Origin of the sequence: Microbacterium sp. Au-Mic1 (assembly GCF_021341785.1) — a bacterium.
In the GTDB taxonomy this organism is placed as follows: domain Bacteria; phylum Actinomycetota; class Actinomycetes; order Actinomycetales; family Microbacteriaceae; genus Microbacterium.
Genome location: NZ_JAJTTF010000003.1, coordinates 1 through 360780, shown reverse-complemented (window position 1 = coordinate 360780; position 360780 = coordinate 1). Strand labels below are relative to the sequence as shown.

The window sequence follows — 360780 nt, the reverse complement described above, 5'->3', positions numbered from 1 at the left end:
GGCGCGAGCCACGCGCACGGCGACGCGGGCCTCGTTCGCCTGCCTCAGCGCGCTCTGCAGATCGAGGCGCGCGGCGTCGTAGCCGAGGCGACGGCCACCGGAACGGAGCTTCTGACGCACGCCGGCCACAGTCAGCACCGCCCCGCCGGCGACCACCGGCGCGACCCACCAGAACTCCGCGGCCGCGGACCAGATCGGATCCACACCTCGAGCCTACCGACCCGCTCCACGATGCCCTCCTCGGTCGATACGCCCCCGCCGGCGCAGAATGTTCGCAACGTCACAGGACAGATCCTGCACCGCCATCCTGCGGAGTCGCCGAAACCCCTCGGTACGACGTCGCCGTGGCACCGAGGGGTTCGGCCGGCCGCTCAGACCAGCGTCTGCTGCCACGCGGCGTGCAGCTGGGCGAACTTGCCCGTGCCGGCGATGAGGACGTCGGGGGCGTCGTCCTCGATGATGCGTCCATGCTCCATAACGAGCACGCGATCGGCGATCGCGACCGTCGACAGACGGTGCGCGATGATGATCGCGGTCCGGTCCGCGAGCAGAGTCTGCAGCGCGTCCTGGATCAACCGCTCCGACGGGATGTCCAGCGAGGCGGTCGCCTCGTCGAGGATCAGCACGGCGGGGTCGGCGAGGAAGGCCCGCGCGAACGAGATCAGCTGACGCTGCCCCGCCGAGACGCGCCCACCGCGCTTGTTCACGTCGGTCTCGTACCCGTCCGGGAGCGCGTCGATGAACGCGTCGGCACCCACGGCCCGCGCGGCGGCGCGGATCTCCTCCATCGTCGCGTCGGGCTTTCCGAGCGCGATGTTGTCGGCGACCGTGCCGCTGAACAGATACGCCTCCTGCGTGACCATGACGATCGCGCGGCGCAGATCCTTCGGATGCAGATCGCGCAGATCCACGCCGTCCAGCGTCACGGCGCCGGCCGTCGGGTCGTAGAAGCGCGACACGAGCTTCGCGAGCGTCGACTTGCCGGCACCGGTGGTGCCGACCAGTGCGATCGTCTGCCCCGCCGGGATGTCCAGGGAGAAGTCGGGCAGGATCACCCGGTCCTGGGCGTACCCGAACTCGACGTCGTCGAAGCGCACGTGGCCCTTCGACTCCCAGAGGTCGACCGCCTTGACCGGATCCGGAACCGTCGGCACCTCGTCGAGGACGCCGGACACCTTCTCCAGTGCGGCCGTGGCCGACTGGAACGAGTTCAGGAACATCGCGATCTCCTGCATGGGCGCGAAGAAGTTGCGCACGTACAGCACCGCGGCCAGCAGGATGCCGACCTGGATCTCACCGCTCGCCATCCGCACGCCGCCCCACACCACGACCACGCCGAGGGTGAGCGCGGCGACCGCCATGAGCCCGGGCTCGAACGTGCCGAAGAGCAGCATCGATCGACGGTTCACGTCGCGGTAGTCGCCGGCCACCTCCTGGAAGGACACGTCGTTGCGGGGCTCCTTGCGGAACGCCTTCACGGCGCGGATGCCGGTCATGGTCTCGACGAACTGCACGATGACCTTCGCGCTGATCACGCGCGACTCGCGGTACACGAGCTGCGAGCGCTGGTAGAACCAGCGCATCAGGTAGACCAGCGGAACGCCGGCGAGCACCAGCACCACACCGGACTCCCAGTCCACCAGCACGAGCGCGATGAAGGTGAACAGCCCGTACAGAAGGCCCGACACCAGCTGGTTGAGGCCGCCGTCCAGCAGCTCCCGGATCGAGTCCAGATCGCTCGTCTGGCGCGAGATGATCCGGCCCGAGGTGTAGCTCTCGTGGAACTCGAGGCTCAGCCGCTGGGTGTGCAGGAACATGCGCTTGCGCAGGTCGAGCAGCACCGCCTGCGTGATGCGGGCGGTGAGCACCGCGTACCAGCCGATCAGCGCGGATCCGACCGCGCCGATCACGAGGAAGGCGATCCCGACCACGATGGTCGGCATCCAGTCCGCGTGCTTGAGCACTGCCGGCAGCGCCGTGTTCAGCCCGTAGGCGATCAGTGCGGGGCCGGCGACCTGCGCGGCCGTCGAGATCACCAGCACCAGTGCGGTGAGCGTGATCTGCACCTTGAGCGGCGCGATCAGGGATCCGAACAGCCGCAGCGAGCGACGACGGATCGCGCGGCTCTCCTCGTGCGTGAGGTCGGAGCGGTCCTCGTCCTGGGTTCCGATGACGCTCATGCCTGCACCTCCTCGTTCTCGGCGTGGGTATCGGCGGCGCTCTCGCCGAACGCCTCGGTGGCGGGCGCGGCCTTGGGGACCGCCTCCCGGATCACGGGGATCGCGCCCGTGCGCGCGGCCTCCTCGGCCTCGAGGCTCGAGATCACGTGCCGGTAGTGCGCGCTCGTGCGCAACAGCTCCGAGTGCGCGCCGACCGCCGTCACCTTCCCGTTCTGCAGCAGCGCCACCCGGTCGGCGAGGGCCACGGTCGAGGGGCGGTGCGCGACGATGAGCGCCGTGGTCTCCGCGAGCACATGGCGCAGCGCCTCCTCCACGAGCGCCTCGGTATCGACGTCGAGCGCCGACAGCGGGTCGTCCAGCACGAGCACCTTGGGCTTGGCCGCCACGGCGCGCGCGAGCGCGAGCCGCTGACGCTGTCCGCCGGACAGGCTCAGCCCCTCCTCGCCGATCATCGTCTCGACGCCCTCGGGGAGCGTGTCGACGAAGGCGGCCTGCGCGACGTCCAGCGCTTCGCGGAGCACGCGCTCCGCCTCGTCGCTGTGCACGTCCAGATCGGCCCGGCCCAGCAGCACGTTCTCGCGCACGGTGGCCGAGAACAGCGTGGCGTCCTCGAACGCCATCGCGATGTGCGTGCGCAGCTCGGCCAGGGTGAGGTCGCGCACGTCGACACCGTCGAGCGTCACGCGCCCGCCGGTCACGTCGTACAGGCGCGTCGGGAGGGTCGTGAGCGTGGTCTTGCCGGATCCGGTGATGCCGACCAGCGCCATGGTCTCGCCGGGGCGCAGCACCAGGTCGATGCCGTCGAGCAGGTCGCGCTCGTGCGGGCGGGCGTCCTGGTAGCGGAAGCGGGCTCCCTCGAACGCGAGCTCGCCGCGGGGCTCCGCGATGCTCACCGGGTTCTCCGGATCGGTGATCGTGTTCTGCTCGTCGTAGATCTCGAAGACGCGGTCGGTGGCCGTGCGCGCGTCGAGCATGAACGAGAACAGGAAGCCGATCGACTCGATCGGCCAGCGCAGCACGGTCGCCATCGCGAAGTAGGCGAACAGCTCCGGCGCGTTGAGGGCGCCCTGGGCGATCAGCCAGATGCCGGCCACGAGGTTGAGCGCGAACGCGATCTCGGGCATCAGCACGAGCCAGAACCAGATCCAGCCCACCGAACGCGCCTTGCTCAGCTCGGTCTCGCGGAGCGACTCGGCCTGGCGCGCGAACTTCACGAGTGCGTGCTTGCCGCGGCCGAACGCCTTGAGCACGCGGATGCCGTGCACGCTCTCCTCGACGCTCGTGGCGAGGTCGCCGGCCTGATCCTGGCTGCGCCGGGTGAGCACGCCGTAGCGCTTCTCGAACAGGAAGCCCGAGATCCACAGCGGCACGGCCGTGATCAGGAAGATCGTGCCGAGCAGCCAGTGCCAGCGGAACAGCAGGGCCGCGCCGATGACGATGGTGAGCAGGTTGACGACGAGCAGCACCAGGCCGAAGGCGAGCCAGCGGCGGATGAGGCCGATGTCCTGCATCATCCGGCTGAGCAGCTGGCCCGACTGCCAGCGGTCGTGGAAGGCGACGGGCAGGCGCTGCAGGTTCGAGTACAGCTGCGTGCGCATGCGGTACTCCACCTGGGTGGCGGGGTTGAGCACGAACTGCCGACGCAGCCACACCATGAGGGCCTCGCCGAGGGCGAGCACCGTGACGGCGACCGCGCCCCAGATGATGGCGCCGATCTCGCCGGTGGCGATCGGGCCTTCGAGCACGACCTGGAGCAGCAGCGGCACGCACAGGGCTATGACGGCGGCGGCCAGAGCGGAGGCTCCGCCGCCGATGAGGCGCCAGGCGACCGGCTTCACGAAGGGCGCCAGGCGCGCGAGCGCGCGGGGCGTGGAGAGGGTGGAGGCGGATGAGGACGACGTGGATTCTTCAGACATGATTCTCAGCGGTTGCGTATCAGGGGGATGGCAGGGGACGAGAAGGAGCGGACGCGAGGCATCCGTGCGATGAGCGACCGGTGCGGCCGAGGGGGTCGGAGCGGTTCAGCGGCCCTGGGCCGCTGAACGTCCGCGAAGACGCAGAGGTTCCGCCGTGAGCGGGTGGGTCTGAGTCAGTCCTCGGCCGGGGTGATGGGCGAACCGGCGACAGCGCTGATCGACGATGCAGTGGTGATCGTGGGCATGGTGTCCTCCTCGGTTCGACGGCCGCCGGGTCGGTTGACGCGACAGCCGTCCAGCCTATGTTTGTGAACCGTCTGAACGCAAGCGTTTTCCCGAAACCGATCTCATCGCCCTCGTGGCCTGTCCCGGACCGTCGCCTTCGCACGGCTCGCTGGTACTGAGGGCAGCATCCGGCGCGCGGCATCCATTCCCGATCCGCCGGAAGCTCTGGGTCGGCCCGCGGTTCACACGACGGCACGGCGCGCGCCAGGAGTCCGATCGTCGGATCGGATCAACCGGAGCGTCCGGTTTCGGTCGAGCGGACAGCCGAGCGGCGTCCGCGGCTCAGCAGGATGGGAGCACGATCCCCTCCCGAAGGAGCCGCCATGCCGGAACCCGTCGAGACGCTGGTCGCGGAGATCCTGCGCCTCGTCCGCTGCGAGTCGCCGTCGGACGACCTCGCCGCCGTCGCCCGCAGCGCCGACGCCGTCGCCGAACTGGGCACGACCCGCCTCGGCGCGGCGCCGGAGCGGATCGTGCTCGATGGCCGCACCCACCTGCGCTGGCGCTTCTCCGGCGAGCCGAGGATCCTCGTCCTCGGCCACCATGACACGGTGTGGCCGATCGGGTCCCTGCACGAGCTGCCCGCCCGCGCGGACGAGCGGACGCTGGCGGGCCCCGGAGTCTTCGACATGAAGGCCGGACTCGTGATCGCCTTCCACGCGCTCGGCCTGCTTTCCGACCTGACCGGGATCACACTGCTCGTGACGGGGGACGAGGAACCGGGATCGACCACCTCGCGAGCGCTCATCGAGGACGAGGCCCGCGAGGCGGTCGCCGCGCTCGTGCTCGAGGCGGCGGGCCCCGACGGCGCGCTCAAGATCGCCCGCAAGGGGGTCTCGCGCTATGAGGTCGCCGTGCACGGGCGCGCATCGCACGCGGGGCTCGACCCGGAGCACGGGGTGAACGCGACATTGGAGCTCGCGCACCAGGTGCAGGCCGTGGCGCTCCTCGGGGACGCCGACGCGGGCACCACGGTCACCCCGACGCGCACGAGCTCCGGCACGACCACGAACACCGTCCCCGCCCAGGCCTCGTTCTCGGTCGACGTCCGTGCGCTCTCCGCCGCGGAGCAGGACCGCGTGCACGCCGGGATGCTCTCACTCACCCCTCGGCTGGCGGGTGCGCGCGTCGACGTCGACGGAGGGATCAACCGTTCCCCCCTCGCCGCCGACTCCTCCGCCGAACTGTTCCGTCGAGCGCAGCGGGTCGCGGACGCGCTCGCGCTGCCTCCGCTCGCGGGGATCAGCGTCGGCGGGGCCTCGGACGGCAACTTCACCGCAGGCGTGGGCACACCGACGCTCGACGGCCTCGGTGCGGTCGGCGGCGGGGCGCATGCCGCTCACGAGCACGTGCTGATCGCCGAACTCGAACCGCGGGTGCGTCTGCTGGCCGGCCTCATCGAGGACATCCGCGCGGCACCGCCGGGCCCGCCTGCCCCGGTCGCACTCCCGGCGTCGGCCTCGACCACCGCTCCCGTCCGATGATCGGAGCCACCGCACCCACCACGGGGGAACGGGCAAGCCTGCTCGCAGATGCGGACCGCGCCGCGATGGCCGCGGAGGCCGCGTCCGGAGCGACGATCCGCCCGCTCGACGACATGCGCGACCTGGCGGCCGTGCGGGCCCTGTACGAGCGCATCTGGCGTACAGGGGCGACGAACCCTCCGGTCACGGCCGACATGCTGCGCGCCCTGGTGCAGGCCGGTAACCAGGTCTCGGGCGCGTTCGACGACCGCGACGGAGCCCCGGAGCTCGTCGGCGCCTGCTTCGGCTTCTTCGGTCCGCCCGCCTCGCGGAACCTGCACAGCCACATCGCCGGCACGACCCCGCGCGCGCGAGGGCGGCACCTCGGCTTCGCCCTGAAACTGCATCAACGCGCCTGGGCTCTGCACCGCGACGCGGACACGATCACATGGACCTATGACCCGCTCATCCGCCGCAACGCGCACTTCAACCTCGGCAAGCTCGCGGCGTCGGTCGACACGTACCTTCCGCGCCTCTACGGCGCGCTCGACGACCGCATCAACGGCGGCGATGAAACGGACAGGATCCTGGTGCGCTGGGAACTGGGGGCCCTGCGCACCCTCGCCGCGGTCGAGCACCGACCGTTCGCGGTCGATGCCGCCCGGGCTCGCGCCGAGGGCGCTGCCGTCGCGCTGCGCCCCGATGATTCCGACGCCCCGAGTCTCGCCGCACCTGACGCCGACACGGTGCTGATCGGCGTGCCCGCCGACATCGAGGGCATGCGCGAGACGGATCCGCGGCGCGCCGCCGACTGGCGTCTCGCCCTGCGCGACGTCATGGGAGAGCTGCTCGCCGACGGCGCGACCGTCCGCGGCTTCGATCGCACCGGCTGGTACATCATCGACAGACAGGAGAGGCCATGAAGCTCGAGGGCGTGGAGGTCCGGACGATCCGGATGCCGCTGGTGAGCCCGTTCCGCACCTCGTTCGGCACCGAGACCGTGCGCGAAGCGGTGCTCGTGCGGGCGGTCGGCGCCGACAGCGAGGGCTGGGGAGAATGCGGCGCGAGCGCGCTGCCGCTGTACAGCTCGGAGTACACACCGGCTGCAGCAGCGGTGCTCACCGACGTCCTGGCGCCCGCACTCGCGGACCGCGGCGACCTGGACCCGCATCGGATCGCCGGAATCCTGGCGCCGTTCAAGGGGCACCGCCAGGCCAGGGCCGCGCTCGAGACGGCGGTCCTGGACGCCGACCTCCGTTCCCGCGACGTGCCGCTGTCCTATCACCTCGGCGCCGTCAAGGACCGGGTCGCGTGCGGTGTCTCGGTGGGCATCACCCCGACGATCCCCGCACTTCTGGACGCCGTCGAGGGCTATCTCGCCGACGGCTACGTGCGGATCAAGCTGAAGATCGAGCACGGCTGGGATCTGGAGCCCGTGCGGGCCGTGCGCGAACGCTTCGGCGACATCCTGCTGCAGGTCGATGCGAACGCCGCCTACGGGAGGGCCGACATCGAGCACCTCGCACAACTGGATGCCTTCGATCTGTCCCTGCTGGAGCAGCCGCTCGCCGCCGACGATCTCGCGGGCCACGCGATGCTCGCCCGACGGATCAGCACGCCGATCTGCCTGGACGAGTCGATCCTGTCGGCCGCGCACGCCGCGCAGGCGATCGAGCTCGGCGCCTGCCGCATCGTCAACATCAAGCCGGGTCGCGTCGGCGGCTACCTCGAATCCCGGCGGATCCACGACCTCTGCGTCGCGCACGGGGTCCCCGTGTGGTGCGGCGGCATGCTGGAGACCGGCATCGGCCGCGCGGCCAACCTCGCTCTGGCCGCTCTGCCCGGCTTCACCCTGCCCGGCGACACCTCGGCCTCCGAGCGCTACTACGAGACCGATGTGACGGCGCCGTTCCGGCTCGACGACGGGCACATGAGCGTCCCCACCGGGCCGGGTATCGGCGTGACGCCGGATGCCGCGGTGCTCGACGAGGTGACCGTCTCACGCGCCTGGATCCCGTTCGCATCATGAGCGGCGCAGCAGGCGGCGGCGCGCGTTCGGACGTCGGCGGAGTCCGCGACGGACGCCGCACGACAGCGCGAGGCCCCGTGCTAGCGTCGCGAAGGTGCCCCCGATGAACCACCGCCCGCAGGTCACCCTGGTGCGGGTGCTCGAGGCACTGGACACCACGCTGCTCACGGTCGTCTGCGGCACGGTCGCACCCGAGCGCACGATCGAGGCGATCGTGATCCACGATCCTCGCGACGAGCCGGACGCCCCGCGCAACTCGCTCGTGATGGGCGTCGGCGTCGAGGATCCGGAGCTCGTGAGGCGCTTGCTCCCCCTGCTCGCCCAGGCCGGTGTGACGGCCCTCGTGGTCCGCGCCCCGTTCGACGCCGACGACGCGCTGCGGGCCGAGGCCGAGGCGACCGGCGTCGTGATGCTCGCGCTGAACCCCGGCACGACATGGGCGCACCTGGCCGGCATGCTGCGCTCACTCATGACGCCCGGGGATCCGGACGAGGCGCGGCCGGTGACGTTCGGCGGCATCCTCGCGGGCGACCTGTTCGCGGTGGCCGACGCGATCGCGGCGCTGCTGGAAGCCCCCGTGACGATCGAGGATCGCAACGCGCAGCTGCTGGCCTTCTCGAACGGCCCCGAGCAGCAGCGCGCACCGGGGATCCGCGCCCGCCCCCTGCCGTCGCAGGACGTGCGCGCGCTCGAGGAGAGCGGCGCCCTCGCCCGGATCGCGCGGAGCGAATGGCCTGTCGAGGTCGCCACCGGCTCCGCCGGCGACGAGGTGCGCACCGCGATCGCCGTCCGCGCCGGGGACGAGGTGCTCGGCACGATCTGGACCGCGGGCTCGCTCACTGCGGAGCGCAGCGCGTCCCTCCACGATGCCGCGAAGCTCGTCGCGATGCACATGGTGTGGCAGCGCACGGATGCCGACGTGGAGCGCCGGCTCCGCGCCGAGCTGCTGCGCACCGCGCTCTCCGGCGGCCCCTCCGCCGGAGAGGCGGTGCACCGCCTGGGGCTGCGCGAGGAGCACAGCGTCGTGCTCGCCCTGACCCTCCACGATCCCGCCGCCGAGCAGCTCTCGCACGCGCACCTCGCCGCGGAGCGCAAGCGCGTCGCCGACGCGTTCGCCGTGCACCTGTCGTTCGCGCACCCGCGCTCGGTCTCCGGCCTCGTCGGCGACATCGCCTACGGCGTGCTTCCTCTCGTCTCCACGGCGGACGCAGACGAAGAGGGCGACAGCGCTGTGCGCGTGGCGATGGAGTTCCTCGCCCGGATGCGCTCGACGCTGCGTCCGCTCATCGGCGTCGGCATCGTGGTCACGGAGACCTCGCTCCTCCCTCGCTCCCGAGCGAGCGCCGACCGCGCGCTTCGGGTGCTGCGCGCCGGCATCGTGGACCGCCAGGTCGCCAGGCTCGATGAGGTGCACGCCGAGGCGCTGCTGCTCGAGCTCGCCGGACCCGCGCGGGACATCCCGTCCGGTCCGCTCGCGCGGCTGCTCGCCTATGACGAGGCGCACGGCAGCAGCCTCGCCGAGACGCTCGAGGCCTGGCTCGATGCATTCGGCGACGTCGGCGTCGCAGCCGCAGCGAAGTTCGTGCACCCCAACACGTTCCGCTACCGCCTGCGCCGCGTGGCGGAGGTCGGCCGGATCGACCTCGATGACCCGAACGCGCGCTTCGGCGCGATGATGCAGCTGCGCCTGCGGGCCATCAATCCTGAGCGCTGACCCGCGCCGGGACACTCCCCGACGCGGGAACCCGTGCGTGGAGGCGCCGATCGGACCGGGTCGGGTCTCGCGTTCAGCGGCGCGACTCGGGCCGGACCGGATCCGGCAGACCGAGCGCTCCCAGGAGGCACGCGAGCCAGGCCGCGTCCTGCGCGACGATCACGTCATGCCCGGTGCCGGATCCATGGCCGGCATTCTCGTAGACGTGCAGCAGGATCGGCGCCGGTCCGCGCTGCGCCGCCTGCATGCGCGCCACGAACTTGCGTGCCTGCCACGGCGGACAGCGCGGGTCGTTGGCACCGGCCTCCACGTAGAGCAGCGGGTAGTCCGCCGGTCGCACGCGCTCGTACGGGGACAGCGAGATCATGCGCTCCACGTCGACGGGATCGTCGGGGTCGCCCCAGGCCTTGCGGATCACGAACTCCAGATACGGGTTGCGGAAGCCACCGACGAGGTCGAGCAGCGGGGCGCGCGGCAGCACCGCGCACCACAGGTCGGGGCGCGCGGTGATCGCGTTGCCGCACATGAGCCCGCCGTCGGAGCCGCCGGACAGCGCGAGCCGGCCTGGTGCTGCGATCCCCGCGGCGACCACGTCCTCGGCCACCGCGAGCAGGTCGCCGTCGCGGGTGCCGCGTCGTTCGCGGTCGGCCGCCCGGAACCAGGCGCTCCCGAACTCTCCCCCTCCGCGCAGGTACGCCTGCACGACGGTGCCTCCCGAGGCCAGGACGGCCGCGAGATCCGGCTGGTACTGCGGAAGGGTGGGGATCCCGGCGGCGCCGTATGCCGAGATCAGCACCGGAGCCGCCCCGGACCCGCCCCGCGGGCGCACGACGTGGTAGGGGATCGCGGTGCCGTCGGAGGCCGTCGCCTCGCGCAGCTCCGCGGTCGCGTCGATCACGATCTCGGGTTCGCGCAGCACCTCGAGCGCACCGCCCGGTCGGTGCCGGTACACGCCCCACGACGAGGTGAGCGTCGAGAACGCGAAGAGGAAGGTTCCGTCCCGGCTCTCGGCTGCGAGACCGGTCAGTGGGAAGAACGGGGCGGCGAGAGCGCCCTCTCCCGGCAGGGGCAGGGTGCCCCGTTCGGCGCCGCTCTCGTCGAGGATCCGCACGCGCGCGGCGGTGCGGTGGAACTCGCTCAGGTACAGCGCATCACCGACCGGGAGCACGGAGCGCAGCACCGCGTCGCTCTCCGGCACCAGCTCCGTCCAGCAGGACGGGTCGGCCGGATCGGCGGCGTCGAGCGGGATCGCGACGAGCCGGCGGCGGGGCGCGTCCAGGTCTGTGACGGCGACATAGCGGTCACCCACGATGTGCCCCACGACGGTCTCCGGCCGCGACGGCAGGAAGGGACGCCACGGCGCAGCGGGATCGGCGAGGTCGCGCACCGCGACGGGGAACGGCGTGCCGACCCGGTGACTCGCGACCGCCCAGCGTCCGTCCGGAGAGAACTGGATCCGGGTGTACTCGCGCGATCCTGCCGGGACCGGCACGTCCTCGATCGCGGACGGTCCCCGCATGCCCAGCTTCCGGCGGTACACCACCTGACGGAAGTCGTGCGCGGTGCTGGAGAGGCCGAGGAAGGCGAAGCCCGTGCTGTCGGGGAACCACGAGATCCCTCCGCCCCAGGAACTGTGCAGCAGCTCCGGCGGGGCGTCGTCGCGCAGCGCGCCCGTGCTCGTCTCGACGAGCTCGACCCGATTGTGCTCGCTGCCGTCGGTGCAGACCCCGAGCGCCAGCAGCGCACCATCGGGCGACGGGGCGAACCAGCTGAGCACGGCCGTGCTGCCCGGCGCGTCGAAACGGGCGAGATCCACAAGGGTGCGCCCGACGCCGTAGGGCTCGTCGGCGACCACCAGACGGCGCCCCTCCGCACGGAACCAGCGTCCGTTCCCGCCGCGGGGCAGCTCCGGCCAGGCACCGGTGTGGCTGCGCTCGACCAGGGCGAGGACGGCCTCACGGTCGTGGCCGGCCCAGATGCTCTGCTCGGCGTGGGACGCCTGGGCGCGCTGCCAGTCGGCGACCTCGCCCGGGACCGAGGCATCGCCCTCGAGCCAGCGGTAGGGATCCGGCACCGCGATGCCGGCGACGATCTCCACGGTGTCCTCGACCCGGGCCGGCAGCGGTGCGACGCTCATGCGAGGCCCTCCTGCCCGTCGCCCGGCGCGTCGGACCGTGCGCCGGCACCCGGAGGCGACGGAGCCGCGTCGCCTCCGCCGGGGCTCTGGCGCCCGACGCCGAACTCCGCCTGCAGCCGGTCGAGGTGGCCGGGCACGAGCTCGACCCGATGCCGGTGCGCGACCGCGTCGAACGCGCTCGTCGCATCGGCGAGCGGATCCATCCCCCCGCCCGCGTGGGTGCCCTCGACTCCGTCCCGCAGCGCGGCGGGCGCGTCGCGCAGATCGACGAGCACGTCACCGAGCGGATCCAGGGCGAGTTCGAGCGAACCAGGGGCGGGTTCACGCTCCGAGAGCGCCGCCTCCCAGTCGAAGGGACGCGGCGAGCGCTCGGCGAACGAGACCACGGGGCCGTGCCCGTAGGTCATGCCGATCACTCGCAGCCCGGCGCCGAACCGCTCGTGCAGCAGCGTGCCGATCGTCGGTCGGCCGTGCAGCGGCTCCCGGCGCACGTGCGCGTTGTGCGCGAGCACCAGGATCCGCTCCTCGCGCTCCGCGATCCACGCGACAGTGTCGGCCATGAGCCGCTCCCGCGGGTACGCACCCGGCTCGCCGTCCCAGGCGAGCTCCGCGAGGAAGGCATCGAGCGTCGCCGCGCTCCGCCGCGCGATGTCGTCGCCGTCTCGCTCCACCCGCGCACGCAGCCCGGCGATGCCGTCGCGGATGCGGGCTCGCCCTTGCTCGTCCAGGCTCTCCCAGGCGATCGCCGCCTCGGTGCGTCCGCCGAGATCCGTGATCCGGCGCAGCTCGTCGTCGCCGGGGTGCGCGGGGATGTGCGCGAGGCACACCCGCACAGCGGGTCCGGGCGAGGTCGAGGATCCCGGCAGGTCCATGCCCCAGAAGCGCAACGAGCCGCCGGCCGCCCCGGACTCGCCGGGCCCGGTCGCGCGCGCCGTCCGACGCTGCTCGTTCTCCGAGCGCATCCAGCCCAGCTGCCGGCGGACGGCGTCGGAATCGCCGAAGCCGTAGGTGATCCCGGCCCGGGCGACGTCCTCGACGTCGCCCGGGCCGCCCTGGATCCACGCGTCGACGGCCAGCCCTTCCGCGAAACCCGACTCGCGCACGAAGGCGGTGAAGCCGAGCTCCGTCGCGAGCGTGCGGAACAACCCGTCGCCGAGCCGGGCGAAGTCGTCGATGCCGTGGGCGCCCTCGCCGAGCAGTACGACGCGCGCATCACCGACCAGGCCCCGCACCAGAACGGGATCCCAGGGGGCGCCGGGTGCCGCCAGCGGGCGGACGTACGTCCGATCGGTCTCGCGCATCAGGGATGATCCTCTCACCGTCACGGGACCGGCCTCTCGTGACCGGCCCCGTTCCGGGTCGCTATTTCTGCTTCTGGGTGAAGGACCACTGCTCCGGGGAGTAGATGAACTTCAGCAGGCCCTCGAACGTGTCCGGCGGCCCGGAGAGCGTGCTCTTCCAGACGATGAGGTTGTCCGGGGTCGGCAGGAACAGCACCGGCAGGTCCTTCGACAGCAGGGTCGTCTCGGCACTCAGCGCCTTCGGGTCGGATCCGAACACGCTCGCCTCGATCGCCTTGTCGGCGTCCGCGTTGCTGTAGCTGCCGAGGTTGAAACTGCCATCGGTGTTGAACGCGCCGTTCGCGGTCGGGTACGAGGTCATCACCAACGGCCCGCTGTCCTGCATGGCCCATTCGTTCGTGTTCGCCGGTGCGCCGGGATTCGTGTAGTTCTCGTACATGTAGTTCAGGGACTTCGAGACGACCTTCACGTCGATCCCGATCTTCTTCGCCTCCGAGGAGAACGCGAGGTCGCGTGCGCCGACGTAGCTCGGAGAACTCGCCGAGGCGAGCGTGAACGAGATCTTCTGCCCCTTGGCGATGCCCGCACCGCACTGGTCGGATCCGGTGCCTGCCCGCTCGCAGGTCGTGCCCGCCTTGTCGACCTTCCAGCCATGATCGGCGAGCAGCTTCTCGGCCGTCCGGGGGTCGAAGGGGTAGGGCGCCTTGTCGCCGAAGGCGGGCGGGAAGGCCGAGCCCAGCCCGACGGTGGCGTAGTTCTCACTCGCAGCGCCGTTGTAGACGCCGCGGCTCTTGATGTACCGCGGCTGGTCGACGAGATGCTGGAGCGCCTGTCGCACATAGGGCTGGGCGATGATCTTGTCGAACCCTCCCGTGGTGTTCGCGAAGTTGATCACCAGGGGATCCGAACGCGCGGGGGCGGGGGCCGCGTAGACGTTGTAGCCCTTCTTCCGCAGATCCTCGATCTTCGAGGAGTAGCTGGAATCGAGACGCCCGACCGTGATCGTGCCCGCCTGGTACTGGTTGTAGATCGCGGCGGCCGAGGTGAAGGCCTTGAAGTCGACCTGCTCGAGCCGATGCTCCCCCGGACCCGTGTACGCCTTGTTGGGGGTGAGCGAGAACGATCCGGTGGTCGGTTCGAAGCTCTTCAGCGCATACGGTCCGCTCACGACCTGCCACAGGGGGTTCGTCGCGAAGGTGGACTGGTCGGAGGACTGCCCGGTGAGGAACGTGTAGATCGCGCCCGCGTTCGCCGGATCCGTGTAGTCCAGCACCGGCCCGCCGCTCGCGGCGATGCTCCAGTCCGCCGAGGGGAGGACGACGAGCTGCTGAAGGAGCGATTCCAGGTACGCGGGGTTGTACGCCTTCTCGAGCGTGAACACCACGGTGTCGGTCCCCTGCGCGGTCGCGGTCACCCCGTCCGGGAACTGCCCGGGCGTGTAGAACGCCCAGTTGGCAGCGCTCTGGGCGACGGCGGCCTTGAGGATGTCGAGCGAGAAGACGACGTCTCCGGCGGTGAGGGCCTTGCCGTTGGACCAGCTGTTCTTCCTCATGGCGATCGTCACGGTGCGGCCGTCGTCGCTGTAGACGGGGGCCTCGGCGAGGCTCGTGCCCGCGTTGCTCTTGCCGTCGGCGTCGGCGCGATACAGCGTGCGCCACATCAGGTCGTAGCCGATCACCGCGCCGTTCGCCTCGGCCGGCGGGTACGGGAAGATGTAGTTCGGGGCGAGGCCGGGCGTCATCGCGATCGTGATGACGCCGCCGTCGACGGCCTTGCCGCTCGCGGCCGGGATGGTGCGGTACTGCGAGGGGTCGACCTTGGTGGTCCCGGCGGTGCAGCCGGTGGTGATCAGGGCGGCCGCGACCGTGAGCGCGATCAGGAGGCGCCGTCGCCTCCGGGGAACCTGCGGGTTCATGCTGTGCTCCTTCTTCGAATTCATCGGGTTCGTCGAGCGGGTTCGTCGGGTTCTTCGGTTTCCGGGGCGATCCCGCCGGGTCCCGGATCCTGCTGATTCGAGCGTGCAGGACGCCTGATCCGGCACGTTCAGAGATCCGGACAGTTTCCGTTCCGCCCGGCTGTCAGGGTGGACACACCCGCTCCGCGCACTCACCGCCGCCGATCGAGAACGTCGCGCAGGGCGTCGCCGAGAAGGTTCAGCCCCAGCACCACGACCACGATGCACAGCCCTGCGGGGTAGATCAGCCACCAGTTGCCGGCAGTGATGTACGCGACGCCGCTGGAGAGCTGGCTGCCCCAGTCCGTGACCGGATAGCTCAACCCGAACCCGAGGAATCCGAGCGCGGCGATCACGAGGATGGCGTCGGCGACCTGGAAGGTGAGGTTCACGATGATCACGCCGAACGTGTTCGGGATGAGGTGCGTGAAGATGATCCTGCGGTCCCCCGCACCCATGAGCCGCGCGGCCTGTACGAACTCGCGCACCCGCAGCGACAGCACCTCGCCGCGGATGAGCCGCGCCGAGACGAGCCAGGAGAAGCCGCCGATCACAAGGCTCAGAGTGAGGGGTGTCGCGGTGAACCGCGCCGCGATGATGAGCACGAAGAACAGGAACGGGATCGCGAGCAGCACGTCGACGAACCGCATCATGATCCCGTCGACGACGCCCCCGGCGAGCCCCGCGACAGCGCCGTAGATCGTGCCGAGCGTCGTGGCGAAGACGGCGGCCAGCAGGCCGATCTCGAGCGACACCTGTCCGCCCAGCATGAGCCGGCCGAGCACGTCGAAGCCGTTCGAGTCGGTGCCGAGCGGGTACCCCTCCCCCGGCGGCAGGAGCGCATCGAGCAGGTTCACATCGGTCTGGTTCGTCGGGTACAGCAGCGGGCCGACGAAGCTGAACAGCACCAGCAGCGCGAGCAGCGCCGCCCCGGTCACAGCCATCGGACGGCGCCGCAGCGCCCGCAGGACCGCTCCCGCGGCGAGCGGCCGCGCCCTCGATGCGGTCGCGACGATGACGTCGGTCTTCTCGGACAGCTCTGGGTGTGCGGTGGTCATCTGCTCAGCTCGATCCGTCGGTCCGCGCGTGCGACCACGAGGTCGGCGAGGAGGTTGCCCAGCACGGTGAGGGCACCGCCGATGAGCGTGTAGGCCAGCAGCACCGGATAGTCCTCGCGATGCAGGCTGTTCAGGAACAGGAGGCCGAGGCCGGGGTAGTTGAACACCGACTCGACGATGAGATTGCCCGCCAGGAGCGTCGGGATCATGACGCCGACGAGCGTGATGAGCGGGATGCAGGCGTTGCGCAGCAGGTGCCGCATCAGGACGATCCGCTCCGGGGCTCCCTTGGCGCGCGCCACCTTGATGTAGTCCATGCCGAGCTGTTCGAGCGCCGCGGAGCGCTGGTACTGCGAGAAGACGACGACATTCGTGAGCGCGAGCGTGAGCAGAGGCAGCGCCATCGCGCGCGGATCCGTGAACACGACCCAGGGCGAGGCGGACTGCGAGGCCTCCGCGGGGAAGAGCGGCACGAGTTGGCTGAGCAGCGCGATCAGCAGGAGCGCGACGAGGAACGACGGCGTCGCGTAGAGCAGATAGGCGACGCCGGTGGCGGCGCGATCGACGACGGTGTTCCGCCGGACCGCCTGAAGGATCCCGAGCGGGATCGCGATGAGCAGCGCGAGCACGAGACCCGAGAGGGACAGCACGGCGCTGCGCCCCGCGTTCTGCGCGAACAGCACCGACACCTCCTCGTTCAGCTTGTAGGAGCGCCCGAGGTCGCCGTGCAGCAGCTGTCCCACGTAGTCGACGTACTGCGCGAAGAGCGGACGGTCGAACCCGTTCTCCCGGTTGAACGCGTCGACTGCGGCGGCCGAGGCCTGCGGGCCGAGCACGACCCTGCCCGGGCTATCGGAGATGAGATGCAGCATCACGAAGATCACGATCGAGATGCCGATCAGCACGAGCAGTGAGATCAGGATCCGGCGCAGCAGATAGGAGATCATGCCGCCGCCTCCGTCTCGGTCCGGTCCGCATCGGGGCTCGGGGCACCCTTCGCTGTCGTCTTGGGCTGCAGCGGGAAGTGGCACGCGACGTCGTGGCCGGTGCCGACTGCTTCCAGCACCGGCTCCTCCGCCGCGCACAGCTCGGTCGCGAGCGGGCATCGCGTGCGGAACCGGCAGCCGCTGGGAGGGTCGAGCGGGCTGGGCAGTTCTCCCCGCACGCGCTCGGCACCGACCGGCACCGGGGCGTCCGGATCCGCGACGGGCACCGCCGCGAGCAGACCGGCGGTGTACGGATGCGCGGGCCGCTCGTAGACGTCATCCGTCGCGCCGGTCTCGACGATCTTGCCGAGGTACATGACCCCGACCCGGTCGGAGAGGTAGCGGATGACCGACAGGTCGTGAGAGATCACCACGTTGCTGAGCCCTCGCTCGCGCTGCTGGGTGCGCATCAGGTTCAGCACCTGGGAGCGGATCGAGACGTCCAGGGCGCTCACCGGCTCATCGGCGACCAGGACGTCGGGATCAAGCGCGAGAGCCCGGGCGAGCCCGATGCGCTGACGCTGCCCGCCGGAGAGCTCATGCGGATACCGCTCCATGATCGACGGACCGAGCCCGACGCTGTCGAGCAGCGCGATCGCCCGCTCGGTGCGCTCCGCCGTCGTACCGATGCCCTGGATCGCGAGGGGCTCGCGCAGGATCGTGCCGATCGTCATCTTCGGGTCGAGCGCGGCGCCGGAGTCCTGGAACATCATCTGCAGCCGCGCCCGATGGGCTCCGAGCGCCCGCCTGCTCACCCCCGAGACGCGCGCGCCCTCGAGCCGCACCTCGCCCGCCGTGGGCCGGTCCATCGCGACGAGCATGCGCCCCAGCGACGACTTGCCGCACCCGGACTCCCCGACGAGGCCGAGGGTCTCGCCCGCTCGCACGGTGAAGCTCACCCCGGAGACCGCCTTCACGGTGCGCCGACGCCCCTTCGGCGTCCAGCCCGAGACGGGGTGCTCCTGTACGAGCTCGAGGACCTCGAGCCGGGGCACCGCCGACGAGTCCACGACGCGGCCGGCGGGAAGGGCGCGGCCCTGCCGCACCGCCGTCGCCCCGTCGACGGGGTTCCAGCACGCGAAGACGTGCCCGCCGTCGCCGTCCAGCGGCGGCCGCTCGGTCCGGCAGCGATCCGTCGCGGCCGCGCAGCGCGGCGCGAACCGGCACCCGGGAACCGTCTCCACAGGGTCCGGCGGGGATCCGGGGATCGAGAACAGCTCGGCGCCGCGGTCCTGCTCGAGCGACGGGATCGAGTCGAGCAGCGCCCGGGTGTAGCGGTGCTTCGTGCGCCGGAACAGCGAGCGGGTCGGGCCCGTCTCCACGAGTCTTCCCGCGTACATGACGCCGACCCGGTCGGCGTGCCGTGCCACCACGCCCATGTCATGCGTGACGAGGATCATCGCCATGCCGAGCTGATCCTTGAGCCCGCCCAGCAGGTCCAGGATCTCGGCCTGGATCGTGACGTCGAGCGCGGTCGTGGGCTCGTCGGCGATGAGCAGATCGGGTTCGGTGATGAGCGCCATCGCGATCATCACCCGCTGCCGCATCCCGCCGGAGAGCTGATGCGGATAGTCGCGCATGCGCTCGGAAGGGCGCGGAATGCCCACGAGCGCCAGCATCTCCTCCGCCCGGCGCAGCGCCTCCGACCGGCGTGCCAGTCCGTGCAGCAGGAGCGGCTCCGCAACCTGGTCGCCCACACGCTGAGTGGGGTTCAGTGCGGTGAGCGAGTCCTGGAAGACCATCGAGATCCGGCGCCCGCGCAGTGCACGGAAGGCGCGCGGGTCCGCACCGACGAGCTCCTCGCCGTCGAAGCGGATCGATCCGCTGGTCACCACGGATCCGCTCGGCAGCATCCCCATGATGGACAGACCCGTCATCGACTTGCCGGATCCGGTCTCGCCGACGATGCCGAGCGTCTCGCCACGAGCGAGGTCGAGGTCGACGCCGGAGAGAGGACGCACGGTCCGCTCCCCCGTGCGGATCTCGACCGAGAGGTCTCGAATCGTCAGCATTGCGCGCTCCCTTGCGCCCGCCGCTCCGCACGGCCGGGCCTGTTCTTCCATGATCCTGCGCCACCGCGATGGGGCGGCGTTCGTCCGGTCCGTCGAACGGCGCAGCCTCCGTTCGTCCGCCGAGACGACTCTCGACGATCGGACCCGGTCAGCGGGCCGAAGGTCGTCCGAGCTGTTCCCGGAACAGCCGCTGCACATTGCCGCCGAGCACGCCGAGGATATCGGCCTCGGCCCACCCTCGTCGCAGCAGCGCCTCGGTGACGAGCGGCAGCCCCTCCGGACCTTCCAGCCCGGGCAGGTAGACATCGGCCGGGACACCCTGCACCTCGGTGACCACGCAGCATGGCGGTGTGGTCTCACCGATCACCTCCCGCACGAAGTCGGGACCGAGGCCCACGTGGTCGCTCCCGGCGATCATCACGATGTGCTCCAGATGATCCACGAGCCGCTCGATCGTGGCGGGTTCCGCGTCGAGGAACGGCGCGAAGAAGTTCGCGCAGATCACGCCGCCGCCCGCGGCGATCGCGGCGAGGTGCTCGTCGGAGAGATTGCGATGGTGATCACGCAACGCTCGCGCGGACGAATGCGTCGCGATCACCGGCCTGGTCGCGATCTCCAGCACGTGCGAGACGCCCGCGACGCCGAGGTGGCTGAGGTCGACCAGCATGCCGATCCGCTCCATCTCGCGCACCGCGGAGATGCCGGCCCCGCTCAGCCGGCTGCCGGCGGCGTCCTCGCCGGATCCGTCGGCGAACGCGCTCCGCCCGACGTGGGTGAGAGAGCCGACGCGCACGCCGAGGCGGTGCATGGTGGCGATCAGCTCCACGTCCGCGTCGACGCCGGGCATGCCCTCGAGCGCCAGCACGAGGGCGATCCGCCCCTCGGCGATCGTGCGATCGACGTCCTCGCCGGAGCGGCAGAGCGCCACGCGGCCGGCGTTCTCCTCCGCGAGGCGATGCGCGGCCTCCACCATGCGCAGCGTGCGCCGCAGCGCGGACTCGGGGCGGTAGGCGTCCTCGACGAACACGGGGAGCACCTGCAGATCCACCCCGCCGGCCTCGAGCTGCGGCAGCCATCGCTCGCGGAAGAAGCTCCCCCACCGGTGCGGAGGACGGGCCACGACGGCGCACAGCAGATCGTTGTGCGCGTCCGCGACCACCGCTCTGCGATGCAGGGCGCCGGCGTCAGGCATCCCGATCATGAAGCGACCCGCCGGTCCGCCCGGCCGACGTGCAGGAATTCGGCTCGGCCTGCGCCGTCGTCGCCGAGGAAGGCCACGGGCTGGTGCACGCCGTCCTCCGACTCGGTCGGCAGGAACGACTCGCCGCGCCAGCGCACCAGTGCGGTGACGTAGGGAGGATCCCCGACCTCCTCCGCGATGCCGACCGGGGTGCGTTCCAGCACCAGGGCGTCCCCCTTGCGCACGATCTCGGTCACCGAGGTCGCCGAGGCGTAGCGCCCCTCGTAGCGGCGCGTGTCGCCGAGCGGCGCACCCGAGGGCATCGGCGGCGCTGCGCGTGGCGCGCTCGCGAAGTCCTCCATCACACCGTTCATCAGCTCCGCCATGAGCGCTCGCGCGCCTCCTCCGTTGGCCAGGACCGCCACGACGACGCCCCGCTGGGGCTCGATGCGCAGCAGAGCCGACTGTCCGATCGTGCTGCCGTCGTGCCCGAACAGCGCGCGTCCGCCGTGCTCGAACAGCTCCCAGCCCAGACCCCATGCCACGCCCTGGGCGATGTCGGGGAGGCGCACGTGCGCCTGCTGCATCGCGGAGACCGCGTCCGCGGACAGCACACGGGCGCCGTCCGCAGCGACGCCGGAATGCAGATGCACGCGGGCGAACGTCACAAGGTCTGCGGCGCGCATGGCGAGCATCGATCCGGCGGGCGCGTTCGAGCGCCCCATCGACCAGATCGGCACCGGTGCCAGAGGCGCGCCGGGCCGCGGGGCGAGGTGCCCGACCGCGACCCGCTGACGCACCGCCTCGGCCGCATCCACCGCGGCGTGGCCGAGGCGCAGCGGATCCAGGATCCGCTCGCGCAGCGCTCGCTCCCAGCTCTGTCCGCGCAGGACCTCGACGATCCGCCCGAGCAGGCAGTACCCCGCGTTGTTGTAGGACCAGAGCGCGCCGGGAGGGAACAGGGCGGGCGTGCGGTCGGCGAGCAGCGCCACGTAGTCGCGGAGCGCGTCGTCGCCCGCACCGGTGTCGTCGAACACATCGCCCTCGAAGCCTCCGGTGTGCGTGAGGAGCCTCCGAGCGGTGATGCCCGGGGCCGCCGGTGCGCCGGAGAGCCGCAGACCCGGCAGCACCGCGGTGATCGGAGCGTCCAGATCGAGAAAGCCGTCGTCGACGAGTTGCATCGCGAGGGTTGCGGTGAAGGCCTTCGTGATCGAGCCGATCTGGAACACCGCATCGGCGGTCGCCGTCACGCCCGTCCCGAGGTTCAGCGTCCCGTCGGCCGCCGCGGCGGTGCACTCCCCGACGCCGACGGCGACGGACACCGCCGGCACGTCGTGTGCACGGCGCAGGGCGGGCAGGCGCTCGTTCAGCGCCGTGCGGAACGCGTCGAGATCGGGCATGGTCCTCCTCCGGTCGCGCCGAGCCTATGGCGCGACCGGAGGAGGGAGTTCATCGGGTCGGACGACCACGGCGGCTGCAGTTGGTCCGCCGGGCCAGACGCTCACGCGGCGATCGCGTGTGCGGCCTCCCGGTCGAGCAGGCGGCGCTTGACGTCCTCGCCCCACGCGAAACCGCCGAGGGTGCCGTCGGTGCGCAGCACGCGGTGGCAGGGGACGAACAGGGCGGGAGCGTTGCGTGCGCAGATCGACGCAGCGGGGCGTACGGCCCCCGGCTTGCCGAGGGCGACCGCGAACTCGGTGTAGGTGAGCGGCTCGCCGGGCGTGATGCGACGCAGCGCCTCCCACCCCGTGTTCTGCATGTCGGTGCCGAACTGGCGGACCTCGACGGTGTCGATCGCGGCGAGGTCTCCCGCGTAGTAGGCGTCGACGGCAGCCGCCGCCGTCGTGGTCCCCTCGACGACGTCGACGGGACGGTTCTTCTCGGCGAGGCGATGCAGGATCGCCTCCTGGTCGTCGGTCCACCCCGAAGCGAGCACGCGGTCCTGCTCGTCGGCGAGGATCGTGAAGGGCCCGTCGGGGGTGTCGATGGTCTGGATGATGGCGGTCATTTCGAGCCTTTCGTGGTCGAGAGGGTCTGGGTGGTCTTCGTGGTCTGAGTCGGCGCGGCGCGCGATGCGCCGGCACCGGTCGTGGCCGCCCTGGGGTTCTTGGCGGCCTTCGGCGGGACCGCGCGCCAGAGATGCGCGGTCAGGTAGCTGCGCCAGGGCGCCGTGCGGACGGCCCACGCGTCCAGCGGCACCGCCTCGGAGGGCAGCCCCGCCGCGGCGGCTCCCGCACGGGCGGCGACGTCGCCGGGCAGGAACACGTCGGGATCGCCGAGCACGCGCATCCGCACGTAGTCGGCCGTCCACGGCCCGATCCCCGGCATCGCCAGCAGCGCGGCGCGCTGCGCCTCGCCGTCGTCCCCGAGCGTCAGCCGCAGCGAGCCGTCGGCGAGGGCCGCGGCGGCTCCCGTGACGGCCTTGATCCGCGCGGCAGGTCCGCGCAGCACCTCGTGTCCGCGCTCGGCGATGGCGGTCATGGTGGGGAACAGGATCCCCTCCCCCTGCGGGTCGTCGGCGGATCCGACCCTCTCCCCGAGCTCTTGAGCGAGCAGGGTCAGGGCGGTCCGCGCGGCGGCGACCGTGATCTGCTGCCCGATCATGGCGCGGATGAGCATCTCATGCGGATCCGCCGCTCCCGGAACCCTGATGCCGGGAAGACGGGTCACCAGTAGTGCGAGCGTCTCATGCGCGGACAGCGCGGCGTCGACCGCCAGCGGATCCGCATCGAGGTCGAACAGGCGGCGGGCACGGGCGACGAGGGGCGCGAGGTCGCCGAGCTGCGCCAGCCGGGCGCGCAGGTGCAGCCGGTCGGCGGCGTCGAGGCTCAGCTCGAACCAGCCAGGGCCGCCATCCAGCCGCAGATGCCGCGAGAACCGGCGCTCCCCCACATCCTCGACGCCGGGGAGCGCCCGGGCGCGCATCCACGCGAACAGGCCGTCGGCGTCGAACGGCTTGCGATAGGGCAGCAGCAGATCGATCTCGCCGGGCACCGCCGTCGCCGCGGCCATCGCGTCCCTGCCGTGGCGCCGCGCGCGCAGTTCCCCCGGTGCCAGGCCGAACACCTCGCGCACGGTGTCGTTGAACTGGCGCACGCTCGCGAACCCCGCGGAGAACGCGACATCGGCGATCGGCAGATCGGTGCCGACCAGGAGCATCCGGGCGGTGTGCGCACGGTGGGCGCGGGCGAGAGCGAGCGGCCCCGCCCCGAGCTCCCCGGCCAGCAGCCGCGTCAAGTGGCGCGCCGAATATCCGAGCCGTGCGGCGAGTCCCGGCACGCCCTCGCGCTCCACGACGCCGTCGGCGATGAGGCGCATGGCGCGTGCGGCGACGTCACCGCGCAGGTTCCATTCCGGCGAGCCTGGGGCGGCTTCGGGCAGGCAGCGCTTGCAGGCGCGGTATCCGGCCTCGTGCGCGGCGGCGCTGGTCGGGAAGAAGGTGACGTTCTCGGGCTTGGGCGTGCGGGCGGGGCAGCTCGGCCGGCAGTAGATCCCGGTCGAGCGCACAGCCGTGACGAACTGCCCGTCGAAGCGGGTATCGCGCGCGTCGATCGCGCGGTACCGCTCGTCGAAGGTCATTCCGGGGAAGCTCATGCCTCCACTCTGACACGACCGAAACCCGCAGGCTCGCGGAAATCGGACATGACAGTTCTCCCTCCCCTGCGCCCCTCTGCCGCGCGCCGCGACTCCCCTCCTTCCGCGCTTCCCGCACCCCTGTCACGCCGAGACCCCCACGGCGCGTCGAAACCCCCGCGTAGCGGCGTCTCTCCGTGGGGGTTTGGACGCTACGTGGGGGTCTCGGCGGATTGGGGTCAGGATCAGGATCAGGGTCCGCCCCGGATCCGGACTCGGCTCAGTGGAAGAAGTGGCGCTCGCCCGTGAAGAACATCGCGACGCCGGCCTTGCGCGCGGCGGCCACGACCTCGTCATCACGGACGGATCCGCCGGGCTGCACGATCGCGGTGACGCCCGCGTCGATGAGCACCTGCGCACCGTCGGCGAAGGGGAAGAACGCGTCCGAGGCGGCGACGGATCCCGCCGCGCGGTCACCGGCGCGCTCGACCGCGAGGCGGCACGAGTCGACCCTGTTGACCTGGCCCATGCCGACGCCGACCGTGGCATTGCCCTTGGACAGCACGATCGCATTGGACTTCACGGCGCGGCACGCCTTCCAGGCGAAGATGAGGTTCTCCATCTCCTGCTCGTCGGGGCGCTCGCCCGAGACCAGCTCCCAGCCGTTCGCGACGGACTGGATGTCGTCGGGGAACCGGTCCGCGTCCTGAAGCAGCAGACCGCCGGAGACCAGGCGCACGTCCATGCGCTCCTGCTGCCAGTCGTCGGGGAGCTGCAGCAGACGCAGGTTCTTCTTCGCCTTGAACACCTCGAGCGCAGCCGGCTCGAAGGCCGGGGCGACGATGACCTCAGTGAAGATGTCCTTGAGGTTCTCGGCCATCTTGAGCGTCACGGTGCCGTTGGCCGCGATCACGCCGCCGTACGCCGAGACCGGGTCGCACTCGTGGGCGCGCAGGTGCGCGCTCGCGATCGGATCCAGGGCGTTGGGGGCCGTCGTCGCGATGCCGCACGGGTTGGCGTGCTTGATGATCGCGACCGCCGGGTGCACCATGTCGTAGGCCGCGCGCAGGGCCGCATCGGCGTCGACGTAGTTGTTGTACGACATCTCCTTGCCCTGCAGCTGCGTCGCCTGGGCGATGCCGTGCCCACCGGCGCGCGTGTAGATCGCGGCACGCTGGTGCGAGTTCTCGCCGTAGCGCAGCGTGGCGAGCCGGGAGGCCGAGATCGTGAGCTGCTCGGGCAGCTCGCTGTCGCTCGACAGCGTGCCGTCCGAGAACCACTGCGCGACCGCGGTGTCGTAGGCGGCCGTGTGCGCGAACGCGCGCGCAGCCAGTTCACGGCGCTGGGCGAGCGTGGTGCCGCCCTCGTCGATCGAGCGGATCAGCGAGGGGTACGACTCGGGCGAGACCACGATCGCGACGTTCGCGTGGTTCTTCGCCGCAGCGCGCACCATCGCAGGGCCGCCGATGTCGATCTGCTCGACCACGTCGTCACCGACCGCACCCGAGGCGACGGTCTGAACGAACGGGTACAGGTTCACCACGACGAGCTCGAACGGGCTGATGCCGAGCTCGGCCAGTTGGCGCTCGTGATCCTCCAGGCGCAGGTCGGCGAGCACAGCTCCGTGGATCGACGGGTGCAGCGTCTTCACGCGCCCGTCCAGCATCTCGGCGACACCGGTGACGGCCGCGACGTCGGTGACCTCCACACCCGCGTCGCGAATGGTCTGCGCCGTGGATCCGGTCGAGACGATCTCGATGCCACCGGCGGCGAGGGCCTGCGCGAGGGGCACCAGGCCGGTCTTGTCGCTGACGGACACCAGAGCGCGGCGGATGCGCACGGCGTCACGGGGGCGGTAGAGGGACGGGTCGTGAGCGGGACCGGCCATCGGGGTTCCTTCCGGGTAGGCGTCAGTTCTCGTCAGCGGCCTGCGGCCGAGGATCCGAGATCGTGGGACGGGCGCCGAGAGCCAGGGATCCCTCGGCGATGCGGCGGACGACGTCGATCAGCAGGCGTCGCTCGACGGGCTTGATGCGCTCGTGCAGGGTGGACTCCGTGTCGTCCTGGTGCACGGGCACGCGCTCCTGCGCGAGGATCGGTCCGCTGTCGACGCCGTCGTCGACCACGATCACGCTCGCCCCGGTCTCGCTCACGCCGGCCGCGAGCGCGTCGCGCACGCCGTGCGCTCCGGGGAACTCGGGCAGGAATGCCGGGTGGGTGTTGATGATGTGAGGAGACCATGCCGCGACGACGGCGCGCGGCAGCAGCCGCATGAGCCCGCTGAGCACGACGAGGTCCGGCCGCCAGACCTTCAGCTGCGCGTCGAGTTCCGCACCCCACGCCTCACGGCTGTCGAAAGCCTCCCAGGGCACGACGAAGGAGGGGATCCCGTACGCCTCGGCGTGTGCGAGACCATCGGCCTCCCGGTCGGCGCCGATGACGATGATGCGGGCCGGGAATCCGGGGTCGGCGGCCGCGTCGAGGAGGGCACGAAGATTCGAGCCGGTGCCCGAGATGAGAACCGCGACCGTCAGCACCCAGACAGTCTAGCCGGGAGCCCGGAGGCCTCCGTGCCCGCGAGACGCGCGGCGGATTCAGACCCGATCGTCGTCGATCCACGCGGCTTCGACGTCGCCGTGGCGGCGGGGCGCGAGCAGCATGATCGCGGCCCCGACCAGCACCTCCAGGCCGAGGGCGAGCGCGACCGGACCCGGATCCGGTCCGGCGACGGCGAGCCGGCCGGGGCCGAGGGATCCACTGGTCAGCGCGGCCAGCAGCGCGCCGAACCCGCCGGCGAGGACCGCGATCCCGACCGCGGTCGCGACGCGGGATCCGATTCCCGCCTCTGCGCCCGCCGACACCTGCCGCGAGCGGATCAGCCAGCCGGCGAACGCGCCGGCGGCCACCGGGATGAGAATCACGATGAGGAGCCACGGCGAGGAGGAGTCCGGCACGAGACCCAGCAGGGGCACTCCCGGGACGACCCCCAGCACGGTGCCCGCGGGCGAGACCGCGGTCCCGGCTCCGATCGCGAAGCCGGGACCGGCGATCCACGCCACGGCCCACCCCACGAGCGTCGGCAGGTAGGCCAGCTGCGCGAGCCCGATCACGACCACGCCGAGCGCGTCGGCGCGCAGCGACTCGAACAGCGCCACGGTCTGGCCGCCGCGGATCAGAGCCGCCATCGCGACGGCGAGTCCGGCGGCGCCGACCACGCCGGTCACGGCGGCCGCCGCGCCGCGCACCACGTCGCCGGGCACGTGCGCCCATTCGGGCCAGCGGTCCAGAGCGTCCTGCACCCGGTCGACGGCGCCTCCGTCGCCCTCGCTCCATGCCGTCACGACGGCTCCGGCGAGAGCGCCGCACAGGAACACCAGCGGCGGGAACAGGATCGCGAGCCACAGCGGCGCCTTCAGCACCCCGAGGCCACCCGTCACCGCCGCGAACGCCGAGATCACGGCGAAGACCGCCGTGCCGCTCGTCACGCCGGTGATCCACGACCCGGCGAGCGCGGCTCTGCGGCCAGAGCGCGCCGCGAAGATCGCAGTGAAGCCGAGGAAGAGCAGCGGAGGCAGGGAGAGGGCGAAGGACGCCGCCGACGGATCCAGCCCGACCGACCGCACCAGCGCATCGGGCAGGGCGACGGCGAGGGGCACACCGTGGCCGAACTGCCAGAGCGTCGCGGCACTCGGCCAGAGCGTTCCCCAGTCGGCGTTCGGCCCGAATGCGATCGCCCAGATCACCGTGAGCGGCGCGAGCAGCACGACGAGGCCGATGGCCGCGGCGACGATCGCATCGACCGCCGCCAGGAGCACGATGAGGAGGCGTTGCATGACGCTTTCGAGCCTACGTGCTCCACCTCCGCCGCCCCGACGGGCGCGCGGACGGTGGCGCCGAGCGCATCCGGGGAACCGGCCGCGGGCGCCGGGACCGTCGGCCCGACACACGGAGGACATCCGCGACGCGATACGGTCTTGCGCGGAGGTCCCCCATGACAACAGTCCCCCCGCCCGTCTCCGAACCCACCGCGGCCGAGCCGAAGAACGCCGTCGATCGCTTCTTCGAGATCACCAAGCGCGGATCCACCCTCGGCACCGAGGTCCGCGGCGGCATCGTCACGTTCGTGACGATGGCCTACATCGTGATCCTCAATCCGATCATCCTGTCCACGCCGGATGTCGCCGGCCACACTCTGCCCGGCGCAGCCGTCGCCGCCGCCACGGCGCTGACCGCCGGCGTCATGACGATCCTGTTCGGACTGATCGCGCGACTGCCGTTCGCGTTCGCAGCCGGGCTCGGCATCAACGCCTTCCTCGCGTTCACGGTGGTCAAATCGATCACCTGGCCCGAGGCCATGGCGCTCGTCATGATCAACGGCCTCATCATCGTGGTCCTCGCCGCGACCGGCCTGCGCAAGCTCATCTTCGACGCCGTGCCCGTGCAGCTCAAGCTCGCCATCACGGTCGGCATCGGCCTGTTCATCGCCTTCATCGGGTTCGTGAACGCCGGATTCGTGACCTCGACGAAGCAGGCCTCTCCCCCTGTCGACCTCGGCGTCGGCGGATCCGTCGCCTCGATCCCGACCCTGCTGTTCGTGCTCACCCTGCTGATCGGAGGGGTGCTCATCGCCCTGCGCGTCAAGGGAGCCATCCTCATCGCGCTCGTGGGCGGCACCGTGCTCGCCGCGATCCTGAACCTCATCTGGCCCTTCGGCCAGGACTTCGGCTTCACCGGCAGCATCGTGAGCATCCCCGACCTGAGCCTGATCGGCCGGGTCGACTTCGGCTTCGATCTCGCGAAGGTCGGCGGCGTCACCCTGGTGATGTTCGTCTTCACGCTGCTGTTCTCGAACTTCTTCGACGCCATGGGCACCATGACGGGGCTCGCCAAGGAGGCCGACCTCGCCGATCAGAAGGGCGACTTCCCGCGGATCAAGTCGGCTCTGGTGGTCGAGGGCGTCGGTGCGATCGTCGGCGGCGGCACGTCCTCCTCGTCCGCGACCGTGTTCGTCGAGTCCGGCGCGGGTATCGGCGAGGGCGCCCGCACGGGTTTCGCGACCACCATCACCGGCGTGCTGTTCCTGCTCGCGATGTTCTTCACGCCGTTGACCGCCCTGGTTCCGAGCGCCGTCGCCGCAGCGGCGCTCGTGCTCGTCGGCGCGATGATGCTGTCGCAGATCAAGAACATCGACCTCGGCGACTTCCGCGTGCTGCTGCCGGTGTTCCTGACGGTCACGGTCATGCCGATGACCTACTCGATCGCCAACGGCATCGGCGCCGGCTTCGTCAGCTGGATCGTCGTGAACGCCCTCACCGGCCGCGCCAAGACGATCCATCCGCTGCTCTGGGTGGTGGGCGTCGGGTTCGTGCTGTTCTTCGCACGCGGCCCGATCGAGGCGCTGCTCGGCGCCTGACCACCGCGGACCACGCGTCCGTCGAGGCCCTCTCGCCGCGTCCGATCCCCTGCAGGAGACGACGGGCGGCGGAGGGCCTCGACACGTCGGCGGAGGCGCGTCAGAGCGCGAGCGGAACGCCCGCCTCCGGCACGCGCAACCGATCCGCCACTCCCGCGTACCCGAACTCGCGCACGAGCCGCTCGCGGGTCTCGGAGAAGTGGTGCCAGCCCTCGGCGTGCACGGGGACGATCACGGCGTCGCCCAGCTCGCGCGCGGCCTCGACCGCGGTGCGCGCATTGAGCGTGAGGTCGGCGTCGCCGAAGCGACCGACGTTGGCCGCCCCCGCGAACAGCACGGCGACGTCGATCCGGCCGATCCTCGCCACGATGTCCGCGACGACCTCGACCGAGGCGTTGTCGCCCGAGACGTAGACCACGGGCGCGCCCGGCGCGCTCAGCACGAAGCCGGTCACGGTGCCGGACAGCTCCTCGGCGCCCTCGGGACCGTGCAGCGCGGGCACCGCGGTCACCTCGACCTCGCCGAGGCGATGCGTCTGCCAGGCGGAGAGCCCCGTCACGCCCTCGACGCGTCCGGCCGCCTCCGGTGTGGACAGCACGGCACCGGCACGGGGCAGGAAGGCCCGCCCCTCCTCGTCGAGGTTGTCGGGGTGCTGATCATGCGAGAGCAGCACCGCGTCGATCGCGCCCACCTGGTCGGCGCCGAGCGCAGGCCCGCTCAGCTTGTGCAGAGGGATGCCTCCCGCGTAAGTGCGCGGCGCGTCGAAGGTCGGATCGGTCAGCAGGCGCACGCCCGCGTACTCGATGATCGCGGTCGGTCCGCCGATGAGGGTCAGGGTCACGGAGTTCTCGGTCATGGATCCATCGTGGCGGCGTCCGCGCCGTCGCGGGAGTGGCCCTGATGACTCCTTTCGATAAGATCGGGCCATGCGTACCGCCGCCGTCCTCGCCTTCCCCGGGATCAGCCCCTTCCACCTGTCCGTGCCGCTCATGGTCTTCGGCGGCGTGGGCGTGCGCTCCGTCGAGGCCGCCTACCGCACGGTGACCGTCGCGGAGGCGCCCGGACCGGTGCGCACCGCGGCAGGGTTGGACCTCGTCGTGACGGAGGGGCTCGAGGTGCTCGCATCCGCAGACCTCGTCGTGATCCCGAGCTGGGACCCGGAGATCGCGCCCAGTGCCGTGCTGCTCGATGCCGTCCGCACGGCGCACGCCCGCGGCGCGCGGATCCTGGGCCTGTGCCTCGGGGCGTTCGTCGTGGCCGCGAGCGGCATCGCCGACGGGCGAGAGGTCTCCACGCACTGGTCGGCGGGGCCGGAGCTGGCCGCGCGCCACCCCGAGCTCACCGTGCGCTGCGAGGCGCTGTGGACCGACCTCGGCGACGTCGTCACCTCCGCCGGGGTGGCGGCGGCTCTGGACTGCTGCCTGCACATGGTCCGCACGGAGCTGGGCAGCGCCGTGGCCGCCGATCTCGCGCGCTCCCTCGTGATGGCCCCGCACCGGGAGGGGTCGCAGGCGCAGTTCCTGTCCCGCCCCCTCGCCGCCGCCCCCGAGGGCGACGAGATCGACCGCGCCATCACCTGGGCTCTGGGACGCATCGCCGAGCCGCCGCCGATCGATGCCTGGGCCGGCGCGGTGCACCTCTCCCGGCGCACGTTCACCCGGCGCTTCCGCGACCGCACCGGCACCAGCCCCGGCGACTGGCTGCTGCTGCGCCGCCTGGACGAGGCACGGAGGCTGCTCGAGACGTCCGGCCTGCCGATCGAGACGGTCGCCACACGAACGGGCTTCGGCGGCGCGGTGACCCTGCGCCATCACTTCCGGGCGCGCTTCGGCACGACCCCGGGCGCGCACCGCCGCGCCTTCGCGGATCCGGCCTGATCCCACGCCGTAGCAGGTCCGGCACCTCCACGGTTGACCGAGATCAGGGGACCTGACCGAGATCAGGCGGATCCGGCCCGAAACCTCCTGATCTCGGTCACTTCTCCTGATCTCGGCACGGTGGACCCCTCAGATCCGCTTTCGCCCGCACCGCGGGCGGTACGACGAAGGGCCCCCGGCGCGGAACCGGGAGCCCTCCGCGCAGCATCGCTTACAGCGCGGCGTAGACCTCGCGCAGCAGGGCGGCGGTCTCGGACGGCGTCTTGCCGACCTTGACACCGGCGGCCTCGAGGGCCTCCTTCTTCGCCTGCGCGGTGCCCGCGGAGCCGGAGACGATGGCGCCGGCGTGGCCCATCGTCTTGCCCTCGGGCGCGGTGAAGCCGGCGACGTAGCCGACGACCGGCTTCGTGACGTTGGCCTTGATGAAGTCCGCCGCACGCTCCTCGGCGTCGCCGCCGATCTCGCCGATCATCACGATCGCCTTGGTCTCCGGGTCGGCCTCGAAGGCGGCGAGCGCATCGATGTGCGTGGTGCCGATGATCGGGTCGCCGCCGATGCCGATCGCGGTGGAGAAGCCCAGGTCGCGCAGCTCGAACATCATCTGGTAGGTCAGCGTGCCCGACTTCGAAACGAGGCCGATCGGGCCCTTGCCGGTGATGTTCGCCGGGGTGATGCCGGCGAGCGCCTCGCCCGGGGTGATGATGCCGGGGCAGTTCGGGCCGATGATGCGGGTCTTGTTGCCCTTCTCGGTCGCGTACGCCCACGCCTCGGCGGAGTCGCCGACCGGCACGCCCTCGGTGATGACCACGAGCAGCGGGATCTCGCTGTCGATGGCCTCGACCATCGCGTCCTTGGTGAAAGCCGGGGGCACGAAGGCGACCGACACGTTGGCGCCCGTCTTCTCGATGGCCTCGGCGACGGAGGCGAACACCGGCAGCTCGACGGCATTGCCGTCCTTGTCGGTGTGCGAGACCGTGGTGCCGGCCTTGCGCGCGTTCACGCCGCCGACGACGTTCGTACCCGCCTTGAGCATGAGGGCGGTGTGCTTGGTGCCCTCGCCGCCGGTGATGCCCTGGACGATGACCTTGGAGTCCTTGTTGAGGTAGATCGACATGTTCCTTGTCCTTGTCTCGTCAGAGGATCAGGCGTTCGCCAGCTCGGCGGCCTTGTCGGCGCCCTCGTCCATGGTGGCGGCGAGCGTCACGAGCGGGTGGTTGGCGGCGGCGAGGATCGCGCGGCCCTCGTCGACCTGGTTGCCGTCGAGGCGCACGACGAGCGGCTTGGTGGCCGCGTCGCCGAGGATCTCGAGCGCCTTGACGATGCCTTCCGCCACGGCCACGCAGCTGGTGATGCCGCCGAAGACGTTGACGAACACGCTCTTGACCTGCTCGTCGTTGAGGATGACGTCCAGACCGCTGGCCATGACCTGCGCGTTCGCGCCGCCGCCGATGTCGAGGAAGTTCGCGGGCTTCACGCCGCCGTGGTTCTCGCCGGCGTAGGCGACGACGTCGAGGGTCGACATGACCAGACCCGCGCCGTTGCCGATGATGCCGACCTGGCCGTCGAGCTTGACGTAGTTCAGGCCCGACTCCTTGGCCTTGGCCTCGAGCGGGTTCTCGGTCGCCTTGTCGGCGAGCTCCTCGTGCTCGGGGTGGCGCACCTCGCTGGCGTTGTCATCGAGCGTGACCTTGCCGTCGAGGGCGATGATGTCGCCCTCCTCGGTCTGCACGAGGGGGTTGACCTCGACCAGCGTCGCGTCCTCGCCCTTGTAGACCTCGAACAGCTTCACGAAGACATCGGCGACCTTCTCGGCGAGACCGGGCTCAAAGCCTCCGGCCTGGGCGATCTCGAGGGCCTTGTCGAGGGTGATGCCCTCGAGCGGGTTGACCTCGACACGGGCGAGGGCCTCGGGCTTCTCGACCGCGAGCTGCTCGATCTCCATGCCGCCCTCGACCGAGGCGAGGCTCAGGTAGGAGCGGTTGGAGCGGTCCAGCAGCACGGAGAAGTAGAACTCGCGGGCGATGCGAGCCCCGGCGGCGACCATGACGCGCTTGACGATGTGGCCCTTGATGTCCAGACCCAGGATCGCCTTGGCGGCCTCGTACGCCTCGTCGGGGTTCTTGGCGACCTTGACGCCGCCGGCCTTGCCGCGGCCGCCGGTCTTGACCTGCGCCTTGACGACGACCACACCACCGAGCTTCTCCGCCGCTGCCTTCACCTCCTCGGGGGTGTCCGCGACGATGCCGGCGAGGACCGGCACTCCGTACTTCTCGAAAAGGTCTCGTGCCTGGTACTCGTAGAGGTCCACGTGCAGTCCTTCGCTGGTTGCGACGAATGGGACGCGACAGGAATTCTGTCGGGTGTCGATGTGAGTCGACCCGATAGGCCAGCCTACTACCGCGGAATCGCGCTTCCTGACCGCGCGCCCCGCCGCCCGTCCGGCCCCCGAGACGTCCGACGACTCAGCACCCCCGCCGCAGGATCCGGACAACTAGGCTCTCCTTCTATGACAGAGCACGCCGACGTGTCCCCCGCTCGCACCGCCGTGGTGCGCGCTGCGCTCGAGCTGTTCTCCGCCCAGGGCTTCGATTCGACCTCGGTCGAGCAGATCGCCAAGGCCGCAGGCATCTCCCGCTCCACGTTCTTCCGGCAGTTCGGAGGCAAGGACGACGTCGTCTTCGCGGATCACGAGGAGCTTCTCGACGGCCTGCGCCGGTACCTCGAGCGCCCGCACGCCAACCCGTGGACGGCCGTGTGCGACGCATCCCTGATGGTGTTCCGCGCCTTCGCCGCCGACCCCGAGGTGGCGCGGCTGCGCTACCAGGTGGTGCGCGACGTGCCGACACTGCGCGACCGCGAGATCGTGACCGTGTTCCGCTACGAGCGCCTGTTCGACGAGTACCTGCGCCGCTCCATGCCGGATCTGGATCCGCTCGACGCGGTCGGGTTCGCCGCGCTCGTCACGGCGGTGCACAACCACGTGCTGCGCCGGCTCCTGCGCGGATCCCGCACGTCGGCCGCCGCCCTGCGCCGCGCCCTCGATGACGTGCTGCGCCGCTACGGGGTGCACCCCGACGCTGCGGCGGATCCGGGCGAGGACGCCGTGGTCGTCGCCGTGTTCCCGCGCTCGATGCCCATGGCGGAGATCACCCGCCGCCTGCGCGACGAACTGGACTGAGTCCGCCGCCTGCCCGCCTGCCGCCCCGCGCAGCAGGGACCGTCGGCGTGCTCGAAAGCAGCCGATTGGCGGTACGCTGTCTCATGAAACTTGAGACTCAGTCTCACTCCCTGGATGGAGACCCCCATGAGCAACGACGCCCTCTTCCCCGGCGAAGCCGTCACCTCCTACGACGTGACGGGACGCTGCGGGACCGACTACTACGAGGTCTTCTCCGACATCCCCGCCGCCGACCGCGCGCACTGGGAGCGGGCGCAGGCCTACGTCGACGAGGTCGGCCCGCAGATGCGGGATGCGTGGGACCGCGCTGAGTACCCGCTCGCCGTCGCGCACCGCATGGGCGAGATGGACCTCGTCGTGGACGGGATCGTGCACCCCGCCCTCACCCGGATGAGCCCTCTCGCTGCCGGACTGGTGAACATGGAGATCTCCCGCGGCGACGGCTCCCTCGGCACCGTCCTCGCCGTACAGGGCGGACTCGCGCTGCGCACGCTCGCCCTGTTCGGCAGCCCCGCGCAGCAGGAGCGCTGGCTCGTCCCGCTCGCCGACGGATCCGTGCTCGGGTCCTTCGCGCTCACCGAGCCCGATCACGGATCCGATTCCGTCTCGCTCGAGACCGTCGCGCGGCGCGACGGCGAGGAGTGGGTGCTGCGCGGCGCGAAGAAGTGGATCGGCAACGGCGCCTCCGGTGGCATCACCTTCGTCTGGGCGCGTGTCGACGACGAGGGCGCGGTCGAGCACGGATCGGTGCGCTGCTTCCTCGTGGAGCAGGAGCGCCCCGGATACCTGGGCTCGGTCATCACGGGCAAGGTGTCGCTGCGCGGCATCCATCAGGCGCACATCCGCCTGGACGACGTGCGGGTGCCGCTCGACGCGGTGCTGCCGGGTACTCGCAGCTTCAAGGACGCTTCGACCGTGCTGTACGCCACGCGTTCCGGCGTCGCCTGGTCGGCTCTCGGCCACGCGACCGCCTGCTACGAGGCGGCCCTCGCGTATGCGAAGACCCGCGTGCAGTTCGGCAAGCCGCTCGCGAAGTTCCAGATGGTCCAGGAGCGGCTCACGCACATGCTCGAGGAGCTCACCGCGATGCAGCTGTACTGCCGCCGCATGGCGGACATGGACGAGGCCGGCACGCTGCGCCCGACCCAGGCGTCACTGGCGAAGTTCCACAACACCCGCGCAGCGCGGCGGGTCGCGTCGACAGCGCGCGACCTGCTCGGCGGCAACGGGATCCTGCTCGAGAACGGCGTCATGCAGCACATGGCCGACATCGAGGCGATCCACACCTACGAGGGCACCGAGAGCGTGCAGGCCCTGCTGATCGGCCGCGACATCACCGGGATGAGCGCGTTCGCCTGAGACCCCCTCGCGGTCGGGGGCCGCTCCGCGATCGGTCTCCCGGACGCCCAGTCCCCCGCGCGGCTCCGCCGCGCTCCCGCCAGACCCGATGCCTGTGCACCCGGGAGACCGATCACTGCGCTTCCGTTCGTTCAAGCCCTGAGGCTCGCTTGCGCGTGGAGGGCTCAGTCGCAGCCGCAGCCGCCCGACGGGGTCTTCACCATGAAGCACACGTCGCAGATGCCGTAGTCGCGGTCCGCGACCGGGGTCGCCTTCGGGGCGCGCGGCTCGGGCTTCGGTTTCGCGGCAGCGTGGGTGCCCGCGGAGCGCGCCAGGCGCGAGACGCCAGCGGGTGCGCCGAGCAGCTCGCTGGGGTGGGTGACGTAGAAGTACGGCGCCCTGCCCTCGCTCGGAGCGAGCGGAAGCACACGCCCGGCCACGACGACCTGCTCGCCCTCGGCGAAGCCGTTGGTGTAGGTGCGCCCGATGTGCAGGGCCGCACCCTCGCCGAGGCGGATCGCCTCGATGTAACGGCCGCGATCGATGAGGCTGCTGATGCCGACCGCTTCCACGATCGCACGGATGAAGTCGTAGTTCGCGGAGTCCATGCGGTGCGCGCGCAGGGCGTCCGCGAGGGACTTGTAGGGACGGGAGGTGCCAGTAGGGGTGGGACCCTGGACTTCATTCATATTGCTCCAAGCATCCCACGTTCTGCTGGGCTCCCGCCGCATGCGTGAAAGACTGACGGCATGCCCCGCGCCACCGTCATCGGAAGCGGGCCGAACGGGCTCGCCGCGGCCGTCTCGCTCGCGCGAGCCGGCTACGCCGTCGAGGTACTGGAGGCCGGTACGACGATCGGCGGCGGCGTGCGCAGCGCCGAGGTCACCCTGCCCGGTTTCGTGCACGACGTGTGCTCGGCGGTGCACCCCGCCGCCTACTCCTCCCCGTTCCTGCGCGCCTTCGGCCGCGAGCGGATCGACTGGATCATTCCCGAAGCGGCATATGCGCATCCGCTCGACGGCGGAAGGGCGGGGATCGCCTGGCACGACCTGGAGCGCACCGCCGACGGGCTCGGCCCCGATGCCCGCGCCTGGCGCGCGCTGCTGCGGCCGCTGAGCGCGCACATCAAGGGAGTGCTGGACTTCACCGGCGGCTCGCTGCTGCGGATTCCCCGCGACCCCGTGACCGCCGTGCGCTACGGACTGCGGGCGCTCGAGCAGGGCTCGGCGATGGCCACGCGCACCTTCCGCACCGCGGAGGCGGCGGGGCTCGTCGCGGGCGTGGTCGCGCACGCCAACACCGCGCTGCCCGCCGTGAGCGGCGCCGCCGCAGGTCTGCTGCTCATGGCCCAGGCGCACGCCGGCGGCTGGGCGTATCCGCGCGGCGGCGCCCAGCGGATCGCCGACGTGCTCGCCGAGGATCTGCGCACGCACGGCGGCACGATCCGCACCGCCACACGCGTGCTCGATCTCTCGGCACTGGACTGGGGGAATCCCCGCCGTGGCGACCTGCTGCTCCTGAACTCATCCCCGCGTCTGGCGCTGACACTGCGCGACGTCCCCCCGCCCTATGCGAGGGCGGTTCGCGCCTACCGCTACGGCGCGGCGGCGGCGAAGGTGGACATCGCCCTGGACGGGCCCGTACCGTGGACGAACCCGGAGGTCGCCCTCGCCCCGACCGTGCACGTCGGCGGCACGCGCGCCCAGGTGTGGGCCAGCGAGAACGCCGTCGCCCAGGGCCGGGTGTCCGAGCATCCGTACACGCTCGTCGCGCAGCCCTCCGTGCTGGACGGCACCCGGGCGCCCGCCGGAAAGCAGGTGCTCTGGGCCTACATCCACGCCCCTGCGAACTCCGACGTCGATGCGACCGAGCTCGTGACGCGGCAGATCGAGCGGTACGCCCCCGGGTTCCGCGACCGCATCCTGGCCAGTCACGCCGTGACGCCGCACGAGCGTGCGCATCTCAACCCGGCCGAGATCGGCGGCGACATCTTCGGCGGCGCGTTCACGATGCGCCAGGCGGTGGTGCGGCCCGTGCTCTCGCCCGCGCCGTGGCGCACCCCGATGCCCGGCGTCTACCTCGCCTCGGCTGCGACGCCGCCAGGCCCCGGGGTGAACTTCATGGCCGGCTGGCACGCCGCACGGACCGCGCTGGCCGACGCCGGAGAGCGTGTCGACCTCGGAGACCTGTTCGGATCCTGATGCGGACGGCAGGATGGGATCCATGCGCTACGAGATCCCCGCCCCGATGCTCGCGAAGGCCGCCGCCGCTGTGCCCGATGCGGCGAAGTTCGCCGGCGGTCTACTGTACGAGCCGAAGTGGGACGGCTTCCGCGGGCTGGTGTCGTGGGACGGCGAGACCGTCGAGATCGGATCCCGCGGGGCGAAGCCGCTGACCCGGTACTTCCCCGAGCTCGTCGAGGCCGTCCCGCGGCTGCTCACGGGCCCGTGCCTGCTCGACGGTGAGATCGTGGTCGCCACGGGGCCTGTGGGATCGCAGCGTCTGGACTGGGAATCGCTGAGCCAGCGCATCCACCCCGCCGCCTCGCGGGTCCAGAGGCTATCGGTGGAGACCCCTGCCATGTTCATCGCATTCGACCTGCTCGCGGAGGGGAACGACGACCTGCAGAGCCTGCCCTTCGGCGAGCGGCGCGCGCGGCTCGAACGGCTGTTCGCCGACGTCCCGCATCCCCTGCACCTCACCCGCACGACCACGCATCAGGACACCGCCCGGCGCTGGCTCGCCGAGTTCGAGGGGGCCGGCCTCGACGGCATCGTCGCCAAGCCGCTGGATCAGCCGTACGCACCCAACAAGCGCACCCTGATCAAGGTCAAGCACGCCCGCACCGCGGACGTCGTCGCGCTCGGCTACCGGATCCACAAGAGCGGATCCGGAGTCGGATCCCTGCTGGTGGGTCTGTACGGCGACGACGGCGTGCTGCGCCAGGTCGGCGGGGTCGCCGCATGGAGCGACGCCATGCGTCAGCAGCTCGTCGAGGACCTCGCTCCGCTCGTGGAGCGCGACGAGTCGGGCGCGGCGGTGACGGGCGACGGCGAGCGCTCGCGGTTCAGCGCCGCGAAGGACACCTCGTTCGTGCGGCTGCGCCCTGAGCGCGTGCTCGAGGTGCGCTACGACCAGCTGGAGGGCTGGCGGTTCCGGCACACGGTGCAGTTCGAGCGCTGGCGAGACGACCGCGAGGCGCGCTCGTGCACCTACGAGCAGCTCGAGACCGTCGCCGGATACGACCTCGCCGACGTCATCGACTGACGTCGCGGCTCACTCCCCCACGCGCTCGCCGTTCTCGTCCCAGTTCGCAGCGACCTTCTTCGACGGCTGCACCCGCGGGGGCTCGCCGGGCATCTTCGGGAACTCCGGCGGGAACGGCATCTCGCCGAGTCCGTTCTCCACGTCGCGGTCCCACCAGCTCAGCAGCGTGTCGATGCGTCCGGGTGCCTCCTGCATACGCGCCCACGGATCGCCGAGGTCGGCCAGGCGCTGCGGCACGGTGCGGACCGTGAACCGGGTGGGATCCACGTCGTCCAGCTCGTCCCACTCGATCGGCGTCGAGACCGTCGCAGCCGGCAGCGCGCGCGGGCTGTAGGCGCCGGCCATCGTGCGGTCGCGATTGGCCTGGTTGAAGTCGACGAAGATGCGCTCCCCGCGCTGCTCCTTCCACCACGCCGTGGTGACGCGATCGGGCATCCGCCGCTCCAGTTCGCGGCCCGCGGCGATCACCGCGTGCCGCACCGTGAGGAACTCCCATTCCGGCACGATCGGGCAGAAGACGTGCAGCCCGCGGTTGCCACTGGTCTTGATGAACGCCTCCAGTCCCGCCTCACGGAGCACGGCGCGCAGCTCATGCGCCGCGGGGATCGCTTCGGCGATGCCCGTGCCCGGCTGCGGATCGAGGTCGATGCGCAGCTCCACCGGATTGTCGGTGTCGGACGCGAGCGAGGCCCATGGGTGGAAGACGACCGTGTTCATCTGCACGGCCCAGACGATCGCGGCGGTCTCGGTGAGCACGATCTGCGGATGCTTGCGTCCGCTGTTGTACGTGCACATCACGCTCTGCACGAAGTCGGGCGTGCCCTTGGGCGGGTTCTTCGAGAAGAAGCTCTCACCGCCGATGCCGTCCCGGTAGCGCTCGAGCGAGACGGGCCTGTTGCCGGTCGAGGTGAGGAACGGCGTCGACACCGTCTGCACGTAGTCGGCGAGCTCGCCCTTCGTGATGGGGCCGCCCTCCGCAGCCGGCCAGACCGCGCGGTTGGGGCTGGACAGGTCCAGGGTCCGGTCGCCGTCGGGTCCGGGAACGGTCAGCGTGATGCGCTCGGATGCCATGACTCGACCCTAGGGTGCGCCGCCGACGCGGCGCCACGGATCCGCGAGAAACCAGAGGCAGCTCGCCGTCAGCGCAGCACGCGATCGGCCTCGGCGCGGATCTCGGCCGCGATCGCCTCCAGCAGTTCGGAGCGCAGGTTCCACTGCTGCCAGAACAGCGGCGAAGCGAACTCCTCGTCGTCGAGCCGCACCAGGCGTCCGTCCGCGAGGCCCGCCTCGGCATGCGGCACGGGAAGCAGCGCCCACCCCAACCCGAGTTCCACGGCGACCGAGAAGTCCGCGGAGGCCGGCACGTGGTGCCGTGGAACCGGCCATGGGTCGACGCCGCGTTCGCGCAGCCAGTCCTGCTGCAGCAGGTCGCGCCGGTCGAAGTCGACGAACGGCGCGCGCGTGAGCGACTCGGCGGTCACGCCATCAGGGAACCAGCGACGCGCGAAGCTCGGAGATGCCGCCGCCACATAGCGCAGCGCACCGAGAGCTTCGACCCGGCAGCCGCCGACCGGCTCCGACTCGCTCGTCACCGCCGCCATCACGGTGCCCGATTCGAGCAGCCGCGCCGTGAAGTTCTGGTCGTCGCGATGCAGGTCGAACTCGACGTCGTATCGCTCGGAGAGCCGGGCGAGCGGGGCCAGGAACCAGGTCGCCATCGAATCGGCATTGACCGCGAGCGGGATCCTGATGCGTGCTCCCTCTCCCTCCGCGGACAGACCGAAACCGGCGATCGCATCGCGCTCGAGGAGAGCGATCTGGCGGCCGAACCGGGCAACGGCCTCCCCTGCCTCGGTGGCTCCCGCGGGCTTGCTTCGCACCAGCAGGATCCGACCGAGCTGCTGCTCCAGTGTCTTGATCCGCTGGCTCACGGCGGACGGGGTCAGCAGCAGTCGGCGGGCCGCCGCCTCGAAGCTGCCCTCGTCGAGCACCGCGGCCACCGTTCGCGCGGACTCCGGATCCACCTGCACATGAGCGATTCTAATCTCGCTTAAGGAATCTTCGCTGGTACTGAACCGGATCCCCGCCATACTCTCGATCCGTGCTCATCCTGCTCTCCGGCCTCGGTCTCATGTTCTCGCTCATCATCGCCGTCGGCGCACAGAACGTGTACGTGCTGCGCCAGGGACTGCGCCGCGAGCACGTGCTGCCCGTGGTCCTGATCTGCGCGGCCTCCGATGCGGCCCTCGTGCTGGCTGGCACCGCAGGGCTCGGCTACCTCGTGAAGACCCTGCCCTGGCTCATCGTGGTGGCGCGCTGGGCCGGGGCGATCTCGCTCGTGGTGTACGGCGTGCTGGCGGCCCGCCGCGCGTGGAAAGCCGGCGGCGAAGCACTGCTCGCCGAGCCTGCCACCGCCGTCGCCTCGGATGCCCGCGTCTCCTCGGCATCTCCGGAGAACGGATCCGGCGGCACCACCACCCTGGCCCGCACCGCGCCGCTCGCACCCGTGATCCTGGCGACGCTCGCCTTCACCTGGCTGAACCCGAACGTCTACCTCGATACGGTTCTGCTCATCGGCGGGGTCGCGGCGACGCACGGCGACGGCCGCTGGCTGTTCGCGGTCGGCGCCATCCTCGCGAGCGTCATCTGGTTCTTCGCTCTCGGATTCGGGGCGCGCCACCTCGGCCGCTGGTTGCGCACGCCGCGCGCCTGGCGGATCCTTGACACCGCGATCGCCGCGCTGCTGGTGGTGATGGGGATCAGCCTGGTGCTGCCGGTCTTCCTCGGCTGAGCGCCGATCCGCGTCGGACCCCGGGACAGGTCGGCGACGGCGACGTCCGGGCGCTACTCCTCGCCGCCCGCGGTCTCGCCCTCCGTGGCGGCGAGATCACGCAGGAACCCGGTGACGACGCGGCGGTCGGCCGACGACATCCGGGCAGCGACGTCGAAGCGCCGCGCGTGCAGACGCCCGACCCCCTCCCGGGCCGCCTGACGCGTCGAAGGGGTGACCTGGAGCACGATCGATCGCCGGTCGGCCGGATGCGGCCGGCGGATGATGTGCCCGCCGCGCTCCAGTCGATCGAGCATCTTCGTCGTGGCCGCGGTGCTGATCCCCAGATGGTCGGCCACGGCGCGGGCGGTCGCCACCTGTCCGGCGTTCTCCGCCGCGATGAGAAAGCGCACGGCGCGCATGTCGTTCTGATTGAGGTTCATGTACCGCCGGGAGGCCGCGCTCATGCGCTCGGCCGCGCCGTGCCACGCACGCAGCGCCGTCATCAGCTCGACGATCTCGTCGACCTCCCCATCCGCCAGGTGGTCGCGCCGCACGAGCTCCGCGGCGGGATCGATGAGCCGAGGATCGATCATCGCTCGATCGAGGCGGGGTTCGGATTCGGGGACTTCCACGGGAGGACTCTATGCCATAGAGTTACCGCTAACCAGGTTAGTTAGTTTATTAGTTAGCAAAAGGATGATCGTGATCCCTGACGCCGACATGGTCGTGCTCCTGAACGCCGACGGCACCCAGATCGGCGTCGCGCCGAAGAGCAGCGTCCACGGTGCCGACACCCGGCTCCACCTCGCCTTCTCCTGCCACGTGTTCGACGCGCGAGGGCGCCTGCTCGTCACCCGCCGCGCGCTGACGAAAACCGCCTGGCCGGGCGTCTGGACCAACTCGTTCTGCGGACACCCCGCCCCGGAGGAGGGGCTCGTGGACGCCGTGCGCAGACGAGCCGAGCACGAACTCGGACTGCGCCTGGACTCCGTGGAACCGGTGCTGCCGTTCTTCCGCTATCGCGCGACGGACGCCTCCGGCGTCGTCGAGAACGAGATCTGCCCGGTGTACATCGCGACGACCGCGCAGCCGCCTCGCCCGCACCCCGACGAGGTGATCGAGCACTGCTGGGTCGACCCTGACGATCTCGCCGCGTCCGTGCGCCGCACCCCGTGGGCGTTCAGCCCCTGGCTCGTCCTCCAGGCCGAGCTGCTCCCGTTCCTCGGCGGAGGCAGAGGGCTCGAGGAGCTGGCATCGTGAGCGACCGCATGCTCTCGGCGGACGTGCTCGCCGAGGTCGACGCCGTGGTCGACGAGTGCTTCCACGACGTCGCCGAGCGCATCGGCGCAATCGAGGGCTTCGACACGGTGTGGGCGCAGGCCCGCCGCGGCGCACAGGGCGGCAAGATGTTGCGCCCACGGCTCGTGCTCGCCGCGCATCGCGCCTTCGCCGACGAGCCCTCCGACGACGCGATCCGCGCCGCCGCCGCCGTCGAACTGCTCCATCTGGCGTTCCTGCTGCACGACGACGTCATCGACCGCGACCTCGTACGCCGCGGCGGACCCAACCTGATCGCCCTGCGCCGTGATGCGGCCCTCGCCGACGGCGCCGACGAGGCGACCGCTCTCCGATACGGCCAGAGCTGCGCGATCCTGACGGGGGACCTGCTCCTGTCCGCCGCGCACCGTCTCATCGCCGGCCTCGAGGCTTCCGCAGCGCCGCGCAGTGCGCTCTCGAGCATCCTGGCCGATGCGATCGACGCCGCTGCGGTCGGCGAGCATGCGGACATCCGGCTCGGCATCCGGGGCGAGGCGGGCGAGGCGGCGATCCTGCGAACCATGGAGCACAAGACCGCCCGCTACTCGTTCAGCGCGCCCCTGCGGATCGGAGCGCTGCTGGGCGGCGCCCCGGCCGCCACGGTGGAGGCGCTCGGCTTCATCGGCACGACCATCGGCGTGGCCTTCCAGGCACGCGACGATGTGCTCGGAGTCTTCGGCGACCCTCGCCAGACCGGCAAGTCCGTCCTCTCCGACCTGCGCGAGGGCAAGCTGACCCTGCTCATCGCGCACTCGCGAACCCATCCGTCATGGCGGGCCGTGGCGGATCTCTTCGGCGATCCCGAGCTCGATGAGCGGGGTGCGGCCGAGATCCGCACCGCGATCGAGTGCTCGGGCGGGCTCGCCCGCACCGAAGCGGTGATCTCGAGCCTCGTCGTCGAAGCGCGCGCCTCGATGCTGCTCACCGACCTTCCCGCACGCCTGAGGGACGACCTGGAGCACCTGATCGTCAGCGCGACGGAGCGCCGCCGATGACCGCAGACACGGGGCTGGCCCTCTACGATCGAGCCGCCGCGCGCGGATCAGCCCAGATCCTGGTGAGCTACTCCACCTCCTTCCGGCTCGCGAGCCGGCTGTGCTCGCCCGTCGTGCGCGCGGACCTCGCCGCGATCTACGCGCTGGTGCGGGTCGCCGACGAGATCGTCGACGGCTGCGCCGCGGGCGCCGGGCTCTCCCCTGCGCAGTGCCGTGCGGTGCTGGACGGGCTCGAACGCGAGCTCGAGACCGCACTGCACGCCGGATACAGCGCGAACCTCGTCGTGCACGCGTTCGCCGCCACCGCACGCGCGACCGGGATCGGCACCGACCTGACCCGCCCGTTCTTCGCGTCGATGCGGCGCGATCTCACCCCCGTCGTCTTCACGCACGAGCGCGAGCTCGACGAGTACGTGTACGGATCCGCCGAAGTGGTCGGACTCATGTGCCTGGCATCGTTCCGCCGCGGGCTGGAGCTGGATCCGGTGCGTGATGCGCGCTGGGATCGCGGCGCGATCGCCCTCGGATCCGCGTTCCAGCGGGTGAACTTCCTCCGCGACCTCGGCGAGGATGCCGACCTGCTCGGACGCGCCTACTTCCCCGGCGTCGACCCGCACTCGTTCACTGACGCGCAGCGCGACAGCATCCTGGATCGGGTGGATGCGGATCTCTCGACCGCCGACGCCGTGATCGGCGAGCTGCCCTCGTCCTCGCGCCGGGCAGTGGCGGCCGCGCACCTGCTTTACGCGGATCTCTCCACCCGGCTGCGGCGCACGCCCGCCCAGGAGCTGGTCGTCCGGCGGATCCGCATACCCGCCTCACGCAAGGCCGCCCTGTTCGGCCGCGCGATGCTCCGCGGCGGGAGCGCCCGGTGAGCCGCGTCGCGGTTCTCGGCGGGGGGATCTCCGGGCTCGCGGCGGCGGCGCTGCTCGCCACGGACGGCCACGATGTATCCCTCTTCGAGCAGTCCGACCGACTCGGCGGACGCGCGGGGAGCTGGGAGAGGGAGGGTTTCCGGTTCGACACGGGCCCCTCGTGGTACCTCATGCCCGAGGTGTTCGACCACTGCTTCCGCCTTCTGGGCACGAGCGCCGAGAAGGAGCTCGATCTCATCCGCCTCGATCCCGCCTACCGGGTGTTCTCCGACAACGAGGCTCCGCTCGACATGCACTCCGCCCGCGACCGCTCGCTCGCCCTGTTCGAATCGCTCGAGCCCGGCGCCGGGGCCGCCCTCGCCCGTCATCTCGACTCCGCGGCGCGCACGGCCCGCATCGCTACCGACCGCTTCTTGTACACCGATTTCTCGCACCCGCGGGCGTTCCTCCCCGGGAGTGACGTCCGCGAGCTCCCGCGCCTGGCCACGCTGCTGGGCACCTCGCTGCAGAGCATGGTCGAGTCCTCCTTCTCGGACCGGAGGCTGCGGCAGATCCTGCAGTATCCCGCGGTCTTCCTCGGCGGGGCGCCCTCGATCGCCCCCGCGCTGTTCCATCTGATGAGCACGTTCGATCTGGAGGACGGCGTGCAGTACCCGCAGGGCGGCTTCACCACGGTCATCGATGCGTTCGCGCGGCGAGCGCGCGCCGCCGGGGCCCGGCTGCACACCGGTGCACAGGTGCGCCGGATCCTGATCGACCGCGGAGCCGTGCGCGGCATCGCCGTGGCCACGGACGGCGTCGTCCGGGAGGAGCCGTTCGATCGCATCGTGAGCACGGTCGACATGCACCACAGCGACACGGCGCTGCTGCCCTCGGCGGCCCGCGAACGCTCGCCCCGGCGCTGGCGGCGGATGAACCCCGGAACCGGCGCGGTGCTCGCGATGCTGGGCGTCCGCGGACGCCTGCCGGGGCTCGCCCACCACAACCTGTTCTTCACCGAGGACTGGGACGCGAACTTCGACGCGATCTTCGGATCCGCCCCGCGGGTGCCGGAACCGGCGTCGTTCTACGCGTGCATGCCCAGCGCCACCGACGACACGGTCGCGCCGCAGGGCGACGAGAACCTGTTCCTGCTCGTCCCCGTGCCGGCGGATCCGGCGATCGGTGCGGGAGGTCTCGACGGCCGCGGCGCTGCCGCGGTGGAACGCATCGCCGACCGGGCGATCTCCGAGCTCGCGGTGCACGCGAGCGCGCCCGATCTCGCAGAGCGCATCGTCGTACGGCGCACCGTGGGTCCTGCCGACTTCGCCCGCGACCTGCACTCGTACCGCGGGTCGGCGCTCGGCCCCGCGCACACGCTGCGGCAGAGTGCCTTCCTGCGCGGGCGCACGCGTTCCCGCACGACCCGCGGACTGTTCTATGCGGGCGCGACGACGCTGCCGGGGATCGGTCTGCCCATGTGCCTCATCAGTGCAGAGCTCGTGCTGAAGGCGTTCCGCGACGATCGCACGACCAGACCGCTGCCCGTGCCGGCGGAGGCGTGGTGAGCTTCCTCCATCTCGCGCTGCTGCTGGTGTCGATCGCGGGCGTCGGCGTCATCGACCGGCGCTGGCGACTGTTCCTCTGGGCCGAGCCGGGGCGAGCGCTGCTCATCCTGGCCGCAGGCGCCGGAGTGCTGCTGCTCTGGGATGTCGTCGGGATCGCGACCGGCATCTTCACGCGTGAGCCCAACCCGCTCTCCACCGGCGTCCTGCTCCTGCCCCATCTGCCGATCGAGGAGCCGGTGTTCCTCCTGTTCCTGGTGCAGCTGACCATGGTGCTCTACACGGGCGCACTGCGGATCCTGCGTGCACGCGAGGAGCGCCGTCGATGAACGGCACGTATCTGATCGTCGACGCGACCTTCCTCGTCCCCTGCATCGTGATGCAGGGGCTCACCTGGCGCCGGGCGCCTGCAGGTCACGGCGCGGCGCTCGTCCTCGCGGCCTTCGGCCTCATCGTGCTCACCGCCGTCTTCGATTCGCTCATGATCGCCGCAGGCCTGTTCACGTACGCGCCGGGCCTGATCAGCGGGATCAGGATCGGCCTGGCCCCGATCGAGGACCTCGCGTATCCCATCGCGGCCGCTCTGCTCGGCTCGGCCGCGTGGAACCTGCGCCGCTCGTCACCCGAGGAGCGACTGCAGAGGGCTGAACCGGATCCCGACGCCCGCACCCCGGAGGACCGACCACGATGAGCATGACCACAGCACGATCCCTGCCCCTCGATCTGCTGCTGACCTCTCGGCCGCTCAGCTGGATCAACACCGCCTTCGGTTACGCGGCCGCCTACATCCTGACGACCGGCCGCGTGGACGCTGCCCTCGCGATCGGCACGCTGTTCTTCCTCGTGCCGTACAACCTCACGATGTACGGCATCAACGACGTCTTCGACTACGCGTCAGACCTCGCGAATCCGCGCAAGGGCGGTGCGGAGGGCGCTGTGCTCTCTCCGACTCTGCACCGCGCGGTGATGGCATGGTCGCTGCTGCTCCCGGTGCCGTTCATCGTCTTCCTCGTCGCGATCGGGGATCCGGCGTCCTGGCTCGTACTGGCGTTCAGCCTGTTCGCCGTGATCGCCTATTCCGTTCCAGGGCTGCGGTTCAAGGAGATCCCCTTCCTGGACTCGGCGACGTCGAGCGTCCACTTCGTCTCTCCCGCTGTCTACGGGCTCGTGCTGGCGCGCGCGACGCCGACGCCGGCGCTCGTGGTGCTGTTGCTCGCCTTCTTCGCGTGGGGCGTCGCGAGCCACGCGTTCGGCGCGGTGCAGGACGTCGTCCCGGACCGAGATGCAGGGATCGCCTCGATCGCGACCGTGCTGGGCGCGAAGCGGACCGTGCGCTTCGCGTCGGCGATGTGGGCACTCGCCGGCGCGCTCATGCTCTTCACGCCGTGGCCGGGCCCGCTCGGGGCCGTCCTCGTGCTGCCGTACATCGGCGTCGTCTGGCCGTTCCGCTCGGTCTCGGACGAGGGATCGGGAGCGACGAACCGAGGATGGCGCCGTTTCCTCCTGCTGAACTACGTGTGCGGCTTCCTCGCCACCATGCTGCTCATCTGGTGGGCGGCCCAGGGCGGTGCGGCGTTCTGAGCGGGCCGCTTCAGGCGTCAGGACACGAACAGCGCGATGATCGCGCCGAGACGCGCCTGTTCCAGCGCAGGGTCGAGCCTGTCGGACGCCGCCAGCCTCGCGACACCGTGGAGCATGCTCCACAGCAGCTCCGCACGCACCACGGCTTCCCGCTCGTCCATGCCCGTGGCCGACACCGCGCGGAGGAACGATCCGAACGCCGCACGCAACGGCTCCGGGGTCTGCGCGGTCGCGAAGACGATGCGGGTGCGCGCCTCGAACATCGCCTCGTAGAGCGCCGGATGCGTGCGGGCGAACGCGAGGTAGGTGCGCACCACATGCGCGAGACGGTCACCCTCGCCGACCGGGTCCGCAAGCCCGTCCGCCATCGCCCTGAACCCCTCGATCATCACCTGCTCGACGATCTCGTCGCGCCCGCCGGGGAAGGAGCGGTACAGGATCGGCTGGCTGAAGCCGATCTCCGCGGCCAGTCGGCGCACGGTGACCGCCGGCCACCCTTCCGCCTCGGCCACGCGCCGCGCCGCCGCGACGATCGCGCGGGACCGGTCGCCGGAGCCGGGGCGTGAAGGCGTTGACGGGTTCATGAGGACGATGTTAGCATCGCTAACTGTTAGCGACGCTAACCTGGAAGAGGAGAAGCCATGTCCATCGCCATCATCGCCACCGCCATCGGCGCGATCACCGCCATCGCCGTCATCTTCGGCACCGACGTGGTCACCGCCGTGGTGCTGCGTTCCGTCTATGCCGAGGTCGACGAGCGCACGCTCGTGCAGGTGGTCGGCCGCGGCCACTACTACGGCGATCGCCGCCTGCCGATCGTCGGCATCGCAGGCGTCGTGCTCACCGCGGCCACGGCCGCGCTCTCGGCCTTCTGGGGAAGCGCGATCGCCGCGGCTCTCGCCGCGGCCGCACTCGCCGCCCTGCTGATCTGGCTGATCCTGTTCGGCCGCATCTCCAAGCCGATCAACACGGCTTTCACCGCCGCGGCGCTGTCGGGCCAGGTGCCCCGCGAGGCACGGTCGCTGCAGGACCGGTGGGAATCGATCCTCCCGCTGCGCGCGACGCTGCAGGGACTCGCACTGGTGCTGCTGTGCGTCGCACTGGTGGTGCACTGAGCGGTGACCACGATCGATGAGGATCCCACTTCCGCTTCCGCATCCGTCGAGCTCGGCGGCGCGGAAACGCGGAAGACCCCCGCCCTAGGGGCGAGGGTCTTCCGGTGAGCGTCAGGCTCAGATGGCGTTGACGTCCAGCGGGATGCCGGGGCCGAACGTGGTCGACACCGCACCCTTCTGGATGTAGCGGCCCTTCGAGCTGGACGGCTTGAGGCGCACGATCTCCTCGAGCGCAGCCTTCATGTTCTCGTCGAGCTGCTCGGCCGAGAACGAGGCCTTGCCGACGACGAAGTGCACGTTGGCGTGCTTGTCGACGCGGAACTCGATCTTTCCGCCCTTGATCTCCTCGACGGCCTTGGCCGGGTTCGGGGTCACGGTGCCGGTCTTCGGGTTCGGCATCAGGCCACGCGGACCCAGCACCTTGCCGAGACGGCCGACCTGGCCCATGAGCTCCGGGGTGGAGACGGCCGCGTCGAACGCGGTCCAGCCGCCGGCGACCTTCTCGATGAGCTCGGCGCCGCCGACCTCGTCCGCACCCGCGGCGATCGCGGCCTCAGCGGCCGGACCCGTCGCGAACACGATGACGCGGGCGGTCTTGCCGGTGCCATGCGGGAGGATGACGGTGCCGCGCACCATCTGGTCGGCCTTGCGCGGGTCGACGGAGAGCTTCAGCGCGACCTCGACGGTGGAGTCGAACTTCGCGGAGCCGGTCTCCTTCGCGAGGACCACGGCCTCGGTCGGGGTGTAGAAGCGGTCTGCCTCGATCTTCGCGGCAGCAGCGTTGTAAGCCTTGGACTTGGTAGCCATTGTTATCTCCCTCAGCCCTCGACCGTGATGCCCATGGAACGGGCGGTTCCGGCGATGATCTTGGACGCGGCGTCGATGTCGTTCGCGTTCAGGTCGGCCTGCTTCTGCTCGGCGATCTGACGGACCTGCTCGGCGGTGATCTTCGCGACCTTGACGGTGTGCGGAGTGGCGGAGCCCTTCTGCACGCCCGCAGCCTTCTTGATCAGCTCGGCGGCCGGCGGGGTCTTCAGGATGAACGTGAAGCTGCGGTCCTCGTAGACGGTGATCTCCACGGGGATGACGTTGCCGCGCTGCGACTCGGTCGCGGCGTTGTACGCCTTGCAGAACTCCATGATGTTGACGCCATGCTGACCGAGCGCGGGGCCGATCGGCGGCGCCGGGTTGGCTGCACCGGCGTTGATCTGAAGCTTGATCAGGCCGGTCACCTTCTTCTTCGGTGCCATAGTGATTCCTTTCTCGAGCGGATGCCCGGGGCATCCCTCTCCCGCGGATCCGGCATCTCCGGAACGCGGTGGCGTTCGTGCGCACGACGAACGGGCGCACAAACCATAGGAGTCTACCCGATCCACCGCTCCGACGCACATCGGCGATCGTTCCGGACACGCGAGAACGGCCGCCCCGAAGGACGGCCGTTCTCGGTGCACTTCCGGGGAAGCGTCAGATCATCTTGGTGACCTGGTCGAACGACAGCTCGACCGGGGTCTCGCGCTCGAAGAGCGACACGAGCACGGTGAGCTTGCCGCTCTCCGGCTTGATCTCGGAGATCGAACCGGGAAGACCCGCGAACGAGCCCTCCTTGATCGTGATGGTCTCGCCGATCTCGAAGTCGACCTCGGCCGCGAGCGGACGGGCCACGGCGGTGCCGCCCTTGGCCGCGACGGCCTTGGCGGTGGGGATGTCCTTGACCTCGACGAGCGACTTCAGCATGTTGAAGGCCTCTTCGAAGCGAAGCGGGGTCGGGTTGTGCGCGTTGCCGACGAACCCGGTGACGCCCGGCGTGTGCCGCACGACGGACCAGGTGTCCTCGTTCAGCTCCATGCGCACGAGCACGTAGCCGGGGATCCGGACGCGCGTGACCATCTTGCGCTGACCGTTCTTGATCTCGACGACGTCCTCCATCGGGACCTCGATCTGGTAGATGTCGTCCTCGACCTCGAGCGTCGACTTGCGCTGCTCGATGTTGGCCTTCACCTTGCGCTCGAAGCCGGCGTAGGAGTGGATGACGTACCACTTGCCGGGCAGCATGCGCAGGTCCATGCGGAAGGCCTCGTACGGGTCCTCCTCGGCGTCGGCATCGTCGAGGTCGCTCGGCGCGCTCGCGGCGTCCGCAGCGTCGAGGTCGGACTCGACCGCGTCGACGACACCGGCGGCCGCATCGATCTCGGCGACCTCCTCGGGATCGAGGACTGGAGCGTCCTCCTCGCCGTTCACGTCGGGGCCGTCATAGGGCGTGACCTCGTCGGCGGCGGCGGCCTTGCGGTCGGCGGCCTCCTCGGCCACGGAGTCGTTGAGGACCTCAGCGGCGGCTTCGGACTCAGCCGCCTGGTCCAGGTTGAGAGCGTCGTTCACGATCGCGTCTGCCTCCGGGTCTTCTTCGAATTCGATGTCTTCGTCGTCCGCGTCCGCGTCGTCGTCGCCCTCGATGTGCAGGGCGACCCGCTCGGCGGCCTCGACGGCGCGCTCCTCGGAGGCGAGGACATCGCCCTCCTGAGCCTCGTCGTCTTCGCTGGACTGCTCGGCGGCGGTCGCCCAGTCGACGTCGTCGCCAGAGTATCGTTCGGACACTTGCTCTTCTCTCCTTCAGGTTCGGCCCGGGGTCAGTTGCCACCGGGCCGCGGGATCACGCGGTTTTCCCGGGAACCCCGAAGACTTGCGTCGTCAGCCACGAGAAGGCCATGTCGAGCCCGTACACGAGGGCCATCATCACGATCACGAAGCCCAGCACGACCAGGGTGTACTTGACGAGCTCCTTGCGCGTGGGCGTGACCACCTTGCGAAGCTCGGCGATCACCTGACGGAAGAACAGCGCGATGCGACCGAAGAAGCCGAGCTTCTTGTCGCGGCTCGCGCCGCCGTTCGCTGTGGGAACCACAGCGCCCGATGCGTCCTGAACCATCCTGGAGTACCTTTCGTGTGCCGGCTGCGCGCCGACGCGCAGGGCGGACAGGAATCGAACCTGCAACCTGCGGTTTTGGAGACCGCTGCTCTGCCAATTGAGCTACCGCCCTAGAGATCCGGAGATCTCTGTCCGCACCTTCTCCACGTTCCGGGAGACCCGGGCATGGCGAAAGAATGCAGACAACAACTGCTCGTCCAGTGTACGGCATCCGCACCGGCCCTCCGAACCGGGGCCGCATCCCGGGCGCGGCACGCGCGCCCGGGATCCACCGCGCCGCTGCCGCGCAGCGGGCCCGAGCCGCGGTTGTTAGGCTCGGCGTGCGGCCGAGGAGACCTCGGGGATCCTGCGGTCGCGGAGGGAGAGTCGATGGCGGCGGAGGATCCAGCGCCCGCGGAGGCGCAGCAGTTCCAGGTGGACCTGCGCGGCGTCGTCGACCTGCTCAGCCGCCACATCTACTCCGGGCCCCGCGTCTACCTGCGCGAGCTGCTGCAGAACGCCCGCGACGCCCTCGCCGCTCGGCGTGAGGTCGACGGGCTCGGCGGCACCATCCGCATCCGCCCGCTCCCCGCCGAGGGCGGCGAGTTCGTGCTGAGCGACGACGGCGTGGGCCTGACGGCGGACGAGGTCGCCGAACTGCTCGCGACGGTCGGACGCAGTTCCAAGCGCGACATCTTCGACCTGCCCCGCAGCGACTACCTGGGCCAGTTCGGCATCGGGCTGCTCAGCTGCTTCATGGTGGCGGACGAGATCGTGATCCGCTCCCGCAGCGCCCGCGGCGGGCGTGCCGTCGAGTGGATCGGATCCGCCGACGGCACCTTCCGTGTGCGCGAGCTCGACGACGATCTGCCCATCGGCACGAGTGTTCACCTCGTGCCGCGCTTCGACGCCGGCGATCTGCTGCGCGCGGCGGCGGTGCGGGAGCTCGCCACGACCTTCGCCGAGTTCCTGCCCACGACCGTGCTGCTGGAGCTGCCCGGCGGCGACGCGCGGATCACGCATGAGCCGCCGTTCCTGGACCCCGGGCAGGACCCGGCCGCGACGGTCGGTTACGGCCGCGAGCTCATCGGATCCGCCCCGCTCGACGTCATCGAGCTCACCGAGCCCGCCACGGGCACACGCGGAGTCGCCTACGTGCTGCCCTTCGCTCCCCCGCCAGGCGCGCGGCAGGCGACGCGGATGTACCTGGGCCGGATGCTGCTGTCGGAGCGCGCGGACGACGTGCTCCCGGAGTGGGCGTTCTTCGTGCGCGCCGTGATCGACTCCACCGGCCTGAACCCGACCGCCAGCCGCGAATCGCTGGTCGACGACGAAGCGCTCGCGCTCGTTCGACAGCAGCTCGGCGCGGCGCTGCGGCGCTGGGTCCTCGAGCTCGGGCTGCGTGAACCGCACCGGCTCGCGCAGTTCGTCGCGGTGCACGAGGTGGGGCTCAAGTCGCTCATCCGGCACGATGACGAGCTCGCCCGGTTCATCACGCGGTGGCTCACCGTGGAGACCACGCACGGCACGATGAGCGTCGGCGACCTCGTCGCACGCGACGAGCGCATCCGCTATGCCGAGACCGTGGACGAGTTCCGCCAGGTCGCCGGCATCAACCGCGCCGAGCAGATCCTGGTGAACGGCGGCTATCTGTACGACGCGGATCTGATCCGTCGCCTGCCCGATCTGTATCCCGCGGTGACCGTCGAGCGCGTCGACGTCGTCGGCGAGCTGGACCGGCTGGACCCGCCTCCGCTCGACGACAGGGCCGCGGCGGTCGCGCTCGAGGACCGTGCGGCCTCCGTGCTGGCCGACGTCGGCTGTGCGGTCGTGGTGCGCACGATCGACCTGCCGGAGCTGCCGTCCCTGTACGTCGCCGACCCCGCCGTGCTGCGGCGGATCGACCGCACCAGGACCAAGGGCATCTCGGGCGCGCTTTGGGGCGGCGTGCTGGACCGCATCGACGGCGCCGTGGGCGAGGAGCGGGACGACGACCTCGCGGCCCGGCTGTGCCTGAACTGGGGCAACCGCGTAGTGCGCGCCCTGAGCACGGTCGCCGATGATGCTGTGTTCGGGCGCACCGTGCAGCTGCTGTACATCCAGGCGCTCCTCGCCGGGCACCGTCCGCTCGGCGACGCCGATCGCGCGCTGATGACCGGCGCCCTCTCGGACCTCGTCGCGCTCTCGGCCGGATTGACCGGTCTGGAGCCGCCCCCGCCGGCCGACGAACCGGATCCCCACTTCCCGTCCTGACGACGGGCCGCACTCCCCCGCGTGACGGCGGGGCCCAGTTCTCCCGCGCAGACCGCGGGCCGCACATCCGGAGGACGACATGGCAGAACCGAAGAAGCAGCTGGACCGTCTTTTCGAGGAGATCGACCGCACCCCCTGGGGACCGCAGGAACGCGCTCTCGTCGCCGAAGCCGTCGCACTCGCGCAGGAGATCGGCGACGAGCAGCTGGAGTACCACGCCCGCATGCGGCAGACGGCCTCGGCGAACATGGGCGGACTCACCGACCTGATGCTGAGCTCGTTCGCCTGGTGCCTCGCGCACCACGACGCGGATCCGGCCCGGTTCCCCGCCGACATCGACAACGGCGCGGCCGATCTGATGTGGCAGTTCAAGTGGATGGCGTCCTCGCTGCGCAGCTCTCCCGCGTTCGCGCCGGAGCAGGTCGCCGCGGTCCTGGACGACATGGAGGCGCACTATCGCGCGGCGGGCCTCGGTATGAGCGGCGTGCTGATGGCGCGGTTCGAGGACGCGCACGCCGCGGGACGGATGGACGAGGCAGAGCGGCTGCGCGTGCAGCTGGAGGCCACGCCGCGCGACTCGCACAGCCACTGCGACGCCTGCGGCCGGAGCCAGGTCGCCGGCTTCTTCGCCGACACGGACCGCGACGAGGAGGCGATCCGCCTCGTCGAGGAGATGCTCGAGGGCGGCTTCTCGTGCGGCGAGGAGCCCGAGCACGCGCTGTCGGTGTCGCTGCTGCCGTACCTGCGCCTCGGCCGCGGGGAGCAGGCCCGTGCGGCGCATCTGCGCAGCTACCGGCTCGCGAAGGACAATCCGGATCTGCTCACCGCGATCGCGAACAGCATCCGCTTCTGCAGCGTGAGCGGCAACGAGGCCCGCGCACTCACCCTCATCGAACGGCACCTCCCCTGGCTCGCCCACGATGCTCTCAACGCCCAGGGCCACTTCCGCATGCTCACCGCGCTCGGCACGGCGCTCGACGCGGTCACGGCGGCGGGTCACGGCGCCACCCCGATCCGCGGGGCGGACTCCCCCGACCTGGAGCCCTTCTTCGGTGCACCCGACGGCACGGACGGCGGGGCCTGGTCCGCCGCGGGGCTCGCGACCGCAGCCTGGGCCGCAGCCGAGCGGATCGGCATGCGGTTCGACGAGCGCGACGGCACCGACAACCACGCCCAGCGGCTGCGCCTCGCCCGACGGACCGCCACGGAGCGCTACGACGTGCCGATCCGCAGCGACGTGTTCGCCGCGCCCCCGGTCGACGCCGTCCCGACCGACGACGAGGGCTGGTACCGTCGCGTGCTCGACCTCGCCGGCTACGGTGCGGCCGCGGACACGCTGGACGCACTGGCGCACGTGATCGACCGGGTGGATCCCGAGCGCCGCGCGGTGCTCACCGGTCAGCGGCTCGCGGCACTGGTGAACCTCGACCGCATCGACGAGGCGACGGCGCTGCTGCCGGACCGGCTCCGAGCCCTGCGCGCCGCAGGGCTCGACGCGCAGGCCGCCGTCGAGGAGCGGTTCGGCCTGGCCCTGTTCGGCACGGCGACCGATGCGGACAACGCCGCCCTCGCCGACCTGTTCGCGGCCTCCGCGGATCCCGCCGGACCGCACGCGCTGCCGCCGGCCACTCGCGGAGACATCGCGCTGACGCTGGCGTTCGACCTCGGCGACGACCCGGCGGCGGCCCTCGCGCTCGCAGAGCAGGCGGCCGCGCTGTTCGCCGAGGCGGGCGACGCACGCCTCGGGCACGGCGCGGAGATCGCGGCGGCCATGGCACTGCTGCGTGCCGACCGCGGCGACGAGGCGCTCGCCCGGATCGACGCCCTGCTGGCCGATGCGGCGATCACCCGCGGCGTGCGCGCGCGGATGCTCGAGACGCGGGCGAGGGTGCAGGGCGGACGCGGCGCGTTCGCCGAGGGCGCGGCCGACGCCGACGAGGCCGGCCGGATCCTGGCGGAGCTCGGCAGCCTGACGCCCCTCGCCGGGGCGCAGATGCTCGCCGGCGCGCTGTGGGAGGACGCGGAGGAGCCGGAGCAGGCGCTTACGCGCTACCGCGTCGGCGCCCGTCTGCTGGAGCAGCGCGGCGGCGATGTCGCCGGGGCGAAGTACCGGGCGGCGCGCAGCATGCTGAACTCCGGAGCCGTGGAGGAGGCCGCGGAGCTCTTCGGCGAGGTGCTGCAGCTCGAGGAGGCCGACGAGGTGCCTGCCGGCAGCCGGGCGATGACCGCCCTCATGCTGGCGCGCGCCCTCCGCGCGGCCGGCGAGGGCGGGCAGGCGTACGGCGCCTTCGGCTATGCGGCGGAGCTGTTCGGCGAAGCCGAGAACCCCGCCGACCAGGCGCTCGCCCTGATGAACCGCGCGCAGATCCTCGCTCAGTACGACGAGCGGGAGCAGGCCGTCGAGACTCTCGAGGAGGCCGCGGCGATCGTCCGCACGGCCGACGATGCCCCTGCCGCCGTGGTCGAGGTGCTGCACAACCTCGGCCAGTCGTACGGTGCGCAGCAGGATCCTCGCGCCTTCGCGCTGTTCGACGAGGTCGAGGCCGTCGCGCGGGCGAACGACGCGGACTGGGTCATCGCCGACGTCACGGACTCCCGGGCGCGGGCCCTGCTGTCCTCGGAGCGCGTGGACGAGGGCGTGGCCGCGGCGCTCACAGCCTCGGATGCGTTCGCCGCCGTCGGCGACGCGCAGTCCGCGGGCGGATCCGCGCTGCTCGCCGCCCGGGCGCTCACCGGCGGAGGACGCGCAGCGGACGCCGTCGCGGCCTATCGCGCGGTGCTCGACCAGGCCGCGGAGATCCCCCCACTGCGCCAGATCGCCGCGCTCGAACTCGGCGACGTGCTGCAGGGCCTCGGACGCGATGGCGAGGCCGCCAAGGTGCGCCGGCTCGCCGAGGAGTGAGAAGGACCCGGATCCGGTCCCGGCGGCAGCCGCGGGGCGGATCCGGATCCGCTCAGAACAGCTGGCGCCAGTTGGCCTTGGCCAGGTCGAGCAGCTCGTCGCCGCGCCCGGAGAGCACGGTGCGGATCGCGTACAGCGCGAACCCCTTGACCTGCTCGGCGTTCACGGCCGGGGGCATGGACAGCTCCTGCCGTTCGGTCACGACGTCGAGCAGCGCCGGGCCGTCGTGCGCGAGCACCTCGGCCAGCGCCCCCGGAAGGTCCTCGCTGCGCTCCACGCGACGCCCGAAGATGCCCATCGCCTCGGCGACGGCGGCGAAGTCGGGGTTGCTCAGGTCGGTGCCGTAGTTCACGAAGCCGGCGGCCTTCATCTCCAGCTCGACGAAATTGAGCGAGGAGTTGTTCACCACAATCGTCTTCACCGGCAGCCGGTTCTGCGTGAGCGAGATGAGCTCGCCGAGCATCATCGTGAGCCCGCCGTCACCCGCGAGCGCGACGACCTGGCGGTCGGGCTCGGTCGCCTGCGCACCGATGCCGTGCAGCAGGGCGTTCGCCATGGAACCGTGGTTGAAGGAGCCGATGAGCCGGCGCCTGCCGTTCATGTGCAGATAGCGCGCGGCCCAGACCGTGGGCGACCCCACGTCGGCGGTGAACACCGCGTCGTCGGCGGCGGCCTCGTCGAGCAGGCGGGCCAGGTACTGCGGGTGGATCGGCGCCGTGCCGCGCGAGGGCACCGCCAGTTCATCGAGCTTGGCCCTGGTCCTGCGGTAGTGGGCGGTGGCGTCGTCGAGGTGCGCGCGCCGGCGATCCGCCTTGAGGCGGGGCAGCAGCGCTGCGGCGGTCGCGCCGACGTCGCCCATGAGGCCCAGATCCAGAGGGTGGCGCCGCCCGAGATTCTCGCCGCGGATGTCGACCTGGATCGTCGTCGCATTCGCCGGGTAGAACTGCGGGTACGGGAAGTCGGATCCGAGGATCAGCAGGGCGTCGGCGCCGTCCATGGCCCGGTATCCGGACGCGAACCCGAGAAGACCGGTCATCCCCACGTCGAAGGGGTTGTCGTACTCCACGAACTCCTTGCCTCGGAGGGCATGCACGACGGGCGCGGCGAGCCGGTCCGCGAGCGCCACGATCTCGTCGTGCGCCCCCTCAGCACCGGCGCCGGCGAGGATGGTCACCTTCGACGCGGCGTTCAGCAGGGTCGCCGCGCGCTCCAGCTCCTCGCCGCTCGGCACCACGACGGGCCGGCTGCGCTCGATCACCGTGACGCGGTCGTCCTCGGCCTGCGCGAGCGCGATGTCGCCCGGGATGACGAGCACCGCCACCCCGCGCTTCTCGATCGCCTGACGCATCGCGATCTGCAGGAGGCGCGGCATCTGGACCGGATCCGACACATACTCGACGTAGACGCTGCACTCGCGGAACAGCTCCTGCGGGTGCGTCTCCTGGAAGTACTGGGTGCCGATCTCGCTCGTCGGGATGTGCGCGGCGATCGCGAGCACCGGAACCCGCGAACGGTTCGCGTCGTAGAGGCCGTTGATCAGGTGCAGGTTGCCCGGCCCGCACGATCCGGCTGCGACCGCCAGCTCTCCCGTGAGCGCGGCCTCCGCGGCCGCGGCGAAGGCGGCGGTCTCCTCGTGGCGCACGTGCACCCAGCGGATCCCGCCGTCCTTGCGCAGCGCGTCGGTGAAGCCGTTCAAGGAGTCCCCCGGGATCCCGTACACGCGCTTCACCCCGTTCGCGCGGAGGGTGCTGACGATGTTCTCGGCGACGGTGGTCATGACGGCCTCTCGTGAAAGCGAACAGGACATCTCGAGGCTACGCCCGCCTGCCGCCACCGGGGCCGCTCGCTACTCCGTGATGTAGACGGCGTGCCGGATCCATTCCGGACGGGACAGCGCCTCGACCGCGGCGCGTCCGACCGTGTCGAACCGCGTGCTGTAATGCCAGCGCACGGTACGGTCGACGCCCACCCGGTAGCCGGCGGCGCCCGTGCCCGGGATGAGCCGGGAGGGACGCAGGCTCGTCCAGTCCGTGCCGCTGGCCGCGAGCGCCGCGTCCATGGCCCGGGTGTCGGCGTTGTTCGCCGCCAGCACGCGTTCGAGGATGGGCTTCGCCACGAAACGGGACAGCGGATCGTCGTGGGCCACGTACGCCCCGGATGCGGAGACCGCGACCACGCGCGACACGTCCGCGGCGTCCATCGCGGCGAGGAGCGCCGTCATGCCCTCCTGCAGCAGCACGACATCGCCGTCCGCGCGCACGTGCCCGATCGCGGAGATCACCGCATCGGCGCCGCGCAGGGCGGCGGTGAGCCCGGCGACGTCTCGGGCATCCGCGGTCGCGACGATCGTCCCCTCCCGCGCGGATTCGGGTCTGCGCACGACCGAGACGACCTCGAACCCTGCAGCGAGGGCGTGCGCGACCGCAGCCCTGCCCGATCGACCCGACGCTCCGACGATGGCGACACGCATGAGCTGCTCCTTGCCCCGGTAAGTGATTACTCACTCACTATATTCGGATCATGTCTCCCGCCACACCTCAGGCCTCATCCCGCGAGCGGATCCTCGACGCCGCGCTCCTCGTGATGCGCGAACGCGGGCTCGCGAACACCACGACGAAGCTCATCGCCGGGCAGGCGGGCCTGTCCGAGGCGATGCTGTACAAGCACTTCGCCGACAAGCAGCAGCTGTTCCTCAGCGTGCTGCGGGAGCGCACGCCGCGCGCACGCTTCGAAGCGGACTCCGGAAGCGAGAGTCTTGCCGCGGGGCTCGCCACGCTCGTCGCGGACCTCATGGCCTTCTTCACCCGCACCTTCCCGATCGCAGCCTCGATCTTCGGCTCGCCGACGCTGCTGACCGAGCACCGCGACGGGGTCGCTTCGCACGGCGGCGGTCCCGCGACCGTGATCGACGGCGTCCGCGCCCGCCTGGCCGCGGAGCAGGACGCCGGCCGGATCCACGCGGACGCCGACACGGAGTCGGCCGCGCGACTGCTGGTCGGCGCCGCGTTCCATCAGGGCTTCCTCGCGGCGTTCGAAGGCCTCGACGCCGTGCCCGACGCGGAGCACGTGGCCGCCGGGATCGTGGGCATGGTGCTTCCCGGGCTGCCCCCCGGCGAAGACTGAGAGTCCCGATCCGTCAGGACCCGACGACGCGCTCCGACCCGAGTCGGACCGCGCCGCGCGTCCAGCACCTGCGAAGTCTGCCGGCCATGAAGCGCGCGACGGCGCCATGTCACGTCGATTCAGGTTCTTCACCTGACGAATGATGGAGAGAGGCCAGTGCCGCAGGTGGAAACGTCGTCCCCGTGTCGCCCAGCAAGAGCGCCCGGTAGGTCGCTGTCGCCGCTTCCTCGAGGTTCAGCGCCCGGCGCAACGCCATCGAGACAGTCTCGCCCGTCGTCGAGCAGCCGTGATGACCCAGCACGACACAGTCGTGACCACGCGCCTGCTCGGCGGCAGAGTCCGCCAATTCCTGCGATCCGTTCGGGTAATAGTCAGTGCGTCCGATCGAGCGCACATAGAAGGCGTGATCGAGGGTGAGGAGACGGATCGGAATGCGCAGCGCATCAAGAAGAACGGCATGCTGCGGATGCACGTGGACGACCGCACGAGCATCAGGCCGCACCTGATACGTCCGCTGATGAAGGCGCCACTCGCTGGACGGCGATGCGCCCGAAACCCATTGCCCATCCATAGACATGATTGCGAAGTCATCGACGCTCATCTGATCGAGCCACGCGCCGGCACGGGAAACGACGAACACCCCGTCCTTCGTTCGGGCGGAAACGTTTCCCCCACTGGCGAGAGCCAGACCCCGCCGCACGATCTCCGCGCCGGCCTCGATCAACTGATGGATCAGTTCGAGATCGGACACCATGCGCTCGCTCATCAATCACTCCCCCCCGACGAGGGCAAGCCCGCAGGCGAAAGGCACAGGGAACGTATGTAGGTCCTTTCGACGCACCACGGAGACGTTCCGCCATTCGCACAGCAGACCCGACTGAGCGCGGGCAGGAAGCCTCCAGCACGAGCGGAGCTTCGGGGATATGAAAACATGGATAAACCACCTCTTGTCAGACGACTGACCACACATGCTAGAGTGCCCGCATGATGACTACAACCCCCAATCCGCTCGATCTCGCTCAGACAGATCCCTTCGACATCGCGCGAGAAGCGGCAGCTCAGATCGCGGAGGCCACCGGAGTAGCGCGGCACGACATCGGACTGACACTCGGCACCGGATGGGCCGAAGCTGCCGATGCCATGGGCGAGACGACCGCAACCATTGAGGCGACAGACATTGTCGGCTTCGGTAAGGCCGCGTTCGGAGATCACCTCGGCACGGTGCGCTCGATCCTGCTTCGCAGCGGAAAACGTGCACTCGTCGTGGGCGCGCGAACACACATCTACGAAGGTCACGGAGTACGCCAGGTCGTTCACAGCGTCCGGACCGCGGCCGCCGCGGGCGCGACGGTGATGGTGCTGACCAATGGTTCCGGCGGCATCCCCGCGCGGTGGACACCGGGAACACCCGTGCTCATCAGCGATCAGATCAACCTGACAGCGGAATCGCCTCTCGAGGGCGCGACCTTCATCGATCTGAGCGACTTGTACACGCCGCGGCTCCGACAGCTTGCACGTTCGGTCGCTCCGGACCTTGAGGAAGGCGTCTACTGCCAGTTCCGCGGCCCGCACCTGGAAACACCAGCCGAGGTGCGGATGGCGGAAACGATCGGCGGCCACATCGTGGGAATGTCGACGGGGCTCGAGGCGATCGCCGCCCGAGAAGCCGGAATGGAGATCCTCGGTATGTCATTGATCATGAACTACGCCGCAGGTGTGCAGGACGCCCCTCTCGACATGAAGGAGATCAGCGACGTCGGCTGGGCGTCACAGGCCGTACTCGGCCCCTTACTTGCCCAGATCGTGAATTCGATCTGATCCACCAGCGCGATCCGTCGATCTCAACACAGCGAGGAAGTGCAGTAGATGTCCCGTACGAATCCGCGAACGATCGTCTTGTTTATGGTCGATCAGCTGGCAGCGAAATGGTTGGAGGTCGCCCGCGAAGGAATCGTCGACCTGCCGAACTTCGATGCACTTCAGGCCGAAGGGACGACGTTCCTCAGCGCCTTCAGTACCAATCCGGTCTGCAGCCCGTCCCGCGCGAGCATCGCCACAGGGCTCTCCTCCTCGGTCCATGGCGTGGCGGAGTGCGGGTACAACCTGGACGCCACGATTCCCACCTTCATGGGGGTCCTGCAGAGCGCCGGCTGGATGACCGGGGGGTTCGGCAAGATCCACCTTCTACCGCAGATCGCCGACCTCACCCCGGATTATCGGCCCTTCGGTTTCGACGTCGTGAAGAACACTGAGGATTCGCGTGCGGGCGCCTGGCTGGACTGGGTCCGCGAGACTCATCCAGAGCACTACGTCGCCGCACAGTCGACCGTGTGGATGACGATGGTCCCTGAGCTGGAGGCATACGGGCCCGATCGCGTCGACTTGAAGGCGGAGATCCTCGCCGCACGCCGGAAGTTCCCCGAAAGTGCGACGGAGGCATATGAACTGCCTTTTCCCGCCGAAGTGTCGCAGACCGCGTGGATCACCGATCGAGCATGCGAATTCCTCGAGTCCGCTGAGGGCGACGTCTTCGCCCAGGTGAGTTATGTGCAACCGCACAGCCCTTTCGCGCCACCCGCAGAGTTCGTCGACCGAGTGAATATCGACCGCATCCCCGAACCCGTACGCGCCGACTGGCTCGATACGCCGATCCCCTACTACCAACAGGCGCGTTATTCGGCGCCGAGCTATGAGACCCACGATTGGCGTCGGGAGCGTCAGCTCTATTTTGCAGACCTCGCGCACCTCGATCACGAGCTGGGCCGCGTGCGGGAGGCACTGCGAAAATCCGGGCGGTGCGAGGACCTCCTGTTCATCTTCACGTCCGACCACGGCGAGCTGCTCCACGACCACGGACTCCTGGGCAAATGGGAACGTCACTACGACCCATGCATCCGGGTGCCGCTGATCGTGGGCGCGACCGGCGGCCGCGTAGCTCACGACGACACCTCCATCGTGGAGCATGTCGATATCGCCCCGACCATCTACGAATGGTCGGGGGTGCGAGCGCCCGCTCTGCCATTGCGCCGGCGGGAGATCGTGAACGAGACGGCTTCCCTCTCCGGACACTCTCTCCTGGAGCGAATTCGAACAGGAGGATCCGAGGACGTCCACCGGGAAACCGTCTATGTCCAGTCGAACAACGGATTCGGCGAACCGAATCCCCTCAGCTGGTCCAGGACCCTGCGCGACTCCCGCTACAGATATACCCGGCATCTGGCGGGTGGCGGCGAGCAACTGTTCGACCTGACGCTCGACCCCGATGAGCAGCACAACCTGGTCGGGGACCCGCAGGCCGCCCCGACGTTGCATCGTATGCGCGATGCTCTCGTCGAAGCCATCGCCACGGACACCTATCCCAACACCCCGATCGGTCTATACCAGGTGGGGTCATGGTGAGCGTGGCGGCGTCGCGGTGATGGTGTTTCGCCTGTGCCCAGACATGGCAGCGGTCTGAGCTTTGACGTCAGCGGGTGCGCACCAGGAGGAACTCGAAGTTCCCCTCGGTGAAATACGTCTTCGACCACGACAGCACGCGCCCGTCCTGGAGCAACTGGTGCTGCTCCAGGCAGAGATACAGCGGTACTTCCGGCTTCTCGTCGGTCCACGCGATCGTCTCGTCGTACACCGCGTGGACCGTCGAGATCGACTGGTCCGGCAGCAGACCGAGCGGTTGCAGCTTCTCGAAGATGGACCCGGTGAACTGCTCCGGGTCGAAGTCTCGCGGTAGCACCTCGGCGTTGACGTATGCCCACTCGAAGGCGATCACAGCACCCTGGGACAGGAAACACCTCTCCAAGGCGATCACTGACAGCGGGACGTCCGAATCGAAGTGACGGGCGTCCTCGTCCGTCGTCATCTTCATCTCCCGCACGCGATACTCCACCACGCATTCCCCTCGCTGCTCGGCAATGAGAGCGCTCATCGACCGGAGATCTTGAAGGCCAGTCACCACACCCGAACCGCGTGGCGCGACGAAGGTCCCCGCCCCCTGACGGACGCGCACCAATCCGCTCGCCGCGAGATTGCGCAGCGCCGTCCGAACGGTCGGCCTGCTCACACCCGCTTCTTCTGCGAGCGACAGCTCCGAGGGCAGCTGCTCACCCGGCGCCCACTCCCCCGCAACGATTCGGGCGCGCAGCATCTCGGCCAACTGCGCGGGAAGCGAGCGGCCGTCCTTCAAGCGGTTATCTGCTGGCATTCGATCTTTCCTCTTGACCGGTCAAGTGTGCGCTCGTAGTATACCTGCTAGTAGACAAGTGACGTCAGTCGTCTGACAGGTTACAAATCAGTCTACCGGATTCGTCAAGAGGTGAAGATGGAAACCACATCCCCGATCCCGCGCGAGCTGGAGACCGAGAAGATTCCCCGTGCCCGCGTTCCCCAGCCGACCCTCGTCGCCGAGAGCGTCCTGCTCGAGGACGACGTCGTCCGCATTCTCGACCGTCGGGTCTTCCCCTTCGAACGGGTCTGGGTCGAGTGCCGCTCCGTGGAGGAGGTCGCGCGCGCGATCGAGAACATGGTCACGCAGAGCAGCGGACCGTGGTTCGCCGCCGCCGGAGGCATGGCTCTCGGCGCCCGGGCCGCGGAACGGGAGCGTTCGACCGATGCCGGGCGGCACGCCGCGGTCCACGCATACGGGAAGCGTCTGAAGGCGACCCGGCGCACGAACAATCAGATTCGCGAGGTGGTGGATGATCTGCTCGCCGTCGCGGATGCGGCGCTCACCCAGGGCGACGACATCGTATCGGCGGTCGTACGCGGCGCCGTCGCCGCGGCCGATCGGTACACGGAACGAAGCCGACGCCTGGGAACGCACGCAGCGAACCTCATCCCGGATGGCGCGACGATCCTCACTCACTGCTGGGCGGAGTCCTACCTGACGGAGACGGTGGCCGCTGTGCTGGAGGCCGGAAAGTCCATCGAGGCGATCTGCACCGAAACCCGACCGTATCTGCAGGGCGCGCGCTTGACGTCCGAGAGCCTGGCCGAGATGGGCGTGCCGACCCGGCTGATCACGGACGGCATGGCCGCGCATCTGATGGATCGCGGCGACATCGACCTGTTCGTGACCGCGGCCGACCGTGTGACCATGGACGGCCACGTGGTCAACAAGATCGGGACGTTCCAGATCGCACTCGCGGCGCAGGCGCTGAATATTCCCTACATCGCGCTCGTGCATGCTCCCGACCTCAAGGCGCCACAGATCGCGGACGTGGAGATGGAGGACCGGGACGGCGACGAGGTGCTCTACTGCCTGGGTCGGCGCACGGCGTCCGAACGGGTCACCGGGATCTATCCCGCGTTCGACGTGACTCCCCCGCGCTACGTCAGTACCATCGTCACCGACCGGGGACGATTCTCTCCGTTCGATATGCGCTCCTACTACTCCGACGACCTCACGTCCGCGAGGCCGTCATGAGCGCCCGCGTGCTGGACCACACCTCCCTCGAACGGCCGACGCTGGACCTTCGAGGCATCGGAAAAACATTCCGAATCCGGCGCGGCGAGCAAGTCACTGCCCTCTCCGCCGTTGATCTTTCGATCGAGCCTGGCGAGTTCATCGCCCTGATCGGGCCTTCCGGTTGCGGCAAGAGCACCCTGCTGCGCATCATCTCCGGACTGGAGGCGCCGTCTGAAGGCACGGTGAGCGTCGGCGGGGAAGCGCCGGCACGCCTCATCAAGGAGCACCGTGTCGGCATCGCCTTCCAGGAGCACGCGCTGCTGCCGTGGGCCACGGTTACCGAGAACGTGGCGTTGCCGTTCCGCCTCGCCAGGCTGAGCGTCGACGAAGCACGGGTCGCCGAGTTGATCGATCTCGTCGGGCTCAACGGATTCGAGAACGCCCGACCCAAGCAGCTGAGCGGAGGCATGCGGCAGCGCGTCGCGATCGCGCGCTCCCTCGCGCTTCGACCCGACCTGCTTCTCCTGGACGAACCGTTCGGAGCGCTGGACGAGATCACCCGACGCCGGATGAACCTGGAACTCGCACGGATCTGGGCGGAGACCGGCGTGACAACGGTCATGGTCACCCACTCGGTGGACGAGGCGCTGCTTCTGGCCGATCGCGTGGTGGTCATGGGCACACGGCCGGGACGCATCGTCAAGGAGGTCGTCGTCGACATCGAGCGGCCTCGAGGGATCGAAACCATGGCGACTCCCCGATTCGCGGAGCTGAGCGCCCGGCTCGTCCGCTTGCTCGACCAGGACGACCAGGATCCTGCGCGATGAGCGTCACTGTTCGAGCCTCCCGGATGCTCGCGGGCGCACTGGTGCTGTGCGGACTCTGGCAGGTCGTGGGTCAGACCGGCGCGCTGGGGCCATCGTTTCCGGCGCTGAGCCAAGTCGGGGTGACGCTGCTCGCCCCCGGATACTCGGCTCTCTTCCTCGGCGCCATAGGCTCGACCACTCTTTCCGCCTGCCTGGGCCTGGTGATCGGCGGCGGCATGGCGGTCGTCGTGGCGGGTGTGCGGCAGACGCTGACATCGACGCGACCCGGTCTCGACCGGTTGGCTGCGCTGATCCACGCCATCCCCTTCATTGCGATCGCCCCAGTCATGATCATCGTGTTCGGGCGGGAGACCGCACCGACCGCGGTCGCCGCTCTCGCATCCTTCTTCCCCGTCTACGCCGGGTCTACGGTGGCGTTCGCCGCCGCACCACAGAGTCACGAAGATCTGTTCACCATCCTCGGCGGTTCCCGCATGGCCCGCTTCACGAGGCTTCACGTGCTCACCGCACTTCCGGGTCTGGCGGGCGCGTTGAAACTCGCCGCCCCGAGCGCGGTCCTCGGTGCAGTCATCGGCGAGTGGTTCGGAGCGCCGCAAGGCATCGGGCTGCTCATCCTCTCCTCGGCGCAGAACTACAACGTCCCGCTGCTCTGGGCCGCCGCCGTCCTTTCCACGCTCATGGCCATGGTCGGCTTCGTGCTCTTCGCCGCCGTACAGAGCCTCGCCATCAGGAGGTTCACGTGAACATCCTCGCTCGGATCCTCCGTCGCTGGTGGGCGGTCATCCTGATCATCCTCACGTGGCAGCTGGCCGTGATCGTCCTCGACGTCAGTCCGTTCCTTCTGCCTGGGCCCTTCACGATCATCGCGAACGTCGCCGACTCTCCCGGGACCTTCCTCGTTCCCCTGCTCATGACCCTGCGCACGGCTCTCATCGGCTTCGTGGTGGGCGTCGGAACGGGGTATCTCGCCGCATCCCTGACCTGGCTGTGGCCGATCTTCGGCACTGTGATCACTCCCGTGGCCCTCGTCATCCGGTCGGTGCCGTTCGTGGCCTTGATCCCCATCCTGGCGACGATTCTCGGTTACTCTTTGACGACCGCCTGGGTCATCTGTGCCATGGTCTGCTTCTTCCCGACGTTCGTCATGGTCGGTTCGGGGCTCTCCGATGTGCCGGCAAACGGCGACGACCTGTTCACTGTGGCAGGGGCCACGCGGTGGATGAGATACCGGCTCCTCGCTGTGCCTTCCTCGCTCGTGGCATTGGCGACCTCAATCCGGGTGTCCGCCGCCGCCGCCTTCACCGCGGCGCTCATCAGCGAGTTCCTCATGGGCGTACCGGGCCTCGCAGTGGTGCTCAACAACGCCCTCGCCGGCCTGGACATGACCGATCTCTGGGGCACCGCGCTGTGCGCCATTCTCATCGGAGTTCTCGCTTACCTCGGCGCGAACCGATTGGAGGCGTACGCGATCAGCCGCTGGAGCTGATCTACAGCAGCCTCATCCGTCGCGGATCCGTACCGCCCATCACGTCACTTGCCGAACTTCACCGGCCCATCCATTCAAAGGAGAACAAGATGCCCGACCATTCTCGAATCTCGAAACGACTCGCCGCCGCCATGCTGACGGCAGCCGCAACCGCGGCCCTGCTGAGCGGCTGCTCGGGCGGAACCACCCCGAAGAACACGGCCCCGGCGACCCCAATCAACGTGGCCTTCGCCTTCACGGAGAGCGTGCAGGATTCCGGATACTTCGTCGCGGACGACGCCGGGTACTACGCGAAACTGGGCGTGAAGGTCACCTTCACCCCGGGCGGTGGCAGTTCCCCCGCACCGGAAGTCGCGATCGCCTCCGGACAGGCCCAGATCGGCATCGAGAGCAACACGAGCCGGCTCTTCAGTTATCTGTCGAAGGCGGACGACATCGTCATCATCGGCCAGGTCTTCCAGGAAGCCCCCAACGGTCTCGTATCTCTGAAGGCGCGGCCGGTCCGCAACCCGCAAGATCTCGACGGAGCACGGATCATGGGCCCCTCGACAAACCAGGCGTTCGTCGCAGGTCTCATGAAGATCAACGACGTCACGAACTACTCCTTCGTGCCAGGCGGTGCCGATATCGGTGCGCTCCAGTCGGGCCAGGCCGACGCGATGCTCGCGTTCGCCACGAACCAGCCGGTGGCCCTTGAGAAGCAGGGCCTCACACCGGACAAGGATTTCTTCTTCACCCCGTTCGACAAGCTCAACTACCACGTGATGGCCGATGTCATCGTGGTGTCGAAATCGTTCCTCAAGGAGCACCGCGACGCGGTCGTCGCCTTCCTGAAGGCATCGACGCAGGGCTGGAAGGCGGCGATGAAGGATCCGCACTCCGCCGCGCAGTTGACGGTCAGCAAGTACGCGACGAACCAGGGCCTCGACGCGGCGACGCAGGAGATCTCACTCCAGAAGCAGATCCCGCTGATGACGTCGCCCCTCACCGAAGCGAAGGGTTTGCTCGCCGTCGACCCGAGTGTCATCACGTCGAAGGTCTACCCGGGACTCGAAGCCGCCGGCCTCACCGGGTTGCCCGATGCGTCCAAGGTCGTCGATATGAGCTTGCTCGAAGACGCCCAACGCTGACCCGCAGCATCCTCCGTGGCCTCTGGAGTCGATCCCAGGATCGTCGCCAGAGGCCACGCTTCCGTAGGGGCCCGATGGGCGCCGCCCGGGGCCGTTCGCTGCTTCGCGCCGCTCGCTACTGCGTGACGTAGATTGCGTGCCGGATCCGCTCCGGGCGGGACAGGACATCCACCGCCGCCCGCCCGTGTCGAAGCGGGTGCTCGCCGACGAGGCCCGCTGAACCCGATCCCGCGGCGACCTCCTATCTTGGCCGGCTCCTCTTGACCGCATCCGCAGATACCGACGCCCTGAGGGCATGCGCTCCACGGTCCGCCTCCCTGGAAACCCCTGGCCGCACGACATGTCGATCCGTGTCGAGGACGAACCGCATGCGCTGCTCGAGCTGCTGTGGGTGCGCGACGTCCACGGGTTGCGGCCGCCCGGTGATGTGCCGCCACCGCTGACGGATCCGCCCACGGCACGACGTTCCCCGGCGGACGCCACCGCATTGTCGAACGCGTGGTCTGAGCTGTGGCACGACGCCGTTGCCCACCTCGCGGAACTGGACCCCGTGCCGCTGATCGCAAGGATCGAACCGACCGCGCCGGGCTCTGACGAGCGGCGCGTGCTGCTCGAGCAGCTGAGGGGCCCGACGTGGCGCGACCGGTTCGGCGCAGAGGCTTTCGATGCCTCCTTCTCGGACTGGACCTCGCGCCGCGTGCGGGAGCATATCGCCGGACACCGCGCACCGTTGCATGAACACCCGGAGCGACGCGCTCTGGATGCACTGATTCCGGCGTGGAGGACCGGGCTCGTCCGGGTGATCGAGATCCCCTGCCGCGGCGAGTTCACGCGCATCGCCGGGCCCTCCGCGCTGCTCGTGACAGCGGAGACCCGGTCGGATCCAGAACGCTACGCCGAGGCGCTGACCGTGTTCGCCGCCCACAGGCGCGGCCGATCCTGACGGTCACATCGCCGCGGCATCGATAGCGAGACCGAACCTCCGTCTCGAGACCGACGATCGTTTCGTCGGTCTCGAGACGGAGTCTCGGTCTCGCGGTCAGCGGGATGCATAGCGGGCCGGGCACGACGAAGGGGCGGGCGCCGCAGGATGTGCGACGCCCGCCCCTTCTCTCCCGCTGAGTGCGGCGGGACGCTATCCGAGTTGCCGGGCTCAGGCCACGCGGACGAGCTTCTTGTTCACGAACTCGTCGGCCGCGAGCAGCCCCAGCTCGCGCGAGGTGCCGCTGCGCTTCACGCCGCCGAACGGGAGCTCCGGGCTGTCCGCCAGCACGACGTTGACGTAGACCATGCCGGCGTCGATGCCGTTCGCCACGCGCTCGGCCTGGGCGTCGTCGGTGGTGAACACGTAGGAGCCGAGACCGAACGAGGTGTCGTTCGCCAGGGCGACCGCCGCGTCCTCGTCCGCGACGCGGTAGACGACCGCGGCGGGGCCGAACAGCTCCTGGCGGTACACGTCCATCTCGGGCGTGACGTCGGCGAGCAGGGTCGGCGTGTAGAACGCGCCCTCGCGGGTGCCGCCGGTGAGCAGCGTCGCGCCCTGCGCGACGGCGGTGTCGACCTGGTTCTGCAGGTTGATCGCCGCCGCCTCCGAGACGAGCGGGCCGAGCACGGTGTCCTCCTGCGTCGGGTCGCCCGGCGTGACCGCCGACAGCGCGGCGACGGCCTTCTCCACGAACGCGTCGTAGAGGCCGTCGACGACGATGAAGCGCTTGGCGCCGTTGCAGGCCTGGCCGTTGTTGTCCAGACGCGCGTCGACGGCGGCCTGCACGGTCGCGTCGAGGTCGTCGGTCGACAGCAGGATGAACGGGTCGGATCCGCCGAGCTCGAGCGCGACCTTCTTCAGGTTGCGGCCGGCGTTCTCCGCGACGGCCGCACCGGCGCGCTCGGATCCGGTCACGGACACGCCCTGCACGCGCGGGTCGGCGACGATGGTGGCCGCCTGCTCGATCGACGCGTAGACGTTGACGTAGCCGCCGTCGGGGAGCCCGGCCTCCTCGTAGATCTTCTCGAGCAGGGCCGACGACTCCGGGCACTGCTCGGAGTGCTTCAACACGATCGTGTTGCCGACCGCGAGGTTCGGACCGGCGAACCGCGCGACCTGATAGGCCGGGAAGTTCCACGGCATGATGCCGAAGAGCACACCGAGCGGGGCCTTGCGGATGACCGCCGTGCCGTCGCCCAGGATGTCCAGGGGCTGGTCGGCGTTGATCTTCTCGGCGTTGTCCGCGTAGAACTCGATGATGTCGGCGGCGAAGTCGACCTCACCGACGGCGGCGGCGAGGGGCTTGCCCATCTCGCGCGTGATGATGGCGGCGAGCTCGTCGCGGTGGGCGCGGTGGCCCTCGGCGATGCGGCGGATCACGGCCGCGCGGTCGGCGACGGAGGTGCGCCCCCAGACCGCCGCGGCGCTGTGCGCACGCGCGACCGCGTCCTCGATCTGCGCGTCGGTGAAGGTCTCGTAGGTGGCGACGGTCTCTCCCGTTGCCGGGTTGACGACGGCGTAATCGGTCATGTCGATCCTTTCGGTGTCACATCATTGTGGAAGATTTCGGCGGGCTCGGGATCCGCTGCGGCGACCCCGAGCCCGCCTCTGCCGGTGTTCAGTCGACGGGGATCAGCGTGTACTTGGTGGAGAGGTACTCGTGGATGCCCTCGAAGCCGCCCTCGCGGCCGACGCCGGACTGCTTGACGCCACCGAAGGGGGCGGCCGCGTTGGAGACGACGCCCACGTTCAGACCCATCATGCCCGTCTCGAGCGCGTCGATCATCCGGTGCCCGCGAGCCAGGTCCTGCGTGAACACGTAGGAGACCAGGCCGTACTCGGTGTCGTTCGCGAGGCGCACGGCCTCGGCCTCGTCGGCGAAGGTCGCGATCGCGAGCACCGGGCCGAAGATCTCCTCGCGGAGGATCTCGCTGCCGGCCTGCACGTTCGCGAGGACGGTGGGCTCGTAGAAGGATCCGACGCCCTCCAGCGCCTTGCCGCCCGAGAGCAGCGTCGCGCCGCGCTCGACGGCGTCGCCGACGAGCTCGATGGCCTTGGCGACCGCGTCGTGGTCGATCAGGGGGCCGATCGAGACGCCGTCCTCGGTGCCGCGGCCGATCTTCATCGCGTTCACGCGCTCGGTGATGCGGCGGGCGAACTCGTCCGCGACGTCCTGGTGCACGATGAACCGGTTCGCGGCGGTGCACGCCTGACCGATGTTGCGGAACTTCGCCGCGAGGGCGCCCTCGACGGCCTTGTCCAGATCCGCGTCCTCGAAGACCACGAACGGGGCGTTGCCGCCGAGCTCCATCGACACGCGCAGCACGCCCTCCGCCGCCTGGGCGATGAGCTTGCGGCCGACCTCGGTGGATCCGGTGAACGACAGCTTGCGCAGACGCGGGTCGGCGATGATCGGCGCCGACAGCGCGGACGAGCGCGAGGTCTGCACGACGTTCACGACGCCGGCGGGCAGGCCGGCCTCCTCGAGCAGCTTCACGAAGTACATCGTGGTGAGCGGAGTCAGTGCCGGCGGCTTGATGACCACGGTGCAGCCGGCGGCGAGCGCGGGCGCGATCTTGCGGGTGGCCATCGCGAACGGGAAGTTCCACGGCGTGACGAAGAACGACGGACCCACGGGGCGCTGGGAGACGACCATGCGGCCGGTGCCCTCGGGGTTCAGGCCGTAGCGGCCGGAGATGCGCACCGCCTCCTCGCTGAACCAGCGCAGGAACTCGCCGCCGTAGACGACCTCGCCACGGGCCTCGGCCAGCGGCTTGCCCATCTCGACGGTCATGAGCAGCGCCAGGTCCTCCTTGTGCTCCTGCACGAGGTCGAACGCGCGGCGCAGGATGTCGCTGCGCGTGCGCGGCGGGGTCGCGGCCCAGGAGTCCTGGGCGGCGACGGCGGCGTCCAGCGCCCGCATGCCGTCCGCGGGCGAGGCGTCGGCGATCGTGCGCACGACGTCGTTGGTGGCGGGGTCGTGCACGTCGAAGGTCTTATCGCCCTCGGCGGCAACCCACTCGCCTGCGATGTAGAGCCCGGTGGGCACGCTCTCCAGCAGGGTCTTCTCCAGATCGGTCATGCGATCCTCCTTCTCAGATGCTTCGATTCTCATGCAATCGTGTGGTGGGGGTCCGGTCAGGACCCAGAGTCTGCGCTGTCGTCCAGGCGTGTGCGCGGTACGACGATCATCGGCACGGGGATGACGTCGAGCATCTTCGCCGCGGTGGAGCCGAGGAACAGCCTCCTCGGCTGCGCGAGCCGACTGGATCCGACCAGGATCAGCTCCCCCGGCAGCCAGGCCAGCCGCGCCACGGCGTCCTCGACCGTGTCGCCCGGTGCGCGCTCGAGCTCGGCGCGCACGCCCGTCGGCAGCTCCATCTCCGCACGGGCGAGCACATCGTCGCCGTGCGCCGTGCTCACCAGGCGGATGGTCTGCGGGTCGAACCCGCGCGGGACGTCGAAGGCGACCAGCGAGATGAGTCGCAGCGTCGCTCCGGTCGCACCGGAAAGAGCGACGGCGGCCTCCAGCAGCGCGTCCGCGCCGGGGCGGTTGCCGATGGCCGCGGTGATCCGCGAGATCGGCGCCTGCACGTCGACGCTGTGGGCGAAGCCGGCGGGAGCCAGTGCCACCGGGATCGGCGAGGAGTGCAGCAGCGCCTGCGCGATGCTGCCCATCCGGTGCAGACCGATGGTGGCGCCGTTCGCCGCGCCGACGACGATCAGAGCCGCCTCGAGCTGTTCGCCTGCGAGCACGAGCGCCTCCGCGAAGGAGTCGTGCACGCGCACGTGCGCGGTGTGCGCGACCTCCGCGGGGATCATCTCCTCCGCGTCGGCGAGCCACTGGCTCGCCTGCCCGTGAGCCGGGCTGTCGCGCTCCGGCTCTGCGCCGGCCGGGTCGCCGTGACCGGGCAGGACGACGAGCACATGCAGGTGCCGACGCGTGGCGCGGGCGAGTCGCACGCCCAGCGCCAGCGCGTCGGAACCGGTCTCCGTCGCCGTGTAGCCGACGACGATGGAGGTGGTCATCAGACCTCGGCCGCCTCGGCCACGGCCAGCTCGGCCGCGTCGATGCCGGCCGCGTCCGCGTCGCCGCGGTCCGCGTCGAGGATCTGGGACGCGGCGAGGCGCCCCATGCGGATCGCGCCGTCGACGTGCTGGTATCCGGCGCCGGCGAGGTCGGAGCAGGCGAAGTGGATGGGGCCGACCGGCGTGCGCAGGTCCTTGCCGTAGCGGTGCAGGCCGCCCATGTCGAAGCTCGCCGCGTACGCGCCGCGGGTCCACTCCTCGGTGCCCCAGTCGCTCTCGTAGTACACGACCGTGTTCTTCGCCTCGGGGCCGTAGTAGTGCGCGAGGGAGTCCAGGATCCGCTCCTTGCGCTCCTCGGCGCTCAGCTCGAACACGTCGTCGGCGTTCTGGTCGCTGACGAAGCCGACCAGCGTGCCGCGCTCATCGCCGTGGTTGGTGTTGTCGTACGCCTCGTGCACGAGCTGGTACGGGCTGAACGCCGTGGCGGACAGGCCCTGCTCGCGCCAGAACGGGCGGTCGTACACGGCGTGCACCTTGATCACGAAGCCCATCGACAGGTGCTGGTGCATCTGGTGCTGGCGACGCGGGAGTGACGGCACGAAGGAGATCCGGTCGTAGAGCACCGGGGCGTGCGCGAGGATCGCGTAGCGGGCGCGCACCGTGAGGGAGTCGGTGGTCGCGGTGACGCCGTTCTCGCCCCACTCGAGGGTGCGCACGGGCTGATTCAGCAGCACGTCGTCGCCGAGGCGCTCGGCGAGCAGCTGAGGCACCTGCTGCAGTCCGCCCACCACGCGCTTGTCGAGGATGAAGTCGGCGTCGACGAGGTTCGAGTACGAGCCGGCGGACGCCGCCATCAGCAGCGACTGCAGCAGCGAGAACGCGTGCGTCGGCTTGGTGAGCATCGCGGATCCGGTCGCGAACGCGAGGTTGCGCACGGCCTCGTCGTCATCGCTCTGCTCGCGCAGCCACGCGTCCCAGGTGATCGAGTCCCACTCGGCAGCCTTCGGGTGCGCGTAGGGGCGGTCCGGGTCGATCTCGGCGACCATGGCGTCGAGGCGCTCGGTGATCTCGGCGATGACCTTCTCGGTCTCCGGGGCGACCGGGAACATCTCGCCCGTGAAACGGTGCAGCGTGCCGTCGGGACCGACGTAGACGCTGTCGCCCTCGCGGTAGCGGCTGAAGGTCTCAAGTCCCAGCTCGTCGATGGTCTCGATCAGCGCGTCCTGGTCGGGCGAGACCCACTGGCCGCCGATCTCGAGCATGGCGCCCTCGATGACGTCCGTCCAGAGCCGGCCGCCGACCCGGTCGCGGGCCTCCAGCACCACGACCGACAAACCCGCCTTGCGCAGTTCGTTCGCGGCGGTGGTGCCAGCGGCGCCCGCTCCCACGATGAGCACGTCACGGGTGATATCGGCCAATTTCGACTCCTTCATCGGTTCCGCACCGTCTGGTGCGCTGTGCAGGTTCCCCTGCGGTTGTCGTACAGAAAAGTTGCCGGGCGCGATCCAGCATCCCCCGATCCCGATCGCGCCCGGACGTCTATCAGGCCCCTGCGGGGTAGGCCGCGAGTGCGGCGGCGATGACGTCGAGACCCTCGTTCAGGAGGTCGTCGCCGATCGTCAGCGGCGGGAGGAAGCGGATCACGTTGCCGAACGTGCCGCAGGTGAGGACGATGACGCCCTGAGCGATCGCGGCCTTGGCGACCGCGCCGGTGAGCGCGGCGTCCGGGGCGCCGGTGGCGGGGTCGACGAACTCGGCGGCGATCATCGCGCCGTGTCCGCGGATGTCACCCAGGCGCGGGTCGGCGGCCTGGATGGCGGCGAGGCGGTCCTTCAGCAGCGTGCCGATCTCGGCGGCGCGCTCCAGCAGGCCCTCGGTCTCGTAGGCGTCGATCGCGGCGAGCGCGGCGGCGCAGGCCACCGGGTTGCCGCCGTAGGTGCCGCCGAGGCCGCCGGAGTGCGAGGCGTCCATGATCTCGGCGCGGCCGGTGACGGCGGCCAGCGGCATGCCGCCGGCGATGCCCTTGGCCGTGGTGATGAGGTCGGGCTCGATGCCGAAGATCTCGCTGGCGAACATCGCGCCGGTGCGGCCGAAGCCGGTCTGCACCTCGTCGGCGATGAAGACGACGCCGTTCGCGCGGCACCACTCGACGATTGCGGGCAGGTAGCCGTCGGCGGGGACGATGAAGCCGCCCTCGCCCTGGATCGGCTCGATGATGACCGCGGCGAGGTTGTCGGCACCGATCTGCTTCTCGAGCTGCAGGATCGTGCGTGCCGCCGCCTCGGCGCCGGACAGGCCGTCGCGGAACGGGTAGGACGCCTGTGCGCGGTAGACCTCAGGGGCGAACGGGCCGAAGCCGCTCTTGTAGGGCATGGCCTTGGCCGTGAGCGCCATGGTCAGGTTGGTGCGGCCGTGGTAGCCGTGGTCGAAGGCGACGACGGCCTGACGACCGGTGTGCTTGCGGGCGATCTTGATCGCGTTCTCGACAGCCTCGGCGCCCGAGTTGAACAGCGCGGTCTTCTTGGCGAAGGCGCCCGGGGTGAGCCGGTTGAGGGCCTCGGCCACCTCCACGTAGGACTCGTACGGGGAGATCATGAAGCAGGTGTGGGTGAACTGCGCGGCCTGCGCGGTGATGGCTGCGGCGACCTTCGGGTGCGCGCTGCCGACCGTGGTCACGGCGATGCCGGAGCCCAGGTCGATGAGCGAGTTGCCGTCGGCGTCGACGACGACACCGCCGCCTGCGGCGACCGCGGCGACCGGCACGGTGTGGCCCACGCCGGCGGGCACGGCCGAAGCCTTGCGGGCGAGGATCTCGGCCGAGCGCGGGCCGGGGAGCTCCGTGACGAGGCGGCGCTCCTGGGGAAGGGAGGGTCCGCCGAGGGGAAGGGTGTCAGCCTGCGCGTCGATGGTGGTCATGGCGTCGAGACTACGGAGGCGACCGCTCGAGAGCATTCGCCGTGGCGTACAATCTGGATCACGATTTCGCCGATTCGGCCACACTTCGATCGACTCCCGAAGGAGCATCGCCCATGGACCAGCAGCCCACGCTGCGCACCCTGCTCGGCCGCCGCGACCTGCATCTGCGCCTGGTCGGATCCGAGACAGCGCTGCCCGCCGGATCCCTCGACCGTCCCCTCCGCTGGGTGCACAACTCCGATCTGACCGACCCCACGCCCTTCCTCGCCGAAGACCTCGCCCTGCTCACCACGGGCACCCAGTTCGCCGACGACGACCCCGCGGGCACGCACGCCTACGTGCAGCGACTCGTCGATCGCGGCGTGGTGGCGCTGGGGTTCGGCACCGAGGTGCACCGCAGCGGCATACCGGCCGACCTGTCCGCCGCCTGCGCCGAGACGGGGCTGCCGCTGATCGAGGTGCCCTACGGCACGCCGTTCATCGCCGTCGCGAGGGCGCATTCCGAGGCGATCGCCGCACAGGCCTACGCCCGGCGCACCTGGGCGTTGGAGACCCAGCGCGCACTGTCGGTCGCGGCCCTCCGTCCGCACGGGCTGGAGTCGACGCTCACCGAGCTGTCGCGACGGCTCGGGTGCCGGGTGGGCATGTACGACGCGGCGGGACAGCTCGTGCACGAGCATCCCGCGGGGGGCGCCTCCCCGGTCGTCGCCGACGCCGCGGCCGACCTCCTCGCCCGCGGCGGATCCGCGAACCGCGTGGTGCAGGACGGCGAGACCTCGCACACCCTGCTCACCGTCGGGCGCGCGGGACACCTGCGCGGGGTCGTCGCGATCGCGAGCGACACCCTGGATCCCGAAACGCGCACCGTAGTGACCTCGGTCATCGCGATGGCCGGGCTGTCGCTCGAACAGAGCGAGCAGCTCGCGCGCAGTCGCCGACGGCTGCACCGGCAGCTGCTCTCCTCCCTCCTCGCGGACGATCCGACCCTGGCCCGACGAGTGCTCGGCGCCCTGCCGCCGGCGCCCGTCGTGGTCGCCGTCGCCGCGGGGCAGCGTCAGGGCACGGTCATCGAATGGTGGGAACGGCAGCGTGGCGACGCCGCCCCGTCCGCGTTCCTCGCCGAGTCCGACGACGGGCTCGTGATGTGCCTCAGCATCGCCGATGCGGGGGTGCTGGACGAGGTCGCCGCCCGCACAGAGGTGCGCATCGGCGTCTCGGCGCCCGAGGAGTACAGCGGATTCTCCCGCGCGCACGCACAGGCGCTCACCGCGCTGCGCCGGGGATCCGAGGGCGTGACCCACTATGCGGACAGTGCGGAGTCGAGCGTGCTCGCCGCGTTCGCGACGGACGAGGCGCGGCTGATCGCGGAGTCCCTGCTGGCTCCGCTCCGCCAGCACGACGCGCAGGAGGGGGCGGAGCTGGAGCGATCGCTGCGGGTGTGGCTCGAGCACGACACGCGGCTGGAGCCCGCCGCGGCCGCCCTGGGGGTGCACCGCCACACGCTGCGCACCCGGATCTCCCAGGCGGCGTCGATCCTCGGCGCGGACCTCGGATCCTTCCCTGCCCGCGCCGAGCTCTGGGCCGCTCTGCGCACGGCCGGCGACTGACGCGAGCCGGATCCGCGCACGGCCGGATCCGCGCGACCCGAACGACGCGGCGGCGGCCTGCGCATGGCGACGGCGGCAGGCATCCGCGGCGCGCCGCTCAGCGCGTGCGTGCCGCGATCATCTCGGCCGCGGTCCCATGGAACATCGGCCCGTGCCCGACCACGATCGTGCGCTCGGGCAGGGCGCTGAGGCGTTCGAGGCTCTCCGGCGTCTGCTCGGGCGCGTCACTGAACGGGCCGAGCTGCACGTCGGTGGATCCGTTCAGCACATGCCGGGTGGTGAGGGCGTCGCCGACGAAGATCGCGTCGACCGCGGGAATGCGAATGGCGACGGATCCGGGCGAGTGCCCCGGCAGGCCGATGATCTCGGGCGCCCCCGGCAGGTCCAGCACGTCGCCGTCCCGCATCGTGCGCACGGCGCCGAGGTGCTTCGTGCGCAGGCCGCCGCGGCGCAGCGCGGCGGCGAAGAACTGCAGAGCCGGTCCCAGCTTCATGGCACCGCCGGAAGCGCCGGGCGCCTTCTCCCCCTGCGCGCGACCCGCGTCGGCCTCGTGCACGTAGGTCGGCACGTCGTACTCCGTGCGGAGCCATTCCGCGATGCCGATGTGGTCGCTGTCGCCGTGGGTGAGCACGACGCCGCGGATGTCCTCGGGGCGGCGGCCCACTGCGGCGAGCGCCTGCTGCAGGATCCGCCGGTCGCCCGGCAGGCCCGCGTCGATCAGGGTGATGCCCTCGTCTGCGACGACGGCATGCATGGCGACGATGTCGTCGCCGATCCGGATGAGCTCTGCGTTCATGATGGCTACGTTATATAGCTATCATGGCTACTGTCAATAGCCTTATGATCGAGAGGCGCCCCCCGCCTGTGCGGGTCGGCGCAGAGGAGGACCCGATGCCCGCACCGCAACGCGTCACCCGTGCGGCGCTCACCGCCGCCGCACGGACCGTCGCCGAGGACGAGGGTGTCGACGCCGTGACGATCAGCGCGGTCGCCGCCGCCGTCGGGGTGCGTCCGCCCAGCCTGTACAAGCACGTCGCGCACCGGCACGATCTGCTGCGGCTGATCGCCGACGACGCCGCCCGCGAGCTCGACGAGGACGTCGCGGCCCTGACCGGATCCACGACCGATCCCGCGGCGTCGCTCGCCGCGATCGCCCGCGCCTTCCGCGCGTTCAGCATCCGCTCCCCCCGCGCCGCCTCCCTGCTGTTCGCGGGCGCCGCGCTCAGCGCCGAGCCGCAGTCCGACGGCATGATCGCACTCACCGGGACGCTGCTCGACGCGGTACGCGACGCGACGCCGGGCGACCCGCTCCCCGCGGCGCGCACGCTGACGGCGTGGGCGCACGGCTTCTGCACCATGGAACAGGCCGGGGCGTTCCAGCTCGGCGGCGACGTGGACGAGGCCTTCGAGTTCGGCCTGACCACGCTCGTGCACGCCCTCACCACGCGCCGCTGAAGGCTGCCCCGCGACGGGGCCCGGCTCCGTCCGCGACCTCGGCCCGGCCTCCGCCCAGTGACCTCTGCCCCACCCGCACGCACCGGCGTAGGGTGGCGGCATGGGACGCGTCGAGGAGCTGGAACAGACTGCGGCCGCCGCCTCGGAGTCCGCCGGCGGGACCGCCGCCGAGGCGCTCACGGCGCTCGACTGGCTCACCGCGTCGGTCGACGCGGACCGCACCGCCGGGCTCTTCGGCCGTTGGGGCCTGGCGACCGCGATCGACGCACGGACGGGCGAGGACCTCCTCGCGCAGCCGCTGTTCGACGCACTGCACGACCGAGCGGGACTGTCGGCGACCTGGCCGATCGGCAACGCCGGACTGCTGCAGACCTACGGGGCGCTACTCGCCCCCGGGGGCGCCGAAGGCCGGAACCGGGAGCACTGGCTCGGCGACGGTCTGGCGACCGGGCTGGGTCTCGACCATGGGCACTTCATCCCGTGGGAGGGATCCGGCACTCTGCTCGCCCGAGCCACGGAGGCCGCGTCCGTGCTGATCGCCTCGGGCGGGGAGTTCTCCTGGTACTCGCTCGCCGAGGGCAGGGCCACCCGCGCCGTGCTGAGCCACGAGCACGACGGATCCCGCGCGCTCGCCTACGCGGTAGCGCCGGCGCCGGGCACCTCTCCGCTCCTGATCGCCCTGCTCCCCGTGACGCAGGCCGAGCCGGTCCGCCGAGACCTCGACGATGCCGCGTCGCGTCTGCGCTGGAACGCCGCCTGACCCACCACGGCATCGGATCCGGATCCGGCACGTCCAGCCCTCTCATAGTCGTCACTCAGCGGATTCATCGATCGGTCACCCGGACGTCACTCGCCGTACCCCCTGCGCTGATGGGCTGGACGAGCTCGGGCTCGGCGAGCGCATGCGCATGCCCCGGGCCGTCCCCGCTCCCCAGAGGAAGACAGCCATGACCGCCAGAACCATGATCGCGCGCTCCGCGCTCGCGCTCGCCCTCGTCGCCGGCGCCGCGCTGGCCGCGCCCGCCGCCTACGCGGCCGCACCCGTCGACCCGTCCGCCCCGGGCGGCGCCACCCGCAATGACGGCGACCAGACGGCAGCGCTGCGGGACGCGATCGTCGACGGCCCCGCCAAGAACGTGATCCTCCTCATCGGCGACGGCATGGGCGACTCCGAGATCACGGTCGCCCGCGACTACCAGTACGGCGCCGGCGGTCGCCTGCCCGGCATCGACGCGTTGCCGCTGACCGGCTCGTACACGACCTACTCGCTCGACAGGAAGACCGGCGCGACCGACTACGTGCCGGACTCCGCCGCGACTGGCACCGCCTGGGCCACGGGCGCCAAGTCGTACGACGGCGCGATCTCGGTCGACATCCACGGCGCGGCGCACGACACGCTGCTCGAGCTCGCGAAGGCGAACGGACTGAAGACCGGCAACGTGTCGACCGCCGAGCTGCAGGACGCCACCCCCGCCGTGCAGGCCGCGCACGTGGACGGCCGCAAGTGCTACGGCCCGGACTCGGTCAAGGAGTGCGGCCGCGACCTGCTCGAGAACGGCGGCCGCGGATCCATCAGCGAGCAGTTCCTGGACACCCGCGCAGACCTGACTCTGGGCGGCGGCTCCGCCTCGTTCGGTCAGACCGCGAAGGCAGGCGCCTGGACCGGGGCGACGCTCTTCAATCAGGCCACGACCCGCGGATACCAGCTGGCCGGCACCGCCGACGAGCTCGCCGCGATCACGGCGGCCGACCAGGCCCACCCCGTGCTCGGCACGTTCACCAAGGGCAACTTCCCGACCCGCTTCGCCCCGACGATCGCCACGGTCGGTGGCGCGAGCGCGGCACCCGTCACCTGCACGGAGAACCCGAACCGGCTGCCGTCCTCGCTGTCACTCGGCGCGCTGACGAAGAAGTCGATCGACCTGCTCAAGGGCGACAAGGGCTTCTTCCTGCAGGTCGAGGGCGCTTCGATCGACAAGCAGGACCACGCCGCCGACGCGTGCGGCCAGATCGGCGAGACCATCGACCTCGACGAGGCCGTGCAAGCCGCCCTCGAGTTCGCCAAGGCCGACGGAAACACCCTGGTGATCGTCGCCGCCGACCACGCGCACAGCTCGCAGCTCGTGGACAGCACCCCGCCGACCTCGCTGTCGATTGCCCTGAAGACCACCGAGGGCTCGACGATGAAGGTGTCGTACGGCACGTCCGGTGCGGGTGAGTCGCAGCAGCACACCGGATCCCAGGTGCGCATCGCCGGCTACGGTCCGGGCGCCGCGAACGTCGTCGGGCTGACCGACCAGACCGACAACTTCTTCACGATCGCGAGCGCGCTGCAGCTCAATCGCGACCTCGTCGCGCTCTCCGCCGGAGCGACGCTCTCGGCTCCCGAGAAGGTCGCCCCCGGCGGAACACTGACCGTGACCGCGGCCGGGCTCGGCGGCGACCGCCAGGTGAACGGATCCCTCTCGGCATCCGCTTCGTCCGCTCGCTCCGCCGTCGTCGCCGGGGATGCGATCGGCCGCACCGACGTCATCGACGGCGCCGTCACGCTCCGGCTCACGGCGCCGACCGAGCCCGGCGAATACACCGTCGCGCTGACCGGCGAGCAGACCGGCAAGGCCCTGACCGTCGCTGTCACCGTCGCCGAGGGCGCGCCCACCACCCCGACCTCCTCGCCGAGCCCGACGGCACCGGCCGTCGCGCTGCCGCCGAGCAGCGGCAACGATGGCAGCCTCGCCCTCACCGGCGGCACGATCGGCGCGGCGGCTCTCGTCGCACTCGCGCTGATCGCGGCCGGCCTGCTGCTCGCGCGCGCCCGGGCCCGGCGCGCGTAGGGACGCTCGCGCACGGGGTGGCCGGGCCGACCCCGTGATCAAGCACGCGCGATGACAGGCGGATCCGAGATCGATCCGCCTGTCATCGCGTTCGCCTTCCGGGGCGACCGGGGCCGGAGTACGTGCGCCCGTGACGCTCCCGCCCCGGCGGTCGAGCGAGCCTACGCCGGGGCGTGCGCCTCCAGGAACTCGTACACGTCCGTCGTGTCGACGCCGGGGAACGCGCCCGTGGGCAGGGTCGCCAGCAAGGTGCGCGGGGTGCGCACATTCGGCCAGGACTGCTCGCGCCAGCGCGCCTCGAGATCGGCGGGCGCGCGCCGACAGCACACCTCGACCGAATGCTTCGAGACGCCGCGGTTGGGCGTCTCGCGCCCGATGAACCACTTCGTGTCATCGAAGCGCACGCCCACGCTCACCGAGTGCAGGCCCTCGCTCGACGGCTCCACGCGGGCGGTGCACCAGTACGTGCCGTTGCCGGTGTCGGTGTACTGGTAGTACGGGTTGAAGCGGTCCTCCTCCTCGAACACGACCCGGCTGGTCCACCGCCGGCAGCACATCTGCCCCTCGATGGATCCGAGCCGGTCGGTCGGGAAGTTCACGTCGTCGTTCTCATAGGCCTTCGTGATGGTGCCCGACTCGTGCACCTTGAGGAAGTGCACCGGGATGTCCAGGTGCCGGGTGGCGAGGTTCGTGAACCGGTGCGCGGCGGTCTCGTACGACACCGAGTAGGCGTCGCGGAGGTCCTCGATCGAGATCGCCCGGCGCTCCTTCGCATCCTTCAGCACCGGCACCAGGTGCTCCTCCGGCATCAGCAGCGCGCCGGTGAGGTAGTTCGTCTCCACGCGCTGACGCAGGAACTCGGCGTAGCTGCGCGGCTCGGAGTGGCCGAGGATCCGGCTGGAGAGCGCCTGCAGCACCGCGGTGCGGGCATCGCCCTTCCCCGGCACGCGACTGGACAGGTAGAGCCGCCCATGCGCGAGGTCGGCCACGCTGCGCGTCGACTGCGGGAGATCGGGCGCGTAGTGCAGCGTGAACCCCAGGTGCGCGGCGATGTCGCTCGCGCTGCGCTGCGTCAGCGGCCCGCCCGGGTGGCGCACGGCGGCGAGGATCTCCGCGGCCTTCTTCTCCAGGTCGGCGAAGTGGTTGTCCTGACGGCGCATGAGGTGGCGCAGCTCGACGTTCGCGCGGCGGGCCTCCTCGGGCGTGGCCGCACGCTCGTCACGGAGCTTGTCGATCTCGCCGTGCAGGGCCAGCAGCGCCCGCAGCGCCTCATCCGGCACGGTCTTCGAGATCCGGAACGGGGCGATCCCGAGGGCCTGGAACGTCTGCCCCTTCATGGCGCGCTCGACCGCGATCTCCATGGCGGCGCGCTCGTCGAGGGGCTGCTCGGCGAGGATCTGGTCGATCGTCGTGTCCAGCGCCCGGGCGATCAGCTGCAGCTGGGTGAGCTTGGGCTCGCGCTTGCCGGTCTCGATCATGGACACCTGGCTCGGCGCCCTGTCGATCGCGGTCGCGAGCTGCTCGAGGGTCAGCCCGGCCGCCGTGCGGAGCTGACGGATGCGGCGCCCGATCGTGAGAGCGTCGACCTCTTCTGCCGTGTCTGCGGTGACCATGGCGCCGATTCTGTCACGAAAACAGAAGTCTGACCAAACTTCTACTCCGTTTTGGCCGGATCGGATCCAGATCTTCACTCAGAGTGGTCTCAAGCCACCCCGGCACAGAAGCCGGACCGGATCCACTCACGGAGGAGACAGATCATGACCATTCCCACCGCGTCGCCGACCGCCCCGATCCGGACCGTCGGGGCGGCCGTCTCCGGCACCGAGGGCCCCGCGATCCGCATCACCGGGCCCCTGCACGAGCGCTTCGGCGAGATCCTCACCCCCGCGGCCGTGGCCTTCCTCACCGAGCTGCACCACCGCTTCGGCGGGCGCCGGCACGACCGTCTCGCCGACCGCATGCGCCGTCGCTTCGAGATCGGCAACGGTCACGACCCGCGCTTCCGCGACGACACCCGGCACATCCGCGAGGACGCCGACTGGCGCGTCGCCGGTGCCGGCCCCGGCCTCGAGGACCGCCGCGTCGAGATCACCGGCCCAACCGATCCGAAGATGACCATCAACGCGCTGAACTCCGGCGCGAAGGTGTGGCTGGCCGACCAGGAGGACGCCACGAGTCCCACCTGGCGCAACGTGATCGGCGGTCAGCTGTCGCTGCGCGACGCGATCCGCGGACGCCTGACCCACACCAGCGAGGACGGCAAGGAGTACCGCGTCACGGCGGAGCAGACCCCCACGATCGTGATGCGCCCGCGCGGCTGGCACCTCGTGGAGAAGCACCTCGAGTTCACCGATCGCACCGGACGCCGCATGGATGCCTCGGGCTCCCTGGTGGACTTCGGCCTCTACTTCTTCCACAACGCGCAGGCGCTCATCGAGGCCGGCCGCGGGCCCTACTTCTACATCGCCAAGCTCGAGTCGAGCGAGGAGGCGAAGCTGTGGAACGACGTGTTCACGTTCAGCGAGGAGTACTTCGGGATCCCGCGCGGCACGATCCGCGCGACCGTGCTGATCGAGACGCTGCCCGCCGCCTTCGAGATGGAGGAGATCCTGTTCGAGCTGCGCGAGCACTGCGCGGGCCTGAACGCCGGACGCTGGGACTACATCTTCTCGATCATCAAGAACTACCGCGGTCGGGGCGCCCGGTTCGTCTTGCCGGACCGCAGCGAGGTCACGATGACGGTGCCGTTCATGCGCGCCTACACCGAGCTGCTCGTGCAGACCTGCCACAAGCGCGGCGCCTTCGCGATCGGCGGCATGAGCGCCTTCATCCCCAACCGGCGCGACCCCGAGGTGACCGCCCGGGCCATCGAGAAGGTCGCTGCGGACAAGAAGCGCGAGGCCGGCGACGGTTTCGACGGCACGTGGGTGGCGCACCCCGATCTGATCCCCACCGCGCAGGCGGAGTTCGACGCCGTGCTCGGCGAGCGTCCCAACCAGCTCGACCGGCAGCGCGACGACGTGCAGGTGCGTGCGGAGCAGCTGCTCGACGTGCACATCGGCCGTCCGATCACGGCCTCCGGCGTGCGCGACAACGTCTCCGTGGCGATCCGCTACATCGAGGCGTGGCTGCGCGGCCTGGGCGCCGTCGCGATCGACAACCTCATGGAGGACGCGGCCACGGCCGAGATCAGCCGCTCGCAGGTCTGGCAGTGGATCCACCAGGGCCAGTCCACCCAGGACGGGACCCTCATCACGGCCGAGTACGTCGAGGGGCTGATCGCCGCGGTGCTCGCCGAGACGCCACGGCAGGAGAACGACCGGTTCGAGGACGCCGCCGCGGTGTTCCGCGAGGTGGCGCTGCAGCCCGAGTTCCCGGCGTTCCTGACGCTGCCCGCCTACTCCCGCTTCCTCGTCGAGACCGCCTGACCCCTCGACGCCCGACCCATCGCCCACGAACGAAGGACATCACCATGACTCGCTACCAGGACGACATCGACGCCATCCAGGCCCTGAAGGCGGCGGCCGGCTCCGGATGGAGTGCCATCGACCCCGAGTCCGCTGCCCGCATGCGCGCGCAGAACCGCTTCCGCACCGGACTCGAGATCGCGCAGTACACGGCCGACATCATGCGCCGCGACATGGCGGAGTACGACGCCGACTCGTCGCTGTACACCCAGTCGCTCGGCGTCTGGCACGGCTTCATCGGACAGCAGAAGCTCATCTCCATCAAGAAGCACCTGAAGTCCACGAACAAGCGCTACCTCTATCTCTCCGGCTGGATGGTCGCGGCGCTGCGCTCCGAGTTCGGCCCCCTCCCCGATCAGTCGATGCACGAGAAGACGGCGGTTCCGGCGCTGATCGAGGAGCTGTACACCTTCCTGCGTCAGGCGGACGCCCGCGAGCTCGACCTGCTCTTCACGCAGCTCGACGCGGCGCGCGCGGCCGGCGACGAGACCGCGGCGGAGTTCATCCAGTCGCAGATCGACGGCTACGAGACCCACGTCGTCCCGATCATCGCCGACATCGACGCCGGCTTCGGCAACCCCGAGGCGACGTACCTCCTCGCCAAGAAGATGATCGAGGCCGGCGCGTGCGCCATCCAGATCGAGAACCAGGTCTCGGACGAGAAGCAGTGCGGCCACCAGGACGGCAAGGTCACCGTGCCGCACGAGGACTTCATCGCCAAGCTCAACGCGGTCCGCTACGCCTTCCTCGAACTGGGCATCGACAACGGGATCATCGTCGCCCGCACCGACTCCCTGGGCGCGGGACTCACCCAGAAGCTCGCGGTCTCGCAGGAGGCGGGCGACCTCGGCGACCAGTACAACGCGTTCCTCGACGTCGAGGAGATTTCCGAGGCCGAGCTCGGCAACGGCGACGTCGTCATCAAGCGCGACGGCCGGCTGCTGCGCCCCCGCCGGCTCGCGAGCAACCTCTACCAGTTCCGTCCCGGCACCGGGGAGGAGCGGGTCGTGCTGGACTGCATCACGTCCCTGCGCAACGGCGCGGATCTGCTCTGGATCGAGACGGAGAAGCCGCACGTCGAGCAGATCGCCGGCATGGTCGACGCGATCCGAGCGGAGATCCCGAACGCGAAGCTCGTCTACAACAACAGCCCGTCGTTCAACTGGACGCTGAACTTCCGTCAGCAGGTGTACGACCTCCTGGCCGAGCAGGGCGAGGACGTCTCCGGCTACGACCGCGGCGCGCTCATGAGCGTCGAATACGACGACACCGAGCTGGCGCGTCTCGCCGACGAGAAGATCCGCACGTTCCAGCGCGACGGATCCGCCCGAGCCGGCATCTTCCACCACCTCATCACGCTGCCGACCTACCACACGGCCGCGCTGTCGACCGATGACCTCGCGAAGGGCTACTTCGGCGACGAGGGGATGCTCGCCTACGTCAAGGGCGTGCAGCGCCGCGAGATCCGCGGTGGCATCGCCACCGTCAAGCACCAGAACATGGCGGGCTCCGACCTCGGCGACAACCACAAGGAGTACTTCGCCGGCGACGCCGCCCTCAAGGCCGGTGGTCAGCACAACACGATGAACCAGTTCAGCTGACACTCCCCGCGAGGGGTCGTTGAGCGAGGACGCCGAAGGCGACCGAGACGAAACGCGGTGACCTGACAGCCTCGTCGGTCACCGCGTTTCGTCTCGGTCGTCGCTGACGCTCCGTCCTCGCTCAACGGCCCCGGAGAAACATGGAAGGATCCACCGCATGACCTCCACCGCTGACCTCTACGACGAGCACGGCGACGCCCTGCAGTCCCTCGCCCTGCAGCTGCGCGACTTCGGCGGACGCACCGCGTTCGAAGGCCCGATCCGCACGGTGCGCTGCTTCCAGGACAACCAGCTCGTCAAGGACCTCCTCGCCACCCCGGGCGACGGCGCCGTGCTCGTGATCGACGGATCCGGCTCCCTCGGCACCGCGCTCATGGGCGACATGATCGCCGCGAGCGCGGTCGCGAACGGCTGGGCGGGCGTGCTGATCCACGGCGCGATCCGCGACAGCGCGGCGATCGGCCGGCTGCCGCTGGGCGTCAAGGCGCTCGGCACCAACCCGCGCAAGAGCGGCAAGGCGGGCACAGGGCAGGTCGACGTGATGCTGCGGTTCGGCGACGTGGAGTTCTGTCCCGGCGCCCGGCTCTACGCCGACGAGGACGGCGTGCTCGTCGAGCGCTGACCCGTCCCGCGCGGATCGGCGCCACCGGCGCGGAAGTCGGGGCGGATGCCTCATGCGCCGCCGTCCCCGCGGCGCGAAGGTGGATCCATGTCCACCACCAGCACACCGCAGGCCGCCTCCGCCGACGCGACCGAGCACCCTCGCCTCCCCGATGGCGCCGACGAGCGGTTCACCGGATTCGGCGTGCTCGGCCTGGCGTTCCGCGACGGCGACTGTCTCGCGCTGCGGGTGATGACCCGGACGAGCATCGGTCCCGGCTACCGCGCGATCTGGCACCGCACTCCGGAGGGCGCCTGGCACATGTTCGTCACCACGGATCCGGTGTACAGCTGCCCGCGCTACTTCAGCACCGCCGCGACGTTCGAGCGCGTGCCGGAGATCGATCTGAGCTGGACCGATCCTGGCCGACTGCGCGTACGGATCCCCGGCGTGCTGGACTGGGACCTCCGGCTGCGGGCGACGCCGGCGACCCGGACGATGTCGGCGCTCGGCTCCTCCCTTCCTGCGGCCGCACGCAGCAGCGATCCGCTGCTCCGCGCGATGGGACCGATGGCACGGCCGATCCTGCGCACCGGACGGATGCGCATGGCCGGCGCCGCCCCCAACCGTCAGCGCTTCCAGGTCGTCCCCACGCGGCTCTGGCGGGTCGCGGCGAGCACGGCGTCGATACACGGCCGGGATCTCGGCCCGATCGGGGCGCTGGATCGGCAGAGCAGGCTCGGCGACTTCTGGATGCCACAGCACGGGCTGTTCTACATCGGGGACGCGCGGTTCAGCGCCTTCGATCCGGCGGAGCACGCGGCTGTCGGCGTACCCGCGGACGGCCGGCCCGAGGATGCGCGGCCCCGCTGATGTCTCTGGCCCTGCAGGAGCGCGTCGCCGACAATGGATCCGTGGGCGCGACAGCCGGTGCTCCGACCCGGGGCGAGATGATCGCGGCGGTCTCCGTCGCGATCGACCTGGGCCTGGGTCAGCCGGCGGAGCACATGATGCGCGCGGCGCTCCTCGCCGATCGCCTGGCCGCCCGACTGGGCCTGGACGATGCGCAGCGCGGTACCGCCTATCAGGCGACGCTGCTGATGTGGATCGGCTGCACGGCCGACTCGCAGGAGTATGCGCGCTGGTTCGGCAACGACATCGAGGTGCGCAGCGCCTCCTATCTCGTGGACTGGTCGGGACTGCCGTTCCTGCGTTTCCTCGTCGAACACGTCGCGCAGGGGCGCCCCCTCCGTCAGCGTGCCGCGACCCTCGCCGCGCTGATGATCGACGCGCGCGGCAGCCTCGGCACCCTGCTGCACTCGCACTGCCTCTCCGCCGCGCTGCTCGCCGAGCGACTGGGACTCCCCCGTGCGGTGCAGGACGCGGTGTCCGCCGCCTTCGAGCGATACGACGGCCGGGGACTCCCGCGTGCGCTCGCCGGCGAAACGATCCCGCTCGCGATGCGGATCGCCCAGCTCGCCGACACGGTCGAGGTGCATGACCGCCTCGGCGGTGTGGAGGCGGCGGTCCGCATGGCGCGCGAGCGCCGCGGCGGACAGTTCGATCCCGTGGTCGTCGATGCGTTCGTCGCCGACGCCGCAGGGCTGCTCGACATCCCGCACGGATCCGCCGCCTGGGCAGCCGCCCTGGACCGTGCGCCCGATCGGGACGAGGTGCTGCTCGGCGATGAGCTCGATGCGGCCGTCGCCGCGATCGGCGACTTCGCCGACCTGAAGTGCCCGTTCCTGCTGGGGCACTCGCGCGGGGTGGCCGAGATCGTGGCCGCGGCGGCCCGCGAGGTCGGCGTGCCCGTCGACGAGGTCACCGCCCTTCGGCGCGCCGCTCATCTGCACGACATCGGCCGGCTGGGCGTGTCGAACCTGATCTGGTCCAAGCCGGACGCGCTCGACGACGGCGACTGGGAACGGGTGCGCATGCATCCCTACCTCGGCGGCCGCGTGCTCGCGCGTATTCCCGGCCTCACCGCAGAGGCCGCCCTGGTGCGCGCGCATCACGAGCACCTGGACGGCAGCGGCTATCCGGCCGGCGCGCCCGGCACGAGCCTGACCCGGTCCGACCGCCTGCTCGCTGCGGCCGTCGCGTTCCGGGCGGCCACCGAGCCGCGTCCGTACCGCGCCGCGCTCGAGCCGGACGAGGCGATCGCGCGCCTGCACCGGCGCGTGGCCGCCGGGCACCTCGACGGGGAGGCGGTCGCCGCGGTCGCATCCACGGCGACCGGCAACCGCCGCACGCGCACGCCGCGCACCGTCCTCCCCGCCGGACTCACCCCGCGCGAAGCCGAGATCCTCACGCTCGTCGCCCAGGGCCGGAGCAACCGCGAGATCGCCGCGGCTCTGACGCTCAGCGAGAAGACGGTGCGCAACCACGTCGAGCACACCTACGCGAAGATCGGCGTCACGAACCGGGTCGGGGCGAGCCTGTTCGCGATCGACCACGGCTTCGTCGGCCGCTCGGCGTGAGCGATCGCGGATCGGAGATGTCATGACGCGAGTGCTCAGCACGGCCTACGCGGTCGTCGCCTATCTGGCCTTCCTGGTCGTGATCGTCTGGGCGGTCGCGTTCCTCGCCGACGTCGGCCCCGCCACCACCGTCGATCGCGGGCCCGCCACGGCCTGGCCGGTCGCGGCTGCCGTCGACCTCCTGCTGGTGGCCGTGTTCGCGCTGCACCACTCGGTGTTCGCCCGCGCGTCGACCAAACGGCGGTTCGCCCGGGCGCTCCCGGCGCGGGTCGAGCGTGCGACGTACGTGCTCGCGGCCAGCGCGCTGCTGGCGCTCGTGCTGTGGCAGTGGCGCCCGATCCCCGCGGTGATCTGGCACGTGGACGCCGAGCCCTGGCGCACGGCGCTGTGGGCGGTCTGCGCACTCGGCTGGCTCATCGCGATCGGAGCCACGTTCATGATCGACCACCTGGGCTTCGTCGGGCTCCGTCAGGCCGTGTCCGGGCGTCCGCCCGCATCCGCCTTCCAGGCCCGCGGGCTCTACGCGCTCGTGCGGCATCCCCTCATGCTCGGCCTGCTCCTGGCGTTCTGGGTCACGCCGATCATGACCTGGGGACATGCGCTGTTCGCGGCGGCGTTCAGCGGCTACATCGCGATCGGGATCCGGTTCGAGGAGCGCGCTCTGCGTGCGGAGCTGGGCGAGCCCTACGCGCGCTATGCCCGGCGCACGCCCGCGCTCGTGCCGGGGCTGCGTCCGGCCGCATGGCGAGGCAGCGCCTCAGGGATCACGCCGGAATGACCGCAGCGCCGGTGTGGTGCTCGAAGATGATCTGGGTCTGGGTCTGCCCCAGCGCGGGAACGGATCCGAGGTGCGTGCGCAGGAAGTCGCGGAGCCCCGGAACGCTCTCGCAGGCGACGTGGATGACGAGGTCGTGCACACCGCCGATCAGATAGACCCGCTGCACGCCGGGGATCGTGCGCAGTCGGGCCGTGATCGCGGGCACCTGGTCGCGGGCGTCCTCCTTGACGGCCACCATGATGAGCGCCTCGACGCCCGCCCCGACCGCGACCGGGTCGAGTTCGGCGTGGTAGCCGCGGATCACGCCGGCCTCCTCGAGCGCGCGCACGCGGCCGTGGCAGGTCGAGCGCGGAAGGCCGACGCGTGCGGCGAGTTCCTTGTTCGACAGTCGCCCATCGCGGGTCAGCTCGTCCAGAATGCGACGATCCGTCGGCGAGAGCCGGATCCCGTCCGTCATAGGTCCTCCTCCTCCGGCACTGTTCCGATGATCCATCGCGAAAGTACGGGCATCTCGGATATCTGACGGAATCCTAGGCGATTCACCGGATCCTCGTCATCATGGATGCTGACCCCGCATCCCGGCCGCGCGCCGGGTCCACGACCGAGAAGGATTCCCGATGACGGACGCCGCAGCCCCGTTCACCCGCGAGCAGTGCGAGGAAGCCGACCGGAACGACCCGCTGGCCGCCCTGCGCGAGCGCTTCGCCCTCCCCGAGGGGATCGTCTACCTCGACGGCAACTCGCTCGGCGCGCTTCCCCGCGACGCCGTCGCGCGCGCCGCCGACGTCGTCAGCCGCGAGTGGGGCGCCGACCTCATCGGCAGCTGGAACAAGAACCACTGGTTCGCCCTGCCCCTCCGGATCGGGGCGAAGATCGGCCGGCTCATCGGCGGCGGGGCCGGCGAGTGCGTCGCAACCGACACCACCTCGATCAACGTCTTCAAGGCGGTCTCGGCCGCGATCCGGCTCCAGCAGCAGGACGCCCCGGAGCGCCGGGTCATCGTGTCGGAGCGGGAGAACTTCCCGACCGACCTCTACATCGTCGAGGGCCTGATGGCCCTGCTCGACCGCGGATACTCGCTACGGCTGATCGACGCCCCCGAGGACCTCGAGGCGGCGCTCGACGACGACGTCGCCGTGGTGCTGCTCACCCAGGTCAACTACCGCACCGGCTACCTCTGGGACATGGCGGAGGCGACGGGGCGGATCCACGCCGCGGGCGCCCTGGCGGTCTGGGACCTCTGCCACTCGGTGGGCGCGGTGCCCGTGGCCGTCGCCGATGCCGGCGCGGACTTCGCAGTCGGCTGCACCTACAAGTACCTCAACGGCGGGCCCGGTTCGCCCGCGTTCTTCTGGGCCGCCGAACGGCACCTCGACCGGGTCGAGACGCCGCTCACCGGCTGGTGGGGGCACGACCGCCCGTTCGCGATGACCGACTCCTACGCCCCGGCGCAGGGCGGCCGGCGCTTCCTCGTTGGCACCCAGCCGATCCTGTCGATGGCGACCATGGAGGTCGGTCTCGACATGCACCTCGAAGTCGACCAGGAGGCGCTGCGCCGCAAGTCGCTCGCACTGACGTCACTGTTCATCCGGCTCGTCGAGACGCGGCTCGCGCACCATCCACTCACGTTGATCACGCCCCGCGACGACGCGCAGCGTGGCAGCCACGTGTCGTTCCGGCACCCCGAGGGCTACGCGGTGATGAAGGCGCTCATCGCGAACGGCGTGATCGGCGACTACCGCGAGCCCGAGGTGCTGCGGTTCGGAATCACCCCGATGTACCTCGGCCACGCCGACGTCTGGGACGCCGTGGAGATCCTCCGTCGCGTGCTCGACGAGGAGCTGTGGCGCGCCCCCGAGTTCCAGGAGCGCGACGCCGTCACATGACCCGCGGCACGGCCCTGCGTCGACCGTGCGACCACTGCCCCGGATCGACCGGGGACGCGCCTCCCTCGGTGCGCCCCCACCTACGCTGGGGGAATGACCGCTCCGATCGGCGCCCGCGCCCTCCTCGAGGATCTCGTGGACGAGTTCCTCCGCGACTACCCGCGCGGAGCGCGGCTGCTCGCGGTCGCCAGCCCCTCCGCGGAGCGCTCGGCCGCCTTCGCGGAAGGCCTCGCCGGCGTGCTGCACGCCCGGGGTCTCGAGGCGGCGGTCGTCGCGCAGGACGACCGGGACGTGCTCGCCCTGCGGTCCGACATCGTGGCGCCGTTCCGGGCCGCCGGGGCGGATGCGGTCGAGATCGTGTCCGGCACGAACGGTCTGCTCGCCGAGCGCGCCCGCGGGCTGTGGCACTTCTCGGTCTGGCTCATCGACGGCGACGAGGTCCCGCACACGGCGGCGACCGCGCTGGTCGATGTGACGGATCCGGCAGCGCCGACGCGGCGCCTGGCCGACTACTGCGCCGTCCCGCCGTCGTTCCTGACCTGAGCGGACCGAGTCCGCTTCCTCGGACGCTGACGAGCGCCGGAATCGGGATCCGGACCTGTTCGCCCTGACGGAGAACGACCCCGACCCTTTGTACGTCATGGCCATTTCTCCGCGCAGGCGCGCGAGTACGCTGGTGGCGTGACCGAACGCGCGCCTCTCTCCCGCAAACTCTCCGCCATCGCCGAGTCCGCCACGCTGAAGGTGGATGCCAAGGCCAAGGCCCTCAAGGCCGAGGGCAAGCCCGTCGTCTCGTACGCCGCGGGCGAGCCGGACTTCGCCACGCCGCAGTTCATCGTGGATGCGGCGGCAGAAGCACTCGCCAACCCGGCGAACTACCGCTACACCCCTGCCGCCGGCCTGCCCGAGCTGCGCGAGGCGATCGCCGCGAAGACGCTGCGCGACTCGGGCCTCGAAGTCTCGCCGAGCCAGGTCATCGTCACGAACGGCGGCAAGCAGTCCGTCTACCAGGCGTTCCAGGCCGTCGTGAACCCCGGCGATGAGGTGCTGTTGCCGGCGCCGTACTGGACGACCTACCCCGAGGCGATCCGCCTCGCAGACGGCGTGCCGGTCGAGGTCTTCGCCGGCGCGGACCAGGAGTACAAGGTCACCGTCGACCAGCTCGAGGCCGCACGCACCGACCGCACGACCGTGCTGGTGTTCGTGTCGCCGTCCAACCCGACCGGATCCGTCTACTCCCCCGAGGAGACCGCGGCGATCGCCGCCTGGGCGCTCGAGCACGGGATCTGGATCATCTCCGACGAGATCTACCAGAACCTCACCTACGAGGGGGTCAAGGCGACCTCCGTCGTCGAGGCGCTGCCCGAGGTCGCCGGTCAGACCATCCTGGTCAACGGCGTCGCGAAGACGTACGCCATGACCGGCTGGCGCGTGGGCTGGATGGTGGGTCCTGCCGACGCCATCAAGATCGCCGGAAACCTGCAGTCGCACCTCACCAGCAACGTGAACAACGTCGCGCAGCGCGCCGCGATCGCCGCCCTCAACGGCCCGCAGACCGAGGCCGAGCAGTTCCGCGAGGCGTTCGACCGCCGCCGCAAGCTGATCGTCTCGGAGTTGTCCAGGATCGACGGCCTCGTCGTGCCGAACCCGACCGGCGCCTTCTACGTGTACCCCGACGTGCAGGGCCTGCTCGGCCGCACCTGGGGCGGAGTGACTCCGACGACCTCGCTCGAGCTCGCCGACCTCATCCTCGACCAGGCCGAGGTCGCCGTTGTCCCCGGCGAGGCGTTCGGCCCCTCCGGCTACATCCGGATGTCGTACGCGCTCGGCGACGACCAGCTGCTCGAGGGCGTGCAGCGCCTGCAGCGGCTGTTCGCGTCCTGACCCGCGACGGACGTCCGCGGCGCACGCGGTCAGCCCGATTCACCTCCTCGCACCGTCTTCGCCCCCTCTGAGCAGCACGCCTCAGAGGGGGCGAAGACGTTCAGCGGGGGCGAAGACGTTCAGAGGGGGCGAAGACGCACGCGGGGCGCTCAGTCCTCGTAGCCGATGAGCCAGCGCACGCCGAAGCGATCCACGAGCGTGCCGTCGTGCGCACCCCACGGCCGCTCCTGCAGCGGATCGATCACTCGACCGCCGTCGCCGAGCTGCGCGAACCAGCGGGTGAGCGTCTCGGGATCCGCCGTGCCGAGCAGGGAGAAGTACATCCCGTTCATGTGCACCGCGTCCTCGTCCGGCGCGGCGTCGGCGGCGGCGAGCTCGACCGGGCCACGGACCAGCATGCCGTGCGCGATGGCATCCCCCGGGCCGTCCGCACGCCCGAACTCGGCGTAGGTGTGCATCACCGCTTCGCCGCCGAAGATCGCCTGGTAGAAGGGCAGCGCGTCGACGGCGGTGCCGGGGAACAGGATGTAGGGCACGAGTCCGGTCATCCTGCGAGCGTACGCCCCGGCGTCGACCTCAGCCGAGGAGCAGGACGGCACCGAGGAGCACGGGGACGCATCCGATCGTCGTGAGGAACACCGTGTCACGGGACGTCGCCTCGCCGACGCCGTAGCGCTGGGAGTAGTTGAACACGTTCTGCGCGGTCGGCAACGCCGCGAGCACGACCACGATCAGCACCGCGTGCGCCGACAGGCCGAACACGAACTGCGCCAGCAGCCAGGCGAGCACCGGCATGACCAGCAGCTTCAGGGTGCTCGCCAGCAGCACGTCCCTGCGGTGTCCGGCGGCGCCGAGCACGCGCTGCCCATGCAACGAGATGCCGTAGCTGATCAGCAGCACCGGAACGCAGGCGTTCGCGAGCAGGGTGATGGGCTCGATGACGATCGGGGGCAGCTCGATCCCGAGCACGGAGACCAGCGTGCCGAGCGCGGATCCCAGGATGATGGGGTTCGTCGCGGTGCGCACCACCGTGCGCCACACCGACGTGCGACCGGCGGTGACGGTGTCGAGGATGGTCAGCGAGATCGGCGTGAACACCAGGAGCTGCATGAGGATCACCGGCGCCGGATAGGCGGCGCTGCCGAGCAGGTAGAGGGACAGCGGGATCCCGATGTTGTTCGAGTTCACCTGCCCCGACGAGAGCGCACCGATCACGGTCTCGCCCACCGTCCGCTTCCAGACGACCCGTGAGATGAGCGCGTAGACCCCGATCACGACGGCGGCGGCGATCGCGGACACCGGCAGCAGGGCGGAGAAGAGCACGTGTGCATCGGCCTTGGCCAGCACGGAGAACAGCAGGAACGGCGACAGCACGAAGAACGTGAGCCGGCTCAGCACCTCGCGCGCATGCGCGCCGAGCAGGTCGATGCGACCGATCACGTACCCGACGAAGATCGCGAGGCCGACGACGGCGAAGCCGGTGAGGGTCGCGAGCACCCGTCGCGCCTAGAGTTCGACGTCGATGAGCACCGGCTCGGGCTGCAGCAGCAGACCGAACTCCGAATGCACGCGGTTCTGGATGAACCGGGCGAGCTCGGCGATCTCCCCCGCCGTCGCCCCGCCGCGGTTCGTGAGTGCGAGTGCGTGCTTGGTGGAGACCCCGGCGCGCGAACGCGGCAGCTTGAACCCCTTGCGGATGCCGGCGTGCTCGATGAGCCAGGCTGCGCTCACCTTCACGTCGCTCGGCGGTGCCTCGGGCTTGGGGGCCAGGCCGTAGTACGAGTCCAGCGGGATCACCGTGACCGTGTCGAGGTCGGGCGTCACCGGCCAGCGCGGGCACTCGGGCGGCAGCGTGCGTGCCGCAGCTTCGGAGACGATCGCGTTCTGGAAGAAGGATCCGGCGCCGTGCGTGTCCGGATCCGCCGGGTCGAAGAGCATGCCCTTGGCCGCGCGCGTGGAGAGGATCCGCTGCCGCAGCCAGGCCAGGGGCACCGGCTCGTCGGTCGTGAGCTGCAGTGCGCGGCGCAGCTGCTCGCCGCGCACCACGCGCCCGGCGTCGCCCGTGACGGCGAGGTCGAGCGTGACGGAGAGGATCACGGCGCGGCGCTCGGCGACGGATCCGTAGTGGTGCTTCAGCACCGACGTGCGGAAGCCGAGGCCGAGTTCGGACGCCGGGGTGACGACGACCTCGCCGGAGTGTTCGTCGAGCAGCTCCACCTCGACCAGCGTCTCCTGGATCTCCTGGCCGTACGCGCCGATGTTCTGCACGGGGGCCGCGCCCACGGTGCCGGGGATCCCCGACATCGCCTCGATGCCCGCGTAGCCGCGCTCGACGGCGTAGGCGACCAGCGCGTCCCAGTCGTGCCCGGCCTGCGCCCGCAGGCGGATCCGGCCGGGGTGCGGGGACGGGAGCTCCTCGATGCCGCTCGTGCGGATCCGGATCACGGTGCCATCGAAGGGCGCGTCTCCCGCGAAGAGGTTCGACCCGCCGCCGAGCACGAACCATGCGTCACCGCTCGCCCAGACGTCGCGCAGGACCGCGACGAGCTCGTCCTCGGTGGCGGCATCGATCATCCGCGCCGGTGCCGCGCCGGTCTGCAGGGTGGTCAGATCAGCGAGGCGCATCGGGTCGATCAGCGTCATCTTCAGAAGCCCGCCATGTCAGAGCGAGTCCGCCGCGACGCGCAGCTGTGCCTTGACGAGCACCGTGGTGTCGGCGAACTTGACCACGAGGTCGATCCGCACCGCGGTCTCGTCGATCGCGCCGACCTTGGCCGTGATCGCGACGTCGGCGCCGTGCTGCGGGTCGACCACGACCGGGCGGGCGAAGCGCACGCCGTAGTCCAGGACCCGCGCCGTGCCAGGGAGCGCGGCGATCGCGACGGACGAGGCGACGCCCATGGTGAGCATGCCGTGGGCGAGCACGCCGGGCAGGCCGACCTCGGCCGCGACGTCGTCGCGATAGTGGATCGGGTTGAAGTCTCCGGATGCGCCGGCGTAGCGCACGAGCGACTCGCGCGTGAGGTGCACGGTGCGCTCGGCGATGATGTCTCCGACGTTCACGCGGCGGCCTCCTCGTTCTCCGCAGGGGCGTCGCTCACGAGCAGCACCGATGTGGCGGTGACGACGTGCTCGCCCACGGCGTCGCGGATCTCGGCGTCGCTGGTGATCATCGCGGCGGGACCCATCGCACGGATCCCGGTGACCGTCAGCTGCGCCGTGAGCTCGCCGCCGGCCACGATGGGGCGCGTGTAGGCGAAGCGCTGCTCGGCGTGGATCGTGCGGGACAGCACGATCCCGGAGTCCTCCAGCCCCAGCAGCTGCTGCAGCGTGAGGTCCTGGATGACCATCGCGAAAGTGGGCGGAGCGACGACGTCGGCGAACCCGAGCGCCTGAGCCGCCTCGACGTCGGTGTGCTGCGGGGCGTCGGCGAACACGGCACGCGCGAACTCGCGCACCTTCTCACGACCGACGAGGTACGGGGCCGTCGGCGGGAACTCCCGGCCGACCAGTTCAGGATTCACGGGCACCTCTCGATCCTACCGAGCGGGGCCGATTACTCGCCGAGCGGGGCTCTCAGGCGCTGCGGGGCGTGCGGCCGCGGATCGCCTTCATCGCCATCTGCACCGCGATGAAGGCCAGGTACACCGCGAAGAGGACGTTGCCCACGAACGGATCGATGAGCGTGGCGAGCCAGGCGCCGAGCGCCGTCGTCGTGCACGCCGAGAGGCCGACGAGGGCCGCGGCGAGCAGGTCCACATTGTGGTTGCGCAGGTTGCCGATCGTGCCCGAGATGGCCGTCGGGATCATCATGAGCAGCGAGGTGCCCTTGGCGACGAGGTCGCTGGTGCCGAACGCCAGCATGAGCGCCGGCACGACGACGATTCCTCCGCCGACCCCGATCAGCCCGGCGAGGATGCCGGTGAACAGGCCCAGGACGAGCAGCAGCGGGCCGGTCACCCAGGTCAGCTCGAGCACCGCGCCCCGCGACGGGATGACCAGGAACAGGCTGACGATCACGACGACCAGGAAGCCGACGAAGCACCAGCGCAGCGCGGTCTGCGAGATCCGCGGCAGCAGGCGGGTGCCGATCTGCGCGCCGACGACGGATCCGACGGCGAGGATCAGCGCCGGTATCCACGCCACCGAATCATGGACGGCGTACGAGACGACGCCCACGAGGGCGGTGGGCACGATCGCGGCGAGCGACGTGCCCGCGCCCAGCCGCTGGTCGAAGGCGAGCAGCAGCACGAGCAGCGGGACGATCACCGTGCCGCCGCCGACCCCGAAGAGGCCGGAGAGGAGGCCCGCGGCGAGCCCGATCCCGATGAAGGACGCGTAGGCACGAGGCCCTCGCATCCGCTCGACGGCGCCCTCGACCACACCAGCTCCTGTCCGCCGTTCCCGGCGGAGCAGCACGTCCAGCGTAGTCCGGCCGGCCGCGGCCCCCTCGAATCAGCCGTCGCGATCTGCACAGGGTGCGACGATCAGCTCACGGATCCACGTCAACACATGTGCGGATCGTGACAGGGTGTGCGGATCGTGACGCGCCTGTCGCGACCGCAGAGGCTCAGTGCCCTTCGAAGAGCGGGGGCCGCTTCTCCTGGAACGCGGCGAAGCCCTCGCGGTAGTCGTCCGTGTCGCAGAGCGCCGCCTGAGCCGCGTTCTCCTGGCGCATGGACTGCCAGAGCCCCAGACGCTCGTCACGGAGAGCGGCGACGAGACGCTTGCTCGCCACGAACGCGGCCGTCGCACCCTGCGCGGCACGGGCGGCCGCGGCGCGCGTCGCCTCGAGCACGTCGTCGTCGGCGGGCAGCGCCTGCGAGAACAGCCCCGCGGCGACCGCCTCGGATCCGCTCATCAGACGACCGGTGTAGATCAGGTCGAGAGTGCGGTGCGCGCCGAGCCGCTCTACGAACAGCGCGTGACCGCCGGAGTCAAGGGTCGCGCCGAGGGCGGCGAACGGGGATCCGATCTTCGCCGCGTCGGCCACGTAGACGACATCCGTCGCAATGAGCAGGCCCAGGCCCACCCCGAGGCACGCGCCCTGCGCGGCCGCGAAGGTGGGTGCGGGGAACGCGGACATGCGCTGCAGCACAGGGGTGACGATGCCGTCGAGGTAGCCCAGCACGTCGTCGTCGCGCGGATCGACGCCGGAGATGTCGCGCCCCGCGCAGAACGCCCTGCCCTCGCCGGCCAGCACGAGGGCGCGCACCCCGGCGCGCTCCGCCTCCGCGTACGCGTCGCCGAGATCGCGCACCGCCTGCTCATCGAGCGCGTTGAGCTTGGCGGGATTGTTCAGCGTGATGTGCGCGACGGCTCCGTCGATCGCGAGGTCGATCATGGTTCCTCCTTGGTCCCTGAGCTTGTCGAAGGGGCTGGGCCGGACGGCGACGCTCAGACGTCGTAGTCGACGACGACGCGGTCCGTCGTGGGGTGGGACTGGCAGGTGAGCACGTAGCCGCGGTCGAGCTCGTCCTGCTCGAGCGCGTAGTTCTCCGTCATCGTGACGGATCCGTCGACGAGGCGTGCCCGGCATGTGCCGCACACGCCGCCCGCGCACGCGAACGGCACGTCGGGACGCACACGCAGCGCGGCGTTCAGGATCGACTCGTTCGCCGACACCGGGGTGTCCACGGAGCCGGACTGGCCGTCGAGGGTGAACTCGATCGTGCGCACGGGCTCGTCCTCGCGGACCTCGATCGGGCGGCCGGCCTCGGGACGCTCCTGCCCCGGCTCCCCCGTCGTGAACAGCTCGTAGCGCACGTGCGCGGACTCGACGCCGATGTCGGCGAGGGTGTCGCGGCAGAGCTGCACGAGATCGAACGGTCCGCACAGGAACCACTCGTCGACCGTCGCCGGCAGCACCAGCGCGTCGAGGATGCCGCGCAGGCGCTCCTCGTCGATGCGCCCCGACAGCAGGGGCGCCGAGCGCTGCTCACGGGTGAGCACGTGGTGCACCGCGAAGCGGGCCGGGTAGCGGTCCTTGAGGTCCGCGAGGTCGTCCAGGAACATCACGTCGGTCGCCCGGCGGTTCGTGTAGACGAGGGTGAAGCGGCTGCTCTCGGACCGGGCCAGTACGGTCGCGGCGAGCGCCATGAGCGGCGTGATGCCCGATCCCGCGGCGATGCCGACGACGTGCGCCTCGTCGAGCGCGGCGAGCGCGGAGGTGAAGGTGCCCTGCGGGCTCATCACGTCGATCCGGTCGCCCACGTGCAGTTCGCTCTGGGCCCACGTGGAGAAGCGGCCCCCGCGATCGCGCTTGATCGCGACGCTGACGGATCCGGGTGCCGGCGGACGGCAGAGGGAGTAGGAGCGCCGCACCTCGTGACCGCCGAGCTCGGCGCGCAGCGCGACGTGCTGCCCGGCGAGATAGTCGAACTCCCCCGCGAGCTCGTCCGGCACCGCGAACGTGACCTCGATCGCCTCATCGGTGAGCGGGCGCACCTCCTGCACGGCCAGCGTGTGGAAGCGGGTGCGCCTGCGGGGCGATGCCGACGCTCCTCCGACCACGCTGTTGAGAAGCGCTCCGGCGACCCGCTCGGTGGCCGCCTCTTCGACGGCGGGCGATGGGGTGCCCAGATGCCACAGCCTCTGGCTGCCGACGGGATGCGTCATCAGATCACCTTGAAGTGGTCGAAGGGCTCGAGGCACGCGCGGCACTCGTAGAGCGCCTTGCACGACGTCGACCCGAAGCGGGAGATCTCACGGGTGTCCAGGGACCCGCAGCGCGGGCAGCGCACGCCGAGGGCGATGCGCACCGGCCCCTGGGCCTGCCGGAGCGCGGCATGGCCGTTGGGAGGCGCGATGCCGTACTCGGTCAGCTTCCGCTTGCCCTCGTCGCTCATCCAGTCCGTCGTCCAGGCGGGCGCGAGCACGAGGCGCACCTCGACGCGGTCGAAACCCGCGCGGACGAGCGCGAGTTCGACGTCGTCGCGGATCGCGTCCATCGCGGGGCAGCCGCTGTACGTGGGGGTGATGTCCACGCGGATCCGGTCGCCGTCGACGGCGACGGCGCGCAGCACCCCGAGGTCCTCGATCGTCAGCACCGGCACCTCCGGATCCTTCACCGCGGCGGCGGCCTCCCAGGCACGGAGCCGCGTGTCGTCCCGGTCGCCCGCGACCGGTCCCTGAGCCCGTCGAAGGGCGCTCAACGTCCCCGAGGGGACCGCTCCGGTCACCATGTCGCCCCCGGGTGCCGACGGGCGAGCACCTGCATCTCGGACAGCAGGTGCCCGAGCGGGGTGGCGTGGGAGCCGTGGCGGCCGCCGGCGGCCGAGTCGAACCCCGCGGGGATCTCCAGCTCGGCTTCGGCGAAGACGGCGTCGATCACGGCTTCGAACCCGGACCGCAGCGATGAGGGGCGCACTGCGGCGTCGCCGAGGCGGTCGATCAGTTCATCGTCGCGGAAGAGCTCGGCGGCGTAGGGCCAGACGTCCGCGACGGCGCGGATGATCCTGGCCCGCGATTCCTCGGTGCCGCCGGCCAGGCGCAGCACCCACTGCACGGCGTGGTCACGGTGGTAGTCGACCTCCTTGACAGCCTTCTCGGCGATCGCGGCGAACGTCGGGTCGGTGCTGCCCCGCAGCGCCGAGTACAGCTCGAGCATGTACGTGCTGATGAGGAGCTGCCGCGCGATCGTCTGCGCGAAGTCGCCGTTCGGCTGCTCGACGAGCCAGCAGCTGCGGAACTCCGCCTCGTCGCGGAAGTACGCGAGGTCGTCCTCGCTGCGCCCGTCCCAGGATCCGGCGTAGCGCAGGAAGGATCTGGCGTGGCCGAGCAGGTCGAGCGCGATGTTGCCGAGCGCGACGTCCTCCTCCAGCTCGGGAGCGTAGGTGATCCACGCGCCGAGCTGCTGCGAGAGGATCAGCGCGTCGTCGCCGAGCCACAGCGCATACTCCGCGAGGTCTGCGGACGCGGCGCGCTCACCGGATCCGGCGAGCTCCTCGGCGAGCGCGAGCGCGTCCACCGAGACGTCGCCGTGCGGGTCGATCGCACCGTCCAGGTCGTGCGCGCTCACAGGTGCGGCACCCCCTCGGAGGCCGTGTAGTACACGGCGTGACGGTAGTTCTTGCCGGCGGGGCTCTCGAAGAACGCGCCCTTGTCGTCGGGGTCGCTCGTCGTGATCGCGTCGGCCGGGACGACCCACACCGACGTGCCCTCGTTACGACGGGTGTACAGGTCGCGGGCGTTGCGCAGCGCCATGTCGGCATCGGGCGCGTGCAGCGACCCGACATGCACATGGCTGAGCCCGCGGTTCGCGCGCACGAAGACCTCGAACATGGGCCAGGTCTCCTCAGGGGATGCGCCGGGGGTCGTCATGCGGCCACCTCCTGCCGCAGGGCCTGCTTGCGGGCGTACTCCGCGGCGGCCTCCCGCACCCACGCGCCCTCTTCGTGCGCGTCCCGGCGGCGCTGCAGCCGCTCGGCGTTGCACGGGCCGTTGCCGCGCACCACCTCGAAGAACTCGTCCCAGTCGATCTCGCCCATCGCGTACTGGCCTGTCTCCTCGTCGTAGCGGAGCTCGGGATCCGGCAGCGTCACGCCGAGGATCTCGGCCTGCGGCACCAGCATGCCGACGAAGCGCTGGCGCAGGTCGTCGTTCGAGAAGCGCTTGATCTTCCACTGCATGGACTGCGCCGAGTTCGGCGACTGGTCGTCGGGCGGGCCGAACATCGCGAGGGCCGGCCAGTACCAGCGGTTCACGGCGTCCTGCGCCATGGCACGCTGCTCCTCGGAGCCCTGCATGAGGGTGAGCAGGATCTCGAAGCCCTGACGCTGGTGGAAGGACTCCTCCTTGCAGATCCGCACCATCGCGCGCCCGTAGGGACCGTACGACGCGCGGCACAGCGGCACCTGGTTGCAGATCGCGGCGCCGTCGACGAGCCAGCCGATGGCGCCCATGTCCGCCCAGGTCGGGGTCGGGTAGTTGAAGATCGAGGAGTACTTCGCCTTGCCGTCGATGAGCTGCTGCATCATCTGGTCACGCGTGATGCCGAGCGTCTGCGCGGCGGAGTAGAGGTAGAGCCCGTGCCCTGCCTCGTCCTGCACCTTGGCCATCAGGATCGCCTTGCGCTTGAGGCTCGGAGCGCGGGTGATCCAGTTTCCCTCCGGCTGCATCCCGATGATCTCGGAGTGCCCGTGCTGGGAGATCTGCCGGATGAGCGTCTTGCGATACGCATCCGGCATCCAGTCGCGCGGCTCGATGCGCTGCTCGTTCTCGACGAGCTCGTCGAAGAGGGCCTGCGCGTCGAGGTCCAGAGCCTCGGCCACCGGTGGAACAGTCATCGTCGACTCCCTGTGCTGGTTCAACAGCGTGTGAATTACCTACCGTTCGTACAGTAATTATGGCACACTCGTAACGTTCGCAGAAGAACGGCTCTTCGCGAACCGGATCCACGCCCGTCCGTTCGAAGGAGAACCGATGACAGAGCCCGTCGCCGCACTTCGCCCGATGATGCGCCGCGATCGCGCGTCGACCGCTCTCGGCATGCGCGTGGAGGTGGACGAGCCGGGCCGCGCCGTCGTCTCGATGACCGTGCGCGACGACATGCTGAACGGGTTCGACATCACGCACGGCGGGCTGGTGTTCGCGCTGGCCGACACGACTTTCGCGATCGTCTGCAACGAGGACGAGCAGGTGACCGTCGCCGCAGGCGCGGACATCACGTTCCTGAAGTCCACTCGTGAGGGGCAGGTGCTCACCGCGACCGGCGTGCGCCGTGCGCGCAACGGCCGTACCGGCCTGTACGACATCACCGTGACCGACGAGACCGGCGATGTCGTCGCCGAGTTCCGCGGCCGCTCGATCACCACGAACCGTCCTTTCCCGAAGGAGAACGCATGACCGAGATCGCGACGGATCGGACCTCGAACGCCGACGCCGCACTGCTGGATCCGGATCAGCTGCGCGCGCTGCAGCTCGAGCGCCTGCGGTGGTCCGTGCGCCACGCGTATGAGAACGTGCCGTTCTACCGGCTGGCATTCCAGAGGGCCGGGGTCCACCCCGATGACGTCCGCAGCCTGGCCGACATCGCGCGCCTCCCGTTCACCACCAAGGACGACCTGCGCGAGTACTACCCGTTCGGGATGTTCGCCGTGCCGATGGCCGATGTGCGCCGCATCCATGCATCCTCCGGCACCACCGGCCGCCCGACCGTGGTCGGCTACACCCAGGCCGATCTGGACAACTGGGCCGACCTCATCGCCCGGTCGCTGAGCGCCGCCGGAGTTCAGCCCGGGTGGAAGGTGCACAACGCCTACGGCTACGGCCTGTTCACCGGCGGCCTGGGGGCGCACGCCGGCATCGAGCGTCTCGGTGCGACCGTGATCCCGATGTCGGGCGGGCAGACCGCCAAGCAGGTGCAGCTCCTCCGCGACTTCGAGCCCGATGCGATCATGTGCACCCCGACCTACCTGCTCACGATCGCGGATGCGATGGAGGAGGCGGGGATCGATCCGCGCTCCACCTCGCTCAAGGTGGGAATCCTCGGTGCCGAGCCATGGACCAACGAGATGCGCCACCAGATCGAGCAGCGCCTGAACATCGACGCGGTCGACATCTACGGTCTCAGCGAGGTCATGGGTCCCGGCGTCGCGATGGAGGCGGCCGCCACCAAGGACGGTCCGCACATCTGGGAGGACCATTTCCTGCCGGAGATCATCGATCCCTCCACCGGCGAGCCCGTGCCCGACGGCGAACCGGGCGAGCTCGTGTTCACGTCGCTCACGAAGCAGGCGTTCCCGGTGATCCGCTACCGCACCAGGGATCTGACCCTGCTGCTGCCCGGATCCGCCTATCCCGCGATGCGGCGGATGGAGAAGATCACCGGCCGCGACGACGACATGATCATCCTGCGCGGAGTGAACCTCTTCCCGACGCAGATCGAGGAGATCGCGCTCGGCATCGAGACCCTCACGCCGCACTTCATCCTGGAGCTCACCCGCCAAGGCCACCTCGATGCGCTGAAGGTGCGGATCGAGCGGCACCCGGACGTCGATCTCGCGACCTGCCTGGCCGCGGCCGAGGTGCTGAAGCTGCGCATCAAGACGTCGATCGGCACGTCGGTGGACGTGCAGGTCGAGGAGCCCGGATCCCTCCCCCGCAGCGAGGGCAAGTACAAGCGCCTCTACGATCTGCGCTGAGCAGCCGCCCGCCTCGGGCCCGTTGAGCGAGGACGCGCTTGCGCGACCGAGACGAAACGCAGCGCCTCCAGATGGACGTTGAGCGAGCACCGCCGCAGGCGGAGCGAGACGAAACGCCGCACCCTCGCGAGTGCACCGTTCATCTCGGTCGGCTTCGCCGTCCTCACTCAACGACCCCGGGGATGGTGGCCGCGCACGGCGTTCTCGCTCAACGACCCCAGGGAGGGAGAGGGATCCGGCGTGTGTTCGCGCTCCAGCCGCGGATCGCATCGAGCCCGCCCGCGATGAAGGCAGCGCGCTTTGCATGACTCCAGCCCTGGATCCGCTTCTCCCAGGCGAAGGCCTCGTCGACTCGTTCGCACTCGAGATGCCACACCAGCGTGACAGGCAGCCGCCTGCGCGTATAGGCCGCGCCCTCGCCCGCCACGTGCTGGGCCAGCCTTCGCTCGAGATCGTTCGTGCTGCCGGCATAGAAGGTGCCGTCGTTGCACCGCAGGATGTACGCGTAGCCCCTCATGCACCGGACGATAGCGATGGCGACGGACGTTGATCTGCTCGCACCGAATTCGTTGAGCGAGCATCGACACTTCGACTCGGTTCGCCCGCTCAGTGCGGGTCTCCGCGAGAAGCGAGACGAAACGCGGTGACCTCGCGAGAGCACCGCGTTTCGTCTCGGTCGGCTCCGCCGTCCTCGCTCAACGACCCCGAAAACACGCGACTCCGCCGTCCTCGCTCAACGGCGCCGGAGAGGGCGTCAAACCACGGGCGCGAGCTCCTTCTCCACGAGCGTCAGCACGTCGTAGGTCGCCACGATCTCGTCGCGCTGGTTGTGGATCACCGCGTCCCAGCGCACCTCGCCGTACTCGTCGGTCTCGCGCGGGGTGATCTGCTTCGCGGTCAGGGTGACCCGGATCGCATCGCCCGGCTTCACCGGGGTCACGAAGCGCAGGTTCTCCAGCCCGTAGTTGGCGAGCACGGGCCCCGGCTCGGGCGAGACGAACAACCCGGCCGCCCACGACACCAGCAGGTAGCCGTGCGCGACCCTCCCTCCGAAGAACGGGTTCGCCTCGGCGGCCTCCTCGTCCATGTGCGCGTAGAAGGTGTCGCCCGTCGAGTGCGCGAACGCCTCGATGTCCTCGAGTGAGAGCGGGCGCAGCCCCGACTCGACCTGGTCGCCCAGCCGCAGCTCGGCCAGCGACTTGCGGAACGGGTGCACCGCGCGGTCGGTGCCGGCGCCGGTGTGCCAGACGCCCGTGATCGCGGTGAGGATCTCCGGGGTGCCCTGGATCGCGGTGCGCTGCATGAAGTGACGGACCGCGCGCATGCCGCCGAGCTCCTCGCCACCGCCCGCCCGTCCCGGTCCGCCGTGCACGAGGTGCGGCACGGGCGAGCCGTGCCCGGTCGACGTGCGCGCGTCGTCACGGTTGAGGAAGAGCACGCGGCCGTTGTACGCCGCGATGCGGGTGAGCAGCTCGGTCGCGACCGCCGGGTCCTTCGTCGCGACGGAGGTGACGAGGGATCCCCCGCCGCGCCCGACGAGTTCGGCGGCTTCGGCGACGGTCGAGTACCCGAGCACGCTCGAGACCGGGCCGAACGCCTCGACCTCGTGCACGGCGGGGGCGGCCGTGTCCGCGAAGCCGACGAGCATCGGAGCCACGAACGCGCCCTCGGGCGCGGGGCCGGTGCTGCCGTCGGCGTGCACCACGGACGGCGCGTCCGTCGAGCCCATCAGCAGCTCGCCGCCGGCCTCGCGCAGCGCGGCGACCTGGCGCAGCACCTCGTCGCGCTGCGCGGTCGAGACGAGGGGCCCCATCGTGACCGACTCGGCATGCGGGTCGCCGATCACGACGCGTTCGGCGATCTTCGCCTGCAGGGCGGCGACGAGCGGATCCACGAGCGACGTCGGGACGATCGCGCGTCGGATCGCGGTGCATTTCTGTCCCGCCTTCGTGGTGAGCTCGATCATGAGCTGCTTCACGTAGGCGTCGAACTCCGGCGTGTCCGGAGTGGCGTCGGGGCCCAGGACCGAGGCGTTGATCGAGTCGGTCTCGCTCGTGAAGCGCACCCCATCGGCCGTCTGGGCACGCAGCCCCGCCGCGGTCGTGGCGCTGCCGGTGAAGGCGACGAGATCGCCGAGGTGGAGCAGGTCGAAGATCCCCGGGAGGGATCCGCTGACCAGCTGCAGGGATCCGTCAGGCAACAGTCCCGAATCGACGAGGATCCGCACCCACGCCTCCGCGACATAGCCCGTGGGAGTCGCAGGCTTCACGATCGAGGGCACACCCGCGAGGAACGCCGGGGCGAACTTCTCCAGCGCACCCCACATCGGGAAGTTGAACGCGTTGATCTGAACGGCGACGCCGGGCAGGCGCGTGTAGACATGGCGGCCGAGGAAGGATCCGTCCTTGGAGAGCGGCTCGACCGGGCCGTCCAGGAGGACGGTCGCGTTCGGCAGCTCGCGGCGGCCCTTCGACGAGTACGTGAACAGCACGCCGATGCCGCCGTCCACGTCGGCGTAGGAGTCGCGGACCGTGGATCCGCTGCGCTTGGAGAGTTCGTACAACTCCTCCTTGTGCTCCGTGAGCACCACGGCCATCTGCTTGAGCAGCATCGCGCGCTGGTGGAAGGTGAGCGCGCCGAGGCTCCGCTGCCCCACCGTGCGCGCGTAGTCCACGGCACCGGCGAGATCGATGCCCGCGGAGTCGACCCGTACGATCTCGGCGCCGGTGGACGCGTCGCGGACGATCGTGCCTCCGTCCGAGTCGGACGTCCACCAGGCTCCCTGCAGATAGCTGGGCAGCAGCTCCGTCATGTCATTCGCTCCATTCGTAGAACCCGCGGCCGGTCTTGCGGCCCAGGTGTCCGTCGGCGACCAGGTCGCGCAGCAGCTGCGGCGGCGCGAACCGCGCGCCGAGCTTGGCCTCCAGCTCTTCGGCGATCCCGAGGCGCACATCGAGCCCGACGATGTCGGTGGTGCGCAGCGGCCCGGTGGGATGCCGGTAGCCGAGCTCCATCGCCGCGTCGATGTCGGCGGCGGTCGCCACGCCCTCCTCGAGCATCCGGATCGCCTCCAGCGCGAGGGCCACGCCGAGTCGGCTCGACGCGAAGCCGGGCGCATCCGCGACGACGACCGCGGTCTTGTCGAGCGCCGCGACCCAGCCGCGGGCCTCGTCGACGAGCTCCTGATCGGTGGTGCCGCCGACGACCACCTCGACGAGCGCCGAGGCGGGCACGGGGTTGAAGAAGTGCAGGCCCAGGAAGCGCTCGGGGTGCGCGAGCTCCGCGCCGAGATCGTCGATCGAGATCGAGGACGTGTTGGAGGCGATCGCGGTGCGCGGCTCGACCACCGCCTCGATCCGGCGCAGGCTCTCGACCTTGAGCAGCCGGTCCTCCGGCACCGCCTCGATGACGAGTCCCGCATCGGCGAACGCAGCAGCATCGGTGCTCGTCTCGAGCGCGCTCTCGAGCGCGGCGATCGTGCGGTCGGTGCTGCCGCGCTCGACGGAGCGCCGCAGGCTGGTGCGGACCCGCTCCCCCGCTGCGGCCGCCGCAGCCTCGTCCTGCTCGACCACGACGACCTGGGATCCGGCGAGCAGGAACGCATGCGCGATACCGGCGCCCATCCGTCCGCCGCCCAGCACGCCGACCCGTTCGGGGGCTGCCGCCGGCTCGTGCGCGGGGAGTTCCTGACCGCTCATCGGCGGTTCCTCCGTTCCAGGAAGGCGGTCATCCGCCGATGCTTCTCGGGGCTCTCGAACAGCTCGGCCTGCAGCTCCAACTCGATCTCCGGATGCCGGTCGGGCGGGGCGAGGAGCGCCGTCTTGGTGTGCCGCGTGGCGAGCGGATCGTTCGCAGCGATGCGGTCGGCGACCGCATGCGCCGCCGCGAGCAGATCCTCCGACTCGTGCAGCGACGACAGCAGACCCCAGGCGAGCGCTTCCTCCGCCGTGAGCTGACGCCCGGTGAACAGCAGTTCGGCCGCGCGCGCCTCGCCGACGATCTGCGGCAATCGCCAGGTCGCCCCGGCTGCGGCGATGATGCCGAGCCCGGTCTCCGGATTGCCGATGCGGGTGGACGGGGTGCCGAGGCGGATGTCCGCGGCGTATGCGAGCTCCGCGCCGCCGCCCAGGGCATAGCCGTCGACCGCGGCGATCACGGGCATCGGCAGCCGGCGGATGCGCTGGAACGCCGTCGTGTTGATGCCGGCTCGCGCGTCCTGCGCCCGGCGGTCGCGCAGCTGGGCGATATCGGCCCCGGAGGCGAAGATCCCACCGGATCCGATGAGGATCAGGATCCGCGGCTCCTGCTCGAGCTCGGCGCAGAGGGCGTGCAGTTCGTCGATCATGGCCTGATCGATCGCGTTGCGGGTCTCGGGCCGGTCCAGGGTCGCCGTGACGCGGCTCTCGGAGCACTCGATGCGCAGGCGCCGACCCGCCGGTGCGTCGGTCATCACACACGCTCCACGATCATCGCCGTGCCCTGACCGACGCCGACGCACATCGTCGCCAGGCCGTACCGGGCGCCCTCGCGCTCCATCCGGCCGAGCAGCGTGATCAGGATCCGGCTGCCGCTGGATCCCAGCGGGTGGCCGAGTGCGATGGCGCCGCCGTCCGCGTTCACGATCTCGGGGTCGAGCCCGAGCCGGCGCATCGAGGCGAGCGACTGCGTGGCGAACGCCTCGTTGAGCTCGACCGCACCGAGGTCCGACGCGGTGAGCCCCGCCTTCGCCAGCGCCTTCTCGGTCGCGGGGACCGGCCCCAGCCCCATGATCTCCGGGGCGAGCGCGGCCGACGCCGAGGCCACGATGCGCGCCCTCGGCGTGAGACCGTGCCGATCCACCGCGGCGGATCCGGCGACGACGATCGCGGAGGCGCCGTCGTTGAGCGAGGAGGCGTTGCCCGCGGTGACCACGCTGCCGCCGGCGACCACGGGCCGCAGCCCCGCCAGCACCTCGAGCGTGGTGTCCCGGCGCGGGCCCTCGTCGGTGTCGACGAGCCCGCCGCGCGGCGTGGGCACCGCCACGATCTCGGGAGCGAGGCGGCCGGCGTCGATCGCGGCGATCGCACGCTGGTGGCTGCGCAGGGCGAAGGCGTCCGCATCCTCCCGGGTGATGCCGTCGAGGCGCGCGACCTCCTCCGCGGTCTCGGGCATGGAGAACGTGGCCTTGTCGCGTGCGGCCAGGCGCGGGTTCGTGAACCGCCAGCCGATCGAGGTGTCGAAGGCCTCGCCGGGCTTCGCCCATGCTCGCTCCGGCTTGGACTGCACCCAGGGGGCGCGCGTCATCGACTCCACGCCGCCGGCGATCATCACGTCGGCGTCGCCCGCGCGGATCGCCTGCGCGGCCAGCGCGACGGCCGTCATCCCGGAGGCGCAGAGCCGGTTCACCGTGAAGGCCGGCAGCGCGTCGGGCAGGCCGGCGAGCAGCACCGCCATGCGCGCGACGTTGCGGTTGTCCTCCCCCGCCTGGTTCGCGGATCCGAGGATCACCTCATCGAAGGCGTCGTCGGGAACGCCGGCGCGCTGCGCGGCCTCGCGGATCACGAGCGCGGCCAGGTCGTCGGGGCGAACACCGGCGAGAACACCGCCGTAGCGTCCGACCGGCGTGCGCGCACCGCCGATGAGGTAGGCCTCCGACATGCTCGTCCTCCCGGGGTCGTCGTCGACAGGGTGCGTCGGTCGGGATCAGACTGTTTCCCGACCGATCGTTCAGTAAAAGGATGGCAGACGGATCCCGGGCGGGCAAGTCCGCCGGCGAGGCCGATGAGGGAGAATGATGCGAATGAGCACCGGATCCGCGCACGCCGCCGAGGAATCGGGCGTCGCCGACGCGTCCGACGGCGCCCTCGCCGAGCACGCCGCCCCCCGCGCGCGGCGCGGACGCCCCGGCTACGACCGCGCACAGGTGCTCGAGATCGCCGTGCGCCTCTTCAACGAGCAGGGGTACGACGCCACGAGCGTGTCGTCACTGGCGACCGAGCTCGGGCTCAGCAAGGCCGCGCTGTACCACCACTTCACCTCGAAGGAGCAGATCCTCGAGATCGCCCTCGACGACGCGCTCGGGGGGCTGGAGTCGGTGCTCGACGGAGCCCTGGCCGACGAGGGCACGGCCGCGACGCGGCTGGTGACGGTGATCGCAGGCGCCGTGCGCGTGCTCACCAGCAGGCTGCCGCAGGTGACGCTGCTGCTGCGCGTGCACGGCAACAGCGAGATCGAGCGGGCCGCTCTCGAGCGCCGCCGCATCTTCGATCAGCGCGTCGCGCACCTCGTCGGACAGGCGCAGCAGGAGGGCGCGCTGCGTCGCGACATCCGCCCCTCGGTGACGACCCGGCTCATGTTCGGCATGATCAACTCGATCATCGAGTGGTACCGCCCCGCGCACACGTCGCTCACCCCCGAGGAACTCGTCGACGACGTCACCCGCGTGATCTTCGACGGCCTCCGCGCGCGCTGACGGCGACCCGCACACCGGCCCCGGACAGCAGAACGCCCCGCGCTCGACCGAGCACGGGGCGTTCCGGAAGGGGCGCGCGTCAGGCAGCGGCCTTCTTGTCGTTGCTGCTGAGCACGCGGAACAGGACCGCGGCGATCGCGGCGCCGACCAGCGGGGCCACGATGTACAGCCACAGGTTGCTCCAGGCGAACTGGCCGCTGATGGAGAGGCCGAGCGCGACGGCGGGGTTGAAGCCGCCGCCCGAGATGCCGCCGACCGAGACGGCGCCGACGAAGACCGTGCCACCGATGGCCAGACCGTAGAAGGAGTTGTTGTCGTTGTCCTTCGAGGTGGCGACGTTCAGCACGACCCAGACCAGGGCGAGGGTGAACAGCGCCTCGACCAGGAAGGCCGGGCCGACCTGGATCTCGGTCGCCTTGTCGGCGTGCGGCCAGACCGCGAAGCTCGCGAGAGCAGCGAGCGCGCCGCCGACGAACTGGGCGACGATGTACGCGACGAAGTCCGTGACGCCGATGGCGCCGCGGATGAGAGCGCCGAACGACACGGCGGGGTTGAGGTGGGCGCCGGAGATGTGACCCGCGGCGTAGACGAGAACAGTCAGCGCGAGGCCGATCGCCAGCGGCGTCAGCGGGCTCTTGCTGTTGACCGCGCCGATGATGCTGAACACGAAGAGGAACGTCGAGATCGCCTCAGCGAGCGCCTTTCCAGCAGTACCAGTCATTTCGAATGCCTTTTCTGTCAGGTCGAGGGTGAGGGCGGAATCTCCCGCACGCCGGCCGGCGCACCCTGGATTGCCGAGCCAGAATACCGGGTTCCTGTCAATCGGCTGGGAACCGACGCAACAATCGGTCGGATCCAGGAGGAAAACTCTTGACCCTCGAGCCGGATCATCCTATTCTTTCATTATTCGATAGATCAATTCCACTATTCGGAATACAGAGTGAGAGAAGAGGCGATGATGCCCCAGACCCCCGACACGCAGAACCACCGCCCCGAGCGCCAGGGCGACGTCGCACGACGCGCGGCGATCTACCCGCTCATCGACGTCGACCCCGACTTCCACATCCCGGCCCGCCGCGAGGGCGCACTCACCAAGATGCTCGTCGCGCTGCGGATCCTGCCGCAGGCCTCCTGACACGGAAACGGTGCGCGACCGCGGGACTCCGCGTTCGCGCACCGTTCGACACCGTCAGCCTCGCGCGTCCAGCACCTCGCGCAGACGGGCGGCGATCCCCGCCGGGTCGCTGGGGTACCCCGGCTGCTCGGTGAAACCACCATGGTTGCTCGGGAAGGCGGTCGCCTCGATCCCGAGTGCCGCCGCGACCGACCGCGCCGCGCGGGCGGGCATCGTCTCGCCGGATTCGACGCCGAAGGCGATCACGAGGCGCTCACCGAGATCCTGCAGCGCGGCGATCTCCGGGAGGTAGGCGAGCGTCGCCGGCATATTGCGGAAGAGCGGATCCGTCCGGCTGCCGTCGTCCTCCGTCGGCAGTCCGAACATCGAAGGGTCGGGCGCAGGGCCGTCGAGGTAGCCGTCGGGTACAGCGCCGTCGAGCATCACGAACTGGATGAACTTCGCCAGCGCCGGACCGCTCCCCTCCGCCGCGAAGGTGCGCTTCATGTCGGCCGTCACCGCGAGCACGGCGTCGCGGTCGGGCAGGAAGTCGGCCACGGGAGGCTCGTGCACGACCGCGACGCGGACATCGTCGGGGTTCAGGGCGAGCAGGGCGAGCAGGTTCACGCCGCCTCCACTGCTGCCGAACGCGTCGACCGGGCCGACGCGCAGCGCGTCGATCACGCGATGCAGGTCGGCGGCGTGCCGCTGCACCGTGATGTCCGAGGTGCCGACCGGGTTGCGCCCGGCGCCGCGCGGGTCGTAGGTGATCACGGGGCGGTCGTCGAAGTGAGAGGCGAGGATCTGGAATCCGGTCGCGTCCATCGGCGCGCCGAACAGGAACAGCGCCGGCCGTTCGACGGTCGCCGTGGCGAGATCGCCATGGATGTCGTACGTGATCACGTCATCGCCCTCGCCGACCGTCCGGGTGACGACGGTCCGTGCTGCACTGCTGTCCGACATGCTGTCTCCTCCAGACTAAATACAACTGATTGGTTGTAGATTACGGTGCGGTGAGGAGATCCGCAAGAGCACGTCGCCGCGCACGGTATCGCCGGTCCCCTCGCCGCGGCGGCGCTCACGATCTAACGTGGATCCATGGCAGGCAGAGCCGAGACCTTCCTCGAGATCGACGGCGCCGAGGTGCGCGTGTCCCACCCCGACAAAATCGTCTTCCCGCGGGCGGGACTGACCAAGCTCGACCTCGTCGAGTACTACCTCGCGGTGGCGGACGGCGCGCTGCGCGGAGCCGGCGGGCGCCCCATGGTGCTGAAGCGGTTCGTGAAGGGCATCGACGCCGAGCCGTTCTTCCAGAAGAGGGTTCCCGAGCACCCCGGCTACATCGGCACGGCGGTGCTGCGCTACGCGTCCGGCAACTCCGCCGAGGAGGCGGTCCTCACCGATGCCGCGGGGCTCGCCTGGATCGTCAACCTCGGGTGCCTCGACCTCAACCCGCACGCCGTGCGCGCCGCCGATCTCGAGCACCCCGACGAACTGCGGGTGGATCTGGATCCGATGCCCGGCGTCGAATGGTCGCAGATCGTCGACACGGCCTTCGTCGTGCGCGAGGTGCTCGACGACTGCGGCCTGGTCGGCTGGCCGAAGACCAGCGGATCCCGCGGCATGCACATCCTGGTCCGGATCCGGCCCGAATGGGATTTCGCCGCTGTGCGCCTCGCCGCCGAGACGCTGGCACGCGAGGTGGAGGCCAGGGCGCCCGGGCTCGCGACCGCGCGCTGGTGGAAGGAGGAGCGCGGCGAGAGCGTGTTCGTCGACTTCAACCAGAACGCGAAGGACCGCACCGTCGCCTCCGCGTACTCCATCCGGCCGCTGCCTGATGCCCGTGTGTCGACACCGCTCGCCTGGGACGAGGTGCGCTGGCGCCGCCCCGAGGAGTTCACGGTGCCGACCGTGCGCACCCGCTTCGCCGAGATCGGCGACCCGCATCAGGGCATCGACGACGCAGCGGGGTCGCTGTCCGCGCTGCTCGCGCTGGCCGAGAAACTGGGCCCCTCCGAGAAGCCACCGCGCGGATCCGACGGATCCGGACGCCGGGCCTCGACGATGCCGCTCATCGAGATCGCGCGCACGAAGACGAAGCCGGAGGCGCTCGCGGCGCTCGAGCAGTGGCGCGGGACGCATCCGTCCGTCGCGGCGCTGCTGCATCCGGCCGACGTCCTCGTCGACGGGATGCGCGGGTCGAGCTCGCTCTGGTACCGCGTGCGCGTCAACCTGCAGCACGTGCCCGAGGACCAGCGCCCCGCACAGGGACCGCTGCTCGCCGACTACGACCCCTGGGCCGGGAAGAGCTGGCCGGGCTGACGGGCGCGGCCGTCTTCGCCGTTCCGGGGCGCTGACCGCACCCTCCGCCCCCTTCAGCGTGCTGGACAGCGCCGCACGAACCGGCGTAGAACGGTGCGCAGAGGAAGGGGCGGAGATGCCCGACGATGCGGCCGCGAAGCTGTTCCGGGGCGGGGTCCCCGACGCCTACGAGCAGCTCATGGTGCCCCTGATGTTCCAGCCCTATGCCGACGACATGGTCGCCCGGGCGGTGGCGCGCGCTCCGGCCGCAGTACTCGAGCTCGCCGCGGGAACCGGCGCCGTGACGCGGGGCCTCGCGACCGCGCTGCCGGCGGAAAGCACGCTGGTCGCCACCGATCTCAACGCCGGCATGCTCGCCGTCGCCGAGGCCCGCGGCGCGCCTCGCCCCGCGGGCGCCCCCGCCGTGGCCTGGCAGCCCGCCGACGCCCAGGCACTGCCCTTCGACGATGAGGCCTTCGACCTCGTCGTTTGCCAGTTCGGCGTCATGTTCTTCCCGGATCGGCCGAGTGCGCACTCTCAGGTGCGACGGGTGCTGAGCCCCGGCGGCACATACCTGTTCTCCGCCTGGGACTCGATCGACTCCAACGCCGTCGCCCTCGCGGTCGACGAGGCCTACCGCCGGGTGCTCCCTGACGCGCCGCCGAATGTGATCACCCGCGTCGCGCACGGCTACCACGTCCCTGAGACCATCCGCCGGGATGCCGAGGCGGGCGGTCTCATCGTCGATGCGGTGGAGGCGGTCGAGTTGATCGGGGCGGCGGAGTCGGCGGCAGCAGCGGCCGCCGCGATCCCGCGGGGCACGCCGATGCGGGCTGACCTCGAGCCGCTGGGCGACGAGGTGCGCGACCGCATCGAGGCGATGACGACCGAGCTTCTCGAGCGGCGATTCGGCACGGGCCCGATCCGCACGCCGATCCGCGCGTTCGTGGTCACCGCGCATCGCTGATCGTGCGGCACCGGTGCCATCTAAGAGCAAGCTGACGCAACGCCGAGAGACCTGTCGCCGGGCGCGACCGTCTCTTGCCGATAACGTTCGTGCAAGAACACTCGACGATGGAGTCGCAAATGGCAGAAGAGAATCCGTGGAACGCGGCTCGGCTTATCCCGACCTCCGGCATCAACGGCGCCGAGGAGCAGGAACGCCGAGCCACATCGGCACTTCTCGCGGTGATGAGCTCTGTGAAGGAATATGGACGCGCGATCACCGCCCGCTTCGGTGCACCGTCTGGCGGGATGGAGACGTTCATCGAGGTCCCTTTCATGCTCGGCGAGAAGAAGATTTTCCCTGATGGGTTGATCCGAGTGAAGTGGGGCAAGAAGCTCTGGACCGCCCTCGTAGAGGTCAAGACAGGCGGCAACGAATTGCAGCGCGAGCAGTTGGAGAATTACCTCGATGTCGCTCGTGAGCATCGGTTCGACGCGCTGATCACGATCTCGAACGAGATTCCTCCGGCCGCGGGCGTACATCCGACGGTCGTCGACAAGCGCAAGCTCAAGTCTGTCTCGCTTCATCACCTCTCGTGGACCGAAGTTCTCGTCGCGGCAGTGATGCAGAAGGAAGTCCGAGGGGTTGCAGATCCTGACCAGGCCTGGATTCTGGGTGAGCTGATTCGTTACCTCGAGCACCCGAAGTCCGGTGCTGTGGAGCTCAGCGACATGGGCCCGAGCTGGGTCCCCGTCCGCGAAGCCGTCGTCGCCGGGACTCTTCGACGGACTGACAAGGACGCGGCACAGCTTGCAGCTCGATTCGACGCCCTTCTGCGATTCGCCACTCTCAAACTCGGGCAGCGTCTCGGCGCAGATGTAACCCACGCTCTCAGCAAGGCAGAGACCACGAACCCCGCGCTTCGCATCACAACGCTGACAGAGATGCTCGTGAACGAAGGCAAGCTTTCCGGCGCCATCCGCATCCCCAATACCGTCTCGCCCCTGACCCTGACCATCGATGTTCGAGCAAGCCAGGTCACGGGCGCCTTCTCGATCGCGGCACCTGGCGAGGGAAAGCCCACGACGCGGGTCAATTGGCTACTCCGCCAGCTCAAGGAAGCACCCGACAGCCTCCGCATCGAAGCGTTCGCGGCACGCCAGCGCGGTGGCAATGCCGAGCTGCTGCGAACAGTGCGCGAAAACCCGAACGTCCTCGTCACCGACCCCAGCAAGGAACTCAAGTCCTTCACCGTCACGCTCATCGGCAAGATGGGAACGAACCGGCTCGCGGGCAGGAACGGCCTGATCGACTCCGTGATGGAAGGAGTCGTGAATTCGTACGACCTCATTGGGCAGCATCTCAAGGACTGGTCCGCGGCCCCACCGCGCCTGCGCAAGCCAGATGAGGTGATCGTGGACGAAACACTCCCTAATGACATCCCCTCAGCCGCTCTGTCATCCCAAGACGGAGATCCGGCGGCACCGGCGCCCGAACGCAGCAGCAACAGCAAGAGCAACAGCAACAGCAACAGCAACAGCAACAGCTCGTCATAGCCGACGAAGACGCATCGACCGCCGAGATTCCCCAGGGGCGCTCGCAAGTAGGACCAGCACTCCAGGTGTCTTGCGGTCCAGCCCGCGAGGTGCGATCCTTCAATTAATTCCTCACTTGATGAATTAGTGGAAGGATCACCGGTGGACCGCGACGAAACCCAGCCGGGCGAATCTCTCATCCTCGATCTCGCGCAGCTCTCGGCTGCCGACCTCGCCGCGGTGGGCGGCAAGGCCGCCAATCTCGGCGAACTCGTCCGCGCAGGCTTCGACGTGCCCTCGGGGTTCTGCATCACCACCGAGGCGTATCGCCGCGCGGTGCACGGCACTGTCGTGGAGGACGGGACGATGACCGACGCCTCGGCCGCACGCGCCGCCGTCATGGCGGCACCGTTCCCGGCGGAAGTGGAGAGCGCCGTCCGCGCGGCGTACTCGCGGCTGGGCACCGGGTCTGTCGCGGTGCGCTCGTCCGCCACCGCTGAAGACCTCCCCGGCGCGAGCTTCGCCGGCCAGCAGGACACCTACCTCGGGGTCACGGGCATCCACGACACGCTCAGCGCCGTGCAGCGCTGCTGGGCATCGCTGTGGACCGACCGCGCCGTGGCGTACCGCAGGGCGCACGACGTCGATGGCGCGGGCGTCGCCCTCGCTGTCGTGGTGCAGACGATGGTCGACGCCGAGTCCGCCGGGGTGCTGTTCACCGCGGACCCTGTGACGGGCCGGCGGCGCCAGGCGGTGCTCGATGCGGCGCGCGGGCTCGGCGAGTCGGTCGTCTCGGGATCCGTGGATCCGGATCACTTCGTGATCGACACCGCGACCGGCCGTATCCTCGACCGCCGGCGCGGCAGCGGCGATGTCGTGAGCGTGACAGACGCGCAGGTCTTGGCGCTCGCGTCCCTCGGCGATCGCGTCGAGCGCGCGTTCGACGCCCCGCAGGACATCGAGTGGGCCATGGACGGCGACGGCAAGTTGTGGCTCACCCAGTCGCGGCCGATCACGACCCTGTTTCCGGTTCCGGTGCGTGATGCGCCCAAGGCGCCGGATGAGATCCGCGCGTTCTTCTGCATCAGCCTCGCCCAAGGGTTGCACCGGCCGATCACGCCGATGGGGATCGCGGCGTTCCGAGTGATCGGTGCCGGCTTCCTGGACCTCATCGGCCGTCGCCCGGCACGGATCGCCGACGGCCCCGGAGGTCTCGCCGTGGGCGGAGATCGTCTGTTCGTCGACGCGACCCCGATCGTCCGCTCCGCGGCGGGACGCGCGATCTTCCCGCGGGCCCTCGACGTCATGGAGGCGCGGTCCGCGGTCGTGCTGCGCGGCCTGTTCGAGGACCCGCGATTCGCCGTCGTCCCCGGATCGCGCCGGCGCTTCCTGCGCGCGTTCCTCCATGCCGCCGCCCGCATCCGCGCTCCGTTCGTGGTCACGCAGGCGCTCGCCGAACCGCGCGCGGCGCAACGTCGCGTGCGCCGTCTCGAGGCCGAGGTGCGCGCGTTCGACGCCCCATCGGGCACGATCGCGGACCGTGTCGACGGCGTCGTCGACCTCATCTTCCGGGCGATGCCCTACGCACCGCGCAGTCTTCCCGGCGCCGCCGCGGGCTTCGCGATGCTGGGCCTCGCACAGCGCCTGCTGGGCCCGGCGATCCTGCCCGGCGACATTCAGGCGGTGCTGCGCAGTGCACCGGACAACGTGACGACGCAGATGGATCTCGACCTGTGGGAACTCGCCGTGCACGCGCGTGCCGACGCCGACTCGGCCGTCGCCCTGGAGACCCGTTCCGCGCGAGAACTCGCCGACGACTTCCGCGACGGCGTGCTGCCGCCCGTGCTGCAGCACGCGATGACCGCCTTCCTCGATCGTTACGGTCATCGCGCGGTCGCCGAGATCGATCTGGGGATGCCGCGTTGGGCTGACGATCCCGCGCACCTGTTCGGCGTGCTGTCCGGCTATCTCCGCCTCGGTCCGGACGCGGACACCCCGGCCCAGCACTTCGCCGAGGGCGCGGCCGAGGCCACAGCCATGATCGACACGCTGTACCGTCGTGCGCGCCAGCACCGGCGGATTCGCGCCCGCGTCGCCCGCGGCTGCCTACGGCGGGCACGGGCACTCGTGGGGATGCGGGAAGCACCGAAGCATCTGGTGATCCTGGCGCTGCGGACTGCGCGCGAGACGATGCTCGGGATCGGGCGCGAGCTCGCGGCGACGGGTGCGCTCGCGGACGCTCAGGACGTGTTCTTCCTCGATTTCGAGGAGACGAAGCGCGTCGCCGCAGGCCACGATTTGCGCACCGTGATCCACGAGCGTCGCGCCAGGTACGACACCGAACTGGAGCGCAGGCACGTGCCGCGCGTGCTGCTGTCGGATGGAACGGAGCCCGAAGCGGTCGGCACCGCCGCAACGGTCGCGGAGGGCGCACTGCGCGGCACACCCGCATCGGCAGGAACGGTCACGGGGATCGCCCGCGTCATCCTGGATCCGGTCGGCGCCGAGCTGCAGCCGGGAGAGATCCTCATCGCGCCGTCGACCGACCCCGGGTGGACACCGCTGTTCCTCACGGCCGGCGGCCTGGTCATGGAGATGGGCGGTGCGAACAGCCACGGCGCGGTCGTCGCGCGTGAGTACGGCATCCCCGCGGTCGTCGGCGTCGCCCGCGCGACCGAACTGATCTCGACCGGGGATGAGGTGACCGTCGACGGCGCGGCCGGCGTGGTCTCCCGTTAGTGCGATCAGCCGTCCAGGCGCAGCCGGGCCGTGACGCTGGATACGAGAAAACCCCCGGAAATCCGGGGGTCTCATTCTGTAGCAGGAGCGGGGCTTGAACCCGCGACCTCACGATTATGAGGCGTGTACCCGTAGCCGCTCGCCATGCGAGCCGACTCCGAAAGCATCGAACCCGGCGCAGCCGATGTGCTCGCACGTGGTTGCTCGTCCCCCATCAAGACGGCCACAGGCGCATGGGTCCGTTGCGGGTCACGGATCAAGAGCAAGTGCGCTTCGTGCGCGGAGCTGTATCGCGGCGACTGGGCGGCGATCGCTCGCTCGGGTGTCTTCGACGGGCCGGTTGAGCAGTTCCGCTTTTATCTGCTGACACTGACGGCGCCGTCGTTCGGCCGTGTGCATCGGGTTCCGCGTGACGGTGCCGAGGGTCCGGCTCGGTGCGGCTGCGGCGCGACCCACACGCCGAGGGATGCCGCGCTGCGGGGTGTGCCCTTGGACTCGGAGAGTTACGACTACGCGGGCCAGGTCGCGTGGAACCGGGATGCCGGGGTGCTGTGGGATCGCACACGACGGCGGCTGAGGGATCGGTGGGACTCACTCGAGTACTTCATCGTGCGGGAGTGGCAGGACCGTGGTGTGCTCCACGTGCACGCGCTCGTTCGCGTCGCGCGGTTCGAGGCCCCGGCTGCGGACGCGTTGCGGCAGGCCGCACGAACGGCGACAGCGGTGTCGCGGGTCGACGGAACGGTCGTGGAGTGGGGCGCACAAGCGAAATGCGATGCGTTCCGCGCGGACGGTGATGGCGCCAAGACGATTTGGTACCTGTCCAAGGCACTGAACTACGTACTCAAGGATGTCGCTTCGAGTGCCGATGAAGCGCCGCTCGAGGTGTGGCGGCATCAAGTTGCCCTCGGCGACGCCGCGCGGCGGATGCGATGCGGGCGGGACTGCGAGCCCCAGAACTGCTCGAGCCTCGTACATCAGCGGTACGGCTCGCGGTCCCAAGTGGTGAGTGCGTCGCGTCGTACGAGCGACCGCTCTGGCTGGTCATTCGTCGGTCTCACGCGGACTCTGCAGCGGCGCCTTCGACGTGAGTGGTGGACGCGCGTGGGGGCCGACGCCGGCGCCGATGCGCCGGCCATTGCGCCGGAGCCGCTCGAGGACCTCGCGGCGCGATCGCGGCGCGAGCTGGTAGCGCGGGGCTGGTCCGCGCCATGAACGAAGGAGCGAAGATGCGATTCATGTTGGGGTCCCCCGGAGCGACGGACGAACCGCTGCCGGACTGGGACGTGTACGAGGTCGACGCGTTCGGCCGACCTGGTCGCCTTCTGGGCGGAGTGATGGGTGTGGCCGCGACGCACGAGGAAGCGCTCGCGATCTTCATCTCGATGTGGCCCGAGTACTCAGGAAGCTACGTGCACATCGTGCGGTCGACCGTCGTGCCGCCGTGGTCGACGTACGACGGAGCCTGAGCGGGGCAGAGCGGGGCGCGGCGCGGTGCCGCCTGCGGCACGCGCGCGCCCGCTCCGGCCCGCTCCGGCGCATCGTCCGACGAAACGTGGCGCGATGCTGAGGGCAACCGGAGCGCGAAGCGCGGAGGGCGGCAGCAATCAGGCTCGCGGCAATCACGAGAGCTGCAGTTCCGCGATGATAGGTTTCGCTAGGAATCGGAGGTGCGCATCGTGTGGTGGTTCGACAGTCAAGCCGCTCCTGGGTGGCATGACTGGCTCGGGCTATTTCTCACCGTGGCCGGATTCTGGATTGCGATCGCCCAACTTCGAAAGACGCGAACGGCAACCCAGGCTGCGGCTTCTGAGTTGGAGCGTGCGCGTCGAAAACTCAACGGCGATCAGCTGTCAGCCGTCGTGCCTCAGCTGCAGACCGTCGTTGCGGATCTCGATTTTGCCGTCGATAATAACGACCGCGAAGTTGCTCACCGAGCGCTTCTCAGATTTGGCTACGTGGCGACCGAATCTATATCGCTCCTCGACAATCGAACCGCGGATCATTCAGCGTTGAAGACGCGACTCTCTGAAGTCGCCTCATCAGCGCTCGATGTTAAGGCGACGATAGTTGGTCGACGGAACGTGGATGTCGCACGGACCGCGAAAGCGGTGACGAAGGAGATTGCCGCCCTTTCAGTCGAGATCGCTGGTCTCGTGGCTGGAGATCGTTACCAACTCGGAGGCGAAGAGAATGTTCACTGACGACGAATGGATGCAACTCGTCCGGCGGTTGATGGCACTCACTGACGCGGGCAGGCTGGAGTGGATCCAGGAACCGCAAGATGAGGATATGCAGGCACAGGGCGGGATCGTGGTCGCCCCAGTCGGTGCGTTTGACTACGTCATCGGCTCTGTTGACCGCGATGACCGACCGCCGTTCTACCTAGGCGTCGGTGATAGGGAAGCCAGAAAACTTCTTGCGAGGCTGGAGTCAACGCCAGCACGAACTGGCGACGACACCACTATCATCACTGCGGCGGAGCTGGTTCCGGAGCTTCGCGAACGCGCATTGCGTTCTGCATCCGGCGCTTCGCGACTGTTTTCTAACCTCATTGAGGGGCTTAACGGTCTCGAGGCTCCCTTCTGATCTCCCTTGATCTTGTGTAGAAGATTTCGGGAAACACCGAGAATGGGTCACCACTAACTTTCGGCGATGACTCGCAGGAGATCCGCTCCACTCTCGATGATTTTGACACCATCGTCGCCCAGACCCTCAGGTAGCGCGGCCTCCATCTCAGTCGTGAAGATACACACGGCGCAGCCGACGGGAAGGATCGTCCAGTTCGCGGCTCGTGCCGTCGACACGAGAAGATCCCAGATCGCATCGCCTCCGTCGACGTGCGTCGCCATCATCCCCTCGTCACTGAGGCCGTAGATCTCTGCCGAGCCGCCTGGGTGCTCGATACGCTCGGGGTTCTGCGGGGACGGCCTCAGAAACGCCCGCAGTACCTCGGATGCCGCAGCACCGCCTCCCGACGCGGCATCGCCATTCTCGAAGCGCTGGAAGTAGATGTCGAAGCTCACGACACAAGTATGTGATGCGCGAGTCAGCTATGTCGGGTCGGGGACGTATCCTGATAGTCCACGATTCGAGACTAGGGCGTGCAATGTGACGGACTTCCGATCCGAGCGAATGCCCTCCCCTGAGGGTGAGGGCCGCGCGAAGCAAGCGCTTGAGCAGGCGTGGGGCGCGTACTACGACACGAACGCCAAGGCGAACAAGGCGATCTACGCGGCCCTACCGTTCATGAAGTCTGCGCTTCGCGGCTACACGACCTCAAACATGTTCGATCTCTTCGGCTTCTGGGTGACGTGGCGACTCGTCGGCGGGTTCGAGGGGATGCAAAAGCAGTTCGGCATGAGCCGTTCATCCTTGTATCGGCGCATCGCTTTGTTCCGCCGTGTCTTCGGCGAGCACCCGGACGTGTACGAGTTCCCGGGTATCACCGTCGACCCAGCCGCGTTCGCCGTCGGTATGGCGGACCGCACTCCCCCAAAGGAAGACAGCTAGTCTCAAAGTGTTGCACTAGCCGCGTTCCGGCTGTAGTCTCCAAATGTGAGACTACAGCCAGAACGCGTACTCCTACGCGACTTCTACAGCGACAACGTGTCGCTGCTGTTCGCTGACCTCACCTCGAACACGATTCAGGGGTACGAGCGCGCCTGGCGCCTTCGAATCGCGCCGACACTCGGGCACCTCCCGCTCTCGGATTTGCGAGCGCTCACCGTCCTCAGGGCGATGAACGAATGGCAGGGCAAGCCGAGTACCCGGAACGCAGCAAAGTCGATGCTGTCTCAGCTTCTTGACCTTGCCGTGCTCGATCAGCGTTTGGCGACGAACCCGGTTAAGGCGCTCCCCCGCCAACGCGGCAAGTCCAGGCTGTCCGATCTGACGGAGCGCGCGCTGTCCCGGGCACAGGTGGCGGCCATGCTCGATCTCACCGCCTTTCACCCGCATGGGCAGCGAATGCTGGCAGCGCTCGCCCTCACCGGTGCACGCTTGGGCGAGGTGTCGGCCCTGCGCGCTGAGCATGTCGATCTCGACAACGGCTTGCTGCGAATCCGCGCCACGCGCTCACCAGATGGTCATGGCCGCGTCGTCGAGCGACCCACGAAGAGCGGTCACGCGCGCGATGTACCGATCATCGAAGAGTTCGAACCCTGGCTTCGGGCCGCGATCGCAACGGACTTCCCTTACTTGTTCACCGGGTCGCAGGGCGGGCCGTTCGACAGCACGAACTTGAGTCGCGCCCTCCACTGGTGGAGGATCCGGCCCCTCATCGTTACCTATGCGGACGGCAGGCCGCTGCGGTTCCACGATCTGCGCCACACGTTCGCGTCTCGGCTCAGTGATCTAGGCCTCGCCCCGGCATACCTGCAGCAGGTCATGGGCCACGCGTCAATCACGACAACCGAGCGGTATACGCATACGCGGTCGCGCGACGCGGCGCTGGCAGCGAAGCGCATCCTCGACGCCGAAACCAGTGAGGTCACTTTTCGAGGGGGTGAGCACGCGGCAAACACGGGCCAGACACGAGAAAACCCCCGGAAATCCGGGGGCCTCATTCTGTAGCAGGAGCGGGGCTTGAACCCGCGACCTCACGATTATGAGTCGTGCGCTCTCACCAACTGAGCTACCCTGCCGCACGGCATCCGATGGATACTGCGAGCCCCGAGTCAGGATTGAACTGACGACCCCTTCCTTACCATGGAAGTGCTCTGCCACTGAGCTATCGGGGCGTGCTGCCCTCAGAGGGCAACCAGACGAGAATACCAAAGAATCGGCGCCTGGCCGAATCGAGGCGGCCCCGTCGTAACACGGGCGTGTCCGCGTCCGCCGACGCCGATCTCAGCGGGGTTCGAGGATCCGTCGCTGCAGCTCGGCGACGAGTTCCGCGCTGCCGGCGAGGTTCAGCCGTCGCGCGACATCTCGCCGCTCGGGACGGACGAACACGCCACCCGCCTCCTGCACGAGCAGGGCCCCCGCGGCGAAGTCCCACGGGCTCAGGCCGCGCTCGAAGTAGCCGTCGAGGCGCCCCGCCGCCACGTACGCCAGGTCCGTCGCAGCGCTGCCTCCGCGACGAAGATCACGCGCGATCGGCATGACCCTCCCCACGGTGGCGAGGTCGCCGGCGTGGGTGCCGGGGTCGTAGCCGAAGCCGGTGGCGAGCAGCGCACCGGCGGGCCCGGGCTCGGCAATGCGCAGGCGCTCGCCGTTAAGGAGCGCGCCCTCGCCGCGGGCCGCGGAGAACGTCTCCCCCATCACCGGCGACTGCACGACGCCGGCGAGCGCCGTCCAGCGGTCGGGGTCGCTGCCGCCCTCGACGACGGCGATGCTCACCGCGTACAAGGGGATCCCCGAGGCGTAGTTGACCGTTCCGTCGATCGGGTCGACGACCCAGGTGATGCCCGTGGCCCCGTCACCGCCGCCGGTCTCCTCGCCGAGGAATCCGTCGCCCGGGCGCTCCGCGTCCAGGCGTGCGCGGATCAGCGCCTCCACCTCGCGGTCCGCCTCGGTGACGATGTCGGCCAGCGACGACTTGCTCGCGGCGATCGACACGCCGTCCGCCCGTCGACGCCGGGCCAGCTCCCCGGCCTCACGAGCGATGTCGATCGCGAGATCGCGGAGCTCGAGGGCGGTCACGACGCGGCCGGCGGCGTCGCCCCCGCAGACGGAGCGGGCGGGGCGGGCGGGAACTCGGGAGCTGTCGACGGCGCCGCCGGATCGGCCTCGCCCGCGGGCACCTCCGAGTGCAGCGCTCCCGTCAGCCCATGGCCGCCCGCAGTGCTGGTCGGCGCGGTGGCGGCCGGTTCGGCAGGGGGCGCCGCCGGAGCCATCTGCGGCGCCGAGGTCCCGGCACCGAACGGAGCTGCGGCGGCCTCGGCCGCGGACTGCGCAGGCAGCGCAGGCTGGACCGGAGTGGTCGCGGCCGGCCGGCCCGGGGTCGTCGCCCCCGGCGAGGGCACGCCCGTGTAGTACGCGTTCCAGTCGGGGCTGCCGTCCGCGAAGATCGGCAGCGGCGTGCGGCCGTCGGCGTAGGTCGGCCACGGCTGCGGTTCGGCTGACGGATACGCGACCGCGGCCGGGGCGGCGTAGGCCACGAGTGCCGGCGCGCCGGGCGCGGGCCGTTTCGGGGCGAACAACGCGTTCAGCAGCGGGATCAGCATGGTGCCGACGGCGGTGAGGATCGTCAACGCGACCACGATCCGCCAGTACAGCTCCTGGTAGTCGAACGTGTGCGGGAAGGTCAGGTAGAACACCAGCATCGCGACCAGGCCCGCGAGGAACGCGTACGTCGCCCACACGATGCCCTGCGTGAACCCGGTGACGTGGCGCGCTGCGGCCTTCTGGAACAGCCGCACGTGCAACAGGGCGAGCTGCAGGATCCCGACGACGAGAACGAGCTGGAAGAAGCGCTCCACGCCGCCGAAGTAGCTGTCGTCGGGCAGCCAGATCTTCACGGCGCCGACCAGCAGCGCGAGGATCCAGGAGATCATGCTCAGCAGCGCCAGCCAGTCCTCGCGGTTGGGTGCGAGGCTCGCCTCGAGGATCGCGATCGCCGCGAAGGCGGCGAGCAGCACGATCGTGAGGAACGCCCGACCGATCAGCCCCTGCTGGTCACCGATGAGCACCCACACCACGCACACCAGGGCGGCGGCGATGAGGGCTCCGATCGCGATCCAGATCGCGCCGCGGATGAGCAGTGAGGTGTTCGGCCCGGACTTGGCCGGCGTCGTCGTGTTCGCCATGGGATCCCCCGTCTGTCGTGCTCTCATCCTCGCATGCGATGTCGCGCCTTCTGCGGGCGATGCACGATCAGGGGAGAACTCGTCGCGGCCAAGCCCTGTGCGGGCGGATGCGACGCGGGCCGACCGCATCGCGCGGGGAACGGGCGCGCCCGTCAGCGTCCGGACGACCGCTGCGCGAACGCCGCGATCAGGCCCTGCGCTTCGGATCCGCCGAACGCGGCGGCGATCGTGCGCGCCTCCTCGTCCAGCTGCTCCGGGAAGGTGCGCTCCGCGCGGGAGCGGATCAGGCGCTTCGCCTGGCCGTACGCGCCGAAGGCGCCCGCGAGCCAGAACCGCGCGACCTCCTCGGCCCGGCTGCGCACGGCGGTCGCGACCGCCTCGGCGTCGCCCTCGCCGACGGCCTCAGCGGCGATGCCCCATTCGATCGCCTCCGTGGCCGAGAGCATGCGATCGGTGAGCAGGAGATGCAGCGCGCGGCGCTGACCGACCGCGGCGGCCAGCTGTGCGCTGACGGAGAGGTCGGGAGTGAGCCCGACATTGGCGTACAGGCTGCCGAAGCGCGAATCGGATCCGACGACCGCGTAGTCGCTCGCGAGCAGGATCCCCAGCCCTCCGCCGGCGGTGGTGCCGTGCGCCGCTGCGACGACGGGCACGGATGACGTCGTCAGGGAGGCGATGCCTGCGTGGATGACCTGCGCCAGCCGTTCGATCTCCTCGCGCCCGCCCATGCCCGTGGCCATATCGATGACGTCGCCGCCCGCGCAGAACGCACGCCCCTCGCCCTCGATCAGGATCGCACCCACCGCGCTGTCGCCGACGGCGGCCGCCGTCGCCTCCGCCCACGCGTGCGCGAGCTCGGCGTTGAAGGCGTTCAGCCGCTGCGGTCGGTTCAGAGTGATCCGGGCGAGGCCGTCTTCGACACGGTAGAGCAGGGGCTCGGACATGGTGCTCCTTCGGGATCAGCGGCGATCATGCGGCCGTGAGCCGCCCGTTCAGCCTACCCGCGCGAGGCGCACCGATGGCACCGAGTGCCAGCATTCCTGATCCTGAGGCTCACCACCCACGCCGAGCCCCCGGTCGGAGGAATCCGACCGGGGGCTCGGCTCTCGGGCTGTGCTCAGGACCCGACGGTGAACGAGATCATGAGCGACAACGCCATCACGATCACCCAGACGGCCGTGAACGCATAGCCGAGGATGACGGCGGCGAGCGCGACGCCCCTGCCCGGGCGGCCGTCCCGCTTGATCTGCGCGAGCGCGATGTGCCCGCAGACGATTCCGGCGAGCGGCAGGAGGAACGCGCAGACCAGCGCGATCACGGGCAGCGGGCTGGACGGGTTCGCCGCGGGTGCGACCGCCGCAGCCGGGAGGCCGCCCGGCGCGGCCGTGGCCTGCGGTGCGGGAGCGGCGGAAGCGGTGCCGGGGGCGGGAGCGAAGCCCGAGCCGACCGAGGGAGCGTCGTACGACATGGTGGTTCCTTTCAGAGGTGCGTCGCGGCGGATGCCGGAGCGCGGGGTGGAGACGATGAGGGGCGGATTCAGAAGCGCGCGGAGAAGCTACCGAGGATCCGGTCCGCCGCAGCGAGGTCGTCGACCTTCGGCGCCTGCAGAGTGACCAGTACGACGTAGTCGCCGGACTTCGCCTGCGCAGACACGACCAGGGCGTACGATTTGGCGGGGCCGCAGCCCGACCACATCGCGAGCTGCCCCTGGTGCACGCCGTCGTCGTAGTCGCTGGCGCCTTCGGACTGGCAGCCCTCCGCGGCGAGGCCGGACCCCATCCCGTCCATGATCTGCTGCGGCGTGACCTTGCCGACCGCATCCTTCGAGGCGTAGACGCTCACGCCCGGGGCACCCCAGTCGTTCAGGAAGGCGTTGATGTCGGGAGCGGCGGACAGGAGCTTGTACTCGTTGCCGCCGTCGTCGGTGAACGGCGAACCCTGGGTCTGCTTCCAGGCGGCGGGCACTTGCACGGACACCGTGCCGGAGTCGTCCTTCACCGTGATGAAGTCGCCGCTCGCGACCTGGCTGGACCCACTGTCGGCGCCCGTGGCCGTCTCGATGGTCTTCTGCGCCGCGATCGGCTTGCCGTTGAACTGCCCGCGGTAGTAGGTGTTGTCCGCAGGCCGGAACAGCTCGACCGAGAGCGTGGCATCCTGTCCGTGGGTGCGCAGCACACTGCAGTAGTCCGACATGGTGCCGTCGGCACCGAGCGAAACGCCCTCCATCTTGGTGAGCAGGTCGCCGCCCTCGATGCCGGCCTTGTCCGCCGGGGATCCGGAGGCGACCGAGCTGACCCAGATCCCGAGACCGTTGCCGTCCTCGTCCGTCAGCGCCGTGCCGTTGATGCCGAGGCTGAGCACGGGCTTGCCCTTCGCGAGCTGGGCGATGGCCTGCTTGGCCTCGTCGCGGTGGATCGCGAGGTTGGTGTCGTACTGGTCGTTGCCGGCATAGTTGACGCCCACGACCGCGCCGTCCTTGTCGACGAGAGGGCCGCCCGAGTTCCCCGGGCGGATGCGCGCGTCGTGCTCGATGATGTGGTCGAGCGCAGCCCAGGGCGTCTTTCCCGCGGTGTCCGCCTTCGAGACGATGCCCTTCGTCTCGGTGAACGTCGGGTCGCCGAGCGGGAAGCCCGCCGCATAGACATCCAGGGCGGTCTCCACGGGCTTGTCGCGCCAGCGCAGGTGCGGATAGCCGCTGCCCTCGAGCTTGATGACGGCGAGGTCGTAGCACTCGCTCGAGGCGAGCACCTTGGCGTTCAGCGTCTTCGTGGTGTCCCCGCCGCGCCACACCTTGAGGGTGCCGGCGCCGACCACGACGTGGTTGTTGGTGACGGCGAGGCCGCTGTCGTCGATGAGGAAGCCGCTGCCGCGGCCCGCGGCCTCGTAGCCGCCCTGTTCCGGATCCACGAACGTGCCGACGGCCTCGATCTGGATGGTGGCCTTCTGAACGTCGCCGAACCCGACGGCACCGCCCGAGGAGGAGCCCCCGAAGGGGAGCGGCAGGCCGCAGCCGGTCAATGCCAGCGCGGCCGAGCCGAGCAGTGCGGCGCCGAGCACGAGCCGGCGCCGCGAGGGGAGGTTCTGGTGTGTCATGGGAGACGAACCTACGGATCCGCGGAGCAGCAGCGGATCCGATCCCCGTCCGGTTAACGCCGCTGCAACGCAGGCCGCGTCATGATGCGCCCCTCGGCCGTCGTGCGCGGGCGATGCAACGTTCGCGCACGACCGTTAACGCAGCCTCATAGGCCGCGAGCGAGGGCGACGGCCTGCTCGAGACCCAACGCGCGGCCCGCGGCGAGCGCGGCGCTCCACTCCTCAGGCTGCATCGCCTGGCGGATCCGGGTGCGGATGACCTCCGCGTCGAACGGCTCCGCCGTGACCGGGTCGTATCCGTGCCGCTCCCCCAGCCCGCGCACCGCTCCCAGCAGCCGCGCCGCCTCGGCGTTACGGTCCAGCAGGGCGGCCGCGCCCGCCGCCGTGTGCAGCAGGGCCAGCGCGGACGTGGGCTCGTCCATCCGCAAGGCCGTCTCGGCTGCGGCGACCGAGACCCGCAGCGCTTCCCGCCCGCGGCGGGCATCGATGAGCACCCCGGCGAGCACCTGGGAGAGCGCGTCGATGGGCAGGTCCGCCGACCGGGCCGCAGCGATGGCGTCGTTCAGCACCTGCATCGCCTGCGCCGGCTGCCCGGTGGCGCGCAGCACCTGCCCGTGGCACATCGCCACCTGGATCCGCTCCCACACGTCGGCCTGCACGACGGACTCGAGCGCCGCCGCCATGGGCTCGTGGGCGGCTTCCCCATCGCCCGTCGAGACCGCCACGACTGCGGCCAGCGCCGCGGCGAGCGCCAGCTCGGAGTGCGCACCCGCGTCCGACGCGACGGCCCTCGCCTCGGACAGGCGCGTGCGGGCCAGCTCGACATCGCCGTACTGGAAGACGAGGCGCGCCTGCGCGATCCGGGTGCGCGACTCGGTGACGGCATCGGTCTCGCCCGGCACGGCCAGGGCGTCGGCGATGAGCCCGGCCCCCTGGATCGCGCGTCCGCGTTGGAACCAGTGCCAGGACTGCCCCTCCACGATCCGCAGGGCGCTGTCGCGATCGCCGCGACGCAGGGCGGCGCTCAGGCCGAGACGGAGGTCCACGGCGCTCAGCTCGAGCAGCGCGTGCGCGACCCGCGGATCCGCGGAGAGCAGCCGTCCGCGCAGCTCCGTCACCCAGCCGGCGTACCAGCGAGCGTGGCGCGTGTAGAACGGGGAGCGCTCCCGGGCATCGGCCAGCGGATACGCGTAGTCCATGATCGGCTCCAGAAGGCGGAAGCGGCGTTCGCCGTCGGGGCCCTCCGAGGCGTAGATGAGCGACTTCCGCGCCAGGCGGGCCACGGTCGCCGCGGTCTCGGCGCCGCTCGCCGCGATCCCCCGCACGGCAGCCAGCGTGAACGACCCGCCGAAGCCGGCGACCTCGATCAGCGCCTCCCGCTCAGCCGGATCCAGCAGGTCGATGCTCCACTCGATCGCCGCGCGCAGGCTGCCGTGCCTGCCGGATTCCTCGCCGAGGTCGCTCGCATCGGCCGACACGACGTCGAGCACGTCGCCGAGGCCCACGGTGTCGAGGCGCGCCGCGGCGATCTCGAGGGCCAGCGGCAGCCCGTCGAGCCGAGCGCAGAGCGTCTCGACGGAGCCGCGGGTCCGTTCGTCGAGCACGAACCCCGGATCCGCATCGGCCGCACGGTCGGCGAAGAGGCGCACGGCATCGGAACCCGTGTCCATCGGGCCGACCGGTATGACCCGCTCGCCCGGCACGCGCAGCGTCTCACGGCTGGTCACGATGAGGGAGAGCCCGACGGTCGTCACGAGCAGGTCGCGCACGATGTCGCGGACGACATCGTGCAGGTGCTCCGCGTTGTCCAGCACCAGCGTGACCGGGGCGGCAGCGAGACGACGTGAGATCGCTTCGAGGGTGGGCTGTTCGGCATCGACGCCGTCGGCGATCGCTTTGAGCACCAGAGCGCGCTCGGCGTCGAAGACCACCTGCAGATCGATGAAGACCTGCTCATCCGAGAGCTCGGCGGTCGCCTGCCGCAGATGCTCCACGACGAGCCGCGTCTTGCCCGCTCCGCCGGGCCCCGTGACGGTCACGAGCCTGGCCATGCTGCGCGCCTGGGCGAGCGCGTCGAGCTCCTGCCTGCGGCCGACGAAGACCGTGAGCGGGATGGGGATCCCCCTCCGCCGCACCGTGCGGCCGACACGCGCAGGCCGGAGGCCGGTCACGGTGGTCGCCGCCTCCTGCCGCACGATCCGCTGCATCAGATCGCCGACGTCGTCGGAGAGATCGAGCCCGAGGTCGTCGCGGCGCCGGATCCGCAGATCGTCGATCACGGCGAGGGCTTCGGCGTCCCGCCCTGAGCGCGCCAGCGCCGTCGCGAGCAGCGACGCGAGGCGCTCGTCGTGCGGACGTCCGGCGACGTGGGGCGCGAGTGCTGCGGCGGCGGCGGACGGCTCGTCCCGGCGCAGGCGCAGTTCAGCAAGGGACTCCACCAGCAGCTGACGGGCGGCGACGAGTCCGGCGCGTTCGCGGTCCAGCGCAGGCACCCCGTCGAGCCCCGCGAAAGGCTCTCCGGTCCAGAGTGCGTCGGCCTCCCGCAGCAGCGCGAATCGCCGGTCATCCTCGGCCGGCTCCGCCTCCGCCAGCAGCGCGCGGAACCGCAGCACGTCGACAGCGTCGGGCGCGACGTCGAGGGCGTAGCCGCCACGACCGCCCCGGAGCACGCCCTCGAGTCCACGCTGGCGGAGTCTGGTGATGTAGACGCGGATCGCGCCGATCGCGGAATCAGGCGGCGACGCCCACACGTCCTCCACGAGCCGCTCTGCCCCGACGGCTTCTCCTGGCGTCAGCGCGAGACGGGCGAGCAGGGCGCGCGGGAGCGTGCCGGGCACGACGAGCTCGCGCCGGTGGTCCGTGACGCGCAGGCTGCCGAACAGGTCGACCCTCAGCACCGGCCGTCCTCTCTCTCGTCCGCCGTCCTGGAGACGAAGATAGCGGTCCGACGGCACGCCGCGCAGGAACGCGGACGAGCTGTCAGGCGTCGCCGAGCACGGACGCGACGAAGGAGTAGACGCGACGATGGGTGCCGTCCAGGCGCCGGTCGGCGTGCTGGTCCGCACGGATCTCGTTGGGCGCGAGCGGGGGCACGATCCGCACGCTCTCATGGCAGGAGAGGTCGGCGCAGATGTAAGTGCCCACGACGGAGCCCTTGCGCCCCTCCGCGCCCGCGCGGCGGGCGGCGAACAGCGCGACCTGGTTGCCGGGCTGCATCGTGTGGCAGAGGTTGCACATGCCGGAGCGCACCCGGGACGGATCCGCCGCACGCAGCACGATCCCGACGGGCTCGCCGTCCTGCTCGATGACGATGTAGCCGCTGCGTGAGGCGATCGGATCCCGCCATGCGAAGAAGTCGAGGTAGTCCCACTCGGCGAGCAGCAGGTCGTGCGGCATCGCGATCTCGGCGGCCTTGTCGGGCTCTGCGTTGCGGAACGACGCCCGGATCTGGTCTTCGGTGAGGGCACGCATGAGGACCAGTCTAGAAAGCGCGGCGGAGCCGGGCCCGGAGTCCACGCGGCGGCCGTCCCGCCGGAGCCCGGAGAACGACGAAAGCCCCCGTGCGTTCCGCACTTTCAATGTCGGCGTGATCCGTCATGATGGGCTTGATAGGAGCCAAAGTGCCAACAACGATGAGCGTGCGCGAGCTCGCAACCGCAGCCGAGAAGGATGTCGAAGAGGTCCTCGTCACCCTCTGGTACGCAGACATCGATTATGTGACGGAGCCATCGTCTCTGATTCGAAGCGACGACCTGAATACCGCCCTACGCGCGTGCCAGCTGCCATCGCGCGTGGATAGAAGGCGCAAGTCCTACTGGGCGGCCCAGCTAGGCATCACGGTCGCCGATCTCGACACCCGCCTGGTCTCTCTCGGTTATGTATCACCGGAACGAGCCCGCAACATCCCGAAAGGAGCGTCGTCACGGCTGGCACGGATGGTCAAGGAACAGCCCTCGCCGGTGCCGCCCACGCCCACGGAAGCAGTGAAGAAGCCGACAGCACCGCCGATCTCCTGGAAGGTGATCGGGCAGAAGGAACCAACGATGTTCTTGACTGTTGACGAAGTGCGGTCGATTCACGAAGCGCTTGAGAATGACGCCACCCAAGCAAATGATCCGATCTGGCCGCCCGGAGTGAAGAACGAAGATTCGCTCGCCAGCGCGCTCATGAGACCGCTTTCGGGCCACGGTGTCGAACCCAAGTACCCAACCATCGAGATGGCGGCTGCGGCGCTCGTCCACTCGCTCGTCCACAATCATCCGTTCCACAACGGCAACAAACGCACTGCGGTGGTGAGCCTGCTTGTGTTCCTTGACAGACATAACCAGTGGCTTCGTGACTCCGTCGATAAAGACGCGATCTTCAAATGGATGCTGGAGGTCACAAACCATCAGATCCTTCCCAAGGGCTTCGACTACGACCGAGTGGCTGATCGAGAGGTACTTGTGATCGCCGAATGGATTCGAAAGAACTCGCGACCGGTCTCGCGCTCCGAACGTCCCATCACGTGGCGGAAGTTGCGCGGGATCCTTAAGCAGGACTTCGAGTGCTCGATCAGTTCGCGAACTACTGGGGTTTTGGTGGAGCGAGCAATCGTTGAGCGAGGGTTCCTCGGCAGACGGAAGCAAACGGTGCGCCGATTCCAGTTCGTTCCGGCCGGTGACGGGCGCGAAGTGGGCCTCGGGACGATCAAGCAGATGCGACGTGAGCTCCATCTCGACGAGACCCACGGGGTGGATTCTGTGATCTTTTACGGCGACGAGCGCACGCCCGACGAATTTATCGTCCAGTATCGCTCGCTCCTGCGTGCGCTGGCGAAGGTATAGTCCGCGCGTTCGTGGGTCGCTACGAGGCGGTAGGAGCCGAGGCAACGCATAAGGCCCGGGACCTGAGTTTTCCTCAGATCCCGGGCCTTGTACTGGGTGGCAAGTGAGGGATTCGAACCCCCGAAGCATGACGCGGCTGATTTACAGTCAGCTCCCTTTGGCCGCTCGGGCAACTTGCCAATGCACGCCCGTCCCGCTTTTCCAGCCGACCGGGGGCGCGGAGATCAAGCATACCCGGCGGATCCGGTCACGAGAAATCGAGGCCGGCGAGGTCCCGTCCGCGCGTCGTTCAGACGCCGAGCGTCGACGCGCGCGCGACGAGTTCCGGCCGGTACAGGACCCGTTCGGCGGTCGCCGTGCCGCCATCGGACACCCCCAGCAGCAGGTCCACCGCCGTGGATCCGATGAGCCCGGCAGGCTGGCGGATCGAGCTCAGCGGGATCACCGCGGCTTCGGCGAAGTCGATGTCGTCGTATCCGATGAGTGCGATGTCCTGCGGCACGCGCGCATCGCCGGCCATCACCAGGCTCTGCAGCATTCCCAGCGCCAGCAGATCGTTCGCCGCGAACACCGCGTCCGGGCGCTCCGCGGCCGGACGCTCCATGAGGAGTCGGCCCGCACGACGCCCCTCCTCCACGCTGAGTGCACCCGTCGCCATGAATTCCAACCCCACCCCGGCCGCGGCGGCCACGGCCTGCGCTCCGCTCAGGCGGTCCGAGACCTGTCGCAGCGAGACCGGTCCACCGACGAAGGCGAGTCGGCGCCGTCCGCTCTCCAGCAGGTGTGCGGCGGCGATCCGCCCGCCCTCGACGTCGTCCACGGCGACGGAGGAGAACCCGGGATCGCGCGATTCGCGATCGACGAGGACACTGAGCGTGCCGCGATCGCGCATCTGCTGCAGCCGCGGCAGCGCGTCGGCGACCGGCGTGATGAGCACGCCCGCCACGCGCTGCTCCTCGAACAGGTCCAAGAGCATGCCCTCACGGTGTGCGCTCTCATCGCTGTTGGCGACCAGCACCGACATCCCGTGCTCGTCTGCGCGCTGCTCGGCGCCGCGCACGACCTCGGCGAAGAAAGGGTTGCGGATGTCGAGCACGACGAGCCCGATGGTGCGACTGCGGCCGGCGCGCAGCTGTCGGGCCGCATCGTTGCGCACGTACCCGAGGCGGGCGATCGAGGCCTGCACCCGGGTCACCGTCTCGGCGGAGACGCGCTCGGGGCGGTTCAGGACGTTCGACACCGTGCCCACAGACACGCCGGCGTCCTCGGCCACTTCCCGGACGCTCACGACCATCGCCGCCCCCTCTCCCGCACAGCGAGCCTAGGGCATGGGCCGGGCCGCGCCCGGGAGCTCCGGGTGCGGCCGCCTCACGCGACGAAGCGGTGCTCGCCTCCGACGACCTCGTGCGTCGTCCCGTCGGGCAGGACGATCTCCGCGGGGACGCCTTCGGGGATCCGGGCCTCGAGCACGAAGCCGTCGTCGCCGGTGCGCCAGTCGACGGCGATCTCGCCGGCGGCGGCGGCGTAGCGGGTGCGTGCCCAGGTGATGCCGGGGCCGGGAACCGGCTCGATGCGCAGCCTCGCGTAGCCGGGCTGGGCCGGACGGATGCCGCCCACCACCTGATGGATCCAGTCGACGACCGCACCGAGCGCGTAGTGATTGAAGCTGGTCATCTCACCCGGATTGATGGATCCGTCCGGCAGCATCGAGTCCCATCGCTCCCACACCGTCGTCGCACCCATCGTCACCGGGTACAGCCAGGAGGGGTTCTCCTTCTCGAGCAGCAGCCGGTAGGCGTCATCGACATGCCCGGTCTCGGACAGCGCCCAGGTGACGAACGGGGTGCCGGCGAACCCTGTGGTGACGCGATAGCCGCCGGCGCGCACGAGCTCGGCCAGCCGGTCGGCCGCCTTCGCGCGGTCGGCGTCCTCCAGCAGGCCGAAGCAGATGGCCAGCGCGTAGACCGTGACGCAGTCGGAGTGCACCCTGCCATCCGCGACGTAGTGCTCCTGAAACGCGGTGCGCGTGCGAGCTGCGAGCGCCTGCCAGCGCCCGGCATCCTCGGTGCGCCCCAGTATTCCCGCCGCCTCCGCGGCGAACGCGGCGGAGCGGTACAGGCACGCGGTGGCGACGACATGCGGATCCGCCTTCGCCGCGGCCGGATTCTCCGGCGGGGCGTCCGGGTCCAGCCAGTCGCCGAACTGGAAGCCCTGGTCCCACAGGCCGGTCGGCGAGAGCACCCGCTCGACCGACTCGAGATGCAGCACCATCGCCGGATAGTGCGCCGCGAGCCGCTCGCGGTCGCCGTAGGCGCGCCACAGCGCCTCCGGCACCCACACCGCCGCATCCCCCCAGATCGCTGTGGCACCGAGCTCCGGGAACGCGAAGTCCTCGTCGAAGTGCGCGTACTTCAGCACGTCGGGCACCACGATCGGGACGATCCCGGCGGCGGAGTTGCGCGTCTCTGCGTGCAGGTCCTCGAGCCAGTCGTGCAGGAAGTCGGAGGTGTCGAACTGGAACGATGCCGACGCCGCGTAGGCGGCGATGTCACCGGTCCAGCCGAGACGCTCGTCCCGCTGCGGGCAGTCCGTCGGGACGCTGAGGAAGTTGCCCTTCTGCCCCCACACGGAGTTCTGCACGAGCCGGTTCACGAGGGGCTCCGAGCACTCGAAGGATCCGGTGCGCCGCATGTCGGAGTGAACGACCACGGCCTCGAGGTCCTCGGCACGCAGCTCCCCCGGCCATCCCGCGACCTCGACGTAGCGGAAGCCGTGGAACGTCAGCGTCGGCTCGAACACGTCCCGTCCGCCGGACAGCACGAACACGTCGGTGGCCTGTGCGGCGCGCAGCGGACGCGTGCCCAGCTCGCCGTCCTCGAGCACCTCGGCATGCCGCAGCACGACCTCGGCCCCCTTCACACCCTGCACGCTCACCCGCACCCAGCCCACCAGGTTCTGACCGAAGTCGACGAGCGTGCGACCCGCCGGCGAGACCCAGATCCGCTGCGGTCGCAGCGTCTCCTGCCTCTTCACCGGCGGACCCGCCTGCGCGACGAGCCGGGATCGGTCCACCTCGACCGCCTGGACGGTCAGAGCCTCCCCCGGCATGCCGCGCAGGCGCGCGTCGATGGTCTCGCCGTTGTAGAGCGAATTGCGCAGCACTTCGGAGGTCTCCGCCGTCCACTGCTCGTCGGTCGCGATGGTCTGCACGACGCCGTCGGCGAACACGACCTCCAGGACCAGAGCTGCGGCGATCTGCTCGCCGTAATTGGCGTTCGCGCCCTCGAATCCGAGGTCGCCGCGATACCAGCCGTTGCCGAGCAGGATGTCGAGGTCGAGGTCTCCGTCTCCCGCGCGCACCGCGTCCGTGACGTCCCAACTCTGGAACGGAAGTCGCCATTCGTATGCGTTCCAGCCCGGGTCGAGCACGGACTCCGAGACCGCCGAGCCGTCGAGACGCGCTTCGTACACGCCCAGCGCCGTGGCGCTGAGCCGCGCGGAGGCGACCGCGCTGCGCGGCTGGGCGGGCGCGACCGTCCGTCGGAAGCGGATCGCGGCCTCGCGCGGAGCCGCTGCGGTGAGGAAGTCTGCGTGGTGGAGGGGGGAGGTCATCTCGGTCCTTCCGGATCGTGGGGTCTGCGTCTGGTCGGGGGTCAGGATTCGATCGGCGCCGCCTCGGCATCCGCCTCGACGACGACGGTGCGCAACGACTCCGTGACGAACTGGCTCTCGCCCGCATTGCGGAAGGCGAACCAGGCGACCACGAGGCCGACGGCGACGACCGCACTGAGCACGCCGTACAGTCCCTGCGGGCTGACGGCGATGAGAGCGGGCGTGACGAAGGCGAGCAATGCCGCGACGACACGGGCGATGGCGATGACGGCGCCCTGCGCGGTCGTGCGCAGCAGCGTCGGGAAGGACTCCTGCGTCCACACCTTCATGATCCCCTCGAAGGCGAAAGCACCGCCGACGCCCATGAACAGGTTCATGGCGATGATCGTGGGCAGGCTGAACCCGAGGACCGCGGGAGTCAGGTAACCGAGGAGCAGCACGATCCCGCCGAACACGAAGTAGGTCATCCGTCGCTTGCCGTCGACGATGCGCATGAACCACAGGCCGGCCAGGAGTCCGATCGGGAACGATGCCAGACCGATCGCGGAGTTCAACTGGACCGGGATGCCCGCGACGTTGACCGCGAGGTAGGTGCCGAACTGGCCGCCGGTGTTCGCGCCGACGTTGGTCAGCGCGTAGAAGATCAGCAGCGCGGCGAACGGGGCCAGGTAAGGCTTGCGCAGCAGGTCGCGCACCGAGGCGCGGTCGGCCCGCACGGTCACCACGCCGCGGCGGCGCTCGTCCCGGGCCGCCAGCCAGAACGGCGACTCCGGGATCGTGAGCCGTGCGACGAAGACGAGTGCGGCGACGATCCCGACCTGGCCGAACAGCAGCTGACCGCCGAGGCGCCCCAGACCGCCGGCGAACGTCGCGATGACGATCGTCCCGAGGATCCCGACCACCCACAGGATGTTGGAGAGCCCGATGATCGCACCACGATTCTTCTCCGACGCCGCCTCCGAGATCGTCGAGAGCGAGACGGGAAGGTCTGCGCCGGTGCCCAGTCCCGCCAGGACGACGCCGGCGAGCAGCGCGGGGAACGACGCCCCGAACACGAGCAGGGCGATGCCGCCGATCACGATGAGCATGGTGACGAGGAACACGGTGCGGCGACCCAGCGCGTCGCCCAATCGGCCTCCGAAGATCGCGCCGACCGCGATCGAGAGCGTGAGCATCCCGGACAGGATGCCGATCTGGTCGGGCGTGATGCCGATCGTGTGCTGATAGATCACGAGGGCGATGCCGGTCGCGACGATCGTGGCGGCGTCGATGTACGACGCCATGCCGCACACGACGCCGACCCACCACGGGTTGGGGTGGCGGACGGAGGGAGCTTCGACGGTCATGGTTCTCCTTTGAACGTGAGCGATGCGGAGGGCGGCGGCCGGGGGCGCTGCGGATCCGGGGGTGCTTGCACGCTAGCAAGCTTTGAATCGATTCACAAGCGTTGTTCCGCGAAAATAGTCGCTCGAGGTCGGCTACGTGGCTTAAAGCAGGGTTGACGACCGCCCCCGCAAAGCCGTATCGTCAATCACAGATATTGAATCGATTCAGAGCGAAGGAGCCCCATCGATGCCTCTCGTCCTCTCCGACCTCCGCGCAGATCACCTCGAGAACCCGCTCGCGCTGCGCCGCGTCACCCCGCGGCTCACCTGGCGGGTGCGCGCTGAGGGAACGGCGACCGCGCCCCGCGCGCACCGGATCCGGATCACCTCCGCTGAGGGCCGGCACGCGCACGACTCCGGATGGATCGAATCGGACGAGACCTCCCTCGAACCCGACGGCTTCACGGGGGTCCCCGGCACGGACTACCGCTGGCAACTCGACGTGCGCGATGCCGACGGCGGCGTGACCGAGGCGTCCGCCGGCTTCGGCATCGGGCTCGCCGACTGGGACGCGCCGTGGGTCGAGCCCGCGCAGGAGCGCGTGCTCGCCGAGGGTCCGCTCGCGATCGGGCCCGAAACCTTCGCTCCCGCATCCGATGCCACGCCGCCCGGCGAGCGCCTGCACCCGCCACGGTATCTGCGGCAGGAGTTCGATCTGCCCGCGGCGCCTGTCTCGGCGCGACTGCGCATCAGCAGCCAGGGCGTGCACCAGCCGTCCCTCAACGGCATCCCCGCGGGAGACGGCCTGCTGGCTCCCGGTTACGAGAGCTACCAGCACGAGATCTCCGTGATGACGCACGACGTGACCTCGCTGCTGCACGAGGGCGTCAACGTGCTCGGGGTGATCCTCGGCGACGGCTGGTACGCCGGCCGGATCTCCATCCTCGGTCGCAGCGCCCAGTACGGCGATGTCCTTCGTGCGACCTGGCGGCTGGAGGTGGACCTGTCCGACGGCAGCCGCACCGTGATCCGCCCCGACGCGTCGGTGCGGAGCTCCCGCGGCCCGATCGACTGGTCCGACATCTTCATCGGCGAGCGCCACGACGCCCGCGCCGAGCGACCCGGCTGGGACGCCCCCTCCGCGGATGCCGAGCTCCTGGCCGACTGGACGCCGTGCGCTCTCGTCCCCGTCGCCGTGCCTCTCGTGCCGTTCGTGGGAGAGCCGATCCGGCGGGTCCGCGAGCTCCCGGCGCAGCGCGTGCTGACCACTCCCGCTGGCGAGACCGTGATCGACTTCGGCCAGGTCATGGCCGGTCGGGTGCGGATGCGCGTCCGCGGCGAGCGCGGCACGGTCGTCCGCCTCGAACACGCGGAGGTCGTCGATGCGGAGGGCAACTTCCTCGACAACATCCTCGGCGTGAACAAGGACCAGGCCGACGAGTACGTGCTCGCCGGCCGTCCCGAAGGCGAGGAGTGGGAGCCGCTGTTCACCTTCCACGGGTTCCGCTACGTCAAGCTGATCGGATACCCCGGCGCGCCTCTGCCCGAGGACTTCACGGCCGTCGTCATCGCGAACGATCTCGAACAGACCGCCTCGTTCTCGTCGTCGCACCAGCGCCTGGATCGCCTCGTGGAGAACACCGTGTGGTCGCAGCGCTCCAATTTCCTCGCGGTGCCGACCGATTGCCCGCAGCGCGAGCGCGCCGGATGGACCGGCGACCTGCAGATCTTCGCGCCGACCGCCGCGACCCTGATGGGCGTGGCAGCGTTCCTCGACCGCTGGCTGCGCAACGTCCGCGTCGATCAGGCCGCCCACGACGGCATCGTGCCGATCATCGTGCCGATGCCGCCGGCCATGGACGATCCCGATCTGCCGAACGCGGGCCTCGGCGACATCCGCGACGCGGCCGGCTGGAGCGACGCCATCACGATCGCCCCGTGGGAGCTGTACCGCCACTACGGCGATCCGCGGTTCCTGCGCGACAACCTCGATGCGATGCGCACCTGGGTCGAGCATCAGACGGCCGATGCCGCCGCCACGCTGCCGGCTCGGCTGGATCCGACGACGCTCTCCCCGGAGCGCATGGCCAGGCAGCGCCTGCTCTGGAACGGGCGCATGAACTTCGGCGACTGGCTCGCGCCGTCGACGTTGGACGGGTCTCGACCCGAGGCCGAGGGCCTCGACGAGTTCGCGGCGATCATGCTCGCCCCGCAGCTGACCGCCGAGCTGACGGGACCCCTGTTCCAGATCCGCTCCCTCGACCTTTACGCCGCGTCGGCCGAAGCACTCGGAGATGCCGCAACGGCCGCGCAGGCTCGCGCCCAGGCGAGCGCGGTGCGCGCCGCCTTCGCCACGGAATACGTGGGCGCCGACGGACGGATCGGCCCCGACATGCAGGGGATCGCCGTGCTCGCCCTCGCCTTCGATGCCGTGCCCGACGAGGTCCGCCCGCAGGTCGTCGCCCGCCTCGTCGAACTCGTGCACGAGGCGGGGGTGCACCTGGACACCGGCTTCGTCTCCGTCCCCTTCCTCCTCGACGTGCTGTGGGACGAGGGTCACGCCGATCTCGCCCGCGCGCTCCTCGTGCAGGACACGGCGCCGTCCTGGCTCTACGAGGTCGATCACGGCGCCACCACGATCTGGGAGGCGTGGAAGGCGGTGCACGAGGACGGCACGGTCGAGCGGATGTCGATGAACCACTACGCCTTCGGCTGCGTCGTCGACTGGATGATGCGACGCCTCGCGGGGATCGAGCTCATCGAGCCCGGGTATCGCCGCACGCGCATCGCCCCCGACCTCGACGGCGTGCTCGATCACTGCCGGGCGCACGTGGATGTTCCGGCCGGACGGATCGCCGTGGACTGGCGCCGCGACGACCGCGGCGCGGATCTCACCGTAGAGGTCCCGCTCGGCGTCTCGGCGGACGTCGTCCTGGCCCCCGGCTGGATCCTGGACGGATCCGCCGAGCTCGTCCCCGGCACGCACACTCTGCGCGCCGCCCGCATCGAAGAAGGCACCGCATCATGACCACGCTCTCCCCCGAGATCCTCACCGAACTCGAGCAGCAGTCCATCGAGCTGCCCAGCTGGGCGTTCGGCAACTCGGGCACGCGCTTCCGCGTGTTCGGCACCCCGGGCACGCCCCGCGACCCGTTCGAGAAGATCGCCGACGCCGCCCAGGTGCACGCGCACACGGCGCTCGCCCCGACTGTCGCACTGCACATCCCCTGGGATCTCGTCGACTCCTTCGAGGACCTGCGACGGCACGCGGAGGACCTCGGCGTCACCCTGGGCACGGTCAACTCCAACACGTTCCAGGACGAGGACTACAAGTTCGGCGCTCTCGCGCACGAGGACGACCGCATCAGGCAGAGGGCGATCGACCACCACCTCGCCTGCATCGACGTGATGCACGCGACCGGATCCCGCGATCTGAAGATCTGGCTCGCGGAGGGATCCAACTACCCCGGTCAGAACGACATGCGCTCCCGGCAGGATCGCCTGCAGGACTCGCTGCAGCAGATCTACGCACGCCTCGGCGACGCGCAGCGCCTGGTGCTGGAGTACAAGTTCTTCGAGCCCGCGTTCTACCACACCGATGTCCCGGACTGGGGGACGAGCTATGCGCAGGTGTCGGCGCTCGGCGAGCGGGCCATGGTGTGCCTGGACACCGGCCACCACGCCCCCGGCACGAACATCGAGTTTATCGTGATGCAGCTGCTGCGCCTCGGCAAGCTCGGCTCGTTCGACTTCAACTCGCGCTTCTACGCCGACGACGACCTCATCGTGGGGGCGGCGGATCCGTTCCAGCTGTTCCGCATCCTCGCCGAGGTGATCCGCGGAGGCGGCCTGAACAACCCCGATGTCGCGTTCATGCTCGACCAGTGCCACAACATCGAGGCGAAGATCCCCGGACAGATCCGCTCGGTGCTCAACGTGCAGGAGATGACCGCGCGAGCACTGCTGATCGATCGGGAGGCCCTGGCCGCCGCGCAGCGCGCGAACGACGTGCTCGCCGCGAACGCGGTGCTCATGGACGCGTTCTACACCGACGTCCGTCCGGCGCTGGCCGCCTGGCGCTCCGAGCGCGGCCTGCCCGCCGATCCGATGGCGGCCTTCCTCGCGTCCGGCTACCTCGACAAGATCTCCGCTGAGCGCGTCGACGGCGCCCCGGCCGGCTGGGGCGCCTGACCACACCCCTCCCCCGCCGCTTTTCCGAACCCCCGCACGATCACCGCATCCTAGGAACCGACATGACCACCCCCACCGCCGCCGCCCTCATCGCGCGCAGCAACCGTCTGGGCGCCGACCCGGAGAACACGAACTACGCGGGCGGGAACACCTCCGCGAAGGGCACCGACACGGATCCCGTCACGGGACAGCCCGTCGAGCTGCTCTGGGTGAAGGGCTCGGGCGGCGACCTGGGCACCCTCACCGAGCAGGGGCTGGCGGTGCTGCGCCTCGACCGTCTGCGCGCGCTCCGCAACGTGTACCCCGGCGTGGAGCGCGAGGACGAGATGGTCGCCGCGTTCGACTACTGCCTGCACGGCAAGGGCGGGGCGGCGCCGTCGATCGACACGGCGATGCACGGGCTCGTCGACGCGGCGCACGTGGATCACCTGCACCCGGACAGTGGCATCGCGATCGCGACGGCGGCGGATGGGGAGGCACTGACGGCCGAGATCTTCGGCGGCAGGGTCGCGTGGGTGCCGTGGCGGCGCCCCGGCTTCCAGCTGGGCCTGGACATCGCCCGGATCAAGGCCGAGAACCCCGACGCGGTCGGGTGCATCCTCGGCGGGCACGGGATCACAGCCTGGGGCGACACGTCGGACGAGGCCGAAGCGAACTCCCGGTGGATCATCGAGACCGCTGCCGCCCACATCGCCGCGCACGGCAGTGCCACCCCGTTCGGAGGCGTGCGCGCCGGCTTCGAAGCGCTGCCCCCGGTCGAGCGCCGTGAGCGTGCCGCGGCCCTCGCCGGGACGATCCGCGGCATCGCATCGACTGACAAGCCCATGGTCGGCCACTTCACCGACGCCGACGCGGTGCTCGACTTCCTCGCCTCCGAGAAAGCGCCGGCCCTCGCCGCGCTCGGCACGAGCTGCCCCGACCACTTCCTGCGCACCAAGGTCAAGCCGCTCATCCTCGACCTGCCCGCGACCGCGACCGTCCAGGAGCAGATCGCGCGCCTGCACGAGCTGCACGCCGATTACCGCGCCGACTACCAGGCGTACTACGACGCCCACGCCGACGCCGCCTCCCCCGCGATCCGGGGAGCGGATCCGCTGATCGTGCTGGTCCCCGGGGTGGGCATGTTCTCCTACGGCGCCAACAAGCAGACCGCGCGCGTGGCCGGCGAGTTCTACGTCAACGCGATCAACGTGATGCGCGGCGCCGAGGCCCTCTCCACGTACACGCCCATCTCCGACGCGGAGAAGTTCCGCATCGAGTACTGGGCCCTCGAGGAGGCCAAACTGCAGCGGATGCCGAACCCGCGCTCCCACCAGGGACGGATCGCGTTCGTCACGGGAGCCGCATCCGGGATCGGCAAGGCCATCGCCACCCGCCTCGCGGCCGAGGGCGCCTGCGTGGTCGTCGCCGACCTCGACCTGGACAAGGCCCGCGCCGCAGCAGCCGAACTCGGCGGCACCGACGTCGCGATCGGCGTGGCCGCGAACGTCGCCGATGCCGATGCCGTGCAGGCCGCCCTCGACGACGCCGTGCTGGCATTCGGCGGCGTCGACCTCGTCGTCAACAATGCGGGATTGTCGCTGTCCAAGCCGCTGCTGGAGACCACCGAGAAGGACTGGGATCTGCAGCACGACGTGATGGCGAAGGGATCCTTCCTCGTCTCGAAGGCCGCGGCGCGGATCCTCATCGACCAGAAGCTCGGCGGCGACATCGTCTACATCTCCTCGAAGAACAGCGTCTTCGCCGGCCCGAACAACATCGCCTACTCCGCCACGAAGGCCGACCAGGCCCACCAGGTGCGCCTGCTGGCCGTCGAGCTCGGCGAGCACGGCGTGCGCGTCAACGGCATCAACCCCGACGGCGTCGTGCGCGGATCCGGGATCTTCGCGTCCGGATGGGGCGCCAACCGGGCCGCCACCTACGGCGTCGCCGAGGAGGACCTCGGCCAGTTCTACGCGAACCGCACCATCCTCAAGCGCGAGGTCGTGCCGGAGAACGTCGCCGACGCCGTCTACGTGCTCACCGGCCCCGACCTCAGCCGCACCACCGGCCTGCACATCCCCGTCGACTCCGGCGTCGCCGCCGCCTTCCTGCGATGACCGCACCCCACCGGACACGGCCGAGGCAGACGCGCCGATGACCGCGCCGTCGCAGGTCCGCGCCTTCGCCGCGGTCGATCTCGGCGCCACCAGCGGGCGCGTGATGATCGGCCGCGTCGGCACGGACGTGCTCGAACTCGAGCAGGTCGCCCGGTTCCCGAACGGACCCGTACAGCGCGCGGACGGTCTGCACTGGGACTTCGAGGCGCTCGTGGAGCACGTCGTCGCCGGTCTCGCCGAGGCGGTGCGCCGCGAGCCCGCGATCGAGAGCATCGGCATCGACACCTGGGCGGTCGACTACGGACTGCTGCGCGACGACGTGCTGCGGGCGGAGCCGTTCCACTATCGCAACGCCCGTGGCGCCCGCGGAGCCGACCTCGTGCATGCGCGAGTGCCGTTCGCCGAGCTGTACGCACGCAACGGCCTGCAGTTCCTGCCGTTCACGTCGCTGTACCAGCTCGCGACCGACGACAATGCAGCGAAGGCCGACACCATGCTGCTCATCCCCGACCTCGTCGCCCATCGCCTCACCGGTGCCCGCGTCGCCGAGCGCACCAATGCCTCCACGACCGGACTGCTCGGCGTGCACGATCGGGAGTGGGATCTCGCGCTCGCGGAGCAGATCGGCATCCGTCCCACCCTCCTGCCGCCGCTGGTCGACCCCGGCGCGCGGATCGGACGACTGCTCCCCGCCGTCGCCGCGCGAATCGGCGCCGACCTGCCGGTCGTCGCGGTCGGCTCGCACGACACGGCCTCGGCGGTCGTCGCCGCCCCGCTGACCTCCCCGTCCACGGCGTACATCTCCTGCGGCACCTGGGGTCTGGTCGGACTCGAACTCGCCGAGCCGGTGCTCATGGAGGCTGCCCGCACGGCCGGTTTCACGCACGAGCTCGGCGTCGACGGGCGGATCCGCTTCCTGCACAACGTGACGGGGCTGTGGCTGCTCAGCGAGACCGTGCGCGCCTGGGAGGGCGAGGACGGCACGCCGATCGACCTCTCGGAACTGCTCGACGCCGCCGCCACCGTCCCCCCGGACGTGCCGCTGTTCGACGCCGACGACCCGTCGCTGAGCAGCCCCGGCGACATGCCCGCGCGCATCGCGGCGGCCCTCCGGGCGACCGGGGCCGAGCCGCCGTCCGCACGGGCGGCGTTCGTGCGGATGATCGTGGAGTCGATCGCGCAGGCGTTCGCGGATGCCGTGTCGACGGCGTCCGCACTGACCGGCATCGCGGTCGAGACGATCGACCTCATCGGCGGCGGATCCCTCAACCGGCTGCTCTGCCAGGCGACGGCCGACCGCACAGGCCTTCCGGTGCTGGCCGGCCCCGTCGAGGCCACCGCACTCGGGAACCTGCTCGTGCAGGCGCGAGCCGCGGGGGTGTTCGGCGACGATGCGACCCTCGAAGAGCTGCGGAGACTCGTGCGCCGCACGCACCCGCCGACGCGCTGGGCGCCGCGCGGCTGACCGGCGGCGGGCTCCGCGGCGCGCACGAGGTCACGCTCCGGCCGTCACCGCACCTCGGGATCAGGTCGCGATGCGCGCGATCCGTGCTTCGAGGCCGTGCCAGTCGGGCGCCGGTGCGTGCGCCGTGGGCGGTGCGGGCAGAAGCCGCACGGGAGTGTGCCGGTACGTCCCCGCGACGATCGGGGCGGGCAGGAGCAACGGGCGACCCGGCGCCTCGATGTTCGCCGGGGTCTCCGCCGGCGCGTCCGTGCGAGCCTCGCCGGAGCGGGCATCGACAGAGACCTCTCCGCCGGGGGCCGCTTCGCCGAGGGCCGCTTCGGCGTCCTGCGCCTCGGACGGCCGCGGCTGCCCGACGGCCGGCGGCTCCTCGATCGCGTCGCCCTCCCGCAGCACCGTGTCCGGCGGGGGCGTCGCCGACGCGCTCAGCCCGAGGGCTGCGAGCACCTCGTCGCGCGCCTCGGCGATCGTGGTGATCTCGCGATCGCGGAGGTCCACGATCACGTCGGCCTCGGCCTGCGCTGCCAGCGACCTACGGGTGTCGGCGAAGGCGCTCCGGCTTCGATGCAGCTCGACCTCCGCGCCTCCGCGATCCCGCACGATCGAGCGGCGCAGGGTGCCCTCTGGCGCGGGCACAGCGACGAGGCGGATCCCGCGATCCTGCAGGGTGGTGCGGATCCGCTCTCCGTCGGCGTCCTCGGCCAGCGGCGCGACCACCGTCACGTCGAGCTCGTGACCGCGCAGGGCGGTCGCGAGCTCCACGGCGTCGCCGGTCGCGCTCTCGCGCACCCCGCCCGGGTCGCGGATCTCGTCGACCCGCGCCTCACCCAGGATCACCACGCGATGCTCGGCCATGCCGCCCCCTTCCCTCCGGAGTCGCTCCGGAGGTCTCCCCAGGCTACTCCGGAGCGCCGCACCGACCCGCGAACCCCGGGCCCTATCCTGGCGCCATGAAGACACGCAGCGTCGCGGTCGCCCTCGCCACCATCGCCCTGGCCGGCGCACTGGCCGCATGCACCCCGACCGGCCCCGGCGTGGCCTCCGGCCCCTCCGCATCCGCCGGCGGCTCCGCGGCCGGATCCGATCCCGCGCACCCCACGAAGAGCCCGTCCCCGGGCACCAGCGCATCGCCGACGCCCAGCCCCACATCGACCCCGGTCGCGCTGCCGACCGACTGCAAGGCGATCCTGTCGGCGAACGTGCTGTCGCAGCTCGGCGACACCCCGCTGAACTCCCCCGTGTTCGGACCGAGCGGCGTGCAATCCGACGGCAGCCTGATCTGCATCTGGGCGGATCCGAAGGCCGACACCACGAGCATCACGACCACGATCTCGCGCAGGTACCGCGGCGAGGCGCTCGACATGCTGAACGGTCTCGTCAAGACCGAGGGCTTCAGTTGCTACACGCCCGACAAGGGCACCCGCTGCGAGAAGGAATGGCCCGACGCCACGTATCCGGTCACGGACGGACGCACCCTGTTCTGGCGCGACGACGTGCTCATCGATACGAAGTACTCCAACCTCTCCCCGAACGGCTACACATCGAGCATCGTGGCGAGCATCTTCGGATCCTGACCTCCGGCGCATCTCGCGTTCGGGAGGAGAACTCGCGGATCGGCGGAGGAACGCGCGCGGATCCTCCTCCCGAACGCGAGTTCTCCTCCTCAGAAGGTGCGGGTTCGCGGATCCGGATACGCGAAGACCCCCGGATCCGTGTGGATCCGGGGGTCTTCGTCAGGCGATCAGTCCGTCACTCAGTGGTGTCGCGACTTCGTCGCTCGACAACTTCACTCGGCTCGGCCGATCGAGCAAGCTCGTCGGCTCTCGCCTCAATCAGTTGTAGGTGCCGGGCGTGATGTCGTCGGTGGAGAACGCGTCGAAGTCGACGTAGCCGAAGTCGCCCTCAGCGTACGCGCCGTCGGATGCGAAGATCCGGTTCGGGTAGCGCTCGCTCTTGGCCTCCTCGGTCGCCTCCACCGTGATGTCGCGGTAGCGGCGCAGGCCGGTCCCCGCGGGGATCAGCTTTCCGATGATGACGTTCTCCTTGAGGCCGACCAGCGGGTCGCTCTTGCCCTCCATGGCGGCCTGCGTGAGCACGCGGGTCGTCTCCTGGAAGGACGCGGCCGACAGCCACGACTCCGTCGCGAGCGACGCCTTCGTGATACCCATCAGCTCCGGGCGGCCGGACGCCGGGCGCTTGCCCGCCGCGACGGCCTCGCGGTTGACGTCCTGGTAGCGACGCGCGTCGAGCATCTCACCGGGCAGCAGGGTCGTGTCGCCGTGGTCGACGACGGTGACCTTGCGCAGCATCTGGCGCACGATGACCTCGATGTGCTTGTCGTGGATCGGCACACCCTGCGAGCGGTACACGTCCTGCACGCCGCTGACGAGGTAGCGCTGCACCTCGCGGGCGCCCATGACGCGCATGACCTCCTTGGGGTCGAGCGTGCCGACCTGCAGCGGGTCTCCGACCGAGACGTGCTGGCCGTCCTCGACGAGGAGCGTCGCACGCTTCAGCACCGGGTAGACCACTTCCTCGTCGCCGTTGTCGGGCGTGAGGATGACCTTCTTCGACTTGTCGGTCTCCTCGATCGTGATGCGGCCGTCGGCCTCGGCGATCGGGGTGGCGCCCTTCGGGGTACGGGCCTCGAAGAGCTCCTGCACACGGGGCAGACCCTGGGTGATGTCACCGGCCGACGCGAGGTGGAAGGTACGCATCGTCAGCTGGGTACCGGGCTCACCGATCGACTGCGCCGCGATGATGCCGACGGCCTCGCCGATGTCCACCGTCTTGCCGGTGGCCAGCGAGCGGCCGTAGCACTGCGCGCAGACGCCGACGGCCGAGTCGCAGGTCAGCACGGAGCGGACCTTGATCGACTCCACGCCCGCGGCGACGAGCTTGTCGATGAGCACGTCGCCGACGTCCTCACCGGCGGTCGCGACGACCTCACCGGCCGCGTTCACGACGTCGGAGGCGAGCGTACGGGCGAACACGGAGTTCTCCACGTTCGCGTCGCGCACCAGCTCGCCGGCGCTGTTCGGCGCGGCGATCGGCAGCTCCAGGCCCTTCGACGTGCCGCAGTCGTCCTCACGGATGATGACGTCCTGCGAGACATCGACCAGACGACGGGTCAGGTAGCCCGAGTCGGCCGTACGCAGAGCGGTGTCGGCCAGACCCTTACGGGTACCGTGCGTGGCGATGAAGTACTCCGCCACCGACAGCCCCTCGCGGTACGAGGAGATGATCGGACGCGGGATGAACTCACCCTTGGTGTTGTTCACCAGACCGCGCATACCGGCGATGTTACGGATCTGCAGCCAGTTACCACGGGCTCCCGACGACACCATGCGGTTGATGGTGTTGTCCTCCGGGAAGTTCGCCTGCATCTCGGCCTGGACCTCGTTGGTCGCCTTCGTCCAGAGCTCGACGAGCTCCTGACGACGCTCGGCGTCGGTGGTCAGACCCTTGTCGTACTGCGCCTGGATCTTCTCGGCCTGCTTCTCGTAGCCCGCGACGATCTCCGCCTTGTTCGGCGGGGTGATGACGTCGCTGAGCGCGACGGTCACACCGGAACGCGTGGCCCAGTAGAAGCCGGCGTCCTTGATGCGGTCCAGCGACGCGGCGGTCTCGACCTTCGGGTACTCCTCGGCGAGCTTGTTGACGATCTGCGAGAGCTTGCCCTTGTCGGCGACCTCGCGCACGAACGGGTAGCCCTTGGGCAGGGTGTCGTTGAAGATCGCCTGGCCGAGCGAGGCGTCCACGAGGCCGTGGCTCGCGTAGCCCTCGGGGGCCTCGCCCTCGAGGAAGGTCAGACCCGGGATGCGGATGCGGACCTTGGCCTGCAGGTCGAGGGTGCCCTCGTCCTTCGCCAGGATCGCCTCGCCCACAGAGCCGAACGCGCGGCCCTCGCCGAGCGCACCGTCCTTGACCGTGGTCAGGTGGTGCAGGCCGATGATCATGTCCTGCGAGGGCAGGGTGACCGGGCGGCCGTCGGACGGCTTGAGGATGTTGTTCGAGGCGAGCATCAGCACGCGGGCCTCGGCCTGAGCCTCGACCGACAGCGGCAGGTGCACGGCCATCTGGTCACCGTCGAAGTCGGCGTTGAACGCCGCGCAGACGAGCGGGTGCAGCTGGATGGCCTTGCCCTCGACGAGCTGCGGCTCGAAGGCCTGGATGCCCAGGCGGTGCAGGGTGGGGGCGCGGTTCAGCAGCACGGGGCGCTCGCGGATGATCTCCTCGAGCACGTCCCAGACCTCGGGGCGCATGCGCTCGACGGCGCGCTTGGCGGCCTTGATGTTCTGGGAGTGGCCCAGGTCGATCAGGCGCTTGATCACGAACGGCTTGAACAGCTCGATCGCCATCGTCTTCGGCAGACCGCACTGGTGCAGCTTGAGCTGCGGGCCGACGATGATGACCGAACGGCCCGAGTAGTCCACGCGCTTGCCGAGCAGGTTCTGGCGGAAGCGACCCTGCTTGCCCTTCAGCATGTCGCTGAGGGACTTCAGGGCGCGGTTGCCGGTACCGGTGACGGGGCGGCCGCGGCGGCCGTTGTCGAACAGCGCGTCGACGGCCTCCTGCAGCATCCGCTTCTCGTTGTTGACGATGATCTCGGGGGCGCCGAGGTCGATCAGACGACGAAGACGGTTGTTGCGGTTGATCACGCGGCGGTACAGGTCGTTCAGGTCGCTGGTCGCGAAGCGGCCACCGTCCAGCTGCACCATCGGGCGCAGCTCCGGCGGGATCACCGGCACGACGTCCAGCACCATGGCGGCCGGGCTCATGCCGGTCTCCAGGAACGAGTTGACGACCTTGAGGCGCTTGATCGCGCGGATCTTGCGCTGGCCCTTGCCCTCGGAGATCTGCAGGTGCAGCTTCTCCGACTCGGCGGCGAGGTCGAAGGCGGCGAGACGACGCTGGATCGCCTCGGCACCCATGTGCGCCTCGAAGTACTGGCCGAACCGGTCCTGCAGCTCGTGGAACACGTCGTCCTCGGGACGCAGGGCCCCGACCTCGAGGGTGCGGAAGTCCTCCCACACGCGCTCGAGCTTGACGATCGCCTCGTCGGCGCCCTTGCGGATCAGGGACATCTCCTTCTCGGCGGCGTCCTTGACCTTCTTCTTGGCGTCGGCCTTGGCACCCTCGGCCTCGAGAGCCGCGAGCTCCTCCTCCAGCTTGGCGAGGCGCTCCGCGATCTTGGCGTCGCGGCGGTCGCCGAGCGTCTTCAGCTCGAGGCGGATGTTGTTCTCCTGGGTCGCCAGGTCGCGGTGACGCGCGTCCTCGTCGACCGAGATGACCATGTACGCGGCGAAGTAGATGACCTTCTCGAGGTCCTTCGGCGCCATGTCCAGCAGGTAGCCGAGGCGCGAGGGCACGCCCTTGAAGTACCAGATGTGGGTGACCGGGGCGGCGAGCTCGATGTGGCCCATGCGCTCACGGCGGACGGAGCTCTTGGTGACCTCCACGCCGCAGCGCTCGCAGACGATGCCCTTGAAGCGGACGCGCTTGTACTTGCCGCAGGCGCACTCCCAGTCGCGGGAGGGGCCGAAGATCTGCTCGCCGAAGAGGCCGTCCTTCTCCGGCTTCAGCGTGCGGTAGTTGATGGTCTCGGGCTTCTTGACCTCACCGTACGACCACTTGCGGATGTCGTCTGCGGTGGCGAGGCCGATGCGAAGCTCATCGAAGGTTGTTGCGTCGAGCACTAGTTCTCCTGTGTCGAAATTCTCTTAAGAAAAGTGGGGAGTTCGAGGGATCCGGAGCGGATCCGGATCCCTCGAAGGCTCAGATCTCGTCGATGGATGCGGACTCGAAGCGGCTGGAGATGTTGATCCCCAGCTCCTCGGCGGCGCGGAAGGCCTCGTCGTCGGTGTCGCGGAGGTTGACCGCCGTACCGTCGGCCGAGAGGACCTCGACGTTCAGGCAGAGCGACTGCATCTCCTTCATGAGCACCTTGAACGACTCCGGGATGCCCGGCTCCTGGATGTTCTCGCCCTTGACGATCGCCTCGTACACCTTGACGCGGCCGAGGATGTCGTCGGACTTGATCGTGAGGAGCTCCTGCAGCGCGTACGCGGCGCCGTAGGCCTCGAGCGCCCACACCTCCATCTCACCGAAGCGCTGGCCGCCGAACTGGGCCTTACCGCCGAGCGGCTGCTGGGTGATCATCGAGTAGGGGCCCGTCGAGCGCGCGTGGATCTTGTCGTCGACGAGGTGGTGGAGCTTCAGGATGTACATGTAGCCCACGGAGATCTGCCCCGGGAACGGCTCGCCGGAGCGGCCGTCGAACAGGGTGGTCTTACCGGTCGAGTCGATCAGGCGCACGCCGTCACGGGTCGGCAGCGTCGAGTCGAGGAGACCCTCGATCTCCTCCTGGTGAGCGCCGTCGAACACCGGGGTCGCGACCTTGGTGCCGGGGGCGACGTCGAACGCCTCCTCGGGCAGCTGCGCGGCCCACTCCGGGTTGCCCTCGATCTTCCAGCCCTGCTTGGCGATCCACCCGAGGTGGGTCTCCAGCACCTGGCCGAAGTTCATGCGGCCCGGGATGCCGAGCGGGTTCAGGATGACGTCGACCGGCGTGCCGTCCGAGAGGAACGGCATGTCCTCGACGGGCAGGATCTTCGCGATGACACCCTTGTTGCCGTGGCGGCCGGCGAGCTTGTCGCCCTCGGTGATCTTGCGCTTCTGGGCGATGAAGACCACGACGCGGCGGTTGACGCCGCTGCCGAGCTCGTCGTCGCCGTCCTCGGCGTTGAACTCCTTGACCGCGATGACGGTGCCCTGCTCGCCGTGCGGCACCTTCAGGGAGGTGTCGCGGACCTCGCGGCTCTTCTCGTTGAAGATCGCGCGGAGCAGGCGCTCCTCGGCCGACAGCTCGGTCTCGCCCTTCGGGGTGACCTTGCCGACGAGGATGTCGCCGGGGCGGACCTCGGCGCCGATGCGGATGATGCCGCGCTCGTCCAGGTCCTTCAGGAGCTCCGGGCTGACGTTGGGGAGGTCACGGGTGATCTCCTCCTTGCCGAGCTTCGTGTCGCGCGAGTCGACCTCGTACTCCTCGATGTGGATCGAGGAGAGGGTGTCGTCCTTCACCAGGTCCTGGCTGAGGATGATCGCGTCCTCGAAGTTGTGACCCTCCCACGTCATGAACGCGACGAGGAGGTTCTTGCCGAGCGCGAGCTCGCCGTTCTCCGTGGCGGGACCGTCGGCGATGACCTCGCCGACCTCGACCCGCTCACCGGCCGAGACGACGACCTTCTGGTTGTAGGAGGTGCCGTGGTTCGAGCGGTCGAACTTGCGCAGGTAGTACTCCTGGGTGCCGCCCTCGTCGAGCATGACCACGACGCGGTCGGCGGAGACCTCGGAGACCACACCGGCCTTCTCGGCGGTGATCACGTCACCCGCGTCGATGGCGGCGTAGCCCTCCATACCGGTGCCGACGAACGGCGACTCGGAACGGAGCAGCGGCACGGCCTGGCGCTGCATGTTGGCGCCCATGAGCGCGCGCTGCGCGTCGTCGTGCTCGAGGAACGGCACGAGCGAGGTCGCGACCGACACCATCTGGCGCGGCGAGACGTCGATGTAGCCGATCTCGGACGGGAGGAACATGTCGACCTCGCCGGATCCGCCCTTCGGACGCGCCAGCACGTGCGCCTCGGTGAAGCGACCCTCGGCATCGAGCGGGGCGTTCGCCTGCGCGATGTTGAAGTCGACCTCCTCGGCGGCGGTCAGGTAGTCGATGTGCTCGGTGACCTTGCCGTCCTCGACCTTGCGGTACGGGGTCTCGATGAAACCGAACGAGTTGATCCGCGCGAACGTGGCGAGCGAGCCGATCAGGCCGATGTTCGGGCCTTCCGGGGTCTCGATCGGGCACATGCGGCCGTAGTGCGAGGGGTGCACGTCGCGCACCTCGACGCCGGCGCGGTCGCGGCTGAGGCCACCGGGGCCGAGGGCCGAGAGGCGGCGCTTGTGGGTCAGACCCGCGAGCGGGTTGTTCTGGTCCATGAACTGCGACAGCTGCGAGGTGCCGAAGAACTCCTTGATCGCGGCCACGACGGGGCGCACGTTGATCAGGGTCTGCGGGGTGATCGCTTCGATGTCCTGCGTGGTCATGCGCTCGCGGACGACGCGCTCCATGCGGGACAGACCGGTGCGGACCTGGTTCTGGATGAGCTCGCCGACGGCGCGGATGCGACGGTTGCCGAAGTTGTCGATGTCGTCGGTCGCCAGACGGATCTCCGCCTTCTTGCCGCCGCGGATGCCCTCGAAGGTCTCGACGCCGGCGTGGATGCGCACCAGGTACTTGATGGTCTCGACGATGTCCTTGACCGTGAGCACCGACTCGTCCAGCGGCAGGTCGAGACCCAGCTTCTGGTTGATCTTGTACCGGCCGACCTTGGCGAGGTCGTAGCGCTTCGCGTTGAAGTAGAAGTTGTCCAGCAGCGCGCGGGCGGCCTCGGCGGCGACCTGCTCGCCCGGACGGAGCTTGCGGTAGATGTCGCGGAGCGCGTCCTCCTTGGTGAGGATCGTGTCCTTCGCGAGGGTCTCCTCGATCGAGGCGAAGCCGGCGAACTCGGCGAGGATCTCCTCGCTGGTCAGGCCCAGCGCCTTGAGGAAGACGGTGACGGACTGCTTGCGCTTGCGGTCGATGCGCACGCCGACCTGGTCGCGCTTGTCGATCTCGAACTCGAGCCAGGCGCCGCGCGACGGGATGACGCGGGCGGACACGATGTCCTTGTCGCTGGTCTTGTCGGCGGTCTTGTCGAAGTAGACGCCCGGGGAGCGGACCAGCTGCGAGACGACGACGCGCTCGGTGCCGTTGATGATGAACGTGCCCTTGGCGGTCTGCAGCGGGAAGTCGCCCATGAAGACCGTCTGGGTCTTGATCTCACCGGTCTGGTGGTTCATGAACTCGGCCTCGACGTAGAGCGGGGCCGCGTAGGTCTTGCCGCGCTCCTTGCACTCCTCGATGGAGTACTTCTCGGGCTCGAGGTACGGGTTCGTGAACGAGAGCTGCATGGTCTCGCTCAGGTCCTCGATCGGGGAGATCTCCTCGAAGATCTCCTCCAGGCCGCTGGCCTCGGCGAGATCCTTGCGGCCGGCCTTCTTGCCGTCGGCGACGCGCTTCTTCCAGGCCTCGTTGCCCACGAGCCAGTCGAAGGACTCGGTCTGCAGGGCGAGCAGGTCGGGGACCGTCAGCGTGTCGGAGATCTTGGCGAACGAGAGGCGGGAGTGGCCGCGTCCGTTCTTGTTGGTGGTGGGGGTGGATGCGTTGCGAGCAGCAGCCAAGGGAATAACCTCCGTGAGCCCCGAAGGGCGTCTCGATTCCTCGTCGTCAGGTGAGTGCGCCGCGTCACACGGCCGCACGCCGAAGGCGCTCTGTCGAGGAGCGAGGACGTACGGAAATCTGCCGACCACCATATGAGGGCAGGAAGGAGCGAGGCGCAAAGATCAACTATAGTTCCGAAATCGCGACATGGCAAGCGCGATTCTTGACCTTCTGCCCCGAGGGGGGTATAACCCCGGGCGCGGGACGCTCCTGCACCTCGGCCCCGCCCTTCTCGGCCCTCGCGGCCGCGGGCGCCGCCATCATCGCCGTGGCTGCATGCGCGGCACCGGGATCCGGTATCGTCGCGAGCGTGCCCGATTCACCGTTGATCGCCTGTTTCGGCGAAGGCCTGGTGGCGCTCGTGCCCACGACGGCCGGTCCGTTGGAGAGCAGCCGCACGTTCCAGCGCTCCCTGGCTGGCGCGGAGTGGAACGTCGCACTCGCCGTGGCCTCGGCCGGCTCCCGCGCCGCCGTCGTCTCCCGTGTGGGCGATGACGGCTTCGGACGCTTCCTCCTCGGTGAGCTGGCCCAGCACGGCGTCGACGCGTCCGCCGTCGAGGTCGATCCCGCGGCCCCCACCGGGCTGTACGTGAAGGAGCTCTCCGCCGAGGGCCATGGTCCGGTGCAGGGTGTCATGCACTACTACCGGGCCGGATCCGCGGGCAGCAGGATCTCCCCCGCGACCCTGCACACGCCCGCCGCCGAGCGCGTGCTCGCCGAGGCGTCGCTCGTGCACACCACGGGGATCACTCCCGCACTGTCCGACGGCGCCCGCGCCGCGCAGGACGAGCTGTTCGCGGACCGCGGCGGCCGGCTGATCGGCTTCGACGTGAACTGGCGCCCCGCGCTGTGGCAGGGCCGCCAGGACGAGGCGCGCGAGCTGCTCGGCGGATACCTCGCGGCGGCCGACGTGGCGCAGTGCAGCGCGCACGACGCAGAGGCCGTCTTCGGCACCGGGGATCCGGACCGGCTGCGCGCGATGTTCCCCGGACCCCGCCACCTCGTCATCACGCGGGACGACGGCGCCACCGCGTTCGACGGCGCCGAGCGCGCCGACGCCCCCGCCGTGCCCTCGACCGTGGTCGAGACGATCGGCGCCGGGGACGCCTTCGCCGCGGGCTTCCTCGCGGGCGTGCTCAGCGGCCTGTCACTGAGTGGCTGCGTCGCCCGTGCCAATCGCATCGCCACCCGCGCCCTGGGCAGCACGCGAGACCACGTGGACTGAGCGCCGCCCGGGAACAAGCGACCGGCGGCCTGAGCGGTCAGGCCCCGCGGACCGCACGGCGGGTCGTGCGCAACGGCTCGGTCACCGTCTCGCCCCGGTGCTGCACCACCCGCACGAAGAGCAGGTCGAGCACCGCCAGCTGCGCGATCCGGCTGGACATCGCGGCCATCCTCAACGGCGATTCCTTGGCACGGGTGCCGAGCACCAGATCCGCGACGGCGGTGAGCGGGGAACCCGGCGCGTTGGTGAGTGCCACGGTGAAGGCCCCGGCCGTCCGGGCGACCTCGGCCGCACGGATCGTCTCAGCCGTCGCGCCCTCGTGCGACACCGCGAGCACCACATCCGCCGGCCCGAGCAGCGACGCCCCGGTGATCGCGACGTGCGGATCCGGAGAGTGCACGGCGACGCAGCCGATCCGGGCGAGTTTGAGCTGCATGTCCTGCGCGGTGAGCGACGAAGCGCCCTGCCCGAACAGGTGCACCTGCCTCGCCCCCGCGATCGCGACGGCGACGCGGTCGAGCGCAGCGAAGTCGAGACCTGCGACCGTGTGCTCGATCGCGCCGATCTCGCTCGCCGCGAGTTTGGCCGCGACCGTCTCGACCGGGTCGCCCGGGTCGATGGTCGCATCGTCGAAGCCGAACCGCTCCTGCTCGGCCTGTGCGCGCGCGACGGCGCCGGCGAAGGCGACGCGCAGCTCCCGGTAGCCGCTGAAGCCCAGCGTCTGGGCGAAGCGGGCGACGGTCGAGAGCGAGGTGTGACAGAGCCGGGCGAGATCGGTGATCGCGAGGTCGACGACGAGGGTCGGATCCGCGAGCACCCGTTCGGCGACCCGCGCCTCGGCGGCGCTCAGCCGCGGCAGAGCGGAGCGCACGACGCCGAAGACATCCGCGTCCATCACACCCCCTCTGCCTCCCGAAGAGAGCGGATCATCGCCCGGCGCCGACGAGCCTCTCCCGGGCGAGCTCGGCGCCGATCCTGCTGGCGGAGCCCACCTCGATCACCGGCACGCCGACGCCCTCGGCGGGGAGGCCGACGTTCACGGCGACGACGTCGGCCGCGCGCGCGGCGACCTCGGCGACGACAGCGCGCTGCACCGGGTCCGTGTCGATCCGATCCACGAGCAGTGCGATCCGCCGGCCCCGGGCCTGCGCGACCGCGGCGTCGACCGCCGCGCCGCGCTGCACCTCGTCGAGGCGCGCCGTGTCGATGCGCACCGTCGCCTCGCCGCCGGCGAGCGCCTCGGACACGTAGCCGGCCGCGCTGTCGACGGCGAGCGTCGAACTGCGGCGGGCGTCGACCACGAACGGCGCGCCCGCGGTCGTGAGCTCCCCCTGCACGTGCAGGGCGCGGCGCACGATGCCGGTGCCGTCGTAGGACGCCGCGTCCGCCGTGTCACCCGGCGCCGGGGCGGCGAGCTTCGCCGCGAGCCGGGCCACTCGCGCGCCGGCCTCGACGACGCGGTCCCGGGACAGGGATCCGTCCCGCAACGCCGCGACGATCGCGTCCCGTGCGGTGCGGTAGTCGTGCTCGTCCTGATCCGGCAGCGCTGCCGCACCGGGGTTCGTGGGGTTGCCGATGCAGAGCAGGTCCGCCCCCGCGGCGAGCGCGCGGACCGCTCCCCCGCCGATTCCGACCGACTCGCGGATCGCGGCCATGTCCAGGGCGTCCGTGATGATGACGCCGTCGAAGCCCGCATCCCGCAGCATGCCCAGCACCCGCGGATTGAGCGTGGCGGGCTCCTCGCCCCACGCCGGCACCACGATGTGCGCCGTCATCACGGCGTCCACGCCCGCGGCGACCGCGGCGCGGAACGGTGCGAGGTGCACGCGCTCGATCTCGGCCGGGTCCACGCCGATGCGCGGCAGATCGTGGTGCGAGTCGACGTGCGTGTCGCCGTGCCCGGGGTAGTGCTTGACGCACGCGGCCACGCCCCCGGCCTGGATGCCCTCGACCGCGGCGACCACGTGACGCGACACCAGGTCCGCGTCGGCGCCGAAGGAGCGCACGCCGATGACCGGGTTGCGCGGATCCGTGTTCACGTCGGCCACCGGCCCCAGCACCACGTCCGCGCCCACGGCGCGCACGCGACGGGCGAGCTCCGCGCCGGTCGCCGCGGTCGCGAACACGTCGTCGAGTGCGCCGAGCTGCGCGGCCCCGGGCAGCGTGGATCCGGTCGCGGCCTCGAGGCGGGTGACGCTGCCGCCCTCCTCGTCGATGCCGATGAGCGCCTGCGGGCCCGCCGCGCGGATGGCCGCGCTCAGCGCGTCCAGGTCGGGGCCGATGTTCTGCGCGAAGTAGACCACGCCGGCGAGCCCGCGGCGCAGCGCCGCGTCCAGCCACGCCGGCACGGTGCGGCCGAGGAAGCCCGGCCACAGCACGCTGTTCGCCAGCCTCTCGAACTCGACGTCGTCGTCGATCAGATCCGTCACGCTCATCCCTTCACCGCTCCGGCGACGAGTCCCGAGGACAGGCGCCGCTGCACGATCACGAAGAAGATCATGACAGGCAGAGTGATGAGGGTGGAAGCGGCCATGATGCTTCCCCAGTCGTTGGAGTACTGCCCGAAGAACGACTTCAGCCCGATCGAGACCGTGTACTGGTCGGTCGCGCCGCCCAGCATCGTCATCGCGAAGATGAACTCGTTCCACGCCGTGATGAAGCTGAACACGCTCGTGGCCACCAGACCCGGCATCACCAGGGGCAGCAGCACCGACCGGAACATCCGCCACCAGCTGGCGCCGTCGATGTAGGCGGCCTCCTCGAGTTCGACGGGAACGGCCTGCACGAAGCCGCGCAGCATCCAGATCCCGAACGCGAGCGAGAGCGCCACGTACACGACCATGAGGCCGAGGATGCTGTTCAGCAGTCCCAGACTCTTCACCTGCAGGAACAGCGGGATCACCAGCGCCTCGAGCGGCACCATCTGCACGATGAGGATCATCAGCAGGATCGCGGTGCGGAACTTGAACCGGAAGCGCGCGACGGCGACCGCGGCGAGCAGGCATACGAAGCCGCTCACGAGCACCGTGACCAGCGCCACGATCACGGAGTTGCGCAGGAAGGTGGCGAAGCCGCCGTCCGTGAGGACGAAGGCGAAGTTGTCGAGGGTGAACTCCTTCGGCAGCAGCGACTGGCCGCCGCTGGACGCCTTCTTGTCGAAGGCGCTGGAAACCATCCAGTACACCGGGAACAGCGTGAACAGCAGCACGGCGGTGACGGCGATGGCAATGCCGATGCGGCCGAGAACGGGGTGACGCGATTTCACAGCTCGTCCTCCTTCATGAGGGAGCGGATGTACACGATCGTGATCCCGAGCAGGACCAGCGTGAGCAGCACCGCGAGCGCGGCGCCGAAGCCGTAGCGGTTCTGCCCGAACGACTCGACGTAGGACCACACGCCGAGGTTCAGCACGGTGCGGTTGCCGCCGTTGCCGCCCGGCATGAGATAGACCTGCGCGAAGACCTTGAAGTCCCAGATCGTCGACAGGATGATCACGACGGAGAACACCGGCTTGAGGGTCGGGAAGATGATCTTCCAGAACCGCCGCCAGGCGCCGGCGCCGTCCAGTGCTGCGGCCTCCAGCATCTCCCGGGAGACGCCGAGCAGACCCGCGAGCACGGTCACGGCGACGAACGGGAAGCCGTGGTGCACCACGTTCAGCAGCACGATTGCATAGAACGACCACTGGTTCGTGAACCAGTTCACCTGGCCGTCGATGAGCCCGAGGTCCTTCAGCACGGTGTTGAAGACACCCTTGTCGGCGTCGAAGATCCACACCCACACATAGGTGCCGGTGACGGCGGGCATCGCCCAGGCGACCATGATGCAGCTGGCGACGATCGTGCGCCACACGTTCCCGAGCCGGGCCAGCAGCAGGGCGACCAGGGTGCCGACGGCGACGGTGGCGAACACGGACACGACGGCGAAGCCGACCGTGTTCGGCAGCACCACGGTCCACAGGGTCTTGTCGGTGAGGGCCTCGACGTAGTTGTCGAAGCCGATGAAGTTGGTCCGGCCCGTGTTGATCTCACGCAGGCCGTAGTCCTGCAGCGAGTAGATCACGACCTGGACGAGCGGCCACAGCATGAGCGTGGCCAGGATGAAGAGGCCGGGTGCGAGCAGCAGCCAGGGCCGTGCGGTCACCCAGCCGAGCTTCTTCTTCCGCGCCGGCGGGCCGCCGGCCGCGGCCCCGGAGCGAGACTCCGAGGACGCGGCCGACCGTGGTGCGTGCACCGTGGACATGGTGGATCCGGTTACTTCTTGTTCAGCAGATCGGTCATCTCGGACGCGGCGTCCTTCGACGCCGTCGAGACGTCCTTCTGACCGCTGAGAATGGCCTGGATCATCGAGTTGGTCGTCTTCTTCGCCTGCACGGCGCCGAAGTTCGGGGTCACCGGCACCGAGGCGCCGCCTTCCACCATCTGCTTCGCGAACGGCGCGACCAGCGGATCCGTCGACTTCAGGGCTTCGGTCATGGCCGACTGCACACCCGGGAAGTACCCGGTCTCATCGGCCCACTGCGTGGCGAACTTGCCGGTCGTCATCAACTTGGTGAACGCCCAGGCCAGGTCGGGGTTCTTCGTGTTGTTGAAGATGGACAGGTGCGAGCCGCCGAGCACCGACGGGGCGATGCCGCCGTCCTTGCCCGGGATGACCGCCGCGCCGATCTTGCCCTTCAGCTCCGGGTTCTTCTCGATGAGCGACTTCGGCGTCCAGGATCCGGAGAGCATCATCGCGACGTTGCCCTGGCTGAACGCGTCGCGCAGGTCGGTCTCCTTCCAGGTGGTCGCACCCGCGGAGGAGAAGCCGTGCTTGAGCGCCAGGTCGGTGTAGAACTGGATGCCCTCCTGCGACTTCTTGCTGTCGAGCTGGCTCGCCCACTTCCCGCTCTTCTCGGTGGCGACCTCGCCGCCCGCGCCCCAGACCCACGGGTACACGAGGAACTCGGCATCGCCGGGAACCGGGAACGCCATCATCTCGGGGTGCGCGGCCTTGATCTTCTCACCGGCGGCGACGATGTCGTCCCAGGAGGTCGGGGCCTTCAGGCCGAGCTCGTCGAAGACGTCGGTGCGGTAGACGATCGAGCGCACGCCGGCGTACCAGGGCATGCCGTAGAGCTCCTTGTCGTAGGTGCCCGCGACCTTGAGGCCCTCGACGAGGTCCTTGGAGAGGCCCTTCTCGGCGTCGACGTACTTGTCGATCGGCAGCAGCGCGCCGGCGTCCGCGAACTCCGCGGTCCACGTCGTGCCGGTCTCGGCGACGTCGGGGGTGGTGCCGCCGGCGATCGAGGTCACGAAGCGGTCATGCGCGTCGGCCCACTGCACCTCTTCGAACTTCACCTCCGCACCGGTCTCCTTCTTGAACTCCGCGGAGACCGCGTCGTAGAACGCGGAGGAGTCGGGGTTGGTGCCCTTCATGATCCAGACGTTGAGCGTCTTGCCCTTGCCGTCGACGGGACCACTGGTGGCCGCGGGGGTGCTGCCGCCGGAGCAGGCTGCCAGGCCCAGCGTCGCCACGACACCGAGTGCCGCGACGGAGAGAATGCGCTTGTGCATCGGGGAATCTCCTCTTTGAAAATCCAGGGCGAACTCGCCAAGTAGGAAAAAGTATCCACGATGAACAAAACTCCTGCAAGTTTCTTCCAAAGCCGTGATCGAGCCGTGATCCGGGCCAGAGGGCGCCTCCTCTCACCGCAACCGTCCGTGGCGGCACGCCCGACGGTGCCGCCCTAGGCTCGTCCCATGGGCAGAGCACGCGCGAAGGACACCGAGCATCCGGCGGCGCGACTGGGATCCGGCGGGATCGCCCGCGTGGTCCCCGCGGAGTTCGGCGGCGGCTTCGAGCTGCTCATCGACGAGACCCCGCAGTCGCATGTGGACCTCGCGGACCCGACGCACCTGCACTTCGAGTACATCGTGCGCATGGGCGCCCTCATCGACCAGCTCGCCTCCCCCGGCGCGGCGATCACCGCGGTGCACCTGGGGGCAGGCGCTCTGACCGTCCCGCGCTACATCGCGGCCACCCGTCCCGGATCCCGGCAGCAGGTGATCGAATTGGAGGCGCCGCTGGTCGAGCTGGTGCGCGAGCACCTGCCGCTGCCCCGCGGCGCCGCGATCCGGATCCGCATCGGCGACGCCCGCGAAGGCGTGCGCCGTCTTCCGCCGGCCCTGACCGGAGCCGTCGACCTCGTCGTCGCCGACGTGTACTCGGGCGCGCAGACCCCCGCGCACCTCACCAGCGTCGAGTTCTACACCGAGCTCGCACAGCTGCTCGGGCCCGCCGGCGTGCTGCTCGTGAACGTCGCGGACGGCCCGGGGCTCGCGTTCGCCCGCCGGCAGGTCGCGACGATCCGCGCGGTGCTGCCGGAGGTCGCGATCCTCGCCGACGCCCAGATCCTGAAGGGTCGCCGGTTCGGCAACCTCGTGCTCGCGGCGTCGAATGCTCCGCTTCCGGCCGATGCCCTGCCCCGCATCCTCGCCGCCGGCCCGCATCCCGCCAAGCTCGCACACGGCACCGAGGTGATCGCGTTCGCGAAGGAGGCGGCGATCGTCACCGACGCGACCGCGGTGGCCTCGCCCCGACCGGACGCCGGGCTGTTCCTGCGCTGAGTCCCGGCGCCCCTGCGCTGAGTCCCGGCGCCCAGCGCCGACCTCCTGCGCCGAGCCACCCCCTCACACGCGAGCCACCCCTGTTCATGCGGCGCGCAAGCGGGTGGCTCGCACACACAGGGGTGGCTCGCGCGGTGGGACCCGCTGTCGCACCACCCGGCCCGAGACGCCGGTTTCTCACGGCACGCCCTGGGGCCTTCCCGGATGCGCCGCAGACGCAGGCAGACTGGAGGACACGGCGAGGCAGTGCAGGAGGACGGGCGCGTGAGCTACATCAAGGGGTACGACCCGGACTCTCTGCGCGAGCTGGTCGATCCGGCCGAATGCGACGCGCGACTGGTCGAGATCTCCGACCTGCGCAGCCTGCCGTCGATGCTCGAGCGGGTGTGGCTGCTGAAGGTGCTCGGCCGCCTGGACGACGCGCTCGTGCTGGCCGACGAGGCCGTGCGCCAGGCCCGCATGGCCGGAACGCGCAAGGATCTGCTGCGCGCCCGCGTGCTGCGCGCCACCGTGCAGCAGTATCGCGGCGCGCACGCCGCCGCCGACCACGAGCTGGCGGCCTGCGTGGCGGAGGCCGAGGGCCAGGGCTGGGTGCCGATCGCCGCGTTCGCGCATCAGCACCGCGGCCGCAACGCCTTCGAAGCCGGCGAGTTCGACCAGGCCAGGGACAGCTTCAAGCGCACCGTGTTCCTGCGTCGCGAAGCCGGCGCCGACGACGCGACGCTGGAGGCGGCCCTGCTCGCGGTCGACACGGTCGAGCGCCGGCGCGACCCGGTCGCCGTCAACGGCTGACGCCGACCCCGGGGCTGCCGCAGAGACGCACCCGTCCGGCCATAGCGCGTCTTCGCGTGCTCCGCGCCGGAGTGTCCCCGGCATCGCCTAACGTGAGTGCATGGCCGAGTTGGAGCGAGTGCGGATCTGGGGCGAGGCCCTGATCCGGCTGCATCTGGATCCGACGTGGTCGTTCGGCTTCGACAACGCCAAACGCCGCGCCGGCGCCTGCAACTACCGCGACAAGCGGATCACCGTCTCCCGCTATCTCGCGGCCCGGTTCGACGACGACGAGATCCATCAGGTGCTCCTGCACGAGGTGGCGCACGCCGTCGCCGGCCACGACGCCGCGCACGGCGCCGCATGGAAGCGGACGGCCCGCGCGCTGGGCTACGTGGGCGGCACCACGCACCACGGCGAGACGGCGACCGACCTGGCGCCGTGGGTGGGTCGCTGCCCGACCGGCCACGTGACGTACCGGCACCGGCGCCCCACCAGGGCGTCCTCATGCGCACGCTGCTCCCGGCGCTACGACGAGCGCTTCCTGCTGATCTGGACCCGCCGCGAGATCACGGCCGCCGACCGCCGGGCGGCGGTGCTGCCGCGATGACGACGACCACGCTGACGCTGCGGCATGTGCAGCTGATTCCGGATCTCCGCGAGCGCGGACGACGCCTGGGCGGCCCTGCACTCGCCCGCCGTGCTCACCGCGCTCTACGCCCCGGTGATCGTCGTCGAGCCGCTCACGCACGCCGACGAGGGCTCTCTGCTGCACAGCGCGGTGCGGCTGCGCCTGTTCGGCCTGATCACGGTCGGCACCCAGCTCATCGGCGCGTACGACGAGGTTCGCGAGCACAAGGGCGAGACCGTGCGGATCCTGCGCGACAGCGGGATCCCGCTCACCGGACCGCTCTCGTCGCTCGACGTCTGGGACCACCGCATGGCCGTCTCCGCCCTGCCGGACGGCCGGGCGCTCTGGCGCGACCGGCTCGTCTTCGGCGGTCCCGGATCGCTCGCCCTGCTGCCCGTGCTCTGGGCGGCGTGGCAATGGCGCGGATGGCGGATCCGCCGTCTCGCGCGCGGATGGGGCGGGGCCGCGGAGCACGCCCGCGGCCCCGCCTGACTCAGTCCGCGGCGAGCGCCTCGACCGGTGCGACACGGGTCGCGAGCCGGGTCGGAGTGGCGGATGCCACGAGCGTGAGCACGGCTGTGCACGCGACGATCGCGACCACCGGAACCCACGGCACCACCGGCGGGATGAGCCCCGCCGGCTGGAAGTCGGGCATCGACGGGACGGATCCGAGCAGCGACTGCGCGGCGATCCAGCCGTAGGCGACGCCCAGCACGAGCCCTGTCGCGGTGGCCGCGATCGTGACGTGCGCGGCTTCGAGCAGCACCATCCGACGCACCTGACGGCTGCTCAGCCCGATCGCGCGCAGCAGGCCCAGCTCGCGCCGCCGCTGCACGACGCCGATGGTGAGCAGGTTGACCAGCCCGACCGCGGCGATCACGGCCGACACCGCGACCAGCACCATCATCACGGTGCCGAAGGCATCGAACGGGGCGAAGAACCCGGGCGGCAGCTGCTCGGCGCTCGTACGCACCATGAGCGCCTTGGCCGACTCCAGCGCGACGGCGAACATCGTCACGAGCGTGACCCCCATCACCACGCCGATGGCCATGCGGCTGGACCGCTCGGGGTGGCGCAGCGCGTTCTCGGCGGCGAGCCGGGCGGTCGCGCCGCGGCCGAACAGGCGACCGACGAGACGCAGCACGGGCGGCATCACCAGCACCGATCCGATCGCGAGCCCGCTGAACGAGAACACTCCGCCGAAGAAGGCCACCACCACGCCGAGCGGCGAGGACAGCCCGACCACGACACCGCCGGCCAGCAGCGCGCCACCGAGCACGAACATCGTGATCGCCCCGAGATGGCGCGAACCACGGGCTCCGGCCTCGGCGACCGTGCGCTCGGCGGACCCCGCCAGCGCCTGCAGCGGAGTGACCGTGAGCACCCGTCGCGACCCCGCCCAGGCGGCGAGCCACGTGGTCAGCGCCACGCCGACGGCGGGGATCAGCACCCCGGGCTGCAGCGGCGAGAGACCCTGCGGCGGGTGCGCGAACGCGAGGGATCCGATCGCCATGCCGCCCCAGCTCAGCAGGACGCCTCCGGCGAGCCCCAGCACGGCGCCGATGATGCCGACGGCGAGGCCCTGCCCCGCGACCTCCGACCGCTGCGCCCTGGCGGAGGCGCCGATCAGCCGCATCAGCGCGATGCGACGGGTGCGGCCGGCCACGATGGTCGAGAACGTGTTGGCGGTGACGATCGCGGCGACGTACATCGCGACGGCGGTCAGCAGCACCGAGAGGATCTGCACGACGTACGCGAGGGTCTTGCTGTCGCCGAGGAACGGGTCGTTCTGCAGCAGAGCGCCCAGATAGAGGGTGGTGTCGACGAGGATCACGCCGAACGCGGCGGTGAGAGCGGCGACGAAGACGCTCGAGCCCATGCCGCGCTCCCGGAGGAAGGCGAGTCGCGACGGGGTGAGCGGCGTCTCGAGCAGCGTCGGGGCGATGGCGGTCATGCCGGCACCCCGGCCGCGTCTGCCGCCACCGTCGCGGCAGGGGTGCCCCCGGAGAGCATGAGCCCGGCGATCTCGTCCGCGCTGCGGCGGGGGTGGTCAGCGACGATCCGGCCGTCGCCGAGGAACAGCACGCGATCGGCGTAGCTGGCCGCGACGGCGTCGTGCGTGACCATGGCGATCGACTGGCCCTGCTCGCGGCTCGCGGTGGACAGCAGCTGCAGGACCTCGCGGCCGGAGGCGGAATCGAGGTTGCCGGTGGGCTCGTCGGCGAAGACGAGATCCGGCGCGGTGGCCAGCGCGCGGGCGATCGCCACGCGCTGCTGCTGGCCGCCGGAGAGCTGGTGCGGGCGATGCCGCAGGCGCGGGCCGATCCCGAGGATGTCGACGAGGGAGTCGATGCGCGCCCGCTCGATCGCGGAGGGACGGCGTCCGTCGAGCTCGAACGGCAGCAGGATGTTGCCGAGCGCGTCGAGGGTCGGCACCAGGTTGAACGCCTGGAAGATGAAGCCCACGCGGCGACGGCGCAGGATCGTGAGGTCGAGATCGCCGAGCCCGGTGATCTCGGTGTCACCGATCCACGCTCGCCCCTGCGTAGGCGTGTCCAGCCCCGCCATGATGTGCATGAGCGTGGACTTGCCTGAACCGGAGGCGCCCATGATGGCCGTGAACTGGCCGCGGCGGATGCCGACGCTGACGTCGTCGAGGGCACGCACCGCGCCCTCGCCGGATCCGTAGGTCTTGGTGAGGTGCTGGACGCGGGCCGCAAGACCCAGGTCGGTCGTCGTGATCTCCATGTCTCCGACGCTAAGGATCCGCCCCTGTCCTTCGCGTCGCTCTGTGGATCCATCCGCGTACATCGCAAGGATGATCCGCGACGCGCTTTCCTCAGCCGACGGCGGCGACCGCGACCCCGCGCCGGGTGAAGCGCGCCAGGAGCACGAGGGCCACGACGCCCGCGACCAGGGCGATCGCCCCGTCGCTGAGGCGCACGCCGACGCCGGCCACGGCGAGGCCTCGCACGAGGTCGAGGATGATCGAGAGCGCGCCCCAGCCGAACCCGACCAGGCCCACGCCGAGGAAGGCCACGGCGCTCGCGAGGAGCAGCATGCGCCGGTCCTCGCGAGCGATCGGCACGGCGCCGCGGAGGCGGCGCACCAGCAGCCAGACCGCGAGCAGAAGCACGCCGAGCACGCCGGCCGCCAGCCTCTCGGAGACGATCTCGTCGGAGTGGTGCATCGCCGCCGCCGCCGCGCAGCTGCCCGCCTGCGGGAAGAACCCCAGGAAGTCGGCGCACCGCGCCGTGGTGTAGGTCACGCCGTTCACGTCGCCCGCCAGGAAGGCCGGCCCCCAGATCGCCTCGAGCGCCCAGGACACCAGCCCGCTGAGCCCGATCACGACGAGCCCCAGCGCGACGACGACCCACCCGCCGCTGAGCAGACCCAGAACGCGACGCCGTGGAGAGCGCGTCCGGGCCACGGCGGCCGGGTCTCCGAACCGCTGCACCGCGACCTCCGCGGCCTCGGCGGGATCCATCCCCTGGGCCAGCAGGGCCGCCTCCGCATCGCGCAGGTGCCCGTCCGTCTCGGCGAGCAGGCGCCAGGTGTCCTCACCCGCGCCGAGGCGGTCGGCCAGCTGCGCCACGTAGCGATCGATCGCGTCGGTCATCTCACACCCCCTGCACGGCCGGACGGATCGAGGGTGCGGCGAGGGTCGACGCCACGCCGTCGGCGAAGCGCTGCCAGGCGCCGGTCTCCCGGGACAGCTGCGCCGCGCCCGCGGCCGTGATCGCGTAGACCCGGCGCCGGCGCCCGTCATGCACCCACTCGCTCGTGATCGCACCGGATCGCTCCAGCCGGTGCAGTGCCGGGTACAGCGAGCCCTCCGGCACATCGAACTCACCGCCGCTCGCGGTGCGCAGCGCCTCGGCGAGCGCGTAGCCGTGGGCGGCCCCGCGCGCGAGTGTCGCCAGGATCAGCATCTCGAGGTTGCCTCGGAGTCGGTCGTCTGCCATGAGGCGACTTTACCCAGACAATCGATGCATAGACAGCCTTTGTTGCTGTGAGTTCGCCGAGGCTGGATGTCCCTGGTCGGTGCCGGGGCGGCGCTCGTTCGCGGCATCGCCCCGGCTGACCGCTTACATCGATCCGGTCCAGGCGTGCGTGGAGACGCCGACCGCGTTCCACGCGTTGATCACGACGATGAGCGAGACCAGCGCACCGAGCTCCTCCGGCGAGAAGCGCGTGGCCGCGGCCGCCCAGTCCGCGTCCGGCACATGGGTCTCGGACAGGCGGGTGATGCTCTCGGTCAGCGCGAACGCGGCGCGCTCGCGCGCAGTGAAGAACGGGGACTCCTGCCACACCGCGACGGCGGCGATCCGGGCCGCCGTGTCGCCGGCCTTGGCGGCGTCGCCCGCGTGCAGGTCGACGCAGTAGCTGCAGCCGTTGATCTGCGAGGCTCGCAGGCGCACCAGCTCGCGCAGTCGGGCGTCGATGCCCGCGGCATCGAGCTCGCGCACCATCGCGGCATCGAGCCCGGCGAGCGCGCGGGAGAAGCGCGGCGCGACCGTGTCGATGTCGAGGCGGACGGGGATCGGGACGGTCTGCTCGGTCTGGGTCGAGGTCTCGGTGAGGGTCATGGTCTTCCTTTCGTCCCCTTCAGCCTGGGCGATCCGGATCCATCCGTCCAACAGCTGATCCCTATCGCTATCATCTGTCTCAGAGATGGAACTTCACCAGCTGCGCTACGTCCTCGCCGTCGTCGAGACGGGGTCCTTCACTGCGGCCGCGGCACGGGTGCGCGTCAGTCAATCCGGAGTGAGCACGCAGGTGCAGAAGCTCGAACGCGAGCTCGGCGTCGCCCTGTTCGACCGCACATCGCGCCGCGTCGCCCTCACCCAGGAGGGCGAGCGTCTGCTGCCCGCGATCCGCACGGCACTCGAGGCGATCGGCGAGATCGGCGCCACGGCGGCCGACCTGCGCGGGCTGCTGCTCGGATCCCTCCGCGTCGGCACCGTGTTCGGCCTCACGTGGCCGCGGTTCTACGACGCGCTCGCCGAGCTCAGCGCCGCGCATCCCGGGCTCGAGCTGCGGCTGCGCGAGGACACCTCCGCACGACTGGTCGGCGCGGTCCGTCGTGGCGAGGTCGACCTCGCGCTCGTCGCCTGGGCCGAGCGCGCGCCGGACGACCTCGGGTCGGAGGTCGTGTTCGACGATCCGATGGTCGCCGTGGTGGCACCGTCGCACCCGTGGGCAGCGCGTCGCAGCATCCGCCCGGACGAGCTGATCGGCATGGACCTCATCGCACTGCCGGAGGGCACGGGCGACAGGGCGGCGCTGGACGCCCTGCTCGCCGGACGCCCCGGTGCGGGCGCCCCGCACTGGGAGGTGTCCACACCCTCCGCCATCGAGAAGCTCGCCGTGCGTGGGCTCGGGGTCGGTGTCGTCAGCGCCGCGACCTGCCGGCGCTGGGAGGGCATCAGGGCGATCCCGATCGATGCACCGCACGTGCGCTCGCGACTGGGAGTGGTGTGGCGGGCGACGCCGACCCGCGCCGCACGCGCGCTCCTGGAGCTGCTGCGCGAGCAGGACTGAGGCGAGGAGGCCCCGGCGCGGAGGCTCCGTGGGCGGGTCAGTTCAGGCCGTGCTCGAACGCGAACACGACCAGCTGCACGCGATCGCGCAGGGCGAGCTTGGCGAGGATGCGGCTGATGTGCGTCTTCACGGTGGCCTCGGAGAGGAACTCGCGGGCGGCGATCTCGGCGTTGGACAGGCCCCGCGCCGCCAGCGCGAAGATCTCCTTCTCGCGCTCGGTGAGGTCGTCGTAGCTCGGCGGCACCGGGGTCTGCACAGGCGCCGCGAAGTGCGCGAAGAGGTCGCGGGTGGCCGAGGCCGCGATCACGCTGGATCCGGAATGCACCGTGCGGATCGCCGCGAGCAGGAACTCCGGATCCGCGTCCTTCAGCAGGAACCCGCTCGCCCCCTGACGGATCGCCCGCGCCGCCGCCTCGTCGAGGTCGAAGGTCGTGAGCATCACGATGCGGGGTGGATCCGCCTCCTCCAGGATGCGCGCGGTGGCGGTCAGCCCGTCCATGACGGGCATCCGGATGTCCATCATCACGACGTCGGGCCGCGTCGCGCGCACGACCTCGATGGCCTCCTGCCCGTCGCCCGCCTCGCCGACGACCTCGAGATCGGGCTGGGACGCGACCAGCATGCGTATCCCTGCGCGGAACAGCGCCTGATCGTCGACCAGCACGACCCGGATCATCCTGCCTCCTCGTTCCGCGCGATCGGATCCGCGCCTCGTGAAGAGTCTGTCATCCTCCGGATCGCGCCCGGGACGAGGATCAGACCACGCTCGGACCGATCGGCAGCACGGCGCGGACGATGAAGCCCTCCGCCTCCAGCTCCGCCGAGAGCGTCCCTCCGACCAACTGCGCGCGCTCGCGCATGCCGATGAGGCCGTGTCCGCGCTCGGCATGCGCCTGTCGCGGTGTCGTCGGCACCGCGTTGCGGACCGTGATCTGCACGCTGTCGGCGTGCCACCCGAGCCAGACGTCGACGTCGCCGTCGCCGTGCCGGATCGCGTTGGTGAGCGCCTCCTGCAGGATGCGGTACACCGCCAGCTGGATGCCGGCGGGCGGCTCCCCCGGCGGCATCGGGTCGACGGTGACGCGCGGCTCGATCCCGGCGGCCCGCACCTGGGCGTACAGCGTCTCGAGGTCGGCGAGCGTGGGCTGCGGCCCCTGCCCCTCGCTGTGCCGCAGCTGCGCGAGCAGCAGCCGCACATCGGAGAGGGCCGCCCGCGCGGTCTGCCCGATCGTGGTCAGCGCCGCGGTCGCCTGCGCCGGATCCGCGGCCGCGGCGTAGCGCGCGCCGTCCGACTGCGCGATCACCACCGCGAGCGAGTGCGCGACCACGTCGTGCATGTCGCGGGCGATCCGCACCCGCTCCTGCTCCGCGACCGCGACCGCCTCGGCCCGCACCTGCGCGTCACGGGTGCGGCGGCCGTGCAGCACGACCCGCCACAGCAGGCCGGCACCCCAGGCCATCACGAGGGTGAGCACCGACACCGTGCCGAGGAGCACTGCGACCAGCGCCAGGCGCAGCCCGGTCTCGGTGTCCTGGATGAGGGCCCCCTCGTTGATCAGCGACATGTAGCCGCCCGCCAGGAGCCCACCACCCAGCGCGGAGGCGCCGCCGATCCACAGGAGCCTCACCGATCCCCAGGCCGAGGTCGCGAAGACCACGGCGAGGATCGCGAGGTTGTAGGCACCCGGCGAGAAGCCGCACGCCATCTGCAGCAGCGCGCCGAACCACGCCACGATGAGGGCCAGCACCGGGGAGAGCCGGCTGATCGCCGCCGCGCCCCACTGGATGACCGCGACCAGCAGCACGAGCACGATCGACGCCGCGCCGTCCGGGATCCAGCGGCTCATCGTGCCCGCCTCGAACGTGTACGTGAGCGGCAGCGTGAGGAGCAGGCCGACGACGCTGCCCACGATGTCGAACACGAGCCAGAAGCGCGGGATGGGGCGGATCACCCCCTCACGGTACGCGACCGGATCCGGCGCGGTCATCCGCCGGGAGATGTATCCGCGGCACCGTGTCCTCGGACCGCGCAGTGCTCGGCTCGCGGGCTCAGCGCCCTGCGGCGAGCGCGGCGATCGCGCGCCGGTCGGGCTTGCCCGAGGCCAGCAGCGGGAGCTCGTCCAGCGGAATCAGCGTCGCGGGGCGCGCCGCCGGCCCGACCTCCGCGGCCACGCGTTCCCGCGCGGCGCTCAGCAGCCGCGCTCCGACCCCGGACGCCTCGAGCGGATCCGTCGACCCGGTCTCGCGCCGGCCGCCGACCACGATCGCGGATCCCTGACCCCAGTGATCGTCGGGGATCGCCACGACGACGGCGCCCTCGAGCCCGGGGACGGCGCGAACGGCGCGTTCGACCCGGTCCAGCGAGATGTTGATGCCGCCCGACACGATGACGTTGTCGACGCGGCCGGTCACCGCGATCCGGCCGCCGGAGACGTCACCGGCATCACCGGTCCGGTACCAGCGGGCGCCGGCCTCGTCCGCGACGAAGGTGCGCGCGGTCAGCCCGGGGTCGCCGAGATAGCCCTCGGCCAGGGTCGGACCGGCGATGCGCAGCTCGCCGTCGACGGACGCGACGCGCACCCCGTCCAGGGGGACCCCGTCGTAGACGCAGCCGCCCGCGGTCTCGCTGGATCCGTAGGTGCGCACGACGCGGGCGCCGAGATCCGCAGCGCGCTGACGCAGTGCCGGCGGCAGCGCCTGACCGCCGAGGAGCAGTGCCTCGTACGAGGCGAGCGCGACGCGCACCTCCCTGTCGCCCGCCGCGTCGAGGAGCGTCGCGAGCTGCGCGGGCACGAGCGAGGCGTACCTCGCCCCCGCCCGCATGCCGCGCGTCGCGGCCACGAACGCGGCCGGCGTGAACCGCCCCTCGATCAGTGCGGGCGTCGTGCCCGCGAGATGCGAGCGCACGAGCACCTGCAGACCGGCGACGTAGCCGGCCGAGAGCGCGAGCATCCACTGCCCGGATCCGATCCGCCGCGCGGTCGCCTCCGCGCTCGCGCGCAGGGCTCCCGCGGAGAGCACGACCTTCTTCGGCACGCCCGTGGATCCGGACGTCGCGATGACGACCGCGGTGCCCTCGGCGACCTCGTCATCCGGACCCGGCGCGAATCCGAGCGCGAGCGGGGCAGCGCCGTCGAGCGCCGCCGGGACCGCCGCCCCGATCGCGCGCGGATCCGTCCCGTCAGCGGCCTGCAGTCTCACGGCCGGCCGGCCGTTCCACCCGGTTTCGAAGCGCGCAAATGACCCCATCCGCGGTGCGGATCGAGCCATTTGCGCGCTCTGAAACCGGAAGGCATGCTGCTCAGAAGTGCCAGGGGTACGGCGACCAGTCGGGTTCGCGCTTCTCGAGGAACGAGTCGCGACCCTCGACGGCCTCGTCCGTGCCGTACGCCAGGCGGGTGGCCTCGCCCGCGAACACCTGCTGCCCGACCAGCCCGTCGTCGACCGCGTTGAAGGCGAACTTCAGCATCCGGATCGCGGTGGGCGACTTGGTCAGGATCGTCCGCGCCATCGCGATCGCCTCGCGTTCGAGCTCGGCGTGCGGCACGACGCGGTTCACCGCGCCCGCCTGCATCGCGCGCTCGGCGGAGTACTCCTCGGCCAGGAAGAACACCTCGCGGGCGAACTTCTGCCCGGTCTGGCGGGCCATGTAGGCGGATCCGTAGCCGGCGTCGAAGGACCCGACATCCGCGTCGGTCTGCTTGAACCGGCCGTGCTCGGCGCTCGCGATCGTCAGATCGCAGACCACGTGCAGCGAGTGCCCGCCACCGGCAGCCCATCCCGGCACGACCGCGATGACGACCTTCGGCATGAACCGGATGAGCCGCTGCACCTCGAGGATGTGCAGCCGGCCGGACCTGGCCTGAGCCTCGGCCGGCACTGCCTCCTCGTCCTCGGAGTACTTGTAACCGTCGCGACCGCGGATGCGCTGATCGCCGCCGGAGCAGAACGCCCACCCGCCGTCCTTCGGACTCGGGCCGTTGCCGGTGAGCAGCACGACGCCGATCCGCGGGTTCTGACGCGCCTCGTCGAGGGCCCGGTACAGTTCGTCGACCGTGTGCGGGCGGAAGGCGTTGCGCACCTCGGGGCGGTCGAACGCGATGCGGGCGATCCGCCCGTCGTTCGAGACGTGGGCCGTGATGTCGGTGTACTCCCCCGCGCCCGGAGCGAGCGTCCACTCAGCCGGATCGAACAGGTCAGAGACGAGCTTGTCAGTCACGGATCCAGCCTATTCCGGCTGACGTCCGCAGCCGACCCGCTCACGCCTCGCGCGAGAGGCCGAGCTTGCGGTAGGCGTCGAACAGCAGCCCGATGAGGATCCCGCCCAGCACGGCCGTGATCGAGATGTTCACGATCTGCACGATGTCCGCGGTGGGGGTGCTCGCGGCGCGCATCTGCGCCATCAGGCCGGGGTCGATCACGACACCGCGCCAGATCAGCACGATCGCACCGAGCATCGCGACCAGGCTCGCCGCGATGCTCACGGCGGCGAGCAGCGCGTTCCACCGTCCGCGCACGGCGACCAGCGCCTCGACGACCAGCCCGATCACGAGCAGCCCGAACCAGGCCAGCATGCCCCAGGGCCAGAGACCGGGTGCCAGGACGTGGACGTGATCGTCGCCCCAGCCGATGGTGCGATCCCAGACCACGGAGCCGATCAGGGTCGCCGTCAGGACCGCCGTGCCGATCAGATCCGACATCCGCGCGCCGAGGTTCACGGTGGGCGGCAGCTTGTCGGGAGTCCAGTCGAGCACCGTGTCCCCCGTGGATCCGAGGCGCTCCAGCGCGGCGAAGACGAGGGTCGTCCAGAATCCGACCTGGACGCCGGACATGAGGATCGCGGGGATCATCGCGCCGATCACGGCGCCGACGTCACCGCCGCCGAGCGCGCGGACCAGTCCGGCGATCACGGCGGCGACCGGTACGACGATCGCCAGCAGCAGGCGCAGCAGCCGCAGCCATGCGGCGTAGTAGCGGGGTCCGATCAGCACGAGCGGCCGCCCGGAGAGCGAGGCCGCGTAAGCGATCGGGTCGCCGAGTTCCGCGATCACGGCGTACTCCGCGGCCCCCGCTTCCTCGCCTGCGGCGATGCGGCCGTCGAGTTCGTCCGCGATCGACGCGCGCAGCTCGGCCGAGACCTCTGCACGATCGGCGGCGGGGACGGATCGCGCCACCGCGGTCACATACCGCTCGGCGAGAGTCGTGTCGGTGTCCATGATGTTCTCCTCCAGGAGGTCAGGGAAGATTCTTGGCGGCGGCGGCGATCGCCTGCACGTCGCGGGTGAGGGTGTCGGCCAGGCGGAGTCCGGCGTCCGAGGTGCGATAGAACTTGCGCGGCCGCGCTTCCTCGGTGTTCCACTCGCTGGTCAGGAAGCCCTGCTTCTCGAGGCGACGAAGCAGGGGGTAGAGCGTGTTGGAATCGGTGGGGAAGCCCGCGGCGCTCAACTGCTCGAGCAGACCGTAGCCGTACCCCGCGTCGCGCAGCAGGCGCAGGCTCGCGAGCACGACCGTGCCGCGCCGCAGCTCCTGCAGATGTCCGTCGAACTCGTCTTCGCTCACGTCCATCACTATATTGTGCGTCGCACACTATTGTCAACGACACGATCCTGTTCATCGCACTCCCGTAGCGTGGAGGCATGACGATCGAGATCGGGCCCGTCGACCCCTTCGACGATGCGACGGTGGACGCCTGGTGGACGGTCTATGCCGCCGCGCTGCGCGCCGATCGCGCCGACGACGCGGTGCTGTGGTCGCTCGAGGAGACCCGGCAGGAGCTGCAACAGGCTTCCGCGGTGTTCGAACGGCACGTCTTCCTCGCCCGGCTCGACGGCCGTCCCGTCGGCGCCGCCGGCCTCGGTCTGCCACTCAAGGACAACCTCCACCTCGCCGACATCGCGGTGTACGTCGCGCCCGAGGCGCGGAGGGCGGGCGTCGGATCGGCACTCCTCGCCGAGCTGGAGACACGTGCGATCGCGCGCTCCCGGAGGACGTTCCTGGCCGAGACGAGCTGGGCTGCCTCCGCATCCGCCGACGGAACCGGACATCCCGGCGTGGAGTTCGGCCGCAGGCACGGCTACGCGCTCGCCCTGGGCGACCGTGAGAGCGTGCTCGACCTGCCCGTCGCCGAGGACCTGCTCGATCGGCTGGCCGAGGGAACACCCGACGACGGCTACGTGCTGCGCAGCTGGACCGGCCCCGTGCCCGAGGACATCGTCACCGGATGGGCCGAGCTCTCCAGCTCGCTCGACACCGAGGCGCCCATGGGAGACCTCGACATCGAGGCCGCGACCCCCGATGTCGCGGAGATCCGTGAGAGCGAGGAGCTCGTGGCCGCGCAGGGCCGCACCTCGTTCTGCGTCGTGGCGCTCTCCTCCGACGGAGAGGTCGCCGCCTACTCGCAGCTCGTCGTCTCGGGAGACGACAGCTCCGCGTACCAGTGGGGCACACTCGTGAGGCGGAAAGACCGCGGCCATCGCCTGGGCATGAGGGTGAAGCTGGAGAACCTGCGGCGGCTGCAGCAGGAGCTGCCGCGGACGCCGCGGGTCGTGACCTACAACGCCGAGTCGAACGAGCACATGCTGGCCGTCAACGTCGCCCTCGGGTTCCGCCCGTCCGGGCGCCTCGCCGAGCTGCAGAAGCGGATCGGCTGATCCGCGGCGACCCGTCGGCCGAGCCCGCCGCGGCGGAGTCGATCCGCGGGTGCATGATGGGGGCATGATCCCCGCCGCCGTGCCGCCGCTCGCCGAGATCCTCGATTCCGCGCGGGTGGTCGCGCTGCCGATGCATACGCGGTTCCGCGGGGTTGATGTCCGCGAGGCGCTGCTGTTCGAAGGTCCGGAGGGCTGGGCCGAGTTCTCGCCCTTCGTCGAGTACGGCGACGTCGAGGCATCCACCTGGCTCTCCGCCGCGATCGCGGACGCCTGGCATCCGCGTCCGGCCGCGGTGCGCCACGAGATCCGGGTGAACGCGACGATCCCAGCCGTCCCGGCAGACCGGGTGGCCGACGTGCTCGCGCGCTTCGACGGCTGCCGCACGGCGAAGGTCAAGGTCGCCGAGACCGGGCAGAGCCTGGCCGACGACGTCGCACGGGTGCGTGCCGCGCGTGCGGAGATGGGGCCGGAGGGGCGGATCCGGATCGATGCGAACGCGGGCTGGAACGTCGACGAGGCCGAGCGCGCGATCCATGCCCTGGCCCCGTTCGACCTGGAGTACGCGGAGCAGCCCTGCGCGACCGTCGACGAGCTCGCCGAGCTGCGCGAGCGGATCCGCTACCTCGACATCCCGATCGCGGCGGACGAGAGCGTGCGCAAGGCGGAGGACCCGCTCGCGGTCGCCCGTGCGGGTGCGGCGGATCTGCTCGTCATCAAGGCGCAGCCGCTCGGCGGCATCGAACGCGCGCTGCGGATCGTCGCCGAGGCGGGGCTGCCCGTGGTCGTCTCGAGCGCACTGGACACCGCGGTCGGCCTGTCGCTCGGTGCCGCGCTGGCCGCAGCCCTGCCCACGCTCGAGCACGACTGCGGCCTCGGCACCGCGTCGCTGTTCGCGGACGACGTCGCGGACGCCCGCCCGCGGGGCGGCGTCGTCTCAGCCGCTCGGGTGACGCCGGATCCCGCCGCGCTCGCACGCCTGGAGGCTCCCGCCGAACGGCGGGAGTGGTGGCTCGACCGGTTGACGCGCTGCCACGGGCTGCTCGCCGCGGAGCGCTGACCGTCTCCTCGCCGGCCGCGCTTCGGTTTCGAGGAGCGATGTTTGCTCTCAGATGCCGTGTTTCAGGACGAACATCGCTCCTCGAACGCAGAAAGAGAGCCGGCGCGAGCGCTCAGTTCAGAAGAAGCTGCACCATCCGGCTGAGCTCCTCGCCGCCGATTCGGCGCAGCCGCTTGTCGTCCAGCCCCGCCATCGCCCCACGCACGGTCATGCCCTCCCAGACGATCATGAGCATGCGTGCCGCGTACTCCGCCGGCACCCTCAGCGTGAGCGTGCCGGTCGCGACGACGTCGGTGATGATCCGCGCGATCCCGTCGACCATCTCCTGTTCCTGAGCGAGATAGGCACGACCGAAGACCTCGTCGCGCAGCGCGTGGATGCGGATCTCGCTGAGCAGCATGACCCCGAGCCGGTCGTCCGTGCCGGTGTCCATCACCTGCTGCACGAGCACGCTGAGGTCGCAGTCGGGCGCGAGTGCCCCGGACGCGGTCAGCTCCTCGATGCGCGCGGCGACGGTGCGCAGCCGCTCCCCTCCGACGGATCCGGCGAGCTCGAGGAACAGCTCGTCCTTCGACTCGAAGTTCGAGTAGAACGCCCCGCGCGTGAAGCCGGCGCGTTCGCACACGGCCTCGACGGTCGCACCGTCGAGACCCTCTTCGGCGAACACCAGCGCCGCCGCCTCGAGCAGCCGCGCACGCGTGTTCTCCCGGCTCCTGGTCGCACTGCCGGTCATCCCGCACCTCCTGCGGACTCTGCGCCCGCGATTCACATCCCGCGCACAGACTATCCCGGCGCCGTCGTCCTACGATACAGAGACGTATCGAATACACCAGTGTATCGAACCCACCTGAACTCCCTCCGGAGGAAACCCGTGTCGACTCTCCTCTCCTCGCTCGGCCGCTGGTCGTTCCGGCACCCCTGGCGCGTGCTCGTGGCCTGGCTTCTGGTGCTGGGCATCGCCGGCGGCGCGGCGCTCGCCCTCGGCAAGGGCACGGACAACGCGTTCACGATCCCCGGCACCGAGTCGCAGGCGGGCCTGGAGCAGCTCGAGCGCACGTTCCCGCAGGTGAGCGGCACGAGCGCGCAGTTCATCGTCGTGGCGGCGGACGGGGACCACGTCACCGATGCGGACTACAAGGATCCGATCGAGCAGACCGTGCGCGACCTCGGGAAGGTCGACGGCGTGCTCGCCGCCACGAGCCCTTACGACGAGCATGTGACCGGGATGGTGTCAGACGACCGCTCCGCCGCGATCGTGCGCCTGCAGTTCGACGGCCAGGCCTCCGACGTCTCGGCCGCCACCAAGGACACGCTGCGGACCGCCGTGAGCGACCTCGAGAAGGACCTGCCTCAGGGCTCGCACGCGGTGATCGGCGGCGACCTGTTCTCGATGTCGATCCCCGCGATCTCGATCACCGAGGGCGTCGGGCTGGTGATCGCCCTGCTCGTGCTGATCGTGACGTTCCGCTCGTTCGTCGTCGCGGGCATGCCGCTGCTCACCGCCGTGCTGGGAGTGGGCGTCTCGATGGCCGCGATCTTCGCCGCCACCGCCTTCGCCTCGGTCTCCTCGACCACGCCGCTGCTCGCCCTCATGCTCGGACTCGCGGTCGGCATCGACTACGCGCTGTTCATCATGGCGCGACATCAGGATCAGGTGCGCGCGGGAGTGGACCCGGAGGAATCGGCGTCGCGGGCGACCGGCACGGCCGGATCCGCCGTCGTCTTCGCGGGCATCACCGTGCTGATCGCTCTCATCGGTCTCGGATTCGCCGGGATCCCGTTCCTCACCACGATGGGCATCGCGGCCGCGGTCGCGGTCATGATCGCCGTACTGATCGCCGTGACGTTGACGCCCGCCATCCTCGGCTTCCTCAAGGGCCGCGTGGCGGGCCGTCCCGCCAGGCCGCGTCGTGCCGAGAAGGGCGAGGGTGAGGCCGCCCCGCGCCGCCGGTTCTCGGAGCGCTGGGTGGGCGGCGTCACCCGGCACCCCGTGCTCGTGGCCGTCGCGATCGTCCTCGGGCTCGGCGTCGTCGCCGTCCCCGCCGCGAACCTCGCGCTCGCCCTGCCGAACTCCGGCGTGCAGCCGAAGGGATCCGAGGCCCGCGAGAACTACGACCTCACCGCCGAGCACTTCGGCCCCGGGTTCAACGGCCCGCTCATCCTCACCGGCACGATCGTGACCTCGACGGATCCGGTCGGACTCATGAAGGATCTGGGCGATGCGGTCGCGAAGCTCCCCGGCGTCGCCGAGATCGCCCTGGCGACTCCGAACCAGACTGCCGACACCGGCATCGTCCAGGTGATCCCCACCACCGCGCCGGACGCCCCCGCGACCGCCGATCTCGTGCGCGAGCTGCGCTCGCACCATGACGAGTGGCTCAAGAAGTTCGGCATCGACGTGAAGGTGACGGGCTTCACCGCCGTCGCGATCGACATCTCCGACCAGCTCGGCGCCGCGCTGCTGCCGTTCGGCATCTTCGTGATCGGCCTGTCGCTGGTGCTGCTGACGATCGTGTTCCGCTCGATCTGGGTGCCCATCACGGCGGCGCTCGGCTATCTGCTCTCGATCGTGGCCGCGTTCGGCGTGGTCTCCGCCGTCTTCGAATGGGGCTGGTTCGCCGACGCCCTGCACGTGGCGCGGGTCGGACCGATCATCAGCTTCATGCCGATCATCCTGATGGGCGTGCTGTTCGGCCTGGCCATGGACTACCAGGTGTTCCTCGTCTCCCGGATGCGCGAGGACTACGTGCACGATGCAGGCTCGCGCAGCGCCGATCGGGCCGAGCGCCGGGCCGCCGCACTGCGCGCGGTGCGCGGAGGCTTCGCCGGATCCGCGAAGGTCGTCACGGTCGCGGGCCTCATCATGTTCGCCGTGTTCGTGGCCTTCGTCCCGGAGGGCGACTCCTCGCTCAAGCCGATCGCCCTGGGCCTCGCCGCGGGCATCGCGATCGACGCCTTCCTCGTGCGGATGACCCTGATCCCCGCGCTCATGGCGATCCTCGGCGAGCGCGCGTGGGAGATCCCCGCCTGGCTCGAGCGGATCCTGCCGAGCGTCGACATCGAGGGCGAGGCCGTCGAGCGCGAGCGGCACCTGGCCGACTGGCCCGGAGACGACTCCGTGATCGCCGCAGACGGCGTGACCGTCGCGGGCGCGATCGACGGGCTCGACCTGCGTGTGCCCTCCGGATCCGCGCTCGTACTCACCGGCGCCGATGCGGCCGTGCGCCGCGCCGCCGCGCTCGCCCTCACCGCGCGCGTGCCTTCCGAGGGGCGCCTGCGCGTGGCGGGGCACCTGCTGCCGGGACGGGCCGCCTGGGTGCGCGCGCACGTCGGCTGCGTGATCGTGGAGGACGGCACCACCGAGGGCGATCCGCTGCGCGAGCTGCGCGACGCCCTGCGCGGGCGCACCACGCTCGTCGTGATCGACGGCGCCGACCGCCTCACGCTCGCCCAGAGCGAGCAGGCCTCGGCCATGCTGCGCGATGCATCCCGCCGCGGCACCCTCGCCGTGCTCGCCACGGCCGACGACGCCTCCGCCGCCGCGCGGCTGCTGGCGGACGCCGGGTGGGCGGATCCGCAGACGAGGGACCTCGACCACCCGCCGGTCGCACCCGAACCGGCCGCCCACGCCGACGCGCCCACCACCGACCTCGACGAGGTGACCGCATGACCAACCGTCTGTCCGCACTGATCGAACGCGCCCGCTCGCACAAGCCGATCACCGCCCTCACGCTCATCGGCGTGCTGCTGCTGCCCGCCGTCCTCGGCGGCGTGCTCGTGGCCGCCCTCCAGGACCCCACGCAGCGCCTCGACACGATGACCGCCGCGATCGTGAACGACGACGAGCCGGTGACCGTGAACGGCCAGCTCGCCCCGCTCGGGCGTCAGCTCTCCGCCGGGCTCGTCGACGGCACCGGAAAGAAGGACGAGAACCTCACCTGGGTGATCTCCAACGAGAAGGACGCCGCCGCGGGCCTCAAGGACGGCACGTATCAGGCCGTCGTGCGGATCCCGAAGGACTTCTCCGCCGCCGCGGTCTCGGGCGGCAGCGCCGTGCAGGATCCGGCGAAGTCCGCCGAGAAGGCGACGATCTCCGTGACCACGGCCCCGCAGGCCCGCGCCGCGGACGGCCTCATCGCGAACCAGATCGCCGCGACCGCCGCGTCGACCATGGGCGCCGAGATCTCCAAGAACACCCTGCAGAACGTGCTCGTCGGCTTCGGCACGCTCGGCGACAAGATCGGCGAGGCGGCGGACGGCGCCGACAAGCTCGCCGCGGGCGCCACGTCCGCGGCGACCGGCGCCGCAGCGCTCCCGGACGGCGCGACCAAGCTCGCCGACGGAGCAGGCCAGCTGGCCGATGGCGCATCGCAGCTGTCGAACGGCCTGGGTACGATCGCGAACGGGATCACGTCTGCCCAGACCGGCGCGAACCAGATCGGTGCGGGGCTCGCAACGGGGGCGGATGCGCTGCAGGGCCAGGTGCCGGGAGCGAAGGCGCTCGCCGACGGCGCGGCCGCGACGCAGCAGGGAGCCGTCGGCACCCAGGCCGGGATGACCCAGCTCCAGGCGGAGGTCGCGAAGGCCATCAAGCTCTGCGACCCGGCGACGCAGAAGGATCTCTGCGATCAGCTGAACCTGGTGGCGGGAGCCGCCGCCCAGACTCAGGGAGCCGCGGACCTCACAGCTGCTGGAAGCGCCAAAGTCGCGGACGGCGTCGCTGGTCTCGCCACGCTGCCCGCCACCCTCGCCGGCCAGTTCCGCGCCGCGGCCGACGGCGTCAACCAGCTCTCGGCGGGGCTCGGCCAGCTCGCCGACGGCACGTCGCAGAGCGCGACCGGCGCGGGCAACCTCGCCACCGGCGCCAGCGGGCTGCAGACCGGGGCGACCCAGCTCGCCGACGGCGCATCCCAGCTCAGCACCGGCATCGGATCCCTCGCGACCGGCACCTCGGGCCTCGCCTCGGGTCTGCATCAGGCGGCGAACTCGTTGCCGAAGCACACCGACACCGAGGCGTCGTCGCTGGCGTCCGTCATCGCCGATCCGGTCAAGGCCGATACCTCGGGCGGGATGTTCGGTCCCACCGCGATCCCGCTGCTCGCGGCGGTCGTGCTGTGGTTCGGCAGCCTCGTGACGTTCCTCGTGATGCGGGCGTTCACCGCGCGCGCCCTCACCTCGCGCCGGGCCTCGGGCTCGCTCGCGCTGCGGGCGTTCGCCCCGGCGGCGGCGATCGGCGCCGCACAGGGCCTGCTCGTGGCTCTCGTGGTCGAGATCGTCGCGAAGTATGACCCGTCGCGGTGGTGGGGCTTCGCGGGCGTCGCCGTGCTCGCCGGCATCGCGTTCGCTGCCGTGAACCAGGCGCTGGTCGCCGTGCTAGGCGGGATCGGGCGCTGGATCTCCGCGGTCGTCGGCGTGGCAGCGCTCGGCGCGGGGATCATCTCGACGCTGCCGGGGTGGCTCGCCACGATCGCCGGCTTCCTGCCGACGTCGTCCGCGGCGACCGCGCTGCTGGGCGAGGACGGCGTCGGATCCGCGATCGCGGCGCTGCTGGTCTGGACCGTGCTCGCCCTGATCGCGACGACGCTGGCCGTCACGGCCCGACGCACGACCTCGGTCCGGGCGGTGCTGGCACCCGCGATCTGAGTTCGGAAGCGGCAGGCGCGACCCCACCTCCCCCGGGGTCGCGCCTGTCTTTCCGTTCAGGCGCTCACGCGGTGCGCGCGTCCTCCGGGGCGACGACCTTGGCGTCCTGCGCGGGGAAGAGCACCTTCTGGATGATGATGATCGCGCTCGCTGCGACCGGGATCGCCACCAGTGCACCGAGGATCCCACCGAGCGCTCCGCCGCCGACGGCCGCGATCACGACCAGCGCACCCGGAACGGCCACGGCCTTGCTCATGATGCGCGGGCTGATGACGTAGGCCTCGATCTGCATGTAGACGAGGTAGTACGCGAAGGCGATCAACGCCGTCACGGGCGAGACGAACAGGCAGATGAGCGAGTTGATGATGGATCCGGACAGCGTGCCCACGAGCGGGATCAACGAGCCGATGAAGGCGATCAGCGCGAGCAGCGCAGGCAGCGGGGCTCCGATGATCGTGAGGAAGATCAGACTCAGCACGCCGTTGATGAGGGCCAGGCTGGCCTGGCCGATCACGTAGCGGCCGACCGCACCCGACACGTCCTCGACGATCTCCGTGAACCGCGGGCGGCGGTACGCGGGCACGAATCGGGCAGCGGTGCGCTTCATCGTGCGCAGCGATCCCATGAAGTAGAGCGTCAGGATCAGCACGATCGTGAAACCCGTGAACCCACCGGCGATGCCGGCGCCGACCGCGAGCACTCCGCCGCCGATCTTGGTGAGATTGCCCGGATCCTTGAAGAACGTGGCGATCCCGTCCACGGCCTGGCTGAACGAGTCGCCGTACTGGGCGGCGAGCTGCCGGTACCAGGCGCTGTGCAGCATGTCGTCGATCATCTTCGGCCCGGTCTCGACGAGATGGGCGATCTGCTGCACCACGATCGGCACGATCGCCAGCAGGATGCCGGCGAAGGCCAGCACCACGACGATCACGACGATCGCCACCGCCGCTCCCCGCGGCAGCTTCCGTTCGATCAGGCGCACGATCGGGTCGAGTCCGAGTGCGAGGAACAGCGCGATCCCGATGTAGACGAGCACCGTCGACAGCTGTCCGACGATCGCGCCGATGAGCAGCGCGACCAGAACGCCGAGCGCGCCGACCAGGCCGAACGTGAACGGCTCGATCCGCACGCCGCCGGCTGAGGGGCCGGGCTCCCCCGTGATGATCGTCACCTGGCGTCTGCGCATGATGCCCCCCTCCGTCATGATCGTGCTTCTCGTCGAGCGTATGTCACCGGATCCCGAGAACGCGAAGACCACCGTCGGCGCGGATCCGTCAGGCGCTCGCGGTGCGGATCCTGACCTCGCGCTCCATGCGCTTCTCGTGCCTCTGCCGCCCCTTGATCGCCTCGGCCTCGCGGGTCTTCGGCGGGGCGTTGGTGACGAGCTGGTCGAGCATGCGGCGGGTCGCCAGCGCGATCTCGTCGATCGCCTGCTCGAAGGCGGGGGTGTTCGCGCGCGACGGATGCGTGGATCCGCTCACCTTGCGGACGAACTGGAGCGCCGCCTCACGGACCTCGTCATCGTTGGTCGGCGGCTCGAAGTTGTGGAGGCATCGAATGTTCCGGCACATGCCGTGACGATAACCCGGATCCGCGATTCAGGAAACGGCGGCGAGTGCGAGGACGGCCGCGCCCACCGTGGCCACGGCGGCGACGAGGCCCCAGAGCGCGAAGCGCCCCCACGAGATCGACACCCCGAGTGCGGTGACGCGGTGGTGCCACAACAGGATCGCGAGCGACGCCCACGGCGTCACCAGCGGACCGAGGTTGACGCCGATGAGAAGCGCCATCAGAGCGACCGGATCATGGGCGGCGATCGGCTCGAGCACGAGGTACGCGGGAAGGTTGTCGATGCCGTTGGCCGTGAGCGCCCCGATGCCCGCGACGCGCAGGAGCTCCAGGAGACCGTGTCCGCCCGCGGCGAGCGGCGAGAGGAGTGCGGCGAGCCCCCGCACATGGGCTGCTTCGACGATCACGAAGAGGGCCGCCGCGAGACCGAGCGCCTGCCACGGCACCAGCGAGAGGCGCAGCACGCGGCGCCGGCGGAACGCGAACAGCACGATCAGGATCAGGGCGGCGGCGGTGGCGGGGATCCACACGTCCCGCACGAGCGCGAGCAGCGGCAGCAGCGCGACGAGCACGACGGCCGCGACGAGGAACAGCACACGGTCGGAGGGCTCCGCCCGCACCGGTGACGAGTACCGCCCGAACAGCGTGCGCCGGTGCGCGAGGGTGAGGATCACGACGGGAACGAGCACACCCGCGAGTGCGGGCGCCCAGCTCAGCGCGAGGAAGGCGAACGGATCCGAGCCCAAGATCGGCGCGGCGAGCAGATTCGTCAGGTTCGACACCGGCAGCAGCAGCGACGCGGTGTTGGCGAGCCAGACCGTCGCGAGCGCGAAGGGCAGCGGAGAGACGCCCACGCCCTGTGCGAGGAGCACGACGACGGGTGTGACGATCACCGCGGTCGTGTCGAGCGACAGGAAGATCGTGCTGACCACGGCGAGGAGGATCACTGCGCCCCAGAGCGCGATCACCCTGCCACGCCCCCAGCGGGCCAGGTGCTGCGCGATCACGTCGAACACGGCCGCATCCCGCGCGAGTTCGGCGACGATCGTGATCGCGATCACGAAGCCGAGCACAGGAGCCGTGCGACCGGCCAGCGCGCCCGCGTCGGCGAGCGGCAGGATTCCGCTGATCACCACGCCCGCAGCGACGAGTGCCAGAGCGATCACGGCGAGCGCGCCGGGGCGCCGCCAGGCCTGCCGCGCGCTCATCGCCGAGCGCCCGAGGTCGCGCCGATCAGCTCAGACCCGAGTAGACGTGCAGGCCCTTGAAGAACAGGTTCACGATGGTGAAGTTGAACAGCACCGCGGCGAAGCCGACGATCGAGAGCCAGGCTGAGCGGGATCCGCGCCAGCCGCGCGTCGCGCGGGCGTGGATGTAGCCCGCGTAGAGCACCCAGATGATGAACGTCCAGGTCTCCTTGGTGTCGAAGCCCCAGTACCGGCCCCAGGCGTCGTTGGCCCAGATGGATCCGGCGATCAGCGTGAACGTCCACAGGATGAATCCGACGGTCGCGAACCGGTAGGCGAGGCTCTCGAGCCGATCGGCCGTCGGCAGCGTCGCCAGGAAGCGGGGGCCCGGCTTGGGCGCCTCGGCCACGATGCGGGACTCCCGGCGCGCCTGCATGAGCTGGAACACGCTGAGCGCGAAGGCCAGCGCGAAGAACGCCGTGCCGAGCGACGCCACGAACACGTGGATCACCAGCCAGACGCTCTTCAGCGGATCCGCCAGCGGCACGACCTCGACGTAGAAGCCCGTGGCGGCGCCGCCGAGCAGCACCACGACCAGGCCGACGATGAAGGTGCCGAGATACTTCAGGTCGAACCAGATGTTGACCGCGATGTACACCGCGATGATCAGCAGTGTTCCCGTCATCGAGAACTCGTACATGTTCGACCACGGCACCCGGCCCGCGGCGATGCCGCGCAGCACGACGCCGGCGAGGTGGAACAGGAAGCCGAGCGTGGTCAGCGCGGTGCCGATCCGCGCCATGACGAACCGCTGCGGGGCAGCTGACCCCGTCCCGGCCGCGGCGAGGTCCACGGTGCCCCGCGACGACGACGACCCGCCCACGGTCGCGCCGACGAGTTCGCGCTCGGGCACGGCGGCCTTGGCGTCGGCGGCGACCTGCGAGCGCTTGGCGAGGTCGAACGCGTAGGCGATGAAGGCGGCGGCGTAGATCGCGACGGCGGTCCAGATCGTCAGGATCGACATCGAGTCGAAGTTCATGGCCTCCATCGTACGTGGCGCACCAATGACTCAGGTGAGACTCGGAGCTCGCCCCCAGGGCGCTCACGGCTCCGCCGCAGGTGCGTGCGGCAATGGATCCGTGCCGCTACTGCCCGTCGGCTCGCAGCATCACGGTGATCCGGCCGATTCCGCCGGCCGGCGCGTACCAGGCGTGCAGGTACCGCTCCGCTCCGAGGCGCCACAGGTCGCCGTCCCTGGACTCCTTCTCCGGGACGCCCAGCACGCCGCGCGCCTGATCGCGCGTGCTCGACGCCGTGAGCCCCGGCACCAGCCGCTCCGGATGCGGATACGGCGCCCAGCCGGTCTCGGGCTGCAGCCGCACCACGATCTTGCAGAGCTCGTCGTCGCCGAAGGACATCATCGCGCCGGCGTGCCAGTACTCGAGGGTCAGCCAGGCCTTCTTCAGAGCCCCGCCCTTGGGAGCCAGTCGGCTCTCGCCGAGGTCGCCGAAGAGCGACTGCGCCGCGACGACCTCGGGTGCCTCGGGGCCGCCACCCAGAGCCGCGAAGAGCGTCTCGACGACCGCTCCGGGTTCGTCGTGCGAGCCGCCGACAGCGGGAAGCGATTCCGCGGAGTCATCGCTCCGGTCGGCCTCGATACGCGCGTCGAGCTCGGAGCGCAGCTCATCCGCCAGGCCCCGCGCCTTCTCCGCCTGCTGGGCGAAGAAGTCCGCCTCGGGATCCTGCTCGTCCTCGTCCCTGGGCTCGACGTCCGCGTACTCCAACGTGAACGAGCGCAGCACCCGCAGCACCGCGTCGCTGACCACGAGCTCCGTGCCGTCCTCGAGGGCGACGTCGTCGCCGGCCGTGACGGATCCGGTCGGGATCAGCCGCAACCAGGAGGACGGGAGCCGGTGCCGCGCGGCGAGCTCGTACTGCGGTCCCTCCGACACCCGGGCCGGGTCCAGCTCGAATCCGGTGGCGCCGGACTCGCGGAGTGCGTCAGCGAGTCGTTCGGTCACGAACCAGAACGGCACGGTGGTGACGATGTCGTCACCCATCCAGCCGTCGAAGACCAGGTGAGCGGGCCCGGCGTCGGCGGCCCTCCGGGCCGTGTCGCGGACGGTGTCGGGACCGAGGGATCCAGGGACCTCTGCATCGACGTAGTAGTACATCTCTCACCTCACCGGCGGGTCGAAAAGGTCGCCGAAGGCGTCATCGATCAGGGTAGCGTAATCGAGCATCTCGGCCTTGGTCGGCGGGTGCCCCAACCGCTCGTAGTGCGCGTAGAACTGATTCCACATCTTCCGGATCGCGCTCAGGTGCACGTCGCGGTTGATGCCGTCGGGGATGCCGCGGAGGTTCTCGGGCGAGTTCATCTGACCCGGGGTGATGCCGGCCTCCGGATAGTTGCGCATCGTGTTCTGCTCGACCGCGTGATGCACCCAGTCGGAGGGATCCGCGGAGGGGTTCTCGCCGAAGAAGTTCCCGCGGTAGTCGTTGCTGTCGGCGTGCCCGAAGCTCGCGGGCCGGCGGACGTCGACGTCCGGGGTGCGCACGCCGTCCGCGTCGACGTGCGCGTTCGGGCGGTCGACGTTCGGACGGTCGACGTGATGCCCGCGCTGCTGGTGGGCGAGCACTCGATCGCGCTCCCTCGTCTCCTGCACGATGTCCAGGAGCGTCTGCCGCTGCCGGCGGGACCGGGTGTGCATCGACGAGGCGAACCTGTCGCCCGCCTCCTTGAGGGCCTCGACGACATCGTCGCCGAGCTTGCGCATCGCGTGGGACATGTCAGCCTGCCGTGAAGATGTCGAGCGCAGAGATCTGCGCGATGAAGTCGTGGCCCAGCCGCTCCTGGTCGTTCGCGGTGCGGTTCAGATCGCCGGCGGTCCGCTCCAGGGCGTCGAGGTCGGCCTTGTACTCGGCGACGTCTCCCATCGCGCCTTCCACGAGCGGGGCGTCCAGGATCGCGGTGGCCAGCGAGGAGGCCACGTTCGTGAGCGGGTCGGTGACGAGCTCCAGGAGCTTGCCTGCCAGCTCTCCGACGGCCAGATCGGTCGCGATGTCGAGCGCCTTCTTGCGCAGGGCGATGATGCCGGCGTTCACGGCGGCGCTCGCGCCGAGCGTGACGACGGCGGTGGCGGCGGCCTCGGCGATCTGCGCCGCGGTGATGGTGAGTTCGGCGATCACCTTGATCTTCAGCGCGACGACCGCGTCCGCGAAGATCTCGATCCCCTGCGCCGCCGGATCCAGCAGGCCCACGAGCTGGTTCATGTGCGACTCGCGGGTGGTGTTCCACGCGCTGACATAGCTCTGCGCGGTCTGGGCGGAGAGGGCGCCGGTGACGTCATCGCTGATGTAGCGGTGCGCCTCCTCGATCGATCCCTCCAGATCGGTCTTGAACTGGCGCACGATCGCGGCGGCCCGCCGGATCTCGTCCTCGTCCAGCTGCGGCCACTCATAGCCGAGCATGTCGAGCACCCATGCGAGCTCGCCCGGAATGTTCATCGCCATGCGCGGACCCCCCTTCCGGTTCCACGCTAGGAGCGAGGCCCGTGGGGGTCGATGGGGAGAACTCCCCATCCGGGGGGGGTCAGCGCTGCGGTTCCTCCGCCGCGCCTGCGGCTTGGTCGCCCGCGTCATCGGCGGCCGGTCGCGCCGCGGTGCCGCCGTCGGCGTCGAGCAGGCGGGCGTGCCCGTCGCGCAGGTCCTCGACGGCGGCGGCGAGGGTCGGATCCTCTCCGCGCGCGAGTCCCGCGTACTCCAGGCGAACGGTCGTCCCGCCGCCCGGGCCGTCGACCACGACGGCCTTGACCCACATCCGCCGGCGCGGCACGAACAGCGCGAGCACGAGGCCGACCAGCGCGAGCGCCGCGAACACCAGCACCCACTGCTCCGAGGGGTCGTGGTGGATCTGCAGCGAGACGTAGCGCTTGACCGACTGCGTGTAGTCCTTCGCGTCCTTCGGGGCCTCGTTGTCGAACGTGATGGTGCCCATGCCGTTGGGCAGCGCGGTCGTCTCGCCCGGGGCGAGCTCGATCGACTTCACCCCGGTCTTGCCGCCGGTGAGCTGGGTCATCGAGCCCGTGTCCAGCACGTACACCGAACGCGGGGTCCCGTCGTCGATGCCGAGATCGCCGGCGAACACGTTCAGCGTCAGGGTGGGGTTCACCAGGGCCGGGTAGACCGAGGTGAGCGCGCCGGTGGCCAGCTTCGCCGAGGTCGGGTAGAAGAAGCCCTGCAGGCCGAGCTGCTGGGGCAGGCCATCAGCGACCTTGACGATGCCGATCGACATCATCGTGCTGTTGTTCTGCGGCAGGAACGGCACGGAGTCGTGGAAGACCACGTCGCCCTTGGCGTTGTGGACCGTGATGGTCGGGGCGTACCCGTTGCCGAGCAGGTAGACCCGGTCCCCCGCGATACCGAGCGGGTGGTTCACCTTCACCTCGGCCTTGTGCGGATCCTGTCCCGGCTCCGAGACCGTGACGTTCGCGGCGAAGTCACCGGCCTGCCCCGAGGACGACTTGCCCTGCTCGAACGGCTGGTAGGTGACGTCGAAGGAATCCAGCGTCATCCGGTAGGGCGCGAGCGCATCGTCGGAGACGAAGCGGCCGCGATTCATCGACGAGTAATCCAGCAGTGTGTTCACGAAGCTCGTGCCCTGCACGACCACGCGCTGACCGGTGTAGGCGAAGCTGCCTCCGACACCGACAGAGACCAGCACCCCGAGCAGGGCGAGGTGGAACAGCAGGTTTCCGGTCTCGCGGGCGTAGCCGCGCTCGGCGGAGACCGAGAAGCCGCGCTTGTCGTCATAGCGTTCGACGCGGTAGCGCAGTGCGCGCAGCTGCTTCTCCGCGATCGCGATGCTCTGCTCCGCCGCTGCCCGCGGGTCGTCTCCCACGACCGTGCGATCGACCTCGCGGTGGTCGTCGAGGCGAGACAGGCGCACCGGGGTGCGCGGCGGACGCGAGCGCAGCGCCTTGAGGTGATGCTTGATGCGCGGGATCACGCAGCCGACCAGCGAAAGGAACAGCAGCAGGTAGATCGCTGAGAACCAGGCCGACAGGTAGACGTCGAACAGCTGCATCGAGTCCATGATCGGGAATAGATCCGGATGGTCGACCTTGTACTGCGTGACGCCGTTCGGATCCGCCATCCGCTGCGGGAAGATCGATCCGGGGATCGCGGCGATCGCGAGGATGAGCAGCAGCACGAGGGCCGTGCGCATGCTGGTGAGCTGCCGCCAGCCCCAGCGCAGCCAGCCCACGACGTTCAGCTTCGGCGCGTCGACGCCGTCGCCACGGGAGTCCCCGTCGCCGTCGATGTGGTCGCTCGGGCGGAGCGGATCGGTCGAACGATCGGCGCCCGCCTTCTTCTTCGAGCTGTCCTTATTCATTCTCGGTCCCTGAGGCTCTCGAAGGGTCGTGGTCGCGGATGCCTCGCGCTGGTCGCGGTCCTCGGCAGCGGGGGAGTCAGAGCGGGAGTTCGACACTGCCGACCACCGCCCCGATGCTCGACATGATCGCCTTCCAGACGCCGGTCACCATGAGCAGCCCCAGCACGATGAGCAGTGCACCTCCGACGATGTTCACGACCCGCACGTGCCGGCGCAGGAACGACAGCGAACGGGTCGCCCAGCCGAAGCCCAACGCCACGAGCAGGAAGGGGATCCCGAGGCCCAGCGAGTAGGCGACTCCGAGCCAGACGGCACGGCTCACGTCGCCCACGTTGACCGACAGCGCGACGATCGCAGACAGCGTCGGGCTCAGGCACGGGCTCCAGCCGATGCCCAGCGCGATGCCCAGCAGCGGGGCGCCGATGAGGCCGGCGCGGCCGGACACGTTCATCCGCACGGTGCGCTGCGCGAAGCCGAAGACGCCGATGAAGACGAGGCCCATGACGATGATGACCGCGCCGAGGATGCGGGTGATCAGATCGCCCCAGCGCAGCAGGAACACGCCCGCCGTGCCGCCGACGACCGCCATGAGGATGAACACCAGCGTGAAGCCGAGGATGAACAGCAGCACCCCGAGCACCATCTGGCGTCGGGTGGGTGCCTTGGACGTGCCGTCCTGCGCGGGCGCGGATCCGCCGACCGCTCCCCCGACGAAGCCGAGGTAGCCGGGCACGAGTGGCAGCACGCAGGGCGAGAGGAACGACAGGAGACCTGCGAGCATGGCCACCGGAAGGGCCGCCCAGAGGGCGCCGGATCCGACGATCGCGTCGACGTTCACGCCCTCGCCCTCCGCGGGGCGGAAATCGCCGATACGTGTGTCGCCACGTCGGGAACCGCCGGGGCCGACATCGCCGCGTCGACTGGCGTGCGGGGTGTGCGCGCGCTCATGCCTTCTCGTCCAGCGCGTCCTGGACCAGGGTCTCCAGGATGGAGGCCGAGCCGATCGGTCCGATCACGCGCGCGGCCACGCGGCCCTGCTTGTCGAGGACGAGCGTGGTGGGCGTCGCCTGGATCGAGGTGACCTCCGCGAACGCGAGCTTCGCGTCACCGGTGTTCACGTCGATGATGCTGGGGTAGGTCACGCCGTACTTGTCGTTGAACGCCGTGGCGGTGCCGGCCTGGTCGTAGGTGTTGACGCCCACGAACGAGACGCCCTTGCCGTCGAACTTCTGCCAGACCGACTGGAGGTCGTCCGCCTCGACCCGGCAGGGCCCGCAGGCGGCGTACCAGAAGTTCACGACCGTGACATCGCCCGCGATCTGGGTGCTGCTGAACTTCTTGCCGCTCTCGAGCGTGCCGCCGAAGCTCACCGGCTTGCTGCGGTCGGCCGGCTTGATCTCCTCGACGCGCATGCCGTCGGAGCCGATGTACCCCTTGTTGTCGCCGTTGCGGTATTGATCCGCCACGGGATCGCTCGAGCAGGCGGCGAGACCGCCGGCGAGCGCGACGCCGAGCACGGCGGCCGTGGTCCGGGTGAGGCGGGAGCGACGGGAGGAGCGTGCGGCCCGCCGGTCGCCGAGAGTGGCCTCACCGAGAGAGCCGGTGGACGCGGACGGGCGCGACGAACTCAGAGGCATGCTCCGAATCCTACGAAAAGACTCTATGCACACGGTGGGCGGGCGCCGGACGGTCATCGCGAGCTCGGACTCCGAGCGCTCACACCGTGGGCGAGATGAACGCCCAGAACAGCGCCCCGGCGTACGCGAGCGTGCCGAGCGAGGTGAGCGCCAGCGCGACGACGAGCTCCTTCGGCTCCCGGTACGCCCACACGATCACGAGCGCCGGCAGGAACGCCAGCAGCGCGAGCAGCCCGACCCAGGCGACCGGGTAGAACAGGGCGAGCAGCACCAGGGCCAGGAACGGCAGGATCACGAACAGCGTGTACAGGACCTGCGTGGCTCTCTTGCCGATCACGACGGTCAGCGTGCGCTTGCCCACGACGCGGTCCTGGTCGATGTCGCGCAGGTTGTTGGCCAGCAGCACCGCGCACGCGAAGAGCCCGACCGCGACGGCGCCGATCCACGCCTCCTGCGGAAGCTTCAGCGACTGCACCCAGGTCGTGCCGAGAGTGGCGACCAGTCCGAAGAAGACGAAGACGAAGACCTCACCGAGTGCGTTGTAGCCGTAGGGGCGCTTCCCGCCGGTGTAGAACCAGGCGGCGACGATGCACACCACGCCGACCGCGATCAGCCACCATTGCTGGGTGCGGATCGTGATGCCGAGGCCCGCGATCGCGGCGAGCGCGAAGAAGGCGAGGCCCGTGTACAGCACGCTCTTGGCACTCACCCGGCCCGAGGCCGTGAGACGGGCCGGTCCGACCCGGTGCGCGTCGGTGCCGCGCACGCCGTCGCTGTAGTCGTTCGCGAAGTTCACGCCGATCTGCAGGCACACGGCGACAGCGAGGCACGCCAGCGCGATCACCCAGTGGAACTGCGGATCCCCCAGCCGCGCCGCACCGGTGCCGACCAGCACCGGGGCGATCGCGAGCGGCAGCGTGCGGGGACGGGCGGCGCCGATCCAATCGCCCAGGGTGACCGGCGGCAACTGCTCGACCGGACGCTTCGCGGGGTTGCCGGAGCGGGCGCGCGACACGGGGCGCGCGGACGCGGGTGCGGTCTTCTTGGTCTTGCGGTTCGCCACGCAGGAATCCTAGCGGCGGCGGCTATCCGCACCCGCGCCGCGGCCGCGCCGTCGCCTCCCGTCTCATTTCCCGGGAGACTGCACTGACGTCGCGAGACGGCACGATTGTCGTGCAGTCTCGCGACGATCATGCAGTCTCGCGGTCGGGACCGCGCGGCGGCGCGGATCCCTCAGCGCCGTCGGGCGTCGGCGATCGCGGCCCGGAGGTCGTCGGCGAGCGTGCGCAGCTCGGCGTCGCCGAGGGTGTGCGCGGTGAGGCGGATCTGCGGCGAGGCCTCATCCGGCTCGAGCAGGAATCCGCCGCCCGTGCGCACCAGCCAGCCGCGCCGCATCATCGCCTCGGACACGGCGCGGCCGTCGGCCCCGCACTCCACCCACACGTTCAGGCCGTCGTCGCCGCGCACGGTGATGCCGCGCTCGCGCAGCAGCGCACGCAGAGCATCCCCGCGCTCGGCATAGTGCGCCCCGGCACGCTCGAGTGCGGCGGGCGTGTCCGGATGGTCGAGCATGCCGACGGCGACACGCTGCAGGATCCGGCTCACCCAGGTCTTGCCGGGCGACAGACGGGTGCGCAGTTGGGCTGCGGTGTCCGGATCCGAGGCGAGCAGGGCGAGGCGCAGATCCGGACCGAGGAACTTCGACATCGACCGCACCAGCGCCCAGCGCGGATGCCCGTCGGGGATCACCGAGTGGTAGGGCCGTCGCGAGAGCAGCGAGTAGTGGTCGTCCTCGATGATGAGCACGTGCGGCGCCTCCGCGAACACCGCGCGTAACTCGGCCGCCCGCTCGGCACTCAGGCTGATGCCCGTGGGGTTGTGCGCCCGCGGGGTGCATACGACCGTGCGCGCACCCGCGTCGATCGCCGCCCTCAGGCCCGCGACGGTGATGCCCTCCTCGTCGAGGGGGATGCCGACCGGGCGATATCCGCCGAGCCGGACCACGTTGATGCTGGACAGGAAGCACGGATCCTCGAGCCCGACCACGTCGCCATGGGCGAGCGAGGCCACGAGGAGCCGCTCCAGCGCATCGACCGCTCCCGAGGTCACGGACAGCTCGAACGGACGCGGTTGGGCCGCGGCGAGCCATCCGGTGGCCCAGGTGCGCAGGCCCTCGTCGATGAGCGCGTCGCCGTAGAGCGCCGGCGTGCGCAGGTCGACCTCGGCGAGCACGGGCAGCGGCAGGAGGTCGGGATCCGGGTTGCCGCTGCCGAGGTCGCGCAGCACGGTCTCCGCCGCGAAGCCCTCCTCCTCGGTGCGCATGGGCCCCGCGACCACGGTGCCACCACGACCGCGGCTCTCCACGGCGCCGGCACGGGCGAGCGCCCGGTAGGCGGCGGCGACGGTGTTGCGGTTCACGCCGAGACGGTCCGCCAGGCCTCGCACGGTGGGCAGTCCCTCCCCCGCAGCGAGCGCGCCGGATCCGATCAGGGCGCGGATCGAGTCGGCGATCTCATGCGCCGTGCTGCCCTGGATCGCGGTGTCCGTCACGGATCCAGCCTAGGGTGCGCCTCGACGGCACGGGCGGGGAGGGAGCTGTGGCGGTCTCGCGATGCACGGCTGCTGCGAACAGCGGCCTGAGGTCGCGTCGGATGTGCGGCCGCCGTCGATCGCCCGAATCGAAGAATGCTCTTGATCCACACGACTCGAACAACCGACGATGTGGAGATGGTCTACTCGATGATCGTGCGAAAGAAGGTGCGCGACACCTTCGATCAGATCAACGCGGGAAACTACGCACCCATGGTCGAAGGCCTCGCCTCCCCCTTCGAGTACGTCTTCCACGGCGTCCACGCGCTGGGCGGGCGTCGGGTTACGAAGGAGGCGATGAACCGGTGGTGGGAGCGAACACTCGCTCTTCTTCCCGGAGCCCGGTTCGATGTCCAGGACGTGCTGGTGCGCGGCGGACCCTGGAACACCCGGATAGCGGTTCGCTCGCGCGTGACCGGGCCGCTCCCCGGCGGCGAGGTGTACGAGAACATCATCTTCCAGTTCATGACGCTGAAGTGGGGGAAGGTGACCTCGGTCGAGACGGTCGAAGACCTCCAGATCCTCGAACGTGCGCTGAAGATCGTGGCCGATGCGGGTAACGCCGAGGCCGCCGCGGCACCGATCGTCGGCTAGACGGAGGGGATGCTTCCTACAGATGAAGACGACGAGACGGCCGGCTCGCGGAGAAGCTGGACCGGCGGTTCTCGAAAGGACTGTCCATCCTCTTCGAGTTCCTCAGTTCGCTGACTGGTCGGCCGATCCCGGGAGTCGCGAACAGCAGCGCTGGTCCCTGGGACTACTTCTGGGGTTCGTCACGATCGTGTGCGTGTCCGCGTTCCTGAAAGGATTCATTGCCGCGGCAGGGACGTTCTTCGTAGCTTCGCTTGCACCCTGAGGGCAGGATCCGACTGCCAGGACAACCGTGACTTACTTGTGATTTTTTCTCGGTCTGATCTGGTTCTTTCAGGGTCTGGAATGTCGGTGACCCCGGGTTGAATGGGGGTATGACGAGCTCGACCGACACGGTTCTGAATCCTGGGGTGGACCCGGTGGATCCGGTCGTCGTGCTCGCCGCGTTGACGTCCATGGTGCAGGACACGGAAGCGACGATCATCCGCCTGCAAGCGGTGCGAGAGGCACAGCTCGCGGTCGCGCAGCGTTTCGCCGAACACCTCGCCGCCGAGGCCGGCCCGGCCGGGCGGGGTGATGCGGTGGAGCTCGCATCCCGGTCCGTCGCGGCGGAGTTGGCGGGAGTGCTGCACATGTCCGATCGGGTCGTGCAGGCACGGATGGCCCGCGCCGCAGAACTCGTCAACAGGTACCCGGTCACGATGCAGGCATTCACCGAGGCGCGGATCAGCCCGGCGCACGTGCGGCAGATCCAAGACACCGGAGCCCGCCTGGACGACACTGCGCGAGGAGCGTTCGAGCAGGTCGCGGTCGCCGCATCCGTCGGGGAGACCCCGCACCGGGTGAAGCGGGTGATCGAGCGGATCGCGGAACGCCTCGCCCCGCGCAGCCTGACCGAACGGCACCGGGAGGCGCAAGAACAGCGTCGGGTGTGGCGGGAGGACCTCGGCGATGGGCAGAAGATGCTCGGCCTCATCCATGCCGCCGCGATCGTCGACGGGATCTACGACCGACTCACCCAGCAAGCCCGGACGGTCCACGTCGCGAACACCCGGGCGGGGAAAGACGACGCGGGACGCGACATCGACGCGGACGCGCTCGGGGATCCGGCCGATGATCGTGCGATCGATCAGTTGCGCGCCGACCTCTGCGCCGACACCCTGCTCACCGGGGCACCGTCCGGGCACGACACCGCGGACGGACTGCTGTCGGCGATCCAAGCGCGGGTCGAGATCACCGTGCCCGTGCTCACGATGATGGAGACCGGCACGGGCAGCCCCGCATTCGGCATCCGTGTCGAGCAGCCCGGGGAACTCGCCGGCGGGCAACCCATCGACACCCACACCGCCCGGATCCTCGCCGGTGATGCGGTCGCGTGGGAACGAGTCCTCACCCACCCGGTCACCGGAGCGATCCTCGCCGTCGACCGGTACCGACCCAACACCGACCTCCGCCGACTCCTGCACGCCCGCGACTCCCGATGCCGGTTCCCCACCTGCGGACTCCCACCCACAGCACACGACCTCGACCACACGATTGACGCCGCCCACGGCGGACCCACCGAGGAAGGCAACCTCGGCGGGCTCTGCCGCCGACACCACGTGTTGAAGCATCAGACCGCCTGGAAGGTGAAACAACGCGGCGCCGGAGTCCTCGAATGGACCAGCCCCACCGGAGCGACCTACATCGACCGGCCACCCGCACCCGTCACCTTCACCACCGACGAACCGAACCCGGATCCACCACCGGCCCGAGAACCGGCGCCGTTCTGACCCACCGGACAGATCCGGACCGTCGCCGCCCTCGCGCGGGCATCGCTCGATCCCCGACCGCTTGCGCCTCGTCGTGAACCCGGCCGAGACCATCCGGCGGCCCCGTCCGCGACCTACCCTGGAGCCATGCCCGACATCCGCGATCGCGACGACATCCTCGTGCTGGTGCGCACCTTCTACGAGACCGCGTTCCAGGATCCGATGATCGGTCCGATCTTCACCGAGGTCGCGCACATGGACCTCGAGCACCACCTGCCGATCATGGGCGACTTCTGGGAGAGCGTGCTGTTCCAGTCCGGGGGTTACCGCCGCGACGCACTCGCGCTGCACTCCGCGGTGAACGCGAAGCAGCCCCTCACCGCGGAGCACTTCGACCGATGGCTGCAGTTGTGGACCGAGACCGTCGACCGACGACACGAGGGACCCGTCGCCGACGCCGCCAAGACGCAGGCGGAGCGCATCGGGCTTTCCATGCAACGCCGGTTGCACGGGCTGTCCGGCAGCCTGCTGGACACGATCAGCATCCGCCCCGGCGCCGCGACCGCCTGACGCCGCCAGCGGTCGACGACCTCGCCCGCGCTCAACGATCGGCGAGCACGGTCAGCAATCGGCGATCACGGTCAGCGACCGGCGAGCACCGTCAGCGACCGGCGAGCGCGGTGAGCGACCGGCGAGCACAGTCAGTGATCGGCGAGCACGGCCGGCGATGGGCGAGCGCGATCAGCGATCGGCGAGTGCCGGCACGACCGGACGGTGCTCGTAGAACGTCTGCAGCACGACCGTCGTCCTCGTGCTGACATTCGCAGCGAGGCGGATGTCACGGACCAGCTGCTCCAGATGCCGCGGCGACGCGACCCTCGCGAACAGCATGTAACTCGCATCGCCCGCGATCGAATGGCACGCCTCGATCGCATCGAGGTGCTCGAGCAGCTCCGGCGCGTTGTCGGGCTGCGCGGGGTCGAGCGGGGTGATCTCGATGAACGCAGCCAGCGGCTTGCCCACCGCCTCGGCGTCGATGACGGGGCGGTAGCCCGAGATGACGCCGCGCGACTCGAGCCGGCGCAGCCGCGCCTGCACGGCCGACACCGACAGCCCCACAGTCTCGGAGAGCTGCGCGAGCGTGGCCCGCCCGTCCTGCGAGATGGCGGCCAGGATAGCGAGGTCGACAGGATCGTCCATGCATGGAATAATATCGGAGCCAGCGAATTTCTGCAGGAATATTTCCTGCGCAATCCACGATCGGAGGTCCCGATGTCCCTCATCACCACCCACAGCAACGCTCTCATCGGCGAACCCGAGGTCGTCGAGGACGCGTCCGTGGCCGAGACCAGCGCCGCGTGGACGCTCCTCAAGGATGCCGCGATCGCGCTGCGTCCGCTGCAGGTCAAGGATGGATCGGTCCCGAACGCGGACGACCACGATGCCGCCCGCGCCCACGTCGCCGCGATCGTCGCCGGCATCCGCGCACTCGCTCCTGCTTTCCCGCACGACACCGAGTACCTCGCCGCGTCGATCGTGGACTTCGAGCGCTGGGCCCGCGAAGGCTTCGGCGTTCCTGACTTCCTCGACTCGCTCATGGCCTTCCAGCCGCAGCAGCACCGCGTCGACGGCATCCGCCACCTCGTCGTGTTCCCCATGTACACGCAGAACGGCTCGAGCGACCGTCTCGTCGAGGCGCTCATCGTCGAGACGATCTGGCCGGAGTTCATCGCCGACCTCGAGGCCGGCGACTACGGCAACAAGCTGTTCGTCTCGCTGCGTCTGATCGACTTCACCCCCGGCTACGACACCAACTCGGCCGTGCTCTTCCCGGAGACCGTCGCGATGCGTGAGATCCCGTCCTTCACCTGGGGCGCGATCTTCCAGGACCGCGAGGCCGCGCGCTACCGCCGCGTCGTCCGCGCGGCGAGCGAGATCACCAACCTCGAGCTGCCGGAGCGCGCGAGCGCGATGCTCGACGACCAGGAGCTCGCCGAGAAGACCTTCGTGATGTGGGACATCATCCACGACCGCACGCACATGCGCGGCGACCTGCCGTTCGATCCGTTCATGATCAAGCAGCGCATGCCCTTCTTCCTGTACTCGCTCGAGGAGATGCGCTGCGACATGACGGCGTTCCGCGAGTCGGTCAAGATCGAGCGCGCCTTCGACGCGCGCATCGCGGCCGGCGAGCAGCTCACCCCGAGCGAGCAGGAGATGCACGACTACGCACACCTCGTGCAGTACGCGGTGATCTTCGACCGCATCTTCCGCTTCGCCATCACCGGCAACCGCACGCGCAACTACGACGCCGTCGGCGGGCAGCTGCTGTTCGCCTGGCTGCACCAGCGCGGAGTGCTGCACTGGACCGACACCGCACTGGCCTTCGACTGGGACAACGTGCCCGATGCCGTGGTGGCCCTCGGCGACGCCATCGACGACCTGTACTGGCACTCGATCGACCGGCCCAAGACCGCCCACTGGCTCGCCGCGTACGAGCTGGTCCGCGGCACGCTCACCCCGCACCCCGCATCGCAGTGGGCCCGCGGCCTGTCCGACGAGATCCTCGCCGGCGCGCCCAAGGGCTACACCGATGCGGTGCTGGACGACGAGTTCCCGCTGTCGATGTTCTTCGAGACGCTCGACAAGAAGATGAAGCCGGTCATCGAGTCGACCGTGGGCATCCGCGGCACCGACGGCTGAGCTCCACCCACTCCCACCGAGCCACCCCTTTTCGCGCGAACCACCCCTGTGTGACTCGCGCGAAAAGGGGTGGCTCGCGCGGAAGAGGGTGGTTGGATGAGGGCACACGAGACTCAGGGAGACACCATGACCGCCGCAGGACGCACCGTCCTCCTGGCCGGGGCGACCAGTCCGTCCGGCCTCGCCATCGCACGAGCCCTGATCACCGCCGGAGCGCGGGTGATCGCGGTGGGGCGCGATCAGGGCAAGCTCGACGCGCTCGCGGCGGCGGCGCATCCGAGCGGGACGAGCGGCGCGGGATCGATCCGCACCGAGCGGTGTTCGCTCACGAACGAGGCCGAGGTCGCGGCGCTCGCCGCGCGCCTCGCCGATGACGGCGAGCATGTCGACGGACTGGTGCCACTGGTCGGAGGCTGGCGCGGCGGCGGCGGCCTCGCCGGGCAGACCGAGGAGGACTACCGCGCCCTCGAGCAGGCCTTCACGGCGGTGCGGGTGACGAGCCGCGCGTTCGACGCCGACCTCCGCGCCTCCGAGGCGGGCCGGTTCGCGATCGTCTCCTCCATCGCGGTGGCGCGGCCGCTCGCCGGCGGCGCGAACTACGCCGCCGTGAAGGCGGCCAGCGAGGCCTGGACGCGCGCCGTCGCGCAGGGCTTCGCCAAGGCCGCCCGCGATGCCGAGCAGCCGCTGCGCGCCGCCGCCGTGGTGCTGCGCGTGCGCGGCCTGGACGACGTCATCGATGCGGTCGCCGCGCGGATCGTCGCTCTGTGGGACGAGGATGCGTCCGAGCTGAACGACCGCGTCATCGACGTGGCCTGACCGGATCCGGCCACGCGGTCACCCTGGTCCCGCGCAGCGCGGTTCAGCCGTGTTCGGCGCTGTCCTGTGCGGTACGGCCCTTCCGGCTGACCCTGCCACGGGCGAAGAGCGCCTGAACGGGCCCCGAGAGCACCAGCAGGAACATCGCCCCGTAGCCGATCGCCGGCACCAGCACGGCGATGAGGAGGGCGATCGCGAACATCGCGCTCGTCACGATCTCGGCGATGATGCCGCGACGCAGCGATTCCGGGTCGATCCGGTGGAGCTCCGGGCGGCGGCGCAGATACAGTCGGGTCGCCAGCATGAACAGCGACGACGCCAGCAGCGCCCCGATGTAGAGCAGCTTCTGGGCCGTGTCGGGATCCATCGCACCGAGCAGCGCCGTCGACACCGGCAGCCACACGATCGTGAGCATCCAACCCACCTGAAGCCAGACGAGCGGGGAGGTGACCTTCTCGACGCGGTCGAAGACACGATGATGGGTCATCCAGAAGACGGCGATGATGAGGAAGCTCAATCCGAAGCTGAAGAGCTGGCTGTGCTCCTCCTGCACGAACTCGAGCGAACTCTTGCCCTCGCGCGCGAACTCGGAAACGCTCTCCAGCAGCGGCAGGATCAACAGCGTCATCGCGATCGCGACGACCGCATCCTCGAAGGCCTTCAACCGTTCGGCGGAGAGCAGAGGATGGCTCGGCTCTGACGTCGGTGTCTCGGCATCCGCGGCGGGCTGGCTCACTCCCGCATGCTCCCGTACTCGCCGGATCCGGTCAAGGCGCCGCGCCCTGGCGACTCCGGGTCAGCCCCGGCGACTCCGGGTCAGCCCCGGTCTTCGGCGTCCGCGGGTGCGGGCGCATCCGCGGACGCATCCGCCGCAGAAGTCCGTTCCGGCCCGTCCCGACCGTCGGGCGCTGCGACCCGCTCTGCCGGGACGGCGGTGCCCCCGGTCGCGAGATCGTCCAGAGGGATCTGCTCGGCGACAACCTGCTCGGGGGCCTGCGCGTAGAGCTCCGTGAGCCTGCGGTACGAGCGGGTGAAGAACGCAAGACCCCCGACGAGCACCATGATGAGCCCGGCCCACAGGCAGATCAGGGCGATACCGCGCGCCTCTCCCTCCCCGAGCAGCCACCCCCACTGCCGCTGCCCGGCGTCGCCCTTCATGTAGGGGATGATCAGGAACTCGGCGAGCGGGGCGATGAGGAACGCCGTGACGGGAGCAGCGGCCGCCTCCATCGCCGCCGCCACGCCGAACACACGCCCCTGCCGCGCGAACGGCACGACCTTCTGGATCACGGTCTGCTCTGCCGCCTCGACGGGCGGAACCAGCGCCATGTAGATCCACATGCCGACGACGTAGAGCGGCCACCACTCGCGCAGCATGAAGATCGCGCCGAGCAGCCCCATCGCCATCACGACCAGCAGCATGGTGCGCATCGGCTTCGCACCGAGCCCGTACTTCGCCACGACGGCGCCTCCGATCAGGAACCCCGTCGAGGAGAAGGCGAGCGCGAAACCCCAGGTCTGCGCGTCGAACAGGGTCAGCCCGTAGGGATCCATGAGCGCCAGGTAGACGCCCCCGATGAGGTTGTTGAACGTCGAGAACACGATCAGCGCGAACAGCCCGGGGGCCTGCCTGATCGCCCTCGCGCTGCCGCGGAGGTCGAGCGCGCCGGGTGCGTCGGGATCCGGCTTCGGGCGCCCCTCGGGGATCCGCAGGAACAGCAGATGGAGCAGGGTGAGGATCATCGCCGCGATGGCGATCGCGAGGGTCCACCCCATGCCGAGGAAGCCGATCGACAGGCCGGAGAACACGCTCGTGACCAGGAAGGCGATGCCCTGCACGGTGCCGACCAGACCGTTGGCGTTGGCGTGCTTCTCCGTCGGCACGAGCAGCGTCACCGTGGTGGAGAGCGCGATATTGCGCAGCTGCTCGATCACTCCCCCGAACAGGATCACCGCCGAGAACAGCCAGAACCAGGGTCCGCCGAGATCCAGCAGCGAGGCTTCCGGGCGCGCCAGGTAGATGCCGCCCGCGACGAGGAAGGCGGCGGCGGAGACCACGCTCGACAGCACCATCACCGTGTGCTTGCGGTGCCGGTCGACGATCGTGCCGAACACCATGGCGAAGAACGCGATGAAGAGCATGTAGGCGCCGCCGATGACACCCGTGGCGAGCACCGAATGCGTCTGGATGTAGACCCAGAACGTGAGCGCGAACCAGAGGAAGCTCGTCGTCACGTTGGCGATCAGCGTGTTGACGAGCACGCCGACGAATGCCCGCGAGGCGACGGTGCCCTTCATGTCCTCGAGCGTAGGACGGGGTGGGGACATCCGGAACCCGGGCGGGGCTTCCGCGAACGCGCCCGGCGGCCCCGTGAGCGGACCGCCGCAGAATAGACTGGACCGGTGAGCGTTCTGCACGATACAGCCCTGCGCGGCTTCGCGTCCGACAACTATTCCGGCATCCACCCCGAGGTGCTCGCGGCGATCGTCGAGGCCAACGACGGCCACCAGATCGCCTACGGCGAAGACCAGTACACCGAGCGGCTGCAGGAGGTCTTCCGGCAGCACTTCGGCGAGGGTGTGGAGGCCTTCCCCGTCTTCAACGGCACCGGCGCCAACGTGACGGGTCTGCAGGCGATGCTGCCCCGCTGGGGCGCCGTGATCTCGGCCACGACCGCGCACATCAACGTCGACGAGGGCGGAGCGCCCGAGCGCATCGGCGGCTTCAAGATCCTGTCGGTGCCCACCGAGGACGGTAAGCTCACGCCCGAGCTCGTCGACCGGGAGGCGTGGGGGTGGGGCGACGAGCACCGCGCCCAGCCGCTGGTCGTCTCGATCACGCAGTCCACTGAGGTCGGTACGCTCTACACCGCGGACGAGATCCGAGCGCTGGCCGACCACGCGCATGAGCGCGGCATGAAGCTGCACCTCGACGGCGCCCGCCTCTCGAACGCCGCCGCCGCCCTCGACCTGCCCCTGCGCGCCTTCACGCGCGATGCCGGCGTGGACGTGCTGAGCTTCGGCGGCACCAAGAACGGCGCGATGCTCGGCGAGGCGATCGTCGTCCTGACCCCGGGCGCCGCCGACGGCCTGGTCTACTCCCGCAAGTTCAACATGCAGCTGGCCTCCAAGATGCGCTTCGTGTCCGCGCAGCTCATCGCGCTGCTTGAAGGCGACCTGTACCTGCGCAACGCACGGCACGCGAATGCGATGGCCCAGCGCCTGCGCTCCTCTCTCGAAGCCGGCATCGCCGACGGATCCATCCAGGGCGTGGGCTTCACCCAGCAGACCCAGTCGAACGGCGTGTTCGCGACTCTGCCGAACGGCGTCGCCGACCGCCTGCGCGAGACGTTCCGGTTCTACGACTGGGATGCCGCGCGCAACGAGGTGCGCTGGATGTGCGGCTTCGACACCGCCGAGTCAGACATCGACGCGCTGGTCGCGCTCGTCGCGCAGGAGACCAGCCGGTAGGGATCCGCCTTCCGGATCCCCGGTCCCGCGTCAGCGCAGCAGGCCGAGGTGCGCGAGCGCCTGGCGGATGAGCGTGCCCCGGCCGCCCTCCATCTCGGCGGCGAGCGCATCGCTCGCGGCGTCCTCGGGGCTGAACCAGGTCACCTCGAGCGCGTCCTGACGTGGCTCGCAGGTGCCTGTCACCGGCACCACGAACGCCAGCGACACCGCATGCTGGCGGTCATCGTGGTACGCGCTCACGCCGGGGATCGGGAAGTACTCGGCGACCGTGAACGGGGCGGGCGACGGCGGCAGCATCGGGAAGGCCATCGGGCCGAGGTCGTTCTCCAGGTGCCGGAACAGCGCATCGCGCACGGTCTCGCCGTAGCGCACCCGACCGGACACGATCGTCCGCGTCATCTCCCCCAGCGGTGTCGCGCGCAGCAGTATCCCGATGTCCGTGACCACGCCGGATCCGTCGGTGCGCACCGGCACCGCCTCGACGTAGAGCATCGGCAGGCGGCGTCGCGCCTGGGCGAGTTCGAAGTCGGTCAGCCAGCCGGGATTCGCCCCGCCCGACGCGCCGAGCGCGTCGAGTCCGCCGGACAGCCCGGACAGCGCGTCGGGGAGACCGTCGTCGTCGGCCGGATCGGGGTCGGGTGTGCGTACCGCCATGGTCTCTTTCTACCAGCGTCTCCCCCAGCGCGTCTCCGCGCCGCGGTTTCCCGGCCCCGCAGACGGCCGGGTCCACCCGCGGACGAAGCGGGTCCGCCGTGGCGCACGCTGAGGCAGGATGGAGGCATGGCCGAACCCGTGGAGATCGATCGCAGCGCGGTGCACTGGGCGCGACAGGGCGAGGAGCTGCCGCTGCTCCTGCTGCTGCACGGCTACGGATCCGATGAGCGCGACCTGTTCTCGCTCGTGCCGTTCCTGCCCGAGGGAGCGACCGTGGCGTCGCTGCCCGCGCCGCTGCCCGCACCGTGGCCGATGCCCGGACGATCCTGGTACCCGATCGACGAGCTGGAGCGCCGCGATCCGGCATCGGTGACCGCCGCCGCCGATGCCGTGTTGCGCTGGATCGACGCCGAGGCCGCGGATGCCTCCTCGATCGCCCTCCTCGGGTTCTCCCAGGGCGCCTCGGTGGCGCTGCAGGCGGCCCGCAGGGATCCGAAGCGGATCGCCGCGGTGGTGAACCTCAGCGGCTACGCGGCCCCCGGGGACCTGCCCGGCGACGCCGAGCTGCGCGAGCGCCGCACCCCGATGTTCTGGGGGCGCGGCTCGCGGGACGACGTCATCCCGCCCGCCCTCATCGTGCACACCGCGCAGTGGCTGCCGGATCACGTGGAGCTGACCGGGCGCGTGTACCCGGGTCTCACGCACAGTGTGTCCGAGGAGGAGCTGGCCGACGTGCGCCGGTTCCTCGACGGATGGCTGGAGAGCCTTCAGGATCCGGCGCCGCCGGAGTCCGCGGAAGGCTGATCCGGCTGCTCATCCGTGGCGGCGCGGCGCGGAAGGTCGGTACCGTGGCCCGGGAGGTCGGTGTCGCGGCCCGGGCCGTCGGCGCCGGGGTGGTCCACCGCTTCCGCCGGGGAGGCGCCTCCGGCTTCGGCGCGGCGCCGCTGCTCCTCGCGCTGCATGCGCGTGCCCGCCCAGGTGAACAGCACCATGACGGCCGCGCCGATCACGAGGCCGAGGGCGATCCCGGTGCCCATGTTGTGCAGCCCTGCGCCGAGCGCCACCCCCACGCCCATGCCGATCGCGAGGCCGGCGCCGAGGCCCACCCGGCGGAACGTCTCCCCGGATCCCGGCCGCTGTTCTTCCATGCCTCCAGGCTAGAGCCCCTCCCGAGAGCCGGCATCCGTCTCGCGACGGACCCGCTCCGGCGCAGCGGAGGCACCGTCGACGGCGCCAGGCGCTCGCGACACGCCCGGGTTGCACGATTCCCGGACGCCCGGTATCGTCGTCCGGGTCCTGTCCGCCGTGTAAGGAAGTCCCTTGATCTGAGTCGTCGCCTCCGCGTTCCATCCACGCGCTGATCCGACACTCCTTCCTGCCCTCGCACCTTCGGCACAGGCATCTCCGGTCCTCTGGATCCGTCCCTCTGCGACGGTCCCGCCCCTCGACGGGCTCACGAACCGGTCCGGCATCAGCGCACCCGAACATCTTCAGGGAGCCGCCCATGTCATTGCTCACCCCCACCTCCGCGGTCGTACTCGACCGTGTCACCTTCACCTGGCCCGACGGGTCCACCGCGCTCGACGCCGTCTCCGGCGCCTTCGGCGCGGGCCGCACCGGCCTCGTCGGACGCAACGGATCCGGAAAATCGACCCTGCTCCGCCTCATCGCGGGCGAGCTCGCCCCGACGTCCGGTCACATCATCGCGACCGGCGATGTGGCATACCTGCCGCAGCGCCTCACGCTCGACACGCACGCCCGCGTGGCCGAGCTGCTCGGCGTGGCCGGAGCGCTCGACGCCGTGCGCGCCATCGCCGCCGGCGACGTCGACCCCGCCCGGTTCGACGAGGTCGGCGACGACTGGGACGTCGAGGCCCGCGCCGAGGCGGCGCTGGCCGAAGCGGGTCTGGATCCGTCCTTCCTCGACCGCACCGTCGGCGAGCTGTCCGGCGGCGAGGCGGTGCTCGTGGCGATCGCCGGAATCCGCGCCCGTCGAGCCCCGATCACGCTGCTCGACGAGCCGACCAACAACCTCGACCGCGACGCGCGGGCGCGGCTCGGCGAGATGGTGCGCTCCTGGCGCGGCACGCTCGTCGTGGTCAGCCACGACGTGACACTGCTCGAGCTGATGGACGACACCGCCGAGCTGTACGGACGCGAGCTCAGCGTCTTCGGTGGTCCGTACTCGCAGTGGCGCGCGTGGCTGGACACCGAGCAGGAGTCCGCCCGGCAGGCCGAGAAGGATGCGAAGCAGGCGTTCAAGAAGGAGAAGCGGCAGCGCATCGAGGCCGAGCTGAAGCTGGCGACCCGGTCGCAGATGGCGAAGAAGGCCTTCGAGGAGAAGCGCGTGCCGAAGATCGTCGCGAACGGTCGCAAGATGGCGGCGCAGGTCTCCGCCGGCAGACTCCGCACCGAGGTCGCGGAGAAGGAAGGCGCCGCCCGCGCCGCGCTCGACGAGGCCGGGCATCGGATCCGCGCCGATGCCACGATGAAGATCGAGCTGCCCGATCCGGGCGTCTCCCGGAGCCGCCGCATCGCGACGATCGGAGATGCCGAGCGCTCCTGGACGATCCAGGGGCCGGAACGGATGGCGCTGATCGGGCGCAACGGGGTCGGCAAGACCACGCTGCTGCGGCGGCTCGTCGCGGCCGCAGACTCGGCTGCCGCCGACGCCGCGCCGAGTTCGGGCTGGATCACCGTCCCGGCCGAGGATCCCGTGCACGTTCCGCACTCAGGATCGATGGCCGAACCGACGCCCGAAACCGCCGATCTCCGCGGATCCGCGGAATCCATCCTGCGAACGGTCGCGCACACCGACCGCATCGGGTACCTGCCGCAGCGGATCGACGGCCTCGACGAGACCGCGACCGTGGTGGAGAACGTCGCGGCGCGCGCCCCGGAGATCCCCGAGAAGGAGCTGCGCAATCGGCTCGCCCGGTTCCTGATCCGCGGCGCGGCCATGGACCGTCAGGTGGGTGCGCTCTCCGGCGGGGAGCGCTTCAGGGTCGCGCTGGCGACGCTGCTGCTGGCGGACCCCGCACCGCACCTCGTGGTGCTGGACGAGCCGACGAATAACCTGGATCTCGACACCGTGGACCAGGTCGTGCAGGCGCTGCGCGCCTACCGCGGGGCCGTGCTGATCGTCAGCCACGACGACGCGTTCCTGCGGCGCCTCGACCTGGATCTGACGCTCGAGCTCGACGCCGAGGGCGCGCTCTCGGAGGTGGCGCTCGGCGCCTGACCCGCACGGCGCGCACCCGGATGCCCATCGGGGCCGGCCGGGTGCGCGCCACGCACGCGTCTCCGACGCATCGGGAATGCGGTCGTGCGATCCCGCTGTTGCGCACGTCATGACGACAATCGGAATCATCGGAGCAGGACACATCGGCAGCGCGGTCGCAGAAGCCCTCGCGGGTCTCGGCTACGACGTCGTGATCGCGAACTCGCGCGGTCCCGAGTCGCTCGACGGGCTCGTCGCGCGACTCGGGCCCCGCGTGACCGCATCCACCGCGGCCGGCGCCGCCGAGGCCGCCGACATCGCCGTGGTCACCGTCCCGTTGAAAGCGGTGGCCGACCTTCCCGTCGCGCCGCTCGCAGGGAAGATCGTGCTCGACACGAACAACTACTACTTCGAGCGGGACGGCCACATCGAGGCCCTCGACCGCGGAGAGACCACCACGTCGCAGATCCTGCAGGACCACCTTCCGAACTCGAAGGTCGTGAAGGCGTTCAACCAGATCAGGGCCGCAGAGATCCTGACGACGGGGTCTCCGGCGGGGTCGCCCGATCGGCGCGCCCTCGGCACGGCGAGCGACGACGATGACGCGGTCGCACTCGTGACCGACCTCTACGACCGGCTCGGGTTCGACACGGTGAGCGCCGGCCCGCTGAGCGAGTCCTGGCGCCTCGAACGCGACCGCCCCGCATACGTCACACGGCAGAACGCCGAGGAGCTGCGCGCCAACCTCGCCGCCGCGAACCGCCTGCCCTGACAGCGGACGGTTCGGCGCGCCCCTGATCGATGGCCCGTTTCGAAGCGCGCAATTGGCTCCATTTCACCTCGAAACACGACCATGTGCGCGCTTCGAAACCGGGCGTGGATCCAGCGGGCGTCCAGGGCCCGAGGGCAGGATGAGGGCATGAGCACCCTCGTCCGCCCCCGCAAGGGCCGCATCATCGCCGGCGTCTGCGCTGCGCTCGCGCACCGGTTCCGCTGGCCCGTCCTCCTCGTGCGCCTGCTCGCGATCGTCCTCATGGTGTTCGCGGGCCTGCCGCTGTGGGTCTACATCGTGCTGTGGATCCTCATCCCGAAGGAGAAGTGACCCGCCGGATCCGGTGGCTCAGGCGCGCTTCGACCGCATCGCGCGGGTGTGCCCGAGCGCCGGATCCGCCGCGAGCAGGGCGTACTCCTCGGACTCCCGCGGCACCAGCGTGACCCTTCCCTCGGCGTCGCTGAGCACTCCCCAGCCGTAGCGCTTGCCCAACGGCGACGCGCGCAGGCAGGCCTGCCCCTTGGAGAAGAAGTCCTCCCGCGCCTGGACGTCGTCCGGATCGATGCCGCGGCGCAGCGCCCAGGTGGCGAAGATGACGTCATCGGAGGTCCGCTCGAACGGGTGCTCGGCGATCATCCGGTAGTGCAGCGCGCCGATCGTGGGGACGGACTCCGCGCTCATCGAAGGGCTCGCGGGCGGTTCCTGCGCGTGATCCGTGGGGCAGTCCTCGGCCACCTCGATGAACGTGCTCGTGTAGTTGGTCGTGTGCTCGGCCATGGATCCATGCTCGCATCGGTCGGCGACGCCGGGCTTGGAGATCCGCGACAGATCCGTCGGCCATTGCGCCCTCGGCGGATCCACGCCGAATGTCGGCGGCACCGGCGAAGATGGACGGATGGGCGATGTGCTCGACCGCTTCACCCCCGCAACCCAGGACTGGTTCCGCGGGGCGTTCACCGCACCCACCGCGGCGCAGACGGGAGCGTGGGAGGCGATCTCCGGAGGGAAGCACGCGCTCGTCGTCGCGCCGACCGGGTCGGGCAAGACGCTCTCGGCGTTCCTCTGGGCGATCGACCGGGTGTTCCGCGAGCGCGTCGCCGAGGGGGTCGACCCGGATCCGCCGGCCCCCGGACGCGCCGTGAAGGGACGCGCACCGCGGAACGATGCCGAACGCCCCGGCCGCACCCGCATCCTCTACATCTCGCCGCTCAAGGCCCTCGGTGTCGACGTGGAGCGCAATCTGCGCTCACCGCTCATCGGCATCGGGCAGTCCGCACGGCGGCTCGGGATCCCCACGCCCGCGGTGACGGTGGGCGTGCGCTCGGGCGACACGACCTCCTCCGACCGGCGCCGGCTCGTCACCGATCCGCCGGACATCCTGATCACCACGCCCGAGTCGCTGTACCTCATGCTCACGAGCCGCGCCGGCGACACCCTGCGCGACGTGCACACGGTGATCATCGACGAGGTGCACGCCGTCGCCGCGACCAAGCGGGGCGCCCATCTCGCGGTCAGCCTCGAGCGGCTCGACCAGCTGCGCCGCGCGGCCGGCGCCGAGGCTCCCGTGCAGCGGATCGGGCTCAGCGCGACCGTGCGCCCGATCGACGAGGTGGCGAGGTTCCTCGGCGGCGCGCAGCCCGTCCAGATCGTGGCGCCGCCCGCCTCGAAGACCTTCGACCTGCAGGTCGTGGTGCCGATCGACGACATGCTCAACCCGCCGCCGCCTCCGGGCACCGAGGAGACGCCGCGGCCGTTCGGGGCCGACCGCGTCGACCAGGCCGTCGGAGGGGCCGACGCTTTCGGCGAGAACACCGAGATGACCGGATCCGTCTGGCCGCACGTCGAAGAGGCGATCGTCGAGAAGATCCTGCAGAACCGCTCCACGATCGTGTTCGCCAACTCGAGGCGCCTCGCCGAGCGGCTGACGGGGCGGCTGAACGAGATCTACAGCGAACGGATCGGCCTCGATCTGCCGGCCGCGATGGTGCCGGCCGCGATGATGGCGCAGGCCGGGTCCACGGCCGGTGCGGATCCGGTGCTCGCGAAGGCGCACCACGGCTCGGTCTCGAAGGAGCAGCGGGCGATCGTCGAGGAGGAGCTCAAGTCGGGCGTGCTGCGCTGCGTCGTCGCGACGAGCAGCCTCGAACTCGGCATCGACATGGGCGCGGTCGACCTCGTGATCCAGGTGGAGGCGCCGCCGTCCGCCGCGTCGGGCCTGCAGCGCGTGGGGCGCGCCGGTCACCAGGTGGGCGAGATCAGCCGCGCCTCGCTGTTCCCCAAGCACCGCGGGGACGTGCTGCACACCGCGATCGTCACCGAGCGCATGCTCGCCGGGCAGATCGAGGCGATCAGCGTGCCCCGCAACCCGCTCGACATCCTGGCTCAGCAGACCGTCGCCGCGTGCGCGCTGGACCCGCTCGACGTCGAGCAGTGGTTCGACACCGTGCGCCGCAGTGCGCCCTTCGCCGCGCTGCCCCGTTCGGCGTACGAGGCGACGCTCGACCTGCTCGCCGGCCGCTTCCCCTCCGACGAGTTCGCCGAGCTGCGCCCGCGCCTCGTCTGGGACCGCGATGCCGGCACCCTGACCGGGCGCCCCGGGGCACAGCGGATCGCTGTGACGAGCGGCGGCACGATCCCCGACCGCGGGCTGTTCGGCGTCTTCGTCGCCGGCGAGACCACGGGCGCGCGCGTCGGCGAGCTCGACGAGGAGATGGTCTACGAGTCCCGGGTCGGCGACGTGTTCACGCTGGGCACGACGAGCTGGCGGATCGCCGAGATCACGCACGACCGGGTGAACGTGATCCCCGCGTACGGGCAGCCCGGCAAGGTCCCGTTCTGGCACGGCGACGGTCTCGGGCGCCCGTTCGAGCTCGGCGAGGCGCTCGGCGTCTTCAACCGCGAGGTGCAGGGGGCTGCGCCCGACAAGGCCAGGGAACGGCTCAGCGCGGCCGGGCTAGACGAGCGTGCGCAGGCCAACCTCCTCGCGCACCTGAACGAGCAGAAGGAGTCGACGGGCACGCTGCCCACCGACCGCGCGCTGACCGTCGAGCGCAGCCGCGACGAGATCGGCGACTGGCGGGTGATCCTGCACTCCCCCTACGGACAGATGGTGCACGCGCCGTGGGCCCTGGCCGTGAACGCGCGGATCCGCGAGCGCCTCGGCGTCGAGGGATCGGCGGTCGCGAGCGACGACGGCATCATCGTCCGCGTCCCCGACGCCGACGCGGAGCCGCCCGGAGCCGAGCTGTTCGTCTTCGAGCCCGAGGAGCTCGAGCGGATCGTGACGGACGAGGTGGGCGGATCCGCACTGTTCGCCTCGCGCTTCCGGGAGTGCGCGGCGCGCGCCCTGCTGATGCCCCGGATGAATCCCAACCGCCGCACGCCGCTGTGGCAGCAGCGGCAGCGCTCGGCTCAACTGCTCGAGGTCGCCCGCAAGCATCCGACGTTCCCGATCATCCTGGAGACCCTGCGCGAGGTGCTGCAGGACGTCTACGATCTCCCGTCGCTGCGACGTCTCGCGACCGGCATCGCGGAGCGGCGCATCCGGCTCGTCGAGGTGCAGACCGCCCAGCCGTCGCCCTTCGCCCGCGACCTGCTGTTCGGCTACGTCGGCGCGTTCATGTACGAGGGCGATTCCCCGCTCGCCGAGCGCCGGGCGGCCGCGCTGTCGGTGGATCCGGCCCTGCTGGGCGAGCTGCTCGGCACCGTCGAACTGCGCGAGCTGCTGGACCCCGAGGTGATCGCGCAGTTCGAGCGCGAGGCGCAACGACTCGACCCCGCCCGTCGTGCACGCGGCATCGAGGGCGTCGCGGATCTGCTGCGCATCCTGGGGCCGCTGGATGCGGGTGAGGTCGCCGAGCGGCTGGAGCCGACCGCCGACCTCGCGGAGACGGAACCATCGGGGCCGAGCGCGTCGGCAGCCCCGACGGCCGAAGCCGCCGCCCACCTCGCCGCCCTTGTCGACGCCCGCCGCGCGATCGAGGTCACGATCGGCGGCGTGCGCCGGGTCGCGGCGATCGAGGATGCAGGGCGCCTCCGCGACGCCCTCGGCGTGCCGCTCCCCGTCGGCATCCCCGTGGCGTTCCTGGAACCGGTCGCGGACCCGCTCGGCGACCTCGTCGCCCGGCATGCGCGCACGCACGGCCCGTTCCTCGGATCCGCCGTCGCCGCGCGCTTCGGTCTCGGCACGGCCATCGTGCGGCAGACGCTGCAGCGTCTCGAGGCCGACGGGCGCGTCACGAGCGGGTACTTCCTCCCGGACGCGGGACCCGCCCGGGCGTCCGCGACATCCGCGGGCCCCGACGAGACGGAGTGGTGCGACACCGAGGTGCTGCGTCGGCTGCGGATGCGCTCGCTCGCGGCGATCCGCGGCAGCGTCGAGCCGGTGTCGCCGGCCGCGTTCGCCCGGTTCCTCCCGGAGTGGCAGCACCTGTCGCGGCCTCTCGAGGGCATCGACGGCGTCGCGACGGTGATCGAGCAGCTCGCCGGCGTGCCGATCCCCGCGAGCGCATGGGAATCGCTGGTGCTGCCGCAGCGCGTGCGCGACTACTCCCCGGCCATGCTCGACGAGCTGACCAGCTCGGGCGAGGTCGTCTGGGCCGGGCACGGAGCCCTCCCCGGCCGCGACGGGTGGGTCTCGCTGCACCCCGTGGATCTCGCGCCGTTCACGGTGCCGTTCGCCGAGGAGGCTCCGGAGCCCGGATCCCTCGAGGCCCAGCTGCTCGCCGCCCTGGCCTCGGGCGGCGCATACTTCGCCGCTCAGCTCCGAGAGTCGACGGGCGCCGAGAACGAGGCTTCCGTGGTGGAGGCGCTGTGGAACCTCGCCTGGTCGGGCCACGTCACGAACGACACCTTCGCCCCGATCCGGTCGCTGCTGAGCGGCGGCAGCCAGGCGCACAAGGTGGCCCGCCGGGCCCCGCGCACCCGCACGTTCCGCGGCATGTCGCTCGCGCGGCCCGCCTCCGCGCCCCGGCCGCTGAACGTCGGCGGGCGCTGGTCGCTGCTGCCGGAGGCCGAGACGGATCCGGCCCGTCGCGCCACGGTCGCCGCGGGCCTGCTGCTGGACCGCTATGGCGTCGTCACGCGCGGATCCGTGCAGTCGGAGGGCATGCCGGGAGGCTTCGCCCAGGCATACCGCGTGCTCGCCGGCTTCGAGGAGGCGGGGCACTGCCGGCGCGGCTACGTGATCGAGCGGCTCGGTGCCGCTCAGTTCGCCGCGTCCGCCACGATCGACCGCCTCCGCACCTTCGCCGGACTCGCCGATCCGCCGCCGCGCACCGCCCGCACCCTCGCCGCGACGGATCCGGCCAACCCGTACGGCGCCGCGCTCGGCTGGCCGCGCCGGGACGAGGTCTCGCACCGCCCCGGCCGCAAGGCGGGGTCCCTGGTCGTCCTCGTCGACGGTGCGCTCGCCCTCTATCTCGAACGCGGCGGCAAGACCGTGCTCGCCTTCACCGAAGACGAGGACGAGCTGCGCGCCGCGACGGCGGACCTCGCCGCGACGGCGAAGGCACGGCGCCTGGAGACCCTGACCATCGAGAAGGTGAACGGCGAAGGCATGTACGGCACCGCCGCGGGATCGCTGCTCGGGCGGCTGCTGCAGGAGGCCGGATTCGTCGCCACCCCTCGCGGCTACACCCTGCGAAAGACGTTGTGATCCGACCCGGATCCGCTGCGCATCGACAGGACGCCTACCCTGGTGGCATGATCCGTGAGTTCGCCGCCGGATTCGGCACCCTCGTGCGCGGATTCGGCCTGTGGCGCACACACCCGCGCCTGCTCGCACTCGGGCTGATCCCCGCTCTGATCAGCGTCGCGGTGCTGGCTGCGGCCCTCGTCCCCTTCGGCCTGTCGCTGGGTTCCCTCACGGCCTGGATGACGCCGTTCGCCGACGGGTGGCTCACGGGATGGCGCGACGCGCTGCGCATCGCGATCGGCATCGTGCTCTTCGTCGCCGCCACCGTGCTGTCGGGGCTCGTCTTCACCGCACTGACGCTGACGATCGGCGATCCCTTCTACCAGCGCATCTGGCGTGGCGTGGAGTCATCGCTGGGCGGGGAGGAGCCGACGGGCGAGACCGGGTTCTGGAGCACGGTCGGCGAAGGCCTCCGGCTGATCGGGCTCGGCGTGCTCGTGGCGCTGTTCACCCTGCTCCTCGGCTTCATCCCGCTCGTGGGCGGGCCGCTCGCGACCGTCGTCGGCGTTCTGCTCTCGGGGCGCCTGCTGGCACGGGAGCTGACCGGGCGCGCCTTCGACGCCCGGGGTCTCGGCCACGACGACAGGCTGCGGCTGCTCGGCTCCGGACGGGCGCGCGTGCTCGGCTTCGGCGTGGCCACGCAGCTCTGCTTCATGATCCCGCTCGGCGCGGTCATCACCATGCCGGCGGCGGTCGCCGGATCCACGATGCTCGCCAGGGCGCTGACCGAGCGTGCCGCGAACGGCATGAACGGCCGCGGGCCCGGCGACGAGGCCCGACCCGTCGGCAAGGTCCGGCCCACCGACGAGGCTCGGCCCGTCGAACCCACCGGGGAGGCGTCCGCGCATGCCTGAGGGCGACACCGTCTACCGTGTGGCGCAGCGCCTCGACGGCGCACTGCGGGACGGCATCGTCACCCGCTTCGACCTGCGCGTGCCCGAGCTGGCGACCGCCGACCTCACCGGATCCGTCGTGCACGCCGTCGTGCCGCGCGGCAAGCACATCCTGATGCGGATCGGCGACTCGACGCTCCGCTCGCACCTGCGCATGGACGGCGCCTGGCACCTCTACCGCCCCGGCGAGCGCTGGCGGGCGCCCGGCTACACCGCCCGCGCGGTCGTGGGCACGGCGGAGGCCGAAGCGGTGGGCTTCGACATCTCGATGCTGGCGCTCGTGCCGACCGCGCTCGAGGAGACCCTCGTCGCCCACCTCGGACCGGACCCGCTCTCCGCCGACTGGGACCTTGCCGAGGCCGCACGGCGCCTCGGCAAGGATCGACGCGCGATCCACGTCGCCCTCCTCGACCAGCGCAATGTGGCCGGGTTCGGCAACGAGTACGCCGCTGAGCTGCTCTTCCTGCGCGGCGTGCGGCCCACGACTCCCGCCATCGATGTCGATGTGACGGCACTGCTGGAACTGGGCGCGCGCACGATCCGGGCCAACCGCGACCGTCTCGACCGCACCTTCACCGGCGTCGCCCAGCGCGGCCGCACGACCTGGGTCTACGGGCGCGCGCACCGCACCTGCCGCCGCTGCGGTGCCCTCATCGAGAGCGGCGAGCTCGGAGCGGACCCCACCGAGGAGCGCCGCACGTTCTGGTGCCCCCGCTGCCAGCGCTGAGCACACCACCCGCTCGATTCCCGGATCCTCTGCAGCGGCCCGCCGACCGGAACGCGAAAGACGCGCACCCCACCCGGGGTGCGCGTCTTGTTCCTGCGATGCTGCGGTCTGCTCTTACGCCGGTGCGGCCGCGGCGTTCACGCCGCGAGCCACAGGCCCTTTCGGTCGGTGTCCAGCGTCATACCGGCGGCGACGGTCTCGTCATCGCCGATCTTCGCGCCGCGCGCGATGTGCGCGCCGGCCCCGACCTCGGTGCGCACGCCGATGGTGGCGCCGTCGCCGATCACCGACCCCTGCCCGATGTGGGCATGGGCCTCGATCCGGGCGTTCACGCCCACGATCGCCTCGGGCTCGATCCAGGCGCCACGCGCGACATGCGCGCCGGCCCCGACCTTCGCACCCGGTTCGACATAGGCGCCGGCCTCCACGACCGCCTGCGGGTGCACCTTGGCACCGTGCGCGATCAGACCACGGCCGTTGGCGTGCTTGCGATAGCGCAAGGTGCCGCCGTGGCCGTCCTCGATGTCGACGTAGTTCTTACCCACGAAAACCTCCCGTGCCCGGGACTTTCCCCGGATACATCTGCAACCGCGAACGAGCCGGATCTATTCCCGTGCACGCAGTTCGCGCGTGTCGTGGCATCGCGTCGACCACCCGCCGGGCAGCGGCCCCCGCGCACCGCGACGGCGCACCCTCCTCCACGCGCCATCGCGGTCTCCAGGTCCGCGGAGGCCGGATCCGACTCAGCGGCCCGGATCGCCCTTCCGCCCGGCGGCCAGGCTCGACAGCGCCAGAGCACCGACCAGCAGCCCGAAGTCGCGCAGGGCGATGTCGAGGTATCCGCCGACGCTGACGAGACTCACGATGATGCCGAGCAGCCAGAGCGCCACGACGTATCCTCCGATCCGGGGAAGGACCGCGACGAGGATGCCCGCGACGATCTCGACGGCTCCCACGATGTACATGAAGGTGTGCGCGTCCATGCCGATCATGCCGTTCATCCACGGGGCGAGGTACGCCTCCCAGTCGGGCTTGAGCACGCGCACGAACTTGTCCAGTCCGAACAGGATGGGCGCGACGGTGAAGACGGTCCGCAGCAGCAGGAAGGCCTGCCGGTATCCGTCCTGCAGCAGCGGAGGACGGGCCACGGTCTTGGTCTGGGTCGAGGTGGTCATGACAGCTCCCTTCTAAATGTGTATTTTCTTTAAATTAGAACCGGAGCCCTCTAAAATCAAGAGGATCTTCAGTTAGAGTGTGGCCATGAGCATCTCGGAGCAGGCGGCGGGGATCGGCGCCCTCGCCGATCCCACGCGGCGAGCGCTGTACGAGCATGTGATCGCTCAGCCCGACGCGGTGACCCGGGAGAGCGCGGCCGATGCCGTCGGCGTGCCGGTGCACGTGGCGCGCTTCCAGCTCGACCGTCTCGTCGATCTCGGACTGCTCGACGCGGAGTTCCGTCGACTCTCCGGGCGCAGCGGCCCCGGTGCGGGGCGTCCATCCAAGCTCTACCGGCGCACGGAGAAGACGATCGCCGTGTCGCTGCCGCCGCGGCGGTTCGACCTGGCGGGGCATCTGCTCGCCCGCGCCATCGAGCGCTCGGCCGACGGCACCCCGATCGATGCCGCGCTCCGCGACGCCGCGTACACGGAGGGTGACGCGTACGGCACCCGGGTCCGCGCCGATCCCGCGCCGGATCCGGCAGCAGGCGGAGCCCCGGAGCGCGCCCTGCCCCGCGACGGGAGCGCGGCCCCCGAAGACGACGCGGAGCAGGAGCTGGAGCGGATCCGCCACGCGCTGGCCGGCCAGGGCTACGAGCCCCGCCCGGTGGACGACGAGCTCGTGCTGGCGAACTGCCCGTTCCACGACCTCGCGCGCACTCACACCGACCTCATCTGCGGCATGAACCAGGCCTACGTCGCGGGGGTCGCCGAAGGACTCGGCTGCCGCCACCTCGAGGCGCGGCTGGAGCCTGACGTCACCCGGTGCTGCGTCGTGATCCGCGCGGAGGATCCGCCGCACCCGCCGGTACGCTGAACGCATGAGCAGACGAGGCGCATCCGGCGGACGCAAACCCGCGGTGCGCTCGGCCAAGGGCGGCGCCCGCAGCACCGCCGGGGGTCCTGCCGCCAAGGGCAAGAGCACGGGCAAGGGTTCCGGCAAGAGCGCGCCGCGCGGCAAGAAGGCGGAGAAGGTCGTCTTCGACGCTCCGACCCCTGTCGCGGAGGAACCCCGCACGCTGCGCCTCGGCGCGGTGCCGGGCGCCACCCCGGGACGCTGGATCGACACCTGGAACGAGCGGATGCCGCTGGTGACGCTCGAGCTCGTGCCGATCGCGTTCGCCGGGCAGCGCACGGCGATCACCGAGGGCGCCGTCGACCTCGCGCTCGTGCGCGCACCGTTCGACAAGGACGGCATGCACGCCATCCCGCTCTATGAGGAGCTTCCGGTGGTGATCGCCTCGACCGAGTCTCATCTGCTCGCCGCGGAGGAGCTCTCCCCCGCGGACCTGGAGGGCGAGACGCTGCTCACCACGCGCGAGGACGTGCTGGGCCCGCTCGACCTGCCGACGACGCCGTCACGGATCCCCCCGCTCGACACCGTGGAGGACGCGATCCAGACCGTCGCCTCCGGCGTCGGGATCCTGGTCGCGCCGATGTCGCTGGCGCGTCTGCACCACCGCAAGGACATCGAGTACCGGATCCTGCGCGATGCGCCCGTCTCACAGGTGCTGCTGGCCTGGCCGGCCGACGCCACGACGCCCGACATCGAGGCTTTCGTCGGGGTCGTGCGCGGCCGCCGCGCCAACTCGTCCCGCTGACCGCGCGCTCGGACCCGGTGCTCCGCCGGCCCGTGCACGAGGGCCAGGACCCCGTCGGCCCCGGCCCTCGCCCTGCGGGTCAGGCCGCCTGCGCCATCTCCGGGGTCGCGGTGACGAGCAGCAGGCCGCCCGCCGCGTCCACGACCACACGACCGCCGTCGCCGAGCTCGCCCGAGACGAACAGGTCCGCGATGCGGTCGTCCACCTCGCGCTGGATCAGGCGGCGCAGCGGCCGAGCCCCGTACTCCGGCTCGTAGCCGTGCTCACCGAGCCAGTCCACCGCGGCATCGGTGACGTCGAGCGTCACCTCGCGCCCGGCCAGGCGCCGGGAGGTGGCCTGGAGCAGGAGCCGCACGATGCGGCCCAGCTCCTCACGTCCGAGCTTGGAGAACGGCACGATCTCGTCGATGCGGTTCAGGAACTCGGGCCGCATGGCCTCGCGGAGCTTGCCCATCACGCGCGCCCGCAGGTCCTCCTGCGAGGCGAACCCGTTCGCGGAGGCATCCTGCGACGCCACGAACCCGAGCGCACCCGACCGCGAGGCGAGGAACTCGGATCCGATGTTCGACGTCATCACGATCACGGTGTTGCGGAAGTCGACCGTGCGGCCCTGACCATCGGTCAGGCGGCCGTCGTCGAGCACCTGCAGCAGCAGGTTGAACACGTCGGGGTGCGCCTTCTCGATCTCGTCGAACAACACGATCGCGTAAGGGTTGCGCCGCACGCGTTCGGTGAGCTGGCCGGCCTCGTCGTAGCCGACGTATCCCGGAGGGGCGCCGACGAGCCGCGACACCGTGTGCCGTTCGCCGAACTCGCTCATGTCGAAGCGGATCACGGCGGTCTCGTCGTCGAACAGGCGGTCGGCGAGGGCCTTGGCGAGTTCGGTCTTGCCGACGCCGGTGGGACCGAGGAACAGGAAGGATCCGACGGGTCGACGGGCGTCGCCCATGCCGGTGCGGCTGCGGCGCACGGCCCGTGCCACGGCGGCGACCGCGTCGTCCTGCCCGATCACCCGAGCGTGCAGGTCGGACTCGAGGTCGGCCAGGCGCTCGCGCTCGCCCTCGGACACCCGGCTGACCGGGATGCCCGTGGCACGCGCGATCACCGCGGCGATCTCGCCCTCCCCCACGACCGCCGACTCGACATCCGCCCGGCGGGCGGTGCTGCCGGCGTCGTCGATCCGGGCCTGCACGGCGGCGATCTCGTCGCGGATCCGCGAGGCCTCCTCGTAGTGCTCGGCGCCGACCGCGGCGTTCTTGCGTGCCTCGAGGTCGGCCAGCTCGGCGAACAGGGCCGCGACGTCGGTCACGACGCCGAGGCGCAGCCGCAGTCGGGCGCCGGCCTGATCGATGAGATCGATCGCCTTGTCGGGCAGCACCCGATCGGGCAGATACCGCGCGCTCAGCTCGACGGCGGCGCGGATCGCGTCGTCCGTGTACTCGACGGCGTGATGCTGTTCGTAGGCGGGCTTGAGCCCTTCCAGGATGCGCACGGCGTCCTCGATCGAGGGCTCGGCGACCTTCACGGGCTGGAAGCGACGCTCGAGGGCCGGATCCTTCTCGATCCGGCGGTACTCGGAGAGCGTGGTCGCCCCGACCAGGTGCAGGTCGCCTCGCGCGAGGCGCGGCTTCAGGATGTTGCCCGCGTCCATGCCGCCGCCCTCGCCGGATCCGCCCGCGCCGACGACGGTGTGCACCTCGTCGATGAAGACGATGATCTCGCCCTTGTGCGCGGCGATCTCGTCCATCGTCTGGGTCAGACGCTCCTCGAAGTCGCCCCGGTAGCGGGTGCCGGCGAGCATCGCCGGCAGGTCGAGCGCGACGACACGGCGTTCGGCGAGCTGCGCGGGCACGGCGCCGTCGACGATCGCGCGGGCGAGACCTTCGACGATCGCGGTCTTGCCGACGCCGGCCTCGCCGATCAGCACCGGGTTGTTCTTGGTGCGACGGCTGAGGATCTCGATCGTCTGCTCGATCTCGGAGGCCCGGCCGATCACCGGATCCAGCTCGCCCGCACGCGCACGTGCGGTGAGGTCGAGGCCGAACCGGTCGAGCATCGGCGTCTCCGATGCGGGCTGCGCGGCCGCCCCGTCCTGGTCGGGCGCCGCACCTGCGGGCAGGGGCTCGCGCAGACCCTGGGTCAGGGCCTCGGCGGTGACGCCGGCGCGGGCGAGGATCTGGCCCGCGGGGGCGTCCTGTCCGAGCACGAGCGCGAAGAACACGTGCTCCGGCTCGATGTAGGTCGCACCGGACGAGCGCGCCACCTGGTAGGCGTGGAACAGCGCGCGGCTGGCGCTCGGGGTGATGGTCGCGGCGTCGATGTCCGAGGCGTCACCGGGTGCGGGGAGGCGGGTGTCGACGGCGTCGACGATGGCCTGCGGCGTCACGCCGATGTTGCGGATCGCCTGGTCGACGGCGTCGTCCTCGACGATCGTGCGGAGGACGTGGAGGGCGTCGAGTTCGGTCTGGCCGCGCTCGAGCGCGAACCGGCCGGCGCGCTGCAGGATGCGCTGAGTGCGCACGGTGAGGAACCGGCTGAGGTCGATGGACCGGGTCTGCCGGGCCTGCTCACCGGCGAGGTAGCGGGCGAGGAACTCGTCGAACGAGCCCGAACCCGCGTCGGTGAAGTCGTTGGGCATTTCGCTTCCTCTCAAACTTGAGCGTTGTGCTGTCAAGTTCAACGCGAGTCCATCTCGGGTATTCCCGACTCCGCTTCCCGACTGTTCCGGAGCGTTGCATCGCGACTCGGCGGCGCTGCTCCCCTCCCCTAGAATCCAGGGATGGCCTCGCTTCTGTATGTCGGCGTGCGCCCTGAGCTGGATGCGGCGACGGCGGAGCGCGCGTCGTTCCGTGTCGCCCTCGGCGTCGACGCCGACGGGCTCGACCGCATCGACCTCACCACCACGGCCCTGCCCGACGACGTGTTCGACCGCTACGCCGGCTTCGTGATCGGCGGCTCGCCGTTCAACGTCACCGACGTCCGCAAGTCCGAGACGCAGCGACGGGTCGAGTCGGATCTGGAGCGGATCGCGGAGCGGGCGATCGACGGCACCACCACCGCGTTCTTCACCTGTTTCGGGATCGGCGTGATCACGCGCCTCCTCGGCGGCGAGGTCGGCATGGACAGCCCCGAGGAGGCGACCGCGGCCGAGATCCGCACCACGGCCGATGCCGTCGCGGATCCGCTCTTCGGCCCCGCCGGGCCCGTGTTCCACGCCTTCACCGCGCACAAGGAGAGCGCGGTGACCGTGCCGCCCGGGGCCGTGCTGCTCGCCGGCAACGACACCTGCCCGGTGCAGGCGTACCGCGTCGGGGCCGATCTGTACGCGACGCAGTTCCATCCCGAGCCCTCGCCGCGGGACTTCGCCGATCGGATGGTCTTCTACCGCACCACGGGGTACTTCGACCCGGACGCCTTCCACACCGTGCAGGAGGCGGTGCTCGAATCCGTGGTCACCGAGCCGGCGCGGATCCTGCACCGCTTCGGGGAGCGCGCCCTCGCCCGCTGAGGCAGGGCCTCGAGCGAGCGCCCGAGGCGGGCGCTTCGCTCAGTCGCCGAGCCCCTGCCGCAGCAGCGCGATCCGCTCGTCCAGATATCCGCTGAGCGGCGTGAACCCGCCCGCCGCGGACCACCGCACGGACGGCACGCCGTCGATCAGCGCGAGGGGGCCCGACGAGCCGCCGGCGGACACGGTCGCGACGTCGATCGGCGTCCATCCCACATGCACGGTCTCGCCGTCGCCGAAGCCGCCGCGGGAGGCCTGGGCACGTCTCTCGGCCCTGGCCCGCGCCGACTCCGCGGCATACCCTCGGCGCACCGGCGCCGCGGCGCGCAGCACCTCGGCCGTGGCGTACACCGCGTCGTCGTCGATGAGCAGCACGCCGACGTGCCAGGCGGATCCGGCGCGCACGATGCGCGGCGCCCGCCATCGCGGGGTCTTCTCACGCCCGAGCGCCTCCCGCGGCACGCCGGAGAGAGCCGTGCGCGCACGATCCAGGAGCGCGCCGAGCGGGTCACCGGGTTCCGACGAGGTCACGGCTCAAGGCTATGCCCGCGCGAAGACCGCCGCCCGGCATCATGCGCGTCCGCGGATGTGATCGATATCATGCACGTGTGCCGGGCGACTCCCGTGCGCCCGCCGACGATCGGAACCCATGACCACCGCCATGACGCCGGATCCTCGCCGCATCCCGGGGATGGCGGATGTCGCGCGCCTGGCGGGAGTCTCGGCACAGACCGTCTCCCGCACGCTGAGCGGCAACCCGAGCGTGCAGCCGGAGACCAGGGCGAAAGTGCTCGCCGCGGTCGAACAGCTCGGCTACCGCCGCAACAACGCCGCCCGCGCCCTGTCGTCCGGGCGGAGCAGGGCGATCGGCGTCGTGTCGCTGCGCACGGGCTTCTACTCGCGCACGGCGGTGGCCGTCGGCATCGAGACCACCGCATCCGAAGCCGGCTACATCGTGAACTCCGTGACGACGCCCTCCCTGGACGCGGGCGAGATCGAGCAGGCGATGTCGCGCCTCGCCGACCAGGGCGTCGAGGGGATCGTGCTGGCGGTCCCGCTGATCTCGACGACACGCGCGATCGACGAGCTGACGCGGACGGTGCCGACCATCACGATCGACGGATCGCGCACGGCGTCGACCCAGGTGGTCGCGGTCGATCAGCGCGAGGTGGGCCGGATCGCGACCCGTCACCTGCTGGACCTCGGCCACGAGACCGTGTGGCATGTGGCGGGGCCCCCGCAGTGGCTCGACGCCTCGAGCCGCACCCAGGGCTGGCGCGAGGCTCTCGCCGACGCCGGCCGAGAGGCGCCGCCCGAGATCGTCGCGGATTGGTCCCCCGAGTCGGGCCACCGCGCCGGCCGGATCCTGGCGCGCATCCCCGAGGCGACCGCGGTGTTCGTCGCGAGCGACGAGATGGCGTTCGGTCTCTCGCGCGCCTTCGCCGAGCGGGGCCGGGCGATCCCCGAGGACGTGTCGATCGTGGGTGTCGACGACATCCCGCTCGCGGAGTTCTGCTCCCCTGCGCTCACCACCGTCGCCCAACCGTTCGGCGAGGTGGGCCGCATCGCCGTGGAGCACCTGCTGCACGCGATCTCGCACCCGGGCGCCGTGCCCCCCGTGGAGTCGATCACCCCCCGACTCGTCGTGCGCAGCTCGACCGCCGCTCCCCGTCGCTGACCGCGCCAGGGCCGCCTCTCCGCCTCGCACACGCGACCACCCTCGGCGCCATCGACGATGTTTGCGATATCTCGTGACGGCGATTGCGCGTTGCAATTCGCGGAATCTTCTTGATGTTAGCGATAACTTGGGGGTACCGTGGCCGATGTTCTCCCCGCCTCAACGACGCAGCAAGGAAGACCGATGCCTCCACAGATCCTGTCCCTCCCCCGCACACCGCGGGGCCTTCTCGCCGGGGGCGCAGCGCTCGCGATCGCCGCGACGACGCTGAGCCTCGGCGCCGTGTCCGCGGCCCATGCCGACGCCGCGCCGCCCGCCGGTGCCGCGATCCCCGACACGGGCTACACGCTGCTCGACGTCGACTCCGAGTCGGCGCCATACCCCGCGCCGCCCTCGCTCGACGGCACCGCGAAGGGCGCGTTCGACGGCGACTACTCGACCCAGTGGGCGTCGAACTACAACGGCGGCACGCCGGATCCGATGCCGCACTACCTCACGTTCGACATCGGCGCCTCGCACCTCCTCACCGGTCTCGGCTATTCCGTCAAGGTGCAGGGCAACGGCCCCGCCAAGGACGTGCAGGTGCTGACCACGAACGACCCGGCGGTCGCGAAGGACGGCAGGAACAGCGGCTGGACGCCCGCGGGCACGGCGACGTTCTCGCAGCCCACGAGCAACACGCAGATCCAGTACGTCACCTTCGCCCAGCCGGTGTCGGCGCGCTACGTCGAGTTCAAGGTCCTGGACGCCGTGAACGGGTCGAACAACGCCTCGGCCTCCGAGATCGTCGTCTACACGACCGACCCGATCGTCACGCCCACCCCGACCCCGACGCCCACCCCGACGCCCAAGCCCGCAGCGGCGACGGTCACGACCGACTCCGTCGACGACAGCACCTGGCAGTACCCCGACGACACCCCGGCCAGCCCGTTCATCGACGCCGACGGCACGTTCCACTTCGGCGAGTCGCACGCGAACTACTACAACGAGCCCGACGGCAGCAACGGCGACATCCGGCAGTGGAACTGGTACACCGGCTCGAACTTCGACACGGCGAAGCCGAACGATGCGCTCAACGCCGCCGGCACCAACCCGGATACGACCGACTTCTGCAACGCCAGCCCGACCGGCGTGGAGTCGACGAAGGCGCCGGCAGGATCCAGCTACACGCAGCCGAACTACTGCGACATCACCCAGATGTGGGTCGACCCCGACTCGGGCGACTGGTACGGCCTCGTGCACAACGAGTTCACCCCCAAGCCCTTCGGCGACGGGCTGCACTACGACGCGATCGACTACGCGGTCTCGACCGACAAGGGCAAGACCTGGACCATCCCCGGGCATGCGATCACCTCGCCCTACAGCACGACCCGCGGCGACACCACGGCGTTCCCGCAGCAGACCTACTCCTACGGCGACGGCGACCCGCGCCTGTACGTCGACCACGCCTCCGGCTACTTCTATGCGTTCTACGGCTCCCGCGTCGTGAACAAGACCGGCGGCTGGGTGGCCTTCTACGAGCACGTCGCCCGCGCCCCGATCTCCGGCAAGATGGCGACCGGCACCTGGCAGAAGTGGTACGACGGCGCCTGGACCGAACCCGGCATCTCCGGCAAGGAGAGCAACATGGTCCCCGTCGCCGACGACACCGAGACCGGCTACACACCGGTCGACAAGGAGTACGACCCGAACACCCCGGGCACGGCGCAGCAACAGATCAAGAACGGGCAGATGCCTGCGACCTCGCCGCTGTTCGTGATGGACGTCACGTACGACGCCTACCTCGGCCTGTACATCGGACAGCCGCAGAACCCCGACCAGTCGGGCAAGGCGCCGCAAGAGTTCTACGCCACGAAGAACCTGGCGACGCAGAAGTGGTTCCGTCTCGGTGACACCGGTTCCGCGTACACCACGGCCTCCTGGTACCGGTGGTTCGTCGACCCGGCCAACAAGACGAGCTCGGCGATCGTCGGCAAGTCGTTCCGGTCGTACTGCTCGTTCGGCTGCATGGGCGATGCCTATGCGCAGCTCGCCAACATCACGATCGATGCCGGCCCCTCGGTCTCGCCGGCCTCCGCGGTCGACACCACGAAGGCCTACACGATCGCCAACGCCGACGGACGCAAGCTCTCCGCGTCCGGCAACGGGAAGAAGCTGACGACCGCCGGATCCGTGAATCGCAAGAACGGCGCCTGGACGTTCACGGCCACCGGCGACGGCGCGTACACGATCGCGACCCAGGCCGGGGCGCTCCTCGGCGTCGACGCCTCGTCCACGGCCGGTCGGGCCTGGGGCGCGGGCCTGACGCTCACGGACAAGGCATCGGCCGGCGTCGGGCAGCAGTGGTTCGTCGTGCCGAACACCGATCCGACGAGCGGTGAGGCGACCGGATCGGTCCGGCTCGTGAACCGCTACTCGGGGCTCGTGCTGGGCATCGACACGTCCACGGCCGCGACGACTCCGGGCCGCACCTGGGACAAGCCGGCGTCGCACGGAGGCTCGAGCAGCGGGCAGGCGGGCCTGTTCACCCGGCCCGGCGACCAGACGCTGAGCCTGGCGGAGTTCTCCGGGAACTGATCGCGGCGGATCCGACCACCGATCCTCGACGGAAGGGATCCGGGCCCCGCGCCCGGGTCCCTTCCGTCGTCTGCGCGCACGAAGCCCGCGGCCGACCCGCAGGTTGCGGTCGCGATTCGCCTCGTGCGCCGGGGCGCGGCAGAATCGACGCACACCCCCTTGCAAGGAGACGACGCCATGGCGCAGCCCGACACCGCACGACTGCTGATCGCGTGCGACGACCAGCCCGGCATCGTCGCCGCCGTCGCCGGAGTGCTCGCTGCGCACCAGGCCAACATCATCTCCCTCGATCAGCACTCGACCGACGCCGCCGGCGGGCGCTTCTTCCAGCGCACGGTCATCCACCGCGACGGCCTCGCCGCCGCACGCCCGGCTCTCGAGGCCGACCTCGCCGCGGTCGCCGAGCGCTTCGGCATGGAGTGGTCGCTGCACGACGCCTCCAAGCGCAAGCGCGTCGCGATCTTCGTGTCCAAGTACGACCACTGCCTCATGGAGCTACTCTGGCGCACCCAGCGCGGCCAGCTCGACATCGATGTCACCATGGTCGTCTCGAACCACCCGGATCTGGCCGAGTCGGTGCGCTCGTTCGGGGTGCCCTTCGTGCACATCCCCGCCGGTTCGGGCGCCGAGGGCAAGGCCGAGATGGAGCGGCGTCAGCTCGAGCTGCTGCAGGGGAACGTGGATCTGGTCGTCCTCGCGCGCTACATGCAGATCCTCACCGACGAGTTCATCGAGAGCCTCGGCGCTCCGGTGATCAACATCCACCACTCGTTCCTGCCGGCGTTCATCGGCGCGAACCCCTATGCCCGTGCCAAGGATCGCGGGGTGAAGCTGATCGGCGCCACCGCGCACTACGCCACGGCGGACCTCGACGAGGGGCCGATCATCGAGCAGGACGTCACCCGCGTCACGCACGCCGAGTCGGCCGCCGAACTGCAGAGCCGCGGCGCCGACGTGGAGCGCCTCGTGCTCGCGCGGGCCGTGCAGTGGCACGCCGACGACCGCGTCATCGTGCACGGCCGCTCGACCGTCATCCTCTGAGGCCGGACGGCGACCCGGCACCTCGGGCGCGGCGCCGCCTCAGGCGCTCGGAACGCCCGCGGCCAGCTCCGCGAACGCCGCGGCGGCGGTCTCGTAGCGGGCCAGCGGCGCCGACTGCCCCATCCACAGCGACTGCAGCTCGCCCCTGTTCTGCTGCCCGGCGGGGGTGCGGAAGCGTCCGGTGATCCAGTTCTGCGCCGGGAACGGGGCGATCGATCCTGCCGCTTCGATCTCGGCCACCACCCGGTTGCGTGCTCCGCGTGCGAGCCGGCCGCTCATCGCCCGAGTGAGCACGGTGCCTTCGGCGGGTGTCGCACGGATCGCTGTGCGGTGCGCGTCGTTCGCCGTCGACTCCGCCGTGCCGAGGAAGGCGGTGCCGACCTGCACGCCTTGCGCGCCGAGCGCGAAGGCAGCGGCGACGCCGCGCGAGTCCGAGACCCCGCCTGCGGCGATCACCGGCACGTCGACCGCATCCACGACTTGCGGCAGGAGCGAGAACAGCCCGACCAGCGACTCCTCGGCCGGCCGCAGGAACGACACGCGATGCCCCGCGGCCTCGGCGCCGGTGGCGACGATCGCGTCCACCCCGCCCTCGGCGAGGGCGCGCGCCTCGGCGACGGTCGTCGCGGTGCCGATCACGGGGATCCCGCGGCGATGCGCGTCATCGACGAGTGATGCCGAGGGCACGCCGAACACGACACTGAGCACGGCCGGAGCCGCCTCGAGGATCGCGGCGAGCTGCTCCTCGAGCGACGGCAGATACGCCACGGGCCGGGCCGGCACCTCGGCTCCCACGTCGGCGAAGAACGGTGAGAGCGCCGCCGCATAGCCGTCGTGCTCGGCCCCGGGCTCGACCTCGTCGCCCAGGGGCAGCCAGATGTTCAGCGCGAACGGCCGGCGGGTCGCCGCCCTGATCCCTGCGACGGTCGCGCGGATCCGCTCCGCGTCGTAGCCGTAGAGCCCGTACGATCCGAGGCCTCCCGCCGCACTGACCGCCGCGACGAGCGGGATCGAGCTGAGCCCGCCGAACGGCCCGAGGACGACGGGGGTGCGGATGCCGAGGAGGTCGGTGAGCGCGCTCATGCTCCCGAGGCTACGCCTGGCCGCGATACGGTCGGCGCGTGTGACAAGCGATGCCGACGGTGCGCCTACCTGTCAGTCCGGCACGACCGGGATGGATCCGGTCAGCGGCGACGGCGGCTCCTCGTCGGGCCCTGCACCGCGCCGACGCCGCGCTCCTGCGGTGACGCCGATGCTCGCGATCACCACCAGCGCGATCGCGGCGAGCCGCAGCGGCGACGCTTGCTGCCCGAGCACCAGCAGCCCCGCGATCGTCGCGAAGACCGGCTCGAGGCTGAGCAGGATCCCGAACACCCGCTGCGGCAGCCGGCGCAGCGCGGCGAGCTCGAGGATGTACGGGATCACCGAGGCCAGCAGCGCGGTGAGTGCCGCGAGCCCCAGCACCCGCGGATCGCCGACCGCGGTGACGGCGGCAGGCACCCCGAACGGCAGCAGTAGCACGGCGGCGACGGCGAGGGCGACCGCCAGCCCCTCGGTTCCCGTGGTGAGCGCCCCGACGCGGGTGCTCATGCGGATGTACATGATCCAGAATCCGGCCGCGATGAGGGCGAACAGCACGCCCCAGGGGTCGAGCGCCTCCGCGCCGGTGAGGCCGTCGACGCCGAGCAGCGCCATGCCGATCAGGGCGATCCCCACCCAGACCGCGTCGGCCAGGCGCCGTGTGAGCAGGGCCGCCAGCACCAGCGGGCCGAGGAACTCGATCGCGACCGCGGGCCCGAGCGGGATGCGGTCGATCGCGGCGTAGTAGGTGCCGTTCATGGCCGCAATCGAGACGCCGAACAGGACGGCGGCGGTCCACTGCGCGCGGTTCCACCGGCCGAGGCGCGGGCGCGCGATGATCCACACCACGATCGCGGCGATGAGCACGCGCAGCCCGGTGACGCCCCACGACCCGAGGGCCGGGAAGATCGTCGTGGCGACGGCCGCGCCGAAAGGCAGGGACAGGCAGGATCCAACGACCAGCAGCACGCCGAGAGCGGGCTGCTGCCGCGGTTCCTGGGAGTTCACCCCTCAAGCCTGGCACGTTCCGAGGGCTCTTCACACGGGGTCGTCGAGCGAGCACGGCCGAAGGCCGAGCGAAACGAAACCCGGCTCGCGAGAGCACCCCGTCTCCGTCGCGCTGCGCGCGTCGTCGATCGACGCACCCAAGCCGTGGCCGGGGCTCAGCGCGGGGTGAGCCCGACCCGCAGCGGAGCCCCCGGGGCGGCCGCCTGCACGAGCGCCGCATCGACGGCGGCGAGCGGATGCACGGCTCCCACGGCGTCCGCGAACGGGTGCGCGCGCCCACGGCCCGCCATGAATGCGGCCGCGGCGTGCAGCTCCGCGCCGGTGTAGTTGTGCACCCCGGCCACGGTCACCAGCCCGCGCACGATGCGCTCGGCGTCGAGCGGCACCGGATCCGCGGGGAAGACGCTGCCCAGCAGCACCACGGCGCCGCCCACGTCGACCGCGTCCAGGGCCCCGCGCACCGCGTGCCCCGAGGCCTCGATCACGAGATCGAACGCCTCCTCCGCGACATCGTCCGGGGCGATCGCGGTGAGCGCGAACCGCTCCGCGAAGGCGCGGCGAGCCGGGTCGGGATCCGCGATCTGCACGCGTCCGCCCAGTTCCGCGGCGATCACCGCCGCGGTCAGGCCGACCAGTCCCGCACCGAGCACGAGCACCCGCTCGCACGCGAGCACTTCCGCTTCCTGTCCCGCGGACGGGGACGGATCCGGCAGCCGGCGACCCCGCAGCGCGGCACCGCGCGCGACGCCCGCCCAGGCGGTCGCCGTGGCGCAGGAGACGGGTGCGAGCGCGGCGGCCGGCAACGCCTCCGGCACGCGCACGATCCCGGTGCCGGCACGCAGGTGCACGTGCCCGGCGAAACCGCCGGTGAGCTCCCAGCGCGGCTCGATGCGCGCATGCCCGTACTTCGCGAGCTGCCGGCACTTCTGCGCGATCCCCGCGAGGCAGCGGTCGCAGTGCCCGCACGAAACGGTCACCGACCAGACCACGCGATCGCCGACGTGCAGCTCCCCGCCGTCCACCGCGCGCGCACCCTCGTCGCCGATCGCGATGATCCGGCCCACGCTCTCGTGCCCGAGCACGAGAGGCGTGGGCGCATGACGACGTCCCTGCACGGTGTGGATGTCGGATCCGCAGATCGTCGACATCTCCACCGCCACGAGCACATCGTGGGGCGCCAGAGCGACGCCCGGCACCGCGAGCGCCTCGTGCGGGATCCCGACGCCGAGCCAGGCCATGGCGACGGCGGCCGGCCGCAGCGGCACGTCGTGCCGGTGCACCTCCTCGGCGGGGCGGACCAGCGCCGCGCGCATGTCAGCCGGCCGCGATCGGCGCAACGGCGGGGGCCGACACGGTGTCTGCGGGCTCCGGCGCGAGCGCGGGGACGAGCCCGCGCTCGGCGAGCGCGCCGAGCAGGGCCGTCACGTCCGGCAGCACCGCATCGGGGTCGGCGGTCTCGAGCGCCACCGCGTCGTGCGCACCGCTCAGCACACCCGCCACGAAGCCGGCACCGGCACGGCGGCCCGACTGCACGTCGCTCACGGTGTCACCGGCGACGGCAACCGCCTGGACCGACGACGCTCCGGCGCGCAGCAGCGCGGTGAGCACGAGATCGGGGGCGGGGCGTCCGCGACCCGCGTCGACCGGGCTCAGCACGCCGTCGACGAGGTCGTGCCAGCCCAGCGCGTCCAGGAGCGCGTCACGGGTGACCGGGGCGAACCCGGTGGTCAGCCAGACCTTCAGGCCGGCGTCGCGCAGTGCGCGGATGGCATCGGCCGCGCCGGGGATCTCGGTCGCGCCCTGTTCCGCCACGATCTCGGCGTAGGCGGCCTCGAACTGCGCGGTGGCGCGCTCGGCGGCCGCCACGTCGCCGTCGGCGAGGTGCGTGAACACGTCGATCTTCGACTGCCCCATCGTGTCGCGCACGTACTGCAGCGCCGCGTCCCAGCCGATCCGGGTCGCGACCCCGGTGCGCTCGGCCGCACGCTGGAACGCCTGCTCCACGATGCCGTCGTCGAGCACGGTGGTCCCTGCCATGTCGAGCACGACCAGTTCGATCGGGGTGTGCGGGTTCATGCGTTCTCCTCCTGTGCGATGCCGCCGACGGTGGCGGTCGTTCCTGCGCCGCCGACGATGGCGGGTGTCTGTGCGCCGCCGACGAAGGCGGACGTCTCGGCGCCGACGGATCCGGATCCGCCCCAGCCGAGGACGCGGGCGGTCTCGATCTCGGCGAGGCCCAGTCCCGTGGTCATGCCGATGCCGGTGGTCGCGGCGAGCGCGAGCACGCGCGGCGCGACCTCCTCGATGAGGAACTCCTCGGCGGCTGCGGCGTAGATCCCCTGCCAGCGCTCGAGCACCCTCATCCCGCCGACTTCGAAGAGCTCTCGCGCCTCGGCGAGGAACGCGTCGAACGCGGCCTCGGGCTGGAACGGACCCGGCTGCACCGCCTTGTGGTGCGAGTCGCCGAGCAGCAGCGTCCCGTCGGGCAGCTGCGTGTACATCTGGTTCAGATCGAGCGCAGCCAGCTCAGGGCGCCCGGCATGCAGCCGCTCGCGCAGCGCCGTCGCAGCACCGAGGCCCGCGAACCGGCGGTAGCGCACCATCGACCAGCCGGTGAGCAGGGGCGCCTGCAGCGGCGACGGCAGATCGGCCGAGACGCGCATCATGTCCAGAGCGCAGCGGATCACCCCCGCGCGCTCGGCGAGTGCGGGCAGCAGCTGGTCGACGTCGTGATTCACGGCCACGACCACGTCGCTCGCCTCGATGTCGCCGCGGGTCGTGCGGACGAGCCCCGTGCCGACCTCGGTGACCGCAGTGCGGAAGCGGAACTCGACGCCGAGCGCGACCAGGTGCCGCACGATCGCGCCGGCGGCCTCCCGCGGGTTCACCTGCAGATCACCGGCCACGAGCGCGCCGCCGTGCACGACCTCCGCGCGCACCGGGGCCAGCGCGGTCACCTCGGCGGGCGAGAGCAGGCGGATGCCGCCCTCGGCCTCCGCCTCGGCGCGTGCGGCCTCCTCCAGCAGCGTCCGCTCGTCCTCGGCCCGGGCGACGACGAGCGTGCCGCTCTCCCGCGCCCAGAAACCGGCCTCGGCCGCGAGGCGGAGCCAGATGCCGCGGGACGCCTCGCCGTAGGCGCGCGCCGGTCCGTCCTGCGCCCCGATGCAGAGGTGGCCGAAGTTGCGGATCGTGGCGCCCACGGGGCGGTCGGTGCGGTCCACGACCACGACGCGCAGCCCTCGCCGCGCGGCCGCGTATGCCGCGCCGAGTCCGACGATGCCGGATCCGACGATCGCGACGTCGAACCGATCCAGGGAAGAAGTCGTCATCGGAACACCCTCCGCATCCACATCGCCAGTCCCTCGACCACGAGCACCGTGGCGAGGATCATCAGCACGATCGCCGTGACCACCTCGTATCGCGAGCCCTGCCCGGCGTTCAGCAGGTAGTAGCCCACCCCGCCGCCGCCGACGATGCCGAGGATCGTCGCCGCGCGGATGTTCGTGTCGAGCATGTAGAAGCTGTGCCCGATGAGCGCGCGCGTGCCCTGCGGCACGGTCGCGGCCGAGTAGGTCTGCAGCCGGGTGGCGCCGACCGCGCGGAGCGCCCGCTCGGGACCCCGGTCGACCTCTTCGAACGAGTCGGCGACGAGCTTGCCGAGCAGGCCGATCCCTCCGATCGCGAGCGCGACGATGCCCGCGGTGGGACCGAGGCCGGTGACCACGATGAGCACGATCGCGAGGATGAGCTCCGGGATGCCGCGGATGCCGACGAGCAGGAACCGGGCGATGCCGCGCACCGTGCCGTTCGGGGCGACGTTGCGCGCCGCGAACGACCCGAGCAGCAGCGAGGGCAGCAGCGTCAGCACGGTCGCGGCGAGCGCGATCGCGATGGTGTCGCGCATGGCGCCCAGCATGACGGCGGTGTCGTAGTTGCCGAAGTCGGGCGGCCAGAACTTCGCGGCGGTCTCGGGGATCTTCGCCCACACCGTGATCAGGTCGCTCCACTGGATCTGGCACACGATGAGGCTGCCGATCACGATCGCGACGGCGACCCAGCCGGCGATCGTGTTGCGGCGGCGCTCGCGGGTCCAGGGCCGGCGCACGGCTGCGGCGGGAGACGCGGCCCAGGCCGGCTTCGCGGCCGCGGCCGTGCCGCTCGCGGCTTCGGCGGTGCGGCGGAAGCGCGGGTGCAGGATCCGGTCGATCCACGAGCGCGTCTGCGCGGTCTCGCCGAGCATCGCGCCGCGCACGGCACTCGAGATGATCTCCATCACGACGCAGAGCACGAAGATCACGACCGCGATCCCGAGACCTCGTCCGTAGTTGAGCGCCTTGAACGCGTACGACATCTCGAGGCCCAGGCCCGCGACGCCGACGTAGCCGAGCACGACGCTGCCGCGCAGGTTGATGTCGTTGCGGTGCAGCACGGTCGCGACCCAGCTCGGCAGTACCTGAGGCAGCACACCCGCGGTGAACTGCTGCAGCTTCGTGCCGCCGGCCGCGCGGATCGCGAGCCGCGGCCCCTCGTCGATCTGCTCGATGGCGTCGGCGAACATCTTGGAGATCATGCCGATCGAGTGGATCCCGATCGCGAGGATGCCGGGCAGGGTGCCCAGCGAGAACATGAGCACGAACGCCATGGCCAGCACGACGTCGGGGATCGAGCGGGTGAGCACGCCGATGAACCGGGCGATCCCGCGCCACACGGGTCCGGGCGTGGTGTTCGCGGCGGCGAGGTAGGCGATCGGCACCGAGAGGACGGCGGCGACGAGCGTGCCGACCAGCACCAGGCCCACCGTGAGGGCGATCAGCCAGAGCAGGTCGAGCGGCGCGGGGAAGGTCAGGGCCCCCACACGGGTCATGAAGCGCTGCGCATTGCCCCAGCTCTGGAACACGCCCGCGAGCGAGAAGCCGCTCTGCACAAGAGACGCGATGCCCAGCGCGACGAGCGCGATGAGCGTGAGCGATGCCGCGATCCGCTCGGGTGACACCCGGCGCTTCGGCGCCCGCGACAGCAGACCGCCGACGTAGCCCTCGCGGCGAGGGGCGGCGACTGCGGTCACGAGCGCGCCCCGGAGGAGGAGGCGATCCCGGGTCCGGTGGATGCGCCCGCCGGCGCGGCGGTCTCGGCGGGGGCGGCGATCCCCTGCGCGATGAGCTCGGTGGTCACCGCGGTGAGGTCGGCGGTGGTCGTGGCGACCCGGCCGTAGATCTCCATGACCTCGGCCTTGCTGAGACCGGTGGTGGACGTGTTCAGCACGACTTCGCCGTGACGGAGGCCGACGATGCGGTCGGCCCAGCTGATCGCGAGGTCGACCTGATGCAGGCTGCACACCACCGTCAGACCCTGATCGGCCGCGATCTCGCGGATGAGCGCCATGACCTGGTCGCTCGACTCGGGGTCGAGCGAGGCGACGGGCTCGTCGGCGAGCAGGATCTCGGGGCGCTGCATGAGCGCGCGGGCGATGGCCACGCGCTGCTGCTGGCCACCGGAGAGGGTGTCGCTGCGCTGGTAGGCGCGGTCGAGCAGGCCCACGCGCTCGAGGTGGCCGAGGGCGCGCAGCTTCGCATCCTTCGCGTAGCCCCAGAGGCCGAGGCGCGGGCCGCGCACCGACGAGAGCGACCCGGTCAGCACGTTCTCCAGCACCGTCAGCGACGGCACCAGCTCGAACTGCTGGAAGATGAAGCCGACTCGGCTGCGGAGGCTGCGCAGCGCCTTGCCCTTGAGCGCCGGCACGGAGGAGCCGAGAACCTCGACGGAGCCCGATGTCGGGGTCTCCAGGCCGTCGAGGTGCCGCAGCAGCGTCGACTTGCCGGATCCGGAGAGCCCGAGGAGCACGACGATCTCGCCGCGTGCGACCTCGAGGTCCGCGCCCTTGAGCGCGTTGGTGGCGCCGAACTGCTTGGTGACGGCGGCGAGGCGGATGACCGGCTCGGACGAGGCGGGGGTGCTCATGGTGGGTGCGCTCCTGGTTCGGGGTAGGCAGGAGGGCCGCCGGACGGTGCCGGCGGCCCGGGAAGGGATCGGTCAGATCACTTCTTGCACTGGTCGGCCTTGGTCTTCTCGCAGATGTCGCGGATGATGTCGTAGTACTTGTCGTCGACCGGCTTGGTGGCGTAGAAGGTCGCCTTGAACGCGTCGCTGTCCGCGTTCTTGATGCCGGCCTTCACGATGTCGTCGATCGTGATCTCCTTGAGCGCGGACACGACCTTGTCGCTGGTCTCCTTCGGCAGCGCCGAGGAGTAGACGAGCGGCGCGCCGGGGACCATCGTCTTGTCGACGACCGTGACCTTGTCGCTCTTGGCGACCTCGGAGTCCTCGGCGAAGCCCGCCTCGCACTCCTTGCCCTCGCCGACCTTCTGCACGCTGACGTCGTGCTTGCCCGCGAAGACCGGGGTGACACCCGTCTTGGGGTCGATGTCGTCCTTGAGGAGGTTGTAGCTCGGGAACAGGTAGCCCGAGGTCGAGGACGGGTCGACGAAGCAGACCTTCTTGCCCTTGAAGTCCTTGATCGAGGTGATCGAGGATCCCTTCGGCACGATCGCCTCGGAGTAGTAGCCCGGCTCCTGGCCCTGCTTGGTGACGATCGAGGAGATCGGGGTCAGCTTGGCGCCGGCGTTGGTGGCGGTGATGTAGGTGAAGCCGGAGAAGGAGGCGACATCGACCTTGCCGGCGACGGCGGCCTCGATGAGGGCGGCGTAGTCGGTCGACTCGTGGTACTCGACCTTCTTGCCGGTCTCCTTGGCGAGGTAGTCCATGAGCGGCTGGTAGTTGGTCTGGGTGTCGACCGAGTCGGGCACGACGCCGAAGACGAGGGTGTTCGCGTCGACGGCGTAGCCGCCGTTCGCCGCGGCGGGCGCGTCGGTGCCGGTGGCGGCACCGGCGGCGCCGGAACACGCTGCGAGGCCGAGGGCGAGCACGGCGGCGCCGGCTGCGACGGTGAGAGCGCGAAGCTTCATGAGGACCTTTCGGGTTTCAGGTGCGGAGGGAATCCTCGAAGACTCTCTCAAGCTCGAAGCCGAGATGTATACCTACCTCGGCACTGTTCCCCGACTGTTCACCCGAGCTTCGCCTGAATGAACACCATAAGAACAGGGGTGCGCCCGAGCGGAGCGACGAAGTAGTATGCCTATGTGCCCGAAGTTGTCTACACCCAGATCGCTGACGACCTGCGCGCCAGGATCGCGTCGGGGGCACTGCGCCCCGGCGACGCGGTGCCGACCGAGGCCGAGCTCGCCGAGCGCTGGAGCACCTCGCGCGGCCCGATCCGCAACGCTCTGGCCGCGCTCCGCGCCGAGGGGCTCATCGAGACAGCCCGCGGAAGACCCGCACGCGTCGTGGAGCGCAAGGCGACGCAGGCCGTCGACGTGTCGGTGCCGTTCACCCGCTGGGCCCGCGAGCTGGGCGCCCGCCCCGGCGCGCGCACCCAGGAGCTGAGCCTGCGCAGAGCGGGGGCCGAGAAGGGGCAGGCGCTCGGCGTGGATCCCGGCGACACGATCGTCAGCGTCGTCCGGCTCCGGTTCCTCGACGATCGCCCCACCATGCTCGAGCGGCTGTTCTACACCGAGGAGGTCGGTCGCCTGCTGTTCAGCGTCGACACCGATGCGATCTCGATCACCGAGTTCCTGGCCTCGCAGGGCCACCCGATCGTGGGTCTGCAGCACGAGATCGACGCGGTCGCCGCCGACGAGCAGGACGCCACGCTGCTCCAGGTGCCCCAGGGCACCCCGATCCTGCGCCTCAGCCGTACCTCGCGCGACGCCGACGGTCGCGTCTTCGAGGCCAGCGAGGACCGCTACCTCTCCAGCATCGTGCGGTTCACCGTCTCCGGATCCGGCATCTCGTCCGACGGGCAGTACCTCCGCGCGGTGGGCGGCTGAGCCCCACCGCACCGCTGCACTCAGACCGCGAGCAGCGCGATCCCGGCCACGACGACGGCCGAGGCGCCGACCCGCAGGGCCGGACGCCCTTCGCGCAGCGCGAACGCGCCGAACAGGCTCACCAGTACGACGCTCACCTCGCGCAGCGGCGCCACGAGCGCGACCGGGGCGATCCGGATCGCGTACAGGACGAGGATGTACGACAGCGGTGAGAGGATCCCGAAGGCCAGGATCCGGCGCCACTCGAGACGTCCGAACGCTGCGAGCGCCGCCCAGCGCCCGCGCACGGCGACCGAGTAGAACGGGATCTGCATCGCCGCCGTGCCGACCATGAATGCCACCGGCGACAGGCCGTGCGCACGCACCACGAAGGCGTCCCAGATCGTGTAGACCGCGATCGAGACCCCGGTGAGCAGACCGAACAGCAGGCCGGGATCCATCCGGGGACGTGCGGCGGCGCGGCCCGAGCTCTCGAAGTCGGGCGCCCCGGCCCGGTCCACGAAGCCGATCGCGACGATCCCCGCGATCACCACGGCGACGCCGACCAAGGCGATCGGTGCGGGGCGCTCACCGAAGAGGACCATGGCGATGATGACCGAGAGGAACGGTCCCGTTCCCCGAGCCGTGGCGTAGACCGTCGAGAGGTTGCCGACGCGGTAGCCGTGCTGCAGCACCACCATGTACGTCACGTGCAGCACGCTCGACACCAGCACGCCGAGGACGAACCCGCCGATGTCGCCCGTGCCGATGCCGCCGGTGAACGGCACGGCGCCGATCCAGACGAGGGTGCTGGAGACCGCACCCCACCACAGGAACGGGTAGCCGGCGCGGCTCACGCCGTGGGCGAGCACGTTCCAGCTCGCGTGAGCGACAGCGGCGGAGAAGACGAGGACGAATGCGAGAAGCGACATGGGAACCTCCGGTCCGCCGCGGGCGCGACGGACGTGGTTCCTCCAGGCTTTTGTCCGTTCAGATGACGCCCGGCCCACGAAGACCCGACGTGGCGCCGCTCGGACCAGTCGGGCGAACCCCGGAACCCTAGGCGCTGTCGATGATCAGCCTAGCCCGGTGGTCGAGTCCTCCGAATGCGCATCGCGACGAATCCTGGGACGCAGTGTCGGCTCCGATCACAGACGCTTCCGAAGCGCCGATGAAATACTGGACATGTTCAACGACAAGGAGGTCGCCTGTGCCGGACAACACGACCGCGAACGAGCGGGCGCTCGAAGAGGGCATCGTCACCGATCTGAAGGATCGGATGACCTACGGGTCGTACCTCGACCTGGATCGGCTCCTCAGCGCACAGCACCCGGTCAGCGTGCCGGAGCACCACGACGAGATGCTGTTCATCATCCAGCACCAGACCACCGAGCTGTGGCTGAAGCTCGTGCTGCACGAGCTGGGCACCGCGCGCGACCGACTCGCCGAAGACGACCTGCGTTCGGCCCTCAAGCACATGGCGCGGGTCAAGCACATCCAGGAGGTGCTCACGCAGCAGTGGTCGGTGCTGGCGACCCTCACCCCCACCGAGTACGCGCAGTTCCGCGGCGACCTCGGCAACTCCTCGGGCTTCCAGTCCGTGCAGTACCGGGCCGTCGAGTTCGCGCTCGGCAACAAGAACGAGCGGATGCTGAGCGTGTTCCGCTCCCACCCCGAGAACCTCGCGATGCTCACGGCGGAGCTCGAGCGGCCGACCCTGTACGACGAGTTCCTGCGGTTCGCCGCACGCCGCGGCCTGCCGATCCCCGCGGAGATCCTCGACCGCGACGTGCGCCAGCCCTACCGGATGCACGATTCGCTCGTGCCCGTGCTGACCGAGATCTACGAGAACCCCCACGACCACTGGGACCTGTACGAGGCGTGCGAGGAGCTCGTCGACGTCGAGGACAACTTCCAGTTCTGGCGCTTCAGGCACCTGCGCACGGTGACCAGGACGATCGGCCGCAAGATCGGCACGGGCGGATCCAGCGGCGTCGACTTCCTGCAGCGCGCGCTCGATCTGACCTTCTTCCCCGAGCTGTACGCGGTGCGCACCGAGATCGGGCAGTGACGGCGTGAGCGTGACGAACGGCAGCGTGATCGGCGGATTCACGGACCACCACGTGCATCTGCAGCTCGTGGACCCGGCGCGCCTCGGGACCGCATTCGTCGGCGTCGCCGACAGGGGCGGCCTGCTCGGCCGGGTGCTGGATCTCGGATCCGCTCCCGCAGCGATCGCGGCCATCGCGGCCGCCCCCCCGGGCATCGCGGTGTCCTTCGCGGGTGCGTTCCTGACCCCGGTCGGCGGATACCCCTCCGATCGGAGCTGGGCGCCCGAGGGATCCTTCCGCGAGATCGCCGACGCGGATTCCGCGGAGGCTGCCGTCGCCGAGATGAAGGCGGCCGGAGCCTCGGTCATCAAGATCGCCAGCAACAGCACGGCGGGGCCCGTGTTCGGCGATGACCTGCTCCAGACGATCGTCCGCATCGCCGACCGTCATGGCCTCCCGGTGGTCGCTCACGCCGAAGGCCCGGGCGAGGCGCAGCGCATGCCGCGGCTCGGCGTCAGGGCACTCGCGCACACGCCGTTCACGGAGAGACTGAGCGACGCCGAGGTCTCCGCCCAGGCGGGGCGGATCGCCTGGATCTCCACGCTCGCGATCCACGAGGGCGACGCCCGCGGGATCGCCCTGGACAACCTGCGCCGCTTCCACGCGCATGGAGGGACGGTGCGCTACGGGACCGATCTCGGCAACGGCGATCAGCCGGTCGGCCTGAACCCCGCCGAGGTCGAGGCCCTGCGCGAGGCCGGTGTGCGCGGGGCTGCGCTGATCCGCGCACTCGTCCCGGTCGCGGCGACCGCCGAGCGCCGTTACCTGCTGCCCGCTCGCGACGCGGATCCCTTCGACCTCGAACCCCTGCCGCACCCGCATGGGACCACACGGACGCACGGGCGCACGCACGCATCCGGATCCACGCGGCCCGCACATCTGACGTCGCCGGAAACCGCCCGATAGGCGCCGACGACCGTCAGACTGCGCCCAGGTCGATGCCCGCCGCGGCCGGTTCCGCGTAGGCCACCTCGCGCCACACGTCGCCGACGCGCTCGAACGAGGTCACGCTGCTCAATGCGCAGCGCCGGGTGCGAGGGTCGTGCCGGAGCCGCAGACCCGCGACCGACAGGTGCGTGATCCAGATCGGCGCCTGGTGCGAGACGAACACCACGTCGCCGCCGTCGGCGCCGTGCCAGGCCTCGTCCATGGCGTCGCGCATGCGCGCGGCGACGGAGGCATAGGGCTCACCCCAGCTCGGCACCGAGGGGCGGCGCAGGTGGCGCCAGTTCCACGGATTCATCAGGGCACGGCGCATCTGCGTGCCCTCGAACACGTTCCACGGCTCGATGATGCGCTCGTCCAGCTCCGGGGCCAGTCCGAACAGGGTGGTGAAGGGCTCCGCCGACTCCTGCGTGCGCTCGAGCGGAGAGCACCGCAGGGCGCTGACCGGCCGCTCGAGGCTCAGCACATGGTCCGCGGCCGCCCGCGCCATCGCCCGCCCGGCTTCACTCAGGTGATAGCCGGGCAGGCGACCGTACAGCACGTGCTCGGGGTTGAAGACCTCGCCGTGCCTGACGAGATGCAGTCTGGATGCGGGCATCGCTTCAGTGCAGGCGTCCGCTCAGGCGCGGCGGTACTGAGCGGATCCGAACCCGAGGATCAGGTATCCGATGAACGAGAACAGCCAGAGCAGGAAGAACGAGAACGCACCGCCCTTGCCGAAGTTCTTGCCCAGCTTCACCGCCACCACGATCGCGAACACGATGTTCACGATCGGGATCAGGTAGAGCAGGACCAGCCAGCCGCTCATGCCGGCGATCTTGATGAGGAAGATGACGTTCACGATCGGGATGATCGCGAGCCAGCCCGCGTGGCCGGCCTTCGTGAACACCCGCCACAGCGCGATCGCCGTGATCACGTAGAAGATCAGCGAGATCGTGATGTTGGTGCCGGAGAACAGCGCGGCGTAGACGTTGCCCGCGGCGTCGGTGGGGTCCTCGGTGGCGATGAGGCTCATGGTTGCGAGGTTCATGGTGTCGCCTTCCTGAATACGTCGATGGATGCTGCTGCCGTGAGTCTAGTGATCCGCATGCGGCCCCCCGCGAGGCCTTCGGTGCGTCCCCGTAGAATGGCTGGGATCCCTTACCCCCGAGCTGGAGGCTTCTTCCGTGCTTCGCACCCACACGGCAGGCGCATTGCGCGCCGAGCACATCGGTCAGACCGTCACCCTTGCCGGGTGGGTCGATCGCCGTCGTGACCACGGAGGAGTCGCCTTCATCGATCTGCGGGACGGATCCGGCATCGCCCAGGTCGTGATCCGCGACGAGGAGATCGCGCACCCGCTGCGCAGCGAGTTCGTGCTGCAGGTCACCGGCGAGGTGTCCCGCCGCCCCGCCGGCAACGAGAACCCGAACCTGCCCTCGGGTGAGATCGAGATCGTCGCGCAGGACGTGGTGGTGCTGAACGAGTCGGCGCCGCTGCCGTTCCAGGTCTCCTCGGGCCTGGCCGAGACCGACCCGGTCGGCGAGGACGTGCGCTTCAAGCACCGCTACCTCGACCTGCGCCGCCCGGTCGCGATCGCGCCGCTGCAGCTGCGCTCCAAGGTCTACAAGGCCCTCCGCGATGTGCTGCACGAGCGCGAGTTCGTCGAGGTCGAGACCCCGACGTTGACCCGCTCGACCCCGGAGGGCGCCCGCGACTTCGTCGTGCCCGCCCGGCTGCACCCCGGCAGCTGGTACGCCCTTCCGCAGAGCCCGCAGCTGTTCAAGCAGCTGCTCATGGTCGGCGGCGTGGAGAAGTACTTCCAGATCGCGCGCTGCTACCGCGACGAGGACTTCCGCGCCGACCGCCAGCCCGAGTTCACCCAGCTCGACATCGAGATGTCCTTCGTCGACCAGGAGGACGTCATCGAGATGATGGAGTCCGTCATCCGCGCGATGTGGGCGACCATCGGCGTCGAGGTGCAGACCCCGCTGCCGCGCATGACCTACGCCGACGCGATGGCGAAGTACGGATCCGACAAGCCCGACCTGCGCTTCGGACTCGAGCTCGTCGAGGCCACCGAGTACTTCTCCGAGACCACGTTCCGCGTGTTCCAGGCCGACTACGTGGGCGCGGTCGTGATGCCCGGTGGCGCCTCGCAGCCTCGCAAGGTGCTGGACGCCTGGCAGGACTGGGCCAAGCAGCGCGGCGCCCGCGGCCTCGCCTACGTCCTGTTCAACGAGGACGGCACGCTCGGCGGCCCCGTCGCGAAGAACCTCAGCGAGGCCGAGCAGGCGGGCCTCGCCGAGTTCGTCGGTGCGAAGCCGGGCGACTGCGCCTTCTTCGCCGCCGGCTCCGCGAAGGACTCGCGCGCGCTCCTCGGCGCCGCGCGCGTCGAGATCGGCCGCCGGCTGGGTCTGCTCGACCCCGAGGTCTTCGCGTTCACCTGGGTCGTCGACGCCCCGATGTTCGAGCCGGCCGCGGACGCGGTCGCCTCGGGTGACGTCGCCGTCGGCGCCGGCGCCTGGACTGCGGTGCACCACGCCTTCACCGGCCCGAAGCCGGAGTTCGAGGCCACCTTCGACACCGACCCCGGGTCAGCTCTCGCCTACGCGTACGACATCGTCTGCAACGGCTCGGAGCTCGGCGGCGGATCCATCCGCATCCACCGCGAGGACATCCAGAAGCGCGTCTTCGAGGTCATGGGGCTCTCCGATGAGGTCGCGCAGGAGCAGTTCGGCTTCCTGCTCGACGCGTTCAAGTTCGGTGCCCCGCCGCACGGCGGCATCGCGCTCGGTATGGACCGGGTGCTGCAGCACCTGTCCAAGACCGAGTCGATCCGCGAGGTCATCGCGTTCCCGAAGACCGGCAACGGCTTCGACCCGCTCACCGCCGCGCCCGCCCCGATCACCGCGGAGCAGCGCAAGGAGGCCGGCGTCGACGTCGTCGCAGACGACGAGGAGCTCGACGCCGTCGAGGCCTGACCCGAGTATGCTCACCGACCTCGCCCTCCCCGTTCCGCTCGAGACCCGGATCGGGGAGGTGACGCTGCGCCGAGCGCGCGTCGAGGACACCGCGGCGATCGTCGCGCTGCTCGCCGATGACGCGATCAGCGCGGCACGCGGCGACACGGCCTCCGACGACGACCTGCCCGCCTACGCCGCGGGCCTGGAGTCGGTCCTCGCCGACGGATCCAACGACCTCCTCGTCGCCGAGCACGACGGCCGGATCATCGGCACGTTCCAGCTGACCCGCATTCCGGGGATGTCCCGCCGCGGCTCGACCCGCCTCCTCGTCGAGGCGGTGCGGGTGAGTTCGGATCTGCGCTCGAGCGGCGTCGGATCCGCGCTCATGCGCTGGATCATGGAGATCGCGACCGCAGACCTGGGCAGCCCGCTGGTGCAGCTCACCTCGGACGCGCAGCGCGTCGAGGCGCACCGCTTCTACGAGCGCCTCGGCTTCACCGGATCCCACCGCGGCTTCAAATACCAGGCGCCCGCCACCGGTCGCTGACAGAGCACGCCCGCAGGCCGCGCTCAGACCTGCTCAGACGTCGCCCGGATCCGACAGGTCCTCGACCGCGACCGGGGTGCGGCCGGCGAACATGACGCCCACGCCGTACTCGTCGCCGATCTCGAGACCGCACTCCGCGAAGCGCATCATCCACGTGCCGTCCTGCCAGACCACGGCCTCGGGTGCGCCGAACGGCGGCTCCTCCCCCGAGAGCCGCGCCAGGTCGACGTCCGACAATTCGCGGTGCGGCCCTGCCAGCTCGTCCACGAGGTAGCCGATCGCGGCCTCGGTGAGCGCCGCGAACTCCGTCACCACACCCTGGGCCGTCTCCCGCGCCTCCGCGCTGGGCTCCTCGGCCGGATCCGCGATGATGCTCACGGTCCAGCCGCCGTCCCCGCCCTCGACGCCCGCGGTCCAGCAGGCGATGTCCTCCGGCGCGTCGATCCGGATCAGGGTGACGCCGTCGAGCTCGATGTCATCGGGAAGGGTGCTCACGCTCCGATCCAACCAGACCTCGCCGCTGCCGCACAGCACGCGAGCCGTGCGATCGATCGGGATCCCGTCCGGCCTGGACCCGAATCGTTCACCCCGCATTCACCCCCGTCGGCCTCATCGGTAACTCCGCCGCCGTACATTCCCTCTCGACCCGACCCCGGCGGCAGCGCCGGACACCGAGAGGAAATCATGCTCATCAGCAACCGTCGTGCGCGCATCGGCGCCGGCATCGCGCTCGCGGCCAGCGCCGCGCTCCTGCTCTCCGCCTGCTCCGGATCCGCCTCCGCCGACCCGACGAGCTCTTCCGGAGGCGTCAAGGCCCAGGCCGCCACCTCGCTCAAGGACTTCGGTTCCCTGGCCGACCTCGAGAAGGCCGCCGAGGCCGAGGGCAAGCTCAACGTCATCGCCCTCCCGCACGACTGGGCCAACTACGGCGAGATCCTCGCCGCCTTCACCAAGAAGTACCCGAAGATCACCGTGAACGAGGCCACCCCCGACGCGTCCAGCGCCGAGGAGATCCAGGCCGCCAAAACGAACGAGGGGCTGGACACGGCTCCCGACGTGTTCGACCTCGGCCTCACCGTGACCCTGCAGAACACCGACAAGTTCGCCGCCTACAAGGTGGAGAAGTGGGATGAGATCCCGGTCGAGCTGAAGGACAAGGACGGCCTGTTCACCGGCGACTACGGCGGGTACATGTCGATCGGCTACGACTCCTCGAAGTTCCCGGAGCCGAAGTCTCTGGCCGATCTGAAGAAGTCCGAGTACAAGGGCGCCGTGGCGCTGAACGGCGACCCGACCCAGGCCGGAGCCGCCTTCGCCGCGGTCGGACTCGCCACGGTGCAGTCGGGCGGCAAGCTCGATGACTACCAGAAGGGCATCGACTTCTTCGCCGACATGCAGAAGGCCGGCAACCTCCTCAAGGTGGACGTCACCACGGCGACCGTCGCGAGCGGTGAGACCCCCGTCGTCTTCGACTGGGACTACCTGAACGCCGCGCACGTCAAGGACAACAAGAACTGGAAGACCGTCGTCCTGCCCGGCACCGGCTACGCCGGCTACTACAACCAGGCGATCAACAAGGGGGCTCCGCACCCGGCCGCCGCGCGCCTGTGGCAGGAGTTCCTCTACAGCGACGAGGGTCAGAACCTCTGGCTCAAGGGCGGCGCCCGCCCCGTGCGCATGGACGCGATGACCAAGGCCGGCACTGTGGACAAGACCCTCGCCGCCGCCCTGCCCGCCGCCCCGAAGGAGACCGTCGTGCCGACCGAGGCGCAGAGCACCACCGCCGGCAAGCTCCTCGGCGAGAAGTGGGCTGCGGCCGTCCAGTGATCTCCGACACCGCTGCGGCACCCGCCGCATCCCGTGCCGGGTCGGAGCTTCGCGCTCCGGCCCGGCACGGGTCGTCCGGCAGGCACTGGACGGATCGGATCCGCGGCGGTCTCGCCGCCATCGGGCTCGTCCCCTTCGCCGCCTACCTGCTGCTGTTCCTGGTGCTGCCGACCATCCTCGCCGTCGCGACGGGATTCTTCACCCGGGGCGGAGCCTTCACGTGGAACAACGTCTCCGCCCTGTGGGACCCGACCGTCATGCTCACCTTCGCGAACTCCGCCGGGCTCTCGCTGCTCACCGCCGCCATCGGCGCGGTGGTCGGCGCCCTCGTCTGCTACGCCCTGCTGGGTCTGCGGACCGACAGCGGAGTGCGTACGGTGGTCGACGCCGCGAGCGGCGTGCTGGCGCAGACCGGCGGGGTGATGCTCGCGTTCATGTTCATCGCCACCCTCGGGTTGCGCGGCGTGGTCACCGGACTGATGAAGGACGCGTTCGGCATCGACCTGTTCGCCCAGGGCCCGTGGATCTACGAGCTGCCCGGACTGATCCTGCCCTACCTCTACTTCCAGATCCCGCTGATGGTCATCACGTTCATGCCCGCCCTCTCGGCGCTGAAGCCGCAGTGGGCCGAGGCCAACGTCACGCTCGGCGGCACCCGCGCGAGCTTCTGGCTGCGCATCGGGATCCCCGTGCTCGCCCCGGCCTTCCTCGCCAGTTTCCTGCTGCTGTTCGCGAACGCGTTCTCCTCGTATGCGACCGCGGCCGCGCTCGCCAGTCAGGGCTCGCAGATCGTGCCGCTGCAGATCCGCGCCGCGCTCACGAGCGAGACGGTGCTGGGCCGGGAGAACCTCGCCGGTGCCCTCGCGCTCGGCATGATCGTGGTGGTGGGGATCGTCATGTGGCTGTACTCCCTCGTCCAGCGCCGAGCGGCGAGGTGGCAGGCATGAACCGGTTCGCCCCGGCGCCCCTCACCCGCTGGATCATCGGGATCCTGGTCGGGCTCTTCTTCCTCGTCCCGCTGGTCGCGACCCTCGCCTACACGTTCCGCGGCGAGGACGGCGGGTTCACGATGGCGCACTGGGCCGGCCTCGGCGACCCCGCGAAGGCCGCGGTCTACCAGCCGATCTGGACCGGGCTCGGCAACTCGCTGATCCTCGCGATCGTCACGGTGCTCATCGTGCTGCTCGTGCTCGCGCCGACCATGATCCTGGTGAACCTGCGGTTCCCGCGCCTGCGCCCGGTCTTCGAGTTCGTCGTGCTGCTGCCCATCTCGATCCCCGCGATCGTCCTCGTGGTCGGCCTCACCCCGATCTACCTGCAGATCGGCCGCGCGTTCGGCACGGGCGCCTGGACCCTCGCGTTCGCCTACGGCATCACCGTGCTGCCGTTCGCGTACCGCTCCATCCAGGCGTCGATCGACGCGGTCGACATGACCACCCTCGCCGAGGCCGCCCGCTCGCTCGGCGCCGGGTGGGGGACCGTCGTGCTGCGCGTGCTCGCGCCGAACCTGCGCCAGGGTCTGCTCGCCGCGTCCCTGCTGTCCATCGCGGTCGTACTCGGCGAGTTCACGATCGCCTCGCTGCTGAATCGCGATGTGCTGCAGACTGCGCTCGTCGTCGTGCAGAAGCAGGACGGCTGGGCGCCGGCGATGTTCGCCCTGATGGCGCTCACATTCAGCTTCCTCCTGCTCCTCATCATCGGACGGGCCGCCCGCGGCCGGTCCGGAAAGGCCGACTCATGAGCGACATCGCGCTCCCCCGCACCGCGGACAACTCCCTGCTCGCGGACCGGTCGGACGGGACACGGGTGCAGTTCGACGGCATCGTCAAGAGCTACGGGCGGACTCAGGTCCTGCACGGGATCGACCTCGACATCGCGCCCGGCGAGTTCGTCTCGCTGCTGGGTCCCTCCGGCTGCGGCAAGACCACGCTGCTGCGGGTGCTCGCGGGCCTCGAGGACGCCGACGGCGGCGCCGTGCTGCTCGGCGGCAAGGACGTGTCCGGCGTCCCGACGAACAAGCGCGACCTGGGCATGGTGTTCCAGTCCTATTCGCTGTTCCCGCACCTGCGGGTGGTGGACAACACCGCGTTCGGGCTGCGCCGGCGCAGGGTCGCCACAGCCGAGGCCCGGCGGCGCGCGCTCGACGCGCTGGCGCTGGTCGGGCTCGACGCCCACGCCGACAAGTACCCGCACCAGCTCTCGGGCGGCCAGCAGCAGCGCGTGGCGCTCGCCAGGGCACTCGTGACCGAGCCCCGTGTGCTGCTGCTGGACGAGCCGCTCTCGGCGCTGGATGCCAAGGTGCGCGTGCAGCTGCGCGACGAGATCCGTCGTCTGCAGCTCCGTCTGGGGATCACGACGGTGTTCGTCACGCACGACCAGGAGGAGGCGCTCAGCGTCTCCGATCGGATCGCCGTGATGAACGCGGGCCGGATCGATCAGATCGGCACGCCGGAGGAGCTGTACCTGCGGCCCGCCACGGCGCATGTCGCTTCGTTCGTCGGGCTCTCCAGCGTGGCGCGCGGCATCGCCGACGGCGCGACCGTGCGGGTGTGGGGCAGCGAGCTCCCGCTGCAGCTCCCGGCGACCGGCGAGGTCGACGTGCTGCTGCGCCCGGAGAACGTGCGCCTGGTCGAGCCCGCCGGGGCCGCCGTGACCGGAACGGTCGAGGAGAGCATGTTCCTCGGGAGCATGCGGCGCACGCTGGTGCGCACCGAGGACGGCCTGCTCGTGCGCGTGCAGCACACGGCGCGGATCCACCCGCAGTACGGCGACGTCGTGGGGCTCGCGGTCGATCCCGAGCCGGTGGCGGTGCGCCAGGCCGGCTAGCCCGCGGGCGGGGCGAGGCCGAGGTGCGGGAAGAGGGCGCCGAACGTCATCAGCAGCCCCTGGGGGAGGGACCCGACGTGGTCCTCCCCCGGGACCGTGAACACCTGCGTCTCGAACCCCGCCGCCTCCGCGATCTGCGCGGACAGCTGCACCTGAGCGGTGAAGAACGCGTCTTCGTCACCCGCCGCGAACAGCGCCACGTGCCCGCCGAATCTGCCGCTGTTCTGCACGGCCTCGGCGGCGGGTTTTGCGGCCTCGTAGGCGCTCTCGTCGCCGTCGAACACCTGCTGCAGCACCTCATCCGGGAACTCGGTGCCCTGATACGACTCCCCCGCGATGCTCACGATGCTCCCCCACAGTCCGGGATCCTCGAGGCCCCAGTCCAGTGCGCAGCCGCCGCCGTTCGAGAACCCGGCGATCGTCCACGCCGCCGGGCTCGGCTGCAGCCTCAGGTGGCTGCGCGCCCAGTCCGGGATGTCCTTCGTGAAGTACGTCGCCACGCCCCCGTACGCGGCCGAGTCCACGCAGGCCGGGTTGGCGTCCTCGGATCCGAGCTGATCGGCGACGATCACGATCGGGGCGAGCCCGTGGTGCTCAGCGGCGAGCCGATCCATCGCGGCGGCGACGAACGACGGATCCGGATCCCCGGGCTGCCCCATCATGAACACCACCAGGGGCAGTTCGGGCGCATCGGGAACGAGTGCGGCCGGAGGCAGGTAGAGCGAGGCGTCCCGCGGCGCGAATCCAGCCGAAGACGGGATGCGCTCCGCCCCCGTGAGCGACGTGACCGACCCCTTCTCGGGCAGATCCGCGGGCGGCCTCCAGGTCGCGAAGAGAGGCCCCGCGGTGCCGCCGGTCGCCGGCGGCGGGGCGCCCACCCCCGTCGCGTGCGGCGGAGGCGACGGCGACCACGGCCGCCCGACCACGCCGAGCAGGACGGCCAGCGCCGCCGCTGCCAGCAGGACGGCGAGCACAACGGCGCGGCGCCCGGCACGCGTCCTGGAAGTCGGCATCCGCACTCGCCTCCTGACCCCGCGTCCGCCCATCGTAACCATGCCCCGGCCGGAGCTCGTCGACACACGGGGAACACATGATCCGGACGCCTGAGGACGGGCTGGGCAGCGCCCGTCGCGTCCGTCCTGCGACCGCGGAGGCTCAGCCGGCGAGCGACCGGGCCAGCGCCATGTACTCGGCCGGCGACGCGTTCGGCAGATACGCGCGGCCGATCGCGAGACCGATCGCGGGCAGCTGTCCGTTGTCGGCGTAGAACAGGTGCATCGGGCGGTACTCGGGGTTGAACTTGCCCTTGTACCGCAGCAACGAGGCGAAGCCGTACGCAGGCTCGAGCACCCGGCTCAGCCAGCCCAGCAGCCGCGTGATGTCGGGGTCCGCGTCGACGTCGCCGCCGTCCACCGTCTGCGCCAGCGGCGCGCCCGACAGGCTCATGACCGCGAGTCCCTGCTCCTTCATGTGCAGCGCCGCCGAGGCGATCGCGAACTCCATCACTCCGGGCATAGCGCCGTCGGCGCGACGCATGAAGTCGAGCGTGCGTCCGATGAGCTCGCCCTCGCGCCACACGGGCATCCAGCTCGTCACCGCCTGCAGCTCCCCCTCGGGGCCGATCGCGAGCAGGATCTCGACATCCGGATCCCTGAGCTCCTCCATGCCGCCGAGGGTGAAGCGCATCTCCGGGAGCGCCTTCTCCGCGATCCACTGCTCGCTGAGGGCGTCCAGCTGGGCGACCAGGCCGGCGGGCAGCTGCTCCCAGGTGGTCCAGAGAGTGGTGAGCCCGTCGCGCTGGCCGCGGTTGTACGGCTGGCGCACCTTGGTCCACACCTTGCCCGTGAGCTCGAACCGTTCGAGCGGCACCACCGTCTCCTCGGCCACCGAGATGCTCTTCCAGCCGAGGTCGCGGAAGGCGGGGGCGAACTCCTCGTGCGTGCTGTAGAAGACGGGTGTCCAGGCGTTCGCGTCGCAGAAGTCCAGGAAACCGCGGATGGTCTGGACGGTGTCGCCGGCGGTGCAGACCGGATCCCCCACGGCGATCGCGATGTCGTTCACGACCCGGTAGGCCACCGCACCGCGGCCGTCCGCCGTGAACCAGTGCTCGTTGCCCTCCCACGTGCCCATGAACCCGAGCGTGCCGCCGTCGGTGGTGCGCAACTGGGTGCGGAAGCGCTCCGCGTGGTCCGCGGTCCTGCGCGACCGGCCGAGCAGGAGCCCGATCATGGCGACCGCGAAGACGAGCCAGAACAGCGCTCCCACATCGCGGTGCAGCGCGAGCGCGATTCCGGTGAGCGGAGTGCGCCCACCCGGGTGGCCGATGATGGTGGGCAGGAAGCGGCGCAGCGTGGTGGCCAGGGCGGACCAGAACGACGGCGAGTGCGAGACGGCCGACACCAGGATCATGTTCGTGGTGGCCAGCACGACGAACGCGATCCCGATCGTCAGCGAGAACCGCCGCACCGCCCGGCGCGACGCGCGCACCGCGAACCGGCGATGGGTGATCGCGAGCAGGATGCACATCCCGACCGGGATGAGGATCGCCAGCACCGAGAAGCCGGGGAACTGACGGTCGATCTCGACCACATCGGTCGGCTCCTTCAGCGAGTGCGCAGCCACGCTGAGCCCCGTGAGCAGCGCCATCACGGCGTTCACGCCGATCGCGAGGAACCAGGCGGCGCGGCGTCCCGCGCGCAGACCCCATGCGGCGATGAGGCTGAGCAGGAGCGGCACCAGGCTCATCAGCACGACGCCGGTGCCGGCGGCGACCGCCGTGCTCACCCCGGCGACGCAGTGCGCGGACGCGTTGTTCTGTGCGCAGGCGTCGGTGATCCCGGAGATGTCCACGCCGCGAAGTCCCGCCACGACCGGTGCCAGTGGCCCGATGCCCACGCCGGTGAGCAGCACGATCAGCGGACCGAGGCCCGTGACGGCCACCATCGCCGCGATGAGGGTCCTGGTCTCGTGATAGGAGCTGCGATACCACGCGGGCCGGGGCCGGCCGCTCGTGAGGATCACGCCCAGCACGAGGCCCGTGAGTCCGGCCAGCAGACGGTACACGCTGTCCGCGTCGCCGCCGTAGAGCGTGTAGGTGACCAGCAGCGAGAGGCCGAGCAGGCGGATGCGGCGCCGGTACAGCGCAGGGGCGAAGGCGCTGCCCGCCATGATCGCCCCCAGGATGCCGATCGAGGGGTCGAGCACGGCGCCGCGGGCGTCGACGCGCGCCCACACCTGCCCCCACGACCAGGCCAGCGACTGGATGCCCAGGCCGAGCAGGCTGCCGAGCACGCCGGTCACGAGGAACGCCCCGACGGCGCGCCAGGTGCCCATCAACCGCTCCGCGTAGGCCAGCAGCGTGAGTGCGAGCAGCACGGCCAGCAGCAGGCCGCCCCAGGAGTCCGGCACGAGCAGCGCGGTCAGGGGTGTCCACCACTCGCGCTCGCGCCCGAACGCGAGCGGGCTGAGCCCCACTCCGACGGGGCGATGCCCCCGCAGCGTGCCGAGCGCGAGCCCGCTGACCAGCAGCAGGATGCTCAGTCCCACGGCGAACGGATGCCGGCGCGCGTAGCGCCCTGCCCGGCGGGCCACGCCCATGGTCGTCTCACGCCAGGCGGTCATCGGGACAGCCCCAGGTGCGGATACAGCACGTCGAACGCCTTCTCCAGGCCCCCTCGCAACCCCGGACCGGTGTGGGTGGCGTTCGGCACGAGGTAGTAGGTCGTGGTGAACCCGGCTGCTTCGGCGAGGCCCGCCGACACCTTGTTCGCGGGTCCGTACTTCTTGTCGAGCGCTCCGGCCGCGAAGATCGCGTAGTGCCCGTCGTAGGCGCCGGGGTGCTCGGCGAGGATCGCCTGCGGCTTGTTCGCGTCGAACGCGGCCTGGTCACCGCGGAACACCTTCTCCACCGACTTCGGATCACCGAAGCCCGACCACGGCTCACCGGACGCGGTGGCGATGTTGCCCCAGATGTCGGGGTGCCGAGCACCGTAGATGAACGCGCACGCGCCGCCGTTGGAGTATCCCGAGATCGTCCAGTGCTTCGGATCCGGCAGCACGCGGAGGTGGCCGCGGATCCAGTTCGGGATGTCGGTGTTGAAGTACGTCTCGACGCCGCCGTAGGCCGCCGAATCGATGCAGCCCGGGTTCTGGTTCTGCGCGCCCAGCTGGTCGGCGATGATCACGATCGGCGCGAGGCCGTCGTGCTTCGCTGCGAACTCGTTCATCACATCGACCATGGGATGCGGGTTGGGGTACCCGGGCAGCCCCATCATGAAGACCACGACGGGCAGCGCGGGCGGATCCTTCACCAGCGCGGCCGGCGGCAGGTAGATGGTCGCGTTGCGGGGCTTGAAGCCGGCGGTGGAGCGTGGCGCGTTGTCGCCGCTCAGGGTCCCGAACCGGCCGCGCTCGGGCATGTCGGCAGGAGCCTTCCAGGTGTCCACGAGCGAGGCGGGCGGATCCTGGCCGGGCTTCAGCGGAGGCGCGAAATGATCCAGGGGACCGAGCGTGTTGACGCCGAGGATGTCGCCGAGGGTGCGGTCGAGCCCGAACGCCTGGTTGATGCCGATGCCCATCGACAGCACGGAGGCGATCACGGTGAGGATCGCGACGGCCTTGCGCCACCACCGCGAATCCCACAGGCTCACGATCGACAGCCCGATCGTCGCGAAGCCTGCGATCGTCCACCACTTGACCGCCGCGGGCAGCGGCAGTTCGAACGCGTTGGTGGCATCCGACCATGCGGCGAGACCCCAGCCGATCGCCGCGCCGACCACGAGGCCGATGAGCGCGCGCACCACCCATCCGCGACGCAGCGGACGCAGCAGCAGCGCGATCACGCCGGCGACGGCGATCCCCCAGACGATCCACGGGACAGGACCGTCGGCGAGATTCAGCTCCAGCAACCAGCGCGGCATGAAGGGCGTGCTCCGTTTCCCGCCTCCGGACGGGGCGACGACCCATCGTATCCGGGCGGGCTCGGCGCTCCCCGTGCCCGCGCTCTGACCGAGCTTGGAGAAGGCTATGAGACGCGCCGGGGACGAATAAGTCCCCGGCGCGTCTCAGGTCGTCCGACTCACGTGCTCAGAGCACGCGCGCGAGGAAGTCCCTCGTGCGCTGGTGCTGCGGGTTGGCGAGCACCTCGCGGGGGTCGCCCTCCTCGAGGATGTGCCCGCCGTCCATGAAGATCAGGCGGGAGCCGACCTCCCGGGCGAAGCCCATCTCGTGCGTGACCACCATCATCGTCATGCCCTCGTCGGCGAGCGTCCGCATGACCTGCAGCACCTCGCCCACGAGCTCGGGGTCGAGCGCCGACGTGGGCTCGTCGAAGAGCATCATGTCCGGGTTCATGCAGAGCGACCGCGCGATGGCGACACGCTGCTGCTGACCGCCGGAGAGATGGCTCGGGTAGGCGTCGGCCTTGTGCGCCATGCCCACCCGCTCCAGCATCGCCTTGGCGACCTTCTCCGCCTCGGCCTTGCCGCGCTTCTTCACCTGGCGCTGCGCGAGGGTGAGGTTGCCCAGCACCGACATGTGCGGGAACAGGTTGAAGCTCTGGAACACCATGCCGATGCGGGCGCGCACCCGGTCGAGGTCGATGTCGGGATCCGTGATGTCGATGCCCTCGATCACGATCTTCCCGCCGGTCGGCTCCTCCAGCATGTTCACCGAGCGCAGCAGCGTCGACTTGCCGGATCCCGAGGGTCCGATCACGCAGACCACTTCGCCCGCCTGCACGGTCAGGTCGATGCCCTTGAGCACCTCGTTGTCGCCGTAGTGCTTGACGAGGCCCTGGATGTCGATCGCGGGCGCGTTCAGGTTGATCAGGTCGGTGCTCATCGTTCCTTCGCCATCCGTCGCTCGAGCCAGGCCGTCAGCCGCGTCAGCGGGAGCGTCACGATCAGGTACAGCAGCGCCGCCATCACCAGCGGCGTGGCGTTCGCATAGGTGGACAGACCGTTGCGGGCGAACGTCGTCAGCTCATAGGTGAACGGGGTCGCGCCGATGACGAAGAAGAGCGACGTGTCCTTCAACAGCAGCACGAACTCGTTCGTGAGCGGCGGGATGATGATGCGGAAGCCCTGCGGCAGCACGATGAAGAACATGGTGCGCGACGACGACATGCCCAGCGACCGCGCCGCCTCCGTCTGCCCCTTCGGCACCGCCTGGATCCCCGCGCGGATCGTCTCCGCCATGTATGCCGACGACACCACGATGAGACCGAGCACCGCGGCACCCACCGGTGCTCCCGGGATCGTGACCTTCGTCGCGATCGGAAGCATGATCCCGAAGCCGAAGATCGTGATCAGTGCAGGGATCCCTCGGAAGAACTCGATCCACACGGTGGCCGCCCACCGGAACGGCGGGATGTCGCTCAGCTTCATCAGGGCGAGCACGATCGCGAGGATCAAGCCGCCGAAGAACGAGTAGATCGTGAAGAGAATGGTGTTCTTCAGGCCGACGGTGATGATCCCGGGCAGCAGCTTCAACGCGACCTCGGGGTTCGCGAACTGCTTCAGGACCGTCGGCCAATCGGTGGCGACCACCGCCCACAGGATGAGGGCGATGATCACCGCATAGACGGTGTAGTGATAGACCCGCGTGCGGGTCCGCTTCTTCAGAGCCATCGGCGTTGATCAGACCCCGGTCACTGCGCCGCGGCGAAGTACTTGTCGTAGATCTTCTTGTACTCGCCGTTGTCCTTGAGCGCCTTCAGCTGCTCGTTGATCGCCTTGCGCAGTGCCTCGTTCTTGCCCTTCGCGAACGCGAAGCCGTACTGCTCGTCGGTCTTGTAGGTCTCGACGACCTTGTAGGACGGGTCGTCCTTCTCGTGCTGCAGGTTGACCGGCAGATCCTGCAGGATCGCGTCGATCTGCCCGCCCTGGAGGGCCGGCCACAGCACACCGTCGTCGGAGAACTGCACGAGGTTGGCGCCCTTGGCGTGCTCCTTCGCGTAGTTCTCACCGGTGGTGCCCTGCTGCACACCGACGTTCTTTCCAGAGAGCCCGTTGATGTCCTTGATGCCGGAGCTGGTCTTCACGAGCAGCGACTGCAGCGAGTCGTAGTAGCCATCGGAGAAGTCGATGTTCTTCTTGCGGTCGTCGGTGATCGTCATGGCCGAGGCGCCCATGTCGCACTGCCCGGCGAGCAGCGCGGTGCCCGACTGCAGCGTGTCGAAGTTGGTGACCTGGAACTGGGTCTTCAGGCCCAGCTTGTCGCCGATGGCGGTGAGCAGGTCGACGTCGAAGCCGGTGTACTTGCCGGATCCGGCGGTCTCCTCGTACTCGAAGGGCTTGTATGGGATGTCCGAGCACACGGTGAGCGTGCCCGCGGTGATCAGACCGTAGTCCGTGCCACCGGCAGCGGCAGATCCGCTCGCGGTGGGCGTGGCGCCGCCGCCGGAGCACCCGGCGAGGGTGAGGGTGGCGGCCGCCGCGAGGGCGAGTCCGTAGGCGATCTTCGAGCGACGGTGCATGGTTCGACTCCTGTGTCGAGGACGCGGGCGTCCTGGTGCGGGTTGCCCATTATCTTGACACGGTGCGGTTACCGCCGTGTAACAGCACAGGGCCCGCGGGTGTCTCGGTTCGGTATCGGCCTCCGCGCTGCCGCGGATTCTCGCGGTTCCCGCCTTCGCTGGAGGCCGCAGAACGTCTGAGATCCGAGACGATGATGGGAACAACCGATCGAAGGCGTCGGTTCCGCCTGCGACTCGCGCCTTTCAGATCTCGAAGTCGACGGCCGAGCGCCCACCCGATACCGAGCGCACGTAGCCCACGACCTCCTGGTGCGCGGGATGGACCTGGTACGCGTCCAGGCCCGCCGCATCGTCGAAGTCGGCGATCAGGGTCACGTCCCAGTTGCCGTCGATCGCAAGCGCATTCACGCCCGTGGTGAGCGCGCGGATCGACGGCACGACGCCGACGAGCCCTTCCAGCCGCGCGGCGACGCCGGCGGCATGCTCCGCACGCTCGGCGGGATCCGTCGCCGCCATCTTCCAGGTCACCACATGGCGCAGCGTCATGGCTTCTCTCCCTCTGCCGCGTCCGCGGCTCGTCCCTTGTCTTCCGCTCCTCCGGCCTTCTCGGCGAGTGCTTCGCGCAGTCGTTCCGGCGAGATGCGCCAGTGGCCGTGCAGCTCGCCGTCGATGAGGAGCACGGGGATCTTCTCCCAGTACTTCTCGTAGAGGGCCGGGTCGTCCAGGATCGACAGCTCGGTGATCTCCATGTCCTCGGCGAGCGCATCAGGCAGCTCGGCGACGACCGCGTCGATCACGTCCGATGCCACGTCGCACAGGTGGCAGTCGGGCTTGCCGATCAGGGTGAGTGCGATCACGGTGCAGGGGTCTCGATCGCGCGCCCATCCGCGATCCACTCGGCGGTGCCGCCCTCCACATTCGTGGCGTCGTAGCCGCGGGCCTCGAGCGCCTCCACGACGCGCGCCGAGCGACCGCCGAGCTGGCAGATCACGTCGAACGCGCCGTCCGGAAGCTCGTGCAGCAGGTCGCCGAGTTCGGACATCGGAAGGTTCACCGCGCCGGGCACGTGCCCCGAGGCGAACTCGCTCCTCTCGCGCACGTCGATGAGAGGCGTCTCGGTGCGCTCGGCCAGCTGGGCGACGGTGATCGTCTTCATGGATCCGATTCTTCCAGACGTCGGACGCCCGGGCGCGCCGGACGGGTGCCCCCGTGGAATGCACGAAGCGCCCCGGCGATCGCGAGATCGGGGGCGCTCAGTGACTTGCGCGTTGCGCGCGGCCGCTTACTTCTTGTTGCGGCGCTGGTGGCGAGTCTTGCGAAGCAGCTTGCGGTGCTTCTTCTTCGCCATGCGCTTGCGGCGCTTCTTGATGACAGAACCCACGGAAACCTCACTAAGTCAGGGGCTGGGCGTCGCACACGGACGACGACCGGGATCGGGGCATGGAAAAATGCCTCGCAACAGTCTAGCGCACGGCACCACCCGCGCTGACGCGCGAACCCAGCGGCCACTCCAGGTCGGTCCGCATGGAGGTGAGCACGCTCAGCCGACGTCGGCGATCGGCGTCTGCAGAGCCGCTGTGACGGCGGACTCCGGCACGCGATAGCTGCGTCCGAAGCGGATCGCCGGCAGATCCCCGGCGTGCACCAGCCGGTACACCGTCATCTTGGACACGCGCATGATCGCCGCCACCTCGGCGACGGTCAGGAACTTGACGTCCGGCAACTGCTCGGGCATCCCCATCTACCCCCTCACCCCTCGCGCGACCTGCGCGGCGGGATGCGACAACTGTAGGGGCTGGTGGCGACGCGTGTAAACCCATGTGAACGCTGTGACGGAGGATGCTCAGACCGCCGCGGACTTGGCCAGGCGCTCCGCCGCATCCTTGCGCACCTGGCGCGCGTTCTTCTGCGCCGCCCGCAGCGCCTTCTCGGCATCGCGCACGCTCTTCGCCGCCGCGCGCACGCGCTTGTCGGCAGCGAGCGCCGGATCCTCGGGGACGAACGCGGGAGGAGTCCGAGGATCGTCCGGACGCGCGGCGGCGAGACGATCGATGTGCGCGGCAATCCCGTCCAGGACGCGTTCGATGCCAAACACCATGGGGTCTCTGTCACCGTCGATCGCTCCTGCATCGAGCGCGGCGCGCGCGTGGGGATAGGCGTCCGCATCGATCAGCGCCCGGAACAGGGCCGCCTCCTGCGCGCCCACCTGTGCGAGCGTCCGCCCGGTCGCTCGCGCCGCCTCCGCATAGCCGGCCGACACGGTGCCGAACCACCGGGCCTGCCCCATGACCGCGAGCATCGCACCCATCCGCTCGTCCTGATCGAGCGGAGTCTCGGCGAAGGCCGCGAGGTACGCGTCCATCCAGGCCGCCGTCCCGGGCGTGACCGGGGTACCGCTGATGGGCAGGCTGAGCAGCCAGGGATGCCGGAGGTAGACGTCGAGATGCGCGCGGTACAGCCGCGCGGCCTCCTCCCGCCACCCCCGTTCCGCGGCACCGGATTCCGGGAGCGGCGGGAGCCCCGACGCCTCCTCCTGCATGAGCAGCAGAAGGTCGTCCTTCGCCGTGACATAGCGGTACAGCGACATCGGGGTGAAGCCGAGCGCCTTCGCCACGGCCGCCATCGACACGGCACCGAGACCCTCGCCGTCCGCGAGCGCGACGGCCGCCTCGACGATGCGCTCGACGCTCATCTCGCGCTTGGGCCCGCGTTGCGGGCTGGCCGCCATCCCCCAGGCCAGCGCGATGCCGCGCGGCAGATCGGGCAGCTCGGCGGGATCCGGTTCTTCGGTCATGACTCCAGAATAGGACTGTTTACGATGTAAACAGTGTGTTACTGTCATAAACAGTTTCATCCGTACACAGAAAGGAACGGCGATGACCACGGCCATCGAAGTCGCAGGACTCACCAAGCAGTACCGCGGCACCCCCGTGCTGCGGGGCGTCGACCTCACGGCCGAGCAAGGCGAGATCGTCGCGCTGCTCGGTTCCAACGGCGCCGGCAAGACCACGACGATCTCGATCCTCACCACGCTGACCCGTGCCGATTCCGGCACCGCGGTCGTCGCCGGCTGCGACGTGCGCCGCGATCCCGGGGGCGTGCGGCAGCGGATCTCGCTCACCGGCCAGTCCGCCGCGGTCGACGACGCGCTCACCGGCGTGGAGAACCTGGTGATGCTCAGCCGGCTCTCCGGTCTGAGCCCACGCGCCGCCCGCCGCCGCGCGGACGAGCTGCTCGGGCAGTTCGCGCTCACCGACGCGGCGGGACGCAAGGTCAAGACCTATTCGGGCGGCATGCGCCGTCGACTGGATCTCGCCCTCAGCTTCGTCGTCACGCCGCAGGTGCTCTTCCTCGATGAGCCCACGACCGGCGTTGATCCGCGCAGTCGCCTGGACCTCTGGGAGGTCATCCGGGGTCTCGCCGACGCGGGCACCACCGTCTTCCTCACCACCCAGTACCTCGAAGAGGCCGATCAGCTCGCGGATCGCATCGCCGTGCTGCACGAGGGGCTCATCGTCCGCACCGGCACCGCGCCGGCACTGAAGGCGCAGTTCGGCAGCGACGTGCTCGTCGCCGAGGACGCCGACGGATCCCCTCTCGCGGAGATCGCCACCGACGGCTCGATCGACGGCATCCGCCGCGCCCTGGACGAGCTCGAGGCCGCACATCCGGCCGCCCGCGTGCAGCTGCGCCGCCCCACGCTCGACGACGTCTTCCTCACCCTGACCGCGACCGGCGACGCCGACCGCACGACCATCCGGGAGTTCGCATGACCGCTCTGTCCGCCCCTGTCGCCCCGCGCCCGCTCGCGCCGGTCCCGTCGCCCCGTTCGGGGATCCGCCCTCGCCTGCGGGGCTTCGCCGCCGAACGCGTGTTCGTCCGCCGCAGCCTGATCCTGTCCCTGCGCGACGGCGAGACCCTCTCGATGTCGATCATGCTGCCGGTGACGCTCATGCTGCTGTTCACCTTCGTCTTCGGCGGAGCGATCGAGAACGACGGCAGTTACGTCGACTACGTCGTGCCGGGGATCATCCTGCTGTGCGCCGGCTTCGGCGCCGCATCGACCGCGACGTACGTGTCGCGCGACATGTCCACGGGGATCATCGACCGGATCCGCACCATGCCGCTGCGACCGGGATCCGTGCTCACCGGTCACGTCGTCGCGAGCCTGGTCCGCAACCTGGTCTCCACGGCCGTCGTGTTCGGCGTCGCTCTGCTGCTCGGCTTCCGTCCGAGCGCGGGCGCTCTGCAGTGGGTCGCCGCGTTCGGCGTGATCGCCGTCTACATCCTGGTGATCACGTACCTCTACGCCGCCATCGGCCTCGCCGCGGGCAGCCCGGAGGCCGCGGCGGGGTACGGGTTCGTCCTGATGTTCGTGCCGTATCTGTCCAGCGCGTTCGTCCCGGTGCACACGATGCCGACCTGGCTGCAGTGGGTGGCGGAGAACCAGCCCATCACGCCGATCATCGAGACGATCCGGGGGTTGCTCATGGGCACTCCCCTGCACCTCCAGCCCTACTGGGCGCTGGGCTGGTGCGCGCTCATCCTGGCGATCTCCGTGCTGTGGGGACGCTGGCTGTTCGGCCGGGCCCGGCGCTGAGCCGCGTCGGCTCCTTCCGCGCGACGTGCGTGCGGCGCTCAGGCCCCGAGGCGCTTGAGCGCCGTCTGCACGACGTGCTTCGCGCTGGCGGCGGCCCGGCCGACGACCTCGGCCGCGTGCGCAGCGCCGTCCGGCAGCGGAGGAACCCCGATGACGCCGGAGATGTCGGGGGCCGAGTCGCCGTAGGCGTCGGCGAGGAACGGGACGAGCCAGTCGTCGACCTGTTCCAGCGGCGCGGCCTCGATGCTGTAGAAGCGCCGCTGGCCGTCTTCGCGCACCGTGACGAGCTCCGCCTCGCGCAGCACCTTGAGGTGCTTCGAGACGGTGGGCTGGCTGATCCCCAGCTCGCTGACGATCTGCGTCACGCTGGTGCCGGCATCCCCTTCCTCTGACCGCTGGCGCAGGAGCTGCAGGATGTCCCGTCTCGTGCCGTCGGCGATCACGTCGAAGATGTCGGTCATGCCTTCACAGTAGCCGCGCCACGGGCGGAGTACCATGACGAAGGCTTGGCGGACGGAGGATCGGAGGGGCTCGACCATGGCGCGCACCGCTGCCCCGCGATCCTTCTCCGAGATCGTCCGACGCACCATCCGTCTCGGCAAGACATTGACGACATCGTCGCCCTCGCGGTTCGCGATCGTCGTGTTCTCGGCGCTCATCCTGATCACGACCGCGCTGCTCTCGCTGCCGATCGCGAGCGCCGACCGCACGGTGACCCCGCTCGCCGATGCCCTGTTCACGGCCGTCTCCACGATCTGCGTCACCGGACTGTCCACCGTCGACATGTCCACGCACTGGTCGGGCTTCGGGCTCGGCGTGATCTTCGTGGGCGTCAACATCGGCGGTCTCGGTGTGCTGACCCTCGCGAGCGTGATGGGCCTGGCGATCTCGAAGCGACTCGGGCTGCGCGCCAAGCTCATCGCAGCGGCGGACACCAACCCGATGCGCGCGCACGGCGGCCCCGTGAACGAGAGCCAGACCGTGCGTCTCGGCGAGGTCGGATCCCTGCTGCGCACCGTGGCCATCTCGGCGTTCGCGATCGAGGCCGGACTGATCGTGCTGCTCTACCCGGCACTGCTGACGGCGGGGGTGGATCCCGTCACCGCCCTCTGGGAGGCGCCGTTCTACGCGGCGATGGCGTTCACGAACACCGGCTTCACCCCGAACCCGGGAGGGCTCGCGCCGTTCGCGCAGAACTACTACGTGCTCAGCGTGCTCATGCTCGGCGTGTTCCTGGGCAGCCTCGGCTTCCCCGTCATCTACACGCTCGCCCGGCAGCGCTGGCACGTGCGGCGCTGGTCGCTGCACGCCAAGCTCACGGTGCTCACCACGATCCTGCTGTTCGTGGTGGGAGCCGCGGTCTTCCTGCTGCTCGAGTTCGACAATCCGAAGACGTTCGGATCCATGGACGCCGGCGACACCACGTTCCAGGCCTTCTTCCTGTCCGCGATGACGCGCTCGGGTGGCTTCAGCGTGGTGAACATGGGGGATCTGAACGGATCGTCGATGCTCGCCGCGTCGATGCTCATGTTCGTCGGCGGCGGCTCCGCGTCCACCGCCGGCGGCATCAAGGTCACCACGCTCGCCGTGCTCGCCCTGGCCGTGATCAGCGAGGCCAAGGGCCGCCCCGCCGTGCAGGCGTTCGGGCGCCGGATCCCCTCGGACGTGCAGCGCGTCGCGCTCAGCGTCGTGGCGTGGGGCGCCACCACCGTCGCGCTCTCCACGATCGCGATCAGCCAGATCACGAAGTACCCCGTCGAGGAGGTGCTCTTCGACGTGGTCTCGGCCTTCGGCACCGTGGGCCTGTCGACGGGCGTCACCGAGAAGCTCCCGGACGCGGCGACGTACATCCTCGCCGCGACGATCTTCATGGGCCGCGTCGGCACGGTCACCCTCGCGGCCGCCGTGGCGGCGACGTCGCGCACTCAGCTGTACTCGCTGCCCGTGGAGCGGCCGATCGTCGGCTGACCGCGGGCTCGGCGGACCGGAAGTCGTCGGACAGTAAAGTGGGCGGCATGGTTGAAGTGCTGCGCAACGACGCTCCGGTGCTCGTGATCGGGCTGGGCCGCTTCGGCGCCGCCTGCGCCGGAGAGCTGGACCGGCTCGACCGTGAAGTGCTCGCGATCGACACCAACCTCGAGCTGGTGCAGAAGTGGTCGGAGCGCGTCACGCACGCAGTGCAGGCGGACACCCGCAACATCGACGCGCTGCGTCAGATCGGCGCGCAGGACTTCCAGGTCGCCGTCGTCGCCGTCGGATCCTCGATCGAGGCCTCCGTGCTCATCACTGCGAACCTGGTGGACCTCAAGGTGCCGCAGATCTGGGCGAAAGCGGTGTCGCAGTCGCACGGCAAGATCCTCGCCAGGGTCGGAGCCAATCACGTCGTCTACCCCGAGCGCGAGGCGGGCGAGCGCGTCGCGCACCTCGTTTCTGGCCGCATGCTGGACTTCATCCGCTTCGACGACGACTTCGTGCTGGCCAAGATGTACCCGCCGAAGTTCATCCGCGGCGTGGGCCTGAACCAGTCGGGCGTGCGCAGCAAGTACAACGTGACCGTGGTCGGGGTGAAGAGCCCCGGCAAGCCGTTCCGCTACGCCGAGGCCGACACCGTCGTCACCAACCACGACCTCATCATCGTGTCGGGCACGAACAGCGACATCGAGCGGTTCTCCTCGCTCGACCGCTGACGCCCTCGCATCCGGCCCCTCTGGCGACCGCGAGACCGAACTCTCGCCCCGAGACCGACGTTCTCATCTGCGGTCTCGGGACGCAGGATCGGTCTCGCGGTCGTCGGCAGTGGAGGCGGGATGTTCGGCGGGGATATCCCCCGCGCGACGGATGCCGGCCGCGCCGCGGCATGGTCGGATGGAGGCATGACCGACTTCACAGCGCCCTTCGCCGCCGCGCCGCCGGTGCTCTCGCTGCAGGGCCTTCGCAAGCAGTTCGGGCAGAAGGTCGCCGTCGACGACCTCTGGCTCGACGTCCCCGCCGGATCCATGCTCGGACTGCTCGGGCCCAACGGCGCCGGCAAGACGACGACCCTCGCGATGACCACGGGGCTGCTGCGCCCCGATGCCGGCACCGCCCGGGTGCTCGGCGCGGACGTCTGGCAGGATCCGGCTGCGGCGAAGGGCCGCATGGGCGTGCTCCCCGACGGCGTGCGGATGCTCGATCGTCTCACCGGCGCCGAGCTGCTGCGCTACACGGGTCTGCTGCGCGGAATGACCGAGGCCGAGGTCGTCGGCCGGACCGGCGAGCTGCTGGACGCGCTGGGCCTGGCCGACGCCGGCAGCACGCTGGTCGTGGACTACTCCGCCGGAATGCGCAAGAAGATCGGGCTCGCGTGCGCGCTCATCCACGCGCCGCGCCTGCTCATCCTGGACGAGCCGCTCGAGGCCGTCGACCCCGTCTCCGGCGAGACGATCCGGCAGATCCTGCGCGCGTTCGTCGCCGGCGGGGGCACGGTCGTGCTCTCCAGCCACGTCATGGAGCTCGTCGAGTCCCTCTGCGACCGGGTCGCGATCGTCGCCGAGGGGCGTCTTCTCGCGAACGGCACCCTCGACGAGGTGCGGGCGGGCGAGACCCTGCAACAGCGCTTCCTCACCCTGGTCGGCGCGCACGAGCTCGGATCGGAGACACTCGCATGGTTGCGCTCCTCGTAGGCCTGCGCTGGCGCCAGCTCGGCCACCAGCTCGGCCGCAACCCGTGGATGATCGTCTCGGTCATCATCTCCGGGATGATCGCGCTCGGCCTGCTCACCGCCCTCGCGGCGGGCCTCGTCGCGCTGCGCGTGGCCGCGCCCGACGCCGCCGTGCGCACCCTCGTGCTGGTCGGCACCGGCATCGTGCTGGTGTGGTGGATCGGATCGATCGTCGTGAGCGTCGACGACTCGCTCGCCCCGGAGCGCTTCGCCCTGCTGCCGGTCACCGCCCGATCGCTGCTGCCGGGGCTCGTGATCGCGGGCGCCACCACCATCGGCGGGATCGGCACGACCGCGGCGCTGCTGCTCATGCTGGTCGGATGGTCGGTGAGTCCGCTCGCGCTGGTGGCCGCCGTGCTCCTGATCCCACTCGCACTCGCGACCTGCGTGCTGGGAGCCCGCGTGGTCAGCGGCGTCCTCGCCGGGTGGCTCGCCGGACGCCGGACGCGGGATCTCGTGATCACGATCGGCGTGCTCCTCGTCGCGTGCTCGGGGCTGCTGATCAACGTGCTGGTGCGTGCCTTCGCACGCGTCGCGGATCCGACCGCGGTGCTGCCTGCGATCGCCGATGCGGCCGGATGGACGCCGCTCGGCGCCGTGTTCGGCGTGTCCGCATCGCTGGCCCGAGAGGATCTGCTCGGCGCCGGCCTGCGGCTGCTGGTGGCGATCGCGACGGTCGCCGTGCTGTGGTTCGCCGCACGCGGACTGCTCGCCGCACGCCTGGTCGCGCCGATCCAGAGCCGCGGAGGCGGACGCGTGCGCTCCGGCGGACTGCTCGATCGTGCGCTTCCGGCCACGGCCGTCGGAGCGATCGCGGCCCGCACCCTGCGCTACGCCAAGCGTGACCCGCGCCAGGTGATCAACACCGTGATGATGCTGCTGCTGCCGGCCCTGCTGATCGGGCTGACCCTGATGAACGGGCGTGGCGGCGGCTCGTTCGCCCTGGGCCCCGCCGCGATCCTCATCCCGGCGATCAACGCGCTGCTGATCGGGACGATCCTGCAGATGGGTATCGCGTACGACAACGACGCCATTGCGCTGCACATCCACACCGGCGTGCCGGGCCGGGCCGACCGTGCGGGTCGCCTGCTCGGGTTCGGCATCATCGCGGTTCCCGTCACGGTCGTGCTGTGCGTCGCCGCCAGTGTGCTCGCGGGGCGGGTCGACCTCATCCCGGCCAGCCTCGGTGCGGCTCTGGGCCTGAGCGCGACATCGGCCGGGCTCGGATCCTGGGTGGGCGCGTTCCTCCCCGGCCGCGCGCCGGCCCCGGAGGCGAATCCGTTCGGACGAGGATCCTCCGGCGGGGTTCAGTCGATGATCGCCATGATCATCATCGCGCCGCTGAGCCTGCTCATCGGGGGGCCCGCCTTCGGCCTCGCGATCGCGGCCATCTGGACGCCGTGGCTCGGATGGCTGAGCCTGGCGTGCGGACTCGTGCTCGGCGGGCTCGCCGCGTGGGGCGGGACGGTGCTGGGCGGGCGGATCCTGGATCGGCGCTGGCCCGAGGTGCTCGCGGAGGTCGCGAGCGAGGCGTGACCCGGACCGCCCCGGAGCTCGAGGATCCGGCCGCGGATACTCGAGCTCCGGGGGCGGGCTCCGGGTGGTCGGGCTCCGGGTGGTCAGGCTCCGGCTGCGAGTTCGCGCGCCCGGGCGAGGGCGGCGTCGGTGGCCCGGGCGAACAGGCCGTCGAGGTCCGCGTCCTGCAGCACCGCGACGGCGCGCTCGGTGGTCCCCTTGGGGCTCGTCACGCGGCGGCGCAGCTCGGCGGGGTCCTCGCCCGAGGCCTCCAGCAGCGCGGTCGCTCCGATGAAGGTCTGCTCGGCCATGAGCCGGGCCTCGGGCTCTGCGAAGCCCTTGCCGATCGCGGCCTTGGTGAACTCCTCGATGAGCAGGAAGACGTAGGCGGGACCGGATCCGGAGATCGTGGACAGCGGGTCGATCTGCCCCTCCGCGACCTCGATCACGGATCCGACCGTCTCGAACAGCCGACGCACGAGCGCGCGCTCCTCGTCGCTGACGCCGGCGGCCGCTGCGAGACCGGTCACCGCGCGGCCCACGGTGGCGGGGGTGTTCGGCATCGAGCGCAGCACGCTCGTGCCGTCCGGCAGGTGCGCCGCGAAGGTCGCCAGGGTGACTCCGGCTGCGATACTCACCACGATCGCGTCCTCGCGGAGGTGCGGCGCGATCTCGTCGAGCAGGTCGGGCACCATGGCGGGCTTCACGCCGACGACGACGATCCGAGCACCGGCCGCCAGGTCGTTGCCGTCCGGCTGCTGCTCGAGCGCGATCGAGCGCACACCCGGCAGCCCCTCCAGCTCGGCGGCGCGCGCCGCCGTGCGGTTGGTGGCGGTGATGCCGCCGTCGACGGGGATTCCGCTCGCGACGAGGCCGCGCAGGATCGCACCTCCCATCGAGCCGGCACCGAGGAACGCGACAGAGGGCAGAGCATCGACCATGCGGCCATCCTACGAGCCCTATCCGTGCGGCGGCAGGGCCGACGTCCGACCGCGGTGTCGTCGACGGCCGGGCCCGTCATGCGCCCCGCCGCCCCGCATAGACTCGTGACATGAGTGCATCCGGTGGCGGCAAGGCGATCCTGGCGGCGTTCCTCGCGAACATGGGCATCGCCGTCGCGAAGCTCGTGGCCTGGCTCCTCACGGGGTCCGCGTCGATGCTCGCGGAGGCGATCCACTCGGTGGCCGACTCCGGCAACCAGCTGCTGCTCATGCTCGGCGGACGCAAGGCGCGCCGTCGCGCCGACCGGGAGCACCCCTTCGGCTACGGGCGCGAGCGCTACGTCTACGCGTTCGTCGTGTCGATCATCCTGTTCTCGGTCGGAGGTCTGTTCGCGATCTACGAGGGCGTGCAGAAGCTCGTCGAACCGCATGAGCTCGACAAGACCTGGTGGTGGGTGCCGATCGCCGTGCTGGTCGTCTCGATCGTGCTGGAGTCGTTCTCGCTGCGCACCGCCATCCGCGAGAGCAACCACGTGCGCCCGAAGGGGCAGTCGTGGGTGTCGTTCATCCGCCGCGCCAAGGCGCCTGAGCTTCCGGTCGTGCTGCTGGAGGACACCGGGGCACTCGTGGGCCTGCTCTTCGCGCTCCTCGGCGTCGGTCTCACGCTGATCACCCACAATCCGGTCTTCGATGCGCTCGGCACGCTGATGATCGGACTGCTGCTCGTGCTCATCGCGATCGCGCTCGGCATCGAGACGAAGAGCCTGCTGGTCGGCGAAGGCGCGAACGAGGCCGACTACGACCGGATCGTCGACGCGATCCTGGCGGGTGGCGAGGTCGAGAAGCTCATCCACATCAAGACCCTGTACCTCGGCCCCGACGAACTGCTCGTCGCGGCGAAGATCGCCCTCACCTCGGACAAGACCGTGCGCGCGGCCGCCGACGACATCGACGCGATCGAGGTCCGCATCCGCGAGTCCGTGCCGGCGGCACGGGTGATCTATCTCGAGCCCGACATCTACCGGCCCGCCCTGGATCCGTCCCCGTCCACCGACGCGTTCGTGCTGCGTTCGGCCGACTGACCAGGCGGATCCGTTGTGGTCGATCCGCTCGCCGAGGCGCTCGCCGATCCCACGGTGTCCGCAGACGCGCGCAGCAAGCTGCAGCACGTGCAGGACGTGCTGCGCGCGGATCCGCAGGCGCAGCTGATCTCGCTGTTCTTCGAGGGCGAGGAACCCCGCGCCGCGGTGGCGTTCGGCGATTTCGACGCGGCCGAGCTGATCGTGGTCGTCCTGCACGGGATCGACACGGATCTCGCCGCCTTCCCGGGCTGGGCGGGCATCGCCCAGCGGCTGTGCGCCGACGTCATCCGCGCCAGTGCGCTGCGGGGCGGATCCGTCCGCATCGCCACGATCGCCTGGTTCGGGTACGACTCCGGCACCCATCTGTCGGCGCTCGCGACCAAGCACGCGACAGTCGGCGCGGCGCGGCTGGCCGGCGACCTGGTGCGGATCCGGCACCGCCATCCCCGGGCGCGCATCGCGATGCTCGCGTACTCGTACTCGTCCACCCTCTTCGGCGAGCTCGTGCTCATGGACGGCGCGGGCCCCGTCTCCATGGCGTTCTCCATCGCCTCGGCGGGGATGACGCGCATGGCCGCCGACGCGGTGGCGGAGGCCATCTCGAAGCGCTCCTTCTCGTTCTACGCCACGGAGTCCTCGAGCGACGCCACCGCGCCCCTCGGACGGCTCGGCGCGCACCCGGTCGACCCCCGCGACATCGAGGGCGCGATCGTCTACTCCTCGGACGGCGGCTCCATCCCGGGGACGGATGAGCAGGGCGAGGCCACCGAAGGTCACGCGTCCCAGACCGAGGTCGACGAGCACGGCGAACGGCGCCGCGGGTACTTCGATCCCCGCGCGCAGGCGTATCTGTTCGCCGTGCAGCGCCTGGCCCGGCTGGCATCGCGACGTCCGAAGGCCTGACCGCGGCCGTCAGCACCCCGGGGACAGCTGCGGCCGGAGTCAGCGCCGTTCGGCGAAGAACGCGCGCAGCTGCGTCACGGCCTCGGCCTCGCGGAGCCCGCCGACGACCTCGGCCCGATACGGCAGCCGGCGATCGCGCAGCACGTCGTAGAGCGAGCCGGCGGCCCCCGCCTTCTCATCCCAGGCACCGAACACCACGCGAGCGAGCCGGGACTGCAGGATGGCGCCGGCGCACATCACGCACGGCTCCATCGTGACGACGAGCGTGCAGCCGGTGAGGTTCCAGGATCCGTGCGCCGCAGCGGCCGCGCGCAGCGCGACGATCTCGGCATGACCGGTCGGATCCGTCGTCTCCTCGCGGTTGTTACGCCCCTCGGCGATCGGCCGTCCCCTCGGGTCGAGCACGACGGCGCCCACGGGGATCTCGCCTGCGACGGCGGCCTCGGCGGCGAGCGCGAGGGCGCGGCCCATCGCCGTATCGTCCGTCATGGATCCTGCTACGCTCACCGGTCCTCCCGACGGTCGAGCCTAGCCGCAGGGCCGCGTCGCGTCGCGGTTGGCCGACCCCGGAACCCGCCCCTCCCCGGCGTCGCGTGAGTAGCATGCGGAGGAGGGGTGTCATGGGCGCTCAGACGGATGCAGACACGGGGGCCGGGGGCCGCCGGTCTCGCGCGCTGCCCTGGCCCGTCCTGTGCTGGATCACGGTGCTGGTGCTGATCGGCGCGGTCCAGATCGTGCGCGCCCAGTGGTTCGACGCGATCGTGTTCTTCGGCGCGGCCCTGCTCGTCGTTGCAGCCCGGTGGGCACCGCCCACACGCACGCGCCCCGCGCCGCTGCGGATGATCGTGGGAGGGGCCGCGCTCGCAGGACTCGTCGTGGGCCTGCTCCCCCGCCACGGCAGCGGCATGGTGGCCGCCGTGACCGCGATCGGGATCGCCGCCGTTGCGCTGGCCTGGCCCGGCGCACCCGCAGGACCGCAGCCTTGGACGCCCGACCTGCGCCGGCTGGCCTGGGTGTGGAGCGGGTTGGTGGTCGCCGGCTGCCTGTGGGAGCTCGTGCAGTTCATCCTCAGCCGGATCCACCCCGATGCGCCTTCGTCTGCGCTCAGCGATCTGATGGATCCGCTGCTCGACGGCGCGCCGGGCAGGATCCTGTTCGCGGCGGTCTGGCTGGCGGGCGGCGTCTTCCTGCTGCGGGCGGGAGCACGGCGGTGACGCTCCTCAGCGTCGCCGCTTTCGGGCTGTGCGCCGCTCTGCTCGTGCTGGCGACGTGGCGGATCCGGCGCGCGGATGCGGAGGCGACCACCACCGCACTGTTCGACCGGCTGCTCGATGACCGCTCCGTGCGCATCGCGGTGATCGTCGTCTGGTGGTGGCTGGGCTGGCACTTCCTCGCCGGCACCACCCTGTGACGCGCACGCGCGCGCCACAGGCGCGCAATCGCCGTGCGCCGGAGAAGCCCGACCCGATCGAGCGCTCCCCGCTCCACCGAGAATCCGCGCAACGCACGGCGGCCCGGGCGAAGTAGCCTGTACCTATGCGTGTGCACGTCGCCGACCACCCCCTCATCACCCACAAGCTGTCGGTGCTGCGCGATGCGCGCACCCCGTCGCCGGTGTTCCGCCAGCTCACCGAGGAGCTCGTGACGCTGCTCGCCTACGAGGCGACGCGCAACGTGCGGGTGAGTCCCATCGAGATCACCACTCCGGTCACCACGACCATGGGCGTGAAGATCTCGGAGCCGCGGCCGATCGTCGTCCCGATCCTGCGCGCCGGTCTCGGCATGCTCGAGGGCCTGGTCAAGCTGCTGCCCACGGCCGAGGTCGGCTTCCTCGGCATGGTCCGCGACGAGGAGACCTTCGAGCCGACCACTTATGCCGAGCGCCTGCCCGACGACCTCAGCGGCCGCCAGTGCTTCGCGATCGACCCGATGCTCGCGACCGGCGGATCACTCGCCGCCGCGATCCAGTTCCTGTTCGATCGCGGCGCGGACGACGTCACGGCGATCTGCCTGCTCGGCACGCCCGAGGGCGTGGCGGCGATCGAGAGCCTGGTGGGCGACCGCAACGTCACGCTCGTGCTCGGCGCTCTCGACGAGCGCCTGAACGAGAAGGGGTACATCGTGCCCGGCCTCGGCGACGCCGGCGACCGCCTCTACGGCACCGTCTGAGGCCGACTCACACCGTCAACACGGGACGTCCCGAACTCGTCGTCGGCGCCGTCGTCGGCGCCGTCCCGATCCGCCCCGACGAGGTGCGCGAACGCGCTCAGCCGAGCGACGCCCTCGGGCGTCCACGGCAGGTCGTCCAGCAGAGCCGGCGAGTGCACGAGGTACGCGGCGACCTTGGCGCGTGAGATCGCCACGTTCAGCCGATTCTGCAGCAGGAGGAACTCCGGCCCGCGCGGGGCGTCGCGCCCGCTCGATGCGGCCAGCGACGTGATGGAGACCACCGCCTCCCTGCCCTGGAAGTTGTCGACCGTGCCCACCGCGACGTCGCCGAAGCCGGCGTCGGCGAGCGTATCGAGGATCAGCTGCTTCTGCGCGTTGTACGGCGCGACGACGATGATGTCGGCCTGCGCGAGCGGGCGCGGTGGCGCCCCCGCCATGCCGTCGGTGTAGTCCCGCCCGACCAGCGCGCCCACGATGCGGACGACCTCCGCGGCTTCCTCCGGCGACTGCGTGGCGTTGCCGCGATGACGGATCGGCTGCACGTGAAGCCCCGGGTCGATGCCGTCGATCATTCGCCGCTCGGTACCGGGCGCCGACGCCAGCGCGCCCGCGTAGGCGAGCCGCGAGACCGGGGCCGCGACCTCCGGATGCATCCGCCAGGAACGGGCGAGGAACGCTCCGTGCGCCGGGTCGATGACCGCCTTGTCGTGCATGACCCAGCCGAGCGCCGACGTGTCGACGGGTTCGGGGTGCGTGCCCTGACTCACCTGAGGCAGCTGTTGAGGATCGCCGAGCAGCAGCAGCCGCTGCGCCGACACCGCCACCGCGATCGTGGAGGCGAGCGAGAACTGCCCCGCCTCGTCGATCACGAGCAGATCGAGCTCGCCGCGCTGGACTCGTCTGGTGCTCGAGAAGTCCCAGGCCGTGCCTCCCACCACGCAGCCGAGGCCCGCCGCGCTCTGCTCGGCGAGATACGCGGCCATGCCGTCCTTGCGGATCGCGGTGAAGACGGGTTCCGATCCGTGCGGATCCTTCGGCGCCTTCGCCACCTGCGCGGCCGGAACACCCGCCGCGACCACCCGCTCGAGCAGGTTCTCCACGATCGCGTGCGACTGCGCGACCACGCCGATGCGGTACCCGTGCTCGTTCACGAGCCGGGCGATCACATGCGATGCCGTGTAGGTCTTGCCCGTGCCCGGGGGGCCCTGCACCGCGAGGTAGCTGCGGTCGAGGTCGAGCACACCCCGCACGATGCCGTCGGCGGCCTCCGGAAGATCGGAGTCCGGCGACGTGGCGCCGTCAGCGGCGTCGGAGCTCCGGTCCGAGCGCCCGTCCGGCCCCGTCTCCAGAACAGGCAGCGGCGCACCCGACACGGTCCGCGGCACCAGGCGGCGCAGCACGTCGGTCGCCGCATCCTGCGGGAACGCCGGGGCCGCCGACAGCACGGATCCGGCCCACTCCTCGATCGCGCCCTGCAGGGAGTTCACGCGGGGCGGGGAGGCCGGGGTGAGGGCGAGCGGCAGCTCGTCCCAGGTCTGCCCGCCGATCGAGCGCTCGCGGATCCGGTAGCCGTCGTCGAGCACCTCGACGACCTCCACCTCGTGCGGCACGTGGATCACGCGTGCGGGGAACTCCCCGAAGAACGGCGCAGGGGCCTCGTACAGGGCGAACGGACTTCCGCCCGCGTTCAGGGTGCTGCCGGGAGCGACCTCTCCGTGCAGGTCGATCAGACGCGTGACGGCGCGGGCGCCCTCGTCCGTGCCCCAGTCCTGCACGACCGCCGAACGGTCGGGATCCACCCGCAGCACGTCGCGCGTGGACTCCCACAGGGTCACCGGCTCGCGCAGACGCTGGAAATGCGAGATCCAGAAGCTCTTCGCCTCGCGCGGGAAGTAGTCGATCGCCGCGGCGGCGACCCGGTGGGACTGGCCGGCCTGCTCGAGCGCGGGCCCGGTCGCACCCGCGCTCCGCGCCTCATCCTGCACGCGCTGCCCCTCGGCCTGCAGCGCGAGCGAGAGCGGCGCGGGCTCGTAAGCGCGCGTCTCGGGCTCGTCCGGCGGCGCCGGCAGCACCCCCGCCTCGCGGGCGAGGCCCACGAGCCAGTTGCGCAGCCGCCGGGTCGAGACGCAGTCGTAGCGGTTGTAGTCCGCGAGGTCGGCCAGGATCCCGTCCGCCTCGGCCGTGCGACCCGACGCGGCGAGCCCTCGAGCCTGCACGTACTGGACGATCGAGTCGTCGCCCTTCTGCACGTCGCTCGTGCGCACCTCGGCACCCATGTAGAGCGGCTCGAGCTTCTTGATCGAGTACGACCGCGACCCGATCCGCACGGTCCGCAGCACCAGCGGGTACAGGTCGACGAACACCCCTTCCCGCAGCAGCCGGTCGACCGTGGCCTCGCCCACGCCGTAGCGCTCCGCCATGTTCTGCAGGTGCGAGGTCTCGTAGGGGGCGTAGTGGTAGATGTGCATGTCGGGGTGCGCCGCTCGCCGCGCGGCGACGAAATCGAGGAAGTCGAGCAGCGCCCGCTTCTCGGCCGCGAAGTCGTGCGCCCAGAGTGCGGTGTACTGCTCGGCGTCGTCGACCCAGCCGAACAGGTAGTCGAGCCCCCAGGGCTGACCCTCGCCCGGCTCGGTGTAGAGCGGATCCCCCTCGAAGTCGAAGAACAGATCGCCACGGCTGGGCCGCGGCATCAGCCCGATCGCTGCCGCGGAGACCACCTCGAACGGCGGCACCGGATGCGCGGCGGCGTCACCGTGCCCCTGCGCGGCGTCCTCTGCGGCCGCCTCCGCCGCCATCGCGGCGAGCTGCAGCCGGGCCTGGGCGCGAAGCGCCTCGAACGTCTCGACGTTCATGCCCTCCGGCGCATCCTCTGTCACGGCGAGGTCGTCGATGGTCCTGATCCCCGCCGCACGGAGCCGGGCGCGCTGCACCGGGCGCATGCGCGCGACGAGCAGCAGGTCGCGGTGCGCCACCACCTCGAGCTCGCACGTGGCGCAGCGCCCGCACGCGACGATCTGCAGGCCGCCGCGGTCGTCGCCCCAGGCGAGCGGAGCACCCGCCGCGCCCTCGTCGATGCGACGGTCGGCGATGAGCGCGCGCAGACGGGCCCTGCGCACATGGAACAGCGGCAGCAGATCGCTCACCGCATGCGTCGAGATGCTGCGATCGCCGAGGATCAGATCCACCTCGTCGGAACGGGGGATGCCTGCCCTGTCGAGCTGATCGACGTATGCCGCCAGCTGCATGAGCGCGGTGACCCGCGCGGTGCGGGCGAGCTTCGAGTCCTGCACACGCCAACGCCCGTCGGGATCGCGGAGCAGGAAGTCGGCGAACCCGACGAACTCGGGGGTGGAGAACGCGGCCTGGTAGATCACCGTCGCATCCGACCGCAGCGCGCGCAGCGTGTCCTCGACAACGCCGGCGAGAGCCTCGGCATCGGTCGAGGAGACCTTGGGTAGCTCGATCACGCCCGGTCCGCCGTCGACGGAACGCCCCCGCTCCGCGATGTAGTCGTCCAGCACCACGAGCTCATGCGCATCGCCCATCGCCGCAGCGCGGGCGAGCGTGGCGTCCTCGGGATCCTCGACCGGTTCGACCCGCCCGAGCTTGGCATCGACCGCGCGGACCCAGGCGAACTCGCACTCCGCCGCGAGCTTCAGATCCGTGGCGCTCCAGATCACGCGCTTCCGGTCGGATCCGACGTTCTGATCGGATGCGGAAGCAGTGATCACGCGCACGAGGGCTCCTGTCGTCGGGGGGCGACCGATCGGGCCGTCGCTTCGACCCTAGACGGGGGCGGGGACACCACCGATCTCCGACGTTTCCCTCCTCCCGCCGTCTTTCCCTCCCCGCAGCAACGCCCACCAGGGGAGGGAAAGCCGGGCAGGGGAGGGAAACGCCCAGCAGGGAGCGGGGGGGGAAGCCGGAGGGGGACGCGCTCAGCGCCACCAGGTGTCGTCGGGCGTGACCGGCTGTCGGCGCTTGTGCGAGGTCGCGAGGTAGCGCGCCTCGATGCGCTCCGCCGCACCCGCCTCGACCTGCCGCCCCTCGAGGAAGTCGTCGATCTGCTCGTACGTGAGGCCGAGCTCATCCTCGTCGGCCCGGCCCGGTGTGCCGTCGAGCAGGTCGGCCGTCGGCACCTTGTAGGCCAGGCGATCCGGAGCCCCGAGCGCCAGCAGCAGCGCCCTCCCCTGCCGCTTGGTGAGCCCGGCGAGCGGCGTGAGGTCGGCCGCCCCGTCGCCGAACTTCGTGAAGAAGCCGGTCACCGCCTCTGCCGCGTGATCCGTGCCGATCACGAGCATGCCGCGCTGTCCGGCGATCGCGTACTGGGTGACCATCCGCAGGCGCGCCTTGATGTTGCCGCGGTGGAAGTCGGCGACGTCCTCCAGGCCCGCCGCCTCCAAGTCGTTCTCGAGGCCGTCGACCCCGTGCTCGATGTTGACCTCGACGCCCTCGTCGGCGGAGATGAACGCCATCGCGGCGGTCGCATCGTCGGCGTCGTGCTGCACCCGGTAGGGCAGGCGCACGGCGATGAAGGTCGCCTCTCCCCCCTCGGCGCGCACCTTCTCGACGGCGAGCTGCGCGAGGCGCCCGGCGAGCGTCGAGTCCTGTCCGCCCGAGATCCCCAGCACGTATCCCTTGGCGCCGGTGTGCCGGAGGTAGTCGACGAGGAAGCCGATCCGGCGGTCGATCTCGGCGGCGGGGTCGATGTCGGGGCGCACCCCGAGATCGACGGCGATCTCCTGCTGCAGGCTCATGCTTCTCCTTCGGTCGTGGAACCAGTATCCAACGGCCACGTTTCGCGCGCGTGAACGCCGACGCGGCCCCGGCGGCGCCTGCGAGGATGGAGGCATGAGACTCCTCGTCGCCGCCCTCGCGTCCGAACTGCAGGCCTTCCCCGAGGAGCTTCCGGGCTTCGACCGGCTCGTGACCGGCCCCGGCAAGCTCAAGGCCGCCTACGGCCTCACCCGCGCACTGGATGCCACCGCCTACGAGGAGATCGTCGTCGTCGGCACGGCGGGCGGCGTGGATCCCGCCCTCCCCGGCGGCGTCTACGAGATCACCGCCGCGATCCAGCACGACGTGCAGGACCTGGACGGCGTGATCGGGCAGCATGTCTCGCTGCCGCCGCGCGTGGCGACCGGTCGCGAAGGCCTCGTCATCGCGACCGGCGACAGCTTCGTCGACGACGTCGCAGTCGTCGAGCGGATCCGCGGCCTCGGCGGGGTGCTCGTCGACATGGAGACCTACGCCTACGTCTGGGTCGCCGACCAGTTCGCCGTGCCGATCCGGGTGCTGCGCGCGATCTCCGACACCGCGCAGGACGGCGCGACCACCGTCTGGGACGAGACCGTCGCAGCGTGCAGCGTGCAGCTGCGCGAGCGGATCCGCGAGGAGTACGGCGTCTGAGAGCGCACACCCGTCCGTGACCGGTCGTGGACATTTCAGTTAACGCTCGCTAATCTGAATCACGAGTCCACGACCACTGCGAAGTCGCCCAACGGAGGGTGCTGTGTCCGAATCAATCGCGCCAAGCGTCAGCGCGCCGACCTATCGGGAGCTCGTCGACGAACTCCGCGTCCGCCGCGCCGAGGCAGCGCTGGGCGGGCCGGAGAAGGCGCGGATCCGGCACACCGAGCGCGGCAAGCTCCTCGCCAGGGATCGGGTCGACCACCTGCTCGACGTCGGCAGCCCGTTCCTCGAGGTCGCACCGCTCGCCGGCTACGGCCTGTACGGCGGCGACGCCCCCTCGGGCGGCGTGGTCGCGGGGATCGGGCTCATCCACGGTCGGCACGTCATGGTCGTCGCGAACGACGCCACGGTCAAGGGCGGCACCTACTACCCGATCACGGTCAAGAAGCACCTGCGCGCGCAGGAGATCGCGGCCGAGAACCGGCTGCCCTGCATCTACCTCGTCGACTCCGGCGGCGCGTTCCTGCCGATGCAGGACGAGGTGTTCCCCGACCGCGATCACTTCGGCCGCATCTTCTACAACCAGGCCAGGATGTCGCGCGACGGCATCCCGCAGATCGCGGCGGTGATGGGATCGAGCACGGCCGGCGGCGCCTACGTCCCGGCGATGAGCGATGAGACCGTGATCGTGCGGAACCAGGGCACGATCTTCCTCGGCGGGCCCCCGCTCGTGAAGGCCGCGACCGGCGAGGTCGTCACCGCGGAGGACCTCGGCGGAGGCGAGGTGCACACCCGGATCTCGGGCGTCGCCGACCACCTCGCCGAGAACGACGAGCACGCGCTGCAGATCGTCCGGGACATCGTGGCGACACTGCCGCCCTCCCCGGCGCTGGCGGATCCGATCGCCGCGATCGCGGATCCTCCGGCCGTCGACCTGCTCGACGTCGTCCCGGTCGAGTTGACGGTGCCCTACGACGCGCGCGAGATCATCCGCGGCGTCGTCGACGGCGGGGCGTTCACCGAGTTCAAGCCCGAGTACGGCACGACCCTGGTCACCGCGTTCGCCCGCATCCACGGGCACAGGGTCGGGATCATCGCGAACAACGGCGTGCTGTTCGGGGAGTCGGCGCTCAAGGGCGCCCATTTCATCCAGCTCTGCGAGCAGCGGCGCACGCCGCTGCTGTTCCTGCAGAACATCACCGGCTTCATGGTGGGCCGGGAGTACGAGGCGGGCGGCATCGCGAAGCACGGCGCGAAGATGGTGAACGCCGTCGCCACCGCGACGGTGCCCAAGCTCACGGTCGTCGTGGGCGGATCCTTCGGCGCCGGCACGTACTCGATGTGCGGACGGGCCTACTCGCCGCGCTTCCTCTGGCTCTGGCCGGGAGCCAGGGTCTCGGTCATGGGCGGACCGCAGGCCGCGTCGGTGCTGTCGACGGTGCGCCGCGATCAGATCGAGGCGGCCGGCGGATCCTGGTCGGCCGAGGAGGAGGCCGAGTTCCAGGCGCCGATCCGCGCCGCATACGACGAGCAGGGCAGCCCCTACTACTCCACCGCTCGCCTGTGGGACGACGGGATCATCGAGCCCGGTCAGACCCGCGACGTGCTGGGCCTCGCGCTCGACGTCGTGATGCGAGCACCCTCGACCGACGCGCCCGCCACCAGTGCAGCGACAGATCAGCGCCGGTTCGGCGTCTTCCGGATGTGAGTGAGATGCACCGCACTGAGCCCGTCGACCTGTTCGACACCGTCCTCATCGCCAATCGCGGCGAGATCGCCTGCCGCATCATCGCGACGCTGCGCCGACTCGGGATCCGCTCGATCGCCGTCTACAGCGACGCCGACGCAGGCTCCCGCCATGTCGCGCTCGCCGACGTCGCCGTGCGGATCGGCCCCGCTCCCGCGGCGCAGAGCTACCTGAGCATCGAAGCCGTGCTGGACGCGGCTCGGGCGACCGGCGCCCAGGCGATCCACCCCGGCTACGGCTTCCTCGCCGAGAACGCCGCGTTCGCGCAGGCCTGCGCCGACGCCGGCATCGTGTTCATCGGCCCCACCGCGGACGCGATCCGCACCATGGGCGACAAGATCACGGCCAAGCTCGCCGTCGCCGAGCGCGACGTGCCCACCGTGCCGGGGATCGCGCGCCCCGGCCTCACCGATGCCGATCTCATCGCCGCAGCGGCAGGGGTCGGGTACCCGCTGCTCATCAAGCCCTCGGCGGGCGGCGGCGGCAAGGGCATGCACGTGGTCGCGGACGAGGCGCACCTGGCCGAGGCGATCTCCGCGGCGCGACGCGAGGCCGCCGCGAGCTTCGGCGACGATGCCCTGTTCCTGGAGCGCTACCTCACCACGCCGCGGCACATCGAGGTGCAGATCCTCGCCGACGCGCACGGGAACGTCGTGCACCTCGGCGAGCGCGAGTGCTCGCTGCAGCGCCGGCACCAGAAGGTGATCGAGGAGGCTCCGTCACCTCTGCTCGATGCGGCGACCCGCGCGGCGATCGGCGCGGCCGCCTGCGAGACCGCCCGGAGCGTCGACTACCGCGGCGCCGGAACCGTGGAGTTCATCGTCGAGGCGACCAGGCCGGACGAGTTCTTCTTCATGGAGATGAACACGCGCCTGCAGGTCGAGCACCCCGTGACCGAGCAGGTCACCGGACTCGATCTCGTGGAGCAGCAGCTGCTCATCGCGGCCGGCACTCCGCTCGGCTTCGGGCAGGACGACGTCGTGCTGCGCGGGCACAGCATCGAAGCTCGCGTGTACGCCGAAGACCCCACCGCCGGGTTCCTCCCCACCGGCGGTCGCGTGCTGCGCGTGGTCCACCCCGAGGGTGACGGCATCAGGGTCGACACCGCGATCGCCGACGGTCTGGACGTCTCGATCGACTACGACCCGATGCTCGCGAAGATCATCGCGCACGGCACGGATCGCGACGAGGCCCGCCGACGCCTGGTGCGTGCGCTCGACGAGACCGCGGTGTTCGGCTTCCCGACGAACGTGGAGTTCGTGCGGGCGCTGCTCGAGCTGCCGGAGGTGGTCGCGGGCGAGCTCGACACCGACCTCATCGCGCGCCGCTTCGATGACCTCGCGTTCGCCGAGGCGGATGCGCGCGTGTTCGCGGAGGCGGCGCTGCTGCTCGATGCGGCTCGGGATGCCGGGGCCGCGACCGTGTCGAGTCCGTGGACCCGCCGCGATGGCTGGCGCCTGGGCGACCCCGCCCCCCGGCGCTACCGACTGGTCTGCGGCGAGCGCAGCTCCGAGGTGCTCGTGACGGGATCCGGATCCGGCCTGTCGGTCGAAATCGACGGATCCGGCCCGGTCGCTGCCGCATCGCGTGCCGAAGGAGCCCTGCGCCGCACCCTCACGATCGACCGCACGACGCGCACGGTCGCGGCGCTCGAGATCGGATCCGACCGGGTGGCCGTCGCTCATGGCGGGGCCGTGTTCGAGGTCGCCGTGGAGCGGGTCTCGCACGCCGGTGCGACGGCGGCGGAGAGCCGCCCGCACCTGGACTCCCCCATGCCCGGGACGGTCGTGCTCGTGCACGCCGCCGATGGCGCGCACGTCGCAGAAGGCGATCCGGTGCTCGTGGTCGAGGCGATGAAGATGGAGCACGTGCTGCGCGCCGGGGTGGCGGGCACGGTCGCCGTCCACGTCGCGCAGGGCGACACGGTGGCCCGGGGGCAGACTCTCGCCGTGATCACGCCGGACGCCCCTGCTGCCGGCTCAGGGACCGATGTCGAGGAGGACGCGCAGTGACCGGGAAGCGCATCGAGCAGCGAGGACTCTACTTCGAGGAGTTCGAGGAGGGTGCGGTCTATCTGCACCGTCCGGGGCGCACGGTCACCGAGGCCGACAACGTGCTCTTCACGACGCTGACCATGAACACCCAGGCCCTCCATCTGGACGCGGCGTGGAGCGCCGGGACCGAGTTCGGCGAGCGGCTGGTGAACAGCATGTTCACCCTGTCCACGCTCGTGGGGCTCTCCGTCGCGCAGCTCACGATGGGCACGATCGTTGCGAACCTCGGCTTCTCCGAGGTGTCCTTCCCCGCGCCGGTGCGCATCGGCGACACCCTCTACGCCGAGACCCTGATCGTGTCGAAGCGGTTGTCGTCGTCGCGTCCCGGTCAGGGCATCGTCCAGTTCGCGCACACCGGGCGCAACCAGGACGGCGACGTGGTCGCGCTCGCCACCCGATCCACCCTCATGCAGTGTCTTCCGGCGGAGGTCGCACGATGAGCGCACTCCGCGGCCCCGCCCTGTTGTTCTGTCCCGCGGATCGCGACGACCGGTATGCCAAGGCTCTCGCCGCCGCCGACTCGGTGATCCTCGACCTCGAAGACGCCGTGGCCCCGGCCGACAAGCCCGTCGCCCGCGAGCGCGTCGCCGCCGCCGACCTGGATCCGCAGCGCACCATCGTGCGGGTGAACCCGTCAGGAACCCCCGATCACGAGCTCGACCTCGCGGCACTCGCCGGCACCGGGTACCGCACGGTGATGCTCGCCAAGGCCGAGTCCGCGTCCGATCTCGACGGCCTGCACGCCGCGGGTCATCACGTGCTGGCCCTGTGCGAGACCGCGCGCGGTGTCGTGCACGCCGAGGAGATCGCCGCGCACCCCGCGACGATCGGTCTCATGTGGGGCGCGGAGGATCTGGTCGCGAGCATGGCGGGACGCTCGAGCCGGTTCACCTCCGGCGCTCATGCGGGGCGCTACCGCGACGTCGCCCGGCACGCGCGCTCCCGTGTGCTGCTGGCGGCGAAGGCGTTCGGGAGGGCCGCGATCGACTCCGTGCATCTCGACATCGCCGACGTCGAGGGGCTGCGCGCCGAGGTGCTCGACGCCGCGGCGAGCGGCTTCGACGCCACCGCCTGCATCCACCCGAGCCAGGTCGCGGTGATCCGGGAGGGCTACGCCGCCGCTCCGGCCGAGCGGGACTGGGCCGAGCGCGTGCTCGCAGAGGCGGAAGGGCGACCGGGGGTGTTCCGATTCGAGGGGCGCATGGTCGACGAGCCCGTGCTGCGCCAGGCCAGGGCGATCCTCGGGCGCTGACCACGGCGGGCGGGCCGCTACTCCCAGATCGCCGTGTCGGGGTCCATACCGTGCGCGCGGGCGCTCGCGTCGACGAGCGCACGGAACCAAGCCGCCATTCCCGGCCGGATCCCGTCGTAATGCGCGGCGAAGCCCGGATCCTCCGCGTAGGTGCGGGCGACGCACACCTGCATCGACCGGGTCAGCGGGAAGTACGCCGAGAACACGGCGCGGTGACGCTCGACGAGCCGATCCGCAGCGGCGTCCGCCGGCGCCACGCCGTCATCGAACGCCGCGGCGAGCTCCTGCTCGAAGCCGGTCATCGCCTCGGCCACCGCCTGCCATTCCTCTGCTCCGCGCTCGGCCGACCGCTCGGCGTACTGCGCCCACTGCGCGGTCGTGCCCCAACGCGCCCGCGCCCCCTCGGCCCAGGCCGGGTCCCAGTCCCGTCCGAACACTGCGACCTGCTGTTCGGGCGTCAGCAGCACCCCGCGTTCGTGTGCGGCGATCATCCGGCCGAGCCCCGCGTCGAGCTGCTCAAGGCGGGCGATGCGCTCCCGGATCCGCTCCTGCTGCCGCCGCAGCTCCGCGGGCGCCGCCGCCGCCGGGTCGTCCAGAAGGGTGCGGATCGCCGCGAGGCCGAGGCCGAGCTCGCGATAGAGCACGATGCGCTGCAGTCGCTCGATGTCCCGCGTCGTGTACAGCCGGTACCCGGCATCCGAGCGGAGGGACGGGCGGGCGAGCGCGATCTCGTCCCAGTGGTGCAGGGTGCGCACCGTGATCCCGAGGACGTCCGCGACGCGGCCCACGGTCAGGCCGTCGTCGCGGACGCCCGCGCGGTCGAGAACCCCCGCGCGGGGGAAGGGGCGCGACTCAGTCATCCCCCTCATTGTGCCCGCCGTCCGCGACTGCGGGGCCGGTGATGCCCATCGCCGCCAGGTTCTGGGCCCCCTGACTCTCGGGCACATAGGGTTTGGCCGCAGTGAACACGACCCGCACGTTCTCCGGGGTGATCATCTCGATGTCACGGGTGTTCCAGAACGTGTCGGTCGGCCCCTGCACCCGATCCGGATCCAGCGCGCGGCAGGCCGCCGCGATCGGCTCGATCTGGTCCATCACGCAGGAGAAGCTGACGGTCATCGCCGGCACCTGCTCCTGCACCACGTCGGCGCGCACGAGCAGCACGTCCTGGAAGGCCCAGCGACGCAGGTGCACCACGCGTCCCGGCGTGCGGAACAGTTCGATGAAGTCCAGCCCTCGAGTCCAGAATGCGACCGAGGCATCCAGATCCGTGGTCGGGATCGTGACGAAGGCCGGCATCCCGTAGATGCCGCGGTAGTGTGCGGGCGGCACGGCATCCGGGCCGGGCGGGGGCACAGGGCTGATCTCGAAGGCGTCGTAGTAGTCGTTCATGAGACCAGCCTCGACCCTCACGTCGCGTCAGGGTCAAGCGCGATATGGGTCGTCCCTGCTCCCGGCTGTCCGACCTGAAGCAGTTCCCGCACCCGCTCGATCGGCAGGCCGTGCACGTTCTGCCGGTGTCCGACCATGTCCTCTCCGGCGACCAGCACGTTGAGCACGGCCTCCTCCGTCGCCTCGACCACCGCCGTGTAGAGCGGATCCATCCGCCCCCAGGGCACGGCACGCAGATCGTCCAGCACGACCTCCTCGCCCTCCGCGGGGAAACGGCTGGCGAGCGCGCCCGCGTTGGCCGTCGAGAAGGCGAGGAAGATGTCGCCCGAGAAGTGCGATCCCGCGGTTCCCGTGCGTGCGAGGCCGAGCGAGACCCTCCGCGCCATCGCGGTGCACTGTCCGGGCAGCAGCGGCGCATCGGTCGCCACGACCACGATCACACTGCCGGCGCCCTGCGGCGGCGCGGCGGCACCTGCCACGACGGGGGCCTCGGCGGGGGTCGCGGAACCCGTGGAGAGCTCGGCCTTGAGCGCGGGCCCGACCTGCTCCCCGCGCACGGTCAGCTCCGACATCTCGCCGAAGTTCGCCTGCAGGAACACTCCGACCGCGTACTCGGCATCCCCGAGCACGACCCGGCGCGATGCCGTCCCGGATCCGCCCTTGAATCCATAGCAGATCATGCCGGTGCCGCCGCCGACGGCGCCTTCGTCGACGGGCCCGGATCGCGCTGCCTCCAGAGCGCCCACGGCGTGCTCGGGGCGCACGTGCAGACCGTTGATGTCGTTCAGCCGACCGTCCCAGGTCTCCGCGACGACGGGCAGCAGCCACTGGTCCGCCGCGCCGGGAACGGCGTCGAGCATCCATCGGATGGCGCCCTCGTGCGCGGCGCCGACCGAGTGCGTGTTGGTGATCAGCACGGGGGTGCCGAGGCTGCCGGACTCCGCGATCCACACGGATCCGGTCATCTCGCCGTTGCCGTTCAGGGAGTGCACGCCGGCCGCCACGGGATCCGCCGCGCCGGCGCGCCCCCGCGGCAGGATCGCGGTGACGCCGGTGCGGACGACCGCGGACGCGCGGTCCTCGATGAGCGTGCTGTACCCGACCTCGACGCCGGGAACGTCGGTGATCGCATTGTGCGGGCCCGGGATCCCCCCGCGGATGAGGCCGAGGTCGCGCGCACGTGCCCGGCTCATCCGCGCACCTCGTCCTCGAGCTCCTCGTCCGCGGGCAGCGGCAGCGTCCACCGATCCGGCTTCCCGCGCAGGTAGAGCGCGTAGTAGAGCAGGCCGATGGCGAAGATCCCGACCGCGACCGCGACCGGAACCCAGTCGGCGATCAGGCTCATCACGAGGATCACCAGCGTTGCGAGCGTCATCAGGATCGGCGCGACGGGCCACAGGGGCATCCGGTACTCGGCGGCGTCGGTGGTGTGGTTGATCCGTCCCACGAGGGCGGCGAGGCCGACCAGCGCATAGAGGATCACGATGCCGGCGCTGGTCGCGACGAGCAGGACGTTGAACGGGACCAGCCACAGGCAGAGCGCCGCGATCACGCCGACGATGATCGTCGCGATGACCGGGGTGCGCAGCGTCGGATGGATCCGCCCCAGCGGTCGGTTGATCGCGTCGGGCCAGGAGCGGTCGCGGGCGGAGGAGAACAGCGTGCGCCCGAACTGCAGGATGATCGCGAGCACGGCGTTGATGACGGCCACGGCGATGCCGACGCTGACCAGGGTGTTGACGACCGGCCCCGCGCGCTCGGTGAGGAACTGCGTCATCGGCGAGGGCGACGCGACGAGCGCCGCGAGGTCCTTCGAGCCCAGCAGCACGGCGATCGTGGGAACGATCTCCGCGACCACGGCGATGAGCAGCGACCACAGGATCGCCCGGCCGATCGTGGAGCGGGCGTTCTTGGTCTCCTCGGCGTAGTAGACCGCGGCGCCGTAGCCGTTGAACGCGAACAGGGCGGTCGCCGTGTAGGAGACCACGAGCCCGGCGGAGGCGCTCACGAGCACGCCGCCCGGACCGCTCGTGGCGACCGTCCACAGTGTGGAGATCGGCTGGCTCACGTGCAGGAACCCCACCACCGTGAGCACCACCAGCGCGCCGATCTCCAGGATCAGGAAGATGCCGGTGACCCACGCGTTGGTCCTGATCCCGAGGCAGGCGATCACCGTGGTCACCAGGATCACGACGATCCCGACCCACCCGCCGCCAAGTGCGTTCGAAAGCACCCCGAGGTACTGGCCCGCTCCCGACGCGATCACGCCGATGATGAGCACACCGCTGACCAGGTTCAGCAGGAAGAGCCCGAAGCCCCAGGGTTTGCCGAGCGTGCGCGCGACGAACGCGTACTCGCCGCCGGTGATGGGGAACGCGCTGGAGAGCTCCGCGTAGCAGAGTGCGACGAAGACGCCGACGAGGGCGCCGATCAGGAACGCGAGCGCCGACGCCCCGCCGATGCCGTTGATGATCGCGGGCACGATGATGAACACGCTCGACGCGGGCGTCACCGCAGAGAGCGTGATCAGGATGTTCTCCTTGAAGGTCAGCCCGCGGGACAGCTGCTGTTCGTACTTGGCCACGTCCGGCACCACCCCCGGCATCTTCGCTCCCCGGGCCTCGGCGGCTTCGCCGAGATCCCCTTGCAATGCATCGCTCATCGTTGAGCCTTTCGTTCGCGGGTCGACTATCTGACTCGCCAATCAAATATGCTTGACTCACCCCCGTCAAGTGTTTTGTTGTAATGAGTCCGCAGTAGTTGACCAGCGAGTCAGCCTTGGTGACGCCGGGGCCACTTCGGCCCTCTGCGCCGCGACCCCGTCGGATCCTGAGATGATGTCCGCATGGCAGGTGCAAAAAGGCCGTCGGACCGTCGCGATCAGCTGATCCTCGCGACGCTCGACGCGATCCGCGATCGGGGGATCGCGAATCTCCGGATCCAGGACGTCGCCGCGCGGGCGGGCGTCGCCACGGGCACGGTGCACTATCACTTCAACGATCTCGACCAGCTGATCAACGACGTGTACGCGTGGGCGTGCGACCGGTTCTACACGACGCGCCTGAACGCCCTCGCCGGCGTCGAGGACGCCAGGGAGCAGCTCGCCCTGATGATCGATGCCGGCGTGCCGGAGAGCGAGCACGACGCTCTCGTCATCGCGATGCACGACATCGACCTGTACCGCCGCGGCAACGCGACCATGGGCCTGCTCCTGCAGGCGCTGTACGAGCGGCAGGTCGCGCTCTACTTCGCGACCCTGCAGCTGGGCGTCGCGCAGGGCCACTTCCGCTTGAGCGGACCCGTCGTCGATCTCGCGCAGAACCTCGTCGCGCTCGAGGACGCGTACGAGCTGCACATCATCAGCGGCAACCGCTCGGCCGCCCCGGAGCGCGCGCGCGAGCTCATCCTCGGCTACGCGCGCACGGTGACCGGCTGCAGCGACCTCTCGCTCCGGCGCTGAGGCGGTCGTCCGCGCCGGGAGGGATCGGAATCAGGCCTCCGCCTGCAGATGCCTTTCCGCCGCGGCGGCCAACTCGCCGAGCACGAGCTCTCCCGTGTCGGCGTCGTAGTCGTACAGCTCCCCGTAGCGACCCCAGTCGATCGCGATGTCGAGCTGCCGGCGGGCGTCCTCGGCCGTGTAGCCGCGCCGCAGCAGGTCGAGGAAGAAGTCGTCGCGCAGCGCGCCGTCGTCACTGTTCTCGAGCGCCTTCACGATCGTCCGGACGAGCGGGACGCTCTGCACCGCCCGCGCCGCGAACAGCTCCTTGCTGGTCTGGATGTCCGCGGTCAGCCAGTCCCGCCCTCCGTCGCTGAGGAAGGCCTGGGCGCCCTCGACCTCGAGCAGCCCGAGCAGCTGGGCGGCGTCCACCAGCGGCAGCAGATCGTCCACCTCGAAGGAGAGCTCGTCCGCGAGATCGGGCAGATCGGTCTGCCCGTTGTGCGCGTGCACGATCTCGATGAGGCCCGCGAGTCCGCCCACTGTGATGTCCGGCAGCGGGTGGCTGAGCGGGGTCGGCGCGGGCACCGCCGACGACGTCGGCACCCGCTCGGAGTCGGTGAGCATCGCGTAGAGCGCATCGATCGTCGACTCGAAGGTGGGGCTGCGGCGATCGCGGGGCCGGGGCAGCAGGATCGGCACCTCGCCCTTCACATGCCCGGGGTTGGATCCCAGCACGAGCACCCGGTCGGCGAGCAGCACCGCCTCCTCGATGTTGTGCGTCACGATGCAGATGGCGGAGGTCGGGAACTCCGGCTGCGCCCACAGCGACATGATCTCGCCCCGGAGGTTCTCCGCGGTCAGCACGTCGAGCGCCGAGAACGGCTCGTCCATCAGCAGGGCGTCCGGACGCAACACGAGGGCGCGCGCGAAGCCCACGCGCTGGCGCATGCCGCCGGAGAGCTCGCGCGGGTACGCGGACTCGAATCCGTCCAGGCCGATCACGTCGATCGCGGCGAGCGCGCGCTCCCGGCGCTCCGCCGCGGGCACGCCGCGGGCCTCGAGCCCCAGCTCGACGTTGGCCTGCACCGTGAGCCACGGCATGAGCGCGAACGACTGGAACACCATCCCGACCCCGGGGTTCGCGCCCTCGAGCCGCTCGCCGCGGTAGCGCACCTCCCCCGTGGTCGGCGCGATGAGCCCCGCCATCGTGCGCAGCAGCGTCGACTTGCCGGATCCGGACTTGCCGAGCAGGGCGACGATCTCACCCTTGCGCAGCGTGAGCGAGATCTCGGACAGGACGTTGAGCGTGGTGCCGTCGGCCGAGGGGAACGACTTCGTGACCCGGTCGATGTCGATGAGCGGCGCCCCGATCTCCAGCGGGGCGGACGTGCGGTCGGTCTTCTGTGCCATGGGGGCACCTCCTCCGGGAGTCGGGGACAGCGTCAGGTCAGGGAGAATCGGGTCTCAGCGAGGCGGTAGAGCCGACGCCAGAACAGGCGGTTGATGCCCACGACGAACAGCGTCATGACGATCACGCCGACGAACGTGCGGGCGAAGTCGCCCGCCGTGGTCGCGTTCGCGATGTAGGCGCCGAGGCCGGTCGCCGTGAGGGTGGTGTGCCCGTAGCTGACCACCTCGGAGACGATCGAGGCATTCCAGGCGCCGCCGGCCGCGGTGATCCCACCCGTCACCCAGGAGGCGAACACGGCGGGCAGGATCATCCTCTTCCATCGCAGCCAGCGGCTCACTCCGAGATTCACCGACGCCTCCCGGAGGTCCGCCGGGATCGCCGAGGCTCCCGCGATGACGTTGAACAGGATGTACCACTGCGCGCCGAGCGCCATCAGGAGGATGCCGCCGACGTCGAGGCTGACGCCGGTCTTGATGAGCAGGAGCGTGATGAACGGGAAGAGGAAGTTGGCGGGGAAGCTCGCGAGCACCTGCACGACGGGCTGTGCGAAGCGGGTGACGCGGGGATTCATGCCGATCCAGACCCCGATCGGCACCCAGATGAGCGTGGCGACGACGATCAGCACGACGACGCGCGCGAACGTGACGAAGCCGAGCAGCAGCGCCTTGCCGAACTCGACAAGGCCCACCGCGCCCTGGATGTAGAGCAGCATCTCCACGACGCCCCACAGCACGAGGGCGCCGACGACGACGGCGAACACGACGTCGCCGGTGCGGCGCCGGCGCTCGTTCACGAGCAGGGGCCGATCGGCGAGCCCGAACGGGCGGGTGACGGCGTCGAGCCCCCGCCCTACGGGGCGGAGCGCGACGCCCAGGTAGCGGGAGAGCCCGGAGTGCCGCAGCACGTTGAGCGTGATGCTGCGCTGCACGACCGCAGCCGACGTGTCGCCGATGCGGAACTTCTCGGCCCAGGCGGTCAGCGGCCGCCAGAACAGGGTGTTCACGCCGATCACCATGAGCACCATGACGCCGATCGCCAGGAGGATCGCCGGGATGTTCTGCTGAGCGGTCGCCGCCGCGACATAGGACCCGATCCCCGGCAGCGCGTAGGTGTGGTTGTTGACCGAGATCACCTCGGACGCGACGAGGAAGAACCAGCCTCCGCCGAAGCTCATCATCCCGTTCCAGACCAGCGGGATCATCCCGCTCGGGACGTCCAGCTTCCAGAAGCGCTGCCACTTCGTGAGCCGCAGCAGGCGTGCGGCCTCGTCCAGCTCGCGGGGCTGAGTGGTCAGGGAGCTGTAGAAAGCGAACGTCATGTTCCAGGCCTGGCTCGTGAAGATCGCGAAGACCGAGGCGCACTCCAGCCCCAGCATCGACCCGGGGAAGAGCACGAGCCAGATCGACAGCGTCACCGAGAGGAAGGCGAGCACGGGCACCGACTGCAGGATGTCGAGCAGAGGGATGAGGATCTTCTCCGCCCGCCGGGAGCGCGCCGCCGCGGTCGCATACACGAAGGTGAACAGCAGGGACGCGAGCAGCGCGACGAACATCCGCAGCAGTGACCGCGCCGCGTAGTACGGCAGGTTCGTCGGATCGGTCGAGACGCTGGACGCCGCGTTCGACGGGTTGAACGGCGCGCCGACCCCCTCCGCGAGGCGGATGAGCAGGAACAGCAGCACCGCGAACCCGACGAGCACGATCGCGTCGGCCGCGAGGCGGGTGCGCGACCGTGCGCCGACGGACGTGTGTCCGGCGAAGGGACGGAGAGTCGTCATGGCGGGCTCCATAGGGAGAGCGCAGCCGGCGGATCAGCGGGAAGCTGCCGGATGACAGAGCAGAACCGGGCCGAGGAGCGCGAGCGGGAGGGACGGGTGGGATCGATGGTCAGGATGACTCATCGTCATCACCTCCTCCGCTGTGCGCTCGTGCCCGATGCCGGGCCATGTCGTACGATAGTCTCACTCAACTGCTTGCGCAAATGAATGGATGGTGAGTCACTCGTGAACGAGCCGGACCGGATCATCGCCACGCCGGAGCGCCTCGGCGCGGCCGCCGGCACCTTCGATCTGCTCTCCGTCCCCGGACGCCTGCACATCGTCTGGCTGCTCGCCGCGGGCGAGAGCGACGTGACGTCCCTCTCCGAGCGCACGGGCGCCACCATCCCCGCCACGAGCCAGCAGCTCGCCAAACTGCGCGCCGCCGGCGTGGTCTCGGCCCGGCGCGAAGGCCGGCGACAGCTCTACCGCGTCGACGACCCGCACATCGTGACCCTCGTCGAGACCGTCTTCGAGCACATCGCCCCCGATGGCACGCTCGCACTGGAGTCCGACGAGCGCCGCCCGCCCCGCCGGCCCCGCTTCCAGCACGCCTGAGGATCGGTTGCTCTCTTCTCAATTTCCTCATTCATTTGCGCAACCAATTGAATGTTGATACCGTCGTCCTGACGCGATGACCCGTGCCTCTGCGGGGCGCGCCGAACAGCGCGACCGTCCGCACTCCCGCGGCAGGTCGCCCGCCGCATGAGCGTGCGAGACCAGGATCCGACCCGAAGGAGGTGACCGCCGTGCCTGACAGCGACAGTCGATTGACCCGCCCCGGCGGGACGGTCCTCCGACGGCGAAGCCTCGTCGGAGACGTCGTGCCGGGATCCTCCGAAGCCCTCCCGTTCTTCGCGACGATCCGCCCTCCCCGCTGACCTGCGAGTGAGCCGGCGTCCTCCGTCGCGCCCTCACCGTTAGGCAGACCATGCGCGCATTCCGCGTCAACGACCAGGTGCTCACCCTTCCCGACCCCACCCGCGCGCCGCGCCCCGCGACGAAGAAGCGCGGCGAAGCCACCGCGACCCTCAGCACAGCACAGCAGCGCATCCTCGTGGACTCCGCGACCCAGCCCGCCAAGATCACGCTGCGCGCCTTCTCCAGCGACATCGACGGCATCGACGAGCGCGCGGTCGAGGAGCGCCGCGCACGCTACGGCACCAACGAGGTGCGGCACGACAAGCCGGCCCCGGCGGTCGTGCAGCTGCTCAAGACGTTCCTGAACCCGTTCATCCTCATCCTGATGTTCCTCGCCGGGGTCATGCTCTGCACGGACGTGATCTTCGCCGACCCCCTGGATGGTCCCGACTTCACCGGCGTGAGCACGATCGGCGCGATGGTGCTGGTCAGCGTCCTGCTGCGCTTCTGGCAGGAGTACCGCTCCTCGCGCGCCGCCGAGCAGCTCAAGGCGATGGTCCGCACGACCGCTGCCATCACCCGCCGCGTCGACGGCCGCCCCGTCACCGGCGAGCTGCCGATCGAGCAGATCGTGCGCGGCGACATCGTGCAGCTCGCGGCGGGCGACATGATCCCCGCCGACGTGCGGTTCCTGCGCACGAAGGACCTGCAGATCAACCAGTCGATGCTCACCGGCGAGGCGATGCCTGCGGAGAAGACCTTCGAGGCCGACAAGACCGCGACCGCGGCGTCGATCGTCGATGCCGCCAACCTCGGCTTCATGGGCACGTCGGTCGTGTCCGGATCCGGCACGGCCGTCGTCATCGGCACCGGAAGGCTCAGCTACTTCGGCAGCATGTCCTCCGCGATCGTCGGCGCACGCCCGGAGACCGCCTTCGACCAGGGCATCAAGAGGGTCACCTTCACCCTGATCAAGTTCATGTTCGTCATGGTGCCGGTCGTGTTCATCGTGAACGGCCTCACCAAGGACTGGACCAGCGCCTTCCTCTTCGGGGTGACGACCGCGGTCGGCCTGACCCCCGAGATGCTGCCGCTCGTCGTGACCGCGAACCTCGCCAAGGGCGCGAAGTTCATGGCACGACGCAAGGTCATCGTGAAGCGCCTCAACAGCATCCAGAACCTCGGCGCGATGGACGTGCTCGCGACCGACAAGACCGGGACGCTGACCGAGGACCGCATCGTGCTCGAGCAGCACCTGGACACCTCGGGCACCCGCTCCGAGAGCACGCTGCGGTATGCGGCCGCGAACGCGCACTTCCAGACCGGGCTGCGCAACCTGCTGGACGGCGCGGTCCTCGCCGCGGCGGGGCCGGGGATGCTCGACGAGGTGCGCCGCGACTTCTCCCTCGTCGACGAGATGCCGTTCGACTTCATGCGGCGCCGGATGTCCGTCGTGGTCAGCGACGGCTTCGCCCAGACGATCATCACGAAGGGCGCCGCCGAGGAACTGCTCGACCGCTGCACCAACGAGCTGCGGGACGGCGAGGAGACCGAGCTGACCGCCGCGCGCCGGATCGAGCTGGACGACCTCGTCGCCGCCCAGAACGAGCTCGGGATGCGGGTGCTCGCCGTCGCCGTGCGCTCGATCGCGCCGGATGAGAAGGGCCGGTTCCCGGACTACTCCGCCGAGGACGAGCACGACATGACGCTCGTGGGCTTCCTCAGCTTCCTGGATCCGCCCAAGGCGACGGCGGGCGCGGCGATCGCGAACCTGCGTCACCGCGGCGTCGAGGTGAAGGTCATCACCGGGGACAACCCGCTGGTTGCAGCCACCGTCTGCCGCGAGATCGGAATGGATCCGGGACGGATCGTGCTCGGCCCCGAGATCGATGACCTGTCGCTGCGCGAGCTCGGCGAGCTCGCCGACGAGACCGCGGTGTTCGCAAAGACGAACCCCGCGCAGAAGGCGCGCATCGTCGAGGCGATGCGCGAGCACGGGCACACCGTCGGTTTCATGGGCGACGGCATCAACGACGCTCCCGCCCTCCGCACCGCGGATGTCGGCATCTCGGTGGACACCGCCGTCGACATCGCGAAGGAGTCGGCCGACATCATCCTGCTGGAGAAGGATCTGAACGTGCTCGGCGGCGGCGTCGTCGAGGGACGGCGGACCTTCGTCAACACGATGAAGTACATCAAGATGACCGCGTCCTCGAACTTCGGCAACATGTTCTCGGTGCTCGTGGCCAGCGCGATGCTGCCGTTCCTGCCGATGATCCCGCTCGTCGTGCTGGTGCAGAACCTCGCCTACGACCTGTCCATGCTGACGCTGCCCTGGGACAGGGTCGACGAGGGCGACATCGAGCAGCCGCGCAAGTGGGAGACGAAGACGCTGTCCCGGTTCATGATCCTCATCGGACCGACCTCGTCGATCTTCGACATCACCACCTACCTGCTGATGTGGTTCGTCTTCCAGGCGAACAGCCCCGCGCACGCCGCGCTGTTCCAGTCCGGCTGGTTCATCGAGTCGATCATCTCGCAGACCCTGATCGTGCACCTGCTGCGCACCAAGCGGCTCCCGTTCGTGCAGTCCCGCGCGGGCCTTCCCGTGCTGCTCGCGACCGGCGCCGTCTGCGTGTTCGGCCTCGTGCTGCCGTTCACGGGCTGGGGCCACGTGCTCGGCCTGGTCTCGCTGCCCTGGACCTACTTCCCCTGGCTGGTGCTGACGCTCGCGGTCTACTGCCTCGTCGTCCACGTGGCCAAGAAGGCCTTCATCCGGCGTTTCGGCGCCTGGATCTGATTCCCGAGCGCGGTCGCGCTCGCCTCGCCGGCCCTCCGGCGATCCGCCGCGGATCGTCCGGAGGGCCCCGCACGCCAGGAGATTCCCATGATCGACACCCTCGACATCGCCCTCCGCCTGAGCGCAGGTCTCGCCTTCGGCGCGCTCATCGGGTTCGAGCGGCAGTGGCGCGCACGCACCGCGGGCCTGCGCACGAACGCCCTCGTGAGCCTCGGCTCGGCCCTGTTCGTGATCATGGGCGCCTTCAGCTTCCATGGCCCCGACGCCGACCCCACCCGCGTCGCCGCGCAGATCGTCTCGGGCATCGGCTTCCTCGGAGCCGGTGTGATCATGAAACAAGGCGCGTCGATCTCCGGTCTCAACACCGCGGCCACCCTCTGGGCCTCGGCCGCGGTGGGCGCCCTCGCCGGAGGCGGCCTTGTCTGGATCGGCGCGGCAGGCACGGCGGCCGTGATCCTGGCGAACGTGCTGCTGCGCCCGGTCGGGCGAGTGCTCGACCGGCGCGGGGGCACGGCAGGCCGGGAGAAGAACACCGAGGTCGAGTACACCTTCGAGGTGCGCTGCGCGCGGGAGCACGAGGTCGATGTGCGCGCGGTCGTGTTCGACGCCGTGCACCGCCCCGAGCTCACGGTGCAATCCGTCGCCGCCGCCGACCTGCCCGACGAGATCGTGGTGATCACGGCGATCGCGATCAGCCCCGAGCGCGACGACCACCAGATCGAGCTCGCGATCGCGGACGTCATCCGCACCCCCGAGGTGCTCGGCGTCCGGTGGACCGCCCAGGATCTCAGCCCCGTGGACTGAGCGGGTCCTCTCCGGTGCCGCTCAGCCGATCAGCACCCGCCGAGCGGCACCGGAGAGTATTCCGCGCTCATCGGCCGAGACGAGCTTCTCCGTGCTGTGCGCCGTCGAGTTCAGCAGCCCGAACACCGCGTGCATCGCCACCTGGAGGTCGGCCGGCGCGATCTCCGGGCGCAGCCGTCCGACGACCCCGGCCCAGAGATCCAGATACTGCCGCTGCAGCTTGCGCACTTGGCGATTGGGCGCCTTGGGGAGAGTGCCCAGCTCGCGATCCTGCACGCGGATGATGTCGCGATGCGCGAGCGCGAACGTGAGATGGAAGTCGATGAGGTCGTCCAGCACGTCCAGATCCGAGTCATGCGGAGCGGCGACGATCTCGGATCCGCCCTGCAGCAGGAACTCACTGGTGCCGATCAGGATCTCCTCGAGCATCGCGTCCTTGCTCGGGAAGTGCCGGTACAGAGCCGGCCCGCTGACCCCGACGGCGGTGCCGAGTTCGCCGATCGAGACCGCGTGGAACCCGCGGTCTGCGAAGAGCCGGGCGGCGGCGTCGAGGAACAGCTGCCTCGTCCGTGCCTTCCCCTGCGCCCTCGCGGTGGTCATCCCGTAAGGATAGCGATCCTGGACAGTCGAGTGAGCGCGCGCTAACATCTATTTCAGTTACCGATCGTTCACTGAGGAGCTGATCTGCGTGTCCGAGACGATCCCTTCCGAACTCCCCGAGGAGTACCGCGAGCTGTCTGCGACGGTCCGCGATTTCGCGGAGCAGGTGGTCGCCCCCGTTTCCGCCCAGCACGACCGCGAGCACAGCTTCCCTTACGAGGTCGTCGCGGGCATGGCGGAGCTGGGCCTGTTCGGCCTGCCCTTCCCCGAGGAGTACGGCGGCATGGGCGGCGACTACTTCGCCCTCTGCCTGGCGCTCGAAGAGCTCGCGAAGGTCGATCAGAGCGTCGCCATCACGCTGGAGGCCGGCGTCTCGCTCGGCGCCATGCCGATCTTCCGGTTCGGCACCGAGGAGCAGAGGCAGCGCTGGCTGCCTTCACTCGCGGCAGGCACGACGCTCGGCGGGTTCGGCCTCACCGAGCCCGACGCGGGCAGCGATGCCGGCCGCACCCGCACCACCGCCCGCCTGGACGGGGGCGAATGGGTGATCAACGGCTCGAAGCAGTTCATCACGAACTCCGGCACCGACATCACCGCGTTCGTGACGGTCACCGCCGTCACCGGCGAGACCAAGCGCGGCAAGGAGATCTCGACCATCATCGTGCCGTCGGGCACGGCGGGCTTCACCGTCGCCCCTCCCTACGACAAGGTCGGCTGGAACGCCTCGGACACGCACGGGCTGTCCTTCGACGACGTGCGCGTGCCCGAGGGGAACCTCCTCGGCGAACGCGGTCGCGGCTATGCGAACTTCCTGCGGATCCTGGACGAGGGCCGCATCGCGATCGCGGCCCTGGCCGTGGGCGCCGCGCAGGGCTGCGTCGACGACGCGGTCCGTTACGCCAAGGAGCGCCAGGCGTTCGGCACGCACATCGGCGGCCACCAGGCCATCGCGTTCAAGATCGCCCGTATGGAGGCGCGCGCGCAGGTCGCCCGTCGCGCCTACTATCACGCCGCCGCACTCATGCTGGCGGGCAAGCCGTTCAAGCAGGAGGCGGCGATCGCGAAGCTCACCGCGAGCGACGCGGCGATGGACAATGCCCGTGACGCCACCCAGGTGTTCGGCGGCAACGGCTTCATGAACGAGTACCGCGTCGCCAGGCACTACCGCGACTCGAAGATCCTCGAGGTCGGCGAGGGCACCACCGAGGTGCAGCTCATGCTGATCGCCCGCAGCCTGGGACTGTAGACCCGTCCCGTTTCGAAGCGCGCAAATGGCTGCATCTGCACGGTCGATGGAGCCATTTGCGCGCTTCGAATTGACGGACGTCGGGTGGATCGACCCGGCCAGCGAGGATGATCTGCCCGAATTCGGGCAGATTCTTGTCATTCGGCGAGCCGGATCCGCATACTCGTGTGATGACCGACGATGACCTGATCCAGCGGATCGTGGCATCGACCGGTCTGCCGGCGAGCGTCGCCGCGCGAGTCGTCGACGACGTCCTCGCCTGGTACGACGAGCCGGTCGAGGTCTTCGTGCGCCGCCGCCACGGCGAGCTCCAGCTCTACGGCACGCGCAACGCCGAGGCGTTCGCGCTCATCGCCGCGGAGCTGCGCGATCGTCGCGTCACGGCCCCGGAGCTCTCCGAGCGGCAGCTGCGCCGCATCGTCTACGGCTGAGCCCGAACCCGCCCCCTCCCCCCTACTCCTGAGGAGCCCCACCATGTGCGGAATCGTCGGATACATCGGCCACCAGGCCGCCGCCCCTGTCCTCGTCGAAGGCCTCACCCGCCTCGAGTACCGCGGCTACGACTCGGCGGGCATCGCCGTGCTCGGCAGCAAGGGCACGACCTCGATCCGCCGGGTGGGCCGCGTGCGCGAGCTCGAGGCCGCGCTTCCGAAGCGCCTTCCCGGAACGGTCGGCATCGGCCACACCCGCTGGGCGACACACGGCCCCGCCGCCGAGCAGAATGCGCACCCCCAGCGCAGCCAGGACGGCCGGATCAGCGTCGTGCACAACGGGATCATCGACAACGCCGCGGCTCTGCGCGCCCAGCTCGCGGAGTCGGGCGTCACGCTCACGAGCGACACCGACACCGAGGTCATCGCGCACCTCATCGCCCGGTCGGGCGCGGAGACCCTCGAGGAGGCCGTGCTCGCCGCCCTCGGGCGGATCACCGGCACGTACGCCCTCGCCGTGCTGGACGAGCAGCACCCGGAGCGGATCGTGCTGGCGCGCAGCGGATCCCCGCTGATCATCGGCATCGGCGACAAGGAGATGCTCGTGGCCAGCGATGTGGCCGCGCTCGTGCGGCACACCGATCGGGTCGTGCATCTGAACGACGGCGAGCTGGCGACCGTGACGGCGACCGGCTTCCGCACCTTCGACCGTGGCAATACGCCGACCAGCTCGGAGCCCGTCGAGATCAGCGTCGCCGCGGAGGATCTCGAGCTCAGCGGCTACCAGCACTACATGCTCAAGGAGATCCACGAGCAGCCCGACGCCGCCGCGATGGTCCTCCGCGGCCGGCTGGACGAGCGGTTCGCCACCGCCCGCTTGGACGGGCTCGGACTGGATCCGCGGGAGCTCCGCAGCTTCCGCCGCATCAAGATCCTGGGCTGCGGATCCGCCTACTACGTGGGCCAGCTCGGCGCGCAGCTCATCGAGGATCTGGCGCGCATCCCCGCGGATGCGGAGGCCGCATCGGAGTTCCGGTACCGCCAGCCCATCATCGAGTCGGACACGCTGTACGTCGCGGTGAGCCAGAGCGGAGAGACCGCCGACACCGCCTTCGCCGTCGAGGAGATCAAGCGCAAGGGCGGCCGTGTCATCGGCGTCGTGAACGTCGTGGGCTCGACCATCGCCCGGACGGTCGACGGCGGGATCTACCTGCACGCGGGGCCGGAGATCTCGGTCGCCTCGACCAAGGCGCTCACGAACATGGCGCTCTCCTTCGCCCTGCTCGCGCTGCACCTCGGGCGGCTGCACGACCTGTCGCACGCGGACGGCCAGCGCATCCTGCGCGGACTGCTGCAGATCCCGGAGCAGATCCGGGAGATCCTCGAGGACGCGGATCCGATCGCGGCGGTCGCCGAGGACATCGCGAAGGCCAGGAGCGCGTTCTATATCGGCCGCGTGCGCGGGTTCCCCGTCGCGCGGGAGGGGGCGCAGAAGCTCAAGGAGATCAGCTACATCCATGCCGAGGCGTATCAGACGAGCGAACTCAAGCACGGCCCCCTCGCGCTGATCGACCCGGAGATGCCGACCGTCGCGCTCATCCCCGAGGACGAGCTGACCGACCGCAACCTCGCCGCGGCCGAGCAGATCCTCGCCCGCAAGGGACCGCTCATCGCGATCACCCATGCCGGAGTCGAGCTCGCCCACCTCGACGCCCGCACGATCGTCGTCCCCAAGAACGAGCCCGAACTGGATCCGATCCTGCTGACGATCCCGACCCAGCTGCTCGCCTACCACGCTGCAGTGCTGCTCGGACACGATGTGGACAAGCCCCGCAATCTCGCGAAGTCGGTGACGGTGGAGTGACGAACCTCCCCGGGGGAACCTCCCGGGGTCGTTGAGCGAGCCCCGAGCGCAGCGAGGAGCGAGACGAAACGCGCGCGCTCGCGAGGCACCGCGTTTCGTCTCGGTCGGCTCCGCCGTCCTCGCTCAACGACCTCGGCAGCGGGCAACGCACAACGGCCCCGGCGAATGCCGACCGGAGGACAATGGACGCATGAGCAGCAGAGATGCGGTCATCGTCGCCGCGCGTCGCACGGCGGTCGGCATCGGCAAGCCCGAACGCGGCGTCTTCAGCGGCGTCCACCCGGTCGATCTGTCCACGCACCCGATCCGTGCGGTGCTGGCCGACACGGGTGTAGATCCGGCCCTCGTCGACGACGTGGTGTGGGGGTGCGTGTCACAGGTGGGCGAACAGTCCTTCAACGTGGGCCGCAACGCCGCCCTCGCCGCGGGACTGCCCGAACACGTGCCGGGGATGACGATCGACCGACAGTGCGGCTCGTCGCAGCAGGCGATCCAGAGCGCCGCTGCCGCGATCATCGCCGGCTACGCGGACATCGTCGTCGCGGGCGGGGTCGAGGTGATGTCGCGTGTGCCGATGTTCTCCAGCGTCGCGGGTCAGGATCCGTACGGCCCGCTCATGCACGAGCGCTTCCCTGACCTCGGCAACCAGGGCATCGGCGCCGAGCTGATCGCCCAGCGGTGGGGGCTGACCCGCACCGAGCTGGACGAGTTCGCCGTGCGCTCGCACCAGCGGGCTGCGTCCGCGACGGCGTCCGGGGCGTTCGCTGACGAGATCGTCCCCGTCCCGACCGCCTCGGGCGTCGTCACGACGGATCAGGGGATCCGGCCCGATTCGACCGTCGAGCGCCTGGCGACTCTGCCGACACCGTTCCTCGAGGGCGGCGTGGTGACGGCGGGAAGCGCGTCGCAGATCTCCGACGGCGCGGCCGCTGTGCTCATGATGACGAGCGCGCGTGCCGCGGAGCTCGGGCTCTCCCCGATCGCCCGTGTGCACAGCGTCGCCGTGGTGGGCTCGGATCCGATCCTCATGCTCACCGGTCCGATCCCGGCGACCGCGAAGGTGCTCGCCCGCGCGGGCCTCGGCGTCGCCGACATCGGCGCCTTCGAGGTGAACGAGGCGTTCGCGCCCGTCGTGCTCGCCTGGCTGGCCGAGACCGGTGCGGACCCGGAGCTCGTCAACCCTCGCGGCGGCGCGATCGCTCTCGGACACCCGCTGGGCGGATCCGGCGCGCGCCTGGCCACGACCCTGCTGCACCACATGCGGCAGAACGGGATCCGATACGGCCTGCAGACGATGTGCGAGGGTGGCGGCATGGCGAACGCGACGGTGTACGAGCTGCTCTGACGACGGCCGCGTTTCGTCTCGCTCCGGCTGCGCCGGTGCTCGCGCTCGACGTCCACTGCCTCACCCTCGGAGTCATTGAGCGAGGACGCCGCAGGCGACCGGGACGAAACGCCGCGCCACGACGAGTCCACGACAAGACCCGACGTCAGGAGTCGATCACGCTCGGTCCGTCGGGGGTCGCCCGCACCGTGATCTGTGCCGGGATCTGCTCCTGCATCGCCTCGACGTGGCTGATGACGCCGACCGTGCGGCCACCCGCGCGCAACTCGTCGAGCGTGCGCATGGCCACGTCGAGCGTCTCGCCGTCGAGGGATCCGAAGCCCTCGTCAATGAACAGCGTGTCGAGCTGGATGCCGCCCGCACGGGCGGTGACGACCTCGGCGAGCCCGAGCGCGAGCGCGAGAGAGCTGAGGAACGTCTCCCCGCCGGAGAGCGACTGGGCGGGCCGGGTCTGCCCGGTGAACGCGTCGAACACGACGATGCCGAGGCCGGACGCGGCCCCGCGCGCGGCCCGCGCATCGCTGTGCTGCAGCTGGTAGCGGCCAGAGGACATGTCTGCGAGGCGCAGATTCGCCGCCGCGACGATCTCCTCGAGCTCGGCGGCGAGCACGAACGTTTCCAGGTTCATCCGATACGTGTTCGCCCCACGACCGGCCACGGCGTCGGCGAGCTGCTGCAGGACCTCATGATCGGCGGCTGCGGCCGCACCACGGCCGTGCTCGGCGACTGCTGTGGAGAGGAGGGCTCCGAGCTGCGCGCCGATCCCGTCGGCCCGGCTGGCCGCGTCGACGGCGGCGGTCCATGCCGCACGCGCCGCGGATTCCGCGGACTCGAACGGAGCCAGGTCGATCGGTTCGTCCGGCAGGGTGCGCAGTTCGAGGTCGAGCAGGATCGCCCGCTCCTTGGTCCGCTCTGCGGCGTGCGCGGCGATCCGCTCCTCGAGCACGGACTGGTCGACCGGGCTGCGCAGCGCGGCCCCGGCGGCGGTGACGTCGTCGAACGGGGACACGGTCAGTGCCTCCTGCTGCTCGGCGCGTGCGGCGGACGCCGCCTCGGACCGGGACTCGCGCTCCTCGATCGCCGCAGCGAGCATCTGCGCGGCCGCGATCCGGGCGGCCGCGTCGTCGAGGCGCGCGGCGACGGTGGGGAAGGCTCCACGCGCCTGCGCGATGGAATCCTGCGCGGCGGCGAGCACCTGCCGGGCGAGGGCGAGGTGCTCGCCCGCCTCAACCTCGCGGGCGGCAAGGCCGGCGATCGTCGTCTCGAGCCGGTCGGCCGTCCCCCGCAGTTCGGCGAGGCGCTGGTCCGCTGCCGTGGCAGCGGACTGCGCTGCCGTGGCGGCGTCCTGCTCCGCGCGCGCGACGGCGAGCTCGGTCTCGGCGGTCTCGACCGTGCGCCCGTCGGCACGCACGGTCGCGGCGGCCAGCTCTGCGTCCAGCGCCGCCAGGGCCTTCGTCGCCGCGCGCACCTGCTCGGTGGCGCGTTCCCGCGCGTCCGTGGCCTCGGTGACATCATCCGCCGAGACCGGATCCGCGTGCACGGCCGGGGCCGGATGCTCCGTCGATCCGCAGACGCTGCAGGCCACGCCCGGGAGCAGCGCTTCCGCAAGCTCGCCCGCCATGCCCGCGTCGCGACGGCGACGCAGGTCCGCGGCGCGCGCGAACGCGGCCGCTGCCTCCTGCTCCCGATCGGCGACCGTCCGCTCGGCGGCGCTCCGCTCCTCGGTGCGCGCCACGACGTCGCTGGCGCCCTCGAGTCGCGCCGCGGCCAGCGTCACGACGGTCTCGAGGTCCGCCACACGGTCGGCCCGCCGACGCAGGTCGTCGCGCTCCGCGGTCAACGCCTCGATCGCGGCGGGCAGGGCGGCACGCTCGGACTCGCGGCTCGCTCGCTCTGCCGTCGCGGCCTCCCGCTCGCTCAGGGCCGTCGTCACCGCCGCCTCATGGGCGGCGAGCTGGCCCTCGGCCGACGCCGCCTGCTGCCAGGCGCCGCTGGCCCGGGTGCGATCGGCCGCCCATGCCCGCAGCGCTTCCGCGGAAGCCCCCTCCGGGGCCTCGTCGTCTGCGGCGATCTCCCGCCACGCAGCCTCGGCCTCCGCGGCGAGCGAGGTGGCGGTCGCCGCGGCGGCCGCGGTGCGCTCCGCCGTGCTCAGCACGTGCCGGAGGGCTTCAGCGGCCCTGGCGTCTTCCAGCGTGCGCCGGTCCGCGGCGATCCGGTCGGCATCGGCGTCGAGCGCGGCGAGCGCCGTACGGGCACGGTCCCGCTCCGCCTGCGCCTGGCGCTCCTCGCGCGCTGCCGCGTGCGCGGCGGCCGCTGTTCCGTGCGCGGCATCGGCCAGGTCCCGCTCCTGGCGGCGCTGCTCGGCCCGGTAGTCCGCCCGGGCCCTCGCCCGGTGCAGGGCGTCCAGTCGTGCGTCGATCGAAGCATCGACGTCGGCCGGCATCGCCTCGGCGCCCGAACCCGCTCCGGTCAATTCGCTCTCGACGACGAGATGCTCGGCCTGCTCGACGCGGGCCACCACGGTCGCGCGCCCCGCGCCCAGCGCCTGCTCCGACGCGCGGCGGCGCTCGTCGAAACGGGCCTGGTAATCCTCGAAACGGCCGGTTCCGAAGAGCCGGCGCAGCAGCGACTGGCGCTCCCTGCTGTCCGCGAGCAGGAACCGCGCGAAACGCCCTTGAGCGAGCAGGATCACCTGCAGGAACTGCTGCAGGTTCAGCTGCAGGATCTCGTCCAGCTCGTGCGCGACATCCACCTCCCGCGCGGCCCGGCCGATCCAGTCCCCGCCGATGAGCTCGTCCAGCGCCACAGCGGACGCCTGCTTGGTCAGCCCGCCGCCGCGCTTCGCCGGGCGCTGGTACTCGGGCGATCGCGTCACCCGGAACCGCCCGGCGACGGTGCTGAACTCGACGAGGACCTCGGTCGGATCCGCGGGCTCGCAATGATCGCTGCGCAGGCGCTTCTCGCCGCCCTCGTAGCGCGGCACGTTGCCGTAGAGCCCGAAGCACACGGCATCGAGGATGCTGGACTTACCCGCGCCGGTGCGACCGCCGATGAGGAAGACGCCGTCGTCGGCGAACGCGTCGAAGTCGATCGCCTGACGCCGCAGGAACGGACCGAAGCCCTCGATCTCGAGTCGATGCAGCTGCACTAGACGAGCGCCTCCGCCAGGGCGCGGTCGTCGAGCACCTCGCGGATCAGCTCCTGCTCGCGCGGCGACGCCCCGGCCCCGTTCCGCACATGCGCGAGGAAGGCGTCGATGCGCTCCTCATCGGTCGCGGCCGCGCGCAGCCGCTCACTGTACGACCGCTCCTCGACCGTCTCCGTCCGCGCGGGCTCGTGCTGCACGAGCGCGCAGAACGGGTACTTCTCGCGCAGACGGCGCATGGGCTCGGTCTGCGGCAGATCATCGGTGTAGACCGCGCACACCCAGTCTTCGGCGTGGGCGGCGACGTTCTCGGCGGAGAGGATCTCATCGAGGGCCCCGGTCAGCGTCACGAGTCGACGCGGCACGGGGAGCTCCAGCCACTGCGCGTCGACCGCGCCATCCGCGGCCAGGTCGACGAGCCACGATCCGCGGGGCTTGTGCTGCTCCCCGAAGCTGTAGTGCAGCGGCGCACCGGCGTAGCGGACGCGCTCGGTGAGCGCCTGGCGCCCATGGATGTGCCCGAGCGCGACGTAGTCCGCGCCGTCGAACACGGAGACCGGCACCATGTCGATGCCGCCCTGGCGGATCTCGCGCTCCAGACCGGTCGTCGCGTCGACGCCGGCCGCGAAGCAGTGCGCGATCACGACGGAGCGCCCCGGGTGCTCGGCTATCCCGGCACGCACGAGCCCCATGGCGTGTGCGAGCGTCTGAGCCTGGGTGCGCAGCGGACGGCCGTCGTCCGCGCCCGCACCGGCATCCGCGGGCGTCGCAGCGGCAGGCTTCTGGAAGGCGGGCTTCTGGAAGGCGGCGTGCTGCCGCACGATGGCGGGCTCGAGGTAGGGGATGCCGAAGAAGCGCACGGGGCCGTCGGCGTCGTCGATCGTGATCGGCTCGCCGATCGTGCGCGGATCCGTGACGACGTGGATCCCCTCCCGCAGCAGACGCGCCTGGAAGCCCAACCGGGCCGCCGAGTCGTGGTTGCCGCTCGTGACGATCACGCGAGCGCCCGTCTCGTGCAGCGCGACGAGCGTGTCGGTGAGCAGCGTGTAGGCCGGGGCGGCAGGAGTCGCGGAATCGAAGACATCACCCGCGACGACCACCACGTCGACGTCGTTCTCCCGCACCTGCACGACCAGCGCGGCGAGCACTTCGGCGAGCGCTTCCAGGGTGGAGTGCCCGTGGAAGATCCGGCCGATGTGCCAGTCCGAGGTGTGCAGGATCTTCATGCCCTCAACGCTACGGACGGGGTCCGACATTGCGTCCGAGGCGTGCCGCAGACGCCACGGGAGCGGAAGTTCCCGCCCTCGCCCGTCGTACGCGTAACAGAACGTCACACTCGCCGCGCAGAGCGATAGGGCGTCAGCGCACGCGCAGCAGACCGGCCCGTTCGGGGTGCGCGTCGAACCAGTCGGCCACGTACCAGCAGACCGCGTCGATGCGCCGGTCTCCTTGCGCCGCGATGTCGTCGACAGCCCCTTCGACGACGACCGCGGCATAGCCGGATCCGCGGAAAGACGGGACGGTGAAGGCCCGTGTCAGCGCCATGGTGCGTCCGTCGTCGCGGTAGTCGAGGACGCTCACCAGCACCCCGTCGCGCGTCAGCGTGTAGCGCGACGCATCGTCTTCACGAGTGAGCACGAACCGGTCAGTGCTTGCAGAAATCCCCACGTTTTCACGCTACGCCCGAATTCTTCGACTCGGTCCGTTTTGACACGGGAGGTCACCGTCGGTAATAATCGGCCCCATGACCACCAACGCACGCCCCTTGTCCGCCCAGGAGGCGAACGGGACGACCGGGATGATGATGCCCGGTTGCGTTGGCATGTGTTGCCGAATGTGTCGCTGAAGCCACAGCACTCCGTCTGACTCGCTCGTCGTGATCTTCGCGAGCTGAGTCTCCGAGCACCCATCCGCGTGCTCGACTTCTCCGGCTTCCCGCCCGGTCATTCGCAACACCCTCCGAGTCGTCGACCGACTCCCTCCTTTCAAGGACCCATCATCATGTCGAACACCGCCCTCCTCGAGCGTCCCGTCACCGTCTCCCCCGTCGCCGCGCCCCGTCTGCACGCCGTGCCGCGCACCCAGATCGACGCGCCGGCCCCCGCCGTCGACGCGCCGCCGGCACGGTCGCCGCGCGGCTTCGCCCTCTATGTCGGCATCGACGAGCTCAAGGCCGCCACGAACGGCGTGAGCCTGCCGCTGCTGGTGGACGCCCTGCGTCGCACGCTCGCTGAGCTGGCCCCCGACGCCGAGACCCACGCCACCGTCGCCCTCGCCCCGCAGGGGACCGGCGGGCGCGACCTCGACGTCGTGCGCCTCGCCCTGCACGAGCCCGGCGCGATCGCCCGCTCCAAGGCGGAGGCCGAGGAGCGCGAGCCCGAGGACGGCGGCGGCGTCGTGGTCGACATCTCCCGCAAGCGCGTGCTGATCGACGGCGACTCCGCCGCGTTCACGTACAAGGAGTTCGAGCTCCTGCAGTATCTGGTGCTGCGCGAGGGCTCGACCATCGAGCGCAGCGAGCTCGTCGGCGCGCTGTGGCAGACCTCCGACGAGGAGGCCCCCGGCGAGCGCACGATCGACGTGCACGTGCGCCGGCTGCGCGCCAAGCTCGGCCGCTACGAGGACATCGTGCGCACCGTCCGCGGCGTCGGCTACCGCTTCGACCGCCACGCCGACGTCGCGATCCGCTACGGCGTGGGCACCCCCTCCCCCGACCGGTTCTGAGCGCGCCCGGGTTCCGGCCCCAAGCTCAGTTCTGAACGCGCCCCAGCTCTGCCACCTGCCAGTTCTGTCCCGGTTCTGCCGCGCGCCGCGACTCGCTCCGCGGGCAGCGACCGGTAACCGCGCGCCGAACCGCCCCCTTCCACGCGAGCCACCCCTGTGCACGCGGTGAGCAAGGGGGTTGCTGGGCGACAAGGGGGTGGCTCGAGGATCCGCCGGCCCCGAGTGCGGCCCCCCGAATCTGGGCCCCGCCTGTCGGCGCGCGGATCTAGGGTGTTCCCATGACTCTCGCCGCGGATCCCGCACCCCGCGCGTGGCCGATGCGGGAGAGCGCCTATCGCCCGGGGCGACTGCTCGACCTGCATGCCACGGTCGGCGTCCTGGGTCGCGGGCCGCGCGACCCCGCGGTGGTGCGCGACGGCTCGGTGCTCTGGCTCGCGCTGCGCACCGAGGGCGGCATCGCGACGCTCGCGCTGCGCGCCGGATCCGGTGAGGTGCGGGCGAGCGCCTGGGGCCCCGGCGCCGACGCCGCCCTCGACCTCGTCCCCGCCCTGTGCGGCGCGCACGACGACCCCGACGGCTTCGACCCGTCCTCTCATCCACTGCTCGCGGCGACGGCGCAGCGGCATCCCGGCGTCCGTCTGACACGCACCGGCGCCGTTTTCGACGCCCTCGCCGGCGTCGTCCTCGAGCAGAAGGTCACCGGCCTGCAGGCGTACGGTGCCTGGCGCGCGATCGTCACCCGTTTTGGCGATCCCGCTCTCGGGCCCACCCCGCGCCCGATGGCCGTCGCCCCCGACGCCGCCGGCTGGCGGCGCATCCCGTCCTGGGCCTGGCATCGCGCGGGCGTGGAACCGCCGCAGTCGCGGACCATCGTGCGCGCCGCCGAGCGCGCCGCCGGCATCGAGCGCGCCGTACACGCGGCCGCAGACGGACCCGCGCGCGACAGCGCGCTCACGAGCCTGCCAGGCGTGGGCCTGTGGACCTCCGCGGAGACCCGGATCCGCGCCCTCGGCGACCCTGATGCGGTGAGCGTCGGCGACTACCACCTGCCCCACGAGGTCGGCTACGCGCTGACCGGGCACCGCACCGACGACGCGGGCATGCTCGAGCTGCTCGCACCGTGGGCCGGACACCGCCAGCGCGTGGTGCGACTCATCCGGATGAGCGGCGCCCTCGAGCCCCGGCGCGGACCTCGTCTGGCCCCGGAGGACCATCGGAAGCGGTGACGAGCACCCCTCGCCGCCGATGATCCGCTCAGTGCCAGACGGCGAGCGGGCCGTCGGGGCCGTCGATCACGGAGACCGGGGTCTCGAACACGTCGGTCAGCACGTCGCCCTGCATGATGTCGGCGACCGGTCCGAACGCGACGACCTCGCCGTCCTTCATCGCGCAGATCCGGTCGGCGTAGCGCGCGGCGAAGTTGATGTCGTGCAGCACGACGACGACGCTCTTGCCGAGCTCGTCGGAGATGCGCTGGAGGTGCCGCATCATCCGCACCGCATGCTTCATGTCGAGGTTGTTGAGCGGCTCGTCCAGCAGCACGGTGCCGGTGTCCTGCGCGAGCACCATCGCGACATAGGCGCGCTGCCGCTGCCCGCCGGAGAGCTCGTCCAGGTAGCGCTTCTCCAGCTCGCCCAGTTCGAGGAAGTCGATCGCGCGACTCACGACCTCCTCGTCCGCGCGCGTGAGCCGGCCGTGCGAGTGCGGGAACCGGCCGAACCCGACCAGCTGACGCACGGTCAGGCGCGTCACGAAGTGGTTCTCCTGACGCAGGATCGACACGACCCTGGCGAGATCCTTCGACTTGGTGGTCCCGACGTCGAAGCCGGAGATCCGGATGGTTCCCTCATCCATCCCAAGCAGCCGCCCGATCATTGTCAGCAGCGTCGACTTTCCGGCGCCGTTCGGGCCGATCAGCGCGGTGACGCCCCCGGCCGGGATCTCCAGATCGACCGGCCCGATGGCCACCCCGGCGCTCCTCCCCGTCCGGTCGCCGTACCGCTTGCGCACTCCCGCGATCGAGATCCCCGAGTCGGATCCGGTCCGCTGCTCGTGGTGACCGCGAGACCGAACCTGCGTCCCGAGACCGACGATCGCATCGTCGGTCTCGGGATGAGGATTCGGTTTCGCGGTCACGCCGGATTGCGCGGCGTGCGGGGCGAGCGAGGCCCGGTGCGCGGCATGCGAGGGCTGGTGCGCGGTGAGCGAGGGCTCGTTCATAGGCGTCCCTTCCTGAGCAGGACGAGCAGGAAGACGGATCCGCCGACCAGCTCGATGATGATGGAGACGGCGCCCTGCGCCGAGAAGATGTGCTTCATCACGAAGTAGGCGCCGCCGAGCACGGCGATCGCTGTGAGCACCGCGACCGGCAGCACGAGGCGATGGTCATGAGTGTCGGCGAGTTGGTAGGCGAGTGTCGCGACGAGGAAACCGAGGAACGTCATCGGCCCGACCAGCGCGGTCGAGGTGGCCATGAGCACCGCGACCAGCAGCAGCACCCGGAGCTGCTCACGCCGGTGGTCGACGCCGAGTGCGTTCGCGGCGTCGGGCCCGAGCGCCAGCACGTTCAGCCGGCGCGCGCGCAGGAGCAGGAGCACCGATGCGGTCAGGCACAGCGGGATCGCCAGCGTCAGATAGGAGGCGTCGGCGTTCGCGACGCTGCCGAACAGGCGCGCGGCGAGCACGTCGAACTCGCTCGGCGTGAGCAGCCTCTGCATGAACGTGGACAGCGCGCCGAGCCCGCCGCCGATCACGATCCCGATCAGCAGCATCACGTGCATGCTGCCGCGCCGCCCCGACAGCAGCCAGCCGTAGAGCAGGACGGCGAATCCGGTCATCAGCACGATCTGCAGCGCGAACTGCGGCACCCCCTGCAGCGCCGTGACGCCGGCGGCGCCGAGCAGGAACACCGCTGTGGTCTGGATCGCCGTGTACAGGGACTCGAACCCCATGATCGACGGGGTCACGATGCGGTTGTTCGCCGCCGTCTGGAACGCGACGGTCGCGGTGGCCTGCGCGACCGCGACCACGAGGATGACCAGCACGCTCGTGACGCGCAGCTGCACGATGCGCCAGAACCCGTCCGTGCCGAAGGGCACGGGATTGCCGTGCACGAGCAGCCCGATCAGCGCCGCCGCGGCGAGCACCGCCAGCACGGCGACCACGAGGACGTACCGCCGCCGCGCACGAGCGGTGGGGAACGCCCCCGATGCCCGCTCGCCCGCGGACACCCGACGCGCCGGGGCCGCGGTCAGCAGCTCAGCCACGAGCACGCCCCCTCAGGATCAGCACGATGAACACCGCGGCTCCGACGAGGCCGAGCACCAGCGACACCGGCACCTCGAACGGCATGATGATGGTGCGCCCGATCAGGTCGCACACCGTGACCAGGCCCACTCCCAGCAGGCACACCCACGGCAGGTTGCTGCGCAGGTCGTCGCCGCGGATCATCGACACCACATTCGGCACGATCAGTCCGACGAACGGGAGGTTGCCGACGACGACGGTGACCACGCCCGTGGTCGCGGCGATGAGCACCGTGCCGAGCAGGACGACTCGGCCGTGGTTCAGGCCGGCGTTCGTCGCGATCTCCTCGCCCAGCCCCGCGATCGTGAAGCGGTCGGCGACGATGAAGACGATCACGCCGACGACCGCGACGATCCAGAGCAGCTCGTACTGTCCGCGCAGCACCGAGGTGAAGCTCCCGGCGAACCACACCCCGAGGGTCTGCAGCGTGTTGGTCGCGAGGGCGAGGTAGGTCGAGACGGATCCGACCACCGCGCCCAGCATGATCCCGACGATCGGGACGATCAGCGAGGAGCGCAGCGACACCCGCCGCAAGAACGCGAAGAACACCAGGGTTCCGACGAAGGCGCACAGCACGGCACCGAGCATCCGCAACGGGATGCTCGGATGCGGTACGAGGATGGAGACGGCGAGCAGACCGAGTCCTGCCCACTCCGTTGTGCCGGTGGTCGTCGGCTCGACGAACCGGTTCTGCGTCAGCATCTGCATGACCAGGCCCGCCATCGCCATGGATGCTCCGGCGAGCACGAGCGCAGTCGTTCGCGGGATGCGCGTGATCGCGAACATCTCCGCGCCATCCGCGGATCCGGTCACGTCGTAGACACCGACGAACAGCGACAGCACGAGGAGGCCCGCGACGATGAGGACGCCGACGAGCAGAGCGGGATCGAAGAGCCGCGCCCTGCCCCGGGCAGCAGCGGAGGCGCTGCCCGGGGCGAGGCGGGTGAGCCGGGTGGTCATGGCCGGATGTACTGGGGCGTCAGCTCTTCTTCGCGCTCTTCTCGAGGGCGTCCGCGAAGGAGTTCAGGAACGTCGTGTAGGTCTGGATGCCCTCGTTGAGGTAGGTGTCGGTGGGCATGTAGACGACGTGCTTCTGCTGGATCGCGGTGACGGAGGCCAGCGCCTGGTTCTTCTCCAGGATGTCCGCGGCCGGCACGTAGGAGGCGTCGTCCTTCGCGAACACCGCGTCGCGGTCCATCACGAGGATCCAGGACGGGTTCGACGCGGCGATCGCCTCGACCGAGATGTCATCGCCCTTGTGGTTGTCATCCGCGCCCTCGACCTGCAGTGCAGGCTTGAGACCGAGGATGTCGAACACCGGGCCCAGGGTGCGGCCGACGGTAGGCGCGAGGTAGCCGATCTTGCCGCCGGACGTGGTGACGGCCATCACGCCGGATCCGTCGTAGGCCTTCTTGGCGCGGTCCACCGCCTTGTCGAAGTCGGAGGTCAGTTTCTTGGCCTCCTTCTCCTTGCCGAAGACCTCGCCGAGCACGGTCACCTGGCGCTTCAGCTCGGCGTCGAACGGCTTCCCGTCGCGCGGGTCGAGTTCGAGGATGGTCGCATCGGGGACGAGCGCGGCGAGCTTGTCGTGGTGCTGGGTGAAGCGCTGCCCGTTCACGATGACATCGGGCGCCACCGCGACGACCGCCTCGAGGTCCGGCTCCATGTGGGTGCCGAGGTCGACGATGCTCTTGTCCTTGACGTAGGACACGGTCTCGGGCATGAGCGACACCGCGGCGGCCTTGACCGGGATGCCCCAGTCGGCGAGCGTCTGGAACGTGCGGTTGTCGGTGGCGACGACCGAGGCCGGCGGCGTGGAGATCGTGTGCTCGCCGTTGTTGTCCTCGACGGTCACGGTGCTGGCCTTCGCGCTCTCCGCGGGGGCTGCGGCGGGGCCGGAGGCGCAGCCGGCGAGGGCGACGACGGCGGCGAGGCCGAGCGCGGTGGCGGTGAGGATCCGAGGCACGGACATGGAGATGCTCCTGTTCTGCGGGATGTGCTGTGTGAGTGACCCGATGGGAAAGGTTAGGGTTACCTAACTTCAACCTGGGGTCTCACACAGGTTAGCCTTACCTTATGAACAACGCGAAATCCGGCTTCACCCTGGCGCGACGCCCGCTCGAGCTGCGCTTCCGCACGCTGACCCTCGCCGCGCGCGAGTGGATCGCGCCCGATTTCGTCCGGGTGCGCCTCGCCGGATCCGACCTCGCCGGTTTCGATTCCCTGGGCGCGGACGACCACATGCGGCTCTTCTTCGTGGATGCGCCGACCGACTCGGTCGAGGAGCTGCGCGCCTCTCCGAGCCGCGAATACACGCCCCTCGCGTGGGGTGAGGACTGGCTCGACGTCGAATTCGCCGTGCACGGGGACGAGGGCGTCGCCGCCCGCTGGGCTGCGACCGCACCGCTCGGATCCGTCATCGGCGTCGGGGGCCCGCGCGGCTCTCTCGTGCTGGAGGGCGAGCCCGACGGCTGGCTCCTCGCCGGCGACGAGACCGCGATCCCGGCGATCCGGCGCTTCGCCGCCCGCATCCCCGCCGGCGTCCCCGCCCGCATCGCGATCGAGGTGCGCGGACCGGAGCACGAGCTGGCGCTCGACGCTGCCGTGCCCGTCGAGTGGATCCATCGGGGCGGCACCCCCGCCGGCACCGCCCTCGCCGCGTTCCTGGAGTCGCTCGTCGCGGTCGATCGTCCAGGTGAGGCCCCGTTCGTCTTCGTCGCGGCCGAATCGTCGATCGTGAAGCCCGGCCGCGCCCTGCTCGAGCGCTGGGGCGTCGACACCGCCCAGGCCATCGTGAAGGGCTACTGGAAGCGCGGAGAGGCCGAGTACCACGCCCCGCACTGAGTCACCACGCTGGCCGAATGCGTCGTTCCACGCACCCGACGGATCCGCACAGAACTGCTCGATCCGCACAGTCGTCGGCCGCGCCGCGTTCCGCACGGATTGCATGCACTGGCGCCACACAGTTCGCGCCTCTGGCACGCTCGGGTGATCGATGCGACCATAAGGGAGTGGGTTTCATGAACGACGCGCAGATCTGGACGATGATCGGGGCCTTCACCGCCTTGATGCTCGGCATGCTCACGATCGTGTCCACACTGTTCATCCGCGTCGTCCGCTCCGAGATCGGTGGGCTCCGCTCGGAGATGAACGGACGATTCGACGTGATGAGCTCCCGCATGGACGGGCTCGACCGCGATGTTCAGGCGCTCGTGAAGCGCACCTTCGGCCTCGACCGCGAGTGATTCACGCCCGGTCGACGACCGCGGCAACGGCCTCGATCTCGACGAGCTGGCCGTCGTAGCCCAGCGCGGTCACACCCAAAAGCGTGCTCGGCACGTCGTGAGCGCCGAACGCGTCGCGCACGACGGCCCATGCCACGCCGAGATCCGACCGCTGGGAGGACGCGACGAGCACACGGGTACCGATCACGTCCGTCATGCTGGCTCCCGCCGCAGCGAGCGCCCCTTCCAGGGTCTCGATGCACTTCGCCGCCTGCCCCGCATAGTCCCCGAGGGCAGCCGTGGTGCCGTCACCGTTCAACGGGCACGCTCCGGCCAGGAAGATCAGCCGTGCGTCCTTCGGCGCGGTGGCGGCGTAGGCGTACTGCGCGACATCGGAGAGCGCGGCAGCGCGGATCAGGGTGACAGCGGTCATGCCCACAGTCTGTCGCACCGGTCGGATCGCGACGGTTCCGGCAGACTGGACCGATGCCCCTCATCGATCACCTCGGCCTCACCGTCGAAGACCTCGACCGCGCCTTCGCTCAGTGGAATCCCGTGCTCACCGCGCTGGACTGCATCGCCGAGGACGGCGAGATGGAAGGCGGGATCGCCTGGTACCGCGAGGACGACGTCGAGCTGATCCTCTACCGCGCCCCGGAGCCCGGTGGCGAACCGCACCGCTACGGACGGATCGGGTGGCAGCACCTCGCCTTCGCCGTGGACTCGCGCGCCGAGGTGGAGCGCCTGCACACGGTCGCCATCGATGCCGGCTGGTCGACGGTGCGGGCGCCGAAGGTCTTCACGCGCTTCTCGGATCGCTACTACGCCTCGTTCGTCGAGGACGACAACGGCATCCGCCTCGAGTTCGTGCACAACCCTCCGCGCGAGTCCGCCGAGAGCTGACGTCCGCCGCACGCACCTCGCGCTTTGTCCCCGGCATCCGCGATGCTGGGGACATGGCCACTCTCGATCATCTCGGCATCAGCGTCGATCACGTCCCCGGCGCCTCCGCGCAGTTCGATCCGGTGCTGAGCGCACTCGGCTATGTGCGCAGGCACGACGCTCCGGATCTCGCGTACTGGCGGCAGGACGGTCTGCCCGAGATCCTGCTCTACCCCGCGCGTGACAACGCGGACGGTCCGCACGAGCACGGTCGCGTCGGCTGGCAGCACCTCGCCTTCGCCGTCGACTCGCGCGCCGAGGTCGACCGCGTGCACGACATCGCCCTCGACGCGGGCTGGACCGCGGTACGCCCGCCGAAGGAGTACCCGCGGTTCAGCGATCGCTACTACGCCTCGTTCGTCGAGGACGACAACGGCATCAGGCTCGAGGTCGTGCACAACCCGCCGCGGGATGCATCCGAGAGCTGATTCGCGACACACCGTTGCCGATGTCGGCGGCCGGATCCAGACTGAGTGCGGCGCCGGAGCGGTGCCGTCGATCCGAGCACGGAGGACATCGATGACCAACCTCAATCCGTACATCTCGTTCCGCGGCGACGCCCGCGCAGCGATGGAGTTCTACCAGCAGGCCCTCGGTGGCGATCTGCAGGTGATGACCTTCGGCGACATGCCGGGCATGCTGCAGGACGAGGCCGAGCAGACGCTCGTCATGCACGCTCAGCTGACCACTCCCGGCGGCCTGGTGCTGATGGCCTCTGACACCCCCGGATACATGGAGTACAAGGCTCCGCAGGGTGTCTCGGTGTCGCTGAGCGGCTCCGACGAGGCCGAGATCCACGCCGCGTGGGGCAAGCTCGCCGACGGCGCCACTGTCAGCCAGGACTACGGTCCCGCGCCGTGGGGCGGACAGTTCGGCATGCTCACCGATCGGTTCGGCGTCGACTGGATGTTCTCCGGCGGGGAGGGCAACGCCTGATCAGCATGCACGGACCCGCCGGGCGGAGCCGGGCCTGACCGGGCTGGCCCCGACCACTCACCGGGTTCCGCCGCGATTCAGAGTTCGGGCTCGGCGGTCGCCCACTCGACGCCGTCGAGTCCGAGCTCGCCGGTCATGTCGCGCAGGAATCGGATCACGACCTCGCGCTCGGCCTGTGTCAGGCGCGCCGCGGAATGGAAGCGGCGCGCCTGCTGCCGCCCGACGGTCTCCATGGCCGCGCGCTGCGTGTCCGGGGTGATGGTGATCGCGAGCGCGCGGCGGTCCGAGGGGTGCGCGGCGCGCGTGACGTGCCCGCCCTTCTCGAGCCGGTCGAGCAGCTTGGTGGTCGACGCGGTCGAGATCCCCAGGTGCTGTGCGATCCCGCCGGGCGTCGCGACGGCGCCGCGGTTCGCGCACACGATCAGATAGTGCAGCGCCCGCATGTCGGTCTCGTTGAGCTTCATGTACCGGCGAGACGCCTCGGCGAGGCGCTGCTCAGCGTCGCGCAACTCGCCGAGGGAGGCCATCAGCTCGCCGATCTGCCGGATCGCGCTCGCATCGACGCCGGCGCGATCGAGCAGGACACCGTCGGGATCGCTCGCCTCGATGTCGTAGACGGCGCCCGCTTCGACGCCATCGCGCGTCTGCCCCCCGGCTCGCGCAGCGAGTCTCTGCTCGTCCGCGTCGTCGCGCCGCTCCGCCATGCCGTCATGCTACACCGGGCATCTTTTCACGCCAGGGTGATTACTTGCCAAGCTAGCAAATTCGATCTATCCTGCGGGGGACGGAAGGAACCCGATGACCGCCCCGCAGCACGTCGCACGCCCGCGCCGGCCCCGCCGCCTCCTGCGCATCATCCTGCCCGCGCTGATCATCATCGGATGGCTGGCCGCCGCGTCGCTCGGCGGCCCCCTGTTCGGCAAGGTCGACGAGGTCTCCTCGAACGATCGCACCGCGTATCTGCCTTCCTCCTCCGACTCCGCCCGCGTGCAGGAGCTGCAGACCCGCTTCGCCGGATCCGACGAGATCCCCGCGATCGTCGTCGCCGCCTCCGACGCCACGCTCACGGATGCCCAGCGCACCGCACTCTCCGACGCCGTGGCCGCCACGACCGACATCCCCGGCGTCGGCGACGACGTCTCCCCCGCGCTGGTCTCGGACGACGGCAAGGCCGTGCAGGCCTTCATCCCGATCCGCTCCGACGCCGACCTCGGCGACGTGGTCGCGGAGCTGCGCACCTCCCTCGACAAGGCCGCGCCGGACGGCGTGCGCGTCTACATCACGGGCCCGGCCGGTTTCAGCGCCGACCTCGTCGCCGGTTTCGCGGGCATCGACGGGATCCTGCTCGGTGTGGCTCTCACGGCGGTGTTCGTGATCCTCGTGCTGGTCTATCGCTCCCTGCTGCTGCCGGTCGTGGTCCTGATGACGAGCCTGTTCGCGCTGTGCACCGCCCTGCTGCTGGTGTGGTGGCTCGCGAAGTGGGGCGTGCTGCTGCTCAGCGGACAGACCCAGGGGATTCTGTTCATCCTCGTGATCGGCGCCGCGACCGACTACGCGCTGCTTTTCGTCTCTCGCTTCCGTGAGGCTCTGCGCGTCGAGCAGGACCGCGCGAAGGCGGTACTCGCGGCATGGAAGGGCTCCTTCGAGCCGATCCTCGCCTCGGGCGGCACGGTGATCGCCGGCCTGCTCTGCCTGCTGCTCAGCGACCTGAAATCGAACAGCGCCCTCGGCCCTGTCGCAGCGATCGGGATCGCTTTCGCGATGCTGTCGGCGCTCACCCTGCTGCCTGCTCTGCTCATGGCGTTCGGGCGCGCCGCGTTCTGGCCGCGGCGTCCGGTGTACGCGCCCGAGGCCGTCGCGGCGGAGGGCGGCATGCCCGCGACAGGTGTGTGGGCGCGACTGGCCGAGCTGATCCGGCGCCGCTCCCGGGTGATCTGGATCGCGACGACTCTGGTGCTCGCGATCGGCACGCTCGGTGTGGTGCAGCTCGACGCCTCCGGGGTGCCGCAGTCCGACCTCGTGCTCGGATCCTCGCAGGCCCGCGACGGACAGAAGGTGCTCGGCGAGCACTTCCCGGGCGGATCCGGCAGCCCGGTCCAGGTGGTCGTCGCGAAGGATTCGCTGCAGAAGACCGCCGACGTGCTGCTGGCCGACAAGGGCATCGACGGCGTCACCGTCACCGCGCAGGACTCACCGAGCGGATCGGCACCCGTGACGAGGGACGGCGTCCAGCCGGTCGGCCGCCCCGGCACTCCCCCGCCGGCTCCGACCGTGGTCGAGGGCGACGTGATGCTGCAGGGCACGCTCACCGCGGCGGCGGACTCGACTGCCGCGGAGGACACGGTGCGGCGGATCCGCACCTCGCTCGAGGGCACCGGAGCCCTGGTCGGCGGCGTCACCGCGACGGCGAGCGACACGGACGACGCCTCGCTGCACGACCGCGCCCTGATCATCCCGGTGATCCTCGTCGTGATCATGCTCATCCTGATGATGCTGCTGCGCGCGATCGTCGCGCCCGTACTGCTGATCGTGACCACCGTGCTCTCGTTCGGCACGGCGATGGGCGTCTCCGCGCTGGTCTTCAACGGGATCCTGCACTTCCCCGGGGCGGATCCGGCCGTGCCGCTGTACGGCTTCGTCTTCCTCGTCGCGCTCGGGATCGACTACAACATCTTCCTCATGACGCGCGTGCGCGAGGAGAGCCGGTTGCACGGCACGCGCGAGGGCGTGCGGCGCGGGCTCGCGATCACCGGAGGCGTCATCACCTCGGCGGGTCTCGTGCTCGCGACGACGTTCGCGGCCCTCGCGGTGATCCCGATCCTGTTCCTCGCACAGCTCGCCTTCATCGTGGCGTTCGGCGTGCTGCTGGACACGTTCGTGGTGCGCTCGCTGCTCGTGCCCGCCCTCGTGCACGATGTCGGCCGCGCGGTGTGGTGGCCGTCGAAACTGTCCCGCGGGGAGCGCTGAGCGTCACCCCCGGGGTCAGCCGACGGCGGTCTCGGCGGCCGCGTGGCCGGCGCGATCGGTGAATGCCTGCTTCGGCACGAAGAGCAGCAGCACCGCCGCGGCGAGCGCCGTCGCCCCGCACACGACCCACACCGTCACGTAGCCGGAGAAGGATCCGGCCGTGCCCTCGGCCGCGGCGGATCCGGCGACCGCGTGCATGAGAGCGATTCCGAACACGCACGACGCGATCGCGCCGCCCACGGTCTTGACCGAGTTCGTGAGCCCGGTCGCGACCCCGGTCTGGGTGTGCGGTGCCGCCGACGCCGCGGCGGCCGGGAGCGCGGCGACGAGAGCGCCGGATCCGATCCCGACGATCACCATGTTCGTGATGACCTGCGCATACGCTCCGTGGAAGGGCAGGAACATGAGGAAGCCGATCCCGACGAGCACGGAGGCTCCGATGAGCGTGATCCGGGGCGTCGCGAACCGCGCGATCTGCGGGTAGCCGAGGGCCCCCGCGATCATCGCGATGAGATAGACGCCGATGATCAGCGAGGTCGCGAAACCGCTCGTGCCGAGCCCGTAGCCGTAGACGGCCGGATCCGTGCGGGCGAAAGTGGACAGCGGTGCCTGCGCGCCCAGCACGCTCACACCGAACAGGCCCGCGGTCAGGAACACCGGGCCGAGCGCGGGGCTGCGGAACATCCGCACGTCGATGAGCGGATCGTCCTGGCGCAGCTCCCACAGGGCGAACGGCACGACGAGGAGCACGCCGGCGACGATCACGATCCAGGACAGCGGGTTCGCGACCCCGCCGGGCAGTCGCAGCAGGCTGAGGCCCCCGGTGAGGCCGATGAGCGACAGGGAGATCAGGACGAGCCCCGTGGTGTCGAACACGCCGCCGGTCTTCTCCGGCGACTCCTGCACGCCGAACAGGATCACGAAGAAGCACGCCGCGATGAGCACCGCGGGCACGAGCAGCACGACCGTGAGCGGCAGCACGTCGACGAGCGCTCCGCCGACGAGGGCGCCGATGATCGCACCGCCCTCGAGCGCCGCGACCAGGATGCCGGCGGCCTTGGCGGTGATCGCCGAGCTGCCCTCGATGCGCCGGGCGCGCGACCAGATCAGCGCGATCTCCAGCGGCAGCCAGACGACGTAGAAGCCCATCAGCGCCCAGGCCACGAGGAAGACCACGAAGGTGTCGGTGAACGGCAGCACGAACGCGGCGACCGCAGTGAGCGCCGTGGAGATGAGCAGCATCCGCTTGCGTCCGACCATGTCGCCGAGCTTCGCGAACGCCGGCACGACCAGGGCCGAGAGCATGAGCTGCGCGCCCTCGAACCAGTTCACGTCGGCGTCGTGGATGCCCAGGTGCCGCGCGATGTCGCTCAGCATCGGCGTGTAGTAGCCCTGCAGCACGCCGCTCGTGAACTCGACGAAGGCCAGGAATCCGACCACGGCGACCAGGGTGCCGAGGGTGGCGGTGCGCGTCATGGGCTGCTCCTTCGCAGGGTCTCGCGCCGGGCGCGGGACGGGGTGCGGCCGGCGCGAGGTTGCTCGGCGACCGCAGCGGGTCAGCTCACTGTAGCCGCTCGATGAGCGCGCGATGGAACCGCTCCCCGCGCTCGAGCGCCGCGATCTCGACGCTCTCATCGACGCCGTGGATCGTGGCGCGCTGCGCGTTCGACATCTCGAGCGGCGCGAACCGGAAGACCGCCGGCGCGAACCGGTGGAAGTGCCGGGAGTCGGTCGCCTGCATCGTCACGTACGGCACAGCCGGGATCCCGGGGTGCGATACGGCGAGCGCTTCTGCGACGAGCGCGAAGGGCGCCGTATCCGTCGGGGATTCGGGCGACGGATCGCTGCCCTCCAGCACCTCGACGGTCACCAGCGGATCCGCGATGCGCCGGCGCACCCGGGCCACGGCGCTCTGCACCGTCTCGCCGAGGGTGATCCGCAGGTTCACGGTAGCCGAGGCCTGCGACGGCAGCACGTTCGCCGCGGTGCCGCCGGACTGCATCGTGGGCGCGACCGTCGTGCGGACGAGGGCCGCCGCCTCACCGCCGAGCGCGGCGAACACCCGGGCGGACACGAACGGGAGCGCGCCGAGCGCGCGCAGCAGCAGTCGTGCAGGCCCGGACGCGCCGCCCGCGAGCTGCGTCAGCATGCGTGAGATCGCCCGCGGCGTGCGCGGGCGGAAGGTGCCAGGACCCAGCCGGTCGACCGCACGCGCGATGCGGCGCACCGCGGTGCGCGACGGCGGTGCCGAGGCGTGGCCGCCCTCTCCGCGCGCGGTGAGCCGCACCGTCATCACGCCCTTCTCACCGACGCCGATCATCGCCGCGCGCCCCGGCACGAACGGCAGCGGCGCGTCGACCACGGCGCCGCCCTCGTCGACGACCAGCCAAGGGACGATCCCCCGTGCCTTCAGCACGTCCGCGATCGCGATGGCGGCGGATCCGAACGTCTCCTCGTTGCCGCCGAACGAGAGATAGACGTCCCGGGCGGGCGTGAAGCCGTCGGCGAGCAGCGTCTCGACCGCCTCCAGGATCACGATCAGCGGGCCCTTGTCGTCGAGGGCGCCGCGGCCGTAGACGGATCCGTTCTCGATCACGCCGGCGAACGGCGGATGCGTCCAGGCGTCGGACTCGTCGACCGGCACGACGTCGTAGTGCGCCATGAGCACGAGCGGTCCGTCGGCGGCCGTGCCGCGCCCCGCCCAGTGGAACAGCAGCCCGAAGTCGGTGTGGCGCTCGAGCGCGAGCTCGGAGTGCACCCGGGGGTAGAGCTCGGCGATCAGCGCCACGAAGTCCTCGAAGGGCGCGGAGCCGCGCTCGTCGAGTTCGGCGGACACCGTGGGCAGCTGGATCATCCGGGACAGGCGCTCGGCGATCGGGGGCACGTCAGTCATCGTGGCCATGCTAGCCGTGGGCGCACGCCCGTCGCGGGCGATGCGGGCGGGCGCGAGGCCGCCTCAGAGCGCCGCGGGGAGACCGCGCCGCACGGCGACCGCGGTCAGCACCACACCCCAGATCAGCTCGAACGCCATCACCGCGATCTGGTACCAGAACGGCGCCGCCCCCGGGGACAGCACCTGGGTCCAGTCGCCGAGCCCGTGCAGGAACGCGAGCGCCCAGATCGAGCCCACGACGAGCCGCGCGCCGGCGAAGCAGACGCCGAACGTGGTCGCACCGAGCACCTGCCACCAGGTCTCATCGACGCTCTTGCCGAAGAACAGACCGTTGCCGAGGTGCCAGAGCCCGAACACGAGCGACGTCACGGCCACGGCGAGCCAGGGCCGCCGCCGCATCACGGCTCCGAGCGCCAGCCCGCGCGCCGCCGTCTCCTCGGAGATCCCGACCGCGAGCATTCCCGCGGCGACGCCCACGAGCATCCCGGGTGAGCCTGCGATCCCGGGGATGCCCTGTCGTCCGATCCAGATGTAGGAGAGCTGGATCGCCGCCACCGGTGCCAGCCAGCCGAGGGCGTCGACCCGGCCGGCTCCCCAGCCGGCGATCCGCCGCAACGGCGCACCTCCCCACCACCCGGCGCGATGCACCAGCACCGCGACGAGCCAGGCGACCGCCAGGCTGAGTCCGTTGGTGACCACGACGCCCAGCTGCGGGAACCAGCCCGGTTGCAGCGCGGGGATCGGGAGGGAGCCGAAGCCGTAGGTGGTGCCCCACCAGGCGAGCATGACGAGGAGCGCACCGGTCCACGTCCGCCATCCGGCGGGATCGATCGGCGTGCGCGCGGTCGTCACGCCAGGAAGGCTACCGGACCGGATCCGCCCGCAGGTCCGCGTCCTAGGCTGGGCGCATGAGCATCCCGCAGTCGCCCTCCGGATCCGCCCGCCCGCTCGCCGTCATCAGTGGCGGAGGCACGGGCATCGGTCTCGCCTCGGCACTGCGCCTCGCACGCGACGGCTTCGACCTCGCACTCATCGGACGACGCGAGACGGTGCTCCAGGCAGCGGCCGACCGCATCCGCACCCGGACCTCGGATGCGCGGGTGCAGACGATCGTCGCCGACCTGCAGGATCCGGATGCCGTCGAGCGCGCGGCCGGGGAGATCGTCGGAGACGTCGACGTGCTGCTGAACAACGCCGGCGGCAACGTGCTGGATCGGGGCGTGGGGCTGGCGGGCATCGCCGCCAACTACGAGGCCAACATGCGCCTGAACGTGCTCACCGCGGTGCTGCTCACCGAGGCGCTGCTTCCCCGCATCGCGCGGCCGGGCGGCCGGATCATCTCGATCAGCTCGATCGCGGCGCTGCGCGGGGCGAACGGCTACGGGGCGGCGAAGGCGGCGATCCACGGCTGGATGATGGGCCTCGCCGCAGACCTCGCCCCCGAAGGAGTGACGGTCAACGCCGTCGCACCCGGGTACGTGCCCGACACCGGGTTCTGGGATGGCCGGCGCACGCCGGACATCGTGGCGTCGCGGCTCGCCCAGGTGCCGATGGACCGCGCCGGCACGCCCGACGAGGTCGCCGGCGCCGTGTCCTACCTCGCCGGCCCCGAGGGCGGCTGGACCACCGGGCAGATCATCCAGGTGAACGGCGGCGCGCTGTTCGGACGCGGCTGACGACCGGCCGACCCCTCACACCCGCGGCGCTGTCACGCCCGCGTCGCTGTCAGCCCGCGTCGCTGTCACGCCCGCCGCGTGTAACGGTGCTCCGGGCGGCCAGTGGCACCGTAGCGGAGCCGCACCTCGACCGCGTCGCGTTCCGCGAGCGCGGCGAGGTGCCGTTGCGCAGTGGCCCGGGAGATCCCCACGCGCTCACCGATCTCCGCGGCCGAGGCCTCGTCCTCGCCCAGAGCGGCGAGGACGACCTGCTCCGTCGCCGATCGCGAGGGTGACGCGGCCTCCCCGGATCCGTGCAGGATCGCGAGCGCGCGATCGAGGTCCTTCTGCTGCAGGGCGCGCTCGCCGGTCAGCAGGTTCCGGAAGCGGGCATACCGGTCCAGCGCCCCGGTGAGGGTGCGCCGCTCGAACGGCTTGATGAGGTAGGCCAGCGCCCCGGAGCGCAGCGCCCGGCGAACGGTCGCCGGGTCATCGGCGGCGGAGACGAGGATCGCGTCGATGCCCGCCTCGCGGACGAGCCCGATGCCGTCGCCGTCGGGCAGGTAGACGTCGGCGAGGAGCAGATCCGGAGACAGATCGCGGATCGCGGCCCGCGCCTCGGCAATCGTGCGCACGGGCTCCAGCGCGATGAAACCGCCTCGATCGTCGACGATGGTCTGATGCAGCCGGCCGACCCTGAAGTCGTCGTCCAGCACGAGCGTGCGGATCGGATCCGTCATCTGCTCTCCTCCTTCTCGGGGCCTGTCCTCGTTCGTTCGCGGGCGCTGTCGGCGTCCGCGCGACCGGCGCCCCCAATGGGCGCGACGGCCCCGTCGAGACGCGCGGCGAAGACCGCCCCGTGCTCGCCACCGCCCCGGTCGATGATCCACAGATCGCCGCCGCCGCGCCGGGCGATCTCACGGGACAGGGACAGACCCAGCCCGTGGCCGTGGACGGCCCCGGCATCCTCGGCGCCCTCGGGATCGGCGCCCTCGGGCGCTGCCCGCCCCTCGCGGGAGTCGGCGCCGGGGTCACCCGGCGCACCCCGCTCTCCGGGCGACGCCCCGTCGAGACCCGCACCCGAATCCGCGACCGTGACCACCAGCGCCTGGGCGTCGTCGAGCACGGTGACCTCGACCCACCGCGGCACGCCGCCGGCGACCGCCGCGGTCACAGCGTTGTCGACGAGGTTGCCCAGCACGGCGGCGACATCCTCGGCTTCGACGACGGCGCCGAGCAGGTGCGTGTCCTCCGCGATCCGCAGCGTCACGCCGCGCTCGGACGCCTCGAGCGCCTTCGCGCCCAGGAACGACCGCAGGAACGGATCGCTCAGCCGCTCCCGGCCCTCCACCGGGAAGTCCACGGATCCCCGGCGCATGAGCTCGGCGAGGAACTCCCGGGCGTCCTGCACGCGCTCCGCGTCGATGAGCCCGGCGGCGACGTGGATCCGGTTCGCGAACTCGTGGCGCTGCACGCGCAGCGCGGCCGTCATCGTGCGCACGGTCTCCAGCCGCTCCGAGAGCGCGACCAGCTCGGTGCGATCGCGGATGACGGCGACCGTGCCGAGCGCGCGGCCGTCGCGCTCGACGGGGCGGGTGTCGAGGTAGAGCACCCGGTCGCGGTGCACGGCCTCGGACAGCGCCCGCCCGCCGGAGACGGCGTCGCGCACCGCGTCGGGGAGGCCGGTCCGATCCAGGGGCACGCCGACGAGGCCGTGCACCGAGAGCAGACGTTCGGCGGCGGCGTTGCAGACCCGGACGACCCCCTCCGTGTCGACCGCGAGCACGCCGTCGTCCACGCCGTCGAGCACCGCGGTCTGGTTCTGCACGAGCGCGACCAGTTCCTCCGGCTGCACGCCGAGGGTCAGCCGCTCCCAGCGTCGGCGCAGCACGAGGGCGGCGACGCCCGCCAGCAGCAGCGATCCCACGGCGGCGATGCCGATCACGGCGAGCAGCGGCGGCAGGTCGTCGAACACGCCGGCGCGGGCGAAGCCGACGCTGACCTCACCGACCGGGGTGCCGCCCTGGTCCCGCACGGGCGCCTTCGCCCGCGCCGAGTCGCCCAGGGTGCCGGTCTCCCACTCGACGACTTCGTGGCCGGCGAGCACGTCCTGGAACGGAGTGCTCACCTCCTGGCCGAGGCGGTCCGGATCCGGATGCGCGAGCCGGATCCCATGATCGTCGGTGATCACGACGAACAGGGCGCCTGTGCGTCCGGCGGTTGCCGTCGCCGTGCGCTGCAGCACGCCGTCCCGCAGGTCGGCCGCCTGCGGCGTGCCGGGGTCGGCGGAGGCACGGGCGACCTCGGCGCGGATCTCGGGGTCTTCCGCGAGTGTGCGCGCGATGCCGAGAGCGGAGGACTCGGCCTGGGCACGCAGCTGCTGCACGGCGAGGAGCAGGTAGACCCCGGTGCAGAGCGCGACGACGAGCGCGACCGTCGCGAGCTGCAGCAGGAGGGTCCGCGTCGCGAACCGCATCCGGCGTCTCCGGGGCATCCGTCCTCCTTGAGCAATATGCGCAGAAGTCACGCTACGCGCACAACGCGGCGGAATGCGACTTACCGGGTCGGTCGTGCACGTGTTCCCTAATCTCGGCGAGGTCCGTCGATGACGACAGGCGGATGACGAAGGAGTCACTCATGCCCACGGTTCTCACCGGCCTGCTCGCCGCAGCCGACGACAAGCCCTCGTACGACATCGCGTTCGCACCCCCGGAATGGGTGCTGGTGGTCCTCGGCTTCCTCATGGTGCTGGTGTTCATGACCCTGATCATGACCAAGCGCCTCACCCCGATGGTGGCACTGATCCTGGTCCCCACCGTGTTCGGCCTCTTCGCCGGCGCGGGACTGGGCCTCGGCGACATGATCCTCGACGCGATCGGCAAGATGGCACCGACCGCGGCGCTGCTGATGTTCGCGATCATGTTCTTCGGCATCATGATCGACGTCGGTCTGTTCGACCCGCTGATCCGCCTGATCACGCGCGTGCTCGGCGACGACCCCGCCAAGGTCGTCATCGGCACGGCCCTGCTCGCCGGCGCCGTGTCGCTGGACGGCGACGGATCCACGACGTTCATCATCACCACATCGGCGATGCTGCCGATCTACCTGCGCCTGGGCATGAACCCGGTCGTGCTCACGTGCGTGGCGGGCCTCATGAACGGCACGCTCAACATCGTGCCGTGGGGCGGTCCCACCGTGCGCGCCGCGACCGCGCTGAGCCTGCAGCCCACCGATGTGTTCGTGCCGATGCTCCCCTCGCTGGGGGTGGGCCTGCTCGTCGCCCTCGGGTTCGCCTGGATGCTCGGCCTTCAGGAGCGCCGCCGTCTCGGCGCGCTGGACGAGAGCCGTCTGACCGGTGCCGCCGAGGGCGGGCTGCTCGCCGCGGTGCCCGCGATCTTCCGCGGCTCCGCCACCAAGCCCGGCGCGCGTGCCTCCCTGCGCACCGGCAACATCGTCACCGTCGCGGGCGGACACGGCGGGGTCGCAGTCGCCGGGGTGGACCCGGCCGACACCGCGATGGCCGACACGATGCTCGACCCGAACCGGGCGACCCTGCGCCCCCGGCTGATCTGGTTCAACCTCGCCCTCACGGTCGCCGTGATGGTGCTGCTCGTGGTCGACATCATGCCCCTGCCGTACGTGTTCATGGTCGGGGCCGCGGTGGCGCTGCTCGTGAACTTCCGCAAGCTCAAGGACCAGGCGTCGGAGATCGTCGCCCACGCACCGAGCATCGTCGGCGTCGTGTCGATGGTGATCGCGGCAGGCGTGCTCGTCGGCGTGCTGAGCGGCACCGGCATGGTCGACGCGATGGCGAACTGGATCACCACCGTGCTGCCGCCGCAGCTCGGTCCGTTCCTCGCGCCGATCACGGGCGTGCTGTCGATCCCGTTCACGTTCCTGATGTCGAACGACGCGTTCTACTTCGGCATCCTGCCTGTGCTCTCCGAGAGCGCCGCGCATTTCGGGATCGCGCCTGTGGAGATGGCCCGCGCGTCGATCACCGGCCAGCCCGTGCACCTGCAGAGCCCGCTGGTCCCGGCGATCCTGCTGCTGGTCTCCCTCGCGAGCGTGAACCTCGGCGACCACCACCGCAAGGTGCTGTGGCGCGCGCTCGTGGTCTCGCTCGTGATGCTCGCGGTCGGGATCCTGACCGGTGCGATCCCGTTCTTCGTCGCACAGTGACCACCCGGTGACAGGGCCGGCGCCCTCCTGTTTCAGGCGGGCGCCGGCCCTGCGCGCCGATCGTCAGCGATGAGCGCCGGATGGCTGTGACCGACGGGTGATGACCGGGCCGACGATCGCCCGTTCGGGCGGCGTCGGCCCGGTTGTCGTCGGCATCCAGGATCATCAGGCGCAGCCGTGGATCCGTATGCTCGACGCCGGAGGGACGGGTCCAGACGATGACCCCGCTGACTCAGGCGGCGGCCCGCGCAGCGCCGGCCTCCGACTCCATGAACATCACGCGCGGTGGTGGTGCATCCGTGTACTCGACGCCGGACGGACTGGTCCAGACGATGACGCCGCCAGGACGCTGTCGCGCGGTCCAGCGCCAGCGCGGGTCGAGATCGGGATGCTTGAGCGCGTGGTGGGTCTCGCAGAAGCACGCGAGGTTCACGGGATCGGTGGGGCCGCCACGGGCGTAGTCGTGGTTGTGGTCGATCTGACATCGCCGGGCGGGCATCCGGCAGTTCAGGAACCGGCAGGTCCGATCCCGGGCGCGGAGGTACCGCTTCATCGCCTCCGGAGGTCGGTACGGGCTGGTCCGAACGATCATTCCCCTGCCGTCGAGTTCGAGGCGTTCCCAGGCATACGCGGCGGCGGCGAGGCGGCGGGCCAGACCCGGATCCATCGGTCCGCGTCCGTCGAGTTCCGCCATCCGGTCGTCCTGCCCGGTGAGGGTGGTTTCAGCGACCGTGACCTGGATGGTCGCGTGGATCTTGTCGAGGATGTCGGCGTCGTCGGCGATCCGGCCGGTGAGGATCTTCAGCAGGAACCGGTCGAAGCGCACCTGGTCCAGCCGTCGCACGTCTTCGACGGCGCCATCCTGCTTGGCGGCGTCGAGAATGACACGGCCTTCCTGCGTGAGCAGGTCGAACGCGGCGTGGATGAGCGCCGCCGGGCCGGTCGCGTGCATCGTGGCCAGCCCGGCGCCGTCGTCGGTCACACTCACGGCGCGATCATCGTGGGCGCGTCGATGCGCCTCGGTCAGGGCTACCGGAGCGACAGCCGCGGCCACAGTCTCGGCGAAGGCCTTCGCGCGCGCCCGCGATTCGGCGGTCGCGAACGGCACGACCTCCGCCTCGTAATCGGCCAGCCCGCCGGTGTCGTCATGGGGGATGTCTGCGGCGGCTTCGAGGATCGCCTCGACGTGACCGAGCGAGACCTCCCCCGACTCGAGCGCCGCGCAGGTGACGGGGAATCGTTCGTGCAGGGTATGCCCGGTGGCGAGGAGCTTTGCGGCGGCGTAGCGGGACAGGTGCATTCCTGCGCAGAGTTCGCTGATCATCGACCGCTCGGCCGCGTCGAACCCGTCGGATCCGGGGCGGATCTCATCGAGCAGCAGCGCCACCCGCTTGTGGGCGAGAGCGGTCTGGCGTGCGTGCAGCCGAGCGATCTCGCGGCCCAGTTCCGCGCACTCCCCGACGATCTCCGCACTGCGGCGGAGGTAATGATCGAGGGGCTGGTCCATACCTCCAGTTTAGAACAAATCTTCGACGAAGGGAAGGGTTCTCCACAGCCGAATCCATCGCGGAACGGAACCCGACGAGAATCGGATCCGGCTCAGAACAGCGCCTGCGGCAGCGCCCCCTCGTGCTCGAGCAGCCAGCGCTTGGTGAGGAGTCCTTCGCCGGGCGCTCCCCCGGAGTAGCCGCCGAGGCCGTCGCTCGCGACCACGCGATGGCAAGGCACGATGATCGGGATCGGGTTGGCACCCATGATGGAGCCGATCGCACGGGCCGGGACCGCGGTGCCGCTGCGTTCGGCGAGCTCGCCATAGGTCACGGTCTCGCCGTGCAGGACCGTGTCGTAGAGCGCGTGCAGCACGGCGTTCGTGACATCGGACTGCGGGCCGAGGTCGAACGGCAGATCGAACGCGGCCCGCGCCCCCGCGAAGTAGGCGCCGAGTTGGTCGAGTGCCTCGGCGAGCAGCGGATCCCGCTCGGCATCCGACGACGAGCCGGGCGCTGCAGGCGCCGACTGCCCGGGTCGCGGCCAATGCACCCGCCGGATCGCCGAGCCGTCGCTGTGCACGGCGAGCACACCCACGGGTGTCGCGATCGAGCCGGAGAAGGTCACGGGCCGATCGTACGCCGGGGATCCGACATCCCTACCCGCCTCTCCGCTGGACAAGACGCGGCCTCTCCGCCGGATATGACGCGGCCTCCCCGCCGGGCATGAGGTCAGCCCGACCAGCACCGAAAAGGACAGCGGTTGGGCTTCCGGCCCGGCGCACGATGTCGGCTCGGCCGGCGCCGTGACGATCAGCACACCATGTGACGATCAGCACAGGGATCCGGCGATTCGGTGTGCTGATCGTGCCAAGCTGTGCCGATCGTGACAGCGTCCGCCGCTGATCGTGCCAATCTGTGCTGATCGTGACAGCGTCCGCCGGTCATCGCACGACCCGCTGATCGTGCCAAGCTGTGCCGATCGTGACAGCGTCCGCCGGTCATCGCACGGCCCGCTGATCGTGCCAACCTCTGCCGATCGTGACAACATCTCGCGGATCCTCCCAGCATCCGCGAGTCGCCGCAGCGTCCGCGGACCGCCGCATGCATCGCGGATCCGGCGACGGATTAAGCGCCCCTGTCACACTTCCCTCGCCCGATCCGACATCCCCGATGAGAGCCGCACGAACGCCGACGAGATCCGTCGACGGCGTCGGCCAACGAGAGGAACGACGATGACCAGGATCGACATGGGCCGCACCAACAAGCTCGGCTACGCCGCGGTGCTCGGACTGGAGGCCTACTCCCGGAAGAGCGTGGAGCCCCGACTGTACGAACTGATCAAGCTGCGCGCCTCGATCCTGAACGGATGCGGGTTCTGCGTCGACATGCATGCGATCGAGGGCGCCAAGCGCGGCATCCCGCAGCGCACCCTGCATGCGGTCGGCGCCTGGCAGCACGCCAAGGGCTTCTACTCGGAGCGGGAGCTGGCGGCGCTCGCGCTGACCGACGCCGTCACGCAGCTCGGCCCGGAGACCGTGACGGACGAGATCTGGAACGCCGCCGCGCAGCACTTCGACGACGGCGAGCTCGGCGCCCTCGTCCTGGCGATCTGCACGATCAATGTCTGGAACCGCGTGGCCATCGCCACCGAGATGGCGCCGCCGATCGACGACAAGCACCCGATCGTCTGAACGGTGCCCGAATCCGGGCGATACCGTAGGCCCATGACCCTCGTCTCGCCTGCCACGCGCGCGTGGCAGGCGGAGCGCGGGCGCCTGATCGGCATCGCGTACCGGATGCTCGGCGACTACGGCCACGCCGAGGACGTGGTGTCGGAGGTCGCGATCGAGGCGCTGCAGCAGGAGCGCGCCGAACGATCGGGCCAGGACGGGGCAGTGGCCGACGGGGCGTCGACGAGCCGCGTGCGTTCCTGGCCCGCGTGGCTGACGACCGTGTGCGTGCGCCGCTCGATCGACCGCGTGCGCGCGCTCGCTGCGGTACGGGAGGACTACGTCGGCCCGTGGTTGCCGGAGCCGGTCGCCACCTCGCGGCTGCCCGAGGACGCGGTGGCCGACCGCGAGCTGCTCTCGCTGGCGCTGCTGCACATGGCGGAGCAGCTCGCTCCCGACGCGCGGGCAGCCGTCGTGCTGCACCGGGCGTTCGGGATGTCGGCCGTGGAGATCGGCCGCATCCTCGAGAAGTCGCCCGCCGCCGTGCGACAGCTCGTCTCGCGCGCCGAGCGCCGGCTGCGCCTCGCCGACGACCCCGCCCTCACGCGCGCAGCGGATCCGGCCGCCCTCGGCGCGCTGCTCGTCGCCGTCGAACACGGCGACGTCTCCGGAGTGCTCGCCCTGCTCTCCGACGACGCGATCCTGTGGAACGACGGGGGCGGCAAGGTGAGCGCCGCACGCAACCCGATCTTCGGCGCCGACCGCGTGCGGCGCTTCCTCGTGGGAGTGCTGCAGAAGGCGACCGCCGATCCCGCGCTGCCGTTCTCGGTGAAGCGCCTCGACGTCAACGGAGAGCCGGCGATCGCGTTCCTGCGCTCCGACCGCGTCGACGTGCTCGCGCTCGAGTTCGGCGCCGACGGGCTGATCCACGGCCTGCGCCAGGTGTGCAACCCGGAGAAGCTCGCGTACGTGCTCTGACCAGCCGCCTCACGACGAAGCCGCTCCACCGGTCGAAGCCGACGCCACCATCCACAGCGCCTTCATCGGATCCGCCTCTACCGTCGGGCCGTGCCCGCAGACCGTGCCCGCCTTCGCCGCGCCGGCATCGCGCTCGAGGTCATCACCCTGGCCTGGAACGTGGTCGGCGTCGTGCTGCTCGGGATCCTCGCGTACCGTTCCGGATCCGTCGCACTGCTCGGCTTCAGCCTGGACAGCTTGATCGAGATCGGCGCATCGACGGTGGTCATCTGGGAGCTGACCGGGGCGGACGAGCGCCGTCAGCGCCTCGGCCTCCGTTTGATCGGCGTCGCCTTCGCGTTGCTCGCGGTCTACCTGCTGGTCCAGGCGGTCGTCGCCCTCGCGTCCGCTCATCGGGCGGTGCCGCTGCAGGGCGGCATCTGGTGGACGGCTCTGACCGCGATCGTCATGTTCCTGCTGGCGTTCGGCAAGCACCAGGTGGGACGCAGGCTGGAGGATCCGGTGCTGCTCACGGAGGGGAGGGTGACGCTCGTCGACGGGATCCTGGCCGCCTCGGTGCTCGCCGGCATCCTCCTGAACGCTCTGTTCGGCCTGTGGTGGGCCGATCCGGTCGCGAGCCTCGTGATCGTGTTCTACGCGGTCCGGGAGGCGCGGGGTGCTCTGCGCGGCTGACCATCCATTAGTATCTGCGTATGAGTGCAGATAAGCAGGCATGTGGCTACTCTCCCGACAGCTCCTACGTGGAGCTGGCCGTCGAGGTGTTCTCGATGCTCGCCGACGCGACCCGCGTGCGGATCGTCATGGCACTCGGCGAGGCCGGCGAGCTCTCGGTCAACCACCTGGCCGACATCGTGGACAAGTCGCCCGCCGCCGTCTCGCAGCACCTCGCGAAGCTGCGGCTCGCGCGCATCGTGTCGACGCGGCAGGACGGCCAGCGCGTCTTCTACCGGCTCGAGAACGAGCACGCCTCCCGGCTCGTCGCGGACGCGATCTTCCAGGCCGAGCACTCCCTGGGCGGAACGCCTCGCCATCATCACGCCGACCGGGACGCCTGATGCACGACCACCCGCACGAGCATCACGGCGACCACGATCGCGACCGCGAGCACGCGAGCGGCACCCACCATCACGACGATGCACACGGTCATGCCCACGCCGGCCACGGTCAGTCCTCCGATCATCCGCACACCCACGGCGATCACCACCACGAGCACCCGACCGGGTTCAAGGGCTTCCTGTACGGCCTGTTCGTACCGCACACGCACGACGCTGCCGATGCGATCGACGACGCGATGGAGGCGTCCAGCGCCGGCGTCCGCGCGCTCAAGATCAGTCTCGTGATCCTGCTCGTCACGACGATCCTGCAGGCCGCGGTCTTCGCCTTCAGCGGCTCGGTCGCGCTGCTCGCCGACACCGTGCACAACTTCTCCGACGCGCTCACGGCGATCCCGCTCTGGGTCGCGTTCGTGCTCGGGCGTCGCGCCGCGACCCGCCGGTACACCTACGGTTTCGGGCGTGCGGAGGACCTCGCCGGACTGTTCATCGTGTTCGTGGTGCTGCTGTCCGCGATCGTCGCCGCGTGGCAGTCCGTCGAGCGGCTGCTGAACCCGCAGCCCCTGCACAACCTGGGCTGGGTGATCGTCGCAGGCGTGATCGGCTTCCTCGGCAACGAGGCCGTCGCGATCTACCGGATCCGCGTCGGCCGACGCATCGGATCCGCCGCGCTCGTCGCCGATGGCGTGCACGCCCGCACGGACGGCTTCACCTCGCTCGCCGTCGTGCTCGGCGCGCTCGGGGTGCTCTCGGGCTTCCCTCTGGCGGATCCGATCGTCGGCGTGCTCATCTCCGTGGCGATCTTCGTGCTGCTGATCGGCACGGTCCGCAGCATCGGGCGGCGCCTGCTCGACGGCATCGAGCCCGAACTCGTCGAGCGCGTCGAGCATGCGCTGAGCCATGTCCACGGCGTCGCCGGCGTCGAGCGGGTGCGTCTGCGCTGGGTCGGCCATCGCCTGGAGGGCGACACCGTCATCACCACGAGCGGCGACCCCGTCGCGATCGCCGCCGAGGCCGAGCAGAGCGTCCGCGCGCACGTGCACAACCTCGACGGGTTCCTCGTCGCGGTGCGCGCCGCCCCCTGACCGGGTCGGCGGGACCCCGCGCAGCGCGACGCCGTCGGATCCTCAGTCCAGCAAGTGCCGGGTGTAGCGCGCGGGGTCGTCGAGGAACGACCGCCAGTGCCGCACGAGCTCCAGGTCCTCCCACACCGCGGGCCGGAGCCCCCACTCCCCGACCTCGAGAATGGTCGCGCCGGGCAGCGCGGCGAGCACCGGGGAATGCGTCGCGCAGAGCACCTGCCCGCCCTCGTCGGCGATCCGGCGCAGCACGGCTATGAGGCTCAGGGTCGAGGAGAACGAGAGCGCCGCCTCGGGCTCATCGAGGCAGTAGAAACCGGGATCGTCGAAACGCGTCTCCAGCACGGCCAGGAAGGACTCGCCGTGGCTCATCTCGTGGAAGAGCGGTTCGGGTCCGGTTGACGGATTCTCCTCGAGGTAGGTGTAGAAGGAGTGCATCGTCTCGGCGCGCAGGAAGAAGCCCCACCGGTTCGCGCCCACACCCCGCTGGATGCGGAGCCATTCCGACAGCGGGGACTCGGTCGGGCGGGTGCTGTGCCGCGCCTGCCGGGATCCGCCCTCCGGCGAGAGCCCGTAGGCGACCGCGATGCCCTCGACCAGCGTCGATTTTCCGCTGCCGTTCTCGCCGACCAGGAACGTCACCCCCGGATCCAGATCGATGCCCTCCCGCAGCACCTGGGCGACCGCGGGAATGCTCGCAGGCCAGGTGCGATCCGCGGCGGGCGCGCCATCAGCGGGGTGCACGGCGACGACCGGCTGCTGCCGGCGACGGCGGCTGCGCGGGTCCCAGAACGGATCCATGTCGCTCCCCTCGGGCGATCGGCTCTGATCCATTGTGCCGGTGGGTACCGACAGGGAACCCGAGCACGACCTGCGGTTCCGTCGCATGCCGGCCCGCGCTGGCGGCGGATCGTCAGCGGTTCCCCAGATCGGGGCCGGAAGGATGGACCCGTGAGTCAGGCGACGAGGGAACCGGTCAGGACGAGACGCGCCGCGCCCCGCCGTGGTGCCATCGTCGCGCTGCTGCTGAGCGCGATGGCGTTGACGGCGACCGTGCTGCTCGGTTCCGTCCCCGGCCCCCTCGGGACCGCGATCGCCGTCGCCCTGCCCTGGCTGGGGCTGCTCCTCGTCCCGCTCGTGATCGCCGCGCTGCTGATCCGGCCGCGGACGGCGTGGATCGCCGCGGTGCCCGTCGTGGCGTGGACCGTAGCCCTGTGGGGGTTCCTCCCAGTGCCGTGGCAGGGCGACCCGTCCGCGGAGACCTCGGGACTGCTGGTCGCGACGCAGAACGTGGAAGCGGGATCCGGCACCGGAGCGGCGTCCGCGCGCACCCTGGCCGGCCAGGGTGCGCAGATCCTGGCGTTCACCGAGCTCGACGGCGACTCGGGGTCGGCGATCGCGGACGAGCTCGCCGAGTCGTACCCGCACGCGTACCGCGTCGGCACCGTCGGGATCTGGAGCCGCTACCCGATCCTCGACGAGGAGGCCCTCGACCTCGGGCTGGGCTGGAAGCGCGCCCTGCGTGTCGAGATCGACGCCCCCGGCGGCCCCGTCAGCGTCTACGTCGTGCACGCCGCATCGCTGCGTCCGGGCGCGCAGAGCGCTCGGGACGGCATGCTGTCCGCACTGGGCGAGCGGATCCGCGGCGATCGGAGCACGCGGGTGATCGCCCTCGGCGACTTCAACGCGGTGTCGACGGATCCGGCTCTCGCCTCGATCGCCGACGCCCTCGGCGAGGTGAGGTTCGGCGGGATCGGCCCGTCGTTCACCTGGCCCGCGTCATTCCCCGCGGTCCGGATCGACCACGTCTTCCAGCGCGGCTTCCCCTCCGCCTCGGGGCGGACGACCTCGGCCGGTGCCAGCGACCACCTCGCGGTCATCACCGCGCTGGGCGGCTGACACCGCCGGACCGGCGCGATCTCAGCCGACGACCATGAGGACCCGGGCGTCATCGGCGACGATCCCGGGTCCGCGGGCGACCACGCTGTCACCCGTCATCGCGGACCGCAGCACCAGCGCCTCCATCGCCGATGCCGTGCTGCCGCCCGTGCTCACCCGCCCCGAGCGCACGACGACCGCGCGCACGTCCTCAGGCAGATCGGACGCGCCGTGCAGGTCGGCGAAGACCAGCGCGGGCCTCGCTCGGGACGTCACCGTGGACAGCACCAGGATCCGGCTCAGCTCCGCGGCACGCAGCCGGGGCCGGCGCAGCTCCAGGAGCGGACCGGTGTGCCGCAGCACCCGCTCCTTGCGAAGCCCGATCTGCGCACCGGGGCCGACGTCGACCTGCGGGCCGCCGATCCCCGCGAGCACGTGCGCCGCCTCGTCCGCCAGGTGCAGGATGCCCACGGGGCCCCGCAGTTCCACGAGCTGCAGGATCCAGTGCAGCTCGCCGTTCGGACCTCGCAGTCCGCAGATCTCGCGCACGTGCCCGCCTCCCGCGGCGAGCCCGCGCCTCGGCAGACTCCGCAGCTGCAGGAGACCGACCGTGGCGGAGCTCGCCGCGAGGGAGGCGGGGTTCATCGGCTCAGACCCGTGCGCCGATGAGGACATAGCCCTCTTCGCCGTGGACCACGGTGTCGAGGCCTGCGATCTCGTCCTCGTCCTTGACCCGGAAGCCCAGGGTCTTCTGGACCACGAAGCCGATCGCGAGAGCGAGCACGAAGGAGTACACCAGCACGGCGCCCGCGGCGAGTGCCTGGGCCGCGAGCTGCGCGAAGCTGCCGCTGTAGATCAGGCCCGTGCTGTTGGCGAAGATGCCGAGGTACAGCGTTCCGATGATGCCGCCGATGAGGTGGATGCCGACCACGTCGAGGGAGTCGTCGAAGCCGAGCTTGAACTTCAGGTCGATCGCGAGCTGGCAGACCGCGCCGGCGAGCAGACCGAGCACGACGGCCCAGATCGGGGTGAGGGCGGCGCAGGCCGGGGTGATCGCGACGAGGCCCGCGACCGCACCTGATGCGGCACCGACCGAGGTCGGCTTGCCGTTGCGGATCTTCTCCATCACCAGCCAGCTCAGCAGAGCGGCGGCGGGGGCGGCGAGGGTGTTCACGAATGCGATCGAGGCCGTGCCGTCGGCGCCGAGCTCGGAGCCGGCGTTGAACCCGAACCAGCCGAACCACAGCAGACCGGCGCCGAGGAGCACGAACGGCGGGTTGTGGGGCACGTCCGCACCCTTCTGGAAGCCGAGCCGCTTGCCGAGCACCAGGGCGAGTGCGAGGCCCGCGGCTCCGGCGTTGATGTGCACCGCCGTGCCGCCGGCGAAGTCGATCGCGCCCACGCCGAGCATGTCCTGCAGGCCCTTGGTGACCCAGCCGCCGTAGGCGTAGCTGCCGTCCTTGTTCAGTCCGAAGTTGAAGACCCAGCTCGCGACCGGGAAGTAGACGACAGTCGCCCAGATGCCCGCGAAGATCATCCAGGATCCGAACCGAGCGCGGTCCGCGATCGCGCCGGAGACGAGGGCGACCGTGATGATCGCGAACGTCGCCTGGAACGCGACGAACGCGAGCGGCGGGTAGGCGGCATCCTTCGGCACCTCGAGCAGGCTGTTCAGGCCGATCGCCGACCAGTCGATCGTCCACGGGGCGATCAGGCCCTTGCCGCTGGGGAAAGCGATCGCATAGCCGAAGACGACCCACAGCACGCCGATGAGCCCGATGGCGCCGAAGCTCATCATCATCATGCTGATCACGCTCTTGGCCTTGACGAGGCCTCCGTAGAAGAACGCGAGACCGGGGGTCATCAGCAGCACGAGGGCTGCGCAGATCAATACGAAGGCGGTGTTCCCTTGATCCATGGGTCCGCTCCTCTCTCAGTGAGAACGCTCCTGCAGCGTCGGGTGAGGTCAGACTGTCACTCGTGCGTTTCGCCTCGACGCGCGCTGTGTTTCGAGTCCGTTTCGTCGCATGCCCCCGGCGTGAACACCCTGTAACGAAGACCCGCGGGAGCCTGGAAGGATGAGCCCATGCGCGCAGTGGTGTTCGATGCGGTCCGTTCCCAGCCCGAAGTACGCGTGGTCCCCGTGCCGGATCTGCCCGCCGACGGCGTTCTCGTGCAGGTGATGGCCACGGGGATGTGCCGCAGCGATTGGCACGCGTGGGCCGGGCACGACGACATCGCGTTCCCGCATGTGCCGGGGCACGAGCTCGCCGGGATCATCACCGAGGTCGGGCCGCAGGTCACCCGCTGGCACGCGGGCGACCGTGTGACCGTGCCGTTCGTGTGCGGTTGCGGGCGCTGCGAGTGGTGCCTCTCCGGCGATGCGCAGGTCTGCCCCGACCAGCAGCAGCCGGGCTTCACGCACTGGGGTTCCTTCGCCGAGGTCGTCGCCCTGCACGCGGCCGACGTTAACCTGGTCGCCCTCCCCGACGACGTGGACTTCGCCACGGCCGCCAGCCTCGGCTGTCGCTTCGCCACGGCCTTCCGCGCGCTCGTCGGGCGCGCTCGGGTGCGCGAGGACGAGTGGATCACGGTGATCGGCGCCGGCGGCGTCGGGCTCAGCGCCGTGATGATCGCGCGGGCTCACGGCGCCCGGGTGATCGCGGTCGACCGCAACCCCGAAGCCCTCGCGGTGGCGCGCGCGGTCGGCGCCGAGCACACGCTGCTCGCGGACGGGACCGACTTCCCCGCTTCCGTGGCCGCGCTGACGAATGGCGGGAGCCACATCTCCATCGACGCGGTCGGAAGCGTGCAGACCCTCTCCGACGCGATCCTGGGGCTGCGGCGGCGCGGCAGGCACGTGCAGATCGGCCTCCTCCCGCCGATCGACGGGCACCCGCGCGTGCCGATGGATCGCGTGATCGGCTGGGAGCTCGACGTGCTCGGCAGCCATGGCATGGCGGCTGCCGACTACCCCGCGATGATGGCGCTGATCGCCGCGGGGCGCCTCACACCGCAGCGCCTCATCGAGCGCACCATCGGTCTCGAGGAGGCCGCCGCGCTGCTGCCAGGGTTCGACCGGGCGACGGTGGCGGGCATGACCATGGTGGATCCGCAGCTCGGCTGACCGCTGCAGTCGCCGAGACGCGACTCAGGTCGCCGTCGTCGGGCCGAGACCGGGCGATCGAGCACCCTTCGGGAGGCCGAGCCGGCCTCGGGTCACGAGGATCAGCACGAGAGCCGTGCCGGTGAAGCCGATCAGCACCGGCAGGAGTCCGTAGTCGTTGAAGATCGGCGCGGGGAAGAGCGGTGCGCCCACCTTGTTCGCGAAGGTGTTGAAGGAAGCGTGCATCAGCATCGTGATCAGCACGCTGCCCCCCGCGTGGTTGAAGACCCAGGTCATCATGATCGTCAGCGCGATGATCATCACCACGAACATCACCATGTTCGCGGGCGTCGGCGGCGTCCACACCCCGCTCCAGAACAGCGGGAAGTGCCACAGCGCCCACAGCGCACCCAGGATCACACTGCCCATCAGAGGGCCGTGGCGCTCCTGCAGCCGCGGCAGCGCGAACCCGCGCCACCCCGGCTCCTCCCCCAGCGGACCGCCGAGGAGGAAGGTCATCACGAACGCGAGCGGGTACGCGGCGAGCAGGGGGCCGATGATCGGCTGGAACGATGCCAGAGCGGTGGGCACCACGATCGTTCCGAGCAGGATGATGACCGGCACGCCGACGAGCAGGAACAGGTACCACCCGATCCCCACTCGCCAATGGACGCAACGATGCAGCAGCCGGACGACGCCTTCCCTGCCCTCCGTCACCGCGGTCACGACGAACGCCGCGACGGCCGGACCGAGGGTTGCGACGGGGATGAGGATCCCGATCGCGAGTTTGGGCAGCGCCGGCAGCGCCCCCTGCGCGGAGAGAACGACCGGGAGCTCGACGAGCCACGCGAACAGGTACGCGATCACGAAGTAGGAGGTGAGCGGGTACCGGGCGAGCACGCCGTGGGGCGTCGCACGAGAAGAGCGACCGACGTCTCCGACCACAGCCATGATGGTGACCCTTCCGTCCGCGACGGGCCCGCGAACGCGCGGGATCACTCGCTCGCGATGGCTCAGTGTCCCACTCGCCGGGGCTGACCGCCAGAGGCGGCGGCAGACCGGCCGCCCCCTCGGCCGGGGCTCAGCCCCGCAGCCGTGCGGCGCGGGCTCGCAGATAGTCGCGCTCCGGGACGGAGAGGGTCGCCCGGGCCGCTTCCAGGTATTCGCCGATCGCCTCCTGGGTGCGCCCCGCGCGCTCCAGCAGATGCGCGCGCACTGAGGCGATGCGCTTGCGGTCGCCGCGCACCCTCGCGTCCGCAATGCTGTCGATCACGGCCAGCCCGGACTCGGGCCCGTGCACCATCGCCTGCGCCACGGCGCGGTTGATCGTCGCGACGGGGTTGCCGGTCTCCCGCTCGAGCAGGCGGTACAGGGCCAGGATCTGCGGCCAGTCCGTGGTCGCGGTGCTCGGAGCATCGTCATGCAGTGCCGCGATCGCGGCCTGGATCGAGTACGGGCCGTGACGGCCTGCGGCGAGCGCCGCGTCGAGGATCCCGGTGCCCTCCTCGATCCCGTCCCGATCCCATCGCGTGCGGTCCTGCTCGTCGAGCGGGATCAGCTCGCCGCGCGTGCCGATGCGCGCGGCGCGGCGGGCGTCGGTGAGCAGCATCAGCGCGAGCAGCCCCGCGACCTCGACGTCCTCCGGACGTTCGCGGTGCAGCATCCGTGCCAGGCGGATCGCCTCGTCGCTGAGCCGGATGTCGTTGGCGTCCGCTCCCTCGGTCGCGGTGTGCCCCTCGGTGAACATGACGTAGAGGACGGCGAGCACCGGATCCAGACGGTCCTCGGGGTCGGACGGCTCCGGGAAGACGGCCCCGGCGACCCTGATCCTCGCTTTGGCCCGGCTGATCCGCTGGGCTATCGTCGCCTCGGGCAGCAGGTGCGCACGGGCGATCTGAGCGGTCGACAGGCCGGCGACCGCGCGCAGCGTCAGCGCCACCTGCGCCGGCATCGTCAGGGCGGGGTGGCAGCACAGCCGGAGCACCTCGACGCTGTCATCCGCGTGCGCAGCCTCGGCTTCGGCGAGGGGGCGCCAGGCATCGGCGTACGCGTTCTCGCGCTCCCGGCGCTGGTGCTCGCTGCGGATCCGATCGATCATCCGGCGACGCGCGACGGTCAGCAGCCAGCCCTTCGCGTCCGCCGGGGCGCCCTCGGCAGGCCACTGCTGGTGCGCCGCGAGAAGCGCCTCCTGCACCGCGTCCTCGCAGAGATCCAGCTGTGCGGCGCCGTAGCGGCGCAGCAGCGCGGCGAGGACCTGCGGCGCGCTGCTGCGCCACAGGTCCTCGTAGCGACGATCAGTCACACGTCGGACCCGGCCGAGAACATCACGGGGCGGACCTCCAACGCGAGCCCGTCGATCGCCGCATCCGGGATCTGCCGGGCGAGCTCGAGCGCACGCTCCTCGGACTCGACCTCGATCAGGTAGTACCCGCCCATGAACTCCTTGGTCTCGGCGAACGGGCCGTCGACCACCTCGGGGGCGCCGCCCGCGCCGCGCACCACTTTCGACTGGCTGGGGTCGGCGAGCGCCACGGTGCCGAGCATCTCTCCCGAAGCGGTGATGGAATCCATGAACGCCTGGTGTCCTTCGCCGATCGCCTGCATCTGCTCAGCGGTGAGCGCATCCAGCACGTCCTGACGCACCTGCATGAGGATCATGTACTTCATGGTCGTTCTCCTTCTGTTGGCCGGGCGACCCGATGTCCGCCTCGGTATGTGGTCGGAGTCGATACGCGGTTCTCGACATCATTCTGCGCGCGGATTCCGCCAATCGCGTCCGAACGCCCGCGCCGGCGGACGGCGTCGCCTCGGAGGGAAGGGCACCCCGACCTCGGATCGGCCTCCTCAGCCGTCCGTCGTCGTGCGCAGGGCCCGCTCCAGAGCGGTCCGTGCCGCCGCGCCCACCGTCGGCGCGGTGACGAGGAAGATGCGCCGCTCGAACACGGCGTCGGCGATCTCGACCGTGGCCACGGCATCGAGATGCGCGGGCAGCGCCAGCTCGGGGACGAGGGCGGCGCCGAACCCGGCGGCGACGTAGGCCGCCACCACGGCGTAGTCGTCGCTGCGCATGGCGATCCGCGGGGTGAAGCCCGCCTGATCGGCGGCCCGGAAGAGAGCGGCATCGACAGGGTCCGCCTCGGTCGCCCCGGCGATCCAGGCCTCATCGTCGAGGTCCGCGAGCGGAACGCCGGTGCGTCCGGCGAGGGGGTGCGCCGGCGGGACGATGACGGCGAGGTGCTCCTGACGCACCGGGATCATCCGGAAGCCCGGCGGCAGGATGGTGGGCCGGCCGGGGGCGTCGTAGACGATCGCGGCATCGAGGCGGAGCCCGACGACCGCCGCCATGAGCGGGTCGAGCTCGGCCTCGATCACGTCCGGATCGAACCCGGCCGCCTGCAGCGCGCGCACCACCTGCGGGAGCAGCCTCGCCCCGGCGGAGGGGAATACGCCGATCGCGATGCGCCGCCGTCCGGACTCGACCAATGCCCTGAGCTCGTCGACGGCGCGTTCCGACCGATCCAGGATCGCGGTGGCGTGCAGCAGCATCGCCTCTCCCACCGGTGTCAGCCGCGTGCCGCCGGATCCGCTCGTCACCACCGCGGCGCCGAGCACGCGCTCGAGACCCCGGAGGTGGTGGGTGACCGTGGGCTGGCTCCACTGCAGGGCATCGGCCGCGCGCAGCACGGATCCCTGCTCGGCCACGGCCTCCAGCGCCTTGAGCTGCCTCAGATCGAGCATCCGCGCTCCATAGTGGGTATTGATGAATGAAGAAAGGTATGCATTCCTCATCGTATCGGGCTTCGCCAGAATCGATCCGTGACGACAACCACGCCCTACGCCGACGCCATCCGCCGTTTCGCCGCACGCGACCTGCAGCGCCTCAACGTCCCCGGGCACAGCGCCGACCCCGCCGCCGCTCCCCTGATGGCGGAGTTCTTCGGCGAGGACGTGCTGCGCTACGACGTGGAGCCGCTGCTGGGCGGCATCGACAAGGGATCCGAGAACCCGCTCGTCCAGGCCCGCGCTCTGGCCGCGCGCGCCTGGGGCGCCCGTCGCACCTGGTTCCTCACCAACGGCGCCTCCGAGGCGAACCGCATGACGGCGCTGGCCCTGGCCGCGTTCCGCACCCCGGACGAGGTCGTGGTCGCACAGCGCAGCGCGCACTCCAGCTTCTTCGACGGCATCATCCTCGGCGGCCTCGATCCCCGCTTCGTGCAGCCGACGATCGACGAGCACCACGGGATCAACCATGGCGTGACGCCCGCCGCGATGCGCGAGGCGCTCGAGGGCGCGGATGCGAAGGCTGCCTACATCATCAGCCCGAGCTACTTCGGCGCGGTCGCCGACGTCAAGGCCATCGCGGAGGTCTGCCACGAGGCCGGCGTGCCGCTGGTCGTGGACGCCGCGTGGGCCGCGCACTTCGGCTTCCACCCCGACCTTCCCGCGAACCCGATCACGCTCGGCGCCGACCTCGTCGTCTCATCGACCCACAAGATGGGCGGCAGCCTCACCCAGTCGGCCATGCTCCATCTCGCGGACGGCCCCTATGCGGCCGAGCTCGAGCCGCTGATCGACCGCGCCTTCATGTTCACGCAGTCCACGAGCGCCAGCTCGCTGCTGCTCGCCTCGCTCGACCTCGCCAGGGCGACGCTGGAGGACGGCCACGACCGCATCGCCGCGTCACTCGCCGCGGCCACCGAGCTGCGCGATGCCGTGCGCGCGACGGGACGCTTCCCGATCGTGAGCGACGGCTTCGATGCCTTCCCCGACATCGTGGGCCACGACCCGCTCCGCGTCTCGATCGATGTCGGCGCGGCGGGGCTGGGCGGCCACGCCGTGCGGGAGGAGCTGCTGCGCACCGCGGGGATCATGACGGAGATCTCGACCGGATCCTGCATCGTCGCGTTCGTGGGCCCCGGCACGACGCCCGACCCGGCGCGGTTCGTGGCGGCGCTCGAGGCGCTGCAGCCGGTCGGCGACCTCGCCGCTCGAGGGGAGGCCGGATCGATCGCGCTGCCCAGGACCGGCCCCGCCGTGATGCGCCCGCGGGACGCCGCCTTCGCGCACACCGAGATCGTCGCAGCCGCAGAAGCCGTCGGCCGGGTCTCGGCCGACGCGCTGGCCGCCTATCCGCCCGGGATCCCCAACGTCCTGCCCGGCGAGATCCTCACCGCCGAGACGATCGCGTTCCTGCGCGGGATCGCGGCGATGCCCGGCGGCTACGTCCGGGGCGCCGCGGACGCGCTCGTCGACGGCGTGCGCGTCGTGATCGAGCACAGTGCGCCGATCCCCTCGGTTCGTCCGAAGACCACACGATCCAGCAGGATCGATCCGCACCTCAGAACCGGCATGCGACGTGCAGCGAAGCCGTCGCCGACGAAAGAACAGGTCACCGCATGACATCGATCGCCCAGCAGCTCCTCCGGCGCAAACCCATCGCCAGGGAGGCAGGCGATTCGCCCCTCACCCGCTCGATCGGGCTCTTCTCGCTCATGGCGATCGGGATCAGTTGCACGATCGGCACGGGGATCTTCTTCATCATGTCCCAGGCCGTGCCGCTGGCCGGCCCCGCCGTGGTGTGGTCGTTCGTGATCGCCGGCATCGTCGCAGGACTCACCGCGCTCTGCTACGCGGAACTCGCGGGAGCGGTTCCCGTCTCCGGATCCACCTACTCCTACGCGTACGCGACCCTCGGCGAGGGCATCGCCATGGTCGTCGGCGCCTGCCTGCTGCTGGAGTACGCGGTCTCCGCCGGGGCGGTCGCCGTGGGCTGGTCGCAGTACGTGAACGAGCTCATCGGCAACCTGTTCGGCTGGCACATCCCGCTCGCGCTCAGCAATTCGCCCGAGGAGGGCGGCGTCGTCAACCTGCCCGCCGTGATCCTGATCGCGCTCTGCGCGGTGCTGCTCGTGCGCGGCACCAAGGAGTCCGTCGTCACCAACGCGGTGATGGTGTGCATCAAGATCGCCGTGCTGCTCTTCTTCATCGCCGTGGGCGTGACGGGGTGGAACTCCGACCACTTCGCGAACTTCGCGCCGTACGGGCTCAGCGGCGTCGCGGCGGGCGCCGGCGTGATCTTCTTCTCGTTCGTCGGGCTCGACGCGGTCTCGACCGCGGGCGAGGAGGCGAAGAACCCCAAGCGCAACCTGCCACTGGCCATCCTGCTCGCGCTCGTGGTCGTCGTCGTGCTCTATGTCGGTGTGGCCCTCGTCTCGGTCGGCGCCCAGGCCCCGGCGAAGTTCGACGGCCAGGAGGCCGGTCTCTCCGCCATCCTCGCCGACGTCGTCGGCAGCCCCTGGCCCGGCACCGTGCTCGCGGCGGGCGCCGTGATCTCGATCTTCAGCGTCACGCTCGTCACGCTGTACGGGCAGACCCGGATCCTGTTCGCGATGGCGCGGGACGGCATGGTGCCCAAGGTCTTCGCGAAGGTCAACGAACGCACCCGCACGCCCGTCCAGAACACGATCATCGTGTCGGCCGTCGTCGCGGTGCTCGCGGGCGTGATCCCGATCAACTTCCTCGCCGAGATGACGAGCATCGGCACGCTCGCCGCGTTCCTGGTCGTCTCCGTCGGCCTGATCATCCTGCGTCGCCGCGAGCCGGACCTCGAGCGCGGCTTCACGGTGCCGCTGTACCCGATCACGCCGATCCTCTCGATCCTCGGATGCATCTGGATCATCACCCAGCTGCGGCCGGTCACGATCCTCGTCTTCGCGATCTGGGTCGCGGTGTTCCTCGCGTTCTACTTCTTCTACGGACGTCGCCGCTCCGCGCTGCAGCCGGGCAACGGTCCCCTCGCCGCCGACGTGCCGTACACCTCCGCCGTGCGTCAGCAGGCCCCGCTGGAGCGGAGCGAGCGATGACCCTCCTCGTCGGGCTGGACACCGCGCGCCGCTCATCGTCGATGCTCGCCCTCGCCGCGCAGCTGGCGAATTCCCTGGGGACCGACCTCGTCGTCGCCGCGGTCGTCGCCTCCGCGTGGCCGCACTCGCGCGCGAGCGTCGATCACGAGTGGCAGGCGCACAACCGCGACGCGGCCGACCTCGTCCTCGACCACGCCGCGAGCGTGCTCGGCGGGCAGGTGCCGGCGCGCTACATCGTGCACGAGGCCTCCTCGGCCCGCCGCGGCCTGCTGGAGCTCGCGGAGCAGGAGCGACCCGACGCCCTCGTGCTCGGATCCGCGGTGCGCGGCGAGCCGGGACGGATCGCGCTCGGCGCGGTGTCGGAGGCGCTGCTGCACGCCTCCCCCGCGCCCGTGGCGATCGCACCGGTGGGCTATCGGGCTCGCGTGGATGCGAGGATCGACCGCCTCACCGTCGCGTACGGCGGATCCGGCGCCGCACAGGACCTCATCCCCGGCGCGGCGTCCGTCGCCGCGCTCGGTGGCGTGAGTCTGCGGATCGCCTCGTTCGCCGTGCGGCCCGACGCCGAGATGGGGATCCTCGCCGGCGCGGGCGGTCGCGCGGAGGATCCGGTCCTCGTCGAGTGGGAGGCACGGATCCGAGATCACGCGTCGACGATCCTCGGCGGGATCACCGGCCCTCCGCCGGCCGTCGATCCCGTCGCGATCGGTGTGGGCGGATCCTGGGCCGCGGCGATCGACGACGTCGGGTGGGCTGACGGCGATCTGCTCGTCGTCGGGTCCAGTTCCCTCAATCCGCTCGCCCGGGTCTTCCTCGGCTCGCACGGCACGAAGATCGTCCGCAACGCAGGAGTGCCCGTGCTCGTGGTGCCCCGCGCGGCCGCCTGGGGGTGACGCCTCGCGTCCGGCCCAGGCCCCGTAGAGGCGATCGCGGTTCAGGCGTCCTGATCCGCGGCGCGCGCCCTGGCCACGACGATGCCGCGCTGCGAGGTCCAGAATCGCTCAAGCATCGCCCGCAGCTCGGCGGCGTCGACGTCGGCGCCGAACGCCTCCGCGCCGGGTTCGAGCATGATGCCGCTCGCGAGATCGCCGGCCACCACGGGGTCGAAACCGAGGTCGTCGACCAGCCGTGCCACCTGCGCCACGTCTGCGGAGTCGTCCCCGGCGATGGCGATCGCCTTACGACCCGGGGCGCCCGCGGGTCGGGCCTCGTCCTCGACGTCGTGGTAGCCCATGTGGTTGAGCCCCTTCACGACGCGGGATCCGGCCAGGAACCGCTGCACGATCTCGCTCGTGGACGTGCGCGGATCGTCGAGGTCGTCGCGGAGGCCGTCGGCGCCCCACCAGTAGTTCATGGCGTCGATCACGAGCTTTCCGCGCAGCAGCTCCGCGGGCAGCGTCGTGTGCCGGCCGAGCGGCAGGGTCAGCAGCACGGCGTCCGCATCGCGGGCGAGCTCCGCGACGTCGACCACACTCGCCCCGAGCGCTGCGGCGGCGCGTGCGATCCGGGCCGGATCCGAGGATCCCGCGACCAGCACGCGATAGCCGGCCGCCACCGCGAGGCGCGCGAGCACGCTGCCGATCCGGCCGGCACCGATGATGCCGAGCGTCTGGATCCGAGATGCCGTGTCCGCCACGGCGCCATCGTAGCCAGAGCGCGCCCGGCCGTTCCGACGAACGCGCGCTGGCATCCGGGCGGCACCGGGACTAGGTTCTTCACGTGCCGCACACGGAAGCCGTCATCGCCTTCGCCCTCACCTCCCTGGTCCTCATCGCGATCCCGGGCCCCAGCGTGCTGTTCGTCATCGGACGCTCGCTCGCCTGGGGCCGCAGCGCCGGGCTCTGGAGCGTGCTCGGCAACGAGCTCGGAAGCCTGGTCCCGATCACCGCGGTGGCGTTCGGCGTGGGATCGATCGTCGCCCAATCCGTGGCCTTGTTCACGGTGGTGAAGGTGCTCGGTGCGCTCTACCTGGCCTATCTCGGAATCCAGGCCATCCGTCACCGGCGCGACGGTTTCGAGGGCGCGTCCCAGACGGGTTCGCCGCGGATGTCCACGCTCGTCGTGCTGCGGCAGGGCTTCATCGTCGGGGCCACCAACCCCAAGACCATCGTCTTCTTCGTCGCCGCGCTGCCGCAGTTCGTCGACTTCCACGCCGGATCCGTTCCCCTGCAGATGATGATCCTCGGGCTGATCTTCACCGTCATCGCCTTCGTCTGCGATGGGACCTGGGCGTTGATCGCCGGTGCGGCGCGGTCGTGGTTCGCACGCTCGCCCCGGCGGCTCGCCGCGGTCCGCGGCACCGGCGGGGGCATGATGATCGGGCTCGGCGGCGTGCTGCTGCTCGCCGACAACAAGGGCTGACGGCGATCCGGGGCTCGCCGGACTCGCTCTCTGCGCCGGCCGGCCGCGGCCGCACCGGACGGGGACCGGGTCAGCGACGCAGCGCCGCGGGCCGAGGCAGGCCGAGATCCTCGATGAGGTCGCCGAGGGCGCGATCGAGCTCTGCGCCGGCCTGCGCGATCTTGTTGACGCCGAAGCCGGCGAGCCGGGCGCCCGGCGCCTCGAAGCTCAGCGTCGTCCCCGGCGTGCTCGACGTGTGCGCCTCGATGCGCAGCGGGGCGTAGAGCATCGTGCCAGGATCGTGCCGGAACAGCCGCGCGGTGATCCCGTGGTGTGCGATCAGCCACACCACGCTGCGGGCGCCGCTGCCCGCGTGCGCCATGAGCGCGTCGGGACGCGAGGTCCAGACCCGGACGAACCCGCTGGGCGCCTCCCACTGCAGCCCCCGCACGAATCCCACCCAGTCGCCGCCGCGCACCTCGGCCAACGCCTGCTCCTCCGGCAGCGCGGGGACCGCGGCCTCGAACGCCCCCACCAGGGTGTCGAACTGCGCGTTCGTCTCCAGCCGGATCCGCCGTCCGGCATGCTCGAAGACGGTCTCGTCCGCGTCGTAGCTCACCGGACCATCCTCTCGCCTCCCGACCTCCACGGCCTTCACCGCGGGCGTCGCCGTCATCTGCGCGATGACAGGACTCTCGGGTGATGCGCCCTCAGCCCAGCCGCAGTTCCTCGGGCTCCAGGACGAGGTCGATCAGGGCGCCGCCCCGCAGCACGGTCATCTCCATCCGCCGCCCGATCGCACCTTCGACCATGACACGCTGCAGCCCCGTCGGGTCGAACACGGGCGTGCCGTCGATCGACAGCACGATGTCTCCGGGGCGGGCACCCGCGAGAGCGGCAGGGCTTCCCGGAACCGTCGACATGACCTGCATCCCGGTCGCGGATCCGACCTTCGCGGCGGCCTCGGGGGTGAGTGGAACCTTGGACCCTGCCACGCCGAGCCAGGCCCGGCGCACACGGCCGGCAGTGGAGAGGGTGTCGATGATCTCGAGCGTGGTGGCGTTGATCGGGACGGCGAGGCCGAGACCGACGCCCGCGACGGCCGTGTTCACGCCGACGAGCCTGCCCGCACTGTCGGCCAGTGCGCCCCCGCTGTTGCCCGGGTTCAAGGCCGCGTCCGTCTGGATCACCTCGTCGATCACGCGGCCCGAGGCGGTCGGCAGAGAACGGCCGAGCGCCGAGACGATGCCCGCGGTGACGCTGCCCGCGAGCCCTCGGGGGTTGCCCAGGGCGACGACGAGCTGCCCCACGCGCAGCCGTGCGGCGTCGCCCAACGGCACCGGATCCGGCGTCCGCCCGCGGGCGCGCAGCACGGCGAGGTCACTCAGCACATCGGATCCGACGACCTCCGCGTCGGCCGCGGTGCCGTCGCCGAACGCGAGCCCCACCTCGCGTGCCCCCGTGACGACATGCGCACTCGTGAGCAGCAGCCCGGCGCGGATCACCGTGGCGCTGCCGGCACCCGCGCCTTCGGCCGTGCGCACGTTCACGGCCGCGACCGCAGGCAGCACCGTCTCGGCGACGCGCACCACGATGGTCGAGTACGCGTCGAGCGCTTCATCGTCGTCCATGACCAGCAGTCTCCGCCCGGATCGAGCGGGGTCGGCGGTCGTTCGCCGAGGGCTGACGGCCATGCGGGCTCGGGGACCTTCCGCCGCTCGGCTCCCGCGCGCTGAAGATCTTCCGGATCCGCGTGTCCGGATCCGCCGACCTCGTTCGACGGAACAGGTGAAGGGGCCGAAGAGCGGCCCCGCACTGAAAGGAAACGCACATGCGTAAGATCGTGGCCTTCGAGCACATGACGCTCGACGGGTATGTGTCCAGCGGCAAGGGGATGGGGTTCGAGTGGACCCATCGCGCGTACGACGAGGAGCTCGCCGCCTACGCACAGCACATCCAGGAGGACTTCGACCTCCCCGTCTACGGACGCGAGACCTACCTCGGGATGTCCGGGTACTGGAGCACGCAGCCCACCGCCGAGAGCACTCCCACCGAGCGCGAACACGCGGAGTGGGTCAACGCCGTCGACAAGATCGTGGTGTCGACCACGCTCGAGTCGGCCGACTGGAACAACACGCGACTCGTCCGCGGGAACCTCGGCGAGGAGTTCGGTCGGCTGAAGGAGCAGCAGGGTGGAACGATCGCGATCTACGCGAGCCCGAAGCTCGTGCACTCCTTCCTCGATCTGGGCCTGATCGACGAGTTCCGGATCGTGCTGCATCCCGTCGTCATCGGGGGCGGCACGCCGCTGTTCCCGGCCGGCACCGACCTCACGCTCACACTGGAGGAGTCGCGCTCCTTCGCAGCCGGGGCGACCTACCTGCGCTACGGCGTGGCCTGAGAGGATCGGACCATGCGATACCTGCTGCTGATCCGGCCCGACATCGAGGATCTGCCCGCCGATTGGGGTCCCGACCCCCGGCTCGAGGAGGAGATGGGCCACCTGCTCGAGGAGATGACGAAGGCCGGCGTACTGCTGGACACGGCCGGGCTCCGCCCGCCCGAGGAGGGCGCCGTGCTCCGGCTCGCCGCGGGCGACGTGACCGTCGTCGACGGACCGTTCACCGAGTCGAAGGAGATGGTGGGCGGTTACTGCCTGCTGCAGACCCGCACGCGCGACGAGGCCGTCGAATGGGGCACGCGGTTCCTGCGCATCCACGGTCCGGAGTGGACGATGGCCCTCGAGCTGCGCGAGCTCGACGGCGAATAGGTGACCACTGACCCGCTCATCGACCGCGCGGTGCAGCGCGCGGTCGATGCGGCGTGGCGGATCGAGTGGCCGCAGCTGGTCGCCGTGCTGACCCGGCTCGTCGGCGACATCACGCTGGCCGAGGATCTGGCCCAGGACGCGCACCTGGCCGCTCTGGAGCAGTGGCCCCGGGACGGCGTCCCGAACAACCCGGGCGCGTGGCTGACCGTCGCGGCGAAGCGCCGGGCGATCGACCGGATCCGCCGAGACACGACCCTGGCCCGCAAGCTGCCGTTGCTGGAGGGCGAGCTCCTCGCCGACACCTCTTCGGCACCGGATCCGGCATCGGTCGTGGACGGCGAGATCTCCGACGACCTGCTGCGGATGCTCTTCACCGCCTGCCATCCGGTGCTCTCGCGCACCTCCCAGGTCGCGCTGACGCTGCGCATGGTGAGCGGCCTCACGACCGAGGAGATCGCACGGGCCTACGTGACCGCGACCCCGACGATCGTGCGCCGCATCTCACGCGCGAAGAAGACCATCCGCGACGAGCGGATCCCCTACGAGGTGCCGTCCGGCGCCGAGCTCGCCGAGCGGCTCGATGCCGTGCTCGAGGTGATCTACCTCGTCTTCAATGAGGGCTACGCTGCGACGGCCGGAGACGACTGGATGCGGATCGACCTCTGCACGGAGGCGCTGCGCCTCGCCCGGATCCTGTCCGCGCTGATGCCCGCCGAGCCGGAGGCGCACGGGCTCGCGGCGCTGCTCGAACTGCAGGCGTCCCGGCTGCGCTCCCGGCACGACGTCGCGGGGCGCCTCGTGCTGCTGCGCGACCAGGACCGCACCCGGTGGGACCGGCTGCTGATCCGTCGCGGCTACGCGGCCCTCGCCCGCTCGCACGCACTCGCCCGGGATCGCGGGCGAGCGCCCGGCCGCTACGCGCTGCAGGCCGCGATCGCCGCCGCGCACGCGATGGCCGCGACGCAGGCCGACACGGACTGGCGCCGGATCGCGGGCCTCTACGCCGTGCTCGCCGCGCGGTTCCCCTCACCGATCGTCGAGCTCAACCGCGCCGTGGCCGTCGCCGAACTGCACGGCCCGGCCGCGGGACTCGAGCTGGTCGACGCGGTCGTCGCCGCTGGCGCCATCGACGACTACCACCTGCTGCACGCCGTGCGCGGCGATCTCCTGGAGCGCCTCGGGCGCACGGCCGCGGCGCGGGCGGAGTTCCGGCGGGCGGCGAACCTCACCGCGAACGCCGCCGAGCGGGCGATGCTGCTCGGCCGCGCGGACTGAGGCTCAGTCGTCGAGCTCGATCTCGATGAAGCCGCCGACGATGCGCGTGCGGAACGTCCGCAGCAGCAGGGCCGGATCCGAAAAGCACTCCCCTGTGCCGAGGTCGTAGACCTCCTTGTGCAGGGGCGACGCGACCGTGGGACGATCACCGCGGGATCCGACGATTCCGCGCGCCATCACCGGGGCGCCGTCAGCCGCGGGATCGGCGTGCGAGACGGCGTAGACCTCGCGCGGCGAGAGCAGGAACACGGCGATCTGCCGCATCCGGATGAGCACGGCCTCACCCCAGGACGGCTCGAGATCGTCGACGTGGCACACGCGCTCCCACGCGGTGCGCGCCGGCGCGGTGCGCGAGGAGACGACACGGGGCCCGGGGTGCGTGATGGTGGTCATGGGTCGAAGGTAGGAGGCGCGTGTTTCGGCCGGGGTCGTCGCATGTGTCCGCCGTGTGAAAGTCCTCTCACAGGACTCCCGGCACCGTGTGCGACCACCGACACGCGCCGGATACATTGTCGAAACGGTCGGGAAACCGCCCGCTCCTACGCTCGGGAACCACCGAACGGAGGGGGCACGCATGACGTCCCGCAACACGCTCATCGTCGGAGGCGGACCCGCCGCCCACCGGCTCGTGGAGGCCCTGCTGTCGCGCTTCGCCGATGATCCGGCCGCTGCGCACCGCATCACCGTGCTCGCGGAGGAGCCGTACCTGCCGTACGACCGCGTGCAGCTGAGCAAGCGCCTCGCCGACGGATCCGTCGATCTCACGCTGGATCCGGCGTCGTGCTGGGAGCACGCGACGGTCTCGCTGCGCGTCGGCGAGAGGGCGCAGGCGATCGACCGCGCGGCGAGGACGGTGACGACCTCGACCGGCGACGTGCTCGGCTACGACGACCTCGTGCTGGCGACCGGATCCTCCGCGCCCGTGCCCGAGATCCCCGGCGCAGCGGCCGCGCGGGTGTACCGGACGATCGACGACGTGGACGCGCTCGTCGCCGAGGTCGCGGAGCTCCGAGATGCACTGGGCCGCGCGCCGCGCGTCGCGGTGGCCGGCGGCGGACTGCTCGGTCTGGAAGCGGCCGGAGGCGTCGCCGCGCTCGGCGCCGACGCCGTGATCATCCACTCCGGCGGATGGCTCATGTCGGCCCAGCTCGACGAGGGCGCCGGCCAGGCCCTCGGGCGGTTGATCGCTGCCCGCGGGGTCGACCTGCACCTCGGCACCCGGCCGCAGAAGATCCTGCTCGACGCCGACGGGCGCCCCGTCGAGGTGCTCTGCACCGACGGCCGCACGGTGCCCGCCGACATCGTCGTGTTCGCGATCGGGATCCGGGCGCGTGACGAGCTCGCCACGGCGGCGGGGATCGCGACCGCACCGCGCGGCGGGGTGATCGTGGACGAGGCCTGCCGCAGCACTGATGCGTCGATCTGGGCGATCGGCGAGGTCGCCGCGATCGACGGCCGCACCATCGGCCTGGTCGCGCCGGCCAACGCGATGGCCGAGACGGTCGCCGACCGGCTGCTCGGCGGCGACGCGGCGTTCACCACGATCGACGACGCCACCAAGCTCAAGCTGTCGGGCGTCGACGTGGCGAGCTTCGGCGACGCGTTCGCCCGCGATCCCGGCGCCCTCGAGATCGTGTACGCGGATCCCGCACGCGGGCTGTACCAGAAACTCGTCGTGAGCGACGATGCCCGCACGCTGCTCGGCGGCGTCTTCGTCGGCGACGCCACGCCCTACCTCGGGCTGCGACCGCTGCTCGGGCGCACCCTCGACGCCGAGCCCGCGGCGTATCTCTCCGCGGCCGGCGCCGAACCGCCGGCCGGCGGCGCCCTGCCGGACGACGCACTGGTGTGCTCCTGCAACAACGTCACCGCGGGCACCGTGCGCACGGCGGTCGGCGACGGCTGCCACGACCTCGGCGAGCTGAAGACCTGCACTCGCGCGGGCACCCAGTGCGGATCCTGCGTCCCGCTGGTGAAGAAGCTCCTCGAGGCCGAGCTCACCGCCGCCGGCGCCACGGTCTCGCACGCGCTGTGCGAGCATTTCGACCTGTCCCGGCAGGAGCTGTTCGAGTCCGTCCGTGTGCTCGGGCTGACGAACTGGGACGAGACGATCACCCGCCTCGGTCGCGGGCGCGGCTGCGACATCTGCAAGCCCGCGGTCGGGTCCATCCTCGCCACCCAGCACGGCCAGTACCTGCTCGACGGCGGCCGCGGCCCGCTGCAGGACACGAACGACCGCGCCCTCGCCAACATGCAGAAGGACGGCACGTACTCGGTCGTGCCGCGCATCCCCGGCGGCGAGATCACCCCCGAGAAGCTCGGCGTGATCGCCCGCGTCGCCCAGGACTTCGGCCTGTACACGAAGATCACCGGCGGGCAGCGGATCGACCTGTTCGGCGCGCGCCTGGACCAACTCCCTGACATCTGGCGGGAACTGGTGGACGCCGGCTTCGAATCGGGACAGGCCTACGGCAAGGCGCTGCGGAACGTGAAGAGCTGCGTCGGATCCACCTGGTGCCGATACGGCGTGCAGGACTCGGTGGGGATGGCGATCGCGCTGGAACTGCGCTATCGCGGCCTGCGCAGCCCGCACAAGCTCAAGTTCGGCGTCTCCGGATGCGCCCGCGAATGCGCCGAGGCACGCGGAAAGGACGTGGGCGTGATCGCGACCGATCTGGGCTGGAACCTCTACGTCGGCGGCAACGGCGGCTTCCAGCCCGCCCATGCGCAGCTGCTCGCATCGGATCTGGACGACGAGACGCTGGTGCGCTACATCGACCGCTACCTCATGTACTACATCCGCACCGCCGACCGGCTGCAGCGCACCGCGCGCTGGATGGAGGATCTGGACGGCGGCCTCGACCATGTCCGCGACGTCGTCGTGCACGACTCGCTCGGCCTGGCCGCCGAGCTCGAGACGGCCGTGGCGCAGCATGTCGACACCTACGCGGACGAGTGGGCGGCGACGCTCGCCGACCCGGAGCGGCTGCGCCGGTTCCGCTCCTTCGTGAACGAGCCGGGCCTCGCGGATCCGTCCATCGCGCGCGTCGCCGAGCGCGGGCAGCTCCGCCCGGCGACCGCGGCGGAGCGTGCGGCCGGCGTCGTGCCGATCGCCGGTGCGACGATCCCGCTGCGCGCCGACGCGATGCCCGCGGAGGGGCTCTCGTGACGGCCTCGGTCGGGTCGGTCGCCCTCGTCGGCGGCGGTCCGGGCGACCCCGACCTCCTCACTGTCGGCGCGGTCAGGGCGCTGCGGGACGCCGATGTCGTGCTGTTCGACCGACTCGCGCCGTACGCGCTGCTCACAGAGCTCGCGCCCCAGGCGGAGCTGGTCGACGTCGGCAAGCGCCCCGGCCATCATGCGATCCCGCAGGAGGAGATCGAGCGGATCCTGATCGACCACGCGCTCGCAGGCGCCGCGGTCGTGCGCTTCAAGGGCGGGGATCCGTTCGTGTTCGGCCGGGGCGGCGAGGAGGCGGCCGCCTGCCGCGCGGCCGGCGTGCCGGTGAAGGTCATCCCCGGGGTGACGAGCGCGATCTCGGTGCCGGCGTCCGCCGGCATCCCGGTCACGCACCGCGGGGTCGCGCGGCTGTTCACCGTGGTCTCCGGGCATGCACCGCTCACGGAGTCCGAGGCGGAGCACCTGGCCGACCTCGGCGGTACCATCGTCGTGCTCATGGGTGTCTCGAATCTGCCGTCGATCAGTGCCGGTCTGCTGCGCCACGGCATGGATCCCGGCACGGCCGTCGCGATCGTCGAACGCGGATTCACCGCCGACCAGCGCACCACCGTCTCCGACCTCGCAGGCATCCGCGGAGCCGCGGAGGACGCCGGGGTGCGCTCCCCCGCGGTGATTGTCGTGGGCGACGTCGTCCGGCTCGCCGGCCACGGGGACCGGGAGGCCGTCGCGCTGCTCACGAATGCCGTCGCACTCGCGGGGGATGCTCCATGACACCGTCCGAACGCATCGATCCTGTGTCCGGCTTCGGTCCGGACCAGCTCGCCGGCTTCCGGATCGGCGTGACGAGCGATCGCCGCTCGGCCGACCTCATCGACGCGTTCGAGCGCCGCGGAGCGTCCGTGCTGCACGCTCCCACAGTGCGGATGCGGCATGCGGACGACGACGGTCCTGTCATCGCCGACACCCGCGGCATCGTCGCCGCGCACCCCGATCTCCTCCTCGCGACGACCAGCTACGGAATGCGGCGCTGGTTCGAGGTCGCCGATGCGGCGGGGCTCGGCGCGGCACTGCAGGACGCGCTGTCCGCGGCGACGATCCTGGTGCGCGGCCCGAAGGCGCGGGGCGCAGTGCGCGCGGCCGGACTCGACGACGAGGGCATGAGCGACGAGGAGACGACGGCGTCTCTGGTGGACAGGGCCGTCGCCGAGTTCGGAGCGGGCACCACGGTCGCGGTGCAGTTGCACGGCCAGACCGATCACGCGCAACTGGCGCGGCTCGCGCGGGCCGGCATGCACGTGCTCACGGTCGCCCCGTACACCTGGTCGAACGCCGAGGACGACGACGAGCGGATCACCCGCCTCATCGACGCGATCGCGGCCCGGCAGCTGGACGGCGTCACCTTCACGAGCGCCCCTGCGGTGGACGGACTGTTCATCGCCGCCCTGGCCCGCGGCCGCCACGACGAGGTCGTCGACGCGCTGCGGCGGGACGTGGTGGCCGCGAGCGTGGGCCCGGTGACCTCCGCGCCGCTGCGGGCGGTCGGCATCCCGGTGCTGCAGCCGGATCGCTACCGGATGGGCGCGCTCATCCGGCTCGTGTGCGAGCACCTCGAAGACCGGGCGACGCAGCGCGTGCAGACCCGGCACGGCGAGGTGCAGCTACGCGGCAGCGTCGCCGTCGTCGACGGCACGCCGGTGCGCCTCACCCCCACCTCCGTGACGCTGTTCCGCGCGCTGGTCGCCGCCCGCGGCGCTGTGGTCTCGCGCCGGGAGCTCTCCGGATCCGTGGACGGCGACGAGCACACCATGGAGGTCTCGCTCAGCCGGCTGCGGCAGAGCCTCGCGACCCCCGGCCTCGTCGCCACGGTCGTGAAGCGCGGCTACCGGCTCGACGTCTGAACGCCCCCCTGTCGCTGAGCACCCCCTCCGGGGTCGTTGAGCGAGGACGGCGGAGCCGACCGAGACGAAACGGGGCACGCTCGCGGATCACCGCGTTTCGTCTCGCTGCGCTCGCTCAACGACCCCGGGGAGGCTGCGCTCGCTCAACGACCCCGGGGAGGCTGCGCTCGCTCAACGATCCCGGATCGCGCGCCGCCCCTATCCCGCCGGCACCGCCGCCAGCAGCGCGGCGATCCGTCCCTTGCAGCCCCCGCACCCGGTGCCGGCGCGCGTGCAGCGGCCGACCTCCTCGACGGTGCCGCACCCGTCGGCCACCGCGTCGGCGATGCGGCCCGCCGTCACGCCGTTGCACCAGCACACGGTGGCGTCGGGCCCGAGCGGGTCGTCGGCGGTCGCTGCCGAGCCGGCGTCGGCCGCGTCGAGCCGCAGCAGCGCCGCCGGATCCGCGACGAGGCCCGCCCCTCGCTCGTAGCGCAGGGTGAGCTCGGCGCCGGCCTGGGGCAGGCCGACCGAGACGAACCCGGCGAGCACCCCGTCGCGGACGACGGTCTTCAGATACGCGCCCCGCGCGGCGTCCACCCACGCGCTGACCTCGGCGTCGGCGTCCCACGGCTCGGCCGCATACGCCCCGCCCGACACCACGTCGATCCCGGTCGCCTTGAGCATGAGCGCCGTCGGGCGCTCATGCCGCGCGACGGTCGCCTGCGCGCCGGCCGCGAATCCGGTCGACTCGACGTGCAGTCGGCTCGCGACGGCGGCGGCCTGCCGCCATCCGGGTCCGATCAGACCGCTCGGCGCTCCCGGCACGCGCCCCGTGGCGTCGGCCTCGTCTGGATCCGCGATCTGCGCGCAGTCGCCGATCGCGAACACGTCCGGATCCGTCCAGCTGCGCAGATCCGGGTCGACGAGCACACCGGTCGCGCACGCGAGGCCGGCGGCGAGCGCGAGCTCGACCCGGGGCGCGACGCCGCAGGACAGCACGAGCAGGTCCCCGCGCAGGTAGGTGCCGTCGGCGCACACGATGCCGTCGAACACCGGCCCGGCCGGGGTGTCCCTGAGCTCGACGGTCTCGGCGCGCGCGTGCGCCGCCATCCGCAGCCCCGCCGCGCGGGCGGCACGCGCGAGCATGCGCCCGCCGGTCTCGTCCAGATTGCGTGCCATCGGCGCCGCACCGTGGTGCGCCACGGTGACCCGCGCCCCGTGCTCGGCGGCGAGCAGCGCGAACTCCATACCGAGCACCCCTGCCCCGAGCACGACGATCGCCCCGCCCCCGGCGA

At 70.7% G+C, this 360780-nt stretch carries 327 protein-coding genes, 4 tRNA genes and 1 pseudogene; 152 read left to right on the top strand and 180 right to left on the bottom strand.

The annotated features are described in order from the left end of the window. From LXM50_RS06220 to LXM50_RS06210, 3 genes and pseudogenes are all read right to left on the bottom strand, one after another. Positions 1 to 204 (bottom strand): annotated as a pseudogene (locus LXM50_RS06220) (hypothetical protein); the annotation flags it as partial. 167 nt (positions 205 to 371) lie between these two features. Continuing rightward, positions 372 to 2180 carry an ABC transporter ATP-binding protein gene (locus tag LXM50_RS06215; protein ID WP_233310438.1) on the bottom strand — a complete coding sequence of 603 codons (1809 nt, stop codon included), beginning with the start codon at positions 2178 to 2180 and terminating at the stop codon, positions 372 to 374. Then, positions 2177 to 4096, bottom strand: coding sequence for an ABC transporter ATP-binding protein (locus LXM50_RS06210; RefSeq protein ID WP_233310437.1), 1920 nt, complete (start codon positions 4094 to 4096; stop codon positions 2177 to 2179). Before LXM50_RS06210 ends, LXM50_RS06215 begins: the two co-directional genes overlap by 4 nt. 608 nt (positions 4097 to 4704) lie before the next feature. Here LXM50_RS06210 and LXM50_RS06205 point away from each other — a divergent pair. From LXM50_RS06205 to LXM50_RS06190, 4 genes are all read left to right on the top strand, one after another. Beyond that, entirely contained in the window at positions 4705 to 5865 is a 1161-nt protein-coding gene (locus tag LXM50_RS06205) for a M20/M25/M40 family metallo-hydrolase (protein WP_233310436.1), read from the top strand. Beyond that, entirely contained in the window at positions 5862 to 6767 is a 906-nt protein-coding gene (locus LXM50_RS06200; protein ID WP_233310435.1) for a hypothetical protein, read from the top strand. Before LXM50_RS06205 ends, LXM50_RS06200 begins: the two co-directional genes overlap by 4 nt. After that, positions 6764 to 7873, top strand: a complete 1110-nt coding sequence (menC, locus tag LXM50_RS06195; RefSeq protein WP_233310434.1) for an o-succinylbenzoate synthase — start codon at positions 6764 to 6766, stop codon at positions 7871 to 7873. Before LXM50_RS06200 ends, menC begins: the two co-directional genes overlap by 4 nt. A 103-nt stretch (positions 7874 to 7976) precedes the next feature. Beyond that, the gene (locus LXM50_RS06190) at positions 7977 to 9587 is read left to right on the top strand and encodes a CdaR family transcriptional regulator (RefSeq protein WP_233310433.1); all 1611 of its coding nucleotides are present in this window, start codon (positions 7977 to 7979) and stop codon (positions 9585 to 9587) included. Between the two features lie 73 nt (positions 9588 to 9660). Here LXM50_RS06190 and LXM50_RS06185 read toward each other — a convergent pair whose 3' ends face one another. From LXM50_RS06185 to LXM50_RS06125, 13 genes are all read right to left on the bottom strand, one after another. Next, positions 9661 to 11724 carry a prolyl oligopeptidase family serine peptidase gene (locus LXM50_RS06185; RefSeq protein WP_233310432.1) on the bottom strand — a complete coding sequence of 688 codons (2064 nt, stop codon included), beginning with the start codon at positions 11722 to 11724 and terminating at the stop codon, positions 9661 to 9663. Next, entirely contained in the window at positions 11721 to 13025 is a 1305-nt protein-coding gene (locus LXM50_RS06180) for an erythromycin esterase family protein (protein WP_233310431.1), read from the bottom strand. The genes LXM50_RS06185 and LXM50_RS06180 overlap by 4 nt, the downstream gene beginning before the upstream one ends. Before the next feature lie 61 nt (positions 13026 to 13086). Then, on the bottom strand, positions 13087 to 14940 hold the full coding sequence (locus LXM50_RS06175) for an ABC transporter substrate-binding protein (protein ID WP_233310430.1): 1854 nt from the start codon (positions 14938 to 14940) through the stop codon (positions 13087 to 13089). 191 nt (positions 14941 to 15131) lie between these two features. Then, on the bottom strand, positions 15132 to 16037 hold the full coding sequence (locus tag LXM50_RS06170; RefSeq protein WP_233310429.1) for an ABC transporter permease: 906 nt from the start codon (positions 16035 to 16037) through the stop codon (positions 15132 to 15134). Next, positions 16034 to 16984 (bottom strand): ABC transporter permease, encoded by a 951-nt coding sequence (locus tag LXM50_RS06165; protein WP_233310428.1) that lies wholly within the window; start codon positions 16982 to 16984, stop codon positions 16034 to 16036. Before LXM50_RS06165 ends, LXM50_RS06170 begins: the two co-directional genes overlap by 4 nt. Further along, positions 16981 to 19035, bottom strand: coding sequence for an ABC transporter ATP-binding protein (locus LXM50_RS06160; RefSeq protein WP_233310427.1), 2055 nt, complete (start codon positions 19033 to 19035; stop codon positions 16981 to 16983). Before LXM50_RS06160 ends, LXM50_RS06165 begins: the two co-directional genes overlap by 4 nt. Positions 19036 to 19183: 148 nt before the next feature. Beyond that, complete coding sequence (locus LXM50_RS06155; RefSeq protein WP_233310426.1) at positions 19184 to 20227, bottom strand: dipeptidase; 1044 nt, start codon at positions 20225 to 20227, stop codon at positions 19184 to 19186. A gap of 5 nt (positions 20228 to 20232) precedes the next feature. Then, positions 20233 to 21615 (bottom strand): serine hydrolase, encoded by a 1383-nt coding sequence (locus LXM50_RS06150; protein WP_233310425.1) that lies wholly within the window; start codon positions 21613 to 21615, stop codon positions 20233 to 20235. 101 nt (positions 21616 to 21716) lie between these two features. Then, complete coding sequence (locus tag LXM50_RS06145) at positions 21717 to 22223, bottom strand: methylated-DNA--[protein]-cysteine S-methyltransferase (protein WP_233310424.1); 507 nt, start codon at positions 22221 to 22223, stop codon at positions 21717 to 21719. Next, the gene (locus LXM50_RS06140) at positions 22220 to 23809 is read right to left on the bottom strand and encodes a DNA-3-methyladenine glycosylase 2 family protein (RefSeq protein WP_233310423.1); all 1590 of its coding nucleotides are present in this window, start codon (positions 23807 to 23809) and stop codon (positions 22220 to 22222) included. The genes LXM50_RS06145 and LXM50_RS06140 overlap by 4 nt, the downstream gene beginning before the upstream one ends. Positions 23810 to 24068: 259 nt before the next feature. Continuing rightward, on the bottom strand, positions 24069 to 25676 hold the full coding sequence (gene purH / locus LXM50_RS06135) for a bifunctional phosphoribosylaminoimidazolecarboxamide formyltransferase/IMP cyclohydrolase (RefSeq protein WP_233310422.1): 1608 nt from the start codon (positions 25674 to 25676) through the stop codon (positions 24069 to 24071). Positions 25677 to 25698: 22 nt separating this feature from the next. Continuing rightward, complete coding sequence (gene purN / locus LXM50_RS06130; protein WP_233310421.1) at positions 25699 to 26325, bottom strand: phosphoribosylglycinamide formyltransferase; 627 nt, start codon at positions 26323 to 26325, stop codon at positions 25699 to 25701. Between the two features lie 57 nt (positions 26326 to 26382). After that, positions 26383 to 27621 (bottom strand): DUF6350 family protein, encoded by a 1239-nt coding sequence (locus tag LXM50_RS06125; protein WP_233310420.1) that lies wholly within the window; start codon positions 27619 to 27621, stop codon positions 26383 to 26385. A 158-nt stretch (positions 27622 to 27779) separates the two neighbouring features. On the opposite strand from LXM50_RS06125, the gene LXM50_RS06120 reads away from it, so the two are divergent. Then, positions 27780 to 29201 carry an NCS2 family permease gene (locus LXM50_RS06120; RefSeq protein WP_233310419.1) on the top strand — a complete coding sequence of 474 codons (1422 nt, stop codon included), beginning with the start codon at positions 27780 to 27782 and terminating at the stop codon, positions 29199 to 29201. A 100-nt stretch (positions 29202 to 29301) separates the two neighbouring features. On the opposite strand, the gene LXM50_RS06115 is transcribed toward LXM50_RS06120, so the two are convergent. Next, a complete protein-coding gene (locus tag LXM50_RS06115; RefSeq protein ID WP_233310418.1) occupies positions 29302 to 30057 on the bottom strand; it encodes an MBL fold metallo-hydrolase in 756 nt (251 codons plus the stop codon). Positions 30058 to 30127: 70 nt separating this feature from the next. Between LXM50_RS06115 and LXM50_RS06110 the strand changes: the two genes are divergently transcribed. Then, the gene (locus LXM50_RS06110) at positions 30128 to 31078 is read left to right on the top strand and encodes a GlxA family transcriptional regulator (RefSeq protein WP_233310417.1); all 951 of its coding nucleotides are present in this window, start codon (positions 30128 to 30130) and stop codon (positions 31076 to 31078) included. A 211-nt stretch (positions 31079 to 31289) separates the two neighbouring features. Here LXM50_RS06110 and sucD read toward each other — a convergent pair whose 3' ends face one another. Both sucD and sucC read right to left on the bottom strand, forming a co-directional pair. After that, positions 31290 to 32192 carry a succinate--CoA ligase subunit alpha gene (sucD, locus tag LXM50_RS06105; RefSeq protein WP_233310416.1) on the bottom strand — a complete coding sequence of 301 codons (903 nt, stop codon included), beginning with the start codon at positions 32190 to 32192 and terminating at the stop codon, positions 31290 to 31292. 27 nt (positions 32193 to 32219) lie between these two features. Beyond that, positions 32220 to 33386, bottom strand: coding sequence for an ADP-forming succinate--CoA ligase subunit beta (gene sucC, locus LXM50_RS06100; RefSeq protein WP_233310415.1), 1167 nt, complete (start codon positions 33384 to 33386; stop codon positions 32220 to 32222). Between the two features lie 198 nt (positions 33387 to 33584). Between sucC and LXM50_RS06095 the strand changes: the two genes are divergently transcribed. After that, a complete protein-coding gene (locus tag LXM50_RS06095) occupies positions 33585 to 34256 on the top strand; it encodes a TetR family transcriptional regulator (RefSeq protein WP_233310414.1) in 672 nt (223 codons plus the stop codon). A gap of 126 nt (positions 34257 to 34382) precedes the next feature. Then, positions 34383 to 35615 carry an acyl-CoA dehydrogenase family protein gene (locus LXM50_RS06090; protein WP_233310413.1) on the top strand — a complete coding sequence of 411 codons (1233 nt, stop codon included), beginning with the start codon at positions 34383 to 34385 and terminating at the stop codon, positions 35613 to 35615. Positions 35616 to 35779: 164 nt separating this feature from the next. On the opposite strand, the gene LXM50_RS06085 is transcribed toward LXM50_RS06090, so the two are convergent. Continuing rightward, a complete protein-coding gene (locus LXM50_RS06085; protein ID WP_233310412.1) occupies positions 35780 to 36283 on the bottom strand; it encodes a hypothetical protein in 504 nt (167 codons plus the stop codon). Positions 36284 to 36343: 60 nt separating this feature from the next. On the opposite strand from LXM50_RS06085, the gene LXM50_RS06080 reads away from it, so the two are divergent. Both LXM50_RS06080 and LXM50_RS06075 read left to right on the top strand, forming a co-directional pair. Next, positions 36344 to 37795 (top strand): NAD(P)/FAD-dependent oxidoreductase, encoded by a 1452-nt coding sequence (locus LXM50_RS06080; protein WP_233310411.1) that lies wholly within the window; start codon positions 36344 to 36346, stop codon positions 37793 to 37795. Between the two features lie 22 nt (positions 37796 to 37817). Continuing rightward, a complete protein-coding gene (locus LXM50_RS06075; protein ID WP_233310410.1) occupies positions 37818 to 38861 on the top strand; it encodes an ATP-dependent DNA ligase in 1044 nt (347 codons plus the stop codon). A 9-nt stretch (positions 38862 to 38870) separates the two neighbouring features. On the opposite strand, the gene ligD is transcribed toward LXM50_RS06075, so the two are convergent. Continuing rightward, positions 38871 to 39932, bottom strand: coding sequence for a non-homologous end-joining DNA ligase (gene ligD / locus LXM50_RS06070; protein ID WP_233310409.1), 1062 nt, complete (start codon positions 39930 to 39932; stop codon positions 38871 to 38873). Positions 39933 to 40000: 68 nt separating this feature from the next. After that, positions 40001 to 40885 carry a LysR family transcriptional regulator ArgP gene (locus LXM50_RS06065; RefSeq protein ID WP_308192507.1) on the bottom strand — a complete coding sequence of 295 codons (885 nt, stop codon included), beginning with the start codon at positions 40883 to 40885 and terminating at the stop codon, positions 40001 to 40003. A gap of 77 nt (positions 40886 to 40962) precedes the next feature. Here LXM50_RS06065 and LXM50_RS06060 point away from each other — a divergent pair, with 77 nt between their 5' ends. Next, on the top strand, positions 40963 to 41652 hold the full coding sequence (locus LXM50_RS06060; protein ID WP_233310407.1) for a LysE/ArgO family amino acid transporter: 690 nt from the start codon (positions 40963 to 40965) through the stop codon (positions 41650 to 41652). 53 nt (positions 41653 to 41705) lie between these two features. Here the strand turns inward: LXM50_RS06060 and LXM50_RS06055 are convergent, their stop codons facing one another. Then, the gene (locus LXM50_RS06055; protein ID WP_233310406.1) at positions 41706 to 42227 is read right to left on the bottom strand and encodes a MarR family winged helix-turn-helix transcriptional regulator; all 522 of its coding nucleotides are present in this window, start codon (positions 42225 to 42227) and stop codon (positions 41706 to 41708) included. Positions 42228 to 42330: 103 nt separating this feature from the next. On the opposite strand from LXM50_RS06055, the gene idi reads away from it, so the two are divergent. The 7 genes from idi to LXM50_RS06020 are packed head-to-tail and all read left to right on the top strand — an operon-like array spanning position 42331 to position 47946. Then, a complete protein-coding gene (gene idi / locus LXM50_RS06050) occupies positions 42331 to 42894 on the top strand; it encodes an isopentenyl-diphosphate Delta-isomerase (RefSeq protein ID WP_374107806.1) in 564 nt (187 codons plus the stop codon). Further along, entirely contained in the window at positions 42891 to 43946 is a 1056-nt protein-coding gene (locus LXM50_RS06045) for a polyprenyl synthetase family protein (protein ID WP_233310405.1), read from the top strand. The genes idi and LXM50_RS06045 overlap by 4 nt, the downstream gene beginning before the upstream one ends. After that, positions 43943 to 44821, top strand: coding sequence for a squalene/phytoene synthase family protein (locus LXM50_RS06040; protein ID WP_233310404.1), 879 nt, complete (start codon positions 43943 to 43945; stop codon positions 44819 to 44821). The genes LXM50_RS06045 and LXM50_RS06040 overlap by 4 nt, the downstream gene beginning before the upstream one ends. Continuing rightward, entirely contained in the window at positions 44818 to 46368 is a 1551-nt protein-coding gene (crtI, locus tag LXM50_RS06035; RefSeq protein ID WP_233310403.1) for a phytoene desaturase family protein, read from the top strand. The genes LXM50_RS06040 and crtI overlap by 4 nt, the downstream gene beginning before the upstream one ends. Next, positions 46365 to 46694 (top strand): lycopene cyclase domain-containing protein, encoded by a 330-nt coding sequence (locus LXM50_RS06030; RefSeq protein ID WP_233310402.1) that lies wholly within the window; start codon positions 46365 to 46367, stop codon positions 46692 to 46694. Before crtI ends, LXM50_RS06030 begins: the two co-directional genes overlap by 4 nt. After that, on the top strand, positions 46691 to 47056 hold the full coding sequence (locus tag LXM50_RS06025; RefSeq protein ID WP_374107805.1) for a lycopene cyclase domain-containing protein: 366 nt from the start codon (positions 46691 to 46693) through the stop codon (positions 47054 to 47056). Before LXM50_RS06030 ends, LXM50_RS06025 begins: the two co-directional genes overlap by 4 nt. Further along, positions 47053 to 47946: a prenyltransferase gene (locus tag LXM50_RS06020; protein ID WP_233310401.1), complete on the top strand. Its 894-nt coding sequence runs from the start codon at positions 47053 to 47055 to the stop codon at positions 47944 to 47946. The genes LXM50_RS06025 and LXM50_RS06020 overlap by 4 nt, the downstream gene beginning before the upstream one ends. Positions 47947 to 47963: 17 nt before the next feature. On the opposite strand, the gene LXM50_RS06015 is transcribed toward LXM50_RS06020, so the two are convergent. Further along, positions 47964 to 48530, bottom strand: a complete 567-nt coding sequence (locus LXM50_RS06015; protein WP_233310400.1) for a TetR-like C-terminal domain-containing protein — start codon at positions 48528 to 48530, stop codon at positions 47964 to 47966. Between the two features lie 57 nt (positions 48531 to 48587). Here LXM50_RS06015 and LXM50_RS06010 point away from each other — a divergent pair, with 57 nt between their 5' ends. Then, positions 48588 to 49061, top strand: a complete 474-nt coding sequence (locus LXM50_RS06010; protein ID WP_233310399.1) for a DUF1772 domain-containing protein — start codon at positions 48588 to 48590, stop codon at positions 49059 to 49061. A gap of 117 nt (positions 49062 to 49178) precedes the next feature. Here LXM50_RS06010 and rplA read toward each other — a convergent pair whose 3' ends face one another. The 5 genes from rplA to LXM50_RS05985 all read right to left on the bottom strand — a co-directional run bounded on the left by rplA (position 49179) and on the right by LXM50_RS05985 (position 52096). Beyond that, positions 49179 to 49868: a 50S ribosomal protein L1 gene (gene rplA / locus LXM50_RS06005; RefSeq protein WP_233310398.1), complete on the bottom strand. Its 690-nt coding sequence runs from the start codon at positions 49866 to 49868 to the stop codon at positions 49179 to 49181. An 11-nt stretch (positions 49869 to 49879) separates the two neighbouring features. After that, positions 49880 to 50311, bottom strand: a complete 432-nt coding sequence (gene rplK / locus LXM50_RS06000; RefSeq protein ID WP_045250755.1) for a 50S ribosomal protein L11 — start codon at positions 50309 to 50311, stop codon at positions 49880 to 49882. A gap of 214 nt (positions 50312 to 50525) precedes the next feature. Next, positions 50526 to 51653 (bottom strand): transcription termination/antitermination protein NusG, encoded by a 1128-nt coding sequence (nusG, locus tag LXM50_RS05995; RefSeq protein WP_233310397.1) that lies wholly within the window; start codon positions 51651 to 51653, stop codon positions 50526 to 50528. Positions 51654 to 51708: 55 nt separating this feature from the next. Next, complete coding sequence (gene secE / locus LXM50_RS05990) at positions 51709 to 51984, bottom strand: preprotein translocase subunit SecE (RefSeq protein ID WP_045250801.1); 276 nt, start codon at positions 51982 to 51984, stop codon at positions 51709 to 51711. Positions 51985 to 52023: 39 nt separating this feature from the next. Further along, positions 52024 to 52096: transfer RNA gene (locus LXM50_RS05985), tRNA-Trp, on the bottom strand. Between the two features lie 257 nt (positions 52097 to 52353). Between LXM50_RS05985 and LXM50_RS05980 the strand changes: the two genes are divergently transcribed. Together LXM50_RS05980 and LXM50_RS05975 are read left to right on the top strand one after the other, a co-directional pair. Then, positions 52354 to 54216: an HSP90 family protein gene (locus tag LXM50_RS05980; RefSeq protein WP_233310396.1), complete on the top strand. Its 1863-nt coding sequence runs from the start codon at positions 52354 to 52356 to the stop codon at positions 54214 to 54216. A gap of 79 nt (positions 54217 to 54295) precedes the next feature. Further along, positions 54296 to 57118: a hypothetical protein gene (locus LXM50_RS05975; RefSeq protein ID WP_233310395.1), complete on the top strand. Its 2823-nt coding sequence runs from the start codon at positions 54296 to 54298 to the stop codon at positions 57116 to 57118. A gap of 52 nt (positions 57119 to 57170) precedes the next feature. Here LXM50_RS05975 and poxB read toward each other — a convergent pair whose 3' ends face one another. Together poxB and LXM50_RS05965 are read right to left on the bottom strand one after the other, a co-directional pair. Next, complete coding sequence (poxB, locus tag LXM50_RS05970) at positions 57171 to 58895, bottom strand: ubiquinone-dependent pyruvate dehydrogenase (protein ID WP_233310394.1); 1725 nt, start codon at positions 58893 to 58895, stop codon at positions 57171 to 57173. A 69-nt stretch (positions 58896 to 58964) separates the two neighbouring features. Further along, positions 58965 to 59588 (bottom strand): NAD(P)-dependent oxidoreductase, encoded by a 624-nt coding sequence (locus tag LXM50_RS05965; RefSeq protein ID WP_233310393.1) that lies wholly within the window; start codon positions 59586 to 59588, stop codon positions 58965 to 58967. Between the two features lie 50 nt (positions 59589 to 59638). Between LXM50_RS05965 and LXM50_RS05960 the strand changes: the two genes are divergently transcribed. Continuing rightward, on the top strand, positions 59639 to 60241 hold the full coding sequence (locus tag LXM50_RS05960; RefSeq protein WP_233310392.1) for a TetR/AcrR family transcriptional regulator: 603 nt from the start codon (positions 59639 to 59641) through the stop codon (positions 60239 to 60241). Between the two features lie 109 nt (positions 60242 to 60350). Here the strand turns inward: LXM50_RS05960 and LXM50_RS05955 are convergent, their stop codons facing one another. Next, a complete protein-coding gene (locus LXM50_RS05955; protein WP_233310391.1) occupies positions 60351 to 61007 on the bottom strand; it encodes a class II aldolase/adducin family protein in 657 nt (218 codons plus the stop codon). A gap of 218 nt (positions 61008 to 61225) precedes the next feature. On the opposite strand from LXM50_RS05955, the gene LXM50_RS05950 reads away from it, so the two are divergent. After that, positions 61226 to 62059 (top strand): purine-nucleoside phosphorylase, encoded by an 834-nt coding sequence (locus tag LXM50_RS05950; RefSeq protein ID WP_233310390.1) that lies wholly within the window; start codon positions 61226 to 61228, stop codon positions 62057 to 62059. Between the two features lie 48 nt (positions 62060 to 62107). Beyond that, entirely contained in the window at positions 62108 to 63640 is a 1533-nt protein-coding gene (locus LXM50_RS05945; protein WP_267920603.1) for a sulfatase, read from the top strand. Between the two features lie 67 nt (positions 63641 to 63707). Here LXM50_RS05945 and LXM50_RS05940 read toward each other — a convergent pair whose 3' ends face one another. After that, positions 63708 to 64442, bottom strand: coding sequence for a GntR family transcriptional regulator (locus LXM50_RS05940; protein WP_233310388.1), 735 nt, complete (start codon positions 64440 to 64442; stop codon positions 63708 to 63710). A gap of 117 nt (positions 64443 to 64559) precedes the next feature. Here LXM50_RS05940 and LXM50_RS05935 point away from each other — a divergent pair, with 117 nt between their 5' ends. The 6 genes from LXM50_RS05935 to LXM50_RS05910 all read left to right on the top strand — a co-directional run bounded on the left by LXM50_RS05935 (position 64560) and on the right by LXM50_RS05910 (position 70031). Further along, a complete protein-coding gene (locus LXM50_RS05935) occupies positions 64560 to 65663 on the top strand; it encodes a s-methyl-5-thioribose-1-phosphate isomerase (protein ID WP_233310387.1) in 1104 nt (367 codons plus the stop codon). Beyond that, the gene (locus tag LXM50_RS05930; protein ID WP_233310386.1) at positions 65660 to 66472 is read left to right on the top strand and encodes an ABC transporter ATP-binding protein; all 813 of its coding nucleotides are present in this window, start codon (positions 65660 to 65662) and stop codon (positions 66470 to 66472) included. The genes LXM50_RS05935 and LXM50_RS05930 overlap by 4 nt, the downstream gene beginning before the upstream one ends. Further along, a complete protein-coding gene (locus tag LXM50_RS05925; RefSeq protein ID WP_233310385.1) occupies positions 66469 to 67215 on the top strand; it encodes an ABC transporter permease in 747 nt (248 codons plus the stop codon). The genes LXM50_RS05930 and LXM50_RS05925 overlap by 4 nt, the downstream gene beginning before the upstream one ends. Beyond that, positions 67212 to 67958 (top strand): ABC transporter permease, encoded by a 747-nt coding sequence (locus LXM50_RS05920; RefSeq protein WP_233310384.1) that lies wholly within the window; start codon positions 67212 to 67214, stop codon positions 67956 to 67958. Before LXM50_RS05925 ends, LXM50_RS05920 begins: the two co-directional genes overlap by 4 nt. Positions 67959 to 68047: 89 nt before the next feature. Next, entirely contained in the window at positions 68048 to 69088 is a 1041-nt protein-coding gene (locus LXM50_RS05915; protein ID WP_233310383.1) for an ABC transporter substrate-binding protein, read from the top strand. 340 nt (positions 69089 to 69428) lie between these two features. After that, positions 69429 to 70031, top strand: coding sequence for a hypothetical protein (locus LXM50_RS05910; RefSeq protein ID WP_233310382.1), 603 nt, complete (start codon positions 69429 to 69431; stop codon positions 70029 to 70031). Between the two features lie 210 nt (positions 70032 to 70241). On the opposite strand, the gene LXM50_RS05905 is transcribed toward LXM50_RS05910, so the two are convergent. From LXM50_RS05905 to gabT, 5 genes are all read right to left on the bottom strand, one after another. Continuing rightward, entirely contained in the window at positions 70242 to 71603 is a 1362-nt protein-coding gene (locus tag LXM50_RS05905) for an NAD-dependent succinate-semialdehyde dehydrogenase (RefSeq protein ID WP_233310381.1), read from the bottom strand. Positions 71604 to 71691: 88 nt separating this feature from the next. Continuing rightward, positions 71692 to 73155, bottom strand: coding sequence for an NAD-dependent succinate-semialdehyde dehydrogenase (locus tag LXM50_RS05900; protein ID WP_233310380.1), 1464 nt, complete (start codon positions 73153 to 73155; stop codon positions 71692 to 71694). Positions 73156 to 73211: 56 nt separating this feature from the next. Next, complete coding sequence (locus LXM50_RS05895) at positions 73212 to 74102, bottom strand: universal stress protein (protein WP_233310379.1); 891 nt, start codon at positions 74100 to 74102, stop codon at positions 73212 to 73214. Beyond that, positions 74102 to 75520: an NAD(P)/FAD-dependent oxidoreductase gene (locus LXM50_RS05890; RefSeq protein ID WP_233310378.1), complete on the bottom strand. Its 1419-nt coding sequence runs from the start codon at positions 75518 to 75520 to the stop codon at positions 74102 to 74104. The genes LXM50_RS05895 and LXM50_RS05890 overlap by 1 nt, the downstream gene beginning before the upstream one ends. Positions 75521 to 75644: 124 nt before the next feature. After that, positions 75645 to 77018 (bottom strand): 4-aminobutyrate--2-oxoglutarate transaminase, encoded by a 1374-nt coding sequence (gene gabT / locus LXM50_RS05885; protein ID WP_233310377.1) that lies wholly within the window; start codon positions 77016 to 77018, stop codon positions 75645 to 75647. A 113-nt stretch (positions 77019 to 77131) separates the two neighbouring features. On the opposite strand from gabT, the gene LXM50_RS05880 reads away from it, so the two are divergent. Then, positions 77132 to 78625, top strand: a complete 1494-nt coding sequence (locus LXM50_RS05880; protein WP_233310376.1) for a PucR family transcriptional regulator — start codon at positions 77132 to 77134, stop codon at positions 78623 to 78625. Positions 78626 to 78722: 97 nt separating this feature from the next. Here LXM50_RS05880 and LXM50_RS05875 read toward each other — a convergent pair whose 3' ends face one another. Beyond that, entirely contained in the window at positions 78723 to 79421 is a 699-nt protein-coding gene (locus tag LXM50_RS05875) for an MBL fold metallo-hydrolase (RefSeq protein ID WP_233310375.1), read from the bottom strand. A gap of 95 nt (positions 79422 to 79516) precedes the next feature. Here LXM50_RS05875 and LXM50_RS05870 point away from each other — a divergent pair, with 95 nt between their 5' ends. From LXM50_RS05870 to phoA, 3 genes are all read left to right on the top strand, one after another. Beyond that, a complete protein-coding gene (locus LXM50_RS05870) occupies positions 79517 to 80080 on the top strand; it encodes a TetR/AcrR family transcriptional regulator (RefSeq protein WP_233310374.1) in 564 nt (187 codons plus the stop codon). Between the two features lie 100 nt (positions 80081 to 80180). Then, positions 80181 to 80840 carry an amino acid deaminase gene (locus LXM50_RS05865; RefSeq protein WP_233310373.1) on the top strand — a complete coding sequence of 220 codons (660 nt, stop codon included), beginning with the start codon at positions 80181 to 80183 and terminating at the stop codon, positions 80838 to 80840. A gap of 187 nt (positions 80841 to 81027) precedes the next feature. After that, positions 81028 to 82914: an alkaline phosphatase gene (gene phoA / locus LXM50_RS05860; protein WP_233310372.1), complete on the top strand. Its 1887-nt coding sequence runs from the start codon at positions 81028 to 81030 to the stop codon at positions 82912 to 82914. A 161-nt stretch (positions 82915 to 83075) separates the two neighbouring features. On the opposite strand, the gene LXM50_RS05855 is transcribed toward phoA, so the two are convergent. Next, positions 83076 to 84527, bottom strand: a complete 1452-nt coding sequence (locus tag LXM50_RS05855) for a helix-turn-helix domain-containing protein (protein WP_233310371.1) — start codon at positions 84525 to 84527, stop codon at positions 83076 to 83078. A 144-nt stretch (positions 84528 to 84671) separates the two neighbouring features. On the opposite strand from LXM50_RS05855, the gene aceB reads away from it, so the two are divergent. The 6 genes from aceB (at position 84672) to LXM50_RS05825 (ending at position 91841) form a co-directional block, all read left to right on the top strand. Then, positions 84672 to 86342: a malate synthase A gene (aceB, locus tag LXM50_RS05850; protein WP_233310370.1), complete on the top strand. Its 1671-nt coding sequence runs from the start codon at positions 84672 to 84674 to the stop codon at positions 86340 to 86342. 44 nt (positions 86343 to 86386) lie between these two features. Continuing rightward, a complete protein-coding gene (locus tag LXM50_RS05845) occupies positions 86387 to 87982 on the top strand; it encodes an isocitrate lyase (protein WP_233310369.1) in 1596 nt (531 codons plus the stop codon). 157 nt (positions 87983 to 88139) lie between these two features. Further along, complete coding sequence (gene rraA / locus LXM50_RS05840) at positions 88140 to 88604, top strand: ribonuclease E activity regulator RraA (RefSeq protein WP_233310368.1); 465 nt, start codon at positions 88140 to 88142, stop codon at positions 88602 to 88604. 87 nt (positions 88605 to 88691) lie between these two features. Continuing rightward, a complete protein-coding gene (locus LXM50_RS05835) occupies positions 88692 to 89456 on the top strand; it encodes a hypothetical protein (protein WP_233310367.1) in 765 nt (254 codons plus the stop codon). Further along, on the top strand, positions 89456 to 91063 hold the full coding sequence (locus tag LXM50_RS05830) for an HD domain-containing phosphohydrolase (RefSeq protein WP_233310366.1): 1608 nt from the start codon (positions 89456 to 89458) through the stop codon (positions 91061 to 91063). The genes LXM50_RS05835 and LXM50_RS05830 overlap by 1 nt, the downstream gene beginning before the upstream one ends. 22 nt (positions 91064 to 91085) lie before the next feature. Next, positions 91086 to 91841: an isoprenylcysteine carboxylmethyltransferase family protein gene (locus LXM50_RS05825; protein ID WP_233310365.1), complete on the top strand. Its 756-nt coding sequence runs from the start codon at positions 91086 to 91088 to the stop codon at positions 91839 to 91841. Here LXM50_RS05825 and LXM50_RS05820 read toward each other — a convergent pair. Beyond that, positions 91828 to 92298, bottom strand: a complete 471-nt coding sequence (locus LXM50_RS05820) for an Lrp/AsnC family transcriptional regulator (protein ID WP_233310364.1) — start codon at positions 92296 to 92298, stop codon at positions 91828 to 91830. The two genes, LXM50_RS05825 and LXM50_RS05820, sit on opposite strands and share 14 nt — an antisense overlap. A 160-nt stretch (positions 92299 to 92458) precedes the next feature. Between LXM50_RS05820 and kynU the strand changes: the two genes are divergently transcribed. The 3 genes from kynU to LXM50_RS05805 all read left to right on the top strand — a co-directional run bounded on the left by kynU (position 92459) and on the right by LXM50_RS05805 (position 95611). Next, on the top strand, positions 92459 to 93727 hold the full coding sequence (gene kynU, locus LXM50_RS05815) for a kynureninase (RefSeq protein WP_233310363.1): 1269 nt from the start codon (positions 92459 to 92461) through the stop codon (positions 93725 to 93727). Positions 93728 to 93820: 93 nt separating this feature from the next. After that, positions 93821 to 94270, top strand: coding sequence for a hypothetical protein (locus LXM50_RS05810; RefSeq protein ID WP_233310362.1), 450 nt, complete (start codon positions 93821 to 93823; stop codon positions 94268 to 94270). A 138-nt stretch (positions 94271 to 94408) separates the two neighbouring features. Continuing rightward, a complete protein-coding gene (locus LXM50_RS05805; protein ID WP_233310361.1) occupies positions 94409 to 95611 on the top strand; it encodes a pyridoxal phosphate-dependent aminotransferase in 1203 nt (400 codons plus the stop codon). A 149-nt stretch (positions 95612 to 95760) separates the two neighbouring features. Here the strand turns inward: LXM50_RS05805 and LXM50_RS05800 are convergent, their stop codons facing one another. The 12 genes from LXM50_RS05800 to paaA form a co-directional block, all read right to left on the bottom strand. After that, positions 95761 to 96159: a VOC family protein gene (locus LXM50_RS05800; protein ID WP_233310360.1), complete on the bottom strand. Its 399-nt coding sequence runs from the start codon at positions 96157 to 96159 to the stop codon at positions 95761 to 95763. Positions 96160 to 96187: 28 nt separating this feature from the next. After that, positions 96188 to 97108, bottom strand: a complete 921-nt coding sequence (locus LXM50_RS18695) for an AEC family transporter (protein WP_233310359.1) — start codon at positions 97106 to 97108, stop codon at positions 96188 to 96190. 9 nt (positions 97109 to 97117) lie between these two features. Beyond that, positions 97118 to 98254 carry a UDP-N-acetylmuramate dehydrogenase gene (locus tag LXM50_RS05790; RefSeq protein ID WP_233310358.1) on the bottom strand — a complete coding sequence of 379 codons (1137 nt, stop codon included), beginning with the start codon at positions 98252 to 98254 and terminating at the stop codon, positions 97118 to 97120. A gap of 18 nt (positions 98255 to 98272) precedes the next feature. After that, positions 98273 to 98674, bottom strand: a complete 402-nt coding sequence (locus tag LXM50_RS05785; RefSeq protein WP_233310357.1) for a MaoC/PaaZ C-terminal domain-containing protein — start codon at positions 98672 to 98674, stop codon at positions 98273 to 98275. Continuing rightward, positions 98671 to 99141 (bottom strand): MaoC family dehydratase N-terminal domain-containing protein, encoded by a 471-nt coding sequence (locus tag LXM50_RS05780; protein WP_233310356.1) that lies wholly within the window; start codon positions 99139 to 99141, stop codon positions 98671 to 98673. The genes LXM50_RS05785 and LXM50_RS05780 overlap by 4 nt, the downstream gene beginning before the upstream one ends. A gap of 46 nt (positions 99142 to 99187) precedes the next feature. Further along, on the bottom strand, positions 99188 to 99970 hold the full coding sequence (locus tag LXM50_RS05775) for a sulfite exporter TauE/SafE family protein (protein ID WP_233310443.1): 783 nt from the start codon (positions 99968 to 99970) through the stop codon (positions 99188 to 99190). A 211-nt stretch (positions 99971 to 100181) separates the two neighbouring features. Continuing rightward, positions 100182 to 100955: an enoyl-CoA hydratase/isomerase family protein gene (locus LXM50_RS05770; protein ID WP_233310355.1), complete on the bottom strand. Its 774-nt coding sequence runs from the start codon at positions 100953 to 100955 to the stop codon at positions 100182 to 100184. Positions 100956 to 101008: 53 nt separating this feature from the next. Further along, entirely contained in the window at positions 101009 to 102124 is a 1116-nt protein-coding gene (gene paaE, locus LXM50_RS05765) for a 1,2-phenylacetyl-CoA epoxidase subunit PaaE (protein ID WP_374107808.1), read from the bottom strand. 104 nt (positions 102125 to 102228) lie between these two features. After that, the gene (gene paaD, locus LXM50_RS05760) at positions 102229 to 102795 is read right to left on the bottom strand and encodes a 1,2-phenylacetyl-CoA epoxidase subunit PaaD (protein WP_374107804.1); all 567 of its coding nucleotides are present in this window, start codon (positions 102793 to 102795) and stop codon (positions 102229 to 102231) included. After that, positions 102789 to 103631, bottom strand: coding sequence for a 1,2-phenylacetyl-CoA epoxidase subunit PaaC (gene paaC / locus LXM50_RS05755; protein ID WP_233310352.1), 843 nt, complete (start codon positions 103629 to 103631; stop codon positions 102789 to 102791). Before paaC ends, paaD begins: the two co-directional genes overlap by 7 nt. Then, the gene (paaB, locus tag LXM50_RS05750) at positions 103628 to 103933 is read right to left on the bottom strand and encodes a 1,2-phenylacetyl-CoA epoxidase subunit PaaB (RefSeq protein WP_233310351.1); all 306 of its coding nucleotides are present in this window, start codon (positions 103931 to 103933) and stop codon (positions 103628 to 103630) included. Before paaB ends, paaC begins: the two co-directional genes overlap by 4 nt. After that, positions 103930 to 104898 carry a 1,2-phenylacetyl-CoA epoxidase subunit PaaA gene (gene paaA, locus LXM50_RS05745; protein ID WP_233310350.1) on the bottom strand — a complete coding sequence of 323 codons (969 nt, stop codon included), beginning with the start codon at positions 104896 to 104898 and terminating at the stop codon, positions 103930 to 103932. Before paaA ends, paaB begins: the two co-directional genes overlap by 4 nt. Positions 104899 to 105034: 136 nt before the next feature. On the opposite strand from paaA, the gene paaI reads away from it, so the two are divergent. Together paaI and paaK are read left to right on the top strand one after the other, a co-directional pair. Next, entirely contained in the window at positions 105035 to 105457 is a 423-nt protein-coding gene (paaI, locus tag LXM50_RS05740; RefSeq protein ID WP_233310349.1) for a hydroxyphenylacetyl-CoA thioesterase PaaI, read from the top strand. Then, the gene (gene paaK / locus LXM50_RS05735) at positions 105454 to 106755 is read left to right on the top strand and encodes a phenylacetate--CoA ligase PaaK (protein WP_233310348.1); all 1302 of its coding nucleotides are present in this window, start codon (positions 105454 to 105456) and stop codon (positions 106753 to 106755) included. Before paaI ends, paaK begins: the two co-directional genes overlap by 4 nt. A gap of 208 nt (positions 106756 to 106963) precedes the next feature. Here the strand turns inward: paaK and LXM50_RS05730 are convergent, their stop codons facing one another. From LXM50_RS05730 to LXM50_RS05710, 5 genes are all read right to left on the bottom strand, one after another. Next, positions 106964 to 107272 (bottom strand): GIY-YIG nuclease family protein, encoded by a 309-nt coding sequence (locus LXM50_RS05730; protein WP_233310347.1) that lies wholly within the window; start codon positions 107270 to 107272, stop codon positions 106964 to 106966. A gap of 237 nt (positions 107273 to 107509) precedes the next feature. Then, positions 107510 to 109567, bottom strand: coding sequence for a phenylacetic acid degradation bifunctional protein PaaZ (gene paaZ, locus LXM50_RS05725; protein ID WP_233310346.1), 2058 nt, complete (start codon positions 109565 to 109567; stop codon positions 107510 to 107512). 1 nt (position 109568) lies between these two features. After that, positions 109569 to 110453 carry a 3-hydroxyacyl-CoA dehydrogenase family protein gene (locus LXM50_RS05720; RefSeq protein ID WP_233310345.1) on the bottom strand — a complete coding sequence of 295 codons (885 nt, stop codon included), beginning with the start codon at positions 110451 to 110453 and terminating at the stop codon, positions 109569 to 109571. Then, entirely contained in the window at positions 110450 to 111205 is a 756-nt protein-coding gene (locus LXM50_RS05715) for an enoyl-CoA hydratase/isomerase family protein (RefSeq protein WP_233310344.1), read from the bottom strand. The genes LXM50_RS05720 and LXM50_RS05715 overlap by 4 nt, the downstream gene beginning before the upstream one ends. Next, positions 111205 to 112392, bottom strand: a complete 1188-nt coding sequence (locus LXM50_RS05710; RefSeq protein WP_233310343.1) for an acetyl-CoA C-acyltransferase — start codon at positions 112390 to 112392, stop codon at positions 111205 to 111207. Before LXM50_RS05710 ends, LXM50_RS05715 begins: the two co-directional genes overlap by 1 nt. A 142-nt stretch (positions 112393 to 112534) precedes the next feature. Between LXM50_RS05710 and LXM50_RS05705 the strand changes: the two genes are divergently transcribed. After that, positions 112535 to 113206 (top strand): TetR/AcrR family transcriptional regulator, encoded by a 672-nt coding sequence (locus LXM50_RS05705; protein ID WP_233310342.1) that lies wholly within the window; start codon positions 112535 to 112537, stop codon positions 113204 to 113206. Positions 113207 to 113285: 79 nt separating this feature from the next. Here the strand turns inward: LXM50_RS05705 and LXM50_RS05700 are convergent, their stop codons facing one another. After that, positions 113286 to 113927, bottom strand: a complete 642-nt coding sequence (locus LXM50_RS05700; RefSeq protein WP_233310341.1) for an MIP/aquaporin family protein — start codon at positions 113925 to 113927, stop codon at positions 113286 to 113288. A gap of 237 nt (positions 113928 to 114164) precedes the next feature. Between LXM50_RS05700 and LXM50_RS05695 the strand changes: the two genes are divergently transcribed. Beyond that, positions 114165 to 114341 carry a hypothetical protein gene (locus tag LXM50_RS05695; RefSeq protein ID WP_233310340.1) on the top strand — a complete coding sequence of 59 codons (177 nt, stop codon included), beginning with the start codon at positions 114165 to 114167 and terminating at the stop codon, positions 114339 to 114341. A 54-nt stretch (positions 114342 to 114395) separates the two neighbouring features. Here LXM50_RS05695 and LXM50_RS05690 read toward each other — a convergent pair whose 3' ends face one another. Beyond that, positions 114396 to 115283: an alpha/beta hydrolase gene (locus LXM50_RS05690; protein ID WP_233310339.1), complete on the bottom strand. Its 888-nt coding sequence runs from the start codon at positions 115281 to 115283 to the stop codon at positions 114396 to 114398. Between the two features lie 135 nt (positions 115284 to 115418). On the opposite strand from LXM50_RS05690, the gene LXM50_RS05685 reads away from it, so the two are divergent. The 8 genes from LXM50_RS05685 to LXM50_RS05650 all read left to right on the top strand — a co-directional run bounded on the left by LXM50_RS05685 (position 115419) and on the right by LXM50_RS05650 (position 124430). Then, positions 115419 to 116642: a DNA polymerase domain-containing protein gene (locus LXM50_RS05685; RefSeq protein ID WP_233310338.1), complete on the top strand. Its 1224-nt coding sequence runs from the start codon at positions 115419 to 115421 to the stop codon at positions 116640 to 116642. A 115-nt stretch (positions 116643 to 116757) separates the two neighbouring features. After that, the gene (locus tag LXM50_RS05680; protein WP_233310337.1) at positions 116758 to 117588 is read left to right on the top strand and encodes a class I SAM-dependent methyltransferase; all 831 of its coding nucleotides are present in this window, start codon (positions 116758 to 116760) and stop codon (positions 117586 to 117588) included. Between the two features lie 119 nt (positions 117589 to 117707). After that, positions 117708 to 119123 (top strand): hypothetical protein, encoded by a 1416-nt coding sequence (locus LXM50_RS05675; protein ID WP_233310336.1) that lies wholly within the window; start codon positions 117708 to 117710, stop codon positions 119121 to 119123. 141 nt (positions 119124 to 119264) lie between these two features. Then, the gene (locus LXM50_RS05670; protein ID WP_233310335.1) at positions 119265 to 121841 is read left to right on the top strand and encodes a PEP/pyruvate-binding domain-containing protein; all 2577 of its coding nucleotides are present in this window, start codon (positions 119265 to 119267) and stop codon (positions 121839 to 121841) included. 144 nt (positions 121842 to 121985) lie between these two features. Further along, positions 121986 to 123056 carry a replication initiator gene (locus LXM50_RS05665; protein WP_233310334.1) on the top strand — a complete coding sequence of 357 codons (1071 nt, stop codon included), beginning with the start codon at positions 121986 to 121988 and terminating at the stop codon, positions 123054 to 123056. A gap of 14 nt (positions 123057 to 123070) precedes the next feature. After that, complete coding sequence (locus tag LXM50_RS05660) at positions 123071 to 123310, top strand: hypothetical protein (protein ID WP_233310333.1); 240 nt, start codon at positions 123071 to 123073, stop codon at positions 123308 to 123310. 201 nt (positions 123311 to 123511) lie between these two features. After that, the gene (locus LXM50_RS05655) at positions 123512 to 124045 is read left to right on the top strand and encodes a hypothetical protein (RefSeq protein WP_233310332.1); all 534 of its coding nucleotides are present in this window, start codon (positions 123512 to 123514) and stop codon (positions 124043 to 124045) included. Beyond that, positions 124035 to 124430, top strand: coding sequence for a hypothetical protein (locus LXM50_RS05650; protein WP_233310331.1), 396 nt, complete (start codon positions 124035 to 124037; stop codon positions 124428 to 124430). Before LXM50_RS05655 ends, LXM50_RS05650 begins: the two co-directional genes overlap by 11 nt. A gap of 53 nt (positions 124431 to 124483) precedes the next feature. On the opposite strand, the gene LXM50_RS05645 is transcribed toward LXM50_RS05650, so the two are convergent. Further along, positions 124484 to 124867: a hypothetical protein gene (locus LXM50_RS05645; protein WP_233310330.1), complete on the bottom strand. Its 384-nt coding sequence runs from the start codon at positions 124865 to 124867 to the stop codon at positions 124484 to 124486. Between the two features lie 109 nt (positions 124868 to 124976). Between LXM50_RS05645 and LXM50_RS05640 the strand changes: the two genes are divergently transcribed. Next, positions 124977 to 125354, top strand: coding sequence for a hypothetical protein (locus tag LXM50_RS05640; RefSeq protein ID WP_233310329.1), 378 nt, complete (start codon positions 124977 to 124979; stop codon positions 125352 to 125354). Positions 125355 to 125450: 96 nt separating this feature from the next. Next, positions 125451 to 126416, top strand: a complete 966-nt coding sequence (locus LXM50_RS05635) for a site-specific integrase (RefSeq protein ID WP_233310328.1) — start codon at positions 125451 to 125453, stop codon at positions 126414 to 126416. Here LXM50_RS05635 and LXM50_RS05630 read toward each other — a convergent pair. The 9 genes from LXM50_RS05630 to LXM50_RS05590 form a co-directional block, all read right to left on the bottom strand. Beyond that, positions 126414 to 126487, bottom strand: a tRNA-Met gene (locus tag LXM50_RS05630). The two genes, LXM50_RS05635 and LXM50_RS05630, sit on opposite strands and share 3 nt — an antisense overlap. A 24-nt stretch (positions 126488 to 126511) precedes the next feature. After that, positions 126512 to 126583: transfer RNA gene (locus LXM50_RS05625), tRNA-Thr, on the bottom strand. A gap of 109 nt (positions 126584 to 126692) precedes the next feature. Beyond that, positions 126693 to 127487 carry an inositol monophosphatase family protein gene (locus LXM50_RS05620; RefSeq protein ID WP_233310327.1) on the bottom strand — a complete coding sequence of 265 codons (795 nt, stop codon included), beginning with the start codon at positions 127485 to 127487 and terminating at the stop codon, positions 126693 to 126695. Next, positions 127484 to 128620 (bottom strand): hypothetical protein, encoded by a 1137-nt coding sequence (locus LXM50_RS05615; protein ID WP_233310326.1) that lies wholly within the window; start codon positions 128618 to 128620, stop codon positions 127484 to 127486. Before LXM50_RS05615 ends, LXM50_RS05620 begins: the two co-directional genes overlap by 4 nt. A 125-nt stretch (positions 128621 to 128745) precedes the next feature. Next, positions 128746 to 129537: an enoyl-CoA hydratase/isomerase family protein gene (locus tag LXM50_RS05610; RefSeq protein ID WP_233310325.1), complete on the bottom strand. Its 792-nt coding sequence runs from the start codon at positions 129535 to 129537 to the stop codon at positions 128746 to 128748. A gap of 173 nt (positions 129538 to 129710) precedes the next feature. Then, positions 129711 to 130061: a DUF4190 domain-containing protein gene (locus tag LXM50_RS05605; protein ID WP_233310324.1), complete on the bottom strand. Its 351-nt coding sequence runs from the start codon at positions 130059 to 130061 to the stop codon at positions 129711 to 129713. Between the two features lie 68 nt (positions 130062 to 130129). Next, positions 130130 to 131686: a S1C family serine protease gene (locus LXM50_RS05600; protein ID WP_233310323.1), complete on the bottom strand. Its 1557-nt coding sequence runs from the start codon at positions 131684 to 131686 to the stop codon at positions 130130 to 130132. Between the two features lie 146 nt (positions 131687 to 131832). Next, positions 131833 to 134583, bottom strand: a complete 2751-nt coding sequence (locus LXM50_RS05595; protein WP_233310322.1) for a BTAD domain-containing putative transcriptional regulator — start codon at positions 134581 to 134583, stop codon at positions 131833 to 131835. An 82-nt stretch (positions 134584 to 134665) separates the two neighbouring features. After that, on the bottom strand, positions 134666 to 135157 hold the full coding sequence (locus LXM50_RS05590) for an FBP domain-containing protein (RefSeq protein WP_233310321.1): 492 nt from the start codon (positions 135155 to 135157) through the stop codon (positions 134666 to 134668). Between the two features lie 149 nt (positions 135158 to 135306). Here LXM50_RS05590 and LXM50_RS18690 point away from each other — a divergent pair, with 149 nt between their 5' ends. Next, positions 135307 to 136512 carry a type II toxin-antitoxin system death-on-curing family toxin gene (locus tag LXM50_RS18690; protein ID WP_233310320.1) on the top strand — a complete coding sequence of 402 codons (1206 nt, stop codon included), beginning with the start codon at positions 135307 to 135309 and terminating at the stop codon, positions 136510 to 136512. A 97-nt stretch (positions 136513 to 136609) separates the two neighbouring features. Here the strand turns inward: LXM50_RS18690 and LXM50_RS05580 are convergent. The 4 genes from LXM50_RS05580 to LXM50_RS05565 all read right to left on the bottom strand — a co-directional run bounded on the left by LXM50_RS05580 (position 136610) and on the right by LXM50_RS05565 (position 141470). Next, positions 136610 to 136691, bottom strand: a tRNA-Tyr gene (locus LXM50_RS05580). 110 nt (positions 136692 to 136801) lie between these two features. Next, positions 136802 to 137806 (bottom strand): LacI family DNA-binding transcriptional regulator, encoded by a 1005-nt coding sequence (locus tag LXM50_RS05575; protein WP_233310319.1) that lies wholly within the window; start codon positions 137804 to 137806, stop codon positions 136802 to 136804. Positions 137807 to 137880: 74 nt separating this feature from the next. Beyond that, a complete protein-coding gene (locus tag LXM50_RS05570) occupies positions 137881 to 140124 on the bottom strand; it encodes a family 78 glycoside hydrolase catalytic domain (protein WP_233310318.1) in 2244 nt (747 codons plus the stop codon). Between the two features lie 41 nt (positions 140125 to 140165). Next, the gene (locus tag LXM50_RS05565) at positions 140166 to 141470 is read right to left on the bottom strand and encodes an MFS transporter (RefSeq protein ID WP_233310317.1); all 1305 of its coding nucleotides are present in this window, start codon (positions 141468 to 141470) and stop codon (positions 140166 to 140168) included. 226 nt (positions 141471 to 141696) lie between these two features. Here LXM50_RS05565 and LXM50_RS05560 point away from each other — a divergent pair, with 226 nt between their 5' ends. From LXM50_RS05560 to LXM50_RS05545, 4 genes are all read left to right on the top strand, one after another. After that, the gene (locus tag LXM50_RS05560) at positions 141697 to 144477 is read left to right on the top strand and encodes an alpha-L-rhamnosidase (RefSeq protein WP_233310316.1); all 2781 of its coding nucleotides are present in this window, start codon (positions 141697 to 141699) and stop codon (positions 144475 to 144477) included. Next, the gene (gene rhaI / locus LXM50_RS05555; protein ID WP_233310315.1) at positions 144474 to 145640 is read left to right on the top strand and encodes an L-rhamnose isomerase; all 1167 of its coding nucleotides are present in this window, start codon (positions 144474 to 144476) and stop codon (positions 145638 to 145640) included. Before LXM50_RS05560 ends, rhaI begins: the two co-directional genes overlap by 4 nt. A gap of 62 nt (positions 145641 to 145702) precedes the next feature. After that, positions 145703 to 147739 carry a bifunctional aldolase/short-chain dehydrogenase gene (locus LXM50_RS05550; RefSeq protein WP_233310314.1) on the top strand — a complete coding sequence of 679 codons (2037 nt, stop codon included), beginning with the start codon at positions 145703 to 145705 and terminating at the stop codon, positions 147737 to 147739. A 37-nt stretch (positions 147740 to 147776) separates the two neighbouring features. After that, complete coding sequence (locus LXM50_RS05545) at positions 147777 to 149204, top strand: rhamnulokinase family protein (RefSeq protein WP_233310313.1); 1428 nt, start codon at positions 147777 to 147779, stop codon at positions 149202 to 149204. A 60-nt stretch (positions 149205 to 149264) separates the two neighbouring features. Here the strand turns inward: LXM50_RS05545 and LXM50_RS05540 are convergent, their stop codons facing one another. Continuing rightward, entirely contained in the window at positions 149265 to 150056 is a 792-nt protein-coding gene (locus LXM50_RS05540) for a hypothetical protein (RefSeq protein ID WP_233310312.1), read from the bottom strand. 95 nt (positions 150057 to 150151) lie between these two features. Here LXM50_RS05540 and LXM50_RS05535 point away from each other — a divergent pair, with 95 nt between their 5' ends. Next, complete coding sequence (locus LXM50_RS05535; protein WP_233310311.1) at positions 150152 to 150775, top strand: hypothetical protein; 624 nt, start codon at positions 150152 to 150154, stop codon at positions 150773 to 150775. Between the two features lie 258 nt (positions 150776 to 151033). On the opposite strand, the gene rpoC is transcribed toward LXM50_RS05535, so the two are convergent. Together rpoC and LXM50_RS05525 are read right to left on the bottom strand one after the other, a co-directional pair. Next, on the bottom strand, positions 151034 to 154900 hold the full coding sequence (gene rpoC, locus LXM50_RS05530; RefSeq protein ID WP_233310310.1) for a DNA-directed RNA polymerase subunit beta': 3867 nt from the start codon (positions 154898 to 154900) through the stop codon (positions 151034 to 151036). 79 nt (positions 154901 to 154979) lie between these two features. After that, on the bottom strand, positions 154980 to 158480 hold the full coding sequence (locus LXM50_RS05525; RefSeq protein ID WP_233310309.1) for a DNA-directed RNA polymerase subunit beta: 3501 nt from the start codon (positions 158478 to 158480) through the stop codon (positions 154980 to 154982). 350 nt (positions 158481 to 158830) lie between these two features. On the opposite strand from LXM50_RS05525, the gene LXM50_RS05520 reads away from it, so the two are divergent. Continuing rightward, entirely contained in the window at positions 158831 to 159745 is a 915-nt protein-coding gene (locus LXM50_RS05520) for a sugar kinase (protein WP_233310308.1), read from the top strand. A 37-nt stretch (positions 159746 to 159782) separates the two neighbouring features. On the opposite strand, the gene LXM50_RS05515 is transcribed toward LXM50_RS05520, so the two are convergent. The 5 genes from LXM50_RS05515 to LXM50_RS05495 are packed head-to-tail and all read right to left on the bottom strand — an operon-like array spanning position 159783 to position 165300. Then, the gene (locus LXM50_RS05515) at positions 159783 to 160640 is read right to left on the bottom strand and encodes a MurR/RpiR family transcriptional regulator (RefSeq protein ID WP_233310307.1); all 858 of its coding nucleotides are present in this window, start codon (positions 160638 to 160640) and stop codon (positions 159783 to 159785) included. 31 nt (positions 160641 to 160671) lie between these two features. Beyond that, positions 160672 to 162174 carry a glycoside hydrolase family 3 N-terminal domain-containing protein gene (locus LXM50_RS05510; protein ID WP_233310306.1) on the bottom strand — a complete coding sequence of 501 codons (1503 nt, stop codon included), beginning with the start codon at positions 162172 to 162174 and terminating at the stop codon, positions 160672 to 160674. 2 nt (positions 162175 to 162176) lie between these two features. After that, positions 162177 to 163010, bottom strand: a complete 834-nt coding sequence (locus LXM50_RS05505; protein WP_233310305.1) for a carbohydrate ABC transporter permease — start codon at positions 163008 to 163010, stop codon at positions 162177 to 162179. Continuing rightward, the gene (locus LXM50_RS05500; RefSeq protein ID WP_233310304.1) at positions 163007 to 163987 is read right to left on the bottom strand and encodes a carbohydrate ABC transporter permease; all 981 of its coding nucleotides are present in this window, start codon (positions 163985 to 163987) and stop codon (positions 163007 to 163009) included. The genes LXM50_RS05505 and LXM50_RS05500 overlap by 4 nt, the downstream gene beginning before the upstream one ends. Before the next feature lie 11 nt (positions 163988 to 163998). Continuing rightward, positions 163999 to 165300, bottom strand: coding sequence for a sugar ABC transporter substrate-binding protein (locus LXM50_RS05495; RefSeq protein WP_233310303.1), 1302 nt, complete (start codon positions 165298 to 165300; stop codon positions 163999 to 164001). 186 nt (positions 165301 to 165486) lie between these two features. On the opposite strand from LXM50_RS05495, the gene LXM50_RS05490 reads away from it, so the two are divergent. The 4 genes from LXM50_RS05490 (at position 165487) to LXM50_RS05475 (ending at position 168247) form a co-directional block, all read left to right on the top strand. Further along, on the top strand, positions 165487 to 166353 hold the full coding sequence (locus LXM50_RS05490) for a spermidine synthase (RefSeq protein WP_233310302.1): 867 nt from the start codon (positions 165487 to 165489) through the stop codon (positions 166351 to 166353). A 264-nt stretch (positions 166354 to 166617) separates the two neighbouring features. Further along, positions 166618 to 167145, top strand: a complete 528-nt coding sequence (locus LXM50_RS05485) for a hypothetical protein (RefSeq protein WP_233310301.1) — start codon at positions 166618 to 166620, stop codon at positions 167143 to 167145. A gap of 100 nt (positions 167146 to 167245) precedes the next feature. Continuing rightward, positions 167246 to 167734 (top strand): SprT-like domain-containing protein, encoded by a 489-nt coding sequence (locus LXM50_RS05480; RefSeq protein WP_233310300.1) that lies wholly within the window; start codon positions 167246 to 167248, stop codon positions 167732 to 167734. A gap of 90 nt (positions 167735 to 167824) precedes the next feature. After that, a complete protein-coding gene (locus LXM50_RS05475) occupies positions 167825 to 168247 on the top strand; it encodes a hypothetical protein (RefSeq protein ID WP_233310299.1) in 423 nt (140 codons plus the stop codon). Position 168248: 1 nt separating this feature from the next. Here the strand turns inward: LXM50_RS05475 and LXM50_RS05470 are convergent, their stop codons facing one another. From LXM50_RS05470 to LXM50_RS05450, 5 genes are all read right to left on the bottom strand, one after another. Further along, positions 168249 to 169709, bottom strand: a complete 1461-nt coding sequence (locus LXM50_RS05470; protein ID WP_233310298.1) for an ABC transporter permease — start codon at positions 169707 to 169709, stop codon at positions 168249 to 168251. After that, complete coding sequence (locus LXM50_RS05465; protein ID WP_233310297.1) at positions 169706 to 170503, bottom strand: ABC transporter ATP-binding protein; 798 nt, start codon at positions 170501 to 170503, stop codon at positions 169706 to 169708. Before LXM50_RS05465 ends, LXM50_RS05470 begins: the two co-directional genes overlap by 4 nt. Before the next feature lie 91 nt (positions 170504 to 170594). Next, positions 170595 to 171374, bottom strand: a complete 780-nt coding sequence (locus LXM50_RS05460) for a permease prefix domain 1-containing protein (RefSeq protein ID WP_233310296.1) — start codon at positions 171372 to 171374, stop codon at positions 170595 to 170597. 1 nt (position 171375) lies between these two features. Further along, on the bottom strand, positions 171376 to 171720 hold the full coding sequence (locus tag LXM50_RS05455; RefSeq protein WP_233310295.1) for a PadR family transcriptional regulator: 345 nt from the start codon (positions 171718 to 171720) through the stop codon (positions 171376 to 171378). A 123-nt stretch (positions 171721 to 171843) separates the two neighbouring features. After that, positions 171844 to 172344, bottom strand: coding sequence for a carboxymuconolactone decarboxylase family protein (locus LXM50_RS05450; protein WP_233310294.1), 501 nt, complete (start codon positions 172342 to 172344; stop codon positions 171844 to 171846). Positions 172345 to 172429: 85 nt separating this feature from the next. Here LXM50_RS05450 and LXM50_RS05445 point away from each other — a divergent pair, with 85 nt between their 5' ends. Beyond that, complete coding sequence (locus LXM50_RS05445; protein ID WP_233310293.1) at positions 172430 to 173299, top strand: LysR family transcriptional regulator; 870 nt, start codon at positions 172430 to 172432, stop codon at positions 173297 to 173299. 37 nt (positions 173300 to 173336) lie between these two features. Here LXM50_RS05445 and LXM50_RS05440 read toward each other — a convergent pair whose 3' ends face one another. From LXM50_RS05440 to LXM50_RS05415, 6 genes are all read right to left on the bottom strand, one after another. After that, a complete protein-coding gene (locus tag LXM50_RS05440) occupies positions 173337 to 173975 on the bottom strand; it encodes a response regulator transcription factor (protein WP_233310292.1) in 639 nt (212 codons plus the stop codon). 79 nt (positions 173976 to 174054) lie between these two features. Beyond that, complete coding sequence (locus LXM50_RS05435; RefSeq protein ID WP_233310291.1) at positions 174055 to 175251, bottom strand: histidine kinase; 1197 nt, start codon at positions 175249 to 175251, stop codon at positions 174055 to 174057. Between the two features lie 97 nt (positions 175252 to 175348). Then, a complete protein-coding gene (locus LXM50_RS05430; RefSeq protein ID WP_233310290.1) occupies positions 175349 to 176500 on the bottom strand; it encodes an AMP-binding protein in 1152 nt (383 codons plus the stop codon). A gap of 100 nt (positions 176501 to 176600) precedes the next feature. Beyond that, positions 176601 to 177518 (bottom strand): 1,4-dihydroxy-2-naphthoyl-CoA synthase, encoded by a 918-nt coding sequence (locus LXM50_RS05425; RefSeq protein WP_233310289.1) that lies wholly within the window; start codon positions 177516 to 177518, stop codon positions 176601 to 176603. A 40-nt stretch (positions 177519 to 177558) separates the two neighbouring features. Beyond that, the gene (locus LXM50_RS05420; protein ID WP_233310288.1) at positions 177559 to 178515 is read right to left on the bottom strand and encodes a hypothetical protein; all 957 of its coding nucleotides are present in this window, start codon (positions 178513 to 178515) and stop codon (positions 177559 to 177561) included. A gap of 19 nt (positions 178516 to 178534) precedes the next feature. Continuing rightward, complete coding sequence (locus LXM50_RS05415; protein WP_374107803.1) at positions 178535 to 178858, bottom strand: PadR family transcriptional regulator; 324 nt, start codon at positions 178856 to 178858, stop codon at positions 178535 to 178537. 77 nt (positions 178859 to 178935) lie between these two features. On the opposite strand from LXM50_RS05415, the gene LXM50_RS05410 reads away from it, so the two are divergent. Together LXM50_RS05410 and LXM50_RS05405 are read left to right on the top strand one after the other, a co-directional pair. Further along, a complete protein-coding gene (locus LXM50_RS05410; RefSeq protein ID WP_233310284.1) occupies positions 178936 to 179949 on the top strand; it encodes a GNAT family N-acetyltransferase in 1014 nt (337 codons plus the stop codon). A gap of 64 nt (positions 179950 to 180013) precedes the next feature. After that, positions 180014 to 181006, top strand: coding sequence for an o-succinylbenzoate synthase (locus LXM50_RS05405; protein ID WP_233310282.1), 993 nt, complete (start codon positions 180014 to 180016; stop codon positions 181004 to 181006). 112 nt (positions 181007 to 181118) lie between these two features. On the opposite strand, the gene LXM50_RS05400 is transcribed toward LXM50_RS05405, so the two are convergent. Next, complete coding sequence (locus tag LXM50_RS05400; RefSeq protein WP_233310281.1) at positions 181119 to 181739, bottom strand: TetR/AcrR family transcriptional regulator; 621 nt, start codon at positions 181737 to 181739, stop codon at positions 181119 to 181121. Positions 181740 to 181877: 138 nt separating this feature from the next. On the opposite strand from LXM50_RS05400, the gene LXM50_RS05395 reads away from it, so the two are divergent. Continuing rightward, positions 181878 to 184676, top strand: a complete 2799-nt coding sequence (locus LXM50_RS05395) for an efflux RND transporter permease subunit (RefSeq protein WP_233310280.1) — start codon at positions 181878 to 181880, stop codon at positions 184674 to 184676. Continuing rightward, positions 184673 to 186649 carry a YhgE/Pip family protein gene (locus LXM50_RS05390; RefSeq protein WP_233310278.1) on the top strand — a complete coding sequence of 659 codons (1977 nt, stop codon included), beginning with the start codon at positions 184673 to 184675 and terminating at the stop codon, positions 186647 to 186649. The genes LXM50_RS05395 and LXM50_RS05390 overlap by 4 nt, the downstream gene beginning before the upstream one ends. A 64-nt stretch (positions 186650 to 186713) precedes the next feature. Here LXM50_RS05390 and LXM50_RS05385 read toward each other — a convergent pair whose 3' ends face one another. The 12 genes from LXM50_RS05385 to LXM50_RS05330 form a co-directional block, all read right to left on the bottom strand. Continuing rightward, positions 186714 to 187835, bottom strand: coding sequence for an AI-2E family transporter (locus LXM50_RS05385; protein ID WP_233310276.1), 1122 nt, complete (start codon positions 187833 to 187835; stop codon positions 186714 to 186716). An 88-nt stretch (positions 187836 to 187923) separates the two neighbouring features. Continuing rightward, positions 187924 to 188220 (bottom strand): DUF2277 domain-containing protein, encoded by a 297-nt coding sequence (locus tag LXM50_RS05380; protein WP_233310275.1) that lies wholly within the window; start codon positions 188218 to 188220, stop codon positions 187924 to 187926. Between the two features lie 27 nt (positions 188221 to 188247). Next, positions 188248 to 189426 carry an SLC13 family permease gene (locus tag LXM50_RS05375; RefSeq protein WP_233310274.1) on the bottom strand — a complete coding sequence of 393 codons (1179 nt, stop codon included), beginning with the start codon at positions 189424 to 189426 and terminating at the stop codon, positions 188248 to 188250. 25 nt (positions 189427 to 189451) lie between these two features. Beyond that, complete coding sequence (gene ccsB / locus LXM50_RS05370) at positions 189452 to 190444, bottom strand: c-type cytochrome biogenesis protein CcsB (protein WP_233310272.1); 993 nt, start codon at positions 190442 to 190444, stop codon at positions 189452 to 189454. Positions 190445 to 190550: 106 nt separating this feature from the next. After that, entirely contained in the window at positions 190551 to 191579 is a 1029-nt protein-coding gene (locus LXM50_RS05365) for a hypothetical protein (protein WP_233310271.1), read from the bottom strand. Between the two features lie 3 nt (positions 191580 to 191582). After that, complete coding sequence (locus LXM50_RS05360) at positions 191583 to 192194, bottom strand: hypothetical protein (protein WP_233310269.1); 612 nt, start codon at positions 192192 to 192194, stop codon at positions 191583 to 191585. 1 nt (position 192195) lies between these two features. Then, positions 192196 to 192918 (bottom strand): hypothetical protein, encoded by a 723-nt coding sequence (locus LXM50_RS05355; RefSeq protein ID WP_233310268.1) that lies wholly within the window; start codon positions 192916 to 192918, stop codon positions 192196 to 192198. A gap of 79 nt (positions 192919 to 192997) precedes the next feature. Continuing rightward, positions 192998 to 194800 carry a cytochrome c biogenesis protein ResB gene (locus LXM50_RS05350; protein ID WP_233310267.1) on the bottom strand — a complete coding sequence of 601 codons (1803 nt, stop codon included), beginning with the start codon at positions 194798 to 194800 and terminating at the stop codon, positions 192998 to 193000. 76 nt (positions 194801 to 194876) lie between these two features. Then, complete coding sequence (locus LXM50_RS05345; protein ID WP_233310266.1) at positions 194877 to 195638, bottom strand: cytochrome c biogenesis CcdA family protein; 762 nt, start codon at positions 195636 to 195638, stop codon at positions 194877 to 194879. 106 nt (positions 195639 to 195744) lie between these two features. Continuing rightward, positions 195745 to 196437, bottom strand: coding sequence for a TlpA disulfide reductase family protein (locus LXM50_RS05340; protein ID WP_233310265.1), 693 nt, complete (start codon positions 196435 to 196437; stop codon positions 195745 to 195747). A 79-nt stretch (positions 196438 to 196516) separates the two neighbouring features. After that, positions 196517 to 197500 carry a 1,4-dihydroxy-2-naphthoate polyprenyltransferase gene (locus LXM50_RS05335; protein WP_233310264.1) on the bottom strand — a complete coding sequence of 328 codons (984 nt, stop codon included), beginning with the start codon at positions 197498 to 197500 and terminating at the stop codon, positions 196517 to 196519. Positions 197501 to 197670: 170 nt separating this feature from the next. Further along, complete coding sequence (locus LXM50_RS05330) at positions 197671 to 198987, bottom strand: aminotransferase class I/II-fold pyridoxal phosphate-dependent enzyme (RefSeq protein ID WP_233310263.1); 1317 nt, start codon at positions 198985 to 198987, stop codon at positions 197671 to 197673. Positions 198988 to 199164: 177 nt separating this feature from the next. Between LXM50_RS05330 and LXM50_RS05325 the strand changes: the two genes are divergently transcribed. From LXM50_RS05325 to LXM50_RS05315, 3 genes are all read left to right on the top strand, one after another. Then, positions 199165 to 199620 (top strand): nuclear transport factor 2 family protein, encoded by a 456-nt coding sequence (locus tag LXM50_RS05325; RefSeq protein WP_233310260.1) that lies wholly within the window; start codon positions 199165 to 199167, stop codon positions 199618 to 199620. A gap of 371 nt (positions 199621 to 199991) precedes the next feature. After that, a complete protein-coding gene (locus LXM50_RS05320; protein WP_233310259.1) occupies positions 199992 to 201389 on the top strand; it encodes an HNH endonuclease signature motif containing protein in 1398 nt (465 codons plus the stop codon). Positions 201390 to 201515: 126 nt separating this feature from the next. Beyond that, a complete protein-coding gene (locus tag LXM50_RS05315; protein WP_233310257.1) occupies positions 201516 to 201938 on the top strand; it encodes a group III truncated hemoglobin in 423 nt (140 codons plus the stop codon). A 171-nt stretch (positions 201939 to 202109) separates the two neighbouring features. On the opposite strand, the gene LXM50_RS05310 is transcribed toward LXM50_RS05315, so the two are convergent. Then, positions 202110 to 202568 carry an Lrp/AsnC family transcriptional regulator gene (locus tag LXM50_RS05310; protein ID WP_267920594.1) on the bottom strand — a complete coding sequence of 153 codons (459 nt, stop codon included), beginning with the start codon at positions 202566 to 202568 and terminating at the stop codon, positions 202110 to 202112. Between the two features lie 72 nt (positions 202569 to 202640). On the opposite strand from LXM50_RS05310, the gene LXM50_RS05305 reads away from it, so the two are divergent. Together LXM50_RS05305 and LXM50_RS05300 are read left to right on the top strand one after the other, a co-directional pair. Further along, on the top strand, positions 202641 to 204071 hold the full coding sequence (locus LXM50_RS05305) for a DUF6421 family protein (RefSeq protein ID WP_233310255.1): 1431 nt from the start codon (positions 202641 to 202643) through the stop codon (positions 204069 to 204071). A gap of 126 nt (positions 204072 to 204197) precedes the next feature. Further along, positions 204198 to 204887 (top strand): SDR family oxidoreductase, encoded by a 690-nt coding sequence (locus tag LXM50_RS05300; RefSeq protein ID WP_233310254.1) that lies wholly within the window; start codon positions 204198 to 204200, stop codon positions 204885 to 204887. A gap of 43 nt (positions 204888 to 204930) precedes the next feature. On the opposite strand, the gene LXM50_RS05295 is transcribed toward LXM50_RS05300, so the two are convergent. Together LXM50_RS05295 and LXM50_RS05290 are read right to left on the bottom strand one after the other, a co-directional pair. Then, positions 204931 to 205623, bottom strand: a complete 693-nt coding sequence (locus LXM50_RS05295) for a TMEM175 family protein (protein WP_233310252.1) — start codon at positions 205621 to 205623, stop codon at positions 204931 to 204933. A gap of 80 nt (positions 205624 to 205703) precedes the next feature. Further along, complete coding sequence (locus LXM50_RS05290) at positions 205704 to 207185, bottom strand: MFS transporter (protein ID WP_233310251.1); 1482 nt, start codon at positions 207183 to 207185, stop codon at positions 205704 to 205706. A 105-nt stretch (positions 207186 to 207290) separates the two neighbouring features. Between LXM50_RS05290 and LXM50_RS05285 the strand changes: the two genes are divergently transcribed. Beyond that, complete coding sequence (locus LXM50_RS05285; RefSeq protein WP_233310250.1) at positions 207291 to 208358, top strand: low specificity L-threonine aldolase; 1068 nt, start codon at positions 207291 to 207293, stop codon at positions 208356 to 208358. Positions 208359 to 208388: 30 nt separating this feature from the next. On the opposite strand, the gene LXM50_RS05280 is transcribed toward LXM50_RS05285, so the two are convergent. After that, positions 208389 to 209012, bottom strand: a complete 624-nt coding sequence (locus tag LXM50_RS05280; protein WP_233310249.1) for an NUDIX hydrolase family protein — start codon at positions 209010 to 209012, stop codon at positions 208389 to 208391. Positions 209013 to 209138: 126 nt separating this feature from the next. Here LXM50_RS05280 and LXM50_RS05275 point away from each other — a divergent pair, with 126 nt between their 5' ends. Further along, on the top strand, positions 209139 to 209816 hold the full coding sequence (locus LXM50_RS05275; RefSeq protein ID WP_233310248.1) for an alpha/beta hydrolase: 678 nt from the start codon (positions 209139 to 209141) through the stop codon (positions 209814 to 209816). Here LXM50_RS05275 and LXM50_RS05270 read toward each other — a convergent pair. Then, positions 209780 to 210160, bottom strand: a complete 381-nt coding sequence (locus LXM50_RS05270) for a hypothetical protein (protein WP_233310246.1) — start codon at positions 210158 to 210160, stop codon at positions 209780 to 209782. The two genes, LXM50_RS05275 and LXM50_RS05270, sit on opposite strands and share 37 nt — an antisense overlap. A 356-nt stretch (positions 210161 to 210516) precedes the next feature. Between LXM50_RS05270 and LXM50_RS05265 the strand changes: the two genes are divergently transcribed. The 3 genes from LXM50_RS05265 (at position 210517) to LXM50_RS05255 (ending at position 213334) form a co-directional block, all read left to right on the top strand. Further along, complete coding sequence (locus LXM50_RS05265) at positions 210517 to 212253, top strand: ABC-F family ATP-binding cassette domain-containing protein (RefSeq protein WP_233310245.1); 1737 nt, start codon at positions 210517 to 210519, stop codon at positions 212251 to 212253. 109 nt (positions 212254 to 212362) lie between these two features. Next, complete coding sequence (locus tag LXM50_RS05260; protein ID WP_233310244.1) at positions 212363 to 213004, top strand: NADPH-dependent F420 reductase; 642 nt, start codon at positions 212363 to 212365, stop codon at positions 213002 to 213004. 147 nt (positions 213005 to 213151) lie between these two features. Then, complete coding sequence (locus LXM50_RS05255) at positions 213152 to 213334, top strand: PspC domain-containing protein (protein ID WP_233310243.1); 183 nt, start codon at positions 213152 to 213154, stop codon at positions 213332 to 213334. An 18-nt stretch (positions 213335 to 213352) separates the two neighbouring features. Here LXM50_RS05255 and LXM50_RS05250 read toward each other — a convergent pair whose 3' ends face one another. Beyond that, a complete protein-coding gene (locus LXM50_RS05250; RefSeq protein WP_233310242.1) occupies positions 213353 to 213781 on the bottom strand; it encodes a DUF6157 family protein in 429 nt (142 codons plus the stop codon). 118 nt (positions 213782 to 213899) lie between these two features. On the opposite strand from LXM50_RS05250, the gene LXM50_RS05245 reads away from it, so the two are divergent. From LXM50_RS05245 to LXM50_RS05235, 3 genes are read left to right on the top strand one after another with little or no spacing between them, the layout of a single operon-like run. Next, positions 213900 to 218660, top strand: a complete 4761-nt coding sequence (locus LXM50_RS05245; protein ID WP_233310241.1) for an ATP-dependent helicase — start codon at positions 213900 to 213902, stop codon at positions 218658 to 218660. 47 nt (positions 218661 to 218707) lie between these two features. Beyond that, positions 218708 to 219553, top strand: a complete 846-nt coding sequence (locus LXM50_RS05240; RefSeq protein ID WP_233310240.1) for an EI24 domain-containing protein — start codon at positions 218708 to 218710, stop codon at positions 219551 to 219553. Beyond that, a complete protein-coding gene (locus LXM50_RS05235; protein ID WP_233310239.1) occupies positions 219546 to 220319 on the top strand; it encodes a DNA-formamidopyrimidine glycosylase family protein in 774 nt (257 codons plus the stop codon). Before LXM50_RS05240 ends, LXM50_RS05235 begins: the two co-directional genes overlap by 8 nt. A 137-nt stretch (positions 220320 to 220456) precedes the next feature. On the opposite strand, the gene LXM50_RS05230 is transcribed toward LXM50_RS05235, so the two are convergent. Then, complete coding sequence (locus LXM50_RS05230; RefSeq protein WP_233310237.1) at positions 220457 to 220864, bottom strand: transferase; 408 nt, start codon at positions 220862 to 220864, stop codon at positions 220457 to 220459. 198 nt (positions 220865 to 221062) lie between these two features. Further along, positions 221063 to 221494: a hypothetical protein gene (locus LXM50_RS05225; RefSeq protein ID WP_233310236.1), complete on the bottom strand. Its 432-nt coding sequence runs from the start codon at positions 221492 to 221494 to the stop codon at positions 221063 to 221065. Positions 221495 to 221579: 85 nt separating this feature from the next. Here LXM50_RS05225 and LXM50_RS05220 point away from each other — a divergent pair, with 85 nt between their 5' ends. Then, entirely contained in the window at positions 221580 to 222353 is a 774-nt protein-coding gene (locus LXM50_RS05220; protein ID WP_233310235.1) for a metalloregulator ArsR/SmtB family transcription factor, read from the top strand. Positions 222354 to 222357: 4 nt separating this feature from the next. Further along, positions 222358 to 223137 (top strand): LysR substrate-binding domain-containing protein, encoded by a 780-nt coding sequence (locus LXM50_RS05215; protein ID WP_233310234.1) that lies wholly within the window; start codon positions 222358 to 222360, stop codon positions 223135 to 223137. A gap of 79 nt (positions 223138 to 223216) precedes the next feature. Here LXM50_RS05215 and LXM50_RS05210 read toward each other — a convergent pair whose 3' ends face one another. Continuing rightward, positions 223217 to 225775, bottom strand: a complete 2559-nt coding sequence (locus tag LXM50_RS05210) for an ATP-dependent Clp protease ATP-binding subunit (protein ID WP_233310233.1) — start codon at positions 225773 to 225775, stop codon at positions 223217 to 223219. A 141-nt stretch (positions 225776 to 225916) separates the two neighbouring features. Between LXM50_RS05210 and LXM50_RS05205 the strand changes: the two genes are divergently transcribed. Further along, positions 225917 to 226645 carry a GMP synthase gene (locus tag LXM50_RS05205; protein WP_233310232.1) on the top strand — a complete coding sequence of 243 codons (729 nt, stop codon included), beginning with the start codon at positions 225917 to 225919 and terminating at the stop codon, positions 226643 to 226645. A 39-nt stretch (positions 226646 to 226684) separates the two neighbouring features. Here LXM50_RS05205 and LXM50_RS05200 read toward each other — a convergent pair whose 3' ends face one another. Continuing rightward, complete coding sequence (locus LXM50_RS05200) at positions 226685 to 227173, bottom strand: glutaminase (RefSeq protein ID WP_233310231.1); 489 nt, start codon at positions 227171 to 227173, stop codon at positions 226685 to 226687. A 118-nt stretch (positions 227174 to 227291) separates the two neighbouring features. Between LXM50_RS05200 and LXM50_RS05195 the strand changes: the two genes are divergently transcribed. The 3 genes from LXM50_RS05195 (at position 227292) to purU (ending at position 231938) form a co-directional block, all read left to right on the top strand. Beyond that, entirely contained in the window at positions 227292 to 228320 is a 1029-nt protein-coding gene (locus tag LXM50_RS05195; protein ID WP_233310229.1) for a LacI family DNA-binding transcriptional regulator, read from the top strand. Positions 228321 to 228503: 183 nt separating this feature from the next. After that, positions 228504 to 230897, top strand: a complete 2394-nt coding sequence (locus LXM50_RS05190) for a discoidin domain-containing protein (protein ID WP_233310228.1) — start codon at positions 228504 to 228506, stop codon at positions 230895 to 230897. A gap of 177 nt (positions 230898 to 231074) precedes the next feature. Beyond that, positions 231075 to 231938, top strand: coding sequence for a formyltetrahydrofolate deformylase (gene purU, locus LXM50_RS05185; protein WP_233310227.1), 864 nt, complete (start codon positions 231075 to 231077; stop codon positions 231936 to 231938). Positions 231939 to 231977: 39 nt separating this feature from the next. Here the strand turns inward: purU and LXM50_RS05180 are convergent, their stop codons facing one another. From LXM50_RS05180 to LXM50_RS05145, 8 genes are all read right to left on the bottom strand, one after another. After that, the gene (locus LXM50_RS05180) at positions 231978 to 233021 is read right to left on the bottom strand and encodes a nitronate monooxygenase family protein (RefSeq protein ID WP_233310226.1); all 1044 of its coding nucleotides are present in this window, start codon (positions 233019 to 233021) and stop codon (positions 231978 to 231980) included. 72 nt (positions 233022 to 233093) lie between these two features. Continuing rightward, positions 233094 to 234026, bottom strand: a complete 933-nt coding sequence (locus LXM50_RS05175) for a DMT family transporter (protein WP_233310225.1) — start codon at positions 234024 to 234026, stop codon at positions 233094 to 233096. A gap of 155 nt (positions 234027 to 234181) precedes the next feature. Beyond that, positions 234182 to 235339 carry an alcohol dehydrogenase catalytic domain-containing protein gene (locus LXM50_RS05170; protein WP_233310224.1) on the bottom strand — a complete coding sequence of 386 codons (1158 nt, stop codon included), beginning with the start codon at positions 235337 to 235339 and terminating at the stop codon, positions 234182 to 234184. A gap of 1 nt (position 235340) precedes the next feature. Next, positions 235341 to 236102, bottom strand: coding sequence for a phosphonatase-like hydrolase (locus tag LXM50_RS05165; RefSeq protein ID WP_233310223.1), 762 nt, complete (start codon positions 236100 to 236102; stop codon positions 235341 to 235343). Further along, positions 236099 to 237355 carry a TIGR03364 family FAD-dependent oxidoreductase gene (locus LXM50_RS05160; protein WP_233310221.1) on the bottom strand — a complete coding sequence of 419 codons (1257 nt, stop codon included), beginning with the start codon at positions 237353 to 237355 and terminating at the stop codon, positions 236099 to 236101. The genes LXM50_RS05165 and LXM50_RS05160 overlap by 4 nt, the downstream gene beginning before the upstream one ends. Beyond that, entirely contained in the window at positions 237352 to 239091 is a 1740-nt protein-coding gene (gene phnE, locus LXM50_RS05155) for a phosphonate ABC transporter, permease protein PhnE (RefSeq protein ID WP_233310220.1), read from the bottom strand. Before phnE ends, LXM50_RS05160 begins: the two co-directional genes overlap by 4 nt. After that, complete coding sequence (gene phnC / locus LXM50_RS05150) at positions 239088 to 239984, bottom strand: phosphonate ABC transporter ATP-binding protein (protein WP_233310219.1); 897 nt, start codon at positions 239982 to 239984, stop codon at positions 239088 to 239090. The genes phnE and phnC overlap by 4 nt, the downstream gene beginning before the upstream one ends. Before the next feature lie 77 nt (positions 239985 to 240061). Then, the gene (locus LXM50_RS05145; RefSeq protein WP_233310218.1) at positions 240062 to 240988 is read right to left on the bottom strand and encodes a phosphate/phosphite/phosphonate ABC transporter substrate-binding protein; all 927 of its coding nucleotides are present in this window, start codon (positions 240986 to 240988) and stop codon (positions 240062 to 240064) included. Between the two features lie 174 nt (positions 240989 to 241162). Between LXM50_RS05145 and LXM50_RS18685 the strand changes: the two genes are divergently transcribed. Beyond that, positions 241163 to 241909: a GntR family transcriptional regulator gene (locus LXM50_RS18685; RefSeq protein ID WP_233310216.1), complete on the top strand. Its 747-nt coding sequence runs from the start codon at positions 241163 to 241165 to the stop codon at positions 241907 to 241909. A 20-nt stretch (positions 241910 to 241929) separates the two neighbouring features. On the opposite strand, the gene LXM50_RS05135 is transcribed toward LXM50_RS18685, so the two are convergent. Next, positions 241930 to 242820 (bottom strand): hypothetical protein, encoded by an 891-nt coding sequence (locus LXM50_RS05135; RefSeq protein WP_233310215.1) that lies wholly within the window; start codon positions 242818 to 242820, stop codon positions 241930 to 241932. 278 nt (positions 242821 to 243098) lie between these two features. Between LXM50_RS05135 and kynA the strand changes: the two genes are divergently transcribed. Further along, entirely contained in the window at positions 243099 to 243959 is an 861-nt protein-coding gene (gene kynA / locus LXM50_RS05130) for a tryptophan 2,3-dioxygenase (RefSeq protein ID WP_258133305.1), read from the top strand. A 4-nt stretch (positions 243960 to 243963) separates the two neighbouring features. Then, positions 243964 to 244905, top strand: coding sequence for a hydrolase (locus tag LXM50_RS05125; RefSeq protein ID WP_233310213.1), 942 nt, complete (start codon positions 243964 to 243966; stop codon positions 244903 to 244905). Positions 244906 to 244918: 13 nt separating this feature from the next. On the opposite strand, the gene LXM50_RS05120 is transcribed toward LXM50_RS05125, so the two are convergent. Continuing rightward, positions 244919 to 245542, bottom strand: coding sequence for a histidine phosphatase family protein (locus LXM50_RS05120; protein WP_233310212.1), 624 nt, complete (start codon positions 245540 to 245542; stop codon positions 244919 to 244921). Positions 245543 to 245563: 21 nt separating this feature from the next. Further along, positions 245564 to 245974: a DUF5684 domain-containing protein gene (locus LXM50_RS05115; protein WP_233310211.1), complete on the bottom strand. Its 411-nt coding sequence runs from the start codon at positions 245972 to 245974 to the stop codon at positions 245564 to 245566. Between the two features lie 136 nt (positions 245975 to 246110). On the opposite strand from LXM50_RS05115, the gene aspS reads away from it, so the two are divergent. Then, positions 246111 to 247907, top strand: coding sequence for an aspartate--tRNA ligase (aspS, locus tag LXM50_RS05110; protein WP_233310210.1), 1797 nt, complete (start codon positions 246111 to 246113; stop codon positions 247905 to 247907). Between the two features lie 7 nt (positions 247908 to 247914). Next, complete coding sequence (locus LXM50_RS05105) at positions 247915 to 248436, top strand: GNAT family N-acetyltransferase (protein ID WP_233310208.1); 522 nt, start codon at positions 247915 to 247917, stop codon at positions 248434 to 248436. 33 nt (positions 248437 to 248469) lie between these two features. Here LXM50_RS05105 and LXM50_RS05100 read toward each other — a convergent pair whose 3' ends face one another. Then, complete coding sequence (locus LXM50_RS05100; protein WP_233310206.1) at positions 248470 to 248931, bottom strand: hypothetical protein; 462 nt, start codon at positions 248929 to 248931, stop codon at positions 248470 to 248472. Between the two features lie 189 nt (positions 248932 to 249120). On the opposite strand from LXM50_RS05100, the gene LXM50_RS05095 reads away from it, so the two are divergent. The 4 genes from LXM50_RS05095 to LXM50_RS05080 are packed head-to-tail and all read left to right on the top strand — an operon-like array spanning position 249121 to position 253089. Next, on the top strand, positions 249121 to 250263 hold the full coding sequence (locus tag LXM50_RS05095; RefSeq protein WP_233310204.1) for an ABC transporter substrate-binding protein: 1143 nt from the start codon (positions 249121 to 249123) through the stop codon (positions 250261 to 250263). After that, positions 250260 to 251210 carry an ABC transporter permease gene (locus LXM50_RS05090; protein ID WP_374107802.1) on the top strand — a complete coding sequence of 317 codons (951 nt, stop codon included), beginning with the start codon at positions 250260 to 250262 and terminating at the stop codon, positions 251208 to 251210. The genes LXM50_RS05095 and LXM50_RS05090 overlap by 4 nt, the downstream gene beginning before the upstream one ends. Next, positions 251207 to 252004 (top strand): ABC transporter permease, encoded by a 798-nt coding sequence (locus tag LXM50_RS05085; protein ID WP_233310203.1) that lies wholly within the window; start codon positions 251207 to 251209, stop codon positions 252002 to 252004. Before LXM50_RS05090 ends, LXM50_RS05085 begins: the two co-directional genes overlap by 4 nt. Continuing rightward, entirely contained in the window at positions 252001 to 253089 is a 1089-nt protein-coding gene (locus tag LXM50_RS05080; RefSeq protein ID WP_233310202.1) for an ABC transporter ATP-binding protein, read from the top strand. The genes LXM50_RS05085 and LXM50_RS05080 overlap by 4 nt, the downstream gene beginning before the upstream one ends. Here the strand turns inward: LXM50_RS05080 and LXM50_RS05075 are convergent. The 12 genes from LXM50_RS05075 to LXM50_RS05020 all read right to left on the bottom strand — a co-directional run bounded on the left by LXM50_RS05075 (position 253086) and on the right by LXM50_RS05020 (position 263360). After that, entirely contained in the window at positions 253086 to 254102 is a 1017-nt protein-coding gene (locus LXM50_RS05075; protein ID WP_233310201.1) for an esterase family protein, read from the bottom strand. The genes LXM50_RS05080 and LXM50_RS05075 overlap by 4 nt on opposite strands. A gap of 142 nt (positions 254103 to 254244) precedes the next feature. After that, positions 254245 to 256710 carry a bifunctional lysylphosphatidylglycerol flippase/synthetase MprF gene (locus LXM50_RS05070; RefSeq protein WP_233310200.1) on the bottom strand — a complete coding sequence of 822 codons (2466 nt, stop codon included), beginning with the start codon at positions 256708 to 256710 and terminating at the stop codon, positions 254245 to 254247. After that, positions 256707 to 258008 carry an esterase family protein gene (locus tag LXM50_RS05065; RefSeq protein WP_233310198.1) on the bottom strand — a complete coding sequence of 434 codons (1302 nt, stop codon included), beginning with the start codon at positions 258006 to 258008 and terminating at the stop codon, positions 256707 to 256709. The genes LXM50_RS05070 and LXM50_RS05065 overlap by 4 nt, the downstream gene beginning before the upstream one ends. A 166-nt stretch (positions 258009 to 258174) precedes the next feature. Continuing rightward, a complete protein-coding gene (locus tag LXM50_RS05060; RefSeq protein ID WP_233310196.1) occupies positions 258175 to 258930 on the bottom strand; it encodes an amino acid ABC transporter ATP-binding protein in 756 nt (251 codons plus the stop codon). Further along, complete coding sequence (locus LXM50_RS05055; RefSeq protein ID WP_233310195.1) at positions 258927 to 259718, bottom strand: amino acid ABC transporter permease; 792 nt, start codon at positions 259716 to 259718, stop codon at positions 258927 to 258929. Before LXM50_RS05055 ends, LXM50_RS05060 begins: the two co-directional genes overlap by 4 nt. A 20-nt stretch (positions 259719 to 259738) precedes the next feature. Further along, positions 259739 to 260566 carry a basic amino acid ABC transporter substrate-binding protein gene (locus LXM50_RS05050; RefSeq protein WP_233310194.1) on the bottom strand — a complete coding sequence of 276 codons (828 nt, stop codon included), beginning with the start codon at positions 260564 to 260566 and terminating at the stop codon, positions 259739 to 259741. 243 nt (positions 260567 to 260809) lie between these two features. Then, positions 260810 to 261112: a Dabb family protein gene (locus LXM50_RS05045; protein ID WP_233310193.1), complete on the bottom strand. Its 303-nt coding sequence runs from the start codon at positions 261110 to 261112 to the stop codon at positions 260810 to 260812. Continuing rightward, complete coding sequence (locus LXM50_RS05040) at positions 261109 to 261423, bottom strand: glutaredoxin family protein (protein ID WP_233310192.1); 315 nt, start codon at positions 261421 to 261423, stop codon at positions 261109 to 261111. Before LXM50_RS05040 ends, LXM50_RS05045 begins: the two co-directional genes overlap by 4 nt. Further along, complete coding sequence (locus tag LXM50_RS05035; RefSeq protein WP_233310190.1) at positions 261420 to 261722, bottom strand: rhodanese-like domain-containing protein; 303 nt, start codon at positions 261720 to 261722, stop codon at positions 261420 to 261422. The genes LXM50_RS05040 and LXM50_RS05035 overlap by 4 nt, the downstream gene beginning before the upstream one ends. A gap of 126 nt (positions 261723 to 261848) precedes the next feature. Next, a complete protein-coding gene (locus tag LXM50_RS05030) occupies positions 261849 to 261947 on the bottom strand; it encodes a 30S ribosomal protein bS22 (RefSeq protein ID WP_003792170.1) in 99 nt (32 codons plus the stop codon). A gap of 159 nt (positions 261948 to 262106) precedes the next feature. Then, positions 262107 to 262301 (bottom strand): helix-turn-helix domain-containing protein, encoded by a 195-nt coding sequence (locus LXM50_RS05025; protein ID WP_233310188.1) that lies wholly within the window; start codon positions 262299 to 262301, stop codon positions 262107 to 262109. Between the two features lie 108 nt (positions 262302 to 262409). Next, a complete protein-coding gene (locus LXM50_RS05020) occupies positions 262410 to 263360 on the bottom strand; it encodes a TetR/AcrR family transcriptional regulator (protein ID WP_233310187.1) in 951 nt (316 codons plus the stop codon). Between the two features lie 82 nt (positions 263361 to 263442). Here LXM50_RS05020 and LXM50_RS05015 point away from each other — a divergent pair, with 82 nt between their 5' ends. Together LXM50_RS05015 and LXM50_RS05010 are read left to right on the top strand one after the other, a co-directional pair. Beyond that, positions 263443 to 264339, top strand: a complete 897-nt coding sequence (locus LXM50_RS05015) for an ATP-binding cassette domain-containing protein (protein ID WP_233310186.1) — start codon at positions 263443 to 263445, stop codon at positions 264337 to 264339. After that, a complete protein-coding gene (locus LXM50_RS05010; protein WP_233310185.1) occupies positions 264336 to 265166 on the top strand; it encodes an ABC transporter permease in 831 nt (276 codons plus the stop codon). The genes LXM50_RS05015 and LXM50_RS05010 overlap by 4 nt, the downstream gene beginning before the upstream one ends. Positions 265167 to 265204: 38 nt before the next feature. Here LXM50_RS05010 and LXM50_RS05005 read toward each other — a convergent pair whose 3' ends face one another. Next, positions 265205 to 265627 (bottom strand): helix-turn-helix transcriptional regulator, encoded by a 423-nt coding sequence (locus LXM50_RS05005; RefSeq protein WP_233310184.1) that lies wholly within the window; start codon positions 265625 to 265627, stop codon positions 265205 to 265207. A gap of 76 nt (positions 265628 to 265703) precedes the next feature. Here LXM50_RS05005 and LXM50_RS05000 point away from each other — a divergent pair, with 76 nt between their 5' ends. The 4 genes from LXM50_RS05000 (at position 265704) to LXM50_RS04985 (ending at position 270402) form a co-directional block, all read left to right on the top strand. Then, the gene (locus LXM50_RS05000) at positions 265704 to 267134 is read left to right on the top strand and encodes a TrkH family potassium uptake protein (protein WP_233310182.1); all 1431 of its coding nucleotides are present in this window, start codon (positions 265704 to 265706) and stop codon (positions 267132 to 267134) included. A 47-nt stretch (positions 267135 to 267181) separates the two neighbouring features. Further along, complete coding sequence (locus tag LXM50_RS04995; protein WP_233310181.1) at positions 267182 to 267853, top strand: TrkA family potassium uptake protein; 672 nt, start codon at positions 267182 to 267184, stop codon at positions 267851 to 267853. A 186-nt stretch (positions 267854 to 268039) separates the two neighbouring features. Continuing rightward, positions 268040 to 268828 carry an ABC transporter ATP-binding protein gene (locus LXM50_RS04990; protein WP_233310180.1) on the top strand — a complete coding sequence of 263 codons (789 nt, stop codon included), beginning with the start codon at positions 268040 to 268042 and terminating at the stop codon, positions 268826 to 268828. Then, positions 268810 to 270402 carry a hypothetical protein gene (locus LXM50_RS04985; RefSeq protein WP_233310179.1) on the top strand — a complete coding sequence of 531 codons (1593 nt, stop codon included), beginning with the start codon at positions 268810 to 268812 and terminating at the stop codon, positions 270400 to 270402. The genes LXM50_RS04990 and LXM50_RS04985 overlap by 19 nt, the downstream gene beginning before the upstream one ends. 83 nt (positions 270403 to 270485) lie before the next feature. Here the strand turns inward: LXM50_RS04985 and proC are convergent, their stop codons facing one another. Continuing rightward, positions 270486 to 271322 (bottom strand): pyrroline-5-carboxylate reductase, encoded by an 837-nt coding sequence (proC, locus tag LXM50_RS04980; protein ID WP_233310178.1) that lies wholly within the window; start codon positions 271320 to 271322, stop codon positions 270486 to 270488. Between the two features lie 110 nt (positions 271323 to 271432). Here proC and LXM50_RS04975 point away from each other — a divergent pair, with 110 nt between their 5' ends. Together LXM50_RS04975 and LXM50_RS04970 are read left to right on the top strand one after the other, a co-directional pair. Next, entirely contained in the window at positions 271433 to 272404 is a 972-nt protein-coding gene (locus tag LXM50_RS04975; protein ID WP_233310176.1) for a cation diffusion facilitator family transporter, read from the top strand. A 15-nt stretch (positions 272405 to 272419) separates the two neighbouring features. Continuing rightward, entirely contained in the window at positions 272420 to 273307 is an 888-nt protein-coding gene (locus LXM50_RS04970) for an alpha/beta hydrolase (RefSeq protein ID WP_233310175.1), read from the top strand. Positions 273308 to 273346: 39 nt separating this feature from the next. Here LXM50_RS04970 and LXM50_RS04965 read toward each other — a convergent pair whose 3' ends face one another. Then, positions 273347 to 273796: a nucleoside deaminase gene (locus tag LXM50_RS04965; protein ID WP_233310174.1), complete on the bottom strand. Its 450-nt coding sequence runs from the start codon at positions 273794 to 273796 to the stop codon at positions 273347 to 273349. 131 nt (positions 273797 to 273927) lie between these two features. Here LXM50_RS04965 and LXM50_RS04960 point away from each other — a divergent pair, with 131 nt between their 5' ends. The 3 genes from LXM50_RS04960 (at position 273928) to upp (ending at position 275476) form a co-directional block, all read left to right on the top strand. After that, a complete protein-coding gene (locus LXM50_RS04960; protein WP_233310173.1) occupies positions 273928 to 274521 on the top strand; it encodes a hypothetical protein in 594 nt (197 codons plus the stop codon). Beyond that, entirely contained in the window at positions 274518 to 274718 is a 201-nt protein-coding gene (locus LXM50_RS04955; protein WP_233310172.1) for a DUF6186 family protein, read from the top strand. The genes LXM50_RS04960 and LXM50_RS04955 overlap by 4 nt, the downstream gene beginning before the upstream one ends. Before the next feature lie 125 nt (positions 274719 to 274843). Beyond that, positions 274844 to 275476, top strand: coding sequence for a uracil phosphoribosyltransferase (upp, locus tag LXM50_RS04950; protein WP_233310171.1), 633 nt, complete (start codon positions 274844 to 274846; stop codon positions 275474 to 275476). Here the strand turns inward: upp and LXM50_RS04945 are convergent. Together LXM50_RS04945 and nadE are read right to left on the bottom strand one after the other, a co-directional pair. Further along, positions 275461 to 279213, bottom strand: coding sequence for a bifunctional RecB family nuclease/DEAD/DEAH box helicase (locus LXM50_RS04945; protein ID WP_233310170.1), 3753 nt, complete (start codon positions 279211 to 279213; stop codon positions 275461 to 275463). The two genes, upp and LXM50_RS04945, sit on opposite strands and share 16 nt — an antisense overlap. A 201-nt stretch (positions 279214 to 279414) precedes the next feature. Beyond that, positions 279415 to 280233: an ammonia-dependent NAD(+) synthetase gene (nadE, locus tag LXM50_RS04940; protein ID WP_233310169.1), complete on the bottom strand. Its 819-nt coding sequence runs from the start codon at positions 280231 to 280233 to the stop codon at positions 279415 to 279417. Positions 280234 to 280327: 94 nt separating this feature from the next. Here nadE and LXM50_RS04935 point away from each other — a divergent pair, with 94 nt between their 5' ends. The 5 genes from LXM50_RS04935 (at position 280328) to LXM50_RS04915 (ending at position 285941) form a co-directional block, all read left to right on the top strand. Next, positions 280328 to 280885 carry a nucleoside phosphorylase gene (locus LXM50_RS04935; protein WP_233310168.1) on the top strand — a complete coding sequence of 186 codons (558 nt, stop codon included), beginning with the start codon at positions 280328 to 280330 and terminating at the stop codon, positions 280883 to 280885. A 103-nt stretch (positions 280886 to 280988) separates the two neighbouring features. Then, positions 280989 to 282596, top strand: coding sequence for a carboxyl transferase domain-containing protein (locus tag LXM50_RS04930; RefSeq protein ID WP_233310167.1), 1608 nt, complete (start codon positions 280989 to 280991; stop codon positions 282594 to 282596). Between the two features lie 5 nt (positions 282597 to 282601). Further along, entirely contained in the window at positions 282602 to 284647 is a 2046-nt protein-coding gene (locus LXM50_RS04925; protein ID WP_233310164.1) for a biotin carboxylase N-terminal domain-containing protein, read from the top strand. Next, positions 284644 to 285129, top strand: coding sequence for a MaoC family dehydratase (locus LXM50_RS04920; RefSeq protein ID WP_233310163.1), 486 nt, complete (start codon positions 284644 to 284646; stop codon positions 285127 to 285129). The genes LXM50_RS04925 and LXM50_RS04920 overlap by 4 nt, the downstream gene beginning before the upstream one ends. After that, complete coding sequence (locus tag LXM50_RS04915) at positions 285126 to 285941, top strand: CoA ester lyase (protein WP_233310162.1); 816 nt, start codon at positions 285126 to 285128, stop codon at positions 285939 to 285941. Before LXM50_RS04920 ends, LXM50_RS04915 begins: the two co-directional genes overlap by 4 nt. A gap of 17 nt (positions 285942 to 285958) precedes the next feature. Here LXM50_RS04915 and LXM50_RS04910 read toward each other — a convergent pair whose 3' ends face one another. The 4 genes from LXM50_RS04910 to LXM50_RS04895 are packed head-to-tail and all read right to left on the bottom strand — an operon-like array spanning position 285959 to position 289995. Then, on the bottom strand, positions 285959 to 286801 hold the full coding sequence (locus LXM50_RS04910) for a MerR family transcriptional regulator (RefSeq protein WP_233310161.1): 843 nt from the start codon (positions 286799 to 286801) through the stop codon (positions 285959 to 285961). Then, positions 286794 to 287333 carry a VOC family protein gene (locus LXM50_RS04905; protein WP_233310160.1) on the bottom strand — a complete coding sequence of 180 codons (540 nt, stop codon included), beginning with the start codon at positions 287331 to 287333 and terminating at the stop codon, positions 286794 to 286796. The genes LXM50_RS04910 and LXM50_RS04905 overlap by 8 nt, the downstream gene beginning before the upstream one ends. A gap of 17 nt (positions 287334 to 287350) precedes the next feature. After that, positions 287351 to 288526 carry a P1 family peptidase gene (locus LXM50_RS04900; protein ID WP_233310159.1) on the bottom strand — a complete coding sequence of 392 codons (1176 nt, stop codon included), beginning with the start codon at positions 288524 to 288526 and terminating at the stop codon, positions 287351 to 287353. Then, positions 288523 to 289995 (bottom strand): APC family permease, encoded by a 1473-nt coding sequence (locus LXM50_RS04895; RefSeq protein ID WP_233310158.1) that lies wholly within the window; start codon positions 289993 to 289995, stop codon positions 288523 to 288525. The genes LXM50_RS04900 and LXM50_RS04895 overlap by 4 nt, the downstream gene beginning before the upstream one ends. 183 nt (positions 289996 to 290178) lie before the next feature. Here LXM50_RS04895 and LXM50_RS04890 point away from each other — a divergent pair, with 183 nt between their 5' ends. Beyond that, complete coding sequence (locus LXM50_RS04890) at positions 290179 to 290793, top strand: TetR/AcrR family transcriptional regulator (protein WP_233310157.1); 615 nt, start codon at positions 290179 to 290181, stop codon at positions 290791 to 290793. Positions 290794 to 290823: 30 nt separating this feature from the next. Here the strand turns inward: LXM50_RS04890 and LXM50_RS04885 are convergent, their stop codons facing one another. Beyond that, positions 290824 to 292182, bottom strand: a complete 1359-nt coding sequence (locus LXM50_RS04885) for a nitrate/sulfonate/bicarbonate ABC transporter ATP-binding protein (RefSeq protein ID WP_233310156.1) — start codon at positions 292180 to 292182, stop codon at positions 290824 to 290826. Between the two features lie 32 nt (positions 292183 to 292214). Next, on the bottom strand, positions 292215 to 293960 hold the full coding sequence (locus tag LXM50_RS04880) for an ABC transporter permease subunit (RefSeq protein WP_233310155.1): 1746 nt from the start codon (positions 293958 to 293960) through the stop codon (positions 292215 to 292217). A gap of 225 nt (positions 293961 to 294185) precedes the next feature. Between LXM50_RS04880 and LXM50_RS04875 the strand changes: the two genes are divergently transcribed. The 3 genes from LXM50_RS04875 (at position 294186) to LXM50_RS04865 (ending at position 298464) form a co-directional block, all read left to right on the top strand. Further along, the gene (locus LXM50_RS04875) at positions 294186 to 294557 is read left to right on the top strand and encodes a helix-turn-helix transcriptional regulator (RefSeq protein ID WP_233310154.1); all 372 of its coding nucleotides are present in this window, start codon (positions 294186 to 294188) and stop codon (positions 294555 to 294557) included. Positions 294558 to 294930: 373 nt separating this feature from the next. Continuing rightward, positions 294931 to 297660, top strand: a complete 2730-nt coding sequence (gene mgtA / locus LXM50_RS04870; protein WP_233310153.1) for a magnesium-translocating P-type ATPase — start codon at positions 294931 to 294933, stop codon at positions 297658 to 297660. Positions 297661 to 297747: 87 nt separating this feature from the next. Continuing rightward, positions 297748 to 298464, top strand: a complete 717-nt coding sequence (locus LXM50_RS04865; protein WP_233310152.1) for an MgtC/SapB family protein — start codon at positions 297748 to 297750, stop codon at positions 298462 to 298464. 21 nt (positions 298465 to 298485) lie between these two features. Here the strand turns inward: LXM50_RS04865 and LXM50_RS04860 are convergent, their stop codons facing one another. Further along, positions 298486 to 299064 (bottom strand): TetR/AcrR family transcriptional regulator, encoded by a 579-nt coding sequence (locus LXM50_RS04860; protein ID WP_233310151.1) that lies wholly within the window; start codon positions 299062 to 299064, stop codon positions 298486 to 298488. Positions 299065 to 299152: 88 nt separating this feature from the next. On the opposite strand from LXM50_RS04860, the gene LXM50_RS04855 reads away from it, so the two are divergent. The 4 genes from LXM50_RS04855 to LXM50_RS04840 all read left to right on the top strand — a co-directional run bounded on the left by LXM50_RS04855 (position 299153) and on the right by LXM50_RS04840 (position 303950). Further along, positions 299153 to 300310 carry an acyl-CoA dehydrogenase family protein gene (locus tag LXM50_RS04855; RefSeq protein WP_374107801.1) on the top strand — a complete coding sequence of 386 codons (1158 nt, stop codon included), beginning with the start codon at positions 299153 to 299155 and terminating at the stop codon, positions 300308 to 300310. A gap of 170 nt (positions 300311 to 300480) precedes the next feature. After that, the gene (locus LXM50_RS04850) at positions 300481 to 300741 is read left to right on the top strand and encodes a hypothetical protein (RefSeq protein WP_233310150.1); all 261 of its coding nucleotides are present in this window, start codon (positions 300481 to 300483) and stop codon (positions 300739 to 300741) included. A 43-nt stretch (positions 300742 to 300784) separates the two neighbouring features. Then, positions 300785 to 302605, top strand: a complete 1821-nt coding sequence (gene glmS, locus LXM50_RS04845) for a glutamine--fructose-6-phosphate transaminase (isomerizing) (protein WP_233310149.1) — start codon at positions 300785 to 300787, stop codon at positions 302603 to 302605. A gap of 190 nt (positions 302606 to 302795) precedes the next feature. After that, positions 302796 to 303950, top strand: a complete 1155-nt coding sequence (locus LXM50_RS04840; protein ID WP_233310148.1) for a thiolase family protein — start codon at positions 302796 to 302798, stop codon at positions 303948 to 303950. A gap of 145 nt (positions 303951 to 304095) precedes the next feature. On the opposite strand, the gene LXM50_RS04835 is transcribed toward LXM50_RS04840, so the two are convergent. The 3 genes from LXM50_RS04835 to LXM50_RS04825 form a co-directional block, all read right to left on the bottom strand. Further along, positions 304096 to 307098, bottom strand: a complete 3003-nt coding sequence (locus tag LXM50_RS04835) for an AAA family ATPase (protein ID WP_233310147.1) — start codon at positions 307096 to 307098, stop codon at positions 304096 to 304098. Further along, the gene (locus tag LXM50_RS04830; protein ID WP_233310146.1) at positions 307098 to 308321 is read right to left on the bottom strand and encodes an exonuclease SbcCD subunit D C-terminal domain-containing protein; all 1224 of its coding nucleotides are present in this window, start codon (positions 308319 to 308321) and stop codon (positions 307098 to 307100) included. Before LXM50_RS04830 ends, LXM50_RS04835 begins: the two co-directional genes overlap by 1 nt. A gap of 133 nt (positions 308322 to 308454) precedes the next feature. Next, positions 308455 to 308763 carry a GNAT family N-acetyltransferase gene (locus tag LXM50_RS04825; RefSeq protein ID WP_233310145.1) on the bottom strand — a complete coding sequence of 103 codons (309 nt, stop codon included), beginning with the start codon at positions 308761 to 308763 and terminating at the stop codon, positions 308455 to 308457. A gap of 333 nt (positions 308764 to 309096) precedes the next feature. On the opposite strand from LXM50_RS04825, the gene LXM50_RS04820 reads away from it, so the two are divergent. Next, positions 309097 to 309819, top strand: a complete 723-nt coding sequence (locus LXM50_RS04820; RefSeq protein WP_233310144.1) for a winged helix-turn-helix domain-containing protein — start codon at positions 309097 to 309099, stop codon at positions 309817 to 309819. Positions 309820 to 310097: 278 nt separating this feature from the next. Next, the gene (locus LXM50_RS04815) at positions 310098 to 311045 is read left to right on the top strand and encodes a DNA-3-methyladenine glycosylase (protein ID WP_233310143.1); all 948 of its coding nucleotides are present in this window, start codon (positions 310098 to 310100) and stop codon (positions 311043 to 311045) included. 28 nt (positions 311046 to 311073) lie between these two features. On the opposite strand, the gene LXM50_RS04810 is transcribed toward LXM50_RS04815, so the two are convergent. From LXM50_RS04810 to LXM50_RS04795, 4 genes are all read right to left on the bottom strand, one after another. Next, positions 311074 to 311844: an ABC transporter ATP-binding protein gene (locus LXM50_RS04810; RefSeq protein ID WP_374107807.1), complete on the bottom strand. Its 771-nt coding sequence runs from the start codon at positions 311842 to 311844 to the stop codon at positions 311074 to 311076. Positions 311845 to 312035: 191 nt separating this feature from the next. After that, a complete protein-coding gene (locus LXM50_RS04805) occupies positions 312036 to 313085 on the bottom strand; it encodes an iron chelate uptake ABC transporter family permease subunit (protein ID WP_233310142.1) in 1050 nt (349 codons plus the stop codon). Then, a complete protein-coding gene (locus tag LXM50_RS04800) occupies positions 313078 to 314085 on the bottom strand; it encodes an ABC transporter permease (RefSeq protein WP_233310141.1) in 1008 nt (335 codons plus the stop codon). The genes LXM50_RS04805 and LXM50_RS04800 overlap by 8 nt, the downstream gene beginning before the upstream one ends. 19 nt (positions 314086 to 314104) lie before the next feature. Further along, positions 314105 to 315097: a siderophore ABC transporter substrate-binding protein gene (locus LXM50_RS04795; RefSeq protein ID WP_233310140.1), complete on the bottom strand. Its 993-nt coding sequence runs from the start codon at positions 315095 to 315097 to the stop codon at positions 314105 to 314107. Between the two features lie 104 nt (positions 315098 to 315201). Between LXM50_RS04795 and LXM50_RS04790 the strand changes: the two genes are divergently transcribed. Both LXM50_RS04790 and LXM50_RS04785 read left to right on the top strand, forming a co-directional pair. Then, entirely contained in the window at positions 315202 to 315969 is a 768-nt protein-coding gene (locus LXM50_RS04790; RefSeq protein ID WP_233310139.1) for a siderophore-interacting protein, read from the top strand. Positions 315970 to 316145: 176 nt separating this feature from the next. Continuing rightward, complete coding sequence (locus LXM50_RS04785) at positions 316146 to 316370, top strand: hypothetical protein (protein WP_233310138.1); 225 nt, start codon at positions 316146 to 316148, stop codon at positions 316368 to 316370. Between the two features lies 1 nt (position 316371). On the opposite strand, the gene LXM50_RS04780 is transcribed toward LXM50_RS04785, so the two are convergent. Further along, on the bottom strand, positions 316372 to 316782 hold the full coding sequence (locus LXM50_RS04780; protein ID WP_233310137.1) for a RidA family protein: 411 nt from the start codon (positions 316780 to 316782) through the stop codon (positions 316372 to 316374). Positions 316783 to 316835: 53 nt separating this feature from the next. Here LXM50_RS04780 and LXM50_RS04775 point away from each other — a divergent pair, with 53 nt between their 5' ends. From LXM50_RS04775 to LXM50_RS04765, 3 genes are all read left to right on the top strand, one after another. Beyond that, positions 316836 to 317252 carry a VOC family protein gene (locus LXM50_RS04775; RefSeq protein ID WP_233310136.1) on the top strand — a complete coding sequence of 139 codons (417 nt, stop codon included), beginning with the start codon at positions 316836 to 316838 and terminating at the stop codon, positions 317250 to 317252. A gap of 53 nt (positions 317253 to 317305) precedes the next feature. Next, positions 317306 to 317719: a VOC family protein gene (locus tag LXM50_RS04770; protein WP_233310135.1), complete on the top strand. Its 414-nt coding sequence runs from the start codon at positions 317306 to 317308 to the stop codon at positions 317717 to 317719. 91 nt (positions 317720 to 317810) lie between these two features. Next, complete coding sequence (locus LXM50_RS04765; RefSeq protein WP_233310134.1) at positions 317811 to 318227, top strand: VOC family protein; 417 nt, start codon at positions 317811 to 317813, stop codon at positions 318225 to 318227. Between the two features lie 77 nt (positions 318228 to 318304). Here the strand turns inward: LXM50_RS04765 and LXM50_RS04760 are convergent, their stop codons facing one another. Then, on the bottom strand, positions 318305 to 318931 hold the full coding sequence (locus LXM50_RS04760) for a MarR family winged helix-turn-helix transcriptional regulator (RefSeq protein WP_233310133.1): 627 nt from the start codon (positions 318929 to 318931) through the stop codon (positions 318305 to 318307). A 94-nt stretch (positions 318932 to 319025) separates the two neighbouring features. Between LXM50_RS04760 and LXM50_RS04755 the strand changes: the two genes are divergently transcribed. After that, positions 319026 to 321194: an efflux RND transporter permease subunit gene (locus tag LXM50_RS04755; RefSeq protein WP_233310132.1), complete on the top strand. Its 2169-nt coding sequence runs from the start codon at positions 319026 to 319028 to the stop codon at positions 321192 to 321194. 15 nt (positions 321195 to 321209) lie between these two features. On the opposite strand, the gene LXM50_RS04750 is transcribed toward LXM50_RS04755, so the two are convergent. The 3 genes from LXM50_RS04750 to LXM50_RS18680 all read right to left on the bottom strand — a co-directional run bounded on the left by LXM50_RS04750 (position 321210) and on the right by LXM50_RS18680 (position 324939). Then, the gene (locus LXM50_RS04750) at positions 321210 to 322670 is read right to left on the bottom strand and encodes an MFS transporter (protein ID WP_233310131.1); all 1461 of its coding nucleotides are present in this window, start codon (positions 322668 to 322670) and stop codon (positions 321210 to 321212) included. An 85-nt stretch (positions 322671 to 322755) separates the two neighbouring features. Further along, positions 322756 to 324087 (bottom strand): M20/M25/M40 family metallo-hydrolase, encoded by a 1332-nt coding sequence (locus tag LXM50_RS04745; protein ID WP_233310130.1) that lies wholly within the window; start codon positions 324085 to 324087, stop codon positions 322756 to 322758. Positions 324088 to 324150: 63 nt separating this feature from the next. Beyond that, on the bottom strand, positions 324151 to 324939 hold the full coding sequence (locus tag LXM50_RS18680; protein ID WP_233310129.1) for a CPBP family intramembrane glutamic endopeptidase: 789 nt from the start codon (positions 324937 to 324939) through the stop codon (positions 324151 to 324153). Positions 324940 to 324995: 56 nt separating this feature from the next. On the opposite strand from LXM50_RS18680, the gene LXM50_RS04735 reads away from it, so the two are divergent. Further along, positions 324996 to 325763: an SDR family NAD(P)-dependent oxidoreductase gene (locus LXM50_RS04735; protein ID WP_233310128.1), complete on the top strand. Its 768-nt coding sequence runs from the start codon at positions 324996 to 324998 to the stop codon at positions 325761 to 325763. Between the two features lie 65 nt (positions 325764 to 325828). Here LXM50_RS04735 and LXM50_RS04730 read toward each other — a convergent pair whose 3' ends face one another. Next, entirely contained in the window at positions 325829 to 326482 is a 654-nt protein-coding gene (locus LXM50_RS04730) for a response regulator (RefSeq protein WP_233310127.1), read from the bottom strand. Further along, positions 326479 to 328236: a sensor histidine kinase gene (locus LXM50_RS04725; RefSeq protein ID WP_233310126.1), complete on the bottom strand. Its 1758-nt coding sequence runs from the start codon at positions 328234 to 328236 to the stop codon at positions 326479 to 326481. Before LXM50_RS04725 ends, LXM50_RS04730 begins: the two co-directional genes overlap by 4 nt. A gap of 143 nt (positions 328237 to 328379) precedes the next feature. On the opposite strand from LXM50_RS04725, the gene LXM50_RS04720 reads away from it, so the two are divergent. Continuing rightward, on the top strand, positions 328380 to 329924 hold the full coding sequence (locus tag LXM50_RS04720) for a CitMHS family transporter (RefSeq protein WP_233310125.1): 1545 nt from the start codon (positions 328380 to 328382) through the stop codon (positions 329922 to 329924). Between the two features lie 232 nt (positions 329925 to 330156). Here LXM50_RS04720 and LXM50_RS04715 read toward each other — a convergent pair whose 3' ends face one another. Beyond that, on the bottom strand, positions 330157 to 331431 hold the full coding sequence (locus LXM50_RS04715; protein ID WP_233310124.1) for an HNH endonuclease signature motif containing protein: 1275 nt from the start codon (positions 331429 to 331431) through the stop codon (positions 330157 to 330159). A 92-nt stretch (positions 331432 to 331523) separates the two neighbouring features. Beyond that, complete coding sequence (locus tag LXM50_RS04710) at positions 331524 to 332039, bottom strand: methylated-DNA--[protein]-cysteine S-methyltransferase (RefSeq protein WP_233310123.1); 516 nt, start codon at positions 332037 to 332039, stop codon at positions 331524 to 331526. 607 nt (positions 332040 to 332646) lie between these two features. On the opposite strand from LXM50_RS04710, the gene LXM50_RS04705 reads away from it, so the two are divergent. The 5 genes from LXM50_RS04705 (at position 332647) to LXM50_RS04685 (ending at position 336199) form a co-directional block, all read left to right on the top strand. Then, positions 332647 to 333105 carry a carboxymuconolactone decarboxylase family protein gene (locus LXM50_RS04705; protein WP_233310122.1) on the top strand — a complete coding sequence of 153 codons (459 nt, stop codon included), beginning with the start codon at positions 332647 to 332649 and terminating at the stop codon, positions 333103 to 333105. Positions 333106 to 333138: 33 nt separating this feature from the next. Then, positions 333139 to 334062, top strand: coding sequence for a sigma-70 family RNA polymerase sigma factor (locus LXM50_RS04700; protein ID WP_233310121.1), 924 nt, complete (start codon positions 333139 to 333141; stop codon positions 334060 to 334062). A 90-nt stretch (positions 334063 to 334152) separates the two neighbouring features. Then, positions 334153 to 334734 carry a cation transporter gene (locus LXM50_RS04695; RefSeq protein WP_233310120.1) on the top strand — a complete coding sequence of 194 codons (582 nt, stop codon included), beginning with the start codon at positions 334153 to 334155 and terminating at the stop codon, positions 334732 to 334734. Between the two features lie 20 nt (positions 334735 to 334754). After that, positions 334755 to 335117, top strand: a complete 363-nt coding sequence (locus LXM50_RS04690; RefSeq protein WP_233310119.1) for a metalloregulator ArsR/SmtB family transcription factor — start codon at positions 334755 to 334757, stop codon at positions 335115 to 335117. Then, the gene (locus tag LXM50_RS04685; protein WP_233310118.1) at positions 335117 to 336199 is read left to right on the top strand and encodes a cation diffusion facilitator family transporter; all 1083 of its coding nucleotides are present in this window, start codon (positions 335117 to 335119) and stop codon (positions 336197 to 336199) included. The genes LXM50_RS04690 and LXM50_RS04685 overlap by 1 nt, the downstream gene beginning before the upstream one ends. Before the next feature lie 42 nt (positions 336200 to 336241). Here the strand turns inward: LXM50_RS04685 and LXM50_RS04680 are convergent, their stop codons facing one another. Next, on the bottom strand, positions 336242 to 336994 hold the full coding sequence (locus tag LXM50_RS04680) for an AAA family ATPase (protein WP_233310117.1): 753 nt from the start codon (positions 336992 to 336994) through the stop codon (positions 336242 to 336244). Between the two features lie 150 nt (positions 336995 to 337144). Here LXM50_RS04680 and LXM50_RS04675 point away from each other — a divergent pair, with 150 nt between their 5' ends. Next, positions 337145 to 338092: an endonuclease/exonuclease/phosphatase family protein gene (locus LXM50_RS04675; RefSeq protein WP_233310116.1), complete on the top strand. Its 948-nt coding sequence runs from the start codon at positions 337145 to 337147 to the stop codon at positions 338090 to 338092. Positions 338093 to 338113: 21 nt separating this feature from the next. On the opposite strand, the gene LXM50_RS04670 is transcribed toward LXM50_RS04675, so the two are convergent. Further along, positions 338114 to 338716, bottom strand: a complete 603-nt coding sequence (locus tag LXM50_RS04670) for a hypothetical protein (RefSeq protein ID WP_233310115.1) — start codon at positions 338714 to 338716, stop codon at positions 338114 to 338116. A gap of 4 nt (positions 338717 to 338720) precedes the next feature. Further along, positions 338721 to 339989, bottom strand: a complete 1269-nt coding sequence (locus tag LXM50_RS04665) for an ammonium transporter (RefSeq protein WP_233310114.1) — start codon at positions 339987 to 339989, stop codon at positions 338721 to 338723. Between the two features lie 168 nt (positions 339990 to 340157). Here LXM50_RS04665 and LXM50_RS04660 point away from each other — a divergent pair, with 168 nt between their 5' ends. Beyond that, complete coding sequence (locus LXM50_RS04660) at positions 340158 to 341198, top strand: zinc-dependent alcohol dehydrogenase family protein (protein ID WP_233310113.1); 1041 nt, start codon at positions 340158 to 340160, stop codon at positions 341196 to 341198. Positions 341199 to 341222: 24 nt separating this feature from the next. Here the strand turns inward: LXM50_RS04660 and LXM50_RS04655 are convergent, their stop codons facing one another. The 4 genes from LXM50_RS04655 to LXM50_RS04640 all read right to left on the bottom strand — a co-directional run bounded on the left by LXM50_RS04655 (position 341223) and on the right by LXM50_RS04640 (position 344915). Then, on the bottom strand, positions 341223 to 342128 hold the full coding sequence (locus LXM50_RS04655; protein ID WP_233310112.1) for a type II CAAX endopeptidase family protein: 906 nt from the start codon (positions 342126 to 342128) through the stop codon (positions 341223 to 341225). A gap of 130 nt (positions 342129 to 342258) precedes the next feature. Continuing rightward, positions 342259 to 343479: an RNA polymerase sigma factor gene (locus tag LXM50_RS04650; RefSeq protein ID WP_233310111.1), complete on the bottom strand. Its 1221-nt coding sequence runs from the start codon at positions 343477 to 343479 to the stop codon at positions 342259 to 342261. After that, positions 343476 to 343844, bottom strand: coding sequence for a YciI family protein (locus LXM50_RS04645; RefSeq protein ID WP_233310110.1), 369 nt, complete (start codon positions 343842 to 343844; stop codon positions 343476 to 343478). Before LXM50_RS04645 ends, LXM50_RS04650 begins: the two co-directional genes overlap by 4 nt. A 177-nt stretch (positions 343845 to 344021) precedes the next feature. Further along, on the bottom strand, positions 344022 to 344915 hold the full coding sequence (locus LXM50_RS04640) for a LysR family transcriptional regulator (protein WP_233310109.1): 894 nt from the start codon (positions 344913 to 344915) through the stop codon (positions 344022 to 344024). A gap of 78 nt (positions 344916 to 344993) precedes the next feature. Here LXM50_RS04640 and LXM50_RS18675 point away from each other — a divergent pair, with 78 nt between their 5' ends. From LXM50_RS18675 to LXM50_RS04625, 3 genes are read left to right on the top strand one after another with little or no spacing between them, the layout of a single operon-like run. Beyond that, a complete protein-coding gene (locus LXM50_RS18675) occupies positions 344994 to 346577 on the top strand; it encodes an aminotransferase class V-fold PLP-dependent enzyme (RefSeq protein WP_233310108.1) in 1584 nt (527 codons plus the stop codon). Then, positions 346574 to 348040, top strand: coding sequence for an amino acid permease (locus LXM50_RS04630; RefSeq protein WP_233310107.1), 1467 nt, complete (start codon positions 346574 to 346576; stop codon positions 348038 to 348040). Before LXM50_RS18675 ends, LXM50_RS04630 begins: the two co-directional genes overlap by 4 nt. After that, positions 348037 to 348933: a universal stress protein gene (locus LXM50_RS04625; protein WP_233310106.1), complete on the top strand. Its 897-nt coding sequence runs from the start codon at positions 348037 to 348039 to the stop codon at positions 348931 to 348933. The genes LXM50_RS04630 and LXM50_RS04625 overlap by 4 nt, the downstream gene beginning before the upstream one ends. A 41-nt stretch (positions 348934 to 348974) precedes the next feature. On the opposite strand, the gene LXM50_RS04620 is transcribed toward LXM50_RS04625, so the two are convergent. After that, complete coding sequence (locus tag LXM50_RS04620) at positions 348975 to 349676, bottom strand: NADPH-dependent F420 reductase (protein WP_233310105.1); 702 nt, start codon at positions 349674 to 349676, stop codon at positions 348975 to 348977. An 83-nt stretch (positions 349677 to 349759) separates the two neighbouring features. On the opposite strand from LXM50_RS04620, the gene LXM50_RS04615 reads away from it, so the two are divergent. Continuing rightward, positions 349760 to 350401 (top strand): LysE family translocator, encoded by a 642-nt coding sequence (locus LXM50_RS04615; RefSeq protein ID WP_233310104.1) that lies wholly within the window; start codon positions 349760 to 349762, stop codon positions 350399 to 350401. Positions 350402 to 350471: 70 nt separating this feature from the next. On the opposite strand, the gene LXM50_RS04610 is transcribed toward LXM50_RS04615, so the two are convergent. Further along, positions 350472 to 350999, bottom strand: coding sequence for a hypothetical protein (locus LXM50_RS04610; RefSeq protein WP_233310103.1), 528 nt, complete (start codon positions 350997 to 350999; stop codon positions 350472 to 350474). Between the two features lie 91 nt (positions 351000 to 351090). Continuing rightward, positions 351091 to 352011: a S1C family serine protease gene (locus LXM50_RS04605; RefSeq protein WP_233310102.1), complete on the bottom strand. Its 921-nt coding sequence runs from the start codon at positions 352009 to 352011 to the stop codon at positions 351091 to 351093. Between the two features lie 200 nt (positions 352012 to 352211). Between LXM50_RS04605 and LXM50_RS04600 the strand changes: the two genes are divergently transcribed. Genes LXM50_RS04600 through LXM50_RS04590 form a run of 3 tightly spaced genes read left to right on the top strand, consistent with a single transcriptional unit; the run spans position 352212 to position 354425 of the window. Further along, positions 352212 to 352781, top strand: a complete 570-nt coding sequence (locus tag LXM50_RS04600; protein ID WP_233310101.1) for a dihydrofolate reductase family protein — start codon at positions 352212 to 352214, stop codon at positions 352779 to 352781. A 12-nt stretch (positions 352782 to 352793) separates the two neighbouring features. After that, positions 352794 to 353150, top strand: a complete 357-nt coding sequence (locus LXM50_RS04595) for a YciI family protein (protein ID WP_233310100.1) — start codon at positions 352794 to 352796, stop codon at positions 353148 to 353150. Beyond that, positions 353151 to 354425: an RNA polymerase sigma factor gene (locus tag LXM50_RS04590; RefSeq protein WP_233310099.1), complete on the top strand. Its 1275-nt coding sequence runs from the start codon at positions 353151 to 353153 to the stop codon at positions 354423 to 354425. It abuts the gene before it with no gap. Positions 354426 to 354428: 3 nt separating this feature from the next. On the opposite strand, the gene nirD is transcribed toward LXM50_RS04590, so the two are convergent. After that, positions 354429 to 354818 (bottom strand): nitrite reductase small subunit NirD, encoded by a 390-nt coding sequence (gene nirD, locus LXM50_RS04585; protein ID WP_233310098.1) that lies wholly within the window; start codon positions 354816 to 354818, stop codon positions 354429 to 354431. Between the two features lie 181 nt (positions 354819 to 354999). Here nirD and nirB point away from each other — a divergent pair, with 181 nt between their 5' ends. From nirB to LXM50_RS04570, 3 genes are read left to right on the top strand one after another with little or no spacing between them, the layout of a single operon-like run. Continuing rightward, on the top strand, positions 355000 to 357594 hold the full coding sequence (nirB, locus tag LXM50_RS04580) for a nitrite reductase large subunit NirB (protein WP_233310097.1): 2595 nt from the start codon (positions 355000 to 355002) through the stop codon (positions 357592 to 357594). Further along, positions 357591 to 358376, top strand: coding sequence for a uroporphyrinogen-III C-methyltransferase (gene cobA / locus LXM50_RS04575; RefSeq protein ID WP_233310096.1), 786 nt, complete (start codon positions 357591 to 357593; stop codon positions 358374 to 358376). The genes nirB and cobA overlap by 4 nt, the downstream gene beginning before the upstream one ends. Beyond that, positions 358373 to 359503, top strand: coding sequence for a uroporphyrinogen-III synthase (locus LXM50_RS04570; protein ID WP_233310095.1), 1131 nt, complete (start codon positions 358373 to 358375; stop codon positions 359501 to 359503). The genes cobA and LXM50_RS04570 overlap by 4 nt, the downstream gene beginning before the upstream one ends. A 198-nt stretch (positions 359504 to 359701) precedes the next feature. On the opposite strand, the gene LXM50_RS04565 is transcribed toward LXM50_RS04570, so the two are convergent. Continuing rightward, positions 359702 to 360780: FAD-dependent oxidoreductase (locus LXM50_RS04565; protein WP_233310094.1), on the bottom strand; the 1079-nt coding region annotated here is incomplete at its 5' end.

Excerpts from the sequence above, each read along its gene's own strand:
- LXM50_RS06215 (WP_233310438.1), bottom strand. The coding sequence starts at position 2,180 with ATGAGCGTCATCGGAACCCAGGACGAGGACCGCTCCGACCTCACGCAC.
- LXM50_RS06210 (WP_233310437.1), bottom strand. The coding sequence starts at position 4,096 with ATGTCTGAAGAATCCACGTCGTCCTCATCCGCCTCCACCCTCTCCACG.
- LXM50_RS06205 (WP_233310436.1), top strand. The coding sequence starts at position 4,705 with ATGCCGGAACCCGTCGAGACGCTGGTCGCGGAGATCCTGCGCCTCGTC.
- LXM50_RS06200 (WP_233310435.1), top strand. The coding sequence starts at position 5,862 with ATGATCGGAGCCACCGCACCCACCACGGGGGAACGGGCAAGCCTGCTC.
- menC (WP_233310434.1), top strand. The coding sequence starts at position 6,764 with ATGAAGCTCGAGGGCGTGGAGGTCCGGACGATCCGGATGCCGCTGGTG.
- LXM50_RS06190 (WP_233310433.1), top strand. The coding sequence starts at position 7,977 with ATGAACCACCGCCCGCAGGTCACCCTGGTGCGGGTGCTCGAGGCACTG.
- LXM50_RS06185 (WP_233310432.1), bottom strand. The coding sequence starts at position 11,724 with ATGAGCGTCGCACCGCTGCCGGCCCGGGTCGAGGACACCGTGGAGATC.
- LXM50_RS06180 (WP_233310431.1), bottom strand. The coding sequence starts at position 13,025 with ATGCGCGAGACCGATCGGACGTACGTCCGCCCGCTGGCGGCACCCGGC.
- LXM50_RS06175 (WP_233310430.1), bottom strand. The coding sequence starts at position 14,940 with ATGAACCCGCAGGTTCCCCGGAGGCGACGGCGCCTCCTGATCGCGCTC.
- LXM50_RS06170 (WP_233310429.1), bottom strand. The coding sequence starts at position 16,037 with ATGACCACCGCACACCCAGAGCTGTCCGAGAAGACCGACGTCATCGTC.
- LXM50_RS06165 (WP_233310428.1), bottom strand. The coding sequence starts at position 16,984 with ATGATCTCCTATCTGCTGCGCCGGATCCTGATCTCACTGCTCGTGCTG.
- LXM50_RS06160 (WP_233310427.1), bottom strand. The coding sequence starts at position 19,035 with ATGCTGACGATTCGAGACCTCTCGGTCGAGATCCGCACGGGGGAGCGG.
- LXM50_RS06155 (WP_233310426.1), bottom strand. The coding sequence starts at position 20,227 with ATGCCTGACGCCGGCGCCCTGCATCGCAGAGCGGTGGTCGCGGACGCG.
- LXM50_RS06150 (WP_233310425.1), bottom strand. The coding sequence starts at position 21,615 with ATGCCCGATCTCGACGCGTTCCGCACGGCGCTGAACGAGCGCCTGCCC.
- LXM50_RS06145 (WP_233310424.1), bottom strand. The coding sequence starts at position 22,223 with ATGACCGCCATCATCCAGACCATCGACACCCCCGACGGGCCCTTCACG.
- LXM50_RS06140 (WP_233310423.1), bottom strand. The coding sequence starts at position 23,809 with ATGAGCTTCCCCGGAATGACCTTCGACGAGCGGTACCGCGCGATCGAC.
- purH (WP_233310422.1), bottom strand. The coding sequence starts at position 25,676 with ATGGCCGGTCCCGCTCACGACCCGTCCCTCTACCGCCCCCGTGACGCC.
- LXM50_RS06125 (WP_233310420.1), bottom strand. The coding sequence starts at position 27,621 with ATGCAACGCCTCCTCATCGTGCTCCTGGCGGCGGTCGATGCGATCGTC.
- LXM50_RS06120 (WP_233310419.1), top strand. The coding sequence starts at position 27,780 with ATGACAACAGTCCCCCCGCCCGTCTCCGAACCCACCGCGGCCGAGCCG.
- LXM50_RS06115 (WP_233310418.1), bottom strand. The coding sequence starts at position 30,057 with ATGACCGAGAACTCCGTGACCCTGACCCTCATCGGCGGACCGACCGCG.
- LXM50_RS06110 (WP_233310417.1), top strand. The coding sequence starts at position 30,128 with ATGCGTACCGCCGCCGTCCTCGCCTTCCCCGGGATCAGCCCCTTCCAC.
- sucD (WP_233310416.1), bottom strand. The coding sequence starts at position 32,192 with ATGTCGATCTACCTCAACAAGGACTCCAAGGTCATCGTCCAGGGCATC.
- LXM50_RS06095 (WP_233310414.1), top strand. The coding sequence starts at position 33,585 with ATGACAGAGCACGCCGACGTGTCCCCCGCTCGCACCGCCGTGGTGCGC.
- LXM50_RS06090 (WP_233310413.1), top strand. The coding sequence starts at position 34,383 with ATGAGCAACGACGCCCTCTTCCCCGGCGAAGCCGTCACCTCCTACGAC.
- LXM50_RS06085 (WP_233310412.1), bottom strand. The coding sequence starts at position 36,283 with ATGAATGAAGTCCAGGGTCCCACCCCTACTGGCACCTCCCGTCCCTAC.
- LXM50_RS06080 (WP_233310411.1), top strand. The coding sequence starts at position 36,344 with ATGCCCCGCGCCACCGTCATCGGAAGCGGGCCGAACGGGCTCGCCGCG.
- LXM50_RS06075 (WP_233310410.1), top strand. The coding sequence starts at position 37,818 with ATGCGCTACGAGATCCCCGCCCCGATGCTCGCGAAGGCCGCCGCCGCT.
- ligD (WP_233310409.1), bottom strand. The coding sequence starts at position 39,932 with ATGGCATCCGAGCGCATCACGCTGACCGTTCCCGGACCCGACGGCGAC.
- LXM50_RS06055 (WP_233310406.1), bottom strand. The coding sequence starts at position 42,227 with ATGATCGATCCTCGGCTCATCGATCCCGCCGCGGAGCTCGTGCGGCGC.
- idi (WP_374107806.1), top strand. The coding sequence starts at position 42,331 with ATGATCGTGATCCCTGACGCCGACATGGTCGTGCTCCTGAACGCCGAC.
- LXM50_RS06040 (WP_233310404.1), top strand. The coding sequence starts at position 43,943 with ATGACCGCAGACACGGGGCTGGCCCTCTACGATCGAGCCGCCGCGCGC.
- LXM50_RS06025 (WP_374107805.1), top strand. The coding sequence starts at position 46,691 with ATGAACGGCACGTATCTGATCGTCGACGCGACCTTCCTCGTCCCCTGC.
- LXM50_RS06020 (WP_233310401.1), top strand. The coding sequence starts at position 47,053 with ATGAGCATGACCACAGCACGATCCCTGCCCCTCGATCTGCTGCTGACC.
- LXM50_RS06015 (WP_233310400.1), bottom strand. The coding sequence starts at position 48,530 with ATGAACCCGTCAACGCCTTCACGCCCCGGCTCCGGCGACCGGTCCCGC.
- LXM50_RS06010 (WP_233310399.1), top strand. The coding sequence starts at position 48,588 with ATGTCCATCGCCATCATCGCCACCGCCATCGGCGCGATCACCGCCATC.
- rplA (WP_233310398.1), bottom strand. The coding sequence starts at position 49,868 with ATGGCTACCAAGTCCAAGGCTTACAACGCTGCTGCCGCGAAGATCGAG.
- rplK (WP_045250755.1), bottom strand. The coding sequence starts at position 50,311 with ATGGCACCGAAGAAGAAGGTGACCGGCCTGATCAAGCTTCAGATCAAC.
- secE (WP_045250801.1), bottom strand. The coding sequence starts at position 51,984 with ATGGTTCAGGACGCATCGGGCGCTGTGGTTCCCACAGCGAACGGCGGC.
- LXM50_RS05980 (WP_233310396.1), top strand. The coding sequence starts at position 52,354 with ATGGCGGCGGAGGATCCAGCGCCCGCGGAGGCGCAGCAGTTCCAGGTG.
- LXM50_RS05975 (WP_233310395.1), top strand. The coding sequence starts at position 54,296 with ATGGCAGAACCGAAGAAGCAGCTGGACCGTCTTTTCGAGGAGATCGAC.
- poxB (WP_233310394.1), bottom strand. The coding sequence starts at position 58,895 with ATGACCACCGTCGCCGAGAACATCGTCAGCACCCTCCGCGCGAACGGG.
- LXM50_RS05965 (WP_233310393.1), bottom strand. The coding sequence starts at position 59,588 with ATGCGTGTCGCCATCGTCGGAGCGTCGGGTCGATCGGGCAGGGCTGCG.
- LXM50_RS05960 (WP_233310392.1), top strand. The coding sequence starts at position 59,639 with ATGTCTCCCGCCACACCTCAGGCCTCATCCCGCGAGCGGATCCTCGAC.
- LXM50_RS05955 (WP_233310391.1), bottom strand. The coding sequence starts at position 61,007 with ATGAGCGAGCGCATGGTGTCCGATCTCGAACTGATCCATCAGTTGATC.
- LXM50_RS05950 (WP_233310390.1), top strand. The coding sequence starts at position 61,226 with ATGATGACTACAACCCCCAATCCGCTCGATCTCGCTCAGACAGATCCC.
- LXM50_RS05945 (WP_267920603.1), top strand. The coding sequence starts at position 62,108 with ATGTCCCGTACGAATCCGCGAACGATCGTCTTGTTTATGGTCGATCAG.
- LXM50_RS05940 (WP_233310388.1), bottom strand. The coding sequence starts at position 64,442 with ATGCCAGCAGATAACCGCTTGAAGGACGGCCGCTCGCTTCCCGCGCAG.
- LXM50_RS05935 (WP_233310387.1), top strand. The coding sequence starts at position 64,560 with ATGGAAACCACATCCCCGATCCCGCGCGAGCTGGAGACCGAGAAGATT.
- LXM50_RS05930 (WP_233310386.1), top strand. The coding sequence starts at position 65,660 with ATGAGCGCCCGCGTGCTGGACCACACCTCCCTCGAACGGCCGACGCTG.
- LXM50_RS05925 (WP_233310385.1), top strand. The coding sequence starts at position 66,469 with ATGAGCGTCACTGTTCGAGCCTCCCGGATGCTCGCGGGCGCACTGGTG.
- LXM50_RS05915 (WP_233310383.1), top strand. The coding sequence starts at position 68,048 with ATGCCCGACCATTCTCGAATCTCGAAACGACTCGCCGCCGCCATGCTG.
- LXM50_RS05910 (WP_233310382.1), top strand. The coding sequence starts at position 69,429 with ATGTCGATCCGTGTCGAGGACGAACCGCATGCGCTGCTCGAGCTGCTG.
- LXM50_RS05905 (WP_233310381.1), bottom strand. The coding sequence starts at position 71,603 with ATGACCGATTACGCCGTCGTCAACCCGGCAACGGGAGAGACCGTCGCC.
- LXM50_RS05900 (WP_233310380.1), bottom strand. The coding sequence starts at position 73,155 with ATGACCGATCTGGAGAAGACCCTGCTGGAGAGCGTGCCCACCGGGCTC.
- LXM50_RS05895 (WP_233310379.1), bottom strand. The coding sequence starts at position 74,102 with ATGACCACCTCCATCGTCGTCGGCTACACGGCGACGGAGACCGGTTCC.
- gabT (WP_233310377.1), bottom strand. The coding sequence starts at position 77,018 with ATGACCACCATCGACGCGCAGGCTGACACCCTTCCCCTCGGCGGACCC.
- LXM50_RS05880 (WP_233310376.1), top strand. The coding sequence starts at position 77,132 with ATGGACCAGCAGCCCACGCTGCGCACCCTGCTCGGCCGCCGCGACCTG.
- LXM50_RS05875 (WP_233310375.1), bottom strand. The coding sequence starts at position 79,421 with ATGAACGCAGAGCTCATCCGGATCGGCGACGACATCGTCGCCATGCAT.
- LXM50_RS05870 (WP_233310374.1), top strand. The coding sequence starts at position 79,517 with ATGCCCGCACCGCAACGCGTCACCCGTGCGGCGCTCACCGCCGCCGCA.
- LXM50_RS05865 (WP_233310373.1), top strand. The coding sequence starts at position 80,181 with ATGGGACGCGTCGAGGAGCTGGAACAGACTGCGGCCGCCGCCTCGGAG.
- phoA (WP_233310372.1), top strand. The coding sequence starts at position 81,028 with ATGACCGCCAGAACCATGATCGCGCGCTCCGCGCTCGCGCTCGCCCTC.
- LXM50_RS05855 (WP_233310371.1), bottom strand. The coding sequence starts at position 84,527 with ATGGTCACCGCAGACACGGCAGAAGAGGTCGACGCTCTCACGATCGGG.
- aceB (WP_233310370.1), top strand. The coding sequence starts at position 84,672 with ATGACCATTCCCACCGCGTCGCCGACCGCCCCGATCCGGACCGTCGGG.
- LXM50_RS05845 (WP_233310369.1), top strand. The coding sequence starts at position 86,387 with ATGACTCGCTACCAGGACGACATCGACGCCATCCAGGCCCTGAAGGCG.
- rraA (WP_233310368.1), top strand. The coding sequence starts at position 88,140 with ATGACCTCCACCGCTGACCTCTACGACGAGCACGGCGACGCCCTGCAG.
- LXM50_RS05835 (WP_233310367.1), top strand. The coding sequence starts at position 88,692 with ATGTCCACCACCAGCACACCGCAGGCCGCCTCCGCCGACGCGACCGAG.
- LXM50_RS05830 (WP_233310366.1), top strand. The coding sequence starts at position 89,456 with ATGTCTCTGGCCCTGCAGGAGCGCGTCGCCGACAATGGATCCGTGGGC.
- LXM50_RS05825 (WP_233310365.1), top strand. The coding sequence starts at position 91,086 with ATGACGCGAGTGCTCAGCACGGCCTACGCGGTCGTCGCCTATCTGGCC.
- LXM50_RS05820 (WP_233310364.1), bottom strand. The coding sequence starts at position 92,298 with ATGACGGACGGGATCCGGCTCTCGCCGACGGATCGTCGCATTCTGGAC.
- kynU (WP_233310363.1), top strand. The coding sequence starts at position 92,459 with ATGACGGACGCCGCAGCCCCGTTCACCCGCGAGCAGTGCGAGGAAGCC.
- LXM50_RS05810 (WP_233310362.1), top strand. The coding sequence starts at position 93,821 with ATGACCGCTCCGATCGGCGCCCGCGCCCTCCTCGAGGATCTCGTGGAC.
- LXM50_RS05800 (WP_233310360.1), bottom strand. The coding sequence starts at position 96,159 with ATGACCGGACTCGTGCCCTACATCCTGTTCCCCGGCACCGCCGTCGAC.
- LXM50_RS05790 (WP_233310358.1), bottom strand. The coding sequence starts at position 98,254 with ATGACGCTGATCGACCCGATGCGCCTCGCTGATCTGACCACCCTGCAG.
- LXM50_RS05775 (WP_233310443.1), bottom strand. The coding sequence starts at position 99,970 with ATGCGAGGGCCTCGTGCCTACGCGTCCTTCATCGGGATCGGGCTCGCC.
- LXM50_RS05770 (WP_233310355.1), bottom strand. The coding sequence starts at position 100,955 with ATGATCGACCTCGCGATCGACGGAGCCGTCGCGCACATCACGCTGAAC.
- paaD (WP_374107804.1), bottom strand. The coding sequence starts at position 102,795 with ATGGTGACCGGAGCGGTCCCCTCGGGGACGTTGAGCGCCCTTCGACGG.
- paaB (WP_233310351.1), bottom strand. The coding sequence starts at position 103,933 with ATGACGACCCCCGGCGCATCCCCTGAGGAGACCTGGCCCATGTTCGAG.
- paaA (WP_233310350.1), bottom strand. The coding sequence starts at position 104,898 with ATGACTGTTCCACCGGTGGCCGAGGCTCTGGACCTCGACGCGCAGGCC.
- paaI (WP_233310349.1), top strand. The coding sequence starts at position 105,035 with ATGACAGAGCCCGTCGCCGCACTTCGCCCGATGATGCGCCGCGATCGC.
- paaK (WP_233310348.1), top strand. The coding sequence starts at position 105,454 with ATGACCGAGATCGCGACGGATCGGACCTCGAACGCCGACGCCGCACTG.
- LXM50_RS05730 (WP_233310347.1), bottom strand. The coding sequence starts at position 107,272 with ATGAGGGGCTACGCGTACATCCTGCGGTGCAACGACGGCACCTTCTAT.
- paaZ (WP_233310346.1), bottom strand. The coding sequence starts at position 109,567 with ATGACGGAGCTGCTGCCCAGCTATCTGCAGGGAGCCTGGTGGACGTCC.
- LXM50_RS05720 (WP_233310345.1), bottom strand. The coding sequence starts at position 110,453 with ATGAGCGGTCAGGAACTCCCCGCGCACGAGCCGGCGGCAGCCCCCGAA.
- LXM50_RS05715 (WP_233310344.1), bottom strand. The coding sequence starts at position 111,205 with ATGACCGACGCACCGGCGGGTCGGCGCCTGCGCATCGAGTGCTCCGAG.
- LXM50_RS05710 (WP_233310343.1), bottom strand. The coding sequence starts at position 112,392 with ATGTCGGAGGCCTACCTCATCGGCGGTGCGCGCACGCCGGTCGGACGC.
- LXM50_RS05705 (WP_233310342.1), top strand. The coding sequence starts at position 112,535 with ATGAGCACCGGATCCGCGCACGCCGCCGAGGAATCGGGCGTCGCCGAC.
- LXM50_RS05700 (WP_233310341.1), bottom strand. The coding sequence starts at position 113,927 with ATGACTGGTACTGCTGGAAAGGCGCTCGCTGAGGCGATCTCGACGTTC.
- LXM50_RS05695 (WP_233310340.1), top strand. The coding sequence starts at position 114,165 with ATGCCCCAGACCCCCGACACGCAGAACCACCGCCCCGAGCGCCAGGGC.
- LXM50_RS05690 (WP_233310339.1), bottom strand. The coding sequence starts at position 115,283 with ATGTCGGACAGCAGTGCAGCACGGACCGTCGTCACCCGGACGGTCGGC.
- LXM50_RS05685 (WP_233310338.1), top strand. The coding sequence starts at position 115,419 with ATGGCAGGCAGAGCCGAGACCTTCCTCGAGATCGACGGCGCCGAGGTG.
- LXM50_RS05680 (WP_233310337.1), top strand. The coding sequence starts at position 116,758 with ATGCCCGACGATGCGGCCGCGAAGCTGTTCCGGGGCGGGGTCCCCGAC.
- LXM50_RS05675 (WP_233310336.1), top strand. The coding sequence starts at position 117,708 with ATGGCAGAAGAGAATCCGTGGAACGCGGCTCGGCTTATCCCGACCTCC.
- LXM50_RS05665 (WP_233310334.1), top strand. The coding sequence starts at position 121,986 with ATGCGAGCCGACTCCGAAAGCATCGAACCCGGCGCAGCCGATGTGCTC.
- LXM50_RS05660 (WP_233310333.1), top strand. The coding sequence starts at position 123,071 with ATGCGATTCATGTTGGGGTCCCCCGGAGCGACGGACGAACCGCTGCCG.
- LXM50_RS05650 (WP_233310331.1), top strand. The coding sequence starts at position 124,035 with ATGTTCACTGACGACGAATGGATGCAACTCGTCCGGCGGTTGATGGCA.
- LXM50_RS05640 (WP_233310329.1), top strand. The coding sequence starts at position 124,977 with ATGCCCTCCCCTGAGGGTGAGGGCCGCGCGAAGCAAGCGCTTGAGCAG.
- LXM50_RS05615 (WP_233310326.1), bottom strand. The coding sequence starts at position 128,620 with ATGAGAGCACGACAGACGGGGGATCCCATGGCGAACACGACGACGCCG.
- LXM50_RS05610 (WP_233310325.1), bottom strand. The coding sequence starts at position 129,537 with ATGTCCGAGCCCCTGCTCTACCGTGTCGAAGACGGCCTCGCCCGGATC.
- LXM50_RS05605 (WP_233310324.1), bottom strand. The coding sequence starts at position 130,061 with ATGTCGTACGACGCTCCCTCGGTCGGCTCGGGCTTCGCTCCCGCCCCC.
- LXM50_RS05600 (WP_233310323.1), bottom strand. The coding sequence starts at position 131,686 with ATGACACACCAGAACCTCCCCTCGCGGCGCCGGCTCGTGCTCGGCGCC.
- LXM50_RS05590 (WP_233310321.1), bottom strand. The coding sequence starts at position 135,157 with ATGCGTGCCCTCACCGAAGACCAGATCCGGGCGTCGTTCCGCAACGCA.
- LXM50_RS05575 (WP_233310319.1), bottom strand. The coding sequence starts at position 137,806 with ATGGTCGTGAGCGTCCGGGAAGTGGCCGAGGACGCCGGCGTGTCTGTG.
- LXM50_RS05570 (WP_233310318.1), bottom strand. The coding sequence starts at position 140,124 with ATGACCTCCCCCCTCCACCACGCAGACTTCCTCACCGCAGCGGCTCCG.
- LXM50_RS05565 (WP_233310317.1), bottom strand. The coding sequence starts at position 141,470 with ATGACCGTCGAAGCTCCCTCCGTCCGCCACCCCAACCCGTGGTGGGTC.
- LXM50_RS05560 (WP_233310316.1), top strand. The coding sequence starts at position 141,697 with ATGCCTCTCGTCCTCTCCGACCTCCGCGCAGATCACCTCGAGAACCCG.
- rhaI (WP_233310315.1), top strand. The coding sequence starts at position 144,474 with ATGACCACGCTCTCCCCCGAGATCCTCACCGAACTCGAGCAGCAGTCC.
- LXM50_RS05550 (WP_233310314.1), top strand. The coding sequence starts at position 145,703 with ATGACCACCCCCACCGCCGCCGCCCTCATCGCGCGCAGCAACCGTCTG.
- LXM50_RS05545 (WP_233310313.1), top strand. The coding sequence starts at position 147,777 with ATGACCGCGCCGTCGCAGGTCCGCGCCTTCGCCGCGGTCGATCTCGGC.
- LXM50_RS05540 (WP_233310312.1), bottom strand. The coding sequence starts at position 150,056 with ATGGCCGAGCATCGCGTGGTGATCCTGGGTGAGGCGCGGGTCGACGAG.
- LXM50_RS05535 (WP_233310311.1), top strand. The coding sequence starts at position 150,152 with ATGAAGACACGCAGCGTCGCGGTCGCCCTCGCCACCATCGCCCTGGCC.
- LXM50_RS05515 (WP_233310307.1), bottom strand. The coding sequence starts at position 160,640 with ATGGACGCGGATGTCTTCGGCGTCGTGCGCTCCGCTCTGCCGCGGCTG.
- LXM50_RS05500 (WP_233310304.1), bottom strand. The coding sequence starts at position 163,987 with ATGTCCACGGTGCACGCACCACGGTCGGCCGCGTCCTCGGAGTCTCGC.
- LXM50_RS05495 (WP_233310303.1), bottom strand. The coding sequence starts at position 165,300 with ATGCACAAGCGCATTCTCTCCGTCGCGGCACTCGGTGTCGTGGCGACG.
- LXM50_RS05490 (WP_233310302.1), top strand. The coding sequence starts at position 165,487 with ATGGGCAGAGCACGCGCGAAGGACACCGAGCATCCGGCGGCGCGACTG.
- LXM50_RS05480 (WP_233310300.1), top strand. The coding sequence starts at position 167,246 with ATGGCCGAGTTGGAGCGAGTGCGGATCTGGGGCGAGGCCCTGATCCGG.
- LXM50_RS05470 (WP_233310298.1), bottom strand. The coding sequence starts at position 169,709 with ATGACCGCCATCGCCCCGACGCTGCTCGAGACGCCGCTCACCCCGTCG.
- LXM50_RS05465 (WP_233310297.1), bottom strand. The coding sequence starts at position 170,503 with ATGGAGATCACGACGACCGACCTGGGTCTTGCGGCCCGCGTCCAGCAC.
- LXM50_RS05460 (WP_233310296.1), bottom strand. The coding sequence starts at position 171,374 with ATGACCGACGCGATCGATCGCTACGTGGCGCAGCTGGCCGACCGCCTC.
- LXM50_RS05455 (WP_233310295.1), bottom strand. The coding sequence starts at position 171,720 with ATGGCAGACGACCGACTCCGAGGCAACCTCGAGATGCTGATCCTGGCG.
- LXM50_RS05450 (WP_233310294.1), bottom strand. The coding sequence starts at position 172,344 with ATGACCCTCACCGAGACCTCGACCCAGACCGAGCAGACCGTCCCGATC.
- LXM50_RS05445 (WP_233310293.1), top strand. The coding sequence starts at position 172,430 with ATGGAACTTCACCAGCTGCGCTACGTCCTCGCCGTCGTCGAGACGGGG.
- LXM50_RS05440 (WP_233310292.1), bottom strand. The coding sequence starts at position 173,975 with ATGATCCGGGTCGTGCTGGTCGACGATCAGGCGCTGTTCCGCGCAGGG.
- LXM50_RS05420 (WP_233310288.1), bottom strand. The coding sequence starts at position 178,515 with ATGGACACCGACACGACTCTCGCCGAGCGGTATGTGACCGCGGTGGCG.
- LXM50_RS05410 (WP_233310284.1), top strand. The coding sequence starts at position 178,936 with ATGACGATCGAGATCGGGCCCGTCGACCCCTTCGACGATGCGACGGTG.
- LXM50_RS05405 (WP_233310282.1), top strand. The coding sequence starts at position 180,014 with ATGATCCCCGCCGCCGTGCCGCCGCTCGCCGAGATCCTCGATTCCGCG.
- LXM50_RS05400 (WP_233310281.1), bottom strand. The coding sequence starts at position 181,739 with ATGACCGGCAGTGCGACCAGGAGCCGGGAGAACACGCGTGCGCGGCTG.
- LXM50_RS05390 (WP_233310278.1), top strand. The coding sequence starts at position 184,673 with ATGACCAACCGTCTGTCCGCACTGATCGAACGCGCCCGCTCGCACAAG.
- LXM50_RS05385 (WP_233310276.1), bottom strand. The coding sequence starts at position 187,835 with ATGCGCAGACGCCAGGTGACGATCATCACGGGGGAGCCCGGCCCCTCA.
- LXM50_RS05380 (WP_233310275.1), bottom strand. The coding sequence starts at position 188,220 with ATGTGCCGGAACATTCGATGCCTCCACAACTTCGAGCCGCCGACCAAC.
- LXM50_RS05375 (WP_233310274.1), bottom strand. The coding sequence starts at position 189,426 with ATGAGCGCGCGGCAGGCCTGGCGGCGCCCCGGCGCGCTCGCCGTGATC.
- ccsB (WP_233310272.1), bottom strand. The coding sequence starts at position 190,444 with ATGAACTTCGACTCGATGTCGATCCTGACGATCTGGACCGCCGTCGCG.
- LXM50_RS05365 (WP_233310271.1), bottom strand. The coding sequence starts at position 191,579 with ATGTACTACTACGTCGATGCAGAGGTCCCTGGATCCCTCGGTCCCGAC.
- LXM50_RS05360 (WP_233310269.1), bottom strand. The coding sequence starts at position 192,194 with ATGTCCCACGCGATGCGCAAGCTCGGCGACGATGTCGTCGAGGCCCTC.
- LXM50_RS05355 (WP_233310268.1), bottom strand. The coding sequence starts at position 192,918 with ATGGCGATGAACATTCCGGGCGAGCTCGCATGGGTGCTCGACATGCTC.
- LXM50_RS05350 (WP_233310267.1), bottom strand. The coding sequence starts at position 194,800 with ATGAATAAGGACAGCTCGAAGAAGAAGGCGGGCGCCGATCGTTCGACC.
- LXM50_RS05340 (WP_233310265.1), bottom strand. The coding sequence starts at position 196,437 with ATGCCTCTGAGTTCGTCGCGCCCGTCCGCGTCCACCGGCTCTCTCGGT.
- LXM50_RS05325 (WP_233310260.1), top strand. The coding sequence starts at position 199,165 with ATGGTCTACTCGATGATCGTGCGAAAGAAGGTGCGCGACACCTTCGAT.
- LXM50_RS05320 (WP_233310259.1), top strand. The coding sequence starts at position 199,992 with ATGACGAGCTCGACCGACACGGTTCTGAATCCTGGGGTGGACCCGGTG.
- LXM50_RS05315 (WP_233310257.1), top strand. The coding sequence starts at position 201,516 with ATGCCCGACATCCGCGATCGCGACGACATCCTCGTGCTGGTGCGCACC.
- LXM50_RS05310 (WP_267920594.1), bottom strand. The coding sequence starts at position 202,568 with ATGGACGATCCTGTCGACCTCGCTATCCTGGCCGCCATCTCGCAGGAC.
- LXM50_RS05305 (WP_233310255.1), top strand. The coding sequence starts at position 202,641 with ATGTCCCTCATCACCACCCACAGCAACGCTCTCATCGGCGAACCCGAG.
- LXM50_RS05300 (WP_233310254.1), top strand. The coding sequence starts at position 204,198 with ATGACCGCCGCAGGACGCACCGTCCTCCTGGCCGGGGCGACCAGTCCG.
- LXM50_RS05290 (WP_233310251.1), bottom strand. The coding sequence starts at position 207,185 with ATGAAGGGCACCGTCGCCTCGCGGGCATTCGTCGGCGTGCTCGTCAAC.
- LXM50_RS05280 (WP_233310249.1), bottom strand. The coding sequence starts at position 209,012 with ATGGCGGTACGCACACCCGACCCCGATCCGGCCGACGACGACGGTCTC.
- LXM50_RS05275 (WP_233310248.1), top strand. The coding sequence starts at position 209,139 with ATGGCCGAACCCGTGGAGATCGATCGCAGCGCGGTGCACTGGGCGCGA.
- LXM50_RS05270 (WP_233310246.1), bottom strand. The coding sequence starts at position 210,160 with ATGGAAGAACAGCGGCCGGGATCCGGGGAGACGTTCCGCCGGGTGGGC.
- LXM50_RS05265 (WP_233310245.1), top strand. The coding sequence starts at position 210,517 with ATGTCATTGCTCACCCCCACCTCCGCGGTCGTACTCGACCGTGTCACC.
- LXM50_RS05260 (WP_233310244.1), top strand. The coding sequence starts at position 212,363 with ATGACGACAATCGGAATCATCGGAGCAGGACACATCGGCAGCGCGGTC.
- LXM50_RS05255 (WP_233310243.1), top strand. The coding sequence starts at position 213,152 with ATGAGCACCCTCGTCCGCCCCCGCAAGGGCCGCATCATCGCCGGCGTC.
- LXM50_RS05250 (WP_233310242.1), bottom strand. The coding sequence starts at position 213,781 with ATGGCCGAGCACACGACCAACTACACGAGCACGTTCATCGAGGTGGCC.
- LXM50_RS05245 (WP_233310241.1), top strand. The coding sequence starts at position 213,900 with ATGGGCGATGTGCTCGACCGCTTCACCCCCGCAACCCAGGACTGGTTC.
- LXM50_RS05240 (WP_233310240.1), top strand. The coding sequence starts at position 218,708 with ATGATCCGTGAGTTCGCCGCCGGATTCGGCACCCTCGTGCGCGGATTC.
- LXM50_RS05235 (WP_233310239.1), top strand. The coding sequence starts at position 219,546 with ATGCCTGAGGGCGACACCGTCTACCGTGTGGCGCAGCGCCTCGACGGC.
- LXM50_RS05225 (WP_233310236.1), bottom strand. The coding sequence starts at position 221,494 with ATGACCACCTCGACCCAGACCAAGACCGTGGCCCGTCCTCCGCTGCTG.
- LXM50_RS05220 (WP_233310235.1), top strand. The coding sequence starts at position 221,580 with ATGAGCATCTCGGAGCAGGCGGCGGGGATCGGCGCCCTCGCCGATCCC.
- LXM50_RS05215 (WP_233310234.1), top strand. The coding sequence starts at position 222,358 with ATGAGCAGACGAGGCGCATCCGGCGGACGCAAACCCGCGGTGCGCTCG.
- LXM50_RS05210 (WP_233310233.1), bottom strand. The coding sequence starts at position 225,775 with ATGCCCAACGACTTCACCGACGCGGGTTCGGGCTCGTTCGACGAGTTC.
- LXM50_RS05205 (WP_233310232.1), top strand. The coding sequence starts at position 225,917 with ATGGCCTCGCTTCTGTATGTCGGCGTGCGCCCTGAGCTGGATGCGGCG.
- LXM50_RS05195 (WP_233310229.1), top strand. The coding sequence starts at position 227,292 with ATGACCACCGCCATGACGCCGGATCCTCGCCGCATCCCGGGGATGGCG.
- LXM50_RS05190 (WP_233310228.1), top strand. The coding sequence starts at position 228,504 with ATGCCTCCACAGATCCTGTCCCTCCCCCGCACACCGCGGGGCCTTCTC.
- purU (WP_233310227.1), top strand. The coding sequence starts at position 231,075 with ATGGCGCAGCCCGACACCGCACGACTGCTGATCGCGTGCGACGACCAG.
- LXM50_RS05180 (WP_233310226.1), bottom strand. The coding sequence starts at position 233,021 with ATGAGCGCGCTCACCGACCTCCTCGGCATCCGCACCCCCGTCGTCCTC.
- LXM50_RS05170 (WP_233310224.1), bottom strand. The coding sequence starts at position 235,339 with ATGCGCGCGGCGCTGGTCCGCCCCGCCGAGGAGGTGCACCGGCACGAC.
- LXM50_RS05165 (WP_233310223.1), bottom strand. The coding sequence starts at position 236,102 with ATGAACCCGCACACCCCGATCGAACTGGTCGTGCTCGACATGGCAGGG.
- LXM50_RS05160 (WP_233310221.1), bottom strand. The coding sequence starts at position 237,355 with ATGACGACTTCTTCCCTGGATCGGTTCGACGTCGCGATCGTCGGATCC.
- phnC (WP_233310219.1), bottom strand. The coding sequence starts at position 239,984 with ATGAGCACCCCCGCCTCGTCCGAGCCGGTCATCCGCCTCGCCGCCGTC.
- LXM50_RS05145 (WP_233310218.1), bottom strand. The coding sequence starts at position 240,988 with ATGAAGCTTCGCGCTCTCACCGTCGCAGCCGGCGCCGCCGTGCTCGCC.
- LXM50_RS05135 (WP_233310215.1), bottom strand. The coding sequence starts at position 242,820 with ATGTCGCTTCTCGCATTCGTCCTCGTCTTCTCCGCCGCTGTCGCTCAC.
- LXM50_RS05120 (WP_233310212.1), bottom strand. The coding sequence starts at position 245,542 with ATGCCCGCATCCAGACTGCATCTCGTCAGGCACGGCGAGGTCTTCAAC.
- LXM50_RS05115 (WP_233310211.1), bottom strand. The coding sequence starts at position 245,974 with ATGAACCTCGCAACCATGAGCCTCATCGCCACCGAGGACCCCACCGAC.
- LXM50_RS05105 (WP_233310208.1), top strand. The coding sequence starts at position 247,915 with ATGCTCACCGACCTCGCCCTCCCCGTTCCGCTCGAGACCCGGATCGGG.
- LXM50_RS05095 (WP_233310204.1), top strand. The coding sequence starts at position 249,121 with ATGCTCATCAGCAACCGTCGTGCGCGCATCGGCGCCGGCATCGCGCTC.
- LXM50_RS05085 (WP_233310203.1), top strand. The coding sequence starts at position 251,207 with ATGAACCGGTTCGCCCCGGCGCCCCTCACCCGCTGGATCATCGGGATC.
- LXM50_RS05080 (WP_233310202.1), top strand. The coding sequence starts at position 252,001 with ATGAGCGACATCGCGCTCCCCCGCACCGCGGACAACTCCCTGCTCGCG.
- LXM50_RS05075 (WP_233310201.1), bottom strand. The coding sequence starts at position 254,102 with ATGCCGACTTCCAGGACGCGTGCCGGGCGCCGCGCCGTTGTGCTCGCC.
- LXM50_RS05070 (WP_233310200.1), bottom strand. The coding sequence starts at position 256,710 with ATGACCGCCTGGCGTGAGACGACCATGGGCGTGGCCCGCCGGGCAGGG.
- LXM50_RS05065 (WP_233310198.1), bottom strand. The coding sequence starts at position 258,008 with ATGCCGCGCTGGTTGCTGGAGCTGAATCTCGCCGACGGTCCTGTCCCG.
- LXM50_RS05060 (WP_233310196.1), bottom strand. The coding sequence starts at position 258,930 with ATGAGCACCGACCTGATCAACCTGAACGCGCCCGCGATCGACATCCAG.
- LXM50_RS05055 (WP_233310195.1), bottom strand. The coding sequence starts at position 259,718 with ATGGCTCTGAAGAAGCGGACCCGCACGCGGGTCTATCACTACACCGTC.
- LXM50_RS05050 (WP_233310194.1), bottom strand. The coding sequence starts at position 260,566 with ATGCACCGTCGCTCGAAGATCGCCTACGGACTCGCCCTCGCGGCGGCC.
- LXM50_RS05045 (WP_233310193.1), bottom strand. The coding sequence starts at position 261,112 with ATGACGCTGCGCCATGTGGTGACCTGGAAGATGGCGGCGACGGATCCC.
- LXM50_RS05035 (WP_233310190.1), bottom strand. The coding sequence starts at position 261,722 with ATGAAGACGATCACCGTCGCCCAGCTGGCCGAGCGCACCGAGACGCCT.
- LXM50_RS05025 (WP_233310188.1), bottom strand. The coding sequence starts at position 262,301 with ATGCCCGAGCAGTTGCCGGACGTCAAGTTCCTGACCGTCGCCGAGGTG.
- LXM50_RS05020 (WP_233310187.1), bottom strand. The coding sequence starts at position 263,360 with ATGACCGAAGAACCGGATCCCGCCGAGCTGCCCGATCTGCCGCGCGGC.
- LXM50_RS05015 (WP_233310186.1), top strand. The coding sequence starts at position 263,443 with ATGACCACGGCCATCGAAGTCGCAGGACTCACCAAGCAGTACCGCGGC.
- LXM50_RS05010 (WP_233310185.1), top strand. The coding sequence starts at position 264,336 with ATGACCGCTCTGTCCGCCCCTGTCGCCCCGCGCCCGCTCGCGCCGGTC.
- LXM50_RS05005 (WP_233310184.1), bottom strand. The coding sequence starts at position 265,627 with ATGACCGACATCTTCGACGTGATCGCCGACGGCACGAGACGGGACATC.
- LXM50_RS05000 (WP_233310182.1), top strand. The coding sequence starts at position 265,704 with ATGGCGCGCACCGCTGCCCCGCGATCCTTCTCCGAGATCGTCCGACGC.
- LXM50_RS04995 (WP_233310181.1), top strand. The coding sequence starts at position 267,182 with ATGGTTGAAGTGCTGCGCAACGACGCTCCGGTGCTCGTGATCGGGCTG.
- LXM50_RS04990 (WP_233310180.1), top strand. The coding sequence starts at position 268,040 with ATGACCGACTTCACAGCGCCCTTCGCCGCCGCGCCGCCGGTGCTCTCG.
- LXM50_RS04985 (WP_233310179.1), top strand. The coding sequence starts at position 268,810 with ATGGTTGCGCTCCTCGTAGGCCTGCGCTGGCGCCAGCTCGGCCACCAG.
- proC (WP_233310178.1), bottom strand. The coding sequence starts at position 271,322 with ATGGTCGATGCTCTGCCCTCTGTCGCGTTCCTCGGTGCCGGCTCGATG.
- LXM50_RS04975 (WP_233310176.1), top strand. The coding sequence starts at position 271,433 with ATGAGTGCATCCGGTGGCGGCAAGGCGATCCTGGCGGCGTTCCTCGCG.
- LXM50_RS04965 (WP_233310174.1), bottom strand. The coding sequence starts at position 273,796 with ATGACGGACGATACGGCGATGGGCCGCGCCCTCGCGCTCGCCGCCGAG.
- LXM50_RS04960 (WP_233310173.1), top strand. The coding sequence starts at position 273,928 with ATGGGCGCTCAGACGGATGCAGACACGGGGGCCGGGGGCCGCCGGTCT.
- upp (WP_233310171.1), top strand. The coding sequence starts at position 274,844 with ATGCGTGTGCACGTCGCCGACCACCCCCTCATCACCCACAAGCTGTCG.
- nadE (WP_233310169.1), bottom strand. The coding sequence starts at position 280,233 with ATGAGCCTGCAGCAGGAGATCGCCGTCGATCTCGGGGTGCGCCCCGAC.
- LXM50_RS04935 (WP_233310168.1), top strand. The coding sequence starts at position 280,328 with ATGAGACTCCTCGTCGCCGCCCTCGCGTCCGAACTGCAGGCCTTCCCC.
- LXM50_RS04925 (WP_233310164.1), top strand. The coding sequence starts at position 282,602 with ATGCACCGCACTGAGCCCGTCGACCTGTTCGACACCGTCCTCATCGCC.
- LXM50_RS04915 (WP_233310162.1), top strand. The coding sequence starts at position 285,126 with ATGAGCGCACTCCGCGGCCCCGCCCTGTTGTTCTGTCCCGCGGATCGC.
- LXM50_RS04910 (WP_233310161.1), bottom strand. The coding sequence starts at position 286,801 with ATGACTGAGTCGCGCCCCTTCCCCCGCGCGGGGGTTCTCGACCGCGCG.
- LXM50_RS04905 (WP_233310160.1), bottom strand. The coding sequence starts at position 287,333 with ATGAACGACTACTACGACGCCTTCGAGATCAGCCCTGTGCCCCCGCCC.
- LXM50_RS04900 (WP_233310159.1), bottom strand. The coding sequence starts at position 288,526 with ATGAGCCGGGCACGTGCGCGCGACCTCGGCCTCATCCGCGGGGGGATC.
- LXM50_RS04895 (WP_233310158.1), bottom strand. The coding sequence starts at position 289,995 with ATGAGCGATGCATTGCAAGGGGATCTCGGCGAAGCCGCCGAGGCCCGG.
- LXM50_RS04890 (WP_233310157.1), top strand. The coding sequence starts at position 290,179 with ATGGCAGGTGCAAAAAGGCCGTCGGACCGTCGCGATCAGCTGATCCTC.
- LXM50_RS04885 (WP_233310156.1), bottom strand. The coding sequence starts at position 292,182 with ATGGCACAGAAGACCGACCGCACGTCCGCCCCGCTGGAGATCGGGGCG.
- LXM50_RS04880 (WP_233310155.1), bottom strand. The coding sequence starts at position 293,960 with ATGACGACTCTCCGTCCCTTCGCCGGACACACGTCCGTCGGCGCACGG.
- mgtA (WP_233310153.1), top strand. The coding sequence starts at position 294,931 with ATGCGCGCATTCCGCGTCAACGACCAGGTGCTCACCCTTCCCGACCCC.
- LXM50_RS04865 (WP_233310152.1), top strand. The coding sequence starts at position 297,748 with ATGATCGACACCCTCGACATCGCCCTCCGCCTGAGCGCAGGTCTCGCC.
- LXM50_RS04860 (WP_233310151.1), bottom strand. The coding sequence starts at position 299,064 with ATGACCACCGCGAGGGCGCAGGGGAAGGCACGGACGAGGCAGCTGTTC.
- LXM50_RS04850 (WP_233310150.1), top strand. The coding sequence starts at position 300,481 with ATGACCGACGATGACCTGATCCAGCGGATCGTGGCATCGACCGGTCTG.
- glmS (WP_233310149.1), top strand. The coding sequence starts at position 300,785 with ATGTGCGGAATCGTCGGATACATCGGCCACCAGGCCGCCGCCCCTGTC.
- LXM50_RS04840 (WP_233310148.1), top strand. The coding sequence starts at position 302,796 with ATGAGCAGCAGAGATGCGGTCATCGTCGCCGCGCGTCGCACGGCGGTC.
- LXM50_RS04830 (WP_233310146.1), bottom strand. The coding sequence starts at position 308,321 with ATGAAGATCCTGCACACCTCGGACTGGCACATCGGCCGGATCTTCCAC.
- LXM50_RS04820 (WP_233310144.1), top strand. The coding sequence starts at position 309,097 with ATGTCGAACACCGCCCTCCTCGAGCGTCCCGTCACCGTCTCCCCCGTC.
- LXM50_RS04815 (WP_233310143.1), top strand. The coding sequence starts at position 310,098 with ATGACTCTCGCCGCGGATCCCGCACCCCGCGCGTGGCCGATGCGGGAG.
- LXM50_RS04800 (WP_233310141.1), bottom strand. The coding sequence starts at position 314,085 with ATGACCACCCGGCTCACCCGCCTCGCCCCGGGCAGCGCCTCCGCTGCT.
- LXM50_RS04795 (WP_233310140.1), bottom strand. The coding sequence starts at position 315,097 with ATGTCCGTGCCTCGGATCCTCACCGCCACCGCGCTCGGCCTCGCCGCC.
- LXM50_RS04790 (WP_233310139.1), top strand. The coding sequence starts at position 315,202 with ATGAACAACGCGAAATCCGGCTTCACCCTGGCGCGACGCCCGCTCGAG.
- LXM50_RS04785 (WP_233310138.1), top strand. The coding sequence starts at position 316,146 with ATGAACGACGCGCAGATCTGGACGATGATCGGGGCCTTCACCGCCTTG.
- LXM50_RS04780 (WP_233310137.1), bottom strand. The coding sequence starts at position 316,782 with ATGACCGCTGTCACCCTGATCCGCGCTGCCGCGCTCTCCGATGTCGCG.
- LXM50_RS04775 (WP_233310136.1), top strand. The coding sequence starts at position 316,836 with ATGCCCCTCATCGATCACCTCGGCCTCACCGTCGAAGACCTCGACCGC.
- LXM50_RS04770 (WP_233310135.1), top strand. The coding sequence starts at position 317,306 with ATGGCCACTCTCGATCATCTCGGCATCAGCGTCGATCACGTCCCCGGC.
- LXM50_RS04765 (WP_233310134.1), top strand. The coding sequence starts at position 317,811 with ATGACCAACCTCAATCCGTACATCTCGTTCCGCGGCGACGCCCGCGCA.
- LXM50_RS04760 (WP_233310133.1), bottom strand. The coding sequence starts at position 318,931 with ATGGCGGAGCGGCGCGACGACGCGGACGAGCAGAGACTCGCTGCGCGA.
- LXM50_RS04755 (WP_233310132.1), top strand. The coding sequence starts at position 319,026 with ATGACCGCCCCGCAGCACGTCGCACGCCCGCGCCGGCCCCGCCGCCTC.
- LXM50_RS04750 (WP_233310131.1), bottom strand. The coding sequence starts at position 322,670 with ATGACGCGCACCGCCACCCTCGGCACCCTGGTCGCCGTGGTCGGATTC.
- LXM50_RS04745 (WP_233310130.1), bottom strand. The coding sequence starts at position 324,087 with ATGACTGACGTGCCCCCGATCGCCGAGCGCCTGTCCCGGATGATCCAG.
- LXM50_RS04735 (WP_233310128.1), top strand. The coding sequence starts at position 324,996 with ATGAGCATCCCGCAGTCGCCCTCCGGATCCGCCCGCCCGCTCGCCGTC.
- LXM50_RS04730 (WP_233310127.1), bottom strand. The coding sequence starts at position 326,482 with ATGACGGATCCGATCCGCACGCTCGTGCTGGACGACGACTTCAGGGTC.
- LXM50_RS04725 (WP_233310126.1), bottom strand. The coding sequence starts at position 328,236 with ATGCCCCGGAGACGCCGGATGCGGTTCGCGACGCGGACCCTCCTGCTG.
- LXM50_RS04720 (WP_233310125.1), top strand. The coding sequence starts at position 328,380 with ATGCCCACGGTTCTCACCGGCCTGCTCGCCGCAGCCGACGACAAGCCC.
- LXM50_RS04715 (WP_233310124.1), bottom strand. The coding sequence starts at position 331,431 with ATGGACCAGCCCCTCGATCATTACCTCCGCCGCAGTGCGGAGATCGTC.
- LXM50_RS04705 (WP_233310122.1), top strand. The coding sequence starts at position 332,647 with ATGACCAGGATCGACATGGGCCGCACCAACAAGCTCGGCTACGCCGCG.
- LXM50_RS04700 (WP_233310121.1), top strand. The coding sequence starts at position 333,139 with ATGACCCTCGTCTCGCCTGCCACGCGCGCGTGGCAGGCGGAGCGCGGG.
- LXM50_RS04690 (WP_233310119.1), top strand. The coding sequence starts at position 334,755 with ATGAGTGCAGATAAGCAGGCATGTGGCTACTCTCCCGACAGCTCCTAC.
- LXM50_RS04685 (WP_233310118.1), top strand. The coding sequence starts at position 335,117 with ATGCACGACCACCCGCACGAGCATCACGGCGACCACGATCGCGACCGC.
- LXM50_RS04680 (WP_233310117.1), bottom strand. The coding sequence starts at position 336,994 with ATGGATCCGTTCTGGGACCCGCGCAGCCGCCGTCGCCGGCAGCAGCCG.
- LXM50_RS04670 (WP_233310115.1), bottom strand. The coding sequence starts at position 338,716 with ATGAACCCCGCCTCCCTCGCGGCGAGCTCCGCCACGGTCGGTCTCCTG.
- LXM50_RS04665 (WP_233310114.1), bottom strand. The coding sequence starts at position 339,989 with ATGGATCAAGGGAACACCGCCTTCGTATTGATCTGCGCAGCCCTCGTG.
- LXM50_RS04660 (WP_233310113.1), top strand. The coding sequence starts at position 340,158 with ATGCGCGCAGTGGTGTTCGATGCGGTCCGTTCCCAGCCCGAAGTACGC.
- LXM50_RS04655 (WP_233310112.1), bottom strand. The coding sequence starts at position 342,128 with ATGGCTGTGGTCGGAGACGTCGGTCGCTCTTCTCGTGCGACGCCCCAC.
- LXM50_RS04645 (WP_233310110.1), bottom strand. The coding sequence starts at position 343,844 with ATGAAGTACATGATCCTCATGCAGGTGCGTCAGGACGTGCTGGATGCG.
- LXM50_RS04640 (WP_233310109.1), bottom strand. The coding sequence starts at position 344,915 with ATGCTCGATCTGAGGCAGCTCAAGGCGCTGGAGGCCGTGGCCGAGCAG.
- LXM50_RS04630 (WP_233310107.1), top strand. The coding sequence starts at position 346,574 with ATGACATCGATCGCCCAGCAGCTCCTCCGGCGCAAACCCATCGCCAGG.
- LXM50_RS04625 (WP_233310106.1), top strand. The coding sequence starts at position 348,037 with ATGACCCTCCTCGTCGGGCTGGACACCGCGCGCCGCTCATCGTCGATG.
- LXM50_RS04605 (WP_233310102.1), bottom strand. The coding sequence starts at position 352,011 with ATGGACGACGATGAAGCGCTCGACGCGTACTCGACCATCGTGGTGCGC.
- LXM50_RS04600 (WP_233310101.1), top strand. The coding sequence starts at position 352,212 with ATGCGTAAGATCGTGGCCTTCGAGCACATGACGCTCGACGGGTATGTG.
- LXM50_RS04595 (WP_233310100.1), top strand. The coding sequence starts at position 352,794 with ATGCGATACCTGCTGCTGATCCGGCCCGACATCGAGGATCTGCCCGCC.
- nirD (WP_233310098.1), bottom strand. The coding sequence starts at position 354,818 with ATGACCACCATCACGCACCCCGGGCCCCGTGTCGTCTCCTCGCGCACC.
- nirB (WP_233310097.1), top strand. The coding sequence starts at position 355,000 with ATGACGTCCCGCAACACGCTCATCGTCGGAGGCGGACCCGCCGCCCAC.
- LXM50_RS04570 (WP_233310095.1), top strand. The coding sequence starts at position 358,373 with ATGACACCGTCCGAACGCATCGATCCTGTGTCCGGCTTCGGTCCGGAC.